A 430,977-nucleotide genomic window follows, 5' to 3' on the forward strand; every position below is an offset into this window, starting at 1 on the left:
GTCGTGCGGGATTTCGAGGCCGTACTTCTCGAGTGGGACGAGGTAGCTGCGGTAGTAGTCGTCGTAGATCCACCGCCGCCACATCTCCGCGTAGCTCTCGCGGTCCTTGCGCCGGTCCTTGGTGCCGTACTCGATGAACGTGCCGATCGCGGCGTCGACAACCCGGTGGTTGTTCCACCACGCGTACCGCAGGTCCCTGGCGAGTAGCTGGTGGTTGCTCTCGTCCGAGAGCGCCATCAGCAGGGTGGCGTAGCCGTTGCTGATGTGACGCGACTCGTCCGACTGCACCGAGTGGAACACCGTGGGCAGCAGGTAGTCACCGTTGGCCGCCGCCTCGGCGGGCATCGCCACGAACAGCGTGTTGGTGAACGCTGTCTCGGCGACGATCGTCAGGTAGATGCTCGCGGCGGTGATGGCGTCACCGGTGATGAAGCCTTCCGCGAACTGCCTGCCGATGGTGCCGCAGTAGTCGTTCTGGAAGTTGCGCAGGCTCGAGTTGAACCCGGCGGGGTCGATGTAGTTCTGCATGTACAGGCGCTTGAGGTTCTGCTGGATCGTCGAGTGCCTGACCTCGTCGATCATCTGGATCGCCTGGCCGTTGTGCAACTCGGGGTTGGGCACCGTGCGGAACAGCAACGGCATCGCGCGGGCGGCCGAGATCTCCGGCAGCGGGATGATCGACAGGAACAGCTTCTGCCATTCCAGCCACCGCTCCTGCACCTGCCGGAACATGTTGCCGCGAATCGCGCCGTCCTCCGCGCCGTAGACGCGGTGGTCCTTCTCCTCCTGCATCGGGAAGTAGGACCGCAGGACCTGCTTGAGTGGGTCCTTCTTCTTAGCCTTGCGGAACGTGTAGTCGGTTCCGTAGTGCGATACCGGCTCGTGATACGCCGGTTCCCAGGAGAGTTCCTGGATCTTCTGGTGGGCCTTCGCCACGCTCTGGCGGCTCATGATCACTCCTTACCCGTCGCTCTTGCCGACGGCGACTGCATCGCCTCCACCGCGTTCTTGGCTGCCCTCCGGCCGGCTTTCGCGTGCCTTCGGAGCCTCGGGTGCGGTGGGGACGAGCGCCGGTTAGGTGGCATGCGTCCTGTAGTTGTCGATTAGAGGGCCGGGTGCCTGTGATGTGGGTCTCAATATGAGACGACCTGCGACGGTTCCGTCACCGTTCGTCCATCAGCACCGCTCTGAGCTGGGCAAGTTCTTCATGGACGTCGTGCTGAATCCGGGCGTCGCCTTCCGCCGTCGGCGTGACACCGAGGGCGTGCAACAACTTGGCGGCGTGCTCGCCGGGGTCGCCGTTATCGCCGAACGTGGGATGCAGTCCTTGCTCGACGAGGTGGCCGAAGACGACGTTGACGATCGTCCACTGGCTGTAGGTCTCGTCGCTGTGCGCCGGGGCAGTGCGTGCTGCTTGATCTCGGGTCGCCGTTGAGTCACGGGGTGTGTCGTCGCGCATCGGATACCTTCCGCCGAAGCGGCCCCGCTGGCCGGAATGCCCATGCGCACGCCCAACGGCGGCCGCGCAGTGTGCTGGAGCATCCATAACACCTCGGTCGCGGCGGCGTGGACGTCTCAATCTGAGACATCCGCGGCTGGCCCGTGGGCTTAGCGTGTGTCGTCTGGCTCCGGTGGCGCCGATCGATGCTGGCCCGCGTTTCGTTCGGCGTCATCGGGGTCGGCAGGCGTGCGCCGGTGGAGACCGGGGCCCACGCGCTACCGGGCGGCCGCCGCCGACCCGGGCACCGCCGAACTGAGCAGAAGGGCTGACCGCGACATGACGAGCGCGACGGACACCCCCATCGCCGTCCGGCGACTGAACACTCAGACCGCCCAAACACTTACCGACCTCGCTTCGATCTTCAACGAATTACAGACGGTGCTGCGCTGCTGCGAACGCCTTGTCACGGAGCTGGCCGCGCCGCGTGGCACGGTCGATGATCTCGTCGTCGAGGGGCTGTGGACAACGGCGCTGCTGTCGTACTCGCGGTGTTTCACCAGTGGTGACCGAGGACAGTGCCTCACCGAGTCCGATGTCGCGGAGACGGAGTTGCAGGGTGAGGTGCTGGAGTGGCACAAGTCGCTGCGGAAGATACGCAAGCATTGCGCCGATCCGGTGCACAACCCGCGTGAGCGGTTCGACATCGGCGTTGCCCAGGACGACGACGGCAGGCCGATGGGCATCGCGATCACGTCAACGCCGCAGCCCGCGCTGGACGATCGCACGGTGCGCCAGACCGGCGCGATCGCCTACGCGCTCAGTCAGCTTGTCGATAAGCGGATCACCGAGCATCAGGAGAAGGTGTACGCCGCGGCGCAGCAGATGCCCACGTCGGAGCTGAACAAGCTCGCGCGCATCGAGGTCGCGGTGCCGGAACAGGAGCCGGAGCAAGGGGATTCGGAGTAGGGGCGTCGGAGTAGGAGGCGCGGAGCGACCGAAGTCGATCAACTTGCCCTGGGCTGTGACAACGTTACGATCGCTTTGCCCGATTCTGTTGGTACTAGCGCAGGGGAAGCTGATCAACAGTGAGCGCGGCGTGACGACATAGCCCGCGTCGCCGCGACCCTAGTCGTCCTCGCCCTTCTCCTTGCCGTCGCCCTTGCCCTTGTGCGCTTCCCAGCCTTCTGGCTTCTCCTTCTCTTTGCTCTTGTCGTCCTTGTCGTCCTCAGGCGGTTCCGGGGCGGGGATGCGTTCGCGGTGCAGCAGCGCGACGGACGTGATCAGCGGCCTCGGCGTGTCAGTCGTGAACTCGAGCTGGCGGAATTCGCGGACTCGCGAGCCGTTGGATTGGTGCAGCTCGACTCCGATGTGGACGTTGTTGCTGCCGGTGTTCCGTGGCTGCGAGAACACCACGACCTGGCGGATCGACTGCCACCGCGCGAGGTATTCGCCCCTGTCGCTTGAGCGCATCGCGGGCGCGAGCCGCTGCCACGCCTGTTCCGCCTGGCCGGGCAGCAGGCGGTAGTACTCCAGTGCGGCGCGCTTGAAGTCGGCGGGTTGCAGGGTCTGCGTTGGCGTCGACGTCTCGCTCTCGGGCGCGGGTTGCGCGACCGGCGGCGACTCCGCGCTGAGCAGCGACACCAGCAGCACGATCACCGCGAGTGCGGCGACGGCGACGCCTGCCGCCAGGTAGCGCGCCCGATAGTTGGTGCCGACCTGCTGCTGGACTGGCGGGCCGGGGTGCTGCATCGGGTGCGCGTCGAGCAGAGTGCCTGCCGGGCCGTTGGCTCCGGGGGCCGGCATCGTGGCGGACTCGGGTGTGGCCCACGGGGCAGCCGCGGCCTCGACGAACGGCGGCAGCGGCGCGCCCGTCGTCGAGGCCCGCAACGCGTCGGTGACCTGTCCCGCGTCGAGGCGCTGTGCGGGATCGGCGTTGAGCATCGCGGCCAGCACCGGGGTGAGCCCAGCAGCGTGGTGCGGCTGGCGCACCTGGCCCGCCGCGATGACGTGCAGCAACGCGAGCGGGTTCGCTGCGTCGTCGCCGAACGGCGGGCTGCCCTCGAGTGCCGCGTAGAGCGTCGAGCCGAAGGAGTAGATGTCGGACGCTGGCGTTGGCCGGTGGCCGAGCGCGATCTCGGGCGCGAGGTACGCGGGCGTGCCCGCGAACATCCCGGTCTGCGTCAGCGCGACGTCTCCCGCGGCGTGTGAGATGCCGAAGTCGGTGAGCTTCGCGGTGCCGTCGTCGGTGATGAGGATGTTGGCTGGCTTGACGTCGCGGTGCACGATCCCGGCCGCGTGCGCGGCGGACAGCGCCGACGCGACCTGTGCGCCCACGTGCGCGACGTCATCCGGCGACAGACGGCCGTACTCGGCGATGATGTCGGCGAGACTGCGCGACGGCAGATACTCCATGATCAGCACCGGCAGACCGTTGTCGATCTCGACGTCGTGGACGGCTACCGCGTTCGGGTGGTGCAGGCGCGCGGCGATCCTGCCCTCCCGCATGGCGCGCTGCCGTGCCTGCTCGGCGTGCTGCGGATCGACGTTCAGCTGCGACAACTGCTTGAGTGCGACTGTGCGGTGAAGTCGCTGGTCAACGGCCTGCCACACAACGCCCATCGCGCCACGACCGAGCATCGCCCGCAGCCGGTAGCGACCGGCGATCAGATCGTCGACCTCACTCACGGTGCGGCCCTCCGGGACTGCTGTTCACCCAGTCAGGTTAGCCGTCGCGCATCGACGGCTGTCGACCACCGTTCTGAGTCGAGTGATGCGTACACGCGAGGCCGCGAGGTCAGGGTGACCCCAACCTCGCGGCCTGCGGTGTCGGACCCGGCGTCCGGCGCCGTTGCCGAACGCTGTGCCAGGGTTACCGGAGCAGGTACTCCATCGCCCTGCCCATCACGGCCTCACGGCTCGCGGCGTCCGAGATCCCTTCGAGCCCGAATCCCATGTAGAGCGTGTCGTCAGTGGCGACGACCGCGCCCTCCGGGAACCCACCGGCGGTGGTGCGCTCGAAGTTGTTCGGGTTCGGCGAGCTGCCCTCGGGCGGCCCGGTCACCTCCCAGCCGTCCATACCGGACTCGAAGCTGGTGCTGCCCTCGCCAGTCGAGACCTCGATGTCGTCGAGGAACACGCCGAGGCCTTGCACTGCCCAGTCGCTGGCATAGGCGATGGAGACCTCGACCTGCTCGCCCGCGTAGTCGGACAGGTCAACCTTCCACTGCTGCCAGCCGCCGGAGCCGCCGGACGTCGCGTGCCACTCGCCGGTGGTGCCGGTCGCCTCGCACGAGCCATCCGCGTTGAGCGTCTGGTAGTGCTCCAGCTGCGGGTGTAGGTCGTTCCAGCCCGCCGAGCAGCTGTCACCGGTGTCGGTGGAGGTGTGCCCGTTCAAGTCGGGCAGCGTCGTCCAGTCGTCTTGGCCCGCCGTACGCGCTTCGACGAACATGTGGTCCCAGTGTGCCTCCGTGTTGTATGAGGTCCAGAACGACATTTCCGCGCCGTCCGCGGGCACCGTGATCGTGCGGGTCAGCCGCTTGTACGCGACATTGCCGATCTGCGAGTACACGTAGTGCTCGCCGGTATGCGGGTCGAACGGACCGCCAGGACGGTCGTACTTCGCCGCCGCCCAACTGTCGAACTGCGGGAACTCACCCTCCGGCAGCAACCCGCTCGTGGTGATGAACGACGACGCGGTGTCTTGGTTGTCCGCGCTGTCCCCGCCGTTGAGGGAGAGTGCCATCCCGTCGAGCGGGGTGTCGCTACCCGTGACGCCGTAGGGCTCGCCGGTTTCCGGGTTGATTCCGGCGCCGAGGTTGGCGATGCCTGCCCCGAACCAGTACTCGATGACGTCGTTCATGCCGTTGCCCGAGCCGGGTAGCGAGCGGCAGCGCGACTGCACGGCCGGATCCGCGCGGCATTCGGCGTTCTCGAACGGATCGTAGAGCTGCGAACCGACGTTGGTGGTGTATTGCTGACCAGCCCACTTACCGGTGTAGAGCACGCGGCCACCTTCGTTGATGTAGTCGCGCACCTCGAACAGTTCCGTCATAGCCAGGCTGGACGCGTTGCCTGGTGCCCAGCCCTTCTCCCTGGTGACGATGTCATCGCCGGTGTACCAGACAACGGCGTCGTAGTGGGCCAGCACGCCGAGTGAGTCCGGCGCGGTGCGGCCCTTCGCGTCCACGTCGTAGACGTCGTACGACAGGCCGTTGGCCTCCAGCGCGTCGGTGTAGTACCCGAGGTACTGCGGACCGCCGTCCGGCAGGTTCGGTGACGTGCCGGTGTAGTCCTCAGCCGCCATCACCAGGACGTCGGCCTCGTTCTCGGACACCGCGTCGTAGCTGAACGACTCGCTGGATTGGCCGCCGCCTTCGAACCACACCTCGACGGTGTCACCGGGATCAGTGCCGGTGACCTGGCCGCTGACCACGTGGTAGTACTCGTCGTTGCCGACGCCATAGGTTTCGCCGGACGTCCACTCGCTCGTCGGCGCCGTCTGGACGCCGCCGCCGTTGACGCGGTACTTCAGCGTCACTGGGCCGAGGCTGCGCTTGGCCAGCACCCGGACCTCCTGCGGATCGCCGTAGGACTCGCTGAACCGGAAGTCGAACATCGACGTCGCGCTGTTCTCCGGGTCGATGTCGGCCTGGCTGAGGTAGAACGGCTCCGCCTCGATGCCGACCGGCGACTCCGGATTCTCCGGGTTGGTCGCCGAGCGTGCGAGCCCGAGCGAGAACGGCAGTGTCTTCTCGAACTCCGCCTGGATCAGCTCCTCGTCGTCAGGGAAGACGAAGCCGCTGCCCGGCGTGCCTTCGCCGAGCTCAGGCGTGAACGCGATGGTGCCGTTCGCGGAGTCGGCGTAGTCGGTCGTCTCACCGTTGGTGACGTACAGCTCGTCGGAGCTGATACCAGGGTCGAAGCCCTCGATCGCGGGCTTCTCGTCGGTGCCAGCCAGCGCCACGTAGAGCGGGTTGTCCGCGTCAGGCGTGCCGATCTGCCAGCCCTGCGGGTAGAGGATCCACTCGCCGTAGGAGTGCCAGTTGGATTGGAGCTTCGGCTTGATCCGGTCGAGCAGCCCCTGCATCGCCTGGGTTTCCGGCTCGGACGCCGGGGAGGGACCACGGTAGGTCTGGCTCGCGATCTGCGAGGACGAGCCCTCTTCGTCGTAGGAGAAGTGCTCGTCGAAGTTGCGGTTCGGGTCGACGCCGTCGGCGTTGGTGATCTGGCCGTCGCCGTCGTTGTCTCGCAGGTTCTTCCGCCACAACCGCTCGTGGTCGAAGGTGTACTGGTAGCCGTCCGGGTTCGCGACCAGCACGAACCACAGCTCGGTACGCTTCAGCATCTTGCGGACGTCGCGATTGTTGGCACGCCACTGGTCGATGAACCAGTGCAGCGTGCGCCGGTTGACCTCGGTGCTGATCCACTCGCGCGCGTGCTGCGTCGACGAGTACAGCACAGCGGGCCGCGCGCCATCCGGGATACCGCGCGCGCCCTGTGTCACCTTGAGCCCGATGATCTCCCGCCCCTGGTGGCTGTGGCCGAGCACCTCGAGCTTGGTCAGGTGCGGGTTGCGCCGCGCGATGTCGTACAGCTCGTCGCGGATGCCGCCCCGCTCGTCCCACGAGCGCCAGACGTCGTAGCCATTCTCCGCCTGTGCCGTCGCGAGCTGCTTGGACGTCTTGCCGTTCTTGTTGCGTTTGACTTTGAGATCGACGCCGCGCTCGGCCAACTGCTCACGCTGGCTGTCGTCGAGGACGATGTCGAGTTCCAGTTTGGACCCGCGCTGGCGGGTCTCCACGATGTCATGCCCCTGTCGCGCCAGCTCGTCGGCGCGCTTGGCGGCCACCGTCGCGGTGTAGACCTCAAGGTCACCGTTCGGTGGTTCCGCTTGCGCCGGCGAACCGACGGCCCCTGCGGTGATGAGCAGGGATGCCGCGATTGTCACCAACAATTTTCTCACTGCAGTGCCCCTCAACCTTCTGGGTGATCGAGACCGCAGGGAAGCGTACGCCCGTTGTGTGACAGCTCACAGATTCGAGATTTTTTCGTTATTTGGTTAATTCGTAACCAGCGGAAATAGGTCGAGAGTGCTATGTCGACTGGGCTACGACGAAAGTATGGAGCGTGTCCAGCACGATCTCTAATGGTGGCACGAATCGCTGCGCCCTTCGTTGTGTTCTGTTCTCTTAATCCATAAAGGCGGTTCTATATGCGCTCTTTTCACGCTTATGCTCGCTCGCGCTTTTCGCACTGTCGTGTGAATAGGCGAGTTGAGCATCGTAGTCATTCTCGTCGTGCCGAAATCGGCGTGGCGAAACCGAAGGGAGCGTGTTCGTGCGAGTGGTCGCGAGAATTGCCGGACTGGCGTTAGCCGGTGCGGTGGCGCTGTCGGTGGGTGCGCCCGCCGCGCAAGCGCATGATCCGGAAACCGAGGAGGGGGCTGCCGCGATCGCGGCGTTCATGGCTGATCATGAACCCGCGGAGCGGATGGCAGCGATTACCGGTGCTGAGGTGCCGTGTGAGAACGGCATGGCGGGTGACTATCCGTGTAAGAATGTCGATCTGCAAAGCGTGTTGCCGCTGTCGGACATCGGCGGTGGGAATGGCAGCGATATTTGGGGCTGGACCGACGCTAGCACCGGCAAGGAATACGCGTTGATGACGCGGTCGAATGGCACCGCGTTCGTCGACGTCACCACGCCGACCTCGCCGGTCTATCTTGGCAACCTGCCGTCGCACGGCGGGGAGAGCAGTTCGTGGCGGGACGTGAAGGTCTACAAGAACCATGCGTTCGTGGTCGCCGACGCCATCAGCGGCCACGGAATGCAGGTCTTCGATCTGACCCGGCTGCGGAACGTCACGTCGCCACAGACCTTCACCGAAGACGCCCACTACAACGACTTCGGCCCCGCGCACAACATCGTCATCAACACCGACAGCGGCTACGCCTACGCGGTCGGTTCTGACACGTGTAATGCCGGTCCGCACATCGTCGACATCTCGACGCCCAAGTCTCCGGTCGCGGCCGGCTGTGTGGGCGGTGACGGTTACACCCACGACGCGCAGTGCGTGAACTACGCGGGCCCGGACGCCGACTACGCGGGCCGTGAGATCTGCATGAACTCCAACGAGGACACGCTCACGATCGAGGACGTGACCGACAAGGCCAATCCGGTCCAGGTGTCCCGCACCGGCTACAGCGGTGCCAACTACACCCACCAGGGCTGGTTCACCGAGGATCAGCAGTACTTCGTGCTCGACGACGAACTGGACGAGTCCAACAACCTGTTCGACAAGAAGACGAAGACGTACATCTTCGATGTGTCCGATCTGGACAACCCAGAGCATATCGGGACGCACAAGTCATCGGTGACCGCGATCGATCACAACCAGTACGTCAAGGGCGACCACGTCTACCAAGCCAACTACCAGGCCGGACTCCGCATCCTCGACGTGACCGGTGTGGGCAGCGGCACGTTGTCCGAGGTGGCCTACTTCGACATCTACCCAAGCGGCAACGCCGCGGAGTTCAACGGTGCCTGGAGCGTGTATCCGTACTTCGACAGTGGCACCGTGATCATCAGCGGCATCGAGCAGGGCCTCGTCGTCGTCAAGCCGGACCTGAGCGGGGGCACTGACCCGGATCCCGACCCGGAGCAGTGCTCGGGCAGCAACGACACCAACGTCAGCATCCCGGACGCGGGCAGCGCGGTGACGAGCGCGATCGAGATCAGTGGCTGCGGTCGTGCGGCGTCGTCCTCGGCCAGTATCTCGGTGGACATCGAGCACACCTACCGGGGTGACCTGGTGATCGACCTGATCGCACCGGACGGCAGCGACATCCGGCTGAAGTCGTCCAGTTGGTTCGACTCGCAGGACGACGTGCACGAGACGTACACCAAGGACCTGTCGGCGTATGACGCCGATGGCACCTGGAAGCTGCGGGTGCGTGACGTCTACGGCGGCGACACCGGCCATATCGACCACTGGTCGCTCGACCTCTAATCGGCACTGACTAGCACGCGGCTGCCCGGTGTGTCTGTGTGGGCGCACCGGGCAGCCGTGGTGTCGGGGCACCGGCACGCGGGACTCGCGGCCCGGATCTCGGGACTCGCGAGCAACAATGTGCAACTCGCGCCGAATAGGGTGTAACTCGCGCGGGATATGGTGGGACTCGCGTGGCGGCTACTGGCGCGTAACCTGCTGTCTAGTACAGCGGACGAGCAGGAGGAGCCAGGCGATGACCGAGACCAGGGTGCACGCATTCACCGACGACGCGCTCGGCGAGGACGACGCCGTCGCGATCTCGGCGCGCATCGCATCGGGCGAGGTCAGTCCACGCGAGGTCGTCGAGGCCGCGGTCGCGAGAACCCAGCGGGTGGACGAGGTGCTCAACGCCGTCACCTACCCGGCCTACGAGTGGGCGCGCAACGCCGCACCCGCATCGGGACCACTGTCCGGCGTGCCGACGTTCCTCAAAGACAACACCGACGTCGCGGGCATGCCCACCGGGTTCGGCACCGCCGCGTTCCGCGCGCGGCCCGCGACGAAGAACGGTCCGTTCACCGCGCAGTTCCTGGGTACCGGCCTGACGGTGCTCGGCAAGAGCAGGCTGCCGGAGTTCGGCTTCAACGCGTCGACCGAGTTCGCGGAGGGCGATCCCACTCGCAACCCGTGGCACACCGAATACTCCTCGGGTGCGTCGTCCGGCGGGGCGGCGGCGCTGGTGGCCTCCGGCGCGGTGCCGATCGCGCACGCCAATGACGGCGGCGGATCCATTCGTATCCCGGCCGCCTGTTGTGGACTGGTGGGGCTCAAGCCGTCGCGCGGGCGGTTCATCGACGGCGACCAGGCCCGCACGATGCCGATCAACCTGATCGGCGAAGGCGTTGTCACCCGCTCGGTGCGGGACACGGCGGCCTTCTTCGCGGCGGCCGAAAAGTATCGGCCAGCACCGAATCTGCCGCCGGTGGGCGACGTCGAAGGCCCGTCGGGGCGCACCCTTCGGGTCGGGCTGCTGCTGGAGTCGGTGTCCGGCGCGACGACGTGCCCGGAGACTCGTGCCGCCGTGGAGGACACCGCCGCGATGCTGGAGAAGCTCGGTCACCATGTCGAGCCGATTCCGCTGCCGGTCGATGCCGGGTTCGTCCGCGACTTCACCCGTTACTGGGGCATGCTGTCGTTCCTGGTCGGGCGGTTCGGCCGGTTCGTCATCGACCGTGACTTCGACGCGAGCAAGATGGACAACCTCAGCCGGGGGCTGCACGACCTCTACCAACGCGAGCTGCATCGCACGCCGACGACGCTGTACCGGCTCAGCCGGGTGCGACGCGCCTACGCCGCGGCGTTCGCGCGGCACGACCTGATCCTGTCGCCGGTGCTGGCTCACGTGACGCCGAAACTCGGCCACCTCAGCCCGACGTTGCCGTTCGATGAGCTGCTGGAGCGGCTGCAGCAGTACGTGGCGTTCACGCCGCTGAACAATGTCTCCGGTGGACCCGCGATCTCGCTGCCGATGGGCGCCGCGGGGGAGGGGCTGCCGATCGGGGTGCAGTTCTCCGCGGCCGTCGGTGATGAGCGCAGCCTGCTGGACGTCGCGTACGCGCTGGAGCAGGAGCGGCCGTTCCGGCGGATCCAGGACTGACTACGAACCCGGCCGGGATGGGCTCGCGTGCTCGGCGGGGACCGTGCCCATCCTGCCAGCCTGGAAGTCCTGGATGGCCTGCATGATCTCGTGCTCGTCGTTCATCACGAACGGGCCGTACTGCACCGTGCGCTCGTTGATCGGCTGCCCACCGAGCAGCAGGACCTCCCACACGCCGGTGCGGTTGTCCTGGCGGTCATCCGCGATCAGCGTGATCGCCTCGCCATTGCCGAGTACGGCGAGCTGGCCCTCGCGCAGCGGCCGGCCTTCGTGACCGACGCGGCCGGAACCGGACAGCACGTACACCATCGCCGTGAAGTCCGGCGGCCACGGCGTGCTCAGCCGTGCGCCAGGGTTGAGCGAGGCGTGCGCGTACGTGATCGGAGTATGCGTCCAGCCCGGCCCGGAGTGACCGTCAAGCTCACCCGCGATCAGTCGGACGAGCGAGCCGCCGTCGTCTGAGGCCAGCAGGGTCAGCTCGCTGCCACGCAGGTCTTGGTAGCGCGGGTCGACCCATTTCTTGCTGCGCGGCAGGTTCACCCACAGCTGTACGCCGTGGAACCAGCCGCCGTTGATCACCAGCTCCTCGCTGGGCAACTCGTCGTGGAGCACACCGCTGCCTGCCGTCATCCACTGCGTGTCGCCCTCGGCGATGGTGCCGCCACCGCCGTGTGAGTCGTGGTGCACGAACACGCCGTCGAGCAGGTACGTGACCGTCTCGAAGCCCCGGTGCGGGTGCCACGGCGCGCCCTTGGCCTCGTGCGGTTCGTACGCCACCTCGCCGAGGTGGTCCAGCAGGATGAACGGGTCAGCACCGCGCAGGTCCGCGCTCGGGAACGGCCTGCGCACCTCGAACCCCGCACCCTCCATCTGCTTGTGTGCGGTCACGACGGTGCGCGGAGCACGATCGGTCGCGTCCAGCCCGGGACGCGTGATGCGCGGAAGGACAACGGGATTGGCCACGGTCACCGCTGGCATGGCTGCCTCCTGACGACGAAACGAAACGATGTCCATGCAAACGCATGGAGAGGCACGGTATTCCCGCGCCCCTCCATGCGTTTTCCGGGCCGAGGGCGACCCTGGTCACAGTGCCGGTCGTCAGATTTGACCGTCAGGTCATGCGATCCAACCGTCGGTCAGAACGTCAGGCGTACCGCGTCGATGTAGCCGGTGTCGTACGAGTAGGTGTCCCGCACCCGGAGTCGCCAGGTGCCATCCGCGGTTTCGCTGGCGGCATCCACCGTGTAGGTGGCATGCACGTCGTCGGCGCCATCCCAGTAGCTGGCGTCCTTGAGCCGGTAGTCGGTGCCGTCCGGTGCGACGAGGTCGATCACCAGATCACCCCGGTAGCTGTGCACGATGTCGACCTTGACCTGCAGGTCGGTCGGGGCGTTGCCGTCGACGCCGCTCACCGCGACGTCGCTGTAGGCCGCGGGACCGTTATCCGGGATGTCGACGTTGTCGAGGTTCTCGAACACCGTGTCGTCCGGCGGCGGCTCGGAGCCGCCATCGCAGTTCTGACCGATGACGCGCGGCGGGCAGTCGGCGTAGGAGAGCAGATGCAGCATCGCCTCCTTGTTGCGGCTGGTCTCCCTGTCGATGACCTCGTCGTCGGGGTAAAAGCCGTCGAGGCCACCCGAACGCGGGTACATCTCGAACGTGTAGCCGTAGATGCGCTGATCGCCCCACAGCCAGTCGTCGATCGTGCCGTCGGTGATGTAGAGGTCGGACGACTGCTCGGGGGTGTAACCGTTCGTCGCCGCCATCTCCTCGCCGAGCGTCGAGAACACCTTGTGATCGTCGGCGTCAAGGCCGGGCGCGGTGTCGTCGTAGGTGTAGCCGTAGGGCCAGAGGATCAGCTCGCTGAAGGTGTGGAAGTCGATCGCGACGGTGATCTGCTGCTCGCCGCCGACGACGCGGCTGCGTACGAAGTCGGCGACCAGCTTGACCTCCGGCGACGACTCTGGCGCCGAGCCTCGGTAGGTGTCACTGCTGGGATTGCCAGACGAGCCGCCGCAACAGCCCCACTTGTAGGCCCAGTTGCGGTTCAGGTCGGTGCCGACGTAGCTCGATCCCGAGTTGGGCTGGCGGTTCTTGCGCCAGCCGCGATAGGAGCCGGTCTCGATGTCGTACTCACTGCCGTCCGGGTTCATGGTCGGCACGATCCAGATCTCGCGGCTGTTGACCATGTCGGTGATCGTGGCGTCCGACCCGTACGAATCGGTGAACAGGTTCATCGAGTACAGCGCCATCTCGACGGTGAGGTGCTCGCGGGCGTGTTGCTGGTGGGTGAACAGCACCTCGGGCTCGTCCTCGTCGACATCGGGGTTGTCGGAGATCTTGAGCGCCAGGATGTCCCTGCCCTCATAGGACGTGCCGATGACCTGCTTGCTGATCAGGCTCGGATGATCCGCGACCGCCTTGTCGATCTCGGCCATCATCTCGTCGTAATTGTGGAATCCCGAGTCTTCCGGCGGAAAGTCCATCGCGGACGGCTCGCTGGCGCGCTCGCGGGCCGCCTGCCGTTCTACCTGGTAGCCGAGCTCGCGGAGTTCGCGCACCTCACCGGGCGTGGCGGTGATGTTCAGCGTGCCGTGCTCCGTCGAGTTGATCACGGCGCCGGTGCCCGCGACCTCGCTGCGCGCGTCGACACCGCGCGCGCCGGACACCAGGTACTCGGCCGTGGCGCGGTCGGCGCGGTCCTCGCCGCCGGGTTGGCCGGTCGCGGTGCCGCCGCCGAGCACGACGGCGATGGCTGTGACCGCGGCGACCGCAAAGGACAGTCGTTGGCGTTTCACCCTTACCTCCTCCAGGCGCCACCGGGGTCACCGGCGGCCAGGGACCAGTGAGGGTGATGATCCTCACACGCTGCGTGAGGTCGCTAGGTCGGAAAGTTGGGTTTTCACCACGATCGTGCCCCCATGGCCGGATTCTTCCTGGTCAGTTCCACAGTGGACGGCGTCAGTGGCCCTGCTGCCGCGCGCCAGCGGGTTGCGGGCTCCTACCGTCCTGTGAGGACTGCTGGCCGGAGTTGGTACCGGAGTCGGCCTGGCTGCTGGAGTCGGCTTGGCCGTCGGCACCGTGGCCGTCGTCGGTCTTGCCGCCGTCGCCATCGCCGTCGGCGTTCTCGGCGCGCGGCACCGGCTGCTGTTCTTCCTCGGTCGGCTCAAGCGTGATCTCCGCGCCGGACAGCACCTCGTCGGCCTTGCGGAGCTTGCCGTGGGCGTCCTGGGAGAGCGCGGTGAGCCGCGCGACGACGGCGTTGGCCTCCTTGAGCCTGCGGTCGGCCTCGTTGGTGGCTTCCGCGAGGCGCTTCTTGGCCTCGGCCGACGCCTCAGCGAGCCGCTTCTCGGCCTGGTTCTTGCTCGCGGTGCGCTGGTCGGCGATGTACTTCTCCAACTCGGCGCGCTGCTGCGCCATGTTCGCCTCGAACTCCTGCTCAATGGCGCGGCGCTTGCGCTCGGCCTCCTCGTCAAGCTTCTCGCGCCGCTTGACGGCGTCGACCGTCAGCTCCTGGACCTCGGCGCGGGTCTGCTCCAGCGCGGTGCGGTGCTCGGCGTGCAGCGCCTCCGCCTGGGTGTCCAGTTCCTTGAGCAGCGACCGGTACCGCTCGCGCAGCGCGATGGACGCCTTCGCGGTCTCCTTCCAGTTCTCCTCGGCCGCTGTCTGCGCCCTGGTGGTGACCTCCTCTGCCTGCAGATAGGCGAGGTGGCCGACCCGCTGCATGCGCTGGTCGAGATCCTCGAGGTTCTCCGGCGGCACCATCAGCTCGTCGACGCGCTTGCGCAGCTTGCCGGTTTCCTCGCGCTCGGTTTCGAGCTCCTGCGTGACGGCGTTGACCTGCTCCAGCGCCTGATCGCGCTCGGCACGCAGCTGGCGCATGGCTTCGTCTATCTGCTCCAGATACTCCCGCACCTGCTGGCGGTCATAGCCGTTCCAGTGGTGGGCGAACTCGCGCTGGGACGGGGCCTGCGGCAGCGCCTGTGAGCGGGCCTGTGCCCCGGATTGAGACGGTCCTTGCGACCCGGCCTGCGAACGGGCTTGCGAACGGGCGCTGTCTCGCTTCGGGCTGGGCGAAGTCATGCCCTGACGCTACCTGCGCACGGACCGTTGTCATGGCAGACCCACGGTACCCCCGAACTCGTGCAGGTCTTGCGCACACATCGTTACCGTCTGTCACTTGTGCCCCTGCCGACACAGGCGTCGTGAGTGCGGATCCGAGTTCTAACCGTGATCAGCACTCACGACCCTGCGTCGAGCGGGTTACCAGTGGAAGCCGCGGGTGAGCTTGACCAGCGCGTTGGCCGCCTTGCCGAGGTGCTTCTCGCCGCGGCCGATCTTGAGCCGGTTGTCGCCACCGGCGGCGACCGAGTCGGGGAAGACCCGGTACGCCTGGTATGCCACCGCATCCGACAGCCCAGGCGAGAACTTGTACGCGGTGTTGATCAGTTGACCCGCAGGGGTGCCGATGTGCTTCGGGCGGTTCTTCAGCGCGTGCACCACCATCCCCGCCGCGTCGTCCGGCGACTTCGTCGGGAAGGCGTCGTAGATCTTGGTCGGCCGGATCATCGGCGTACGCACCAGCGGCATGTGGATCGTCGTGAACGAGACGCCGTCGCCGTGCATCTCCACCGCCGCGATCTTGGTGAAGTAGTCCAGCGCGGCCTTCGACGCGACATACGCCGAGAAGCGGGGTGCGATGCCCTGCACGCCGATCGACGAGATGTTGACGATGTGGCCGAACTTGCGCTCGCTCATGTGTGGAAGCAGCGCGAGGATCATCCGCACCGCGCCGAAGTAGTTGATCGCCATCGCGCGCTCGTAATCGTGGAAGCGGTCGTAAGACAACCTGATCGAGCGCCGGATGGAGCGGCCAGCGTTGTTGACCAGCATGTCGACGCGGCCGTGATCGGCGAGCATCCGCTCGACGTTCTTGCGCACCGACTCGTCGTCGGTCAGGTCGCACGGATACACCGACGCCTTGCCGCCAGCCGCGACAATCTCGTCGCGCACCTCTTCCAGCTCGTGCTCCCGGCGCGCGACGAGCAGCGGGATGCCGCCCTCGCTCGCCACCTTGAGCGCGGTGGCGCGGCCGATGCCGGACGACGCGCCGGTAATGACGATGGTCCTGCCGTCGAGGTTCCCGCGTGGGCCATGCTTGCGAGCGCGGAACGGGTCGAGGTTTTCCGCCCAGTACGCCCACAGTGTCGTCGCGTAGTCCTGCAGCCGGGGCACCTCGACCTGCCCCGCCAGCTCCTTGCGGGTGGCCGCCGACGAGAACACCGACGGGAAGTTCAGGTGATCCAGCAGGACCGGTGGCATGCCGACGCGCTCCATGACAGCATCGCGGGCGATCGTCACTCCTGGGATGTGCTCGGTCAGCTTGACCAGCTGCAACAGGCTCTTGCCGACGTCGCCGCCGATCTCCGCGCTGATAGTGGGCGCACCAGCCGCGCGGGCGAAGGCGTTGAACACTCCGATCGTCGGCTGCGGCTCGGGGTTGACCAGGTGGAAGACGCGGTTGTCCAGGTTTCGCTTGGTGATGAGCAGGTGCATCGCCGCCGCGACGTAGTCCACCGGCACGATGTTGGTGTCACCGAGGTCGGGCGCCATGGTGGGCAGGTTCGGCAACGACGACAGCCGGGAGATGGTGGGGAACAGGTAGTACGGACCGTCGATCTTGTCCATCTCGCCGGTCTGCGAGTTGCCGACCACGATCGCGGGCCGGTAGACGCGCCACGGGACGTCGGTCTGCTCGCGCACCAGGCGTTCCGATTCGAACTTGGTGCGGTGGTACGCGGTCGGCAGCCGCTGGCCCTCGTCGAACATGTCCTCGGTGAAGGTGCCCTCGAAGTCGCCCGCGACGGCGACCGAGGACACATGATGCAGGCAGCCGGCCTCGATGGAGCGGCTGAGCGCGATGACGTTCGCCGTGCCGTCGACGTTGGCCCTGATGCTGGTCTCGTCGTCCGCGGTGATGTCGTAGAGCGCGGCGAGGTGCACGACGTTGTCGACCGTGCCACGCAGTTGCTCGATGTCTTCAAGCGACACCCCGGCGAGGTCCTGCGCTATGTCGCCGACGACCGGGGTGACCTTCTCGGCGTTCGGCCAGCTCTTGGCGATGTCGGTGAGCTTGTGCTGCGAACTCGCCCGGACCGTCACCCACACCCGTTCGGTGTCCTCATCCGCGAGGATCAGCTCGACGAGATGCCTGCCGATCAGGCCGGTTGCTCCTGTCACGAGGTAGGTGGTCATCGTTGGTGCTCCTTCGCCGAGGGTGATACGTGGTGTAGTGACTACGCCGTGTGAGGGTCATTCTGGTCCACTGGTGTTCCTGCTGGCTACGGCATCTTGTGTGAGTATCAACGCGAGTGATGTCCGTAGGTGATGCGGAACCTCCCGCCGTCGCGGTCGTTGGGCGGACCTGGCCTGTCCGTGCTCAACGGAGTAGAACGCCCGAGTAGGGTGTCGTGGCGCGACGGGAACTGGCCGGAACGCGCGGTCGTTGTACTCGTTGCAGGCGCTAGCGACATGCATGCTTGAGAGGTCCAGGAGGGCTCAGTGCGAACCAGTAGCAACCCCGCGTTCCGCAATCTGCCTGTCGGCAGTGCCGCAGGCGCGCCGTATGCGGGCTACGACCAGCCGGGTTACGGCGCCCCGCAGACCGCGACGGGTGCCGACGACCGGCCGATGACCGTCGACGACGTCGTGATGAAGACTGGTGCCTCGATCGGCACCGCGCTGCTCACCGGCGTCATTACCGCGATCTGGGCACGGTCGGAGATCGTGGCGGGCGGATCGTCCGGCGCGGTCTTCGGCGTGATGATCGTCGCGCTGCTGGCGGGTCTCGGCCTCGCGCTGTACATCTCGTTCAAACAGAAGGCGAGCGCTGGGCTGACGCTGGCGTACTCCGCCGTCGAGGGCGTATTCCTCGGTGCCATCACGGGGATCTTCGAGCTGATGGTGCCCGGGGTGGCGTTGCAGGCGATCCTCGGCACGGCGCTGGTGTTCATCACGATGCTCACGGTGTACAAGACCGGCGCGGTGAAGGTGACCCCGAAGCTGCGCAAGTGGGTTATCGGCGCCGCGGCGGCCGCTTTCGGGCTCATCGTCGTGAACCTGTTGCTGAGCTTCGTCGGAATCGACCTTGGTGTCCGTGGCGGCGGCCCGCTCGGCATCATCATCGGACTCGTGTTCATCGGTATCGCAGCGTTTATGCTGCTGCTCGACTTCGACATGGCCGACGGCATGATCCGCGCGGGCATGCCGCAGAAGTGGGCGTGGTTCGCCGCGTTCGGCCTGATGACCACGCTGGTCTGGCTGTACTTCGAGATGATCCGCCTGCTCTGGCTGCTGCAGAGCGAGTAACCGCACGCGAACGCGACAGGGGGGCGCCGAGTCCGTATGGACCGGCGCCCCTGTTCGCGTTGGCGCTCGCGAGTCGCACTCAGCTCATACGCTCAAGCACCATCGCCATGCCCTGACCACCGCCGACGCACATCGTCTCGAGACCGAACTGCTTGTCGTGGTGACGCAACGAGTTGATCAGTGTCGAGGTGATCCGCGCGCCGGTCATGCCGAACGGGTGGCCGACGGCGATCGCGCCGCCGTTGACGTTCAGACGCTCGATGTCGATACCGAGTTCTTGGTACGACGGAATGACCTGCGCGGCGAACGCCTCGTTGATCTCAACGAGGTCGATGTCGCTGATGCTCATGCCGGCACGCTTGAGCGCCTGCTTGGACGCCTCAACGGGACCGAGGCCCATGATCTCCGGCGACAGGCCGGTCACGCCGGTCGAGACGACCCGCGCCAGCGGCGTGATGCCCAGCTCGGCGGCCTTGGTGTCGGACATGACGACCACCGCGGCGGCGCCGTCGTTGAGCGGGCAGGCGTTGGCCGCCGTGATGCGGCCGTCCGGGCGGAACACCGGCTTCAGCCCGGACACGCCCTCCAGCGTCACGCCCGCGCGCGGGCCGTCGTCGGCGTCGACCACGGTGCCGTCCGGCAACGTGACCGGGGTGATGTCCTTGGCCCAGAAACCGTCCGCGATGGCCTTCTCGGCGAGGTTCTGCGAGCGGACGCCGAACTCGTCCATCTGCTCGCGGGTGATGCCCTTCAACCGCGCCAGGTTCTCGGCGGTCTGGCCCATCGGGATGTAGACGTCAGGCACCAGGCCCTGCTCACGCGGGTCGGTCCAGCTGTCGGCGCCCTCAGCGGCGACCTGCGCTGTGCGCGCCTCGGCGTCGGCGAAGAGCGGGTTGTGGGTGTCCGGCAGCGAGTCGGAGCTGCCCTTGGCGAACCGCGACACCGCCTCGACACCGGCCGAGATGAAGACGTCCCCCTCACCGGCCTTGATCGCGTGCATCGCCATCCGGGTGGTCTGCAGGCTGGACGAGCAGTACCGGGTGATGGTCGTGCCCGGCAGGTGGTCGTAGCCGAGCTGCACGGCGACCGAACGTCCCATGTTGAAGCCCTGCTCGCCGCCGGGCAGGCCGCAGCCGAGCATCAGGTCGTCGATCTGGGACGGGTCGAGCTGCGGCACCTTGCCCAGCGCGGCCCGCACCATCTGCACGGTGAGATCGTCGGGGCGCATGTCCACCAGTGATCCCTTGCCCGCACGCCCGATGGGAGAACGGGCGGTCGACACGATCACAGCTTCAGGCATAACGGGGTCTCCTTCTAGCGAGAATGCGTTGCGTACATCGTGCACGCCTTACTGACGGGTCGCTATGGGCGCTCCGCCTAACGTGCGGTGGGTGTCGTGAAGGCCACGTTCCTGGCGGCTAGGGCCAGTACGAGCATCTCCATGGCACCCCAGGCATCACTCGCACGGGTGGACGCCCGGAGCGACGCGCCGTGAATCGGCCGGTTTGGGGAGCAGCAAAACGGGGCCGTTCGCGGCTAGGCTGCCTGCAGAAGAGCCGAGGCGCCACGAGCGCCGTGTGAAAGCAGAGGAACCCTGGTGGACTACGCCGAGCATGTGATCGATCTGGTGGGCGACACCCCGCTGGTGAAGCTGAACGCGCTAACCGCGCACATCGCCAAAGACGCCGACGGCAACGCGCCGACGGTGCTGGCTAAGGTCGAGTACTTCAACCCGGGGGGCAGCGTCAAGGACCGCATCGCCGTGCGCATGATCGAGGCGGCGGAGCGGTCCGGCGAACTCAAGCCAGGCGGCACCATCGTGGAGCCGACGTCCGGCAACACCGGCGTCGGGCTGGCGATGGTCGCCCAGCGCAAGGGGTATCGCTGCGTGTTCGTATGCCCTGACAAGGTCAGCGAGGACAAGCGCAACGTCCTCAAGGCATACAGTGCCGAGGTCGTGGTGTGCCCGACCGCGGTGCCGCCGGACCACCCCGACTCCTACTACAGCGTCTCCGATCGGCTGGTGACCGAGATCGAGGGCGCGTGGAAACCCGACCAGTACTCCAACCCGAACAACCCTCGGAGTCATTACGAGACCACCGGACCCGAGCTGTGGCAGCAGACCGGCGGCGCGATCACGCACTTCGTCGCCGGGGTCGGCACGGGTGGCACGATCAGCGGCACCGGCAAGTACCTCAAGGAGGTGTCCGACGGCTCGGTGCAGATCATCGGCGCGGACCCGGAGGGCTCGGTCTACTCCGGTGGGACGGGACGTCCGTACCTGGTGGAAGGCGTCGGTGAGGACTTCTGGCCGGAAACCTACGACCGGAACATCGCCGACGAGATCATCGCGATCAGTGACACCGACTCCTTCACCACCACCAGGGAACTGGCGGAGCAGGAGGGACTGCTCGTCGGCGGATCGTGCGGCATGGCGGTCGCGGCGTCGGTCCGGCTGGCGGAACGACTCGCCGCGGAGGGGCGTTCGGACGCGGTGATCGTGGTGCTGCTGCCTGACGGCGGCAGGGGCTACCTGACCAAGGTGTTCAACGACTCTTGGATGGCCTCCTACGGCTTTCTGCCCCCCGGTTCGACCGACGCCACCGTCGGCGATGTGTTGCGGCGCAAGGACGGCACGCTGCCAGAGCTGGTGCACACCCATCCGACGGAGACCGTCGCCGAGGCGGTATCCATCTTGCGCGAGTTCGGCGTCAGCCAGATGCCGGTGGTCAGCGCGGAGCCGCCGGTGATGGCCGCCGAGGTCGTCGGTGCCGTGAACGAGCGCGAACTGCTCGACGCGCTGTTCTCCGGCAAAGCGGAGCTCGCGGACCGGCTGGACCGCCACATGTCGGCCCCGCTCCCCACGATCGGGGCGGGTGAGCCGATCACGGCGGTGAGTGCCGCGCTGGTCGATGCTGATGGGGCATTGGTGCTGATAGACGGCAAACCGGTCGGCGTCATCACCCGGCAGGACCTGCTCGCGTTCCTAGCGGGCGGCTGACGCCACTGATCCGTGGGGTAATCCCGGCGAGGACGGCGGCTATCCGCTAGCGTGTGCCGCGAGTGAGAGTTTCACGTAATCGCTAAGGGGATTGAGCCCACATGAGTGCTCCCGAACCACCGAATCCACAGCAGCAAGACCAGGTTCCGCCGGGCGGTGAACAGCAACAGCAGGACGTCCCCTTCGGCGATGCGCCGGAGCCTACGCAGGTCGTTCAGCCAGGGCAGCCGTCAGGGCAGGACCAGGGGCAGGAGGCGAACGCGACGCAGTTCGTCTCGCCTGGGCAGCAGCCTGGCGGTGGACAGGGACAGAACGCCGAGTCCACGCAGCTGGTCTCGCCCACGCAACAGCCGTCGGCGATTCCGTACACGCCGCCGCCGAGCGCGGCGGACAACCCGGGCGCGATGTCGCAGCCCGCGTCGCCACCCGCCGGTTTCGGTCAGCAGCCGCCACCCGGCTTTGACCCGTACCAGGGTCAGCCGGGTGGTCCTGGCATGCCGCCGCAGGGGCCACCGCCGGGGCAGTTCGGGGGTCCGCCGCCCGGTCAGCCACCAGGGTTCGGCGCGCCGCCCGGATTCCCGCCGCCGATGGGCGGGGCGCCGGTGGGCCAGCTCGCCGAGTGGGCTCCGCGTGCGGCAGGGTTGCTGATCGACCATGGCATTCCGCTGCTGGTCGTGATCTTGTGTGGTCTCGTGGCGATCGCCGACGCGACGGTCGGCGGGATCCTGGTCGTGCTCGCCTACCTCGGCTGGCTGGGGTTCACCATCTACAACCGCTGGATCCTGCAGGGCAAGACCGGGCAGTCCTGGGGCAAGAAGATCATGAAGCTCAAGCTGGTCAGCGAGAACACCGGCCAGCCGATCGGTGCAGGCAGCGCCTTCGTGCGCGATTTGGCGCACAACCTCGAGTTCGGCATCGGCTACCTGTGGCCGCTGTTCGACGACAAGAAGCAGACGTTCGCGGACAAGCTGGTGCACACGGTCGTCGTCACGGCGGCACCCGACGGGCCAGGTGGTCCCGCCGGGTTCGGGCAGCCGGGCATGCCGCAGGGCTACGGCCAGCCGGGGATGCCGCCTCAGGGGCCGCCCCCTGGTTACGGCCAGATGCCGCCGCCCAGCTTCTCGCAGCAGGGCCCGCCGCCTGGTTACGGTCAGCCGGGGATGCCCCCGCAGGGCCCGCCCCCTGGCTATGGCCAGATGCCGCCACAAGGTGCGCCGCAGGGTTACGGCCAGATGCCGCCGCAGGGATCACCTCCGGCGGGCTTCCCGCAGCAGGGCCCACCGTCGGGTGGCTTCGCCCAGCCCGGCGCGCAGCAAGGCCCGCCCGCTGGCGGATTCGGGCAGCAGGGGCCGCCGTCCGGTGGCTTCCCGCAGCAGCCCGCGCCGTACGGTGACTACAGCCAGCAGGGCCAGCAACCAGGTTACGGCCAGCAGCCGCCGTACCAGGGCTGATCGACCTTCCGGCCGAGCCGCACGCTCACCGACGAATCCGGTGGCGTGCGGCTTCCGGCTGTCCTGACGGGAGCGGTTGATGAACTGGTGCGGCCTGATCGCAGGCGTGCTCGCCGTGTTGTACGGCGTGATCGGCGGACTTTTCGCCGTCGTCGGCGGCCTCGAACTGGCCGAGGCGAACACGCTGGACCCGGTCGGTGCCGTGGTGTTCGTCGTGCTGGTGGTGATCTCCGTGCTACTGCTTGGCGGCGGCATCCTGCTGCTCGCCAGCAAGGCTTCTGGGCGCTGGACGGTCGCGACCGGTGCGGTGTTGAGCATCGGCGGCATCGCCTACGTCTTGTCGAGGACGTCGACCGCGCCACGTGGCGTGACGCCCGAACTGGCGATGTCAGGTCTCACCGAGGTTCGGCATATCGCGGTGGTCGCGCTGGTCCTCGCGGTGGTGATGCTCGCGCTCGCGTTGGTGCCGATGCGCGGTCAGGCGACGGTGTGAGTGGGTAAGGTCTCGGCCGCCGAGGTCGAACAGGGCTGAATGACGACGGCGATGCGTCGTGGTGGGGAGGACACATGAACCAGCCGTGGTATCCGCAGCAACCGAGCTTCCCTGGGGTGCCCGGTCCGCAACCACCTTCACACACCTCGTTGGTGATGGCAGGTATCAGCAGCGTGGTCTTCGCCGGCGGCCTTGTCATCAGCATGTTCGACGCGTTCGATTACGTCGAGGTTTTGTCGCAGGACACCGTTGTCATGCTGCTGTTACGGCTGCCGTGCGCAGTGGCGGCCGTGATCGGTGCCATCCTGTTGTTCGCCAAGCAGATCAGTGGTGGCTACGTAGTCGTAGGGTCCGTCGTGGCGCTCTACGTGACGTTCATCGTCACTGTGTTGCTCAGCTCAAATCCTGGTTCATACCTGGGGATTGTGTTCAAGTCGCAATCGGGCCGCGTCGGCTACTTGTTGCTGATCGGCATTCTCGCCGCCGTGCTGAGCGTGGTGCCGCCGACGAGGCGGTACATCCGCTACGCCAAGGCGAGCGTGTCACCCGTGCCGTATCCGCAGCAGCCGTGGTACCCGCCGCAGGGCTACCCACAGCAGGGCTATCCGATGCAGCCACCACAGGGCTACCCACAGCAGGGGCCGCAGCCACCAAGAGCGTGAGCCGGGAATACCCTCGATGCCATGGTCGACGACAGCTCACACCTCGGATTCGAAACCCGCGCCATCCACGCAGGACAGGAGCCTGATCCCCGGACAGGCGCGGTGATCACGCCGATTTTCCAGACGTCGACCTACGCGCAGGACGGCGTCGGTGGTACGCGCGAGGGCTACGAGTACTCCCGCACCGCCAACCCCACCCGCACCGTCATGGAGGACGCGCTCGCCGCGCTGGAGGACGCCGCGCACTGTGTCGCGTTCGCGTCCGGGATGGCAGCCAGCGACGCGGTGCTGCGGATCGCGTTGCGGCCCGGCGATCACCTCGTGCTCGGCAACGACGCCTACGGCGGCACGTTCCGGCTGATCGACAAGGTGCTCACTGGCTGGGGCGTCGACTACACGGTCGCCGACATGTCCTCGCTTGACGAGGTGCGCGCGGCACTGCGGCCGGAGACCAAGCTCGTGTGGTGCGAGACGCCCAGCAACCCGCTGCTCGGTATCGCCGACATCGCCGGGCTTGCCGACGTCGCCCACTCCGGTGGCGCGCAGCTCGTCGTCGACAACACCTTCGCGACGCCGTACCTCCAGCAGCCGATCGGGCTAGGCGCGGACATCGTGGTGCACTCCACGACGAAGTACCTCGGCGGGCACTCCGACGTCGTCGGCGGTGCGGTGGTGACGAACTCCGACGAGATGCGCGAGGAGTTGTTCTTCCTGCGTAACTCCGCCGGTGCGGTGCCTGGTCCGTTCGACAGCTGGCTGACGCTGCGCGGCATGAAGACCCTGGCCGTGCGGATGGAGCGGCACTGCGACAACGCCGAGCGGATCGCGCGGGCGCTCGCCGAGCACGAGGGCATCACCGAGGTGTACTATCCGGGCCTTGCCGAGCACCCTGGACACGTTCTGGCGGCGAAGCAGATGCGACGGTTCGGCGGGATGGTGTCGTTCACCGTGGCGGGTGGTGAACAGCGTGCCCTCGACGTCGCGGCCAAGACGAAGCTGTTCCTGCTCGCGGAGTCGCTGGGCGGCATCGAGTCGCTGATCGAGCATCCCGGTCGGATGACGCACGCCAGCGTGGACGGATCACAGCTTCAGGTGCCGTCTGGGCTGCTGCGTATCTCCGTCGGCATAGAGAACGCCGATGACCTCATGGCGGACCTGACGGCGGCGCTGGGGTAGCGCTTACGAGATCACCGTGTAGCCGGAGTTCTGCAGTTCGGCCGCGACCTCGGCTCGGTGCTCCGGGCCGCGCGTCTCCAGGTTCAGTGACACCTCGACCTCGTCCAGTTCCAGTGCGCCCGCCGTCCGGGAGTGCTCGACGTCGAGGACGTTCGCGCCCAGCTTGCCCACCGTTGTCAAGATCTCGCCAAGCGAACCAGGCCGATCGCGGACGCGCAGCCGCAGCGAGAGATACCGGCCGCCAGCGGTCATACCGTGCCGGATGATCCGCAGCAGGAGCAGCGGGTCGACGTTGCCGCCGGACAGGATCGACACGATCGGCGGCTCGAACGCGCGCGGATGCTCCAGCAGCGCCGCGACGCCCGCCGCACCCGCCGGTTCCACCACCAGCTTGCGGCGTTCCAGGCAGAGCAGCACCGCCCGGGACAGCGACTCCTCGCTGACGGTGACGACATCGTGGGCCAGTGAGGACACGTGCCCGAAGCTCACCTCGCCGAGCTGGCCGACCGCGATCCCATCGGCCATGGTGTTGGTCGACCCCAGCGGCACCGGGTGCCCCGCGGACAGCGACGGCGGGTACGCCGCCGCGCCCGACGCCTGCACGCCGACCACCTTGACGTCCGGCCTGCGGGCGGCCATCGCCGCGCCAACGCCCGCGAGCAGGCCGCCGCCACCGGTCGGCACGATCACCGTCGCGGCGTCCGGCACCTGGTCCAGGATCTCCAGGCCGACGGTGCCCTGGCCCGCGATGATGTCCGGGTGGTCGAACGGGTGGATGAACACCGACCCCTCACGCTCGGCGAAGGCCGTCGCGGCGGCGAACGTCTCGGTCAACTCTGTGCCGACCAGATGCACTTCGGCGCCGTAGCCCCTGGTCGCCGCGACCTTCGGCAGTGGGGCGCGCTCTGGCATGAACACCGTCGCCCGCGTGCCGATCAGCGATGCCGCCAGCGCGACACCCTGCGCGTGGTTGCCGGCGCTGACCGCGACGACGCCCCGCTCGCGTTCGGTCGCCGAGAGGCCGTGGATACGCGTGTAGGCGCCCCTGATCTTGAACGACCCGGTGCGCTGCAGCGTCTCGCACTTGAGGTAGACGTCGCCGTTGTGCAGCCGGGCGAGGTCCCTGGCGTGCTCCATCGGCGTCTTGCGCACCACGTCGGAAAGCAGGTCCCGAGCGGCCTCGATCTGGTCAATGCTGACGAGGTCCATACCCGCGGATCATGCCACGTGTGAGACGCGCCTCATGTCGCCCAGGGGGCACCCGGTACGCTGGACAACCACAACGAGCTGTCGACGTGGGAGAACGGATGATTCGGGGGAACAGGGCATCGCGGGCAACCCGCGCTACAGGTGGGGTATCGCTGCTCGTCGGCGTGGCCTCAGCCGTTGCCCTGGCCGGAGCGGCGTTGTTCACCGTGCAGCAGGCCACCTGTGCCGACCCGGGTACCTACATCCGGCACGCCGATCACGTGGAGCTGGTCGGCGGGTGCGTGGATGGCAGTGAGCTGCCGACTCACGGTGGCAACGACAGCGACAACACCCATGACGGTGACAAGGGCTTCTACCGGCCGTAAGCAGCAGCCTCGCCCTACACGTAGAGCGCGTCGAACGGGGCGAACGGCAGGTTTCTGATCACGAACCACACGCTGAACACCACGGCGAACGCCAGCGGCGCCCACCGATAGTGCAGCCAGCTGCGCACCCGCCTGCCGCGCAGTCTGCTCACCGTCCACGCCACCGCGCTCCACACCAGCAGGAACCCGATCACGAACGACACCGCGTTGTAGTGCAACGCTGCGCCGATGTCGCCGTGCAGCGCGCTGTAGAGCATGCGCATCCCGCCGCAGCCCGGGCAGACAATGCCGAACAGGGTCTTCGACGGGCACACCGGCAGCGGGCCGCCCGGCGTGGTGGGGTCGCCAGCGAGCACGACGGCGCACACGGCGACACCACCGGCGGCGACGGCCAGCGGCGGCGCGAGGGCGCGCAGAGTGTCACGCGCGCCTCGCACCGGATGCCCGGAGTAGTCGGCGCTCAGGGCGCGGACGCCAGAGCCGATGAGAGTCATCGCCAGCTAGTACGACGTCGAGTACGTGCTCACCGAGAACGCGCCGGCGGCGATGACGAAGACGAACACGATGACGACGATCACGACCGATGCGATCGCGCTCCACATCGCCCATTTGCCCGCGTCAGACGCCGACTTCTGCGCTGCCTCGTATTGCCCCTGATACCACAGCTTGTTGACTTCGTTGGCCTTGACGATTGACACGATGCCGAGCGGCAGACAGCACATGACCGTGGTGAGGATGCCCCACACCAGGTTGTTGTCCGGCGGCGGACCAGGCGGCATGCCCGCGCCGTACGGCCCTGGCATGCCGGGGCCCATACCAGGGCCATAGCCGCCCTGCTGGCCTTGGCCGTACGGGTCGTGCGGCTGCTGCGGGTATGGGTTGGTCACGACGTCCCCCTAATCTCCCGGGAATCTCCCCTGCGGTTTCCGGGAGACCTTACTGGGTCCGCCGCCGGATTGTGGGCATACCCTCAGAGATTGCCCCTGCGTTCCTGCTCGCGCTCGATCGCCTCGAACAACGCCTTGAAATTGCCGATGCCGAAGCCGAGCGAGCCGTGCCGCTCGATCAGTTCGAAGAACACCGTCGGGCGGTCACCGATCGGCTTGGTGAACATCTGCAGCAGATAGCCGTCCTCATCGCGGTCGACGAGGATGCCGTGCTCCTTCAGCGTCTCGATCGGCACCCGTACCTCGCCGATGCGCTCCCGCAGCGCGGGATCGTCGTAGTACGAGTCGGGCACGGCGAGGAACTCGACGCCAGCGGCGCGCATCTGGGTGATCGTGGTGATGATGTCGTTGGTGGCCAGCGCGATGTGCTGGCAGCCAGGCCCGCCGTAGAACTCCAGGTATTCGTCGATCTGCGAGCGCTTCTTCGCGATCGCGGGCTCGTTGAGCGGGAACTTCACGCGGTGGTTGCCGTTCGAGACGACCTTGCTCATCAACGCCGAGTATTCCGTGGCGATATCGTCGCCGACGAACTCCGCCATGTTCACGAAGCCCATGACGCGGTTGTAGAAGTCGACCCAGTAGTCCATCTTGCCGAGCTCGACGTTGCCGACGCAGTGGTCGATGGCCTGGAACAGCCGCTTCGGTGCCCCTGCCGGCCGTTGCAGGCCGCTTTCGCGGGCGACGTAACCGGGCAGGTACGGGCCGGTGTAGCGGGACCGGTCGATGAGCGTGTGGCGGGTTTCGCCGTACGTCGCGATCGCGGCCATGCGGACGGTGCCGTGCTCATCGGAGACGTCGTGCGGCTCGTCCAGCACCGTGGCGCCGCACGAGCGGGCGTGTGCGATGCACTTGTCGACGTCGGCGACCTCCAGTGCGAGGTCCACGACGCCGTCGCCGTGCTTGCGGTGGTGGTCGAGCAGCGGTGAGTCCGGCTTCACCCCGCCCTTGATCACGAACCTGGCTGAGCCCGAGGTGAGCACATACGCCTTGTGATCGGCGGTGCCGTGCTCCGGCCCGGTGTAGGCGACGAGCTTCATGCCGAACGCGAACTGATAGAACAGCGCGGTCTGCGTGGCGTTCCCGGAGACGAACACGACCGCGTCCATGGCTTTGACGGGGAACGGGTCCTTGCTCGGGTCGTGGTCGACGAGGCCAACGAGCTGGCGCAGTTGGTCGTAGCTAACGTCGTCGAGCTGGTCTGGCGAACGGCTCACGGTGTGTGTCATCGCTGGCTCCTCGTGGGTGCGGTTTCTCCTGCGGTGTAGCCAGCATGCGCCGGGAGTAGCATCATGTGCAATCGACGTCGTCTTGGCTGTGCAATCTGTATGATGATCGCGGGTTAATAGCCGTCAGACTGAACAGTCTGCGTACCTGGGAGGAGGTGGCTTGACGTGGCCGGAGAGCGGGTGGACGCGCTCGACGCCGAGCTGTTGCTGTTGCTCGCCGACGAGCCTCGGTTGAGCGTGCTGGAATGCGCCCGCAGGCTCGGCGTGGCGCGCGGGACGGTGCAGGCGCGGCTCGACCGGCTCGCTTCGGGTGGGATGTTGCGCGGTTTCCCGCCGGACGTCGACCTCGCGTCGATCGGCTACGCGCTGACCGCCTTCGCGGTGCTGGAGATCGCCCAGGGCAGGCGGCAGGAAGTGGCGGGAGCGCTCGCCGCGATCGACGAGGTGTGCGAGGTGCACGCCACCACCGGGCAAGGGGACCTGTTCGTGCGGATGGTGGCGCGGTCCAACGACGATCTGCAGCGGGTGATCGACACCGTGGTCGACGTTCCTGGCGTGCGCAGGACGTCGACGTCGATCGCGCTGTCGACGCCGGTGCGGCCCAGAATCAGGCCGTTACTCGAACGGATCGCGCGCCCCTGACCTGAAGGGCTATTCACGAGTCTGTGGACGGGGCGCCCGGAGGGTGCCTGCGGCCACAGACTTCAAGTGAGGCCCTGTATCAACGCGACGTGTAGCCGTGAATAGCCCGACTTATGCATCAGGCAGAGACGCGCGATCCGTTCAAGACGTGGGGTTCTCAGCCGCCGTAGGGCACGACTTTGATCAGTGTGACCTTCTGCTTGTTGCCGTTGGGCAGCTCGTACTCCCGTGACTCGCCCTCCGCTGCGCCGAGCAGCGCGTCGCCGAGAGGGGATTCGGGGGAGTACACCTCGATGTCGCCGCCGCCGCCTTCCTCACGGGTCGCGAGCAAGAAGGTCTCCTCATCGTCATCCCCGTCGTAGCGGATGGTGAGAACCATGCCCGGTTCCGCGCGACCGTCATTCTTGGGTGCCTCGCCGACCTTGGCGGTGCGCAGCAGCTCCTGCAGGTGCCGGATGCGGGCCTCCTGCTGCCCCTGTTCCTCACGAGCGGCGTGGTAACCACCGTTCTCCTTGAGGTCACCCTCTTCGCGACTGTCGTTGATCTTCGCGGCGATGACCGGGCGATTTTCGATCAGCTCATCGAGCTCCTGCTTGAGCCTGTCGTAGGCATCCTGGGTCAGCCAGGTCACCTTGGTGTCGCTCACGGTCACCATCTCCTCGTCGTACGTACCGGCACGGGCTTCGTGCCGGCCGTGTCGCCTCCGCAACACATATAAGGAAAGACACGGCCCGATCGGGCCGTGCCAGAACATGAGGATAGCACGCTGAGCGGGTCAAATGCCGCTCTCACTAATCAGCATGCGGCATTCGCCGCTGGATTCACTCCGTTGGCCGCTATGGTCTTGACAGATAATCCGGAACGGAATATGTGCAACCGAACACATCGGCCGTGACCGGGGGTGACCCGCTAGTGATCACCGTACGTAGCCGTACGCTGCCCTCCGATGGGGGAACGTAGACCTCTCGCCTGCCGGTTTCCGCCCCACTGATGTCCCTCACACGCACCACGCACACCGCGGGCCGCTCCGGCTCGTTCCGCTCGACGTCGAGCGTGACTTCCATCGTATTGTCTGGTCGCACAGTGAAAGCGACGCGTTCAGCCGAGAGCGGATCCGAGCCAATCAGGCGGAACGCGACGTAGGCGATGGCGGCGCTGACGATCACGGCGAGGGCACCGAAGAGGATGGCACCGCGCTTGGTCTTGCCTGACGATCGGGCTGTTCCGTAGCGGTCGGCCAGCGGCTGGGGTGTGCTCACGGAATGGACCTACCCTCCCGGCCGTTGCTGTCGTTGGGACGAGGACAATGCACAGTATCCCCGGTCGGCTGTTCACGAGTGAGCCGGTGGGGCCCGCCCGCAGGGTGGGCCGCGACGGCTCGCTGCCGGTGAGGAGCATGAGCGACCGGACACGCGGTGGTGAACAGCCCGACCTGTGAATGGGACACAGCTGGGTCGAGCACAGCGAGAGAAGGGTGTCGAGGGTGACCGACGACAAGCACGTCACCACGCAGGGGGCGGATGGGCAGGACGGGCTGCGCCTGATGGCGGTGCACGCACATCCTGACGACGAGTCGAGTAAGGGCGCGGCCACCATGGCCCGCTACGTCGCGGAAGGCCACGACGTCAGGGTGGTGACCTGCACCGGTGGCGAGGCGGGCAGCGTGCTCAATTCGGCCATGGACCGGCCGGAGGTGCATGCCAACCTCACCGAGGTCCGCCGCGAGGAGATGGCGCGCGCCGCGAAGATTCTCGGCGTGAGCCACCGCTGGCTCGGCTTCATCGACTCCGGCCTGCCAGAAGGCGAGCCGATGCCGCCGTTGCCGGAGGGCAGCTTCGCCGTCGTGCCGATCGAGGAGCCCACCGAGGCGCTGGTGGCCGAGATCAGGGAGTTCCGCCCGCACGTCGTCGTCACCTACGACGAGAACGGTGGCTACCCGCACCCCGATCACATCCGTTGCCACGAGATCTCGGTCGCCGCGTTCGAGGCGGCGGCCGATCCCGAGCGGTTCCCCGACGCTGGGGAGCCGTGGCAGCCCCTGAAGCTGTACTACTCACACGGCTTCTCCCGCGCCAAGATCACGACGTTCCACGAGGGCCTGCTCGCGCGCGGGCTGGACTCGCCGTACGGCGAGTGGCTCGGCAGGTGGGATCCGGACAAGGCCGATGTGATGGAGCGGGTGACCACCAGGGTCGAGTGCGCCGACTACTTCGAGTACCGCGACGACGCCCTCAAGGCCCACGCCACCCAGATCGACCCGAACAGCCGCTGGTTCGCCGTGCCGCTCGAGATGCAGCGCGAGGTGTGGCCGACCGAGGAGTACGAGCTGGTCCAGTCGTTCGTGGACAGCACCCTGCCCGAGGACGACCTGTTCGCGGGCATCGACCGGAAGGCACACTCATGACGATGCTGCTGCCCGGCCTCGCCGGGCCGGTCCCGCACGCGCAGACGACGGCCATCGTCGTCGCGCAGCAGGAGGAGCCAGTGCGCGACGAGGACGAGGGCAAGGCGTCGCCGGTCGGCCTCGTCGTGCTGATCTTGTTCCTGGTCGCGGTCGTATTCCTTGTGCGGTCGATGACCAAGCACCTCAAGCGGGTGCCTGCCAGCTTCGAGGAGTCCGAGCAGCGGGACGAACCCGAGCGGCACCGCGACGACGACACCGACGCTGAGGACAAGCGGGAGTCCTGACCCGCGCTCCGGCTACAGGCGCGGGTCGACCGGGTCGGACTCCAACGCGAGCACCGCGAACACGCACTCGTGCACGCGCCAGAGCGGCTCGCCCCGCGCCAGCCGCTCCAGCGCCTCAAGGCCGAGCGCATACTCTCGCAACGCCAGCGCCCGCTTGCGACCGAGCCCACGGGATCGCAGCCGCTCCAAGTTCTCCGGCATCGTGTAGTCGGGCCCGTAGATGATCCGCAGATACTCCCTGCCGCGCACCTTCACGCCCGGCTGCACCAGCCCACGCTTCGCCCTGGTCAGGTTGGCGGCTGGCTTGACGACCATGCCCTCGCCACCTGACTCGGTCAGCCGCTCCCACCACCCGACGGCCTCGGCCACCTGGTCCGGGTCGGTGGTGTCGACGTCTCTGGTGGCGGTGGCCGCGAACAGGTCAGGATCGGCCTCGCGCAGCCTGCCAAGCAGGTCGAGGTGCCACGAGTGGGGGCGCTCGTGGAACGCGGCACCCTCGGCCGCCAGCACCTGGAACGGCGCCAGCCGCACACCGGACAGCGCCTCGGTCTGCCAGCAGTAGCGGCGGTAGGCGTCCCGGTAGCGCTCCAGGGCGTCCGCCCTGCTCCGCGTGCGGGCGAGCAGGTCACCGACGTCGATGCCCCTGGCCACGACGTCGTCCAGTGCGGAGACGGCTGCTGGAAGCATGGCGCCGCCCGCCGCGCCGACGGCCGCGTACTGGTTGGCGATCAACGCACCCGCCTTGAGGTTCCACGGCATCAGCTCGGCGTCCAGCAGCAGCCAGCCAGTGTCCAGCTCATCCCACAGCCCGGACTTCTCGGTGGCGGCACGGACCCGGTCGAGCAGGCTCGCCGTGCGGTCGTCGTCAAAGAAGCCGCGGCCCGTCCTGGTATAGACCGCGCCGGGGCCCTCGATGCCGAACCGAGCGGGCGCCACCGACGCATCCCGGCAGACCAGCAGCACCGCTCGGGAGCCCATGTGCTTCTCCTGGCACACGACCCGCGCCACGCCCGCCGTGCGGAACTCGGCGAACGCCTCGTCCGGGTGCTCCAGGTAGCCTTCGCGACCGCTGGTCGCGCTCGGCGCCATCGTTGGCGGCAAGTACGCCAGCCACCGTGGGTCGAGGGCAAACCGGCTCATCACCTCCAACGCGGTGGCCGACTGCTCAGCGGACACCCCGATGCGGCCGTGGCTCGCCGTCTGGAGTACCCGCTTTCCGGTGACGTCGGTCAGCGCGAGCGTCGCCGGGTCGCGGCGCGTGTCCCTGTCGGGCTGCGGCTGGAGCGGCTTGACCGGCTCGTAGTAGACCCGGTGCGCCGCGACGTCCACCAGCGCGCGCTCCGGGTAGCGCAGCGCGGTGAGCTTGCCGCCGAATGTGCAACCGGTGTCCAGGCACAGCGTGTTGTTCACCCACTGGGCCTCCGGTACCGGCGTGTGCCCGTAGAGCACCATGGCCCTGCCCCGGTAGTCGTTCGCCCAGGGGTAGCGCACCGGCAGGCCGTACTCGTCGGTCTCGCCGGTGGTGTCGCCGTAGAGCGCGAAGGAGCGCACCCTGCCCGACGCGCGGCCGTGGTAGCGCTCGGGCAGCCCCGCGTGGCTGACGACTAGCTTGCCGCCATCGAGCACGTAGTGCGCGATCAGCTCGTCGCAGAACGTGGCGGCCCGCTTGGTGAACTCGTCGTCCTCCTCGGCCAGTTGCACCAGTGACTCCGCGAGTCCGTGCGAGACCCGCACCTTGTGCCCCGACAGCGCCCGCGCCAGCTTCTGCTCGTGGTTGCCGCACACACACAACGCGGTACCCGCCGCGACCATGCCCATCACCAGCCGCAGCACGCCGGGGGTATCCGGTCCTCTGTCCACCAGGTCGCCGACGAACACCGCCGTCCTGCCCTCCGGGTGGCTGGCGCCGATCGCTCTGCCAGCGTCGTCTCGTGCCAGCTCGTAACCGAGCTTGACCAGCAACTCCTCCAGTTCGGTACGGCAACCGTGCACGTCGCCGATGACGTCGAACGGGCCTGTCAACTCGCGTCGGTCGTTGTGCAGCGGCTCCACCACGATCTCGGCATCGTCCACCTCCTGCTCGCCGCGTAGCACGTGGATCCGGCGGAAGCCCTCGCGCTGCAACGTCTTCAGCGAGCGTCGCAGCTCGCCGCGATGCCTGCGGACGACGTGCGCCCCGAAATCGCGATTGGGCCGCGTCTCGTTGCGCCGCACGCACACCGACTCCGGCACGTCCAGCACGATCGCCGTGGGCAACACGTCGTGCTCCTTGGCGAGCTTCACCAGCGAGGCGCGGTCACCGCGCCGTACGTTGGTCGCGTCGATGACGGTGACCTTGCCCGCCGCGAGCCGCTTACCCGCGACGTAGCGCAGCGCGTCGAATGCCGCAGCCGACGCGGATTGGTCGTTCTCGTCGTCCGAGACGAGCCCGCGGAAGAAGTCACTGCTCAACACCTGTGTCGGCGCGAAGTGCCGCCGCGCGAAGGTCGACTTGCCCGAGCCGGACGCACCGATCAGCACCACCAGCGCCATGTCGGGAATGCCAAGCACGCTACGAGATGGTGCGGACCCGCGAGCAGTCCTCTCGGTCATGCCGCCCCCTCCTTCCTGGTGAACACTGCCAACTGCGTTGGCGGACCGACCTCAGGGTCCACATCGCCAACCGGCAGCAGCCGGACGTCGTAGCCGTGCGCCTCGGCGATGCGGCGCGTCCACTCGCCGAAGCGGGCGCGGTCCCACTCGAAGCGGTGATCGGGATGCCGGAAGCGCCCGGCAGGCAGCGACTCGAACCGGACGTTGTACTCGGCGTTCGGCGTTGTCACGATGATCGTTCCCGGCTTCGCCGCGCCGAACACGGCGTGCTCCAGCGCGTCGAGTCTGCTCTCGTCGATGTGCTCGATCACCTCCATCAGCACCGCCGCGTCGTAGCCAGCGAGCGCTGGGTCGACGTAGGTCAGCGCCGATTGCCGCAGCGACACTCTCGACCGGAGCCGGTCGTCCTTGTCGAGCCGCAGGTTGCGTGCGGCGACTTCGAGCGCCCGCGCCGAGACGTCCACCCCGACGATCTCGGTGAACGACGGTTCGGTGAGCAGCACGCGCAGCAGTGCGCCAGAACCACAACCCAGGTCGAGTACACGGCGGGCGCCGGACGCCCTGAGCGCGGCGAGCACGCTGCCCTTGCGCTGCGCCGCCAACGGTTCTGGCTGGTCCGGCGCTTCGGTCACCACTGGTTCGGCGAGTGCGTCGTCCAGCGCATCGGGCTCGACGTTGTCCGACTCCGCCAGGCGCGACAGCGCCGCGCCGACCAGTGGTCGGGAGCGCGCCAGGTAGCGCCGCGTGATCAGCTTCCGCTCTGGATGCCCTGCCAGCCAGGCATCGCCAGCACGCAGCAGCTTGTCCACCTCGTCCTCACTGACCCAGTAGTGCTTGCCGCCATCCAGCACCGGTAGCAGCACATAGAGCTGGGTGAGCGCGTCGGCCAGCCGCAGCGTCCCGCGCAGTTCGACGTCGAGGTACCGCGACTCGCCCCAGTCATGGAAGTGTGGGTCGAGGGCGATCGGCTCGGCGTCCACCTGCCACCCGAGCGGCCGGAACAACCGCTCGACCAGGTCCGCGCCACCGGACGACGGCAGCGACGGCACTCGCACGCTGAGTGGGATCGGCATCGCAGCCAGCTCAGGGCGCTCGGCACAGCGCCCCGTCATCGCCGTGGTGAACGCCGCGCGCAGAGCTACCGCCAGTTGCGAACCAGCGGTGTACGGGCGGTCGTTGACGTACTGTGCCAGCCCGCCTTCCTGACGGCCGCGTACCAGCTTGACCGGGTCGACCTCGACCAGCAGCGCCGCGGTGCACTCGGTCTCGGTGGCCGTTGGGTAGAAGACATGCGCCGTGCCCGCCGAGACCGGCACCGACTGCGCGCGATCCGGATGCTTGTGCAGCAGGAAACCGAGATCGGTCGCGGGCCGGTGGGTGGTGGAGATGGTCAGGAACACGGCAGCCCAGTCTGCCTGAGCCGGGCGCGGTCCACACCTTGTTTCTGCCACCCTGGTGATATGAACCGCCTAGGCAGCGCATCGAGTCCGTACCTGCTCCAGCACGCCGACAACCCGGTCGACTGGTGGCCCTGGTCGGCTGAGGCGCTGGCGGAGGCCAAGCGCAGAGACGTGCCGATCCTGCTGTCCATCGGCTATGCGGCCTGCCACTGGTGTCACGTCATGGCGCACGAGTCGTTCGAGGACCCCGAGATCGCCGCCGTGATGAACGAGAACTTCGTCAACATCAAGGTCGATCGCGAGGAGCGCCCCGATCTCGACGCCGTCTACATGACCGCGTTGCAGGCGATGACCGGCCAGGGCGGCTGGCCGATGACCTGCTTCCTCACCCCGGACGGCGAGCCGTTCCACTGCGGCACCTACTTCCCGCCAACGCCGCGCATGGGCATGCCATCGTTTCCGCAGGTGCTCGACGCCGTCGCGCAGACCTGGCGTCAGAAACCCGACGAGGTCCGCGAGGCAGGAAGTAAGCTCGTCGCGCACCTGGCTGAGCAGATCCGTCCCCTGTCAGGGTCCGAGGTCACCGAAGAGACGCTCGACGGCGCGGTGGCGACGTTGCGCTCGCAGTTCGACGACGCCACCGGCGGGTTCGGCAGCGCGCCCAAGTTCCCGCCGTCCATGGTGCTGGAGTTCCTGCTTCGGCACCATGAGCGCACCGGGTCGGCCGACGCGCTCGCCATGGTGGAGTCCTGCGCGGACGCGATGGCCCGCGGCGGCATCTACGACCAGCTCGGTGGCGGGTTCTCGCGGTACTCGGTCGACGCCAACTGGGTGGTGCCGCACTTCGAGAAGATGCTCTACGACAATGCGCTGCTGTTGCGCGCGTACGCGCATCTCGCCCGTCGCACCGGCTCCGCGCTGGCAAGGCGGGTCGCGGAGGAGACGGCGGAGTTCCTGCTGCGCGACATGACGACCTCGGAGAGCGCTTTCACCGCGTCGCTGGACGCCGACACCGACGGCGTCGAGGGGCTGACCTACGTGTGGACGCCGCAGCAGCTCACCGAGGTGCTCGGTGAGGACGACGGCGCCTGGGCGGCCGAGGTCTTCGGCGTCACCGATGAGGGCACGTTCGAGCACGGGACGTCGACGTTGCAGCTGCGCACCGAACCGGGCGACCCGCAGCGGCTGGCGAGCGTGAAGCAGCGGCTGTTCGCGGCACGTGCCGAGCGCCCGCAGCCCGCCCGCGACGACAAGGTGCTCGCGGAGTGGAACGGCCTGATGATCACCGCGCTCGCCGAGGCGGGGACGGCGCTGGGCCACCCGGAGTGGATCGAGGCCGCTGAGCGGGCCGCGCGGTACCTGCTCGACGTCCATCTCATCGACGGCAGGCTGCGCAGGGCTTCCCGTGATGCCACGGTGGGCGATGCGGCCGGGGTGCTCGGTGACTATTCCTGCGTGGCCGAGGGGCTGCTGGCGCTGCACCAGGCGACCGGTGAGCCCTCCTGGCTCACCGAGGCGACCGCGTTGCTGGACTTCGCGCTGGCGCACTTCGCCGACCCGGAGACACCAGGGTCCTACTTCGATACCGCGGACGACGCCGAGACATTGGTGCACCGTCCCTCCGACCCCGGCGACAACGCCAGCCCGTCCGGCGCGTCCGCGTTGGCGTCGGCGCTGCTCACGGCCTCCGCGCTCGCCGGGCCGGACGTCGCGGGCCGCTACCGCGACGAGGTTGAGCGCATGCTCAACCGCAACGGGACGCTGATCGGCCGCGCGCCTCGGTTCGCGGGCACCTGGCTGGCGGTGGCGGAGGCAGCGTGGTCCGGCCCGGTGCAGGTCGCCGTGGTCGGCTCGGACGACGCCCAGCGCGCCCTGCTGCGCGACGTCGCGGCGGGTGCCGCGCACGGTGGCGCGGTGGTGCTGGCTGGTCCACCGGATGCTGACGGTGTGCCGCTGCTGGCCGACCGCCCGCTGGTCGACGGCGACGCGGCAGCCTACGTCTGCCGTGGCTACGTCTGCGACCGCCCAGCCACGTCGTCAGAGGAACTGGCCACGGCGCTGCGTTAAGGCCGGGTACGGCGGGGCACGCATCGTGTCCTGCACTCCCGACGCCGTGTCCTGCACTCCCGACGCCGTGTCCTGCGTTCCCGACGCCGTGTCCCGCACTCCCGACGCTGTATCCGTGGTTACGTCGCCGTGTCCGCTGTCGGAGAACTCCATCGCCGTTCCCGCGCCCGAGGCGTAGCGTGAATATCGATGTAATGGTGTAATCCAAGGCTGGAGCTGGCCATGTACGCACACTTCACGGCGGAGGGACGCATGGGACGCGGCTGGAAGGGCAGGGGCGGCTGGGCGCAGGCCGATGTGCCGCCAGCCGACGACGCGGGGGCGTGGTTCGCGGGCAGGTTGCCCGACGACTGGTTCACCGGGACGCCGCGTGTCACCGTCGACCGGGAGGAAATCCTCGTGGTCGGCGAACTACCGCCTCTGCCAGAGACCTTCGCGGACGACGCCGAGCGTGCCGCGGCGGAGTCCGGCCGGATCGCGCGGTTCCGCGAGGACACCCGCGACACCAGAGTGGAGATCGCTCGCCAGGCCGAACACCGCTACCGGCGCAAGGTCGCCTGGGGTGCCCGGATCGGGGACACCGAGGAGCTGTTCACCACCCACTCCGCTCCGGTCATGACCCGGCTACGGCAGCCGGAACGCCAAGTGTTGGACACGCTGGTTGACGCGGGCGTCGCCCGATCCCGCTCGGAAGCGCTCGCGTGGTGCGTGCGGCTGGTCGGGGAGCACACCGAGTCGTGGCTGGCCGAGCTCCGTGAGGCCATGAGCACGGTCAACGACCTCCGTGCCAAGGGACCCGATCTTGACGACTAACTAACGTCAGGAAATTTCTCGCGGCATCATGTCGAATCCGTAGGGGACGGTTCGTGTAGAGGGTGACAAGGCCTCACCGGCCTCACCGGGAGGCATCACCCGAGGTGGGCGCATGGGTGTTCGCTGGCGGGCTGTTCCCGCCGAACCGTACCGGCAACGCGGCGGAGCGTGCGTTCTTGGCGGCCAGACGTTCGGCATTGCGTGGCTGACTTCCCGGGCGTCAGGTCAGCGCGCCTTCCAGGTTGCGGAGGTCCTTGCGCAAGTTGGCCCGCACCATCGGGCCGAGCAGCGGGCCAGCGATTCGGTAGAAGCCGCTCGCATTGCCGCGCACCCGGATCTGAGCCAGCGTGCCGTCGGGATGGTCGTCGAACCGGTAGGTTACGTGCATGGGGAATGGCCCACGCACCGATTTCATGTCGAGTAGATGCGGCGGCTCGTGCTCGTCGACGCGCAGCACATAGTCGATGCGTTTGCGCAGAAAGTACGCGGTCCGGGTGATCTCGGCACCGACACCGAACCCGCCGTACGCTGCCTCGGTGGTCAGCTCGGCGTTGGTGATGCTCTGCGTCCACTCATGGTCGTGCCGCCAGTCCATCGCGTAGGCGGCGACGTCGCTCGGCTTGGCCGGGAGGACACGCTGCGCACTGACGTCCATGGTGCGGAGTCTAAGTCGGTGCGCTGGGGTGCGCAGGGCTGCCGGAGTTCCGCAGTCGGGCTGGCGCGCGCTTCGCAACTACGCGTACAGCGTGAACCAGATCGCGATGTAGTGTGCCAGCGCCGCGACGGCGGTGAACGCGTGGAAGACCTCGTGATAGCCGAACACTTCGGGCCGCAGCCTGGGCCAGCTCGCGGCGTAGCAGATGCCGCCGAGGGTGTAGAGCAGCCCGCCGACCAGCAACAGCACCAGCGCCGTCACCCCGGCGTTAGCCAGTATCTCCGGGAGCACGAACACCGCGACCCAGCCGAGGGCGATGTAGATCGGCACACCGAGCCAGCGTGGCGCGGTGGGCCAGAACAGCTTCAGCATCACCCCGGCGACCGCGCCGCCCCAGACGACGCCGAATACGATCCAGCCCGTCGTCCGCGACATCGCCAGCAGCGTGAACGGCGTGTAGGTGCCCGCGATGAACACGAAGATCATCGAGTGGTCCAGCCGCTTCATCCAGGTGTAGACGCGGCGGTTGGTCCAGGTGCGGCGGTGGTAGAGCGCGCTCACCCCGAACATGCCCAGCACCGTCGCGACGTAGATGGACGTCGCCACCGCGGCGAGCCCGGATACCGTCGATGCGGCGAGCGAGATCAGTGTCGCGCCCGCGGCGAGCGTGATGAAGAACGACCAGAAGTGGATGTGGCCGCGCAGTCTGGGTCGAGCTTCCGCGGCGTGTAGGTGATCCAGCACCGATGAGTTGGATTCCGTCGCAGCGCTCACGAGGCCAGATTACGTGACAATGTGGCCATATTCAGCGGCTGGTAGTGGGCGTCACGTAGCATCACGCGATTGCGTAGGCTGCCGCTGTGAGTCTTCGTTCGTACCTGTCGAACATCGTCTACGGTGCCTACGGGCGTCGGCTGATCCAGCAACGCCAGGGCAGGACGCCGCGTCACATCGCAGTGCTGCTCGACGGCAATCGCAGATGGGCGCGCGAGGCCGGGTTCACCGATGTCAGCCATGGCCATCTCGTCGGCGCGCGCAAGATCGAGCAGCTGCTGAGCTGGAGCGAGGAAGCCGGCGTCGAGGTCGTGACGTTGTTCCTGCTCTCGACCGACAACCTCAACCGCGACCCGGACGAGGTCGGCCCGCTGCTTGAGATCATCGCCGACGTCGTCGACGAACTCGCCGAGCCCAACGAGCACTGGCGGCTGCGCATCGTCGGCGCCTTGGAGACCTTGCCGGAGAAGGTCGGCACCCGGCTGTCGGAGGCCGCTGGGCGCACAGCTGGCCGCGACGGCATGGAGGTCAACGTCGCCGTCGGTTACGGCGGCAGGCAGGAAATCGCCAACGCGGTGCGCAGGCTGCTGCAACACCACGCCAGCGAGGGCACCACGATCACCGAGCTCGCCAAGATCCTCGACGTCGATCACATCTCCGAGCACCTCTACACCTCGGGCCAGCCCGATCCCGACCTGATCATTCGCACGTCGGGGGAGCAGCGGCTGTCCGGTTTCCTGCTGTGGCAGTCGGCGCACTCGGAGTTTTACTTCACTGATACGTATTGGCCCGCATTCCGACGTGTGGACTTTTTGCGTGCTTTGCGTGATTTCGCATGGCGGCAACGCCGGTTCGGATCCTGAGTACAGCGCTGCCGACTACCTTCGGTAGGTCACTCGCAACCGACGGTTAGGTTGCAATTCACCGAATCACCTGTGTGGCAGCCTGGGCGATCACGCGTGTTTTCGGTAACTTCCGAAGTGACGGCTCGATCTGTGTACCGGACCGTCCCGGGAGGCCCTGGTCATGGCTGACGTTGGTGGAGCGGAGATCCCGCTCACGAGACTGAAGCGGGGGCCGGCACCCGGCCCTTGTGGGGATAGCGCCTGACCTGGGCGTCAGGCGACGAACCACCAAAGGGCGGTGCCCGGCCAACGCGAGATAGGGGCGTGGTGTCGCGTCCCAAGGGAGAAGCCGTGACTGAGCAGCGTGCGTCCCGCAAGGCCATCACCCGCTCGGGTGGTCGCACCGCAGGATTCGAGGCCCCGTCCGACTCACCCCCCACAGCGGCTTCGGACAAAATTTTCGTGCTTGACACGTCCGTCTTGTTGTCCGACCCGTGGGCTATCACCCGATTCGCCGAGCACGCTGTCGTGCTGCCGCTCGTGGTGATCAGTGAGTTGGAAGGCAAGCGTCACCACCCGGAACTGGGGTGGTTCGCGCGGGAAGCGCTGCGGTTACTCGATGACCTGCGGCTCACCCACGGCCGCCTCGACCAGCCGGTGTCGATCGGCGAGTCGGGCGGCACGCTCCAGGTGGAGCTGAACCATTCCGATCCGACCGTGCTGCCTGCCGGTTTCCGCACCGACAGCAACGATCACCGCATCCTGGCCTGCGCGCTGAACCTGGGCGCGGAGCGCGGCGACGTCACGCTGGTGACCAAGGACATCCCGCTGCGGGTCAAGGCGGGTGCGGTCGGGCTCACCGCGGACGAATACCGGGCGCAGGAGGTCGTCCCGTCCGGATGGACGGGTATGGGTGACGTCGACGTGCCGCAAGAGGCCATCGACGCGCTGTTCGCCACCGGCAGTTTCGATCCGGCTGACTTCGGCAGGTCCGACGTCGCGGAATGGCCGTGCCACACCGGGCTGCGGCTGCTCGCCGGGACGTCGAGCGCGCTCGGCAGGGTCAACGCCGACAAGCGCGTGCAGTTGGTGCGCGGCGACCGGGAGGCGTTCGGCCTGCACGGCAGGTCGGCGGAGCAGCGGATCGCGCTTGACCTGCTGCTCGACCCGGACGTCGGCATCATCTCCCTCGGCGGGCGTGCCGGGACCGGCAAGTCGGCACTGGCGCTGTGCGCGGGGCTCGAGTCGGTGCTGGAACGTCGCCAGCACCGCAAGGTCGTGGTGTTCCGGCCGGTCTACGCCGTCGGCGGGCAGGAACTCGGCTACCTGCCCGGGTCCGAGAACGAGAAGATGCAGCCCTGGGCGCAGGCGGTGTTCGACGTCCTCGGTGCGCTGGTCAGCCAGGAGGTCCTGGACGAGGTCTTCGACCGGGGCATGCTCGAGGTGTTGCCGCTGACCCACATCAGGGGGCGGTCGCTGCACGACTCGTTCGTGATCGTCGACGAGGCGCAATCGCTGGAGCGCAACGTGCTGCTCACCGTGTTGTCCCGGCTGGGGACGGCCTCGCGCGTTGTGCTCACCCACGACGTCGCGCAGCGCGACAACCTGCGGGTGGGCCGCCACGACGGCGTCTCGGCGGTGATCGAGAAGCTCAAGGGCAACCCGTTGTTCGCGCACCTGACGCTGTCCCGCTCGGAGCGGTCACCGATCGCGGCGCTGGTGACGGAACTGCTGGAGGATCACGGGTAGTCGTCGTGGTGGGGGCGTGCGTCTCGGCGCACGCCCCCGGGCGTCACCAGCCGGACGGCAGCGGGCGGCCTTCTGCGTAGCCCGCCATGGACTGCACGCCCACGACCGCGCGGTCGTGGAACTCCGGCAGTGACCGTGCGCCCGCGTACGTGCACGCGGACCGCACGCCGGAGCAGATCGAGTCCAGCAGGTCTTCCACGCTGGGTCGCACCGGGTCAAGCGCCATCCGTGACGTCGAGATGCCCTCCTCGAAGAGCGCCTTGCGTGCCCGGTCGAACGCCGACTCGGTGCGTGTCCGCGCGCTGACCGCCCGCTTGGACGCCATGCCGAACGACTCCTTGTACGGCTTGCCGTGCTCGTCGTAGTGCAGGTCGCCGGGTGACTCGTAGGTGCCAGCGAACCAGGACCCGACCATCACCGCCGACGCCCCTGCCGCCAGGGCCAGCGCGACGTCGCGCGGGTGACGCACGCCGCCGTCAGCCCAGACGTGCCCGCCAAGCTCGCGGGCAGCCTCGACGCACTCGGCCACGGCGGAGAACTGCGGCCTGCCGACGCCGGTCATCATGCGGGTGGTGCACATCGCACCTGGCCCGACGCCGACCTTGACGACGTCCGCGCCCGCGTTGATCAGGTCCCTGGTGCCCTGTGCGGTGACGACATTGCCCGCCACCACCGGCACGTGCGGCTCCACCGACCGGACGGCCTTGAGAGCGGCGAGCATCTTCTCCTGATGCCCGTGCGCGGTGTCGACGACGAGGGCGTCGATGCCAGCGTCAAGCAGTGCTCGCGCCTTGGCCGCGACGTCGCCGTTCACACCAATGGCCGCGCCGATCCGCAGCGCGCCGTTCCCGTCGACCGCAGGGGTGTACAGCTCCGTGCGCAGCGCTGATACCGGGGTCAGTACGCCGGCCATCCGGCCGTCGGCGTCCACGCCGATGGCGAGTGGGCTGCCGTGGGCGTGCAGGTGGTCGAAGACCTCGCGCGGCGGGGTGTCCAGTGGAACCACTACCGGCGGCGGCTCGGCAACGTCAGCCAGCCGGGTGAACCGGTCCACGCCGTAGCACGCCTCGTCGCGGACGATGCCGGTCGGACGGCCATCGGCATCGGCGATGACGACCGCGCCGTGCGCGCGCTTGCCCGCCAGGTTGACGGCGTCGACGACGGCGTCGTTCTCGGTGAGCACCAGCGGGGTGTCCCAGCGGGTGTCGCGATGCTTGACCCAGCTCACGATGTCCGCGACCGCGCTCGGGTCGACGTCCTGCGGCAGCATGACGAGACCGCCCCTGCGGGCGACCGTCTCGGCCATGCGCTTGCCCGCGACCGCGGTCATGTTCGCCACGACGATGGGGATCGTCCCGCCGGTGCCGTCCACGGTGGCGAGGTCGACGTCGAAGCGCGACTCCATCGCCGACTCGGACGGGACGAGGAACACCTCGTCGTAGGTCAGGTCATGCCTGGGGGTTTGTCCGTTCAAGAACTGCACGGCACCACGCTACGTCGTCCGGGTAGCGGACCGCACGGGAGGCTGCTATCGCAGCAGGGCGCGGACCGCGTCGATGGAGTCGGCTTCGGCGGGATCCTTGTCCGGGCGGTACCGCAGCACCCGCGCGAACCGCAGCGCCACCCCACCGGGGTAGCGGGTCGATGTCTGCACGCCGTCCAGCTCGATCTCCACGACCAGTTCGGGCCGGACGTAGACCGTGGAGCGGGTGCGCCTGGTCTCGATGCGCTGGAACTCCGCGGTTTGCCAGGCCAGCAGCTCGTCAGTGAGCCCCTTGAACGTCTTGCCGACCATGATCGGCTCGCCGCCATCGGGGGCACGCGCGCCGAGATGCAGATTCGACAGCGTTCCAGTGCGCCTGCCGTGGCCCCATTCCGCGCCGAGGATGACCAGGTCGATGGTGTGCACCGGCTTGACCTTGAGCCACGCGCTGCCGCGCCTGCCCGCGGCGTACGGCGTGTCCAGGTCCTTGGCCATCACGCCTTCGTGGCCCGCGTCGAGCGCGTCGGCCAGCAGCCGTTCCGGGTCGGCCGGATCAAGCACGCCCGGTATGACGTGCTCGCCGGCCACCCGGTGCAGGGCCTCGCGGCGGTGCCGCAGCGGTTCGTCCAGCAAATCGCGGCCGTCGAGGTGCAGGCAGTCGAAGAAGTACGGCCGCAGCAGCAGCGCGCGCACCTGCTCCTCCCGCGTCGCGCCGAATCGCGCCTGCGTTTGCTGGAATGGGCGTGGTTTGCCGTCGTCGGTGAGCGCCAGCGTTTCGCCGTCGAGCACCACCGTCCGGCACGGCATCGCTCGCACGACGTCGACTAGTTCGCCGACGTACTCGGTGATGTCGCGCAGCGTGCGGGTCCACACCCTGACGTCGTCGCCGTCGCGATGCACCTGGATTCGCGCGCCGTCCATCTTGTACTCGACAACGGCGGGGCCGAGCTGTGCGAGCGCATCGGTGAGTGACTCGGCAGGAGAGGCGAGCATGGGCCGGATCGGCCTGCCCAGTTCGAGTCTGAACTCCGTCAGTGCTGCTGAGCCGCCGGTCATCGCGGCTTCTGCCGTCGCGGGCAGCCTGCCGGAGAGCATGAACGCGCGCCGCACCGCGTCGCCGCTGACCTCGGCCGCGGCCGCGATCCCGTCGACCATGAGGCCTTCCAGCGCGCCCTGGCGGAGCTCTCCGGTGATGAGCTGGAACAGGAACGTTTGTTCCTGCTCGGTGGCCTTGCTGAGCAGGGCCGTGAGGACGTCGGTGCGCCGTGCCGCCGAGCCGGCGCCGGTGGTCGCGGCGAGTTCGCTCAGCGCCGCGTCGACGTGGGACAGCGTGAGGCCCGGTTCCGGGGCCGGCTCGACGTCCAGCCCGACCAGCGTGCGCCACCCGGTGCCGAGCCTGCCCTGCAGCGGCTGTCCGGTCAGAAACGCGACGGCGACCGCCCGCTCCCCAGGTACCGCCGCGCGCAGCACGTCGGCCAGCACCGCGATCTTCGCTTTGCGGGAGCGGGTGGCCGCCAGCCGTCCTGACGCCGCGACGACGTCCGCAAGCAACATGCGCCCATGATGCCGTGTCCCACCGGCACGCTGCCGTGTTCAGGTGTGCTACCCCCGGTTCCCACGGGCCATGCGGAGCAGGTCGAGCGCGTTGTCGAGCTCGGCTTCGGTGAGCTTGCCATCCGCGACGTGACCTCGGGCGACGACGACCTCCCTTATGCTGCGGCCCTCCGCCAGCGCCTGCTTCGCCACGGCGGCCGCCTCCTCGTAGCCGATGTAGCGGTTCAGCGGCGTCACGATCGACGGCGAGCCTTCCGCCAGCGTGCGGGCGCGTTCGGTGTTCACGGCAAGCCCGGCGAACACCTTGTCCGCCAGCAGCCGCGACACCGCCGCCAGCAGCCGCGCGGACTCCAGCACATTGCGGGCGATGACCGGCAGGTTCACGTTGAGCTGGAAGTTGCCCTGCGACCCGGCGAACGCCACCGCCGCGTCGTTGCCGATCACCTGCGCCACGACCTGCAGCGTCGCCTCGCAGATGACCGGGTTCACCTTGCCCGGCATGATCGACGAGCCTGGCTGCAAGTCAGGCAGCGTCAGCTCGCCGAGCCCGGTGCGCGGGCCGGAGCCGAGCCACCGGACGTCGTTGGCGATCTTGTTCAGCGCGACCGCGACCGTGCGCAGCTGCCCGGACGCCTCGACGACGCCGTCCTGGCTGGCTTGGGCCTCGAAGTGGTCGCGCGCCTCGGTCAGCGGCAGTCCGGTCACCGACGCCAGCTCGGACGCCACCGCGTCCCCGAACCCAGGCGGGGCGTTCAAACCGGAACCGACGGCGGTCCCGCCGATGGCCAGTTCTCCCAGCCGGGGCAGGCACGTCCGCAGCCGCTCGATGCCGAACCGGATTTGCGCCGCCCATGCGCCCGCTTCCTGCCCGAACGTCACCGGCACCGCGTCCATCAGGTGCGTGCGGCCGGATTTCACTAGGTCGTCCCACTCAGCAGCCCGCGACTCGATGGTCGCGGCGAGGTGTTCCAGAGCAGGGATCACATCAGTGAGCACTGCTTCCGTCGCGGCGATCCGGATCGTCGTCGGGAAGGTGTCGTTGGACGACTGCGAGGCGTTGACGTGGTCGTTCGGATGCACGTCGGTGCCGAGCGCGCGGGACGCGAGCGTGGCGATGACCTCGTTGGCGTTCATGTTCGATGAGGTGCCCGACCCCGTCTGGAAGACGTCGATGGGGAAGTGCGCATCATGCTCTCCGGCGGCCACCTCGTCGGCGGCGGACGCGATGGCGGCAGCGACGTCGGCGTCCAGCACACCGAGCCGGGCGTTGACCCGCGCGCACGCCGCTTTGAGCAGGCCAAGCGCGCGGATCTGTGCCCGCTCTAAGCCGCGTCCGGAGATCGGGAAGTTCTCCACCGCGCGTTGCGTTTGCGCGCGGTACAGCGCGTCAGCGGGGACGCGGATCTCGCCCATGGTGTCGTGTTCGATGCGGAATTCCTGGCCAGTCATAGTTCGAGTCTGGCCCCGTGATGGCGGACATACCACCGGGCGAGGGGATAGCCTGGCAATCATGAGGACTGCTCGCAGGTCCGAATCATCGGACATGAGGACTGCTCGCAGGTCCGAATCATCGGACATGAGGACTGCTCGCAGGTCCGAATCATCGGACACCGACTCGCCGAGCGAGAACATCAGCGTCGATGTCGTCATCGTCGGGGCCGGGCCGACGGGCCTCTACGCCGCGTACTACGCGGGATTTCGGGGGTTGTCGGTCGCGATCGTCGATTCGCTGCCCGAGTCGGGCGGGCAGATCACCGCGATGTATCCGGAGAAGCAGATCTTCGACGTCGCCGGGTTCCCTGCCGTGCTTGGCCGGGACCTGGTGTCCGCGCTGGTGGAACAGGCCAAGCAGGCCGATCCGATCTACCTGCTCGGCTGTAAGGCCACCACGCTCGACGAGCGCGAGGACAAGCTCATCGTGGGCATCGAGGACGGCCCCGACGTGCACGCGGGCGCGATGCTGATCACGGCGGGCATCGGCGAGTTCACCCCGCGCCCGCTGCCCGCGGGTAACGAATGGCTCGGCAACGGCCTCGTCCATTTCGTTCCCGCGCTGGACAAGCACCGTGGTGAGGACGTCGTGGTCGTCGGCGGCGGCGACTCGGCGTTCGACTGGGTGATTGCGCTTCACCCGATCGCGGCAAGCGTGACGCTGGTGCACCGCAGGGCGCGGTTCCGAGCCGCGCAAGCGATCGTGCGGCAGGTCAGTGATCTCGGTGTGCGTATGGTGACCGACGCCGAGGTCACGGCGTTGCGCGGTGACGGCAGGCTCGCCGAGGTCGAGGTGACCACCAAGGGCGGCGAGCGGGAAGTCATGCCAGCGCAGACCGTGGTCGCCGCGCTCGGTTTCACCGCCGACCTCGGGCCGATCGAGTCCTGGGGATTCCATGTCGACCACCGGCAGATCACCGTCGACACCACCATGGCGACCACGCGCCAGCGGATCTACGCGGCGGGCGACGTCGCTGGCTACCCCGGCAAGGTCAAGCTGATCTCCACCGGCTTCGGCGAGGCAGCCACCGCGATCAACAACATCGCGGTGCTGCTCAATCCCGATGCGCACCTGTTCCCAGGGCACTCCAGCAATATGGAGTGACAGCGCTTGTGATCAGGGCAGCGGCGGCACCGCGCGCTCGCCGGTCTCCGGCGAGCCGTCGAAGTCCACCGACGCGTAGGAGCGCAGCTTGGTCAACCGGTGGTAGCCGTCGATCATCCGCACGGTGCCCGACTTCGAACGCATCACGATGGACTGCGTCGTCGCGCCGCCAGCGCGGTAGTGCACGCCGCGCAGCAGGTCGCCGTCGGTGACGCCGGTGGCGCAGAAGAACACGTTGTCGCCGCGCACCAGGTCGTCCGTGGTCAGCACCCGATCCGGATCGTGACCAGCGTCGCGTGCTTGCTCGCGCTCGGCGTCGTCCTTCGGCCACAGCTTGCCCTGCAGGGTGCCGCCGAGGCACTTCATGGCCGCCGCCGCGATGATGCCTTCCGGCGTGCCGCCGATGCCGAGCAGCATGTCGACACCTGTGGTGGGACGGGCGGCCGCGATCGCGCCCGCGACGTCGCCGTCCGAGATGAACCGGATCCGCGCGCCAGCCTCGCGGACCTCGGAGACCAGCTTGTCGTGTCGGGGCCGGTCCAGGATGCACACGGTCACGTCGGAGACGTCACTGTGCCTTGCCTTGGCGACCCTGCGGATGTTTTCCGCGACCGGGGCCGAGATGTCGACGACGTCGGCCGCCTCCGGCCCGACGGCGATCTTCTCCATGTAGAACACGGCGGACGGGTCGAACATCGCGCCGCGCTCAGCGACCGCGAGCACCGCGAGCGCGTTCGGCATGCCCTTGCTCATCAGCGTGGTGCCGTCGATCGGGTCGACCGCGACGTCGCAGTGCGGGCCGTCGCCGTTGCCGACTTCCTCGCCGTTGTAGAGCATGGGCGCTTCGTCTTTCTCGCCCTCACCGATGACGACGACACCATGCATTGACACGGTGCTGATCAGCTGCCGCATCGCGTCGACGGCCGCGCCGTCGCCCGAGTTCTTGTCGCCCTTACCGACCCAGCGGCCCGCCGCCATCGCGGCCGCCTCGGTTACCCGCACCAGCTCCATAGCGAGGTTGCGGTCAGGGGCCTCCTTGGTGTGGCTGTTGCTCTGGCCGACGCGGGTCATGCTGCCTCCGGGGTGGACGATGTGCTGCGTCCTGATGCTACCCGGCGGTCCCGTTGCCGCCGCCGGTGTCCAGCGCGGCGCCATCCGCCTCGGTGGCGTCGCCTGCTCCGGTGCCGTTCGCGGTGTCTTCCACGCTGGCGAGCTTGTCGTCGATGCGCTTCCGCGCGCCTTCCAGGTGCCGCTCGCACACCCTGGCCAGCGTCTCGCCTTGCTCCCACAGCGCCAGCGAGTCCTCCAGCGAGAGTCCGCCTGCCTCCAGCCTGCGAACCACCTCGATCAGCTGATCACGCGCCTGCTCGTAGCCGAGGCCGTCGAGTTCGCTCGCCTCGGTCTTGTCGGTGTTCTCAGCGCTCACGGATCAGTCCTGCCTCGCCCTTCTCGCCGTGCCGGCCACCGCGCGGTGCCGGTGTTCGCGGCCGCGCTCAGTGAAGCCCGGCCGTCTCGGGGTGCAACGCTACCGCGTCAGTCGTCGTCCACCGTGGCATGGATCGCGCCGTCACCCACCCTGATGCGCAGCCCGGTGCCGGCGGGGGCGTCGGATACCGACCGCAGCACGCCCAGCGAGCCGTCATCGCGCCGGAACTGGACTACCGCGTAGCCCCGCTCCATCGTCGCGGCGGGGCCGAGCGCCGTCAGTTTCGCCCGCGCCTCCGACACCACCGCCTGCTCGGCGTTCAGCACCGTCAACGTGGCCCGTCGCGCCCGTTCCACGTGCAGCCACACTTGCTCGGAGTCTCGCTCCAGTGGGCGTTTCGGGTCCGCCAGCACCGGACGGCTGCACAGCTGGTCCAGCAACGCCCGTTCCCGGTCGACCCAGCCGCGCAGCGCGCGCCGCGCCCGGTCGCGCAACTCGCCGATCCGCGCCGACTCGACGGCGACGTCGGGCACGATCCGTTTGCTCGCGTCGGTCGGCGTGGAGCACCGCAAGTCAGCGACGTGATCAAGCAACGGCGAGTCCGGTTCGTGCCCGATCGCGCTGACCACAGGCTTGCCCGCCGCCGCGACCGCGCGGCACAACGTCTCGTCGGAGAACGGCAGCAGGTCCTCCACGCTGCCGCCGCCGCGTGCGAGCACGATGACGTCGACGTCCGGGTCGGCGTCCAGCTTGCGCAGCGCCTTCACGATCTGCGGCACGGCCGACGCCCCCTGCACTGCCGTGTTGATGACCGTGAACTGGACGGCGGGCCAGCGGGCGTGCGCGTTGGCGAGGACGTCGTGCTCTGCTGCCGAGGCGCGTCCTGTGATCAGCCCGACGCCCCTGGGCAGGAACGGCAGCGGACGCTTGCGCTCCGGCGCGAACAGCCCCTCGGCCGCGAGTAGCTTGCGGAGCCGTTCGATGCGCGCGAGCAGCTCGCCGACGCCGACCGGACGGATCTCGCTGGCCCGCAGGCTGATGGTGCCCCTGCCGACGTAGAAGTTCGGCCGCGCGTGCACGACGATGTGCGCGCCGTCGGACAGCGGCTGCTCCAGGTCGCTGAGCAGCTTCGTCGGACAGGTGACGGTCATGGAGATGTCGGCGGACGGGTCGCGCAGCGTCACGAACGCCGTGCGCGTGCCCGGTCGCGCCGAGATCTGCGTGACCTGGCCTTCCACCCAGACCGCACCGAGCCGGTGAATCCAGTCGGCGATCTTGCGGGCGACCGTGCGGACCGGCCACGGCGACTCGGCGGTGGGCTTCTGCTGGCCGGTGCTGGTCGTGGCGCCGGTGGAGGTGCCCGTGGACTCGGTGGTCACGAGGTCTTTCCGGCCCCGCCCTCGTCGGCCTGCTGGCTGACGGTGTCGATCCGGCGTTCCAGCATCCCGGTGAACGACGGCCGGTTCGCCGTCGCCCGCTCATAGGCGAGCAGCTCGACGAGCTGTTCCCTGCTGAACCGACGCAACCGTGCCCTGACCTGTGGCAAGCTCAGCGAGTCGTAGTCAGGCAACCAGCTTGGCGGGCTGACCCGAGCGGCAGCCTCCTCGCGCTCGGTCTCCGCTTCTCGCTCGGCGAGTGCGTCCGCCTCCCGCGACCACGGGTCGGCTTCCTGCTCGGACTCGTCGGCGGTATCGAACCGGCTGGACCGCAGCGACGCGCCGGGAAGACGTCCGTTGAGCTGACCGCGTGGCGAGGGCACCGGCACGTCGGGATCGTCGAACCCGGTGGGATACAGCTCGTCGCGCTCGTCGACGTCTTCGTCGAAGGTGGCCCAGCTCGGGGTCTCCTCCACCGGCTGCAGCCCGGACAGTGCGGACTCCCCCTTGATCGCCAGCTCGGTGACGTGCTGCTGCACGCGCATCGACAGCTGCAACACCTGGCTCGCTACCGTGACCGGCAGGCCGGTGAGCTGCTTCGGCAGGTCGCGCGCGTGTTCTTTGGCACTCACGGCGATGCCTGCCGCGAGGCGAATGGGCAGCGGAAGTGGCTTCATGGCTTTAGTCTCCCTCACTTGGTGGCCACCACCCAACCGCGCCTGGCGAGGTGTGGCCAGCCTCCGATGCTTCGGACCTGCAAGCAGTCTTCAGGCGTGACCCCGAACACCCTCGCATACCCCGTACCCTTGATGGCGTCGAGCGAGCATCCGACACGCGATGGGACTGTGATGACTGCGAGCGAGGCCACAACAAAGCGAGTGCTGCTCGCCAAACCGCGCGGCTACTGTGCGGGCGTCGACCGGGCGGTGATCACCGTCGAAAAGGCACTGGAGAAGTATGGCCCGCCGGTGTATGTGCGCAAGGAGATCGTGCACAACCGCCACGTCGTCGACACACTGCGCGAGCGGGGCGTGATCTTCGTCGAGGAGACCTCCGAGGTGCCGGAGGGTGCGCTCGTGGTGTTCTCCGCCCACGGTGTCTCTCCCGCCGTGCACACCGAGGCAGAGGAGCGCAATCTGCGCACCATCGACGCCACCTGCCCGCTGGTGACGAAGGTGCACAAGGAGGTCAACCGCTTCGACCGCGAGGACTACGACATCCTGCTCATCGGCCACGAAGGCCACGAGGAGGTCGAGGGCACCTCGGGGGAGGCGCCGGACCGCGTGCAGCTCGTCGACACCGCCGAGGACGTCGATCAGGTGCAGGTGCGCGATCCCGAGAAGGTGGTGTGGCTGTCGCAGACCACGCTCAGCGTCGACGAGACCATGGAGCGCGTTGACCAGCTCAAGGAGCGGTTCCCGAACCTGGCCGACCCGCCGAGCGACGACATCTGTTACGCGACCTCGAACCGACAGGTCGCGGTCAAGGAGATGGCGCCAGAATGCGACCTGGTCATCGTCGTCGGGTCGAAGAACTCCTCCAACTCCAAGCGGCTGGTCGAGGTCGCGCTGCAGGCTGGGGCGACTAAGGCGTACCTGGTGGACTACGCCAACGAGGTGGACGAGTCCTGGCTCGACGGCGTGAGCACCGTCGGCGTCACCAGTGGCGCGTCGGTGCCAGATGTGCTGGTCATGGAGCTGCTGGAGTGGCTGTCGGAGCGCGGCTGGGCCGACGTTGAGGAAGTCACCACGGCGAACGAGAAGATCGCCTTCGCGCTGCCGCGCGAGATCCGGGACGCCCGCGAGCGCTCCAGCGTGCGCTGAGGAGCTGGCGGCGGACACCGGACGTCTGTCTGGCCCGCCGTCGACGGCCTGGTGACCGCGCTGCCGTGCGATCAACACTGAGCTACGCCTCGGATCAGGCCGACGGCGCTCAGGCGCGGCTCCGGGGGCTCAGCCCTGGTCGTCGTCCCACGGCCGACGCCGGGGCGGTGGTGGTTGCCTGCGCGGCGGGCGTGGCTGTTCGTCAGGTGGTGGCGGTTGCCTGCGCGGCGGGCGTGGTTGCTCGTCAGGTGGCGGCGCTGGCCTGCGTCGGGGCGCCTGCCCCCCGGGCGGCGGACCTCCCGCTGGCGGCTTGTCACCGGGCGGCGGGTTTCCGGCTGGTGGACCGCCTGGTGGTGGTTTCGGCGCGCCTCGACGTGGCAGTGGCTCCGCGCCGTCACCCCGCGGTGGCGGTGGGGGAGCCTCACCGCGTGGTGGCCTGCGGCCGGGCTCGCTCGGTGCGCGGCGCCTGCCGGGCGGTGGCGGACCGGCACCCGGGCCTTCGGGACGTCGTTCCGGTGGTGTGCGCGGCGGGCGCTGCGTCGGCCCGGAAGGAGCGGCACCGGGACGGGCACCGTGCGCGTCGGGAACAGGACGACCGCCCGGCCCCGCGGGCGGCGCGCCTCGGCGTGGCGGTGGCTCGGCCGGACGCTCGCCACGTCGCGCGGGTGGCGGCTCCACCGGCTCCCTGCCGCGCCTGGCTCGCTCCCCGTCCGGGTCGCTGCCGCGCGCGGGCCGCTCATCGTCCGACTCGCGGGCGGGCATGAACTTACGGACCTTGTCCAGCAGCGGGCGCTCGGCTGGCTCGTCCGGATCGTCTTCGTCGGGAATGGCACGCCGTCCCCGCGCCGGGGCGGCTCCTGCCCCAGCGGGCTTCTCATCGCGCGGACGGGGCCGACCAGCTGGCGGCACGTCTTCCGCGTCGTCCTCGTCGTCTTTCGCGCGGTCGGGATCGCGCTCCAGGAACATCCTGGCGAACCCGGTAGCCAGCGTGACACCCGTGGTGATCGCCATGGTCGGGAAGCCGTTGATCACGGGAAGGCCGTAGCCGAGCAGGATGTCCTTCAGCCCGGAACCATCGACGCCTTCGGAACTGAACATCACGATGCCCGGCACGATGGTCGCCAGGATCAGCGGCGGCTGCACCATCGGTGCGAACAAGCTGCCGCGCTGAACCCATGCCACCGCGGCGATGCAGGCGACGAAGTACCCACCCTGGAACAGAACGGTCGGCTTGTCGTTGAACTGGATGTCGACCACGGCGGCGAACAGAGTGAGGCCGAAGGCGAGCACGATCGCCTGCCACCAGGGCAACCCCTGGGACGTGCCGATGATCGGACGCTCGTCCCACGGCACCGACTCGATCTCGTCCGCGAGGTCGTCCTCGCGCTTGCTGATGCTGGCCACGGGTTACCACGTTAGCTGCTAGGAGGTGGCGATCTCATCGCCTCTCCTGATTTCCGCCACTGTCGAGGCGCTCGCCGAGGCCTCGGAGATGGGATCGACTGCCGTGCGGAAGGTCTCAAGCGCGTCCAGTTCCCTGCGTCTGGCCGACAGGAAACGTTGCAGGTGAGTGCTGGATAGGTTGACCGCGTCGACGGCGTTCGAGGCCGCCCGGTGTGCCCCGCGCGCTTGTGCGCGCACCCGCTCCATGTCGTCGGCGAAGGTTCGCTCACTGGCCGCGAACAACGCCGCCGACGCCACGATGGCGAAGCCGGTCGGTCCGCAGAGGAACACCCTGCGGTCGAGCAGCCAGCGCAACAGTTCGGGTTCGGTGTCGATCGCGGCGACGACGGCGGCGTCCGATGGCACGAACATCACCGTGCCGTAGATCGCGTCGGCCCAGCGCTGGTAGCCCTTGCTCGCAAGCTCGCTCGCTCGCGCGCGCAGGTTGCGGACGTGCACCCGCAGCGCGTCGGTCCGCTCGGCTGGATCGTCCGTTTCGACCGCCTCTGCCCAGACCGCCATGCTCGCCTTGGCGTCCACCGGTACCGATTTGCCGCCGCTGACGTGCAACACGAGGTCCGGTTTGGCCGAGCCACCGCCAGCGAGGTCGGTTTGCAACGTGAAATGCAGCCCTTCCCGTAACCCGAGGGCGCGCGCGGTCGCGACGAGCACCTGTTCGCCCAGCTCACCTCGGCCCCTGATGGAGGAGAACGCGACTTCATAGCGGCGCAGCGCACTCTGCTGCTCGTCGAGCCGCGCGCGTTCCTCGGCGAGCAACCGAGCGGAGGCGTCGGCCCGCTTCATGCTGTCGGTGTAGAGCCGCCACACCACCGCGAGCCCAGCGGCGAGCAACAGCGCCATGGCGACGGCGGCGGTCGCGATCACGGTTGCGGTCATGTCGCGCAGCGTGCCAGACACCCCCGACACAACGTCGCGCACGGCACTGGCGGCGGCGCGTCGTCCCGGGACTGTCGGTGCGCCGCCATAGGGTTGGGGCCATGCGGGTGCTGCACACCTCCGACTGGCATATCGGCCGCACGTTCCATGGGGTCGATCTGCTCGCCGATCAAGACGCCGTTCTCGGCGCGATCGCCGACATCGTCGCCGAGGACGGTGTCGACGTCGTGCTCGTCGCCGGCGACGTCTACGACCGTGCGGTGCCGTCGGCGGAGGCGGTTCGGGTGGCGGGTCGCGCGTTCCGGCGGATCAGGGACGCGGGGGCGTTGCTTGTCGTCACGCCTGGCAACCACGACTCCGCCGTCCGGCTCGGCGCGTTCGGTGAGTTCACGTCCAGCGAAGGGCTGTACCTGCGCACCACCATCGACGGGCTCGCCGAACCGGTGCTGCTTGACGACGAGCACGGCAGCGTCGCGTTCTATGGCATCCCGTACTTGGAGCCCGACCCCGCACGGCACAGCATGGGCATCGACGAGCGAGGCCACACCGGGGTGCTTGGCGAGGCGATGCGCCGGATCAACGCCGATCGGGCCACCCGCGACGCGCGGTCGGTCGTGCTGGCGCACGCCTTCGTCACCGGCGGTGCCGGATCTGACTCCGAACGACCGATCGGCGTCGGCGGCGTCGAACAGGTCGGTGCGTCGGTTTTCGACGGCCCGGACTACGTCGCGCTCGGCCACCTGCACGGGCCACAGACGTTGAGCGAACGGTTGCGCTATTGCGGCAGCCCGCTGGCCTACTCGTTCTCCGAGGCATCGCACCGGAAATCGGTGTGGCGCCTCGACCTGGACGCCGACGGACTGGCTGACGTCACCCGACGCGAGCTGCCGGTGCCGAGGCCGCTGGCGACGGTGACCGGGCGGCTCGACGAGCTGCTGTCGGACCCGGAGCATGAACGTCTGGTCGGCAGCTATCTCTCGGTCACGCTCACCGATCCGGTGCGGCCCATCGATGGGATGCGCGCGCTGCGGGAGCGCTTCCCGTACGCGGTGCACCTGGAGTGGGTGCCGCCCGAGGGGAAGGGCGACGCGCTGCGCTACCGCGACGCCGTGCGCGGGCGCAGCGACGCCGAGATCACCGACAGCTTCTTCAGCGCCTGTCGCGGCAGCGAGCTGAGCGCGAGCGAACGCACCGTCGTCGACCGGGCACTCGCGGCGGCGGCCAAGGAGGAGGTCGCGGCGGAATGAGACTGCACCACCTGGCAGTGAGCGCCTTCGGTCCGTACGCGGGCAGAGAGGACGTCGACTTCGACGAACTCGGCGCGGACGGGTTGTTCCTGCTGCACGGCGAGACCGGGGCGGGCAAGACGGCGCTGCTCGACGCGATCGCGTTTGGTCTGTTCGGCCAAGTGCCCGGCGCGCGCAACGAGGCGAAGCGCCTGCGCAGCGACCTCGCGGCCGAGGACACCCCGACTGAGGTGTCGCTGGAGCTGACGGTGCAGTCCTGCCGCATGCGCATCGTGCGCACCCCCGAGTACGAGCGCAGGAAGCGCAGGGGCAGCGGCACCACTAAACAGCAGGCGAAGGCATCGCTGACGTGGCTCGACGGTGCGCCCGACGGCGTGTCGGCCGAGCCGATCACCCGGATTGACGAGGTCGCCCGGACGGTGCAACGCCTCATCGGGATGACTGCGGAGCAGTTCTTCCAAGTCGTGCTGCTGCCGCAGGGCGAGTTCGCCCGGTTCCTGCGCGCCGACACCGCCGACCGCGAGCGACTGCTTGAGCGGTTGTTCGACACCCACCGGTTCGAGGCGGCGCAGCACTGGCTGATGAACCGACGCAAGCAGCGCCGGTCTGGGCTGGAGGTGCGCAGGGACCGGCTGCGCGAGGTGGCGGCGCGATTCGCGCAGGCGGCGGGTGTCGAGCTGCCGGACGAGCGAACTGGTCCGGGCGCGACCGACGACCTGCTGGACTGGGCCGCCCAGCGACGTTCCGAGGCCGACGCCGAGCTGCGGCGTGCCGAGACCGCCGCCGAGGAAGCCCGCCAGGCCAGCGCCCAGGCGGACGACGTCCTGGCCGACCGTAAGACTCGGCAGGAGCGGGTGCGGCGGGTCGCAGCGGCGCACGAGAAACTGCGACTGCTCGCGGAGAAGGCACCCGACCTGGACCGCACCCGCCAGGAACTGTCCAACGCCAAGCGCGTCAGCGCCGTGCTGACGGCGCAGCACCATGCTGACCAGCTCGCTGCCGCCGTCGACAAGGCCGTCGCCGCCGAGCAAACCGCCGTCGCCAACCTGGGGGACCACCCTGCGGACGGCACCGAGCCAGAGCTGCGGGACCGTGCCAGCGACCTGCGGGAGACGGCGGGCGCGCTCTCGGAAGCGCTCACCGAGGCCGAGCGGCAGCGCGAGGACGAGCAGCGGCTGCGGCAACTGGACGCGACGGCGGAGCAGCAGGCGAACCGCGCCCGGCAGCTCGCCGAGAACAGGCAGACGCTCCCCGCGCAACTCACCGACTGCCGAGAGCGGCTCGCCAACGCCAGCGATGCCGCCGCCAGGATCGACACCGCCCGCACCCGCCGCGACGACCTGGCGCACGCCCTCGACGCCGCCCAACGGCTGCCGCGGGCGCGCGAGGCCGCACAGGCGGCGGCACAGCGGCTCAGCGATGCCATCGACGTCCATCAGACCGCGCGGGAACGGCGACAACAGCTGCGGGAACAGCGGCTGTCCGGCATGGCGGCCGAGCTCGCTGGCGAGCTGACCGATGGTGCGCCGTGCCCGGTCTGTGGGGCCGCCGAACACCCGGCGCCCGCTGCCGCTGCCGTGGGCGTGAGCGAGGCCGACGAGCAGGAGGCCGAGCAGGCGGAACAGCGCGCCCACGCTGAACGAGAGCAGGCGATGACCGCCCGGCACGAGGCGGACGCGGCGGTGGCCCGGCTCGCTGAGGTGGTGGGCGATCGCGACACGGACGTGCTGGCCGAGCAGCTCGCGACCGCGCGCGAGGAACTGGCGGCGCACGAGGACAAGGCCGCGCGGCGTGAGGCGATCGAGCAGGAGCTGCGAGACCTTGAGCAGACCGCGCGACGGCTCGACGATGAACACGCCGAGGCCGACCGGGCCGCCGCTACCGCCAAGGCCGAGCGGGAAGGGCTCGCCGCGACCATCGAGCAGCGCGCCACCCGGCTGGACGCCGCGCGGGGCGAGTACGCCAGCGTGGCCGAACGCCGCACCGCGCTGCAGGACCTCGCCGCCGCCTACGACGCGCTCGCCTCGGCGCGCGCCGAGCTGGTGTCCGCCAGGCACCGACTCGCCGAGCAGCGGGACAGGGTGGCGGACGAGGTGGTGACGGCGGGCTTCGCGACTCGCGAGGACGCGCTCGCCGCCGCGCGCGAAACGGCCGAGATCGAGGCGCTGGAGCGCAGGATCAACGAGGCCGCGGTCGAGGAGCAGACGGCACGGGCCGTGCTGGCGGAACCGGAGTTGGTGGGGATCGAGCCAGATGCCGTCGTCGATGTCGACGCCGCGCAGGAAGCGGCGAGGGTGGCGCGGGAGCAGGCGGATGCCGCGCTCGTCGCCCAGCGCACCGCCGCCGAACGCGCCACCCAACTCGCGCGGCTTGGTGAGCGGTTGTCCGAACTGGCCGCCGAGCTGGCGCCCGCCGAGGCGGAGTTCGCTGAGCTGGACGCGCTCACCGACGTCGTCAACGGCAGGGGTCAGAACGCCAGGAAGATGTCGCTGCACTCGTTCGTGCTGGCCGCGCGGCTGGAGGAGGTCGCCGTGGCGGCGACAGCGCGACTGAAGGTGATGAGCCAGGGCAGGTACTCATTCGTGCACTCCGACGCGGCGGGCGCGCGCGGCACCCGAGGCGGGCTCGGGCTCGACGTGCTGGACGACTACTCCGGCGCGGTGCGGCCAGCCAAGACGCTCTCCGGGGGCGAGTCGTTCCTGGCGTCGCTGTCGCTCGCGTTGGGGCTGGCCGACGTCGTCGCGGCCGAGACCGGCGGTGCGCAGCTGGACACGCTGTTCATCGATGAAGGCTTTGGCACCCTCGACGCCGAGACGCTGGACGTCGTGATGAACACGCTCGACGGGCTCCGGGCAGGCGGCAGGGTGGTCGGGCTGGTCTCGCACGTCGAGGAGCTGCGGCAGCGGATCCCCACCCGGCTGCGCGTCCGCAAGGCCAGGAGCGGGTCGACGCTGGAGTTGTTGTGTCAGTAGATCACCGTCAGGAGGCTCCCGCTGCCGTGCTGACGGTTACCGTGCGACGCTCCGCGCTTCGTGCGCGAGCAGCCAGCGTTTGACGTCGACTCCCCAGCGGAACCCGCCCATGGCGCCGCCCACCCGCACGACTCGGTGGCACGGCACGAACAGCGCCGCCGCGTTGCGAGCGCAGGCGGAAGCCGCCGCCCGGATGGCTGCGGGCCGTCCTGCCAGCGCGGCGTAGTCGCGGTAGGTGACCGGATCGCCTGGCGGGACTTTGCGCAGCACATCCCAGGCGTGCGTCAGGAACTCGCCGGAGGCCTGCCGCACGGGGATCTCGTCGATCGCGGCTAGCTCACCGGTGTGATACTTCCGCACGGCGGCGCTGACCGGCCCGAGGTCACGGCGCTGCCGCAGCTCGGACGGCCGCAGCCCGGGTGCGATCTGCGGGGTGAGGTCGTCGACGTCCGACGTCCAGCCAGCGGCAAGCACCGCGCCGTCGCCAGTGACGACGGCGGTGAACGGCGCGACCGGGGTGTCCATCGTGGACCAGTAGGCGATGCTCATGTCGTCCTTTCAGGGGTCAGAGGTGTCGCGAAGGGCTTCTGTGGGACACCAGGCGTCGCGAGGAAGCCCTTCGCGACACCCGCCGCGCGCCACAGGTGCATCCCGGCGTACGAACGCCAGGGGCGCACGGCGATCATGCGTTCGGTCAGGGCAGTGGGGTCGGCGGGGAGGTTGAGTGCTTCCGCGCCGGTGCGGAGTGCGAGGTCGCCGGTCAGCAGGACGTCGGGGGAACCGAGTACCCGCAGGAGCAGGTAGTCCGCCGTCCACGGACCGATGCCAGGCTGTGCCAGCAGCTCCTCGCGCAGTTCAGCGGGGTCACGACCGAGGTGGACGTCGAGCGCGCCTGCGGCCAGCGCCGCCGACACCGCGGCGATTGACTCGACACGGCGGGCGGGACCGGTCAGAACCTCCGCGCCATGCTCCGCGATCGCCGCCGGGGTGGGAAACAGCGTGGTCAGCTCGCCGTCCGGGTGGGCAAGGGGCTCACCGAGGGTCGCGCACAGCCGTTCCGCCGCCGTGCGGGCCGCCGCGACAGTGACCTGCTGGCCGAGCATGGCCCGCACCAGCGTCTCCGCGCCGTCGACGCTGCCAGGCAACCGGATACCCGGCGTCGCATCGACCGAGGCCACCAGCAGCGGCTCTCCCCGGAGCGTCGCGTCGATCGCGGCGGGGTCGGCGTCCAGGTCGAACAGCCTGCGCAGCCGGTTCACCGCACTGGCGATGTCGCGGGTGTCGGTCAGCCGCAGCGTGCAGTCGACGTGTCCCTCTGCGGGCCGTAGCCGGGCGGTCGCGGAGCCGTGCGGCAGCCGCAACGCACGGGCGTACTCGCCGTCCGCGACGGACTCCACCCCTGCGACCGCGCGCGCCGCGAGGAAGTCCAGCACGCCAGCGCCGTCGAACGGGGTTCGTGCCGGAAGCCGCAGCCGCAGTGTCACCGCGCCGTTCGGAGCCGCGCCGTCCAGCGGAGCAGTGCGCCGGGTGCCGCGCAGCCGGGACGGCGTCGTCGCGAACACCTCGCGCATAGTGGCGTTGAACTGCCGCACGCTGGCGAACCCCGCCGCGAACGCGACGTCGGACAGCGACATCGACGTCCGCTCGATCAACAGTCGTGCGGTGTGGGCGCGGTGCGCGCGGGCGAGTGCGAGCGGACCAGCGCCAAGCTCGGTGGTCAGCGCCCTGCCCAGCTGCCGTTCCGAATACCCCAATCGAGTGGCCAGGCCGGGCACGCCCTCGCGCTCCACGACGCCGTCCGTGATCAGGCGCATCGCGCGGGCGGCGAGGTCGGCGCGCAGGTTCCACTCCGGCGAACCGGGCACCGCGTCCGGCAGGCAGCGGCGGCACGCGCGGAACCCGGCTGCCTGTGCGGCCGCCGACGTCGGGAAGAACTCGACGTTCCCAGGCAGCGGCGTCTGCGCTGGGCACGAGGGCCTGCAGTAGATGCCGGTGGTGCGCACCCCGGTGATGAACTGGCCATCGAAGCGCGTCTCACGGGACGCGACAGCGCGGTAGCAGCGCTCGAAGTCCTGCCAGAGCGCCTGGCGCGGAGCCGTCTGCTGGGTCATGTCGTTGATCCTGCCACCGCGCTCCGGCGATGACTGGCGGAAATCGGACATCGCGAGCCTGGTGGGCGACCAGGACCGCCGCCAGGGCGGCCCGTAGACTCTGACGTCGTGAGTTTGACCCTCGGAATCGTCGGCCTGCCGAATGTCGGCAAGTCCACCCTGTTCAACGCCCTGACCCGCAATGAGGCGCTCGCGGCGAACTACCCGTTCGCGACGATCGAGCCCAACGTCGGTGTGGTCCCGTTGCCGGACCCGCGCCTGGACAAGCTCGCGGAGATGTTCTCTTCGGAGAAGGTCGTGCCCGCCACGGTGTCGTTCGTCGACATCGCGGGCATCGTCAAGGGCGCGTCCGAAGGTGCGGGCCTCGGCAACAAGTTCCTCGCCAACATTCGCGAGGCCAACGCGATCTGCCAGGTCATCCGGGTGTTCGACGATCCGGACGTGGTGCACGTCGAGGGGCAGCTCAACCCGATCAGCGACATCGAGACGATCAACACCGAGCTGATCCTCGCCGACATGCAGACGCTGGAGAAGGCGCTGGTGCGGATGGAGAAGGAGGCTCGGACTCGCAAGGAAGCCCGCCCCGCGCTGGAGAACGCCAAGCAGGCAAAGGCGATCCTCGACTCCGGCCGCACGCTGTTCGCCGCGCAGGACGAGGTCGACCTCGATGAGCTGCGTGAGCTGCACCTGCTGACCACCAAGCCGTTCCTGTACGTGTTCAACGCCGACGAGGCGGTGCTCACCGACGAGGCCAAGCGCAAGGAACTCGCCGAGCTCGTCGCCCCGGCCGATGCGGTGTTCCTCGATGCCAAGGTCGAGGCGGAGCTGCTTGAGCTGGACGACCCGGACGACGTGCAGGAGCTGCTGTCCTCGGTTGGTCAGGACGAGCCTGGGCTGCACGCACTGGCGCGTGCCGGGTTCCACACACTCGGCCTTCAGACGTACCTGACGGCGGGGCCGAAGGAAGCGCGCGCCTGGACGGTCCCGAAGGGCGCGACGGCGCCGCAGGCCGCAGGCGTGATCCACACCGACTTCGAGCGTGGCTTCATCAAGGCCGAGGTGGTCTCTTACGGCGACTTGCTCGATGCGGGGTCCATGCAGGCCGCACGGTCCGCTGGCAAGGTGCGCATGGAGGGCAAGGAGTACGTCATGTCCGACGGGGACGTGGTGGAGTTCCGCTTCAACGTCTGAGCTGGGTCGGGCCTCGGGCGACTCAGTTGACCGCTCGCGCGTACCACCGCACTGTGAGCGCGTGACTGCCCCTATTGCCACCTCCGCTGCGTAAGCCGAGCTAGTCGTACGTGATCTCCGCGAGGATGAGTGCGGCGAGTTCGCGCGGCTTGCTGAACTGGGGCCAATGACTCGTCGGAAGCTCGACGATCGTCACATCACGGGCGCGGCCGAGCTCAGCGAAGTACGGCACCTCGTTCGTGATCGCCTCCTCGATCTCGCTGCGCGAGAACGTTGTCGAGATGAGCGTCATCGGGACGTCGTGCCGAGCCGGATTGCTGAGCTTGAGTGGGTCATTGGCCATCCCCCATGGTTCGGGAATGGCCCTGGCGCGGAAGTCGGTGAGCATCGTGTCGGTCAGGTCGCGTAGGTCGCGATCCTCACCACCGTCACGGAAGAAATCCCATGGCGGGAGCGGGATCTCGACGCCGTCGCCTGGAAGCGACGGGTTGACCGCCGCACCGTCCGGCATGGGGCCGCTGTCGACGAAGATGACCCGACTGACGCGCTCGGCGCGCTGATCGGTCGCGCCGTAGACGACGTTGCCGCCACCGCTGTGACCGACGAGGACGACGTCGCCATCGGTGTTGTCGATGACGTCGACGAGCGCGGCGATCGAGTCGGCCATGCCGATGCCGGATCTATCGGTGTCGATCGAGTCGAGTCCAGGACGAGTGATGGGATTGACGTTGTGGCCCGCGGACTCAAGTGAGGGGACGATGTTGTCCCACGACCGTGCCCCAAGCCAGAAGCCCGGTACGAGGATGATGTTCATGCGGTGAGGTTAGTGCCGGGCACCGACAGAATGCGGATGGTGCCAATGCCGAGGTCGCTCTGCGCTGGAGTGATGTGCGTCAAGCTCAACGGCTGACCTGTGCCTAGCTGCCGCCGTCGCCGGTGGCTCCCGAGCTTCGCGAGCGGCGGACATGATCGAGCACGAAGAACAGCGTGATCAGCAGCTCGTCGGTCAGATGAGTGGTGTCGTCGGTGAGTTCCACTCGCTTCGGGCGCGAGCCGAGCCGGTCGTGGTGAATCCGCATCGGGCCGATCGTGTCGATCCTGCTGCCCAGCATGCGATAGGTGAGGTCGTACGGCCCGACTTGGATCATCCGCGAGCCGAGGTGGTCGTACTCGACTGACCAGCTACCGAGCGCGCGGGGACGGGAGCCGAGCCTGTCGTACGTGATCTCGGCGTCCCCGATGCCTTTCAGCCGGGCGCCGAGCATGTCGTACTCGAGCGTGTAGTCGCCCAGCGTGCGGGGCCGGGAGCCGAGCCGGTCGTAGGTCAGTGGTGTGTCGCCGATCCGTGCCAGCCGGGAGCCCCACCGGTCGTAGTCGAGTGTGATCGTGCCCATGCTCGCTCCCGCTTGAGCTATCTGGTGAAGGACGTCCATAGTGTCCGTCGCTCGGCGGCGGGCGACGTTTCGGTTCCTGGCGGATGTCGACGTCTGTCGGTCACATGACAAGGCCCCGGGGGGTTTCCCTGGCCGAAGCCGGTACGCCGTCACTCCCGGGGCTCTCTGTTTGTGGTCCATCTTAAGCTCAGCGTGACCAAACTGCGCAAGCTACGAAACCGCATTGCGCACCACGAGCCGATCCATGCCAGGGATCTCGCCGCGGATTTCACCCGGTTGCTTGATTCAGCCGGGCGGGTCGCTGCTGACCTTGCCGCGCACATCGATCTGACCAGCCGGGTCCCGGCAGTACTCATGCAGCGGCCTGGCGATTGAGTATGTCGCACGGAGATGCGGGACTGGCAGCATCCGGTCCAGACGCTGTCCGCGGATGTCGACGTCTGCCGCGTCGGTGCAGGCGACGTGTAGGCGTTGTGGTCGCTATAACGACCACAACGCCTCAAGATCCACTGTGTCCGACGCGCGCCCGGCCGTAGCCCCGCTCGGGTCCGCTACAACTCCGCCAGCAGGGAGTCGATCCGATCGATAAGCGCCACGTCGTTGCTTGTGATTCCGCCCTTCGAGTGCGTGCTGACGGAGAACTTCAGCGTGCGCCACCGGATGTCGATGTCCGGGTGGTGGTTCATCTCCTCTGCGATCTCGGCGATCCGGTTGACGGCCTCGATGGCCTGCGGGAAGCTGGCCAGTTCGACCGTGCGGACGAATGCGGTCCCTGCCACGTCCCAATGGGGCCTGGCCGCTTTTGCTTCTGCGATCTGATCATCGGCTAGCAGCTCAACCATGACACTCATCGTGCCACCCACTCGGTACGCTTGCCCGTGCTGCGGGCGTGCGGAGGTACATGGGGGCTCGCGTCTGGCCCGACGGCGTCGTGGAGGATTCGTGAGCGGAAAGATGTGGCGAGTGGCTTCCCGCTTGGTCGCGGGTGCGCTGGCAAGTGTGCTGGTCGCTGCCTGCGGTGACCCCGCCGAGAGCACGTCGGACCCCGCCGCGCCCACGGTCATGGTGCTCGCCTATGAGGGCTGGTCGGTGCCGCGCGAACTGCGGGATGCCTTCCAGCGGCAGACCGGCTTCGAGTTGTCGGTCAAGCACGTCGGCGCCAGCGCCGCATCCCTGACCGAGCACCTCACCTCGAGCGTGGGTGAGCCCGAGGGAGACGTGGCCGTTGGCTTGCCGGCTCGGCACGCGAAGCGGGCGCTCGCCGCCGACGTCTTCGCGTCGTACACCAGCCCGGAGGCCAACCAGGGGCAACACCGGTTCACCATCGATGACCAGCAACGCCTCTCCGCGATCGACCTCGCCGATGTCTGCGTGAACGTCGACAAGAGCTGGTTCGCCTCGCGCGACCGAACCAAGCCGAAGACACTCGCGGATCTCGTGCGGCCGGAGTACGCCGGGCTCATCGCGCTGCCTGATCCGAGCCGTACCGAAGCCGGGTTCGGCTTCCTGCTCGCCACGATCGCGCGCTACGGCGAGACCGGCTGGCGGCAGTACTGGACCCAGTTGCGGAACAACGGCGCACACCTCGTCCCTTCGCTCGACGCCGCCTATGAGGAGCGTTTCTCCGGTGCGTCGACGTCCGGGTCACTGCCACTTGTCGTCGCCCCGGCGTCGTCGCCTGCCGAGGAACTGAAGGACGACGGCACGTCCCCGGTAGCGGTGCTGCCCGACACCTGTTTCCGCACGGTGCGCTACGCGGGGGTGCTGGACGACGCTGATCACTCAGAGCGGGCGCATCGGGTGATCGACTTCCTGCTGTCGCAGCAGTTCCAGGCCGCCATCGCCCCGACCTACGGCACGTATCCGACGCGCGAGCGAGTGGAGCTTCCGGAAGGCTGGCGCGGCACGGCCCCGCTGCGCACCGAACCGATGACGCTGCCAGCGGCCGACGTCACGACGAGCGAGCGACGCTGGCTGCGGGAGTGGCGCGCGGTGTGGCGCTGAGCGACGGGCGGGGTGCCATGAAGGGCGTCATGCTGGCAGCGGACGCGAGGAAGACGCTCTCCATGGCAGAACCCCTCACCCGTCGCTGGTCACGAGCCGTGCGTACGCCAGGGACAGCCCGATCGCGAGGTAGCAGGCGGCACGCAGGACACCCTCGCCGAGGCCGTCCCACCAGATCGGGTCGCGCACCAGGTTGATCAACGCGTCCCACGACGCGGGCAGCAGGAACGGGTGCAGCCAGTCCAGCGACTCGAACACCAGCAGCACCTGCGACACGATCACGCCGCCCAGCACGGTCGCGAGCACCAGCATCGGGTGTTCGGTGCACGCCGAGATCGCGAGCGCGACCGCGCCGAGTGCCCACAGTTGCACCGTCACCCACCCGACGGCGATGGCCACCCTGCCGAGCGCGTCGAGCAGCGGCAACGTTGTGCCCGACAGTGTGAATAGTCCGTCCGTGCCATTGCTGATGAGTCCCGTGAGGAATCCGGTCGTCCCGACCAGGCCCGCGGCGACCAGTCCGACGACAGCGACGCCGAACGCCTTCACCAGCAATAGACGTCCCTTGCCGACCGGGGCCAGCAGCCACCCGCGCAACGTTCCGTTCGCCTGCTCACCCGCGAGGGCGTCGCCCGCCGCCTTGGTCACCGTCAACGGCAGCAGCAGCCCCAGCAGCACCGTCAGCGCCCCGATCGGCAACGCCAGCGCGCTGGACGCCGCCGTCACGAACACCGGCGGATCGGCGTCGCCGGTCGGGCCGCCGTCCGCGAAGGACAGCGCGATCCCGATGATCACTGGGATGACGGCGAGCAGCCCCAGCACCACCAGGGTGCGTGGCCTGCGGAAGATCCAGCGCAGTTCGGCCCACAGCAATCGGGGCAGGGCGACCCGCGCCTTGGTGAGTCGCCACTCGCCGGTGACGGGTGCGGTTGTCATCGTCATGACATCAGCTCCGGGACACGGTCGAGTGGGACGTCCTCGGGATCGCCCGCCTGGGTAAGCCGCGCGAACAGGTCTTCCAGTCCGGTGCGCTCCCTGCGGGCCTCCTCGACGGCGACCTCGGCGCGCACCAGCGTCTCGATCACCGAAGACGGGGTCGTCGCTGACAGGTCGACGCGGACGCCTTCTGGTGCGAGCCGAGCGGGAATCCGGTTGTCCCGCAACGCGTCCACAGCGGGCTGACCGTCCGGAGTGGACACCAGCAGCGTGGGGCTCGTCGACTCGAGCAGCTCGTCAAGCTCGCCCTGTGCGACGACGGTGCCCTGGTTGAGCACGACGACGTGAGTGCAGGTCGCCTCCACCTCGGCGAGCAGGTGCGAGGACACCAGCACGGTGACGCCTTCGGCGTGCAGGTCGGCGATGATGCGCCGGATCTCCCGCGTGCCCGCGGGGTCGAGGCCGTTCGTCGGCTCGTCGAGCACCACGAACCGGCGCGGTGCGAGCAGCGCACCCGCGAGCCCGAGCCGCTGTTTCATGCCGAGGGAATAGCCCTTGTACGCGCGCTGTGCCGCGTCCGAGAGCCCGACTCGCTCCAACGCGTCCGACACCGCCGCATCGAGCTGGCGCCGGCCAAGTAGTGGTTCGGCCGCCGCGAGCCGCAGCAGGTTGTCCCTGCCTGACAGGAACGGGTGGAATCCAGGACCCTCGACCAGGGCGCCGACGTGCGGCAGGCTTATCTCGCTCGCGGCGGGCATCGGCTGGCCAAGCAGCTCGACCTCGCCCTCGGTGGGTCGCACCAGGCCGAGCAGCATCCGGATCGTGGTGGTCTTGCCTGATCCGTTCGGGCCGAGCATCCCGACGACAGCGCCAGCTGGCACGTCCATGTCGACGCCGTCCACGGCGACCGCGCTGCGGTAGACCTTGCGCAGCCCGCGCGTGCGCGTCGCGAGCCGGGGTGCCGCCGCCTCGCGGGCGGCGGCACTGGCCGTCAGTGTTTCTGTCACTGCTGCTCCAACGCCTCGATGAGCACTTGGCGGGGGACGGCGCCGACGGCGAACCGCCCGTCGTCGGTCACGACACCGGTACCAGCCCGCGTGGTGAACTCGAATCCACTGACCTCGCCGTCGGTGAATCGCTCGCCGAACCGGCTGAGCAGATTCATCGTGGCGTTCTCCGGTGCGCTGTTCCGGCCGGATAGCTCGTTCAGGTGCTCCGCCGCCCCGGCGAACGCGTCCTCCGGCACGGTTCCGGTGAGTACCGTGTCCCACCCTGAGCCGGTGACCGCCAACGGCTCACCCAGCGCCTCGCCGACGTCGTCGAGCGCCTGCGCCGGATCGGCGTGCTTCGGTAGTGCCTCGCGCGCCTTGTCCGGGTCGGCGGTGGAGACGTCGGCGTCCTTCGGCGGAGTGAACTCGAACAGCTCGTCCGGCTGCGCTCCGACAGCGAACTCGGTGAACCCGGCGCTGACCACTGGCTCGGGCGACCCGTTCGGCATCACCTCGACCCGCAGCGGCAGCTTGGTCGCCGCGTCGATGGCGACCGTGACTTCGCGCAGCAGCGTGCGCTCCGATGGTTTCGGTGTCAGCACCAGCTCGTAGGCGTCGCGGTCGGCCACGCGCGCGGTGCCGTCGATGGTGATCGTGCTGCTCTCCGAGAGCACGTCGATGATCTCGGCCGCGGCGCTGGCCGGGTCGCTGAACTCGCCGCGTTGACGGGTCAGATCACGCACCTGGTCGGCGTGCGGGTACCGGGTCGCGGTGTTGGCCGACGAGTCGTACGTCCACGCTCCGTCCGGCCCGTGAACAGCGGTGAACTCTGTCGAGCCCCGCTGCAGTGAGATGCGGGCGCCCTTGTCGCTGTCGTGGTAGACCCGGGCGGACTCGGCGTCCGCCAGCCCGAGCCCTGGCAGCGCTGGCAGGCCAAGCTCGTTGTTCACCGCGACCGTGCCCTCGAATGAGGGCGCCTCGGCCGACAGTGCGGCTTCCACCAGTTCCGTCGCGCTGAGTTCCGGCAGCTCGGGCTCAAGACCAGCGTCCGCGGGCATGGCCATGATCAGCAGGCCGGCAAGCCCGACCGTGGTACCGGTGGCAGCCGCGGCGATCCCCTTCGTTCTCGGTTGCATGCGCCCTCCCTGTTGTCCGTGACCAGTGTGCTGGTCGTCGTGGGATCCACGGTGCGCCCCGTTCGCTGAGACCATCCTGAGACGACGTGCCACGCTGAGAACGCGCTGAGGAGCCGTCACGCGAACCGGCAGGAATCAGGCATGCTGAGACGCGTGAAGACACGAGTGCTCGTCGTCGACGACGAGGCGGGTGTGCGCAAAGCCCTGGACAGGGGTTTGCGCGCCGAGGGGATGGACGTGGTCACCACAGGTGACGGTCCGAGCGCGCTGCGGCTGGCGCGGACCGGGACGTTCGACGCGCTGTTGCTCGACATCATGCTGCCTGGCCTGTCCGGGTATCGGGTGTTGCAGCGACTGCGCCAGGAAGGGGTGCGGACGCCGGTGATCCTGGTGTCGGCCAAGGACGGTGAGATCGACCAGGCGGACGGGCTCGACCTCGGTGCGGACGGCTATCTGGTCAAGCCGTTCTCGTTCGTCGTGCTGCGCGCCCAGTTGCGGGCGGTGCTGCGCAGGACGGGCGGGGACCGTGCGCGGGGTGTGGTGCGGCTCGGCGGACTGGAGATCGACCGCTCGGCGCGCGAGGTGCGCTTCGACGGCGCGACGGTCGCGTTGAGCCCGCGCGAATACGCGCTGCTTGAGGCGTTGACGCGCGCCGCGGGCACGGTGCTCACCAAGGACGACCTGCTCGCCGAGGTGTGGGGCGACGAACACGCGGCGACCCGCAACGTCGTCGAGGTCTACATCGGCTATCTGCGGCGCAAGCTGGACGCCGTCGGCGCCGGTGATGTGGTGCGGACGGTGCGCGGACACGGGTATCAGGTCGCGTCGGGCTGATGGCCTCGCTCGGCGCGGTGTGGCGGCGCAGGTCGCTGACGTTTCGCATCACGACGCTGGCGTCCGTGGTGACGCTGGCCTGCCTGCTCGGGCTCGCGCTGCTCGCGGGCAGGCTGCTGGAGCCACTGCTCACTGAATCGGTGGACGCCGAGCTGTCCGAGGTGCTTGCCGACGCCGTGGCCGACGTCCGCGCTGGTGAACCGGTGGACGCTCCGGCCGGCGTGCTGGTGCGAGTGCTCGACACGGCGGGTGCGCCAGTCGACGGTGGGGCGGACCCCGCGCTGGGCAGGGAGACCGTGCGCACGCTCAAGGCGGGGCTTCCGGTGCGTGCCGACGGCGAGCCGCCGATGCGCTGGCACGGCACCGTCGCTACCGCGCCGGACGGTTCGCAGCGGCTCGTCGTCGCGGGAGCGGGGCTGGTCGGCTTCGCCGCCGCGGTGCACGACGGGGCGCGTTGGCTGCTCGTGGTCGCACTGGTCGCCGCGATCGTCGCCGCCATCGCGATCTCGTTCGCGGTGCGCTCCGCGCTGCGTCCGGTCAGCAGTATGGGCAGGCAGGTACGCCGCCTCGGCGACGACGAACGGTTGCCGCTGCCATCGGCCGACGACGAACTGCGCGCGCTAGCCGCCGAGTTCAACGTGCTGCTGGCGCGGCAGCGCGAGGCCCGCGAGCGGCTGTTGCGCTTCACTGGCGACGCCGCGCATGAGCTGCGCTCGCCGGTCGCGTCGATTCGCGTGCAGTCGGAGGTCGCGGTCGCCAACCCCGACCCTGGGCTGAGCCAGGAGGTGCTCGGCGACGTGCTCGCCGAGTCGGAACGGCTGTCCGCGCTGCTGGACGGGCTGCTCGCGCTGGCGCGCTCCGACGCGGGTGAGCTGCCGCAGGCTACCGACGTCGACCTGGTCAGCGAAGCGCACGCCGCCGTCGCGCGGCTGCCAGCCGAGGTGCCGGAAGGTTGGCGTGGCGGGCGCGAGCTGGTGCGCGTCGAGGCGGCGGCTCCCGAGGTGTGGGCGTCGGCCGCGCACGCCGAGGTGGAACTGGTGCTGGACAACCTGCTGCGCAACGCCTGCCGCTACGCCCGCGCGCGGGTGGTCATGTCGGTGCTCGCCGCGCGGTCGGTCGCGCGGGTCGTGGTCGACGACGACGGGCCGGGCATCGCGCCGGAGCACCGGCGGCGAGTGTTCGACCGGTTCTATCGGGTGGCCGACGACCGCGCCCGTGACTCCGGCGGATCGGGTCTCGGGCTGGCGCTCGTCGCGGAGTTGGTGCGGCGCAGGGGCGGCACGGTCACCGTGGCGGACTCCCCGGACGGCGGCGCGCGGTTCCTGGTCAGCTGGCGCACGGGGTAGCGCGCGGCCAGGCGCCTGGACGTGGCGATCATGAGGCGGTTTGGCGATACGGATCGCCGGAAAGCCTCATGATCCACTCTCGGTGGACTCCGCCGCCCGTTAGGCTGCGCGCTGTGGCGAAAGTGGTGGTCGGCGCGGCGATCGTGCGAGATGGCGCGCTGCTTGCCGCGCAGCGTTCCTATCCGCATCAGCTCGCGGGGTTCTGGGAGTTGCCAGGCGGGCAGGTGGAACCGGGGGAGTCGGAGCCGGACGCGCTGCGCAGGGAGTGCCGCGAGGAACTCGACGTCGACGTCCACATCGGAGGACACGTCGGCGCGGCCGACTTACCGGGTGGCAGCGTGCTCCGCATCTACGCCGCGAGCCTGACCGATCCGGCGGCCGAGCCCGTCGCGCTGGAGCACGTGGCACTGCGCTGGGTTGCCCGCGACGCGCTGGACGACGTCGACTGGCTGCCAGGCGACCGGGTGCTGCTACCTCAGCTGCGTGCCCTGCTCGGCACGACCGCACGGCGGTGAACATCCCCCGGACGAACCAGCATCGACCGGGCGGTTAACAGCTTTCACTGTGCGAAATCAGGCTTACCGTTGGGGTATGTACGTTGTCTTGAGCACCTACACCGCGCCGTTAGAGGAGATCGACTTCGTACTGCCGGACCACTCCGAGTGGCTCGCCAAGCACTACGAAGCCGGCGACTTCCTGATGTCAGGCCGTCGAGAACCCCGCGTGGGCGGCGTGATCATCGCGCGCCCGATGCTGCGCGGCAAGCTCGATGCGATCCTGGCGACGGACCCGTTCGCCTACAAGCGCATGGTGCACTACGAGGTGATCGAGTTCTCCGCGACGCGGACGGCCAAGGAACTGAACTGGATCAACGAAGCGCTGGTCAATCAGGACTGATCAGGCAATACGGTTGCCACGCCACCCTGGTCACGCCGCCGCGTCGAGTGTGTCCGCCTTGGCCTTCTTCAGCGCCCGAACCGGGCAGCGCGCGCAGCGTGGCTTCGACTTGCAGCACTTCTTCTTGACCTTGCCTGCCTTGATCAGCCCGCGTACCTCGGCCTTGGCGGCGTCATGCGACCCGGCCTTGCCGCGCTTGCTCTTTTTCTTGCCACCCACGGCGCCGAGTCACCTCCCGGAACGCGTTCGCACGTCCCACTCAGGTTAGGCTCACCTACTACTATGCGATAGGTGTGACCGGTCACATCAGGTCGCCGGGTATCCTGGACTCCGACCACTAGCAGCTGGAACGAGCCAGCACCTAGCCGCCCGCGCGCAGTGGTCTCTATCGACACCCTTCCGATGAGGAGCTCAGCCGTGCCCGCTGCGAGCACAACCGTGACACCCACGAGAACCGACCTGCGCAACGTCGCCATCGTGGCGCACGTCGACCACGGCAAGACCACGCTGGTCGATGCCATGCTGCGGCAGTCTGGCGCCTTCGGCACGCACGGCGAGCTGGTCGACAGGGTGATGGACTCCGGCGAGCTGGAGCGGGAAAAGGGCATCACGATCCTGGCGAAAAACACCGCCATCCGCAGGAACACCCCTGACGGCCCCGTCACCATCAACGTCATCGACACCCCAGGCCACGCCGACTTCGGCGGCGAGGTGGAACGCGGCCTCGCGATGGTCGACGGGGTGCTGCTGCTCGTCGACGCCAGCGAGGGCCCGCTGCCGCAGACCCGGTTCGTGCTGCGTAAGACCCTGGAAGCCGGGCTGCCCGTCATGCTCGTCGTCAACAAGGTCGACCGGCCGGACGCGCGGATCTCCGAGGTCGTCGACGAGACGCACGATCTGCTGCTGGACCTGGCCTCTGACGTCGAGGACGCCGACGAGGACGCGATTCTCGACCTGCCGGTCATCTACGCCTGCGCCCGCGACGGCAAGGCCAGCCTGACCCAGCCCGCCGACGGCGACGCGCCGGACAACGACAACCTCGACCCGCTGTTCGACGTCCTGCTCAACCACGTGCCAGCGCCGAGAGCCGACGTCGACGCGCCGCTGCGCGCGCTGGTCACCAACCTCGACGCCTCGAACTTCCTCGGCCGCATCGCGCTGCTGCGTATCCACGCCGGCAGGCTGCGCAAGGGTCAGACGGTTGCCTGGCTGCGTGAGGACGGCAGCGTGGCGAACGTCCGGATCTCGGAGCTGCTTGTGACGCAGGCGCTCACCCGGGTACCGGCGACCGAGGCCGCTGCCGGTGACCTTGTCGCGATCGCGGGCATCAGCGAGATCACCATCGGCGACACCCTCGCTGATCTCGAAGCCCCGGAGGCGCTGCCTCGCATCACCGTCGACGAGCCAGCCATCTCGATGACCGTCGGGGTCAACACCGCCCCGCTCGCCGGTCTCGGCGGTGGCGACAAGCTCACCGCCCGGCTGGTCAAGGCGCGGCTCGACCAGGAACTGATCGGCAACGTCAGCGTCCGCGTGCTGCCGACGGAACGGCCGGACTGCTGGGAGGTCCAGGGCCGTGGCGAGCTGGCGCTCGCGGTGCTGATCGAGCAGATGCGACGGGAGGGCTTCGAGCTCACTGTCGGCAAGCCGCAGGTCGTCACTCGCACCATCGACGGCACGCTGCACGAGCCGTTCGAGCGGCTCACCCTCGACGTGCCAGAGGAGCACCTCGGTGCCGTCACTCAGCTGCTCGCCGCGCGCAAGGGCAAGATGGAGCACATGGGCGGTCACGGCACCGGCAGGATCATCCTTGAGTTCGTGCTGCCGTCGCGGGGGCTGATCGGCTTCCGCGCCGACTTCCTCACTGAGACGCGCGGCGCCGGCATCGCCAACCACATCTTCGAGGGCTACTTCCCGTGGGCTGGTGAGATCCGCACCCGGCACAGTGGCTCGCTGGTCGCCGACCGCAAGGGGCCGGTCACCACCTACGCGTTGCTGCAGCTCGCCGACCGGGGCACGTTCTTCGTCGAGCCGGGTAGCGACGTCTACGAGGGCATGGTCGTCGGGGAGAACCCGAGGGCCGAAGACCTCGACGTCAACATCACCAAGGAGAAGAAGCTCACCAACATCCGTTCCTCGACGGGTGATGAGCTGGAGCGGCTGGCACGGCCGCGTAAGCTCGGGCTGGAAGAAGCGCTGGAGTTCTGCTCATCGGACGAGTGCGTCGAGGTCACGCCCAAGTCCGTGCGCGTGCGCAAGGTGACGCTTGACAGCAACACCCGTGCCAAGGAGCGTTCCCGTGCCAAGGCGCGGGACAACGCGAGCTGACGGCGCGCGAAACGGCGGGCGAGACGTCCCGCGCTCTGGCACCATGCCGATGACGCCGGGGTGACGCGACACCGTGGTATCGCCATACCGCGGTATCGCTATGCCGTGACCCGGCGACGTGGGGAGTGCCGAGGGGACGTGAGAACGACCGGGGAGGTGGGCGTCGCCATGGTGGGTGGCCGCACGAGCATGGTGCTCGTGCTCGGCTGCGCCACGGCACTGCTCGCTACCGCGTGCACTGACCCGCCGCCAGTGCCAGGGCCGCAGCCGACCAGCGTCGTCGAGGCACCAGAACCCGGGCCAGACCAGATCGTGATCGGCGTGGATTCGATCGTGGGCGGCTACAACCCGCACACCGTGGCGGACCTGTCTCCTGTGACGCGCGCGCTCGGGCGGCTGCTGCTGCCGTCGGTATTCGTGCCGGGCAGCGACGGTCGCCTCGAACTGGACGAGACCGTGATGCGCTCGGCAGCGGTGACCTCGACCGACCCGTTCACGGTCAGCTACACGATCCGGCCGGACGCGTCGTGGTCGGACGGTGCGCCGGTCGCCGCCGAGGACTTCATTTATCTCGCCGAGGCGATGCGCAGCCAGCCAGGGACCATCGACCCCGCCGGGTACCGGCTCATTACCGACATCGCCTCCCGCGAAGGCGGCAAGCGCGTCGAGGTGACCTTCGCGGACCGCTATCCCGGCTGGCGCAGCCTTTTCAGCGACCTGCTGCCAGCCCATCTGCTCAAGGACGTGCCCGGCGGCTGGCAGAACGCCTTCGCGAGCAGCTTCCCCGCGTACGGCGGGCCGTTCGCCATCAAATCGATCGACACCGCGCGCGGCGAGATCCTGCTGGAACGCAACGAGCGGTATTGGGAGAAACCCGCAGCGGTCGACCAGTTGGTGCTGCGACGCTCGGACAAGCAGGGCATCATCGCCGCGTTGCGGGACGGCAACAACCAGTTCGCGCTGACCAGAGCCACCGGGCAGGAACGCGCGGCGCTTCGTCGCCTCGGCGACGCCGTCACGCTCTACACCGTGCCCCGGCCCGCGGTAGCCGAGGTGTTGCTGCGTCCCACGAGCGACGTCCTCTCCGACGACACCACCCGAGCCGCGATTGCCGCGCTCATCGACCGGAAGCGGCTCATCGCGGCGGGGGCGGAAGGCGGGCCGTCCGGCCGGTTGCGGGCGACGGCGCAGCTCGGCGTCCCGTCGGCCAGTGGTTATCAGCCCACCATCCCGGCAGCCGAGCGCACACCGCGTCCGCAGCGGATGCGGGAACTGCTGCGGCGGGCCGGGTACCAGCGCTCGATGGGCGTGTGGCGCGACGCCAGCGGCGACACACTGCAGCTGGTCGTCGCCGCACCACGGGAGCAGGAGCCGTACCTGGCGATGGCGCGTGAGCTGGTGCGTCAGCTCACCTCGGCGGGCATTGAGGCCAAGCTGGCCACTCCGAAGCCACGGGAGTTGTTCGGAACGGACCCCGCCGATCCGGACGCCGACCCGCTCGCGGGCGGCGTCGGCGTCGACATCGTGCTCGCGCCGCGCGCCGTCGGCGCTGATGCCGCGTCGACGTTCGCCTCCCGGCTCGCCTGCCGGGAGCGTCCCGGTGACAGCGACGGCAGTGCCAACGGCACTGACGGCAGCGAGAACGGTGACAGCGACGGCGCTGACGGCGATAGCAGCGAGAGCGCCGACGACGGCGTCGTCGAGCCGGGCAATCTCGCCGGGTTCTGTCACGAGCGGCTGGAGCGGCTGGCACAGGCCGTGCTGACCGGCGAGCGCCCCCTTGCCGACGTGCGGCCCGAGGTGGAGTCAACGCTGTGGCGCGCTGACGTCACCATCCCGCTGTTTCAGTTCGCCGACACCCTCGCCGTCGGCGACTCGGTGGCTGGGGTGACGCCGGGCAACGGCTTCACGGGTCCATTTGGCGACGCTGTCAACTGGATCCGCACCGGGGAGTGAGCACGGTCTCGCTTCCAGCTGCGAGTACCAGTGCCGCGATCGTTTTGATCAGCGTTTCGAAATGACGCGTTTGTTCGGTTCCCGAACGATCCTTCATCGGTTCCTCAGCTCGGGGGACCCCGATGTGTGTGAACCATTCGGCGCAGTCGCAACCTTTTCCTGACCCGGTCGTGACCTGCTACGAGAGCGTGCGGGTAAACAAGCTCGCCACTGGCGAAAATGGGCACGTCACCCTTTGGTCACGATCGGACGCCAACCGGTGACGTCCTATGATTTCCTTTCTACGGTGCTGCGTCAGCGAGCCATGTTCTTATTGGCATGGCACATGCTCCGATGACCAATACCGGAGTCACTTGGGCGCAAGTCCCAGTGCTTTAGGAGGACACACTCGAATGAGGAGATCTCGAACAATCTCCGCTGCGGCATTGTTGATGGGCTCAGCGTTGATCCTGAGCGCCTGCGGTGGTGACGGCGGTGACGGTGACGGCGCGGCGGAGCCGGGCAACATCTACGCCGACTGCGACGCCAACCCGAACGAGTGCAACGCGGTTCCCGATGACCAGTTGCAGGACGGTGGCGAAATCTCGTTCGCCATCGAGAAGAACATCCCGAACTGGAACATCATCTCCAGCGAAGGCAATGTTCAGGAGTCAGCTTTCGTCCTCAAGGGCGTCCTGCCCTACACCTTTTATGCCGAGCCGGACTTCACGGTCACGATGAACGAAGACGTGCTGGTGTCGGCCGAGCAGGTCAGTGACGATCCGCAGACGATTGAGTACGAGATCCAGCCGGACGCGCAGTGGTCCGACGGCACGCCGATCAACGCGGACGACTTCATCTACAACTGGAAGGTGCAGAACGGCGAGGACTGCCCGGACTGCGCGCCAGCCTCGACGTCGGGTTACGACCAGGTCGAGTCGGTCGAAGGTAGCGACGACGGCAAGACCGTGACGGTGACCTTCAAGGAGCCGTTCACCGACTGGAAGGTGCTGTGGGGCTCGGGCGGTCCGATGTATCCGGCCCACATCGCCGAGGAGAACGGCGGCACGGACAGCCCCAAGGGGCTGGCGGAGTCGTTCGAGTGGTTCGGCAAGAACGTGCCGGAGTACTCCGGCGGCCCGTTCAAGATCGAGAACTTCCAGGACAACGAGTCCGTGACCGCGGTCCCGAACGAGAACTTCTGGGGCGAAGCGCCCAACCTCGACCGGCTGATCTACCGGGTCATCACCGAGGCATCCGAGCAGCCGACGGCGCTGCAGAACAACGAGGTGCAGGTCATCTACCCGCAGCCGCAGGTGGACTTCGTGGACCAGATCGACGCCATGCAGGGCGTGTCTTCCCACATCGGGATGGGCCTGGTCTGGGAGCACTTCGACTTCAACCTGAAGAACAAGTTCCTCTCGGATGAGCCGCTGCGTGACGCGCTGTTCACCGCGGTGGACCGCCAGGGCATCATCGACAAGACGGTAGGCCAGTTCACCGACAAGGCCGAGCCGCTCAACAGCCACAACTTCGTGCCAGGCCAGGACGGCTACGAGGACGTCGTGAGCGAGTTCGGGCACGGCAGCGGTGACGTCGAGGCGGCGAAGAAGATCCTCACCGACGCTGGTTACGAGCTCTCGGGCGGCAAACTGCAGACGCCGGACGGCAAGACCGTGCCGGAGATGCGCATCCGCTACACCACCGGCAACGAGATCCGGCAGAACGAGTGCGAGCTGTTCGCACAGGCCGCCAAGGAGCTTGGCGTCACGGTCAACGTCGAGCCGACCGACGACCTGGGTGGCACCCTGGTCGAGGGTGACTACGACATCATCGTGTTCGCCTGGGTGAGCTCGCCGTTCCCGTACAGCGGTGCGGTGCAGCTGTGGACCAGCGACTCGGGCAGCAACTTCGGCAAGTACGAGAACGAAGAGGTCGACAAGCTGCTGCGGGAGGCCGCGTCGGAGACTGACACGGCCGTGGCGACCGAGAAGCTGAACGAGGCGGACAAGATCATGTCGGAAGATGCCTACGTTCTGCCGCTGTACCAGAAGCCCACGTTCATCGCGGCGCACGACAACGTCGCGAACGTGCGCAACAACTCGACGCTCGACGGCCCGGTGTACAACGTGGCCGAGTGGGGCCTCCGCAAGGAGTAACCACGGCCGAGCGAACGTGACCTTGGGTGGGGCCACCACACAACCTGGTGGCCCCACCCGAGTGAGCGGGCCGGTTTTCCGGTATCCCCGTCAGACCGACGTACGATAAGCGTCAGCGGCTCGCCACGAGCGGTCGCTGCGGTCCTCCGTCCGAAGCAGGATGATCTCCATGCTTGCCTATGCCTTGCGCCGGGTGTTGCTCTCGGTGCCGATCCTGATCGCGTCCACGTTCGTCGTGTTCGTGATCACAGCGCTGTCGAAGAGTCCGATCAGTGACCTTCGCGCCAAAAACCCGCCACCACCCGAGCGCACGATCGAGCTGGAGCGGCAGCGGCTCAACCTCGACCAGCCGTTGCTCGAGCGCTACTGGAACTGGCTGCTCGGCCTGTTCCGCGGTGACTTCGGGCCGTCTGTGCAGTCACGAATGGACATCGGTGCCGAGGTCGTCGACCGGTTCATCGTGACGTTCCGGCTCATCGGGCTCGCCATGCTCGTCGCGCTCGTCCTCGCGATCATCGTGGGTGTCATCAGCGCGGTGAAGCAGTACTCCGGTGTCGATTACACCTCGACGTTCCTTGGCTTTCTTTTCCTCTCGTTGCCGTCGTTCTGGTTCGCCATTCTGCTCAAGCAGGCGGGAATCAGCTTCAACAACGCGGTCGGCGAGCAGGTGTTGTTCACCATCGGCGACAGTTCCGTCTACGTGACAGGGGGAACGTGGGCCGAGTTCACCGACGCTCTCGGACATATGGTCTTACCGACCATCTCGCTGGCGTTGCTGTCGTTCGCGGCCTGGAGCCGCTTCCAGCGGGCGTCCATGCTTGAGGTGCTCAACAGCGACTACGTCCGGCTCGCTCGCGCCAAGGGCCTGCGGCGCGGCACGGTGATGCGTAAGCACGCACTGCGCACCGCGCTGATCCCGCTCACCACGGTGACCGCTCTCGACCTCGGAGCGATCATCTCGGGCGCGGTTGTCACCGAAAAGGTGTTCCAGTGGCAGGGGGCAGGGACCTTCCTGCTCGACGCGATCGAGCGAAGCGACGTCTACGCGGTACAGGCGTGGCTGCTGGTGTCGGCCACGTTCATCATCCTGTTCAACCTGGCCGCTGACCTGCTGTACGGCGTACTCGACCCGAGGATCCGCTATGCCTGATGCGACTGAGACCCAGCAGAGCAGCCCGTTGACCGGGCAGCCGAGCGAGACAAGCCCGGCAGGGCAGCCGGAGCGGGAGTTCACGGTTCCCGAGCGGAGTCAGACGCAGATGATCCTGCGTCGCTTCTTGCAGCACAAGTTGGCCGTAGCCAGCTTGTTCGTGCTCCTTGGTGTCGTCCTGGTCGCCTTCGTCGGTGGCGCGCTGTGGAAGTACAGCTACGTGGACATCACCGCGGACGAGTCGGTGCCACCGTCGTGGGAGCACCCGTTCGGCACTGACGCGGTCGGTCACGACTCGTTCGCGCAGGTGTTGCGCGGTACCCAGCTGTCGCTGGGCGTCGCGGTGCTCGTGGCCCTGTTCTCCACCATCGTCGGAACGGTCTGGGGCTCCATCGCGGGCTACTACCGTGGGTGGCTGGACACCGTGATGATGCGCATCGCTGACCTCGTGCTGACGTTGCCGTTGCTGGCCGTCGCGGCCGTGCTTGGCCACAACGTCGGTGGTTCGTGGTGGTTGATCGCGGTGGTCATCGCCGGGCTGTACTGGGCTTATGTCGCCCGTGTCGCCCGGGGTGTCGTGCTGTCGCTGCGGGAGAAGGAGTTCATCGAGGCGTCTAAGGCGCTTGGTGCCAGCGATATGCGGATCATCCTGCGGCACCTCGTGCCGAACTCGCTTGGTGCGGTGATCGTCAACGCCACGATCCTGGTCGCGATCGCCATCCTCATCGAGACGGCGCTGTCGTTCCTCGGCTTCGGTGTCCAGCCGCCGGACACGTCGCTCGGGCTACTCGTCAGCAATGCGCAGACGGCGGTGTCGACCCGCCCGTGGCTGTTCTACTTCCCCGGCCTTTTCATCATCATCATCGCGTTGACGATCAACTTCATCGGGGACGGCTTGCGCGACGCGTTCGACCCCAAGCAGACGAAGGTGCGTGAATGACCGCTACAACTCCACGCAGCGATCCTGGTGGAACCGTGCTCGAGGTGGACGACCTCCACGTCGAGTTCCCGACAGACGACGGTCTCGTGCGAGCCGTCCGGGGTGTCAGCTTCGGGCTGCGCCGTGGCGAGGTGCTCGGCATCGTGGGCGAGTCTGGGTCCGGCAAGTCCGTGACCTCGATGGCCGTGATGGGCCTGCTGCCGGACACGGCTCGAGTGTCCGGTGCGATCCGCTATGACGGTAAGAACCTGGTCGGCGCCAGCGACAAGGAGATGTCGACCGTCAGGGGCAAGCGGATCTCGATGGTCTTCCAGGACCCGATGACGTCGCTGAACCCGGTCTATCCCATCGGTTACCAGATCGCCGAGGCGATCCTGGCGCACGAGAACATCCGCAAGGATGCCGCGATGAAGCGGGCGGTCGAGCTGCTCGAGGTCGTGCACATCCCGAATCCGGAGGAGCGTGCGAAGGCCTACCCACACGAGCTGTCGGGCGGTATGCGGCAGCGGATCGTCATCGCGATCGCGATGGCCAACCGCCCGGACATCATCATCGCCGACGAGCCGACCACCGCCCTCGACGTGACGGTGCAGGCTCAGATCCTGGAAGCGCTCGCCAATGCGCAGGCGGAGACCGGAGCGGCGATGATGCTGATCACCCATGACCTCGGTGTGATCGCGGGCCAGGCCGACCGGGTCCAAGTGATGTACGCCGGAAAGGTGGTGGAAGCGGGCACCGCTGAGGAAGTCTTCTACCGCCCCCGGATGCCGTACACGCTGGGTCTGCTCGGCAGTCTGCCCCGGCTGGACGTGCGCTCGGAACGGTTGACGCCGATCAGTGGCTCACCGCCCTCCGCGGTGAACATGCCGCCTGGATGCCCGTTCAGCCCTCGGTGCCCGATGGCAGCCCCGGAATGCGACGTCGAGGAACCACCTCTTGAGCAAGGTATGACCGCGACGCACTTCGCGGCCTGTTACTTCAGTGCCGACGTCGAGGGACACACACCGGACGAGATCTTCCGTTCGACGGAAGCCGCTGATGCCGCGTCCGGATCGAGTGCCAGGGAGGGGAGCCGATGAGGACCAGCGAAACCACCGCGGTACCCGCGGCGACGACCACGGGGGAGCCGGTGCTGTCCGCCCGCAACCTCGTGAAGCACTTCCCCGTTCGCGGCGGCGGATTGCTGCGTCGCAAGGTGGGCGATATTCACGCCGTGTGCGATGTCTCGTTCGATATCTACGAGAACGAGACACTGGGGCTCGTCGGCGAGTCTGGCTGCGGCAAGTCCACGACCGCACGGCTGCTGATGGACCTGCATCCCGCCACGTCAGGGGACGTCTACTTCGACGGCACCAGTATCAGCTCCCTGTCGCGCAAGCAGATGCAACGGACACGCCGGAACATGCAGATCGTGTTCCAGGACCCATATGCGTCGCTCGACCCGCGGATGCCGGTCAACGAGATCGTCGCGGAGCCGCTGCGTATCCACGGTGTCTATGACGCCGATCGGGTACGGCAGCTGCTGCACACGGTGGGGCTGCGGCCGGAGCACGGCAACCGGTTCCCGCACGAGTTCTCGGGCGGGCAACGCCAGCGCATCGGTATCGCACGGGCTCTCGCCCTCGAGCCGAGGCTGCTGGTGCTCGACGAGCCAGTGTCGGCGCTGGACGTGTCGATCCAGGCCGGTGTGCTGAACCTGCTCGAGGATTTGCAAGCAGAACTCGGGTTGTCGTACCTGTTCGTCTCGCACGACCTGTCCGTCGTGCGGCACGTCGCCGACCGCATCGCGGTGATGTATCTCGGCAAGATCGTGGAGTTCGCTCCCGCCGAGCGGCTGTTCGAGGCGCCCGCGCACCCGTACACGCAGGCACTGATCTCGGCCATTCCGATCCCCGATCCACAGAAGGAGCGGTCGAGGCAACGCATCGTGATCACGGGTGACGTGCCAAGCCCAGGCAACCCACCGAGCGGGTGCCGCTTCAGGACGCGGTGTCCGAAGTTCGCCAATGAACTCAGCGAGTCGGACAGGACGTTGTGCGTCGAGCAGGAGCCTGAGCTCATCGACCGTGGTCAGGGGCATCCCGCTGCCTGCCACTTCGCGGAGAGCGCGGCACTGCTGTAGTTCGCGGCGGCCGAGTGGGGCGCTGCTGGTGGTGGTTCGCTCACGTGACGCGGCACACGTCGGCGATGTGTCGGATGTTGGTTCGCTACGGTGGCGAGGTGATCAGCGACAACACTGATGGACGGGTGCATGGCTGAGGAACGCTCGCGACACTCGTTGCTGCTGGTGCACGCGCACCCGGACGACGAGACCCTCACCACCGGCGGCACCATCGCTCGCTACGCGGCCGCTGGCTATGACGTCACGGTCGTCACCTGCACGCTCGGCGAGGAAGGCGAGATCATCCCGCCCGCGCTCGCGCAGCTCGGTGCCGCCGACGCCGACCAGCTCGGCGGTTACCGGCACGGCGAGCTGATGGCGGCGTGCGCGGCGCTCGGCGTGCGGCAGCACCGTTACCTCGGCGGCATCGGCCGCTGGCGTGATTCCGGCATGGCGGGCACTCCGTCCACGAAGCATCCCCGCGCGTTCGTCGGCGGTAGCGTCGATGAACAGGCGTCCCAGCTTCGTGCGGTCCTCGACGAGCTACGGCCGCGGGTGGTCGTCGGCTACGACTCCTACGGCGGGTACGGCCACCCCGACCACATCAGGGCGCATGAGATCACTATGGCCGCCGCTCCCGGCGCGGATTCCGTCGACCGGGTGTTTCACACCATCGCGCCGAGCGGTCCGGTGCGCCGGGAGCTAGCGCGGCTGCGGGAGGCCGACGACGTGCCGTTCCGTGTGCCTTATGACGACGAACTGCCTGTCGTGCCTGACGAGTGGGTGACCACCGAGGTCGACATCGCAGGGCACGGCGATGCCAAGCTCCGCGCGCTGGATGCCCACGCCACGCAGGTCACGGTCGCCAGAGGCGGGCGGCCGTGCTTCGCGCTGTCGAACGGCGCCGCGCTGCCACACCTGGACACCGAGTACTTCGAACTGGTGCACGGCCCGAGCACCGGCTGCGAGCGCGACCTGTTCGGCGGGCTGTCGTGACGAGCGCTCGTGCCGGGTCGGCCCTCGACGGCCTCGCGCTGTCCCTGCTGTTGATCAACTCCGTCGCGCTCGCCATGCTGGAGCTGTTCTTCCTACCACTGCGGTTCGACGGCGTCATCCTGCCGGACTACGGCGGTGCACCCGTTCCGGTGAGCGTGCTTGTCGCGTTGATCACGACGCCGTGGCTGGTCTCGCAGACCGCCCAGCTCGCGGTGCGAATGGGCGGTCCGGCAGGGTTCGCCGGTCTGCCGTTGACGCTCTGGTTCGTTACCGTGATCGGTATCGGGTTGTTCGGGCCAGGTGGCGATCTCGTGCTGCCGCAGGACTGGCGGGCGATCGCGCTGCTCGCCGCTGGCGCGCTGCCGTCGGCGGTGGTGCTGGGTCGCGTGCTCGCGCAGGCCCGCGTCGCGCGCTCGGGCAGGCCGGGCGGCTGAGCATCGTGCGGTCGGGCAGCGCGGCCGCCTGAGTCGCAAGGAGGACCGATGGGCGAGGTCATCACCGATCGGCAGGTCGTCGCGGTGCTGCGGCCGTTCGTGCGGGCGACAGCGCCCGTGCTTGACGCGTTGCGGGAGGCCGATCCGCTCGGGCTGCGTGCCCGAGCGGCTGAGGCGGCGCGCAGGGGTGAACACCTCGCCGAGCTGGCCAACACTCCGCCTGGCCTGCGCAGGCGGCTGCTCAACGGGCTGAGCACCGTGAAAATCCCCGGCACGGGTGCATGGGAAACGATGAGCCCTGATCTGCGCACTCGCTGGTGGATCAACCGAGTCGGCAGGGTCACGGCGTTGCTGACCTCGGTGCCCGGCCTTGGTGGTGCGCTCGCGGACCGGCTGCCGGTGCAGGACGCTCTCGGTACCGCGTCGCAGGGCTTGTTGCTGTGCGCCATCGCGGGTGAGCGTGGCGTCTCCGGCCACGCCGATAGGGTGCGGCTGCTGGCGTGGGTGCTGTTTGAACGCGACATCGATCCCCGGATCGCCGCTGGCGATTACCCCGAGCACGACGCATCGGCCGAGGATGCCCGCACCGCGGAACTCACCGCCGAACTGGGGGAGAACGGCGAGAAACGGGGTGGCCGCCGGATCTCGTTGAAGGGCTTCGCCGTCACGCTGTGGCGGCTCGGCCGCTCGCTCTATGCCGTCACCGAGGAGATGGAGAAGCGCCCGCACGGCAGGTTCTGGCACCGGTGGCTCGGCATGCTGCCGGTGGTTGGCATGCTCGGCGACTACCTTGGCGAGCGGTCAGGGCTGCGCCGCGTCGCGAAGCGGGCGGACCAGTGGTTCATCCGATCGGGTCTTACCGCCAGAACTGGAGGATGAACAGCCCGGTGTAGGCGGCGTCGGGGTCGCCGCCACTGACCTCGAACAGCAGGCCCGAGATGCCGAAGAACACCGCTCGCACCGGCTCGAAGGCGATCAGCAGCGCGAACAGCGCCAGCGGCGCCCACGGCCGCGCCTTCATGCCGATCTCGCGGGCTTGTGGCGACAGATACGGCTCGAGCGCGCCGTAGCCATCGAGGCCTGGCACCGGCATGATGTTCAGCACGAACGCCACGATCTGCAGCAACGCGAGCAGTGAGAGCCCGAGCAGCAGCCCGGTTGGCATGGTCGGAATCAGCGCGATCGTCACGGTGAGCAGAATGCCGAGCACCAGGTTCGACAGCGGGCCCGCCAGCGACACCGCCGCCGCGACGCGACGCGAGCGCAGCGCCCAGTGGTTGATCCACACCGCGCCACCTGGCAGCGGGATGCCACCGATGGCGAGCAGCAGCAACGGCAGCACAAGGGAGAGCACCGGATCGGTATAGCGGCGCACGTCCATGGTCAGGTAGCCCTTGGCCGCGACCTCGATGTCACCGCCCCGATATGCCACGATCGCGTGACCGAACTCGTGCAGGGTCAGTGACAACGCCCAGCCGCCCAGCACGAGCAGCACGATGCCGAGTGTGGTCACCGGATGACGTTCGATTCCCGCTGCGCTGACCTCGGCCGGCGGGTAGAGTGTGGCGAGCACACCGCCTACCGCGGTGACCGCGAGGATTCCCAGGAAAATCGGGCTTGGCCGCACTGCTGATCGTTGCACGATCACAGTCTCGCGTACGTGGGTTCGGATGCCGCAGCCGAGGGGTCGGCAAAGGTCATCAATTCGAAATGTTGAGCCGTCGTCCGCTCGGCGTGTCAGCTTGCGCGTTCGCCGCTCAAGTATCCCCCAACCATGGGACATTGCTTGACCGGAGCGGATCACAAGGGTGTAATCACAGTGATGTCATTCGCTGCGGCTACGCTGGTGACGGCAGGGGGCAGCGGGTGGTGTTCGCCAACTTCAACTGCGTGGAAGCAAGGAGGCGGACGTGCGGAACGCGGACGTAGGCCATCACACGGGGGCGGTCATGAGCTGGGCCGAGAACATCGGATTCGATGACGGTGTTCTCGCGGAGATGTTCGACATCACCGAGGAGCAGGAGTGGCAGGAGCGCGCACTGTGCGCCCAGACCGATCCTGAAGCCTTCTTCCCTGAGAAGGGGGGATCAACTCGGGAAGCCAAGCGCATCTGCCAGGGCTGCGAGGTACGGTCAGAGTGCCTTGAGTATGCCCTGGCGCATGATGAACGCTTCGGAATCTGGGGCGGTTTGTCGGAGCGGGAACGCAGGAAGCTGAAGAAGCGCGCCGTGTAGCGGCGGGAAAGGGCGACACTGCCTATGCAGACCGCACCGGTGGTCGCGGTCGTGGTCTGCCACGACGGTGAAGCCTGGTTGCCAACGGTGCTCTCGGCGTTGCGCCGGAGCACGGTGCGGCCGCAATGCGTGGTCGCCGTCGATACCGGTTCCACCGATCGCACACCTGAACTGCTCGACTACGCCCTGAGCGGGCAGGATGCGATCGTCGACTCGATCCTGACGATGCGCGCCGATACCGGCTTCGCCGAGGCCGTCGCCGCAGGGGTGCAGCACGCGACCGTCAGCTTCGACGAGCGGCACACCTGGGTGTGGGTGCTGCACGACGACAGCGCGCCGGAACCGGACTGCCTCACCGACCTGCTGCACGCCGCCGACGCGGCGCCATCGGCTGGTGTCCTTGGTCCGCTTGCCGTTGACTGGCTGGACACCCGGCTGATCGCGGAGGCGGGGCTGTCCACCGACGCGTCGGGCCACCGGCACGACGGCATGGGAATCGACGCCGCTGAGTTGGCGGAGCAGAGCTCCGAGGTGTTGGCGATGCCCAGCGCTGGCGTGCTGATCAAGCGCACGCTGTGGGACCAGCTGGGCGGCTTCGACGAGGATTTCCCGCTGCTGCGGGAGGACATCGACTTCGGCTGGCGCGCCAACGTCGCCGGCGTGACGGTGCTGTGCGTGCCGCGCGCGAGGATCAGGCATGCGCGGGCGCTGCGCAGAGGGGAGCGCGGTGTCGGTGCGATCCCTGGTGCCGCGTCCGACCGGGCGAAGGCGCACGCCGCCGACCGGATCGGCGGCGTGCACACCCTGTTGGTGAACTGCTCGACGCCGTCGTTCCTTCTCGGTGTGCCCCGGCTGGTCGTGCTGTGCGTGCTGCGGGCGATCGGGTTCGTGCTGGCTCGAGACCTCGTGCGCGCACGGGCCGAGCTTGCCGCCGTTGGGTTCATGCTGCGCGGCGGGCAGTTGCTGCCAGGGCGGCGGCTTCGGGTTGAGGTGCGGCATCGCGCCGGCACGGGCGATGGGCGCACCGGCCGATACCGCCATCGCGCTGGCGTGCGCGGGCTGTTCGTGAGCAGGACGATGCGGCTGCGGTTCGCTGTCCGGAGCGCGGTGCGCTCCCTCATCCGGCGGCGGATCGCCAGTGAGGCCGCGCTGGGCAGGTTGCCCGAGTCAGCCACCACCCGCGCGACGTGGATACCGCCGGAGGAACTGCGGGCGGCCGCGTTCGCTGGCGGTGAGCCCAAGGACGTCGTCGCGGTGCCGCTGGCAGGGCCGCGACGGTCAACCGCATCGGCCCTCGTGCGTGGCGAGGCCGCTACCGCGGCCGGGAGCCGCGACGTCGCCGCTGCGGCCGGGAACGCTGAGGTCGCTCCCGCCGCCGATGGCGCCGAAGTCGCGGATACCACCGATGTCGAGCAGCCACAGCGGCCGAGGCCCGGCGATGACGCGCACGGCGGACTGGTGTTCGTCGAGGTCAACCGCGCAAGGGTGCTCGCGGCGACGTTATTCGCCCCGCCGCTGCTGCTCGTGCTTGGTCTCACCGGACTCGCGCTGCTGGTCAACGGGCACCGGCTCGGGCTCGATCTCGCCGGGGGACGCCTGCTACCGATCGGGGAGCTGAGCCAGGTCTGGTCGAGCTACCTCGCCGGCTGGCACCCGGAAGGCGGCGGGACATCGGCGCAGGCGCCACCCGCGCTCGCGATCGTCGGTGCGCTCGGCGCGCTGCTGTACCCGATCGGGGGAGCATCGGCGGCGGTCGCGCTTCTGCTGCTGCTCGACATTCCGCTCGCGGCGCTCAGCGGGTACGCGGCCAGCGGCAGGCTCGGCGTGCACCGGTGGGTGCGCGCCCTGCTCGCCACCGGCTACGCGTTGCTGCCGCCAGCCACCGCGGCTGTGGCGCAGGGCCGGATCGACGTCGTCGTCGTGCATATCCTGCTGCCGCTCGTGCTCGCTGGTATCGCGGCGGTGCTGCGGCCCCGTTCCGGCGGCCAGCGGTGGCTGTCGGTCGCCGTCGCCGTTTCGCTTGGACTCGCGGTGATCGGCTCGTTCTCACCGCTGACGCACGTGCTGGCGCTCGTCGTGCTGCTCGGCGGGTTCGTGTTCGTGTCGTCGTCAGTGCCGATCGGGCGGCGGCTGGCGGGCATCGCGCTCGTCGCGCTGCTGCCGATCGCGCTCACCCTGCCGTGGCCCGCGGCGCTGGTCACCAATCCCGCACTGGTGCTGCACGGCCTTGGCGCGCGAGTTCCCGGCATCGACGCCGACGTCGCGGAACTGCTGTCGCTCTATCCCGGTGGTGCTGGTGGGCTGCCGATCGGCGGCGTGCTCGTTGCCGCCGCGTTCGCCGCCGTCGTAGTGCGGCCGACGACGCGGGTGTTGCCCGGCGTCGGGCTGGTGCTGATCGGCGCGGCTGGCGTCGCGCTGGTCCGGCTGGTGCCGGTGGCCCCCGTCGCGGGTGGTGACGTCCGGCCGGGCTGGGCGGGCGCGCCGCTGCTGCTGGTCGCGGCTGGCTTGCTCGCCGTAGTGCTCGGCGTTGTCCGCAGGGATGCCCGCGACGGCGGCACCACCAGTGAGAACGACAGCGCCAGCAACGGCAACCGCCCGCTGCTGGCGCGGCGGTTCGCCGTCGGCGCTGGTGTCGCCGCTCTCGTCGTGTTCGCCGTCGCGGCCGTGACCACCGCCGAGGAAGGGCCACTCCGCGACGCCGAACCCGGCCGGTTGGCCGCACCGCTGGCAGCGGAACTGGCCGACAGCGGCCGGACGGTGCTTGTGCTGTACGGCGACGGGCAGCCCAGGATCTCGGGCGACGACATGCCCGCGTTCGGTGACGATTCCCTTGACCTGCCCGACGGCACTCCGGAACGGCTCGCGGGCTGGCAGCGGACGCTGCTCGGCGGCCAGAACGGCGGCGTCGACGAGGTGCGCGACGTGCTGGCGTCGGCCAGTGCGGCCGGGGTGCAGTTCGTGGTGCTGCCCGACGGCGTCACCCCGGACCAGTTGCTGGATGCTGGGGACGGTCTTGTGGCCGAGACGGTGCCGCTGGCCGATGGCAGGCAGGTGCTGCGACTGCTGCCAGCCAACGGTCCGGTCATGCTGATCGCGCCGTCACTGAGCAAGCTCGCCATCGGGGGCAAGGCCCCACCCGGCGACGTCGACGGCGAAGGCACCGCGGTGGTTGAGGCCGAGTTGCCTGACGTCCGGGTGCGGGTCTCCGACGGCCCGGCTGGCAGGCTCCTCGTGCTCGCCGCGAACCTGGAACCGGGCTGGGAGGCCAGCGTCAACGGAGAGCAGGTGCCGATCGTGCCCGCGTGGGGCCATCAGGTCGGCGTCGAAGTCCCCACCCGCGCCGCGGACGTCGTCGTCCGCAACCAGGCCACGATGCGCACCCTGCTGCTGTTGGTGCAGGTCGGTGCGCTGCTGTTCACCCTGCTGACCGCGATACCGTCACGCAGGCCGCGCACCCCTCACGGTCCGTCGATCACCTCGGGATCCACGCCGAGATAGGTCGCGACCTGCTCGATCAGCACTTCGTTGATGAGGTCAGCGAGGTCGGCAGGGTCCTTGGCCCGCGCCTCGAGCGGGCGCCGGTACAGCACGATGCGAGCCCGCGTCGGCACCCCGTTGCGGTCGACGCCGACCGGCACCAGCCGGGACAGCGGGACGGCGCCGTCGAGCAGCACGCCCTCGCCGAGGCCGCGCACGTCGGGGCGGCGGACGTCGGGCACCTCGTCGACGGCGACGTCGAGCATCGCGAGGTCGTCCGCCCAGCGTGACTCGATCGGTTCGAGCGCCTCGACCACGAGTGCGTCGAACTGCTCCGACCTGCTCGACGCCGCGGGCAGTGAGGACGGGAGCAACGGACCGCGCAAGCCGCGACCACGCCGGTCACGGCGACGCCGGTGCCGGGAACGGAAGCTGCGTGTCGTGCCCACACTCAGCAGGGTACGCGCGCGACGTCGCGATGCTGCCCCTCACCGGTCAGCCAGCGCCAGCATCGCCCAGTCGTCGCAATGTCCGATGATTCGGACCTGCAAGCAGTCCTCATTGGCGAGATCGACTCGTCCGCGACACGGTGTGCCTCCCCGTGACGCCGCCGCCGAAGCGCTATGGTCGGGGTCGTGTCGAGCGTACGGGTGTGTTCGCGAACCGGGTGCCTGTTGCCCGCCGTCGCCACGCTGACCTATGCCTACAGCGATTCGACGGCGGTCGTCGGCCCGCTCGCGACGGCATCGGAACCGCACTCCTACGACCTGTGCGAGGAGCATGCGGTGCGACTGACCGCGCCCAAGGGCTGGGAAGTGGTCCGGCACGAGGGAGAGTTCTCCTCACAGGAGCCATCGACCGATGAGCTCACGGCGCTGGCGGAGGCGGTCCGGGAAGCGGGACGCTCCGAGCGGGTGCCAGCGCACCAGCCGCCGCAGCCGGAGCAGCACACCGGCGGCGGCCGCAGGGGCCACCTGCGCGTTCTGCCCGATCCGGTCAACCGGTAACTTTCGTACTCAGCTGGTCCGGCGCCCCATCGACGTTTCGGTGGCACTGTGTAGGCTCTGCGCCACTGAGCTTTGCGCAAGCGTGAGAGCATGAGCCGGATCGCTCGGCCCGGCTGGTCCGGGCAGCCGCGTGATCCGCGAGCATCGATTCGGGAGATGGCGTGAGTGACCTGTCGGGGATCGTGAAGGCGTACGACATTCGAGGTGTCGTCGGGGAACAGCTAGACGAGGACCTTGTCGAGCGGTTCGGGGCCGCGTTCGCGCGGCTTGTCGTCGGTGAGGCGGCATCCGCCGTTGTCATCGGCCACGACATGCGCGACTCGTCGCCGGGCTTGGCCTCGGCGTTCGCGCGGGGGGTGACGTCGCAGGGCGTCGACGTCGTCTCCATCGGGCTCGCCAGCACCGACCAGCTGTACTTCGCCTCCGGCTCGCTGAACCTGCCCGGCGCGATGTTCACCGCGAGCCACAACCCCGCCAAGTACAACGGCATCAAGCTCTGCCGGGCGGGAGCGGCTCCTGTGGGGCAAGACTCCGGACTCGCCGAGATCAAGGAGTCCGTCGAGCAGGGCGTGCCGCCGTTCGAAGGCGCCCGCGGCGTGGTGACCGAGCGCGACGTCCTCGCCGACTACGCCGCCTACCTGAGGAAACTGGTCGACCTCTCGGCGAGCAGGCCGCTGAAGGTCGTCGTCGATGCCGGCAACGGCATGGGCGGGCACACCGTGCCACAGGTCTTCAGCGCCCCTGGCGGACTGCCGATCGACATCGTGCCGATGTACTTCGAACTTGACGGCAGCTTCCCGAACCACGAGGCCAACCCGCTCGACCCGGCCAACCTGGTCGACCTGCAGGCGAAGGTGCGTGAGCTCGGCGCCGACGCTGGCGTCGCGTTCGACGGCGACGCCGACCGCTGCTTCATCGTCGACGAGAACGGCGACCCGGTCGCGCCGAGCGCGATCACTGCGCTGGTCGCGGTGCGGGAGCTGGCGAAGGACCCTGGCGCGACGGTGATCCACAACCTGATCACCTCCAAGGCGGTGCCCGAGATCGTCGCCGAGCACGGGGGCAAACCGGTGCGCACCCGCGTCGGGCACTCGTTCATCAAGGCCAGCATGGCCGAGACGGACGCGATTTTCGGCGGTGAACACTCCGCGCACTACTACTTCCGCGACTTCTGGCGCGCCGACACCGGCATGCTTGCCGCGATGCACGTGCTCGCCGCGCTCGGCGAGCAGGACGGCCCGCTGTCCGAGCTCACCGCGAGTTATCGGCGTTACGCCGCTTCCGGGGAGATCAACTCCACGGTGGACGACCAGGTCGCACGGCAGCTCGCCGTCAAAGACGCCTTCGGGAACCGGCCCGGTGCTGTCGTCGACGAGCTGGACGGGCTGACTGTCGAACTGCCGGAGGGCTGGTTCAACCTGCGGCCGTCCAACACCGAACCGCTGTTGCGGCTCAACGTCGAGGCCCAAGACGAGGACGCGATGCGCGCCCTGACCGATGAAGTGCTGGCGATCGTTCGCGGGTGAAGCGCATCCTGGGACAATCAGAGGGATACCGGGCAGACACCGGATGGACACCACGGCAGCGACGCCGGGTGGTAGGGAGGAACTATGGCCGTCACTCTCGACGAGCAGTTGCTTGAGATTCTCGCGTGCCCGTCATCCGATCATGCGCCGCTGACAAAGGGCACCAAGGACGATCCCGACGCGGACGTGCTGACCTGCACCGAGTGCGGCCGCCAGTACCCCGTCAAGGACGGTATTCCCGTCCTGCTGCTCGACGAAGCGACCGAACCTACCCGTGAGCCCGGTTCCACGACCGATGGTGTTTGACGACTCGTTGCTCGACGACCCCGCGAGGTTGGCCGACGCCGACACCTCGGGTGTGCTGCGCGCTGCCGCGATGTCGGGCGCGCAGGTGCGCTCTGTTGTGGAGCGGGCGGCCGAGCTGGAGCTCGACGCCCGGCTCGACGTGGGCAGGGCCCGCTCCCTTGTGCTTGTCGGCCGGTCCGGCGTCGGCAGGGCGGTGATGCGGCTGCTCGCGGCGCTGCTCGGCCCGAGCTGTCCCAGTCCTGTCGTGCTTGCCGATGTGGTGCCAAGCTGGGTGGGCGCTCTCGACGTCGTGTACGCCCACACCGATGACCCCGGTGACGACGAGCTGGCCAGCTCGCTTGCGAGGGCTAGCCGCTACGGCGCTGCCGTGGTGTTGACGGCCCCGGAGGAGGGTCCCGTCGCGACAGCGGTCGCTGGCAGGGGCACGCTGCTCGCGCCCCGGGTCGTCGTCGGGCCGGACCGGATCTTCCCGACCGTGTTCACCGTTGGTCTGCGCACGCTGTCCGCGCTTGACCTGCTCGACGTCGACTTTGACGCGCTGGCGGATGAGCTGGATGCCGAGGCGGAGCGCGACCACCTGCAGCATGAGTCGTTCGTCAACCCGGCGAAGTCGCTCGCCCTCTCGCTCGCCGACCGCACTCCATTGCTGTGGGGGCTGGACCCGGTCGCGGGCGCGGTGGCCGAGCACGCGGCATACTTGCTCGCGGCGGAGGCGGCCGTCGTCGCCGATGCCACCGATTATCGGCACGCGTTCGCCAGGAGTGCGCTCTATCGCGAAGTCTCTTCGGGAAGTGGCGGACGCGACATTTTCGCTGACCCCGACGATCCCGATACGTTGGTCAACAGGCGTAGGCTGCTGCTGCTCTCGGTCCGGCAGGACGCCGCGGCCACCGCGACGCGCCGTGCCGCGACCGAGGTGTTCTCCTCCGCGGATGTCGTCGACATCGTGGATGAGATTGGTGCCGCCGAGCCGGTTGCTGCCGCCGTGCTCGCGTTGCGCTTCGAACTGGCCGCGGTGTACCTCGGCCTCGGGGCGGGCACGATCGGCGGTGCGAACCGGTTCACTCCGGTGCAGTCCTGAGCCCGGTCGAGGAGCGAAGACGTGGAGTTACTGCACAACGCGGTGCGGCCGTACGCGTGGGGGTCGCGGACGGCGATCGCGGAACTGCTGGGAAAGCCCGTGCCAGCACCGCATCCAGAGGCCGAGTTGTGGATGGGCGCCCACCCCGGCGATCCATCCCGCGTCTGCTGTTCTGGCGGCGATCTGCGCAGCCTGTGCGACGTCGTGTCCGAGGACCCGGAGGGTGCCCTTGGCGCATCGTGTGCGCGTCGCTGGGGCGGCAGGCTGCCGTTCCTGCTCAAGGTGCTTGCCGCCGAGGAACCGCTGTCCATGCAGGCCCACCCGACAGCGGCGCAGGCCGCTGAGGGGTATGCCCGCGAGGAGGCCGCTGGCATTCCGCGAGACGCGCCGGAGCGCAACTACCCCGACCCCACGGCCAAGCCGGAGCTGGTGTGCGCGCTGACCGAGTTCGAGGTGCTCGCGGGGTTCGCTGACGCCGCCCGCACGGTACGGCTACTGCGCGCCATCGAAACGCCTGAGCTGGCTGCTTTCACCGACCTGCTCGCTGGGCAGCCAGACACCGACGGGCTGCGCGCGCTGTTCACCACCTGGATCACGTTGCCGCAGCAGCGCATCGACGATTTGCTGCCCGACGTGCTCAAGTCGTGCGCCAGGCATGCCGAGGCGCGTGGTGAGTTCGCCGCCGAGTGCGCCACCGTCGTCCAGCTCGGCGATGAGCACCCGCACGACGCGGGGGTGCTGACCTCGTTGCTGCTCAACCGGATCGAGCTGGGCGCAGGGGAAGCGTTGTACCTGCCAGCAGGCAACCTCCACCTGTACTTGCGTGGCACGGCGGTGGAGATCCTGGCCAACTCCGACAACATACTGCGCGGCGGGCTGACGCCGAAGCACGTTGATGTCCCCGAGCTGCTGCGAGTAGTGGACTTCTCGCGCGGCAGCATGCCGGTGCTGCGCGGCGAGCCGGACGGCGACCCGAGGCTGCGGGTATATCGCACCGACGCGCAGGAATTCGAACTGTCTCGGGTGGAATGGCCCGAGGACGACAACGGCGAAGTCGAGCTGCCCGCCGGGCCACAGATCGTGCTGTGCACCAGGGGCGGCGCGGTGCTGCGCGAGTCGTCGACCGGCCGCGAGCTGTGGCTGTGCCGGGGTGAGTCGGCCTGGCTCGCCGCCCGTGACGGTGCGGTGTCCGTCCGGCCGACGATGTCGACTCAGCCTGCGCAGCTGTTCCGCGCCACTGCCGGACCCGGTGGGTGACGCTTTCGCCGCGCTGGGTGTGGTGACGCCGGGGCCGGCCCGCGGCGCCGTGGCTGCCGGAAACCGTGGTCCCGGCCCGCGTCGCGGTCACTGGTACTAAGCTGCCGCTGCGGAACAGCGAGCGGACTTGGGGAGTAGAGCGTGGCGGCTGACGGCAGTACCAAGGCGATCCTGGCGGCGTTGTTCGCCAACGCGGGCATCGCGGTTGCCAAATTCATCGGCGCCGGTATCACCGGGTCGTCGTCGATGATGGCCGAGGGGGTGCACTCGGTCGCCGACACGTCCAACCAAGGTCTGTTGCTGCTCGGGCAGAAGACGTCGCAGCGTCGCGCGACCAAGCAGCATCCGTTCGGCTACGGCAGGGACCGCTACTTCTATTCATTCATCGTGGCGCTGCTGCTGTTCACGCTCGGCTCGTTGTTCGCACTGTACGAGGGTGTGCACAAGGTCCTTGAACCGGAGGAGTTGTCGTCTCCGCTGGTCGCCATCGTGATCCTGCTGGTCGCGATCGGGCTGGAGATCTACAGCTTCCACACCGCCATCGTCGAGTCGCGCAAGGTCAAGGGCGACGCGACGTGGTGGCAGTTCATCCGCCAGGCCAAGGTGCCGGAGTTGCCGGTGGTGCTGCTCGAGGACGCCGGGGCGCTCATCGGGCTGGTGTTCGCACTGTTCGGCGTCAGCCTCACGGCGGTGACCGGCGACCCGATCTGGGACGGCATCGGCACCGTCATGATCGGTGTGCTGCTTGGCGTCATCGCGATCGTGCTGATCATCGAGATGAAGGGACTCCTGATCGGCGAGGGCTCATCGGACGATGAACTCGACCTGATCGTCGGGGAGCTGGAGCGGGGGCCCGTCCAGCGTGTGATCCACATCCGCACCCAGTACATCGGGCCGGAGGAACTGCTTGTCGCCGCGAAGGTCGCGCTGACGCGGGGTATGCCGCTGACCGAGGTCGCGAGCGCGATCGACGCAGCGGAGGAGCGCGTCCGCACCAAGATCCCCGCCGCGCGGCTGATCTACCTCGAACCGGACCTCGACCGCACCCCGGATACCGCACCCTCCCGCTAGCGGCGGGGGCGTAACGGGCGGTCGCTAGTGCCGTGAATGACGCTTTCCCGCATCGAGTGCGGGAAAGCGTCATTCACCGCGTCCACCGCAGCGACAGCGTTAGTCAGCGCGCTCCGCTCCGCATGGTGCTCAGCCGGTCACGGGGTGAGGGACCAGCTGTTGAGCGTGCCGCTGTCGCCGGAGAACACGTCCTTCACGCGCAGCTGCCACGTGCCGTCCGCGTCGTAGGCCGACAGGTCCTTGGTGTAGGTGGTCTTCACATCGCTCGACCAGTCCCAGTAGGACGACTGCTTGAGGTTGATCGCCTCACCACTCGGCGTGATCAGGTCGATCACCAGGTCACCACGCCACGTGTGGGAGATGTCGACGGCGATCTCGGCCGACGACGACGTGGCGCGGTCACAGCCGTCGATGGTGATCGCGCTGGTCACCGCAGTGCCGTTGTCCGGGATGGCGACACTGGTGTCGTTGGTCGTGGTCTCGCACGTACCGGGCTCCGGGTCCGGCGGCGGGGTGGTGTCGCCGTCACCGGTGTAGAGCAGCAGGTTCGGCGAACCGGTACCGGGGTTGGTGACCTTGTCCGGCGTCGCGGTGTTCACGATGGCGTCGTGCACGTCCCGCGGGTTCGCCGTCGGGTTGGCAGCCAGGTACAGCGCCGCGGCCCCCGCGACGTGCGGTGATGCCATCGACGTGCCGGACTTGGTGCTGGTGTCGCTGTCCGAGCCGATCCCCGCCGACGTGATCTCGTCGCCGGGAGCGAAGAGGTCGAGGCAGGACCCGTAGTTGCTGCCCTGGCCGCGGGGCCAGTCGGTCGGCCGCTCGTCGGACGACTTGGTCGCGCCGACCGTGATCGCCTCGGGCACCCGTGCCGGTGAGTAGCCGCACGCGTCTTCGTTGGAGTTGCCCGCGGCCACGGCGTAGGTGATGCCGGACTCGATGGAGTTGCGCACCGCGTTGTCGATAGCGGTCGTCGCGCTGCCGCCGAGGCTCATGTTCGCCACCGAGGGGCCGCTGGCGTTCTCGGTCACCCAATCGATGCCCGCGATGATGCCCGAGTTCGTGCCGTAGCCGTCACAGCCGAGCACCTTCACGGCGATGAGATCGACCTCCTTGGCGACACCGTGCGCCGCTCCGCCGACGGTGCCAGCCACATGCGTGCCGTGCCCCTGGCAGTCGGTGTCGGTGCCGTCGCCGGTGGTGTTGACGCCCCATGTCGCACGGCCCTCGAAATCGTCGTGCGTGGTGCGGATTCCGGTGTCGAGGACGTAGACGTCCACATCGGATGCGCTGGTCGAGTAGCTGTAGACGTCGTCAAGCGGCAGGTCGCGCTGGTCGATCCGGTCTAGACCCCACGACGGCGGGTTGGTCTGGTCGGTAGCCTCACTGGTCACGCGGACCGTGCCGTCCTGTTCGACGTAGGCGACGGCCGGATCCGCCGCGACCCGCTCGGCCTCCTTGTCGGACATCGTCGCGGCATAGCCGCGTATCGCGGTGTCGTATTCGTGCGTGACGTCCGCGCCGTAGGTGGTCTCGTGGGACCGCGCCGTGGTCTCGACGGCACTCGCCGAGACTCTGTCTTTGAAGACGACGATGTAGCTGCCCTCGATCGCCTGCTCGCTGTTGGCACCGAGAATGGTCGCCTCGTGATCGTCGTTCTCGGCACCAGCCGTGGCCTGGCCAGCCAGTGCGACCACAGCGGCGATCGCTGTGGTCGCTCCTGCTCTGGCCCAGGCTCTGCGCCGTATGAATGGCGTTGTGTTCACCTGCGTTGCCTCCTAGGCAGGGTTAGCGCACACCGGGATTCGCCGGGTGCGCGCTTCTAGGGGTTGGATTCGGCGTCCTCGCGAACGCCGGCCATGACGCTAAGACGGCGATAGCCAGCGAAAACAGGTCCAAATAAGACAGACGATCGATGTCTGGACGAACAGTGCACCGCCCGCTAGTCGGCGGTGGCCGCCTCGCACATGCCGTAGCGATAGCAGGGCTGAGCTGCGACAACGCGCGAATGGTCTGGCCAGACGTCACGCAGCCTCGTTGTGGATGTCGTGGCGTTCGCAACGAGCGCTTGCTTGGGCACACTGCGAGCGGGAGTTACCCTGATCAGTCCCATGTCGTTGGTGCTTATAGGGCTTGTGATCGGCGGAAGGGCCAATGCGGATGGGCCATTTTCGTGACGACACGTTCTGGGGTCAGGCGCTGCCGCGGTGATGACGCTTCTCCCGCGCCGGGCGCGGCGACAGCGTCGCTTAACGCGCGCTGCCGCCGTTCGGCCGGGACATGTCCGGGAACAGCGAGGGCTGCTCTTGGGCTGGGCGCACCGCGGCGCCGGGGACCTCGAGACCGGCGGCCATGGCTACCGCGCGGTCCCACTCCGGATCGACGAGGTAGTCGTTGTGCCGTAGTACGCCCGCGGCCCAGCGGCGGCACTCCTCGGCGCGCGGCACCGGGTCGGCCAGCCAGTGATCCCCGCCGAGCACCAGGCTGTTCGACTTACCCCGCACCGCGGCTGGCAGCGGGCCGATGGTGCCGTCGCTGAGGTAGCCGATGCCGAGCAGCTTGCCGCCGACGACCTGGTGCCGCCAGGTGGTGACACCGCCGCCGAACGAGTCGGTGCCCCGGCACAGCCCGCGCCAGCGGCCGTCGAGCGAGCCATAGAGCGTGCTCAGCGTCGTCGGGGACAGCAGCGAGGGAAACGCCCGCTGGTAGCCCCACTGCGCCGGGGTGCCCGCCGTGATCAGCCCGACGCGCTCGCGCTCCTGGTCGTTGAGGTCGGTCGCCAGCCGCGCCGCGGCGATCATCGCGAGCAGCCCGCCGTGGCTGTATCCGGACAGCACCACCCTGGTGTCCGGCTCCCGCAGGTGGTACCTGACCCGCTCCACCAGGTCGGGCACCACCTTCACCGCGTACGACGGCGGCACGATGGGATGCGCCCGCCTCGGCCAGAAGAACACCAGGTCAGCAAGCGCACCGAGGTGCCTGCGGCGTTGCGGATAACGCGCCGCCGCGTAGACCGTGCGCATGAGCCCGGCCGCGAGCAGACCGAGGGCGAGTACACCCAGCCCGGCGAACGGCTCCAGCCACACCGGCAACGGCCGGTCGGTCAGCCGCAGCGCCACGAGCGGTACTGCTCCCGCGCCGAGCGCCAGCGCCATCGCGGCGACCAGCCGGTGGAGGTGCTTACGCTCGATGATCGCGGTGGCCCAAGCATCGGCGGCCGTGCGCTGCTCCTGTGGGTCGCTCTGTAGGAGGTGCAGGATCCGAGGGATGCCCTGTAGCCGCCTGCGCAGCGGGATCGCTACCAGATAGGTGGCGGCCCACAGCAGCGCCGCGATCACCGTGCCCGCGCCCCACAGCACGGTCAGCGAGGTGTAGCTCGGCGGTAGTACCAGTTCCCGCCCGCCAAGCACCTGTCGCACCGTGATCGCGAAGCCCGCACCGAAACCCGCGCCGAGTAGGCAGGCGAGTAGCACCGTCGGCGCGGCGACCCAGCCGCCGAGCCACGGCCGCAGCCGGTGCGGCAGCGTGCGCCACTGGCGTCGCGCCAGCAATGCCAGCAGCGCGAGCACCAGCGCGAATGCCGCCGTCGTGGTGAGCACCAGCACCAGCAGTCCCTCGGCCATCTCGTCGACGCCAGGCAGCGCGGCGCCCGGCGTGCCGCCGCCAGCGCCCGGCGTCAACGGCGAGCCGGCCAGCGCGGCCACCACGACCAGCGCGACGGCGATGGTGAGCAACCCGGCCACGAGCACCGGCGGCAGCAGTCGGCGCAGCCAGTCGGCGATGTCGTCGAGTAGCACGATGGCCACCACCGTCAGCCCGAGGAACGCGAGTGCGACGAGCCAGACGACGCGGGCAGCGGTGCCGTCCGGGGGCGTGACTACCCCGCCGAGCGGCAGCAGCGCGACGCAGGCCAGCGCGGCCATGGTGTGCAGTCCACGCAGCACGCCTGCGTTGCGGTGTGGGTAGAGCGAGTGGCCTGGAACGGCGTCCGGCGAGGGCCGGGACATCGTCGTCATCACCGGGATTCCGGTGCGCTGCCAACTGCCAGCCGACACCCGGTACAGCACCGCGATCACCAGCAGCGGCGGCACCATCCCGATCAGCGTGCGGACCACATCGTTCTCACGGATCACGCCGGGCACGGTGGCGAGGCAGCCGGTGTCAGGGGCGAGGCACTGCGCGGCGAGCAGGTCGAGGCTGATCACACCGGCCTGGGTGACGAACAGCGCGGTCAGCAGCAGTCCGAGCACCCGCAGCATCGCTTGGCTCAGCGTCACGAGCGCGCGCGTGACGCGGCTGCCCTCCGGGGCAGGCGGAAGCATGCCGTGGGCGACGTTGGCCAGCGAGAACGGAAACAGCAGCGCCCATGCCGCCTTGGTCGCTCCGCCCGATGTCATCTTGTGCCACAGGTAGCCCTCAACGGTGCGGGGGATCGCGCGTCCGAGCGCGTGCAGCACCGGCCCCGCGACCGGCCTGCGCAGCCGATCGGCTGACCGGACGATCTCGCCGGTCTCGTCACCAGCGACGGTCACCGCGGCGACCGAGTCCAGGAGTTGTTCACCGTCTACGCCGACGAGTCCTGGCACTCGCAGTTCGATCACGCGGGCGTCAGGGCCGGGCAGTGACATTCACGACCTCGCATACGACGACGGCACCGTCACAAGACAGGACACAGCTCCCTCCGCTGCTGGCTTGGTGACCGAATCATCTCACTGAGCCCCACGATTCGGCCGGATTACAGAGGCTTGGCACGGTAATCTCCGCAGCTCGGCGACACGCGCAGGAAACGCCAGCCGAACGCGGAAAACACGCGGACGGGGAACTCCCGGCCAACGAACGCAGGGCCTCGATTGTCCGGTTCGGGACGTCTGGCAGAGTTCATCACTCCATAGAGTGATGCGTTCCCGCCGGCGGCGCCAGGGCCGCGCGCGGTGCGGACGTCGACGTCGTCGCACCGCCTGAGGACGAGGTCGGTACTGTCCAGATGCCAGGCTGATCACGGACGGAGGAGGAACGCAGCGGTGATGCGACGGGCGGGGGTGCTGCTCGCCAGCGTGCTGCTGGCGCTGCTGACCGGCTGCGAACCAGGGGACGGTGACACCGCGGCGGCTCCCACCAGTACGGTGCCGGACCTTGCGGCGCACACGAGTGTCCTTGAGCTGGTCAGGGCCGCGGACGAGGCGGTGAAGCAGCGCGGCACGGCGTTGTTCCAGCTCACCGGCGGCACGCCGAACCAGCAGGGCGGCCAGCCGACGCAGCAGGGCGCTACGCCGAACCAGCAGGGCGGGCAGCCCCAGCAGGGCGGCCAGCTCCAGGGCGGTCAGCCGACGCGGCAGGGCAGCGCGTCAGCGCAGCCCCGGCAAGGAGCCGCGCCAGCCGGGCGCGACGCGGGGCCCGCACGGAAACCCCTTGGCGCTGGGCGGTTGGCCTACCGCGAGCAGGGCGTTGACGTGTTGGTCCGCACCGTGCGGCGGAAGCAGAACATCGAGTACCGCGTCGTCGGCGACGCGCTGTTCGCGCAGCCGACCGGCAGGCTGATGTCCATCGCACGGGGTATGCCCTGGATCAAGGTGCCTGCGACATCGGCCAACCCACTGTCGCGGATCCTCGATCCCGCGATGGTGCAAGCGCCGAGCACGGTCGACCCGACGCGGACGTTCGACCTCCTCGTCGCGGCGGGCACCATCGCGGACAGCGAGCGGACGAGGCTGGGCGATGCCGAGGTCACCCGATACGACATCGACCTCGACATCGCTCGGCTCGCCGAGCACGTCGGGCTCAGCACGCCAGGGCAGTCACGGCAGCCGCTGGTGACGGCGCTGCAGGCGCTCGCTGACCAGGGCACGACGACCGCGACGGTCACCGTGATGCTGGATCGTCACGACCTGCCGCGCCGCATCCAGTTGGTCAACCTATCGGCGCTGCCTAGGCGCGGTCCTGACGCAGGGCCAACGCTGCCGATGATCACCGTGAACTACCGTAACTGGGGCAAACCGCCCGTCGTGGCGCCGCCACCAGCTGGCACGGTGGCCACCGTGCCAGGCTGATCCCGCCGCGTCCCGGCACCGCGCCGGTGCCGCTAGGGTGCTCGGCGTGGGCAAGCTGATCGTCATCGAAGGCCTGGACGGCGCGGGCAAGAACACCCTCGCCCGCGCGGTCACCAAGGAACTGACCGCGCGCGGCGCACACGTGATCGGCAGGGCGTTCCCTCGCTACGGCGAGGACATCCACGCCGACCTCGCCCGCGACGGGCTGCACGGCAGGCTTGGCGACCTCACCGAGTCGGTCAACGGCATGGCGCTGCTGTTCGCGCTGGACCGGCGCGCCGCAGCCGACCAGCTGCGCGCGGACCTCGACCGCGCGGACGTCGTCCTTGTCGACCGCTACATCGCCTCCAACGCCGCCTACGGGGCCGCGCGGCTGCACCAGGACGCCGACGGCGAGATCGTCGAGTGGGTGCGTGCCCTGGAAGTGGACCGGTTCGGTATCCCGGTGCCGGACGAGCAGATCCTGCTGCGGGTGCCGGTCGCGGTCGCGGCTGACCGGGCGCGTTCTCGCGAGTCTGATGACGCCACTCGCGCCCGCGACAGCTACGAGTCGGACGACTCGCTGCAGACCCGCTGCGGTCGGGTGTACGAGCAGCTCGCGGATCGGAGCTGGCTTTCGCGGTGGCGGGTTGTCGACGGCGGGGGCGAAGTAGACGCGGCGTCGCTGGTCGCCGCGCTGTGAGCCCGCCGAACCGAGCCCATACCTCCGATCGGGCTAATGCCGTTCTGGCCTTCGACGTAAAGCGTTCGTATCGCCGGGTCGCGCGGCACATCTCTGACCGATAGTGCGAACATGAACGCATGAAGGCACGTGTTCTCGTAGTCGACGACGACCCCGCACTCGCTGAAATGCTCACCATCGTGCTTCGCGGTGAGGGGTTCGACACCGCGGTGGTCGCGGATGGATCACGCGCGATGACCGCGTTTCGCGAGTTCAAGCCCGATCTGGTGCTGCTCGACTTGATGTTGCCCGGCATGAACGGCATCGACGTCTGCAAGGCGATCAGGACCGAGTCCGGCATTCCCGTCGTGATGCTGACCGCCAAGAGCGACACCGTCGACGTCGTGCTAGGGCTCGAGTCCGGCGCCGATGACTACGTCGTCAAGCCGTTCAAACCGAAGGAACTGGTCGCGCGAGTACGGGCGCGACTACGCCGAACGGAGTCCGAGCCTGCCGAAACGCTGGCCATCGGCGATCTGAGCATTGACGTGCCCGGACATGAGGTCACCCGCAACGGCGAGCCGATCGCGCTGACCCCGCTCGAGTTCGATCTGCTGGTCGCGCTCGCCCGCAAGCCGAGGCAGGTATTTACCCGCGAGGTGCTGCTTGAGCAGGTCTGGGGCTACCGCCACGCCGCGGACACTAGGCTGGTGAATGTGCATGTGCAGCGGCTGCGCTCGAAGGTGGAGCGCGACCCGGAACACCCCGAGGTCGTGCTCACCGTGCGCGGCGTCGGATACAAGGCGGGCCCGCCGTAAGTGAGAAAGCGGTTGGCCTCGCTCGGTGAAGCGATCGTAGCGTTGGTGGGCCGTGTCGTCAGCTTCTGGCGAGACACGGCAGCCGCCATCGGCGAGCGTTGGCGCAGCTCGTTGCAATTCAAGGTCACCGTCTCGACCCTCGCGCTGTCGACGGCGGTGGTCTTCGTGCTGGTCATGCTGCTGCAGTACCAGATAGCAGAACGACTGCTCGACACGAAGCGGCGCGCGGCGATCGCGCAGACCCGTGCCGTGCTCGCGACCGCGGAATCCGAGCTGGAAGGCATCGACGCCAACCCGGAATCCCTGCGCGAGCGCCTTGAGCAGGCGAGCAGGAAGATCACCAGCTCGTCACCAGCGGCGCATGAGCTGGAGGGATCGGCGGCGGGTGCCTTCGAGCCGGTGCTGGCAAGCGGTGATCGCTCCTACGCCGGTGTTGGTAACGGACCCGCGACACCGGACGAGTCGATTTTCGTCGGCAGCTACGGGAACGTGCCCACCGATCTGCGGGAGTTCGTCGAGCAAGGCAGGGAAGCCGAGCAGATCCACACCGTCGGCGGCACCACCTACCTGATCATCGGTGCGCCGATCACGACCAACGCGCGCCCGCTGCAGCTGTACTTGCTGTTCCCGCTCAGCTCGGAGCAGAACACCGTGAGCACGGTGCAGAACACCCTTCTCGCTGGCGCTGCCGTGCTGCTGCTCCTGCTGGCGGGCATCGCCAACCTGGTGACAAGACAGGTGGTGCTCCCTGTCCGCAGGGCGGCCAATGCCGCGGCCCGGTTCGCGGAAGGCGACTTGGACAAACGTCTGGCCGTCGCGGGCTCTGACGACTTGTCCAAATTGGCGACGTCGTACAACGAGATGGCGGAGAGCATCCAGACGCAGATCCGTCAGCTCGAGGAGTTCGGCCAGCTGCAGCGCCGGTTCACCTCCGACGTCTCGCACGAGCTTCGCACCCCGTTGACCACCGTGCGGATGGCCGCCGACGTGCTGCACGCATCGCGGGAGCAGTTCCCACCTGGGCTGGCTCGCTCCGCCGAGCTGCTCGCCGACGAACTGGACCGGTTCGAGGCGTTGCTGGGCGATCTGCTGGAGATCAGCAGGCTGGATGCTGGTGTCGAGGAGCTGACCGCCGAGGTCGTCGACGTCCGTTCCATCGTGGAACGGGTACGTGAACAGGTGAAGGTGCTCGCCGGGTCCGCTGGCAGCACGATCGAGCTGGATCTGCCCGATGACGAGGCGATCGCCGAGATCGACGCACGACGAGTTGAGCGGATTTTGCGTAATCTGGTCGCCAACGCCGTCGACCACGGCGAGGGGCAGCCGGTCAGAGTGGCGCTCGGCGTGAACGATGAGGCAGTGGCTATCACGGTGCGTGACTACGGCGTCGGGTTGCGGCAAGGCGAGGAGGAGCTGGTGTTCAACCGCTTCTGGCGCGCTGACCCGTCCCGGAACCGGCGTACTGGCGGCACCGGACTGGGCCTGGCGATCAGCCAGGAGGACGCGCGTCTGCACGGCGGCGAGCTCGAAGCGTGGGGCGCATACGGCTACGGCGCGTGCTTCCGGCTCACGCTGCCGAAGGCACAGGGCGCCGAACTCACCGATCTCACGGTGATCCCGCTCGACCTGCCGCCTGACCCGCCGGCGCTGCCTGCCGGCGACGGCCAGCAGCCTGATGGGGACTCGGCGAGCGTCCCCGGCGATGCGGAGAACGCCAGGGGTGGCACTGACGGCATGGGCGGCGCTGACGGCCCGAACGGTGCGAGCGGAGCGGACGCCAGCGGCGACGGCTCCGCGACAGCGGACACCGGGGAGCCGCACGCGGATCGCGAGGAGGTGAACTGGTGAGCAGGCGGTGGGTACTCGCGATCCTCGGCTGTGTGCTGCTCGTGGCGAGTGGGTGCGCGAATGTGCCCAAGGAGACCAAACCGCAGGTCATCGGCACCGCGGACACCGCGGACACCACCGGCGATTCGCTGGACGACATCCAGCCCGCTGAGGACCTCTCGCCGTACGACACGGTGCGCAAGTTCGTGCTCAGCTCCCAGGCCGCGACCGACTACAAGGAAGCCCGGCTGTACCTGGCCGACAACGTCGCCAAGGACTGGCAGCCCAGCTCGAGTGTCGTCATCTTGCGAGACCAGTTCAGCACCTTGCCGGTCGATGCGGATCGCCAGCCCGAGAACCCTGACGAGACCATCATCCGGCTGCGGGGCCGCAGGATCGGCGCGCTCGGCTCGGACAACGCCTTCATCCCCGGTGGCGGGACGTACGAGATCGAGATCTCGCTGCGACGCAGGTCGGGGGACCGGCAGTGGCGCATCGTCGACCCGCCCGCCGAGATGATCACCACCGAGTCGCAGTTCGCGGAGAACTACTATCAGCTGCCGCTGTACTTTTTCGCGCCAGACAGCGCGGTGCGGGTGCCCGATCCCAGGTACGTGCTCGCTCAGCCGCGTGAGGGACTGCCTGGCAGGATCGTCGACACGCTCCTGCAAGGGCCGTCCGACGGGCTCGCCACCGCGGTGCGCAACCCGCTGGAGAAGGCCAAGCTCGACACCAACGTGACTGTCAACGAGGACGGCGCGCTCGAGGTGCCGCTGACCGGCGTCGCGGGGGAGAGTGCCGGCGCACGGCGGTTGATGGCTTTCCAGCTCGTCATGTCGCTGGACGCGGTCGCGACCAACCGGATCCGGCTGCTCTCCGATGGCCATGACCTCGTGCCCGGCCGCAGAGACTGGCGCATCACCGACGTCCCGCCGGTGCACGCGTCGGTGTCGGCGAACCTTCCTGGCCTCGCGCTGCAGGGCAGCCAGGTCGTGCGGCTCGACGACTGGGAACCGATCGCTGGCCCTGCCGGGAACGGTGCCTACGACGTGCTGTCCGCGGCGCAGTCCGTCGACGGTGGCAGACTCGCCGTGGTCGAGGACGCACGGAAGCGGGTCCGGCTGCGGGTGGGCGCCACTGATGATGTGCTCTCGGTCGTCGACCTCGACGCGAAACAGATGACGCGCCCGACGTGGCGACCGTCCTATTCCGAGGACAACACCAGCAACGAGGTCTGGACCGTCACCGACAGGAAGAAGGTCGTCAGGGTCACGCTGTCGCTGGACAACACCTGGCAGGCGCAGCAGGTCGACGACAGCGCCCTGCAGGGCTTCGGCCCGATCACCGCGTTGCGGCTCTCCCGCGACGGCACGCGCGCCGCCATCGTCGCCGACAGCCGGCTCGTCGTCGCGTCGGTGGTTCGCACGTCGGACGCCGTCCGGCTGCGCGCGCCGCGCATCCTGCAGCCCGAGACGCTGACCGACGTCGTCGACGTCGACTGGCAGGCGCAGGACGCCCTGGTCGTGGCCACCAGCTCCTCGATCCGTCCCGTCGTGCGGGTGCCGGTGGACGGCTTCGGCATGGAGAGCTACACGACGTCCAACCTCGAGCCGCCGGTGACCGCGGTGACCGGTGCGCCAGGCAGGCCGGTCGTCGCGGCCAACGCTGGTGGCCTGTGGTATACCTCGGACCTCGCCGAGGTGTGGCGGCAGAGCTCCCGCGAGCAGAGCCTGCTGAGTTCGCCGTTCTATCCCGGCTGAGTGTCGGTGCCGCGTGACAGGCTGCCGGCGTGAGGCTGCCCGCCATGCTCGATCACGCGGTGGATCGCGCGCTTGACCTGCTGCTGCCACCGGTCTGCGCCGGATGCGGCGCGTCCGGCGCGCCATGCTGTCCCGGCTGCGAGAGCCTGCTGACGTCGCCGTCGCGGTTGCCGTGCCCGAGCAGGGCTCCCGCGTACGCGCTGGCAAGCTACCGGGGCGTGCCGCGCAGGCTCGTGCTGGCCTACAAGGAGCGGGGCCGCAGGGACCTCGCACCCGCGCTCGGCGGACTGCTCGCCGCCGCGCTTCCCCTGGCCAGTGGGGACACGTCGAACTGCTGGCTGGTGCCAGCGCCTTCGCGGCGCGTCGCGGCGAGGCTGCGGGGTGGGCCGCACATGGTGCGGCTGGCCAGGCACTGTGCATCGCGAGCGGCGGAACTGGGTATCCGGGTAAATATCGCACCGGCACTGCGGCTGGCATCCGATGCCGAGGACGCGGTCGGCCTGGATCAGGCGAGGCGTGCGGCGAATCTGGCGGGCCGGGTGCTGCCGGTGCCCGCCGCGCTGCCCCCGGCGGGCACCGGTGTGGTGCTGCTCGACGACGTCATTACCACCGGCGCGACCGCGGTGGCCTGCGAACGGGCGCTCGCGAGTGGTGGTGTCCCTGTCACGGGCGTGCTGGCGGTGACCTCACCCCGGCTGCGGTAACGCATCCCCCGCCCGAGTGAAGTCGGGTGATCGTTTGCTCGACAGGTCGTTCCCGGATTGAGCGGGCGCCAATGGGAACTCTGACCACGCTGCGTGCGTTGTATAGGCATGACGCACCTGCTGTGTCCCGGGTCACCACGGTCCTATCCGCTCGGCGTGTCGAGCGCTCAACCAGCAGGAATATCCCTGGGGTTCCGGAATGGAACCAGGCGATTCCGCCGTATGGGTGCGGTACCACCCGGCTGGCCCAATAGCGGCGCCGCAGCGTCGATGATCGTCGCCCTCCGCAGTGGCGCGGCATTATGCCTCACGCGGCGATGTCCCCCGCACCGGGGGCTGTTGCCAACGGCGTTCTACGGCTAACGTGCTGCGCTAACAGGGCAATACCGGCCGCGAAGGAGGTGACAAGCCCATGTCATTCCGGTGCCGGTGCGTGTGACACGCCTGGTGCCTTCGTCACACGCCGGGACCCCGATCCTCACCCCGGTACCGACCAGTTCGGAAACACAGCTCACATCGTTGAGCGAGGGAGGTCGTGTATGGACATCGTCGTGAAGGGCCGCAACGTGGAGATCCCCGAGCACTATCGGGTGCACGTTAGCGACAAACTTGCCCGTCTCGAGCGCTACGACAGGAAAATCATCCGCTACGACGTCGAGCTCTTCCATGAGCCAAACCGTCGGCAACACAAGAACTGCCAGCGCGTCGAGATCACCGGGAAGGGTAAGGGTTCCCCGATCCGCGCGGAAGCAAGGGCGGGCGACTTCTACGCCGCACTCGACGCGGCGGTCGCCAAACTGGAGAACCGGATGCGGCGGATGCACGACCGCAGGCGGGTGCATTACGGGCGTCGTTGCCCCGAGTCAGTAGCGGAAGCGACCTCGGTCAACGCGAACGGATCCGCGACCAATGGCATGGGCGAACTGCCGGTGGCCAACGGCCGTCGTCCCGCGGCGCCGACCGCGGTGCTTGACGCCCCCGCGCCACTCGAGACGCAGACGTCCGCCGAGGTCGAGGTGCCGGAGCAGCGCTGGGACGACGGCGTCGTCGAGTACCAGCCGGGCCGGATCGTGCGCGAGAAGCAGCATTCCGCCGAACCCATGACGATCGACCAAGCCCTCTACGAGATGGAGCTCGTAGGACACGACTTCTACCTCTACAACGACGCCGATGCGGGTAAGCCCAGCGTCGTCTACCGCAGGAAGGGTTTTGACTACGGCGTAATCAGGCTGGGCTGAGCGCAGCGCCGCTCTCAGGCGCACAGCCACGAGTCTCATTCACAGAGTCGTTACGGCTGCCCCGGAACTATCTGGTTCCGGGGCAGCGTTGTGTTGACGGGTGTGCGTGCCGTGTCGCCGGTTGCCTACGATGGGGGTCGCGGCACGTTCACTCACCGAGACCGGCGTCCGGACAGCGCGTGACGCGAGGACGGCCAGCCACAACCACATGACAGCAGTAGACGTCACCACACAGCGAGGTCGAACCGGATGGTTTTGAGCCGCCTGCTCCGCGCGGGCGAGGGAAAGCGGGTCAAGCGACTGAAGTACATCGCGGACTCGGTTAACGCCCTCGAAGACACTGTCAAGGACTTGTCCGACGCCGGGCTGCGCGCCAAGACAGACGAGTTCCGCGACCGTCACCAGGGCGGCGAGTCGCTGGACGACCTGCTGCCCGAGGTCTTCGCCGTCGGCCGCGAGGCCGCCTACCGAGTGCTCGGCCAGCGGCACTACGACGTGCAGATCATGGGCGGTGTCGCGCTGCACCTCGGCCAGGTCGCTGAGATGAAGACCGGTGAGGGCAAGACGCTGACCTCGGTGCTGCCGTGTTATCTCAACGCCATCTCCGGCAAGGGCGTTCATGTGGTCACGGTCAACGACTACCTGGCCAAACGTGACGCCGAGTGGATGGGCAGGGTGCACCGCTTCCTCGGCATCGATGTCGGCGTGATCCTGCCCCAGCAGCCGTCGGCGGACCGCAGGGCGGCCTACCAGGCCGACATCACCTACGGCACCAACAACGAATTCGGCTTCGACTACCTGCGCGACAACATGGCCTGGAGCCTGGATGAGTGCGTGCAGCGCGAGCACAACTACGCCATCGTCGACGAGGTCGACTCGATTCTGATCGACGAGGCGCGGACCCCGCTGATCATCTCCGGTCCCGCCGACCAGTCCTCGCGCTGGTACGGCGAGTTCGCTCGCCTCGCGCCGCTGATGAAGAAGGACGTCCACTACGAGGTGGACGAGCGCAAACGCGCCATCGGTGTCACCGAGGAGGGCGTCGAGTTCATCGAGGACCAGCTCGGCATCGACAACCTCTACGAGGTCGCCAACACCCCGCTCGTCGGCTACCTGAACAACGCGCTCAAGGTGAAGGAGCTGTTCAAGCGGGACAAGGACTACATCGTCCGCAACGGCGAGGTCATGATCGTCGACGAGTTCACCGGTCGTGTGCTCGCTGGTCGCCGCTACAACGAGGGGCTGCACCAGGCGATCGAGGCCAAGGAAGGCGTCGAGATCAAGGCCGAGAACCAGACGCTGGCCACGATCACGCTGCAGAACTACTTCCGGCAGTACAACAAGCTCGCGGGCATGACCGGTACCGCCGAGACCGAGGCGGCGGAGTTCCACCAGACCTACAAGCTGGGCGTGGTGCCGGTGCCCACGAACCGGCCGATGGTGCGTATCGATCAACCGGACCTGATTTACAAGTCCGAGGAATCGAAGTTCGAGGCGGTCGCCGACGACATCGCGGAGCGGCACGCCAAGGGCCAGCCGGTGCTGGTCGGCACCACCAGCGTGGAGCGCTCTGAGTACCTGTCCAAGCTGCTGCTCAAGCGGAACGTGCCGCACGAGGTGCTCAACGCCAAGTACCACGACAAGGAAGCCCTGATCATCGCGCGCGCCGGACGTAAGGGTGCGGTCACGGTCGCGACGAACATGGCCGGTCGCGGTACCGACGTCGTGCTAGGCGGAAACCCGGAGATCATCGCCGACCAGGTGCTGCGGGAGCAGGGCCTCGACCCCGTGGAGACCCCCGAGGAGTACGAGGCCGCGTACCCGAGGGCGCACGAGCATGCCCTCGCGGAGAGCAAGGCCGAGGCCGACGAGGTCCGCGAGGCTGGCGGGCTGTACGTGCTCGGCACCGAGCGCCACGAGTCGCGCCGTATCGACAACCAGCTGCGTGGTCGTTCCGGTCGCCAGGGTGACCCCGGCGAGTCCCGGTTCTACCTCTCGCTGGGTGACGAGTTGATGCGCCGGTTCAACGCCGCCTTCGTCGAGCGGGTGATGACGTCGATGCGGCTGCCGGACGACGTGCCGATCGAGCACAAGTTCGTCACCAAGGCGATCCGCAGTGCGCAGACCCAGGTTGAGCAGCTGAACATGGAGTCGCGCAAGAACGTCCTCAAGTACGACGAGGTGATGAACCAGCAGCGGTCTGTCATCTACGCCGAGCGCCGCCGCATCCTCGAAGGTGAGGACCTGCGCGAGCAGAGCAAGCACATGCTGAACGACGTGATCACCGGCTACGTCAACGAGGCGGCCAGCGAAGGCTACGCCGAGGACTGGGACCACGATCAGCTCTGGACCAACCTCCGCAACGTCTACCCGGTGTCGTTCAACTGGGACGATCTCGAGGCGAAGCATCGCGACATCACCAAGAAGGTGCTGCTCGACGAACTGCTCGCCGACGCGGACGCGGCCTACGACCGGCGGGAGGCCGAGATCGACGGCCTCGCCGGCGAGGGTGCGATGCGCGAGCTGGAGCGCAAGGTCGTGCTCAGCGTGCTCGACCGCAAGTGGCGCGAGCACCTGTACGAGATGGACTACCTCAAGGAAGGCATCTCGCTGCGTGCCTATGCTCAGCGTGACCCGCTGATCGAGTATCAGCGCGAGGGCTTCGACATGTTCCAGGGGATGCTGGACTCGTTGAAGGAAGAGGTGGTCGGACACCTGTTCCACCTGCAGATCGAGCAGGCAGAGCCAGCCCAAGGCGGCGAGGAGCAGGCCACCGAGGTGCCAGCGGCTGGCGGTCAGCGCCGTGCGGGCGGCAGGCACGCCAGGCAGGCGCCGCCGCAGCCAGCGGCGGCGCAGGGCGAGTCGGTTCCGCCAGCGCTGCGCGGCAAGAGCGCCGGTGCGCAGGCGGGCCTGACGTTCTCCGGCCCCGACGAGACGGGCGGTGTCAAGCGCAGCGGCGACGGCGGCGCCAAGCCGGATGCGGCTGCCGCGGGCGCTGGCGGCGGCGGTTCCCGTAGGGAGCGCAGGGCGGCCGCGCGGGCGGAGGCCAAGCGCAACAAGAAGGGCGCCCGCCGCTGAGGCGGGTCACGCCACGTTCCGCGCTCGCGCCAGCAGGGCAGGAGTGAGCAGGCAGAACTCGATGACCTGCCAGCCACCCCAGCACAGCGGGGTCAGGCAGCTACTTGTCGCGAACGCCGCTCTACGGATCCGTTCGTGCACGGTGGCGTTGACATGCAGGACATGTGGGCCCTCGCGGTGGCAGTGCACCCGGCTGACCAGGAAGTGCCGTCCGAGCCACGGCTGCGGGTCGCCGAGCAGCCGTTGCCGCAGCGGTTCGCTGAGCCGGTCCCGTAGCGCGTGCGGTGAGCGCCTGCCCGCGGTCAGCTCGACCAGGGCCGTGACGAGCTGGATGAGTTCGGCGTCGCACGGGCGCTGGTGTGCGCCGTCCACCGTGTGCCAGGGCAGCGCCGGTGCCGGTTCACCGCCCAACGGCAGTGTGAGCTGGTTGCCGTGGTGCTGTGGTGATGCGTGCGGCGATGCCGCGGCGTGCGATGGCGCGGGTTCGTACGGCGCGAGCGGCCGGATGGTGGCGGTGGTGCGGTGCCGGGCCCTCCGCTGGGACACGCGAGACTCCCCTCGGCTCGGTGTGGGTTGACCTCTCCGCGAACAGTGAGGGCCCGTCAGTACCGATCAGGACGAGGATGACCCGTGTGGGTGGTGCTCAGCCGCGCCGGGCCAGCTCGAAGCAGAGCACCGCTGCCGCCGCCGAGACGTTCAGCGACTCCACACCGCCGTGCAGCGGGATCGACAACCACTCCGTCACCAGCTCGCGCACCTGCTCGCTGACGCCGAGCGTCTCAGCCCCGAGCACGAACGCGGCCCTGTCCGGCAGTTCGGCGTCGAACACGCTGGCCGGGGCCTGCGCACCGAGGGCGTAGAGCGGATAGCCCGCTTCGAGCAGGTCGATGACGGCGTCGGGCGCGGTCGCGCAGCGCAGCACCGGCGCGCGGAACGCGACACCAGCCGACGCCTTGACCACGATCGGGTCAAGCGACGCGACGCCCTTGCGCGGCACCACGATGCCCTCGATGCCTGCCGCCGTCGCGGTGCGCAGGATCATGCCCACGTTCGACTGCGTTGTGATGCCGTCGAGCAGGAGAAGCCGTCGTGGCAGTGGGTGTTCGGCGAGCGCCGCGCTCAACGGCCGCATGTGCGGGGCGACGACGTCGGCGAGCACGCCCTGGTCCTGCTTGCCGTTGCCTGCCAGCACCTTCACCCGATGTGCGCTCGCGCTGGTCACCGGGATCGACCGCTCCCGCGCCGCTTTTCTGATCTCGGTGAGCGAACTGCCGCGCGCCGAGTCCGCGATAACCACCTTGTCGATGTCGAGCGACGTGTCGCCGAGCGCCTCGAGCACCGGTTTTCGCCCGTAGACGGTCAGGAAACGGTCCTTGGGGGAGACCTCTGCGTGCACGCCGCGAGCCTAGTCGATGCCGCTGCCGCGCTGGGGGCGACCTGCTCGCACCCCACGGTGTCGGTCCGATGTGTCAGGATCGACACCATGCCGGACCGTCTCTCCGCACTCGACGCTTCCTTGCTTTACATGGAGGACAGGTCGACGCCCATGCACGTCGGTGGCGTCGCGGTATTCGAGCGGCCCGATGTCGGGTTCGACTTCGAGTTGATGTGCAAACTGATCAACCACCGGCTCGGGTACCTGCCGCGCTACCGGCAGCGGGTGATGCGGGTGCCTGGGCACCTCGCGAGGCCGGTGTGGGCCGACGATGTCGACTTCGACCTGAACTACCATGTGCGGCGCTCCGCGCTGCCAGCCCCTGGCACCGACGACCAGCTGTTCGAGCTGGTCGCGCGGCTGCTCGCCCGGCCGCTCGATCAGGGCAGACCGCTGTGGGAGGCGTACTTCGTCGAGGGGCTCGCCGGTGACCGCGTCGCGCTGGTGACCAAGACCCACCAGGCGCTCGTCGACGGCATCGGCACCATCGAGCTTGGTCAGCTGATTCTCGACCCCGCGCCCGGTGAGCTGGACCCCGTCGATGACGAGATGTGGCTGCCTGGCAAGACGCCGAGTAAGGCCGAGCTGATGTTCGACGCGGTCGCCGAGACGGTGCAGCAGCCGACGATGCTGGTGGAGAGCGCCAAGGCGGCCGCTGGCGACGCGGCGGCGACAGCGGTGAAGCTGGCGGACGCTGTCGGTGGGGTGGCATCGGCGATGCGGGCGGCGCTGAAACCGGCGCCATCGAGTCCGCTCAACGTCGAGGTGTCCGGCGGGCGGGTGTTCGCAGGCGTGCGCACGACGCTGGACGACTACCGGCAGATCAGGGCTACCCACGGCGGCACCGTCAACGACATCGTGCTTGCCGCGATCACCGGGGCACTGCGGGAGTGGCTGCTCTCACGGAAGGTGCCGCTTGATCAGACCAGCACGGTGCGTGCGCTGGTTCCGCTCGCCGTCGCTGACGCGAGCACCCGCTCGTATTCCTCGGCTGGCATCGTCGGCAATGAGGTGGCGGCGTACCTGGTCGATCTGCCGGTCGGGGAGACCGATCCGGTGATGCGGCTGCAGCACATCAGTCACGCCATGGCCAGCCACGTCGACTCCGGCAGGTCGGTCGCGGCGCAGACGCTGCTGCGGGTCGGCGGGTTCGCGCCCCCGACGCTGCATTCGCTCGGCGCGCGCACGGCGGGTACGTTCTCCAACCGGATCTTCAATGTGATCGTGACCAACTCGCCGGGCCCGCAGATACCGATGTTCGCCGCACACGCCAAGATGGTGGAGATGTTCCCGATCATGCCGCTGGTGCGTAATCACGCGCTCGCCATCGGCGTGACGTCGTACTATGGCGGAGTCTATTTCGGACTCAACGGGGACAGGAAGGCTGTGTCTGACATCGATGTCATCGCCGCGATGGTGCACGAATCCCTCGCCGAACTGAAGGGAACCACGCGATGAGGGTTTATCTGCCCGCGACCATCGGCATGCTGCGCGAACTGGTCGCGAAAGACGAATTCCTGCCGCTCAACGGCACCGGGTTCGCGCTGACGCCCGCGTTGCGCGAGTCCTACACCAGCGGCTCGACCGAGGAGCTGGAGTACGTCGCGCAGCTCGACGCCGCCCGCGCATCGCTGCGGCTGATCGCGGCCGATCTTGAGGGCGAGGAGACCGTCACGCCGCGTAGAGCCGTCATCGCCGCCGACGTCGATGACGTCGAGCAGCGGCCCGATCTGGACAACGCGGTGGTGCGGGTCAGTGGCCCCATTCCGATGTCTGCGGTCGCCTCGGTGCACGTCGATGGCGCGGACGCGGAGGACGCGGTGCTCGCCGCCGCGAAGGTGGTCGACGCCGCTGACCTGGGCGATCTCGACGCCGAGTTCGCCATCGGCGACGCCGAGGACCACGAGCTGGCCTGGTACGCCCCGCAGGAGCTGCCGTTCCTGCTTGAACTGCTCTGAGTCTATGGATCGCGGCTCGGTTCGTGCTGCTCAGGCGGCGTGTCTCGCTAGCTAGGTGCCGCTTCCGGCTGACGCGCGTCACAACGGCCCGGTTCGTGCCAGGATGGTGGGTGACAGGGCTCATAGCGACCGCCCAGAAACACCCGCCCACAAGGCGAACCACGGGAGAACACCATCATGGACGCGATCACATCAGTGCCCGCGCCGCGCAACGAACCGGTCTACACCTACGCGCCGGGCACCGCCGAGCGACAGTCACTGCAGCGCACCCTGACCGACCTCTCATCGACCACCCACGAGCTGACCCAGACCATCGCGGGCGAGCAGCGCATGGCCGGTGGTGAGCCGTTCCGCGTCGTCAAACCGCACGAGCACGGCCACACCCTTGGCAACTGTGCCCAGGCGACCCCCGGCGAGGTGACCGACGCGGTCACCGCGGCGAAGGAGGCGGCCCCCGCATGGCGGGAGATGCCGTTCGACGAGCGTGCCGCCGTGTTCTTGCGCGCGGCGGACCTGCTCGCCGGCCCGTACCGCGACACGATCAACGCCGCGACGATGCTCGGGCAGTCGAAGTCCATCCAGCAGGCCGAGATCGACGCGGCGTGCGAGTTGATCGACTTCTTGCGGTTCAACGTCCATTACGCCCGCCGCATCTACGCCGAGCAGCCGAACTCGGTACCCGGGGTGTGGAACCGGATGGAGTACCGCTCGCTGGAAGGCTTCGTCACCGCGATCACGCCGTTCAATTTCACCGCCATCGCGGGCAACCTGCCCACCGCGCCCGCGCTGATGGGCAACACGGTGGTGTGGAAGCCGACGCCGACCCAGCAACTCGCCGCGCACTTCACCATGCGGGTGCTTGAAGCAGCTGGCCTCCCGCCCGGCGTGATCAACATGGTGACCGGCGACGGTAAGGCCGTCAGTGAGGTCGCGCTGGCCGATCCCGACTTCGCCGGACTGCACTTCACCGGCTCGACGGCGACGTTCAAGCTGCTGTGGCGCACGATCGGCGAGAATCTCGACCGCTACAAGCACTACCCGAGGATCGTCGGTGAGACCGGCGGCAAGGACTTCGTCATCGCTCACCCGTCGGCGCGCACTGACACGCTGGTCACCGCGTTGGTGCGGGGCGCGTTCGAGTACCAGGGGCAGAAGTGCTCCGCCGTGTCGCGTGCCTACATCGCGCGCTCGCTGTGGGAAGGCGGGGTGCGCGATCAGCTGGCCGACGTCACCAAGACGATCTCGTACGGCGACGTCAGCGACCTGTCGCATTTCGGTGGCGCCGTGATCGACGCGCGGGCCTTCGCCAAGCACAAGGCGCTGCTGGACAGCGTGGACGGCGACCCGGCGCTGGACGTCCTCGTCGGCGGTGGCTGCGACGACTCGGTCGGCTACTTTGTCGACCCGACGATCCTGGTCGCCTCCGATCCGAACCACGAGGTCTTCTCGAAGGAGTACTTCGGCCCGATCTGCGCGGTGTACGTCTACGAGGACGATGACTACGCCGAGGCGCTACGGCTGGTCGACTCCTCGGCGCCGTACGCGCTGACCGGCGGGGTGTTCGCCGACGACAGGGATGCGATCCAGCAAGCCCACCGTGCGCTCGGCTACGCGGCGGGCAACTTCTACGTCAACGACAAGCCGACCGGCTCCATCGTCGGCCAGCAGCCGTTTGGCGGGGCCAGGGCGTCCGGCACCAACGACAAGGCAGGGTCGATGTTCAACCTGCAGCGCTGGGCCAGTCCCCGGTCGATCAAGGAGAACTTCGTCGCCCCGACCGACCACACCTACCCGCACATGGGCTGACGCGCGAGTCGCACCGTAATCGCCGCGAGTCGCACCTTAAGCGGGCTGAGTTGCACCTTAAGCGGCCTGAATCGCACCCTACGCAGCGAGCGGGGCCTGCCACCGTCTGGTGACAGGCCCCGCTCGCGTGCGCTAGCTGGCGGTTACCGCCGGGCTCAGTTGCCGCCGGGGAAATTGCCTTCGTTGACCTCGGACGCCGGGGGTGCCTCGATGGTGACCGGCTCGCCCCAGTCGCTGTAGGTCATGGCGACGTGGGCGTCATCGAAGTTCATGCCCTCCGGCATCGGCTGACCGCTCGACTCCATCGCGCTGTTCATCAGCTCGCCCATGTTCATCTGGAACTTCAGCGGCAGCTGCTCCTCGCTGATCCAGACCTCGACCGGCAGTGCGTCGAGCTTCATGTTCTGCGTGTCGAACATCTTGCCCATGCCACTGCCGTACTGGGACATCATCTTCTCGACGTCAACGTCGATCGTGTACTTGGTCGCGGGGACGCCGCCGACGTCGGACTCCTCGGTCGATGTGATGTCGCCCGAGTCCTTGAGCATCTCAAGGGCCTTGGTGGGGTCGTTCTGCTTCATGGTCTTGCTCATGTCCACGCCGCCGAGCGCGGACATCTGGGCGAGGTCCATCTTGATCCACGGCTTGGACGTGTCCATGCCTGGCATGTTGGGCATTTTCATGTACATGGTGTCGTCGAGCAGACGCATCTCCATGGCCATGTTGCCCTGACCCATGGCGCTCATGTCCATGTTCATGGTCATGGCCATCTTGGTGTTCTCACCGTCGAAGAGTCCCTGCCCCTCGCCGGTGGCCGACATCGTTCCCATGTTCATGTCCATGGTGAAGTGCGCAGACTTCTTTTCTTGCGTGCTCGCCGTTGCCGCGCTGACGAGGCTGGCAGGATCGGTGAACGTCTCACCCGGTGACGCCTGGCCTGCCGTGGTCTCCTCGCCGCACGCGCCAAGGGCCAACGCGAACGCGAGGGTGCCGGCTGCGATGAGTGATTTCCGCATGGAGCTCCCTCAGTAGATTTGTCCTGTTCCCCTCCAGACTGACGTTAGCAGGGCTGAGTAGGTTTCACGGTCACTGCGGCCGATGACGATTCGTTACCGCGCTAATCGACGTCAAGGCCCGCGCGGGAGGCGAGCAGCCGCCGCAGCGAGGTCAGCCTGCCCGCTGGCGCGACGTCCTCGGCGACGACGGTGTCCAGGGCACAGTCCGGGTCGCTCGGCGCGCCGAGATGACCGCAGCCAGGCGGGCAGTGCTCGGCAACCTCGGCGAACTCGGTAAACGACGAGACGATGTCGTCCGCCGTGACGTGGGCGAGACCGAACGACCGGATGCCTGGCGTGTCGATCGCCCAGCCGCCCTGCGGCAGCGGCATCGCGATCGCGGTGACCGAGGTGTGCTTGCCCTTGCCGATAGCGCTGACCTCGCCCGTGAGCAGTTCCGCGTCCGGGACCAGGCGGTTGACCAGGGTGGACTTGCCGACGCCTGAGTGCCCGACGAGCGCGGTCACGTGCCCGGTGAGCCGGTCGGCCAGCTCGTCGACCGGTGCGTCGCGACGGGTGACGATGGCGGGCAGGTCGAGATCGGCGTAGCGGTCGATGATCTCGTCAGGCGAGGCGAGGTCGGCTTTGGTCAGGCACAGGACCGGCTGCAGTCCGCCGGTGTAGCAGGCGACGAGGCAGCGGTCGATGAACCCGGTGCGGGGCGGCGGGTCGGCCAGCGCGGTCACGATGAGCAACTGTTCGGCGTTGGCGACGACGACCCGCTCGTACGGGTCGGTGTCGTCGGCGGTGCGGCGGAGCACGCTGCTGCGGTCGGCGACGCGCACGATCCTGGCGAGGGTGTCCGGGTTACCGCTGGTGTCGCCGACCAGCGAGACGCTGTCTCCGACGACGATCGGTGTGCGGCCGAGCTCGCGTGCGCGCATCGCGGTGACGGTGCGCTCCGGGTCGCCATCCACGGCGCAGGTCCAGCGGCCCCTGTCCACGGAGGTGACCATCGCGATCACGGCGTCGATGTGCTTGGGCCTGCGTTTGCTGCGGGGGCGCGAGCCCTTGCCCGGGCGTACCCGGACGTCGGACTCGTCCAGCGTGCGCCAGTCCTTCGCTACCACCGCATCCCCTGCCTTCGGCTTGCCTGGAACGTCACCGTCTGAGGCCAAATCGTGCCACGATGAGGGTGCGACTGCGACGAGGAGGGCTGCGAGATGTGCGGGCGTTACGCCACGACGAAGGATCCTGCGACGCTGGTCAAGGAGTTCGACGCGACCGACGACACCGGTGAGCATAAGCCGACGGCGGACCACAACGTGGCGCCGACCCGCAAGGTGCCGTCCGTCGTGGCCAGGCATCCGAAGGACGCCGACGGCACCCCGCGGCAGGACGCGCCCGCTGAGCGGCTGCTGCGGGTGATGCGCTGGGGGCTGATCCCGTTCTGGGCGAAGGATGCCTCGATCGGCAACCGGATGATCAACACTAGGTCGGAGACGGCGGCGAGTAAGCCTGCTTTCCGTCGTGCGCTCAAGCGACACCGCTGTCTGCTGCCCGCCGACGGCTGGTTCGAGTGGCGCCGTGGTCCGGCGAAGGGGGAGAAGTACCCATACTTCATGACCACGACAGACGGCTCGTCACTCGCGTTCGCCGGGATCTGGGAGACCTGGCGCGACCCCAAGGCTCCCGATGACGCCCCGCCTGTGGTGAGTTGCTCGGTGTTGACCACGGACGCCGTGGGCAACCTCACCGACATCCACGACCGGATGCCGCTGCTGATGCCGCGCGAGCAGTGGTCGCGGTGGCTCGACCCGGATGTCGAGGACGTCTCGGACCTGCTGGACCCGCCATCGCTGGAGTTCGTGGATCGCCTCGAGCTGCGCCCGGTCTCCGACAAGGTGAATAATGTCCGCAACAACGGACCTGAGCTGCTTGAGCGGGTCGACGGCTCCACCGACCTCGATTCGCCAGCGCTGTTCGACAAGGGCACACTCGAAGTTCCATGACACGCATCGACATCGACACCCCCGTCGGCACCGCGCGCGCTGAGCTGCACTCCGCCGAGGAAGGCTCGGCCGCCCTGCTACTCGGGCACGGTGCCGGGGGCGGATTCGATGCCAAAGACTTGGTCGCGGTGACGCGTGCCACGCAGGCGGCCGGAGTGCACGTCGCGCTGGTCGAGCAGCCGTATCGGGTTGCTGGCAGACGGGTGCCCGCACCGGCGAAGCAGCTCGACACGGCGTGGCTCGCCGTCGCCGACGACCTGGAACGGCGCTGGTTCGACGAGATGCCGATGGTCTTCGGCGGCCGGTCGTCCGGTGCGCGGGTGGCCTGCCGTACCGCAGAGGAAGGTTCTGCCGTCGCCGTGCTGTGCCTGGCGTTCCCGCTGAGACCGCCGCGTACCCCGCACAAGTCGCGGCAGGCCGAGCTGGACCAGGTGCGCGTGCCGACACTCGTCGTCCAGGGCGACGCCGATCCGTTCGGCTGCCCCGAGGCGGGCAAGCACCACGAGATCGCCGTCATCCGGGGCAACCACGCCCTCGACTCCGACCTCGATGCGCTCACCCGGACGGCCGTGGAATGGCTGGCCCGCGTGTTGCGCCCCCTGGCCTGACCCCCGGCATCGTGTCTTGCGCTCCGGACGCCGTGTCCTGCGCTCCCGACCTCGTGTTCGTACTTCGCCGGGCAAATGGTTGCGGGAAACAGACAAGCAAGAACGAATCCGGCGTAAATCGCGCAATATCACCGGTGAAGTCGGTGAGCCTCGCCGCTCAGTACTCCCCGCGGGCCTACCCCGCGATGGGGGCGATCGTGGCCGAGGTGAGGGCGATCAAGTCCTCAGGGGCTAGCTCGACCTCCAGACCTCGGCGCCCGGCGGAGCAGTAGATCGTCGCACCCGCGTCCGTGGCCGAGACATCGATCACCACGGGGAGCCTGCTGCGGTGACCCAGCGGCGAGATGCCGCCGAGTACGTACCCCGTCGCCCGCTGCGCGGCCGCCGGATCCGCCATCGTGGCCCGTTTCCCACCAACAGCGGCGGCCAGCGCCTTCAGGTTCAGCTGGCCGGTCACCGGGACCACACCCACGGTGAGCTTGCCGTCCACGTCGGCGACCAGCGTCTTGAACACTCGCGACGGGTCCAGCCCGAGCGCGTCGACCGCCTCGAGGCCGTAGGAATCGGCCTTCGGGTCGTGCTGATAGGTGTGCACGGTGTGGCTGATGCCTCGCTTGGTGAGCAGGGTCGTCGCCGGAGTCTGCTTGCCTGCCACGAGGAGTGAGACTAGCTCACACTGGGAATGCCGGTCGGGACGGACGCGTTGCACACGACGTGCCGACTTACACCGCAACCGCAACCGTCCGTGACCGGGCTCCGAGCATCCAGCTGACTGGGCAACCGGGCGCGGTCGCCGCATCCCGCGTATCCTCGGCACGGTCGTCGATGTATCCGATCGTGCGGCAACGGACCGAAACGCAACGGAAAGGGATCGGTGTGCCAGAGACCACCGACGCCGAGCAGGCCGAGTTGGTCGAGCGTTTCGAGCGCGAAGCCATGCCGCTGCTCGACCAGCTTTACTCGGCCGCGTTGCGGATGACCCGCAAGCCAGCCGACGCCGAGGACCTGGTCCAGGAGACCTACCTCAAGGCTTATGGCGCCTTTTCCTCGTTCAAGCAAGGCACCAACCTCAAGGCGTGGATGTATCGCATCCTGACCAACACCTACATCAACGGCTATCGCAAGCGGCAGCGGCAGCCGGTGCAGCAGCCGACCGAGGAGATCAGCGACTGGCAGATCGCGCAGGCGGCCAACCACACGTCGCGCGGCCTGCGGTCGGCCGAGGTCGAGGCGCTGGACAAGCTGCCAGACTCCGACGTGAAGGACGCGCTGCAACAGCTCCCAGAGGACTTCCGGCTCGCGGTGTATCTAGCCGACGTCGAGGGGTTCGCGTACAAAGAGATCGCCGAAATCATGGAGACGCCCATCGGGACCGTGATGTCGCGGCTGCACCGGGGCCGCTCACAGCTGCGTGAGCTGCTGTCGGACGTCGCGACTGACCGTGGCTTCATCAGGAAGGGCCAGGAGGTGACGACGCGATGACGGGCGAGTGCTCGGAATCCGAAGGCCCCGACTGCACGCAGGTTCTTGCTGAGGTCTACCTGCTGCTGGACAAGGAATGCACCGACCAGCACGAAGCTGAGCTGCGGCGGCATCTTGAGGACTGCCCGCCGTGCCTCGAGGAGTACGGCATCGGGGAGCAGATCAAACAGCTGCTGGCTCGCAAGTGCGGTGGCGACCACGCGCCGGACCAGCTGAAAGAGCGCCTACAGGCGACGATCCGCAAGACCGTCGAGGAGCGTTCGGGCTACTCGGTGTCCGAGTTCTCCGCCGAGGTGCGCGAGGAACAGCGCTGACGGGTTGGCCGACGCGCGGGACCTCTCACTTCCTGCCGCTGCCCCGTTGTCGCCCATGGCTCGCCGATAGGGGTGACGGCAGCGGTGGCGTTCGCCCGTACGAGGTCCCGCGCGGACGTCCGCTACGTGTTGGGCTTCTTGCCGTGGTTCGCGCCCTTCTTCTTGCGGTCGCGACGCTTGCGAGCTCGCTTCGACATAGCTGTCTCCTTGCCGGTCGGCTGCTGGTCAGCGGCTACTCGCCGCTGATCACCATGTGTGCTCTCCCGAGTCTGCCATGCGGGCCGCCGACGCCTGCCACGGAGGCGGGGATGGTTTGATGCCAGCATGAGCACGCTCGCCGATTTACTTGCCGAGCACACCAGCCTGTCCGGCGACGCGGCTGACCACCTGCAGACCGTGGTCGCGGAGTGGCAGTTGCTGGCGGACCTGTCGTTCGCGGATTTCCTGTTGTGGGTGCCGATCGACACTGGCGCCAATGACGCCGATGCGCGTGGCACCACGGGCGGGCATGGGACGGCCGCGAGTGGAGCCACTGGCGGGCACGCGATGGGCGCGCATGGCGTCATCGGCGCGCCGGGTAGTGCCGTCGACGACGTCGAGGCGGGCAGCGTCGAGTTCGTCTGCGTGGCTCAGGCGCGCCCGACGACCGGCGCGACCGCGCACCCGGAGGATGTCGTCGGCACCACACTGGCCATCGCGGACTACCCGCAGCTGGTGCGTGCGATCCGCGAGGTGCGCATCTTCCGGGAGGAAGATCCGTACTGGAACCGTGACGTGCCGATCCGTAGGGAGGCCATCCCCGTCTCGTTCGGTGACGAGGTCGTCGCGGTGCTGAGCAGGGAGACCAACCTCACCCTGCCGAGGGTGCCGAGCTCACTCGAAATCGCCTACCTGGCTGGCGCGTCCGATCTGTGCCAGATGATCGTCGACGGCACTTTCCCGAACTCTGAGTCGCTCACCGACGTGCACACCAGTCCCAGGGTCGGGGACGGTTTCGTCCGGCTGGATCCGTCCGGCACCGTCGTCTTCGCCAGCCCGAACGGGCTGTCGGCGTATCACCGGATGGGCTTCGAATCTGAGCTGATCGGCACGCGGCTCGCGCCGCTGACCCGATCGCTGATCGCGGATCCGTTCGACGCCACCGAGGTCTCCCACCGCATCCTGGACGCCCTTGAAGGCCGTCCTGGCAGTCGCACCGAGGCGGAGTCGCGGCCCGGCGCCGTGGTGCTGTTCAGGGCGCTTCCGCTGCGCCCTGCGGGCGTGCCAGCGGGTGCACTGGTGCTCGTCAGGGACGTCACCGAGGTCAAGCGCAGGGACCGCGCGCTGCTGAGCAAGGACGCCACGATCCGGGAGATCCACCACAGGGTGAAGAACAATCTGCAGACCGTGGCGGCGCTGCTGCGGCTGCAGTCACGCCGCACCCACAGCGAGGATGCCCGGCACGCGCTGGAGGATTCGGTGCGTCGTGTCGCCTCGATCGCGCTGGTGCACGAGCGACTGTCGATGTCGGTCGACGAGCGGGTGGACCTGGATCAGTTGCTGGACAAGGTGCTGCCGATGCTCAGCGAAGTGACCACAGCGGAGTCGTCGGTCAAGCTGACGCGAGAAGGCAGCTTCGGCAGTGTCGTCGCGGACATCGCGACACCGCTGGTGATGGTGCTCGCCGAACTGGTGCAGAACGCCGCCGAGCATGCCTTCGACCCGCGTCAGCCCGGCACCGTCACGATCGGCGCGTCTCGGTCGGCGCGCTGGCTCGACGTCACGATCTCGGACGACGGCAGGGGGCTGCCCGCTGACTTTTCCCTCGAACGGGCGGACGGGCTCGGGCTGCAGATCGTGCGGACGCTCGCCGAGTCGGAGCTGCGGGGGGCGCTGTCGGTGCGCGGCCGTGAGCCACAAGGCACCGTGGCCGCACTGCGAATTCCGCTGGCGCGGCGGCCATGACAGTGCCCTGCATGGTCCGACGCATGCCTGATGAATGGCCCCGCGAATGGGCGTGCGGAAATGCCACTAGACAGCAGAAAAACCGGTAGCCGCCTGTGCGGTACCGGTTCTCTGCTGATTCTTGCGGGAGGCTGTCCGAATGCTTTCGGTTCAGGCCGTACGCATGCCAATGTGGGCGCGACGACGCTTGAGCGCACGCCGCTCGTCCTCGCTCATGCCGCCCCAGACGCCGGCGTCCTGGCCACTGGCAAGTGCCCAGGCCAGGCAGTCGGACGCTACGGTGCAGCGGTGGCACACGGCCTTCGCCTCGGCTTCCTGCACCAACGCAGGACCACTTGTTCCCACGGGGAAGAACAGTTCAGGGTCCTCGTCTCGGCAGGCCGCGCGGTGGCGCCAGTCCATTTCTGTGCTCCTTCATGGCGGCGCGGAAAAGCCCGCGCCATGGTCGTCAATGGCGGTCGTTCTTGGGGTGCTTGTGAATGCTTTCACGAACCGCTGTCTTCGGCAAGGGGTTTCGCAAGATCGGTGAGTCAGCTCACCTCGTGGGTCTATGCCTCTGACCTGCGGATTCCAGTGGAAAATGAACTTGTCTCGGGCGACGCCTTGCGGTGAACGGCCATCACTGAGCGACGAGTGGTACTCCGCACTTTGCCCGTGCTGATCAAGCTGGGTGGTGCGGTTCCTACGCTCACACGACGACGGTTAGCGCGTCGGCGACGCTTCGGAACTCGACGCTGGTCCGTTCCCCGACCAGGTCACCATCAACCTGTAAGTTTACCGGCTTTTCCGAGGTCACGCTGACCGAGCGAACGTCGTCCCGCTGCACGAGCCGCTTGCCGGGTTTGCAGCCTGCCGCGCTCAACGCGCGCCGCAGGTAACCGAGCACGCTGATGATGTCGAGACTGCGAGGCGCGAAGACGCCGATTCCCGTTTCGAAGGAGCACCCTGGGTTGAGCCGGATCGGCCGGGACCCGAGGTAGGACCACGGGTCGGCGTTGGAGAGGAACGCGCTGCGCACGGTGGCCGGTTCCTCGTTGTCGACCGTGAGCGTGAGTTCGGGCCTGCTGTGCGCGGGCCAGAAGTAGGACCGCACGGCGACCCTGGTGTAGAGGCCGGGGCCGGCTTCCTTGCCCCTGATTCGGTCAACGCCTGCTATCACGTCGGCGTCCCAGCCCATGCCCGCGCTGAATGTGAACCACCGGTCGTCGGCCGCGCCAAGCCCGATGCGGCGGCTGCGCTCCAGCATGAGCGCCTCGAGCAGCACGTGGGTGGCCTCGACAGGATCGGGTGGATATCCGACGGCGCGGGCGAAGACGTTCGCCGACCCGCCGGGCACGACCGCCAGCATCGGCAGGTCCGCGAACGACACGCGATCGCTGTCGGCTGCGGGCAGCATGCCGTTGACGACCTCGTTCACGGTGCCGTCGCCACCGTGCGCCACGACGAGATCGAGCCCCTCGGCACGGGCAGCGGCCCCGATCTCGGCGGCATGCCCGCGATGGGTCGTCTCGACCACGTCGAGCTTGACCTCGCTGGCCAAGGCGTGGGCGAGGACGTCCCGCCCACCAGGCGTTGTCGCTGTCGCCTGCGGGTTCACGACAAGAACTGCGCGCATACCCGCAGAGTACGGCTCCCTACTCCGGTCGTGTTCACCTCCACCTGATCCCGCTGCTCGGGATCTGTCCGCGTCGGCGACAAGTGCACCCCGGCGACCGCCGGCTCATCGTTGACGACACCACGATCATCGTAGGTTGGCGCCGGTGGGGAAACGTCCGAGTGGGTGGCGCTACCATCGATGTCGCTTACGCTCAGTATCCACAGGGGTCGCAGTGGCAGTGCGGCCAGGTGGACCGTGACGACAGTGAGGACCCGGTGCGGCGCGACGATCTGTTCCTTCCCGCTCCCCGCGAAATCCGCGTCGCCGGAGTGCTGACGACGCTGCCCGGCCTGGCCGCGGTCGTATTCGCCGTGGTGCTCCTGGTGGACGCGCTACTCGGCACGACGGAGACCGCTGGCGGCAACAGCGTCTATGGCCAGGCGTTCTACTACGCGCTGCTCGGCGCGGGCATGGTCACGTGCGGCGTCGGCCTGCTGCTCGGGCATACCTGGGCGCGCACGCCCGCGTTCGTGCTCGCGCTCATCATCGGCGGCGTTGGCTGGTACACGACGGGGCCGTCCGGCCAGCCGCTGTGGGGCGTGCCGATCCTCGCGGTGGCTGTCGTGCTCGTGGTGCTGCTGTTCCGCACGCCGTCTCGGGCCTGGGCGCTGGGGGAGTACCCCGAGGGCGTTGACAGCGAGTAGTCAGCCCTCCGCCAGGGCCGTCAGTGGCTTGTCGGTGAGCCGGTACACCGTCCACTCGTCCATCGCCTCAGCGCCGAGCGACTCGTAGAACTCGATCGCCGGGGTGTTCCAGTTCAGCACCCACCACTCCAGCCGCTGGTAGCCGTGCTGGGCGCACTCCTCTGCCAGGGTCGTCAGCAGCGCCTTGCCGAGTCCGCTGCCGCGTTGTTCCGGCTGGACGTAAAGGTCCTCGAGGTAGATGCCGTGCACGCCGCGCCACGTCGAGAAGTTCAGGAACCACAGCGCGCACCCGACAACGGCGTCGTCGACAACGGCGACGTGTGCGTACAGCGCGGGCCGCTCGCAGAACAACGCGGCGGTGAGCTGCGCGGCGGTGAGGTGACACTCGTCCGGCGCCTTCTCGTAGGCGGCCAGCTCGTGCACCAAGCCCACCACCGCCTCGACGTCGTCCGGCTGCATGCGGCGAATGCGCGGGTCGGGCACCTGCGTCCTCCTTGCGGTCGATATAGGGCGTTGCGATCCATCTAACAGCCGATCCGTGCGGCGTGCGAGTGAAATCTCTGGCAATCTACTCGCGAGTAGTTAGGAGCTGGTCATGGTTGAGACAACGCGAGAGACCCCCACCCCGCCCACGCTGGCGCTGTGGCGGAAGCTGACGAGCAAGCCGGGCGGCAAGCGGCTGTTCTCCACGGCCATCTCGCTGAAAGTGCCCTACTTCGGCACCGTGCTGCCCACGGTGCAGGCGCTGGAACCGGGCCGGTGCGAGGTCACCGCGCCGAAGTGGTTCGGCGTCTACAACCACATCAAGACCTTCCACGCCATCGCGACGTGCAACCTCGCTGAGATCGCCATGGGCATGCTCGCCGAGGCCACCGTGCCGGTGACGCATCGCTGGCTGCCGAAGGGCATGACCGTCAGCTACGTCGCGAAGGCCGAGACCGGCCTGCGCGCGGTCGCCGAGTTGCCGGAGATCCCCGAGTTCGGTGCCGAGGGTGTCGAGCTGCCGGTGCCGGTGACGATCTACGACAAGCACGATAAGCCGGTCACCGAGGGCGTCATCACCGTCTGGGTCACGCCGAAGAAGTGACGTCGGACCACTCCGCGCGCAGCTCCTCGTAGCGGGCCACACAGTGCTTGTAGTCCGGCAGGATGCCGGCGTCGGCCGCTTCGGCCAGCGTGGGCGCCGCGGTGTCCTTGCCGGAGAGCACGGGGTCCAGCTCGGCGGGCCAGGGCAAGCCGAGCGCTTCGTCGAGCGGGTTGACGCCGTGCTCCGCACCGGGGTTGTAGCCCGTGGAGCACAGGTAGCTCATCACGGTGTCGTCGGTGAGGGCGACGAAGCCGTGGCCGATGCCCTCGGAGATGTAGACGGCGCGAAACGACTCGGCGTCCAGCCGAACGGCGTCCCACTGGCCGAACGTCGGTGAGCCGGCCCGGACGTCAACGACGACATCAAGCAGCGCGCCGCGCGGGCAGTAGACGTACTTGGCCTGGCCAGGCGGTGTGTCGGCGAAATGGATACCCCGAATCACGCCGCGTCGTGACACGCTGTGGTTGGTTTGCTCGACCCGCAGTCCATGACCGGTCGCCTCCCGCAGCGCCGTCCCTTGGAACGGCGCGACGAACAGACCGCGGTCGTCGGGGAACGTGCGCGGCGTGAAGACGTACGCGTCGGGCACCGCGAGCTCACTAACCTGCATAGTTGCACTCTCGCATGCCACCGGGCCAGCGTGGACGGGTGTGGGGTACGCCGAGGGGACTACGGCGTGGGCACGTGAAAGGTCGAGAGGGCGAGAGGGCGATCGAGTGGGAGACCACTGAGGGGTCGAGTGAGAGATCACTGACACAACCCGATGGCGGCGCGGCAACTGCTTGCCCGACCTGTCACACTAGGAGTAACCACGCTGTCCGCTGCCGCTGCGGTGCACCCTGAAGCGAGCGGCGAAGCCGGACATCGCGCCCTGTGACGCCGGTGCCACCGCACCCTTCCAGCGCGCTCAGGTACGGGCTAAACGTGCGGCGAAACGTGATGTCGCCCGAAGTGCGGCTAGCCCGGACCAGGCTCGGAAATGCCATGAGACGATGAACCGATCCCGTCGCGCGAAAGGTCCACGCCGGGTTCGGACGCGACAAGGCAGGACTGAGGAATGACTGCGGTCCATCGAATACCGAGAACACGATGACAGGAACCACGATGAACGACCTGGCCAGCTCAGCCACCGTCCCCGCGACAACTCCGGTGACCAACGAAGAGATCTTCGTAGGCCACGAGGGTGGCAAGCTGTCCGTAGGCGCGACGCGGCCGATTTCGGACCCGCGCGAGTTGTCGATCGCTTACACGCCGGGTGTCGCCAAGGTCAGCACCGCGATCGCCGAGGATGCCTCGCTCGCCGCGCGCTACACCTGGGCTAGTCGGCTCGTGGTTGTCGTCAGCGACGGCACGGCCGTGCTCGGTCTCGGTGACATCGGGGCGAGCGCGTCATTGCCCGTGATGGAAGGCAAGTCGGTTCTGTTCAAAACCTTTGGCGGGCTCGACTCGATCCCGCTGGTGCTCGACACCACCGACGTGGACGAGATCGTCGAGACGCTGGTGCGGCTGCGGCCGTCGTACGGCGCGGTCAACTTGGAGGACATCGCGGCGCCGCGGTGCTTTGAGCTGGAGGACAAGCTCAAGGACGCGCTCGACTGCCCCGTGATGCACGACGACCAGCACGGCACCGCGATCGTGGTGCTCGCCGCGCTGCGTGGGGCGAACACGGTGCTTGGGCGTGACATCAGCAAGCAGCGCGTGGTGGTCTCCGGTGCCGGTGCGTCCGGCATCGCGTGTACCAGGATCCTGCAGAACGCCGGGGTCGGCGATGTCACGCTGCTGGACTCGAAAGGCATCATTCACGTCGGCAGGCCGGGTCTGTCACCGATCAAGCAGGACATGGCGTGGTCGACCAACCGGGCGGGCCTCTCCGGCGGTATCGCGGAGGCGCTCGATGGCGCCGACGTCTTCCTTGGACTCTCCGGGGCCACCATCGATGGGTCGCTGATCGGCATGATGGCCGACGATCCGATCGTCTTCGCGCTGTCGAATCCCGAGCCCGAGGTGCACCCGGAGGTCGCGTCGAAGTACGCGAGCGTGGTCGCCACCGGGCGCAGCGACTTCCCGAACCAGATCAACAACGTGTTGGCCTTCCCCGGCGTGTTCCGTGGCGCACTGGACGCCGGTGCGCGGGCGATCACCGACAACATGAAGCTCGCCGCCGCCGACGCGATCGCCGCGGTGACCGCGGACGAGCTCGCGGTGGACAAGATCGTGCCGAGCGCGCTCGATCCGAGGGTCGGCCCCGAGGTGGCCGCAGCCGTGGCGAAGGCCGCGACCGCGGACGGCGTCGCGTAAAAGTCAGACCGTCGGTACTAGGCCTTGTGGCCGCACCTCCTGCGGCCACAAGGCCTAGTTGCGTTGTGCCAAATGGAGCAATTCGTATTGTTGTCAACCGAGCAGTGAAGTGCTCGTTGCGAATGTGTTTTGGCGCGGCGAGTCATTGTGCCGCTTCCCGCTGTGACTAGTGCTGATGTTTTAGCAGGTGAAATCGCTCTGGGGGTGGATTTCCGTGCGCGTTAAGCGCCGAGAACAAACTTTTCCTGCTGTGTCCAGAGGTGGATCGGTGGCGGTGATCACTCCCTGTTTCGCTGATCTGTGCGGTCTTAGCGTCTTGGTCAGCGTTCACCCGGACGTGTGTCACCCCTAGAGCGTGTGCCGCCACGGTGCGCGCTTAACCCTGCCTAGGAGGAGATCCATCGTGAGTAAGTCGCCACACTCATGGCGCAGAACCTGGGTCAAGATCGGTGTCGCGGCGACGGCTACCGCACTTGTCGCGATGTCCGGTCAGTCCATCGCCGCCGCGGAACAAGCGGCTGACAAACCACAGATCGTCGGCGCACAGAGCGACAACGCGATCAAGGACAGCTACATCGTCGTGTTCAAAGATGGTGTCTCGGCCAACTCCGCCAACAGCAAGTCGAGAGAGCATTCCCGGCGGTACAACGCGGATGTCACCCACAGGTACACCAGCGCGTTGCGCGGCTATGCGGCCACCATGAATGAGCGTAATGCCAAGCGGGTCGCCGAGGATCCGTCCGTGGCTTACGTCGAGCAGGACCAAACCGTTGGGTTGGCCGGTGATCAGACGAACCCGCCGTCCTGGGGCCTTGACCGGGTCGACCAGCGCGAACTGCCGCTCGATGATCTGTACAGCTATTCCACTAATGCGTCTAATGTGGACGTATACGTCATCGACACCGGTATTCGGATGAGTCATAACGATTTCGAGGGTCGTGCGACGAGTGGCTATGACGCGATCGACGGCGGTGCGGCCGACGACTGCAACGGTCACGGCACCCACGTCGCCGGTACGGTGGGCGGCGCGGCGTATGGCGTGGCCAAGAAGGTCAACCTGGTCGCGGTGCGGGTGCTCGACTGCGACGGCTACGGGTCGTACTCCGGAATCATAGACGGCATCGACTGGGTGACGAACAACGCGAGTGGCCCGTCCGTGACGAACATGAGCCTCGGCGGCAGCGCTTCGAGTGCCATCGACGACGCGGTCCAGAACTCCATCGCTTCCGGCATCACCTACGCGGTGGCGGCTGGTAACTCCGACGACGACGCGTGCGACTATTCGCCGGCACGGGTGCCCGAAGCGCTGACGGTGGGCGCCACCGATTCGTCCGATGAGCGGCCGACCGACTGGCCAAACGGTCAGGGCAGCAATTACGGCACCTGCCTTGACCTGTTCGCGCCTGGCGACGAGATCACGTCGGCGTGGATCGGGTCGGACTCGGATACCAACACCATCTCCGGGACGTCGATGGCGTCGCCGCACGTGGCGGGTGCGGCAGCGCTGTATCTCGCGGACAACACCGGGGCCTCGCCGAGCCAGGTGCATGATGCGATCGTGCACAACGCGACGACGGATGTGGTGATCAATCCAGGCAGTGGTTCACCCAACCGGCTGCTCTACACCGGTTCCGGTAGCACCGACCCGGAGCCGAGCGATTGCACCGGAACCAATGACACCGACGTGAGCATCCCTGACGGTGGGGTCGCCACCAGTGACATCACGATCAGCGATTGTGGCCGCAAGGCGTCCTCGTCGTCGACAATCACCGTGGACATCAAGCACACCTACCGCGGTGACCTGGTGATCGACCTGATCGCGCCGGACGGCACCGCGTACCGGTTGAAGAACTCGGACTACTGGGATTCGGCCGATAACGTGCAGGGCAGCGTCACCCGTGACCTGTCAAGCCACGACGCCGACGGCACCTGGACGTTGCGCGTGGAGGACGTGTACGTGGGCGACACCGGCTACATCGACAGCTGGACGCTCGAACTGTGAGGTGATGTGACGGTTCTTCCCCTGTGACCGCGGACAGAGTCGCGGAGCAAAGACAGAACGTCGGTACTAGGCCCTATGGCCGCACCCAGTGCGACCATAGGGCCTAGTCGTATTGGCTGGATGGCGTAACTCCCTGGCGGTCCTCGGCATCGAGACTGGTGTATCCGAGCTGTGAGTGCGCCGCGACGCCGTGTTCACATTGCGATGCTCTGCCGTGGCATCCCCGCACTCGTGGGGGCATTTCGCAGGTGAACGCGTTGCGCGCGGCGGGAGGCTCGTGGTCGTCGTGTGCTGAGAACGACTTTTTCTGCTGCGTCCATAGGTAGATCGGTGACGATTATCGCTCCCTATTCCGGTGTGTCGGTGCGGTCTTAGCCTCATGACCAGCGTTCACCCGAACGTGATTCACCCCTAGAAGCGGCGTCTAACCAGGACGCTCGCTGACCCTGCCTAGGAGGAGATCCATTGTGAGTAAGTCGCCCCATACGAGGCGCAGAACCTGGGCCAAGATTGGAGTCGTGGCAACGGCTACCGCCCTCGCCGCGCTCTCCGGTCAAGGCATGGCCGCTGCGGAACAAGAATCGAGTAAGCCGCAGATCGCCGGTGCCCAGAACGAAAACGCGATCAAGGGCAGCTACATCGTCGTGTTCAAGGACCGTGTGTCGGCCAGCTCCGTTGGGAACAAGGCGAGGGCGCATTCCCAGCGGTACGGCGCGGACATCACCCACAGGTACACGGGCGCGTTGCGTGGCTACGCCGCGAAAATGAACAAGCGTGCCGCTGAGCGGGTCGCCGACAATTCGGCGGTGGCCTACGTCGAGCAGGACCAGAAGGTTCAGCTGGCCGGTGACCAGACGAACCCGCCGTCCTGGGGTCTTGATCGGGTCGACCAGCGCGATCTGCCGCTCGATGATCTGTACAGCTACTCGACCACGGCGTCCAATGTGGACGCGTACGTGATCGACACCGGCATCCGGATGAGCCACAACGACTTCGGCGGCCGGGCAACCAGTGGATACGACGCGGTCGACGGCGGCAGCGCCGATGACTGCAACGGTCACGGCACGCACGTGGCCGGCACCGTCGGCGGCACGGAGTACGGCGTCGCCAAGGAGGTCAACCTCGTCGCCGTGCGCGTGCTTGACTGCAACGGTTCCGGCTCGAACTCCGGTGTGATCGCCGGTGTCGACTGGGTGACGAACAACGCGAGTGGCCCGTCCGTGGCGAACATGAGTCTCGGTGGCGGTGCCTCCTCTGCGCTGGACGACGCCGTGCGCAACTCCATCAACTCGGGTGTCACCTACGCCGTCGCGTCTGGCAACGGCGACTTCTTCGGGAACCCGCAGGACGCCTGCAACTACTCGCCTGCGCGAGTGGGCGAGGCGCTGACCGTGAACGCGTCCAACAGCTCGGACAGCGCGGCGTCGTTCTCGAACTACGGCAGCTGCACCGACCTGTACGCGCCCGGGGTCGACATCACCTCGGCGTGGATTGGGTCCGATTCGGACACCAACACGATCTCCGGGACGTCGATGGCGTCGCCGCACGTGGCGGGCGCCGCGGCGCTGTACCTCGCGGACAACACCGGGGCGTCACCGAGCACGGTGCACGCCGCGATCGTGGACAATGCCTCCACCGGCAAGATCAGCGGTGTGCCGTCGAGCGACACGCCGAACCGGCTGCTCTACACCGGTACCGGCGATGGTGGCGGCGATCCTGACCCGGACCCGACCGGGTGCACCGCCACCAATGACACCAACGTCAGCATCCCGGACGCGGGCACCGCGACCAGCGACATCACGATCAGCGACTGCGGTCGCAAGGCGTCATCGTCGTCGACGATCACGGTGGACATCAAGCACACCTACCGCGGTGACCTGGTGATCGACCTGATCGCGCCGGACGGCACGGAGTACCGGTTGAAGAACTCCAGCTACTGGGACTCGGCCGACAACGTGCAGGGCAGCGTCAACCGCGACCTGTCCAGCCACGACGCGGATGGCACCTGGACGCTGCGGGTGCGGGACGTCTACTCCTACGACACCGGATACATCGACAGCTGGACGCTCGAACTGTGAGGTTATGAGTAGGTTCCTTCCCACGTGACAACCGCGGGGCGTGCGTACGGCGCACGTCCCGCGGTCGCGTGTGGGCGGGACTCGCGGTGCCGTAACGGGGAACTCGCGGCACAACAACGAGGGACTCGCGGTGGGCGGATGGGCATGAAGAAGCCCCGGCGCCGAGGGGGAGGGAGCGCCGGGGCTGGTGCCGGCCCTGGGGGTCGACCGGCGACGAGCGAACGATACCGTGCACGCTCGTCACCTGGCTAGTTACCCAGGGAAACGAGAAACGTCTTACTCGAACGCCTTCGCGAGGATGGCCTTCTGCTCGACCTCGTGCACCCGGGGCGAACCGGCGGACGGCGCCGCCATCGGCCGCCGCGAGACCACCTGCAACGGTTTGTCGAAGGCGTCGGAAACCCGGCGAGGCAGGTTCAGGCCGAAGAATGGCCACGCACCCTGGTTCTCCGGCTCCTCCTGCACCCAGGCGACCTCCTGCGCCGACGAGTACCGTGCCATCGCTTCCCGCAGCTTCTTCTTCGGAAGCGGGTAATACTGCTCGATCCGCACGATCGCCACGTCGTTCGCGCCCCGCTGAGCCCGCTCGGCCGCCAGCTCCCAGTAGAGCTTGCCCGAGGTGAGCAGCACCTTGCGCACCGCACTAGGTTCGACCTCGGCGTCATCGATCACCGAGAGGAACTTCGATCCCTCGGTGAAGTCCTCGACGTTCGAGGTGGCCGCCTTGTTGCGCAGCATCGACTTCGGCGTGAAGACGATGATCGGGCGGTCGACGCCGTCCAGCGCGTGCCTGCGCAGCATGTGGAAGTAGTTCGCGGGGGTCGATGGCACCGCCACCGTCATCGAGCCCTCCGCGCACAGCGACAGGAACCGCTCGATGCGCCCGGACGTGTGGTCCGGGCCCTGGCCCTCGTGGCCGTGCGGCAGCAGCAGCACCAGCGGCGAGAGCTGGCCCCACTTGGCCTCACCGGATGAGATGTACTCGTCGATGATGGTCTGCGCGCCGTTGACGAAGTCGCCGAACTGCGCCTCCCACAGCACCAGTGCGCGCGGCTGCGCCACCGAGTAGCCGTACTCGAAGCCGACGGCGGCGAACTCGGACAGCGCCGAGTTGTAGACCATCACCCGGCCCTGTTCCTCGGCGAGGTGCTGCAGCGGGGCGTGCTCCCTGCCGGTCTCGCGGTCGATCAGCACCGAGTGCCGCTGGGTGAACGTGCCGCGCTGCGAATCCTGGCCGGACAGGCGCACCAGCTTGCCCTCCATCGCGAGCGAGCCGAACGCGAGCAGTTCCGCGAACGCCCAGTCGATGCCGCCCTCGCGGGACATCTTGTGCCTGCGCTGCAGCACCGGCTTGACCCTTGGGTGCGGCGTGAAGCCCTCCGGCAGGTTGACGAAGGCGTCGCCGATGTGGTGCAGCGTCTCGGTGCTGATCGCGGTCGGCACCTGCGCTGGCACCTGCTGGTGCTCCTCAACCGACGGGCTCGCCTTGATCGGGTGTTTCTCCAGCTCGCGCACCTCGTTGAAGACGTGCTCCAGCTGACTGGAGAAGTCACGCAGCGCGGTCTCGGCCTCCTCGACCGAGATGTCGCCGCGGCCGATCAGCGATTCGGTGTAGGTCTTCCGCACGCTGCGCTTGCCGTCGATGATGTCGTACATCGCTGGCTGGGTCATCGACGGGTCGTCGCCCTCGTTGTGACCCCGGCGGCGGTAGCAGATCATGTCGATCACGACGTCCTTGTTGAACGCCTGCCGGTAGTCCACGGCGAGCTTGGCGACCCAGTACGCGGCCTCGGGGTCGTCGCCGTTGACGTGGAAGATCGGCGCCTCGATGATCTTGGCGACATCGGTGGCGTACTGGCTCGACCGCGCGTGCTGCGGCGCGGTGGTGAAGCCGACCTGGTTGTTGATGATGACGTGCACGGTGCCGCCGGTGCGGTAGCCGCGCAGCAGCGCCAGGTTCAGCGTCTCAGCCACGACACCCTGGCCCGCGAACGCCGCGTCGCCGTGCAGCAGCACGGGCAGTACGGTGAAGCCCTCTGAGCCTTTGTTCAGGATGTCCTGCTTGGCGCGCACGATGCCTTCCAGGACAGGATCGACCGCCTCCAGGTGCGATGGGTTGGCGGTCAGCGACACCTTGGTCTCGCCGTCACCGAACATCCTGAAGTACTTGCCCTCGGCGCCGAGGTGGTACTTCACATCGCCAGAGCCGTGCGCCTGGCCGGGGTCGAGGTTGCCCTCGAACTCCTGGAAGATCTGCGAGATCGGCTTGCCGACGATGTTGGCCAGCACGTTGAGGCGGCCCCGGTGCGGCATGCCGATGACGACCTCGTCCAGCTCGTGCTCTGCCGCCTTGTCCAGCACGGTGTCCAGCAGCGGGATCACCGTCTCGCTGCCCTCGAGTGAGAACCGCTTCTGCCCGACGTACTTCGTCTGCAGGAACGTCTCGAATGCCTCGGCCGCGTTGAGCTTGGAGAGAATGTACTTCTGTTCCGACGTCGGCGGCTTGGAGTGCTTGATCTCGATCCGGTCCTGCAGCCAGCGCCGCTCCTCTGGATCGATGATGTGGGTGTACTCCACGCCGACGGTGCGGCAGTAGGAGTCTCGCAGCACGCCGAGCACGTCGCGCAGCTTCATCCGCTGCTTGCCCGCGAAGCCACCAACGGCGAACTCGCGGTCAAGGTCCCACAGCGTCAACCCGTGCGAGAGGATGTCCAGGTCCTCGTGGCGGCGCTGCCGGTAGTTCAGCGGGTCGGTGTCGGCCATCAGGTGGCCGCGCATCCGGTACGCCTCGATCAGCTCGATGACCCGTGTGGTCTTGTCGATGTCGCCTTCTGGGATGTCCTGGACCCAGCGCACCGGCTCGTACGGCAGGCGAAGCGAGGTGAAGATGTCGTCGTAGAAGCGGTCCTCGCCGAGCAGCAGCTGGTGGATGCGACGCAGGAACTCGCCCGACTCGGCACCCTGGATGATGCGGTGGTCGTAGGTCGAGGTCAGCGTCATGATCTTGCTGACGCCCATCGTGATCAGGGCCTGCTCGCTGGTGCCCTGATACTGCGCCGGGTACTCCATCGCGCCGACGCCGATGATCGCGCCCTGGTTCGTCTGCAGTCGGGGCACCGAGTGGTTCGTGCCGATGCCGCCAGGGTTGGTCAGCGAGATCGTGGTGCCGGCGAAGTCGTCCGCGGTGAGCTTATTGGTGCGGGCCTTCTTGATGATCTCCTCGTACGCCTGCCAGAACTGCAGGAACGACATGTCCTCGACCTCTTTGATGGAGGCGACGACGAGGTTGCGCTGGCCGTCCTTGCCCTTCATGTCGATGGCGAGGCCGAGGTTGACGTGCTCGGGTGTGACCGCGTGCGGCTTGCCGTCGACAAGCTCGTAGTGGCGGTTCATGTTCGGGTAGTCCCGCAGCGCCCGCACCATCGCGTAGCCGATGAGGTGGGTGAACGAGATCTTGCCGCCGCGCGTCCGCGTCAGGTGGTTGTTGATCACGATGCGGTTGTCCGCCATCAGCTTGGCGGGCACCGCGCGCACGCTGGTCGCGGTCGGCACCGCAAGCGATGCGTCCATGTTCTTGGCGATCGCGGCCGCGGCGCCGCGCAGCGCGGTGCGCTCGGGCTGCCGCTTGTCGGTTGCGGGTGCGCTCTGCGCTGGCTTGGCCTGCTGCGTGGGCTGGGCTGGCTGCTGCGTGGGCTGAGCGGGCGTGGCTTGCTGGGTCTGCTGGGCGGGCTGCTGGGGACGGGGTTGTTGCTGAGGTGCGGCCGGGGCCTGCTGCCGGGGCGCTGGCTGGGGCGTCGGCCTCGGCGCCGGGGTCCCGCCGGTGCCATCGCTGACCGCGGTCGACGCGCCGGTTGCCGTCCCTGCCGCCGCCGTCGATCCGTCTTGGGTGGAGCCGTCACCTGCGCCAGTCGGGGTGAAGTCGGCGAAGAAGTCATGCCACGCGGCATCGACTGACTTGGGATCGTCGAGGTAGCGCTCGTACATCTCCTCGACAAGCCATTCGTTGGGGCCGAATTGTGACGCAGGGCTGCTGCTAGACACGGCTGGGACTCGCCTCTATCCGTCTGTCGTATGGGTGTATCAACCTGTCGCGCTTCCAGGCTAACGCCATCACGCGCGACGAGGTGAGATAAGTTCCCGCCCACCCCGCACGTCATGGTGTGCGAAGCGCGAGGGCCATTCTTCCACTCGTGTGATTGAGTCGTGCGCCGGTCGGGTGTCAACGTGATGTGTCCCGCAACCCGACGTGATTGGCATCATGTTCGGTATGGACTTCGTGGCCAACTCCGACCGGGTGCGAACAGCACAATCGCTGGTCAGCGGCTCGCGACGAGCGGTAGCGCTGACCGGCGCCGGAGTGTCGACCGAATCGGGGATCCCGGACTTCCGCGGCCCCGAGGGTGTGTGGACCCGCGATCCCGATGCGCAGCGGCTGTCGAACATCCACGACTACATGGCCGACCCGGAGTTGCGGCAGCGAAGCTGGCAGGCGCGGTTGCACCACCCCGGCTGGCAGGCGCAGCCGAATGCCGCGCATCACGCGCTGGTGACACTGGCACGTTCCGGCCCGCTGCGAGCGATCGTGACGCAAAACGTCGATGGGTTGCACCAGCGCGCGGGCAGCGACCCTGACTCGGTGATCGAGCTGCATGGCACGCTGTACGAGACGGCGTGCCTGACCTGCGACGAGCGCAGGGGCATGCGGGAAGCGCTCGACCGGGTCGCCGCTGGTGAGACCGATCCGCCGTGCCTGGTCTGCGGCGGCATCCTCAAGTCGGCGACGATCTCGTTCGGTCAGGCGCTCGACCCCGGCGTGCTGTCCCGCGCTCGCACCGAGGTCGAGGCGTGCGACCTGCTACTCGCCGTTGGCAGTTCGCTGAGCGTGCACCCCGCGGCTGGGCTCGTCGGGCTGGCTGCCCGCAACGGCGCTCGGATCGTCGTCTGCAACGCCACCGAAACGCCGTACGACGACGTCGCCGACGTCGTGCTGCGCGGCTCACTCGGTGAGGTGCTGCCCGCGTTGGTGTGATGGCGCGGGGCTGGTCAGGCCGTCGGTGATGCTGCCCGCCGCGTCGTTCGCGCCGTCGCCCAGCCGCCAGAACCGCGCGTACGCGCCGTCCGCGGCGAGCAGTTCGGCGTGCGTTCCCTGCTCGACCAGCCGCCCGCCGTCCAGCACCAGGATGCGGTCAGCCCGCGCCGCCGTCGCCAGCCGGTGTGCCACGACGAACGTCGTCCTGCTGCGAGCCAACTCCTCGGCCGCGGTCAGTACTGCCGTCTCGGTCGCCGGATCCAGCGCGGCCGTCGCCTCGTCGAGCAGCAGGATGTCCGGGTCGACCAGATCGGCGCGGGCGAGCGCGATCAGCTGCCGCTGGCCAGCCGACAGTGACTGCCCGCGCTCGCCGACCTGCTGGTGGAACCCGGACGGCAGCGCGGCGATCGCGTCCAGCGCGCCCACCGCGCGTGCCGCCGCCTCCACCTCGGCGTCGGTCGCGTCGGTACGCGCGTAGCGGATGTTGTCCGCGACGGTTCCGGAGAACAGGTGTGCTTCCTGCGGCACGATGCCCATGCGTGCCCGCAGCGCTGGCAGGTCGTAGTCGCGGACGTCGACGCCGTCGATGCGTACCGTGCCGGACGTCGGGTCGTAGAACCGCGCCAGCAGCTTCATCACGGTCGATTTGCCCGCCCCGGTCGCGCCGACCAGCGCCACCGTCTCGCCCGGCGCGACGTCGAACGACAGCGCGTCCACCGCCGCGGTGTCGGTGCCGGGGTAGGCGAACCGGACGTCCTTGAACTCCACCTCGCCGGACAACCGCTCCGGTGGTGCGACCGGGTCGCTCGGCGGCGGCACCGACGTCGGCGTCGCGAGCAGGTCGCCGATGCGTAGTAATCCGACCTTCGCCTGCTGGTAGCCGTCGAAGACGCTGGACAGCTCCTGGATCGGGGAGAAGAACAGCGACAGGTACAGCAGGAACGCCATCAGCACGCCCGCGGTGAGCGTGCCCGCCGCGACCTGGCCTGCGCCGACGTAGAGCACCACCGCCTCGACCAGCTGTGACAGCAACGCCACGAACGGGAAGTAGGTTGCGATGTAGCGCTGCGCCCGGAGCCGGGTGCGGCGGTAGTCGTCGCTGCGGGAGGCGAACGCTCGCGCCGAGTGCCGCTCCCGGGTGAACGCCTGTGCGGTGCGCAGCCCGGTCACGTTTTCCTGCATGTCGGCATTGACGACGCTGACCCGCTCCCGCGCTTCGGTGTAGGCGCGCGACGAGAGCCGTCTGAACACCGCCGTCGCTGCCAGCAACACCGGCAGCATCGACAGCGCGATCAGCGCCAGCGAGAAGTCGGTCAGCAGCAGCGCGACCGCGATACCGACGATGGTGAGCACGCTGACCACGGCGGTGGCGAGTCCGGTCTGCAGGAACCGCGACAGCGCGTCGACGTCCGTCGTCATGCGCGTCATGATCTTGCCGGACAGTTCCCGTTCATAGTAGTCGAGCCCGAGCCGTTGCAGGTGCGCGTAGCAGCGCACCCGCAGCAGGTACAACACGCTCTCCCCTGCGCGTGCGGTGAGCTTCGTCCGTGCGGCGATGACCACCCAGTCCGCCGCGACGATCACCGCGCCGAGCGCCGCGATGCCGAGCACGACGTCCGCCGCGCCCGCGCTGATGCCGTTGTCGACGCCGTACCGGAACAGCGAGGGCAGCGCGACCGAGGCGAGCGCGTCGGCGGCGACCAGCCCGACGACGACGGCGAGAATCCAGCGCACCGGTCGCAACAGTTTGGTCAGCCGGAAATGCGGGTCGGGTGCGGCCGGGTCCTCCGCGCCCAGGTCTGGCCGGTCGGTGGCGGGCGGCAGCCTGCGCACGGCGTCGATGAGCTCCGGTGTCGGCGGGGTGTCGACCGCGGCGCCCGCGCCCCTGCCCGCGCCAGGCCGCCCCGTGGCTGCCGCGCTGGGCTTCGTTCGCTGCGCCGCGCTGATCGCCAGGGCCGCGGCGTCATTGGCGTCCTCGGTGCCCGTTGTGTCCGGCCAGAGGGTGCGATGAAAGGCTTCTTCCTCGCGTCTGGTGGGCGACAGAAGGCCTTCGTCATACCCCGCGACCAGGCTCTGGAACAACGCCGACCGTGCCAGCAGCTCGGCCTCGGTGCCGACGTCGACCACGCGGCCCTCATCGAGCACGGCGATCCGGTCGGCGAGTGCGAGCGACGACCTGCGGTGCGCGATCAGCAATGTCGTCCGCTGCCCGTGGGTGACCTCGCGCAGCGTCTCGTTGATGGCGGCCTCGGTCGCGGCGTCGACCGCCGACGTCGCGTCGTCCAGCAGCAGCACCCTCGGGTCGGTCAGCAGCGCCCTGGCCAGGCTGAGCCGTTGCCGCTGGCCGCCGGACAGCGTCAGCCCGCGTTCGCCGACCAGGGTGTCGTAGCCGTCAGGCAGCGCCGTGATGAACTCGTGCGCCTGTGAGGCCCGCGCTGCCGCCACGACCTCGGCGTCGGTGGCGTCCGGGCGGCCGTAGGCGATGTTGTCGCGGATCGACGCCGAGAACAGGAACGGCTCCTCGAACACCACCCCGATCGCCGACCGCAGGTCGGCCAGGCGCAGGTCCCGGACGTCGTGCTCCGCGCCGGGTGCGCCGAGCCGCACCGATCCGCCGTGGACGTCGTAGAACCGGGGGAGCAGCAGCGAGATCGTCGACTTGCCGGAGCCCGCTGTGCCGACCAGCGCCACCGTCTCGCCAGGACGCACCGTGAGGCTCAGCCCCTCGAGCACCGGGTCGTCGCGGGTGTAGCCAAACCGGACGTCGTCCAGTCGCACCGACAGCGGGCCGTCCGGCAGGCCGTGCGCGTCAGGCCGGTCCTTCACCTCCGGTTGAGCATCGATCAGTTCGTACACGCGCTCCGCGCCCGCGCGCGTCGTCTGCGCTTGCACCAGCAGGCTGGCCACCATCCGCGCTGGGCCGATCAGCGCAGAAATATAGGCGGCGAACGCGACGAAGGTGCCGAGACTGATCTGGCCATGCAGCGCGAGCATCCCGCCGAGTGCCAGCACCGCTACTTGGCCAGCCGAAGGCAGCGCCGAGGTCGTCGCCGTGGGCACCGCCGCCAGCCGCGCGGCGCGCATCCGCTCCGCGAACAGTCTCGTAGCCGTCTGATTCAGCCGGGACACCTCGCGGGACTCCTGCCCAAAGCCCTTCACCACGCGGACGCCGGTGACCGTCTCCTCGACGTGCTGCGCCACGTCGGCGGCGCGCTGCTGCGCCGTCCACGTCGCGGGGAACAGCCGCCGCCTGCTCACGCCGAGCACGATCGCGACGCCCGGCGCGACGATGAGCGCGATCAGCGTCAGTGTCGGGGACATCCAGAGCATCGCGCCGAGCGCGAGCACGCCGAACACCACCGAGCCCAGCGTCAGCGGTGCCTGCATCAGGATGCCGGTGACCAGCTGCAGGTCGGTGATCGCGCGGGAGACGATCTGTCCGGTGCGCAGCGAGTCCTGCTTGCCGCCGTCCAGCCGCGACACCGCGCCGAACACGCGTTGCCGCAGGTCGTGCTGGACGTCCAGCGCCAGCCTTCCGCCCAGGTACCTGCGGGCGAACGCGCTGCAGAACGTCAGCAGCGCCAGGCCGCCGAGGCCGAGAGCGAGCCAGCCGATACGGCCGGTGTTGCCCGCGACGGCGTCATCGACGGCGAGCTTGATCAGCAGCGGTCCTGCCGCCTGCAGGCCGCCGCCGAGTACGGCCGCGCCGAACGCGAGCAGCACCAGCGCGCGGTGCTGCCAGCACGCGGTGGCCAGCCGCCGGATCCAGCCCGGCCCTGCGTGCTGCTGCGACTCGTCGTCCCGGGAGGACGCCGTGCCGGACGGCTGCGTGATCGTTACGGACACACCATCCAGGTTAGGCATGACCCCCGACGGTGAGCGCCGCCACAGGGACCTCAGGTGATGTCGCGGGACTGTGTGCGCCAGAGCCCGAGCGCCAAGAACAGCATCGCCCATGCGAGGAAGATCGCGGCGCTGGCGAACAGCCCGAACGACCCGAGCCCGCCAGCGGCGAGCCGTGCGGTGTCCTGGAAGCCTTCGAGCAGGTCGCTGGACACGCTCGACATGCCGGTGGCGTTCGCTTGGATCTCGGCCGCGAGCGTGTCCGCCGCCGTGGAGCCGGTCAGGCCGTTGGCGGCGCCGTTCGGCAACGCTCCCGCGACGTTCGCGTCGCCCTCGGCGAACCCGGTGAACACCAGGTCGCTGATGGGGCCGAGCGCGAGGCCGTAGACCAGCAGCACGATCACGGTGCCGACGGGGGAGCCGATCAGCGCGCCGACACCGAGCCCGAGCAGCGTCCACAGCACGCAGGACAGTACGCCAGCCGCCGCCGTCGCCAGCCAGGTGGTGAATCCGACAAGGTGATCGCCGCCAGTGCCGATGACGATGCCGAGCGTGGCGGCGAGGATGATCGCGATGCCGTAGATCGCGCCCCAGATCGCGTAGGTGATGCCCTTGGCGCCGAGCAGCATCGTCCGGTTCGGTGCGGTCAGAAAGCTCGTGGTGATCGTCTTCCTGCCGAGTTCGCTGGCGATCGCGAGCCCGCCGAAGAGCATCGGGAAGATCGTCGCGATGTTGATCGCTCTGGTGAGAAACACGACGGAGAACGAGATCTCATCCAGCTCAAGCCCGGCGAGCCGCATTACTTCCGAGCCGCTGAGTTCCGCGGCGATGCCGTCGAACACCGAGGACAGCATTCCGGCCCAGCTGCCGGCGACGAGCAGCGCGACGATCAGCAGCCCCCACCACAGTTTGGTGGACAGGATCTTGCGGAACTCCGCTTTGACCAGCTTGCCCATCAGCGCTGACCTTCCCATCCGGTGTTGCCCTCGTCCTGCTGGTACGGCTGCTGGCCCTGTGGTTGCGGCACAGTGCCTTGTTGTGACCAACCGTCCTGCGGTGGGCCGTACCCGCCGTGGGGTGGTGCTCCGTAGGGGGTGCCAGGTGGCGGTCCGTACGGCGTGCCGGGCGGAGCTTCGTAGGGCGCTCCCGGCGGAGCGCCGTAGGGTGCGCTCGGCTGCGTCCCGTATGGCATCCCATGGGGTGCGCCGTACTGTTGCGGCGCCGCCGCCGCGTACTGGCCGCTGGTGAGCTGGAAGAACAGGTTCTCCAGATCGGCGTGGCGCTCTTCGAGGCCGTAGATCGCGACGCCCGCCCGCAGCGCGATGTCGCCGACTTGCCGTGCGGACGTGTTCATGACGGCGAGCCTGCCGTTATCGGCTGGCTCGATCTCGCTGATCTGCTCCTCCCGCAGCGCCGTCGACAGTGCGTCCTGATTGGACGGCAGCACCAGCACCCTGGGTCGCTGCGCGTTGCGGAGGTCGTCGAGCTGGCCGTAGTACATCGTCTGGCCGTGGCTGATGATCACGACCTGGTCGATGGTCTGCTCCACTTCCGCGAGCAGGTGGCTGGACACCAGCACGGTGCGGCCCTGTTTGGCGAAGTCGCGCAGGAACGTCCGCAGCCAGGCGATGCCCTCCGGGTCGAGTCCGTTGGCCGGTTCGTCCAGCACCAGCACCTGTGGATCACCCAGGAGCGCGGTGGCCAGCGCGAGCCGCTGGCGCATGCCGAGTGAGAACCCGCCCGCGTGGCGATCGCCCGCCTCGGTGAGCCCGACCGCTGCCAGTACGTCCTCGACGCGCCGGTCCGGGACGCCGATCGCCGCCGCATACACTTTCAGGTGGTTTCGTGCGGTGCGTTTGGGGTGGAATCCCTCGTTTTCCAGCACGGAGCCCACCACCCGCGCGGGGTGGCCGAGCTTGTCGTGTGGCAAGCCGTTGATGGTCGCTGTCCCTTCGGACGGCGTGACCAGCCCCAGGATCATGCGCAGCGTCGTCGTCTTGCCCGCGCCGTTCGGCCCGAGAAACCCTGTTACCGAGCCGGGCTCGACGGTGAAGCTGAGATTCGCCACCGCCTGTACCGACCCGAAGTTCTTGCTGAGCTGCCGCACCTCGATCCGGCCGCTGCCGTCGTGCACTGCCTCGCCTCCCGTCGCTCCCACCTCTTGCCGAGCACCACATGAGCCATGTGGAGCATCGCGCGCGGGTTTATCGAGAATCTACGCCTTGGATGCAGCGAAATGTGTGGAAGTTCCCTTAAGCTGGTAGTGGCGGCCCGCTCCCGGTGACCCCCAGGCTGGTTGAGCGGGCCGCCCCTTGCTGTCAGATTCCTAACACGCCTGGGTTCATGACTCCTGCCGGATCGAGCGCCGCTTTGGCGTGCCGCAGCGCCGCCGCGAACGGATCGGGCCGCTGCTGTTCATACGACGGGACGTGGTCCCTGCCGACGGCGTGGTGATGGGTGATTGTCGCGTGGTTGCGTACCAGCGACTCGCTGGCGGCAGCTTTGATCTCGTCCCACATCGCCACCTCCGAGCCGCGCTGACCAGCGGCGATGACCGTGAAGTATGGGGCGAGACCGTCAGGGTAGGCGTGTGTGACCCTGCAATTGATCATGCCGGGCGAGCCGGTGACCCGTTGCACGGCAGAGCCGACGTCGTCGGCCACCGACTTGTACAGCTCCTCGGCGCGGTCCCAGGTACAGGCCGTCTCGAACGTTTCGACGATGGCGCTCATCCGCGCCAGCCCGTCGCGCAGGTAGGGCATCCGCAGGAACGCCGAGCGCCACGACTCGACGGCGCTGTCATCCGCGCCGTTTCCGTTGCCGTCGGTGCGGCTGGGCTCGGCCGGGGTGCCGCCATGTTCTCGGGCGATGTCGACCGCGACGTCCAGTTGGTTGGTGACGGGGAAATACGCGGACTCGAAACCGAGCACGAGCACGCTGGTGCCGTCCGTACTCGCGCCGCTGAGCGCGGCTTCGCCCTGGTCAAGCAGGCGGCAGTTCGCCGGATACAGGCCGGATTGGACGATGGTGCGCATCGCGGCGAGTCCGTCGTGGAACGAGGGGAACGACACCGACAGGGACGCCTTGTGCACCGGTCGGTCCCGCACCCGCAGCCAGGCCTCGGTGATCACGCCGAGGATGCCTTCCGAGCCGAGGAAGAACCGGTCGGGGGAGGGGCCGGCACCGGATGCGGGCACCCGCAGCGACTCGCTGACGCCGCTTGGCGTCAGCACCCGCAACGACTCGACGAAGTCGTCGATGTGGGTGTGCAACGTGGCGTAGTGCCCACCAGCCCGGGTGGCGAGCCAGCCGCCGACTGAGGAGAACTCGAAGCTTTGCGGGAAATGCCGCAGCGTGAACCCGTGGGGACGGAGCTGGTCCTCCAGGGCTGGCCCGAGCGTGCCTGCCTGTACCCGGATCGCTTTGCTCGTGGTGTCAACGTCGAGCACCTGGTCCATTGTGGATAGATCGAGCGAGAGCCACGGGTGCTCGCCCCGATACTCCACACCGCCGACGACCGAACTGCCACCGCCGTACGGGACGACGGCGACTCCGGCGTCCGCTGCCCAGTCGATGAGCGACGCGATGTCGCGTTCGTCGCGCGGGTACGCGACGGCGTCCGGCGGGTTCGGCAGCTCCCGGTGCAGCGCGCGGACGACGTCCCGGTATGCCTTGCCGTAGGCGTGCGAGGCTCGGTCGGCAGTGCTTGTCGAGCACAACGGCGCGAGCGAGGCCGGCGGCCGCGTGCGCGGTGCGGGCAGGTCGAGGTCGCCAGGGTCCGGTATCGGCAGCGGGGTGTCCGGCAGGCCGGGGAGCTGCCCCGCGAGCTGCGCGCACTCGGCGTCGCTGACCGCCTGATCGACTGTGCCCCAGCCCCACCATGACCGCATGGGGCCACGCTATCTCGGCGCACCGACATCCGGGAGCGTGGGCAGCCAGTGTCGATCAGCTTCCCCTGCCGTAGAACCAGATTGTGTCTCGTATGCCTGTTTCTGGTGGTCGCAGTGCAGGGGAAGCTGATCAACTTCGGTGAACAGGCCTCGCGGGCGAACCCCGGCCAACCGCCCTGCGGATATCAGCCCAGCACGGACTCCAGTGTGGTGTGCTCGATGCCGTGTGCGATGGCGACCGGCTCGTTGACGAGCGCGCCCTGGTGCGTGGTCAGGCCGAGTGCCAGCGGCTCGTCGGCCCGCGCCGCGGCGCGCCAACCCTTGCCAGCCAGCTCAAGCGCGTACGGCAGCGTCACGTTGGTCAGGCCGTACGTCGAGGTGCGCGGCACCGCGCCGGGCATGTTGGCGACGCAGTAGAACACCGAGTCGTGCACCAGGTAGGTCGGCTCGTCGTGGGTGGTCGGCCGGGAGTCGGCGAAGCAGCCGCCCTGGTCGATGGAGATGTCGACAAGGACACTGCCCGGCTTCATCCGCGCCACCTGCGCGTTCGAGATCAGCTTCGGAGCTCGCGCGCCCGGCACCAGCACCGCGCCGATCACCATGTCCGCTTGCATGATCGACTCGTCCAGTGTCAGTGCGTTCGAGGTCAGCGTCCGGATCCGGCCGCCGAAGTCGTTGTCGATCTGACGGAGCTTGTCGACGTTGGTGTCGAGCACCTCGACGTCGGCGCCCATGCCCAGCGCGATTCGCGCGGCGTTGATGCCAGCGACGCCGCCGCCGATGACCGTCACCCGCGCCGGGTGCACACCGGGGATGCCGCCGGGCAGCACGCCGCGCCCGCCGCTCGGCTTCAGCATGGCGTACGAACCCACCTGCGGTGCGAGCCTGCCAGCGACCTCAGACATCGGCGCGAGCAGCGGCAACGCACCAGACGGCAGCTGCACCGTCTCGTAGGCGAACGACGTCGTGCCCGCGTTGATCAGCGCGTCCGTGAGCGGACGGTTCGGCGCCAGGTGCAGGTAGGTGAACAGCACCTGGTCGCGCTGCAGCAGCGAGTACTCCTGCTCGATCGGTTCCTTGACCTTGAGCACCAGCTCGCCCTCGGCCCAGACGTCCTCGGCTTTGGAGAGCACCTTGGCGCCAGCGGCGAGGTACTCCTCGTCGCTGATGGCCGAGCCTGCCCCCGCATCAGCCTCGACGAACACGTCATGACCACGCTCGGTCAACTCGTGTACGCCTGCCGGGGTCGCCGCGACCCGGTACTCATGCTTCTTGATCTCGCGGGGGACTGCGATACGCACTGTGCGCCTCCGATGGTTCTGCGGGCTGACACCTCAACGGTGTACCCGGAATCACCGAATGTCATCGTTCTGGCGCGACAATGTTGTCCCGCGATCATGGTTGTGCCGCAACAGTACGGTCAGGACCAACGCATGCTGACCAGCTGCGTCAGCAGCGCCAGCCGGACGTCGGGGTCGTCCAGGTCGATGTCGCACAGTTCCAGCAGCTTGCGCATCCGGTAGCGCAGCGTGTTCGGGTGAATCCGCAGCTCATGCGCTGCCGCGCGGGGATCGCCCGGATGACGCAGCCAGGCGTAGAGGGTGTCGACATAGGCGGTCTTGCCGGTGCGGTCCTGTTCTCGCAGGTGCTCGAGTGGGCCGAGTTCCAGCACACCGGAGCCCGCGGTCGCGGTGGCGACCCGGTGCAGCGTCAGCGCCGTCCATGCCTCATCGAAGCTGATCACCGGTCCCTCGACCAGTTCGGCGCGCAGCAGCCCCAGCGCCTCGTCCGCCTCCGCCCGGGACTGCGACAGCTCCGCTCCCGGACGTCTGCTGCCCGCCGCGGCGCGGAAGGTGCGTTTGGCCGCTGCCGACTCCTTGGCCAGCACCTGCCGCACCTCGGACCAGTCCGCCCGCTCGGCGGGCACCACCAGATACAGCACGCCACCGAGGGTGCAGCCGTGCGCGTGTGCGCCGATACGCTTACCGACCCGTTCCAGCAGCGCAAGCCGCAGCCCCTCCGCACGGGGATGATCGTCAGGGTGCTTGCCACCGGTGTCGACGGCGATCACGCGGTGCGCCGCCGCGGTCATGCCCAGCTCTGCCATCGCCCTGCGTGGGCTCGCCGTGCCGTCCAGCAGCCCCGCCACCAGCTCAGCCGTCGCCCGCCGGTGCGCATCCGCGCTGGCGCGTCTGCGCAGCAGGTGCACCGCCACTACCGGCGCCGCGTCGGCGAACGCGGCGGCGCGCTCCTCCGACACCGGGCCGTCGACCACCGCCCACATCGAGCCGAGCAACTCGCCGCCCATCCGGATCGGCACGATCAGCCGGGGCAACGTGCCATCCTGCTGCGCGGGTACGAAGATGGTCTGCTTGCCCGTGGACAGCTCCCGGAACACGCCCCGCGACCGGAACCGCGCCAGGACATCGTCGGGGATGCGCCTGCCCATGATCGTCGACACCCGCGCGGGATCGGTGAGGTCTTGGCGTGCGGAGTACGCCAGCACGCGGGAGTTCGTGTCCTCGATAGTCACCGGCGCGTCGACCACGGACGCGGCCGCGTCGGCGAGCCGGAACAGATCGGCCGAGCCCGCTTCGGGCGCGTCGGTGGCCTCGCGTTCATCGGCGATGGCGTCCAGCACCGTGCGCAGCAGCCACACCAGCTGTGCCCATGACGTCTTGGCGTGCACCTCGATCAGCCCGATCTCGGCCTCGGTCGCCGCTTTACGCACCGCCGCCCTGCGCGCCAGCGGTGGCTTGAGCAGCACGGCGGCCGCCGAACACGCCGCGCTTTCGCGCACGAGGTCGACGGCGTCGTCCACGGTCGTCGCGGCGACCGCGAGCACGAGATCGCCCGCGTTGAGGTGCATCAGGCCCGCGCGCAGGGCCGAGCCGTAGGTGCCGTGCGAGCCGGCCTCGGCGATCACCACGTCAGCGACGTTGCGCTGGCCATTGCCCTCCGGCAGCACGACGGCGTGCAGCAACGTCGGGCCGACCCGGTTGACGACGCTGGCCAGCGAGGTCATGGTTCGTCGTCCGCCAGCGCGTCGGTGATCCAGTCCGGCACATCGAGGTCGCGATCCACGCACTCGCCAGCCAGCCTGATGGTCCAGCGCAGCGCCTGCAGCACCAGGCTGTCCACCTCCTCGGGCTCGGCGTTGTCCAGCGCGATAGCGACGTGCTGACGCGCGTCGTCGGTGTTGCCGTGCATCTCGGCGAGCAATGTGCGCACGGCGGTGCGCACCGGAGGGTCGGCCTGGTCGATGGAGACCTCGCTGCCCTCATCGTCGAAGACTTGCACCTTGACCGGCGTCGTGCCGCCGTCGCCGAGCGCGGAGACGAGGACGCCGCACTCACCGAACAGCAGCATGACGAGGTCACGCACGTTTTCGCTGGCATGCGCCAGCGCCGCGGCGTCGTCACCACGCCGCGCCGCACGCAGGGCGAGCGTCGCTTGTGCCGCGAGTCGGGCCTTTCCGGGAAAGTCGGCGTCCACGGGCCCTATCAAACACGAGATCATCAGGCCGCGTGAAGTGCTCCCAGTGCCATATCGGTGAGCAGGTCCGCCAGTTCGGCCCTGCCGAGGTAGCGGGTGTGCGGCGTTGAGTTGATGAGCCCGAACACCGCGTGGGCGCAGGAACGCGCTCTCGGCAGCGGCACGTCGGGCATGGCGTCGGTGATGGTGCTGGCCCAGACCTCGACGTAGCGACGCTGCAGCGTACGGACCTGCCTGCGGTCCTCGTCGCGTAGGTTGCCGAGGTTGCGTTCCTGCACCGTGATCAGCGATGGGTGGTCGAGCGCGAAGTCGGTGTGGAAGCGCACCAGCGCGGTCAGCGCCTCGGTCGCGGTGTCGGCCTCGGTGGCCCGCGCGATGCCGCCCTGCAGCAAGTTCTCGCTGATGGATGTCAGCATTTCACCCAGAATGGCGTCTTTGCCCTTGAAATGGCGGTAGAGTGCGGGACCAGAGACACCGACAGCGGCGCCGATGTCGTCGATACCGACGCCGTGAAAGCCGTGAAGGGCGAACAGTTCCGCCGCCGCGGCCAGGATTTGGTCTCGTCGCGACGGTGTGCCGGTGACCGCGCGCGGCGCGGTGCTCGTATCGCTTGCCTCAGTCACCGCGAACTGCTCCCCTCGAAGGTGCCGGATCAGTGTCTTACCAGAGGTCGGGCCATTCACCCCGGTGGGTCCCGTGAATCACGGCTCTCACCTGTAGTGAGCCGTTGTGACCCACCCTTCTGGCGGGCCGCACCGGCACACTTGTGAATAGCCCTCCAGGGTGGACGGATGCGTTAACACATACTAACATCGGTAACCAGGTTAACGACGACTAACGGGGTGAGGGAACGCCGAATGGACGCCAAGCCGCTGCGGTCCGACGCCGATCCGGCCTCGGAGGACTTCCAGCGCTACGCCGCGGAACACGGCCAGCTGGTCGCGGACCTGAATGGTCGCGTCAAGCAGGCCATGCACGGCGGGCCGGAGAAGTCACGGGTCCGGCATGTGGAGCGCGGCAAGCTCTTACCACGTGACCGGGTCGACGCTCTGCTCGACCCGGGGTCGCCGTTCCTCGAGCTCTCGCCGCTGGCCGCGAATGGCATGTATGACGACGAGGCGCCCGCCGCGGGGATCATCACCGGCGTCGGCAGGGTGTCGGGCCGCGAGTGCGTGATCGTCGCCAACGATGCCACCGTGAAGGGTGGCACCTACTACCCCATCACGGTGAAGAAGCACCTGCGCGCGCAAGAGGTCGCACTGCACAACAACCTGCCGTGCGTGTACCTCGTCGATTCCGGGGGCGCGTTCCTGCCGGAACAAGACGGGGTCTTTCCCGATCGTGAGCACTTCGGGCGCATCTTCTACAACCAGGCCACGATGTCGGCGCGCGGCATCCCGCAGATCGCGGCCGTGCTCGGCTCCTGCACCGCTGGTGGCGCGTACGTGCCCGCGATGAGCGACGAGGCCGTCATCGTGCGCAACCAGGGCACCATCTTCCTCGGCGGTCCGCCGCTGGTGAAGGCCGCGACCGGCGAGGAGGTCACCGACGAGGAACTCGGCGGCGGCGACGTTCACGCCAGGCAGTCCGGCGTCACCGACCACCTGGCGAACGACGACACCGACGCGCTGCGGATCGTGCGCTCCATCGTGTCCACCCTCGGGCCGCGCGTACCCCGGCCATGGGACGTCGCCCCGGTGGAGGAACCCGCCGTCGACCCGACCGAGCTGTACGGCGTCGTGCCGACGGACTCCCGCACGCCCTACGACGTCCGCGAGGTCATCGCCCGGGTCGTTGACGGCAGCCGGTTCGCCGAGTTCAAGGCGGAGTACGGCACCACGCTGGTCACCGGGTTCGCCCGGATCCACGGTCACCCGGTTGGCATCATCGCCAACAACGGCGTGCTGTTCGCCGAGTCGGCGATGAAGGGCGCGCACTTCATCGAACTGTGCGACAAACGCTCGATTCCGCTGCTGTTCCTGCAGAACATCACCGGGTTCATGGTCGGCAAGGACTACGAGGCTGGCGGCATCGCCAAGCACGGCGCGAAGATGGTCACCGCCGTCGCCTGCGCGCGGGTGCCGAAGCTGACCGTGATCATCGGCGGCTCGTTCGGCGCCGGCAACTACTCCATGTGCGGGCGGGCGTACTCGCCCCGATTCCTGTGGATGTGGCCGAACGCGCGGATCTCCGTCATGGGTGGCGAGCAGGCGGCGTCGGTGTTGTCCACGGTGCGCCGCGATGCCATCGAACGGCGCGGTGAGACCTGGTCCGCCGAGGACGAGGAAGCGTTTAAGGACCCGATCCGGGAGCAATACGAACACCAGGGCCACCCGTATTACTCCACGGCACGGCTCTGGGACGACGGTGTGATCGATCCGGTCGACACCCGCACCGTCGTCGGGCTCGCGCTCTCGGCCGCGGCCAACGCGCCACTCGACGACATCAGCTACGGCGTCTTCAGGATGTGAGGGGCAGTGTTGAATCTACCCACCCACCCCCCGTTGAAGACAATCCTCGTCGCCAATCGCGGTGAGATCGCGGTCAGAGTGATCGGCACGCTGCGCCGCATGGGCATCACCTCGGTGGCCGTCTACAGCGACGCCGACGCCGACGCGCGGCACGTCCGCGAGGCTGATGTAGCGGTGCGGATCGGACCGGCAGCCGCTACCGAAAGCTACCTGTCGATCGATGCCATCCTGGACGCCGCGAAACGAACCGGTGCGCAGGCGGTGCACCCCGGCTACGGCTTCTTGTCGGAGAACGCCGCGTTCGCTCGGGCCTGCGCCGACTCAGGGCTGGTGTTCATCGGACCGCCCGCGGCGGCGATCGACGCCATGGGCGACAAGATCCGCGCCAAGCAGACCGTGTCCGCGGCCGGGGTGCCGGTGGTGCCCGGAGCTTTCGGCTCGGCGGCGGAGCTGACCGCCGCCGCGGACGATATTGGCTATCCGATCCTGCTCAAGCCGTCCGCTGGCGGCGGTGGCAAGGGCATGGTCGTCGTTCGTGAGCCGGGCGAGCTTTCGGATGCGATCTCCTCGGCGCAACGGGTCGCGCGGTCGGCGTTCGGCGATGACAGGCTCCTGGCCGAGCGGTTCGTCACCAGCCCTCGGCACATCGAGATCCAGGTGCTCGCTGACACCCACGGCACCGCGATCCACCTCGGCGAGCGCGAGTGCAGCCTGCAACGACGGCATCAGAAGATCATCGAGGAAGCGCCGTCACCGCTGCTGGACGCCGACATCCGCGCGCGCATGGGCGCCGCCGCCGTCGATGCCGCCAAGGCGGTTGACTACGCAGGGGCGGGCACCGTCGAGTTCATCGTGTCGGCCGACCGGCCGGACGAATTCTTCTTCATGGAGATGAACACCCGGCTGCAGGTCGAGCACCCCGTTACCGAGCTGGTCACCGGGCTGGATCTGGTGGAACAGCAAGTGCGGGTCGCCGCGGGGGAGCGGCTTGGCGTCAGCCAGGACAAGGTCCGCCTCGAGGGACACGCCATTGAGGCGCGGGTCTACGCCGAGGACCCGGCCAGCGGGTTCCTGCCCACTGGCGGCACCGTGCTTGGCGTCGCTGAACCGGACGACGAGTGGGTCCGGGTCGACTCTGGCTTGCAGCCCGGCACGGTCGTCGGCTCCGACTACGACCCGATGCTCGCCAAGGTCATCGCCCGAGGCGACGACCGGGGGCAGGCGCTCGCGCGGTTAGACGAAGCGCTGGCGGCCACAGCGGTGTTCGGCATCGTGACCAACGTGCCCTTCCTGCGCGCGCTGTTGGCCGACGACGACGTCCGCGCGGGCAACATGGACACCCAGATGGTCGACCGGCTGGCGGAGCGGCTCGCGAAGGCCGACCCGGTGCCGGACGAGGTGTTCGCCGCCGCCGCACTGGATGAGCTGCTCAGCATGCAGCCCGCTGGCCGGATAGTTGACCCGTGGGACGTGCCGACCGGCTGGCGGCTCGGCGGTGCCATCGGCACGGCGTTCCGGTTGACCTGCGGCGGTCGCGACGTGACCGTGCGGGTGGACGGCACCCCGGAGAACGCCATGGTGACCGTGGACGACGGCCAACCGGCTCCCGCGCGGGCGTTCTGGCGCGGCGGCAAGCGCGACACTGGCACTAGGCGCAAGGAAGATGCCGGTCACGGCACCCTGGAACTCACCTATGGCGGCCGGCGCCGCACCTACGGCCGGGTGCACGACGAACGCACCGACACGCTGTGGCTTGCCGAGGGTGGACGCACCTGGGCGGTCGGTGAGCACTCGCTGCTCGACGTTGACGACGCGGCCGCGGGCGAGGCAGGTCCGGTCACCAGCCCGATGCCGGGCACCGTGCTCGCGGTCAAGGTCGAGCTCGATGCCGAGGTCAGCGCCGGGCAACCACTCCTGGTCGTCGAAGCGATGAAGATGGAACACACGATTACCGCGCCGATCGACGGCGTCGTGAGTGAGATATCGGTCAAGGCGGGCCAAAAGGTCGCACTTGAGGAAACCCTCGCCGTGGTGACTCCGCGCGAGAGCAGCGAAAAGGAGCAAGGGTCATGATCGACCTCCGGTTGGACGACACCTACGAGACGCTGCGCAAAACCGTCGAGAACTTCGCGCAGCGCGAGGTCGCACCGGTGATCGGCGACTTCTATGAGCGCGAGGAGTTCCCCTACGGCATCGTCGCGCAGATGGGCGAGATGGGGCTGTTCGGCCTGCCGTTCCCCGAGAAATACGACGGGATGGGCGGCGACTACTTCGCACTGTGCCTCGCCCTCGAGGAGCTGGCGCGGGTCGACTCCTCGGTGGCGATCACGCTGGAGGCGGGCGTGTCGCTCGGTGCGATGCCGATCTACCGGTTCGGCACCGATGAGCAGAAGGAGCAGTGGCTGCCCGCGATGTGCCGGGGCGAGACCCTGGGCGCGTTCGGCCTCACCGAGCCGGGCGGCGGTTCCGACGCGGGGGCGACCAAGACCACCGCGAAGATCGACGGCGACAGCTGGGTGATCAACGGCAGTAAGTCGTTCATCACCAACTCCGGCACCGACATTACGTCGCTGGTCACGGTCACCGCGGTCACCGGCACCAAGGACAACGGTGGCAAGGAGATCTCGGCGATCATCGTGCCGTCCGGCACGCCAGGCTTCACCGTGGAGAAGAAGTACTCCAAGGTCGGCTGGAACGCCTCCGACACCCACGGGCTGTCGTTCGACGATGTCCGCGTGCCGCAGGAGAACTTGGTCGGCCAACAGGGTCGCGGCTATGCCCAGTTCCTGTCCATTCTGGACGAAGGAAGGATCGCGATCGCCGCGCTGTCAACGGGTCTCGCGCAGGGATGCGTGGACGAGTGCCTGCGTTATGCGCGGGAGCGGGAAGCGTTCGGCCGCCCCATCGGCGCGAACCAGGCGATCCAGTTCAAACTGGCCGACATGGAGTTGCGTACGCACAACGCGCGGCTGGCGTACTACGCGGCGGCGTCGAAGATGCTGCGCGGCGAGCCGTTCAAGAAGGAGGCCGCGATCGCGAAGCTGACGTCGTCCAACGCCGCGATGGACAACGCACGCGAGGCGACGCAGATCTTCGGCGGCTACGGCTTCATGAACGAGTTCCCGGTCGGCCGGTTCTACCGCGACGCGAAGATCCTGGAGGTCGGTGAGGGCACCAGCGAGGTCCAGCGGATGCTCATCGCCCGCGAACTCGGACTCTGACGCACGGCGGCGCCCGAGGCGGGCTCGCGAGTCACACCTTAATCGCCGCGAGTTGCACCGTATTCGCGGTGAGTTGCACCGTATTCGCGGTGAGTTGCACCGCCGAGCGCGCGAGTCCCGCGCTACGGGGTCTCGCGTCCCGGCTTCCGGTGCCGCGCGTTCCGTGTTCCGGGAATGCGAGTCATCCGTTACTGTGCGTCGCATTCCCGGAAATGCGGAGGCAATGATGACGAACGACGACAAGACGACGTCTGCCGACACCACGTCCGAAGAGACAACATCCGAAGAGACAACGTCCGAGAAAGCGACGTCAGCGGCGGACAAGCCTGCAGCAGCGCCAGCCAAGTCAGACACGGCGGCACCCAAGCCGGATACCGACGAGCGCCCGCGCGAGTCACGCGAGCCCGTCGATTCCATCAGGACCGAGTTGGAGGACCTGCGGGATCAGGCGTCCCGGCGGGCGAAGCGTTCGCAACGGCTGTCGCGCTTCTGGGCCACGGTGCAGATGCTGCTTGGCATCGCGTCCGCCGTGTTGGCGCTGATCGCGGCGGGTGTGGTGATGAGCTCGACGATCGACGACGGATTCGCGGTGGCATCCGCCCTCGTCGCCGCGGCCTTGGTGCTGATCATGACGTTCGTACACCCCGATGCCAGGGGTGCGAACGCGCGCCTGATCGCGCGCGGCTGGAACACGCTCGAGGTCGACCTGCACGTGTTCCTCGTCGCGGAGTACGAGAGCACTATGGTCAACGAGCGGAAAGACGTCCTGCGCAGCGCCATGGCACGGACGCTTGATCTGCTGGCGGGTAGGTACGAGAACACGGAATCGCGCCGGAGCTGACTCACCGCACGGTGACGTCGACCCGCTGCGCCATGTTGTTGGCCATGCCCTGCCGGTTCCAGGGCTGGTCGACCGGCTGTGTTTCTCCTCGGTCGTTCGTGGCGCGCACGCACAACTCGTAGTCGCCTCGCGCGTCGGCCTGCCAGGTCAGTCGCCAGGACCGCCAGGCGTACGGGCCAGGTCGCGGCCCGAGTTCGGCCTCCAGCCAGCTTGCGCCGCCGTCGGTGCTGACCTCGACCCGCGTCACGGTTCCCGTGCCGGACCAGGTGCGCCCGAATAGCGGCACGTCGCCCGCCTCCACGATGCGCCTGCGGGTCTGGAAGTCCGGGAAGCCCGGCGGCACCACCAGCGCCTTGGGTCGGATGCGGGTGACCGGCTCGCCCGGATCGTCGGCGTCCTGCTTGAGCCGGTACGCCGTCGCGTTCTGGAAACCGGTGAACTGCTTGCGCACCACCTCGATGTCGCGCAGCCACTTCACGTGCGCCATGCCGTACCAGCCTGGCGCTATCAGCCGCACCGGCGCGCCGTGTTGCGGCGGCAGCGGCGCGCCGTTCATCTCGTACGCCAGCAGGACGTCGTCCGCCGTAGCGTCCGCGACCGACAGCGCACGGGCGTAGTCCTGCTCGACGCCGCGTTCGGTGCCGTGGTCGTGACCGGTGAACACGACGTCGACGGCGTCCGGCGCGATGCCTGCCTCGGCGAGGATCGGTGCGAGGGGAGTGCCGGTCCACTCCGCGGTGCCGATCGCCTCGTCCAGCCACGGCTGGCTGATCGGGCGCGGCAGGAAGCGGGCTCGGCCGTTGCCCGCGCACTCCAGCGTGACCGTGTGGGTGACGCGGGGCCTGGCACGCACGGCATCGAGGTCCAGCTCGATGCGGCGCTCCACCGCGCCGCCAATCGACAGCCGCCAGGACGCCGGATCGACATAGGGGATGTCGTAGTGCACGAGCAGGTAATGCAGGCCCGGCGGCGTGAGGTCGTAGCGCAGTGCCTCCAGCGGCATGCCATGGTTGCGCGCCGCGAGCTTGAGCTCGTCGACCGAGATGCCCTCGTCGGGCGCGGCTACCCGTGCTAGCTCATCGGGCCGTTCAGACGTCGAGGTCATGTGCCGCCCCTTTCGCGGTGGTCTCGATACGTCAGTCTCGTCGCGGCCGTACGGGCGGAGCAAGGAACTTCGATGACGGTTTTTGTCGGTGCCCCGTCGTACGCTCCGAACGCGGAGTCGCCGCACGGGCGCACGTCTCGACCTGTGCCCGCCTGACGCTCCGCGGAAATCCGAGAAATGGCGCAGATCGTGAAAGGTTGAGTGTCATGCCCAAGCCCATTCCCGACAACTACCCCCGGATGATGCCGCACGTGACCGTGCAGGGTGCGGCCAAGGCGATCGAGTTCTACACCGAGGTCTTCGGCGCCACCCAGCGCGGTGATGTCTTCACCATGCCGGATGGCTCCGTCGCGCACGCCGAGCTACAGATCGGTGACTCGGTTCTCATGCTCGCCGACGAGAACCCTGAATTCGGCAACACCAGCCCGAAGACGGTCGGCGGCACACCGGTGACCATGATGATCTACGTCGAGGACGTCGACGCCACCGTGGAGAAGGCAGTCAGCGAGGGCGCGACGCTGGCTGGGCCGGTGAGCGACGAGTTCTACGGCGACCGGGTCGGCAGGGTCACCGATCCGTTCGGGCACATGTGGCACGTCGCCAGCCACATCGAGGACGTCTCCGACGAGGAGATGGCCAAGCGCGCCAGCGACATGCTCGGCGGCTGAGTGCTTCTGGCCATGTTTCGACATGTGGCCGTCGTGCCGGTCGCACTATGCTGAGGGGATGTCTGAGATGTCGTAGTTTCGAGTGCCTGATGGCGGTGGGGTGGTGGAGCGCCGATGCGCACTACCGACACAGTGGTGCGTGGGCAGCAGGCATACGCGCGTCGCGCCTGGCGGGATGCCTACGAGGAGCTCGCCGCCGCTGATGCTCACGCACTACTGGGCGCGGAAGATCTTAACCGGCTCGGGACGGCGGCATATCTGATCGGCGAAGACGAAGCCGCCGTTGACGGCATGGCGCGGGCACACCGCGAGTTCCTGGCTCATGGCGATTCCGGCCGCGCTGTGCGGTGCGCCTTCTGGCTTGGGGTGATCCTGCACCACCGTGGCAGGCACGCCGAGGGAAGTGGCTGGCTCTCTCGTGGCCAGCGCGTGCTTGACGAGTCCGGTGAGGACTGCGTCGAACGGGGGTATCTGCTGGCTCCGGCCGCGTTGCAGGCGCTGGACGGCGGTGATCCGGAGACGGCGTACGCGGGCTTCGGAGAGGTGCTCGCGATCGCCGACCGCTTCGCTGACCCAGACCTGATGGCGCTGAGCAGGCTCAGCCGGGGGCACGCCCTGGTGCTGCTTGGTGAGGCGCGGCGGGGGCTCGCGTTGCTCGACGAGGCCATGCTCGCGGTGACGATGGGCGACATCTCGCCCATCGCGGCTGGGATCATGTACTGCGAGATGATCATCGCCTGCCGGCAGATCTTCGACCTGCGGCGGGCACAGGAATGGACGGCGGCACTGAGCCGATGGTGCGCGGATCAGCAGGAGTTGAAGCCGTACCGCGGCCAGTGCCTCATTCATCGTTCGGAGATCATGCAGCTGCGCGGCGAATGGTCCGACGCGCTCGCCGAGGTCACCGACGCGTGCACGCACCTCGCGGAGCTGCCTGGCGAGCCGGTACTGGGCATGGCCCTCTACCAGCAGGGTGAGCTGCTGCGGTTGCGTGGCGCATTCGGGCGCGCTGAGCAGGCATACCGGAAGTCAAGCGAGTGGGGGCACCCAGTGCACCCTGGCTTGGCGCTGTTGCGTCTCGCGCAGGGACGTCTCGACGACGCGGTCGCCGCCATCCGGCGGGTCACGGACGAAGCCGAGGGCGATCGGGTGAAGCGCTCGCGCGTTCTCGCCGCGTTCGTCGAGATCATGCTGGCTGCGGGCGACACAGGAGCGGCCCGCACGGCCGCCGCCGATCTCGACACGCTCGCTCTCGACTTCGACGCGCCTTACCTGCGAGCGGTGGCGGCGTCGGCACGCGGTGCCGTGCTGCTCGCCGAGGGTGACGCGAGTGCGGCCTGCGACGCCCTGCGGCGTGCCTGGACGACGTGGCTGCAGCTGGACGCCCCGTATGAGGCCGCAAGGGTGCGGCTGCTGATGAGCCAGGCCTGCGAGCGGATGGCCGACCATGACACGGCGGCCATGGAACGAGACGCCGCCCGCCGCGTGTTCGAACAGCTCGGTGCCGTCCCGGCGTTGGCGGAGGTAGCGAAGCTGTCCCGCACGTCGCACGACGAGCCAGGTGGGCTCACCGCACGGGAACTGGACGTGCTCAGGCTGGTCGCGACCGGCGTCACCAACCGCGAGATCGCCGACGCGCTGGTCATCAGCGAGAAGACCGTGGCTCGGCACATGAACAACATCTTCACCAAGCTCGGCGTCTCCTCGCGCGCGGCGGCCACCGCCTACGCCTACGAGCACGGGTTGGCATAACGGGCGAGCCTACACAGAATTGCCCATAGCCCTGAGCCGCGGTGATATGGGCCGTACGCCCGAAGCGTTGGTTGGCAGCGTGGCCGGATCCTTCTCTCATGAGCCACAGAGGAAGGACGTCACGATGACCGCATCGATACCCGCTCCAGAACAGATACGCGCGGCATGGGACACCCTCGCCACCGACTTCGATGACCTCGTGTCACCCAGGACCATCACCTCAGGCGAGACGCTGGTCGCCGACCTCGGTGTTCGGCAGGGAACACGGTTCCTCGACGTCGCGGCGGGCACGGGAGCGCTGGCTATTCCCGCCGCCCGGCGCGGCGCGAGCGTCGTGGCCGTCGACATCGCGCCCACGATGATCGAACGGCTCCGTGCGAGGGCCACCGCGGACGCACTGTCCAATCTGGACGCTCAAGTCATGAGTGGCGAGGAACTCGACCTGCCGGATGACAGCGTCGACGTTGCCGCATCGCTGAACGGCGTCTCTCTCTTGCCTGACTTCGACCGCGGCCTTGCTGAGCTGGTGCGGGTGACCGCGCCGGGTGGCCGCGTCGTCATCGCGTCGTTCGGGCCGCTGCCGCAGACGGAGTTCGTCAGTTTCTTCATGTCGGCGATGCGGACCGCGATTCCCGATCTCACGCCGCTACCAACGAATCCGCCGCCACTGCCGTTCCAGGTCGCCGATCCGGAGACGATGCGGACGAAGCTCCTGCACGGCGGCCTCACGGACGTCTCGGTGCTGACTCCGACGTGGGAGTGGCACTTTCCGTCGGCTGATGCCTACTGGAGTGCCGTGGCCACCAGCAACCCCATCGTGGCGCGACTCGTCGTCGACCTGACCGCGAGCCAGCGCGACGACGTCGTGCGGGTTCTGGACGGGATGTTCCGGGAACGGTCCGGCGGCGACCCGGGAGCGGGCCTGCGCAACGTCATGACCATCGGCATCGGAACGAAGTGAGGGCACCATGACATCGACAACGAGGACCAGATACGGCGCCGCGATCGTCGCGCTCGCGCCCGTGGTTATGCTCATCGCCTTCGTCGGGCACCCCTTCATCGCGGTACTACCGGACGCGGCCGCCATCGGTGAGGCGGTTGAGGCGAACACCACGCTGTGGGGAGCAGTCCACCTGCTCACCGCCGTGGGCATCGCGTTGACCGCACTGGCATTCCTGGCGATCCGCGCGTACCTGCGCGATACGGGGGAGGACCGGTCTAGTGCCTGGGCGCTGCCCTGGGTCGTGCTCGGCAGCGCACTGTACGGCTTTCTGCCGGGGCTGGAGTTCGCGCCACTCGCGGCGGCGAGAACCGGCGGCGATGTCGTCGCGGTGCAGGAGACCCTGGCGTCGTGGTTCATCCCGATGCTCGCCGCGAGTGCGATCACGTTCGCCATCGGGGTGGTCGGTTTCGCCAAGGGCATCGCGGTCAGCCGGATCCTCAGTCCGGCACTGACCCGCGTCGTCGTCACCGCACTCGTCGTGCTGGCGGTGTCTCGGTTCGTGCCGCTCGCTGTGGTGCAGTTCTACCTGCAGGCGGCGGCGGGAATCGTGGCTCTGTGGCCGGTGGCCTACCAGATGTGGCGGCCGCAGGTGGCACCCGCCGTCCGGCGTCAGCCAGCGGCCGCCTGAGCCGTGCGATAGGCCTCCAACCTGGCAGCCAGTTCGGTGGGCCTGCTCAACGCGACGAGGTGCCCGCCGGGCATCTCGTCGACGTCGAGGGCGAGCCGCTCCTTGACGACGCGGCGCTGGAACTCCAGCGGGAAGAACCGGTCGTCGCGGCCTTGCAGGAATCGGGTCGGCACCTCGGGCCACCCGTCGAGTGGCCACGGCGTCTGCATCGGCGTCATCGACTGGTCGGGCTCGCCCTGCGCCATCGCCTTGTCGATCACATCTTGGGGTACGTCGTGGAAGAAGTCCGCCATCAGGTCGAAGCCGGCCGGACGTCCCTCACGGGCGGCGTTCTCGGCCTTCGCCTCAGCGTGGCCGGTAGCCTCCCACCAGGCAGCCGGCGGCTCGCCCGGAAGCGGAGTCATCGCGTTGAGCATGATGAGCAGGCTGACGTCGGCTCGTTCGCAGACCAGCGGTGCGGTGAATCCGCCCAGCGACTGCGCCACCAGCGTGATGTCCTTACGGTCGCCGATCGCGTCGATCACCGCGTCGGCGTACTGCACCAGCCCTGCCGAGTTGTCCCCTGCCGGCAGGTCGACGGCGATAGCCTCCTGGCCTCGGGCGCGCAGTTCGGGGACGAGGCGATGGAAATACCAGGCCTGTCCACCTGCTCCCGGTATGAGTACGAAAGTCATCGATCCCCCTCGTGTCTGACGACAAGAACGGCCACTATAGCCGACTGAAGTGCCGAGGTTGGATCCTGCCGAGAAGCGGGCAATGACCGGAGTAGGACAGCCATTGTGGCAGCGAACGACGTGTCCAGCCCGCGCGACGGCGACTGGCTCGTTCGATGCGAGGCGGTGGCCGCATCGACACATGCTCACCCTGATCCCGCCGCTCGATCCGGGAGACGCGACAAGGCGAGGTGCGCGATGGAGCATATCCACGCACACCTCGCCTCGTCATGACGTGTCGAGGTCCGCTTGGTTAGCAGTACACCCTTTTCGCCTTATGCGACATTGAGCGCCGAGGCGGATTCTTCTTACAACCAACCCCGCCTCGAGTCCCGAGGACATACGACATCGCGTTGCCCGATTTCACGACTGTGGAGCCGGTTCCTCGGCTGTTGCACTGCCGAAGATTCCACCGCGAGCGAACCTTGTACACACCCTTGAAGAACACGTAACGGTCACCTGGCCGCATGGTGTGGGTGACAGAAACCGAACGACTTGTGGTGCGAGAACCACGTGCCTTGACTGACACATGGAATTTGTTCCTCGTCTTGACGCGGAAAACCTTGAAGATTCGTCCCCTCGCCTCGGCCGATAGGGATGCCGCACCCCTCACCCGGGCAGCCACGGTCTGGCGGTGGTGTGCCTTGGTTGTTCGGGTGATCTTGCTCCCGGTGAAGTTTTCCCGCATCGAGGCATGCGTAATCACCTTGTGGCGGCGTGGTGATTTCACGACCGTCCAAGTGGAATTGGGATGGCAAGCCACCGGATCCGCATGTGCGGTGGCGGTGGGTACGAGCAACAACGTGGCGGCGACCACTGCGACGCTTACTATCGCGGCGATGGAACCGCGGATTGTCTTGAGCATTGACAGGATTCCCTCCAGAAAGTACCGCGCCCTCCTGTCGCGGTCTCGGAGAAAGTAGCAGATGTGTGTGGCTGCGTGGGCGAAATCAGAAACTTCACGCCAGTGGGTTACTCGCCAACGGATTTCGGTGAGGCCGTCAGCATTCCTGGCGCCGCGATGGGCTCGTGACCAGGTCAGACACATCTCGGCCCCGGCGTCCAGGCGGACTTTCCGGGGCCGAGAATGTGGTGGGGCTATCAGCTGGTCACTTCAACTCGCTGCTGCTCTTACCGAGCAATCGCCGGGCGATGATGAGCTGCTGGATCTGCTGGGTGCCTTCGAAGATGTCCAGGATCTTCGAGTCGCGGCTCCACTTCTCCAGCAGCGAGTCCTCGCTGTAGCCGAGCGCGCCGCACAGCTCGACGCACTTGAGTGTGATGTCCACGACGGACCGACCGGCCTTGGCCTTGGACATCGACGCCTCGATGGAGTTCGGCTTGCGGTTGTCCGCCATCCACGCCACCGCGAGCGTCAGCATGTGCGCTGCCTCGTAGTCAGCCTCCAACTGCAGGTATGTCGCGGCGGCCGCGTGCTGGGAGTTGGCGGGTGTGTCGTAGTCGACCGTGATACCTGCCTCGGACAGAATCCGCGCGGTCTCCTCCAACGCCGCGCGGGCGAGACCGACGCCCATGGCCGCCACCAGCGGCCGGGTGTTGTCGAAGGTCTCCATGACCCCCGCGAAACCCTTCTTGGTGTCGATCTCGGGGCTGCCGAGCAGGTTCTCCTTCGGCACGCGGCAGTTGTCCAGCCGGATCACGGCGGTGTCGGACGCCTTGATGCCGAGCTTGTGCTCCAGCCGCTCCACCGTGATGCCCGGTCGCGACTTCTCCACGACGAACGACTTGATCGCCGCGCGCCCGACGGACTTGTCCAGCGTCGCCCACACCACGACCGAGTCGGCCCGGTCGCCGGACGTCACGAAGATCTTCTCGCCGTTGAGCACGTACTCGTCGCCGTCGAGCTCGGCGGTGGTGGACACCGCTGCCGAGTCGGAACCGAACTCCGGCTCGGTAATCGCCATCGCTGACCAGGTGCCGGCGAACCGCTCGAGCTGCTCGTCGTTGGCGACCGACGCGATCGCGGCGTTGCCGAGACCCTGGCGCGGCATCGACAGCAGCAGCGCGACGTCACCCCAGCACATCTCGATGGTGCCGAGCACGGTGCGCAGGTTGGCGCCGTTCACGTTGCCGCCGCCGTTGCCGTTCTCGTCGCGGCGCACGCCGGATGCCCCAGCGCCGCCCTCGCCGGACTCGTTGAGCCCGTCGACCAGCGCGGCGAAGGTGTCGAGCTCCTTCGGGTAGGCGTGCTCGGCGCGGTCGTACTTGCGCGAGATCGGACGGAAGACCTCTGACGCTGCCTGGTACGCCTGGTTGATCAGCGGCTTGGCCTTGGCGGGAACCTCGAGGTTGATCATGCGAGGACAGCTCCTTCCATGACGCCGACCGCGCGCAGATCGCGGTACCAGCGCTCGACGGGGTGCTCCTTGGTGAATCCATGCCCACCGAGCAACTGCACACCCGCGCTGCCGATCCACATGCCCTTGTCGGTGGCCAGTTTGCGGGCGAGCGCGACTTCGCGGGCGTATGTCTTGCCCTGCTCGGCGCGCGCCGCGGCCTTCAGCGTCAGCAGCCGGATGCTCTCCAGCTCGATCGCGATGTCGGAGACCATGAACGCGACGCCCTGCCGGTGGCTGATCGGCTCACCGAACGCGACCCGCTCGTTCACGTAGGGGATGACGTAGTCGAGCACGGCCTTGCCGGTGCCAGCCGCGAGAGCGCACCAGCCGAGCCGGGACAACCGCACGACCTCGGCGAACACCTCGGGCTTACCGCCACCGAGCAGCGCACCCGCGCCGACGTTGACCTTGTTCAAGTGCAGCTTGCCGGTCGCCGCGCCGCGCAGGCCCATCGCCGGGTCGGCCTCGACCGACACGCCCTGGGTCGAGGACTCCACGATGAACAGCGCCGGACCACGGCCTTCGAGGTTGGCTGACACCAGGAACAGCTCACCGGCACTCGCGCGGGGGACCAGCGCCTTCACACCATCGAGTTGGTAACCCTTTGGGGTGCGCTTGGCCGTCGTCGCTGGCTTGAACGGGTCGAACAACGCCGTCTGCTCGGCCAGCGCGAGCGCGGCGGCGGGCACGTTCTCGCCCGCGAACTCGGGCAGGTAGGTCGACTGCTGGTCGGCGTCACCCCACTGCGCGAGCGCGGTGCTGACGGCGGACGGCGCGAGCACCGCGACGGCCAGACCCATGTCGCCATGTGCCAGCGCCTCGGCTACCAGCACGTTCGTGGTGACCGAGCGCTCTGTGCCGAAGCCTCCGAGCTCCTCGGGGATGCCGAACGCGCCGATGCCAAGCTCGGCGGCGCGGTTGAGCAGGCCGTCGGGAGTCTCCAGCTTCGCGTCGGCGTCGTAGGCGGCGGGCCGCAGCTGCTCGGCGGCGAAATCGCGCACCGTCTCCACGATCATCTGCTGTTCTTCGGTCGGCTCGAGGTCGAACAGACCGGTGTCCTGCGCGGGAGCCAGCCGGGCGGGCTTGTCGAGCTTCTTGCCCGGCGTGAAGCCGCGACTGGCCGCGCCAGCGGCACGGAACCCGTGTTTGACCGACGTGGTCACCGCCTTCTCGAACGGCTTGCGCAGCCCCATCTTGTCGATGACCTGCGAACTCGAGATCTTGGTCAGGGCAGCGAGGCCGAAGCCCATCGCATCACGCTGCTTTGGCGGTGGTCCGCCTCGTTTGCTTCCCGCTCCCGCGGGCTGAGCGCTAGACACAGTCACTCTCCCATTGGCCGCAGGCGGCCGTCGCTTACCTACTCGTGAGTAAAGTAAACCCTGCGGGCAGGTTCGCGCTAGTCGGGTGGCGCAGCTAACGCCCCGCAAGGGTGAACCAGGCGACTCACTGTGTGGGAGACATCACGTGCTGTCGGCGTCCGTGAGTCAGTATCCGTGCGCTGCGGCGATCACGCGAGGCTGCGTGCGGGATGCTCGAGATTCCTGGTCAGCGAGTGGCCGGTCATGGCGAACCCGATGAGCAGCAAGAGCGGCATGAGCCAGGCGATGGGGTACTTGTAGCCAACCGTGATGAAGTCCGGTGCGGCCGCCAGTGGGGCGGGAGCGTCCTCCGGCTTCGGCTCGGCCTCCTGCGTCGCGCTGGGGGCGTCCGCTATCTCGGGCGACGGGGCGTCGATGGGGTCTGGCGTCGGATCGGAGGGCAGTGGGGGCGGGGCGAACTCGGCCGGTTGGTCGAGCGCGGGCGGCGGAACGGTGAACTCGTCCTCCTCGTAGCTGAGTTCCGCGGTGATCGGCTTTGGTTCCTGCTGCCTGGGTGGCTCCGTGTCAGGTGGTGCGGGCGTGCTGGTTTCCTCGGCAAGGGGTGCCGCGTCCGCGGGCGGTGCTGGTGGCGCGGGTGGCTCGTCCGGCGGTTCCTGGTCCGAGTCGTAGTCCTTGCCGAAAAAGGTCACGTGCCAGGTCTCGGACTCCTTGACGGCCTTGGGCGCGGGCAGGATGGCCAGGGCGGCCGGCGTGCCGTCGGACCACGCGCGCAGGAAGGGTGCGAGGTCGACCCGGAAGGTCGGGGACGGCTTCGCTGAGAAGCGGGCGTTGGCCGAGGCAGCGTCGCAGTTGACGTCGGGTGGTGTGTCTGGCGATGCCTTGGTGTCGGAGACGGAATCGGTCTGGCAGACACGGAGTTTCGCCTGATCCGCCCGGACTGATCCGTCGCCCGGATTCATATCGACCGGCAACACGACGTGTCCCTCGGTGAAAGTGGCACCGAACGGCACGTTGGCGCCGAGCACATCGAGCTCAATGTAGGTGGCGGTTGTGGGGGTGCCGTTCGAAATGCCGACGTGGAGGGTGTTCCGGGGAAACTCTGAGGTGGGCGCCGTGGAACAGTCGGTGTCGCCCTCGCACGCGTCGTGTGCCGGCGACACATACCAGGCTTCGGATTTGGTGCCGACTGTCACGGAATCATCGCCTGCCGCCTGCGCCGCGAATCCATTCGCGACGGTGAGCAAACCGGCCGCGGCGAGAACCGCGATACGTCGAAGTCTCACGTGGTGCCCCACCAAACTCTTACCGTTAGGTCATCGACACATGAGAATCACCGTACTGTCCGGTTGCGACGTCGGTCAAAAATGGTCGGGAAAACCTCTGTACTTGTTTCTTTCTCGCGATTCTCAGTAGGTTTTCGTGATGTGGTTCGCGACAGTTCGAGTGCTGCCTGAACTGGTCACATCACTGCTTCGCCGTGGTCGGCCACGGTGGTTGCCAGGTACTGGAATCGGCACGCCCTTCGGCGAGAATGAGTCGCTTGCCGTGATCCCGGCACGGTTCGAGCAGTTCGACCGCGGTCATCTGTTCCATACTGTGAACGACGAGCACATCCCACGTCGCGGGTGGCTGGCCCGTTAGCCACGCCGCCAGTTGTGAGCGGTGCCAGGGAGTGCCGAAAGGGAAATCATCCTCAATCCACGTGACGATGCGCGCGTCATTGCTCTCGCACCACTGATCGATGGCATCCCGCTGCGGTGTGGCGAAAGCGCTCCGCAGCACGCAGACCGCCCTGAGCGTCTCGTGCTGCGTGCTGTTCTTTCGGCGGAGAAAATTGAAGATCACGGTTTCCGGCCTCCCCGTCGCTACGGGTTCGACGGCCACCGTATCGTCACACCGGCGATTTCCAGAGTCAATCAGCCCTATATTTCTCTCAGTGCCGGAAGTCAGAACTCACGAGCCTGGAAGTCGGAACTCAGGCCTCCGCAAGTCGGAACTCGCGGCCTCGGAGCGCGGGACTCGCGGCGTTGCTAGCGCGGCAGGCCGACCGCGACCGCCATGATCGTGGCCAGCTCGGCGTGCAGGTTCGGGCGTCCGGCGAGTCGCCCGGTGTGGATGACGTCGTTGGCGATGGTCAGCGCCATGTGCACCACGACCCTGCCTTCGGTCGCGCCAAGCTCCGGCCGGACGACGCGCAGCAGGTAGGTCCACTCCGCGACATAGTCCCGCTGCACCCGCTTCAGCTCGGCACGGTCGGCGTCGGACAACGCGCTGACCTGGCTGGATGCTGTCATCAGGTCCGCCGAGCTGGCCATGGTTTCGATGTAGGAGGCGATCAGCCCGCGCAGCGCGTCCGCTTCGCTGCTCGCCGTGCGCGCGACGGCGAGCCTGCCGAACTCCAACTGCTGCGCGATCCGCTGCGCCGCCGCCATGAACAGTGCCGCCTTGCTGGGGAAATGCCGGTACACGCTCGGTCCGCTGATGCCGGCAGCCGAGCCGATGTCTTCCATGCTGACGTCGTGGAAGCCACGGTCCTGGAACAGCTTGCTCGCCGCGGTGATCAGTTCGTCCTTGCGGGTCGTGCGGAGGAAGGTGGACTCCCGCGCGGTCTGCTGCGTCGCCGTGAGAGCTGGCTCGGTTGGCAGTGTGGTGTGCAACACGGCCCGTGCGCAGGCGATCAGCAGCTTCGTGTAGCGGCGCTTGGCGATTCGGGTGGAGTGCACGGCGGTGCTGCCGTACACGCTCAGCGCGGCCCAGCACAGCAAGTCGGCGTCGCGTTCGTCCAGCTCGGGCCGGAGTGTCCGCAGAGCGCCGCTCCAGCTGCCGATCAGCATGCCGGAACGCCTGCGCACCTCCCGCTGGTGCTCCGGGCTCAGGTTGCGCCGTTCCCAGCGCCACAGCGAGGCGACGTCGCGGTGGTCCACCGACATCGCGGCGAGGCGCTCGAGTAGTCCGTCCACCTGATTCGGGGCTGGCTTATCCGTGTCATCGAGCGCACGCTGGGTGGTGGCGATGAGTTCATCGATCCCGCTCAGCACGACGTGCGCGAGGATCGCCTGCTTGTCGGAGAAGTGCCGATACAGCGCGGGGCCCGTGACCCCGGCCGCCGCGGCGATGTCGGTGATGCCGACCTCGTGGTAACCGCGCGCGCAGAACAGCTCGGCCGCGACGGCGGCCAACTGTGCCTTGCGGTCGCGTGGCCGTCGGGCCGACCGGCGTCCGCGCGGGGTGTTAGCGGTATCCACGGTGTTCATAGGTGAACATACTGTAGCGTGAGATAAGCGTATGACAAGCCCACCGAACCCATTGACAACTGCGGAAATGCAGTCACTATGTTAGTGAGCATTAGCCCCATCCATGCAGCCAGTGTGGTACCGCCAGCGGCCAGGAAGGATAGATTGGCGTGAGTACAGAGGCGTTCATCTACGAGGCGGTTCGTACGCCTCGGGGCAAGGGCAAGAACGGGTCCTTGCATTCGGTCAAGCCGATCGACCTCGTCGTCGGCCTGATCGAGGAGATCAAGCAGCGGCACCCGAATCTCGACCCCGCCGCTATCGACGACGTGATCCTCGGCATCGTGTCCCCGGTTGGTGACCAGGGCGCCGTGCTGCCGCGCATCGCCGCGCTCGCCGCGGGCCTGCCGGACACCGTCGCGGGCGTGCAGCTCAACCGGTTCTGCGCCTCGGGTCTCGAGGCGATCAACCAGGGCGCGCAGAAGGTCCGCGCCGGATTCGACAATCTGCTGATCACCGGTGGTGTCGAGTCGATGTCGCGGGTGCCGATGGGCTCCGACGGTGGCGCCATGGCGATGGACCCGGCCACCGCGTACGACACCTACTTCGTGCCGCAGGGCATCGGTGCCGACCTGATCGCCACGATCGAGGGCTTCTCCCGGGAGGACGTCGACGCCTACGCCGCGCGCTCGCAGGAGCGGGCCGAGGCCGCGTGGTCCGGCGGCTACTTCGCCAAGTCCGTCGTCCCGGTCAAGGACATCAACGGCGTCACGATCCTCGACCACGACGAGCACCGTCGTCCCGGCACCACGACCGAGAGCCTCGGCAAGCTCAACCCGGCGTTCGAGGGCATCGGCGAGATGGGTGGCTTCGACGCCGTCGCGCTGCAGAAGTTCCACCAGGTCGAGAAGATCAACCACGTCCACACCGGTGGTAACTCGTCGGGCATCGTCGACGGCGCCGGGCTGGTGCTGGTCGGCAACGAGCAGGCCGGTAAGGACTTCGGCCTGACGCCGAGGGCGCGCGTCGTCGCGACCGCCGTTACCGGTTCCGACCCGACGATCATGCTGACCGGCCCGACCCCGGCGACCCGCAAGGTGCTGGACAAGGCGGGACTGAGCGTCGACGACATCGACCTGTTCGAGCTGAACGAGGCGTTCGCCTCGGTGGTGCTGAAGTTCCAGCAGGATCTGAAGATCCCGGACGAGAAGCTCAACGTCAACGGCGGCGCCATCGCCATGGGTCACCCACTCGGCGCGACCGGCGCGATGATCACCGGAACCATGGTCGACGAGCTGGAGCGCCGCGATGCCCGCTACGCCCTGGTCACGCTGTGCATCGGCGGCGGCATGGGCCTGGCCACTGTCATCGAGCGGGTCTAACAACTCCTAGGGCGAACGAGACTTCACACAACCGAGGAAACGGATAATGACTGAAGCGAAGACCATCCGTTGGGAGAAGGATTCCGACGGCATCGTCGTGCTCACGCTCGACGACCCCAAGCAGTCGGCCAACACGATGAACAACGACTACATCGAGTCGATGGGTGTCATCGTGGACCGGCTCGAGGCCGAGGCCGACGACATCACCGGCGTGGTGATCACCTCAGCGAAGAAGACGTTCTTCGCCGGTGGTGACCTCAACGACCTCGTCAAGGCGAGCAAGGACGACGCGCCGCGGCTGATGGAGCACGTCGGCCTGCTCAAGTCGCAGCTGCGCAGGCTGGAGACGCTGGGCAAGCCGGTCGTTGCCGCCATCAACGGCGCGGCGCTCGGTGGCGGGCTGGAGATCGCGCTCGCCTGCCACCACCGCATCGTGGCCGACGTCAAGGGCGTGCAGATCGGCTTCCCCGAGGTCACCCTCGGCCTGCTGCCCGGTGCCGGTGGCGTCACCCGCACCGTGCGGATGCTCGGCATCCAGGACGCCGTGATGAACTGGCTGGCGCAGGGCCAGCGCCGCAAGGCCGCCGACGCCAAGGAAAAGGGCCTCGTCGACGAGCTCGTGTCCAGTGTGGACGAGCTGCTGCCGAAGGCCAAGGAATGGATCAAGGCCAACCCCGAGGCCGCGCAGCCGTGGGACGTCAAGGGCCACAAGATTCCGGGCGGCACGCCGTCGAACCCGAAGTTCGCCGCGAATCTGCCCGCCTTCCCCGCCAACCTGCGCAAGCAGCTCAAGGGCGCGCCGATGCCCGCGCCGAGGGCGATCCTGTCGGCCGCTGTCGAGGGCTCGCAGGTTGACTTCGAGAACGCGCAGCTCATCGAGAGCCGCTACTTCGTGGACCTGGTCACCGGCCAGACCTCGAAGAACATGATCCAGGCGTTCTTCTTCGACCTGAACCACATCAACGGCGGTGGCTCCCGTCCGGACGGCTACGAGCAGCACACCGTGCGCAAGGTGGGTGTGCTCGGCGCGGGCATGATGGGCGCCGGGATCGCCTACGTGTCGGCCAAGGCAGGCATGGAGGTCGTGCTCAAGGACGTCTCGCAGGAGAACGCCGAGAAGGGCAAGGACTACTCGGTCAAGCTGGAGGAGAAGGCGCTCAAGCGAGGCAAGACCACGCAGGAGAAGTCCGACGCGCTGCTGAACCGCATCACGCCGACCGCTGACCCTGCCGCGCTCGAGGGCGTCGACTTCGTGATCGAGGCCGTTTTCGAGAGCCAGGACCTCAAGCACAAGGTGTTCCAAGAGATCGAGGACGTCGTCAACCCGGACGCGGTGCTTGGCTCCAACACCTCCACGCTGCCGATCACCGGCCTCGCGACCGGCGTGAAGCGGCAAGAGGACTTCATCGGCATCCACTTCTTCTCGCCGGTGGACAAGATGCCGCTTGTGGAGATCATCTGCGGTGAGAAGACCTCGGACGCCACGCTGGCGAAGGTCTTCGACTACACCCAGGCGATCAAGAAGACGCCGATCGTGGTCAACGACAGCCGTGGCTTCTTCACCAGCCGCGTCATCGGCACGTTCATCAACGAGGCGCTCGCGGCCGTTGGTGAGGGTGTCGAGCCGTCCACCATCGAGCAGGCGGGCTCGCAGGCCGGGTTCCCCGCGCCGCCGCTGCAGCTGTCGGACGAGCTGGCGCTGACGCTGATGCAGAAGATCCGGCAGGAGACACGGGCCGGTGTCGAGGCCGCTGGTGGCACGTGGACGCCACACGGCTCCGAGGCCGTCGTCGACCGGATGGTGGACGAGTTCGACCGCAAGGGTCGTGCCGCTGGCGCTGGGTTCTACGAGTACGACGAGAACGGCAAGCGCGTCGGCCTGTGGCCGGGCCTGCGCAAGGCGTTCAACTCGGGCTCTGGCGAGGTGCCGTTCGTCGACCTGCAGGAGCGGATGCTGTTCATCCAGGCGGTCGAGACGGTGCGCTGCTTCGACGAGGGCGTGCTCAACTCGATCCCGGACGCCAACATCGGCTCGATCTTCGGCATCGGCTTCCCGCCGTGGACCGGTGGCGTGATCCAGTACATCAACCAGTACGAGGGTGGCCTGCAGGGCTTCGTCGACCGCGCGCGCGAGCTCGCGGCGGCCTACGGTCCGCAGTTCGAGCCGCCGCAGTCGCTGGTCGACAAGGCGGCCAAGGGCGAGCGCTACGAGTGATCGCCTAGCTGTCTAGCCGCGTAAGGCCCGGGTGCCCTGGTGGGTGCCCGGGCCTTCGTGCGTCTCTGGGCACCTGTCTCTGGGCACCTACTGTGCCCGCAACCCGCCGAGCATGCGCCGCATGACATCGGCGCACTCGTCCATGACACGCGGTTTGTCCGCAGCGGGGGTATCCGCCAGCGTCATGCCCGCGGCGCCGAAGATCTGGAACGTGAAGCGGATTGTGGTGTCGACCGCCTTGGGTTCCAGGTAGCCCGCTTCGATCAGCGCGTTGACGGAGGTTTCGACCAGGCCATAGGCGTACTTCTCCTCGCACTCGTGCCAGCGTGCCAAGCCGAGCGCGGTTGGCCCTTCCTGCCAGACGATCCTGCTGTACACGGGGTCGCAGCAGAGGTCGAGGAAGGTGTCGATCGCGTCGATCGCGCCGTCCCACGGATCGCTGTGCTGGGCGACGGCCGTGCTGATCCGCTTGGTCATGTGCAGTTCTTGCTCGTCGAGCACCGCCTCGAACAACGCCTGCTTGCCCGCGAAGTGGTGGTAGACGGCACCGCGAGTCACCTGCGCCGCCGAGGCGACGTCCTCGAGCGATGTCGCCGCGAACCCGTGCCGGGTGAACAGTTCCGTCGCCGCCTCGATCAGGGCGGCGCGGGTCGCTTCTGCGTACATCTCTCGGCGTGACTTGACGGATCCCATACCCCGAGTATATTCACATACACAAGGTATGTGAGATTCAGAGGGTAGGTGGAGGTCATGTCAGGGTGGGAGCAAACGCACCGCCGCTACCAGCTCGTCTACGGCGTCGCTGACGACGTCGCGCGGCGCGGGCAGGTGGCGCTTGAGGAATGGCAGCCAGAGATCGAGGCGGAGTACGGCAGCACGGACGCCTTCTTGCTCGACGTCCGGCGCCGGTGGGATCTGGCGATGGCAGCGCGGATCGAGGACGACAGGCGGCTCGCCGACGTTGAGGCGGAGGTCGGCCGCGCCAATGCGGCACTGCGAGCGGTGCTGGTGCGGTTCGCCGACCACCCCGCGCTCGCCGGCCGCAGCAGGACGCCCGCGATCAGTATCGCGTAAGGAGACGAGATGTCCGAAGCAGTCGAGACCCCGCTGTTCGATCCGTTCGCGCCAGGGTTCACCGATGATCCGTATCCGCAGTACGCGCGGCTGCGTGAACAGGAGCCCGCGCATCAACACCCGTTGGGCTTCTGGATTCTCACCCGATACGACGACGTCGCCACGTTGCTGAAGTCCGGCAACTCGGTTGACGACGACAACCTCGCCGAAGGTCCGATGCGCGACCTGGTTCGCTCGACCTACCAGCACGACGGCCCGCAGTTGCGGGGCAGCTCCATACTCGATCGGGATCCGCCGGATCACACTCGGCTGCGGCGGCTGGTCGCCAAGGCATTCACCGTCCGCGCGGTCGAGGCGCTGCGGCCGCGCGTGGGCTCGCTGGTCGACGCCATGCTCGACGACGTCGCGGGCGCGGGGGAGTTCGACCTGATCGAGGCGCTCGCCTTCCCGCTTCCATTCGCGGTGATCACGGAGATGCTCGGCATGCCCGACGTCGACACCGTGCGGCTGCGCGAGTTGACCGGCACCGTCGTGCGCTCGCTGGAGCCCGTCGTGGACCCGGACTTGATGGCGCGCATTCAGGCCGCTGACGCCGAGCTTGCCGACGTCGCGGCCGAGGCGATCGCGTGGAAGCGCCGCAATCCGGGTGATGACCTGCTCACCGCGCTCATCGAGGCGGAGGAAGATGGCGACCAGCTCACCGACGAGGACCTGATCGCGCAGGTCGCGCTGCTCTACGTCGCTGGCCACGAGACCACGGTGAACCTCATCGGCAACGGTGTGTACGCGATGCTGCGGCATCCCGAGCAGCACGTGCGGCTGCGGGAGAAGCCGGGGCTCGCCGCCAACGCCGTTGAGGAGATGCTGCGCTACGACAGCCCGGTACAGTCCAGCCGCCGGATCACGCTCGCGCCGTATCGGGTGGGCGACGTCGAGATCCCCGAGGGTTCGTTCGTGAATGCTTCGCTCGCTTCAGCGAACCGGGATGCCGCGTTCTGGGGTGACGACGCCGATGAGTTGCGCATCGACCGGGAGGGTGCGCGTAGGCATGTGTCGTTCGGGGCTGGACCGCATCACTGTCTTGGGGCTGCGTTGGCTCGGCTGGAGGGGGAGGTCGCGCTGGAGCGGCTGGTGACGCGGTTCCCGTCGCTGGAGCTGGCGGGGGACGTCCGGTGGAACGGGCGGATCAACCTGCGCGGGTTGGCGACGCTGCCAGTGGCGGGCTGACACGTTTGCTGCTTTCCGCGCGGTCACGAGACCAAGCTTGTAGTCTCCGGCGTGATGATGAGCGGCATGTCCAACCCCGCGGACTGGGAGCCACGGTGACGCAGCCCCATTCCGCGGCGTCCACGCCGCATTCCGTGCCACTGCCCGATCGACTCGTGCGCACGATCAGGACTCGCTCCACCGCGCTGGGGGTGACTGTCCTGGTGCTCAGCCTTGCTGCCGTCCCGACACTGCTGATCGCCCCATACAGCTTGGTGCCGTATGCCGACCCGCTACGCCTTGGTGTGCCGTTGTTCGCCGGCATCACTGGATGTTGTCTGGTCGGCGCGGGCGTGTTCACGCTCGTTGCTCGGGGCAGCGTGGCGGATAGCCACCTTCGGCTGAACACCATGCGCGTCACGCGTGCGGGTCTGCTCTTCGCCGTGGTGTTGTCGACTATCTCCGGGCTCGTCGCGTGGGGCGTCCTGGCGCTCGTCGCGTCGACACCACCCGAGCGGTACCGGGACGAGGTTCAGTTCGACACCGGTGAGTGGCTCTATGTGCTGCTGCTGTTCGGTGCGATCGCGCTCATCTGGGCGTGCTTTTTCGCGCTGCGGCCCGTGTTGTGGCGCTCGCGGTATGTCGCGAGGGAGTGGATCCGCTGGGGAGCGTGATTCCTTACGCGTCGTACTCGAACATGTTCGGCTGACCTGCCGCGTAGCGCTGCTCGTCGATCCGCTTGAACGGTTCGAGCTCCTCGGGCTGGTAGAGCCGCCAGGTCGGGGCGGGCGGCGCACTTGATCCTGTCGTCTCGAGTAGCGCGTTCACCGCGTATCGGGCGGATTCGTTGGCGCCTTCCATCGTGGCGAGGTCGACGTCGGTACGCACGTAGTCGCCCGCAAGGAACAGGTTCGGCAGCGCGGTGCGTACGGTCGGCCGCAGGTCCCATGATCCGGTGGTGTTGATCAGCAGCGGCTCGTCGTTGTGGCTGCCGTCGTCGTCCCATGTGATCGCGGGGTCGAGGAACCACGCCTCGACGTCGGACTCGCGCAGCACCTCATCGCCGCTGTCGTTCAGGCTGGCCATGAGCTGTGCCAGGACCTCCCGCGCGATCTCCTCGGCAGTACAGTCCTTCGCCTTCTTGCCATTGAAGCCTGGAGTGTCCCAGTCGGAGATGTCCACCGACAGGCAGTCGACCACCGTGCCGTCGCCGAAGTCGTTCGGGAAGTCGTGCCGTGGCCAGAACTGTGCCTGGTTGATCGACGTCAGCGCCCAGGGTGCGTGCATGTAGGCGACGTGGCCGGGACAGATCGATACGGGGCGGTTCAGGTAGAACTGAATACCCGTCATCCAGTCGACGAACAGTCCGTCCATCCTGGACAGTGTGGAGTCCATCGACCGCAGCTCATCCGACCACAACAACCGGGCCTTCTCCGCGGGCAGTGCGCAGAAGAACCAGTCGGCGTGAATTCGGCTGCGACCACCCTTGGCGTGCCGCGCGGTCGCCGACGTGATGCGTCCGTCTCGCAGGCGCAGCTCGGTGACGTGGTGGTCCAGATGGAATCTGACGCCGAGCTGCCGCAGCAGGCCAACCCACGGATCGATCCAGGCCTCGTTCGTTGGCCCGTTGAGCAGCCGGTCGGGTTCACCGTCGTTTCCGCGTCCCATGATGTTGAGGAGGAATGCCTGTGCCATGGTGCCGATCGTTCGCGCACTGGCCCGGGTTTCCTTCGCTGCGACCAGCTGTCGGGTGAGACCCCTGGCGAGCAGTTGCTGGTAGTCGTCCGAACGATTCTCCGCGTCGACGTACTCCCACCACGACACGTACTCCCATTGCCCGTAGCGGCGCGCGTCGCAGCTGGTCAGATACACCCAGATGCGGTTGCTGAAGTAGGCCCACTCGTCCGGCGGGATGCGGGTCCCGAGGTCGAGCGCGGCTCGCAGGGTCTGCGTGATGGTGTCAGCGCTCAAGAGTTGCGGGTCCATTCGCGTCGGTACCGTCAGGTCTGGTCCGTCCTGATAGGACTGCCGGGTGGCCGCGGTGTCGGTGAGGTTCTCGTAGACAGTGTGGTCACCAAACGGGATCCGTCGCATGGTGTCGGGGAGGTGGTGGTAGAAGCCGGGAAAGAAGCGGAAGCCGTGTTCCCCCGGGAGCGGCTCTCTGTCGCCGCTTCCCGTGCCGGGTACCGGCATACTGCGCGCTTTTCCACCCAGTTCCTTGCCCTCGTAGACGTCGACCTCGAACCCACGCTCGATCAACTCGTGGGCGGCCGCCAGGCCGGACATCCCGCCGCCGAGTACGGCCACTCGGCGTCCCGCGCTGGCGGGCCCGGGAAGTGCCGCGTTGGCCTTCAGCGGATTCGCGGTCATCGTGGCTGTCGCGCCCGCCATCGCGGACATGCGGAGCATGTCGCGTCGGGACAGCCTGCGACGTAGCCAGGGAGTCGGGGGATTGGTCATCGGGCACTCCGTTCTGTCGTCAGGCCGTCGGGCGCGGCAGCAGCCGAGTCGTGGTGAGCAGGCCTACGCGGGCGCGTGCGGCTCGGGTCTCGGGCAGCGGGCCTGCCGCATAGTGGATGCCGTTGAGCGCCGACCACATCGCCGCGCGGCGCAGCCGGATCGACGTCGTCGAGGAGCGGGGTACTCGCAGTAGGCGCTGTGCCCAGCGCGGTTGCAGATCGAGGACGGCCCACTGCAGCAACCGCAACGCGGGACGCAGCGGGGCGGGCGACACCGCACCACCGAGCCCGGCAAGGAACTCGACCGTCGGCATCGTGACACCCATGAGCGGGATCGACGCGCGTAAGCAGTCCCGCACGTCGGACTTTGTCGCTGGCAGATCGGTGCCACCCAGTGCTTCGCCGACCCGGGTGAACTCCCGGTAGTAGACGTCGAGGTCAGCGCCTCGGAGCGGATGCGGGTGGTACCGCTCGTGGGCGGTGGCGATGCCCCAGACCACGGTCGCGTACGCCCAGCGCAGCGTCTCCGGGTCAGCCGCGTCGTAGCCGCGGCCATCGGGTCGCTCCCCTCGGACGGTGCCGTGCATGCCGCGGACCGTCCTGACGACGCGTTCGGCGGCGTGGCTCGGGCCGTAGGCCACGGCCATGAAGAAGGAGTATGAGTGCCCGGCACGGGTCAGCAGACCCTTGAGGTCCAGCCCGGACGGTTCACCGTTCACCCAGCGCACGCCGCGTGAATGCTGCTGACCCATCCACGCGAAGTCCGGATGCAGGGTCTCGATCGCCGCCGAGGCGAACAGCCCGAGAACAAGGGCGGGAGTGTGTTCGTGCACGTACCAAACGGCGCTGTCCGGGCCGAACCATCCGGGGTCGCCGTCAGGCGCGTCGAAGGTCACGCCTTTGAAGAAGTTCCTGCGGATCAGGACGTCGAACGCCTGGTCCACCACCACGCTCGCCGGGTTCGCCATCACCGCCGCCTCCCGTCATGATGTGACACGTATGCGTGTCAGATGAGGGTAGCGTACGATCTGACACGAGCTAGTGTCAATATGGATGTCTCGCCCGGAGGAGGTGACGACGTGCCGCAGACCCGCCGCACGTATCGCGGCATGAGCGCTGAGGAACGACAGGCGGAACGGCGCAAGCAACTGCTCGCGGCGGGTCTGGAGCTCTTCGGAACTCACGGGATCACCGCGACGCGGGTGGACGACGTTTGCGCCGAAGCCGAGCTGACGAAGCGGTATTTCTACGAGAACTTCTCGTCGCTGGAGGAGTTGCTGCTCGCGGTCGTCGAGGACGTGCTGGCCGATCTGACCGCGCGAGTCGTACCGGTGATCGCATCGAGCGGATGGCGCGACCCGCGGCCGATGCTGTCGACGTTCATCGGCGCGATGCTCGACGATCCACGTTTGGTGCGGTTGCTGGTGATCGAGACGCACACCGGGGCGCTGGTGCGGCAGCGGCACCAGTTCATCGAGCGTGCTATCGACGTCTGGCTCGAGGCGGCACCCGACCGCGACCGGGACCCGTCACTGTTGCAGACTCAGCGGTTGCTGGCGCACGCGTATGCGGGGGCCGTGGGGGAGGTCGCGGTGGCCTGGGCGAGTGGCCGCATCACGATGTCCGCGGAGGAGATCATCGATCACCTGGAGCGGATCTTTCTGCGAATCGCTCCGCAGGTGGGGTGAGTTGCGGCATCACGGCAGCGGAAGATGGTAGGCAGCCACTATGACCCTCGATGATCTCAGCCAGCGACTTCGCGAGTTCGCCGACGCGCGCGATTGGCAGCGTTACCACACACCGAAGAACCTTGCCATGGCGTTGTCCGGCGAAGTAGGCGAGCTGACAGCACTGTTCCAGTGGCTCACACCGGAAGAGTCAGCACGATGGCAAGACGCCCCGGATTTTGCCGCGAACGTTCGTGACGAGTTGGCCGACGTCACCATTTACCTCGTCAGGCTGGCCGATGTCCTCGGTGTCGATCTGCTCGACGTCGCCAAGACCAAGCTCGACCGCAACGAGATCCGGTTCCCGGCGCCACGGGACTGATCACATCCACTAACCTTGACAACCGACATCGCGGCCCGACGGGCACCGAAGTAGCCACTTCGTCGCTGCCCCCACCCGCGCGTGAATCACGCGTGCCTTGTGGGGTAAGAAGTGGCTCTCGTCCGGCGGAGTGCGGCCGACCTGCTCGTGGAAGCCAAAGCCGATCGGTTGCATGATCTGCTCGCGGAACAAGCGGCTTACAAGCTGGAATCGCGAGTGGGTACGAGCGAGATAGCTTCCTGGCGGAAGAGCCTGCCGACGTTTCTGACCGACCTCGTTGAAGCTGGTCTTGGGCACATCGAGGTGTTGCTGGAACACAAGCTGCCGCACAGCCCCAAGCGAGTCGATGCCGTGCTCTGCGGTACGCACCCACGCACGGGCGAGCCCAGTTTCGTACTCGTCGAGCTGAAGCAGTGGTCCAAGGCGGAGCTGCAGGTCGGCGAACTGGTTCGCATCGCGGCCTACGGTGACGAGCCTGTGCTTCACCCAGCTGAGCAAGTACGCCGGTACTGCCAGTACCTTGTTGACTCGACGCCGGCGCTCGCCGCGCAACCATACGTCGTCCGCGGGCTCGCTTATTTGCATAACGCATCCACCGAAGGCGTCGCCTCGCTGAAGCAGTACACTCCGGACGAGTACGGTCAGCTCTACACGCTGGATGAGCGGTCCGCCTTTCTTGATCGGCTACGAGCGCTGCTCGACCCGGAAGCGGACCAGGCTGTGGCGCGCAGTGCCGCCGACGACTTCCTCGGTTTCCATCATGCTCCGTCCAAGCCACTGTTGAATCTGGCGGCCAGTGAGGTGCGTGAGCGAGAGCAGTTCGTCCTGCTTGATGAGCAACAGGTCGCCTATGAACTCGTCACCCAAGCTGTTGAGCGGGCTCGCGCGGCAAATACCCGGACCGTCGTCACCGTCCTTGGTGGGCCCGGTTCGGGCAAGAGCGTCATCGCTCTGAGCCTGCTCGGCGAACTCGCACGTCGCGGTCGCACGGTCCACCACGCCACAGGATCGAGCGCGTTCACCAACACGATGCGCAAGATCGCTGGACGAAGGAACAAGCGCGTGCAGTCGCTGTTCAAGTATTTCAATAACTACACGGCGACCGAGCCTCGCGGCCTCGACGTGCTGATTTGCGATGAGGCACACCGCATCCGCGAGACAAGTGTCAACCGCTACACGAGCAGGGCCGTGCGTGAGCGAGCTGGGCGGCAGATCGATGAACTCATCGACGCGGCATGGGTGCCGGTGTTCTTGCTCGATGAGAACCAGATCGTACGTCCAGGAGAGATGGGGTCGCTCGACGAGATCACCGCGGCGACCCAGGCCAAGGGCTGCGCACTTGAGGTCGTACGACTTGACGGCCAGTTCCGTTGCGGTGGCTCGGCGGCGTTCGACACCTGGGTCGCCCGACTGCTCGGGCTCGATCCGCAACCACCCATCGAGTGGGGCACGCTGGCCAACGCGGTCGACGACGACTTCACGGTTACAAGCGCACCTTCACCCGACGCCCTGGAATCCTGGCTACTCACCAAGGCAGCCGAGGAAGGTGGCACAGCCAGGGTAGCGGCGGGATTCTGCTGGCGTTGGAGCGATCCGGTCGCTACGGATACCGGCAAACAACTCGTCTCCGATGTCGTCATCGGAGACTGGAAGCGGCCCTGGAATGCCAAGCCAGACAAACGGGTGCCCGATGCTCCCGAGTCGTACTACTGGGCATCGGACGAGCGCGGGTTCGGGCAAGTTGGTTGCATCTACACGGCGCAGGGTTTCGAGTACGACTGGGCGGGCGTCATCTTCGGTCCTGATCTCGTCCGCCGTGATGGCGAATGGGTGCCGCGACGTGACTACTCCCATGATGGTGCCGTCAAGAAGGCCGACGATCTGCATTTCGGCGCTCTGATCAGGAACACCTACAAGGTGCTGCTCACGCGCGGAATGCAAGGCGTGTGCGTCTACTCGACGGATACCGAGACGCAGGAGTTCCTCGAACGGATGACGCGCTAGGAACGAAGCCCCACATGAGCCACGGCTCGCCTGAGCGCAGCGCTAGCCACACTGCGCGAGGGGGAGTCCGGGTGATCTACCTGGACACTTCCATCATGTCTCCACGGTTTCGCGTTTGATGCTGAGGTCCGCCCGATCGGCGGCGCGATGGCCCGCATGCCAACCAGCCCCGTTGTTGATCGGGGACGACCTTAACGGCCGCCCCCGACAGTTTCCTCAGTCTGCCGTCAACGAGCGCAATGCTTCATCCACACAGTCGGCCCAGGCTTGCTCGCCGAGCTCGGTGACGCCCGAGTCGCCGGCGAACGCGCTGGAGATCACGACGTCCGGGGTGAGATCGGCGAGACCGGACAAGCTGGCCGCCAGTGCGCCGCGGTCGCTGAAATCGGGAATATAGCCGGCGAACCACTTACCTTCCGCGTCGCGCAGAATGGAGTCGCCGGTGAACAGATACGTCAAGCCGTGCACGGAATGAACCAGGAAGCAGGCGCTGCCTGGTGTGTGCCCTGGCGTTGGGATCACCTCGAAACCGTCCAGTGCCACATGACGCTCGTCAAACGTGTCGTCGGGTGGGCACGTCTTCGCGACCAGATCCGCCTCGACCGCACTGGAATGCAGCGTCGAGCCGAACCGCTGCTTGATGGTGGCCAACGACGGCGCGATCTCATCCTGGTGGCTCAGATACTGGTGAGCCACACCGCCGAGCTCGGCCATGTCGTCGATCTCGTGCTCCAGCGTCGTGTTGTAGAACAGCACGTTGCCACTGGGCGCGGTCCACAGGTAGGCGTGGGTGCTCAGTCCTGGCGCCGGGAACTCCGGCTCGGTCTCCCACAGGTCAGGCTGGATTTGCTTCATGGTGTTCCCCTCTCGGTAGCCTGGTTACCGAGAGGCTAGAACTTCGAGTTAAGTCGAAGTCAAGTTCGCTCGTCCAGCGGCAGTACCGACTCACAGCAACGGCGGCACGGCCGCGTCGATGAGGTGTGGACCCGGTTCGGCCACCGCCCGTGCGAACTGCTCCGCCAACTCCTCGCACGTCGTGGCCCGGGTCGCGGGCACGCCCATACCCTCGGACATCTTCACGAAGTCCATCTCCGGCGACGACAGATCGAGCAGCGACTTCGCCGTCGGCCCGGACAAGTCCGCGCCGACCCGCTGCATCTCCATCCGCAGGATCGCGTAGGCGTTGTTGTTCAGGATCACTGTGGTGACGTCGAGGTTCTCCCGCGCCTGCGTCCACAACGCCGACAGCGTGTACATCGCGCTGCCATCGGCCTCCAGGTTGATCACCGGACGACCCGGCGCTGCGATCGCGGCACCTGTCGCCACCGGCATGCCCTGGCCGATCGCGCCGCCGGTCAGGGTGAGGATGTCGTGGCGAGGCGAGTTCGCCGTCGCGGCGGGTAGCAACAGCCCCGAGGTGTTGGCCTCGTCGGCGATGATCGCGCCTTCGGGCAGCAGCGCGCCGATGACCTCGACCCAGTTCTGCGGCGTCAGCTCACCGGACGGCACCGCAGGCGGCCGCGCGGGCGACAACGTTGGCTTGGCATCGGCCGCCACGCGCTCGGCCACTGCCTCCAGCGCGGCGGCGACGTCGTGCTCCCGGTCGGCCAGCGTGTGGACCTGCGCGCCCTCGGGGACCAGGTCGCTTGGTTTGTCCGGGTAGGCGAAGAACGTCGCGGGCGACCGCGCTCCGGCGAGGATCAAATGCTTGACACCGTCGAGCTGGTAGGCGGCCTGCTCAGCGAGGTAACCGAGTCGATCGATGGCAGGCAGTCCCGTGCCGCGCTCCAGTCGCGCCGGGAACGTCTCTACCAGCGTTCGCGCGCCGGTGGCGTTGGCGATCCGGCTGGTCGCCAGCAGTCCGCGCTCCCGGCACGCGCCGCCGCCGATCAGTAGAGCCGCGGGCTCACCACTGCGCAACACCTCGGCCACCGCATCGAGCGTCGCGTCCGGCGTCGCCCGAGGCGTCCGCGGCGGGACCGGATCGACCGCGACACCACTCTCGCCCCAGGAGACGTCGGCGGGCAGGATCAACGTCGCGATCCGTCCGGGCGTGTCCATCGCCGCCGCGACGGCCGCTGCCGCGTCCGCGCCCACATCGGCGGGATGCTCGCTGCGGCGTACCCACCCGTTCAGCGACCCGGCCACCGCCTCGATGTCCGACTCCAGCGGCGCGTCGTAAGCCTTGTGGTACGTCGCGTGGTCGCCGACGACGTTGACGATCGGCGTGCACGCGCGGCGGGCGTTGTGGAGGTTCGCCAGCCCGTTGCCCAGGCCAGGTCCGAGGTGCAGCAGCGTTGCCGCGGGCGTGCCCGCGATGCGGGCGTAACCGTCCGCCGCACCGGTGACGACGCCCTCGGCGAGGCCGAGCACGCCGCGCAGCTCGGGCACGCCGTCGAGGGCGGCGACGAAGTGCATCTCCGATGTCCCCGGGTTGGTGAAGCAGACGTCGACACCAGCGTCGACCAGGGTGCGGAGCAGAGACTGCGCGCCGTTCATAGCGCCGCCACCAGTGCGCGGCCCGCCTGACGTCCGGAGAACAGGCAGCCACCGAGGAACGTGCCTTCCAACGCCCGGTAGCCGTGCAGCCCGCCGCCACCGAAGCCCGCGGTCTCACCGACCGCGTACAGGCCGGGCAGGGGCTCGCCGTCCGAGCGCAGTACGCGGGCGGAGAGGTCGGTCTCCAGTCCGCCGAGCGTTTTGCGGGTGATGACGTTCAGCCGGACGCCGATCAGCGGCCCTGCCTTCGGATCGAGCAGCCGGTGCGGTGTGGCGACGCGGACGATCTTGTCACCGAGGTAGTTGCGCGCGCCGTGCATCGCGGTGATCTGCATGTCCTTGGTGAACGGGTTGGCTAGTTCGCGGTCGCGCGCCAGCACCTCGCGCTCGACGTCGTCGGCGTCAAGCAGTGGCTCGTCGGTGAGCCCGTTCATCTTCGCGACCAGGTCGCGGACGTTGTCCGCCGTCACGAAGTCTTCACCTTTGTCGAGGAACGCCTGCACCGGTGACGGCGGGCCGGACAGCACCCGCTGCTTGACCGTCTCCCGGACACTCTTGGCAGTCCAATCTGGATTCTGCTCGGAGCCCGACAGCGCGAACTCCTTCTCGATGATCTTCTTGGTGAGGATGAACCACGAGTGGTCGTGACCGGTCGTGCGCAGGTGCGCCAGCGTGCCGAGGGTGTCGAAGCCGGGATAGAGCGGCACGGGCAGTCGACGTCCCCGCGCGTCCAGCCACAGCGACGACGGGCCCGGCAGCACCCGGATGCCGTGCTGCGGCCAGATCGGGTCGTGGTTGGTGACGCCCTCGACGTAATGCCACATCCGGTCGCGATTGATCAGGTTCGCGCCCGCCGACTCGCTGATGCCGAGCATCCTGCCGTCGACGTGCGCGGGCACGCCGGTGATCATGTGCTTCGGCGGGGTGCCGAGGCGATCCGGCCAGTTCGCGCGGATCAGGTCCTGGTTGCCGCCGATGCCGCCGGACGCGACGACGACCGCCTGCGCGCGCAGCGAGAACGTGCCCACCTCGACCCGCGAGCTTTCCTGGCCGCGTGCGACGGTGCTTGGTTCAAGCACTGCCCCCGCGACGCCGTCGACGGCGCCGTTCGTGACGGTCAGCTCGTCCACCCGGTGCCGGAATCGCAGCTCCACCGTGCCCCGCTCGACGCCCGCCCTGACCCGGCGCTCGAAGGGCTCGACCACGCCGGGGCCGGTGCCCCAGGTGATGTGGAAGCGCGGTACCGAGTTGCCGTGGCCGGTGGCGTTGTAGCCGCCGCGCTCGGCCCAGCCGACCACCGGGAACCAGCGCATGCCCTGCTCATGCAGCCACGCGCGCTTCTCGCCAGCGGCGAAGTCGACATAGGCCTCCGCCCAGCGCCGCGGCCAGCGGTCCTCGTCGCGGTCGAACTCTGCGGTGCCGAGCCAGTCCTGCCATGCCAGATCGCGCGAGTCGTGGATGCGCACTCTGCGCTGCTCGGGGCTGTCGACGAAGAACAGCCCGCCGAGCGACCAGTGCGCCTGTCCGCCGAGCGAGGCCTCCGGTTCCTGCTCGACGATGATGACCCGCTTGCCCGCGTCGGCCAGTTCGGCCGCGGCAACCAGTCCGGCTAGACCGGCACCCACCACGATCACGTCCGCGTCCACTGCGCACCTCACCTTCCACCGGAGTTGATCGCAGCGTAGTACTGACCGGTAGCCGGAGAAAGGTGAGCGGTGCTCGTTTCTACTGCCGGTGTTGCGCGACCATTCGAGAGGTGTCTGCCATGATCAGGTCGGCGTTGATCTGCGCTGCCGCGTGCGCGCCTGCCGCAGCGGCCGGACCGACCTGGGCGGCCGGTTCAGTGACGTTGCCCGCGACCCACACTCCGGGCACGTCGGTGCGTCCGGTCGCGTCGGCGGGGATGTGCTCGCCCGTCCCTGACGGGTGTTCCGCCGGCTTCAGTCCGAGTTCTGCCAGGAACCCCGCGCGGGCGACCATCCTGGGTGCGACGACCAGCGCGTCACGCCGGACCAAGGAGCCGTCGCTCAGCTGTACACCGGTGAGGCGGTCGTCTGCGCCCTCCAACGACGTCACCTCGCCGTCCACCACGGGTATGCCCCACGCGGCCAACTGCTCGGCCTGCTCAGTGGTCGGCGGCAGCGTGTGCGCGAAGTAGGTGACATCGTCGCTGAGCTGCCGGAACAGCAACGCCTGGTGCATCGACATCGGCCCGCTGGCGAGTACGCCGATTGTCTGATCGCGGACCTCCCAGCCGTGGCAGTACGGGCAGTGCAGCACGTCGCGGCCCCAGCGAGCCCGCAGCCCGGGGATGTCGGGTAGTTCGTCGGTGAGACCGCTGGTGACCAGCAGGCGTCGCGCCCGGGTTGTAGTGCCGTCGGCGAGCGACACGGTGAAGTCGTCACCGCGTGTCACGGCGGTGACCTCGCCGGATATCACCTGGCCGCCGTAGCCGCGGACCTCCGCCCGGCCAGTTTCCAGCAGTTCAGCTGGGTTGGTGCCGTCGCGTGCCAGCAGTCCATGTACGCCTGCCGCTGGGGCGTTGCGCGGGGCGCCCGCGTCGATTACCACCACCGAACGCCTGCTCCGCGCGAGCATCAGCGCCCCGTTCAGTCCCGCGGCCCCGCCGCCGATCACGACTACGTCGTAGCTGTCCCTCAGTTGATCAGTCATATGGCCAGCATGGGAGCCATCTCGTATACTTGGCAAAGTCTTTTGCCGCTATGGCAAACTCGCGGCATGGACGACGACCTCGACCGAGCGCTGGACGCTGTCGGCCCCCGGCTCCGTGCGCTGCGCAGGCAGCGGCGGACCACGCTGGCCGACCTGTCGGACGCGACCGGTGTCTCGGTGAGCACGCTGTCACGCCTGGAATCCGGTGACAGGAAGCCCACGTTGGAGCTGTTGCTGCCCTTGGCCAAGGCGCACGGCGTCACGTTGGATGAGCTCGTCGATGCCCCACTTACCGGCGATCCGCGCATCCACCTGCGTCCGGTCGCCCGCAATGGCATGACGATGCTGCCGTTGACCCGGCGCCCCGGTGGCATCCAGGCGTACAAGCTGATCATTCCCGGCAGCGATCCGCCGAAGGAGCCCGATTCGCAGATCCACGAGGGCTACGAGTGGATGTATGTCCTCAATGGACGGCTACGGCTGGTTCTCGGTGACCACGACTTCGTGCTCACCCCGGGTGAGGCTGCCGAGTTCGACACGCACGTGCCGCATTGGTTCGGTGCCGCCGATGCCGAGCCGGTCGAGATCCTCAGCCTGTTCGGCAAGCAGGGCGAGCGGGCGCATCTGCGTGCCCGACCCCGGCAGGCAGCCGAGTGATTTGGCGTGTGAGTCAATTGGTGCGTTGGTCTAATATGAGTAAATGGTCCGACGTGAGGTCGCGGCTGAGGTAGACGTCACGGCGGTGCTCGAGCGGGGACGCGCAGCCTATGCGCAGGACCGATGGATCGATGCCTTCGAGGGCCTGGCAGCGGCGGACGAGCGTTCGAAGCTGGGCGCTGCCGATCTCTGCGTGTTCGCGAGTGTCGCGTACTTGGTCGGCCGTGACGCCGTCGCCCTTGACGCCTTTCAGCGGGCACATCAGGCGTTCCTCCGCGACGGCGATGCGGGAAGGGCCATACGCTGCGCGTTCTGGCTCGGGTACGTGCTGATGGTCTCCGGCCGACCGGCAGAGGCGATGGGGTGGTGGACGCGTGGCCAGCGACTGCTCGACGAGGACGGTCTCGATCGCGTCGAGCAGGGATATCTGCTGATCCCGCCAGCGCTGCGCACGCTGAACGAGGGTGATCCGCGCGCCGCCTACGACGGCTTCGGCGAGGTCATGGCGATCGCCAAGCGCTTTGATGACCCCGACCTGCTCGCGTGGAGCAGGCTGGGGCGTGGGCGATCGCTGGTCAACATGGGTGAGACCGGGCGCGGGATGGCCATGCTTGACGAGGCGATGGTCGCGGTGACGTCGGGAGACATCTCGCCGATGGTGACCGGGCGTATCTACTGTGCGGTGATCATCGCGTGCCGGGAGGCCTTCGATCTGCGACGCGCGCAGGAATGGACCAGGGCGTTCGGCCGCTGGTGCGCCACCCAGCAGGGGCTGAAACCGTATCGGGGTCAGTGCATGGTCCATCGTTCCGAGATCATGCAACTGCACGGCGAGTGGTCCGAAGCCATCGACGAGGTGCGCCAGGCGTGCGCACACCTGTCCGATCCGCCCGGTGATCCGGTGCTTGGCATGGCCCAGTATCAAATGGGTGAGCTGTTGCGGCTCCGTGGCGAGTTCACCAGGGCCGAAGACGCCTATCGACGTGCGGGCGAGTGCGGACATTCCGTCCAACCTGGACTCGCGATGTTGCGCTTGGCGCAGGGCCGTGTCGATGACGCCGCTGCGGCCATCCGCCGGGTCGTCGCCGACTCGGCGGACGACCGCACCGAGCGGGCCAGGATTCTCGGCGCCTTCATCACGATCATGCTGGCCATCGACGATGTCGACGCCGCACGAACCGCGACAGGAGAGCTGGAGCAACTCGCATCGGACCTCGACGCGGTGTATTTGCACGCTGTCGCCGCGTCCGCGCGTGGCGCGGTCGCGCTCGCGGACGGTGATGCCCAGGGCGCGTGCGCCGCGTTCCGGCGTGCGTTGGCCGCGTGGCAGGAGCTCGATGCTCCATACGAAGTGGCCGAGGTGCGGATGTCAATGATGAAGGCGTGCCGCGAACTGGGCGACCACGACACCGCGGCGATGGAGGCGAACGCTGCGCGCAGGACGTTCGAGAACCTGGCCGCGGCGCCGGCGTTGGCGGCGCTCGGGGAGCCCGCTGCCGCGGGGCCCAGCAGGTTGACCCGCCGCGAGCTCGACGTAGTGCGGCTGGTGGCGAGCGGCGTGACGAATCGAGACGTCGCGCGGGCGCTATCGATCAGCGAGAAGACGGTTGCCAGGCACCTGAGCAACATGTACAGCAAGTTAGGTGTCACCTCACGCGCGGGTGTCACCGCGTATGCCTACGAGCACGACCTCATCCGCGGTCGCTGACCTGGGCCTACACAGATCTACCCATCTCGGGTCGGCGGCCGAAGTTGGGTAGTTGTTCCGAAGCATCGAGGGGCGCGCACAGCAGATCCTGGTGGGGTCACAGCTCACGGCGAGCGACCCGATGAATATCGGCGTCGGTATCCAGCGCTGAGCGATAGGAGACAAGGCCATGAAACCAACGACAAGGAGCCGCTACGGTGCGGTCACCGTGGCGGTGGCACCAGCCGTGATGTTCGTTGCGCTCGTCGCGCATCCCTTCATCGCCAGACTGCCCGACGCCGACGCTATCGCCTCGGCCGCTCAGGCGAACCAGGCCATGTGGGCGGCCGTGCATCTCCTGACGGTGGTCGGCGTCGCGTTGACAGCATTGGCGTTCCTCGCGATCCGGGCGCACCTGCGCGACGCGGGGGAGAACCGGTACGCGTGGGCGCTTCCCTGGCTGCTCTTCGGCAGTGTGCTGTACGCGGTCCTTCCTGGGATGGAGCTGACACCGTTCGCTGTCGCGCGAACGGGTGGTGATGTGGCCGCAGCGCAGCAAGAGCTCGTACCGGTGTTCGTCGCGGTGCTCGCGGTCAGCTCGATCACCTTCGCCATCGGTGCCGCGGGGTTCGCGAAGGCGGTCCTCGCCAGCGGCGTCCTGGTCAGGCCGTTGGGCCTCGTCGTCGCGACCGCGTTGATCGTGCTCGCGTTGTCCCGGTTCGTGCCGCTGGGCGCGGTGCAGTTCTACGTGCAGGCAGCGGCTGGGCTGGTAGCGCTGTGGCCGTTGGCTTTGCACATGTGGCGAGGCTCGGTGACGGCGCCGGTCGTGCGAACGCAGACCGAGACGGTTCCGTGACAACCGGCGCCGTGGCTCGCGTTCGTGGCGCAGGCACCCCAGGCTTCGGGGTACCTGCGCCATGCGGCGTTCGTTGCCGGATACCACCTCAGTGGATGACGTCGTAGACGAGTTTCTGGATGCCGTTGGGGTAGGTTTCGCTTTCGATGACTGTGAGCATGGTTTTGTCGGCGTCGGCGTTGCTGAATAGCCGCTTGCCCGCGCCGAGCAGGACGGGGAACACCAGCAGGTGGTAGCGGTCGATCAGGCCCGCGTCGGAGAGGTTGCGGTTCAACGTGGCGCTGCCGTGGACGATGATCGGCCCGCCCTCGGTTTCCTTCAACGCCGCCACCTCGTCCAGCGAGCGCAGGATGGTGGTCTCGCCCCAGTTGTCGACGAGGTCGTCGTCTTTGAGTGTTGACGACACGACGTACTTCGGCATCGCGTTGTACCCGGCGAACTCCTCGGTCATCGTCGGCCAGACCGGGCTGAACTGCTGGTAGCTGACCCGGCCCAGCAGCATCGCGGTGGCCTCGTCCTGCTCGCGACCCTTCAGTTCATAGACCTCGGGCTGGAAGTCGATGTCATTGAACGTCCAGCCCGCACTGCGGTGGTTCTCATCCGGGCCGGGGGCCTCGATGACGCCGTCCAGGGAGACGAAGGCGGTCGTGATCAGGGTGCGCATGGCTTCCTCCTCATAGTCAGGTGAACTCCCACTTCACCTGCTACGTCGGAGCCCACCACACCACTTCGACACAGCCGACGCGAAACTTTTCGGGATTTTCGTTGCCGATGCTGGAGGGCCTGGACATGGCACGTTGGCGGAACGCGCGACGCACCGTTCGCAGGACACGGCGTCCTGAGTGTCGGACACGACGTCGTGAGTGCCGGACACGGCGTCGTGAGTGCCGGACACGGCGCACCAGGTCTCGGCTAGTCCGCGTGGCGGAAGCTGAGGGTCTCGCCCTCGACGCCGCGGAGCCAAAGATCCTGGGCCGCAGCCGCCATGTCGTCCAGTCCCTCGACGATGGTGGCGAAGACGTTGCCCGGCACCCAGCCCGCGTCGCCGTTGATCAGCAGATTGTTGCGGTCGTAGAAGATCGCCAAGTCCGTTGCGCCCGCCGCACTGTGCGCCTCACTCTCCGCGTCGTAGCCGTAGGCTGGATTGCCGATCTCCCACGGCTCGAACGCGAAGTACATGACGTCGCCGGGAATCGGCGTCACCGTGGGGTTCTCCCGCCCCGGCTCCGGGTCCGCGAACGGTGCGACCAGCGTGTACACCTCGTTTCTGGCGTACTTCGCGTGGTACGCCTGATCGCCCTGCGGCAGCGCGCGCCAGACCGCCTCGCACGTGCGGGGGGCCTGCTCATCGAGCAGGACCGCCCGGCACGAGACGCCGCGTTTGTCCAGGCTGATCGTGATGTAGCGGCTCATGACGCCCCTTCCGGGTCGCGGTCGTGAGTGCTGATCGGAGTTCTAACCCGGATCAGCACTCACGACGTGACCTCGGCGACGACGTCCGCCCAGATGTCGAGGGCAGCGTCGATCTGCTCAGCGTTGACCACCAGCGGCGGGATCATCCGCACAACGTTCATGTGCGCGCCGCAGGTCAGCAGCAGCAATCCCTTCTTCGCCGCCGTCTGCTGCGCTGCCTTGGCGGTCTCCGGGTCCGCCTTGCCATCCGCTGTGACGAACTCCGAGCCAACCATCAGCCCGAGCCCGCGCACATCGCCGATCTCCGGGTGCTTGGCCGCCACCGAACGGGCACCGTCGATGAGGCGCCTGCCTTGCTCAGCGGCGTTGCCGACCAGCCCCTCATCCTGGATGACGTCCAATGTGGCCAGTGCGGCGGCGCAGGCGACGGCGTTGCCGCCGTAGGTGCCGCCCTGCGAGCCAGGCCACGCCTTCGCCATCAGCTCAGTCGGCGCGGCGATCGCCGACAGCGGAAACCCGCTGGCGAGGCCCTTCGCGGTGATCACGACGTCGGGCTGGACGTCGAAGTGCTCGTGACCCCAGAACTTGCCTGTCCGCCCGAAGCCGGTTTGCACCTCGTCCAGCACCAGCAGGATGCCGTGTTCGTCGGCGCGCTGGCGCAGCCCGGCGAGGAACTCGGCGTTCGCGGGCACGTAACCGCCTTCGCCCAGCACCGGCTCGATGAAGAACGCCGCGATGTCGCCGGGCGCGCTCTGCGTCGCGAACAGATAGTCCAGCTCTTGCAGCGCGAACTTCGTCGCGGTCTGCTCGTCCCAGCCGTAGCGGTAGGCGAACGGGAACGGTGCGACGTACACCCCCGGCATCAGCGGCGAGATGCCAGAGGAGAACCGGGTGCCGCTGGTCGTCATCGACGCCGCCGCGACGGTGCGGCCGTGGAACCCGCCCTCGAACACCACGACGTTCGGACGTTCGGTCGCCTGCCTGCTCAGCCGCAGCGCCGCCTCGACGGCCTCGCTGCCGGAGTTGACGTAGAACAGCGAGTCCAGCCCCGGCGGCAAGACGTCGCCGAGCCGCTCGGTCAGTCGCTGGAGTGGCTGGTGCATCACTGTCGTGTACTGCCCGTGGATCAGCTTGCCGACCTGCTCCTGCGCGGCGGCGACGACGCGCGGGTGGCAGTGACCGGTGCTGGTGACGCCGATGCCCGCGGTGAAGTCGAGGTGCCGGTTGCCGTCGACGTCATAGAGGTAGACGCCTTCGCCGTGGTCGACCACGACCGGAGTCGCTTGCTTGAGCAGGGGAGAAAGCTGGGACATGTGGGTACTCCTTTGCTCGGGGGTCGCCCGACGCGGGTGGGTGTGGCAGGCGGGAACAGGCGTGGCGACACGCTTGTAGATTGTCAACAATATCCATAGCATGACGTCAGAGGGCCGAGCAATCAACCCGGAATCGCACGTGCGACACGCTTGGTACCACGGCTTCCCCAGACACGGCTTCCGATAAGGAGTGCGGACATGAACGCGACCCCGAGCGAATCCAGCGTCGTCGACGCGGTGGGCAAGGACCTCTTCATCGACGGCAAGTGGCGGCCTGCCAGCGGCTCGAAGACGCTGCCTGTCCACGACCCGTCGACCGGCGAGGTGCTGTGCGAGGTCGCGGACGCCTCACCGGCCGACGGCAAGGACGCGCTCGACGCGGCTGTCGCCGCGCAGGCGAGCTGGGCGAAGCACCCGCCGCGCGAGCGGGGCGAGATCCTGCGGCGCTCCTACGAACTGCTCATGGAGCGCAACGAGGAACTGGCGCTGCTGATGACCCTTGAGATGGGCAAGCCGCTGGCCGAGTCGCGTGGCGAGGTGGCCTACGCGGCGGAGTTCTTCCGGTGGTTCGCCGAGGAGGCGGTGCGTATCGACGGCGGCTACGCGGTCGCGCCGAACGGCAAGGGCCGGTTCCTCGTGCACCGGCAGCCGGTCGGACCGTCGCTGCTGATCACGCCGTGGAACTTCCCGATGGCCATGGGTACCCGCAAGATCGGCCCCGCGGTCGCGGCGGGCTGCACGTCGGTGATCAAGCCCGCCGCGCAGACGCCGCTGTCGATGCTGGCGCTGGTCGGGATCATGGCAGAGGCCGGGCTGCCGGAAGGGGTCGTCAACGTGATCACCACCAGCAACTCCGGTGGGGTGATCGAGCCGCTGATCCGCGACGGCAGGGCGCGCAAGTTGTCGTTCACCGGTTCGACGTCGGTGGGGCGCAAGCTCCTCGAACAGTGCTCGGAGAAGGTGCTGCGGACCTCGATGGAACTCGGCGGCAACGCGCCGTTCCTCGTCTTCGACGACGCCGACATCGACGCGGCGATCGAGGGCGCGATGCTCGCCAAGCTGCGCAACATCGGCGAGGCGTGCACCGCGGCGAACCGGTTCTACGTGCAGCGCGGCATCGCGGACGAGTTCGCCCGCAGGCTCACCGAGCGGATGTCGGCGCAGCCGATCGGGCGAGGCACCGAGGAGGGCGTCGTGATCGGGCCGCTGATCGACGAGGCCGCCATCGAGAAGGTGTCCAGCTTGGTCAGTGACGCGGTCGACAGGGGAGCGAAGGTGCTCACCGGCGGTGCCGGGGTGGACGGTCCCGGCCACTTCTACCAGCCGACCGTGCTCACCGACGTGCCACAGGATTCCCGGCTGGCGCACGACGAGATCTTCGGGCCGGTCGCGCCGATCAACGTCTTCGACACCGAGGACGAAGCCATCGCCAAGGCCAACGACACCGAGTACGGCCTTGTCAGCTACCTCTACACCCAGGACATCAACCGTGCGCTGCGAGTCACGGAGGCGCTGGAGGCCGGCATGGTCGGACTGAACCAGGGCATCGTGTCCAACCCGGCCGCGCCGTTCGGCGGCATCAAGCACTCCGGCCTCGGTCGCGAAGGCGGCACCGTCGGTATCGACGAGTTCCTGGAGACGAAGTACGTCGCCGTCGGGCTGAGCTGATCCTGATCACGCCGTGGGGTAGCGGGCCGCTACCCCACGGCATGTGCGCGTGTCGTGGCTGGTCCTCGGCGCATCCCGAGCGCGGTTATTTCTTCGGCCCGTTGCCGTTGTTGTTTTCCTTGCCGCGTGGCGGCTCGTCTTGCTCCGACGTCGTGGTGTTGCCGCCCAGCGTTGTGGTGAGGAAGTCCAGGATGCTGGGGGCGTTCACTTCGGCGTAGACGCCGGGAAAACCGGGGTACGCGCAGCCGATGCCCCAGCTGACGATGCCGATCTGCACCAGCCTGCCGTCGAGTTCGTGGAACAGCGGACCGCCGCTGTCGCCCTGGCAGGAGTCCGCGAGCAGTTCCTCCGCGCAGATCTCGGTCTCCGGGTCGAAGCCGGCGAGGCCGTTGCCGGTCATGCCTTCGCACCGGTCATCGGCGACCGCTTCGACGTCGGCGCGCTTGAGATGGCTCGGGGTCGTGGGCGACCCGAAGAACTCCGTGCCCCAGCCCGCCACGGTGAGTGGTGTGCCTTCGGCTTCGAGGTCGTCGTCGCCCGTGTCGGCCAGTGGGATGGTCGGCACGGACACCGGTTCGGCGAGCTTGAGCAGCGCGGCGTCGTTGGTGCCGTCGTAGTCCGGGTGCACGTGGATCTCGGCGACCGCGACGCGCTGACCACCTTCGGCGTCCAGGTCAGTCTTACCGACGACGACGTCCTGGTCGGACGGCTTGGCGTCATCGACGCAGTGCGCCGCGGTGAGCACCCACTCCGGGTCGACGACGCTGCCGCCGCAGAAGTGGAAGTCGCCGTCCTGCAGCGACGCCATGAACGGGTACTGGCCCTCTGCCGCCTGCTCGCCGCCGACGATGGCCTGAGCGGGGTGCGTCAGGACCACGGTGGCGGCAACCGCGACGGCGGTGGCGATGGCAGCGCCGACCGCGGTGTGCTTGCTCGTGACTCGCACGGAATTCTCCTCTGTCTGCCCGACGGTTCGTTCCGTGTAACGAGCGCGACAGGGATGAGTCACTCGAAAGAGTGAATGCTGTTCGGATGAGTGCTGTGGATCTTGAGGCGTTCTGGCGACCCGGATCGCCAGAACGCCTCAAGATCCACAGCGGCCGGATGCGGTGCGGGTCGTTCACTTAGCCCGCGATGTCGACACCGTCGGCAGGAACCGAAGGTGGCGGGCCGGAGTGGAGGCTGCTGCCAGGGGCGAGCCGGGTGATCGCGTCCTCCATGTGCGCGTCCAGCAGCTCAAGCACGCGCTGCTCGTCCCCCGCCGTCATCGCCTCGATGATCGCCGTGTGCTCGGTGACCCTGTCTTCGCCCGGTTGGTCGGTGCGCTGCAGCGCGGCCAGACACATCCGGGTCTCGATCAGCAGGGTGCGCGCCATCCGTACCAGCCTGCGGCTGCCGGAGGCGCGCACGAGTGCCTCGTGGAACCGCAGGTCCGCTTCTGGCAGCGCGTTCGGATCAGGGTCCGCTGCCGCCTCGATCATCTCGTCGAGTGCTTCGCTGAGTTCGGCCACCGCGCTCTCGGTGTCGCCGCGCATGATGCGAATGGCCGCCGCGCGCTCGATCGCCGCCCGCGAGGCGTAGATGTCGTAGACGTCGCCGGGCTCGAGGTCGATGACGAAGAGGCCCCGGTGCCGCTCGCTGCGCAGCAGGCCTTCGGACACCAGCCGTTGCATCGCCTCCCGCAGTGGGCCGCGCGACACCTCGAACCGTGCCGCCAGTTCGGCTTCGCCGAGTTGGGTGCCCGGTGGCAGTGCGCCGGTCATGATCGCGTCGCGCAGTTGCCGCGCGATGATCGACGCCGTCGATTCTCGGTTGACCGGTTCGATGTCAGACAGCATCGGCGTCCCCCTCGCGGAACAATCTGCCGATCCCATCCGCCCGGGTGGACGCACCCGCCAGCCGCAGTCCCTCCCAGATGGTGACCTGGTTGGCGGTCAGCACGGGCTTGCCGAGGCGCTGCTCGATCGGATCGATGAGCGCGATGGTCCGCATCGCGGTGTCCGGGATCAGCAGGGCGTCCGCGTCGGGGTGATCGCCTCGGGTGACCAGTTCGGCCACTTCGTCCGGTCGCAGCTGGCCGACCTCGGCGGCGGTGTCGATGCCCGCACTGGACAGCTGGGTAACGTCGACGCCCTCCGCGGCGAGGAACTCCCGGAACAGCGTGGCGACCTCGTCGGGGTAGCTGGCCGTGATGGCGACCCGCTTCAGCCCGAGCGCGCGCAACGCCCTGGTGAAGGCGAACGAGGTACTCGACGCCGGTGTCCCGCTGGCGGCGGCGAGCTTGGTGATCTGCTCGGCGGCACCGTTCCGGCCGAACACGAAGCTGCCGCTGGTGCAGGCCCACACCACAGCGTCGGGAAACAGCGGTGCGAGCTGCTCGGCGCCTTCCGCGAGCCGGTGCTCGCTGCCGAGGTCGAGCAACTCCGCGACGGCGTGCAGGTCGGTGCCGTAGATGTGGGTCACCGACAGCGTGACGGCGTCGCCGAGAAGTCGTTGGGCTAGCGGGTAGTCATCCTCGGCCGCGTGGTCGGGGTAGATGAATCCGATCGTCTTCACCGGTGCCTCCTGCCGCCGCTGGTCGTCACCTGCGTGCTACTGAGCGGTCGCTACGTGAGGATTGTTGACAATCCTAGTAGAAGCTACACCGTTCGGGTTATGCAACCTCGGCGTGCCAGCTGCCCGGCCCCACCACCGGCAGCCCCATCCGCACCATGCAGGCCCACATCGTGAGCTGGTTGGCGGTCAGTACCGGCTTGCCGAGCCATTGTTCGAGCGGGTCGATGATGTCGAACGTGGGCAGATTGGTGCAGCTGACGAAGATGGCCTCCGCGTCGGGGTGGTCGGCGGCGACGATGCGTTCGGCGATGGTGCGGTAGCTGACTCGCCAGATGCCGCCACCGAGACCGAGGTGATCGCTGGAGACCGTCTCGACGTCCAGTTCGGCGAGGAAGTCGTGCAGCTTATGAGTGAGTTCCTCGACGTACGGGGTGAGTACGGCGATGTGCCGCAGGTTGAGCTGTCGCAGCACCTCGGCGAGCGCGCCCGAGGTCGTCACCGCGTCCGGCGCGCCGGCGTCGCAGATGACCTTGCGCAGCTCGTGTTCGCCGTCGACGCCGTTGATGAAGCTGCCTGAGCTGCACAGGTACGCCACGACCTCCGGCTCGACGTGCAGCACGTCGCGGGTTGCCGCGGCGACGTGCCTCGCGTTGCTGACCAAGTGCGCCATGTCGAGACTGACCGGCACCGGTTCATAGGGGGTGCGCGCGAGATGCAGCGAGACCTCGATCGGAACCCAGCGCCAGAGCTCGCGTTCGAGTGCGAGGTCGAACGGTGCGATGACTCCAATGCCACGCTGGGCGAGCGGCCCTTCGGTGAAGGACAAGTCCAGTCCGGACAGGTCCAAGGCTCACCCCTTCGTCGTCGTACTGTGCCGGTGGGTACCAGTCCGACCGAAAGGAGGTTGACCTGGCAGTTTCCAGTCGGCTTGCTTTCGGTCTTCGTGGTAAGACGCTGTGTTGCTTGACTGCCCCGGGGGATCCCTCGGATTGTTGACAATCATACGATCAACTCATACCGTGTCAACGTGATGGGAGCCGGTGACCACGTTGAGAGTGCCCCTGTCGTCGCCGTCCTATGCGGACAGGATCGGCCGCGCGGCATGGCACCGGTTGAGGAGGCAGCGACCGTACGGTATGCGGACGCCGCTGGACTGCCGGACGCACTACGCGGCGCCGATGTCCTCTTCGTGTGGGACTTCCTTTCCACGGCCGTGCCGGATGCCTGGCCTGCTGCCGATCGGCTCCAGTGGCTGCACATCGCCAGCGCGGGCGTCGACCCGGTGATGTTCCCCGGCCTGCGAGACAGCGACGTCACGCTCACCAACTCGCGCGGTGTGTTCGACAATCCGATCGCCGAGTACGTGCTCGGGCTGATCATCGCCTTCGCGAAGGACTTCGCGGGTTCGCTCGACCTGCAACGCGCGGGAACGTGGCGACACCGCGAGACCGAACGCGTCGGCGGCAAGCGTGCGTTGATCGTCGGCACCGGCCCGATCGGCAGGACCATCGCGCGGATGCTCACCGCCGCGGGTCTGTCGGTGGCGGGCGTGGGCAGGCGAGCCCGAGATGGCGATCCGGACTTCGGCACCGTGCACGCTTCCGACGACCTGGCCGAGCACATCGACTGGGCGGACTACGTCGTCGCCATCGCGCCGCTGACCGAGAAGACCAAGGGCATGTTCGACCGGCGGATGTTCGGCGCCATGAAGCGGGCCGCGCGGTTCATCAATGTCGGCAGGGGCGAGCTGGTCGTCACCGAGGACCTGGTCGACGCACTGCGCGCGGGCGAGTTGGCCGGGGCGGCGCTCGACGTCTTCGAGACCGAGCCGCTGCCAGGGGAGAGCCCACTGTGGACAATGGACAACGTGCTGCTCTCGCCGCACATGTCGGGCGACGTTGTCGGCTGGAAGGACACGCTGGTCGAGGTGTTCGTCGGCAACTTCCAGAAATGGCTGGCGGGTGAGCGGCTCGACAACGTCGTCGACAAGGAACTGGGCTACGTGCCGATGGGTGCCGGGCCGCCATATCAAGAAGACCGAAAGTAAGGCGACTGGCATACTCGTGTGACCTGCCAGGCAGGCTTACGTCCGGCCGGATGGGTATCTACCGGCACAGAAGGAGGAGCGCATGACCGCGAGTGCTGGGACGTTGTTGACGGCGAGTGAACTCACGGTCGCGTACTCGCAGGGCGCGGTGTCACCCGTCGAGGCGACGAAGGCGGCACTCGATGCGATTGAGCGCCGTGACGGTGACATCAATGCCTACTGCCTCGTCGACCCGGACCACGCGCTCGCGCTGGCGAAGGCGTCCGAGGAACGGTGGCGAGAAGGAAACCCGATCGGCTGGCTTGACGGCGTGCCCGCCTCGATCAAGGACATGTTCCTCACCGCGGGCTGGCCGACGCTGCGCGGTTCGCTGTGCGTCGACCCGGACCAGCGGTGGGAGGTCGACAGCCCAGTGATGGCGCGGATGCGCGAGGCGGGGCTGGTGATGCTCGGTAAGAACACAACGCCTGAGCTTGGCTGGAAGGCCACGACGGACAGCAGGGTCACCGGCATCACCCGGAACCCGTACGACACAAGCAAAACCGCGGGTGGTTCCAGCGGCGGCAGCGCGGCGGCCGTCGCGGCGGGCATGGGGGAGCTCTCGGTTGGCACCGACGCGGGCGGTTCGGTGCGCATCCCCGGCTCGTTCTGCGGGGTGGTCGGATTCAAGCCGACGTACGGCCGGATTCCGCTGTACCCGGCGAGCCCGTTCGGCGCGCTCGCGCACGCCGGGCCGATGGCGCGGTCGGTCGACGACATCGCACTGTTCATGGACATCCTCGCGATGCGGGACCACCGCGACCCGACGGCGTTGGCACCGCTGACCGCCAGCTACCGCGAAGCAGTGCACCGCGACGTCCGCGGCCTGAACGTGGCCTACTCGGCTGACTTCGGCTACATCGACGTCGACCCGGAGATCGCGGACTTGACCTCGCGCACCGTGCACACGCTGCAGGAAGCCGGGCTGGTCATCGAGAACGCCGACCCTGGGTTCGACGACCCGGCCGACACCTTCGAGCTCCTCTGGTACACGGGTGCGGCCAAGTGGCTGAACACGTTCCCCGAGGGCGCCGAGGAGAAGATCGACCGGGGGCTGGTCACCGCGTGGCGGGAGGGCCTGACCTACTCGGCGATGGACTGGCTCGCGGCCGATCAGTCGCGCCGGGAGCTGGGCATCCTCATGGGCGAGTTCCACAACCGCTACGACGTGCTGATCACGCCGATGATGCCGATACGGCCGTTCGAGGCGGGCCACGATGTGCCGCCCGGCGGGCCGTACACCAAGTGGTGGGAGTGGACGCGGTTCAGCTACCCGTTCAACCTCACCCAGCAGCCAGCGATCAGCGTGCCGATCGGATTCACCTCCGACGGACTGCCAGCAGGGCTGCAGATCGTCGGTCCCCGGCATTCGGACGACCTGGTGCTGGCCGTCGCACGGCTGGTGCAGGAGGTCCAGCCGTGGCGCATGGACATACCAGCGGGCGAGGCGCGCTGAGTCTGGCCGTCGGCCGGTGTGTGCGTGGCGGGGTCAGCCTTCGCCGGCCGTCCCAGCCGCTCCGGCCGTACCGCCGATGGTCTCCCGCGTGAACGCCGCGATCTGTCGCAGCGCCGCGCGCGTCTCAGGGGAGAAGTAGCCGAGCACGGGGAAGGCGTGCACCTGGCCGTGCCAGACCTGCAGCTTGCATGGCGCACCGGCACTCCAGAGCCGTTCGGCCATCAGCTCGGCGTCGCAGAGCAGTACCTCGGACTCGGCCGCCATGATCAGCGACGGTGGCATCCCGGTGAGGTCCTCGTTGACCGGCGATACCGGCGGCTCGTGGTGTTCGGGGTCGCCGCGCCAGAAGTCGGTCAGATCGGCGAGCCGGTTCACCGGGATGTAGGTGTCGCGCCGCGAGTTGGCGTGCGCCATGCGGGCGGCGGAATCGATGTCGAACAGCGGGGACGTTGCCACGATGCCGCCAGGCAGCGGCAGCCCAGCCTCGCGGGCCCGCAGCGTCGTCGCGAAAGTCAGGTAGCCGCCAGCCGAGTCGCCGGCGAACACGATCTTCTCCGCGGGTACGCCGTCGTCAAGCAAATGCTGGTAAGCGGTGAGGCAGTCGGTGACCGATCCGGGGATCGGCGTCTCGGGCAGCTGGCGGTAGGCCACCGACAGTGCGGGCAGCCGGGTGGCCGACGACAGCGCCGCGATGCCGCGCCGGTGGGTGTTGAGCCCGCAGAAGAAGAAGCCGCCGCCATGGAAGTACAGAATCGCCCCGTCGGTGTGTGGCTGCTCGGCGCGGCGCGCCCGCACCCACTCCGCCTCGAAGCCGTCGAAGGCTACCGGGGTGAGCGTGGTGTTGCGCGGCGCCGGCGCTCGCGCGGCGAGGCGGTCCAGGCGTTGCAGTGTGGCGATGCTGTTCGGGGACAGCGTGCCGAACCGGAACACCGTGCGTCCTGCCGCCCACGACGCCGCGTACAGCGCTCGCGACCGGTAGCTCAGCCGTCCACGTCGCGATGGCCGCGGCCGTCGCGTGAGGCCGGTGTCGCCCGCTCGTCGGCCGAGGATGGACTCGGATCGATGTGGTCCGCTCAGCGCCGCCTTCAGCCACCAGAACCTCATGCCCATCGCCGTCCCTTCAGTCTGCCGCCATTCTCATCCTCAGCGTATCGAAATACTGTCGGTATTCGAAGCGGGTAGGTCGCATCCCGTAGCGCCGGACCGGGCCGGGTCAGAGTTCCGCGCGGAGGGTGGCGAGGAGATCGAGGCTCTTTTCCGGGGTCGCGGCTTGGACGGACAGGAGGTCGATGACCTTGAGGTATTGCTCGATGTCGTGTCGTTTGTCGAGATAGAGGGCGCTGGTGAGTTGTTCGAGATAGACGACGTCGGGCAGGTCGGTGTCTGGGAAGCGCAGGAGGCTGAACGGGCCGCCAGCCGCCGCGTGTCCGCCGACGGAGTTGGGGAGCACTTGCACCGTGACGTTGGGCAGTTCGGTTGACGCGACGAGGTGATCGATCTGGGCGCGCATGACGTCCGTGCCGCCGATGGCTCGGCGCAGCGCCGCCTCGTCGATGATCGCCCACAGCATCGGCGGGTTGTCACCGGTAAGGATCCGCTGGCGGCCCATTCGCAGATTGATCCGCCGGTCGATTCCGGACGGGGGCTCGTTCGCGTGGCCGAGGAGGGTTACCGCGCGGGCATAGTCGGCGGTCTGCAGGAGGCCGGGGATGAACTGGTTCTCGTAGTTTCGGATGACGCGAGCCGCTTGTTCGAGCCCGAGATAGGTCTCGAACCACGACGGCAGCAGGTCGTTGTACTGATGCCACCAGCCTGGTTCGTTGGCTTGGCGGGCCAGCGCCAGCAGTGCCTCGCACTGGTCGGGGTCGGTGACCTTGTAAAGGGTGAGCAGGTCACGCAGGTCGCGTTCCTTGAACCCGACTTGGCCACGTTCAAGCCGACTGATCTTGGCGTGGGAGGCGCGGATCGCGTCGCCCGCGGCTTCCCTGCTGATCTTCTGCCGCTGTCGAAGCTGCCGGAGCTGGCCGCCGAGTGTGATCCGCAACACTGTGGGTCCACCGCCAGATGGAGTAAGTGACAGCGGCTCATCGGCGGATCTACGGCCTTCTGGTGGGCTAATCATGTGCGCTCCTCGGCGGAAAAGCCCTAGTGTGCCATAAAGGACACGTGATGGCGCAATTGTCAGCGGGGGCTCACGATGTGCCGACGAGGTCGTCCCAGTCGCCCTGCTTCGCGCTCGCGATGAACGCGCCGATCTCGGCGCGGCTATAGACCAGCACAGCACCCTGGGGGTCGCGCGAGTTACGGAGTGCGATCTCCCCGGTAGGTAACTGCGCCAGTTCCACGCAGTTCCCACTCGGATTGCTGCGCGCGCTCTTGCGCCAGACCAACCCAGGCCAGCGGGCGTGATCAGCGTTGGCTCGGTCCGTCGCCATGGATGCTGCCTTTCGTGGCGTGCCCGCAGCGCTGGTCGCATCGGGCCGTTCTTACATCTGTTCTTGCGAACGTTCTTGCATCTGCAAGGTACTTTCGGCACAGTAGCAGCGGATGGACAACCTGCAGGCGCGGGGCGATCCGGGGGAGGCAAGCGATGAGCGACGTGCTGGGCCACCGGGTTGCCCTTGCTGCCGCGTCGGGGCGCCACTGGGCACGTATCGGTGGGGGGTGCGGGCTCCGATGAGTTTTCTGACCATGGCCGTGGCGCTCGGAGTGACCGGCGTTCTCGCGTTCTGGCTGATGCTCGCGATACGGCGTGTCCGCGCGTTGGAACGACGAGTGCGGGTCGCCGAGCGCGCCGCGCGAACCGATTGCCTGACCGGGCTCGCCAACCGGGAGGGCCTCCGGTGCGCGATCGAAGAGCTGCGCGCTACCTCGGGCCGCGGTGAGCACGTCGCGGCGATCGCGCTCGACGTCGATGGGTTGAAACAGATCAACGACCACTTCGGTCATCCGGTCGGCGACGAGGTGTTGGTGCAGATCGCCCACCGCATTACCGGAGTGCGGGCTCGCACCACGTGCATCGCCCGCGTCGGTGGTGACGAGTTCGTCGTCCTACTCGACAGCTATCCCCACGCCGCGAAGGCAGGCCGCTACGCACGATGGCTCGCGGACGAGTTGAATGCGAGCATCGGCGCGATCCGCATCGCCGACGACCGGCATATCACCATCACCGCGAGCGTCGGGGTCGCCATCCAACCCGCTCACGGCCTCGATGAGCTGCTCGCCGAGGCCGATCGAGCGATGTATCGCACGAAGACCGCGGCCACGCACTCCCACCACGCCTCAGTCCGTTCCCGACTCACTGGGGCACCACGTCATCGACTGTCCGATTCAACCGAGCCAGCGCATCGCGAAATCGCGCTGGCCACGACCGAGGAGAGAGCCGACCATGCGCAGCCCCGCGCCCACCGCGGAATCACCAGCACGCTGTCGCCGCCAACAGTGCCAACGCGACCCGATCGGCCGAGGTTTGTGTCTTGAACACTACGGCCGCTGGCAGCTCGGACATGATCCGCTCGAGCTGCCCGGCGACTCGGCTCCCGCGCCGCGAAGCTCGGTCTGGACGCCCGCGAATATCTCCCGTCAGCCATGACGGGTGGGTTCCTCGCATCGCTCCGATGCCGCTATGGTCACACGAAAACCGCACCGGCGGACCTGGTGGCGAACGAAGGGCGCGATGACAACTAACGAGCACTCTGCCGAGATCGATGTCCAGCTGGACAAGCCCACCTCAGCACGAGCCTATGGCTGGATGCTGGGCGGCAAGGACAACTACGAGGTTGACCGGAACAGCATCCTGACCGTGGTGCAGGAATTCCCTGGCTGCGTCGATATCGCTCGACAGAACCGCCAGTTCCTGTACCGCGCCGTGCGGTACCTGGTCCGCGACGTCGGCATTACCCAGTTCATCGACATGGGCTGTGGGTTGCCCACCGACAACAACGTCCACGAGGTCGCACAGCGGTGCGATCCCGACGCCCGCGTCGTCTACGTCGACATCGATCCCATCGTGCTGGCTCATGGCAGGGCGCTGCTGGCCAACAACGCCGCCACCGCGGTCATCACGGCCGACATGCGCGAGCCGGAGGCGATTCTCGAACATCAAGACACTCGTCGGCTCATCGACTTCAGCGAGCCGGTCGCCGTGTTGTTCCTGTCGGTCGGCCACCACCTCCAGGACACCGATCCGGGAGCCCCCCGCCACGCGTTGCGTCACATCATCGATGAGGTGGCCGTGCCTGGCAGTCACCTCGCCGCATCCCAAGTTGTCATCGATGACCCCGTCCGGGGCGCTCGCATGTCGGACAAGCTCAATGGGCTAGGCGTGCCCTGGCAAACCCGCACTCCGGCCGAGTTCGGCGCCCTGTTCGATGGTCTACAGCCCGTCGAACCAGGACTCGTCAACCTCAAAGACTGGCGCCCTGACCCCACCCAGCCGCCACTCGAGCCGGTTCCTACCGAGCTCCATCGCTACGTCGGAATCACCAATACCAACACCGAGGTCTACGAATACGGTGGTGTCCTCCGGAAAGAGGCGTAACTCCCCACGCGTACGGCACTGAGATACACCGCTAGCGCGCCCCTGCCGCGGTGGCCAGTTCGGACATCGCGGTGTCCAGGTGCAGCAGCATCCGCTGCAGGTGCGGCACGCTGTTGCGGCAGCCGGTGATGCCGAAGTCCAGCATGTCGTTGTTACTGGTCAGCGTGATGTTCACCGCTTGGCCGTCGAGACAGATCGAGGCAGGGTAGACGCCGTCGAGCCTGGCGCCGTTGAAGTACGTCGGCCCCTTCGGCCCCGGCACGTTGGAAATCACCAGGTTGAACGCGGGCCGGGTGTGGTCGGCGACGCCGGGGATGGGCGACAGGCCGAGGGGCGAGACGTTCAGTGCCGACAGCAGCATGACCTGGATCGGGGTTAGTCCGGCGAACAACTTCTTACCGCTGCTCATCGACGCCGCGATCCGCGCGAGCCTGCGCGCGGGGTCTTGCTCGTTCGTGGCGAGATCGCAGAGGATCGCGCCGATCGCGTTGCCGCCCTCCTCGGCTGATTCGCTGCTGCGCAACGACACCGGCACCATGGCGGTGAGCGGCGCGTCAGGCAGTGAGCGATGTTCGATCAGATAGTCCCGCAGCGCGCCGGAACATGTCGCGAGCACGACGTCGTTGACCGTGGTGCCGGTGGCTTTGCTGATGCGACGGAACGACTCGATCGGCCACGACTGCGCCGCGAACCGCCGCGCGCCACCGATGGAGACATTGAACATCGTGCGCGGCGCCTGCATCGGCAGCGGTACCGAGTGCTCCCTGGCGGCTTCGGTCAACGCCCTGACCGCCGTCGGCCCGAACCCGGCGAAGTCGCTGGCGAGGCCGGTGATTCGCTGCAGCAGCGAGCCGCCGCTGGCGGACTTCGTGCGTTTCTTGCCCGGCTGCAGCTCCCATGGCGCGCGCACGTCTCGCGCGGACGGGTCGTCGGTGAGCGCGTTCTGCATCAGCCGCAGTGCGGACACCCCGTCGAGCAAGGCGTGGTGCACCTTGGTGTAGATCGCGAATCTATTGTCCGAGAGCCCCTCGACGAAGTGCGTTTCCCAGAGCGGCCGGTGCCGATCGAGCAACGTGCCGTGCCAGCGAGACGTGAGTTCCAGTAGTTCCCTGATCCTGCCAGGGGTGGGCAGCGCGGAACGCCGCACGTGGTACGAGAGGTCAAGGGCGGTGTCCTCGGACCAGAATGTCTGCCCGAGCGTGTTGACCGGGCTCATGGGCCGCTTCTGGAACAGCGGGGCGACCTCCGCGCGTTCGATCAGATCGCGGTAGATCGACTCGATGTAGTCGTCGCCTGCGCCGTCTGGCTTTGTGAACAGTTGCAGCCCGCCGACGTGCATTGGGTGCTCTCGCGATTCCATAAGCAGGAACATCGAGTCGGTAACCGGCATCAGTTGCATGGGCGAACCGCCTTGTGTCGGGGACTGGGTGCGGGGCGTGCGGCCACAATCCTACTGTTCGCGCGCGACTGCGTTGCGTTACCGCGTCGGCGTTCTGCCATCCGGTTGCATGGGGCCAGGACCAGGCGACCACCAGCCGGGATGCACCTCGGTGTCCCGGATGACGTGCGGCGGCACGCCTTGCTCAAGCGGCTCGATCTGTTTGAGCTGTCCCCAGGACTGTTTCGGCTCACCCGCGAGGAAACTCGGCACCTCGGACTCCTCGGCCACCAGCTCCATCCAGCCGAGCGGCCCGCCCGCGCTGCTGTCCGACCAGCCTGCCTCGGCGGCCAGCTCGCCCGCCGTGATGCGGTAGGCGGGCATCTCACTGATGCCGTCATGGGTGGTGGGCAGCCGCAGACACGGGTAGACGAATGATGTCGGCCAGTCCATATAGACCGGGTTCGCGCCGATTCGCGCGGTCAGCGTCGTCAGCGACGGCACCCTCGGCGCGGTGACGGCGATCCAGCCCTCGTCGGTGAGGTCGTTGTCGGTGGCCACGATGCGTACCGCGGTGGCATCGTCGTCGACGTCGTCCTGGATGATCCGCGCGTCCTCCCAGCTCATCGCGGCGTCGAACGGCACAGGCATCCGCTTGCGGTCGATGATCTCGAAGCCGCGCGGTGTGCGCTTGCCGTACTCGGCCGCCAGGGAGAGCCCGGTGCCCTGGCCGCCCGCGACCGAGACGACGAGCTGCTTGTTCAGCTGCTCCTTGTCGAGCTGGAACCAGTGCGAGCGCAACGTTCCGGTGGCGCCCTGCGGGTGGTCGTAACTGCTCCACATCGGCACCAGTTCGGGACTGAACCCCTGGGGCGGCGTGCCGAGCGGGTCGTCGCCGCCAACGGAGCGGTTGTGGAAACCGATGGTGGAGATGCGGTACTCGTCGGGCTGCTCGACAAGCGCGGTCTTGCTGCCGCGTTTCCCGTTGTCGCTGGCCTTCGGGCCACGTGCCTTGTCAGGTCCCGTTGTGTCGCTGCCGTTCGCGGTGCCCTCGCTGTCACCGCTCTTCTCGCCGTTCGATCTGGTGCTGGTGTTGGTCGCCTCGCTGTCGGTGTCCTCGTCATCCTTGGGCGGCAGGGTGCGCTGCAGCGCGGGTGGGTATCCGGGCAGCACGTTCGCGACCGGGTCCTCCTCGACGAGCACGTGGTCGGACATGTTGCAGCTCGAACTCATCAGATGGTCGATGTTGGCGGCGGCGAGGCTGTAGCTGTCGCGCTGGTGATAGCCCGCCGTCGCGACCGTCGCGAACTCCGACAGCGCGAACAGCCCGCACACGATCGTCAGCGATGCCGAACTGAGCGCCAGGGCGTGGGAACGGCGTTCCGGCTGCCGGGGCGGTGCGCCCGGTCGTTGCGTGCGGACGTTTTGGACCAGCGCCCCCACCGCCGTGACCACCGCGGCGAGTAGCAACATCGTGGACACCTTGAGCGGGCCGATCGTTGGCGCTGACGTCGCCCACGGAACGCCGAGTTGCGAGACGAACCAGTACGAGTTCGGTCCTGTCGTCGCGAGCGCGGCGACCACAAGCAACCCGGCGAGGAAGGCGTTGCGGTTGCGGGCGGAACGCAGCACGGACTGACTCGTGGCCAGCGCCGTCAACGCGGCCATTGCCGCGCCGACCCCGGCGAACGCGCCGAAGTGGTGTGTCCATTTCGTTGGGGTCAGCGCGAGCAGCAGGAAGAACAGCGCGACCGTGCCGATCAGCCTGCGGCTCGGACCGAGCGCCGCGCCGGGAATCCTGCCTCTGCGCAGGATCACGACCAGGCAGGTCATGGTGCACAGGATGATCAGGAGGACAGGGAAACGACGGGTCAGCGAGTCGTCCCCAGCGCCGCCGCCACCGCCGAACAGCAGATCGTAGCGGGAGAACTCCTGGAACCACGCCAGGCTCGGCCCGACCTGAGTGCGTAGCCGTGTCGCCTCGGCGACGGTCGCCAGCGTCTGGTCGGCGAAGACCACCATCAGCACCGCGACACCCGACGCCACGATCGGCGTCAGCACTCCGACCCAGCCGGTACGCGCGCGCTGGCGCAGCAACTGGAACAGCGGCTTCGCGGCCACGATGAACGGTGCGACCGCGATCAGCCCGGTCGGCGTCGCCGCCAGGGTGAACGCCGCCGCGAGCACCCCGAGACATACTGGCAGCAGTCGTCTGGTGACCAGCGCGCGCTCGACCGCCGCGATGGCCAGCAGTGCGCCCACCGCGGCTACCGGTTCGGGACGCACGCCGTTGTTGAACGGCATCCACCACACCAGGAAGACGGCGGCAGCGGCCCAGCCTGCCGCCGTCGAATTGCGCACCTGGGTGCCCAATCGGGGCAGGATCTCGCGGCTGATCAGCAGCCACGCGATCACCGCGAGCAGGAACGACGGCAGCCTGATCCACGGCGGCGCCGTCGACACCCAGGTCATGACCTCGGTGAGGTGGTAGAACCAGCCGAATGGCGCCTCCGCGACGCCGAACCAGCGGTGGTAGTTGGTCAGATAGCCCGCATCGTCGGCCACTCGCGCCATCGACAGGATGTAGCCGTCGTCCGAGGTGACCGGGCCGATGATCACCCACAGGCCGAGCGCGCCGATGACGGTGGCGTCACGACCGGTGAGTTTCCACCATCCGATCGGCGCCCAGCGAGGCGCGCGCCGCGCGAAGCGAGTGTCGAGTCGGTTCACCGCGATCAGGCAACCGAGCAGCGACAACGCCCCGACGATGGTGGCCGCCGTTTTCCACATCGTCGGCGAGGATTGATACCGGGTGTCCGGGGTGATCGACACGCTGAGCCCGTCGATCGGGTGCCGTTCGGCGGTGATGTCGGTGTAGATGCCGACGACCCTGGGCCGGATGTCGCGCTCTTCGTCGAACACCACCGTGTCGGCGACGGTGATCTCGGTGCGCGTGGCCGTCGATGTGTAGCCAATGTCGCAGCCCGTTGGCGGTAGCCGCTGCGACACGATCTGCTGGCCACGGTTGACCGTGGTGAACGTGCCGTTCTTGACCCGCAGATACATACCGGCACCGGTGTCCATCCGCTGGTGCGGCACGGTCGAGAGCAGCACGCCGCGGGTTGCGGGGGTGTCGTCGAGCGCCGTGACGGTGTCGCAAGGAATGGTGACGTCGATGTGGTGCGCCCAGTAGCCGGTCAGCGGTGCGTTCACCGGACTGGTGTCGCCCGCATGCGGCCATTCGATCTGTGCCGTGTCGAACGTCACGGGCAGTAGTGGAATCGCCAATGCGCAGGCGGCGGCAAGCATGCCGAAGACGGTCGCGAGCAGCCGCCAGCGCCGATGTGGACATGAGCCACGTCCCGGCTGGTCTGATGTGCGCGTTGGTGCCGTTGCGTCCGTTGTGCTCGGGTTCTCCACCTCGTCGACGGTCTCCACGCCGCCCCTCGCATCCCTTCGTGAACCCGACATCGCACGTCACGCTAACGCACCCATGGCGCGGGCCCGCTATCGGCGGCGGTTAACGCGCGGTAGTGAATCCCGCCCCACCAGAGATCGCGCGGCGGCCACGGCCTAACCTCAAGAGAGCACGTATCGCAGGAATGGAGCTCGATCGCAGGTGACCCACGATATCGCAGGAGAGGCACGTCGTCGGCGCACCTTCGCGGTCATCAGTCACCCTGACGCGGGTAAGTCGACGCTGACCGAGGCGCTCGCGCTGCACGCGAAGGCCATCACCAACGCGGGCGCGGTCCACGGCAAGGGCGACCGGCGCGGTGTCACTTCGGACTGGCTCGAGATGGAGCGCGAACGCGGTATCTCGATCACGTCCGCCGCGCTGCAGTTCACCATCGACGACACCGTGATCAACCTGCTCGATACGCCGGGCCACGCCGACTTCTCCGAGGACACCTTCCGGGTTCTCTCCGCCGTCGACTCCGCCGTCATGCTGCTCGACGCCGCCAAGGGCCTCGAACCGCAGACACTGAAGTTGTTCGACGTCTGCCGTTACCGGGGCATCCCGGTGCTGACGTTCATCAACAAGTGGGATCGGCCTGGCCGCGATCCGATGGATCTGTGCGAGGAGCTTTCCGAGCGGATCAACCTGCCCGCGATGCCGCTGACCTGGCCGGTCGGCATCGCCGGCGACTTCAAGGGCGTCGCCGACTTGCGCGCGGGAACGATGATCAAGTACGAGCGCACGGCGGGTGGTGCGACGGCGGCGGGCGAGCGGCATCTCGACCCGGCCGAAGCCGAGGCCGAGGTCGGCCAGGCGTGGCAGGACGCCCTCGAGGAGTCCGAACTGGTCGTCGGCGACGGTGGTGAGTTCGACATGGACCGCTACCTTGACGGCTCGGCGACCCCGGTGCTGTTCGGTGCCGCCGTGCTCAACTTCGGCGTCAAGCAGCTGCTGGAGCAGCTGGTCGCGCTGACGCCGCGCCCCGAGCCGAGGCTCGATGTGAATGAGCAACCCCGGCCGCTGGATTCGCCGTTCTCCGCGTTCGTGTTCAAGGTGCAGACCGGTATGGACCCCGCTCACCGCGACCAGGTTGCGTTCGCGCGCGTGTGCTCTGGCCGGTTCGAACGCGGCATGACCGTGACGAACGCGACCACGGGGCGACCGTTCGCGACCAAGTACGTGCAGCAGGTGTTCGGCCAGCAGCGCTCGACCATGGACGAGGCCTTCCCTGGTGATGTGATCGGACTGGTCAACGCCACCGCGCTGCGGGTGGGTGACACGCTCTACGAGGGCAAACCGAAGGTGAAGTTCCCCGGTCTGCCCAGCTTCGCGCCCGCGCATTTCGCCGTCGCGCGCCCCCGCGACCTCGGGCGGGCCAAGCAGTTCCGCAAGGGCGTCGACCAACTGGAGTCCGAAGGCGTGGTGCAAGTCCTGCGGTCTGACCGCAGGGGCGAAGGGGTGCCGATCTTCGCCGCCGTTGGACCGATGCAGTTCGAAGTCGCCTCGCACCGGCTCAAGGTCGAGTTCGGCGTCGGGGTCGAACTGGAGCGGCTGCCGTACCGCACCGTCCGGCTGCTCACCAACAGCGAGCACCGCAAGACCATCGAAACCAGCCGCAGGGGAGAGGTGCTGACTCGCTCGGACGGTGCCGAATTGGCGTTGTTCGCCGACGAGGTCGCGCTCGGCACGCTCCAGCGGCAGCACCCTGATCTGGCGGTCGAACACCTGGTCGCGGGCACCGACTGAGACGTGCACCGACTCCGGAGCGCGGCTGGACACGGTCGAAAGCCCCTCGGAATCAGGGACCGTTGGCAAGTGCATTTTCCTGAGCCGACACTTACTGTAGGTAGGTACACCGATTTGACCGATCGTGCGAGGACACCCAGAATGCACGCCTCCGAGATCATGGCACGACCAGTACCCACCGTCGGCCCGCACACTCCGGTCGCCGACGCCGTTGACATGCTCACCGAGCGAGCGCTACCCGCATTGCCTGTTGTGTCCGACGACGGGCAGCTTATTGGCCTGTTCAGCGAAGCCAACGCGCTGTTCTCCGAAGTAACCCTGGCTGGGGATGACACGATCACCGTGGAATCGGTGATGACTACCAGGTTCGAGTCCGCCAGTCCGGACGCCGACGTCGCCGATGTCGCCCGGCTGATGCTGGACAACGAGCTCAGCTGTGTGCCTATCGTGGAGGGCGGGATGGTGTTCGGCCTGGTCAGCAGGACCGAAGTCCTGCGTTGGCCGGACCGGATCGCGGCGTGGTCCGCGGATACCGTTCCCGTCCGCTGAGCGCCTACCGCAGCGGCACCGACCACACCAGCTTCGTGGTCTCGCCCGGAAGTCATGGTGCCAGGGTTCTGGTGTGGCGCGGCGACGTGAGGGGGTCGTTGGTCCCGGACGTCGTCGACTACTCCCCGAGCACCCGCCGGGCGTTCCGATCGATCTCGTCCGCCTGCGCGCGCAGTTCCCGCAGGTTTGTGCGATGCTCCGCCACCGCCTCGCGCTGGTAGGCGGCGTCGAGCGCGTAGAACATGCCGACGTAGTTGCTCCGTACTCGACAGTCCAGATCCGCCTGCGCGGCGGCGATCTCCGGCTTGGACGCGCCGGGTTCGGCGTACCACGTGCGGTCCCTGCCCGCGTCCAGCGGCGAGTCGTAGTCATAGCCCGCGGCCGTCATGCATTCGCGCCATTCCGTGACGGCCGGGTCGAGCCGAGGATCGGCGAGTGCCTGTTCGTACGCACGACCGGCGAGCCTGCGAGACAGCGGCGCCTTCGGAGGTCCGTCCTCGGGTGGTTTCGTGCCGAGTTCCCGCATCGCCGCGCCGTTGCAGCCACCCTCGGGCACCGGCTTGCCGTCGTAGCGCTCCACTCCGCCGGTCATGACGTTGTCGGCATCCGTCGACCAGGACTGCTCAGCGTCCGTGTCGTCCGGGACACCCGGCTGCGGCGGCTGGTGGTAGCCGTACTCCTTGACGACGTCGGCGTCGATGATGCCGTAGCGGTCCATGTGCTCGGGGCCCTCCGGCGGAACGTGCTCCGACGACGTAGGCCAGCGCAGCCCATAGTGGCGGATGCAGCGCTGGACGAGGACATCCCACGCCCGGTTCATCCGGTCGAGCAGGGCTTCGGTGTCGACGTGGTACGGGTCTAGCGGCAGATCGAGAGCGGCGAGGTCATCGGCGTCGCGGACGACGGGGACCTCGCCGAGCGTGGGCGATTCGCTCGGCGAGGCCGGTGTCGTGCATCCGCCCGCCGTCAGTGCGGCGAGAACTGCCGCGAGCACTGCCAGTGCGGCGCGCGTCAGCATGCGTCAGGAACGCCGGAAGTGGGATTCCAGGTTGTTGTCCGCCCATCCGAGGCCGCGGTAGGCGTAACACGTGACGTTGTTGCACTGCGGGTACTTGAGGTGTTTGAGCCGGTCGCCCTTGCCCTCGGGGTAGTTGGTCGCGATGACGCGGTAATGCTCGTTGCCGTTGGCCGTGCTGCTCGCGGTGTTGTACAGCGTGATCGGTGAGTTGACGTAGTACCGGCCGTAGTAGGTCTTGTGGTACCGCGTACTGGTGTCGTAGATATCGCCGAGATAGTCCGGTCGCGACCACAGCGCGAACTCGCCCTGGTGCCAGTAGCCGTCGCGGAGGGCTGCTGTCGAGAACTCGCCGCGCGGGGCCGGTTTCACCGTGGCCGGGTCGGCAGGTGTCGGCAGCGGCTGTTGCGTGTGCGCGCGGCCGGGGTTGTCGTCACTGGGTTGGGCGTGTCCGATTGCGGGTGCCGTGACAGCCGCCATGGTGAGTGCGGCGATCGCGGCCAATGTGCGTCCGAGTTTCCCCACAAGAGCCTCCCTCGCGTCGCGGGCGCGGCCAGCCGGTCATGGGTTGGCCGACCGCTGCCTCGGTGATCTTGTAGATCACTCAGGACGCTACGTGGCTGGGTGATTACCGAGAATGGGTCTTTGGTACGAATATCTCTCATGTTCGCCGCTTGGGTCTCGCAATGCGTCCTGTGTCGCCGCGACCGCTTCGACCCTGCTGCGCAGCCCGAGCTTGCGTAGCACGCTGGATACGTGGTGCTTCACCGTGCTGACGCTGAGCACCAGCTTGTCCGCGATGTCCGCATTGGACTTGCCCCTGCCGAGCAGGTCGAGCACCTGCCGTTCGCGGGGCGTCAGCACCGCTGCCGCGTAGGCAGGCAATGCTCCGCCGCCACCATCGCTGAGCGCGTCCAGCACCCGACCGGTCAGCGGTGGCGCGATGTACGCCCCGCCTGCGGACACCGCGTCAATGGCGCTGGCGATGTGCTCGACCGGGGCATCGGGTGCCACGATTCCGCGCGCCCCACGCCGGATGGCCGCCGCGAGCAACTCGTTTCCGTCTCCTGTCGGCAAGTCGTCGTCGGCGAGCAGGACAACGCCACGCACGCCGCTGGCTGGGTGCCTGCTGGACAACCCGCTCAGGGACAGCACATCCGCCGCGGCCATCGTGGTGTCGACGACCACGACATCCGGCCGTTCCCTGGGAAGCAGCGACATGACGGTGGTCGCGTCCGACGCGAGCGCGCCGACGGTCAGTGCCCGCTGGGTGTTCAGTATCGCGGCGAGCTCCGCCGCGTTCGGGCCGTCCCGCCAGCAGAGCACAACGCGCACATGCCGCTTGGTATCAGGTTCCACACTTGCTCCCCTCGCCACCTGATGTCACCACGACGTCACGGACAGCGTTCGAACGGTGGCGAGATTATGTCAGCGCTGACGGTTGGTGAGACACCGACAAACAGAGCAAACGTTACGAAATTACGTATACCGGTCGCGGCCCGCGTCGTGCTGCCCCTCGCGGCATCGATGGCTCGGACCCTGCGAGCAGTCTTCGCGGTCGTGAGCAGGGGACAGCACGGGGAGAAGGTCATCACCGCTTGGTGACGAACTCCCGTAGCAGCCGCATCGGCATCGCGAACAGGCTGGCACGCAAGCGATCCGGGTGCCCCTGGAGCGATCCGTTGACGAGGGAGAGAAAGACATGAATGACGTCGTTCCGGAGAACTATCCGGTCGTAGTGGGAGTGGACGGGTCGGAATCAGCGCTCACGGCCGTCCGGTGGGGCGCGCGCGACGCGGCCCACCGGCACACCTCCCTCCGGCTGGTCCACGCACTCGGTCTGCCGAGCCTGTACGTCGGCGCGTGGCCGCCCTCCACTGAGCTGCGGGAGGAGCTCGCCGAGCGTGGTAACGAGATCCTCGTCGCCGCCAAGGACGCCGCGAAGCAGGTTGCCGACATCGAGGTCGAGGTCGTCTGCGATAACGGCGACCCGGCGCCGGTGCTGATCGAGAAGTCCCGTGAGGCGTGGCTGATCGTGCTCGGCGCGTCCGGCCACGGCGGGTTCCTTGCCGGCCTCGCGCTCGGCTCGACGCCGGTCAAGGTCGCCAGCCACGCGCACAGTGCGGTCGTCGTGGTCAGGGGCGAGGACGCCGACAGCCCGGAGCGAGACGCGGTCGTCGTCGGCATCGACGGCAGCCCGCTGTCGGAGTCCGCGCTCTCGTTCGCCTTCGAGGAAGCTTCGCTGCGGGGCGCGCCGCTGACGGCGGTGCACACCTGGTTCGACGGCGATGCCGCCGAGATGCTCGCGCCGGAGCGGTTTTCCGAGGAGCGCGGCACGGCGCAGGACGTCGCGGAGCGGATGCTGTCCGAACGGCTCGCCGGCTGGGGTGAGAAGTACCCCGACGTGACCGTCGAGCGGGTCGTGGTGCGCGGCAGGCCGCACCAGAAGCTGCTCAAGCTCAGTGAGCAGGCGCAGCTTGTCGTCGTCGGCAGCAGGGGACGGGGCGGCTTCGCCGGTCTGTTGCTCGGCTCGCACAGCCAGGCGTTGATCCACGCCGCGAAGTGCCCGGTGATGGTGGTGCGCCCCGCCGAGGACCGTGCGTGACGCGCCGCGCTTGACACCTCGGGCTTGACGCCGCAACCTCTGACGTATCGAGCCCGCACAGTGCGCCCCGCGGCGCCCGCGTCGCGGGGCGTTGTGCGCTGTGTCCCCGGGACGCTCGTATGGTGCGTGGGTGTCCGACAGTCGCGCGAAGGGGCCCACGGTGACCGGTGAGCATTTCATCCCGTTCCGCAAGCGCAGCGTCATCGCGCTCTGCGCCGATGAGCTGCCCGAGGCCGATCGGAAACCGTTCCTCGCCTTCACCGAGATCTTGGCCAGCCTGCTGCACCACCGGTTCCGCGCGCGTATTGAGGAGCTGAAGGACGCCTACCATGCCTTCGACCCTGACGTTGACGAGCGCACCAGCGAACCGGTGACGACGGCCGAGCGTGCCGAAGCGAAGCGGAAGCTGGTCGAAGGGCTGGCCACGCTCGCAGAGGACGCCAACTTCACGCTCGTCAGCGAGGAGGAGTTCAGCAAGGCGGTCAGCGACCACTCACTGCTCAAGGTGCGGATGGAAGTCGACCACGACGCCATCGACGACGTGCTCATCTACCGCAGGGGCGCCACCAACCGAACCGCGCGAGTGCCGCACTGGTTCGGGTTGCGTCGCAAGACCGTCGAGTTCGTCAGCTACGACAAGGTGATGATCTACGTCGCGTTCCCCGAGGACATCGGCGAGGACGAACGCGAGGAGTTGCCGTTCGAGCCGGGTTCAGTGATGATCAAGCTGTTCCAGGACGTCCCGCGCCGCGACCTGGAGATGCTGCTGCCCAACGTCCGGGTGCGGATGCGGTTGATCGACAAGCTGCTGATCGGCGTGCCCGCGGTGGTTTCTGGGATCGTCGTCGTGGTCACCAAACTCATCGCCTCGCTCGGTGTGCTGTTCTTGTTGCTCGCGTTCTGGCTTGGGCTGCGCGACCAGCCGGTCGACCTGGACCAAGCCGCGTTGATCTCGCTGGGCGCCGGTCTCGCCGCATTCGGCGGATATCTCTGGCGTCAGTTCAGCAAGTTCAAGAACCGCAAGATAAAATTCATGAAAATATTATCGGAAAACCTGTACTTCCGTAATCTGGATAATGATACTGGGGTTTTCCATCGCATTCTCGACGCGGCGGAGGAGTCCAAGGTCAAAGAGGCTGTGCTCGCCTACCATCTGCTGCGCCTCTCGAACTCGCCCCTGACGGCCGATGAGCTGCGCGAGCGTGCGGACCGCTGGTTGGAACGTCGATCTGGGGTGCGGGTGCGGTTCGACGTCGAGGACGGCCTCGGCACGCTACGCCGCCTGAAACTGCTCACCGAACACGACGGAAACACGGTTTCCGTGGTGCCATTGGCGGACGCCAAACGCCGCATCGATCACATCTGGGACAACGTGTTCAGCTATAACGACGAACTGGCCGAGCTCGCGCACGTGTCGCGCCGATAGCGAGTGAGCTTTTTCCGTCTTGATCATGTTGGTGTGGTGGAGGGTGAGGATCGCGGCGAGCACCTCCACCGCTTCGGTGACATAGCGGTACACCGACATAGCGGTACACCGTGGCCACGCCCTCGCCGAATCCGGCGGCCGGGCTCGCGTAGGTGTCGCCGCTGCGCAGGTGGGTCGGCACCAGCAGCGCTTGCCGTTCCGGCGGTACTTTGCGCCACCGCGACCCGATCACCCGCCAACCACCGTCCACTCAGGTTGAAAGGCTCAAGGCTCAGTGACAAGGGCGGTATTTAGTCCTTCCAGGAAGTGACGATTTCCCGCTGCCGCCTGTTTTGTAGCGGCGCACTCTTGGCGGAGACAGTCCCCTGCGGGAGGTAGCGATGATCGCCTCATTGACGTCCGTGACCACGCTGGCACTGGAGGCAGCCGTCCGGGCTCCTTCGCCCTTCAACACCCAGCCGTGGCGTTTCGACGTCGATGGCGACCGGATCGAGCTGCGCCTCGACCGGAGGCGAGTGCTCGACGTCGCCGACCCCGACGCCCGCGAAGCGCGGCTCGCGTGCGGCGCCGCGCTGTGCAACGTGCGGATCCAGCTGCGTGCGCTCGACCGAGTCAGCCTCGTCGACCTGATGCCAGACCGCGACGCCCCCGACCTGCTCGCGGTCGTGCGTGTCGCAGGCGAACGGCCGGCGACTGACAGCGAACGCAAGCTCGCCGCCGCGATCTTCAAGCGCCACACCAATCGGCACCCGTTCCTGGACCGGCCGATCAGCGTGAGCGCCCGAGCAACGATGGCGTCCGCGGCTCGCGCCGAGGGGGCGCGGCTGGTGTTCGTGGATGCTTCGGAGCGTTACGACCGGCTTGTCGACCTCATCCGCAAGGCCGAGCAGCGGTTGGACAATGACGAGGCGTATCGGCAGGAAGTCCGGTTCTGGCTCGGCGGTCCGGTCGACCGTGACGACGGCGTCCCGATCGACGCGATCGGCCCTGGCCCGGTCGACGACCAACTGGTGCGACTGCGCGGTTACTACCGGACCAACCCGTTGCCCCCTCGGCGGTTCGAGCAGCAGCCGTTGCTCGTCGCGGTCCTCACTACGGGCACGAGCCCGCGCTACGACGTCATCGCGGGAGCGGGGATGCAGCGAGCGCTGCTCGCCGCGTGCAGTCTCGGGCTGTCCGCGTCGTTCTTGTCGCAGCCGTTCGAGGTGCCGGACATCCGCGATGACGTCACCAAGGTCTTCGGCTCGGACGGCCAGGCGCACACGCTGCTGCGGGTCGGCTACGGCTACCCGACCGGCGTCACCCCTCGCCGCCCCATCGGCGAGGTGGCGAGCGCGGCAGTGAGCGGACACGCCAACAGCACCCCCTGACGCCGTGTCCGGCGCTCATGACGCCGTGTCCTGCACTCACGACGCCGTGTCCTGCGCTCACGACGCCGTGTTCGACATTCACGATCCTCACGACTCGGCGAAGCGGCGGGCGGAGAGGTTCTGGTGCGCGAGTCTGCGGATGGCCGCCAGCGCCGCATCGCCAAGCACGGTGCCGACGACGACGCCTTCCACCACGTTCTCCACCGTGCCGAGCCCGCTGACGTAGCCGACGTCGACGTCGGCGATGGACTCCGCGGCCTCGCAATAGGTGTCGAATGAATCAGCGATGTGCGCATGCCCGAGCTGCCGCGCGCGGACGATGATGCCTGCCAGTACATCGAGTTCCGGGGTGTCCTCGGCGATCTGCCAGCCATGCCGCTCAATAAGCGCGTCGACGTCCTCGCGGGCGGCCACGAGATCGTCATCCGGCGTGGACGCGGTCGGTTCGGACAGGCTCGCGGAGACGGTGCCGAGCACCTTGTGGAGTGATATGTCCGGTTCGTCGAGGGTGGCGAGCACCTCGCGCACGGTTGCGACCGGCAGTTTGCCGACGTCGATCAGCGCCCGGATCAGCCGGAGACGTTCCAGGTGGGGCTCGTCGTACTGGGCCTGGTTGCGGTTGGTGCGCTCACCTGGAGGGAGAAGACCTTCCCGCAGGTAGTACTTGATCGTCGGAATGCTGACGCCAGCCTGGCGGCTCAACTCGGCGATGCGCATCGCGCCTCGTTCCTTCTCGAATCTTGCGTTCTTTCGACGATAGTGTAACTATCCATAAGTAGATACCGATACTATCTAATATTGGAGTGTGTCATGGTGACGGTCCGTTCGACCCTCAGCCGGACTGTGTCCTGGCATCGGCCGCTGATGCTGTTCGCGGGGCTGATGGTCCTCTCAACCGTCGTATCGCTGGTGGGACTGCTGGTCGACGACCGGGTGCTCGTCGGTGATCCGATCTGGCTGAAGCCGTTCAAGTTCTCGATTTCGCTCATGATCTACGCCGTGACCTGGGCGTGGCTGCTGTCGTTGCAGCGCAAGCGACGTCGGTGGGTGTGGTGGGCGAGCACCGCGATCGCTGTCCTGGCCGCGGTCGAGATGGTCGTGATCATCGGCCAGGTGATTCGGGGCGAGATGAGCCACTTCAACGTCTCCAGCGCGTTCAACGCCGCGCTGTTCTCGATCATGGGGTTCTCGATCGTGGCGTTGTGGGTGCTCACGCTGGTGCAGGGCATTGTGTTGCTGCGCGACCGCATCGCGGATCCACCGATCGCGCTCGCGATCCGTGCGGGTGTGTTGCTCGGTCTGGTCGGGATGGCACTGGCGTTCTTCATGACGGGGCCGACGCCCGAGCAGTTGGACGCGCTGCGCGCGGGAGAAGACGTCGACGTGATCGGCGCGCACAGCGTCGGGGTTGCCGACGGCGGACACGGTATGCCGATCACGGGATGGAGTACCACGGGCGGTGACCTGCGGATTCCCCACTTCGTCGGAATTCATGCGATGCAGGCCTTGCCGCTGTTCGGGCTCGGCCTGACGGCGATGGTGCGGCGATTCGGATCGCGCGGTTGGCTAGTGCGGTTGACTGACGAAGGGGCGCGGCTCCGGCTGGTGTGGGTAGCGGCCAGTGCCTACGCCGGGCTACTGGCGCTGGTGACGTGGCAGGCCCTCCGTGGGCAGCCGCTGCTTGCTCCGGACGCCTGGACGCTTCTCGCCGTCGCCACGCTCATTACCGGAACGGCTATCGGGGTGGGTATCGCCGTGTCCGGCACTCAGAGCGCTGTGTCCGGCACTGCGGACGCTGTGTCCCGCGCTCAGGACGCCGTGTCCCACACTCCCGACGCTGTGTCCCGCGCCCAGGACATCGTGTCGCGTGCTCCGGACAACGTGTCCCACTCGCACGACACGGAGGCAGCGCGATGAGCACGCTATTCGACCTCGCCTTCCTGTCGGCAGCGCCGTTCTGGGCGTTGATGATCGTGACCCCGACCTGGCGGATCACGCACCGCGTAGTCAGCTCGCCCTGGCTTGTGCTCCCGACGCTCGTCGTGTGGGCGGTGGCTGCCATCCCGCTGCTCGGTCCGTTGTGGACGTTGGTGGTCAACCCAAGCCTCACCGGCTTCGAGCGCCTGCTTGCTGATCCCGCCGCGGTGACGGCGGTGTGGGCGCAGATCATCGCGTGGGACCTGTTCGTCGGCCGCTGGATCTACCTCGACAGCAGGCGGCGTGACGTCCATCCGCTGGTCATGGCACCGGTGCTGGTGCTGGCGATCTTGCTGTCGCCGATCGGCCTGCCGGTGTATCTAGGGCTGCGGTCCATCCCCGCGCTTGCGCGACGAAACGACGTCCCGGCTATGGCGACGTAGCCACATACGGTGAGTGTCGCCCATCCTGCGTTCACCGCATCGAGGCGCGGCGGTAGCTGTCCGGGGCGAACTCGTCTCGCGCGATGAACTTGCGCCGCAGGTTCAGGTACGTCGGGCCTGACATCCGGGCGCGGCGCGGCAGGATCGGCGTGATCGCACGCGAGATGGCGGCAAGGATGTCTGCCTGGCGCTGCTTGTTCGGGCTCCACCGAATGCCGAACCGCTTTCGTAGTTCGGGCGTCAGCGCGCTGGCACCGGTCAGCGTCAGCAGGTAACCCGCAGGCAGACGCACCAACCGCCATAGCCAGCCGAGCCGCGATGGCCACCCGGGTGGCGCGCCGGGCGTGCGGATCGTGCGTACCACCAGCCGCACGGTCTCGTTGTCGACAAGTTCCTCGCGCATCATGGTGTCGCAGTAGGACTGGAAGCCCGCCCAGTCGGGCGGAAGGTCGCCCTCGCGGATGCCGAGCAGTCGGCCGAGCCCGAGCCACTCCTGGTACGACGCCTCGACATCGGCCTGGCTCAATCTGCGGATGAACCGGTTGTGCAGCTCGACGATCGCGAGCATCAGTGTCGCGTGCACCCACGCGTATGCCTGCGGTTCGAGCGCGTGGTACTTGGTGCCGTCGACGCGCGCGCCCTTGATGCGCTTGTGCATCTCGCGGACGCGACTGGCGGTTTCGATCGCGTCGTCACCGCCGTAGACAAGCAGATTGAGGTAATCAAGCGTGCGCATCAGGCGCTGCCACGGCTCGGCGACGAAGTTCGAGTGCTCGGCGACACCCGCGCCGACCGTGGGGTGTGCGACCTGCAGGATCAGCGCGTACGGCGCGAGTAGCAGGCTGCGAATGTCGCTGGCCTGTGCCCAGGACCGCGAGTCCGGTCCGACGACGTATTGACGTGCCTCGTCCGGTGACGGGCGTACCGAGCTCATAGCGCAACCTCCTTGGCGGCGGTGGGTGCCGCCAACCCCATGGAAGCTCACTGTTGGCACTATGTCAACAGTATCGAGACGTGTCAGCGCATGGCTACGTCGTTCCGGTCGCGTCCGTCGGAGTGCCCTGGTGGAAACGCAGCTGCCACCCAGCGTCGGACCTGACCCACAACGAGCTTCGGTAGGAAACCTGGGTCTCGGAGTAGCGCACTTCGCTGACATAGGTGACCAGGGCGACCGCCGGAGCGATCTCGTGGACGTCGATATCCCGCAGCGTGGCGTTGAGTTCCTGGTCGGGAAACGCGAGGCACTCTGCGCGGGAGTATCGCCGACCGGAGCGTCCGAACTCGAAGAAATTCTCGCTCATGAGGCGTCGCATGTAGGTTTCGTCGAACCGCGTATGCCGTGCCCAGAGCGCTGCTTCCAGCTCTTCTAGTTCCGCTATTTCGGTATCGCTGAGACTCATTCCGTGCCTATGCTGTCGTTTTCCGGGGGCTGGTGGACGGTAGCGAGGTAGCGCTGCGGACGGCGAGTGATTTCTGGTCGCTTAACGCACCAATGGGTGGTGGGCATGGACTGGTCCAGGCAGGTCGATTACGGCGTGCGGTTCGAGTGGGGACCCACCGGTGCGGCCACGCTCGCACAACGTTGCGCGTGCCTGGTGATCGTTGACGTCTTGTCATTCACGACGTCGGTCAACGTTGCGGTGCAGGCGGGGACACGGGTGTTCCCGCATCCGTGGCGTGACGACACCGCTGCCGAGGTCGCGACGAAGCACGACGCCACGCTGGCTGTCGATAGGACCGCTACGAGCGCGACGTCGCCGTGGTCGTTGTCCCCGGCATCGCGGCGCTGCGGGCGTCGCAGGCTGGACCGATGTCACCGGAAGCGTGCGCCGCCTATGCCTGCTACGCCGCAATCGACGACGTCCGCGCGTCGATTGCGGGCTCCGCATCGGGCGTCGAATTGATCAGTTGCGGGTTCGGCGAGGACGTCACGATCGCCACCGAGGTCGACGCCTGCGCCACGGTTCCGGTGCTGACTGATGGTGTGTTCATCGGCGATGCAACGCTAGGTGGGTCGTGAGTGCTGATCAGGGTTAGAACACTGATAGCCACTCACGACACGTCGAGCACGCCGAGGTTCTGCGGCCGGACGGCGATCCGATTGCTCGTTGATCTGCTGTCACGCACAGTCCCGCATGTTCACGGCGTCATCCAGATCATGAGGCGACGCGATTCCGCGGGCGCTTGCGGATCACGGTCCTCGATCCTGTCCAATCGATACCCCAGTCGTTGTGGTATCGCGGCGCTGCGGACGTTCAACTCGTCGCAGTGGATCTCGACTCGGTCGACGTCGGGCAGTCGTAGCAGGTGCGGCGTCAGGACCCGCACCGCTGCGGTGGCGTAGCCGCTGCCAGCGTGCGTGGCATGTGTCCAGTAGCCGATCTCGATGCCGCCGGGGCCGATGCGTCGGTGGGCTCCGACGCATCCGGCGAGCGGTCCATCGGGCAGCCAGGTGTGGTAGATGTAGTCCGTTCCCTTGGCCCACAGTTCCTCTACCCGCCGGCACCGTTCGCGCTGCACGGCGAGTGTGGCGGCCGAGGCCGTCGCCCACGGCATCCATGGCCGGAGGTAATCCAGGCTGGCTTCGACTGCCTCGGTCACCGCCGCTGCGTCGTTCTCTTGGGCGCGCCGCAGCACGACTGGTCCTGCGCTCAGTTCAGTGGGCATGACGAAGTACTCCATCGGCCCATTTCAGTCAGTGTGCAACCGGTGCGCGATCGGTTTTGCTACGCGGACAAACCGCCAACCGCGTAGCATCCTGGGCGTGTCGAACGTGCTGCCCTTTACACCTCGCGCGCGCCGGTCGCGGCGCATGCCGCGTCGCGATGACGTGGTGACCTACCAGGTCCGCGTCGAGGTCACGGAGACGTCGACTTCGCTGTGGCGGGAGCTGGAGCTGGCTTCCGACCTCTTCCTCGACGATGTGCACGCGGTCCTGCAAGTGGCGTTCGGCTGGGCGGATTCGCACCCGCATCGGTTCGCGTCCGGCCCGAGCTACTACAGTCGGCGCGCTGAGTACTTCCTCACGCCGTTCGAGGTGGACGAGGGTAAGGATGGGGTACCTGAGTCGCAGGTGCGGCTGGACGAAGTTCTGGCCGAGCGCGACGACACCGTGTTCTACTGCTACGACTTCGGCGACGACTGGCAGCACGTGATCACGCTGAACGAGGTGCGCCCTCGTGACGCGGCACAAACGCGAGCGCGCTGCATCGACGGCGAAGGGCCCGATCCGGCAGAAGACTGTGGTGGCGTCCCCAGTTACGAGCTGCTCGTGGCCGTGAACGATCCGCGGCATGCTGATCACCGCGAGGCGCTGCGGGAGTACGCCAGAGTCTTCGGTGAGGACGCCGACCCGACCGTATTCGCGCCGTCGGAGTTCGACCTGGACGCGGTCAACGCCGAGCTGACCCGGCTCGCCCTCGACAAACCGGTCTCTGACCTGCCTACCCGGCTACAAGAGTTGCTTGAATCGGTGCGACTGGCGCCAGCGCGACGCGAGCTGCGGCTGTTGATCAACGATGCCGAGCTCGACAAGCCAGTCTCGGTAGACATCGATGACGCGACCAGGTTCGTGCGTCGCTACACCTGGCTGTTGGATCGAGTCGGCAGCGAGGGCATCACGCTGACGTCCGCCGGATACCTACCGCCCGCACACGTCGAGGCGGCTGTGGCGGATCTCGGGATCGACGAGGAATGGATCGGCAAGGGCAATCGCGAGATCCAGACCACTCCGGTCCTTGAACTACGAGAATCGGCTCGGCGTGCTGGGCTGCTGCGCACCCAGAAGGGGCGCCTTCTTCGAACGGCCCGTGGCCGTGACCTGGCGACAGATCCGATGGCACTGTGGTTCTATCTCGCTGAGCGGGTGCCGCCGGAAACCCGCGCCGAATCCCGGGTGCAGGCAGGACTGTTGCTGCTCATCGCTATCGCCGCCAGGTTCACCGACGACGTGAACGCGCTCGTCGCTGGGTACCTCGGAGCGTTGGGCTGGGTCAATGCCGATCGGCGTCCGCTATCTCCGTTGGACGCCGCGCGGGCCGCGGAGGAGACGGAAGCGGTCCTGCGGACGCTCGGCGCGTTCGAACAGGCTCCGGGCGCGCCATGGCGGCGACAGCCCAGCGCGGACGCCGTCGCGTTCGCCCGCGCGGCGCTGCGGTCGTCGTAGCGCCCGCTACCGCCGCGACTGGAGAACCTGCTCCGGTAGTCAAGGCGCGCCAGAGCGGCGCCAGCGGAGCAATGTCTCGCATACCAGACACAATGGCGTCATCGCCTGCTGACGCGGCGCGTCCGGCCGAGTGCAATGACCCACATGCCGCAGCGGCGGGCTGCGGCGTAGGGCATGGCATTCGTCAGGAGGTTCGTTGATGAGTACGAGCGACGTCGCTAGCGTGTCCCGGAAGGCGGTGACCAGCAGATTGCTGCTGGCGACCGTCGCCGGCGCGTTCTTCTTCCTGCTCCCGGTGCGCTGGGACGGCAGTTGGACGGTGCCGTTCGACATCGTGGTCAGTTCGATCACCGACGGACTGCCGGGGCTGGTCACCTACTACACACTCGCGATCATCCTCGGCGCCCTGGCGTTGACCGTCGCGGCCTACACGCCACTGAGCTCTCGCTATGTCTTCGTCGGCTCGTTCCGTGCGTCGTGGCTGATGATCGCGTTGCGGCTGGCTGGCGCGGCGCTGGCATTGCTGATCGTCACCGAGACCGGGCCGCCGGCACTGCTCGATCCGGGTGTCGGTGGGCTGATGTTCGGCACGCTGGCCGCGTCGGTGTCGGTGATCGTGCCGATCGGAGCGCTGTTCATCACGTTGTTCGTCGCGTTCGGTGGCCTTGAGCTGGTGGGCACGCTCGCTCGGCCGATCATGCGGCCGCTGTTCCGCGTGCCGGGTCGCGCGGCGCTGGACGGAATCGCGTCCTATGTGGGCAGTTACTCTGTCGGTCTGTACGTGACGAACAAGATGTATCTTGAGTCGCGCTACTCCGCTCGTGAAGCCGTCGTCATCGCGACCTGCTTCTCCACGGTCAGCCTCGGGTTTTTCGCGGTCGTGGCGTCCACACTGGACCTACTGCCGTACTTCGGGCTGCTGGTGCTTGTCGTGTCGCTGACGTCGATCCTGCTCGCGGCGGTCCTGTGCCGGATCCCGCCGTTGTCGCGGATCGCGGATGACTATGTGGGTGAGCCCATCATCGAACCCGAGGTGACGCAGCAGCTGCTGAGCACGGCGGTGCGTGCGGGTCAGCAGCGTGCGGCGAGTTCGGACTCCGTGCCGCGCGAGTCCGGACGCGGAATGCTCGACGGCCTGCGACTGGCGATGCTTGTCGTGCCCGCGATCTTGTCGGTCGGTGTCGCCGCGATTGTGATCGCCAATCACACGCCGGTGTTCGCGTGGTTGGGTGCGCCGCTCGAGCCGGTGATCTCGATGCTGGGCATCCCGGACAGCGGTGTGGTCGCACAGTCGGCCGTGATCGGCATCAGCGAGATGTTCCTGCCCGCGTTGCTGGCCGTGGACACCGCGCTGGCAGCGAAGTTCTTCGTCGCGGCGTTGTCGCTGACACAGATTTTCTTCTTCAGCGCCACCATCCCGTTGCTGCTGTCCCTCGAACTGCCGGTGAAGCTGTGGCACTGCCTGGTGCTGTTCGTACTACGGACGCTGATCGCGCTTCCGATACTGGCGCTGGCGACCCACCTGCTGTTCTGACCGCGACCCAGCAAAGAAGACCAACAAGCCGGATCTGCCGCTGAGCGCGTTAGCGGGAAGCCGACGCTGAATCGCATGCAATCGTGCGAGATTGCATGCAATAATGCCCGTCATGTCGACGTGGGATGTGCCAGCGAAGCCGACCCTACGAGGCCACTACGGGATGGTGGCCTCGACGCACTGGCTCGCGACCGCGAGCGCGCAGAGCGTGCTGGAGCGGGGAGGAAACGCCTTCGACGCGGCGGTGGCGGGGGCCTTCGTCCTGCACGTGGCCGAGCCGCATCTCAATGGTCCCGGCGGGGACCTGGTGGCGCTCATTTCCCTGGATGGCGGCGACGGTCCGGTCGTGGTCGGTGGGCAAGGCCCGGCTCCTGCGGGGGCGACCGTGGCACACATGCGCGCGGAGGGTCTGGACTCGGTACCGGGGTCGGGTGCGTTGGCCGCGGCGTTGCCGGGCTCGGTCGTCGCCCTGTTCGGGCTCTTGCGTGATCACGGTACCTGGGAGTTGCCGGACGTCCTTCAGTACGCGATCGACTACGCCGTCGCGGGTGTGCCCGCCGCGCCGAGCCTATGTTCCGTCCTGGAAACCGTGACGGAGCTGTTTACCCGGAGTTGGCCGACCTCGCGAGCGATGTGGCTGCCTTCCGGACGTCCACCGGCGCCCGGTGATCGCATCGTCAATCCGGTGTACGCGCGCACTCTGGAGCGCCTCGCGAGAGTGGGATCGGCGGGCAGTTCCCGCGAGGAACGGATCACGTGTGCCATCGAAGAGTGGCAGAGTGGTTTCGTCGCACGGGCGATCGATGAGTTCGTGAAGACCCCACACGAGCACTCGGACGGCGCTGATCACGCCGGCGTCATCCGTGAATCCGATCTGCGCGCCGTCCAGCCGTCGTACGAAGATGCCGTGGATCTGCGGTTCCGCGACGTTACTGTGCACAAGGCTGGCATCTGGTCCTCGGGTCCCGTCCTCCTGCAGACCCTGGCGATACTGGACCATTTCCCCGATGACGATCTCGACCCCTCCACCGCGCGGGGAATCCACACGATCACGGAGGCGATGAAGCTCGCGTTCGCCGATCGCGAGGCCTACTACGGATGGCGCGACAGTGTTCCGATCGAGCGACTGCTCGATCCGGACTACATCGCGTCGCGTGCGCGGATGATTGGGCCGGAGGCGTCGATGCGGTGGCGGCCCGGCGTGCCAGACGGCGGCGAGCCCTTCGTCCCGCCGTTGCGAACCGATGTCGACCTGCGCGCCGTTGGTGTCGGCGAGCCGACCGTACGAGCGTCAGGCGAAACACGAGGAGACACCTGCCACCTCGCTGTCGTCGACCGGCACGGCAACTTCGTCAGCGCGACCCCGTCCGGTGGCTGGCTGCAGTCGTCGCCCACCATTCCTGAGCTGGGGTTCTGCCTCGGGACGCGCCTGCAGATGATGTGGCTCGATCCGGCGGCTCCGTCGGCGCTGCAGCCAGGGGAGCGGCCTCGTACCACGTTGTCGCCGACGCTGATCAGCCGTGACGGCATCACGATCGAGGCGGTTGGTACGCCAGGTGGCGACCAGCAGGACCAATGGCAGTTGCCGTATCTACTCCGCAGATACATCCAAGGAAGTGCGATGCAGGACGCCATCGACGCACCGACGTTCCATACGACCCACCTGCCGAGCTCCTTCTGGCCACGTCAGTGGACGCCAGGTGGTCTCGTGCTGGAGGATCGATTGCCGCCGGAGGTGGTTAGTGACCTTCGGGACCGTGGGCACCACGTCACGCTTTCCGGCGCGTGGTCGCTAGGCCGACTGTCCGCCGTCGCCCGTGATCCGGCGACGAGTGAGCTGTTCGGGGCGGCTAACCCGCGCGGCCGCCAAGGGTATGCGGTCGGTCGATAACGGATACCCGGGCGTTGACCGGATCCTCGACTCCGGTCACGCCCCGCCAACCGGTAGGAAGGCCGTTCATGGTTGATGCCGAGGCGAACGCGACGTCCGCGAGCAGCGTCCCCCAGCGCTCGCACGTCGTCGAGTATCTGACGACATCGCTGGGTGACCGGATCGCCAACAACGAGTTCGAGATTGGCACCTGGATTAGGCAGGAGAAGCTGGCGAAGGAGTATGGCGTCAGCCGTACCCCGGTGAGTCTCGCGCTCAGCAAGCTCGAAGCGATGGGCACCGTGGAGCGCATCGCCAACCGTGGGTTCCGGGTGCGCTATCCCTCGCTGCTCGACATCATCGAGGTCACGGAGGTACGCGGTGTCCTTGAGGGGCATGCGGCCTTTCGCGCCGCGACACGTATCACCGAACCACAGATGACGGAGCTGCGGTCAGCGATCGAGAGCTTCCGGCAGGTGACCGAGATGGCCAAGCACGGCGAGAGCGGAGCCAGGGAACTGTGGCAGCGGGCCAACAGCGGCTTCCACAAGACGATCTTTGACGCCGCTGGCAATGCCCAGCTCGAGAAATCCGCCGAGATGCTCCATCACCGGCTGCCGCGCAACGTCACCTGGCTGGCGCTGGGGTCTGATCCCCGTTTGCTGACGCAGAACGCCGATGAGCACGAGAACATCGCCGAGGCTATCGGCAGGCGTGACGCTGATAAGGCACGCGATCTCACCGTCGCGCATATGGATACCGCGCGCGAGCTCATCTCGGCACATCTCGACGCTCGCCGCTGACGCCGAACCGGCACCGGTCGGCGCGGTCTGCCATCCTCGATGCCATGACGACGGTAGCGATCATCGGAGACGGTCCAGCGGGTCTGAGCGCGGCCCTGTTCCTGGCGAAGAACGGGCATCAGGCGATCGTCTATGGCCAGGACAAGACGGCGATGCACTTCGCCCAGCTGCACAACTATCTGGGCATCGACAACATGGGCGGCACCGACTTCCAGACCGCGGCGCGTGCCCAGGTCGCCGGTTTCGGTGCCAACCTCCTCGATGCACAGGTGGAGACGGTCACGCACCAGGACGGCCGCTTTACCGTTCACGCAGGTGACGACGCCCGCGAGGCGGACTACGTCATCCTCGCGGGCGCCAAGGCGGCACGGCGGCTCGCCGAGCAACTGGGTGTGGATCTCACCGACGACCGCGCGCGGGTCGATACCGAGAACCGGACGAATATCGACCGCGTGTACGCGGTGGGCAGGCTCGCGCGGGGCAACCGCAGTCAGGCGATCATCTCCGCGGGTGCGGGCGCGGTCGCCGCGCTCGACATCCTGTCCCGGGAAGAGGGCAAGGACGTCCACGATTGGGACACGCCACCCAAAGAGGGCGAGTAGCGGATTGGGGTGACCCGTGGCGATGGGTCACCCCAACAGCTCGGCATCACGCCACTCGGGCGGCGCTACACCAGCTCGGAGGAGACGACCGACGGCAGGTCGCGGAGGTGGTCGAGCAGCAGCTCGATGTCGTCGTTGGTGACCATGACGGTGCAGACCATGCTGCTCTCCGGCACGCCGTCGCGGACGTCGACGGACAGGTCATGGACCTTGAAGCCCCGCTGCTGCAGCGTCGAGACGAGCGTGAGTATCCCGTCGGTGCCGCCGGTGAAGTAGGTGGCGATGCGGCGACGGGCCAGGAACGACGGCGTGCGATACGGCGAATAGGCGGCTGAGAGGGACATAGCGGATCTCCACGGTTAAGGAACCAACGGGGGATCGGGCCAGGTCCCGAGAGGATGTCCACGTGTCCGCGGTCGACAGCGCTGCGCGCCAGCGACCTGGGTTCAGCTGGCGCGCCTCAGTACTACTCGCCTCGGAGTCGTGTAGCGCGGCATGGGGTCAGGCTAACACGACACCGACCACGGCAGCTCGGTCCTCGGCGACAAGATCGCGTTGGCTGAGAAGAGGACCGGAATCCCGGCCGTCGTTCCGGCGATTCGACGTCTCGACTCCGCCGTTTGGCGGAATGAGCGACGGTGCTTAGACTGCCTGTCGTGCAGAAGCTGGGCGAATTGCTGAAGCCGCATCGACGTCGGAGTGAGGTAGCGACTGGCTCGTCGCTGTCGCTGCGAAGCGCGGCGCTGTCCGACGTCGGCATCGTACGCAGCAATAACGAGGACTCCGCGTATGCGGGCTCGGCGCTGATCGCCGTCGCGGACGGCGTCGGAGGCCATGCGTATGGCGAGGTGGCGAGCTCAGTCGCTATCACGACCCTGGCTGCCCTCGATGGTGATATCGCTGGCGAGGAATTGGTCTATACGCTGGCGAACTCGGCGCAGGCCGCCAACGAGCGCATGGCCGACATGATCGTGGAACGGCCCGAACTACACGGGATGGGCACCACGCTCACCGCGCTGCTGTGCTCGACCGGCAACCGGCTCGGCGTGGTGCACATCGGCGACTCGCGGGCATACCGGTTGCGTGACGGCGCGCTGCGGCAACTCACCACCGATCACACCCTCGTGCAGTCGCTGGTCAGTGCTGGAAAGATCAGTGCGGAGGAGGCGGCGGCCGACCCTCGGCGCTCCCTGATCCTGCGTGCGCTCGATGGGTGCGGCGCCGCTCACTTCGACCTGTCGGTGTTCAGGGTTGTTCCCGGCGATCGCTATCTGGTGTGCAGCGACGGCGTGTCCGACGTCCTCACCGAGGAGGAGATCACCGAGAAGCTGAGCGTGGGATCGTCGGCGGATGCCGTCGCGTCGCTCGTCGCGTCCGCGCTGGAGGCAGGGTCATCGGACAACGTCACGTGCGTCGTCGCTGACGCCGTCGAAGGACATCCGGAACCGTCGACGGCACCCGTTTCGGTCGGCGCGGTCGAGGACTGGCACGGGTAGGACCGCGGAGCGATCCATCACCAGGCCCGCGACTGTACGTGCTGAATTGGTGGCCGTTAGCTGTCGATACCGAGCGAGAACGCCGCTTCGAGGTCGTGCTTGGAGTAGGTGCGGAACGCGATGTGGGTCTCGGTCGACTGAACGCCGTCCACCTTGTTCACTCGTCCAGGGATGACTTGGGCCAGTTCCTCATGCTCGTGCACGCGGACGATCGCGACGATGTCGAACTCGCCGGTCACGGAGAAGACCTCGCTGACGCCGTCGAGGTCGGCCAGTGACTCCGCGACCTCGGGGATCCGGTCCGTGTCAGCGTGGATGAGCACGATTGCGGTGATCACGGGGCACTCCTTGGTCCGGGTCGCGGTCAGCGGCCACCTTACCTACGTAGCCGGTCACCGCATGTCACCCATCGGTGAACGAGTGCTGTCGGCTCACCACGTGATCTGAACGTGGTCCCTCGGCTCCAGTTCGGCGAAGAACTTCTTGGCCGCCGCGTGCCGCAGTCGCACGCAGCCGTGCGACCCACGCTCGATGTTGCCTTCATGAATGGCGTGACCGTTGTTGGTGAAGAACACCGAATAGGGCATTGGTGCGTCGTAGGTCTGGCTCCAGTGGTCCCTGTTCTTCCACGTCACGTGGAACATGCCGGTCGGGGTCTCGTACCCAGGCTTTCCGGAGGACATCGGCACCGGGCCGTAGGTCACCTCGCCGTTCGACATCAACCAGGCCTGGCTGGAGCTGAGGTCGAGACAGGCGTCGGCGCGGGCGCCGCACGGCGTGCCGTCGTGGGCCTGCGCCGCGGGACTCGCGAACGAGGTTGCTCCTGCCGTGAGGGCGACAGCGGCTACGGTGGTTCCGATCTTGCTGAGCATTCCCATGATGGCCTTCTCTCTGGTTTGCGGAGAAAGGTTCACTCATGGTGTAGACCAGCTGCGAGAGCAGTAAACGCTGCCCTGTCCGGTATGTCGGAAGTATCCCGATACGGGAGGGGTGGTTTCGCTGTCAGTCCGGGGGCCTGGTGGATGGTTCGGGCGAGGCCTGCAGCTCCCCGGCCGGCAGGCGGTCCGCGCCCCAGCTGCGCCGGATGTAGCCGATGATCCGGTCGATCTCGTCGTCAGGGACTCGCTCCAGGTCACCGCGTTCGAGCGGGTCGAAGTGGTAGATGTAGAGCCGCGACGCGAACTGCTCGAACGGCAGTGAGCCCTCTCCGAACCGCTCACCGTTTCCCGCGGTGCTGACCACGACGCCGTCGCCCCAGTCCTGGCCGCTGTCGTTGTTGGGGTTGTAGAAGTAGACGCGCGTGACATCCTGCGGATCGCGTGCCACCCGCAGGATCGTGATCGCATGCCAGCCGACGTAGCGGGCCGCGCTGTCGGTGACGGCGACGCCCCCTGGCTGCGGGTGAATCAGCGGCTGGTCCCCGTTGTAGCGGGGATGGTAGGCGGCGTAGAAGTGCCGCAAGAACTCCTCAAGATCGACCAGCTTGCCGGTCTCGACGTCGACGTTGATCCGGAAGCCGCGTGCCGACCACCAACCGTGGAATTCCGGGTTCACCCAGCGGTGCGGGTCGCCAGCGCGGCCGACGCAACGCCGCCCCATCTCGGCGTAGATCCGGTCCAGGTGCGGCACCACGATCAGCGACACCGGATCCAGGTCGGTGGGCAGCGTGGTCGCCACCCCACTGATGCTGTCTCTGGATGAGATCGATTGCCCCTCGAAGTGCATGATGATCTCGTCGTCGCGAGCCACCCACACCAGCACCTGCAACAGGTAGTCCGGGTCGTTGTAGGCCCACATGGACAGAGCCCGCGCCGATTGGCAGGTGGGGTTGTCGCCCTGCCCGACGCCGAGCGGCAGCCCCAAGATCGACAGCACGCCTGACAGCAAGCGGGCACGCGGTGACGGCGTCGTGCCGTACGCCAAGGTCAGGCGTTCCTGCGCGTACGGCGACAACGGCAGCGCGATCTGCCGCCACAGGGCGGGCGCGACCGGCGGCTGGTAGAGGATCCCTCGGTCCAGCAGCAGCGCGAGGCCGTAGACGGCCTGCGCGGTCTGTGGGTGCACGGCCTCCTCGATCAGGCGATGCACCAGGTCGTGAAAGCGCAGCATGCAGTCGCGACCCGTGCTGGACAGCCCCATCGCTTCGGCGAGCAGATAGTCGCTCTGATCAAGCAGGAACCGCAACAGTTCGGCGTGGTAGGGCGACACCAGACCGGTGTCGTGCATCGCCCTGGCGAACCCAGCCGCCTCGTACTGCAGGGCGTTGGCATCCATGGCCTCAAGCCGAGACCGGTAGACGTCGACACCGGGGTCCTCCCGGCACGCCTCCGTGGTGCCGTACAGGCTGCTGATCAGCCGGTCAACGCCCTGCCCCGCCGATCCTAGCTCGACGTCGGGGTCACTCCGGAAGATCGCGATCTGAGTGATCAGGTGTTGTACCTGCTCCACCTGGATCGGCCGTTGGCGCAGGATTCGCCAGATTTCCTCCACCAGCCGGTCGAGGACGCTCTCGAACCCCACGTTCTCGCCGAGATGCCGAAAAAGGTCCCTGGTCAGCTGCGCCATCCGGCCCTGCTTGACCCGTTCCGCCTCGCTCGGCGGCGTGAACAGCAATGCCATGTTCGTCGCCAGCACCTGCGACAGGAACTGGTGCGCGTCCTCGGCGGAGACGTTCGGGTGTGCGTACTCGCCGGTGGCGATCGCCAGCATGCGGAGCTCGCTCACCGCCTCCATGAGGACGGTGTCCGCATTCTCGCTCTGCAGTCCGGCACCGCACAGCGCGGGGACCAGGACCTCGGGGGTGGCCCAGTCCGTGCCGTGGAACAGGCCGGCCTCCTCGAGGTCGGCGGCGCGAGCCTGGACGGCCGCGAAGCCACCGGGTTGCACCAGTACCCGGCGCAACGAGTCCAGCAGTCGCCGCAGCCTGAGGTGTTTCCCGAAGTCTCGGGCTTCCGCCATGGCGTGCGTGGCGTCATCGAGTGCCGCCAGCCGCTTCGTCAGCGTGGCGTCATCACTCGGATCGTTCTCTCTTGGATTCACCGGGTTTCCCATGGCAAGACGTCTCGTCCGCGGAGGCTAGACGTAGAAGTCAAGGTCTTCCTGTCTCTTCAGCAGGCCCCGCATGGCGTGCGGGTCGTCGCCGAAGAAGTACACCAGCCCCCAGTGCGTGCCGAACGCGGTCCGTTTGGTGACGGTCTCCTCCAGCGGCGCGGAGAGCTCGTGGGACTCGAAGTAGTCGTGGTCCTCTGTCTCTTCCGGTATCGACAGTTCGCTCACCACCCGGCGACGCGGGTACACACCGAAGCAACCAGCGTGGCCCCTGGCGTCAACGACCTCGCGCGGGAAGAAGGCGTCGATCTCCTCCTCGGTGGTCTTCGGGTCGAACGCCAGCACCAAGGCCTGGTAGGCGTTGAAGCCGTAGGCACGTTCGAGCAGCTCGAACACCTTGAAGCCGGGCGGCCGGTAGGCGACCTCACCGAAGTACATCTCCCCGTCGCTGGTGACGAAGTACTCGGGGTGGATGAACCCGAAGTCGATCTCGAAGGCCTTGATCAGCTTCTCGATCTGCCGGGTGATCTGCGGCCGGAACTTCTCCAGCTCCGGCGTGGCTGGCACGAACACCGAGTAGCCGAGGGTGACGTACTCCGAGATGTTCAGGAAGCGGATCTTGCCGTTGAAGACCCACGCCTCCACCGCGAACTCCCAGCCGTCGAGATGGGACTCCATCAGGACCGGGAACTCCTCGTCCGGGATCGTGTCGACCTCGTCCGGCGTCCGGATGACCCGGTGTCCAAGACATCCGGCCTTGTCGAACGCCTTGAGGTGGATCGGGTCGCTCGGGTCGCCGTCGAGCTTCAGCAACGTCTGGTTGACGCGCTTGAGGAAGCGGATGACGTCGTCCCTGTCGTGGGCTTCCTCGAAGATCCCGACGCGGATGCCACCGAGCTGAGCGCGCCGCTTCATCAGGGCCTTGTCCCGCAGCAACATCGCCTGACCGAGGAGGCGAGGGTTACCCATCAGCACCGAGTTGATGGCGCCAGCCCACTCGACGGTCTCCTCATAGAGCGGGATGGCGACGTCGACGCCCATCTTCTGCAGGGTCTCCGCGATCTCAAGCGAGCGGTCGTTGAGCCGTTCGAAGTTCCAGGAGACATAGGGGATGTCGTGCTCCTCGCAGTACTCCTCGGCCCAGTCTGGAGCAACGACCACGTAGCGTCTGTCGAACCGGTCGAGCGCCTCAACCGCGTTCAGGCTCCATCCCAGCACGGCGACGTAGCCCTTTTCCGGGTTTCGACGGACCGGCTCTGGCTTCGACATCGGTACACTCCTCCCGTTTTGAATTCATCCCTTTCACGGGAAGACCACGTCGCCACCGTACCCGCTGGCGGTGGCGCGCGCGTGCCGCGGCGACGGTGGGGCCAGCCACGGCTGCTACCGACGTCGTCAGCGACTCTCAGCTACCCGTCAATGCGCTGTATGTCGTCTGGGTCGCCATGGCTGTCGCGCTGCGAGGCCGCACCGCGGGTTTCGGCGCCGGTGGGGATGGCGTGCGTCAGCTCAGCGGAGTCGTCTGCTGTGTCGGGGCCAATCGGGTGTTCCAGTTCGTTGACGGTGGGTTTGCCGAACATGGGAAGTCCTTCGCGCTTGCGGAGCAGACCCCACAGCAGCGGAGTGGCCAGGAGCGCGAGGAGCCCGATCCCGACGATGAGGAGGGGATAGGTCTGGTTTTCGCCAGCTCCCAGCGGCGCCCAGCCTGCTTCGTCGAGGAGAGCGAAGCCCGACATGGTCAGTACGACTACGAGGCCGCGCCGGATCAGGGAGCTGGGCACCTTCGGTGCGATTTTCGCGCCGAGCAGCGTTCCCGGCACTGAGCCGATGATCAACGGAATGGTCAGGCCCAGGTCCAGCCCGTGGGTGAAGATGTTGGCGATGGCCGCGGCCATGACGAGCGGAACCGCTTGCACCAGGTCGCTGCCGACGAGCTTCACCGCGGACAGGGTGGGATACAGCGTGATCAGGGCGATCATGATCACTGATCCCGACCCGACCGATGTGATGCCGACGAGAAGCCCACCGAGGGCGCCGACCAGCAGGGTGGGAAGAGGTTTGATCACTGGCTCTCCCACGCTGTGCGTCCCGCGCCGTACCCGGCGCAGCTGGATGTACAGGCGGAGCGCGAACGTCGTCGTCGCGAACAGCAGGGCGAAACCGATCGCCATCGTCAGGATGGTTTCGAAGTCATCAGGCGGTGCCAGCCACCTGAGCAGCGGAGGCCCCAGCAGTGCGGTCGGTACTGAACCGATGATCAGCCACATGGCGAGCTTGAGATTCGGTGACCCGTGCCGCCAATGCACGAGGGCCCCACCGGACTTGTATACGGCCGCGGCGGTCAGATCAGCCGTGACGATAGCCGAGGGATTGCCTGCTCCGAGGAACAGCAGCGCGGGGGTCATCAGCGCGCCACCGCCCATACCCGTGATCCCAACCACGATGCCGACCAGGAAGGCGGCGATGACGATCTTGATCTCGTCCATGGAGGACGCCAGCCACCCGTCCGCAGCCAGCTGGTTCATGGTTTGCCACACTTGCGGGCCCTCCGGGGGTGGTGGTTGGCGGACAGGTAGCGCCGTCGACGTCTAATCCGCCATTGTGCACTAAGTCGACTCGATCTGTCATGTTTGGGGTCCTGGAGGCACGTTAAGGCCTCACAACCGCCTGGTTGGGCCCACGAGGCTCCTCCCGGGGCCAGACGGTGGGCGTGCTGTCGCGGTGAGCGCGAGTGCGTCACCTGTGCACATGCGGTTGCGGAATGCGGCCAGCCGGTAGTTGTTGTTTACATAGCTAGTAGCTACATAGATCGGAACTAGGACGTTGCCGCGGCACGCGGGTGACGCCGTCGGCGTTGGGTGAACGGGCGGAACTCTACGGCGCCATCGCGCTGGCGACCTCAGCTGAACTTGGTTACCGGTCGCTCCTGTAGCTCATCGTCCAAGTAGACGTCCACCTTCTCGTCGAAGAACGCTACAAGGCCTGCCACATCCTCTGCCTCGGGAATCGGCGACTCGTACGACCACACCACATCCTTGTGCACGGTGTCGCCAACCTTGGCCGAGAAGTAGGAGGCGTCGCCCTTGATCGGGCAGTGGGTTGTGGCCTCCGTCCGCTCGAGCAGGTCGAAACGTACGTCCTCGCGTGGCAGGTAGTAGCGCGGCGGGAACCCCTTCTCCCGCAGCACCATCGGTCGCCTCGAGTCGGCGATCGCCACACCGTCAATCTCGACTCGCACGTGCGTGTCGAGCGGTCCAATCCGCATGTGTTCGGAGATGTCCATGTCCCGACTCTACTCAAGGTTTGAATCTGCGACTGAATTGTTCACGCGTTGTCCACAGTGGCCACTCCCACCTGTTTCAGCCTCGCAGTGACAGGGGTCACATAGAGAGTGAGGGAGAGAGCAGCCCGATAGGTGTCACTCACCTGTCACTCTCCGGTCACACGCTTTTCGCAGGTCACACAGTTGAGAGTGACAGGGTGGCAGGTGTGACCGGCCGACACCAACCTGATCGGTGCGGGGCGGAACTATGCGAGCAAGGGGATGGGGACGTGAGCAACGAAGTCATGGAATGCCCGAACTGTGCCGGATTCGTCACCACCGAGGAAGTCTGGCGGCAGACGTGGGCGACGTGCACGCGAGACTGCGGATGGTGGAGCAAGCTGGATATTGGATCAAGCTCGAATCAGGTGACCGAGTCCGCGTTCTCCTGATCCAGCGCTGCGACGCGACCGCACAACAGCAGGTCGACACGGTGCCCGCCGAGACATTCTGGCTCGTCGCGGGTGTCGATCCCGCACGGGGGAGTTGCCGTAGCTTATGGCTGGGCGTCGTGAGTGCGGATCAGAGTTCTAACGCTGATCAGCACTCACGACTCTGATGCTGGCCGGAAACAACAAAACAGGCCTCGACGTGCGTCTCCGCAGGTCGGGGCCTGTCTTCTATGGTCCGGGCTGGGCGCCCTCGGCAGGATTCGAACCTGCGACACCTGCCTCCGGAGGGCAGTGCTCTATCCACTGAGCTACGAGGGCTCACCGGTTTCCGGTGCGTCCTGCGAAAGCCTATCGCATGCCGTCGTCGCCCGTCGCACTGAGGGGCATCGACGTTACCGTGCGAGGTGGGACACACCACCGCGCTCCTCGGTTGCACTTATGCATACTTCGCAATATGTTGACCGGCAGGGGACGACACGGGAGGTCTTGTGGCACACCAGCACGGCCCAGCGGTGGAGCCGGCGAGCGCGTCCGGCCGCTACGTCAAACACCTGGCCGCCGCATTCGTCATCACCTTCTGCTTCATGGTGCTGGAGTTCGTCGTCGGCTTCGTGACCGGCTCGCTGGCGGTGCTGTCTGACGCGGCGCACATGCTCACCGACGTCTTCGGCATCGGTGTCGCCCTGTTGGCGATCGTGCTCGCCAAGCGCACCACCCCGACGTCGACCAGGACGTTCGGCATGTACCGGGGCGAGGTGTTCTCCGCGCTGATCAACGCGGTGTTGCTGTTCGGTGTGGCCGGGTTCGTGCTGTTCGAAGCCGTCGGCCGATTCCAGGACCCGCCCGAGGTGCCCGGCTTGCCCGTCCTGCTGGTCGCGCTGGCGGGAATGGCGGCCAACGCCGTCGCGTTCGTGTTGCTGCGCACGGGCGCCAAGGAAAGTCTTAACCTGCGCGGCGCCTACCTGGAAGTGCTCGCCGACCTCGTCGCGTCATTCGGCGTGCTGATCAGCGGCGTTGTCACGCTGCTGACCGGTTGGCGCTACGCGGACCCGATCGTTGGTGTCGGAATCGCGCTGTTCGTGCTCCCGAGGGTGGTCGCGCTCGCGCGGCGCTCGCTGCGCATTCTGCTGCAGCACGCCCCCGAGCGCATCGACGTCGACGAGGTCGCCACCAAGCTCGAGGCGATCGGCGGCGTCACCGACGTCCACGACCTGCACGTCTGGACTCTGACGTCCGGCATGGAGGTCGCATCGGCGCACATCGCCGTCGAGCAGAACGCCCACGGCACCGGCGTATTGCGCGCCGCGCAGCGCGTGCTCGCCGACGACTACCGCATCGAGCACGCCACGCTGCAGGTCGAGAGCTGCGACGCCGCGCGTCGCTGCGACCACCTCACTTGGTGACTCTCGCTGGCTCGAGTCTGTTTCACCCGGCGTGCCATCCGCGCCCGATTTATGGTCCCTGCGACACGATCAGCTAGGCCGCAAGTCTTGTTTTCGTGCACTCCTGCACGTAACTTGCACCACAAAACGTTCGTTATGTCGGTGCGGACCGATCGAGGGGCCACTAGGTGAGGACCGGAGGGACGGATGACGGCTGTCGTTGAGCCGGGCTCGGATGCGCCCCGGCGGCAGCGCACTCCCCGCAAGGAACGCAAGGTCTCTCCCAGCGTCCGCGAGCTCGGCGAACTCGTCGGCTTCGCTGCCGACACCGTCGTCGCGATCTGGACGTCGATCACCCGCCGGAAGTTCTCCTGGAAAGAGTTCCTGGTCCAGCTCCAGTTCCTCGCCTCGGTGTGCTCCATCCCGGCGATCCTGGTGATGATCCCGTTCGGCGTCGTCGTCGGCGTCATCGTCGGGTCGCTGGCCTCCAACGTCGGCGCGGAGAACTACAGCGGCGCCGTCGTCGCGTTCCTCATCGTCGGGCAGGCCGCGCCGCTGGTCTCGGCGCTGATGATCGCGGGCGTCGGTGGCTCGGCCATGACAGCCGACCTCGGTGCCCGCAAGATCCGCGACGAGGTCGACGCGCTGGAGGTCATGGGCATCTCGGTGCTGGAACGCCTTGTTGTGCCGCGCGTGTTCGCGGCCGTCGTCGTCACCATGCTGCTGACCAGCCTGGTCATGGCGCTCGGTATCGGCGCGAGCTTCGTGTTCCAGGTGACCGCCATGGACGTCACGGCGGGTAGCTTCCTGGACACCATGACCGACTTCGCCTCACTCAACGACTTCATCGTCGCTCAGATCAAGGCAGTTCTGTTCGGGCTCACGGCCTCGGTCGCCTGCTGCGCCAAGGGACTTACCGCCAAGGGCGGGCCCGGTGGTGTCGGCAACGCCGTCAACGAGGCCGTCGTCATGGCGTTCATCTTCGTGTTCTTCGTCAACGTCGGGGTCGGCGAGGTCTACGCGCTGCTGCTGCCACCGGGAGGTGGCTAGCATGGCCATTCCCGCCGTGCGTCGCATCGGCACCAGCCTGGCGCGCCCCGCGGACGCGGTCGGCTCGCGGTTGGCCGAGGTCGGCAACCACCTGGTGTTCTACGCCCGGGTCATCGGCTACATCCCGATGACCATCACCAAGTACTGGAGCCACATCGTCCGGCTCATCGCCGAGATCAGCTTCGGCACCGCCACCATCCTCGCCGCGGGCGGCACGGTCGGCGTCGTCTTCGCGATGTCGTTCGTCTCCGGCGCGCAGGTCGGCTTGGAAGGGTTCCGCGGCCTCGACCTGGTCGGCCTCGCCCCGCTGTCCGGCGCGGTGTCCGGCCTGGTCAACACCCGCGAGCTGGCGCCGGTCGTCGCGGGCATCGCGCTCGCGGCGAAGGTCGGTACCGGCTTCACCGCCCAGCTCGGTGCGATGCGCATCTCCGAGGAGATCGACGCGCTCGAAACGATGTCGGTGAGATCGCTACCGTTCCTGGTCACCACCCGGATGATCGCGGCATTCCTGACCGTCATCCCGCTCTATCTGGTCGGGCTGTTCGCCGCCTACGCCTCCACCCGGTTCATCGTCGTCAACGTCAACGGTCAGTCGGAAGGCAACTACGACCGCTGGTTCGAGCTGATGCTGCCCACCCAGGACGTCTTCTTATCGCTGCTCAAGGCATTGATACTCGCCATGATCGTCACGATGATCCACTGCTACTACGGCTACAACGCCAGTGGCGGGCCGGAAGGCGTCGGCAGGGCGGCTGGCCGAGCGTTACGCACCAGCATCGTGATGATCATGATCGTCGACATCCTGCTGACCTTCGCGTTCTGGGGCGTGTTCATGGAGCTGCCTGGCCTCGGAGGTGAGGCATGAGGCGGTCAGGACCGAGGAAACCGCTGAGCAAACTCGCGCTCGCGACCCGGGGCGCGATCGCCTGCCTGCTGGTGATCGCCCTGATGGTCTACATCACCATCGCCAGCACGGGCGCGCTCTCCGACAATCCCGAAATCACGGCGTCGGTTCCGGCCAGCAATGTCGGCATCAGCGAACAGGCGCCGGTTGAGTACAAGGGCGTCGTCGTCGGCAAGGTCATCCGCGTCGAGACCGAGCAGACCACCGCCAACGTCACCATGCGCATCTACCAGCGGCAGTCCGACGCCATCTCGGAACGCTCGCAGGTGCGGGTGTTGCCGCGCACGCTGTTCGGCGACCAGTTCATCCAGCTCATCCCGCCGCCGGACGGCGAGGCGGGTGAGTCGATCACCGACGGCGACACACTCATGCCCGACACCTCGACCGAGACCGTGCAGCTCTACGAGGCGTACGTGCGGCTCACCGACTTGCTCGATCGGATCGACCCGGAACAGATCGCCACCGCGCTGCACGCCATGGCACAACTGCTCGACGGCAGGGGTGAGAAGTTCGGCCGCATGATCGACCAGCTCCACGAGCTGACCGACGACGTTCCCGGTCTGCTTGACCTCGTCGACGACGGCACGACCACCACCTCAACGCTGGCCGACCAGCTCGCCGAGGCCGCTCCGCACGGCATCAGCGCCATGCGCGACGCCATCGCGCTCTCCGAACTCGTCGTCGCCGAGCAGGACACCCTCGCTGGCGCGCTCACTGGCGGGATCGCGGTGAGCGACGAGAGCACGCGGTTTCTCGCTGACAACACCGACCGGTTCATCGAGCTGCTGCGCGCCTCCGGTCCCGTCGTGGACACGCTCGCGCGCCACCCGCGCGCCGTGCCGGACGCCGTGCGCAACGCCCGCACGCTGCTGGAAGCTGGCATCCCCACGTTCCAGACCGGGCCATGGTTCCGGATCAGGGCCAACCTGACCACCAAGGAACCCCGCCCGTACACGCGGGATGATTGCCCCCGCTACGGCAGCAAGCCAGGCCCGAACTGCCCCACAGGCACGCGATCCGAAGCCCAGCAGGCCCGGTACGGCGGAACCGCTGGCCCGGTCGGCAGCGAGCAGGAGGCCCGCACGCTCACCGAACTGTTACGGGCCGCGCCTGGTGGGCAGGACGAGCAGTCCGATGGCATGGTCGGCGTCCTGCTCGGCCCACTGGTGCGCGGCAGCGAGGTGGTGGTCCCGTGAACCGCGAATCCATGACGTCCACAGTGGTCAAGCTCGGCATCTTCGTGGTGATCACCGGGCTGTGCACGCTGCTCGTCGGCAACACCCTCTACCGTCCGCTCGGCCAGTCGGCCACCACCTACCGCGCGGCGTTCACCGACGTCGTCGGGCTCAAGCAAGGCAGTGACGTCCGCATCGCCGGGGTGCGGGTCGGCAGGGTGAACGGGCTGGAGCTCACCGGCGAACACGCCACCGTCACCTTCGAGGTCACCGACGACCAGACGTTGCCAGCCGACGTCGAAGCCCACGTACGCTACGCCGATCTGCTCGGCGCCCGCTACATCGCACTTCAGCCGGGCAGCGGCACCGCGTCCGGCAGCGGCGAGCCGCTGCCGGATGGCGCGGTGATCCCGCTGAACCGGACCAGACCCGCCGTCGACCTCACTGAGTTGTTCAACGGCTTCCAACCGGTGTTCAACACCCTCCAGCCGGAGGAGATCAACACGCTGGCGCGGCATCTCATCGCCGTGTTCGAGGGCCAGGGCGGCACGATCGACAGCCTGCTCAGCCATGTCGTCGCGCTGACGACCAGCGTCGCGGATCAGGACAAGCTGATCGGCGAGGTGCTGACCAACCTCAACAAGGTCACCGACTTCGCGCTGCGCAACGAACCGGACTTCACCCGGCTCGTCGACAGCCTCGCCAGCCTCACCAAGCGGATGGCGGCCAGCAGGAAGCAGATCGGCACCGTCATCGACGCGTCCAGCGAGCTGGCGCGCGGGCTGTCCGGTCTGGTCACCGACCTCCGGCCCGCGCTGGACAACGACCTGCGCTCGCTGGACCGGTTCGCGGGCACGCTCGCGGACAACTCCGACGAGTTCGCCAGCACCATCCAGGCCGCGCCGGAGCTGTTCACCTCGGTCAACCGGGTCGCGGAGTACGGGGCATGGGTGAACGTCTACCTCTGCACGCTGATCATCGAGTCCGGCGCGCCACTGCTCGGCGACATCGACACCGGCGTGGGACCGCATTCGGAGGTGTGCCAGGCATGAGGGTGCCATTCCGGGAACGCGATCCGAGAAAGCTCGCGATCATCGGCACGCTGGTCGTCGCGCTGGTCGTCGCGTCGTCGCTGCTGCTGCCGCAGGGCGTGTTCTACGCCCGCACCACGCACTACTCCGCCGAGTTCGCCAACGCCGCCGGGTTGCGCACCGGCGACCCGGTCTACATCGCGGGCGTGCCGTCCGGCCGGGTCAGCACCATCGAGCTGGCCGGCACACACGCGCTGGTCGGCTTCCGCATGGAGTCCGATCGCACGCTGGGCGAGCAGACCACGGCGGGCATCAAGATCCAGACCGTGCTCGGCAAGCGCTACCTCGACCTGGCGCCGCGCGGCGGCGGCGAACTCGACCCGGACACGCCGATTCCGCTGGCACGTACGTCGGTGCCGTTCTCGCTGGACGACCTGTCCCGCTCGGCCGCGAAAGCGACCGAGGAGATCGATCTCGACGCGCTGCGCGGGCTGCTCGACACGCTGGAGCAGGATTCACCCGACCCACAGCTCGCCGGGGAGGCGCTGGACGGCATCGCTCGTGCCAGCAAGGTGTTCGTCAAACACAGTGCGGCATTCCAGGACCTCATCGACGGCGCCGAGCGGGTCACCTCCGGCTTGCTCGAGCAGAAGGACACGCTGGTCTCGTTGCTCGGTGACGCCGACCTGATCGCGGCGACGTTGTCCCGGCGTTCCGAGGCGATCGGCAGGCTGATCAGTGACATCGCCAACCTGAGCAGGCAGTTGGAGTCCTTTCTGGATACCAACCGGCCACGCATCGAGTCCCTGCTCACCCGGCTGACCACGATCACGAAGACGCTCAAGCGGACCCAGCAGGACTTCAACGCCACGCTCACCCAGTTCGCGCCGGCGTCCCGCTACATCGCCAACACCTTCGGCCACGGGCCGTGGGGCGACGTCGTCGGTCCCGCCGCGATCGTGCCGGACAACGTGCTGTGCCTGACCGGCGTCGTGCGGGGGTGTTCATGACCAGCGTGCCCCGCAGAGTCCTCGCCGCGTTCATCGTCGTGACGCTGGCAGCCGCCGGGCTGTACCTCTGGGTGCGCCCGCAACCCAGCCTCACCGTGCACGCGCACTTCGCGCAGGCGGACGGGATGTTCGTCGGCAGCAACGTCGCGGTGCTCGGCGTCAACGTCGGCACCGTGGAGGAGTTGGAACCGCGCGGCGACCACGTGCGCATCACCATGTCGCTACCCGCCGACACCGAGATTCCCGCGAGTGCTGAGGCATGGGTGATGTCGCCGAACGTCGTCTCGGACCAGTACATCGAGCTGACCCCGCCGTATCAGGGTGGGCCGACGCTTGACGATGGCGCGGTGATCGGACTCGGCCGCACCCACTCACCGATCAAATGGGACACGCTGGTCAAGTCGGTCAACGAGTTGCTGGAGACGTTCGGGCCGCAGGGCGCGAACTCCGACGGCTCACTCGGCAGGGTGCTGGACAACGCGGCGACGCTGCTCGACGGCAGGGGCGAACAACTGCGAACGGCGATCCGCAACCTCTCGCAGGCCACCGACGTCGTCGGCGGGTCGATGCCCGACGTCAAGCGGCTGCTGCGCAGCTTGGACAAGCTAGTCGCCGTCCTCGCGAACAACAAGTCCACAGTGGACTCTCTGACCCGGTCGGTCGACGACGTCGCAGGCGAGTTCGCCCGGCAGGAGAACGAGATCGCCAACGCCATCGGCTCGCTGTCGAGCGTGCTGACCGAAGTGAGCCAGCTGGTCAAACGGCATGGCACGGAGATGTCGGACAATGTCGACCGGCTCGCCGAGGTCTCGGTCGAGCTGGCCAAACACCAGCGGCAGCTCGTCGAGATCATGGACACGTTCCCGCTCGCCGCGGAGAACATCACCCGCGCGGTCACCGACGACGGCAAGCTGCGGATCCGGCTCGATTTCTCCACCAACCTGTCGCAGTTCGAGTGGGGCCAGCGATTGTGCGCCGAGGTCGCGATCTGGCTCTGCGAGGGCAGGGGCATCTACAACCCGATCGAGCTGCCCCCGACGTTGCCACCCGCCCTGCTGGGAGGGGGTGGCTGATGCGCCTGCTTACCGTGTTGCTCGTGCCGCTGCTGCTTGCCGGATGCGGGTTCAGCCTGCAGAACGCGCCGGTCGGCAGGAGCGTCGACGGGCCGTCGTACCGGATCACCGCCGAGTTCGCCGACGCCACTGGGCTGCCGATCGGCGGGAAGGTGCGCATCGGGCCCGCCACCGTCGGCAGGGTCGAGTCCAAGACCGCCAAGGGCTTCGTCGCCCACGTCGTCATCGTGATGCGCGAGGACGTCGAACTCCCGCGCGGCACCACGGCAGGCCTGGAGCTGAGCACCGCGCTTGGTGACCAGTTCGTCGCGCTGAACCCGCCGCGTGACCATGACGGTGTGTTGCTCAGTGACGGTGGGCGCATTCCGCTCGCGGACACCGAGCAGAGCCCGAGTATCGAGGACACCATGGCGCTGCTCGGCAACGTGCTCAACAACAGTGGCATCGAGCAGGCCCGCACCATCGTCACCGAGCTGAACACGATGCTCGACGGGCGCGACGACACCGCGCGTGCCCTGCTCGGTCGCCTCGACACGGTGCTCGGCGCGATCGAACGGCGCACCGGCGATTTCACCCGCACGCTGCGCTCGCTCAACCGGCTCGGTGGCACCGTGTCGGACAACCGCGCGGTGCTGCGCAAGGCGTTGCGTACGATCCGGCCCGCCGTGGACGCGGTGCGCCGCCAGTACGGCGACGTCGAACGGCTGATGGGCAGCGTTACCGAGCTGTCCGGTGAGGTGAACACGGCGCTGCGCGAAACCCGCACGACGATGACACGGCAGGTGCGCCAGCTCCAGCCGGTACTGCGGGAACTGGCCGCCGTTGACGGCGAACTCGGCGCGACGTTGCGGCAGTTCGAGACGTTCGAGCGGGTGTTCAGCCGCGCCGCACCGGGCGACTACCTCAACCTGTACGGCCTCGCGAACGTGCCCGATAGCGTGACCGGGGTGCTCACCGGGTTGGATGACTACCTGCCCGGCGGTGGTTCCTCAGCTACCGGCTCCGGAGCGGACGCCGTCGAACGGCTGCTGCGGAAGGGAGCGCGCTGATGGCAGGGCTCAAGCAACGGCTGCCACTCGGGCAGATCGCGCTGTTCTTGGTGATCGCGCTGGTCAGCACCGCCTACGTCGCGGTCAACGCGGTGGGCACCGACGTCGTAGCCCCGCGCAACCACTACACCGTACTGATGGACGATGCGGGCGGCCTCACGCCGAAATCCCCGGTGACGTACCGGGGTGTCACGGTCGGCGACGTCACCGACGTTGTTGCGCTGCCGGGCGACGAGGGCGTACGGGTCGAGCTGTCGGTGCTCGCCGACGTCAAGGTGCCGACCGACACCGAGATCGTCGTCGCACAGGACACCCCGGTGGCGCTCAAGCACGTCGACCTGCGCCCGCCTGACGACGCCGGGCCGTACCTCGCGGACGGCGCCACGGTCGGCCCGACACGCACCAGCAGGCCGCTCGCGCTGGAAGAAGTCCTGGTCAACCTGATGAAGCTCACCGACTCCATCGACATCGACGACGTGTCGGTCATCGCGGAGGAGCTGTCGACTGGGCTCGCGGGCACCGCGCCGGAACTGGAACGGCTCGCGGACAACAGCTTCGCGCTGGTCGACGACCTGGTCGAGCTGGAACCCACCGCGCGCAGCCTGATCGGCAACGGTCAGGAGTTCCTTGACGCGACCGGGTCGGATACCGGGCGGCTGCCGCGCATCGCGCGAGCGCTGGCGCGGATCAGCGAGCGGCTGCGGTCGGTGGCGCCGGAGGGCGTGGAACTAGCGCGGCAGGTGCCGCCACTGACCGAGCGGTTGGTGCCGTTGCTGCGGGAGACCCAACCGTCGGTGAGTGTGCTGCTGGCGAACCTGGTCACCCCGGCGCAGATCGTGTCGGCGCGGATTCCCGCGCTGGAACACGGGTTGATCTTCATTCCACGCTCGTTCGGTGAGTTGGCCACGATCGGCGATGGCGACACGGCGAACTTCGAGTTCGTGATGACGCAAGGGCCGGTGTGCTACTACGACTCGCCGCGCCGGACCCCGCAGCAGACCGGGCCGAAGGAGCCCGCGCTGACGTACCACTGCCCGAGCGAGGTGCCCGTGCGCGGTGCCACCAACGCGCCCCGGCCGGAGAGCGCGCGGCAGCGGCCGGTCGTGACTATGGCCGACCCGGCGACCGGCCGGGCAGCCGTGCCCGGTGGCGAGACGGTGCGGCTCGGCCACGGCGGGGGCCAGGCCGACGTGCTCGGCGACGACTCGTGGCAGGCGATCTATCTGCAAGGAGTGCAGCCATGACGATCGAGCGACCGTCCCCGGTTCCCCGGGAAGAGAAAGCGTCGGGAACGCAGGACACGGCGACCGGAGTGCAGGACACGGCGTCCGGAGTGCAGGACACGGCGTCCGGAGTGCAGGACACGGCGTCGGGAACGCAGGACACGGCGACCGGAGTGCAGGACACGGCGCGGCGGGGGCGGGGGCTCGTCCTCGTGCTCGCGCTGCTGGCCGTGGTGTCACTGGGGGCGGCAGGGACGTTCGGGGTGCTGTGGTGGTCCGAACGCGGGCAGGACACCCAGCGCGGCGAGGTCCTGGCGCTCGCGGAGCGGATCGCCGTTGACGTCACGACCTACGACTACCGGAAGATCGAGCAGAACTTTGACCGTGTGGTGTCCCAGTCGACCGAGAAATGGGCTGAGGTGTACCGCGACGAGCGGTCGGAGCAGCTGGCCGAGGTGATCGTCGACGGCAAGGCGACGTCAGAGGGAACCGTGCGGGACGCCGGGATCGCCGAGTTGACCGAGGACAAGGCGGTCGTCATCGCGTTCGTCGACCAGACCATCACGAACGTGCACACGCCGCAGCCACGCATCGACCGGAACCGGATGCGGCTGGTGCTGCGTAAGGTCGATGACGAATGGCTGCTCGACCGCTACGACCTCGCCTGAGCGGCTCGCGAGGCCGCCCACACCACATCAGCTGGGCCAGCGGTGCCGGGGCGCGCTCAGCACCCCGGCGTGCGAAGTCAGCGGCACCGGGCCGAACTACCGCGAGAGTGTGCCCACCCGGGACGATTGGAACTCGTGCGACCTAGTGGCCGTGAGAGCGATGGCGGCGTCGGCGAGCTTCAAATTGTTGGCACGGCAGTACGAACGCAGGAGCTTAAACGCTTCGTCGACATCGAGATCGTACCGCTCGGACAACACCCCTTTGGCTTGCTCGATCACGATCCTGCTGTCTAGCGCGCGCTGTAGCTGTTCGCTCAGCGTCTTGTAATGATCGAGATTCTCGCGCAGTTCGGTTTCGATGTCCGCCTGCATTTCGGTGCCTCCATGAACGCGCGTGCGGAATTTCGGGGCGAATGGCCCCATGCCAGAACGCTTCGTCTGTGTCGCTCCCCACTGCGGTGTACTCGGGCAATCTTTGCACCGTCGGGAGGTTTGGAAAAGGGCAAAAGGTCCCTAATTCAACGAAGCGGCACTGACCAGACCAGCCGGGTTCCGCCACTGGCCGGGTTCTCGACGCGCAACGAGCCATCAGCCGTACGCGCGCGTTCGTTGAGGTTGTGCAGTCCGCTGCGCGCGACGACGTCCGGGATGCCGACGCCGTCGTCGGACACGGAGATCGTGAGGTCGTCGCCCACCGACACTGTTAGCGACACGGTGTCCGCGTTGGCGTGGCGGACCACATTGCTGACGGCCTCGCGGACCACGGCCTCGGCGTCCTCGGCGAGTTCGGCGTCGACCACGCCGAGTGGGCCGGACATCCGCACCATGGTGTGCAGCTCGGTGTCGGCCGTCAGCTCGGTGAGCGCGAGGCTGAGCCGTTCCCGCAGGCTGGACGACCCGCCTGGCCCGCCGTGCAGGTCGAAGATCGCGGTCCTGATGTCGCGGACGATGTCGTGCAGGTCGTCGACGGTGCCGAGCAGTCTGGTTCGTACGTCGGGGACACGCACCCTCGGCATGACGCTCTGCAACGACAGGCCCACCGCGAACAGCCGCTGGATGACGTGATCGTGCAGCTCGCGGGCGATGCGGTCGCGGTCGGCGAGGAGGTCCAGCTCGCGCATCTGCCGCTGGCTCTGCGCCAGTTGTACCGCGAACGCCGCCTGGTCCGCGAACGACGCCGCGACGGACAGCTGCTGATCGGTGAACGGCGCTGAGCCGGGAGAGCGGGTCGTGACCAGCACACCGGACACCGATCCCGCCGCGCGCAGCGGCAGCACCATGGCGGGGCCGAAGTCCAGGTCGCCGGGATGGAACGTCAGCTTGTCGACCCGGGACGGCGTGCTGGTGCGAAACGCCTCGCCCGATGTCGAGTCGACCACTGGAATGATCTTGCCGTTCACCTTTTGGGCCGTCTCGCCCTCGGTGACCGTGATGACCAGCTCGCTGACCTCGTTGACCGGCTCTTCGGGGTCCTCGGGCACGGCCAGGAACGTGTCGTCCGAGTTGGTCAGCTGCCGCGCCCGCCGCGCGATCAGCCACAGCACCTGGGACGGCTCGGTGCCAGCCAGCAGCTCGGTGCTGATCTCGGCGTTGGCCTCCAGCCAGTCCTGCTGGATTTTGGCGTCCTCGTAGAGCCGGGCGTTCTCGATCGCGATACCGGCCGCCGCGGCGAGCGCTTTGACCACGACCTCGTCGTCCTCGGTGAACGACTTACCGTCCGCCTTCTCGGTCAGGTAGAGATTGCCGAACACCGAGCCGCGCACCAGGATCGGCACGCCAAGGAAGCTGTGCATCGGCGGATGGTTCTCGGGGAAGCCCACCGAGTCGGGATGGGTGGAGAGATCGTCGAGTCGCAACGGTTCCGGCTTCTCGAACAGCACGCCGAGCAGCCCCTTACCCGCGGGCAGGCTACCGATCAAGTCGCGCTGGGAGTCGTCGATGCCTTCATAGACGAACTCAGTCAAGGCGCCGTCGTGGCCCCGCACACCGATCGCGCCGTAGCGTGCCTCGACCAGCGTGGTCGCCGCCTGCACGATGCGGCGCAGCGTCGCGTCGAGCTCCAGACCCGATGACACAGCCAGGACGGCTTGCAACAAGCCGTCCATCTGATCGCGGGTGCCTATCATGCGTTCGATGCGTTCCTGGACACCTGCGAGCAATTCCCGCAGCCTCAGTTGCGACAGCGTGTCACGGATCTGGGGTTCGCGATAATCATGACTGGGCACGTCTGTGTTCATCAGCTTCACTTTCGCACCACGGGAACAGATCCGCTAGGGGGCAAAATGGCCGGTCAGCCGCGTGCTAACCCGACGTCACTCAACCAGCCTACAGTCCGATGCTCACCTGCTCCGTTGTTGATCTCGCAGCTTCGTCGCGAGCACTGCCACCTGGGTGCGCCGTGCCATGCCGAGTTTCGTCAGCAACCGGGAAACGTAGTTTTTCACGGTCTTCTCCGCGAGGAACATGCGTTCGGCGATCTGCCGGTTTGTCAGCCCTTCTCCGATGAGTTCAAGTAGCGTCCGCTCGCGCTCGGTCAGCGACGCGAGTGGGCCCTGGTCGGTGGCATCCGCGCGCAACTTCGTCATGAGGGCCGCCGCCGCGCGATTGTCCAGCAGTGAGCGTCCGCTGGCGACCTCGCGGACCGCCTCGATGAGGTCCATGCCCTTGATGTCCTTGATGACGTAACCGCCAGCGCCGGCCAGGATCGCATCCAGCATCGCCTGCTCGTCGGTGAACGACGTCAGCACGAGGCAGTTCAGCTCGGGCATGGCCGAACGCAGGTCACGGCACAGTTCGACGCCGTTACCGTCGGGCAGCCTGACGTCGAGCACCGCGACGTCCGGCTTCAGCGCGGGAATCCTCGCCATGGCTTGCGACACCGTGGACGCTTCCCCGATCACCGTCAGCTCGGGATCGGCCTCAAGGAGGTCAGCGACTCCTCTGCGCACCACTTCGTGGTCGTCGACGAGAAATACCTCGATCATGCACGATCCTCCCGCGCGTTGTTGCCCAACATACGCCGAGCCGTCATGGCCGCACTAGACCGGCGTACTGCCCATGGTGTCTGCCTCCGTGCCTTCGATCATGGGCCATCAGGCCCCGTTCCTGTCGCCTTTCGGCCCTTGGTGCCCCGCTCGGTACGCGGCATGCTCGCGGTGGAACCACACCTGCGAATGGAGACTCGGATGGCCGACACGACGGCCGCTCACCCGATCGTGGTAGGGATCGACGGCTCGACATCCGCCCTCGCGGCCGTTGAGTGGGCCGCGCGCGAGGCAACGCTGCGGGGTGCGCCGCTGGTCGCGGTCCGTGCTTGGACCTACGCGACCATCGAGACCGGCTGGCCTACCGTGCCGATGCGGGTCTCCGACGATGACATCGCCGGCAATGAGCGGCGGCTGCTCGATGAGTCCCTCGCGCCGTGGCAGGAGAAATACCCTGAGGTCGCCGTCGAGGGGCGTGTCGTCAGGGGACGCCCCGTCCGGGCGTTGCTGTCCGAGGGGGCGCACGCGCAACTGCTCGTCGTCGGCTCGCGCGGCAGGGGTGCGATGGCCGGTCTGGGATTGGGGTCGGTCAGCCAGGGTGTGCTCCACCACGCCGACCGTCCGGTCGCCATCGTCCGCACTCGCCCGTAGGACGCGACGCGCGACCGGGTAACGCCGTGTCCCGCGTTCCGGACGCCGTGTTCCTCGCTCCCGACGTCGCGAGTGTGGAACACGACGTCAGGAGCGGGGGACACGACGTTCCGGAGGCGTCAGTTGCCTAGGTCCACCACCGCGGGGCTGGGCGAGCCAGCGTAGAGCTCATCGATCTCGCTGCCGTACTTCTCCGCGATCGGCTTGCGCTTGAGCTTCATGGTCGGCGTCATCTCTTCGCCGCCCGGCTCCCAGATCTGCGGCAGGATGCGGAACCGCTTGATCTGCTCCACACGGGACAGCTTGGTGTTGCCTTCCTTGACCGCTTGCGTGATGGACTCGCGCACCGTCGCGTTGTCGGCCACCGATCCTGGCGAGGTGTCACTCAGCCCGAGCGATTCGCGCCGCGCCTCGATCACCTCGGGGTCGAGCACGATCAGCGCGGACACGTACGGCTTGTTGTCACCGATCGCGACGACCTGGCTGATCAGCGGGCTGACCGCCTTCATCGCGTTCTCGATGTTGGTCGGCGACATGTTCTTGCCCGCCTCGTTGATGATCAGTTCCTTCTTGCGGTCGATGATCTTCACGAAGCCTTCGCCGTCGATCTCGGCGATGTCGCCGGTGTGCAGCCAACCATCGGAGTCGATGGTCTCCGAGGTCTTCTCCGGCTGCTTGCGGTAACCGCGCATCACGACGGGACCGCGCACCAGCAGCTCACCATCCTCGGCGAGCTTCAGCTCAACCCCGGTGACTGCCTTGCCGACCGAGCCGACCTTCATGTCGGACGCGGACGTCGCGGTGGTGGCGCCGGTGGTCTCGGACATGCCCCACACCTCATACACCGGGATGCCGAGGCCGTGGAAGAACTCCAGCACCGATGGCGGAATCGCCGCCGCACCGGAGGCCGCCCAGCGCAGGCGGTCGAGGCCGAGCGTGTGCCGCAACTTCGACAGCACCAGCGTGTCCGCGAGCTTGTGCTTGGCGGCGAGTACGCCGGTGGCCTGCTTACCGGCCAGCCGGAGCCGCGCCTCCTGCATGCCGACGTCGATGGCCCAATACGCGAGCTTCTGCTTCACCCCAGTGGCCTCGGTCGCTAGCTTGCTCTCGATCCCGGCCTTGATCTTCTGCCACACCCTTGGCACGGCGAACCAGATCGTCGGACGTGAATCAGGCAGCGCCTGGGCGACCGTGCGCGGGTCCGCGACGAGCGTGAGCTGCATGCCGCGCATGATGCAGGCGTAGTGGCTGGCCACCCGGTCCGCGATGTGCGCGTGCGGCAGGTACGAGGTGGACGCGTCGTCCGGGCCGACCTCGAGCAGCGGGATCAGCGCGTTGACCTCGGCCACGATGTTGCTGTGGGTGACCTCGACGCCCTTCGGCGGTCCGGTGGTGCCCGAGGTGTAGATGAGCGTCGCGACATCGTCCGGCTCGACCGCGCGCCACGCCGCGTCGAAGTCGAAGTCGTCCTTGCCGGACGTCTCCAGGTCGGCGAGCGAGGTGGTGCCCTCATGCGCACCGTCTACCGTGATGATGTGCTCGACCAGGCTCTCCGCGGCCTTGACCTGCGGCAGGAAGCTCTCCTGCGTGATCACGACCTTGTTTTCGGCGTTGGAGAACAGGTACGAGATCTGGTCCGCCGAGCTGGTGTTGTAGATCGAGAACGGGATCGCGCCCAGGTGCAGCGCCGCGGTGTCGACCAGATTGAACTCGGGCCGGTTGGTCAGCATGATGCCGATGGTGTCGCCCCGTGAGACTCCGAGTGCCGCCAAACCTGCCGCGATCGCACGTACCCGGTCGCCGTACTGCTGCCAGGTGATTTCCTGCTCACCGTGCGGGGTGCGCAGGGCCACGGCGTTCGGGCGCATCGTGGTGGTCTTCTGAAACCCTTCACACAGCGTCGTAACGGAACCACCCGCAGGATGCGGGCACGTCATCACGTCGGCTTTTGTCATATCCGACCTCCAGGCGGTGCGCTGTTAGTGCTTTGAGCACGAACAGCGATTGACTCGTTGTCATGGCAGCGTAAACGTAGCGATGGCAGCGCTCACCATCGTGCGCACCAAATCGTGACCTCTTCTGCCGTCCGAATCGATCAACGAGCAGGCCGCTACCCGAGATACTAGTTACTTCGGCGTATGGTGTCGTCCATCCAGCGCAAGGAGGTGTGATGGCCAGGCTCAGCGAGTCGGCTCATGTGCCGGCGTCACCGGAGACGGCGTGGCGCACCGCCGCCGACCTGTCCCGGCTCGGCGAGTGGATGACCATGCACGAGGCGTGGCGCGGTGAGGTGCCCAGCGAGCTCGCCACCGGCACCGAGCTGACGTCTGTCGTCTCGGTCAAGGGCATGCGCAACCGCATCAGCTGGCGCATCACTAGCTACGACCCACCCCACGGGCTCACTCTTACGGGTGACGGCGTTGGCGGAACGTCCGTGTCGCTGGCGTTATCGATCACCGAGGACGGCAGCGGTTCAGGTGGCTCGCGGGTTGGCTTCGACGTCGAGTTCGGTGGCAAGCTGGTGTTCGGACCGGTCGGCATGACCGTGAAGCGCGCGCTGAAGAGCGATGTCAACGCCTCGATAGACAACCTCGCCGCGTTGCTGCGCTGACCTGCACGTCAGTCGCGACGACGGTAGTCACGTGCGGGCAGGACAGCGACGTGATGACGGCGGAGCGTGCGACTCGCCGGTGGTGCTGTGCGGCCATCACTGCCGAACGCTTACGGTGGGGGAAGCACCACAGAGGCCAATGCCGATTGGAGGCGCGGGCGATGCTCGCACTGACCGAACCAGCCGCTGAGGCGATCAGCGCGCTGACACAAAGCCAGCAGGACGAGCAACAACAAGGCGGCGGGCTCCGGCTCGCTCTGACCGGCGAGTCCGACGACCTGCAGCTCACCCTCGCGGTTTCCACCGAGCCGGAGTCGGGTGACCAGGTAATGGGAACCGAGGACGGCGCTCGAGTTTTCATGGAGTCGCGGGCAGCTGAGTTTCTTGACGACAAGGTCCTTGATGTCCAGCAGGACGAGCAGGGACAGCTCAATTTCGCCGTTTACGCCCAGGAACAGCAGAGCCAGGGCTGACTCCTGGTCGTGACCGCCGCACCTGGAGGTGTGGCGGTCACGACCGGGTGGCGAGGGAGCGCAGGAAGAACCCGACGTTCGCCGGGCGCTCCGCGAGCCGCCGCATGAAATAGCCGTACCAGTCGTGCCCGTATGGCACGTATACCCGCATCGTCGCGCCTCGCGCGGCCAGCCGACGCTGCTCATCTGGCCGCACCCCGTGCAGCATCTGGAACTCGTGGTCGTCCGCTGCCCTGCCGTACTTCGCGGCCAGGCTGTCCGCGATGGCGATCAATCTCGGGTCATGGCTGGCGATCATCGGGTAGCCCGCGCCCGCCATCAGCACCCGCAGGCATCGCACGTACGAGCGGTCCACCTCATCCTTGGACTGAAACGCCACCGAAGCCGGTTCGGCGTAGGCGCCCTTGCACAGCCGCACCCGCGAGCCAGCCGTCGCCAGCGCGGCGCAGTCGGCCTCGGTGCGGTGCAGGTACGCCTGCAGCGCCACCCCGACCCAGGGGAAATCAGCCCGCAGCGCGGTCAGGATCCCCAGTGTGGAGTCGGTGGTGGTGTGATCCTCCATGTCCAGGGTGACGGTCGTGCCCGCGGCGCGGGCCGCCTCACAGATGCGCCGCGCACCGTCCAGCGCGATCCGCTCTCCGTCGTCGCCGAGAAACTGACCGACGGCGGACAACTTCACCGAGACCTCGGCCCCGTCGGCGAGTCCCGCCTCGGCCAGCGCCGCGAGCAGGTCCTCGTAAGCCGACACGGTCGCCTCAACCGCGTTGTGGTCATGGGTGTCCTCACCTAGATGGTCGAGAGTGACGGCGAGCCCGTCGGCGCGGAGGTCCGCGACCGTGGGCAGCACCTCGTTGACTCCCGTACCCGCGACGAAGCGAGTGACCAGTGGCTGGGCGAGTGGGGTGTGCTCGACAAGGTTGCGGAGCTGGGGTGAGCGGCTCGCGGCGAGCAGTCCGGTGCGGAGCACGGCGCCTCCTCAGTGTCGGTAGATACCAATCCGGCCGAAAGGCCCGGCGGGCAGAGCGAGTGAGATTGGCCCGCTGGGCCCCCGTTCGGCCTTCTTGGCATCAATCCTGGTGCGGGTGCCGCGACGTACGCGGCGGGACGAAGTTCTCCTTGATCGAGCGCGGGCTGGTCCAGCGCAGCAGGTTGTAGATCGAGCCTGCCTTGTCGTTGGTGCCCGACGCCCGAGCGCCGCCGAACGGCTGCTGTCCCACGACCGACCCAGTGGGCTTGTCGTTGATGTAGAAGTTGCCCGCCGAGAACCGCAGCGCTTCGCTCGCATGCGCGATGACGTCGCGGTCCTGGGCGATGATCGCGCCGGTCAGCCCGTAGTGCGACTTGTCGACCTCGGCCAGCATCCGGTCGTAGTCGGCGTCGTCGTAGACGTGGATCGCCAGGATCGGGCCGAAGAACTCCTTGCGGAACACGGTGTGCTCCGGGTCGGAGCCGACCAGCACGGTCGGCCGCACGAAGTAGCCGGTGCTGTCGTCGGTGGTGCCACCGGCGACGATCTCGATGCTGTCGTCGTCACGCACCTTGGCGAGCACGTTGTCCAGCTTGTCGAAGGAACGCCGGTCGATCACCGCGCCCATGAAGTTGGAGAAGTCGTTGGGGTCGCCCATTTCGAGGCATTCGACCTCGGCGACGAGGTCGTCGCGCAGCCGGGACCACACGGACTTCGGCACGTAGGCGCGCGACGCTGCGGAGCATTTCTGGCCCTGGAACTCGAACGCGCCCCGCACCAGCGCGGTGCGCAGCACGTCGACGTCGGCGGTCGGGTGGGCGAGCACGAAGTCCTTGCCGCCGGTCTCACCGACGATGCGCGGGTAGGCGTCGTAACGGCCGATGTTGGTGCCCACTTGCGACCACAGCTGCCGGAACGTGCGGGTCGAGCCGGTGAAGTGGATGCCAGCCAGCGCACGGTCGGCCAGTGCGACCTCGGAGACCGCGTAGCCGTCGCCGGTGACCAGGTTGATCACGCCGGGTGGCAGGCCAGCCTCCTCGAGCAGCCGCATCGTCAGGTGCGCGGCGAAGGTCTGCGTCGGTGCGGGCTTCCACACCACGACGTTGCCCATCAGCGCTGGCGCGGTCGGCAGGTTGCCCGCGATCGCGGTGAAGTTGAACGGCGTGATGGCGTAGACGAAGCCTTCCAGCGGCCGGTGCTCCAGCCGGTTCCACTGACCGGGCGGGTTGATCGGCTGGTTGGTCATGATCTGGCGCGCGTAGCTGACGTTGAATCGCCAGAAGTCGGCCAGTTCGCAGGCGGCGTCGATCTCGGCTTGGATCGCGGTCTTGGACTGGCCAAGCATGGTCGCGGCGTTCAGTGTGGACCGCCACGGACCCGCGAGCAGGTCGGCTGCGCGCAGGAAGACGGCGGCGCGCTCGTCGAAGGACAGTGACCGCCAGGCAGGCGCCGCCGCGAGCGCGCTGTCGATGGCCTCGCGGGCATCGGCGGTGGTGGCGTTGCCGAGGGTGCCGAGCACGGCGGCGTGGTTATGCGGCTGGACGACGTCGATGCGCTCGCCGCCACCCATGCGCTGCTCGCCGTTGATGGTCATGGTCAGCTCGAGCGGCTCCTTGGCCAGCTCGGTGAGTTTGTCGGCGAGCTCGGCGCGGGCGGGCGTGCCCGGCGCGTAGTCGAAGACCGGCTCGTTCACCGGCGTCGGGGGTGCGGTTACCGCGTCCACGGCACGGCTCCTTCCTTGTGGCGGCTGCATAGGCGATGTTCCTGGTGACAGTAGGAGTTCGCGGGCCGCCAAGGATTAGACGATGAGCTAAGGTTCTAGGTCAGTATTTGTCTGGTCCCACAACGTTGAAGGCGTGCCATGGTCGCGACGCTTGGTCAGCTGCTGATGCAGCTCGGCGACTCGATGCTCGAGCTGCACGTCGCGCCACACGGCCTGGACGTCGAAGTGCGCGAAGTCGTCATCTGCGACCCCGACGACGCGACCGACGTACGCGAACACGACCTCGCGCTGGTGGTCGGGGCGCGCGGCAGGCAGGCGGCGCCCGCCGTGCTCGCCGCTGGTCAGCGGGGCGCGGCTGCTGTCGCGGTGAAGGCGTCGGCCACCGGTGTCGACGACCCGTTGCACGCCGCTGCCCGCGATGCCTCGGTCGCGCTGCTCGGGGTGCCAGCTGAGGTGCGCTGGAGCCAGCTGGACGTGCTCGCCAAAGACGTCCTCGCCGATGCAGGTGAGGACGCGGGGCTGGACGCGGGGGCGTCGCGCACCGACTTGTTCGGTCTGGCGCAGACGATCGCGACCGTTACCGGCGGCCACATCAGCATCGAGGACAGCGGCAACCGGGTGCTGGCGTATTCGTCGACCGGTGACGAGGTGGACGAGCTGCGGCGGCTGTCCATTCTGGGCAGACAGGGCCCTGAGCAGTACTTGGCGCTGCTGCGGCAATGGGGCGTCTACGAGCGGGTGCGTTCCGGCGAGCGGGTCGTGCGGGTGGAGGCGCGCCCCGAACTGGGGATCGTGGAGCGGCTCGTGGTCGGCGTGCACGCGGGACGTCGCTGGCTGGGCACCATCTGGGTCGCGCGTGGCGACAAGCCGATGGCGAACCGGGCCGAGCGAGCGCTGCTCGGCGCGGCGCGGGTGGTCGCGGCACAGCTCGCGCGACGGCGTCCCACCCCGGACGTCGGCGTGCAGTTCCGCGACAGTCTGCTCGCGGGCTTGCTGTCCGGCCGGATGGACCCGGCGTCGGTCGCTGGCCAGCTCGGCGCGTCCGGTGACGCGCCCGCGGTCGTGCTCGGGTTCTCCGTCGCCGAGACGCAGCAGGTGGACCGCTCGCAGCTGGAGCTGCTGCGGGCCGAGCTGATCAACCTGGTGTCGGTGCACGCCGCGGCGTTCCGTCGCAGCGCGTTGGTGACCGCGCTTGATGGCCGCACCTATGTGTTGCTGCCGGAGCTGACCGGGCGCGGCGGGGCGAACGCCGTGCTGCGGTTCGCCAAGGAAGTCGCCACGGCGGCTGGCAAGGACCTGCGGATGCCAGTGCAGGCGGGCGTTGGCTCCATCGGGCCGGGGATCGCGGCCGCCCCGGAGTCGCGGCGGGAGGCCGATCGGGTGCTCGACACCATCGCCGCCGACCGCGCCACCCTCGCGGCGTCGCTCGACGAGGTTCGCGCCGAGGTACTGCTCGCGGAGACGGCGGCGTTGTTGCGGGAGCAACCGAGCGTGCGGGACCCGAGAGTGACCGCGCTGGCCGAGCACGATCAGCGCTACGGCGGACAGCTGGTGACGACGGTGCTGCGGTACTGGGACGCGCTCGGCGACGCCAGGGCAGCCGCCGAGGCGCTGGGCGTGCACCCCAACACGGTGCGGTACCGGGTGCGCAGGGCCGCGGAGGTGAGCGGGCTCGATCTAGCCGATCCGAAGCAACGGCTGTTCGCCGAATTGCAGCTACGGCTCACCTGAACGTCTCCCTACTTTTGTGAGATTTTTTCAGTTGTTCACCACGGGGACCGCCTGGCTGATCAATAATGCTCAGCCGTGTCTGATTCCCCTGCATCCGCGTCCCCCGACCTCGGCATGCGACGTCGCGACGTCCTCCGCGCCGGTGGCCTCGCGGGCGCCGCCACCCTGCTTGCCCCCGCCCTCCCGTCGCATGCCGCGCAACCGACCGGTCCCGCGTTTCAGCACGGCGTCGCCTCCGGCGACCCGCTGCCCGACCGGGTGATCCTGTGGACCCGCGTCACGCCCGCCGCCGATGCCACCCCCGGCTCTGGCGTCGGCCCCGACGTCACCGTGCGCTGGCAGGTCGCCACCGACGCCGAGTTCCGTAGCGTCGTCGCGTCTGGTGCCGTGCGTACCGGTGTCGCCCGCGATCACACCGTGAAAATCGACGCCGACGGGCTCGCGCCCGGCCGGTGGTACTTCTTTCGGTTCGCCTTCGCTGACCAGCACTCCGCGATCGGCCGCACCCGCACCGCCCCCGCCGCCGACGTCCAACCGGACCGGCTGCGGTTCGGCGTCGTCTCCTGCTCGAACTGGCAGTCCGGCCACTTCGCGTCATACCGGCATCTCGCGGAGCGCGACGACGTCGACGCCGTGCTGCACCTGGGCGACTATCTGTACGAGTACGGTCCCGGCGAGTACGGCTCGTTCCGCCGCCACGATCCGCCGCACGAGATGATCACGCTCGCGGACTACCGCGGGCGGCACGCGCAGTACAAGACCGACCCCCAGCTCCAGTCGCTGCACGCCGCCTGCCCGTGGATCATCACCTGGGATGACCACGAGACCGCCAATGACGCCTGGTCCGGCGGCGCGGAGAACCACACCGAGGGCGAGGAGGGCTCCTGGACCTCGCGCAGGCGGCAGGCCAAACAGGCGTACGCCGAGTGGATGCCGATCCGGTTCGGCGACGGCGCGCAGCTGTATCGGCGGCTGCGGTTCGGCACCCTGGCCGAGCTGACGATGCTCGACCTGCGCACCTACCGCAGTCAGCAGGCATCGGAAATCGGCGAGGCCGACGACGCCGACCGCACCATCGTCGGTGCGGAGCAGCTCGCGTTCCTGCGCGACTCCCTTCTTGCCGAGGACGTCCAGTGGAAGCTCATCGGCAACCCGGTGATGTTCTCGCCGCTGCTACTGCCGCCACTGCCGCGCGTCGTCGGCGAGCCCCTCGCGGAGCTCACCGGATTGGTGCCTGAGGACGGCGTGCCGGTCAACGTCGACCAGTGGGACGGCTACCAGCACGACCGCCGCGAGCTGATTCGGTTGCTCGCCAATCAGGGCGTGCAGAACACCGTCTTTCTCACCGGCGACATCCACACGTCGTGGGCGTTCGAGGTGCCGCTCGACGCCGGGCTGTACCCCTTCTCGCGAACGGTGGCGACGGAGTTCGTCGTCCCCTCGGTCACCTCGGACAACATCGATGAGCTGACCGGCGCGCCGCCGCGCACGGTGTCGGTCAGCGTCGAGCAGGCGGCGAGGACGCTGAACCGGCACCTGAAGTGGGTGGAGCTGGACTCGCACGGCTACACGATCTGCGACGTGACCGCTGACCGAGTGCAGATGGACTGGTACTTCCTGGCCGACCGGGAGGACGCGGGCAGCGCCGCACACCACGCGAAGTCGTTCGCGGTGACGGCGGGCACCCAGCGGCTGCGTGCGGTCAGCGACCCGGTGTAGCCGCGGTTACGCTGGCCGCATGAGGATTGCGCGCAGGTCCGAATCATCGGAGACCATGCTGGCCGACGCCACGTCACTGGCGCGGCGTGCCGTGCGCGATCAGGAGGCCGCATGCCCGACCTGATCAGCCGTGGCGAGCGGTTCGCGGAGTTCTGGACCGAGCGGCACCTGTGCACACTGACCACAGTGCGGCCGGACGGAACCGCGCACGTCGTGCCGGTCGGCGTCACGCTGGACCTAGAGTCGGGGCTCGCGCGGGTGATCTGCTCGCGGCAGTCGGTCAAGGCGCGACTGGCCGCGGCGGCGGGGGAGCGCGGCAGCGCGGTGTCGGTGTGCCAGCTCGACGGGCGTCGGTGGTCAACGCTGGAAGGTCGCGCGGTGCTGCGTGACGACCCGGAGTCCGTCGCCGACGCGGAGAATCGCTACGCCAAGCGCTACAAGCAACCCCGCGTGAACCCGCGCCGCGTCGTCCTGGAGATCGCGGTGACGAGGGTGCTCGGCTCGGTCTGACCGCCCTTGGCCCGCGAGTCGCACCCTATTCGCCGCGAGTTGCACCGACCGCTGCCGTGAGTTCCGCGTTCCGGGCCGTGAGTCCCGAGAACCCGTCGCCCGCAGTGCCGCTCTCGTCCACCCGAAGGTGCAACTCGCCGCGGATAAGGTGCGACTCGCGGCGAACAGGGTGCGACTCGCGCGAAATAAGGTGCGACTCGCGGCGGCGCTCACTCGGTCTCCCGCGTGTGAGGCGTGCGATGCGCGTCGCCAGGCGGGAGACTCGGCGCTATGACGCTGCGTACCGACCTCGAGGCCGCCGTCCGTGGGGCGGTGGACTTCACCGACCGCAGGCGCGCCGAGTACAGCTCCGACGCATCGAACTACCGCCAGGTGCCGCTCGGCGTCGTCTTCCCCGTCGACGCCGATGACGTCGCCGCCGCCGTCGCGGTCTGCGCCAAACACGAGGTGCCGATCACCACCCGGGGTGGCGGGACGTCGATCGCGGGCAACGCCATCGGCACCGGTGTCGTGCTGGAGTTCTCCCGCCACATGAACCGGATCATCGACATCGACCCTGACGCGCGCACCGCGACGGTCGAACCCGGCGTCATCCCCGCCGTGCTCAACGCCGAACTCGCCCACTACGGGCTGCGATTCGGACCGGACCCTTCGACCCACGCGCGGTGCACCATCGGCGGCATGATCGGCAACGACGCCTGCGGCTCGCACTCCGTCGCATGGGGACGCACGTCGGACAATGTCGTCTCACTCGATGTGCTGACCTACGACGGCACTCGGCTCACTGTCGGCGCGGGCGGCGTCGCCACACCCCGCACCGATCGGGCGGCCGAGATCCACACCGCCCTCACCGCGCTGGCCGACACCCATCGCGCTCAGTTCCGCACCGAGTTGGGGCAGTTCTCCCGGCAGGTGTCCGGCTACGGCCTGCATCACCTGCTGCCGGAGAACGACACCAACGCCGCGAAGGCGCTGGTGGGCACCGAGGGCACCTGCGTGATCGTGCTGGCAGCGACCGTCACACTCGTACCACTGCCCGCCGAGCAGCGCCTCGTCATCGCCGGGTTCCTGGATTCGGAGGTCGCCGCCGACGCGGTGCCCGCCATCCTGGCGCACCAGCCGCTGACCTGCGAAGGCATGGACGACCGCATTCTCGACGTCTTGCGTGTCCGCCGCGCTGGATCAGTCCCGGAACTTCCTGCTGGCGACGCATGGCTGCTGATCGACGTCGACAGCGCTGAGAAAGCGCGGACACTCACCGACGCGCTGCGCGGCATCGACGGTGTGCGCGGAGTGGCCACAGTGGACGATCCGGCGCATCGTACGGCGGTGTGGAAGATCCGCGAGGACGGTGCCGGTCTGGCGACCCGCTCGCCGGAGGGCACGCTGTCTTGGCCTGGCTGGGAAGACGCCGCCGTGCCGCCGAGCAACCTCGGTGCGTACCTGCGTGGCTTCCACCGGCTGCTGGAACGGTACGGGCTGCACGGCGTCGTCTACGGCCACTTTGGCGAGGGCTGCCTGCACGTCCGGCTTGATTTTGACTTCGGCAGCCACGATGGCGTTGGCAGGTTCGACGAGTTCATGCGTGCGGCGGGCGAACTCGTGAAGGAACACAGCGGGGTGCCGTCCGGCGAACACGGCGATGGCCGCGCTCGCTCCGAGCTGCTCTCGGCGCTCTACAGCCAGGAGCTGATGCGCGCGTTCGCCGAGTTCAAGGCGATCTGGGACCCGCACGGCAAGCTCAACCCCGGCGTGATCGTCGACGCCGCCGCCATGACCGAGGACTTGCGCATCGACCCGGACCGCACCTGGCGACGTCCGCCGACGACATTGGCGCTGCACGAGGACAGGGGACAGATCGGCACCGCGGTGCACCGCTGCGTCGGCGTCGGCAAGTGCCGCACGCTATCCGGTGGCGTGATGTGCCCGAGCTACCGCGCCACCCGCGATGAGAAGGACAGCACGCGCGGCCGTGCGCGAGTGCTGCAGGAGATGCTGCTCGACGAGACCGTCACGGACGGCTGGCGCTCCGATGAGGTCGGCGAGGCGCTGGATTTGTGCTTGTCCTGCAAGGGCTGCAAGAGCGACTGCCCGGTCGGTGTCGACATGGCGACCTACAAGGCCGAGTACCTGCACCACCGTTACCGGGGCAGGCTCAGGCCAGCCGCGCACTACTCGATGGGGTGGTTGCCGTTGATGGCGCGGTTGGCGTCCCGGATGCCGAAGGCGGTCAACGCGCTCACGGCATCGCCACTGTCCCGAGTGCTCAAACGGGCAGGTGGCATCGCGGCCGAGCGGGAACTGCCCCGGTTCGCCGAGCACACGTTCCTTGAGTGGTACGCGGCACACCGGTCACCGGGCGGGGGCCAGGACGCGCCGCGCGGCTCGGTGCTGCTGTGGCCGGACACGTTCACCAACTTCTTCGCCCCGCACATCGGTGTCGCGGCGACCGAAGTACTCGAAGCCGCCGGGTTCGAGGTGTTGACCGTCGACCGGCCGCGCTGCTGTGGGCTGACCTGGGTGAGCACCGGCCAGCTCGGCGTCGCGCGGCGGATGCTGCGGCAGTCGCTCGCCGACGTCGCGCCGGTGATCGACGCTGGAGTGCCGATGGTGGCGCTTGAGCCGAGCTGCGCCGCGCTGTTCCGCTCCGATGCCACCGAACTGCTGCCGGACGACGAGGGCGCGGCCGTGGTCGCGGCGCACACGTACACGTTCGCGGAGCTGCTGGCAAGGCACGCGCCGGACTGGGCACCGCCAGCCGTCGACGGGCACGCGACGGTGCAGGTCCACTGCCACCAGCACGCGATCATGGGTTCTGGCCAGGACGCCGCGCTGCTGCGGTCGACCGGCGCGGACACCCGGGTGCTCGACGCGGGGTGTTGCGGGCTCGCTGGCAACTTCGGGTTTGAGCGTGGCCACTACGAGACGTCGGTGAAGGTCGCCGAGCACGGCGTCCTGCCCGCGCTGGCGTCCTCGCCGCCTGATGCCGCTGTTGTCGCGGACGGCTTCAGCTGCCGCACCCAGTTCGAGCAGCTGGTCGGCGTCCGGTCGCGGCATCTGGCCGAGGTGCTGCGGGACGCCTTGCCGGAGCGCGAGACGCGGTAACGCCGCGGACGTGGTGGGTGGCCTGAGCGCGGGAAACGCCCAGGCCACCCTGAAGCGGGTCAGAACAAGCCGCAGTTACTGAACTGGGGGAAGCCGCTGATCCGCTCCTCCATCCACATGAACGCCTCGCTCGACGCCTCGGGGATCGCGCCGACGTGGGTCGCGGTCTCCAACGTCTTGAACTTGACGTTGGCGCCGAGTCCGCACCAATCGCGAGCCATCTGGCGTCCCTGGTCGTACGGCACGATGTCGTCGCCCCTGCTGTGCAGCACCAGGGTGGGAACTTCCGGACGACGGTTGCCCAGCTTCTGCTCCTCGACGACCGAGTCGAACGGTTCCTCGTCCATGTACTCGGTCACCGCCCTGCCGTCCTTGGTGAAGTCCTTCGATTCCTTGAAGGCGTGGTTCACCAGCGTCTCTTCGACACACTCCGACTCGAGTTGCTCGCGCTGCTTCGTGCCCTCCTCGTTGAGCAGATCGTCGATGCCCAGCTCGGGGTAGGCGGCGTCGAGGCCCACGATGGCGTAGCCGAGCAGGCCGGCGGCGTGACTGCCGTCAAGGTGCCTGCCAACGACCTTCTTGTCGGCGGGTGGCGCGCCCGAGTAGGAGCCGAGCAGATCCAGCTCCGGCGCGTAGCTGTCTGCGACCTCGGCGGCCGCACCGGACGCCCCGCCACCCTGGGAGTAGCCCGCGGTCAGCACCGGACCGGAATCGGGCAGCTTCACGTCGGGCAGCCGCTGCGCGGCCCGGATCGAGTCCAGCACCGCGTTGGCCTCAGCGGCGCGGTTGACATAGGTGTGGTTGCCTGGCGTGCCGAGACCCTGGTAGTCGGTGATGGCGATGCCGTACCCGCGCTCCAACAGGCCTTCCAGGAACGTGCCCTCGTACTCCAGCCCAGCGGCCATGCGCTTCGACGGCGCGCACTTGTCGGCCAGACCTTGTGTGCCGACGGCGAACCCGATGATTGGCCGTGGCCCGACACCCATCCAGGGATAGTTCGACCGCAGCAGCGTGCCGGTGACGGCCATCGGGTCACCGTGAGTGTCTGTCGACAGGTACATCACCCGGTAGGCGTCGGCATTGGCCTCCAACGTCGTGGTGGGGTCGAGATAGAACGTGGTCGGCTCGCTGCGGATGATGTCGCCTGGCTCGCCGTCTGGCAGCGGTGACGGTGGATCGTAGAAGGTATCAGCGCTCGCGGCCGGAGGGGCTGACATCGGGGTGGCGACGACCGCGGCACCCGCGAGCAGCCCGACGAGGGCCGCGGCGAACGTACTTCGTGGAAAACGACGCATGAGTTGCTCCTCTCTGAGCGAACGTCCGGTCCGTTTGTGGAGCACAACGCGCCGTTCACCACCTGCGATGTGGCCGATGGAGCCTGGTATGCGGATTTCGTCCGCCATGACAGGAACCGCGTTCATCGGTGTTGCGGATGTGCGCAAAGACCGCCAGGCTCTCGCTGCGGTTCGGCGCACCCGGACGCGCGACCGATGAAATTGACTTTTCCCAGACGATCACTAATTGTGACGTACGTGACAATGACAGGGGAGTCGTCCGGCACCCAGCCTGCGCGTGGCGCGAGGGAACGGGTGCTCGATGCGGCCGAGCGCACGGCGACGGAAGTGGGGATGGCCAAGCTGCGAGTCGGTCAGGTCGCGGCGTTGGCGGGAGTAAGTAGGCAAACGGTCTACAACGAGTTCGGCGATAAGTTCGGCCTCGCGGAAGCGGTGGCGGTGCGGGTGGCCGACCGGTTGATCGACGCGATCGAGGTTGAGCTGGCGCGGCATCCGTCGTTGCCGGAATCGGTGGCCTCGGGCATGGCGCTCGCGTTGCGGGTGGCGGCCGAGCAGCCGTTGGTGCAGCTCACGCTGGCCCGCAAGGACGACGACGACATGATCGCCTTGCTCACGACGGATGCCGCCGCCGTTATCGAGGCCGCGACGAGGCGGCTGGTCCAGATCGGCGGCAAGCTCTGGCCGGAGGTGGCGCCGGACGATCACCTGCTGATCGCGGACCTGGCGACCCGCCTGACGATCAGCCACCTGGTGTGCTCGACCGACGCGCCGGAGCAGGCCGCGGGCAAGTTCGCGACGTGGGTCAGGGCGTTGCTCGCCTCGCGTGGCTATCCGTTCTGACGCCGCTGCTGGGCGCGGCGCACAACCCAGACACAACACCGCGCACCGACCAGTGAACGTCGACGGCCCTGTCACCCAACCGGGGCCATACTCGCCGGTAGGGTGCCGGACATGGTTCAGGCTTTGGTTGCGCGCGGAGTCGACTCCGAGCTCGAGATCTGTGACGTCCAGCTGCCCGAGACCGGGCCGCACGAAGTGCGCGTGGTGGTGCGTGGCGCCGGCGTGTGCCACTCCGACCTCTCCATGATCAATGGGGTGCTGTCGCCGTCGTTCCCGTTGATCCTCGGCCACGAAGCGTCCGGCGTGGTCACCGAGGTCGGGGACAGGGTGAGCAGGGTCGGCGTCGGTGACCATGTCGTGCTCAACTGGACGCCACCGTGTCGCGACTGCTGGTTCTGCCAGCAGGGTGAGCCATGGCTGTGCACCGCGACCGAGGGTGTCGCGTCGACGCCGCGCGGTAGCCTCGCGGACGGCACGCCGACGCACGTCACCCTCGGCGTCGGCGCGCTCGCCGAGGAGGTGGTGATCGGGGAGAACGCGGTCATTCCGCTGCCGAAGGAGCTGCCGCTGGCAGAGTCCGCGCTGCTGGGCTGCGCGATCATCACCGGCGTCGGCGCGGTTCGCAACAACGCGAAGGTGCGCCCAGGCGAGTCGGTCGTCGTGGTCGGCCTCGGCGGTGTGGGGCTGTCCGCGATCGCGGGCGCGCGCCTGGCGGGGGCGTCGCGGATCGTCGCGCTCGACCTCAACGAGTCCAAACGGGATCTCGCGCTCGAGGCTGGCGCGACCGACTTCGCGCTCGCGGACAAGGCCGCATCGAAGCTGATCCGCTCGCTGACCGAGGGCCGAGGCGCGGACGTCGCGCTGGAGTGTGTCGGCCGGTCGGCGGCTATTCGCACCGCGTGGGGCAGCACCCGCAGGGGCGGGCGCGTTGTCACGCTGGGCGTTGGCGCCAAGGACGACCCGGTCAGCTTCAGCGGCCTGGAGATCTACCACTTCGCGCGTTCGCTCAGCGCGTCGGTGTACGGCTCGGCCGACCCGGATGTCGACGTTCCGGCGATCGCCCAGTCCGTGCTCGACGGCCGCCTCGACCTGGACACCTTCGTCTCGCACCGCATCGGCCTCGACGGCGTGCCAGCCGCGTTCGAGCGGATGCACGCGGGGGAGGGCGCGCGCTCACTCGTCGTCTTCGACTGACCTGAAACCAGGACAGACCAGCACAGATTCAGTACACGGCGGCATCCCGGCAGGCGGGGTGCCGCCGTTTCGCGTGCGCGTGGCCGGGTATAGCGAGACCAGGAGCGACAGCGTGTATCGATGGTTGTCGCCGTGGGTGACAACGTCCGCAGGATTTACACGAAACACTGTGGTGTCGTTCTGTTGACACAAGTCCTCTGCGTGTCTACCTTCGTGGCATAGCCCGTTGATATGTAAGTAACCCACATCACGATCGGCAGTGGGCCAGAGACGCAAGGAGGCGTCGTCATGACATCGATGGCCGCTGGGCAGGAGGCCCACACGGAAGTCAGCTGGCGCGACGGCAAGCGCTACGCGTGGCTGCTGGGACTGGTTGTCCCCGCTATTCCGTTCATCATCTGGGGTGTCTACTCCGCCACGGACGGCGGCTGGGCCACTCACCTGGCCTGGTGGCTCGCGCCGATCATCGTCTTCGTCCTGATTCCGACGCTGGACATGCTGATCGGCAACGACGCGGAGAACCCGCCCGAGGAGCTGGTCAAGTGGCTGGAGCAGGACCGCTACTACCAGTGGATCCTGTATCTGTTCCTGCCGGTGCAGTACGCGGGGCTGGTGCTCGCCTGCTGGATGTGGACCACCTTCGAGATGACGATGGTGGACAAGATCGGGCTGGCGATCTCCGTCGGTGTCGTCGCGGGCATCGGCATCAACACCGCGCACGAACTGGGCCACAAGAAGGAGAAGCACGAGCGCTGGCTGTCCAAGGTCGCGCTGGCGCAGACGTTCTATGGCCACTTCTTCATCGAGCACAACCGCGGCCACCACGTCCGCGTCGCCACCCCGGAGGACCCGGCCAGCTCGCGCTTCGGTGAGTCGTTCTGGCGGTTCCTGCCGCGTTCCATCTGGGGCAGTCTGACCTCGGCGTGGGGACTGGAGCGCAAGCGGCTTGCCAGGATGAACAAGGGCCCCTGGACGCTGCGCAACGACGTCCTCAACGCGTGGGCGATGTCGCTGGCGCTGTTCGGTGCTCTGGTCATCGCGTTCGGTCCGAGCATCCTGCCGCTGCTGGTCATCCAGGCGATCTTCGGTTTCTCGCTGCTCGAGGTCGTCAACTACCTCGAGCACTACGGCCTGATGCGGCAGCGCGCCGAGAGTGGCCGGTACGAGCGGCCCGCCGCGCGGCACAGCTGGAACAGCAACAACGTCGTCACCAACGTCTTCCTGTACCACCTGCAGCGGCACAGTGACCACCACGCCAACCCGACCCGGCGCTACCAGGCGTTGCGGGACTTCGATGAGGCGCCGCAGCTGCCTGCCGGGTACGCGTCGATGATCGTGCTCGCGTGGGTTCCGCCGCTCTGGCGGAAGGTGATGGACAAGCGGGTGGTCGCCCACTACGACGGCGACATCAGCAAGGCCAATATCCAGCCGAGTAAGCGGGAGAAGATCCTGGCCCGCTACGGCGCGACCGCATAAGGGGTAGCCATGAGCAAGTTTCGCTGTCCCGTGTGTGAGTACGTCTTCGACGAGGTGGTGGGAGACCCGCACGAGGGCTTTCCCGCTGGCACCAGCTGGGACGACGTCCCTGACGACTGGTGCTGCCCCGACTGCGGGGTGCGCGAGAAGGTTGACTTCGAGCCGGTAGGTGCCGCATGACCCGCGTGGGAAACGCCGGAAATGCCATCGTGGTCGGCACTGGCGTCGCGGGCGCTACCGCCGCGCTGACGCTGCGCAGCACCGGATACGAAGGCCGGATCGTGCTGATCGGTGAGGAACCCGACGAGCCGTACCGCAAGCCGCCGCTGTCCAAGGACGTCTTGCGCGGCACGATGCCGTTCGAGCGCACCCGGCTGCGGGCACCGCAGACCTGGGAACAGCAGGATGTCGAGCTGCGCACCGGGGAGCGGGTGGTCGACGTCGACGTCCTCGCGCGGAAGCTGGAGCTCGACGGCGGCGAGCGGCTGGACTACGAACTGCTGCTGTTCGCCACTGGCGGCAGCCCCCGGCCGCTGCCGGTCGCGGACGGGATGGCCGGCGTGCACATGCTGCGCAGTGCCTCCGACGTGCCCGCGCTGCGGGACCGGTTGGCCGAGGGCAGCAGGGTGCTGGTGATCGGCGCCGGGCTGATCGGTGCCGAGGTCGCGGCCACCGCGCGTAGCAGGGGTTGTGCGGTGACGATGCTGGAGGCCGAGCCGACGCCGTTGTCCCGGCTGCTGCCGCCCCGGGTTGCCGGGGTGTACGCCGATTTGCACCGATCGCATGGCGTCGAGCTGCACACCGGCGTCGACGTCACGGGCGTCGAGCGCACCGAGAGCGGCCTCGTCACCACGGACGCCGACGGTCGCGGCTGGACGGCGGATACCGTCGTCGTCGCGATCGGCATGGTGCCCAACACCGAACTGGCTGAGCGGGCGGGTATCGCCGTCGACAACGGCATCCTGGTCGACGAGTACTTCGAGACATCGGTGCCCGGGGTGTTCGCGGCGGGCGACGTCGCCAATCAGCCGAACCTGATGCTCGGCGGGCGGCAGCGCATCGAGCACTGGCAGAGCGCGCAGGAACAGGGCGCCGCCGCGGCGCGCAACATGCTCGGCGACCGCACTCCGTTCTCGCAGGTGCCGTGGTGCTGGTCCGATCAGTACGGGGTGAACCTGCAGGTCGCGGGCTGGCCGATGGCTACGGATGACCTCAGTATCCGCGGCGAGGTTGACTCGTTGAACTTCACGGCGGTGTTCCACCGCGACGGCAGGCTGGTCGGCGCGGTCGGCGTCAACCGGGCCAAGGAGATCAGGGCGTTGCGCAAGCTGATCGCGACCGCGCCGGGCGCTGGGCCGGAACTGCTCGCCGACGACGCGACCGACTTGGGCACGCTCGCGTCGTCCACTGTGTCCACGGCGCTGACATGAGCGGGCGCGACGCCAGCCTCACGGGTTTGGTGTCCATGATGTTGACACGGCATCCGTCCGCTGCAAATGTCGACGATATGCCGAAACCGCGCGCCCGCCGCTTCGCTGACGCCGCCCGTGAGCTGTTGCGGGACACCCTGTTCGACTCCGCGAGCGAGTTATTGGAGCAGCGCAGCTGGTCCGAGACCCGCATGGCCGACATCGCCAAGGCGGCCGGGGTCAGCAGGCAGACGCTGTACAAGGAGTTCGGCTCCCGGCAAGGGTTCGCACAGGCCTACATCCTGCGAGAAGCCGAGCGGTTCCTCGCAGGCGTGCAGGAAGCGGTAGCCAAGCACGAGGACGACCCGAAGGCGGCGCTGGCCGCCGCCGTCGAGGTGTTCCTGACGACGGCTGCCGAGGAACCACTGATCATGGCGATCGTGCGCGGCGACGCGGGCGACGGGCTGCTGTCGTACGTGACGAACCAGGCGGGCCCTGTCCTGGGCTATGCCACTGACCGCCTCGGCAAGATCCTGAGCGAGATCTGGCCGAAGGTGCCGGAGCACTCGGTGGCGCTGATCGCGGAGAACATGGTCCGGCTGGCGATCAGCCACGCCGCGTCGTCGACGGCTACCGCGAAGGAGGTCGCGGACGGCATGGCGGAGCTGTTCGGGCCGTATCTGGAGCAGGTGGTCGGCGAGCCTGGGGCGTGAGGGGACGTCCGGCGGTGCCTGGCGGCGGTGCCTGGGGCGTGCGGCTCGAGGTCGGCGTCGCTGTCGGAGTAGTTGATCGGAGTAGTTGATCTACTTCCTGCGCGCTATGACCATATAGTGTCCGTTTCGTCCTTTTTTCATGGTCACAGCGCGCGGGAAGCTGATCAACAAGGCGGGTGCCTAGCGATGCTGGCACGACGTCGATCTGTGTGGTTATTTGATCGGTGGCTTCCTGATGACGGCTTGTAGGTGAAGATGTTCGACGGCGCGGCGGTTGACGTCGGCGCCGTGGTGGACGATGGAGTGCAGGATGCCGTTGTAGAGCAGGTCCCACAGCTTGCGGTTTTTCTGCAAGTACCAGACCTGGGTATCGGCCTTGTTGCCCGCGGCATCAGTGAGTTCCAGGTGATAGGTGCCGAACCCGGTGGTAACCCGAATCGTGTTGAGGCGATAGGTGTCGACCCACTGGTCACCGGTAAGGCGGAGCCAGTCCGCTCCAGCCGTCATACGGGTGCCCCTGCGGATAAGAAGAATGGGTGAGGTGAAGACGATCAAGATCGCCCAGAGCCACCAGACCCTCATCCAGTCAAAACCGCTGTCCTTTACAGAAAGGAATACCACCCCGAGAAGAAAAAGGAATCCCGCCGCACTCCAACTGGTGCTCTTGGCGTCGGCGAACCATTCTAGTGCTGGCCCCTTGCCTTGCGGTGGTTCGTCGGGACCCATGTCGGTCGCCTTGTCGTAGGGCTTCCAGCTTGCCTCGACCGGTGCCTGCGGCGGGCGCGGTTCACCGGTGACGGCGTCGGGCTTGGGTGAGGGATGCGTTGGGGCAGTCATAACGGACCTCAGAACAAACTTCCTGCGAACCTGCCGACTGATTTCGCTCCGTCGACGAGCGCGTCACCCGCTGCTTCGGCGCCATCGACCACAGCTTCTCCTGCCGCTTGTGCGCCATCAGCGACCGCTTCGGCGCCATTGGCTATTGCGCCACCAACCACTTCCGCACTGTCGGCGGCGAATCCGGCGATTTCGTCACCCCATTCGTCGACCACATAGCCGACCACAGCGCCTGCCCCGGCACCAACAACGACGCCGACTGGGCCACCAATGGCTGCGCCAACGGCAGCGCCAGCAGCAAGGCTCGACGCTCCTGAAACGATTGCCTTCGTCGGGTCCTTGCCATTCTTGATATCCAATCCGACCCCTGCCGCGGTGATCAACCCGCCTGCGATCGGAACTCGGCCCAGCACTGTTCTGCCCACACGAGCCGCTGTGGACCCGCCTTTGAATGCGACGTCCTTCACCTCCGCAGTCAAACTGGACCTGGCCCACTGGGGTAGTTTGTCGAGCATCGCAGCGGGTGCGGTCTTGACCGCGTCGTCGAGTAGTGCGCTCTGCTTGCTCGCGAACTGCGCATTGAGGCGAGCCGCCTTTGCGAAGGCGGGATCGGTGACCGACTTGTTCATCGCCAGATTGAGCGCCCGATCAGCGTGGCGGCCGTACGACGCCGCCAGCGTGCGGAACTTGCTGGTGCGCTTGACCGCTTGGGCGGCAAGGCCGCTCGACACGTCCGCGATGGTGAACGGCGTCTTCTTCAGTTGGTCGGTGCTGAACTTGGTCAGGTGATGGAGCGCGGCGTTCTGCTTGCCGCGTGCATCGCTGACGATCTGCGATGCCTCGTTGTATGCCTTGACCTTCGCGTTGTGAGCGTCGACTGCGGCTTGCGCCGAGGTGTGCGCGGCCCGTTGCTCCGCCGTTGCCGAGCCATCCGTAGGTAGTGGCTGGGGCGAGGGTGGAGCTTCGCCCGGTTCCGCGATCTCGGTGTCGGTGACGTCGAGCCCGCCCGCGACGGCGACCTGCCGTGCCTGCTCCATTCGGGACTTCACGGTGGCCATGTCGTCGGCGAACACGGACACGACCGTCTTGGCGTCACCGAGTTGGCTTGCGAAGTCGTCAATGCCGGTACCCGTCGTCGACATCGCTTCGCGGAACGCTACGCCGGAGTTGCCGTCCCAGGCCGTCTCTGACTCGCCTCGAACGTTGATCACGGTGCTACCGCATCGCCAGCGGCGCCGAGGCCGGTCACCGCTCCGGCCATGGACTGGGTCAGGTGACTCAACATCGACCCCAGGATGCCGGTTGCATCGCCCGCTTCGGGCACTTCTGGCGGGTTCGTGGTGTTCTCCAGGTCCGTACTCGCATTGCGGAGTTTGGCCGCGAATCCGTTGAGCGCGGTCCGATCGACGTCGATGTCATCCATTACTGCGGTCCTTCCGGGTCTCCTCGACGTAAGCCCGGCGGGATAACGGTGTCGAGCAGTACCCCGTCGGCGCCGCTTCGACGTACCAACTCCGGCACTCGTTCCCTGGGGATCGCGATCCAGGGCTGCTGCTCGCCAGCACCGGCTACCAGAGTTTGGGGTGAGCTGTAGACCATGACGGCACGCTCGCCGCCATCAGTCTCGCGCATTTCGAGCGTGACTTCGGTCTCGTTCCGGTACGGCTGGGAGGCGACATAGACAACGTCCTCGCTGTCGCCGACCGGCGGCTGCGCTTCGGTCATCTCAGTAATGCTAAGCCGAGTCGTTCGCTTGTGGTGTGGGATTCGCACGTTCGGGCCCGACGCAGGCGCCGGGCCCGAACGGCTCACTCCGCTTCGAGGTCGCCTTCGACCTGCAGGTAGACGTCCCGCATCTGATCGAGCATCTCCTGGTCCGGCTTCGCCCACAGGCCACGGTCGGCCGCCTCGGTAAGCCGTTCCACGATGCCGCGCAGCGCCCACGGATTGGACTGCTTGAGGAACTCCTGGTTCTGCTCGTCCAGCACGTACGTCTCGCCGAGCTTCTCGTACATCCAGTCGTCAACAACCCCAGCTGTGGCGTCGAAGCCGAATAGGTAGTCCACTGTGGCCGCGAGCTCGAACGCGCCCTTGTAGCCGTGCTTGCGCATCGCCGCCAGCCAGCGCGGGTTGACCACGCGCGACCGGAACACACGTGCGGTCTCCTCGGACAGCGTGCGGGTGCGCACCGCGTCCGGAATGGTCGAGTCGCCGATGTAGGACGCGGGCGCCTGCCCGGTCAGTGCGCGCACCGTGGCGACCATGCCGCCGTGGTACTGGAAGTAGTCGTCCGAGTCGGCGATGTCGTGCTCGCGGGTGTCGGTGTTCTTCGCCGCGACCTGGATCCGCCGGTAGGAGTTCTCCATGTCCTCGCGCGCGGGTGCGCCGTCGAGTCCACGCCCGTAGGCGTAGCCACCCCACACCGCGTACACCTCGGCGAGGTCGGCGTCGTCGCGCCAGTTGCCGGAGTCCATCAGCGGCAGCAGCCCGGCACCGTAGGAGCCGGGCTTGGACCCGAACACCCTAGTCGTGGCGCGGCGCTTGTCACCGTGCTCGGCGATGTCCGCCTGCGCGTGGGCGCGCACGAAGTTTTGATCCTCCGGCTCGTCCAAGTCGGCCACCATCGTGACGGCGTCGTCGAGCATCGCCACCACGTGGGGGAAGGCGTCCCGGAAGAACCCGGAGATCCGCACTGTGACGTCGATACGTGGCCTGCCCAGGTCCTCCAGCGGGATCGGTTCCATGCCGCTGATGCGCCGGGATGCCTCGTCCCAGATCGGCTGCACGCCGAGCAGCGCCAGCACCTCCGCGGCGTCGTCACCGGAGGTGCGCATCGCCGACGTCCCCCACACCGACAGCCCGACCGAGCGTGGCCAGTCGCCGGTGTCTTGCCGGTACCGGTTGAGCAAGCCATCGGCCAGTGCCTGTCCGGTCTCCCAGGCGAGCTTGCTCGGGATGGCCTTCGGATCGACGGTGTAGAAGTTGCGTCCGGTCGGCAGCACGTTGATCAGGCCACGCAACGGCGACCCGCTCGGCCCCGCCGGGATGTACCCGCCGTCGAGCGCGTGCAGCACCGCGTCGGTTTCATTCGTGGTACCCGCTAGCCGGGGCACCACTTCGGTCGCCGCGAACTCAAGCACCCGCTCGACGTCGGCGGGATGGCCCGCCGCGACCTCGGCAGCGGCGACCGGGTCCCAGTCGCGCTCCTCCATCGCCGCGACCAGCGCGTGCGCCTGCTGCTCGATCTCGTCCACCTTCGCGGCAGGCGCGTCCCCGCCTTCGGTGAGCCCGAGCGCGGTGCGCAGGCCCGGCAGCGCGTCGGCCTTGCCGCCCCACATCTGCTGCGCCCGCAGCATCGCCAGCACCAGGTTCACCCGTGCCTCGCCGGTCGGCGCGTCGCCGAGGATGTGCAGGCCATCGCGGATCTGGGCGTCCTTGACCTCGCACAGCCAGCCGTCGACGTGCAGCAGGAAGTCGTCGAACTCGGCATCGTGCGGACGCTCCTCGACGCCGAGGTCGTGGTCCAGCTTGGCCGCCTGGATCAGCGTCCAGATCTGCTGCCGGATCGCGGGCAGCTTCGCCGGGTCCATCGCCGAGATGTTGGCGTACTCGTCGAGCAGTTGCTCCAACCGGGCCATGTCGCCGTAGCTTTCGGCGCGCGCCATCGGCGGGATCAGGTGGTCGACGATCGTGGCGTGCATCCGGCGCTTGGCCTGCGCGCCCTCACCCGGGTCGTTGATCAGGAACGGGTAGATCACCGGCAGGTTGCCCAGCACCGCATCCGGTGCGCAGGACGCCGACAGCGCCGCCGTCTTGCCGGGCAGCCACTCCAGCGACCCGTGCTTACCCAGATGGACCACGGCGTGTGCGCCGAACGAGTGCTCCAGCCAGCGGTACGCGGCCAGGTAGTGATGCGAGGGCGGCAAGTCGGGGTTGTGGTAGATCGCCACCGGGTTCTCCCCGAACCCACGTGGCGGCTGGATCATGATCAGCACGTTGCCCGCCTGCAGCGAGGCCAGCACGATGTCGCCGTCCGGATTGGCGGAGTGGTCCACGAACAGCTCGCCCGGCGGCGGGCCCCAGTGCTCCTCCACCTCGGTGCGCAGGTCCTCGGGAAGCGTGTTGTACCACTCGCGGTACTGCGCGGCGGGCACCCGAATCGGATTCCCGGCCAGCTTCTCCTCGGACAGCCACTCCGGGTCCTGCCCACCGGCCTCGATGAGCGCGTGAATAAATCGGTCGCCCGCAGGTTCAGCACTGTCGTCATCGACACCGGGGATCGGGTCGGGGCCCAGGTCGTAGCCGCGCTCGCGCAGCTGTGCGAGCAGTTTGACCGCGCTGGCCGGGGTGTCAAGGCCGACGGCGTTGCCGACGCGGGAGTGCTTGGTCGGGTACGCCGACAGCACCAGCGCGACCTTGCGCTCGGCGGGCGGGGTGTAGCGCAGCCGCGCGTAGCCGAGCGCGATCCCGGCCACCCTGCTGGCGCGCTCAGCATCCGGCACGTAGCGGGGCAGGCCGTCGGCGTCGGTCTCCTTGAACGAGAACGGCACCGTGATGATCCGGCCGTCGAACTCCGGCACCGCCACCTGCGTGCCCGCGTCCAGTGGGGACAGGCCCTCCTCGTTCTCCAGCCAGGCCTCGCGGTCGCTGGTCAGGCACAGCGCTTGCAGCGTGGGGATGTCCAGGTCGGCCAGTTCGGCGATGTCCCAGGACTCGTCGTCACCACCGGCCTGTGCCGCTGACGGCTTGGTGCCGCCCGCCGCGAGCACGGTGACCAGCAGCGCGTCGGCCTTGTGCAGTTCGTCGACCATCTCAGGGGCGCGGTTGCGCAGCGTGGCGCAGTAGATCGGCATCGGGCGTCCGCCCGCGTCCTCGATGGCGCGGCACAGCGTTTCGACGAACGCGGTGTTGCCCGCGAAGTGGTGTGCCCGGTAGTAGAGGATCGCGATCGTCGGGCCGTCGGTGTCGGCGGCCTCGCGGTCCAGGTGGCCCCAGTTGGGCTGCTCGGCGGGCGGCTCGAAGCCGTGCCCGGTGAGCAGCAGCGTGTCGGACAGAAACCGGTGCAGCTGCGTCAGGTTGTCCGGCCCGCCCTGCGCGAGATACAGGTGCGTCTGCGTCGCGATCCCAGCAGGCACGTGCGAAAGCTTCATCAGCTCCGCGTCCGGCGCCTGCTCGCCACCGAGCACGATCACCGGCACCTCGGCGGCCCGCACGATGTCCAGGCCTTCCTTCCAGGCCCGCTCGCTGCCGAGGATGCGGACGACGATCACCTCGGCGCCGTCCATCAGCGCGGGCAGCTCATCCAGCTCGATGCGTGCGGGGTTGGCGAGGCGGTAGTCCGCGCCGCTCGCGCGGGCCGACAGCAGGTCGGTGTCCGACGTCGACAGCAGCAGGATCACGATGCGTTCGCTCCTCTCCGGGGTCCTCGCCCCGGTTCGTGGGGATCGCGTCGGGCGGAGTGTCTGGCTTCCGGTGTGACCGGTCACAGTTGCGGGACAGCCCCGGAGTTCCACCGGGTTCCTCAGATGCCAACGCGGTTGCTGGTTCGTCCAGCAATCTACAGTGGGACATTGTGCCTAACCATCGGACCCGTGCCACGGACGCCTGCCCTGGGGCGCTGACGACGCATGCCGCCGACGATGGTGCGCTGGCGCGGGTGCGGTTGCCCGGTGGCCGCGTGAGTGGCGCGCAGCTGGGCGAGCTCGCTTCCTGTGCCGAGATGCTTGGCGACGGCACGCTGCACCTGACTTCCCGCGCCAACGTGCAGCTGCGCGGGGTCTGCGACACCGCTGCGTTGGCCGAACGACTGGCCGATGCGGGGCTGTTGCCCTCCGCGACGCATGAGCGGGTCCGCAACGTGGTCGCTTCGCCGGCGTCCGGCCTGCTCGGCGGGCTGGCCGATGTCCGGCCGCTGGTAGCGAAGTTGGACTCCGCGATCTGCGCGCGGCCCGCACTGGCGGAGTTGCCGGGGCGGTTCTGGTTCGGCCTCGACGACGGGCGCGGCGATGTCGGCGGGTCGTTCGACGACCGGGTCGACGTCTGCTGGCGTGCGGTGTCCGGCGACTCCGGCGCGCTGCTGCTGGCGGGGGAGGACACCGGTGTGCGGGTGCCGGTCACCGAGGCCGTCGACGTCCTTGTCGACGTCGCGGCGGCGTTCGTGCGGTGCCGGGGCGAGGCGTGGCAGGTGCGGGAGCTGGACGACACCCAGCGCTCGGCCGTGCTCGCGGCGGCCTGCGGCGAACGACACGGTCAAGGCACTGGGAGCGGCGACATCGTTCAGCACCGCGATAGCGTCCCCCCGCTCGGCACGCTGCGCCAGGACGACGGCCGGTCCGCCGTCCAAGCGGGACTCCGGTTCGGGACGGCGATGGCGGAGCACGTGCGGCTGCTCGCCGAGATCGCCGGTGAGGTGATCGTCACACCGTGGCGGTCGGTGCTGCTACCAGACCTCGACCCCGAGGACGCCTACGCCGCGACCCGACGTCTACACCACGCGGGACTGCTGGTCGAGCCGCACAACCCCGCCGCGTCGATCACCGCCTGCATCGGCAGTCAGGGGTGCGGCAAGGCGCTCGCGGATGTCCGTGTGGATGCGACGAATGCCATGTCCGAGCTGGCCACCGTGAATGACGAACCGGGCGTTGCGGCACACTTCGCAGGCTGTACCCGCCGATGTGGCAGACCGTCCACCCCGGCCGTCGACGTCCTCGCCGCCGACGATGGCTACCTGGTCGACGGCGACAAGGTTCCCGTGGAGGAGTTGGCGGACGTGCTGGCACGGAAACGCGCGACCGGCGCGGGAGACACCGCGCCGCACGCGACCAGCGGCGTTGAGCGCGGAGCACGCCCGCCGGCGTGGGAGGCACAGAAAGGACGCACGTGATCGACTACCTCACCGACGGGGCGGAGATCTACCGCCGCTCGTTCGCCACGATCAGGGCGGAAGCCGACGTCGACCGGCTGCCAAGCGACGTCGAACGCGTCGTCGTCCGCATGATCCACTCCTGCGGGATGACCGACCTCGCCCGCGACGTCGCGTTTACGCCGGACGTCGTCAAGGCGGGCCACGACGCGCTCCGTTCGGGCGCTCCGATCCTCACCGACGCGAAGATGATCGCCTCCGGCGTCACCCGCCGCAGGTTGCCCGCCGACAACGACGTGGTGTGCACGCTGGCCGACCCTCGGGTGCCCGACCTCGCCACGAAGCTGGACACCACCCGCAGCGCGGCGGCGCTGGAGCTGTGGCGTGACCGGCTGCCCGGCTCCGTCGTCGCTATCGGCAACGCGCCCACCGCGCTGTTCCGGCTGCTGGAGCTACTGGACGAGGGCGTCGGCGCGCCCGCCGCGATCATCGGCGTTCCTGTCGGGTTCATCGGCGCCGTCGAGTCCAAGGAGGAGCTGGCCGCGCGGGCACCCGCGCCGTATCTGGTGGTGCATGGCAGGCGTGGCGGCAGCGCCATGGCCGTGGCCGCGCTCAACGCGATCGCACAGGAGGCGGAACTGTGACCGCGCAAGCCACCGGCACGCTGTGGGGCGTTGGCCTCGGACCAGGTGACCCCGAACTGATGACCGTCAAGGCGGCCAGGCTGATCGGTGAGGCCGACGTCATCGCCTACCACTGCGCCCGCCACGGCCGTAGCATCGCTCGCTCGGTCGCCGAGCCGTATCTGCGTGGTGACCAGCACGAAGAGCGCCTGATGTACCCGGTCACCACCGAGGGCACCAACCACCCCGGCGGCTACGAGGGCGTGATCCAGGAGTTCTACGAGCACGCCGCCAAGCGGCTCGCCGAACATCTCGACGCGGGACGCGACGTGGTGCTGCTCTGCGAGGGTGACCCGTTCTTCTACGGCTCCTACATGTACATGCACGAGCGACTCTGCGACCGCTACCGTGCGGTGGCCGTGCCCGGCGTGACGTCGGTGAGCGCCGCGTCCGCCGCGCTCGGCAGGCCGCTGGCGCAGCGCGATGAGGTACTGACCGTGCTGCCCGGCACGTTGCCGACCCCGGAGCTGGCGATGCGGCTGGCGGACGCCGACGCCGCCGCCGTGATGAAGCTCGGTCGGACGTTCGGCTCGGTGCGCTCGGCGTTCGAGGAGGCGGGCAAGCTCGACGACGCCTACTACGTCGAGCGCGCCACCTGGCACGACGAGGCCGGGCCAGGGTCTACCGGCAGGGGTGTGCAACGGGTGGCGCCGCTGGCCGACATCGACCCGGAGACAGTCCCCTACTTCTCGGTGGCGCTGCTGGCCAGCCCTGCGTACGCCGCCCGCAAGGGTGGCTCAGGAGTCGTGAGTGCTGATCACGGTTCTAACTCTGATCAGCACTCACGACCGGGCACCGGTGGCGAGGTCGTCGTCGTGGGCCTCGGACCCGCTGGGCCGGAGTGGCTGACGCCGGAGGCCGCGCAGGCGCTCGCGGAGGCCGAGCATCTGGTCGGCTACGGCCCCTACGTCGCGCGGGTGCCGCAACGGCAGGGCCAGCAGCGGCACAGTTCCGGCAACCGGGTGGAAGCCGACCGCGCCACGGAAGCGCTCGAACTGGCCCGCGACGGCGCGTCCGTCGCGGTGGTGTCGTCCGGCGATCCCGGCGTGTTCGCCATGGCGGCCGCCGTGCTGGAACAGGCAGAGGAGCCCCGCTGGGCCGACGTCAGGGTGCGGGTGCTGCCCGGCGTGACCGCCGCGCAGGCCGCAGCGTCCCGGGTCGGTGCGCCGCTGGGGCACGACTACTGCGTACTCTCGCTGTCCGATCGGCTCAAGCCGTGGGAGATCATCGAGCGCAGGCTGGACGCCGTTGGCGCGGCCGATCTCGCCGTCGCGCTCTATAACCCGGCCTCGCGCAGCCGCACCGAGCAGCTCGGTAAGGCGCGTGACGTGCTATTGCGGCACCGCGCGGAGACCACGCCGGTCGTCATCGCCCGCGATATTGGCGGCGACGAGGAGTCGGTGACGGTCACCACGCTCGGTGAGCTGGATCCCGCCACTGTGGACATGCGGTGCCTGCTGATCGTCGGCTCGTCGAAGACTCGCGTGGTGGAACGGGACGGCACTCAGACGGTGTGGACGCCGCGCAGCTACGACTGATCCGTGCTGGTTGGGACCCGACGCCTCGCACCGGCGCGGTCAGGGAAGCACCCGTCGCGCCGGTAGCGAGGCGTCGCCGCGCCATGGTCCATGTGGCCTAACGCCCGTCCGGCGATGAGGATGCGGGTTTTGTTGTGGGGTTCACCGAATCGAGTGGTGCCGCGTGCTCCCGACGGCGCTTCATCACCGCGGTGACGCCTGCCGACGTCGCCACACGCGCGGGTCAGCGCGCGCCGTAGCGCTCCCAGTGCAGCGCCTCGGTGAGCGGCTTGCGGCTCCGCCAGCCGTGCCGTTCCAGATCCGGTACCTGCTGCAACTTTCGCACCGGGCCAATGCACAGCCAGGCCACCGGGCGCACGCCTTCGGGTAGCCCGACCAGGTTGGCCAGGAACTCCTCGCGGTAGAAACTCACCCAGCCCACACCCAAGTTCTCCGCCGTCGCGGCCAGCCACAGGTTCTGGATCGCCAGGCACACCGAGTACAGGCCCGCGTCCGCGATCGCGTGCCTGCCCAGCACGGCGGGCGAGCCGCGCTCGGGGTCGTAGGTGACGACCACGCCGAGGCTGGACTCCAGGATGCCCTCGATCTTGATCTTGCGGAAGGTGTGGCCGCGCTCGCCGTCGAGCTGCGACTCGAACACCTCGCGCTCACTGAGCACGTGCTCCCGGAACTGGGTACGGGTGTCGGTATCAGACACGAGCACGAAGTCCCACGGCTGCGACATCCCCACGCTGGGTGCCGTGTGGGCCGCGCCGAGCACCCGCATGAGCACGTCGTCGTCGATCGGCTCCCCGGTGAACTCGGCGCGCACGTCACGCCTGCGTGCCAGCACGCGGTAGAACGCGTCCAGCTCGGGGGCGAGATCGGACTCCATGCCAGCCTCGGTACCGGACCCGGTGCCGGACTCGGTGCTGAACGCCGTGCCGTGCTCGGTCATGCCACCTCCAGTGCCCAGTGCAGGGCGTCGTCGACATCGGACACCGTGGGTGTGTCTGGCCGGGGTGGCCTGCGCACGATGACCGAGGGAATGCCGTGCCGCGCGGCCGCCGTCAGCTTCGCGGCGGTCATGCTGCCACCGCTGTCCTTGCTGACCAGAACGTCGATGCGATGCGTGCGCAGCAGCTCAAGCTCGCGGTCCACTGTGTACGGACCACGGTCAAGCAGTAGCTCGTGATACTGGGGCAGCGGCGCCTCCGGCGGGTCGACGCAGCGGATCAGGAACCACACCGCGTCGACGTCGGCGAAGGCGGCGAGGCCTTGCCTGCCGCTGGTGAGAAACGCTCGCTCGCCGAGGCTGGGCAGCAGCTCGGCCGCCTCCTCCAGGCTGTCCACCCAACGCCAGTCCGCGCCGTCCGGCTGGGTCCAGCCGGGACGTTCCAGCCGCAGCAGCGGCACTCCGGCACGTGCGGTCGCGGCGACAGCCGAGTCGGTGATCCGCGCGGCGAACGGGTGCGTGGCGTCCACCACCGCCCGGACGTCGTGCTTGGCCAGCCAGGCCGTGAGGCCGTCCGGCCCGCCGAAGCCACCGAGCCTGACCTCGCCTTCTGGCAGCCGGGGCCGTTCGACCCTGCCCGCCAGCGAGGACATCACGGCGACGCCTCGTGCGTGCAGGGCAGCCGCAAGCGCGCGGGCCTCGGACGTGCCACCGAGGATCAGGACGGGATAGCTCACACTGGACACACTATGGGAGAGCATCTGCGCTACGGCTGGACCACGGGTGCGTGTGCGACGGCCGCCACCACGGCGGCCTTCACCGCGCTGCTCACCGGCGAGTTCCCCGATCCGGTCGAGGTGGTGCTTCCCAAGAGCAAGCGGCCGACGTTCGCGCTGGCCACCGAACGATTGGACGGCGACGCCGCCAGCGCCGGGGTGATCAAGGACGCCGGTGACGACCCGGACGTCACGCACGGCGCGCTGATCGTGGCCACGGTGCGGCGGGGTGAGCCGGGCAGCGGTGTGACGTTCGCCGCCGGGAAAGGCGTGGGCACCGTCACCCGGCCCGGGCTGCCGCTCGACGTCGGGGAGCCAGCGATCAACCCGGTGCCGCGCAGGCTGATGCGCGAGGCCGTCGAGCGGGTCGCCGCAGCGCATGATGTCCCCGCGGACGTCGCCGTTGAGATCTCGATCGCGGACGGCGAGGAGCTGGCCCGCCACACCTGGAACCCGAGGCTCGGCATCCTCGGCGGGTTATCGGTACTCGGCACGACCGGGGTGGTGGTGCCGTATTCCTGCTCGGCGTGGATCGACAGCATCCGGCGTGGCGTGGACGTCGCCCGCGCGATGGGGGAGCGGCACGTGGCGGGCGCGGTGGGCAGCACGTCGGAGCAGGTCGTCGCCGAGCTGTACGGGCTTGACGAGAGCGCGCTGCTCGACATGGGCGACTTCGCGGGCGCGGTGCTCAAGTACATCCGCCGCCACCCGGTGCCGAGGCTGTCGATCGCGGGCGGGTTCGCCAAGATGTCCAAGCTCGCGGCGGGCTACCTTGACCTGCACTCCAAGCGCTCCCAAGTGGATCTCGCACTGTTGGCAGAGCTGGCCAGAGACGCGGGGCACGAGCCGCTCGCCGGGGAGATCGCCGCCGCGAACTCCGCGCTGCACGCGCTGGACCTGGCCGAAGCGGATGGGCTCGCGCTCGGTGGGCTGGTCGCGGAACGGGCGCGGCAGGCGGCGGCCGACGTGCTGGGCGACGCGCCGGTCGAGGTCGACATCGTGGTCATCGACCGAGCGGGCCGCATCGTCGGCCGCGCACCCCAGCCGTAAGCGCCGTCAGTCCAGCACGTCCTCGATCCGGGTGGCGGTGACCGCACGGCGAATCCAGGCATCGAGCTGGTCCAGGTCGGTGCACTCGGTGATGCGGGACTTGGCCTCCTCAGGCACGGCGATCTCGCGGGCATCCAGCACGGCGAGCAGTGCGTTGGCTTCGCCTTCGGCACGCCCGGCCTTCTCGCCCTCGGCCTTGCCCTGGCCGAAGTACTTCCTGGCGAAGTCGCTTTGGTATTCGTACTTTCGGGTGAGCAAGAGAGCCTCCAGGTGGTGTCGTGCCGCTTCCGGGAGCACCGAGAGCACGACGTCATGGTAGAGCGTGGCATGGTCTTCATCGACATGTTCCAGCGCCGCGATGAGGGCGCGGAACACCTTGTCCCGGTCCGGGTGAGTGCCGTGCGCCATCGCCGAGAGCACCACCAGCTCCGGCGCGTGCGGCGCGTCGTCGACGTCGGTGACGACCGGAACCTTGTCCGGGCCGAGGGCCAGCGGACGCAGCTCCCAGCCCGGATGGCCGACGTGAATGGGCGCAGCGCACCAACCCGCCGTGTCCGGATCGGCGCACAACACCAGCAGGATCGCCGGACAACGCAACCGAGCGTGCAGTGTCGTCAGGTACACCGGCCAGGTTCTGCGTTTGCGCTTGTCGCGTGCCAGCTGCACTTCGATGATCACCGCGAGTACCGCGGTTCCGTTGCGAGTGAGCACGACGACGGCGTCCGCCCGGTACTCGGTCGGCGCCAGGTCTGTCAGGTCACCGGAGTCGAGCCGCGCCTGCTCGAAGCGGGGCACCATGATGCCCAACGGCTCGGTGAGCAGCTCGGCTGCCAGCTCTGGCCGGTTGCGGAACAGTTCGATGAGGGCTTCGTGGGTGGTCGAGGGCACGACCCGACGCTAGAGCGAGCCGCCGACGAATCCGAGTCAGCGACCGGCTTCGGCGTCGAGGCACAATTGCCACAATTTGGCCCGTTGCTCGGCGTTTTCCCTGGTCCACGGCACGTAGTGGGTCGGCCGAGTCGCGCGGTCGTGCCAGAATTGCCCCGACGAATGGTCCACTCGCGCGGTGGCGGTCAGCCAGACAATGGTGTCCGCGCCCTGCTCATCGTCGCGTAGCAGCGGTCCGACGATCCGGTTGAACAGCGGCATCGATTCGGCGACCCCTGGCGTGTTCGCCCAGCCCGGATGCATCGCGTGCACCACGACGTCCGCGGCCGGAATGTGCTCGGCGAACAACTCGGTCAGCACCACCTGCATGCGCTTGGTCCTGGCGTAGGCGGTCGTCCCGTTGTACTCGCCCTCGCGGAACTCAGGATCGTCGACGCGCAGTCGCTGCGGATACATGCCACCCGATGCCACGAAGATGACGCGCCCCGGCGCCGCGGCCGACAGTGGCTCCCGCAGCGCCCGCGTCAGCACGAACGGCCCCAGCACGTGCGTGGCCAGCGCTGTCTCGTGCCGTTGTGCGGTGGTGGCGCGCTCGGCGGGCATCACGCCCGCGTTGTGGATCAGTGCGTGCAGCTCGGGAACCCGCTGCCGGAATTCCGCGGCGAACTCGGTGACCTGGTCGAGGTCGCTGACGTCGCACACCTCGACCTGCGCCTCCGCCGACGGCACCGCCTCGGCGATCCGGGCGAGGGTGCGCTCGGCCTTGTCCATGGACCGCACCACGAGGTGCACCCGCGCGCCCAGCTCGGCCAGCCGGACGGCGGTGGTGGCGCCAAGCCCCCTGCCAGCGCCGGTCACCAGCACCGCCTTGCCGCGCAAAGCGCCGGGACGCGGTTCGTCGTCCCAGTGCCTGCTGCGCAGCAGGTAGCCGATGCGGGAGTAGCCGGGCACGATGGCCCGGTCCAGCACCGTGTCGAACATGGTGCCGAGCGCTGTCGTCACGGTCACACCTACATCCTCCGCCTAGAGCCTCGTCACCGGAGTTCGGTGCCGGGTCTCAGCTGGATTGCCGTCGCGTGGCCAGAGCCGGCGACCGCCTCCCTGCTCGTAGTACCAAAAATTGTCGGTTTGGTCGGCCTCAGTTGGGCCTGCGAGCAGGGACCCTGATCAACAAGCCGACGCGCGGCGAGCAACCATTGCCGGCGGGTTCCCCTCACAGCGACCGGGGCTGCGTGCCGCGCTCCCGACCCGCCGAATACAGGAAGCTGTCCGGGAACGACTCCGCCGCGAGCACCTTGCCGACGAAGATCGTCGCCGCGCGGGTGATGTCGGCCTCGCGCACCAGCCTCGCGATCTCACCCAGCGTGCCGCGTACCACCCGCTCGGTCGGCTGGCTGGCGTTGGCGACCACGGCGACCGGGCAGTCGGCACCGTAGTGTGGCAGCAGCTCGTCGACGACCTGCTCGATCCGCCCGATCGCCAGGTGCAGCGCGAGCGTGGCGCCGCTGGCGGCGAACGTCGTCAAGTTCTCGCCATCAGGCATGCTCGTGGAGCGGGCCTGCGCCCGTGTGATCACCAGGCTCTGGCCGACCGTCGGCACGGTCAGTTCGCGCCCCAGCGTCGCGGCGGCGGCGGAGAACGCGGGCACCCCCGGCGTCACCGCGTACGGCACGCCAGCCGCGTCGAGCCTGCGCATCTGCTCGGCCACCGCGCTGTAGACGGCGGGGTCGCCGGAGCACAGCCGCGCGACGTCGTGTCCCTGCTCGGACGCGGCCACCAGCTCCGCGATGATCTCGTCAAGGGTCAGCTGTGCGGTGTCGATGGTGCGCGCGCCGTCCGGGCAGTGGGCGAGCAGGTCGGTGGGGGTGAGGCTGCCGGGGTAGAGGCACACCGGGCAGTGGGCAAGCAGGTCCCTGCCGCGCACGGTGATCAGGTCGGCCGCGCCCGGACCCGCGCCGATGAAGTGCACCGTCCCCTTGCCGGTGTCCTGCTGCCGCCCGTCGTCGCCCTGCGTTGTCACGGACACCATCGTGCCCCAACGAGGTGCCGCGCTCCGGCGGGGTGCGGGACGACGTGAGCCACAACGCCTCACACCGGACGTCGTGGCTGCGCCCAGCCGAACGTCAGCTCCACCGCCCGCTGCCAGTTTGCGTACTCCGCATCCCTGCGGCTGGCCTCCAGCTGCGGCAGCCATCGTGCCGCCAGGTGCCAGTTGCGCCGCAGCCCCTCCAGGTCGGGCCAGAACCCCACGCCGAGCCCCGCCGCGTAGGCCGCGCCCAGTGACACGGTCTCCGCCACGATGGGCCGCATGACCGGGACGTCGAGCACGTCGGCGATGAACTGCATCAGCAGGTGGTTGGCCGTCATACCGCCGTCGACCCGCAGCGTGGACGCCGTCAGCCCGGAGTCGGCGTTCATCGCGTCGACCACCTCGCGGGTCTGCCAGCCAGTCGCCTCGAGCACCGCTCGCGCCAGGTGTCCCTTGGTGATGTACGACGTCAGCCCGACGATGATGCCGCGTGCCTCGCTGTGCCAGTGCGGCGCGAACAGTCCGGAGAACGCGGGCACGATGTAGCAGCCACCATTGTCGTCGACCGTCCGCGCCAGGGTCTCGATCTCCGGCGCGCTGCCGATCAGCCCGAGGCTGTCGCGGATCCACTGCACCAGCGACCCAGTGACCGCGATCGGCCCTTCCAGCGCGTACACGGCTGGCTCGCCGCCGAGCTGATAACCGATGGTGGTGAGCAGGCCGTGGGTGGAGCGCACCAGCTCGCGTCCGGTGTTCATCAGCAGGAAACTGCCAGTGCCGTAGGTGCACTTGGTCTCGCCGCGCGCGAAGCAGGTTTGCCCGAACAGCGCCGCGTGCTGGTCACCGAGCGCCGCCGCGATCCGCAGCCCAGGCACCACCCGCTTGGTCCGCCCGAAGTCCGCTGTGGACGGCTTGATCTCCGGCAGCATCCGCTTCGGAATGTCGAAAAAGGACAGCAGCTCGTCGTCCCACGCCAGGGTGGCGAGGTTCATCAGCAGGGTGCGGCTGGCATTGGTGACGTCGGTGACGTGCTCCCCGCCGTCGACACCGCCGGTGAGGTTCCAGATCAGCCAGGTCTCCATGGTGCCGAACAGCACGTCGCCGCGTTCGGCGCGGTCCCGCAGTCCGGGGAGGTTGTCCAGCAGCCACCGCAGCCGGGGCGCGGCGAAGTAGGTGGCCAGTGGCAGCCCGCAGCGGTCGCGTACCGTCTCCGCGTCCGGTTTGCCCTCGAACTCCCGCACCAGCTCCTCGGTGCGGACGTCCTGCCACACGATCGCTCGCCCGACCGGCGTCCCTGTCCTGCGGTCCCACACCACGGTGGTCTCCCGCTGGTTCGCGATCCCCAGCGCCATGACCTGATCGGGGGAGATCCCGGCGTCGGCCAGCGCGCGGGGGACGATCCGATCGACGTTGCGCCAGATTTCAACGGCGTCCTGCTCCACCCAGCCGGGCTGCGGGAAGTACTGCTGCTGCTCGCGCTGCGCCACCGACACCAGCCGGGCGCGCTGGTCGAACAGGATGCACCGGGTCGAGGTGGTGCCCTGGTCGATCGACATCACATAGCGTTGCGTCATCGCGTGTCCCTCCCCATTACGCGACATCGTGGCGCGGCGCGCCAGTGCTGTCAGCGGCTCGCGCCGAGATCGCGCGACACCGCACGGGCGGCGTTACTGACGTGGGTAACCAGATCGGCCCTCGGCCGTAGTCCTCCGTCGCAGAGCCGGTCGGCGGGGCCGGTGATCCCGATCGCGCCGACGACGAGGCCGCCGTAGGAGCGGATGGGCGCGGCGATCCCTGCCTCGCCAGGCATGAACTCCTCCGCTTCCCCTGCCCAGCCTTGCTCCCTGACCTGGGCCAGCGCGCGAGTGAGCGCTGCCGCGTTGACGACGGTGCGCCGGGTGAGCGACGGCAGGTCGGAGCGCTGTGTCTCGGCCGCCAGATCGGCGTCGTAGGCGAGTAGCACCTTGCCGAGCGCGGTCGCGTGCAGCGGCAGCAACGTGCCGACGTCGAGGGTCTGCAGCGTGTCGTCCGGCCGGAAGACGTGGTGCACGACCATGACGTTGCCCTCGAGCGGCGTGCCGATCCGGACGGCCTCGCCGCTGCGCGCGGCCAGCGCGTCGGCCCAGTTGATCGCGCGGGACCGCAGCTCGTTGACGTCGAGGTAGCTGGTGCCGAGATGCAGTAGCGCCGCGCCGAGCTGGTACTTGCCGGTCGCGGCGTCCTGCTCGACGAAGCCGACGCCCTGCAACGTGCGGAGGATGCCGTGCGCCGTTCCCTTGGCGAGATCGAGCGACGCGGCGATCTCACCGACGCCGAGCCGTCCCGAGCCACGCGCGAGTAGCCGCAGGATGGCGGCTGCTCGTTCGATGGCTTGGACCGGACCCGGCATGCGTCGCAACGTATCCGGAAATTCGTGATTCGACAATGTCGAACGCTGGATGCCGGCGGTGTGACCAGCCTGTGCACGCCGGTGAGCTGTGTCATAGCAACCTCCACGATCGGTGGAGGCTAGCCACGTCTGATCGCGGCAGCCAGCGTTCCCGTTCAGCATTGTCGAACGACGACCGTAGAGCGCGACCGATCGCGTCCTTACCGTCTGAGCGCATCGCATTCCTGCAATGGAGGAGGGAACATGGATCTCGGCACGGTCTTCATGAGCGAAGTGCTCGGTACCGGCATGCTGATCCTGCTTGGCTCGGGCGTGGTCGCCAACGTGCTGCTGACCAAGTCCAAGGGCGTCGACGGCGGCTGGTTGCTGATCAACTTCGGCTGGGGCCTCGCGGTGATGGCCGGGGTGTTCGTGGCCTACCAATCGGGCGGCCACATCAACCCGGCGGTCACGTTCGGGATCCTGCTGAGCGGGGCGGAGGAGTACGCGGACGGCGTCGCCGTCAGCCTCGCGTCGACCGCGGTGTACATCAGCGGACAGCTGATCGGTGCGTTCCTGGGTGCGTGCGCCGCGTACCTGGCGTACAAGAACCATTTCGACGCCGATGAGGACGAGGAGAAGAAGCTCGCGGTGTTCGCGACCGGACCCGCGATCCGCGCCTACCGGTGGAACTTCCTCACCGAGGTGATCGGAACGTTCGTGCTGGTCATCGTGGTGCTGTCGTTCGCGGGCACGCCGCATGGGCTCGGCCCGGCCGCCGTCGCGCTGCTCGTCGTCGGCATCGGCGCCTCACTCGGCGGACCCACCGGCTACGCCATCAACCCGGCGCGCGACCTCGGCCCGCGCATCGCGCACGCGGTGCTGCCGACCGGCGCCAAGCACACGGAAGCGGCCGCCGCTCCCGCCACCGTCGCCGCGTCGGCGGGGCCGGGCACCGTGCGCACGCCACAGCGCAAGAACTCCGACTGGGCATACGCCTGGATCCCGGTACTGGGCCCGCTGGTCGGCGGTGGCCTTGCCGGACTGGCGTCCGCACTGTTGTTCTGAACAGCGCCCACGACTCACCGGCCACGACGACCAGCCAGCATCCCGTATCACTGAGAGGACGACGATGAGCGACTACATCGGCGCGATCGACCAGGGCACGACGAGCACCCGCTTCATGGTGTTCGACCACGGCGGCAACGAGATCGCCCGCCACCAGCTCGAACACGAGCAGATCCTGCCGCAGGCGGGGTGGGTGGAGCACAACCCGACCGAGATCTGGGAGCGCACCCGCGCGGTCATCCAGAGCACCCTCACCAAGGCCAAGCTCGACGCGAGCGACCTCGCGGCCATCGGCGTCACCAATCAGCGTGAAACCACGGTCGTGTGGAATCGCCGGACCGGGCGGCCGTACTGCAACGCGATCGTGTGGCAGGACACCCGCACCGACCGCATCGCCGCCGACCTGGAGCGCAACGGCCACGGTGACACCATCCGCCGCAAGGCGGGGTTGCCGCCCGCGACGTACTTCTCCGGCGGCAAGCTGCGCTGGATCTTCGACAACGTGCCCGGCGTGGCCGATGACGCCGAGCGTGGCGAGGCGCTGTTCGGCACGACCGACAGCTGGCTGCTGTGGAACCTCACCGGCGGCGTCGACGGCGGGGCGCACGTCACCGACGTCACCAACGCCAGCCGCACCATGCTGATGAACCTGGAGACCTGCGACTGGGACGTCGAGCTGCTGTCGATCTTCGGGGTGCCGCGCGCGATGCTGCCGCGCATCCTGCCGTCGTCCAACCCGGACTTCTACGGCACGACCCGCGCGGATGGGCCGTTCGGTGGCGAGATCCCGCTGGCAGGTGACCTCGGCGACCAGCAGGCCGCCACCGTCGGGCAGGTGTGCTTCCGGCCAGGAGAGGCGAAGAACACCTACGGCACGGGCAACTTCCTGCTGCTCAACACCGGTACCGAGATCGTGCGCTCGGAACACGGCCTGCTGACCACGGTCTGCTACCAGTTCGGCGATGCGAAGCCGACCTACGCGTTGGAAGGATCCATCGCGGTCACCGGATCAGCGGTGCAGTGGCTGCGCGACCAGCTCGGCATCATCTCCGGCGCCGAGCAGAGCGAGTCGCTCGCCAGCCAGGTCGAGGACAACGGCGGCGTGTACTTCGTGCCCGCGTTCTCCGGGCTGTTCGCGCCGTACTGGCGTTCGGACGCGCGCGGCGCGATTGTCGGACTGTCCCGATACAGCACCAACGCGCACGTCGCGCGGGCCACGCTGGAGTCCATTTGCTACCAGACCCGCGACGTCGTCGACGCGATGGCGGCTGACTCCGGCGTCACCCTCGACGTGCTGCGGGTCGACGGCGGCGTCACCGCGAACAGCCTGTGCATGCAGATCCAGGCCGACATCCTCGGGGTACCGGTGTCCCGGCCGGTGGTCGCGGAGACCACCGCTCTCGGCGCGGCGTACGCGGCGGGGCTGGCGGTCGGCTTCTGGCAGAACACCGACGAGCTGGAGCGGAACTGGAACGAGGACGTCCGCTGGCAGCCGACCTGGAGCGAACAGCAGCGCGAACGCGGCTACGGCCGGTGGAAGAAGGCTGTAGAGCGCACCCTCGACTGGATCGACGTCGACGAATAACGGGACCAGACGTGGCCCCGCCCGGTCACAGAGCTTGAATAGACGAGGAGAACCACAGTGTCCGTACGACTGGACCCGGCATACCGCGCCTCGGCGCTAGGCACACTCGGCGAGGACGAGCTCGATGTTCTGGTGATCGGCGGCGGCGTCGTCGGCGCGGGTGCCGCTCTCGACGCCGCGTCGCGTGGCCTGTCGGTCACGCTGGTCGAGGCGCGGGACTGGGCGGCGGGGACGTCGAGCCGGTCCAGCAAGCTGATCCACGGCGGGCTGCGCTACCTGGAGCAGCGCGACTTCGCGCTGGTGCGGGAGGCGTTGAAGGAACGCGGGTTGCTGCTGCATCGGCTCGCGCCACACCTGGTGCGGCCGGTGCCGTTCCTGTTCCCGCTGCGGCACAGGGTGTGGGAACGCGCGTACGTCGGCGCCGGGGTCGCGCTGTACGACACCCTCGGCGGTGCGCGTGCTCTGCCCGCGCACCGGCACCTGTCCCGGCGCGCGGCGCTTGACCTCGCGCCTTCACTGGACCCTGAGGCGCTGACCGGGGCGATCCGCTACTACGACGCCCAGGTCGACGACGCCAGGCACACCATGATGCTGGCCCGCACCGCCGCACAGCACGGCGCGACGGTGCTGACCCGGACCAAGGTCGTCGGCCTGCTGCGCGACGGCGCTCGCGTGGTCGGCGCGCGGGTTCGCGACGTCGAGTCCGGCGCGGAGTACGCGGTGCGCGCCCGCCGCGTCGTCAGCGCGACCGGGGTGTGGACCGACGAGATGCATCAGCTCACCGGGCTGCCGAGCCCGTTCAACGTGCGGATGTCCAAGGGCGTGCATCTCCTGGTGCGGCGCGATCGGATGCGGCTGGAGACGGGACTGATCACCACCACCGAGAAGAGTGTGCTGTTCGTCATCCCGTGGGGTGAGCACTGGATCATCGGCACCACGGACACCGAATGGACGCTGGACCGCGACCACCCAGCGGCAAGCAAGTCCGATGTGGACTACCTGCTCGATCGGGTCAACGCCGTCCTCCGTGAGCCGTTGACCACGGACGACATCGACGGCGTCTACGCGGGACTTCGCCCGCTGCTGTCCGGGGAGTCGGACGACACCGCTCAGCTCTCGCGGGAGCACGCGGTGGCGGAGCCCGCGCCGGGACTGTTCGTCATCGCGGGCGGCAAGTACACCACGTACCGGGTGATGGCCGCCGACGTCGTGGATGCCGCCGGGCGCGGGCTCGGCAAGGCGCTCGCGCCGTCGGTGACCGAGCAGCTGCCGATCCTGGGCGCGGTCGGCTACCACGAGCTGCGCGACGACAGGGAGAGCGTGGCGCAGCGCCATGGGCTCTCGGTGTCCACAGTGGAGCGACTGCTCGGTCGCTACGGCTCGGCGGTCACCGACCTGTTCGGGCTGATCGAGCGCGAACCGCGTCTCGCAGAGCCGATCCCCGGTGCCGAGGGCTACCTCAAGGCCGAGGCCGTTTACGCCGTCACTCATGAGGGGGCGTTGCACCTGGACGACATCCTCACGCGGCGGACGCGGATCTCCATCGAGGCACCGGACCGGGGACTCGCCGCCGCGGCCGAGGTCGCCCACCTGGTCGCACCGCACCTGAGCTGGGGGTCCGGTGCGTTGCGCCGGGAGGTGGCCTGCTACCGCGATCGGGTGCACGCCGAGCGCTCCGCACAGCAGGCCGTCGACGACGACGCCGCCAACGCAGCCCGGCTGACGGCACCGGACGTCGTGGCCGCGGCGACATAGGCGTGGGCAGGGGTAGCGGGCGACTGACCGCTGGGCGACGGATCGGGTGGCGACGGCCTACAGTCGGGGGCGTGAGTGAGCCCCGGTGGAGCTATCTGACCGATATGGACGGCGTGCTGGTGCGCGAGGATCACCTCGTGCCCGGTGCCGACGAGTTCCTGGCCGAGTTGCGTGGCAACGGGATTCCGTTCCTCGTGCTGACCAACAACTCGATCTACACGCCGCGCGACCTGCGTGCCCGGCTGTTGCGCACCGGCCTGGACGTGCCCGAGGAGTCGATCTGGACGTCCGCGCTGGCCACCGCGCAGTTCCTCGATTCGCAGCGGCCGAACGGCTCGGCGTTCGTGATCGGGGAGGCTGGACTGACGACGGCGCTGCACGCGGCCGGGTACGTCATGACCGATTCCGACCCGGACTACGTGGTGCTCGGCGAGACCCGCACGTACAGCTTCACCGCCATCACCAAGGCGGTGCGGCTGATCGAGGGTGGCGCGCGGTTCATCGCCACCAACCCGGACGCTACCGGCCCCAGCGTGGAGGGGTCGTTGCCCGCCACGGGGTCGGTGGCAGCGCTGATCGAGCGGGCCACCGGCGTGAAGCCGTACTTCGTCGGGAAGCCGAACCCGCTGATGATGCGCTCCGCGCTGAACAACCTCGGCGCGCACTCCGAGAGCACCGTGATGATCGGGGACAGGATGGACACCGATGTCCATGCCGGAGTGGAAGCCGGGCTGCAAACGGTGCTGGTGCTGTCCGGGATCTCAACCACGGAGTCAGCTGGCCGGTATCCCTACCGCCCGACGCTGATCCTCGACTCCGTGGCCGACCTTCTCGGCCGGACGAAGGACCCGTTCGACGGGCCGTAGCCGCGAGTCCCGCGTTCCGGGGCCGCGTGTTCCGACTTGCGGGAGCGCGTGTTCTGAGTTCTGGCGCTACGTGTTCCGACGTCGACGTCCGCGCGGCGCGGCTCGGTGCAACTCGCGCGGAATACGGTGCGGTTCGCGCCGGATACGGTGAAACTCGCGCGGAATACGGTGCGACTCGCGGAGAGGCGGGCGGCGCTAGCGCGTCACGCTCCACTGCGTCACCGTGCGGGCGGGCTGCCAGCCCGTGAAGCCGCCGAGGCCCGAGGCGTGCTCGACGGCGATGCGCGTCAGCTCGCCGCCGTGTTCCTGGTACGCTGCGGCGAGGGCGGCCTCGGACTCCAGCGTCACCCCATGCGCGACCAGCCGCCCACCAGGCGCGAGCCGCTGGATACACGTCGTCAGCACGCCGGGCGCACTCACCCCGCCGCCGACGAAGATCGCGTCGGGGGCCTCGTCGCGTGCCAGCACGTCAGGTGCCGCGCCCTCGACGACCTCCAGCTCCGGGACGCCGAGCCGTTCGGCGTTGCGCGTGACGCGCGCCGCACGATCGGGGTTGCGTTCGAACGCGACGGCCCGGGTCGACGGGTGCGCGCGTAGCCACTCGATGGCGACGCTGCCCGCGCCCGCGCCGACGTCCCACAGCAACTGCCCCGGCATGGGCGCCAACCGGGCGAGCGCGCTCGCCCGCAGGTCGCGCTTGGTGAGCTGGCCGTCGTGCTCGAATGCGTCGTCCGGCAACCCGCCGACCAGCGATAACGGCGTCGTGCTCCGGTCGGCGCGGCATTCGATCGCGAGGACGTTCAGCGGCGGGCTGTCGCCACCCGGCCAGGCGCTGGCAACACCGGTGACGCGCGATTCGTCGTCCGCGCCGAGGTCGGCCAGCACCGTGAGCGTGCTCGCGCCGTAGCCGCGCGCGGTGAGGACGTCGGCGACCCGTCCGGGAGTGGTGCCGTCGGAGGACAGCACCAGCAGTCGCGCGCCGGGCGCGAGCACGCGGGCGACGCGGTGCACGTTGCGGCCGACGGCGCTGATCACCTCGGTCTCCTCGAAGGACCAGCCGAGCCGCGCCCGCGCCAGCGTGACTGACGACACCGCTGGCAGCACCCGCACCCGCTCCGCACCGAGCATGCGGATCAGCGTGGTGCCGATCCCAGAAAGCAGCGGGTCGCCGCTGGCCAGCACGCACACGCGGCGTTCGGCATGCTCCGCGAGCAGCGCGTCGAGCTGGGGGAGCAGTGGGCTAGGCCACGGCACGCGCTTCGCGCCGGAGTCCGGGAGCAGCGCGAGCTGCCGGTCGCTGCCAAACAGCACCTCAGCCTCGGTCACGGCGGCGCGCGCCGGGGCGGACAGGCCGTCCCAGCCGTCCGCACCGATACCCACGACGTCGATCACGCCGCGTTGCTCCGCCAAAGCCACGTTCGCACGGTAACCGAGCAGGCAGCGCCCATCACGAACGGCGTGGTCGCGACGTCAGATGTCCCACAGACGGCGTTCGCGACACCATGCGCACCCCGCCGTGAGAGGTCGTGTGGGATGATGCCGTGTCGACGGCTGCCGAGGAACCCGGTGCGAGTCCGGGGCGGTCCCGCCACTGTCACCTGCCGTGCGCAGGGAGCCAGAACGTCGGTGGTCGTTGCCTGTGCCGGGGCTTTCCCGGACGGGCGAGGCTGAAGCGGACGTGGACATCCGCTGATAGCGAAGGAGCCTGTGTGCGACCGTTCCCCTTCACCGCCGTCGTCGGCATGGCAGACTTGCGCCTCGCGCTGGTGCTCTCCGCGGTCTCTCCCGCGGTGGGTGGCGTGCTGGTGCGTGGCGAGAAAGGCACCGCGAAGTCGACCATGGTCCGCGCGCTCGCGGGGCTGCTGCCCGGCGTGGACGCCGTCGACGCCTGCCGGTTCTCCTGCGATCCGGCCGCGCCCGACCCGGCCTGCCCTGACGGCCCGCACCCGGCGGGCGCGGCATCGCACCACCGTCCTGCGCGGCTGGTCGAGCTGCCGGTCGGCGCCGCCGAGGACCGCGTCGTCGGCTCGCTGAACCTGGAACGCGCACTGGGCGAAGGCGTCACCGACTACCAGCCAGGGTTGCTCGCCTCGGCGCATCGCGGCCTGCTCTACGTCGACGAGGTCAACCTGCTGCACGATCACCTGGTCGACGTCCTGCTCGACGCGGCGGCTATGGGCCGCGCGACGGTGGAGCGCGAGGGCGTGTCCATCTCACACGCCGCCCGGTTCGTGCTGATCGGCACGATGAACCCCGAAGAGGGCGAGCTCCGCCCGCAGCTGCTCGACCGGTTCGGCCTGACCGTCGAGGTGGCCAGCAGCCGGGACGCCGCCGAGCGCGTCGAGGTCGTCAAGCGCCGCATGGCCTACGAGTCCGACCCGGACGGCTTCGCCGCGCACTACGCCGACGACGAGGCCGCGCTCGCCGACCGCATCGCCGAGGCCAAGCGGCTGCTGCCCGAGGTGGTGCTGTCCGACGACGCGCTGCTGCAGATCGCCGAGGTCTGCGCCACGTTCGAAGTGGACGGCATGCGCGCCGACATCGTCACCGCCCGCACCGCGGTCGCGCACGCAGCCTGGGCGGGCCGCACCGACGTGACCACCGAGGACGTCAGGGTCGCCGCACGGCTGGCGCTGCCGCACCGCCGTAGGCGCAACCCGTTCGACGCGCCCGGCATCGAGGAGGACCAGCTCGACCAGGCACTGAGCACCCACGACAACCACGCCGACGGCCCCGAGGACGACGGCCCGGATGGCCCGGACGCCGACGGCCCCGAGGACGACGGCCCGGATGGCCCGGACGATGACGGCCCCGGCTCAGGTTCGGCACCTCCGGATGAACAGCCCAGCCCCAACGGCGACGCGAGCGGCAACGGCCAGAGCAGCAGCCCGCAGAGCGGCACCAACGACGACTCCGACGATTCCGAGGGGCAGCGGGAACGCACCGTCGGTGCGGGTAGTCCGTACCGGGCGCGGTTGCTGTCCATCTCTGGCAATGGCGCAGGCGAGCTTGGCAAACGCTCCCGCGCGATCACCGAGTCCGGCCGCACCATCGGCGCGCTGCCGTCCGGGGTGCGCTCCGGCTCCGCCCACCTGGTCGCCACGCTGCATGCCGCCGCCCCGCACCAAGCGGCGCGCGGTGGCATCGGGGGCAGGCCGCGCATCGAGGCCCGCGACCTGCGCTACGCGCTGCGGGAGGGCCGCGAGGGCAACCTCGTGCTGTTCTGTGTCGACGCGTCCGGCTCCATGGGCGCGCGCGAGCGGATGCGCGAGGTCAAGTCCGCCGTGCTGTCGCTGCTACTGGACGCCTACCAGCGCCGCGACAAGGTCGGCATGGTCTCCTTCCGCAGGGGCGAGGCCGACCTGGTGCTACCCCCGACGACCAGCGTGGAGGCCGCGGCCAAGCGGCTGGAGGAGTTGCCGACCGGTGGCAGGACTCCGCTGGCCGAGGGGCTGCTCAAGGCGGGTGACGCTCTGCGCGTTGAGGCACTGCGTGACCCGAAGCGCAGGCCGCTGCTCGTCGTCGTCACCGATGGCAGGGCGACCCACGGCCCCGACCCGGTCGCCCGCTCGCATGCGGCTGCCGGGTTGCTCGCCAACAATGGCATCGCCAGTGTCGTCATGGACTGCGAGACCGGCAGGATGCGCCTCGGGCTCGCGGGCGAGCTGGCACAACGGCTCGGCGGGGAGCACGTGCCGCTCGGCGAGGTCGCCGCAGACACGCTTGCCGGAGAAGTCCGCGTTCGCACGATGGGAAGGGCAGCCTGATGCCGAAAGGACAGCCAGACGTCGTCCCCAACGACGGCTTGACCACGCGGCAGCGCCGCAACCGGCCGATCTTCGCGGTGCACACCGGCCCGATGAAGGGCAAGTCGACTGCCGCGTTCGGCATGGCGATGCGGGCATGGAACCAGGGCTGGTCGATCGGTGTATTCCAGTTCGTCAAGTCCGCCAAGTGGCGCGTCGGCGAGGAGTCCGCGTTGCGTGCGCTCGGCGAGGTGCACGAGAACACCGGCCAGGGCGGTCCGGTCGAGTGGCACAAGATGGGCGCGGGCTGGAGCTGGTCGCGTAAGAAGGGCACCGAACAGGACCACGCCGCCGACGCGCGCGAGGGCTGGGAGGAGATCAAGCGCAGGATCGCCGCCCAGCAGCACGACTTCTACGTGCTGGACGAGTTCAGCTACATCCTGCACTGGGGCTGGGTGGACGTCGATGACGTTGTCAAGACGATCAGCGAGCGCGAGGGTCGCCAGCACGTGATCATCACCGGCCGCAACGCCCCGGACACGCTGATCGACGCCGCCGACCTCGTGGTGGAGATGACCAAGGTCAAGCACCCCATGGACGCCGGTCAGAAGGGGCAGCGGGGGATCGAGTGGTGACCGTCCCAGGGGTCGTGAGTGCTGATCAGACTTCTAACTCGGATCAGCACTCACGACGGGTGCCCCGGCTGGTGATCGCCGCGCCCGCGTCCGGCAACGGCAAGACGACCGTGGCCACCGGGCTGATGGCGGCGCTGCGGGCGTCCGGGCTGGACGTCTCCGGCCATAAGGTCGGCCCGGACTACATCGACCCGAGCTACCACGCGCTCGCGACCGGACGTCCCGGCCGCAACCTCGACCCGTACCTGCAGGCCGAGGAGCGGGTGGTGCCACTGTTCCTGCACGGCGCGGCCGGGGCTGACATCGCCGTGGTCGAGGGCGTGATGGGACTGTTCGACGGCGCGCTCGGCAGCGAGGGCTTCGCGTCGACCGCGCATGTCGCACGGCTGATCGACGCGCCGGTGGTGCTGGTCGTCGACGCGAGTGCCGCGGGCCGCAGCGCCGCCGCGATGGTGCACGGCTTCGCCAGCTACGACCCCGACGTGACGCTGGCCGGGGTGATCCTGAACAAGGTCGGTTCCGAGCGGCACGAGACCGAACTGCGGTCCGCGATCGAAGGGCTCGGCATCCCGGTGCTCGGCGCGCTGCACCGCACCGAGGGAATTCACGCACCGAGCAGGCACCTCGGGCTGGTGCCGGTCGGGGAGCGGGAACGCGAGGCCACCACGATGCTGGATCGGCTGCGCGCCTGGGTGACCGAGGGCGTCGACCTGGACGCGGTGCGCCGAGTGGCCGCCGCCGCACCACCGCTGCTTGGCGTGCCATGGGAGCCGGGCGCCGCACTCGGCGTCGCCGGCACTGCCGGTGGCCCGGTGGTCGCCGCCGCTGGCGGGCGGGCGTTCACGTTCCGCTATGCCGAGAACATCGAGTTGCTCACCGCGGCTGGCGTGGCGGTCGTCGACGTCGATCCCGCCGTCGACGAGCGGCTGCCCGATGGCTGCGCCGGGTTGTACTTCGGTGGCGGGTTCCCCGAGATGCACGCCGACGACCTGTCCGCGAACGAGTCGCTGCGGGCCGAGGTCGCGGGTGCCGCGGCGCGCGGGCTGCCGGTGGTGGCAGAGTGCGCCGGGCTGACCTACCTGTGCCGGGAGCTGGACGGGCTGCCGATGGCTGGCGTGCTGGATGCCACCGCCGCGATGACACCGAAGCGTACGCTGGGCTACCGGACGGCACGGGCCGTCGGCGACAGCGTGCTCGCCAGCGCGGGCGACACCGTGACTGGGCACGAGTTCCACCGCACGGTCGTCACCCCCGCGCAGGGCAGGCAGGCGGCCTGGCGGTTCCACGGCAGGCACGAGGGCACCGTGGAAGGCTTCGTCACCGGCCCGACCGGGGTGCACGCCTCGTACCTGCACATCCACTGGGCGGGCCACCCCGCGCTGGCGAGCAGGTTCGCGGCCAGTGCGACGGCGGCCGTCCGTGCCCAGCGAGCGAGCACAGCGTGATGGACGGTGTATGACTGACGACCAGCCCGGCCCTGGACCCGATGGTCCGTTCGACCCCGGCTCTAGTGGCCCGAGCGACGGCCACGACCTGCGCCACCACGGCGACGCCGACATCGCGCCCGGCTTGGTCGACCTCGCCGTCAACGTGCGGCTGCCGTCGCCGCCACCGTGGCTCCGCGAACGGATCGCCGCGTGCCTCGGTGACCTCGCGGCGTATCCGGACGACAAGGAAGCCGCCACAGCGGTCGCCGCCCGGCACGGGCGCGCGCTGGATGAGGTGCTGGTCACTTCCGGCGCCGCAGAGGCGTTCTCGCTGCTGGCGCACGCGCTACGGCCGAAACACGCGGTGATCGTGCACCCGCAGTTCACCGAGCCCGAGGTAGCGCTGCGCGGTGCCGGACACACGGTGAGCCGGGTGTTGACGTCCGCCGACGACGGCTTCCGGCTCAACCCGCACGCCGTGCCGGAGTCAGCCGATCTGGTGATGGTGGGGAATCCGACGAACCCGACTTCGGTGCTGCATCCGGCGAAGACGCTGCGGGCGCTGTGCCGCCCCGGCAGGGTGCTCGTGGTGGACGAGGCGTTCGCCGATGCCATCCCCGGCGAGCCGGAGAGCCTCGCGGGCGAGCGGCTGAACGGGGTGGTCGTGGTGCGCAGCCTGACCAAGACGTGGGGCATCGCCGGGCTCCGCGCCGGCTACGTGCTGGGCGACTCCACGCTGGTGGCGCGGCTCCGGGCCGTGCAGCCACCGTGGTCGGTGTCGACACCCGCCGCTGTCGCGGTGACCGCCTGCTGCGGCGCGGAGGCGGCATTGGAGTCCGATGGGCTGGCCGCCCGTGCCGAGCGGGACCGCACGGTGCTTGTCGACGGTCTGCGCGAGCTGGGCGTCACGGTGGCCGGACGTCCCAGAGCGCCGTTCGTGCTGGTCATCGTGCCGGACGGCGAGAAGGTGCGGCTGCGGCTCCGCGAACTGGGCTACGCGGTGCGCCGGGGCGACACCTTCCCCGGGCTGTCGACCGACTGGCTGCGCATCGCCGTCCGCGACCCGCACACGAGCAGGGGATTCCTGGACGCGCTCCGCCAGGCGCTCTCCGACGTCGGTTGACGCGCCGCGGCGGCTGACGCAGCGCGGCATGTGGCACGAACTAGCCGTTACGCGGAGCGGCGGAACAGCCCGCGGATCTTGCGCCACATGCGGCGGCGGAACTCGCGCGAACGCTCGGCGCGCTCGTCCTCACGGGCCGCCCGCATCTCCTGCTCAGCCACGAAGGCCTTCGCACTGTGCTCATCCCTGGTGCGCACCCAGTGGCCGTTGCCGGGACCAACCATGTCGCTCTACCCCCTCTTCGTGCGAGCGCTACTCATCGGCACGGTAGCAACCCGGGCGGCTGAAATGCGAATGACGAGTTGACGACTACGTACGAGCAAGGGCGAAGGCGTGGTCGGCACCCGCGGATGCCGTCGTCACCATGCCGGATACGAGTACTCCGGCGATAATGGAGATGACCAACCTGCCGAGCAGACTCCTTCTCGTGGGTAGAAATCGATACTTCCGCATGCCGCTCTCCCGTGAGCAACCGCCAGCTTCGGTCCGGCCCGGGGCCAGTCCTGCCCGGGCTACTGGCGCTGTCCAGTATTCGAAGAGAGTTGTCGCGGCATTACGTGTTTGTGATCTTTATCGGGTAACTTGAGGTACTTGTATGGACTTTGTCGTCATCTTGCTCATGCTGGCCCTCTGCTTGCTGGATGCCGCTGGCCAACGGGAAGCCTGACGCCTCACGCCGCCAGCGCCAGCAGCGCACCCAGCGTCGCGGCTTCGACGCACGCGCCGAGGACGTCACCGGTGATGCCGCCGAGCCGCCGCACGCACCGCCACAGCAGCGCGCCGGACGCCACCAGCGCGAGCAGTACCGCGAGCACGCCCCGCCATGGCGCCAGCCCAGCTGCGACGCCAGCCAGCGCGGCCAGCGCAGCGCCGATAGTCAGCGCGAGCCCGACCTGCCACATCGGCGTCGACCCGGCCACCGCCGCGCCGAGTCCGCCCGGTCGTGCGGCTGGCACCATCCGCAGACAGCACATCCCGAGCACCAGCCGTCCCGCCAGCACCCCCACGGCGGCGGCGAACACCCCGTGATCGGCCGCGATCGCCCCGGTGAGCGCCGCGATTTGGCCGAGCAGCACCAGCACCACGGTCGCCATACCCATCGGCCCGACATCACCCTTACGCATGACGTCCAGGGCCCGCTCTCGGTCGTAGGACGCGCCGAGCCCGTCGGCGGTGTCAGCGAGCCCGTCCAGGTGCATGCCGCGCGTGCCGAGAGCCAGCGACCCCACCACGAGCACCGCCGTCACCAGCGGCGGCAGGCCCACGACGTCGGCGCCAAACACCACCGCACAGGCCAGTACCGCTAGCGGCAGCGCCGCGAGCGGTGCCAGCAGCATCGCCTTGCGCGCGACGTCGGTGTCGACCTGGCGCGGCGGTGGCACCGGGATGGCGGTCAGCGTGCCGACGGCCAGCCGCAGCGCATCGCCCATCAGGCCGGATCGGGCGGCGCGATGTCGGCAAGCAAGCCCATCTCGGCGATGATCGCCCGCGCCGCCCGCAGCGTTGGCACCGCCTGTACCGCGCCGCTGCCTTCGCCGAGTCGCAGCCCGAAGTCCAGGATCGGCTCCAGCCCGAGCGACTTGAGCGCGTAGGCCTGCGACGGCTCGGTCGAGCGGTGCCCTGCCAGCCACCACTGCGCCGCGTCCGGGGCGATGTCGGCGGCGACGACGGCCGCCGCGCAGGAGAACACGCCGTCCAGCAGTACCGGCACGCCGCGTACCGCGCCCTGCACCAAGAAGCCCGCCGTCGCCGCCGCGCACGCGCTGCCCAGCGCGGTCAGCAGCTCGAATGGCTCGGCTGTCCGATCGCCCGCGCGAGCGAGCGCCGCCTCGACCACCTCGACCTTGCGAGCGCGGCCTTCGTCGTCCACCCCGGTGCCGGTGCCGGTGACGTCCTCGGCTGGCAGGCCGAGCGCACCCGCCACCAGCGTGGCGGCCACGGTGCTGTTGCCGATGCCCATGTCGCCGGGGATCAGCAGGTCAGCGCCACTGTCACACTCGGCGTCCGCGATCGCGCGCCCGGCGTCGAACGCGCGGCGCGCCTCGCCCGGGTTCAGCGCGTCGGTGGTGTCGATCGAGCCGGAGCCGCGCCGGATCTTGTGCTCCCGCACCTCGGCGGGGACGTCGTCCAGATCGGCGTCCACTCCGATGTCGACCACACGCACGTCCGCGCCGACCTGCCGAGCCAGGACGTTCACCCCACTCACGCCGGACAGGAACACCCGCACCATCGCCGCCGTGATCTCGGCCGGATACGCCGACACCTGCGACGCCGTGACGCCGTGGTCGCCTGCGAACACCACCACTCGCACGTTCTCGATCGGGCGCGGCGGAACCTCGCCGTGCGCCGCGCTCAGCCACGCGGCCAGTTCCTCCAGCTTGCCCAGCGAGCCGAGTGGCTTGACCAGGCCATCAAGGCGCTGCTGTGCCGCGTCGCGGGCGGCCGCGTCGGGGGTGGGGATCGCGAATTCGCTCACCAGTGGTTCCTTTCGCATCTCAGCTCGGCGCGATCGGTGCCGACAGTTCCAGCGCTCGACCAGCGACAACGAGCACGACGGCGTCGGTGGCATCGGCCACCCGCCGGTTCAGCAGGCCGAGCTCGTCCCGGAACAGCCTGCCCGCGGGGGTTGACGGCACGATACCGCTGCCGACCTCGTTGCTGACCAGCACGACCGGCGCCGGTGCGGTGCGCAGCGCGTCCACCAGGTCCGAGATGGTGGCCTCGGTGCGGTCGCGCCAGCCGTCGGTGTTGTGCCAGGCACCGGTCTCATCGCAGATCCGCGCGAACCAGGTGGCGAGGCAGTCGACAAGCACAGGAGCGTTGGCGGTGCGCACTACGCTCGCGATGTCGAGGGTCTCGACGGTGTGCCAGTGCCGTGACCTGCGCTCCCGGTGTTTGCGGACCCGTTCGGCCCAGTCTGGGTCGGAATCCGAGGGCGGTTGGCCGGTTGCGACGTAGACGACCTCGGTCTCGTCGGCGAGCAGATGCTCGGCGTACTGCGACTTGCCGGATCGCGCGCCGCCGAGCACAAGCGTGGTGTTCGGGCGCCGTGACGCGCTGCCTGCGGTGAGCTCATCGAGCACACGCATGCCCGTGCGGTACACGGTGCGCAGCGCGGTCATCGGGGTCGGCAGGAACATGCCGGTCATTCTCGCAGCGCTGGCTGGGGACGCGCCGCCGGTGTGGGAGTTACCACGTCTCTCCGTCGTCGTGCGTGGCCAGCGCGGCGTCGCCCGGTAGCGTCGTCCCATGCTCTCCACGTCGCGCGCGACCGCTGCCGGGCTGCTCGCCGGGTACCTCGCGGACCTGGCCTTCGGCGATCCGCGCCGCGGACATCCCGTGGCGCTGTTCGGCCGCGCGGCCGACGCGCTGTCTCGCCGGATGTGGGCGGACTCCCGAGCACGCGGCGCGGCCTATGCCGGGATATGCGTCGGCTCGGCGGTGGGGGTCGGGACGTTGGTACACGCGGCCACCGCCCGGTCGCCGGTGGCGCGAGCGATGGTGACGGCTGGGACGACGTGGGCGGTGCTGGGCGGTACCGGCCTGGCGGGCGAGGGCACGGCGATGGCCCGGCTGCTGGAGTCCGGTGACGTCGAGGGCGCTCGCGCCCGGTTGCCGCACCTCTGCGGCAGGGATCCCGCGGGGCTGGACGAGAAGGATCTGGCGCGCGCGGCCACGGAGTCGATCGCGGAGAACACCTCGGATGCCGTCGTCGCGCCGCTGCTGTGGGGTGCGGCCGCCGGGGTGCCTGGACTGCTTGGCTACCGCGCGCTGAACACGCTCGACGCCATGGTCGGCCACCGCACGCCCCGCTATGTCCACTTCGGTTGGGCATCCGCGCGGGGTGACGACGTCGCGAACCTGGTGCCGTCGCGAGTCAGTGCGCTAGCCGCGGCCGGGTGTGCTCCGGCCGTCGGCGGACGTGGCTCCGACGCCGTGCGGGTGTGGCGGCGGGGCGCGGCCAAGCACCCGAGTCCGAACGCTGGCCCCGTGGAGGCCGCGTTCGCAGGGGCGCTCGATGTCCGGCTGGGCGGCGTGAACAGCTACGCGGGCGCGGTCGAGAACCGCGGCACCCTGGGGAATGGCCGCACGCCCGGCGTCGCGGACCTCCGCCGCGCCGTGCGGCTGTCCCGCGCGGTCGGTGCGGTGGCGGCCGGGGTCTCGGTGGTCGGTGTGATCGTGGCGGGGAGGCGCGCATGACGGCGGGAGGCGTGCTCGTCGCGGGGACGACGTCGGACGCGGGTAAGAGCCTGGTCGCGGCGGGGCTGTGCCGGTTCTTCGCCCGCCAGGGGCTGTCCGTCGCGCCGTTCAAGGCGCAGAACATGTCCAACAACTCCATGGTGTGCCCGGACGGCACCGAGATCGGCCGCGCGCAGTGGCTGCAAGCCCGCGCCGCCGGGGTGACGCCCGAAGCTGCTATGAATCCCATCCTGCTCAAACCGGGCAGCGACCGTCGTAGCCACGTCATCGCGCTCGGCAAGCCGTTCGGCACGCTCGACGCCGGCGAGTACGCCACCGGCCGGCAGGGCCTCGCCCGCATCGCCTTCGACACCCTCGCTGAGCTGCGGGAACGCTTCGACGTCGTGGTCTGCGAGGGTGCGGGCAGCCCCGCCGAGATCAATCTGCGGGGCGGGGACTACGTCAACATGGGCCTCGCGCGGCACGCACGGCTGCCGGTGGTCGTGGTGGGCGACATCGACAGGGGCGGCGTGCTCGCGTCGATGTTCGGCACCCTCGCGCTGCTGGACGCCGACGACCAAGCGCTGCTCGCGGGCTGGCTGGTGAACAAATTCCGGGGTGACGTCGATCTGCTCCGCCCCGGTCTCGAGACCCTGGCGCGGCTCACCGGTCGCCCGGTCTACGGCGTGCTGCCCTGGATCGAGGGCGCCTGGATCGACTCCGAGGACGCGCTCGCGCAGGCGGGCTGGCGGCGCGATCCGGCGCACCTGTCGGACCACGCTCGCCCGCTGCGGGTCGCGGTGGCCCGGCTGCCCAGGACGTCCAACGCCACCGACGTCGACGCGCTGGCCGCCGAACCCGGCGTGACCGTCACGCTCACGACGGACCCGGACACACTGCTGTCCGCTGACGTCGCCGTGCTGCCCGGCTCCCGCGCCACCGTCGCCGATCTGGACTGGCTGCGCGAGTGCGGTATCGCGGACGCGGTGCGGGTGCGCGCCGAGAAGGGACGCCCGGTGCTCGGCATCTGCGGCGGTTACCAGATGCTCGCCACCGCGATCGAGGACGACTGGGAGTCCGGCGAGGGTCACGTCGACGGACTCGGGCTGCTGCCCACTCGGGTCGACTTCCACCCTGACAAAGTGCTCGCTACTCCGCGCGGCGGGTGGCGTGGTGAGGACGTCGTCGCGTACGAGATCCACCATGGAGTCGCGCGGCTACTGCCCGGTGAGCAGGATGCCGAGCCGTTTCTTGACGGCTGGCGCAGCGGTGCTGTCTGGGGCACGACCTGGCACGGCGCGTTCGAGAACGACGGCTTCCGCCGGGCGTGGCTGACCGAGGCCGCGAGCCAGGCCGGAGTGGCGTGGGAACCGGCCGAGGGCGCGCCCGGTTTCGGTGAGCTGCGGGAGTCCATGCTGGACCGTCTCGCCGACGCCATCGCCGAGCACATCGACACCGGTGCGCTGCTGCGGTTGATCTCCGACGGCGTCCCGAACGACCTCCCGTTCGTGCCACCGGGCGGCTGAAGCGTTGCCGAACGACGAACACAACGTCGGGAGTGCCGGACACAACGCCGTGCCCGCGGCTTGGGGGACCACGGGCACGGCGTCGATGTCGTAGCGTTCAGGCCGCTCAGGCAGTGGCGGCCGTAGCCTTCGCGGGCGTGGGTGTCAGCGCGCGGTGCACGAGCGTGCCGAACGCGGCTCCGAGTACGAGCCAGAGCACGACAAGTCCGCCGAGCGAGGCGAGTCGGAAGTCCCATAGCAGTGTGGCGGGGAAGTCGTCCGGCACCTCGTTCACGGTCGGCATCAGCACAGCGCACACCGTCATCACCACGGCGTAACCGAGGATCCCGATGCCGCTGGCCACCCAGCTGCCGAAACGGTCGGCGAATGAGCGCGCCGCGGTCACCGCCAGCCCGGCGGTGATCACCGACAGCGCGAGGAACACGAAGTACAGCTCGGTGCGGGAGCCGACCGTACCGGTCTGGCCCACCGCTGGCGGGTTCGCCGGGTACTTCAGGAACGGCACCAGCGTGACGGCGACGAACGCGCCCCCGGCGAGCAGCGAGGCGTACGTCCGCACGCTGAACCCGCCGAGCCGCCCGTAGATCACCGCGAACACCACGGCGAACAGTCCGCCGAGCGCGAGACCGATGCCGAGATGCGCGGCGAGCAGCCCGACCGTGCTCTGGATGCCCCTGCTGACCAGCGGCTCCTCGGCGTGATGGCCCGCTTCCTCAGCGGCGTGGGCCTCTTCCAGCGCGATCGCGGCGTCCACGTGGGGCTCACCGACGACGAACGCGAAAACAGCCGCGGCGAGACCGGCTAACAAACCGGCGATCAGGCCGCGGACCAGCAATGTCCGCATCATTCGGCAGCCCCTCAGTGGCAGGGGAAGGCCATCAGGTGGCGGCCGTCGTGCAGGAACTCGTGCACGTAGCCACCGGCGGCGAGCAGCGTGGTCGCGCCGTCCTCTGTGCTGATGAAGAACATGGTGATCATGGCGAGCGCGCCGATGAGAACCGCCCACGGCACGATCTCGCGCAGCGGAATGCGTACGGGCGAGGGGATGGACGTCGACGCGGGGACTGCCGCTTCGGACATGAACCTGACCTCCTTGGGCTTGCGCGGCCCGATTGGGTAGTGGCGATGGCGGCGGGTCTGACTTCCGGGCAGGCTCTGCCCGGATACAGTGGCGCGTCCGTGCCGGATTCTCACCGGCTTCCGGCCTCCATCGCACGTGGCCGAGCCACCGTAAGCCGCTGATCACGACAGCGTCAATGTGACGCATGTCTGTCGACACGCTTGCGAACGGACGCCACACCGATGGCGCAGCGGCCCTGTGCGGTGCGTGTTCGCGTCGATGTGATGATGTTGTGGCGTGAACGACGATTTCGAACACTGGTGGGAGCGGCTGTTCGGCGCGCAGGCGGACCCGACGGCCATGGTGCCGGTGATCGCCGTCGCGATCGCGCTGGGCGCCGTCGTGCTGCGGCGTCCCTGGCTGGTGACCCGCACCGTGGTGACGATCGTGCATGAGGCGGGACACGCCTTGGTCGCGCTCCTGTCCGGCAGACGGCTGCACGGCATTCTGCTGCACTCCGATACCTCGGGCGTCACCGTCTCGCGGGGTAAACGCACCGGACCGGGCATGGTTCTCACCGCGTTGGCCGGGTATCCGGCGCCTGCCTTGCTCGGGGTGGTGTTCAGCGGGTTGATCAGCACCGGCAGGCAAGGGCTGGTGTTGTTCGGGTGCGCGCTGCTGGTGCTCGGCGTGCTCGTGCTCGTCCGCAACGCCTATGGGGTGTTCGCGGTGCTGGTCACGGCGGTCGCGCTCGGGCTGATCGCCGCGTTCGGGACGCCCGACGTCACCGGAGTGTTCGTGTACGCGATCACGTGGTTCCTGCTGCTTGGCGCGATTCGCGCGGTCGCGGAACTCCAGCGCAAACGTCGCACCGGCATGGCGGCGGACTCCGATGTCGACCAACTCGGACGGCTGACCGGACTTCCCACGACACTGTGGTCGCTGGCGCTGGGTGTGCTCGTGGTGGGTTGCCTCGTCGTCGGCGGGATGCCGCTGCTCGAGCCTGTGCTCGGCGGTCCGGAGCGCTGAGGCACACTGGAGCGGGCAGACAGCGATTTTCGAAGGGACGAGGTGACCGCGGTGTCGGACGAGGTGGCGAAGGCAGTCGAGGAATGCGCGCGTTCGGCCGTGCGCGCCGCGCCGTCGCTCGCGGCGGCCACCAACAAGTCCATCGACACCGCGCTGACCACCATGGCTGAGCGGCTGCTCGCCGAGCGGGACACCGTGCTCGCCGCCAACCAGACCGACATCGACAAGGCGCGCGCCGACGGTATGAGCGCTGGCCTGCTTGACCGCCTCACCATCACCGAGCAGCGACTCACCGGCATGGCAGAGCAGCTGCGGCTGCTGGCCAGCACCCCGCACCCGCAGCGCAGCATTCCGATCAAGGAGCTGGATGGTGGGCTGCAGCTGGTTGAGCGCAGGCGCCCGGTCGGCGTGATTGGCGCGAATTACGAGGCTCGCCCGAATGTGACCGTCGACGTCGCGTCGCAGCTGGTCAAGTCCCGCAACGGCGGTGTGCTCCGCACCGGCAGCGCCGCGCTGGGCTCCGCGCAGCGGTTGCTCGACGTCGTCATCGCGCCCGCGCTCACCTCGGCCGGGATCGACTCCGATGTCATCCAGCTAGTGCCACGCGCCGAGCGGGAAGCCGCGTCCGCGCTGGTCAGCTTCCCCGGGCTGGTGCCGCTGGTCATCCTGCGCGGCAGTGGCGAGACCACCCGCACGCTGGCGCGCACCGCGGCCGCCAACGACGTCCGCACGCTGGCCCACGCCGACGGTGGCGGTGTGCTGTACGTCGACAAGGCGGCGGACCTGGAGAAGGCGCGAGAACTGGTCTCCGACAGCCTGGACCGGCTCGGCGTGTGCAACCGGCTGAACCTGCTGCTCATTGACACCTCGATCTATGACACCGCGTGGCCGGTGCTGTCCGAAGCGCTGGCCGAGCGCGAGGTGACCGCGTCGCTGCCGCCGCACGATCACCCGATCGGATACGAGTGGGCACTGGACTCCGAGCGCGAGGCCACCGTCACCGTGGCGCGCGTCGAGGGGCTGGCCGAGGCGGTCAGCATCGCCAACGAGCAGACGTCCGGCCTCGCGGCGGGTATTACGACCGAGGACTCCGCCGCGGCGGAGGCGTTCTTCGATGCTTACACCGGCACCGGCGTGTTCTGGAACGCGCCCACCCGGCTGCTGGACGGTTTCAAGCTGCTGGCCGTCCCGGAGACCGGCATCAACCTGGACAAGGTGCCTGGCCCGCGTGGACCGGTGACGTTCACCGACCTGTACGTGCGCCAGTACGCCGTGCTGCCTGCCTGAGTCGGCCTCATGGTCGTGGTGACTGAGTCCTGGGCGACGATCATGGCTGGTGGTCTGCTCACACTCGTGGTGCTCAACGTAGGGATCCTCGTGTGTCTGCTTGTGCTTGTGGCACGGAAGTAGAGCAAGCATGACCCCGTGCGAAAGATCACATGCGCCGATGTCGGCGGCCCGTTCGCGAGTAGTCAGCGCTTGTCGTCCAGCGCGGGGTGCTCGATGCCCCAGTTCTCAAGCGCGTTGGCGATGAAGTCCGCGCCGATGTGGTTCGCCGCAGCGCGGTTACCGGTCGCGGGCAGGTCGTCCGGTGTTTGCTCGACGACGCGCCCGGACTGGGCGGCGGGGTGCTTCCAGTGGCCGCCGCAGCCGTTCGGGCACGGCCACTCCATGGTGCGCAGCGTGCCGTCGGGGCAGGGCTGCTGCCAGGACATCGTGCCGGTGCCCAGGCAAAGCCTGCACTCGCTACTTGCTGGGGACTTGTCCGAGTCCGCCGCAGGTTGGGCAGGCGGCTCGTTTTCCGTCTGGTCCGGCATCTTGTAGTCCCGATCCGTGGCAGGTTGGGCACTCTTCCATCTTCATGCTGGTGGCTCCTCTTCAGATCCGCCAGCAGAAGCGCATTTTTGGTGGGCTGAGCGGCTCTCGGCGGCTATCTCGCAGCGATCTGTGTCGGCGGCGTGCAGGTAGACCGTTCCGCAGTACCAGCACGTGCGGCCGCGCCGCTTGATGTCGGACCACTCCTGCGCCAGCGTCGGCGGGGCGACTCGCTCAGCCAGATCCGGTGGGGTCGGATGAAGCTGGGTGTGACGCGCCCGCTGCGTCAGGACGGCCGTCACTGCTCGGGCTCCCGGTCGACGAATTCGCGCTCGCGCTCCTCAGCCTCGCGTTCGGCTTCGTCCGCTCGTATCTCCTCGTCGGTGATGACGATCGGCTCTGGATAGAACCGCGTGCTGATGAGCTGTCTACCGCCTGGCACGCCGCTGCCTGCTCCTGATCGATGTGGCATGCGCGGAGCGTCACACGGCGGCTACAGGGGGATGGGTACAGTTTGTGCCCCCACTCTGTTGGACTACGCGGCGATGCCGACCCGGTGGCAGAGGTCATGCACATCGTCGCGCATCCCGGACGGTGGCCGCTGCCGCAAATCACGCAGCAGCTCACGCGCCCACCCGTTGTAGCGAATCGTCTCGCTCGCGGTCCGCTCGGAGCGGTCGAGCAGCGCGAGCGTGGCCACGCGCTCGTCGCGCTGATGCGCAGCGCGGGCGACCTCGATCAAATGCCGGGCGCGGCGTGGCACGCTCGCGATTGTGTCGGCGTCGATGCTCTCAGCCGCGCGCATGGCCTCCCCGGGCCGCCGCAGGTCCACGCCGAGAGTAGTGGCGTGTGCTGCCATCGTCGGCGCTGAGAAGCTGCTCTGCACGTGCCGGTAGGACGGCCCGAGAGTCCGGGCGATCGCGTCGGCGCGCTCCCAGGCTCCCCAGGCGTCGCCGTGTCGGCCGCGCCGGGCGTGGGTGAGCGCGATCTCGGCTTCGAGTGCACCGACCATGCCGCGCCAGTTGTCGGGTGCGCCATCGAGATGCGGGGTGAGTTGGCCGATCGCGTCGTGTGCGAGCCCGAGTGCCTCATCCCATCGGCCCGAGTCGCGAAGTGCCTGAATCATGGCCCAGGCTCCGCTCGCGATGCAGTAGGGGTCGTCGGCCTCCTGCCCTTCGGTCAGTGCTCGGTCGGCGACCATCCAGACAAGCTCCGGCGCGGGCTGGTAAGCGACGTAGAAGTCGGCGAGTTGGTAGACCCCGGACAGTACGCGGCGGGCGTCGCGGCGCCCGTCGCCGCGCGTGGTTCGGGAGGCTTGCTGCGCGTCGCGAATCAGATCCGGCAGCAGCACGCCGAGCTGTGTTCGATGGTCTGGCGAACCGTGCCGCACCTGCCATGCGCGTGCGAGCCGCTGCCGCAAATGCGGCACGCTGATCTCCCGGCGAGGTGGACTGATGCGGTATTCGGTAAGCGCAGCCTGCACGTCAGCGAGCGCGGGATGCCGCTCTCCGGCATACACGCTCACGGATACCGCGTGCCCGTTGCCGGTCAGATCCGCAAGATCGTCAAGCCCAAGCGCTTCGGCCAACCGCAACAGCATGGGCAGCCGCGGTGTGTGGAGACGGCCCGACTCCACACCCTTGAGCCAGGAGTCGCTGCGATCCACGAGCTGCGCGAGCACCGGACGGGACATGCCCGTTCGCTCGCGGTACCACTGGATACGCCGTCCGATAGGCAGGCTGTCGTCAGGTCCCGACACGTAACGTCACCTCTTCGCGGAAGGCCTCTTCGCGTAGTCCCCGGCCGCCGCCGGGACTTTCCGCCGCGAAGAGGTACGCGTCACAGGATACTCAAGGTGGCAACGATCTTGCGTGATCGATTACCCCGTTGTCGCGTTTGGCGCGAGACACTGCGTCCGGAACGAGGAACACGACGTCCTGAGCGCGGAACACAGCGTCCTGAGCGGGGGACACGGCGCAACCGCGTGCGGTCAGGCGCGGCGGAGCACCATCGGCTTCAGGCGCTTGTAGCCCCGTACCGAGATCGGGCGTTTGCTGCGGAGCGCGAACTCCTCGCGGCCGGAGAGGGCGTCGGCCAGCTCCTTGTCGACGAGTACCGTGCCGGGCCGGGCTGCGGAAGTGAGTCGTGCGGCCAAGTTGACCACTGAGCCGTAGACGTCACCGAACCGGCTGAGGATGCGCCCGTACGCGAGCCCGGCGCGGACCTCGGGGATGTCCTCGTCGGCCTCGGTCTGTTCGGTCAGCGTGAGCGCGATCTCGGCGGCCTCGACCGGGCTGTCGCAGACGAACAGCACTTCGTCGCCGATCATCTTCACGATGTGCCCGTGGTGCTCGGCGATCACGCTGGTGGCCAGTCCTTCGAAGCGCTCAAGCAGCGTGCTCAGCTGGTCGCGGTCGACCCGGCGCGTCATCCTCGTGTAGCCGACCATGTCCACGAACCCGACTGCCTGGCTGCGGGTCTCCAGCTGCGCGTCCGTCGCCAGCGCCCGTCCGGAGAACGCGGCGAGATGCCTGCGCCAGACGTAGTTCTGCAGCCGTTCGATGGCGGGCACAGATGCCTCGACGAGCTGCGCGAACTGCTCCTCCGACTCGGCGACGTCCGGCCGCTGCTCCAGCCAGGATGTCACCAGCTGCACCTGCCATTCGGCGAGCCGCGACAGGTGATGCCCCAGCGCGCGGGTCATCGCGGTGTCGGTCTTCTCGTCGATCAGTCCCGACTCGAGGAACCCGTTGGCGATCTGCGCGGCCTCGACATCGGCGTCGGTGAAGACCACATCGTCGTCGGCGGCGCCAGCGAAGCCGAGCGCGCGCCACAGCATCGCGGTGCGGTCTGGCGAGACCCCCGCCCGCTCGGCGACCTCAAGCCGGGTGTACTTGCGCTCGCCGCCGAGCAGGACGGCTGCCACCCGTTCCTGCAGACCGTTGCGCTCGTCCTTGCCGGAGGCGCCGGTCCCGTCGGGGGTGCTCGCTACCATCGACGCTCAGGTGGTGTGAACGATCAGGACGTCTGAGTTCGACTTGCGCGCCACCTCGGACGGCACCGAACCGAGGATGCGGCCCGCGAGCGTGTTCAGGCCACGGTTACCGACCACGAGCAGGTCGGCGGAGTGCTCCTTGAGCACCTTCAACAGGGTCGCCACCGGCTCACCTTGCACCGGCACCGTCTGCACCTGCTTCGCGCCCTGCGCGATGGCGCGGTCGTGCGCGGTGTGCAGCGTGTCCTCCGCCGGCGCTGAGCCGACGACCTGGTACGCCTCGTCGCCAAGCACGTCCTGTGCCTTGTCGACGTCTTCCTGCCGGGTGGGGAAGTACGCGCATGCGATGACGAGCGTGGCATCGCACGACGCCGCGACGGCGGCTGCGCGGTCGACAGCCGCGTAGGAAGACCGTGAACCATCCGTTCCGACGACGATGGTCTTGTAGGCGACCATGAAGCTCCTCCTGTGACGTTAGGCGTGCCGCGTGACGCGGAACCGAGTACCTGCGCTGGTGCCTTCGGCGGTTTGTGCTCGCCAGCAGAGACTAGCGGTAGGGGCCGCCTTGTGCTGTTCGGACAACGACGATGCGCGTGTCAGGTTGCGAGTAGCAGGCAAGCATTGTCATACCCGGACAAAAACGTGCTGGCGCGGCGTGTGGTCAGCGCGCGACACCGGACTGTTCCGCCCTGCCGTTGGCGGACGTCGACGGCTCCTGCCGTGACTCCTGTCCATCAGCGACGGTGGACGTGACGCCGTTGGCCTGCTGTCCATCGGCGTCGTCAGCATCGGTGCCTGCGTCCTCAGCCGTGGCTTCGGCACTGCCGGTGCGTTCCGCGTCCTCGGCGGCCCGCGCCTCGGCGTCGGACCCCGGCTCGTCGGAGCCGCCCGCGGCGTCGGCCGCGTCCGCCGTTGTGCCGGTTGCCTGCGTTGTGCCGTTGTCGTGGCCGCCCCGCGCGCCATCACCCTGTGCATCGCCCGCGGTGACCTCGTCCTGCTTGCCCACCGACGTGACCGCCCGGTCAAGCAGCACGTCGGCGTCCGAGATGACCGAGCGGATCGCCTTGATCTGCCCCGCGATCTCTTCGCGCAGCGCCCGCATCTCCTCCACCCGGTCGGCGGCGTGGTTGATCCTGCGGTTGGCGGTCTCCGTCGCCTCGGCCACCCTGCGGTTGGACTCGTCGGTCGCTTCCGCGAGCCGGGCGTTGGCCTCGGTGATGGACTCCTGCTTGCGCTTGTTCGCGTCCTCGACCGACTCCCGGTACCGCTTCTCGACGTCGGCCTTGTGTTCCTGCTGTTCCTTGGTGATCTGCTCGCGGACCCGCTTGGCCTCCTCGGAAGCCTCGCGCAGCCGGCGTTCCGCCTCGGCCTTGCTCGCCGCTTCCTGCTCGGCGAGCTGACGCATGGCCTCGGACCGCCGCGTCGCCATCGCGATCTCGAAGTCCTCTTCGACCTTGGTGCGGCGTTCCTCCGCCTCGAGGTCGAGTTGCAGCCGCTCCTCCTGCGCATGGTTGAGGATCTCTTGCGCTTCGGCACGCGCCTTGTCCATGACCTCGCGGTGCTCGTTCTCCATGTCCTGCCGCCGCGCGTCGAGATCGGCGAGCAGCTGGTCGTAACGAGTCCGCATGGCGGTGGCGTCGGCCTCGGCCTTGGCCCTGATGTGACTGGCCTCGGCCTCGGCCCTCGCCCTGGTGTCGGACGCCTCGTCCTGCGCCCGCCGCACCATTCTGCGCAGCCGCGCCGAGAGCCCTTCGATCTCGGTCGGCGGCAATGACAGCGTCTCGACCTCGCTCTTGAGGTCGTTGATCTCGGTGCGCGCCATCTCGAGTTGCCTGGCGAGGTCGCCTGCCTGCGAGATGGCCGCGTCCCGGTCGGACGTGATCATCTTGAGGTTGGCGTCGAGCTCCTCAAGGTGCTCGTTTACCTGACTGGGGCTATAGCCCCGTCGGACCACATCGAAGCCCGCACCGAGTGGTACCAGGTCCTGTTCCTCGCCGAGACTCATGGCGACACGCTACCTCGTTACGCTCCGCTATATCACCCGGCGGTGGTCAGATTCTCGCTCGTCAGGGCTGATACTCCGGACCGGTGAGCAGTCCTCAGATGCCACGGAACTGGTTGATCTTGTCCAGGTGACGCTCGCGCTTCTCCTGGTCCATCACGCCGAGCCCCTCCTCCGGTGCGAGGCACAGCACGCCGACCTTGCCCTGGTGCGCGTTGCGATGCACGTCCAGCGCGGCCTGCCCGGTGTCTTCCATCGAGTAGGTCTTCGACAGCGTCGGGTGGATCAGGCCCTTGTCGATCAGCCGGTTCGCCTCCCACGACTCGCGGTAGTTCGCGAAGTGCGACCCGATGATCCGCTTGAGGTTCATCCACAGGTAGCGGTTGTCGTAGGTGTGCATATAGCCGGACGTCGATGCGCACGTGACGATCGTGCCGCCCTTGCGTGCGGCGTAGACAGACGCGCCGAACGTCTCCTTGCCAGGGTGCTCGAACACGATGTCCGGGTCCTCACCGCCGGTCAGCTCGCGGATCTTCTTGCCGAACCGGTTCCACTCCTTCGGGTCTTGTTCGGTCTCGGACTTCCAGAATCGGTAACCCTCGGCGTTACGGTCGATGATGTGCTCTGCCCCCATCGAGCGGCAGATCTCCGCCTTCTCCTCGCTGGAGACCACGCACACCGGGATCGCGCCGCCGTTGAGTGCGTACTGCGTGGCGTACGAGCCGAGCCCGCCGGACGCGCCCCAGATCAGCACGACGTCGCCCTGCTTCATGTCGGCGCCGTTGCGGGAAACCAGCTGCCGATAGGCGGTGGAATTCACCAGGCCAGGTGAGGCAGCCTCCTCCCAGGTCAGGTGTGCGGGCTTGGGCATCAGCTGGTTCGACTTGACCAGCGCGACCTCCGCGAGCCCGCCGAAGTTGGTCTCGAACCCCCAGATTCGCTGCTCGGTGTCCATCATCGTGTCGTTGTGCCCGTCGGGCCCTTCCAGCTCGACCGACAGGCAGTGCGCGACGACGGTGTCGCCGGGCTTCCAGTTGTGCACGCCGGGGCCGGTGCGCAGCACGACGCCGGACAGGTCGGAGCCCACGACGTGGTACGGCAGGTCGTGGCGCTTGGCCAGCGGTGACGTCTTGCCGTAGCGCTGGAGGAACTTGAACGTCGGGATCGGCTCGAAGATCGACGTCCAGACGGTGTTGTAGTTGATCGCGCTGGCCATGACGGCCACCAGCGCCTCGCCTGGCCCGAGTTCCGGCGTCTCGACGTCGTCGACGTGCAGCGACTTGCGAGGATCCTTGTCGCTGCTCGGCATCCCCTCGAACATGTCCACCTCGTCGGCGTGGACGGTCACACCCCGGTAGTGCTCGGGGACGTCGAGCGAACCGATCGCGTCGAGCTCGTTCGCGAGGATGGCGTCAAGGACGTGCTGCACCATAGATGGCCTCCGTGGCTGGCGTGGGCGGCGGCTGAGTTCCCTTCCGGGATTGAACCATGGACGAGCGCGGGAAGCTACTGATCAGTAATGCGGCGTTGGCCGGCAATGTCACCGGGTTGTGTTACGGCGACAACGTCGGCCGTTGTCCGTGTTGTGATCCAACAGCTGCCATTCCAACCTGGATAATCGCGCAAAACAGGCGGACCATCGCAGTAGCGACACACGACACTTCGGAGGTGATTGGCGATGTCGCAGTCGGTTAAGGCATGGACACGGCCTCACGACTGGGCCGAGGTGGTACTCGGGGTGGTGCTCGCGCTGTCCACGATCGTGGCTGAGACGTCGGCCGCCGCAGCGTGGACGATGGTCATCCTCGGCGCGCTCATCGCGATTGATGGGCTCGTCTCGCTGGCCATTCCGGACATGGTCTACGGCGAGTGGGCGCAGCTTGTGCTCGGTGTCCTGGTGTTCATCTCACCGTGGGTCATGGGCTATGCCGACCTGACCGGCGCCGCGTGGACGTCGTGGGTGATCGGTGTGCTGACCGTCGCGGCAGGCGCGACGGCGCTGCCCGTCGCCACCAGCGCCCACCGCACCGCGGGCCAGCACTGAGCACCTAAGCCCCGAGGTCAGTGGGCGGCAGGCTCGACGAGTTCGACGAGCACGCCGCCCGCGTCCTTGGGGTGCACGAAGTTCACCCTGCTGCCCGCTGTGCCCTGCTTGGCCTCCGGGTACAGCAGGCGCAGGCCATTCTCTCGCAGCGCGTTCGCCGCCGCGTCGATGTCGGCCACCCGGTAGGCGAGCTGCTGCAGGCCGGGGCCGCTGCGGTCGATGAACTTGCCGATGGTGGAGTCCGGCGTCAGCGGGGCGAGCAGCTGCACGGCGGTGCCGTTGTCGTCGCCGGGGGCGTGCAGCATGGCCTCGCGCACGCCCTGTTCCTCGTTGGTCTCGATGTGGGTGGCCGCCAGCCCGAAGTTGTCGCGGTAGAACGCGATGGCCTCGTCCAGGTCAGGCACCGCGATGCCGACGTGGTCGATGGCGGTGACTAGGGGCGTGATGTCTCGCAGCGCGTCGTTCATGCCTGTCAGGTTATCCCTACCGGTTGCCCATGCCTGTCGGGTTATCCCTACCGGTTACCGGAAGCGGTCGTGCTCACTGATGCTTCGTGACGCCGTTCGCTACCGGTATGGTCGCGGGGAGGAGACGCAGAGACTTGGAGGCTAGTTGTGGCCGGATCCGTGATTGTTGGTGCCGCTCGTACCCCGATCGGACGTCTACTGGGGTCGTTGAAGGACTTCTCGGGCGCGCAGCTCGGCGGGGTCGCCATCAAGGCGGCGCTTGAGCGGGCTGGGGTGTCACCCGATGCGGTGCAGTACACGATCATGGGTCAGGTGCTGACCGCGGGCGCGGGGCAGATCCCCGCCCGCCAGGCCGCCGTCAACGCGGGCATCCCGATGGATATCCCCGCGCTGACGATCAACAAGGTCTGCCTGTCCGGTCTTGACTCCATCGCGCTGGCCGACCAGCTCATCCGTGCTGGCGAGTTCGACATCATCGTCGCCGGTGGTCAGGAGTCGATGACGCAAGCGCCGCACCTGCTGCCAAAGTCGCGCTCCGGGTTCAAGTACGGCGACACTACGTTGGTCGACCACATGGCCTACGACGGCCTGTTCTGCGCGTTCGACCAGGTCGCGATGGGGTCGTCGACCGAGAAGTTCAACTCCCGATACGGCTTGAACCGCGAGGAGCAGGACGCCTTCGCCGCGGCGTCGCATCAGAAGGCGGCCGCCGCGATCGCCGAGGGCCGGTTCGAGGCCGAGTTGGCGCCGGTCTCGATCCCGCAGCGCAAGGGCGAGCCCACCGAGTTCACCACCGACGAGGGTGTGCGCGCCGACACCACCGCCGACGGGCTGGGCAAGCTGCGGCCCGCGTTCTCCTCAGACGGCACCATCACCGCTGGTTCGGCCTCGCAGATCTCTGACGGCGCCGCCGCCGTCGTCGTCATGAGTGCCGCGAAGGCCGCTGAGCTTGGCGTCGAGCCACTGGCCGAGATCGGCGCGCATGGTGTGGTCGCCGGACCGGACGCCAGTCTGCACGAGCAGCCCGCCAACGCCACCAAGGCCGCGCTGGCGAAGCAGGGCATCGACATCGGCGCGGTGGACCTGGTGGAGATCAACGAGGCGTTCGCCGCCGTGGGACTGGTGTCGACTCGTGAGCTGGGCATCGCCGAGGACAAGGTCAACGTCAACGGTGGTGCGATCGCCCTCGGCCACCCGATCGGTGCATCCGGGGCGCGGTTGATCGTGCACCTGGTGCACGAACTGCGCCGTCGCGGCGGTGGCACCGGTGTCGGCGCGCTGTGCGGCGGCGGTGGCCAAGGAGACGCGCTGGTCGTTCGCGTGCCATAGCGCCTGGGCGCCGGTCACCGGCCCGCAGGGACTCTGGCTTGGCCGTCTGGCCCGCTCACGGCCTCCGCCTGACTGTGGCCGGGCCAGCCACAACCCAGTCGCCACGTACGGAAAGGATCCCGTGACCTCGCTGAACATCGAGGATCTGATCAACCGTGCCCGTGAGGGGCAGCCGCGCGCGGTGGCGCGGCTGCTTTCGTTGGTCGAGGACGCCCATCCGGCGCTGCGTGACGTGTTGCGGGAGCTGACTCCGCACACTGGCAACGCCTGGGTGGTCGGGTTGACCGGGCCGCCAGGCGTCGGCAAGTCCACGACGACGTCGATGCTGCTCGGCGCGCTACGGGCGCAGGGCAAGCGGGTGGCGGTGCTGGCGATCGACCCGTCGTCGCCGTTTTCCGGCGGGGCGCTGCTCGGTGATCGGATCAGGATGACCGAGCACGCCACCGACGAGGGCGTGTTCATCCGCTCGATGGCCACTCGCGGCCATCTTGGCGGTCTCACGCTCGCCACGCCGCAGTCGGTTCGGGTGCTCGACGCGGCGGGCTTCGACGTCGTTCTGATTGAGACCGTCGGCGTCGGACAGTCCGAAGTGGACGTCGTTACACTTGCCGACTCGATCATGGTGCTGCTCGCGCCGGGGATGGGCGACGGTATCCAGGCAGCGAAAGCGGGCGTGCTGGAGATCGCTGATCTGTTCGTGGTGAACAAGGCCGATCGCGACGGTGCCGACGCCACCATCAAGGATGTCAAGAACATGATCGCGCTCAGCCGCCGTGGCGTGCGAGGCGCCTCGTGGCGGCAGCCGATCGTACCTACCGTCGCCACCACCGGTGACGGGGCTGACGACGTCATACGAGCGCTGGGCGAGCATCGGGAGTGGCTCGAGTCCACCGGCGAGCTCACTCGACGGCGTCTCGCCCGCGCGCACACCGAAGTCGAGGCGATAGCGATGCGGCAACTGCGCGCCGAGCTCGCCGATCTGCGTGGCGGCGAGGCACTGGAGCTGCTGAGCAAGCGAGTCGTCGACGCCGAGATCGACCCGTACTCGGCCGCCGACGAGCTGTTGGCCGCATTACGGCATTGACAGCACCAGCTGACTGAGAGCATTACCTGCCAACAGAGCATCACATGCTGACGAGAGGGGAGATCATGAGCGCACAGCGGTTGCGCGCCCTGCACATACCCGGCGACCCGCTGGTGCTGCCGAACGCCTGGGATGCCGATAGCGCCCGGCTTGTCGTTGAGGCCGGGTTTCCGGTGGTCGCGACCAGTTCGGCCGCCGTAGCGGCATCGCTCGGTTACTCCGATGGCGAGCAGGTGTCGCCGGACGAGATGTTCGACGTCGCGGCCAGGATCACCGCCGCCGTCGACGTCCCGCTGACCGTCGACGTGGAATCTGGTTACGGATTGTCCGCGCTGGAGTTGGCCGACCGGCTGGCCGAAGCGGATGCGGCCGGATGCAACATCGAGGACACCGACCAGCAGGAAGGACGGCGCCGCTCGGCCGACGAGAACGCCGCGCTGCTCGCCTCGGTGAAGGAGCACTCCGGTGAGCTACTTGTCGTGAATGCCCGGATCGACTCCTTCCTCGGTGCTCAGGGCGCCGAGGAGGAGCGCGCCGCGCTGCCCGATGCCATCGAGCGCGCCCGGGCCTACCTCGACGCGGGCGCCGACTGTGTGTATCCGATCCATGTTCGCTCCCCCGAGGTGCTGGGCGAGTTCGTGTCGGCAGTGAGTCCGGCCCTGGTGAACGCGACTTACCTGCCCGACGGTCCTGACCTGGCGATGCTCACCAAGCTCGGTGTCGCACGGGTGTCGCTGGGCACCGGGTTGTGGCGGCTGGCACAGGCCCGCATCTCGAGTGCGCTGTCCGCGCTAGCCGGGGGCGCGTCGCCGTTTTAGGGCGCCCGTACTGGGTCGTCGCGCGCTGCTGGTCGAAGCGTTGGAGTCTCGCCACGCGGCCGAGCCGCGGTAGTTGATCTTCTTTGCTCCCTGGGTGACGAGATTATGTCCGCTTTGCCCGAAATTTCGTCACTCGCGGAGCAAAGAAGATCAACTACCGCTGCGGGCTACCGCGAGCCACGCGGTGTGGCGAACGGCGCCGAATGTGCCACACGGCGTCGGGAACGTCGCACACAGCGCCGGGAGTGCGGGACACGGCGTCGTGAGTGCGGGACACGGCGCGCATCGGGCGCCGTGCCGCTAATCCGCCCTAGGTCAGCCGCGCAGTACCCGGTTCACCGCGTCGACCTTCGGTGGCACCGTGGCCTTGGGGCCGATGTGGTCCTCGACGGCGTCCAGGGTTTTCAGGCCGTCACCGGTGATGAGCAGGACCGTCTCGGCGTCCGGATCGATCTTGCCCGCCTCGATCAGCTTCTTCGCCGTAGCGACGGTCACGCCGCCCGCGGTTTCGGCGAAGATACCCTCGGTGCGCGCCAGCAGTCGGATGCCCTCGACGACCTCCTCGTCGGTGACGTCCTCGACGGAACCGCCGGTGCGGCTGACGGTGTCCAGCACGTACGGGCCGTCGGCGGGGTTGCCGATCGCGAGTGAGCGCGCGATGGTGTCCGGTTTGACCGGCTGCACGACGTCGTGGCCGCTCTTGAAGGCGTGCGAGACGGGGGAACAGCCGGTTGCCTGCGCGCCGAACACCTTGTATGGCGTCTGCTCGACCAGGCCGACCTCGCCCAGCTCCTTGAAGCCCTTGTCTACCTTGGTCAGCTGCGAGCCGGACGCGATCGGCACCACGATCTGCTCCGGAATCCGCCAGCCGAGCTGCTCGGCCACCTCAAAGGCGAGCGTCTTGGAGCCCTCCGAGTAGTACGGCCGGACGTTGACGTTGACGAACGCCCAGGTCTCGTTCTCGGCGGCCAGCTCGGTGGCCAGGCGGTTGACGTCGTCGTAGTTGCCGTCGACGGCGATCAGCGAGCCGTCGTAGACGGCGGTGGTCAGCACCTTGGCGCGTTCGAGCGAGGACGGGATCAGCACGACCGAGTCCCAGCCAGCGCGGGCGGCGGCCGCGGCGACGGCGTTGGCGAGGTTGCCGGTGGACGGACACGCCAGCACCTCGAAACCGAACTCACGGGCGGCGGCCAGCGCGACGGCGACGACGCGGTCCTTGAACGAGTGGGTCGGGTTGCCGGTGTCGTCCTTGACCCAGATCCGCTTGACGCCGAGTGCCTTGGCCAGCCGGTCGGCGCGGATCAGCTTGGTACAGCCGGGCTCGGTGTTCGGGATTTCCTCGACGTTCGAGGGGACGGGCAGTAGCCGCTTGTAGCGCCAGATGTTGCGCGGACCGGCCTCGATCTCCTCGCGGGTGATCCGGCCGAAGTCGTATGCGACCTCGAGCGGGGAGAAGTCCTCGGCGGAGACGAACTCTGGGGCGAGGGGCTGGCGGTGGCCTTCCTCCTTGGACACGAGCTCGACGGCGGGACCGAGATCCACATCAGAGCCGGAGCGAAGCGTGCTGGGGGCGCCGAAGGTTGCTGTCATGCGAGGTTCCTCTCCTCATCTGTCCCACAGGTGGGCCGGAATTGGCACCGTGATCGTCAGCTACCTCGCGGATCGAGATGACTGGCTGACGCCGGTTGCCGGGGCTTCGCAGGGCCGTTCCCTCTGCCCCTCTGGATGAGCGGTATTCAGTTGTGCGCCGCTGTGGGCGTCTGGCACTACACGTTACGGTACGCCCTGTCGATCGCGCCATGCGGTAGGCGGCGGTGTCGACGTGGGTCCCGCCACAGTTGATGTTGAGGCGGCTGGGACGACGTCGGCGGCTGGGTCGTAGATTGGGCGCGTGAGCTCCGCCGCGAAGCCCTCGAAGACGTCGAAGAACGCCGCGCCGCTGCATCTCGTGCTGGGTGACGAGGCGTTGCTGGTGGAACGCGCGGTGCGGGCAGCCGTCGATGCCGCACGCGCCGTTGACCCGACGTCGGAGCTGACGACGTTGCGGGCCTCCGAGCTGACCGCGCCGGTGCTGCTAGAACTGGCTAGTCCCTCGCTGTTCAGCGAGGGCAGGGTGATCGTCATCGAGGCAGCGCAGGATATCGGGCAGGACACGGCGGACGCGCTGCAGTCCTACCTCGCGGACCCGGTCGACGGCGTTGTGATGGTCGTGGTGCACAGCGGCGGCGGGCGCAGCAAGGCCGCCAAGGCGCTGCCGAACGCGCTGCGCAAGGCGGGCGCGGCGGTCGCGGAGTGCAACAAGCTCACCAAACAGTCGGAGCGGGAAGCGTTCGTGCGCGCCGAGGTGAAGCGTGCCGGTGGCAGCATCGACGCGGGCGGGGTGAGTGCGCTGCTCGACGCCGTTGGCTCCGACCTGCGGGAACTGTCCGCTGCCGCGTCGCAGCTCACTGCCGACTCCGGCGGCAAGGTCGATGAGCAGGCGGTGCGGCGCTACCACCGGGGGCGTGCCGAGGTGAGCGGTTTCGTCGTCGCGGAGAAGGTCGTCGCTGGCGACGAGGCCGCCGCGATGGAGTCGCTGCGCTGGGCGTTGCAGATCGGGGTGCCGCACGTGCTGATCGCGGATGCCTTCGCCGACGCGGTGCGCACCATCGCGCGGGTGTCTGCGGCGGGCAGGGGCAACCCGAACCACATGGCCGGTGAGCTGGGCATGCCGCCGTGGAAGATCCGCAAGGCGCAGGGCCAGGTGCGGGGCTGGAGCACGCCCGCGCTGCGGGAATCGATGCGGATCGTCGCCACCCTCAACGCCGAGGTGAAAGGCGCCGCGGCCGATCCGGACTACGCGCTGGAACGTGCCGCGCTCAAACTGCTCGCGGCGCGCAACCGCCGTTGAGGTAGTCGTCCGACCGGCCAGCTGAGTTGCGGCGACCGGCTGTTCGGCGCACGAAAAACGGGGCACGCCAACGACGTGCCCCGTTTCGCGAAAGTCGTTACATCGAGTTGACCCGCTTGGCCATGGACGACTTCTTGTTCGCGGCCTGGTTCGCGTGGATAACGCCCTTGTTGGCCGCCTTGTCCAGCTTGATGCCGGCCTCGCGCTGCAGCTCGATGGCCTTCTCCTTGTCACCGGCCGCCGCTGCCTCGCGGAACCTGCGGATGGCCGTCTTCACCGAGGACTTGACGGCCTGGTTGCGCTGCCGCGCCTTCTCGTTGGTCTTGATGCGCTTCATCTGGGACTTGATGTTGGCCACGGGCCGTCTCCTTCGTCTCGTCGGTGGATGTCGTGCCGCGCTTGTCTGGCCCTGCGTGCGCAGGCTTCCTCCCTGGCGGAATGCCACACGGCAACAACGGTCCACGGTAGCAGCGGTCGCGCTCGGCCCCGCAGTGAGGTACCCAGGAGCGATGGGGCCACGCGCGGCAGGAGACGTGCGATGGAGACGGGCGTGATGGAGGTGCCATGGAGGTACTGAGCAGCCGGATCCTGCTGAAGCCACGCGATCCGGAGCGCAGCAGGAAGTTCTACGCGGACCAGCTCGGGTTGGCGATCTACCGCGAGTTCCCTGGTGGCACGGTGTTCTTCCTCGGCGGCGGCTTCCTTGAAGTCGTCGGGCAGGGCAGCGAGGAGCCCAGTGCCGACGTCGCGCTGTGGTTGCAGGTGCGGGACCTGGCGGGCACGGTCGCGGAGCTGGTCGAACGGGGTGTGCCGATCACGCGCGAGCCGAGGCAGGAGCCGTGGGGGCTGTGCGAAGCGTGGCTCGCCGATCCGGATGGCACCAGGATCGTGCTCGTCGAGGTGCCGGACGACCACCCGCTTCGCGTCGACACCCGCTGAGCCGCGTCACGCGGGCTTGGTGGCGCGGAGCTGGAACGCGAGGGAGGCGAGCTGACCTGGTGGCTGCCACGTCCAGCTCTGCACGTCGCTCAGTCCAGCGGCCTCGACCGCCGTGATGAGCCGCTGCCGAGCTACGGGCAGCCACTTGTCGTGCGACGACAGTACGAGCCGCCCGCTAGGTCGCAGCACCCGGCTCACTTCGGCCAGTCCTGCGCCGAGGTTGTCCCAGAGCTGGATGTTGTTGACGCTGAGCACGACGTCGAACGCGTCGTCGTGCGCGCCGGTCGACTCCGCCGAGCCGTTTCGCACACCAACCTTGCCCGCGTGCACCAGGTCCCGACACCGGTCCACGCACGCGCGGAGCATGTCCTCCGAGGGGTCGATGCCGGTGGTGTGCCGCGCGCGTTCGGCGGCGGCGCGAAGACCCACACCGGGACCGGGCCCGATGACCAGCACGATGTCGGTCTCGGTCAGCGAGGCGACGTCGATCACGTGGCGTTCGGTCGCGGCGTTGCCTCGCGCCATCAGCGCGCCGCCGATCCGGCCGAGTCTGCCGCTCGGATGCCCGAATGCTCGATCGAGGATGGGTAATACTGGTTGGCTCATATCCCGAGCACATCACGGCCGCTGACCTGGCGCATCGGGGTTTCGCCCTGATTCGGCCATGCGGGAGATCAGGGTCTGCGACACTGTGCGCCGTGGTGAACACAGGGGAGAGTGACCAGGTCTGGGAGCGGTCGAACGCGCAGCGCACGCGGTTGAGCTACGTACTTCGGTGTGTGGGCGCCCTGCTCCTTGGTGGATTCAGCCTGCTCGGCGCGTTGACCGTGATGACGGTGGCCGACGCCTCGTCGGGTGGTCCCGAGGCATTCGCGACTGGCACCGCGCGTGTGGGGCAGTGCATGGAACGAGGCCCGGTGAGTGTGTCCGGCCTCGGCTACTTCCACCGTTGCCAGGCTGACGTTACCTGGAACGATGGTAGTTCGAGCCGTGAGTGGTTTCCTGCTGGTCAGCTGAGCCCGGACGATCGTGGGCGGGCGGTGCCCGTGTTCGATCCGAAACTCCCGGAGTCAGGCGTTGGTCGTGGTAGCCCCATCTCCAGTAAGCCCGGCGTGAACGATAGCGCGAAGTGGGTAACGATCGGAATTATCGGTGCCACGGCGCTCGGGGCCTTTGGTGTCTTCGCGTTGCTCGCCGCCCTCGTGAACGCATATTGGGTGGTTCTGCCGGGGCGTCGGGCGTTCGGTGTCGTGAGTCCTGCTCGGGGCGTGTGGCAGACGATGAACGAGAACGCTGGTCGCGAACTCGGTCAGTATGACCGGGCCAAAAAGGGTTGGCCGGTCACCGATGCTGATGTGGCCGCGGTTCCCGTGTTCCGTCGCCAGAAGCGGATGCGTCTACTCAGCGCGTTGAGCGGCGGCGTCATCGTGCTGCATCTCCTTACCTCTATTCCGCGAACCGACGCACCTCGGGCGATCGATTTCGTGTCGCCGTGGCCGGAGATCGCGCGTGCTTGGCTGGTGGGACCGGACGGCACCAATCTCACGCCCCATTTCGGTGTCGCGGTGGTTGGTGCAGGCATAGCGGTGCTGTTGTGGTGGATGCCGTCCCAGATGCGCGTCTCGTCAGCGCGTGTCGTTACGTACGGAATGCCGTTTCTCGTGAAGCAGGGAAACCGGACGCGAAAGCAGGGCAAAGAGGAACTGCGCCGGATGGCAGAGGGAAGGCAGTCAGCGTACCGGCGCGGAGTCGCGTTCGCGGTCGTCATTCTGGCGTTTGCCGTATATGCCGCGATTCATGCGTTCGGTCAGCTCCCCAGCGGGGCGCCGATTGCCGTCGTACTGGCGGGGTTGCGCGACGCCATCGCGTTGACGTCGGTCGGACTGATCCTGCTGGCCACGGTCGAACCGAAGTACGACCGGCTTAGCAGGCTGCTGGCGATCCACGAAGAACACGCCGCTATCTCAGGCACGCACGGAACCAATACCGGCGGGGCGAAGTCGTAGGCCCCGACGGAGCAGGAAGGAGAACAGGGGAATGCAGCCCGGCTTCGATGACGCGCAGCGATGGGTGGAGGATTACACCCGCCGCGTCGAGGACATTCAACGGCGAGCCGAACAGGCACAGGAACAGATCAACTCCGCGCGAGCTCATGCGTCCAGCGCGGACGGGAGCGTCTCGGTCGTACTCGCGCCGGGAGGACGCCTCGAGAAGCTGGAACTGACGCCGGAGGCGATGCGGCTTGGTCATGAGCGCCTCGCCGAAACGATCACGCAGACCGTCATGTCCGCTCACGCCAATGCGACGGCGCAGACCCAGGAAGCGCTGCGGCCACTGGTGGGCGAGTCGGATGCCATGGACTTCCTGCGGGGGCAGATCAACGCCTCGTTCGCGCCAGCGGACGACGACCCGGGTAATGCGCGATCCCAGCGCGATGATGACGACTTCGACGATGACGACGAGGGCTTCAACCGCCCGTTCACGAGGTGAGACATGGGGGACGGATACAAGGTCCAACCGGAGGACCTGGCTACGCACGCCGGCACGGTGGAGAAGATCGGTGAACGTCTGCGGAAAGCCGCTGACACCGGCACCGGCGTCGATCTCGGCATCGACACCTACGGCATCATCGGCCAGTTCTTCAGCACCACCGTTCGCGCGGAGATCACGTCAGCGGGGGAGTCGATGCGGGAGTACGCGGACGGATTGATGTCGCTGTCCAAGGCGGTGGAGACCTGCGCGGAAGCGTATGAGCGGCTTGAGGACGTCTCAGCGAAGGATTACGAGGCACAGGCGAAGGGGCTCGGGTAATGCCTGAATCGACAGCAGGGGCAGGAATCTTTGACACGCTCAATGAGACACGCGTAGACGTCGTTGCCGCAGCCGACGGCCTGAGCAATCCAGGAGACCTGGCTGTGGATGGCCTCAGCCTGGGACTTGATGCTCTCGGTTTCGTCGCGAACCCGTTGAGCGGGCTGCTGTCAGCCGGGATTGGCTGGCTCATCGAACATCTGGACTTCCTCAAGGAGCCACTTGACGCGCTCGCTGGCGACCCCAGCGCGGTCACGCAGGTGGCGATCACCTGGGGAGAAGACGTCAAGAGCGAGGTCGTCGCCGTCGCCGAGAGCTTCCGAGAGTCAGTGCGGCGGGAGACCGTCAGTTGGCAAGGTGATGGCGCGGAGGCGTATCGGAAGCTGGCCGACGGCGTCGCCGCGCAACTCGAGTCGCTGGAGTCCGCCGCGCAGTCGGTGTCGACTGCGATCCAGAACTCGGGTGTGCTGGTGGCCACCGTGCGAGGCATCATTCGCGACCTGATCGCTGACGTGGTCGCCGAGCTCGTTATCGCGGCAGCATCGGCGCTCGCCACGAGCTGGGCCACGTTCGGCGGCTCCATAGCCGCGTTCACCGGCTTCGCGGTGGCGCGGGGAGCGGCGACCGCCGGCAAGATCGCGAGCAAGATCTCGAAACTGGTGTCCAAGCTCGCTGAGATCTTGAATAGGTTCTCGCATCTTCGTGGTGCGGTACAGGCGTTGGGCAGGACCGCCAGGAAGTTCGATGACATCGCTCAGAACCTGGGTAGGACCGCGGGCCGTCATGGACAGGCCGCGCGGACCGTGATGAATCGAGCTGACCGCATCGAGACCGCTTTCGCGGACAACACCGTCGGCAGGGTTGTGCCGGACAACGTCCGTGATGCGGCTGGACGATTCAACGAGACGTATCTGGGAATACGCGGCAACGACGGATTCGCCGATTCGCTGAATACGGACGCACTGGGCGTAGGAACCATCAAGGGCACGCTCAATGAATACGCGAACAGGGACGATAATTACCAGACTGAACTCGGCAAGATGGAAGAAGAGGAAGAGTCCCAGCAGGGCTCCTGACGGCCCTGGCGGGTGCGCTGCCACACTCTGCTCGCCGCCACCTGCCGCAGCGCCCACCGTGGCATGGGACGATAGGTAGCGCACCCCCAGACCAGTCAGAGGACCACGCTGAGTGAGCAAGTTCGCCGATACGACGTTTACGCCGCCGGAGCAGATCCGCAACTTCTGCATCATCGCGCACATCGACCACGGCAAGTCCACGCTTGCCGACCGGATGTTGCAGCTCACCGGCGTTCTCGAAGCGCGGGACTACCGGGCGCAGTATCTGGACCGGATGGACATCGAGCGGGAACGCGGCATCACCATCAAGGCGCAGAACGTGCGGTTGCCGTGGGCCGTCGACGGTCAGGACCACGTGTTGCACATGATCGACACGCCCGGCCACGTCGACTTCACCTACGAGGTCTCCCGCGCGCTCGCGGCGTGTGAGGGCGCGATCCTGCTGGTCGACGCCGCCCAGGGCATCGAGGCGCAGACGCTGGCGAACCTCTACCTCGCGCTGGAGAAGGATCTCCACATCATCCCGGTGCTGAACAAGATCGATCTGCCCGCGGCTGAGCCGGACAAGTACGCCGCCGAGCTGTCGCACATCATCGGTTGCGAGCAGTCCGACGTGCTGCGGGTGTCGGCCAAAACCGGCGACGGCGTCACCGAGCTGCTGGACGAGATCGTGAAGCAGGTGCCGCCGCCCGAGGGCGACGCCGACGTGCCCGCCCGAGCGATGATCTTCGATTCGGTATACGACACCTACCGGGGCGTCGTCACCTACATCCGGGTGGTCGACGGGCAGATCACGCCGCGCCAGCGGATCAGGATGATGTCCACGAACGCCACCCACGAGCTGCTCGAGGTCGGCATCATCTCGCCGGAGCCGAAGCCGAGCAAGGGGCTCGGGGTCGGGGAGGTCGGTTACCTGATCACCGGCGTCAAGGACGTCCGCCAGTCCAAGGTCGGTGACACCGTGACCTGGGAAAAGCGTGGAGCGACCGAGCCGCTGCCCGGTTACCGCGAGCCGCAGCCGATGGTCTACTCCGGGCTCTACCCCGTGGACGGCTCGGACTACCCGGTGCTGCGGGAGGCGCTGGAGAAACTGCAGCTCAACGACGCCTCGCTGACGTTCGAGCCAGAGACGTCCACCGCGCTGGGCTTCGGCTTCCGCTGCGGTTTCCTCGGGCTGCTGCATCTGGAGATCACCCGCTCCCGGCTGGAGCGGGAATACAACCTCGACCTGATCGCCACCGCGCCCAACGTCGTCTACCAGGTGTATCTGGAGGACGGTTCCGACTTCGAGGTGACCAACCCGTCCGACTGGCCGACGGCCAGCAAGATCGCCGAGGTGCACGAGCCGGTCAGCAAGGTGACGGTGATCGCGCCATCGGAGTTCATTGGCGCGATCATGGAGCTGTGCCAGGGCAAGCGCGGTCAGCTGCTCGGCATGGACTACCTCTCCGAGGATCGCGTCGAGCTGCGCTACCAGCTGCCGCTCGGCGAGATCATCTTCGACTTCTTCGACTCGCTGAAGTCCCGCACCCGCGGCTACGCCTCGCTGGACTACGAGGAGGCGGGCGAGCAGGCGTCCGAGCTGGTCAAGGTGGACATCCTGCTGCAGGGCGAGCCGGTCGACGCGTTTTCCGCGATCGTGCACAAAGACCACGCCTACGCGTACGGCACGAAGATGGCCACGCAGCTGCGCGAGCTGATCCCCCGGCAGCAGTTCGAGGTGCCGATCCAGGCCGCCATCGGCTCGCGGATCATCGCGCGCGAGACCATCCGCGCCATCCGCAAGGACGTCCTCGCCAAGTGCTACGGCGGCGACATCTCGCGGAAGCGCAAGCTGCTTGAGAAGCAGAAGGAAGGCAAGAAGCGGATGAAGACCGTCGGCAGGGTCGAGGTCCCGCAGGAGGCCTTCGTCGCCGCGCTGTCCGCGGACGGGCCGGCCGACAAGACCAAGGGCAAGAAGTAGTACGCCACCAGCGGGTGACCAGGTCAGGTAACTAGCTGGCCGCCGCGTCTGGCTTGGTTGCGGGCACCTCAGCGTGCGGCGTCGTGCGTGCGCAGCTCTCACCGAAGTAGCTCACCAGCTGGTTGACCTCCTCGGCGTGGTCGAGTTGCGGGCAGTGCCCCCAGTCCTCACGTACCAGCAGTCTGCTGTGCGGGACGAGGGTATGCAGCATCGTTCCGCCAGCCGCGCGGACCAGCCGGTCGCGCCCGCAGGCCACGACCAGCAGCGGCGCGGTGATCCGGTCCAGCTCGTAACAGTCGTCCAGCTCCTCGACCAGCCTGCGAGCCTGACGCAGTCGCGATGCCGTCGACCGGTAGTCCGGGAACAGCGACAGGAACCGCCGTACGTGCTCGTCGTCGCTCGGCCTCGGCGTCGCGGAGAGCAAGCGGGGAATGACGTTGTCGGCGACCGTGCGGATTACCTTGCCCGGCACCGGGAGCGGCAGCGAGGCGTACACCCGCAGCGGCAACGGGTACTTGCGGATAGTTCGCACCAGCCAGGTGTCGGAGAAACCCGGCGCGGCGATCGAGGTGACACCGGCGATCGGCAACCAGCGGTTCTGCGCCGCGCGCAAACTCACCGTGCCGCCGAGCGAGTTGCCGACCAGCACGACCTCACCGTGGGCGGCCTGGTCCTTGACGACCGCGCTGACGAAGGCGTCCAACTGCGGCAGGATCGGCCCGTCGCGCAGTTCGTCGGCGTCGCCGAAGCCAGGCAGGTCGATGGCGACGGCCGAGTGGCCCTCTGCCGCAAGCTGGTGCAGCAGCGCCGTCCAGGTGTCCGCGCTGTCGCAGTAGCCGTGGAACAGCACGAAGCGGGGACGCGGTGGCAGGGCGCGCTTGCGCCGCACTTTGCCGGTGCGTGCGCGCTGGGACGCGGCCGGACCGACCGTCAGTACGCGTGTGCGCACCCCGGCGAAGGTCCGGTGGTCGACCCGGACAGGCGCCTCGCCGTCACGCGAGACGCCGTCCGTGGGCCGCTTCGATGCGGTCGTCATGTAATCAGGTTAAACAGAAACGACCTGTTTTATGCCAAGGAAACGCGGTCACAAAGCAGCATCGGAACACTCCGCCGATCGAGACCCATCCGAGGATGGTGCGCCCGAGGGAATCGATTGGGCTGTTTGGGCTTACAGAGTGAACACGGTCTTACCTGCTGTGTCCCCCTCGAGCATCGTGTGAAAGCCTTCCTTGGCCTCCGACAGTGGAAGTTCGGTACCGATCTGCGGGCGGATTCCGGCAAGCCGGACGAATTCCAGCAGACTGGCCAGTTCGTCGCGGGTACCCATGGTGGAGCCGACCACCCGCAGCTGCAGGAAGAACAGCCGCTGCAGATCAGCGCTCGGGTCCGGGCCGCTGGTCGAGCCGGACACCACGATGATGCCGCCCGGCTTGAGTGACTTCATCGAGTGCGACCAGGTCGCCTTGCCGACCGTCTCGAACACGGCATCGACTCGCTCAGGCAGCCGCGTGCCCGGCTCGAACGCCTCGTGCGCGCCGAGCTGCTTCGCGAGGTCCCGCTTGGCATCGGAACGTCCTGTCACCCACACCCGCATGCCCGCGGCCCTGCCGAGCTGGACCAGCGCCGTGGACACGCCGCCGGATGCGCCTTGCACCAGCATCGTCTGCCCCGGCCGCAGGCCCGACTTGACGAAGAGCATCCGGTACGCGGTCAGCCACGCCGTGCCCATGATCGCGCCCTCCGAGAACGACATCTCGGCGGGCTTCGGGATCGCGTTGCGCTTGGGAACGACGACCTTGTCCGCGAAGGTGCCTTGGTACTTCTCGGTGAGCAGGGTGCGTTTCGGGTCCAGAGTCTCCTCGCCGCGCCACTCCGGGTCGCCGATGACCGAGTGCAGCACCACCTCGGTGCCATCGTCGAGTACCCCGGCGCCGTCGCAGCCGAGGATCATCGGGAACTGCTCCTCCTTGATGCCGACACCGCGCAGCGTCCAGATGTCGTGCATGTTGAGGCTCGCGGCTTTCACGTTCACCGTGACCCAGCCGTCCGGGACATCCGGTTCGGGGCGGTCCCCGACGGCGAGTGAGGCGAGCGGGTCGTCAGCGTTGGGCTCGGAAGCGTAGACAGCGAACATACGGACACCGTAGACGACGCGGCCTAGCTTCCGGGGACTACGCTTGAGGTGTGGCTGCTGATCTCGGGACCTGGTGGGACGGCGTCGAGCTGTGGGTCGTGCAGCTGTGGTTCCCGTTACAGTTTGTCGTGGTCATGGCCGCCGTCGTGCCGGTGTGCCTGGTCGCGGCGTGGGCGGTCGACCGCGTTGTCGACCGCGTCGCGGCAGCGCTGCGAGGGTCACGCGGCTGAGCGACGACGAGGGGGCCGATAGTGGTCAGGTGGCGTCTCGGTGCTGTCGTGGCGGCGTCTAGGATTCGCACGTGTTCTCCCGTAGGCGGATCAGCGCGGCCCTTGTCGGGCTCATCGTCCTCGTCGTCGGCGGCTGGTTTGTCCAGGACGTCCTCGCTGGCGAGGATAGGAACGATGCCGGCTTCGACGTCGTCGTGTTGTCCGAGCTGCCCCCGCAAGCCGCCGAGACGTGGCAGCGGATCGAGGCAGGCGGGCCGTTTCCTTATCCCAGCGACGGGACGGTGTTCGGCAACCGGGAGGGGCTGCTGCCCGACCAGCCGCATGGCTACTACCAGGAGTACACGGTCCCGACGCCCGGCCTCGACCATCGCGGTGCGCGACGGCTCGTCACGGGGGAGGAAGCCGAGCTGTACTACACCGAGGACCATTACCAGTCATTCGTACTCGTCGACCCCGATCGGTAGGTATCTGTGAGCACCATGGCAGAGCCACCCAGCGCGACGACCGTCGCCGCTGAGGCGAGGGCGCGCGGCGCTTTCGTGCACACGCTGCAGGGCGATGCGCTGAGAGACAAACTCGCCGTGCTGGACGGGATCGCGACGACGTTGCGGTTCCCCGACACATTCGGCCGCAACCTGGACGCGCTCTACGACTGCCTGACGGACCTGTCCTGGCTCCCGGCAGGCGAGCATGTGCTGATCTGGGTGTCAGCCACCGGGCTCGCCGAGCGGGATCCGAAGGCGTACCTGGCGATCCGCAGCGTGCTCTCGGACGCCCAGCGCGCCCTCGGCCCCGCTGGCGAGCGCGCCGACGGACGCCAGTTCACCGCGGTCGTCGCCGCGCCGTGACGCCGTAGGCGCCGTGTCCTGCACCCGGGGCGTCGTGTCATGCATTCAGGACGTCGTGTCATGCATTCAGGATGTCGTGTCCTGCGTTCTGTGCTCGCACGGCACGACGAACGGTAAGCCCGGCGATCACGTCAGCCGTCGCTCCCGCAGTTCTTGATCCGCGGCTACGCTGGCGTCATGTCAGGCAAGGGGAGGAGCCGACCAGCTCGGGTCGAGGACGTCCATGACCTGGCTGTGGCGATGCCGCACGTTTCGGTCACCTACGGGTCTGGCGACAACCCGATCTACCAGGTGGGTGGGAAGTCGTTCATCTTCTTCCGCACGCCGCGACCGGATGCGGTTGACCCGGAAACAGGGGAGCGCTATCAGGACGTGATCGTCTTCTGGGTCGCCTCCGAGGCGGAGAAGCAAGCGCTGGTGCAGGACCAGGGCTCGCCGTTTTTCACCACGCCGCATTTCGACGGACACCTGTCGGTGCTAGTGCGGGGTAGCCGGATCAACGAGCTCACTCGGCAAGAACTGGCGGAACAGGTGCAGGACGCGTGGTTGTCACGCGCGTCGGCGCGGCGAGCGAAGGCGTGGCTCAGCGAGCATCTCTAGAGGCGTTGTGGTCGCTCCAGCGACCACAACGCCTCTAGATTCACGCAGGTCGACGGTCTCAGCCGTTGCGTTTCACGGCCTTTTCGATCCGGTCGCCGATGTTCTTGTCGACGTTGCGCCAGTACTCGAACGCCCGCTGCAGGATCGGCTCGGAGACGCCGTTGCTCAGGTGACCTGCCACATTGGACACCAGGCGCTCGCGGGCCGTGTCGTCTAGCACCTCACGGACCATCGTGCCCGCCTGACCGAAGTCGTCGTCGTCCTTGCGCAGCGTGTACGCCTCACGCACCATCTCGCCGTCGGCGTACCAGAGGCCCGCCTCAGCGGTCAGCGACGGATCGGCCTGCGGGCCGCCGTAGGAGTTCGGCGCGTACACCGGGTCGGAGGCGTTGATGGTGCGGCCGACGCCGTCCTTCGAGTAGCTGTGCACCGGGACCTTGGGCTGGTTCACCGGGATCTGCTTGTAGTTGACGCCGAGCCGGGCGCGGTGCGCGTCGGCGTAGGAGAACCCGCGTGCCAGCAGCATCTTGTCCGGGCTGAGTCCGGTGCCGGCCACCAGGTTGTTCGGTTCGAACGCCGCTTGCTCCATCTCGGTGTGGTAGTCGGTGACGTTGCGGTTCAGCGTGAACCGGCCGACCTCGATCAGCGGGTAGTCGCCGTGTGGCCACACCTTGGTGAGGTCGAACGGGTTGAACCGGTACGTCTTGGCGTCCTCGAACGGCATGATCTGCATGTACAACGTCCAGCTCGGGTAGTTCCCGGACTCGATCGCGTTGTACAGGTCCCGCTGGTGGTAGTCGGCGTCCTCGCCCGCGAGGCGGTCGGCCTCGTCCTGGGTCAAGAAGTCGATGCCCTGGTCGGTTTTGAAGTGGTACTTCACCCAGAACCGCTCGCCATCGGCGTTGATCCAGCTGTAGGTGTGGCTGGAGTAGCCGTTCATGTGCCGCCATGTCTTCGGGATTCCTCGGTCGCCCATGAGCCAGGTCACCATGTGGGCCGACTCAGGGGAGAGCGTCCAGAAGTCCCACTGCATGTCATTGTCGCGCAGGTTGTTGTTGACCCTGCGCTTCTGCGAGCGGATGAAATGCTGGAACTTCATCGGGTCCCGGACGAAGAAGATCGGCGTGTTGTTGCCGACGATGTCCAGATTGCCCTCGGAGGTGTAGAACTTCACCGCGAAACCGCGTGGGTCGCGCCAGGTGTCCGGGCTGCCCCGTTCGCCCGCGACGCTGGAGAACCGGATCAGCATGTCGGTCGTGGCGCCTGGCTGGAATACGGCGGCCTTGGTGTAGGCGCTGACGTCGTTGGTCACCTCGAACTGGCCGAACGCGCCACCGCCCTTCGCGTGCGGCTGGCGCTCCGGGATGCGCTCCCGGTTGAAGTTCGCCATCTGCTCGATCAGGTAGTGATCGTTGAGCAGAACCGGACCGTCCGGGCCGACGGTGAGCGAGTGTTCGTCACTCGCGACCGGTATGCCCGCATCGGTCGTCGTCGGTTTGCGCTCGGCGTGAGTCATTGCCATGCCTCCTCGTGGTGGGGCGGTGCGAGTGAGGCGGCGTCGGGTGGCGCCGCATTCGAGCAATCAGGCGCCCCAGAACACGATCTCGGCCACGACGACGTCGACGTGCCGCTTGTCGCCGAGGAAAGACAGCGGTGATGTGGTCCCACCCCACGGTCGCGTTCGTCAACGGTCAACTGGGGATAGTCGGCCAGCCGGCGCAGCATGGCCTGACGGGGTCCGGTGACCCGGTGCCCCGCCTCGCGTAACCGCTGGCCGACCGACACGTTCTGGGGCATACAACCCCAGTCCACAACCGTTTCTGTAATCAGTCAAGAACACGCCGTGTCTCACCAGGAGACCGGGTGAGATGACTACCCGTTCGAGGTAGCGCGATCAGACGCTACGCACGCTTCTCCTTGATGCGCGCTGCTTCCTTCCTGACCTCGGCTTGGGTAGCGCGTTCCCGCTGCAGCCAGTCGGGGTTGTCCGCCTTCAACGCGTTGATCTGCTCCGTGGTGAGCGGATCGGTGATCCCGCCGCGTGCGAGACCGCCGATGGAGACGCCGAGCTTCGCCGCGACGACCGGCCGGGGATGCGGTCCGTTGCGGCGCAGGTCCCGCAGCCACTCGGGCGGATCGGCCTGCAGCGCGTTCAACTCGTCGCGGGAGACGACACCCTCCTGGAACTCCGCGGGGGTGGCTTCCAGGTACACCCCCAGCTTCTTGGCCGCTGTCGCGGGTTTCATCGTCTGGGAGGTGCGCTGCGACGTCATGGCGTCAAGGGTATCTGGCGTTCGCGGCACTCATCACGCCCGGTAATCTGCCGTGGTGACAGGCTCGCCTTCGTTCCGGCTCGCGTATGTCCCTGGTGTGATGCCGAACAAATGGGTGCGCCTCTGGCACGAGCGGGTCCCCGATGTCCCGCTCGTCCTCACCCAGGTGCCCGCGGCGAATGCCGACGACCTGGTGCGGGATCGCGACGTCGATGCGGTGCTCCTGCGGTTGCCCATCGACCGTACGGGCCTGCACGCGATACCGCTCTACACCGAGACGACCGTGGTCGTCGTCCCGAAGGATCATCTCGTGACCGCGGCCGACGAGATCTCCGTCGATGACCTCGCCGACGACGTCGTGCTGCACCCCCATGACGACACCCTCGACTGGCAACAGCCGCCCGGCCAGCCCGCGGTTGACCGTCCCGCGACGACAGCCGATGCCGTCGAACTGGTGGCGGCGGGAGTGGGGCTACTCGTCGTCCCGAAGTCGCTCGCCCGGCTGCATCACCGGAAGGACCTCACCTTCCGGCCGGTCGTGGACGCTCCGGAGTCGCGTGTCGCGCTGTCGTGGCGCGAGAACGAGACCACCGATCTGATGGAGCAGTTCATCGGGATCGTTCGAGGGCGGACCGTCAACAGCACGCGAGGGCGGCCACCGGAGCCGAAGCGCGACCGAGCCGATGCCGGTGGGCGGAAACCCGCGGCCGGAAGCCGCCAGCGGCGCGGCTCCGGCGGCCCGCACCGTGGCAGGCGAGGGAAGCCTCGCCGCCGCTCGTAGCCGTCGGGAGCGTGCGCCCGGTCCGTAGCATGGGAATCATGTCCACTCCGACGGCCCTGTTCCGGTTCGACGACTCCTACGCCCGCACGGTGTCCGATCTGTCCGTGCCGTGGACGGCGGCGCCGGTGCCCGATCCCGAACTGCTGGTGCTCAACGACGACCTGGCGACCGAGCTCGGCGTCGATCCGGCGGCGCTGCGCGAGCCGTCCGGTGTCGGACTGCTCGTCGGTCAGGTGCCCGAGGAGACCACCACGGTCGCCCATGCCTACGCGGGCCACCAGTTCGGCGGGTACGTGCCCCGGCTGGGTGACGGCAGGGCGCTGCTGCTTGGCGAAGTGATCGACACCTACGGCCGTCGGCGGGACCTGCACCTCAAGGGTTCCGGACGCACCCCGTTCGCCCGTGGTGGTGACGGTAAGGCGGTGGTCGGGCCGATGCTGCGGGAGTACCTGTTCGGCGAGGCGATGCACGGCCTCGGCATTCCCACGACGCGGGCGTTGTCGGTCGTCGGCACCGGCGAGCAGGTACTTCGGGAGCGGGAGTTGCCTGGCGCGGTGCTCTGCCGGGTCGCGGCGAGTCATCTGCGCGTCGGCACGTTCCAGTACGCCGCCGCGTCCGGCGACCAGAAGCTGCTGCGTGCGCTCGCTGACTATGCCATCGAACGCCACCATCCGGACGCCGCGGACGCGGACAACCCGTACCTCGCGCTGTTGGGCCGCGTGGTCGACGTGCAGGCTGAGCTCGTCGCGCGGTGGATGCTGGTCGGCTTTGTCCACGGCGTGATGAACACCGACAACATGACGATTTCCGGCGAGAGCATCGACTACGGGCCGTGCGCTTTCATGGACGCCTTCGACCCGCGCACGGTGTTCAGCTCGATCGACCACGCGGGCCGCTACGCCTACGGCAACCAGCCCCGGGCCGCGCAGTGGAACCTCGCGCGGCTCGGGGAGGCCCTGGTGCCGCTGATCGACGAGTCCGTGGACGCCGCCGTCGAGGCCGCTACTGACGTGCTCGGTGGGTTCGCCGAGCGCTACGACCGCCGCTGGTCCGAGGGAATGGCCACCAAGCTCGGACTAGGTGAGCCGAATCCGGAGCTCGTCACGGACCTGCTTGAGCTGATGCGCGACCAGCACGTCGACTACACCCGGTTCTTCCGTGCGCTCGCGGCAGGCACGGCGCGGAGCCTCTTCACCGATCCGGAACCGTTCGACGCGTGGGCGAAGCGACGTGAGGCTCTGCTACCCGCTGACCGCGAGGCCGTGGCAGCGGCGATGAACCGCGTCAACCCCGTCTACATCCCACGCAACCACCGAGTCGAGGACGCACTCGCGCAGGCGACCCTCGGGGAGATGGGCGAGTTCCACCGCCTCGTGGACGCCGTCTCCCGGCCGTTCGACGAGCGGCCAGGGCTGGCGGACTTCACCCAGCCCGCTCCACCGGATTGCCCGCCGCACGTCACCTACTGCGGCACCTGAAGCGCGGCGACCGCGAGACCGTCAGGACTCCGGGATCCAGTTCGGCTTGCGCTTCTGCGCGAACGCCGTGATGCCTTCCTGGCCTTCCTCGCTGGCGAAGAACCGCGCCGACAGGGACAGCATGTCGTTGAACGACTTCGCCAGGTCGTCCGCTGTGACGTCGCCGCGCAGCAGTTCCTTGGTGGCCGCGACGGCCTGCGGCCCGCCCGCGACCAGCGCCTTCACGAACCTGCCAACCTCGTCGTCCAGCGCGTCGGCGGGGACGGCCGAGTTGATCAGGCCGATGTCGGCGGCCCGCTTCGCCGTGAACTGCTCGCCGGTGAGGAAAAGCTCATGTGCCGCGCGGGGCAGCAGGCGCGGCAGCACTGGGATCGAGATCACCGCGGGCACGACGCCGATACGGACCTCGCTGAACGCGAAGGTGGCGTCTTCAACGGCAACGGCGATGTCAGCGGCGGCCACGATGCCGACACCACCCGCGCGGGCCGGTCCGGCCAGCTTGGCGACGACCGGCTTCGGGCTGGTCATGATCTGGGTCAGCAGCTGCGGGAACTCGTTGACGCCCTGATCGCCCGCGCCGGAGCCGCGCGCCTCTTTGAGATCCATGCCGGCGCAGAAGACCGGACCGGTGTGGTCGAGCACGATGACGCGCACAGCGTTGTCGTCGATCGCGCTGGTTAGGTGCTGCTTGAGCTCGGCGCGGAGCTGTGAGGACAGTGCGTTCCGGTTGCTGGGGGAGTCGAGAGTGATGGTCGCGACGCCGCGATCCACCACGTAGTGCACCAGTTCGTCAGCCATGGGGACAGCCTCGCACACGTCCGTGCGCCGGTCGCGGCGGCGAGTCGTGATGGCGATCACGCGAGCTCGGGGCGCGGGCATCTCGGAACACGTGGCACCGGAAGTCGGAACACGTGGAACCGGAAGTCGGGACTCGCGACCCCGGAACGTGGGACTCGCGCGGCCGAGGGTGCGACTCGCGGCGAATAAGGTGCGACTCGCGGGGCGCTACGCGGCGTGGGCAGTCGTGCGGGCTGCCTGGGCCGCTGTGGCGTAGCGAGTGAGGACGACGGAGGCGACGGCGTCCGCCGCGCCGAGTGGCGCGGCGAGCACGGTGTTGGGAGCGACGTCGTGTGCCCGCTGTTCGATACGGTCGAGGAGCAGGCCGGGGGCAAGGAACCACGGCGCGATGGCGATCCGCTCGGCGCCCCGGGCGCGCAGCTGGGTGATGGCGGACCGCACGTCCGGGCCGCAGGTCGTGAAGGCGTGCGTGACGGCCGCGTAGTCGCCGCGCCCGTGCAACCGCGCCGCGACCTTGGCGACGACATCGTTGGCGGCGGCATCGGCGGAGCCCACCCCAGCCAGCACCACACCGAAGCCGGGGTCTGGTGCCGCACCCGCTTCGGCCAGCCGCGCGCGGACCGCGTCGAGCAGCAGCGGGTCGGGGCCGAGCACGTCGGACACCGCGACGCGCAGGCCCGGCGAGCGCTGCTCGGCCTCGGCGATCAGCGCGGGCAGGTCCACGCGCGAGTGGAAAGCATTACCCAGCAGGAGCGGCACGACAACGGCCTCGGCGTGGCCTTCCGCGGCGACGTCGTCCAGCACGGACGTGAGCGGCGGCTCGGACAGGCCGAGGAACCCCACCCGGACGTCCACGCCAGGGGCGACGGCGCGCACGCGCTCGGCGAGCCGCTGGATCGTGGCGGCCGAGCGCGGGTCCCGGCTGCCGTGCGCCACGAGGACCAATGGCGCGGCGGTGTGCGGAGCGTGCCGGGCAAGCCCCGAACCATGCGGGGCCGGGCGGTGCGGTGCCGACCGCATCGCTACCCGACACCCAAGGCGGACAGGGGCGCGCCAACCAGGCCAGCAGCGAGCGTGTCACCGCTGGACGGGTCGATCACCAGGAACGCGCCGTTGCGGTGGGCGTGGCCATAGTCGTCCACCGGCAGCGGCTCGGCGGTGCGCAGCTCGACGCGCCCGATGTCGTTGAGCGCCAGCGTCTCCGGGCCGTCCTCGACCGACAGGTTCTGCTCGTCGAACCGCGCCGACAGCTCGGTGACCATCCCCTGCACCGTCTTGGTGCCGTGCTTGACCAGCACCCGGGCACCCGGCTTCAGCGGTTTGGACGCCAGCCAGCACAGCGCGGCGGTGAACTCGTCGGTGACGTCCGGCGCGGAGGCCGCGGCCGCGATGAGGTCGCCGCGCGCGATGTCGACGTCGTCGGCGAGCACCAGCGTCACGGACGCGCCCGAGCCCGCCTGCTCCAGCGAGCCGTCGGCGGTGTCGACGCTGGTGACCGTGGTGCGTTGCCCGTTGGGCAGCACGACGACCTCGTCGCCGGGCCGCACCGTGCCGGACGAGATCTGCCCCGCGTACCCCCGGTAGTCCGGGAACTGCTCGGTACGAGGGCGGATCACGTACTGCACTGGGAGCCGGAACGGTTCATCGTGCGGGTCCGGCGCGACTGGCACCTCCTCCAGGTGAGCCAGCAGCGTCGGCCCGGTGTACCACGGGGTGTTGTCCGATCGGGTTGCGACGTTGTCGCCGTGCAGCGCCGAGACCGGCACCGACAGGACGTCGCCGACGCCGTAGCCCAGTGCCGTGGCGTGGTCGGTGAACTCCTTCGCGATGACCTCGAAGGTGCCCTCGTCGTAGTCGACCAGGTCGATCTTGTTCACCGCCAGCACCAGTCTCGGCACGCCGAGCAGCGCCAACACGGCGGCGTGGCGGCGGGTCTGCTCGATCACACCGTTGCGGGCGTCGACGAGCAGCACGCCGAGCTGCGCGGTGGACGCGCCGGTCACCGTGTTGCGGGTGTACTGCACGTGCCCAGGCGTATCGGCCAGCACGAACGACCGCTTCGGCGTCGCGAAGTAGCGGTAGGCGACGTCGATGGTGATGCCCTGCTCACGTTCCGACCGCAGCCCGTCGACCAGCAGCGACAGGTCCGGCGTTGACGCGCCACGGTCCACACTGGCCCGCGTGACGGCATCGAGCTGATCGGCGAGCACCGACTTCGTGTCGTAGAGCAGGCGACCGACCAATGTGGATTTGCCGTCGTCAACGCTGCCAGCGGTGGCGAGGCGAAGCAGTGAACTCATGGCTTAGAAGTACCCCTCACGCTTGCGGTCTTCCATGGCTGCCTCAGAGAGCCGGTCGTCGGCCCTGGTGGCACCACGCTCGGTCAGCCTGCTCGCCTGCACCTCGGCGATGACGTCGGCGACCGTGGTCGCGGTCGATTCGACTGCCCCGGTGCAGGAGCCGTCGCCGACGGTCCGGTACCGCACCAGCTTGCGGACGACTTCCTCGTCGTCACGCGGACCGCCCCATGGGCCCTCGGTCAGCCACATGCCGTCGCGCCAGTACACGTCGCGTTCGTGCGCGTAGTAGATCGAGGGCAGCTCGATCTTCTCCTTGGCGATGTAGTTCCAGACGTCGGCCTCGGTCCAGTTGGACAGCGGGAACACCCGCACGTGCTCGCCGGGCTTGTGACGGCCGTTGTAGAGGTTCCACAGTTCGGGCCGCTGGCGACGCGGGTCCCACTGGCCGAAAGCGTTGCGCAGGCTGAAGATGCGTTCCTTCGCCCGTGCCCGCTCCTCGTCACGGCGGCCACCACCGAAGACGGCGTCGAACCCGTGCTCGGTGATGCTGTCCAGCAGCGGCACCGTCTGAAGCGGATTCCGGGTGCCGTCGGGGCGCTCCTCAAGGCGTCCGTCGTCGATCCAGTCCTGCACCTTGGCCACGACGAGCCGCAGGCCGTGCTCCGCGACGACGCGGTCGCGGAACTCGATGACCTCATCGAAGTTGTGTCCGGTGTCGACGTGCAGCAGCGGGAACGGCACCGGAGCGGGCCAGAACGCCTTGATCGCCAAGTGCAGCAGCAGGGTGGAGTCCTTGCCGCCGGAGAACAGGATTACCGGTCGGTCGAACTCGCCAGCCACCTCGCGGAAGATGTGGATGGCCTCCGACTCCAGCGCGGCCAAGTTGTCGGTGGCCGCGTCCAGCCCGGCGTCGAGGGCGACCGGTGGGTGCGTCTCAGTCATCGGTTCCTTCCGGTTGGTGCCGTCGGTTCGGACCTGCGAGCAGTCCTCGGGTCCGTCGGTTCGGACCTGCGAGCAGTCCTCACGGCCGTCGGTTCGGACCTGCAAGCAGTCCTCACGCGTGCAGGCCGCACTCGGTCTTCGACTGACCTGCCCAGCGGCCGCTGCGGGGGTCGGCGCCCGGTGCGACCTTCGCGGTGCACGGGGCGCAGCCGATCGACGGGTAGCCCTCGCTGACCAGCGGGTTCTCCAGGATGCCGTGCCGGTCGATGTAGGCACGGAACTCCTCGTCGGTCCATGCCGCGATGGGGTTGATCTTGACGAGCCCGTTCTTGTCGTCCCACTGCACCAGCGGTGTGTTCGCACGGGTCGGAGCTTCGACACGGCGCACGCCGGTGATCCAGGCGTCGTAGCGGGACAGGGCGTTCTGCAGCGGGACGACCTTGCGCAGGAAGCAGCACTTGTCCGGGTTGGTGCGGTTGAGCAGGCCGAACTCCGCCTCCTGTTCGGCCACCGACTGCTCAGCCTCGGCGTTGACGATGGTGATCTGCGGGTACTGCGCCGCGACGGCGTCGCGAGTGCCGAGCGTCTCCGCGAAGTGGTAGCCGGTCTCCAGGAACAGCACGTCCACGTCCGGCTTGACCTTGGCGGCGACGTCGACCAGCACCGCGTCCTGCATGTTGGACGCCACGATCAGGCGGTCGCCAAAGGTGTCGAACGCCCAGCGCAGCACCTCGTCCGTGCTCGCATCCGCCAGCTTGGCGGCCGCTCGCTCGGCGAGCGCCTTGTGCTCTTCCTTCTGACTCGTGGTTTCTGTGATGGTCATCCTGCACCCTCCGGAAAGTTCAACCCGAGCAACGTCACCGTGAACACCCGCCGGCACGAGGTACACAACCAGGTGTGGTCCTCGTGCGGTCGCAGGTCTTCGTCACCGCAGTACGGGCAGTAGAACGGTTGCGCGCGTTCACTCATCTCATGTCTCGCTATGTGAGATCATCGTCGGCCGCGCGGGCGGCCCACTGAGCGAAGCGCTCGTCGTCTGTGCGTTGGTCGATGAAGTTGCGCACCACTCGCTCGACGTAGTCACCCAATTCGGCGCTAGTCACCTTGTGGCCGCGCAGCTTGCGGCCGAAACCGGCGTCAAGGCCAAGTCCGCCACCGAGGTGCACCTGGAAACCCTCAACCTGGTTGCCGTCGGCGTCGGTGACGATTTGGCCCTTGAGGCCGATGTCGGCGGTCTGAATTCGCGCGCACGAGTTGGGGCACCCGTTGAGGTGAATGCTCAGCGGCGGCAGGTCGGCGGCCGCGGTCAGGTCCGCCAGCCGCTTCTCCAGGTCGTCGACCAGGTCCTTCGCGCGCTGCTTCGTCTCGACGATGGCGAGCTTGCAGAACTCGATGCCGGTGCAGGCCATCACCCCGCGCCGCCACGGCGACGGCTCGGTGGACAACCCCAGTGCGTCCAGCTCGCCGCGCAGGCCGTCTACCTCGGACTCGGCGACATCGAGGACGACCAGCTTCTGCTGCGGCGTCAGCCGCACCTTGGTCGAGCCGGCACGCTCGGCGGCCTTGGCGACACCCATCAGCGTGGTGCCGGACACTCGGCCCGCGACCGGCGCGGCACCGACGTAGTACTGGCCGTCCCGCTGCTGGTGCACGCCGACGTGATCGATCGGACGCTCCGGCACCTCAGGTGCGGGGCCATCGATCAGCTCGCGGCCGAGGTACTTCGTTTCGAGCACCTCGCGGAACTTCTCCGGTCCCCAGTCCTTGACCAGGAACTTGATCCGCGCGCGGTGCCGCAGCCTGCGGTAGCCGTAGTCGCGGAAGACGCTGACCACCCCTGCCCAGACGTCGGGCACCTCGTCCAGCGGTACCCATGCGCCGAGGCGCTTGCCGATCATCGGGTTGGTCGACAGCCCGCCGCCGACCCAGACGTCGAAGCCTGGCCCGTGCTCCGGGTGGTTGACGCCGACGAACGCGACATCGTGCACCTCGTGCGCCACGTCGGGCTGGCCGGTGATGGCGGTCTTGAACTTGCGCGGCAGGTTGGAGAACTCGGGCGCACCGATGTAGCGGCGCTTGATCTCCTCGATCGCCGGGGTGCCGTCGATCACCTCATCGGCCGAGATGCCCGCGACCGGAGAGCTGAGGATCACCCGGGGGCTGTCGCCGCAAGCCTCCATGGTGGTCAGGCCAGCGTCCTCGAGGCGCTGCCAGATGGTGGGCATGTCCTCGATCTGGATCCAGTGGTACTGGATGTTCTGCCGGTCGGTGATGTCGGCCGTGTCCCGCGCGTAGGTGTGCGACAGCTCGCCAAGCAGGTGCAGCTGCTCCGTGGTCAGCGCACCGCCGTCGCTGCGCACCCGCAGCATGAAGTACGAGTCGTCCAGCTCCTCCGGTTCGAGCGTGGCGGTCTTGCCGCCCTCGATGCCGGGCTTGCGCTGGGTGTAGAGGCCGTACCAGCGAAACCGTCCGCGCAGGTCACCGGGGTCGATGCCATCGAAGCCGGTGTGGGCGTAGATGTTCTCGATCCGAGCGCGGACGTTGAGCGGGTTGTCGTCCTTCTTGCTCTGCTCGTTCTTGTTCAGCGGCTCGCGGTAGCCGAGGGCCCACTGGCCTTCGCCCCTGCGCCGACGTGGGGTGGCGTTCCGCTTGCCAGCGGTGGGTGTGGTCACGTCGTCCTCCGGTATCGCGACGGTGCCTGCGTGGATGCTTGGTGGGGCATGAGCGGGCAACACGACGCGACGTGCCGTGTCGGCCACTCACGAGGTGGAAGCTGTGAAATACCCCGGGAAGATCAGGCCGATGCCTGGCACAGGGCGCTGGAGACACGCCGGTAGTCGACGTGGCGACGAACCACGAGCAGGACACCGGCGGAAGAACTCATGAGCCTTAGCGTGCCATCCGCCCAGGATGTGGTCCAGTCATGCCCACATGTTGGGAGGTAGAACACGTGCGGCGGCTGTGCGTCCGTCTGCGGCATGGCGGCCTGGGACACTGGGAGTGTGCCAGCACTGCCAGAGGGCCGCGATGACGTCGCCGCGCCCCGCGACGCATCCCTGCCCGAGACCGCCCTGCGCGGCCTCGGGCAGCGCCCGTTCGGCGTGTACGTGCACGTGCCGTTCTGCGCCACGCGCTGCGGGTATTGCGACTTCAACACCTACACGGCCGCGGAACTTCCTGACTCGGCGTCCTCTCCTGAGTCCTGGCTGGCGGGACTGCGTACTGAGCTGGACCTCGCTGTCCGGGTGCTTGGCGAGCCGCCACGCGCGGAAACGGTGTTCGTCGGCGGCGGGACGCCGTCGCTGCTCGGCGCGGACGGCCTCGCCGCCGTGCTGGACGCCGTGCGCTCCACCGTGGGTCTCACCGACGACGCCGAGGTCACCACGGAGAGCAACCCCGAGTCGACGTCGCCGGAGTTCTTCGCGGGGATTCGCGCGGCCGGCTACACCCGGGTGTCGCTCGGCATGCAGTCGGCAGCGCCACACGTGCTGGCCACGCTCGATCGGGTGCACACCCCGGGACGTCCGGTCGCGGCGGCGAAGGAGGCCCGCGCGGAGGGCTTCGAGCACGTCAACGTGGACCTGATCTACGGCACGCCCGGTGAGACCACCGACGACCTGCGTGCCTCGCTGGACGCCGTGCTCGACGCGGGTGCGGACCACGTCTCGGCGTACGCGCTGATCGTGGAGGACGGCACCGCGATGGCACGCAAGGTCCGATCGGGTGAGTTGCCGATGCCGGACGACGATGTCCTCGCCGCCGACTACGAACTCGTCGACGCTGCGCTGACCGAGGCGGGGTTGCGCTGGTATGAGGTGTCGAACTGGGCGGCATCGGCCGAAGCGCGGTGTCGGCACAACCTCATCTACTGGCGCGGCGGCGACTGGTGGGGTGCTGGTCCCGGGGCGCACAGTCACGTCGGCGGCGTGCGCTGGTGGAACGTCAAGCACCCCGCCCGCTATGCCGGATTGCTGGCGGCGGGGGAGTCGCCAGCGGCGGGGAGGGAGCTGCTGTCGGTGTCCGATCAGCAGCTGGAGCGGGTGATGCTGGAACTGCGGCTCGCCGACGGACTCGCGTTGGACGTCCTCGACGACGCCGGTCAGCGTGAGGCGCGGCGGGCCGCGACCGAGGGCCTGCTGGACGCCGACGCGCTCGCGGCTGGCAGGGCGGTGCTGACCGATGCGGGGCGGTTGCTCGCGGACGGCGTCGTCCGGCGGCTGGTCGGCTAGCGCGAGGCGAAATTACGTCGTCATCGACGCCGCGAATCCGTACTCTTGCGGTCCGCAAGATCGAGACCGGGAGGGGTGCGGGATGACCAGACGAAATGTGGAGTACGGCGACGCGTCTGTCGCGCTGCCGAACGAGATCCTGCGATCCGTCGTTGGTTCCGGTGTGCACGGGATCGCGGTGGCTGGCACCGACGATCACGACGAAATGGGCGTGTACGTCGAGCCGCCGGAGCACGTCGTTGGCTTGGTCTCCGCGCGACCGGACTACATCTGGCGGACCCAGCCCGAAGGCGTCCGTTCCGGGCACGGTGACATCGATCTGGTGCTGTACTCGCTGCGGAAGTTCCTCCGCCTCGCGGTCAAGGGAAACCCGACGGTCCTGCTTCCGCTGTATGCGCCGGGAGACGAGCTGGTCACCGTCACCTCGCTGGGCAGGGAACTGCGTGAGATGCGCGCGTCGTTCCTGTCGCGGCAGGCGGTCGAGCGTTTCCTCGGCTTCATGCATTCCCAGCACGAGCGCATGATGGGGCGCGGCAGACGAAGTCGGGTGCCGAACCGTCCGGAGCTGATCGAGCGGTACGGCTGGGATGTCAAGTACGGCAGCCACGCGCTGCGGCTCGCCTTCCAAGGGCAGGAGATCGCTCGCGACGGCCAGCTCACGCTGCCGCTCATCCCGGAGCAACGGGAGCGGGTGCTCGCGGTCAAACACGGCGAGGTTCCGCAGGCCGACGTGTCGGAGCAGATCGCGGACATCGAGTGCGACATCCGGCGTCGTCTCGACGAGGACCGGACCCCGCTGCCTGCGACGGCGGACCTGCCGCTGATCTCGGCCTGGGCCATCGACGCGCAGCGTCGTCACTGGGGCTGGCTCCAGGACGACGTCGCCTGACGCGAGGCAACTTGATCTTTCTTTGCTCCTTGGGTGACCAGCTGAACCGGTCTAAACGGACAAATTTTGTAACTCAAGGAGCAAAGAAGATCAACTGCGGGTAGCCAACGCAGTGAAAGCGCCTTTCGCCGCACCGAGCGCAGCGAAGGCGTCTTTCACCGCGCGGCGCCCTGGACCACGCGTCCGGTCGCTACCAGTTCGATCGTCAGTAGCACCGCGATGGCCTGTGCGGCCAGCACTCCGACCAGCACGAGCAGCTGCGCGGCACCGGCCTCCAGCGGGCTCGCCCCGCCAAGCAACACGCCGACGTACGCACCGGGCAGGGTGACCAATCCCACCGTGCGGGTCTGGTCTAACGCTGGCACCAGCGCTTGCGACGCCGCTGGCCGGAACACTTCCAGCGCGGCGAGGCGCGGCAGGAACCCCAGCGCCAGCGCGGCCTCGTACTCGCCGTAGCGGTTCCGCAGCTCGTCCAGCGCCCGCTTGCCCGCCAACGAGGTCGCCACCATCGCGTTGCCGATCAGGATGCCCGCGATGGGGATGATCGACACGCCGCTCATCGGCACCAGACCCGAGCCGAGGATCAGCCCGAGCACCGGCGCGAGCCCCACTGTGATCGCTACCGCCGCCCAGGCCCCGCTCCGGTGGGGCGTGATCCGCCGCCAGGACGTGACCCCGGCCGCCGACAGCATCACGACCAGGAACAACGCCGTCAGCCAGCCGGAACGCAGCACGAACACGATCACCGCGGACACCGCCGAGAGCTGCACCACGGCGCGCACCGCGGCCAGCACCGTTGTCCGCGTCGTGCCGAGCTGACCAGCGGCGGAGACGATGGCCGCGATCGCGACCAGGCTCACAAGCACCAGGGCGAGAACGGCGTTGATCGGGATGACGGCATCGCGCACGGTAACGATCTTGCCCTGTTCCGCGTCCGCGCACACCCCACGGTTCGAAGACTGGGAAGACACGGTCCGGCGACCGCGCCGTAAACTGGGCGGTAGTCATCGGCGAGCGGAGGTGAGATGGCCAACGCGGAAGACCGCAGGTTTGAGGTGCTACGCGCTATCGTCGCCGACTACGTGTCGAACCAGGAGCCGATCGGGTCGAAGGCGCTGGTTGACAAGCACAACCTAGGTGTGTCCAGTGCCACTGTGCGCAACGACATGGCCGCGCTCGAGGAGGAGGGCTACATCGCCCAGCCTCATACGAGCGCGGGCCGGATTCCCACCGACAAGGGGTACCGCGTCTTCGTCGACCGGCTCTCCGAGATCAAGCCGCTGAGTGTGGCCGAGCGGCGGGCGATCAAGAACTTCCTCGAAGGCGCGATCGACCTGGAAGACGTCATGCGCCGGTCTGTGCGGCTGCTCGCGCAGCTCACCAGGCAGGTCGCCGTCGTGCAGTACCCGACGCTGTCGAACTCGACGGTGCGGCACATCGAGCTGGTCTCGCTCACGTCGGCGCGGCTGATGATCGTGCTGATCACCGGCAGCGGCAGGGTGGACCAGCGCACCGTCGACCTCGGCGACGTCATCACCGAGGACAACATCGCGCGGATGCGCACCGTACTCAACAGTGCGCTGGAAGGGGAACGGCTGACCGACGCCGCCGCCGCGGTGGCCGAACTGCCGGAACAAGCCCCGCCTGAGCTGCGCGACGCCATGTTGCGGGTCAGCACCGTTCTGGTGGAGTCTCTTGTCGAGCACCCTGAGGAACGACTCGTGCTCGGCGGCACCGCCAACCTGACCCGCAACGTCGCCGATTTCCCCGGGTCACTGCGGCAAGTGCTCGAAGCGCTCGAGGAACAGGTCGTCGTGCTCAAGCTGCTCGCGGCCGCACGCGGACCCGGTTCGGTCACCGTGCGCATCGGTGAGGAGAATGAGGACGAACAGATGCGTAGTACCTCCGTTGTGTCGATCGGGTACGGCTCGGACGACATGCTTTTCGGTGGTATGGGCATCGTTGGCCCGACGCGCATGGACTACCCGACCACGATCGCCGCCGTGCGTGCTGTGGCCAACTACGTCGGCCAGATCTTGTCCGGAAGGTAGCGCCGCGCTGGTGCGAGGCTTCCGGCTTGCTGCACTGCGCCCATGATCTTGAGGAGGACGACGAGGAGTGGCGAGGGACTACTACGGCATCCTGGGTGTCGCCAAGAACGCGACAGACCAGGAGATCAAGCGCGCGTACCGCAAGCTGGCCCGTGAGCTGCACCCTGACGTCAATCCGTCTGAGGACGCGCAGCAGCAGTTCGCCGAGGTCACGACCGCCTACGAGGTGCTGTCCGACCCGCAGAAGCGCAAGATCGTCGACCTCGGTGGCGACCCGATGGACAACGGCGCGAGCGCGCGCGGCGGGCGCGACCCGTTCGCCGGGTTCGGCGGGCTCGGCGACATCATGGACGCCTTCTTCGGTGGCGGTGCTGGCGCCGCGACCGGCAGGGGGCCGCGCAGCAGGGTGCAGCCCGGCTCCGACGCGCTTATCCGCGTCGGCCTCAGCCTCGAGGAGTGCGCCACCGGCCTCTCCAAGGAGATCGCGGTCGACACCGCCATCCTGTGCGATCTGTGCCGGGGTGACGGCACCAACGAGAGTGCCACGATGGCCACCTGCGACACCTGCGACGGGCGCGGCGAGATCCAGTCGGTGCAGCGCTCCTTCCTCGGCCAGGTCGTCACCGCGCGGCCATGCCCGGTGTGCCACGGTTTCGGCGAGGTCATCACCGACCCGTGCCGCAAGTGCGGCGGCGACGGCAGGGTTCGTTCCCGCCGCACCGTCACCGCCAAGATCCCGGCTGGCGTCGGTGACGGTATGCGCATCCGGCTGTCCGGGCAGGGCGAGGTCGGGCCCGGCGGCGGTCCCGCTGGCGACCTCTACGTCGAGATCGACGAGGAACCGCACGACGTCTTCATGCGCGAGGGCAACGACATCCACTGCCACGTGCGGGTACCGATGACCACCGCCGCGCTCGGCGCGACCGTGCCGCTGGAGACGCTGATCGACGGCGAGCACGAGTTGACCTTGGAGCCGGGCACCCAGCCGGACACGGAGCTGGTGCTCACCGGCAAGGGCATGCCGAAGCTGCGGTCGTCCGGCCGTGTCGAAGGTCGCGGCGACCTGCACGTCCACGTCGACGTCCAGGTTCCGACCAAATTGGACGATCAGCAGCGCAAGCTGCTCACCGAGTTGGCGGAGCTGCGCGGCGACGACTCGTCGGCCGTCATGGCGGGCAGTAAGCAGTCCGGCGGGCTGTTCTCTCGCTTCCGTGCCAAGGCAGGCCGCTGAGTCCTGCTGCCGTGACCGCTGACGGATCCGCCGACGAGCCCACCTCGGAGCGGGCGGACGTCGTGGTGTCGTCAGGGACCGCGACGTCCTCGGCGGCTTTCTCGCCCCGACTGCCGTTGTTCCTCGTCGACGTGCTGCCGTCGTCCGGGGAGTTCGTGCTCGGCGGCGACGAGGCGCGCCACGCCGCGACCGTGCGCCGCACGCGCGTTGGCGAGCAGGTCATGCTCGGTGACGGTGCGGGCGGGGTCGCGCGGTGTGCCGTGACGGCGGTGCGCTCCGGCAAGGACCCCGCGCTGACGCTGTCCGTGGAACAGCTGATGTCGGTGTCAGCGCCTGAGCCGCGTGTGACGATCGCGCAGGCGTTGGTGAAGGGCGATCGTGGTGAGCTGGCGGTGGAGCTCGCCACCGAGGCGGGTGCGGATGCGATCGTGCCGTGGCGTGCCACGCGCTGTGTGGCCCGCTGGGATGACGGCCCGCGCGGCGCGAAGGCGTTGGCGCGGTGGCGGGCGAGCGCGCGGTCGGCTACCAAGCAGGCCCGCAGGCCGTGGCTGCCCGATGTGCGTGAGCCGGTCGACACCGCGGGTCTTGCGGAGCTGGTGCGTGGTGCCGAGACGGCGTTGGTGCTCGACGGTGAGGCGTCTCATGGCATCGGCGATGTCGCGCTGCCGTCGTCCGCTGAGCTGATGGTGATCGTCGGGCCCGAGGGCGGCATCACCGGCGACGAACGCGATGCGATGGTGGCCGCCGGCGCGGTTCCGGTGCGGTTGGGACCGGCGGTGTTGCGGACGTCGACGGCGGCCGCGGTGGCGCTCGGCGCCATCGGAGCACTAACCGCACGCTGGGCTTAAGTCAACGGCTTCGCGTCGTCTTGGTCGATACGTTTGCATCCGTTGGTAATCATGCGAACGCATACAGTACCGGTCCTCAGATACTGCCTCGGATTTGACAGGACCCTATGGCGAACGCGGCGGATCTGTGGTTAGTATTCAAGGCAGCAGGGGCCAGATTGGACCTCTCGCACAGACTCCGCCGGACACCTCCCCCCTCGGTCCGGCGGCGCCGCGGAGGCGGTGGAGCGACCCCCAGGTTCCACCGCCCCGCGGCTTCTTACTGTGCGTCGTGTTTCTCACTCCCAGGTGCGCTGGTCCGTGATCAGTTCGCTCTCGTCGAGTTCGGTGACCAGCGTGATGTCCGCCGTGAAGCGGAGGGCGGACCTGATCCGCTCCTGGACGGCGGAGGCGACGGCGTTCGCGTCAGTGCCGGGTTCCGGCACGACCTCGCAGCGCAACTGGTCGCGGTGATCGATGCGGTCGACGAGGAACCGGTACGACACCACGCCGCTCACCCCGCGCATCGCTGCCTCCACCTGCCGAGGGTGCAGGAACATGCCGCGCACCTTCACCGCGGCCCCAACTCGGCCGAGCACACCGGCCAGTCGCCGCTCGCCGCCGACGTCGCGCCACGCCGACAGATCCCCGGTCCCGAAGCGCACCAACGGATACTCCGCCCGCAGCGCGGTCACCACGATCTGCCCCTCGCCCTCATCGATCGGCTGCCCGGTGTCCAGATCGCAGATCTGCACCACGATGTCGTCCGGCACGACCAGGCCATCACCGGGAGACGTCTCGTAGCCGAGCAGCCCGGTTTCCGCCGTGCCGTAGGCCATCAGCACCGTCGGCACCCACGCGGCCAGCGCCTGTCGCAGATCGTCCGGCAGTGGCTCGCCGGTGACCAGTGCGGTGCGCAGCCGCCAGCGAGCCGGGTCCAGCTCTGCCTGCTCAAAGCGTTCGATCAGCGAGCGCAGGTAGCTGGGTAGCCCGACATACGCGGTGACGCCGAGGTCGCTGATCGCCTGTGCTTGCAGGTCGAGGTTGCCGACACCGCCTGGCAACACGGTGCAGCCGAGCGCCTGCGCCGCTTCGTCGAACATCGCGCCCGCGGGGGAAAGGTGGTAGGCGAAGCAGTTCAGCAGCACGTCAGACGCCGTGACACCGCAGGCGCGCAGCGCCGGCCCCCAGCGCCACGGATCAGGCCCGGACAACTGTGGCTCGTAGATCGGCCCCGGCGACTGGAACACCCGCGCGACGTCGGCGTCGGCAGCGAGCAAGCCGCCGAACGGCGGGTCGGCGCGTTGCCGCGTGAGGACGTCGTCCTTGGTCTGCACTGGGATCGCGGCCAGGTCGTCGACGTCGCGGATCGCGGCCGGATCGACGTCCGCCTCCGTCAGTCGCGCCGCGAACGCGGGCACTCGCCGCGCGGCCTCGCTGACGGTCTCGGCCACCTTGCTCACCTGCTTCACCGTGCTGCCTCCCGAGCTGCCTGCTGTCATTTCCCCTCGCTACAGCCAGCGCTTCCTGCGCTTGTAGTGCTTGACATCGCGATAGCTCTTGCGGGAGCCCTCCTCGCCGAGCCCGAGGTAGAACTCCTTGACATCCGGGTTGTCCCGCAGCTCGGCCGCCGGTCCCTCCAGCACGATCCGGCCCTGCTCCATGATGTAGCCGTGGTGCGCGATCGCCAGCGCTCGCGCCGCGTTCTGCTCCACGACCAGCACGGTGGTGCCCAGTTCGGTGTTGAGGCGTTCGATATAGCCGAAGATCTCCTGCACCAGCAGCGGTGCGAGACCGAGTGACGGCTCGTCGAGCATCAGCAACGTCGGCTTGGCCATCAGCGCGCGGCCAATCGCCAGCATCTGCTGTTCACCGCCGGACAGGAACCCGGCCGTGCGGGAGCGCAGATCGCGCAGCCGGGGGAAGTACTCGTACGCGAGATCGAGGTCCGACCGCGACGGCCGTCCCCTCGTGTACGCGCCCGCGATCAGGTTCTCCTGCACCGTCAGGTGCTCGAAGACGTGCCTGCCCTCCATGCACAGCGAGATGCCGCGCGTGACCCGCTCGGCGGCGTCGATGTGAGTGATGTCGTCGCCGTCGAAACTGATCGAGCCGTCGGTGATCTCGCCGTGCTCGGTGGGCAGCAGTCCAGACGCCGCCTTGAGCGTTGTCGACTTGCCCGCTCCGTTTGAGCCGAGCAGCGCCACGATCGACCCCGTCGGGACCTCGAGTGAGAGGCCCCGCAGCACCAGGATCACCTCGTCGTAGATGACCTCGATGTTGTTGATGGTCAGCAGCGAGCGGCCGGGCACGGCGCTGTGATCACCGGCCGCTCGCTGCGTGTCCACAGTGGAGCTGGTCATGGCGTCGCTTCCGCTGCCAGCTCGCTCAGCTCACCGGATTCGACCTCGTAGATCCCGGTGCCATCGACGCCCTTGTGGCTGTCGGCGCTGAAGTCGACCGGCTGCGTCACGCCGCCGGTGTCGACCGGGTCCATGGTCTCCAGTGCTTCCTTCAGGTTCGGCCCTGTCACCTCGGTGCCCGCGTCGACCAGCGCACGGATGCCCTCGGCCATCACGTGCATCGTGTACCAGCCCTGGGTGTAGTGCAGGCCCTTCTGCTCAAGGCTGCCGCCGTTGTTCTCCAGGTGCTGTGCGGCGTCCTCCAGTCCTGGTGCGCCGCTGTTCGGCGGGGCGAACGGCTGCACCATCACGTGCCCGTCCGCCGCGTCCCCGGCGAGCTTGACGAACAGTTCGTCCGAGCACCAGTTCAGGCACACGATCTTCATGTCCAGGTTCTGCTGCGCGATGTTCTTCGCCACCACCGCGGCCGGGCTGGAGACGTTCTGGATCACGATGTACTTCGCGCCCTGCGACTTCGCCCTGCCGAGCTGGGCGACGTAGTCCGTGGCGCCCGACGGCATCGCGTACGACTTGTAACCCAGGTCGAGGCCGTTGTCGTCGATGTAGTCCTTGCCATCGGCGACGGGGGATTCACCGAACGGGCTGTCGTGGTGGAACACCGCCACTTCGGCCTCGTCACCGGAGTCCTCGGCGATCCAGTCCAGCGCCACCCGCATCTGGTCCGAGTAGGTGGTGGCGACGACGAAGTTGTACGGCGTCTCTTCCGGGTCGACCAGCGTCTCCGCGTAGGACGCCGACATGAATGGCAGCTCGTCCTGGGTGACCTTCTGCCGCAGTGCTTCGGTGTCGGCGGTGCCCCAGCCCTGGATGGCGACGACGCCCTCGTTGACGTACTGCGAGTAGAGCTGCTCGGCGCGGGCGACGTCGTAGGCGTAGTCGTTGAGCTTCAGCTCCAGGTTCCTGCCGTCGATGCCGCCGTTGGCGTTGAGCCACTCGACGTAGCCCCGGATGCCTTCGCTGTAGGGCGTGCCGACATCCGCGGTGGCGCCGGAGAGGTCGGAGAGCACGCCGATGGCGATCGGGCCTTCCTCGCCACCGGTGCCGGCATCGGGGCCGCCACAGGCCGTCAGGGTCAGGCCCGCTGCCGCCGCGAGGGCGAGCGTGGTGCGCATCCTGTGTTTCACTGCGAATCCTCCTTGCAGGGACGTGCCGCCGGTCAGTACCGGAACGGCCAGAACCGGATGTAGTCCTTCATGCGTTGCCAGATGCGGTTGAGTCCGCGTGGTTCGAAGATCAGGAACAGCACGATCACCAGGCCGAACACGACCACCTGCACGGCAGGCACCTTCGCCGCGGCGTCCGACCACACGCTCTGGATGTCCTGTCCGAATCGGGTGATCAGCGCGGGCAGGGTGATCATGAAGATGGCGCCGTAGACGCTGCCCGCGATGGAGCCGAGCCCGCCGACGATGATGATCGCCAGATAGAGCACCGAGACGTCCAGCGTGAACCTCTCCCACGTGACGATGCCGGTGTAGTGCGCGGTCAGCGCGCCAGCCAGCCCCGCGTAGGCCGAGGAGATCGCGAACGCGAGCACCTTGGTCTTGGTGACGTCGATGCCGATCGCCGATGCGGCGATGTCCTGGTCGCGCACCGCCATGAACGAGCGGCCGAGGCCGGTGCGGAACAGGTTGCGCCCGGTGATCACCGCGAGCACCGCGAACGCCGCGATGATCCAGTACCAGTGGAAGTCCTTGCGGAACACGAACCCAGCCATCTCCAGCCGGGGCAGCGAGATCGCGTCGGTGCCGCCGGTGACGGCGTCCCAGGTGCGGACGGTGAACAGGATGACCTCCTGCGATGCCAGCGTCGCGATCGCCAGGTACAGCCCTTTCAGCCGCAGCGCGGGGATGCCGAAGAACGCGCCGAGCACCGCGGTGGTCAGCACCGCGAGCGCGATGGAGACCGGCACCGGCAGGTCGGCGCGCAGGTGCAGGATCGCCGAGCTGTAGGCGCCGACGGCGAGGAAGCCACCCTGGCCGAGGCTGATCTGGCCGGTGTAGCCGACGAGGATGTTCAGCCCCACCGCGCCGACGATGGCGATGCCGATCTGGTTCACGATGGTCAGCCAGTACGGCGTGACGAGGAACGGCAGCGCCAGCACGAGAAGTGCCACCAACACCAGCCGTGCCTTCTCGGCGCGGGTGTGGCGCAGCCGCAGTTCGCTGGCGTAGCTGCGGTGATGAACCCCGGTTGCGGTCGCTGGCATGGCTTAGACCCTCTCGATGCGTGTCTGACCGAACAGTCCGTACGGGCGGACCATCAGGATCGCGATGAGGACGATGAACGGGACGATCTGCTCGAAGCCGTTGCCGATGTAGCCAGCCGAGTACTGCACGAGCAGACCGATGATTGCCCCGCCGACGATGGTTCCCGGTACCGAGTCCAGCCCGCCGAGGATCACCACGGGGAACACCACCAGCCCAAACCCGGCGAGGTTGGCCGAGACCCCGGTGAGGTCGGCGAGCAGGATGCCGCCGATCACCGCCGTGACCGCGGCCAGCGCCCAGGCCATCGCGAACACCTTCCGCACGCTGATGCCGATGGTCAGCGATGCCTGCTGGTCGTCGGCGACGGCGCGCATCGCGATGCCGTGCCGGGAGCGGGTGAAGAACAGCGTGAACGCCGTCAGCACCACGGCGGCGATGACGATCGCCGCGAGGCGGCTGTACGGGATGGTCGCGCCCGCCAGTTCCAGTGAACCGGACGGCAGGAACTTCGGTGTCTGCTTCGGTGACGTCCCGAAGAAGAACTGCACCCCGCCGCCGAGCATGGACGACAACCCGATCGTCACCATGATCACCGCGATGGCGTCCTCGCCGATCATCGGCCGCAGCACGAACCGCTCCACCAGCACGCCGAGCGCGATCGCGACCACGACGCCGACCAGGATCGCCAGGCTCCAGTGAAAGCCGAACACCAGCATCGCCGCGTAGAAGACGTACGCACCGATCAGCAGGAAGTGCCCTTGCGCGAAGTTGATCACGCCGGTCGCCTTGTAGATCAGCACGAAACCGAGCGCGGCGAGCGCCAGGATCGCGCCGTTGGACAGCCCGAACAGGGTTAACTGGAAGAACTCGGTCATGATTGGCGGCCACTCCAGACGGGCCTGCGCTTGTGCCCCTCGGGCAGCGCGAAGGTGGACAGGTCGAAGATCCGCAGCGGCGTCTTGCGCTCGACGCTCGTGCCGTCCTGGTAGGTCACGGTGGACGACAGCGTGACTTCCTCGTCGCCGCGGGAGAGTGCGGCGATGATGTCGGCATAGCGCTCGGCGATCACGCCCCGGCGCACCTTGCGAGTGCGGGTGATCTCGTCGTCGTCCGGGTCGAGCTGCTTGTGCAGCAGCACGAACCGCCGCACCGCGACGCGCTCGGGCAGGTCGGCGTTGGCGCGCACCACGTCCTCGGCGATCAGCCGGTACACCCCGGGTTTCGCCGCGAGGTCGGTGTAGGTGGTGTAGGAAATGTGCTCGTGCTCGGCCCACGAGCCGGTCGTCGCCGGATCGATGATGATCATCGCGGTCACGTCGTCGTCGGCTTCGCCACCGAACACGACCGCTTCCTCGACGTACGGGCTGAACTTGAGCTTGTTCTCGACGAACGCCGAGGAGAACAACTGCCCGTCCGCGGTGCGGCGGACGTCCTTGGCGCGGTCGATCACCACCAGGTGGTCGTCCTCGAGGTAGCCCGCGTCGCCGGTGTGCAGCCAGCCATCCGTATCGACCGTGCCCGCTGTGCCCTCCGCGTTTCGGTGGTAGCCCCGGAACACCGACGACGACCGCAGCAGGATCTCGCCATCGTCTGCGATGCGCAGCTCGGTCTCCGGGATCGGCTGGCCGACGGTGTGGAACCGGACGTCGTCGTCACGGTGCACGACGGCGATGCCGCAGATCTCAGTCTGGCCGTAGATCTGCTTGAGGTTGACACCGATGGCGTGGAAGAACCGGAACACGTCGGGTCCGAGCGGCGCGCCGCCGGTGTAGACGCGCTTGAGTCGCGCGAGCCCGAGCTGGTCGCGCACCGGGCGCAACGCCACGGCATCCGCGATGCGGTGCATCAGCCGCTGCCAGGTGCCGGGTCGCTCGCCGCGCACCCGGCGTTCCGCCACGGCGTCGCCGACGGTGTAGCCCCAGCCGAAGATCTTCCGCTTGAGCGCGCCCGCTTCGTCGATACGTACCTGGACATCCGAGAGCATCGACTCCCAGATGCGCGGCGGGCTGAACATCACGTCCGGGCCGATCTCGCGAAGGTCGGCGCGCTGCGTCGAGGAGTCCTCCGGGAAGCTCAGCGTGAGGCCATGCGAGAGCCCGCACGCCACCGCCAACATCTGCTCACCGATCCAGGCGAACGGCAGGAAGCTGACGTAGCGGTCGGTATTGCTCAGTGGGTCCACATCGCTGAGGTGGCGCGCCATGGTCAGCAGGTTCGCGTGCGACAGTTCTGCCAGCTTCGGCAGCGACGTCGTGCCCGATGTGGTGCAGATGATCGCGATGTCATCGGCGGTGGTGGCCTCGACGCAGGCGTCCAGGTGGCCGGGATGCGCCTCGCCCCACACATGCCCGTCCTTCTCGACCTTGGTGAACTCCCGCAGATACGGCTCGCGGTACTGCTCAAGGCCATGCGGGTCGTAGTAGATCACCGTCTCGACGTCGGGTAGCCGGTCCTTGAGCCGGATGATCTTGTCGACCTGCTCCTGGTCCTCGGCGACGACCACGCGGACCTGGGCGAGGTCGAGCACGTGCACGACCTCTTCACCGATACTGCTCGGGTAGATGCCGACCACGGCCGCGCCGATGGACTGCGCCGCCAGCTCCGCGATCAGCCACTCGGGGCGGTTGTCACCGATCACCGCGACGATCTGGCCCCGTTCCACGCCGAGTTCGGCGAGGCCGTGCGCGAAGTCGGCCACCCTGGCGGCGTAGTCGCGCCAGCTGATCGGCTGCCAGATGCCGTAGAGCTTCTCCTGCAGCGCGACGTCGTGGGGGCGTGTCGCGGCGAGCTGGCGCAGCAGGAGCGGGAAGGTGTCAGGGTTGCGGTCCGTCGCCGGGGGACTGGACGCGGCCGATGCCGAGCCCGCCGGTGCGGCGTTGTCGGTCGACATCGGCGCTGATGATTCGGATCTGCGAGCAATCCTCATGCGCTCAGCTCCTCACCCAGATACGCCTTGATCACATCGGGGTCGCTGCTGACCTCGGCCGGGGAGCCGTCAGCGATCAGCGCGCCGAAGTCGAGCACGCTGACCCGGTTGGAGATGTCCATGACGACGTTCATGTCGTGCTCGATGAGCATCACGGTCACGCCGGCCAACTCGTGAACGTCGAGGATGTAGCGGGCCATGTCCTCCTTCTCCTCGGCGTTCATGCCCGCCATCGGCTCGTCGAGCAGCAGCAGCGCCGGTTGCAGGCACAGCGCGCGGCCCAATTCGACGCGTTTCTGAAAGCCGTAGGCCAGCGCGCCGACCGGGGTGTGGCGCACCGCTTGGATCTGCAGCAGGTCGATGACTTCCTCGACGAGTTCGCGGTGCTCGATCTCCTGCCGCCTCGCCGGGCCATACCAGGCGAGTGACGGCAACAGCCGGTGTCGCATGTGGACGTGGCGGCCGAGCATCAGGTTGTCCAGCACGGTCAGGTGGCGGAACAACTCGATGTTCTGGAACGACCGCGCGACACCGAGCGCGGCGATCCGGTGCGGCTTCATGCGCACCAGGTCATGGGTGGTGACTGAGCTGTCCTCGGTGCGGGTGCGGAGCGTCGCGCTGCCGTGCTGCGGGCGGTACAGCCCGCTCAGGCAGTTCAGCAGGCTGGACTTGCCCGCGCCGTTGGGACCGATGACCGCGTGCACGTGTCCCTGTGTGACGCGGAAGGAGACATCGTCGAGCGCTGTGATGCCGCCGAAGCGCAGTGTGATGCCGGAGACGTCGAGCAGGGTCTCGCCTGGCGGCACCTTGCTGCCGTTGAGCGGATGGCTATAGGCCCGGGAGATCACGTGTGGCGCACCTCCGTCGTTGGATGTGACGCAGACCTTACGTTTTCACTATTTGAAAGGCAATACCTAATTTTGGAGGTGTGCTCCGGTGTGGCGGCGCTGTGGGTGTCACGAGGGTGTCTTCATGGCGCCTGATGCTGGTAGGAGGCCCGCTGCGCCTCGTCTGTTCGGTGGATGATTTCACTATGTGCAAGCACATCCCTCATGCCGAGAGCCGTATCCGGTAGAGTGCGGGCCATGCGGCACACGGAAGCACCTGCGGGAAGGGATGGACGGCGTGAGTGAGCCAGACGCGCGGGGCACGCTCGGCACGGTCCGTAACGCGGTGCTGCTGCTCGGGTTGCTGTCCGAGGGGCCCGCCTACCAGCAGCTGACCGATCTCGCTGACCGTTCGGGTCTGTCGGTGCCCACGGTGCACCGGCTGCTGCGCTCGCTGGTGCTCGCCGACCTCGTCGAGCAGGACCCCAGTTCGTCCCGCTACGGGCTTGGCCCCGAGGTCGCCCGGCTGGCGCAGCGCTATCTCGCCCGGCTGCCGATCCTGGGTGCGCTCGCGCCGTACCTGGTGCCGCTGCGTGACGCCGTCGGCCACACCGTGCACGTCGCGGTGCTGGTCCGGGGCCACATCGTCTACGTCGACCGCGTCGACGGCGCGGACGGCGGGCTATACCGCGACACCCACCGCGTGCACCCGGCGTTCGAGACGGCGGCTGGCAGGCTGCTCGCCGCTCGCGCCACCGACGACGCCTGGCAGCAGTGCCTCGACGCCGCCACCCCCGACGACCGCAAACATGCCGAGAACGAACGCGTCGCGTGGCGGGAAGCGGCCCACCTGCTCACCGAGGGCGGCGATGCGGACGAGCCCGCTGAGGTCGCCGTCCCCGTGCTCGACGGCAGCGGCCGCGCCATCGCCGCGCTCGCCGCTACCCCGCCTCCGATCGCGTCCGAGGCGCAGATCGCCGAGATCGCGGCACACCTGGCGAGGGCGGGCCGCGCGGCGGGAAGGACGTTGAGTCATGCCTGAGCGCGGCGTCGCGAAAGGCCTTGAGCCATGGGCGGCCGTCGCGGACCAGCTGGACTGGCACCAGCCGTGGACCACGCTCTATTCCGACGATGGCCGCTACGGTCGCTGGTTCGCGGGTGGCACGCTCAACCTCGCGGTGAACTGCGTCGACCGGCATCTGCCTGAGCGTGGCGAGCAAGCCGCGATCAGTTGGGAGGGTGAGCCCGGCGATCGCCGCACCCTCACCTACCGGCAGTTGCACGACGACGTCGTCGCACTGGCCGGGGCGCTGCGCACGCTTGGCGTCGGCGTTGGTGACCGGGTCGCGCTGCACATGGGCTGGCTGCCGGAGACCGTCGTCGCGATGCTCGCCTGCGCCCGCATCGGCGCGGTGCACACCGTGCTGCCCACGCCGTTGCCCGCGGAAGCGCTGGCGGAGCGGCTGGACGACTTCGGCCCGCGCGTGCTGTTCACCCAGGACGGTGCGTGGCGGCACGGCACGATCCTGCCGCTCAAGGCCCGCGCCGACGAGGCGCTCGGCGCGGTCGGCGGCATCGAGCACACCGTCGTCGTGCGGCGCACCGGCGTCAACGTCGCCTGGTATGAGGGCGACCGCTGGCTGCATGACCTCGTCGCGGGCACGCGGCCGGGTGGCGTCGCTCCCGACACCGACCCGGTGCCGGTCGACGCCGAACACCCCGCGCTCGCGTGCCATCTCGCCAACCGCCGCAGCAGGCCGGTTTCGGTGCTGCACGGCTCCGCGACGCTGGCCGCGTCCGCGCTGGCGATCCACCGCAACGCCCTCGCCGAGGGTGACGTGTTCTGGTGCGCGGGCGACGTCTCGTGGGTCGGCGCGCAGGCGCACGGCGTGTACGGGCCGTTGCTCGCGGGCACCAGCGCGGTGATGTTCGAGGGCACCCTCGACGTCCCGACGCGCCACCGCACCTGGGACATCGTGCGCCGCTACGGCGTCACGACGCTGCTGACCACGCCGACCGTGATCCGGCTGCTCCGTGGCTGGTCGCGTCGCCCGCCTGAGCCCGACGTCGTGGCGAGCCTGCGCCGGGTGGTGATGATCGCCGAGCCGGTCGACCCGCCGCTGACCGCGTGGCTCACCGAGGACGTCGGGCGTGGGGAGATCACCGTCGCGGACGGCTGGGGACAGGTGCAGCTCGGCGGTGTGGTCAGCGTGGACCGGCCGATCGACGCCGCGGCGCTGCCCGACCCTGGCTTCGCGATCGTGGACGCCGACGGGGCTGAGCTGCCCGATGGCGCCAGCGGTGAGTTGCTGATGCGGCTGCCGTGGGCAGGCATGCTGCGCGACATGGAGGGCGCGGGTGCCGAGGACGTCGCGAAGCGGCACTGGCACCGGGCCGGGTCGTACTCCACGTATGACCTCGCGCGGCGGAAGCCGGACGGCACGCTGGAGTTCCTCGGCAGGCTAGACGAGGTCGCCAGCGTGTCCGGGCAGTTGGTGTCGCTCGGCGAGGTGCGGCAGGTGCTGCTTGACCACCCGTTCGTTGTCGCCGCTGAGGTGGTGGAACGCGCGGACTCGCAGCTCGGCCGGTCGCTCGCGGCGGCAGTGGTGCTCGCCTCGGACGTCACGGCGGACGAGTCCGTGGCCCGCGATCTGCTCGACGCCGTGCGCGACGTCCTCGGCGGGCTCGCCAGGCCTCGCGCGCTGGTGTTCGTCGACCGGTTCGGTGATGAGCTGTCCGCCGACGTGCTCCGCAGGACGCTCGGCTTGCTCACCGCTGGCGTCGGGGAGGAACCGCTGCACCTGACCTGGGACCAGATCCTCGCGGCGGCCCCCGCGGTAGACAACGCGGGCGATCGGTCGTGAGCCGGGATGAACGGTGGTCAGCCCCGAGTCCGTTTCTTCCTCCATATGGAGGTAGTCGGGGATGACCTCGATGTCATCGTTGTGCCGAACGGAGGAGCGGCGCCGCCCGCGCGGACGACGGGGTCGGCACGGACGCGCCGCGTCGAGGAGCGATAGGCCGTGCCAGTTCCGACGCCGCGTCCACACCCGGATGATCCGCCGCGCCCGGAGATCGCGGAATCCTGGCGCAGAGCCGCGGGTGCGGGACTCACGCCGGAAGCCACGCCCGACAGAGTGTCGGTCTCCGACTTCGACCGCACCAGCAAGCTCATGGTCGCCGCGAACCCCGTGCTCGACGAGCTATTGCCGCAACTGGAGTACGCCTCGCTGTGCCTCATTCTCGCCGACCGGCACTGCCGGATCGTCGGCACCCGGTTCGCCGAGTCGGGCCTGGAGGGCGCGCTCGAGCGGATCGGGGCGGTGCCCGGCAGCACCTACTCCGAGGAGATCTCGGGCACCAACTCGGTGGCCACCCCGTACGAGACCCGCCGCGGCTTGCTCGTCAACGGCGAGGAGCACTACCTCGAGTCGCTGAAGAAGTTCAGCTGTTACGGGCACCCGATCCACCACCCCATCACACGCAGGCTCGAAGGCGTCCTGGACATCACCGGAGCCATGCCACAGGCCAACCCGCTGTTCGTGCCCTTCGTGCGGCGCGCGGTGCGCGACATCGAACAGCGGCTCCTCGAAGGGGCGCCACGCGGTGAGCAGTTCCTCCTCGCGGCGTTCCAGAACGCCGCCAAGCAGCACTCGCACGCCGTCGTGGCGTTCGGCGATGGCATCGTGCTCACCAACCCGGCCGCTCTCGACCTGCTCGACCCGGCCGACCACGCCGTCTTGCGCGCCCTCGCGGCCGACGTATCCGCCGACCGCACGATGATCCGGAGCCTGCGACTGGCGTCGGGCCGGGTGGTCACTATCGAAGCCTCGCGGGCGAGTGGCACCTCGGGGACGCTGTTCCGCCTGGTGCCGCGGCAGGAGCGCACCGCTGTTCCCGCTGCCCACCCCGCAGGGTGGCTAGCCGCGCCCGCCGCGGGTGTCGAGCAGCAGCTCACCCGGCTCAGCGAGACCCGGTCCGTAGTGCTGATCTCTGGCGAACCTGGCACCGGCCGCAGCCACGCCGTCCGGACGGTCGCGGCGGACGACCCGGTCGTCACCCTCGACGCGGCCGACGTCCCATCGCTGGGTGAGGGGCCGTGGGGCGACCGGCTCGCCACCCTCGCCGCCACGCACCAGGGCGTGGTGGCGGTGGAAGAGATCCAGCTGCTGCCCGCCGCGCTCTGCGTGCGGCTGACCGGTGTGCTGGCCGACGCCTCGGCCCGGTTCGTGCTGACGAGCACCCGCCGCGACCGCTTTCCCGCGCACGTGGCCGCCCTCGCCGCGAGTTGCGTCGCGCACGTCGAGCTGCCACCGCTGCGGCGGCGCCGCGAGGAGCTGCCCGCGCTGGTCGATCGGATGGCCAGGGCGCTGCGGGCCGACGCGGCTGTGCGCTTCACCCCCAGCGCGCTGACGGCGCTCGCGGCGCAGCAGTGGCCGGGGAACCTGCGGGAGCTGTCGATGGTGGTGCGCCACGCGGTCACGGCGCGTTCCGCGGGCGACATCACCGCCGCCGATTTGCCCGAGGCCTACCGGGGTGGGGTGGAGGCACGTTCGCTAACACCCTGGGAGCAGGCCGAGCTCGACGCGATCGTGGCGGCACTGCGCGAGACTCGGGGCAATAAACGGCGGGCCGCCGAGCGGCTGGGTATCAGCCGCTCGACGCTCTACAACCGCATTCGTTCGTTACGGATTGGGTCGTGACCCACGCGGCATGTTCTCCGCACCATCCTTGATCGCCGCGCGGATCCGCTGGTAGGTCCCGCAACGGCAGATGTTGCGGATGTTGTCCATGTCATCGTCGTCGATCTCGCGCCCCGGTCCCTTGCGGGCCTTGTTGACGTGGGCGACGGCGGCCATGATCTGGCCCGGCTGGCAGTAGCCGCACTGCGCGACGTCGTGCTTGAGCCAGGCTTCCTGCATCGGGTGCAGGTCCTTACCCACCGTGGCTGGCAAGCCCTCGATCGTGACGACCTCGTCGTTCGGCTTGAGCTGTTCGACGGGCACCGAGCAGATGTTGACGGCCTTGCCGTTGATGTGGGACGTGCAGGCCTGGCAGACGCCGAGGCCGCAGCCGTATTTCGGGCCGGTGACACCGAGGATGTCGCGCAGCACCCACAGCAGGCGGACGTTGCCTGGGACGTTCACGGTGACCTGTTCGCCGTTCAGCTTGAATGAGTATTCGGGCATCTGAGCTCCTTGGTAGGCGGGTCAGTGGGCCTTGGTCAGTAGGCGTGGTCGAGGCCGTCGGTGTGCGACTGCGGCATGGGCGGCTGGGTCGGGAACGGGTGGAACGGCAGCTCGTTGTTGTGGTTGATCGGGAACTCGGTCGGCATCGTCCCGGTAGCGTGGGCGTAAGCGCAGGCCACCGCCGCCATCGCGGGGGCGACCGCGAGCTCGCCCGCGCCGCCTGGTGTCCGCCGCTCGTCGTAGGTGTTGGGCAGGAAGTGGATGGTCATCTCCCGCGGCGTGTTCCACTGCCGGGTGTAGTAGCCCTGGTCCCAGCTGCCCTCGAGCGGCAGGCCGTCCTTGATGTGGTTGCTGAAAGTCAGCGCGATGGCGATGCCGTCGTTGGTGCCGCCCTGCAGCTGGGCCTCGAACCCGTTCGGGTCGTAGACGTGCGCCGGCTCCACGACCACCGTGACCTTGGTGACCCGGGGACCGGTGACGTAGCCCTCCTCGGGGGCCGGAGTGACCTCCCGGTTGACCGTCTCGGGCCGGCAGTCGATCTCGACCAGGGTGCAGATGCGGTGCTTGTACTCGTCGGCGATCGCGATGCCCTGCGCCACGCCGTCCGGTAGCTTTCTGCCCCATTCGCCGAGCTCGGCCGCCTTCCGCAGCACGGGGTGGTACTCGGACTTGCCGTAGGCCAGCCGGAACTCGAGCGGGTCCTTGCCCATCGCGTTCGCCAGCTGGTCCACCATCAACTCCTGCGCGCACCGCACGTTGGGCGAGTACACGTTGCGCATGCTCGAGGTCCAGAACGGCAGCGGGATCTCGTTGAGCAGTGACTCGGTGAGGCCGAAGTTGTAGAACGTCTTCGTCGTCAGCTGGTAGATGCCCTCGGCGACCGAGAGGTTGCCGAGCTCTTGCTTCGACAGCGTGCCGGTGATGATCTCGCCAAGGCCGTGCCCGAAGTCGGTTTTCACGCTGGTGTGGTGCTGCATGTAGCTGAGCACCTGGTCGCCAAGGTAGGTCGCGCGCACCCGGGACACCGCCATCGGGTGGGCGCGACCGTGCCGGAAGTCGTCGCTGCGGTGCCACATCAGCCGCACCGGCTTGCCAAACAGCTGCGAGGCCTCCGCGGCGTCCATCGCGGGGTCGTGGAACAACCGCCTGCCGAACGAGCCGCCACCGGGCACGACGTGGAACGTGACCGCGTTCTGCGGCAGGCCGAGTCGTTGCGCGATCTCCTGCAAGGCGATGATCGGGATCTTCGACGCGTACCAGATCTCCGCGCTGTCGGAACGCACGTCCGCGACCGCGAATCCCGTCTCGAGTGGGGTGTTGCTGTTGAAGTAGTTGACGAAGTCGAACTCGAGCACCTTCGCCCCCGGCGGCGCGGGCGGCATCGGGATCGTGGCGTCCTTGAGCTTTTTCAGCACCGTGTCGTCGGACTCGTTGGCCAGCGGTCCGGGGTGCCACTTCACTTTTAGCGCGCGCACCGCGTCGATGCACTGCCCGAAGGTCTGCGCCCGCACGGCGACACCGTTGGTGATGACGCCGACGTCGGTCACGCCGGGCATCATGGCGACCTCGTCGCGGTTCTCCACCGACTTGATGGTCGCTCCGATGTCGGGGCCGCGATGCACCATGGTTGGCAATGCGCCGGGGATCTTGAGGTCACCGGCGTAGGTTTTGCGTCCGGTGACCATCTCCAGCGCATCGATGCGGTCCTGTTTGGTGCCGATGATCGTGTACTCGGATCGGGGTTTCAGCGGCGGTGTGGCCACTGCCGTGGTCGTCAGGGCCGCGGCGGCCGTCGCCAGCGAGCCGTAGTCGGCGCTGCGGCCATCCGGGTGCCGGATCACGCCGTCCCGCACCGTCAGGTCGTTCCGGGAGACGCCCCACTGCTTGGCGGCGGTCGTCATCATCTGCTCGCGGGCGATGGCCGCGGCGATGCGGAGTGGTTCCGATTTGGCGTGCAGGTTGTTGGAACCGCCGGTGAGCTGGTTGAACAGCAGTTCGGGGCGGGCGTCGGCCAGGGTGACCTTCACCCGTTGCAGCGGTACGGACATTTCCTCGGCGATCACCATGGCCAGCGCTGTGGTGATGCCCTGGCCGTTCTCGGACACCGGCGACGCGTGGTGGATAGTGCCGTCCTCGCGGACCTCGACCGTGATCAGGTTCGCCGTCGGGCGCGTGGCGTCGGTCAGCGCGTCCGACAAGTCATAGACGTCCGCGAGCGCGGGGGTGGGCGGAAGCCCGGCCGCCGCCGCCTTCGGCGGATCCACGACGTCGCCAATCAGGCGCGTCGCGACGACCAGGGTCGGCGCGGCCAGCAAGTAGCCCAGGAACTGGCGCCGTCCGGTTCCCTCAGGCGCGGAATTGTCCGGCTCCGGCGAAGCGCGGTGAGAAGTCATCGTTGTCCCTCTCGACAGGTTCGTGTGGCCGTCGTCACTCTAGGGACTGATTCACTGTGTGAACTGTTCAAATCTTGGACACTTTCGCGCCGGGCTTGCCGTTTTTGCCCCATTCTTCAGTCGCGATGGGTGGGGCACGACGCTGGGAGGCCGTCGCTTGCCGTGCGCGGGCAACGCAATACGCTGGGGACCCATGAGCGAGACCTTGTTCGAGCAGATCATCGCGCGGGAAATCCCGGCGGACATCGTGTACGAAACGGACACCACGCTGGCGTTTCGCGACATCAACCCGCGCGCGTCGACGCACGTGCTCGTCGTGCCCAAGACGCGCTACCGCAATGTCGCCGAGCTGGCGGCGGCGGACGCCGGTCTGCTCGCCGACGTGCTCAACACCGCCGCCAAGGTCGCGGAGTTGGAGGGCGTCGCGGACAAGGGTTACCGAGTGGTGTTCAACACCGGCGAGGACGCCGGTCAGACCGTGTTCCATGTCCACGCCCACGTGCTCGGCGGCGGGCCCCTCGGGCCGGAAGCCAGGGGCTGACGACTCCCGGCGGCGAGCCAACCCCCAGTAATCGTGGCTGCGGACTGTCGGTGCGACCGGCTAGCATCGAGAGCACGGAAGTAAATGCCCAACCGCGACCACATCGGAGAAAGCAGGCCCTCGACACGTGGCAGGAAGCCCTCAGGCGAGCAGCAAGCTCCCCACCGACCCTACGACGACAACAGCGGCACCAGCGCAGTCACAGTTCACTATTCCAGCAGCGGCAGCGCTGACACTGCTCGGCTCAGCCGATGAGAATCTCATCGCACTGGAGAAGCAGCTCGACGCCGATATCCATGTCAGGGGCAACGAGGTCACACTGACGGGCGCGCAGGCCGACGTCGCGTTCGCGGAACAGGTGTTTACCGAACTTCTCGCGCTCGCGGGCAAGGGCCAGCAGATCGGCGCGGACATCGTCCACCGCACGGTCGGGATGCTCACGGGCGACAGCGCCGAGTCCCCCGCCGACGTGTTGAGCATGAACATCCTGTCCCGGCGGGGCAGGACGATCCGGCCGAAGACGCTCAACCAGAAGCGCTACGTCGACGCCATCGACGAGCACACCGTGGTGTTCGGGATCGGCCCGGCAGGCACCGGTAAGACCTACCTCGCCATGGCCAAGGCGGTGCAGGCGCTGCAGGCCAAGGACGTCAACCGCATCATCTTGACCAGGCCTGCCGTCGAGGCAGGGGAGCGGCTCGGCTTCCTGCCTGGCACATTGTACGAGAAGATCGACCCGTACCTGCGGCCGCTGTACGACGCGTTGCACGACATGGTCGACCCGGAGTCGATCCCGAGCCTCATCCAGTCGGGCACCATCGAGATCGCCCCGCTGGCGTATATGCGGGGCCGGGCGCAACCAGTGTCAAGCAAAGTGCTGACGCCAGCAGGCTTCCGGCCGATCGGTGAGCTCGAAGTCGGTGACCTCGTCATCGGCTCCGACGGGCACCCGACACCAGTGCTCGGCGTCTTCCCGCAGGGCGAGAAGGACATCTACCGGGTGACCACGCAAGAAGGGGCATCGACGCTGTGCTCGGGTGATCACTTGTGGGCGGTGGCCACCCGTGACGATCGGCGCAGGGGCAAGCCACTACGTGTGCTTGAGACGCGCGAGATGATCGGTCAGCTCCGCGCGAACCATTACCACCGCTTCGAGCTCCCGCTACTCAGCAAGCCCGTTGAGTTTCCGCCTCAGGCCGTTCCGATGGACCCCTATGCCCTCGGCCTCCTGCTCGGTGACGGCTGTTTGACAGGTTCAACCACCCCTTCGTTTGCCACCAATGACCCAGAACTGGCCGAGGCGCTGGAGCAGGCAATCAATGGCATTGAGGTGCGTGCGCGGGGCGGCGTGAACTACGTCCTGAACCGGGTTCGCGCACCAGGTGAAGTCATCACCCTGGAGAATCCGGTCACCGGAGCGTTGCGCAAGCTGGATCTGTGGGGTGTGCGGTCTGAGACGAAGTTCGTGCCAGAGGGGTACCTCTACAACACCTCGGAGGTCCGACTCTCCGTGCTGCAGGGCCTACTTGACGCTGATGGCGGTCCGGTCACACAGGATGGGCGCACGTGCCGGATTCAGTACACCACCACGTCCCCACGACTGCGCGATGACGTGCTCTTTCTGGTGCAGTCCTTGGGAGGCATCGCGTACCACCGGACCCGTGCGGCGAAGGGCCGCGAGCCGGGGTACGCCAACGGCAGGGACGTCGCCTATCGGCACGATGCCTACGTCATCGATATCGGTCTGCCCTCCGACTTCGTACCGTTCCGGCTGCGTCGCAAACTCGACACGTGGGGGACCGCGGGCGGCGGTAGACCCGCGCGTTTCATCGACAGTATCGAGCCAGTGGGCTCTGACGAGGCGGTGTGTATCCAGGTCGCCGCCGAGGATTCGCTGTATGTGACCGAGGACTTCCTGCTGACGCACAACACGCTGAATGATGCGTTCATCCTGCTCGACGAGGCGCAGAACACCACGCCGGAGCAGATGAAGATGTTCCTCACCCGGCTCGGGTTCGGTTCCAAGATCGTGGTGACCGGTGACGTGACGCAGATCGACCTGCCAGGGGGTCAGCGCAGTGGCCTGCGGGTGGTGCGTGAGATCCTCGAAGAGGTCGACGACGTGCACTTCACGACGCTGGGGTCGAGCGACGTGGTGCGGCACCGGCTGGTTGGTGACATCGTCGACGCTTACGAGAAGTGGCAGGCCGAACGCGACGCCGAGGAGGGTGACGCGCAGCCGCCGTCCGGCAGGACCGGCAAGTCCGGTAACCGGGGCAAGGGCGGCGCGGCCGGTGACGGTGTGAAAGGTGACGGGTGAGCATCGAGATCGCGAATGAGTCGGGGATCGACGTCGAAGACGAGACGATCGTCGACGTCGCCCGGTTCGCGCTGGACCGCATGGAGGTCAGCCCGCTCGCGGAGCTGTCCATCGTGCTCGTCACGCTCGATGTGATGGAAGACCTGCACGAACGGTGGATGGACCTGCCAGGCGCCACCGATGTGATGGCGTTCCCGATGGACGAGTACAACGTCCGCAGGCCGGACGCACCGGAGTCGTCGCCCGCGCTGCTGGGTGACATCGTGCTGTGCCCCGCCTTCGCCAAGGACCAGGCGAAACAGGCGGGCCACGCGCTGCTGGACGAGCTTCACCTGCTGACCGTGCATGGCGTGCTGCATCTGCTCGGCTACGACCACGCTGAGCCGGAGGAGGAGCGCGAGATGTTCGGCTTGCAGCAGCGCATCCTGGTCGATTACGGCGACGCGATCGCCGACGCTCGGCGCAGGAACGCGCAGCGCAGCGCGGACGAACGGTTGCTCGGCATCGTTGGCCTCGACGAGCCGCGCGGCTCGACCGAGAGTTGACCCGGAGCGAGTCGGCGGCGTCATGACAACTTCCGCGGTACTCGTGGTACTGGCGGTGACCCTCGTGCTGGCGGGCGGCCTGTTCGCGGCGGCTGACTCCGCGATCAGCGCCGTCTCCCGTGCCCGCATCGCCGGACTGGTTCGCGCGGGCACGCCCGGCTCGCGCCAGCTCGCGGCGGTCGTCGATGAGCGCAGCAGGCACATCAACCTGCTGTTGCTGCTGCGGCTGGGCTGTGAGCTGACCGCGACCGTCATGCTCACCGTCGTCATGCTCCGTTGGATCCAGCCGGAGTGGCTTGCCGTCGTCGCGGCGGCGGGTGTGATGCTCGTCGTCAGCTACGTGCTGGTCGGCGTGGGACCGCGCACCATCGGCCGCCAGCATCCGTACTGGGTGGGCCTCGCGGTGGCGGGGCCGGTGCGGGTGCTTGGGTTCCTGCTCGGCCCGCTGAGCAGGGTGCTGATCGTGCTGGGCAACGCCATCACCCCGGGCAAGGGCTTCCGGCAGGGGCCGTTCACCACTGAGGTCGAGGTTCGCGAACTGGTGGATCTCGCACAGGAACGCGGCGTCGTCGAGGACACCGAGCGCGAGATGATCCACTCGGTGTTCGAACTGGGCGACACCGTGGCGCGTGAGGTGATGGTGCCGCGCACCGAGATCGTCTGGATCGAGCGCACCAAGACCGTCCGGCAGGCGCTGGCGTTGTCGCTGCGCAGTGGATTCAGCCGCCTGCCGGTGATCGGGGAGAACGTCGACGACATCGTTGGTGTAGCCAACATCAAGGACCTGGTCAGCGCGAGCATGGTGGCCGGCGGCGACGCGCGGCCGGTGGCCGAGGTGATGAACTCGGCCACCTTCGTGCCCGATTCCAAGCGGCTCGACACGCTGCTGCGGGCGATGCAGGTCTCGCGCAACCACGTGGCGATCGCCGTCGACGAGTACGGCGGCACGGCGGGCCTGCTCACCATTGAGGACATCATCGAGGAGATCGTGGGCGAGATCACCGACGAGTCCGATATCGAGGAGCGACCGCCGGTGGAGTACCTCGAGGACAACGCTGTGCGAGTCTCGGCGCGGCTGGGTGTGGACGATCTCGGTGAGCTGTATGGCGTCGACTTCAGCGAGCACGACGTGGAGACCGTGGTGGGGCTGCTCGCGCAGCGGCTGGGTAGAGTCCCGTTGCCGGGGGCGGAAGCCGAGGTCGCGGGCCTGCGGCTGCACGCGGAAGGCGGCAAGGATCGCAGGGGCCGCATGCGGATCAGCACCGTCGTGGTGCGTCCGGAAGCGCCCGAGGTGAGCCTCGCGGCCAATGGGGTCAACGGCAATGGATCCCAGCCAGCCGACCACATCGACCGTGGCCAGTGAGACGACAGGAGCAGTGCGGATGCCGGAGCAGATCCAGCTCGACGACGAGGATGCCAAGATCGTGACCCTGGCGCGGTCCTCCCGCGCCCGCACGCAGGCCGCCGAAGGCGCCGCGGTCCGCGATACCGACGGCAGGACCTACGCCGCGGCCACGGTGGCGTTGCCCTCGTTGTCGTTGACGGCATTGCAGGCCGCCATCGCCGCCGCCGTGTCCAGCGGCGCGGAGGGCATCGAGGCTGCGGCGGTCGTCACGGCGTCCGAGGTCACGCCGGAGTCGGTGCGCGCGGTACGCGACCTGGCTGAGAAGGCCCCCATCTACGTCGCCGACGCGCGCGGCACGGTCACCGAGGTCATCGGGTGAGCGAGCCGCATCGTTCCGGATTCGCGTGTTTCGTGGGCAGGCCCAATGCGGGCAAGTCGACGCTGACCAACGCGCTGGTCGGTAGCAAGGTCGCGATCACGTCCAGCAAGCCGCAAACCACCCGGCACGCCATCAGGGGCATCGTGCACCGGCCCGATGCGCAGCTGATCATCGTGGACACGCCTGGCCTGCATCGGCCGAGGACGTTGCTCGGGCAGCGGCTCAACGACCTGGTGTACGCCACGTGGTCCGAGGTCGACGTCATCGGGCTGTGTGTGCCCGCCGACGAGAAGATCGGGCCAGGCGACCGCTATATCGCCGGTGAGCTGCGCAAGGTCGCCAAGCGCACCCCAGTGATCGGCGTGGTTACCAAGACCGACCTGACATCGCGCGACCAGGTGGCCGCGCAGCTGGTGGCGATGCAGGAGCTGTTCGATTTCGCTGAGATCGTGCCGGTATGCGCGAAGGACGGCTTCCAGCTCGACACCCTCGCTGATCTTCTGGTCACGCGGCTGCCGGAGGGTCCGGAGCTGTATCCCGGCGGAGAGCTGACCGACGAGCCGGAGCAGCGGCTGGTCGCGGAGCTGATCAGGGAGGCAGCGCTGGAGGGTGTGCGCGACGAGCTGCCGCACTCACTGGCGGTCACCATCGAGGAGATGTTGCCGCGCGAGGGTCGTGACGACCTGCTCGACGTGCACGCGTTCCTGTACGTGGAGCGGCCAAGCCAGAAAGGCATCGTCCTCGGTCACAAGGGGCAGCGGCTCAAGCAGGTCGGCACGCAGGCGCGCACGCAGATCGAGAACCTGCTCGGCACGAAGATCTACCTCGATCTGCACGTCAAGATCGCCAAGGACTGGCAGCGCGACCCGAAGCAGCTCCGCCGCCTGGGGTTCTGACGCCTCGGCCATCGCTCCGTGCGGCCCGCTGTGTCGTGGCCGCTGGTAGCGGGCCGCGTGGCATCGTGCCGCGTGGCCATCGGACCGGCATCGTGGCAGGTTGACAGCGACATCGGCGGTTGTCATGATGCGCTTGTTGGCAACTAGTCAACAAATACGAAGGTGTGGTGAGCGTGGTGCGCCGTTCCCAGCGGTCCGGGCAGTCCAGCGCGGGCGATATTAGTGCGCTCGGTGATGAGATTCACGGTGCGTCGCTACTCGCTGGCGCTGCCAACGTCATCATGCAGCTGGCCCGCAGGCCGGTGGGCCACGGCGTGATGTACAGCCCCGTAGCCACGGGCAACATCTGGGAACATCCGATCAAGCGCACCCGCACCACGCTGGCCTACCTCATGACCGCGATGCGCGGCACCGACGAGGAACGTCGTGCGCTGCGCAAGCAGATCGATCGAGTACACGCGCACGTGCGCTCAGCGCCAGACGCCGAGGTTCCCTACAACGCCCTCGATCCCGAGCTCCAGCTGTGGGTGGCCGCCTGCCTGTACCGGGGCGTCGAGGACACCTACCGCGCGTTCGTCGGCGAGCTGGATGACGCCACCGCCGAGCAGCTCTACCAGGACGGCAAGCGGCTCGGCACCACGCTGCAAGTGCGTGAGCAGTCGTGGCCAGCCGACCTGGCGGCGTTCGAGGAGTACTGGGGCAAGGGCGTCCAGCTGATCGAGATCGACGAGCCCACCCGCGAGTACCTGCTCGGCATCGCCCGGCTGCGCTTCTACGGCCGTCCGGTGTCGTGGCTGCTCGGCTGGTTTGGCGAGTTCATCACCACCGGGTTTCTGCACCCCCCGTTCCGTGAGGCCATGGGGCTGCGCTGGGACGAGCGCAGACAGCGCCGCTTCGACGCGCTGCTGCGCGCGATCCGGCTGGCGAACCGGGTGCTGCCCAGGGCGCTGCGGGAGTTCCCGTTGAACCTGGTGTGGTGGGACACGCGCAGGCGGCTGCGCACGGGCAAGCCCGTCATCTGACGACGCCGTGTCTGGCCAACGCCGAATACCGCAAGGGGTGGTGTGGATCTTGATGCGAATAGGCGATCCATATCGCCACAACGCCTCATGATCCATTCTCGGTCGCCACAGCGGCGCGGCCAAGCTTGGTGCCCGCATCGCCGTCAGAGCTGAGTAAGTCTGTAGACAAGATCGACTCGACGGCGTACGGACCTTGCGTCTCACGCCGACGTCGCCACAGCCCTGACGGGCCCACCGCGTGGCCATCCCCCTGAACACCCGACGGAGTGGGATGATCGGGGAGTGGCCCATCTGTATCGCGACACCGGTGTGGTGCTGCGCGTGCACAAGCTCGGCGAAGCCGACCGCATCATCACGCTGCTGACGCGCAAGCACGGCAAGCTGCGCGCCGTCGCCAAGGGCGTGCGCCGCACGTCCTCCCGGTTCGGCGCGCGGCTGGAGCCGTTCGGCCACGTCGACGCCCAGTTCTACCCCGGCAGAACACTGGACGTCATCACCCAGGTGACCACGGTGGATGCCTTCGCGGTCGGCATCGTGTCCGACTACCAGCGTTACACCGCCGCCAGCGCCATCTCCGAGACCGCCGACCGGCTCGCCGCCGAGGAGGGCGAACCGGCGCTTCGGCTGTACCTGCTCGTCGTCGGGGCGCTGCGGGCGCTCGCGGACGGCCAGCGCGACTCGTCGCTGGTGCTGGACGCCTTCCTGCTGCGGGCGATGGCATTCGCGGGCTGGGCGCCCGCGGTGTCGGAGTGCGCTCGCTGCGGCCTGCCAGGGCCGCACACGGCGTTCAGCGTGCAGGCGGGCGGCCTGGTATGCGCCCGGTGCAGGCCAGCCGGCGCGGTGAACCCGGCGCCCGACGTGATCGGCTTGCTCGTGGCCTTGCTGCACGGTGACTGGGACACGGCCGGCGCGACCGCGCAGGGTACTCGCCGCGACGCGAGTGGCCTGGTCGCCGCGCACCTGCAGTGGCATCTTGAGCGTCAGTTACGCTCACTGCCGCTGGTGGAGCGGCGCGTGTGGCAGGGCACCCTGGGCACCGAAGCAGCGAGTGAGGCAGCGAGCGGAGGCTGAAACAGTGCGGCGTAGCCGTCACGAACCGGGCACGCCCGGCACGATCAACTCCCCGGACCCGCACCCGTCCGGGGCGCGACCGCCGGATATCCCCGCCGAGTTCCTGCCGCGGCATGTCGCGCTGGTCATGGACGGCAACGGTCGCTGGGCCAATCAGCGCGGGCTGCCCCGCATCGAGGGGCACAAGCGGGGCGAGGCCGTCATGATCGACGTCGCGAGCGGCGCGGTCGAGCTGGGCGTGAAGTGGCTGTCGGTGTACGCGTTCTCCACCGAGAACTGGAAACGCAGCCCGGAGGAGGTGCGCTTCCTGATGGGGTTCAACCGTGACACCATCCGCCGCCAGGTCGACTACCTCGGCTCCATCGGTGTGCGGATTCGCTGGGCGGGCCGCCGCCCCAAGCTGTGGCGCAGCGTCATCAAGGAGCTGCAGGCCGCCGAGGAGAAGACCAAGCACAACACGAAGCTGAACATGACCATGTGCGTGAATTACGGTGGTCGTGCCGAGGTCGGTGACGCCGCACGCCGGATCGCCGAGCTCGCGGCGGCAGGCGAGATCAACCCGGCGAAGGTGAACGAGCGCACTATCGCGAAGTACCTGTACCAGCCGGAGATGCCCGACGTCGACCTGTTCCTGCGGCCGTCGGGCGAGCAGCGGACGTCCAACTTCCTGCTGTGGCAGTCGGCCTACGCCGAGTTCGTGTTCCAGGACACGCTGTTCCCCGACTTCGACCGCACGCACCTCTGGCAAGCCTGTCTGGAGTACGCCAAGCGCGACCGGCGCTTCGGGGCCGCCCGCGACGCCGTGGAAGAGAGACAACGATGAGTACCGAGGCCACTAAGACCGCCGAACTGCTGGCGAACGCCAAGGCAGCGATGGAGCGTTACATCGAGGTGCACGTCGACGATGACGGTGCGCTGACCTTCCGGCACGCGGACGTGCCCTGTGCGGTGCAGGCCGTGCGGCTGGCGGAGGGCCTGACGGTGCTGAGCTTGACCTGCGTGGTCGCCTGGGACCTGCCCGACGACCCGTCGCTTGCCGCCTCCGCGGCCGAACGCGCTGGTCAGGGGCTGTTCGGCACCCTCGGCGTCGTGCACACCGAGACCGGTCTCGACGTCACGCTTCGCTACGCCTTCCCCGCCGACGGGCTGGACGAGACGCCGCTGGGCACGCTGCTGATGCTGGTGGTCTCCACCGCGTCGCAGCTGCGCTCCGATCTGCTCGGGATGGCGGAGGTCGAGCAGCAGTAATTCTGATCAACTTACCCTGTGCTGTGACGAGAGAATAGGACAAATCCGGCAGGAAAGTGGTCGTAGCGCAGGGTAAGCCGAGTCGGCTGAGCCTACGCAGCGGCGCAGCTTGAGCACGTCCCGACGATCTCAACGGTGTGGCTGATGTCGGAGAAGCCGTTGCTCGTCGCGATCCTGTCGGCCCAGCGCTCCACGGCGGGTCCCTCGATCTCCACGGTGTAGCCGCACTTCCGGCAGACGAGGTGATGGTGGTGGTGATCGGAACAGCGCCGGTAGACCGCCTCACCGGATTCGGTGCGCAACACGTCGATCACCCCGGCGTCCGACAGCGACTGCAACGTCCGGTACACCGTGGTCAGGCCGATCCCGTCGCCGCGTTTGCGCAGCTCGTCGTGCAGTTCCTGGGCGGAGCGGAAGTCGTCGATCTCGTTGAGCAGCTCCACAACCGCGGCGCGCTGCTTGGTCGCCCTGCGACCGGGAACCGGCGCGCTGCCCGCGCGTGACTCCGCTCGTGTCATGGACGTTGGTCCTCCTCCATCTCGGCTACGTGCGCGACGGCGTCGGCGACGATGTGGGCGAGGTGGTCGTCGGCGAGTTGGTAGACGACTTCCCTGCCGCGCCGCTGTCCCCGCACCACGCGGGCCGCCTTGAGCACCCGGAGGTGCTGGCTGATCAGTGGTTGCGCGACGCCGAGGCCGTCCACCAGCTCGTGCACGCACCGCTCGCCGGAACGCAGCTGCAGCACGATCGCGATCCGGACCGGCGCTGCCAGCGCCCGTAGCAGCTCACCTGCCTCCGCGAGGGTACCCGTTGGCGGCACCGGGATGGTCGGCACGGACCGATCCGACGAGTGCGGCGGTTCCTGAGTGCCGCTCGCGGTGCCGGCGGTGTCTTCGGTGTCCGGAGTGTCCTCGGTACCTGCAGTGCCCTTGACGGTCGGCGCCATGGTGTCATGGTAGTCGCCGAGGTCGAGCGCGCCGCGAGGCGTTACTGTCAGTGAGCGCCCCAGCCGCCCACTCGGGTTGTCCCCGCGAGGGCTACGCTTGAGCATTCAGAAACCCCAGTACTCACACATTCGGAGAGTCCTTCCCGTGGCGACCGACAGAATCGAGACCGTTGTCAGCCTGTGCAAGCGCCGTGGCTTCGTCTACCCATGCGGAGAGATCTACGGTGGCACCCGCTCGGCTTGGGACTACGGACCGCTCGGCGTCGAGCTGAAGGACAACATCAAGCGGCAGTGGTGGAAGTCGATGATCCAGGGCCGCGACGACGTCGTCGGCCTCGACTCCTCGGTGATCCTGCCGCGCGACGTGTGGGTCGCGTCTGGTCACGTCGAGGCGTTCGTCGACCCGCTGATCGAGTGCCTGTCATGTCACCGCCGCTGGCGCGCCGACCAGCTCGCCGAAGAGTACGTCGAGCGCACCGGCAAGGAAGCGGATGAAGGTCACCTGTCCGACGTGCCGTGCCCGAACTGCGGCACGAGGGGCGAGTACACCGAGCCGCGGGAGTTCAACGGCCTGCTCAAGACCTATCTCGGCCCGGTTGAGTCCGAGGAGGGGTTGCACTACCTGCGGCCGGAGACCGCGCAAGGCATCTTCGTGAACTTCTCCAACGTGCTGACATCGTCGCGGAAGAAGCCGCCGTTCGGCATCGGCCAGATCGGCAAGTCGTTCCGCAACGAGATCACGCCGGGCAACTTCATCTTCCGCACCCGCGAGTTCGAGCAGATGGAGATGGAGTACTTCGTCGAGCCTGGCGAGGACGAGGAGTGGCACCAGTACTGGATCGACGAGCGCACCAAGTGGTACACCGACCTCGGCATCGCCAAGGACAACCTGCGCCACTACGAGCACCCGAAGGAAAAGCTGTCGCACTACTCGAAGCGCACCGTCGACGTCGAGTACCGGTTCCAGTTCTCCTCCGGGCAGGAGTGGGGCGAGCTGGAAGGCATCGCCAACCGCACCGACTTCGACCTGACCACGCACTCCAACCACTCCGGTGTTGATCTGTCCTATTTCGACCAGTCGACAGGGGAGCGGTACCGGCCGTTCGTGATCGAGCCGGCAGCCGGTGTCGGACGTCCGATGATGGCCTTCCTGCTCGATGCCTACACCGAGGACGAGGCGCCCAACGCCAAGGGCGGCGTCGACAAGCGCGTCGTGCTCAAGCTGGACCGCAGGCTCGCGCCGGTGAAGGCGGCCGTGCTGCCGTTGTCGCGCAACGCCGACCTGTCGCCGAAGGCCCGCGACATCGCGACCACGCTGCGCAAGAACTGGAACGTCGACTTCGACGACTCGGGTGCCATCGGCCGCCGTTACCGCCGCCAGGACGAGATCGGCACGCCGTTCTGCGTCACCATCGACTTCGATTCGCTGGACGACCACGCGGTCACGGTGCGCGAACGGGACACGATGAACCAGGAGCGCGTCGCGATCGACCAGCTGGAGAGCTACCTCGCCGCGCGGCTCGTCGGCTGCTGATCCGAACGGACGCCCCCGGTACGTCACTGGCACGGGGTGCGGGAAGATGGCCTGGTGATCGCTGAGTCGAGGGAACCCCGCTTCCGACGCTGGTTACTGCGCGCTGTCGTTGGCGGCATCCTTGTCGGCTTGGTGCTCGTCACGGGGACGGCGTTCCGGATCTGGCAGGTGGCGCGCGTCGACGACCGCTCACCAGCGGACCTGATCGTGGTGCTCGGCGCCGCGCAGTACAACGGCACGCCGTCGGACATTTTTCGATGGCGGCTCGAGCACGCGCGGGACCTGTATCAGGACGGCGTCGCGCGGTATGTGGTGACCACCGGCGGCAGCCGTGACGGCGACGCCTACACCGAGGCGGAAGCCGGGGCACGGTGGCTGGAGCGCCACGGCGTGCCAGCATCGGCGACCATCGCGATCGGCGAGGGTGTGGATACCCTCGGCAGCATCGAGGCGGCAGGCGTCGAGGCCCGTGAGCGCGGGCTGGAATCGGCGGTCGTGGTCAGCGATCCGTGGCACTCGCTGCGGGCGCGGACCATGGCCAAGGACTCCGGGCTGGACGCGTGGACGTCGCCGACGCGCAGCGGTCCCACCGTGCAGACCCGCGAGATCCAGTTCCGCTACATCTGGCGGGAGACCAAGGCGCTGCTGTTCTACCGCGTCGCCCGCGCGTCGGCGGATGAGGCGGGCTCGACCGGGCTGGGCTGAGCGCACGGACCCGGCTGGTCCCCGTCGAGGATTCGGCACTGTCGCCGGTTCTGCGTAGCCTGGGGCGGTGAGCTACACCGACCATGACCGCGAGCGGGTGATCGCCGAGCCCGCCAAGGACACGCGCGGTATCGGCGACGATCGGTCGCCGTTCGCGCGCGACCGTGCGCGGGTGCTGCACTCGGCAGCGCTGCGCAGGCTCGCGGGCAAGACGCAGGTCGTCGGGCCAGGAGAGGGCGCAGAGGTGTCGGGTGTGCCACGCACCCGGCTCACCCACTCGCTCGAGGTCGCGCAAATCGGCCGAAACATCGCGGAGTCGCTCGGGGCCGACGGCGACCTGGTCGACACCGCGGGCTTGGCGCACGACATCGGGCATCCGCCGTTCGGCCACAACGGCGAGAAGGCGCTCGACGAGCTGGCACAGGACTGCGGTGGCTACGAGGGCAACGCACAGACGTTGCGCATTCTGACGCGCCTTGAGCCGAAGGTGCGCTCAGACGGCGAGTTGACCAGCGGGCTGAACCTCACCAGGGCGTGCCTCGACGCCACCACCAAGTACCCGTGGCGGCGCAGTGCTGGCACGCGGAAGTTCGGCGCGTACGACGACGACCTGCCGGTGTTCGAGTGGATGCGCGCTGGCGCGCCGGAGGGCCAGATGTGCCTGGAAGCCAGCATCATGGACTGGTCGGACGACGTCGCCTACTCGGTGCACGACGTGGAGGACGGGGTGCTGTCCGGCCGCATCTCGCTGCACGTGCTCACCGACGCCACCGAACGCGCCGCGCTGGCGGAGCTCGCCGCGAAGCACTTCTCGTCGCTCGCGGTGTCCACGCTTGAGTCCGCCGCGCAGGAACTTCTGGCGTTGCCCGCCGTGGCTGAGCTGGCGGTGCCGGACTACGACTTCTCGCTCGGTGCGCTGGTCGCGCTGAAGCGGCTCACCAGTGAGCTGGTCGGCCGGTTCGCCACGGCAACCGTCACCGAGACCCGCGCGACCTACGGCGACGGTCCGCTGACCCGGTACGCGGCGCGGCTCGTCGTGCCCGATCGGGTGGCTGCCGAGGTCGCGCTGCTCAAGGCGCTCGCACTGCGGTACGTGATGAGCGACCGACGCAGGCTCGCCGTGCAGGAGGGGCAGCGGCAGTTGCTGACGGAGTTGGTCGAGGTGCTGCTGCGGCGTTCGCCCGAGGTGCTGGACCGGCTGCTGCAACCCGCGTGGCACGCGGCGGCCGACGACGCCGGGCGCACCCGCGTCGTCGTTGATCAGGTCGCGTCGCTGACCGACGCGCAAGCCGTCGCCTGGCACGCCTGGCACACTGGTCGGCATGGCTGAGATCACCGCGCAGCGAGAGCACCTGCGGCTCTGTCTCGCGCTCCACCGGGTGCTCGCTGCGGAGGGTGGTACCACGTGTTTCTCGCCGTACTCGGTGGCTAGCGCGCTCGGGCTGGTGTATCAGGCGGCGCGCGGCAGTACGGCCGACGAGCTGCGCGCGCTGCTCAGCGAGGACGAGCCGGACATCGCCAAGCAGCTGGAACTGCTCGCGGACGCCGCGGTACTGGACACCGGTCGCGATGGCGAGGAGCCGGTGATCGCGGTGTCCAACACGCTGTGGGCATGGGACCAGTTGCGGCTCAACGACGACTTCGGCGCCGACCTGGCGGCCTGGCCGGGCGCCAAACTGGCGCACGCGCCGTTCGTGACCGACCCCGAGGGCGCAAGGGAAGCCATCAACGCCGATGTCGCACGGACCACCCGCGACCTGATCACCGAACTGGTCCCCTCAGGTGCGGTCACCGTCGACACCGTGGCGAGCCTGGTCAACGCGCTGTACCTGAAGGCAGCGTGGCGGAACCCGTTCGCCGTAGCGCAGACCACCGACGGGGTGTTCCACACGCCAGGCGGCGACCGCACGGTGCCGATGATGCGGCAGGTTGAACAGCTCGGCTACGCCGAGGCGGATGGCTGGCGCGCGGCCGTGCTGCCCGCGGCAGGTGGGGTGCAGGCAGTGGTGCTGCTGCCGGACGCCGCCGCTTCGAGCGCTGCTGCTTCCGGTGCCGCTCCGGCCTCCGCGCTGGCCACTGCGGAGTCCTCCCTGGACGCCGACACGCTGTCCGGACTGCTCGATGGCGTGCGCACCCGACGGGTCTCACTGCGGCTGCCGCGCGTCGACGTCGGCATGAACGTGTCGCTGAACAGTGCGCTCGGCGAGCTGGGCGTGGCGGAGCTGTTCACCCCGGACGCCGACCTCACCGGGCTTTCGGACGACCCCCGGCTGCTGGTTTCCGACGCGCTGCACGAATCCGTGCTCAAACTGGACGAGGACGGACTCGAAGGCGCCGCCGCGACCGCGATGATGATCCGACTGACCTCGGTCAGCGTGGAGGAACCGGTGTCGTTCGTCGTCGACCGTCCGTTCCTGCTGCTCGTCCGCCACACCACCACCGGCGCGGTCTACTTCCTCGCCAGGGTGACCGACCCGACCTGACCCGTGCGTCGTGTCCGGCGTTCCCGACGCTGTGTCCTGCATCCAGGACGCCGTGTCCTGCACTCAGAACGCTGTGTTCGTCACTCAGAACGCTGTGTCCTGCACTCAGGACGCCGTGGTTGTCATTCAGGGCGCTGTGTGCCGCACTGTCACACCGAAGCGCGCTGTCTCGTCGTAGGGATGACACGACACCGACGACTTTCGGAGAGGAGTGCGCCATGCCGCGCATCCCCGCAGTGGCCACCAAAGACGCAGGCTGGCTGACCAAGTTCAGCTACCGGTTCGCGCGCAAACGGTATGGAGCGGTGCCGGAGCCCATGGCCGTCGCCGCCCACCACCGCAAGTTGATGTCCGCTGGCAACATCCACGAACTGTTGGTGCAGCGCGCCAGCACGGTCCTGCCCGCGAACGTCCGCGACCTCGCGGTCTACCGAGCCGCGGTGCGGCTGGGCTGCTCATGGTGCATCGACTTCGGCACCATGCTGCAACGGCACCAGGGCCTCGACGTCGACCGGCTCAAGCAGATCGACGACTACGCCGATTCTCCCCTGTACAGCCCCGCCGAGCGGTTGGCCATTGCCTACGCCGACGCGATGACGGAGACGCCGATCAGCGTGACGGACGCGCAGGTCGCCAAGCTGGAAGCGGAGTTCGGGCGCGATGGCGTGGTCGAGCTGACCTACCACATTGGACTGGAGAACATGCGCGGTCGGATCAACAGTGCCCTCGGCGTTCCGGAACAGGGCTTCACCTCGGGAGAGGCGTGCCAAGTCCCGCAACCCTGAGGACCCCTCGGCCGTTGTGACGGGCTTCTTCGCAACACAGCACGATGCGAAGGAGCCCCTTCACAACACCTCACTCCGCCAGTCGCACGATCATCTTCCCGGTGTTGTCGCCGCGCAGGACGCCGAGGAACGCGTCGACGGCGTTGTCCAGGCCATCGACCACGGTCTCGTCAGCCACCAGGTCACCGTTGCGCAGCCACGGCCCGACTTCGCTGACCATGTCCCTGAACCGGGAGCTGTGGTCGCCGACGATGAACCCACGCAGCGTCAGCCGCTTGCCGATCGCCAGCCACATGTTGCGCGGACCCGGTGCGGCTTCGGTCGCGTTGTACTGGTTGATCGCCCCGCACAGCGCGACCCGGCCGTGCGTGTTGAGGTGCGTGATCGCCGCCTCGAGGTGGTCGCCACCGACGTTGTCGAAGTAGACGTCGATGCCGTTCGGCGCGGCCTCGGCGAGCTGCTCGCTGATGTCGCCGTCGCGGTAGTTGAACGCCGCGTCGAAGCCGGCCTTGTCACGCACGTACGCCACTTTCTCCGGCGACCCTGCGCTGCCGATCACCCGCTTGGCGCCCTTGAGCCGCGCGAGCTGGCCCGCCATGCTGCCGACCGCGCCCGCAGCGCCGGAGACGAACACCGTGTCGCCATCACGGAACTCGGCGACGTCGAGCAGCCCGGCGTACGCGGTCAGCCCGGTCATGCCGAGCGCGCCCAGATACAGCGACAGCGGCAGGCCGGGGATCGGCTCAACGGCGCGGGCCGTCTTGGCGGGTACCAGCGCGTGCTCACGCCAGCCCAGGCCGTGCAGCACGGTGTCGCCCGGCTTGAAGCCATCCACAGTGGACTCGACGACCTCGCCCACCGCGCCGCCGTCCAGCGGCTCATCGATCTGGAACGGCGGCACGTACGACTTGACGTCGTTCATCCTCGGCCGCATGTAGGGATCGACCGACATGAACAGGTTGCGCACCAGCAGCTGTCCTTCGGACGGCGCGGGCAGCTCGGTATCGGTCAGCGTGAAGTTCGTCGGTTCGGGCCAGCCGGACGGGCGGGAAGCGAGGCGGATCTCACGGGTAGCGGTCATGGTGTTCCCCTTTCGTGCGCGCGCCGCGCGTTGACGGCGTCGGTCAGCGTGGTGAGGCTGTCACGCAGGGCGAGGAGCTCGCTGGGGTCCAGGGACGTCGAACCTGCCGCCCGCTCGGGAACGGCAGCGGCCTGTTCACGCAGTTCGTCCCCTTGCTCGGTGAGATGCACGACCACGGATCGCTCGTCAGAGTCGCTGCGCTTGCGCTCGATGACTCCTCGGGTCGCGAGGCGTTTGAGCATGGGCGAGAGCGTTCCGGAGTCGAGGTCGAGCGCCTGGCCGAGTTCGCGGACCGTGGTCGGTCCGCGCTCCCACAGCACCAGCAGCACCAGGTACTGCGGATAGGTGAGATCCAGCTCGTCGAGCAGCGGGCGATACAGCTGCGTCAGTGCGCGGGACGCCCGGTATAGCGCGAAGCAGACCTGCTTGTTCAGGTCCAGCTCGCCACCCTGCGATGTCATACGGACACCTCCACGTTCTAGGATGATGCACAACTAAGTTGCGCACAATCAAAAGCGGGCCGCCTCACACCAGCCCCGCCATGCGGAGCTTGTCCGGATTGGCCTGGTCGTAGATCGCCCAGATCGTGCCGTCGCGGATCGCCAGCGTCTGCAGGTGCGCGTCGAGGGACTGCTGCGGAGCCGGTGGCAGGAAATGCGCGAGGTCGCCATTGGCCAGCATCAAAGCGCCGCCTTCCAGCGCCGCGGCGTCGTACTTGCGCACTAGGCCGAGCAGGAAGCGCACGATCTTGTCGCGTTCGGTCAGCATCCGCACGGCGGTGCGTGCCTTGCCGTTGGCGTCGCCGATGAACACGACGTCCGGGTGCAGGAGTTCGGTCACGGTGGCGACGTCGCCCGCCAGCAACGCCGTGGTGAATCGCTCCAGTATCTGCCGCTGTTCCGCCAGCGGCGCTCGCGGCGGCGGATCGGCGTCGGCGAGCTGCTTGCGCCCGCGCGAAGCGTGCTGCCGTGCGGTCGCGGGCGTGCAGCCAAGGATGTCGGCGATCTCGGCGAATGGGATGTCGAAAGCGTCGTGCAGCACGAATGCGACGCGCTGCTCGGGAGAGAGGCGGTCGAGCACGATCATCGCCGCCATGCGGACGTCGTCATCGCGGACGACGACGTCGAGCGGATCGTCGCGGGGCGGTGCGCCGAGCGGGGTGACGATTGGCTCCGGCAGCCACTGGCCGATGTAGGACTCCCGCCGCACCGCCGCCGAGCGGAGCCGATCGAGGCAGAGCCGCCCGACGACGGTGGTCAGCCATGCGGCGAGGTCGTTGATCTCAGCGCGCTTGGCGTCGTCCAGTGCGGACAGCCGCAGCCACGCCTCCTGCACGGCGTCCTCGGCGTCGGCGCGCGTGCCGGTGAGTCGATAGGCGACGGCGGTCAGCTGGCCGCGCAGTGCGGCGAAGTCCTGCGCGAGATCATCGAGCATGACTACGAGTGTGCCGCAGCGCCCAGCATTGATCCGACTGACTTCGCCAGGGAAATTGCGGATTGGGCGCCTGATGAGTGGCCGAGTGTCCTATTTCCTGGGCAAGGAACCCGGCGAAGGTGTCGTTCAGCTCACTCCGGTTCGACGAACAACGCCGCCATCGGGCAGGCGTCGACACCCTGCTGGGCGAGATCCTCCTTGCCCGCGGGTACCTCACGCCCCTGGCCGACCGCGCTGTAGCCCTCGTCGTCGAGCGGGAACAGTTCGGGGTCGACCTCGAAGCAAGAACCGTTCGCGGCGCACTGGTCGTCATCCACGCTGATCTTCATCGGCCACACTCCTCGCGGTGGTAGGCAACAGTTCGGCTTGTGTCGAAACTGTAGACACGAAATGGTTCTGTGTCCAGAGTAAGGCAGCAGTCGCCATGAGCACCGCCGACCCGCCCGAGCGGTCTGCGCGTCACCCTGATGTGGCGTGACACTAGACTCGGGGACCGTGGCAGGGCTGATCCGGGAAAGCGACATCGCGCAGGTCCGTGAGCTCAATCGGATCGACGACATCGTCGGCGAGTACGTCGCGTTGCGACGCGCTGGCGGCGGTGCTCTCAAGGGACTCTGCCCGTTCCACGACGAGAAGACGCCGTCGCTGAACGTGCGGCCCACCCACGGCACCTTCCACTGCTTCGGCTGTGGCGAGGGTGGCGACGTCATCAAGTTCATCATGCAGATCGAGCACCTCGATTTCGTCGAGTCGGTGCAGCGGCTCGCCGATCGAGTCGGCTACACCCTCACCTTCACCGGTGGCGGCACCAGCGTGCAGCGCGACCGGGGCACCCGTATGCGGCTGGTCGAGGCGAACCGCGCAGCGCAGGAGTTCTACGCCCAGCAGCTGCTCACCGAGCCCGCCAGGCCCGCGCGCGACTTCCTCAAGGAACGCGGCTTCGACCAGACGGCGGCGCAGCGATTCGGTTGCGGTTACGCGCCGGACGGCTGGGACACCCTCACCAAGCATCTGCTCAGCCAGGGTTTCGACATCAACGAGCTCTACAAGGCGCAGCTCGCCAAGGAAGGCAGCAGGGGTAAGCCGATCGATCGGTTCCACCGCAGGCTGCTCTGGCCGATCAAAGACCTCGCAGGCGATGTCGTCGGGTTCGGTGCGCGCAGGCTCTATGACGACGACCCGATCCAGGCGAAATACCTCAACACCAGCGAGAGCCCGGTCTACAAGAAGTCCCAGGTGCTGTTCGGGCTCGACCTGGCCAAGCGGGAGATCGCCAAGCGGCATCAGGTGGTCGTCGTCGAGGGCTATACCGACGTCATGGCGATGCACGCCGCTGGAGTGCCCACCGCGGTTGCGTCATCCGGCACCGCGTTCGGCACCGACCACATGGCTGTGCTGCGGCGGTTGATGATGGACGACGACACCTTTCGAGGTGAAGTCATCTTCACCTTCGACGGTGACGAGGCGGGGCAGAAGGCGGCGCTCAAGGCGTTCGAGGGTGACCAGACGTTCGCCGGGCAGACCTACATCGCCATCGCGCCGGAGGGCATGGACCCATGCGAGCTGCGGCTGACCAAGGGCGACACGGCGGTGCGCGATCTGGTCGCGCGGCGCACCCCGCTGTTCGAGTTCGCCATCAAGACCATGCTGCGCTCCTATGACCTCGACTCGGTAGACGGTCAAGTGGCCGCTCTGAAGGACACCGTGCCGCTGGTGGCGCGGATCAAGGACGAGGCCAAGCGCGATGGCTACGCGGTCAAGCTGGCGTTCTGGACCGGCTGGCAGGACGAGTCGATGGTGGTGCGCCGCGTCCGTGAGACGTCCGGCAGCGGCGGCAAGGCCGTTCGCCGCGCCCCTTCGCACCGTCCGGAGACGGCGGACGGTGACGTTCCTCGCCCCGCGCCGCGCGATCCCGGCCTGCGCGCGCAGCGGGAGGTGCTCAAGGCGGCGCTGCAGGAACCGGCGCTGGCCGGTCCCGCTTACGACGCGCTCCCCGAGGAAGCCTTCACCCACCCGGCTTACATCGCGGTGCATCGGGCGGTGCTGGCCGCTGGCGGTGCGGCGTCCGGGTTGGCTGGTCCCGCGCTGCTGGACGCGGCGACCCAGCAGGCCAAGCAGGGCACCGTGCGCATGGTGCTGTCGGAGCTGGCTGTTGAGCCGCTGCACGCGCGCGGCGAGGTCGACGCTGACTACGTGGCCACCGAGATGGCCGTGCTGCAGGAAAGCTTGGTGGGGCGCCAGATCAACGAGGTGAAGTCGAAGCTGCAGCGGGTATCGCCGGTGGAAGACGGCGATGAGTACCGCAGACTGTTCGGCGACCTGGTGGCGCTGGAGCAGTACCGCAAGGCCCTGCGGGAACAAGCGGTCGGGGGCTTCAGCTGATGCTGGGATGGTTGCGGCGGCTGCTCGGCGACGAGGTGCCGGAGGGCTTCACCGGCACGCTGGTCGATAATGAGTACGTCCTCGCCACCGCGACCGCCGAACAAGGGCCCCTCGTCGCGACGCGACTCGGGCTGTGGCTGCCGGAGGAAGCCGGTGCGCGACGCGTCGGCTGGCACCTGATCAGCAAGGCCACCTGGGACAACGACGTGCTGACCGTCATCCAGGCCGAGGAGACAGGGCAGGCGGGCGACGCCACGGTGATCGCGGATCTGGCGCCGAAACGGTTCCCGCTGCGACATCCCGGCAAACTGCCCAAGGTGGTGCACGCGCGAGTCACCGCGTCGATCTGCGCCAAGTATCGCAAGGAACTGCCTGGTGGCGCGGCGTGGTTCGTGCAGCGCAGCATCCCAGGCACGAAAACGGAGGTGTTGCAGGTGCGGCCCGAGCCAGGCGTCGACGAGTTCGTCGCGGCTGAGATCGCGCGGGAGGCCGCCGAGCAGCTCCGTGAGGAGGAACGATGAGGTGGGATCCCGAGGCGTATCTCGGCTACGCCGGTGTGCGGTCTCGCCCGTACTTCGATCTGATCGTGCGGATCGACGAGCGCTCGCCACGCAGGGTGGCCGACCTCGGCTGCGGGCCTGGTCACCTGACGCAGGCGCTGGCGCAGCGGTGGCCGTCCGCCGCGCTGGAGGCGTGGGATTCCTCGGCGGACATGGTGCGCGAGGCGCAGGCGCGCGGCATCGACGCGCGACTCGGTGACGTCCGTGATTGGGCGCCCAAGCCCGACACCGACGTCGTCATCTGTAATGCCGTGCTGCACTGGGTGCCTGACCACATCGATCTGCTGCGCAAGTGGGTGAGTGCCCTGCAGCCAGGAGCGTGGCTGGCGGTGGCGATGCCGCGCAACATCGATGAGCCGTCGCACACCCTGGTCCGGGAGTTGGCGAACGAGCCGCGGTGGCGGGACCTCGTAGCCGAGGTCGTCGCGCCAGCCACCGACGTGCTCGACGCGGTGTCCTACGCGGGTCTGTACGCGGACCTCGGGTGTGAGATCGACGCCTGGGAGACGAACTACATCCAACGGTTGATGGGCGACGATCCGGTGCTTGAGTGGCTTAGTGGGACCACGCTGCGGCCGGTGAAGACCGCGCTCGACGACGAGACCTGGCAGCGATTCCGTGACGAGCTCGCGCCGCGGTTGCGGGCGGCGTACCCGCGGCGGGACGACGGGACGACGCTGTTCCCGTTCCGGCGGGTGTTCGCCGTCGCGCGAGTGCGCTAGACGGTCGGCTCCTCAGGGCTGTCGCTCCGGCTGCCGGCTCTCGTACTTCTGCGCGAACGGAACCTTCTCGCCGATCTTGGCCCTGGCGACGCCTGCCGCACCTTGTACGGCTGGGTGGTCGGCCACCTTGCGGTAGGTGCGCACGATCTGCTCGTAACGGCTGCGCCCCGCACGTGACCCGAGCACATACCCGACCGCCGCGCCTAGCAGGAACTTCACCATGCCACCCTCCTCGTCGTTGACCTGGGGCTGCCTATTGTCCCCCACAACAGCCGCCGTGTCCCGGCGGCCGGGCGTGGGGCATGTTGCGCGGTGCGCCCGACCGGTCGCCGGGAGTAGGGAGGGCCCCGTGCGGGCGGAGATGATGATGTATGTATAGTCAGTATCCGCAGCGCGCGGCGCGGCAACGCAGTCCCTCGTAGCTCAATTGGCAGAGCATTCGGCTGTTAACCGAAGGGTTGCTGGTTCGAGTCCAGCCGGGGGAGCACCAGCCCAGGTCAAGCACCTGGGCTTTTCGTGTATCCGGGGTCCGACACGGCGAATCCGTTAGAAACCCTCCGTTCTCAGCCGTTCGCAGCATCACCACGATCATCCCGGCTTGTTGCCCGGTGCGATGAGTTCCACGACGGAATCATCGTTCGCCGACATACCGGACGTGACTGCGTATCCTCGCGAAGCAGGTACGTGAGCCGTTCGTTAGTCGGCAGGGCGCTGGCACCGGAGGTTGCCGGATGGGGGAACACGACAGATGAGTACTGCAGATCCGTCCACGTCGCGGGAACGGCGCCGCCGACCGTTTCTTGGATTGAGTGTCGGCATCGTGGTCGCTGGTGTGGTGGCGTATCCGGTGTTCGCAACCGGACTGTTCGCCCTCATCAGCTTCTCTGGGTGCTTTATCGGTCCGTGTATTGAGCCGGACCCAGATCCTTGGACCGGTACGCTATGGGGGATCGTGACCGTAGTTCTGGTTGCGCTACCGTTCACCGTTGGTGTCGCCACGGCAGGGGCCAGCCTGCGAGCGACCGCAATTGTGACGCTGTTGACGGCCGGGACTGCGACGGCGTTGATCGCCCTGAGCGTCCTGCAACCGTGATGCCGCGGCACCAGAACCGCTGTTTCCTCGGATTTGAGGTATGCGCGACAAGCACGCACGCCGTCGACCCCTTAGAGTTGCGGCAACATCGCGATTCTGAGGGGTGACGACGTGAAGTACATGCTGCTGGTCCACAGCGCGCTGTCGGACTTCGAGACCCGCGACATCAAGCCGGAGGACATGCAGGAGACGTTCGACTTCATGATGCAGTTGAACACCGAGCTGCAGGAGTCCGGCGAGCTCCTTGATGCCGCGGGCCTCGCCGATCCGAGGCAAACTGTCACGGTGCGCAAGCGCGGCGGTGCGGCCGTGTCGACGGATGGGCCGTTCGCCGAGGCGAAGGAAGTGCTCGGCGGGTACTGGGTGCTCGACTGTGCGGACAAGGACCGTGCACTGGAGATCGCGCAGCGGATCGTCGAGTTCGACGGTCCGATGAGCCCCGACACCATCGAAGTCCGGGAAGCAATGAGCTGAGGCATGTCGAAGCGCGGTCGTTGGCTCCGACGTCTCTGGTGATCGCATCCGCACGGGATGCCACTGAGACGAGATGGAGCGAATGGACATGCGATACATGCTGCTGGTCAAGACCCCACCTTCGGCATGGGAAGGTTGGGAGACACTGGTCGACGGCTTCGAGCGGACGATCGAGTTCATGGACAAGCTCAACGCCGAACTGGCCGAGACGGGCGAACTCATCGATGTTGCGGGTCTGGCAGACCCCACATTGGCGAGGACACTGCGCAAGCAGGATGACATGGTCGTCATCACGGATGGGCCGAGTGTCGATGGCTCCGATGTGATCGGGGGCTACTGGGTGGTTGACTGTGACAACTTCGACAGGGCATCCGAGATCGCGGCGCGAGTCGTCGGATTCGACGGCGTGAACAGCCCAGACGCCATCGAAGTTCGGCCCATCATGGATGCCAACAGCGGCCAGGAGATGTGAGAGACGTGCGGATCGACCAAGGCGTCGAGGACCTGTTGCGTGACCTCGCGCCGCAGGTTCTCGGCGCATTGGTGCGCCGGTTCGGCCACTTCGACGCGGCCGAGGACGCTGTGCAGGAGGCGTTGCTCGCCGCGGCCACGCAGTGGGCCGAGGACGGTGTCCCGGATAACCCGAAGGGCTGGCTCATCCGGGTGGGCTACCGGCGGATGACTGACCAGCTCCGGAGCGACCAGTCGCGTCGGGAGCGGGAGGATGCGCAGGCCGCACGGGCGCCGCGCGATGCGTTCGTGGCTCCGCCGCCCGATGCGAGCGCCGATTCCGACGACACGCTGATCCTGCTGTTCTTGTGCTGCCATCCGTCGCTGACGGCGTCGTCGCAGATCGCGCTGACCCTGCGCGCCGTCGGTGGTTTGACCACTGAGGAGATCGCGAAGGCCTTCTTGGTGCCCGACTCGACGATGGGCCAGCGCATCAGCAGGGCCAAGCAGCGCATCGCTTCGTCCGGGGTGCCGTTCCGGATGCCACCCTCTGACGAGCGGGACGACCGGCTCGACGCGGTGCTGCATGTGCTGTACCTGATCTTCAACGAGGGCTACACCGCCACTTCCGGTGCGGCGCTGGATCGCGTTGAGCTGTCCAGTGAGGCGATCCGGCTGACGCGCGTGGTGCACCGGCTGTTGCCTGACGACGCCGAGGTCGCCGGGTTGCTGGCGTTGATGCTGCTCATCAACGCCCGCCGTGAGGCCCGCACCGGGCCGGACGGCGAACTCATCCCGCTCGCCGAGCAGAACCGCAGCCGGTGGGATCTGCACGCCATCGCCGAAGGCTCGAAGCTTGTTGAGGACGCGATGTCACGCGGCGACCTCGGGCCATACCAGCTGCAAGCGGCGATCGCCGCGCTGCACGACGAAGCCGCAAGCCACGACGAGACGGACTGGCCGCAGATCCTCGCGCTCTACGGCGTGCTCGCGCAGATGTCGGACAACCCGATGGTCACGTTGAACCGGGCGGTGGCCGCCGCGATGGTGCACGGCCCTGAGGCGGGATTGCGGCTGCTCGAGTCGTTGGACGACGACAGCAGGCTGGCCCAGCATCACCGGCTGGACGCGGTGCGCGCGCACCTGTACGAGATGGCCGGTGACACGGACACGGCGATCAAGCACTACCGACAGGCCGCCCGTCGGACGACGAGTATCCCCGAGCAGCGGTATTTGGAGTCCAAATCCGCCCGGTTGGCGTGACTCTGACCTCTCAGCCACTTGGTGAACATGCTGTTCGCAGGGAACCTTGAATCCTTGTCGTCCCTCGCTCCGTTGTCGGCACGCGAACTTACGACCAGCTCGCGGCGCGGTAACGAGTCGACATCAGCCGGTGCGGAAGCGTGACGACTGACGCGCGCCGCGCGATTTAACGAATACGGCACAGGAGTGCTGTATCGGATTCTTAGGGGGATCGTGCTGTATGGCAGCTCTGTTCGGATTCTTTCTGCTCGGGACGATCCTCGTCGTGATCTTGGCGTTCGTCAGGGACAGCCCGGTGCGTCAGTGGTACGCCGGTCGTCAGCACCCTGGCCGAACGGTTGGTCTGGCCATTGTTGGGTGGGTACTCGTCGCCGCTGTTCTGGCCTCGGAAGCGTCGGAGGAAACATCTGGTAGCCCGACCGCGAGCACGTCCACACACTCCGAGACGACGACACCACAAGCCACGAAGTCCGAGAAAGAGCAGAAGGAGAACGCGCGGCCGGCCGGTGCACCAGCCAAGGCTCCGGCGGACGTGCAGAAGGCAAAGGTACGTCGCATTGTCGATGGGGACACGCTAGAACTTGTCGCAACAAGCCGACAGGGCCCGCTACCCAGCAATTCCCAGGTCGATGTCCAGTTGCTTGAGATCGATACACCGGAAACGAAGCACCGAAGCAAGCCGGTGCAATGCTACGGCCCCAAGGCGACCGCTCACGTGAAGAATCTAGTGCGGCCGGGCAGCACTGTTTGGGTGCAGCGTGACGAGGAATTGCGCGACCAGTACGGGCATTACCTCCTGTATCTCTGGAACGACAACGGTGTCTTCGTCAACCTCAATATGGTGGCTAGTGTCGCGTGTTTGAAGTCGTTTGACGATTTGCTTTCTTCAGGATCTGGTCTGGAGTTTTGGTCCAGATGAAGGGGTGGCAGCGGTCGTTCCAGCCGGTGATGAAGGCGCGGATTTTGGTGTTGAGGTCGCGCACGGAGCGGAAGCTGCCGCGGTGGATGGCTTGGCGTTCGATGATGCCGAACCACACCTCGACCAGGTTGAGCCACGACCCGGAGGTCGGGGTGAAGTGCACGTGGATCCGTGGGTTGGCCGCCAGCCAGTCGCGGACCTCGACGCGCTTGTGGGTGGCGTAGTTGTCCATCACCAGATGCAGTTCACGATCGGGATAGGCCTTGGCGACCTGCTTGAGGAAGGCGAGGAACTCCTGATGCCGGTGCCTTGGTTTGCAGGCCGCGGTCACCGTGCCGGTGGCGATCTCCAACGCGGCGAACAGCGTGGTGGTGCCGTGGCGGACGTAGTCGTGGGTCCGCCGCTCGGGACGTCCGGGCTGCATCGGCAGCATCGGCTGAGTCCGATCCAGCGCCTGGACCTGCGACTTCTCATCGACGCAGAGCACGATCGCGTTCTCCGGAGGCGCCAGATACAGCCCCACCACATCGGTGACCTTGGCGACCAGCTCCGGGTCGGTGGAGAACTTGAACGTCCCGGCCCGCCAGGGCTGCACGCCGTACGCGCGCCACGCCCGGGCCACCGTGCCGTTGCTGATTCCCAGCCGGGCAGCCAACAGCCGACTCGACCAGTGCGTCACCCCGAGCTTCTTCGGTGGCGGCTTCAACGTCGCCGCCACGACTTGGCGATGATCTATCGCCCGCGGCCGACCCGAGCGCGGCTCATCGTGCAAACCGTCGATACCCAAACTCTCGTAGCGTTCCCGCCAACTGATCACCGTCGGCCGCGACACCCCCACCCGCTCGGCGATCGCCGTATTCGACACCCCCTCGGCGGCCAGCAACACGATCCGAGCCCGCTGCACCAGCCCAGCACGCACCGATGAACTCCGCGTCAACGACACCAGCCGCTCACGATCACCATCACGCAACACCAGAGCAGCCGCAGCACGATTCGCCATGCCGCATTCTGACACTCACCGAACCGTCAAACCACTATCGACACGCGACACTAGCGGTCACGCGAAGGCAGTGCTGAACCAGCCAAACGATCTCCACTGGAAACAAATCAAGGCTGCTGGCCGAAAGGCGAAATCACGCGAAGCCGGTCTGTGGGGCGCATGCTCGCACTTCGGAGCGCGGAAGTACACGCCAAAGCCGGAACCTGAGCCGCAGCCCGAACCGCAACCGCAGCCTGCACCTAAACCCCAACCAGGTCCGGGAGTGGTGAGTTACCCCTACCCGCCGGACAAGGACTGCGGCGAGATCTCGGAGCGCAACTTCCGCGTCCAGGAAGGCGATCCGCACCGGTTCGATGCCGACGGCGATGGCATAGGTTGTGAAAGTTAGGGGCGATCCTTGCGACGCGGTTCAAGTGATCCGATGGTCGGGGAGTAGACCTTCTGCGGTGCGGGTTGCCTCGCCATCCACAGTGATCGGCGTGAGGACGTGATCGGCGTCGTACGCGGCGAGGACTGCCGTTTCCAGCAGGTCGAGCGACACATCGGGTGCCTCATCGCGGATCGAGCCGACTGAGGCGATGTCGAACGGCAGATCGAGTGCTCGGTACACGCCGGAGAGCACCGCGCGGAGCACTTCAGCGTCGTCGTGGATCGCCACCGCGCTGAACAACCACGCACCTTTGATGACGCGCTGCGCGGTTCCGACCAGCTTCACCGAGCCCCGGGCGTTCACGCTGTACGCGCCAGGGCAGTACTCGCCCGGCACCTCCCCAACCCGGGCGTCGATCCCGAACTCGGACAGCACTTGCGCCCACAGCTTGCCGTAGGTGGCGAACCGCTCGTCCATGCCGCCGAGTGTCTCGGCGTGCGGGTGAATGTGGTCGAGCACCAGCGAGTGCTCCGTGTAGGCGACGGCGCGCCCGCCTTGCGGTCGCACCACTGGGGTAAACCCGGCCGCGCGGGCGGCGTCCACGGCGGCGGGAAAGCCCGGTCGCCGGGTGTCCCGCCTGCCGAACGCCACCACTCGGGACTGCGGCCGGTACGCCCGCAGCACCGCACCAGGGATCTCGGCGTCGAGAGTGGGGGACACAGCGTCGAGCGTGGGGGACACGGCGCTGGGTTCGGGGGACACGGTGCCCGAGGAAGTGGCGCCGACTCGCCGCAAGAGCGCGTGCGTCACGGCGACATCCCATGCCGGGTCCTTCACACCAAACGCGCCACGCAGCAGATCCACGCGAGCAAGACTACGACGCCGGCACCCGCCGGTCCCGCGTTACCCAGACCGTCGCGCCCCACGCCAACACCGCCACACCGGCCAGCGCCGCGATCAGCACCTGCTGGCCAGCCTGCGTCACCAGGGCCGCTGCCGCGACCGGACCGGCCAGACCCGCGACACCCCAGCCGCTGAAGACCATGCCGTAGCTGGTGCCGAACCGCGCGGCGGGCACGGTGTCGGCGGTGGCTACCGGGGTGAGCACAGACAATGCGCCGTACTGCGCGCCGAGCGCGAACAGTGCGGACAGCGCCAGTGCGGGCACGTCCTGCGGGACCAGTGCTATCAGGGCCGCCAGCAGCAGGAACGCCGTGCCGTGCAGCGTGGCCGGGTAGCCCGCGATGTCGGCCAGCGGCCCTGCCGCCAGCCGTCCCAGCACGTTGCCCGCGTTGAGCAGCGCGACGGCGGCGACCACGAGCGCGGGGTCGCCCGCGAACGCTCCCGCGTGGGCGAACGCCACCAGCGCGGGGAGGCTGCCCAGTGAGAACAACACCCACAGCGCCAGTACCGCGCGGCGTGGGACGGCGGCGGCAACTCCGGGGTCACTCGGCACGCCACGAGTGGCGCGAGCAGTCGAATCCGACGTGCCACCACCCGTGGCGGTCGGGTCCGTGGCGGTAGCCGCCGCGCCCGCACCCGGCAGCAGCGCGGCCGATCCCAGCAGCGCTAGACCCAGCAGCCCGGCGAGCACGAGGAACGTCCCGGCACGCCCGGCCGCAGCTAGCAGCCACGCGGCGATCGGAGCCAGAATCACAGCGCCCGCCGCGTAGGCGCTCACCACGAGCGCCACCGCCCGCCCGCGTCGTCCATGGCCGCCAGCGCCTGCAGGTCCACCCGGGTCATCCACCGTGCCCGCTACGCGCACCGCCGTGCCGTAGCCGACTCCGGTCGTCAACCCGAGCACCACCCCGAACCCGATCAGCAGCACCGGAACTGACGATGCCACCGCGCACAGCATCAGTCCGGCCACCACCCCGGCGGCAGTGACCACCGCGAGCACTCGGGGCGCTACGGCGTCGGCCAGCCTGCCGCCGAGCAGCACGCCGGTGGTGAACAGCGCGAGCCCGACCGCGAACACGACGCTCAGCGACGGCTCAGCCACCGCGAGTTCGGCGGCCAGTGTCTCGGTGAACGTCGACCAGATGAACAGCGGACTGACCGCGACGTCGAGCAGGGCCGCGCCCATCAGGACGCGGCCCCGCTGACTGAGTCGACCTACGATGTGCCTCCTTCGGGGCTGCCGGACTCGCCCGCTGGCGCCGTCCGGGAGCCGGACTGAGCGGTCACGGCCGGGTACCGCATGTTTTCGACCATCTCCTCGATGTGCTTCGGCGGGGGCGAGGTCAGCTTCGAGACGATGACCGCCACGATGAAGTTGACCGCCGCACCCACGGCACCGATGCCCTGCGGGCTGATGCCGAGGATGTAGTCGTTCGCCGTCGTTCCGAACACGTCCAGCGTCCAGATCATGTACGTGATCGTGAACCCGAGACCGACGACGATGCCTGCCGCGGCGCCCTTCGCGTTGCACCGCTTCCAGAAGATCCCGAGCACGATGGCTGGGAAGAAACTGGCCGCGGCCATGCCGAACGCGAACGCCACCACTTCCGCCACGAACGCGGGCGGGTTGATGCCCGCGACGATCGCGACGACCACCGCCAGTGCCATCGCGATCCGGCCGACCAGCAGCCGCTCGTTGTCGTCGGCGTGCTTGCGGATCCGCCGGAAGTAGAAGTCGTGCGACACCGACGAGGAGATCACCAGCAGCAGACCGGCCGCCGTGGAGAGCGCCGCCGCCATACCGCCTGCCGCGACCAACCCGATGATCGGCGCCGGCAGGCCCGCGATCTCGGGGGAGGCCAGCACCAGGATGTCGTTGTTGATCGTCAGGTCAGCGCCGTCCGCCGCGCTGTTGCTGACCGAGTTGATCGTTTCGGCATCGGGAGCGATGGTAACCAGCCCGGTTGTCGCCCAGTTGTTGATCCACTGCGGTAGCGCGTCCACGGCGGTGCCCTTGACGCCTTCCAGCAGGTTGAGCTTGGTGAACGCGCCAACGGCCGGGGCCGTGGTGTAGAGGATGGCGATGAACAGCAGTGCCCAGAACGCCGAGTGCCGCGAGCCCCGCACCGTGCGGGTGGTGTAGAACCGGATGATCACGTGCGGCAGACCGGCGGTACCGATCATCAGCGCCAGCGTCACCAGGAACATGTTGATCATCGGCTGCTGGGCGAATGCCTCGGTGTACTGCTCGAGGCCCATTTCCGCGCCGATAGCGTTCAGCTCATCCAGGATCGTGCCGAACGACACCTGCGGGATGGGGAATCCGGTGACCTGCTGGGACACCGCGACCGCGGGGATCAGGTAAGCGACGATCAGCACGGTGTACTGCGCCACCTGGGTCCAGGTGATGCCCTTCATGCCGCCGAGCACCGCGTAGATGAAGATGATGCCCGCAGCGATCAGCACACCGCCGGTGAGGCCGATGCCGAGGAAGCGGCTGAACACGATGCCGCCACCGTTCATCTGGCCCACGACGTAGGTGAACGAGATGATGATGGCGGCGGCAGCCGCCACGGTGCGCACCGTCTCGTTGTACCGCTCACCGACGAACTCGGGGACCGTGTACTTGCCCCATTTCCGCAGGTAAGGGGCGATCAGCATAGCGAGCAGCACGTAGCCACCCGTCCAGCCCATCAGATACACCGAGCCGTCGGAGCCGAGGAACGCCAGCAGGCCGGCCATCGAGATGAACGACGCGGCCGACATCCAGTCCGCCGCGATCGCGGCGCCGTTGGCCACCGTCGGTACGCCGTGCTTGGCGACGTAGAAACTCTCCGTCTCGCTGACCCGGCTGCGCCAGGCGATGTAGATGTAGACGCCGAACGACAGAACGATGAAGATCGTCGTCCAGAGCTGGATCTCGCTCACAGTCGCTCACCATCCCCGTCGCGCTCGCTGACGCCGTACTCGTCGTCAAGCCGGTCCATCCGGATGGCGTAGATGAGGATGAGCACCAGGAATGTGTAGATCGAACCTTGCTGGGCGAACCAGAAACCGAGTGGGAAGCCCGCGATCTCGATCTTGTTGAGCTGCTCGACGAACAGGATGCCGCAGCCGAAGGACACGATGAACCAGATGCTCAGCAGGATCACCATGAGCCGCAGGTTCTTGCGCCAGTACTCACGGCGCCAATCCCCCTCGGGTGGGCTGTGTTCGTCATACTTCGAATGCGTCACCGTCGAGTCTCCTTTCGAGCCTTTCGCGCGCTTAGCGCAACGCCAGGTCGCGGGCAAGATCAAGGAAGACCGCCCCGGTGGCTGGGTTGGGTTCCCGAACGGTCACGGGCCGCCGCGAACGTGACGCGGCGCACACGGGCAGCCGTTCGCGTCGCCGTACCGGCCGCCCGGAAGCGGTAGCTGACCGTTGGGGAACGAACGCTGTCGGCGTGGCCTACGTCACTCCTAAGCTGCCGGACATGTCATCGGTTACCACAGCGGACAGGACTCGCCCGGCTCGTCGGCGGATCATGCACGTTGGCAGTGGTGGAATGATCCTTGGTGGGCTGCTCATCGTGGTTGGTTCGCCGATGCCCTGGGTGTCGACTCCGGTCGGCAGCCTGTCCGGTGCCGCTGGCGCGGGGCTGTGGACGTTGTGCGCGGGCTTCCTCGCGATCGCGGGTGCGCTTATCCCGCGTCGTCGAGTGGCGTTCGTCCACGCCGTTATGCCGGGGGTCGCAGCAGCACTGATCGTGTGCTGGCAGCTCGTCAGGATGGTGCAGATCAGCGTCGGCACCGACGCCTGGGGCAAGCTGCTGCCGGGCATCGGTTTGGTGCTCGTAGGGGGAGGCGCGGTCGTGCTGCTGCGTTCGGCGAAGCGGATCCGTGACGCGGGACAACCCGCCAACTAGCACCGGCTAGCCGGGACTAGCCCTGACTAGCACCGACTAGCTCCCGACGACGCCGGTCGACCGTCCTGCGGCTGACCTCCGGCTTTGTTCCGATACGTGTTCCGGGCGAACCGTTTGCTGGCTAGGGTGCGTGATGTGCGCGATACCGGTGCTCCTTCACCGTTGAACGATGACGATGGCCAGTGGGCCGCCGTCATCGGCGACGACTACGACATGCCAGCCGACGTCGATGCGTCGTTCCGCACGGTGCGCAAAGTCGCCGTCGGGCACTTTGCGGTGTTCCTCTGCGTCGTGGTCGGGGTACCGGTGCTGACGCTGACCGTCGACTGGTGGTCGGGCGGCAGGCTGATCGGCGGGATGAGCCCAAGCTTCGTCATGGCGGCCTTCGGGCTGTACGTGTTTTTCTTCGCGCTGGCGGCGGCCGCCGCGACGCTGTCGAACGGGGTGGAGGAACGCATGCTCGGCGCCCAGGAGCGGGAGCCGGTGGACGAGAGCGACGACTCATGACGGTCGCCAGCATTATCGCGCTCACGGTGCTGCTGCTCGCGGTCACCGTGCTCGCCCTGGTACTGCGGCCCGGCAGGGCGTCCACCCTGGAGTTCTACCTCGCTGGCAGGCGGGTTGGCGTCGCGACCAACGCCTGCGCGATCTGCGGCGACTACTTCTCCGCCGCGTCGTTCCTCGGGGTCGCGGCGGCGGTGTATGTGTCCGGTTTGGACGGTATCTGGTATGCGACGGGGTTCGCGGCGGGCTTTGTGCCGGTGCTGCTGTTCGTCGCTGCCCCATTGCGGCGGTTCGGGGAGTTCTCCATCCCGGACTTCCTTGGCCGCAGGCTCGGCTCCGGCCGCATCCGGCTGATCGCGGTCTGCGTCGTACAGCTGATCATCCTGTCGTACTTGGTCCCGCAGGCCGTCGGCAGCGGCATCACCTGGGAGTTGCTGGTCGGGGAGGGTGTGCTGGGCCTGACGCCGTACGCCACCGGCGTCGTGCTGTCCACCGTGGCCATTACCGCGCTGGTCGTGCTCGGCGGGATGCGCGGCACGACGTGGACGCAGGCGGTGCAGTTCCTGCTGCTACTCGCGGCGTTCATCTGGCTCACCGTGGTGGTGCTTGGCTCCGGGTTCAGCTACCCGGATGCCGTGGCCGAACTGGATTCCGAACCGCTCGCCAACCCCGCGTTCGCCGGTGGCGAGTGGGGGCTGGCGACCGAGTCGAACCGGCTCGACACCGCCGAGCCAGCGACGTTCGGCGAGCCGGGCGGGCGGTACGGCCCGTTCGGGCAGCTCACGCTGATGGTGACGCTGGTGATGGGCACCGCTGGCCTGCCCCACATCATGAACCGCTACTTCACCAGCCCCACCGGCACCGCCGCGCGGATGACGACGGTGTGGGTGCTCGGCTTCGCCGGGTTGTTCTACACCCTCGCGGTGCTGCTCGGCACGGCGTCCCGGTCGCTCATCGCGAAGTCCGTCGAGAGCCATCCGTGGCTAGCGGAGCTCACCGTGGACGGTGTGCTGCGCGTGCCCGAGCATGCGCCGCTGGTGCTCGGCCGGATCTTCGGCGGCGAGGCCGGGTTGGGGTTCATCGCGATCGGCGCGTTGATCGCCGTGATGTCAACCATCGCCGGGTTGCTGCTCGCCTCGGCGGCGTCCTGGGGCCACGACGTCTACGAGCGCCACATCAACCCGAGCGCGAGCCAGCGGCAGGCGGTGTGGGCCGGACGCGGCGCGGTGATCGTGGTGGCGGTGTTCTCGGCCGCGCTTGCGCTCGGGCTGCGGCCCGACTCGCTGACCGCGCTGTTCCCTTCGATCGTGGCGACCATGGTGACCTGGGCATTCGCGCTGGCAGGCTCCGCACTGGCGCCGGTATTCATGCTGGCGATCTGGTGGCGCGGCACGACCTCGCGTGGCGCGGGGGCTGGCATGATCACCGGAGCGGTTACCGCGATCGGCATGTTCACCAGCGCCACCCTGACCGGGGACAATGGCGTCGGTGAGGTGCTGCTCGCGCCGACGATCGTGGCCGCGCCACTGGCCACTCTGGTGACGGTGGTGGTGTCGCTGTGCACGCCAACGCCGAAGGATGTGGACCGGATGTGGCTGCGGCTGCACGGCACCGCGGCCGACCGGCGAGCCGCGCGGCTCGCGCGGCTGACCATCGCGGGCGTCGGTGGCGTTAAGGGCGTCAAGGAAGACAGGAGCGAGCGATGAGCAGGGGAAGTCTGCCGCTGGCAGGCGCGATGATCCTCGCGTGGGGACTGGTGTACCTGGTTACCCAGCGCGTGCCTGATCCGCCGCTCGAAGTCGGCGTCACGATGCTGATCGGCGTCGCGCTCACCGTGGCGTTGACCATCGGCTATCCCTCCGCGTTGCGGGGTCCGCGCAAGCCTCGCCCGCCGCGCCAGCCCGGCAGGCACGGCCGCACCATCGCCGCCGTCGGAAGGTCTATGCCGCTGCGGTCCGGGTTGACCACCGAGGCGGCCGAGCGTGCTGTGGCACTGCTGCATCCGCTGCTCGGCGGGGACGCGGTCGCGATCACCGACCAGGAGCGAGTGCTGGCGTTCGTCGGGCCTGGCTCCGATCACCACACCGTCGGCGACGCGCCGCAGACCGAGTCGGCCTCCCGGGTGCTGGCCAGAGGCAAGACCAGCGTCGTCCGCAGCAAGGCGAAGCTGGGCTGTCCTGAGCAGGACTGCCCGCTACGCAGCGCCGTGCTCGCGCCGCTGTCCATCGGCAAACGGGTGGTCGGCACGCTCAAGGTGTACCGGCTCGACGAAGTCCCACCGCCGCGTGAGCTGGTCGAAGGGCTCGCCGGCATCCTGTCGCTGCACCTGGAGCTTGCTGAGCTGGATCGGGAACGCAAGCTCGCCGTCGACGCGCGCCTCGACGCGCTGCGGGCGCAGATCAACCCGCACTTCCTGTTCAACACGCTCAACACCATCGCCTCCAAGGCGCGCACCGACCCGGAGGAGGCACGGCGGCTGCTGCTGCGGCTATCGGACTTCTTCCGCTACGCGGTACGCCAGGACGGGCAGCTTGTTGAGTTCGGGCAGGAGTACTACTTCGTGCGCACCTACGTGTCGCTGGAACAGGCCCGCTACGGTGACCGGCTCAATGTGCGCTACGACATCGACCCGCAGGTGCTCACCGCGAATGTTCCGGTACTGACCGTGCAGCCGCTGGTGGAGAACGCCGTGAAGCACGGAATCGCGGACAAAGTCGACGGTGGCACGGTGTTGCTCAAGGCTCGGGTCGACCCGCTGACCAGGACGACGTCGATCCGCGTCGCCGACGACGGTGTTGGAATCTCGCAGGAGGTGCTTGACCGGCTGACCACGAGGGACGGTGCGGCGAATGGGGGAGTAGGTCTCAGCAACATCTCGCAGCGCTTGGAAGTGCTGTACGGCGAACGCTATCGTCTCGACATCCAGTCGAATGACGGCGGCGGCACCGTTGTCGAGCTCCAGATTCCGTTGAGGTGATCGAGTGCGCGCCCGTTGCCTGATCGTCGATGACGAGGCACCAGCCAGGGCGGAGCTGCGCTACCTCCTCGGTGGCTTCGACCAGGTACAGGTCGTGGGGGAGGCTACGAACGCGGAGGAAGCGCTCGTGCTGCTGCGCTCGCTCGACTACGACATCGTGCTGCTCGACATCCGGATGCCAGGTGGTACCGGCATCGAGGTCGCCGAGGCGCTGCGGTCGGGACCGCACCCGCCGAAGGTCATCTTCACCACGGCGTACCCGGACTACGCGCCGGACGCGTTCGACCTCGACGCCGCCGACTACCTGGTCAAACCGTTCGACGCCGAACGTCTCGGCAGGGCGCTGACACGGGCACTCGCCCCGGCGCAGGGCGACACCGATGGGGAGTCGACGCCCGCACAGGGCATCCCGGCGGCCCCCGCTCCCGCGACGCCCCCTGCCCCGGCGTCGCACCCGGATCCGCTGGGCCGGATCCCGGTGCAGCAGGGCGACCGCACGGTACTGGTGGACTCCTCGTCGATCATCTTCGCCACGGCAGCGCGGGGATACTCCTATCTGCAGCTGTCCTCGGAGCGGGTGCTGGTGAGCTTCTCACTCAACGAATTGGAGCGCAGGCTCGGCGGACACTTCTACCGCACGCACCGGTCGTACCTGGTGAATCTGGACCACGTGCGGGAACTGCGCCCCGACTTCAAGGGCGCCCTGGTGCTGGTCATGGACGACCAGCGCCGCAGCCGCGTTGAAGTCTCCCGGCGCCACGTCCGCGATCTCAGGAAGCTGCTGGGGCTGTAGTCCGGGATGCTTGATCACGTCCTTGCGGGATGCCGCCACCGGAACAACTCGGTCAACGCGCGGAGGACCGTGGCCTGGTCGGCCTCGGTCAGCTGCGTGGAGCTCGGCAGCGACAGTCCTCTGCGGTACAGCTTCTCGCTCACCTCGCCGCCGAGTCGTTCCGCCGACCGGTACGGGGCCTGCGCATGCAGTGGCGGCCACACGCGCCGTGCCTGGACATCTCGCTCGGCGAGCGCGGAGACGACGTGCTCCGGTCCCAGCATATTCTCGTAGATCAGCAGCGAGTACAGCCAGTACGACGGGTTCGCCCATGACGCGCGGGGCGCCACGCTGAGTGGCAGGCGACCGAGACCGTCTGAGTAGCGGCGGGCGATCCCGCGCTTCGTACGTACGGCGTCGTGTAATCGCTCCAGCTGCGCGAGCCCCACCGCTGCCGACAGATTGTTGAGCCGATAGTTGTAGCCCACGGTGTCATGGTGGTAGGTCGTGCGGCCCAGCTTGGCCTGATTCGTCAGGTGCTGCGCCCGCGCGGCCAGCTCGGCATCGGCGGTGACCAGCATGCCGCCACCGCCGGAGGTGATGATCTTGTTGCCGTTGAACGAGAAGCAGCCGATATCGCCGACCGTGCCCACTCCCATCCCGGCAGCCGCGCCGGAGCACCACTCCGCGCCGAGAGCCTCGGCCGCGTCCTCGACGATCAGGATGCCGAACCGGTCCCGCAGCTCCAGCAGTGGCTCCATGCGCGCCGGGTGCCCGAACACGTGCACGACCTCGACGACGTCGGGGATTCGCTCACCTCGGCGGGCGCGGCGGCAGACCTCGTCGTGCAGCAGTTCGGTGTTCATGTTCCAGGTCGCGCACTCGCTGTCGACCAATAGCACGTCGGCGCCGGTGTAGGTGACGGCGTTGGCCGATGCGATGAACGTGAAGTCGGATACCGCGACGAGACGTCCTGGCTGCGCACCCGCGAGCCGGAGGGCGACGTGCAGCGCCGCCGTCCCGCTCGCGCACGCGACAGCGTGGCTGGCACCGACCGTGGCGGCGAACATCTTCTCGAACCGTTCCACGAACGGTCCGACCGAGGACACGTAGCCGCTGTCGACGCACTCCCGCAGGTACTGGGCCTCGTTGCCGGTGAATGTCGGCTCGCTGAGCGGAATCATCGCTGGTACCGCGTGGCTCGGTGGGGATCGGTCCGTGGTGTGAGCCAGCGGACGGTTTCGGCGAGGCCTTCGCGCAGCGTGGTGCCCGCCTGCCACTCAAGCAGTTCCTTCGCTCCGCTCGGATCGGACAGCAGGACCTGGACTTCGCTCGCCTCCGGCCGGATGCGTTCGGTATCGGAGACGACCTCGGCGTCGGTGCCGGTCGCCTCGCAGCACAGCGCGAAGAGGTCACCGATGCTGACCGCCTCTCCCGTGCCGAGGTGTACCGTCTCGCCGCGCGGCAGGTCGGCGGTCGCCATCCGCACGTAGCCGTCGACCGTGTCGGTCACGAAGGTCAGGTCTCGCTGCGGGGCCAGGTTGCCGAGCCGCACACTCGTCGCGCCGGCGAGCAGCTGACCGAGGATGGTGGGGATGATCGCGCGCGCCGACTGCCTCGGGCCGTACGTGTTGAACGGACGCAGCGTGACGACGTCGGTGTCGAATGTCCGGGCGTATGCCTCGCACAGCTGGTCGGCGGCGATCTTCGTCGCGGCGTAGGGGGACTGCCCCCGCAGCCGGTGACTCTCGGCGATCGGCACCGACTCCGGTGTGCCGTACACCTCGCTCGTCGACGTGTTGATCACGCGGACGTGTGGGCTGTCCCGCACGGCCTCGAGAACGTTGAGTGTTCCGTTGATATTCGTTTCCACGAACGACGCGGGTGCCTGATAACTGTAAGGAATGGCGATCAGCGCGGCGAGGTGAAAAACGATATCGATCTCGCTCATCGCGTCGTGCACGAACCGTCTGTCACGGATGTCGCCGAGCTTCACGTCGAGGTTCGACAACTGTTCTGACGTCAGTTCGTCGAGCCATCCTAACGAGCAGTGTGAATTGTATTCACAGAACGCTGTCACCCGCGCTCCCTCGGCCATCAAACGTTCCGTGAGGTGGCTTCCGATAAAGCCGTTCGCGCCGGTGACAAGGACGCGTGCTCCGGAAAGATCTGTCATTAAGATTCCTTTTCGTCTCTGGTGGAGACACAGTCGTCGCGGCCGCCGTATCGCATCGAGGATGCGGTCGGGATCAGCGCGGTTGATAGGTGCCGAGTTCTGTCGTGTTCCGCCGCGGTGGCGATGTCCGGTCAGAATCGACCGTGACAGACAACATCTGTGAATTGTGCGAATCGTTGCGTGGAACAAGACTCTTGACGAAATGATTCCCGCGTCGTAGCGTGTTTCATATACTGAGTCGTATGTTCTATTTTTGATGTTGACCGGTTCCGCCGGGTGCGCGCGGGGCATATACGCCCGTCACTCCCGTAGTAGAGATGAGGACCCTTAGCGGTCATTCGCATGCCCGGAGGTATCTGTGCATAACACTGGTGAGGCCGTCAGTACGATTACACAAGATCTAGATCAATCCGGCGAACTCCGGCGCCGGGCACGGGAGCGAACCCCCGGTGGCGTGCATTCCAATGTTCGGCTCGACGGCCCGGATGTCGTTCTCGCCCGCGCCAAGGGATCGCGCCTCCACAGCGTCGACGGCGTCGATTATGTCGACTACCTGCTCGGTCAGGGTCCCGCGCTCTACGGGCATGCCCCGGAATTCCTGACTTCGGCAGTCCACGAAGCGTCCTGCGACGGCCTGATCTTCGGCGGGCAGAGTGAGCTGGAGGTTCGCGCGGCGGAATTGGTGTGCGAGACGCTCGGCTGGGCGGAGATGGTGCGCTTCGGGCTCACCGGAACCGAGGCGGTGCAAGCCGCGTTCCGGCTCGCCAGGGCGGTCACGGGCCGCACCCATGTCATCCGGTTTGAGGGGCACTATCACGGTTGGCTGGACAATGTCCTCCTCGCTGACCATGACGGTGCGTGGGAAGCGGCGAGCGCGGGACAGGTGGCGTCGCATCTCGATGACTTCACGGTGCTGCCCTGGAATGATGCCGACGCGCTCGGCACCGTGCTGGAGCGAGACGGTGAGCGGATCGCGGCCGTCATCATGGAGCCGGTCATGATCAATTCCGGTGTGATCGAACCCGAAACCGGTTATCTGGAACGGGTGCGCAGGATGTGTTCGCGCCACGGGGTCGTGCTGATTTTCGACGAGGTGATCTCCGGTTTCCGGGTCGGTCCCGGTGGTGCCGCTCGTCGTTATGGCGTGACACCGGATCTGGCGCTCTACGGCAAGGCGTTGGGCGGTGGATATCCGGTCTCCGCGCTCGCGGGCCGCGCGGATCTGTTGAATCGCATCGGAACCGGCGAGGTCAACCATTCCGGCACATTCAACGCATGGGCGCCCGGAATGGCGGCGGTGATCGCCACGCTCGAACATGTGCGGGATGAACCGCCGTACACCAGTATTATGGCGCACGGCGGGAAACTGATGGACGGCATCCGGGAAATCGGAGAATCGTTCGGGGAATCGTTGCGAGTCGAGGGTCTCCCGGTTGCGTTCCATGTGTCGTTCGGCGATGTCGAAGTCACCGATTATCGTAGTTTGCATCAGCTCGATCTGAAACGCTACGCGAGTCTCGCGTCGGTACTCGTCGAGCATGGGGTCTGGGTGGCGCGCCGAGGTGTCTGGTTCGTGTCAGAAGCGCATGGGTCCGCTGAACTCGATGATGCGCTGACACGATTCGAAATGGCGTTCAAAGACTGGCTCGGCCGCTGAACCAAAAGTCTTGTTCCGAAATCGGATGCGCGGTGCTAGCGGACCGTCCGGGAGAGCGTGAGCGCGGCTGTGCGAACAGCGGGGGCGAGTCGTTCGGTGCGCATGCGGTTGACCCACCCGGCCACGGAGATCGCCGCTACCGCTCGGCCGTCCGCGGCCACGACCGGGCTGGCGACGCACACGGTGCCGATGCTTGACTCCTCGTGCTCGTACGCCGCGCCGTCCGCGGCGATCGTGGTGAGCTGCCGACGCAGCAGTGCGGGCGAGGTGATGGTCCGCCTGCTGATGCGGGGCAAGCCCGCGTCGATCACCGCATCGATGACGTCGTCCGGCGAGAACGCCAGGATCGCCTTACCGACGCCGGTGGCGTGTGCTGGGAATCGCCCGCCGATGCGGGACGGCAGCCTCGGCGCGTCCGGGCCTCGCACCACGTCGAGGTAGACGACCTCGGTGCCTTCCAGTATCGCGAGGTGCACGGTGTTGTGCGTGGCTTCGCGGAGGTCGGCGAGCAGCGGGCGGGCGGTGTCGACGAGCCCGCGCTGCCGGACGGCGAGCTGGCCGATCTCGAACAGCTTCAGGCCGAGCCGCAGCGCGGGACCCTCTCGTTCCAGTAAGCCGTGCTCGACCAGATGCCCAGACAGCCGGTGCACGCTGGTCTTCGGCAGCCCCGTCCGGCGAGCGAGCTCGGACACCCCGATGGCATCGTCGCCTGGCCGGAATGCCGCGAGCAGCGCGGTGAGCCGGGCGGCAGTGGACGGGTCGGCGGCCGCGACACGTGGCGGCTCAGGCGACGCGGTGCCTGCCGGGCCACTGTTGTTCCGCTGAGCGGTACGCATGCGTTGAGTGTGCCGCACCCGGGCGCGCACCGTAAGACCCATGAGTACGGACACAGCCGTGGCCGCGATCGTCGGCCCGGGCAACATCGGCACCGACCTGCTGGCGAAGCTCCGCCGCAGCGAGTTGGTCGACGTGCGGTACATGGTGGGTGTGGTGCCCGAGTCTGACGGGCTTACCCGCGCGGCGGAACTCGGGCTGGAGACATCGGCCGATGGCGTGGACTGGCTGCTGACCCGAGACCGGCTGCCGGACTTGGTGTTCGAGGCCACCTCGGCGAAGGCGCACGCCGCCAATGCGCAGCGCTACGCCGAAGCGGGCATCACAGCCGTCGATCTCACTCCTGCGGCGCTCGGCCCGTTCACGTGCCCGGTGGTCAACATCGGCGATCAGCTGGACGCACCGAATGTCAACATGATCACCTGCGGCGGGCAGGCGACGATCCCGATCGTGCACGCCGTCTCCCGCGTCACCCCGGTGCCGTATGCGGAGATCGTGGCGTCGGTGTCGTCGCGCTCGGCGGGTCCTGGCACTCGCGCGAACATCGACGAGTTCACCGAGACCACAGCAGCCGGGATCGAGAAGGTCGGCGGCGCGGCCAAGGGCAAGGCGATCATCATCATCAACCCGGTCGAGCCGCCGATGATCATGCGGGACACGGTGTTCTGCGCGATCGACCCAGATGCCGACCGGGACGCGATCAGCGAGTCGATCCACCGCATGGTGTCTGACGTGCAGGTGTACGTGCCGGGTTATCGGCTCAAGGCGGACCCGCAGTTCGACGACCCGCAGCCGAACTGGAACGGCCGCGCACGGGTGGCGGTGTTCCTCGAGGTCGCTGGCAACGGTGACTATCTGCCCACCTACGCGGGCAACCTCGACATCATGACCGCCGCGGCATCACGAGCGGGCGAGTTGCTGGCCGAGAAGATCATCTCCGACCGGAAGGCGGTGCGGGCCTGATGGGCACGTGGGACGACACCGAGCGCGAGGTCAGGCTCGTTGACACCTCGCTGCGCGATGGCAGCCACGCGATGGCGCACCAGTTCACCGAGGCCAACGTCCGCGACACGGTGCGGGCGCTGGACGACGCCGGGGTGTCGCTGATCGAGGTCAGCCACGGCGACGGCCTGGGCGGGTCGACGTTCAACTACGGGTTCTCGCTGGTCGACGAGCGCACGCTGATCTCAGCCGCCGTCGACGAGGCCCAGCGCGCGAAGATCGCCGTGCTGCTGTTGCCTGGCCTTGGCACGGTCACCGACCTGCGCGCCGCCGCGGATCTGGGGGCGGGCGCTGTCCGCATCGCCACTCACTGCACCGAGGCCGATGTGTCGATCCAGCACTTCCAGGCCGCCCGCGACCTGGGCTTGGAGACGGTCGGGTTCCTGATGCTCTCGCACATGTCGACCCCGGAAGATCTGGCGAAGCAGGGCCGGATCATGGTCGATGCCGGGTGCCAGTGTGTCTACGTGGTCGACTCGGCGGGTGCGTTGATCTTGGAGGACGCCGCCGACCGGGTGGCCGCGCTGGTCGCGGAGTTCGACGGCCAGGCGCAGGTCGGCTATCACGGGCACCAGAACCTGTCGTTCGGTGTGGCCAACTCGGTGCTCGCCTACCGTGCGGGCGCCCGGCAGATCGACGGCTCGCTGGTCGCGCTCGGTGCTGGCGCGGGCAACTCGCCCACCGAGGTGCTCGCGGCGACGTTTCACCGGCTCGGCATCACCACCGGGGTCGACAAGGACGTGCTGATGGATGCCGCCGAGAACGTGGTCAAGCCGTTCATCACCCGGCTGCCGGTGATGGACCGGTCGTCGATCGTGCAGGGTGTGGCCGGGGTGTACTCGTCGTTCCTGCTGCACGCCGAGCGCGCGGCGGAACGCTATGGTGTGCCCGCGCACGAGATCCTGTACCGCTGCGGCGAACGCCGCTACGTCGGCGGCCAGGAGGACATGATCATCAATATCGCGCTGGAAATCGCCGAGGAACGACAGGCGACGGTGTAGTGCGGCGTCGGGGCGGCGCTCAGCCAGAGCGTCGGCGCGGCCACGCCTGCGGCACCACCTTGCCTGCCACGAGGGTATCCGCGTCGAACTCGACCAGCTGACCGTCGCGCCTGCGGACGGCGATCCGTCCTTCAGCCCAGGTCTCCAGCACGCCCACGACGTCGGTGAACCTGTCGCCCGCGGTGCGACGCCGCAGCGACACCCGCTTGCCGACGTCGTCGGGCGTGACCGCAACCGTCAGACGGAACCCCGCGGCGGGTCGGTGGTCATCCTGCATGTGTGTCGTCCTGGTCTGGAAGCGAGCTGGTGGGGCCGACCTTACCCGCGCCTGCTCCTCCCGGCGTGTGCCAGGAGGAGCAGGTCAGTGTGGGCTAGTAGGCGCAGATCGCCTGAGCCACGATGAAGTCCCAGTCCGCGCTGGTCGGTGAGGTCTCCACCGCGTGCGCCATCACGCGACGCAGGTCGTTGTACGGGTAGACGACCTGCAGCCCGACACCGGCCGGAGCGTTGCCACTCGTTGCCGCGCCCGCGCCGTGCACGCGCTTGCCGCTCGGGCAGCTCGCGGTGGCGGTCTTGGTCGATTCCGAATCCCGCTCCGACGACTCCCCGTAGACGACCTCGTAGCCGTACGGCCGGTTCACGCACACCGCGTATGCGGTGACGTTCCACTTGCCGCTGTAGCCGTTGGCCTCTTCGCGTGCCTGCGCCCGGGTGATGTCGCCGGGGCCGGATGCCCGTGCGATCTGCAACGCGACTTCGCCGGTCGAGGCGTAGTTGATCCGCGCGCCGGAGCCGATCGCTCGCTTGCCCGACGGGCACACCGCCTTGGCGTGCTGCTTTTCCTGCGAGGAGTACGACGTCGTGCCGGTGACGATCTGGTGCCCGGACATCGGATCGGCGCAGATCGCGTAGGCCTGCACCCACCAGTTACCTGACGTGTAGATGATCTCCTCCGCGGTGACTCTGTAGCCGTCGCGATAGCTGTCGAACGGCCGCAGCTGGGTCAGTGCGAGGTTGTCCTCGGCGTACCGATCGACCGCGTGCACCCAGCCGCCGCCACCCACGATCTGCTTGCCGGACGGGCAGCGCGCCGTCACGGTCTTCGACGCCTGCGAGTCGGTTGCCGAGGCCGGCGAGTGCACCTTCTCCAGCCCGGTGACGGCGGACGCGGAGGTGGCCGTGGTCAGCTGCACCGCTCCCAGCGCACCCGCCACCAGGACCATGCCCATGGCTCTGCTCACCCAGCGAGCCAGGTTCCGATTCCTGCTGTGCATGTCTGAACTCCTTCGTGCTCTGCGGTGCCGCCCTCGCGGCACGTCGCACACTCTCGCCGCGGCACCCCAGTGACGTCGTTGCGCGCGGACACGGAGACTCCGTGTTCGTGGACACGGAGCCGGGCGGCCGGACTGCGTGTGGGGTGAGCCGGCAGCACCAGCGGGCGGCCGGTCAGCAGGAGGTCAGCGCAGGGCGCGGGTGTCGTGCACCGTGATGCGTCCCCGGCTCAGCGTGAGCACACCGCGCGCCTCAAGCGCGCGCAGCACGCGGTTCGCCGTCGCCCGCGTTGTGCCGGCGATGCCGGCGACGTCGTCCTGCGTGAGCTGGATTTCCGCCGTTGCCGACGTGTCGGCGTAGAGGTCGGCGAGATCCGCGAGACGCCGGGCGATGCGCTTGTCGACGGGCAGGTACAGCGCGTCGAGCACCATCGAGGACAGCCGCCGCACGTAGCTGGCCAGCGTGCGGGTGAGGAACCGGTCGATCGCCGGATGCCGTTCCCGCAGTTCGAACAGGTCGGTGCGGAACAGTGCGATGGTGTCGGTCTGCTCCAGTGCCTCGACCGTGGCGCTGCGCCGGGCGTCCGGGTCGAGCAGCGCGAGCTCCCCGAACGCGTCACCCGGCCCGAGCAGCGACAACGTCGCGACGTCGCCCATCGGCGTCGTCACCCGGACGGCGACCCGACCGGACAGGATCAGGTGCAGGCAGTCGCCGGGGTCGCCCTCGTGGAAGATGACCTCGCGGCGGCGGAACCGGCGCGGCTTGGCCGCGTCGAGCAGTCTGCGGCGCTCCGGCTCGTCGAGGTCCTGGAGCACGGGCAACTCGCTCGGAATCATGCGTGCGCTCCCTGCGTCGCCGTCTTGTCGCCGGTGTCCTTGTCGGCCGGTCGAGAGTGTGATCACGTGTTCCGGCTCAGCCTAATGGCTCATGGGGTGACGGCACGCGCGACGCATGCCCTCGGTCCCGTCATCCCGTCGTCAGCGTATCCAGCACGAACACCGGCACCGGGTCGCGTTTGCCCTTGACCGTGACCGACCCCCGCTCGGACACCGCGGCGTCGTCACCCAGGCAGGCGCGGGTGCCCGGACCGATCACCACTTGGCCGGGCTCTGCCAGCCCCTCCAGGCGCGCGGCAAGGTTGGTGGTGTCGCCGATCGCCGTGAAGTTGCGCATCTGGTCGGCGCCGATGTTGCCGACCAGCGCGGGTCCGGTGTTGATGCCGACCCGGAACCGGGGCCAGTCGTCGTGCCCTTCGGCCACCGCCGCGATGACCTCGTGGAGCCGCAGCCCTGCCCGCGCCGCGCGGAGCGCGTGATCGGGCTGGCGCACCGGCGCGTTGAAGATCGCCATCATGGCGTCGCCGACGAACTGCACCACGGTGCCTCCCGCGTCGAGCACGACCGGGACAGCGGCGCCGTAGTAGGTGTTGAGCATGGCGACGACCGCGTCCGGCGACGTGCGTTCCGCGAACGACGTGAAGCCGCGCAGGTCCGCCATCAGGACGGTCACCTCGGCGATCTCGCCGCCGAGGCCGGCTTGCGTGGGGTCCGCGAGCAGCGCGGTCGCCACCGCGGGGGACATGTACGACCGGAACAGCCCGTCGAGCTGGTGGTACAGCCGGGCGTTCTCCAGGGCGATCGACGCCTGGCTGGCGAACGACGCCAGCAGCGCGCGGTCGGCGTCCGCGAACTGTGAGCCGGGCCGGTGCGCCTCAAGCACCCCGGCGGGACGTCCTTTCACCGTCAGCGGCAGTGCCAGCGTGGCCCCGTCGGGGGAGGTGGTGAGTTCCAGCGTGTCGAGTGCCTGATCGGCGGCAGCGGACGGCGCGGTGTCGGCCAGGCTGGTGCCAGGACGGCTGGTGTCCGTCACCGTGCCGTCCGGCGCGGCGACTGGAAAGGACAGTTCTCCCGAGCGCAGTAGCCCCAGTCGTAGCCGGTCCTGCCGGAAGGCATCCGTCGCCAGCGACAGTATCCGCGCCAGCAGGTCGTCCTCCGCGCGGATGACGCTGGCTTCCCTGCCGACCGCGACCAGGTTGCCGAGTCGTCGTGCCTGCTCCCGTTCGTGCCCGAGCGCTTCCGCGGCCCGTTCCAGCACAGCCACTTGCCGCTCGGTCAGCCCGAACCGTTCCGCCAGTCGCGCGGCCTCGGGCGAAACCGGCCGCTCGTCGCCCGCCTCCCGGCGTCGCACGGCGTCGACCATCGCTTCGAGTGCCTCGGCGTAGTCCCGGCGCAGGTCGGCCACCGTCTGCTGCAGGCCGATGCTGTCGAACAGCCCGACCGACGAGCCTTCGCGGCGGAACTGCACATGGGCGCTATAGGCGATGAAGCAGAACGCCAGCGCCATCAGCACGTGCCACAGCCACCACGACGCCTGCCAGCCACGCGCGAACACCATCGTCGCCAGTGCCTCAGCGAGCAGCACGAACGCGGTCAACGTCGACAGCAGCACCACGGCGGGACGCCGCCGGTACAGCGCGAGATAGCGCAGCGCCGCCCCGGCGTAGAGCAGGCCACCGACGATCCCGAGCGTGCGCTGGCCCGCCGTCACGCTCGCCGGATCGGGCGGCGAGTCAAGGGGCGCGAACCCCGCCAGCGAGATCGCCGCCCACGCGAGCAGCAGTGCCCACGCCACGGCAAGCCACCACCGTCGGTCGCGCATGATCGCCGCCGTGCCGCGTTCGCTCCATTCCACCGCGGACAGTGCCGCGGTGACGCCGCTGAGCGTCAGGCCGACCGGCGTCGCGACGGCGAATCCGGTGTTGGCCGACTCCAGCAGCACACCCGGCGTCGCCAGCGCGTGCAGGCCGAGGAAACCCGCGCTGATCAGGAACGTCAGCGACACCAGGAACTGCCTGGCGTCGTCCCGGCGCAGCGCGGCGCGGCTGATCAGCATGCCAAGGATCGCGCCGACGACGGCGGTCACCAGCACCAGCACGAAGTGTGCCTCGCGGTCCTCCCACCGCAGGTCGAGTTCGGGCTGGGCGATCAGCAGCCACAGCGCGAGCATCGGCGCCGCGACGTGCAGCAGCCACACCACGACCCGCATCGCCGAGCCCCTGCCCACGGCGGCCGCCGGGTGCGTGGTGGCCATCGGACTACCTCCCTGTGGTGGGCCGGACATGCGACCGTGAGTGGTCCAGCAGAACACATACCTGCTCGCGGCACGGTTCGCATACTAGGTCGAACCGGTCAGACTTCCGCGACCGCACGAAGCGATGCGGCGGAGTGCTGAACGACGCTGTCGCGATGTCGACCCGGCGACAGCGTCGTCCAGCATTCGGCGTCAGGCAGACACCTTCTCCTCCGCGGCGACAGGCTGCGGCCGGGAGGGACCGGTGCGGGCGTGGGTCGCGTACACGGTCAATCCGACGAAGGTCAGGCCGCCGACGATGTTGCCGATGATCGTCGGGATCTCGTTCCAGAGCAGGTAGTCGCCGAGAGAGAAGTCGCCGCCGAGCATGAGTCCGGACGGGAACAGGAACATGTTGACGACCGAGTGCTCGAAGCCCATGTAGAAGAACACCAGGATCGGCATCCACATGGCGATGACCTTGCCGGACACCGACGTCGACATCATCGCGGCGACGACCCCGGTGGAGACCATCCAGTTGCACAGCACGCCGCGGATGAACAGCGTCAGCATTCCCGCCGCGCCGTGCTCGGCGTAGCCGACCGTGCGGCTCTCACCGATCGTGCCGAGTGCCTGGCCGACCTCGTTCGGATCCACGGTGAACGCGAACGTGACGATGATCGCCATCATGAGCGCGACGACGAGCGCGCCCGCGAAGTTCCCCACGAAGACCAGGCCCCAGTTGCGCAGCAGCGCCTTCATGCTCACCCCGGGCCGCTTGTCGATCCAGGCCAGCGGAACCAGTGTGAACACGCCGGTCACCAGATCGAACCCGAGCAGGTACAGCATGCAGAACCCGACGGGGAACAGCAGCGCGCCGACGATCGGCTGACCCGTCTGCACGGTGACCGTCACCGCGAACGCCGCCGCCAGCGCCAGGATGGCGCCGGCCATGAAGGCACGGATCACGGTGTCCCGGGTCGACATGAGCGCTTTGGACTCGCCAGCGTCGATCATCTTCGTGGCGAACTCTGCTGGGGCCAGGTACGACATGCGGTCCCTCTTTTCACTCGGGTGCAGGGGTAGTGAAGACCAGCGAACACCGGCCGGGCGAATCATGGCCCGGCGGGTCACCGGTTGAGTGTGGGCGCGACGTATGTCGTCCGTGTGACATCGGTGGGAGCAAGACGTCACAGTGGCGCTGGTCGAGCCGTCTCAGCGTGAAGAATATGTGTCGGCGGCGTGCGGCGTATGGAGTGTCCAGCCCTTGTCGGCGAGGCTGGATGCGTCCGTACCGACCGTGAGGAGCCTCGCCAATGACGCCGATCATGAGCAAGTCCGATGCCGCCGATCTGGTGATCGCCGCCCGGGTGCGGCGCGGCCTGACCTGGGCCGAGATCGCCGACACGATCGACGCGCCTGTCGTGTGGACGACGGCAGCGCTGCTCGGTCAGCACCCGATGACGTCTGAGCAGGCGCAGCGGGTCTGCGCGCTGCTCGAACTGGACGACGTGGTCGCCGAAAGTCTGCGGTCGCAGCCGTCCCGCGGCGCCGATTCGGCGTCGATGTCCGATCCCACGATCTACCGGTTCATGGAGGCGCTCGCCGTGTATGGCCCGGCACTCAAGGAGCTCATCCACGAGGAGTTCGGCGACGGCATCATGAGCGCGATCAACTTCAAGGTCGACGTCGCCCGCCGCCTGGACCCTGACGGCGACCGGGTCGTCGTCACCTTCGATGGGAAGTTCCTCGACTACCGGTGGTGACGGCGGCATTGGCCGCAGGTCGTGCTGGTTTGCGGAACACGGCGTCGAGACTGCATGACACGGCGTCACGAGTGCAGGACACGGCGTCCGGACCGCATGACACGGCGTCGGGAGCGCATGACACGACGCCACAGCAGATGGACAGCGTTCTGGACAGTTGTTTACACGACACTAGAACGTGTTATACCTTGGCGTGGTTGACGGCTCCAACCACCGGCGAGGTACGCGATGAGCACGGCCAGTGTCACCCTCCACGATCCGGACGTTTACGAGCGCGGCGTGCCGCACGAATTCTTCGCGGAACTGCGTCGTGCATCCCAGCTGTACTGGCAGCCCGAGAGCCCGCCCGGCCGTGGTTTCTGGGCCGTCACCCGGTACGACGACGTGGTCGCAGTCTCCCGCGACGCCCAGACATTCTCGTCCTATGCCGGCACCGCGATGCTGTCCGATTTCGACGACGAGGTGGTCGAAATGCAGCGCGCGATGATGGTGAACATGGATCCGCCGGATCACACCAGACTGCGGAACCTGGTCAATCGCGGATTCACGCCGAGAATGATCGGCAAGCTGGAGCAGAGTATTCGTGACATTTGCCACCAACTCATTGACGAGGTCGCCGAGCGCGGCGAGGCCGATTTCGTCCACGACATCGCGGCGCAGTTGCCGCTGGCGGTCATCGCGGAACTGATGGGCGTTCCCGACGCCGACAGGGAGAAACTGTACGACTGGTCGAACCGGATGATCGGATTCGACGATCCCGAGTTCCAAGTCGAGGGTTCAGACGGCGCGGTGGCCGCCAGCGAGATCTTCGCCTATGCCAACGAACTCGCGGAACGACGCCGGGCCGAGCCGCGCGACGACATCGTCACCAAACTGGTCCAGCCGGACGCCAACGGGGACGTGCTCGACGCGCTTGAGTTCAACATGTTCTTCGTGCTGCTCATCGTCGCCGGCAACGAGACCACCCGCAACGCCGCGTCCGGCGGCATGCTCGCGTTGCTGGAGCATCCCGAGCAGTGGCACCGGCTGCGGGAGGATCGCTCGCTGGTGCCGTCGGCGGTGGAGGAGATCCTGCGCTGGGTCAGCCCGGTCATGGACTTCCGTCGCACCGCGACCCGCGACGCCGTCGTCGGAGGACAGGAGATCAGCGCGGGCGACAAGCTGGTGTTGTTCTATCCCTCGGCGAACCGGGACGAGGCCGTGTTCGACAACCCGCAGGTGTTCGACATCACCCGGGATCCGAATCCGCACATCTCCTTCGGCGGCGGTGGCCCGCATTTCTGCCTCGGTGCCCATTTGGCACGACTGGAACTCCGCATTCTGTTCGATACGCTCGCCGATCGGGTGCCCGATGTGGCACTCGCTGGGCCGGCGCGCAGGCTGCGGTCCAATTTCATCAATGGAATCAAGGAAATGCCCGTGCGACTGCGGTAAGGCGGCCGCGGGGAGGACTCAATGAACGTCATCGTGGATTACGACGCCTGCGAAGCCAACGGCGTGTGCGAGGGATTCGCGCCCGACATCTTTCACCTCGACGAGGAGGACCAGCTGCACGTGCTCGCGCAGCCGGACGAGGACTCGGCGGACCGGGTTCGCCAGGCGGTCCGCGCCTGCCCGAAGGTGGCCCTATCGTTGACCGAGACGGCCGCCGAGTCCCCGGACGATCGGTAGACGACGCGGCGTGCTGAAACGGCCATGCTAGGCTGACCGACCGTCGAGAACGTGTTCTCATTTTGTCCTGTGAGGTGATCCGTGCGGATAGCGCTGCTGTCCTATCGCAGTGAGCCGCATTGCGGTGGGCAGGGTGTCTACGTGCGCCACCTCAGCCGCGGGCTTGCCGAGCTGGGCCACGAGGTGGAGGTGTTTTCCGGTCAGCCGTATCCGGTGCTCGATTCTCGGGTCCGGCTGACCCCGGTGCCGAGCCTTGACCTGTATCGGGAGCCGGACCCGTTCCGTACACCACGCCCGAGCGAGTTCCGCGACGCCACCGACCTGCTGGAACTCGCCACGATGTGGACCGCGGGCTTTCCCGAGCCGCGCACGTTCAGCCGCCGCGTGGCCACGTTGCTGCACGCGCGGGCTGGCGAGTTCGACGTCGTCCACGACAACCAGTCGCTGGGCCCTGGTCTGCTGTCGCTGCGGCGTGCGGGCATTCCGCTGGTCGCGACCGTGCATCACCCGATCACCCGGGACCGCACCACCGACCTCGCGGCGGCGACCGGGTGGCGGCGGCTCACGCTGCGCCGCTGGTACGGCTTCGTGCGGATGCAGGCGCGCGTCGCCCGGCAACTGCCCGAGCTGCTCACCGTGTCCGGCTGCTCCGCCGACGACATCAGCGACGACTTCGCGGTGCCGCGCGAACGGATCCGGGTGGTGCCGCTTGGGGTCGACACCGCGGTGTTCCGGCCGCCCGAGCGGCCCCGCGTACCGGGCCGCATCGCCGCGATCGCCAGCGCCGATGTCCCACTGAAAGGTGTGCGTCACCTGCTGGAAGCCGTGGCCAAACTCCGCACCGAGCGGGATGTCGAACTGACCCTGGTCAGCCGGTTGACGCCGGGCGGGCCCACCGAACGGCTGATCTCCGAGCTGGCGATCGGCGACATCGTGCACACCGTCAGCGGTGTCTCCGACAACGACCTCGCCGGACTGCTCGCCTCGGCCGAGGTGGCCTGCGTGCCGTCGCTGTACGAGGGGTTCTCGCTGCCCACCGTCGAGGCGATGGCCTGCGGCACCCCGCTGGTGGTGAGCAGGGCGGGCGCGCTGCCCGAGGTGGTTGGCGCCGACGGCGAGTGCGCCGACCTGGTACCGGCGGGCGACACCGAGGCGCTCGCGCGCGGTATCGCCGGGCAGCTCGACGACCCAGATCGCCGGGCGAGGATGGGTACGGCGGGAAGGCAGCGGGTGCTGCGCCGCTACAGCTGGACGTCGGTCGCCGCGGCAACGGCCGAGTGCTACGCGGAGGCGATCGAGCGCATGAGGACTGCTTGCAGGTCCGAATCATCGAACACATAGGACTGCTCGCAGGTCCGAATCATGGGAGACGAAGGGAACGACGACATGCTGACCGTGGACTTCGACCGGCTCGGTATCGGGCCGGGACGATCGGTGCTTGACATCGGTTGCGGTGCCGGGCGGCACGCGTTCGAGGTCTACCGCAGGGGCGCCGACGTGGTGGCGTTCGACCAGGACGCCGCCGAGCTGGACGGCGTCGCGGCGATGTTCGCCGGGATGGCCGACGCGGGGGAGGCGCCCGCCGAGGCATCCGCACGGACCATGGTCGGCGACGCGCTGGAGCTGCCGTTCCCGGACGATTCGTTCGACTGCGTCATCGCCTCCGAGGTGCTGGAGCACATCGTCGAGGACGAGAAGGCGATGTGGGAGCTGGCGCGGGTGGTCAAACCGGGCGGAACGGTCGCGGTGACGGTGCCCCGGTGGCTGCCGGAGCGGGTCTGCTGGGCGCTGTCGGAGGCCTACCACCAGGTCGAGGGCGGGCACGTGCGGATCTACCGGGCGAACCAGCTCACCGACCGGCTGCGCACCGCAGGGCTGCGCCCGCTGGGCAAGGACTACGCGCACGCGCTGCACGCGCCGTACTGGTGGCTCAAGTGCGCTGTCGGTGTCGATCGGGAGGACCATCCGCTGACCAAGGTGTATCACCGGATGCTGGTCTGGGACATGCTGCGCGCGCCGTGGCTGACCCGTACCGCTGAGCGACTGCTCAACCCGCTGATCGGCAAGAGCATCGTGGTGTATCTGGACAAGCCGGAGGCCACGGTTGCGTAGGCACGGCATCCCGGCCGTGGCTGGGGTGTTGTCGGCCGAGGACGTCGAGCGCAGCGCCCGTGCCATCGTGGCGGTTCAGGAGCCTTCTGGGGCGATCCCGTGGTTCACGGGTGGGCACGTCGATCCGTGGGATCACGTCGAGTCCGCGATGGCGCTGTCCGTGGCGGGGTTGTGGGGTGAGGCCGAGGCGGCGTATGCCTGGTCGCGGCGGACGCAGCGCGCGGACGGATCCTGGCCGCTGCAGATCCGTGGCAGCCGGATCGAGGACGCCGGTGCTGACACCAACTTCTGCGCTTACATCGCCGTGGGCGTGTGGCACCACTATCGCGTCACCGGCGACGAGGCGTTCGCCGCGCGGATGTGGCCGACGGTGCGCCGAGCGCTGGACTTCGTGCTCGAATCGCAGACCGCGCGCGGCGAGATCGGCTGGGCGAAAGGCGCGGGTGGCGAGGTGTGCTGGGAGGCGCTGCTGTCCGGCTGCGCGAGCATCCACCACAGCCTGCGCTGCGGTCTCGCGTTGGCTCAGGTGATGGGGGAGTCGCAGCCGGAGTGGGAGATCGGACTCGGTCAGCTGGCCCATGTGCTCGCCGAGCATCCCGAGGCGTTCGCCGAGAAGACTCGGTACTCGATGGACTGGTACTACCCGATCCTCGGTGGCGCGGTACGGGGGTCGGCAGGTCGCGAGCGGATCGAGTATCGGTGGCCGGACTTCGTCGTCGACGGGCTCGGTGCGCGTTGTGTGGACGACCATCCGTGGGTGACCGGCGCCGAGACGTGCGAGCTGGTGATGGCGCTCGACGCGCTGGGCGAGCGGGAGCGGGCGCTGGAGCTCTTCGCCGCGATGCAGCACCTGCGGGAAGAGGACGGCTCCTACTGGACCGGGCTGGTGTACGCGGATGGCAAGCGCTGGCCGGAGGAGCGTACGACGTGGACCGCCGCCGCGGTGATCCTCGCCGCGGACGCGCTGTCGCACAGCACACCGGGGAACGGCATTTTCCGGGGCGAGGAGTTGCCGGTCGGTCTCGCGGTGGATCGGCATGCGTGCGGTTGTGACCCGGCTGTCAGGCGGCTAGCGAGCCCGGCTGACCGCTGACGCGGCGCAGCAGCCGTAGCGATCCGACCGCGCTGATCTGGGTGAACGCGCCGGAGTCGAGTGCCCTGCGGTAGATCTGGTGCGGCGCCTGGCCGCCGTCGCGGGGATCGGGGAACACGTCGTGGATGGCCAGCACGCCGCCGTTGGCGACCCAGGGCGCCCAACCTTCGTAGTCGGTGTGTGCCGCCGCCTCGGTGTGCCCGCCGTCGATGAACAGGAAGGTCAACGGCGTGCGCCAGAACGCGGCGACGTCCACCGATCGCCCCACGACCGCGACCACGGTGTCCTCGAGGCCTGCGTTGGCGATGGTGCGACGGAATGTGGCGAGGGTGTCGATCCGTCCGACATGCTGGTCGACGAGATCCGGGTCGTGGTACTCCCAGCCGGGTTGGTGCTCCTCGGAACCCCGGTGGTGGTCCACGGTGACGATCGTGCCGCCGGTCGCCGCGGCAGCGGCCGCGAGGAAGATCGTGGACTTGCCGCAGTAGCTGCCGATCTCCACCGCGATACCGGAGCCGAGTTCGTCGCGCACCGCGTCGTGCAGCGCCAGCCCCTCGTCGGTGGGCATGAACCCTGGTGCGCGCAGGGCGTGGTCGAGCAGGTCCGGGTGCATCGTGGCGTCGTCGCTGGTGGCGGTCACGGGCGTCCTCTCCTCCGTCGTGCCGGGAGTCTCGGGTGAGCGTACTCAGTCCAAGCTGATGCGTACCTGGCGCGTGACCGGGACGGCCTGGCAGGCGAGCACGTAGCCCTCGGCGATGTCGTCGGCGTCGAGGATCTGGTTGTCCACCATGCTGACCTCGCCTTCGACCACCCGACACTCGCACGACGCGCAGACGCCTTCACCGCAGGAGGACGGGACGTCGACGCCGTGGGCCACCAGCAGGTCAAGCAGGCGGGTGCCCGTTGGCCAGTCGATGCGGCGTGGCTCGTCGCCGATGTCGACGTGCAGCGCGACCGCGTCCTCCGTGGCCGTGGACGCCAGGGGACTCGTGGCCGTGACACCGGCGGGCTCCGGGGCATCGGCGGGCACCGCGTCGGCGAAGGGATCGCCGCCGAGCGAACTGAAGCGTTCGAGGTGGATCCGGGACCGCTCGACGCCGAGTTCCCGCAGCACCACTCGCGCCACGGTCATGAACGGCTTGGGCCCGCACAGGAAGACGTCGGTGAACCGCCGACCGGTGAGCAGCCCGCGTAGCCCATGCTCGGTGGGTATGCCCTGCAACGACTCCAGCCAGTGCAGCACGGTCAGCCGCTCCGGGTAGTCGGCTTCGAGCCGGCGCAGTTCGTCGCGGAAGATCACCGCGTCCTCGTCGCGGTTGGCGTAGCACAGCACGACGTTGCCGGTGCCCGCAGCGAGGGTCGACTTGGCGATCGACAGGATCGGCGTGATCCCGCTACCCGCTGCCAGCAGCAGGACGTCGTCGTCGAGCGAGGCCGGGGTGAACACGCCCGCCGGTTCGAGGGCGTCGAGTTCCGTTCCGGGACCGACGTGGTCGCAGATCCAGGTGGAGGCACGCCCATCCGCGATCCGCTTCACCGTCACCGTGAGCCGGTCGTCGGTGTGCGGGGAGCTTGCCAGCGAGTAGCACCGCGCGAGGGCGCCGTGCTCAGTGGGCACCCGCAGCGTCAGGAACTGGCCGGGGCGGTAGCGGAACCGCTCGCGCTGCCGCTCGGTGAGGCCGAACACCAGTGACACCGCGTCGGCCGTCTCCGGGATGACCTCCGCGACTCGCAGCCGATGACTCACCGGTGCTTGCCCGGCACCACTCGCGTTCATGGACAGTAGTCTAGACAGATGTCCAGTCACTGTGCAACAGTCTCGATCGAGGTTGGCGCAAGCCAATTGTCCATAGTACTGTCTGGACATATGTCTAGTACCCGAGCGGGAGGGTCGACCATGACCGAGGTCGCGGCAGGGACGTCGAAGGCATCGGGGACGCCCACGGCATCTGAAGCAGTGGCGTTCAACCCCTACGACTACGCCTTCCACGAGGATCCTTACCCGCTCTACGCGCGACTGCGCGACGAGGCGCCGATCTACCGCAACGCCGAGCTGGACTTCTGGGCGATCTCGCGCTACGACGACGTCGTCGCCGCGTTCCGAGACACCCAGCGGCTCTCCAGTGCGAACGGTGTCTCGCTCGACCCAGCCGCGTACGGGCCGCACGCCCACAAGACGATGTCCTTTCTGGCCATGGACGATCCGCGGCATCAGCGGATGCGCGCGCTCGTCTCGCAAGGCTTCACGCCGCGCCGGGTGCGCAGACTGGAGGACCGGATTCGCGAACTGACCCGGCAGTATCTCGAACCGGCGCTGGCGAAGGGCGAATTCGACTTCATCGCGGAGTTCGCGGGCAAACTGCCGATGGACGTCATCTCCGAACTGGTCGGCGTGCCCGTCGCCGACCGCGATGAACTGCGCCGGCTCGCCGACGCCGTGATGCACCGCGAGGAGGACGTCCTCGACGTGCCGCCGGCCGCGATGGAAGCGGCACTGGAGCTGGTGCAGTACTACGCGGACATGGTGGCGCAGCGGCGCGCGAAGCGCACCGAGGACCTGACGTCGGCGCTGCTGGACGCCGAGATCGACGGCGACCGGCTCACCGACGACGAGATCATCAGCTTCCTGTTCCTGATGGTGGTCGCGGGCAACGAGACCACCACCAAGCTGCTCGGCAACGCGCTGTACTGGGGCTGGCGGAACCCGGGCCAGCTTGCCAAGCCACTGGCGGATCCGGAACGTGTCCCGGACTGGATCGAGGAGACGCTGCGCTACGACACGTCGAGCCAGATCATCGTCCGGACCGTCGTCGAGGACTGCGAGTACCACGGCCAGACCGTGCCCGCGGGCGCCAGGATGCTGTTGCTCGTCGGGTCGGCCAACCGGGACGAGCGGGTGTTCGCCGACGCGGACGACTTCGACCTCGACCGCGACCGATCGGCACAGATCGCCAGCTTCGGCGGCGGCACGCACTTCTGCCTTGGCGCGCACTTGGCCCGGCTGGAAGCCCGCATCGCGCTGACCGAATTGGTCGGCAGGGTGTCGTCGTACGAGATCGACGCGGACGCCGCGCAGCGGGTGCATTCCACCAACGTGCGCGGCTTCGCCACGCTGCCGGTTCGAGTGGAGGTGGCCTGACATGCCCCGGTTCGAGCCCCATCCCGAACGACGTCCCACGGTCGTCACCGGCGCGTCGTCCGGCATCGGCGAAGCCACCGCGCGGGCTATCGCCGCTGCCGGGCACCCGGTGGCCCTCGGCGCGCGCCGGGTGGAGCGGTGTGAGGAGATCGCGGCGAGCATCCGCGCTGACGGCGGCGATGCGCTCGCGCTCGGCCTCGACGTCGCGGACGCCGACTCGGTGAAGGCGTTCGTCGCGGCGGCGACCGAAGCCCTCGGGTCGGTGGAGATCGCGGTGTCCGGTGCGGGCGATCTGGACGCCTCGCTGATCCACGAGCAGGACTCCGACGCGTTCCAGCGCGCGGTCGACGTCCACCTGGTCGGTACGCACCGGTTGGTCGCCGAGGTGGTGCCCGGCATGGTGGAGCGCAAGCGCGGCGACGTCGTGTTCATTGGCTCCGACGTGGTGCGCGCCCCGCGCCCCAGGGTGGGTGGCTACGTGCCTGCCAAATCCGGGGTCGAGGCGATGGCGCGGACCATGCAGATGGAACTGGAAGGCACCGGTGTGCGGGCGTCGATCGTCCGGCCCGGACCGACCCAGACCAGCATGGGCATGGACTTCGACGAGTCCGTCGCTGGTCCGCTGATCGAGGACTGGGCCCGATGGGGCTTCGCGCGGCACCCGTACTTCCTGCGGCCGTCCGACATCGCGAACGCGGTGTCCACTGTGGTCTCACTGCCCCGAGGGGTGAACATGACGCTCGTCGAGGTGGAGCCCGAGGCGCCGCTGGCCGAGCGAGGGTGAGTCGGGAGCGGCCGTAGGCGTCCAGTTAGGTTCGCTGCGCCACCTTCAGCGTGCTCGGTGACGGCGTGTTGAGAGCATGTGTCGCTGGCTGCCGCGACGTCGGTGTCGGGCGGAAATGTCGACGGAAGTGCAGCGGAAGTTCTACGGAGGTTCCACACCTGGTGCTAGAACAGGCGTTCGATGCGCGGGTAGTCTTAAGGGTATGAGCAGCGCAGATGCCCTCCTTCCGGTGCCCGGCCCGTATGGCTGGTGGCAAGCGGCCGACGTGGAGTTGGCTGAGGCGCTGCGGGTGGCTGAGGAGTTGCGGAATCGTGCCGAGGCTGCTCAGGCGGCGGTGCTGGCCGAGATCCAGTCGCGGGGTGTGTTCGCTACGTATGGGTATCCGTCGCTGGCGACACTGCAGCGCGACCTGTTGCGGATCAGCACCACCGAGGCGACCAAGCGCGCTAAGCGGGCGACATTGCTGCACCCCACTCGCGAGGGGACGAGTGAGAAGCCCGCTGCCGCGCCGATGGCCGCGCGGGCCGCGGCTGAGGGTGTGCTCAACCCCGGTCATGTGGACGCGATCAGCGAGACCATGGCCGCGATGCCCGCCGAGGTCGACGACACCGAACGCGCCGGGTATGAGAAGACGCTGATCGATCTAGCGCGGCAGGCACAACCCGCGGTGGTGCGCCGCGCCGGACGCCACCTACTCGCGCTAGTCGATCCCGATGGCCGTGAACCGACCGACGATGCTGAGTTGGCGGAGCCGGAGCGGGAACTGGTGTGGTCCTGGACCCGCCACAACCGCCTCAAACTACGGGGCACCCTGGATGCCGAATCCGGGCAGTTGTTGGAGACGCTGCTGTCGGCGCTGGCCAAGCCCCGGCCCACGGTGGAGGGCATGCCGGATCAGCGCACCACCGGCCAACGCCAGGGGGATGCGTTCGCCGAACTGCTCGACTACACCCAACGCGCCACCGCACGCCCCACCGAAGCCGGCGAAACCCCGGTAGTGACCGTGTCGATGACGCTGGATCAACTACTCCGCCGTGAGCCCCTGATGGATGGTGATCGGGCGGTGCAGCACATGCTGGGCGACACCCCCACCCTGAACTGGGAATCACCCGTCACCGCGGAACAAGCCCGCCGCCTGGCCTGCGACGCCCGCCTCATCCCCGCCGTCCTCGGCTCCACCGGGGAAATCCTCGATCTGGGGCGTGA

Annotated in this window: 390 protein-coding genes, 2 tRNA genes, 4 pseudogenes and 3 riboswitches (1 of these 399 running past the window's edge); of the genes and pseudogenes, 214 read left to right on the forward strand and 182 right to left on the reverse strand. The window is 68.1% G+C overall.

What is annotated here, in order from left to right; genetic code table 11:
* Window positions 1–951 carry the 5' portion of a ferritin family protein gene (locus AMYHA_RS08940; protein ID WP_157361970.1) on the reverse strand. It extends 702 nt beyond the left edge of the window, so only the first 951 of its 1,653 coding nucleotides appear in the window; it begins with the start codon at window positions 949–951; its stop codon lies off the left edge, out of view.
* A gap of 211 nt (window positions 952–1,162) precedes the next feature.
* On the reverse strand, window positions 1,163–1,459 hold the full coding sequence (locus AMYHA_RS08945; RefSeq protein ID WP_330759637.1) for a hypothetical protein: 297 nt from the start codon (window positions 1,457–1,459) through the stop codon (window positions 1,163–1,165).
* A gap of 318 nt (window positions 1,460–1,777) precedes the next feature.
* Between AMYHA_RS08945 and AMYHA_RS08950 the strand changes: the two genes are divergently transcribed.
* Window positions 1,778–2,407: a hypothetical protein gene (locus tag AMYHA_RS08950; RefSeq protein ID WP_034269919.1), complete on the forward strand. Its 630-nt coding sequence runs from the start codon at window positions 1,778–1,780 to the stop codon at window positions 2,405–2,407.
* 159 nt (window positions 2,408–2,566) lie between these two features.
* Here the strand turns inward: AMYHA_RS08950 and AMYHA_RS08955 are convergent, their stop codons facing one another.
* Window positions 2,567–4,126 carry a serine/threonine-protein kinase gene (locus tag AMYHA_RS08955; RefSeq protein WP_034269921.1) on the reverse strand — a complete coding sequence of 520 codons (1,560 nt, stop codon included), beginning with the start codon at window positions 4,124–4,126 and terminating at the stop codon, window positions 2,567–2,569.
* Window positions 4,127–4,310: 184 nt separating this feature from the next.
* Entirely contained in the window at window positions 4,311–7,388 is a 3,078-nt protein-coding gene (locus tag AMYHA_RS08960; protein WP_051399699.1) for a M14 family metallopeptidase, read from the reverse strand.
* 389 nt (window positions 7,389–7,777) lie between these two features.
* Between AMYHA_RS08960 and AMYHA_RS08965 the strand changes: the two genes are divergently transcribed.
* The gene (locus AMYHA_RS08965; RefSeq protein ID WP_034276470.1) at window positions 7,778–9,448 is read left to right on the forward strand and encodes a choice-of-anchor B family protein; all 1,671 of its coding nucleotides are present in this window, start codon (window positions 7,778–7,780) and stop codon (window positions 9,446–9,448) included.
* 235 nt (window positions 9,449–9,683) lie between these two features.
* Window positions 9,684–11,087 (forward strand): amidase, encoded by a 1,404-nt coding sequence (locus tag AMYHA_RS08970; protein ID WP_034269926.1) that lies wholly within the window; start codon window positions 9,684–9,686, stop codon window positions 11,085–11,087.
* On the opposite strand, the gene AMYHA_RS08975 is transcribed toward AMYHA_RS08970, so the two are convergent.
* The 4 genes from AMYHA_RS08975 to AMYHA_RS08990 form a co-directional block, all read right to left on the reverse strand.
* On the reverse strand, window positions 11,088–12,065 hold the full coding sequence (locus tag AMYHA_RS08975; RefSeq protein WP_034269929.1) for a pirin family protein: 978 nt from the start codon (window positions 12,063–12,065) through the stop codon (window positions 11,088–11,090).
* Window positions 12,066–12,223: 158 nt separating this feature from the next.
* The gene (locus tag AMYHA_RS08980) at window positions 12,224–13,885 is read right to left on the reverse strand and encodes a M14 family zinc carboxypeptidase (RefSeq protein ID WP_034269931.1); all 1,662 of its coding nucleotides are present in this window, start codon (window positions 13,883–13,885) and stop codon (window positions 12,224–12,226) included.
* Between the two features lie 163 nt (window positions 13,886–14,048).
* Window positions 14,049–15,170, reverse strand: coding sequence for a DivIVA domain-containing protein (locus AMYHA_RS08985; RefSeq protein WP_084036994.1), 1,122 nt, complete (start codon window positions 15,168–15,170; stop codon window positions 14,049–14,051).
* 180 nt (window positions 15,171–15,350) lie between these two features.
* Window positions 15,351–17,342 (reverse strand): SDR family oxidoreductase, encoded by a 1,992-nt coding sequence (locus tag AMYHA_RS08990; protein WP_034269933.1) that lies wholly within the window; start codon window positions 17,340–17,342, stop codon window positions 15,351–15,353.
* Window positions 17,343–17,648: 306 nt separating this feature from the next.
* Here AMYHA_RS08990 and AMYHA_RS08995 point away from each other — a divergent pair, with 306 nt between their 5' ends.
* Entirely contained in the window at window positions 17,649–18,455 is an 807-nt protein-coding gene (locus AMYHA_RS08995; RefSeq protein WP_034269936.1) for a Bax inhibitor-1/YccA family protein, read from the forward strand.
* A 79-nt stretch (window positions 18,456–18,534) separates the two neighbouring features.
* Here AMYHA_RS08995 and AMYHA_RS09000 read toward each other — a convergent pair whose 3' ends face one another.
* Window positions 18,535–19,755, reverse strand: a complete 1,221-nt coding sequence (locus AMYHA_RS09000; RefSeq protein ID WP_034269938.1) for an acetyl-CoA C-acetyltransferase — start codon at window positions 19,753–19,755, stop codon at window positions 18,535–18,537.
* A gap of 297 nt (window positions 19,756–20,052) precedes the next feature.
* On the opposite strand from AMYHA_RS09000, the gene AMYHA_RS09005 reads away from it, so the two are divergent.
* The 5 genes from AMYHA_RS09005 (at window position 20,053) to AMYHA_RS09025 (ending at window position 25,238) form a co-directional block, all read left to right on the forward strand.
* Window positions 20,053–21,456 carry a cystathionine beta-synthase gene (locus tag AMYHA_RS09005; RefSeq protein ID WP_034269941.1) on the forward strand — a complete coding sequence of 468 codons (1,404 nt, stop codon included), beginning with the start codon at window positions 20,053–20,055 and terminating at the stop codon, window positions 21,454–21,456.
* 101 nt (window positions 21,457–21,557) lie between these two features.
* On the forward strand, window positions 21,558–22,907 hold the full coding sequence (locus tag AMYHA_RS27535; RefSeq protein ID WP_051399701.1) for an RDD family protein: 1,350 nt from the start codon (window positions 21,558–21,560) through the stop codon (window positions 22,905–22,907).
* 79 nt (window positions 22,908–22,986) lie between these two features.
* Complete coding sequence (locus AMYHA_RS09015) at window positions 22,987–23,400, forward strand: hypothetical protein (protein WP_034269944.1); 414 nt, start codon at window positions 22,987–22,989, stop codon at window positions 23,398–23,400.
* Between the two features lie 74 nt (window positions 23,401–23,474).
* Entirely contained in the window at window positions 23,475–24,062 is a 588-nt protein-coding gene (locus AMYHA_RS09020) for a hypothetical protein (RefSeq protein ID WP_034269946.1), read from the forward strand.
* A gap of 21 nt (window positions 24,063–24,083) precedes the next feature.
* Window positions 24,084–25,238, forward strand: coding sequence for a cystathionine gamma-synthase (locus tag AMYHA_RS09025; protein WP_034269948.1), 1,155 nt, complete (start codon window positions 24,084–24,086; stop codon window positions 25,236–25,238).
* Window positions 25,239–25,241: 3 nt separating this feature from the next.
* Here the strand turns inward: AMYHA_RS09025 and ilvA are convergent, their stop codons facing one another.
* A complete protein-coding gene (gene ilvA / locus AMYHA_RS09030) occupies window positions 25,242–26,447 on the reverse strand; it encodes a threonine ammonia-lyase (RefSeq protein WP_034269951.1) in 1,206 nt (401 codons plus the stop codon).
* A 98-nt stretch (window positions 26,448–26,545) separates the two neighbouring features.
* Between ilvA and AMYHA_RS09035 the strand changes: the two genes are divergently transcribed.
* Window positions 26,546–26,812: a hypothetical protein gene (locus AMYHA_RS09035; RefSeq protein WP_034269954.1), complete on the forward strand. Its 267-nt coding sequence runs from the start codon at window positions 26,546–26,548 to the stop codon at window positions 26,810–26,812.
* Between the two features lie 14 nt (window positions 26,813–26,826).
* On the opposite strand, the gene AMYHA_RS09040 is transcribed toward AMYHA_RS09035, so the two are convergent.
* The 3 genes from AMYHA_RS09040 to hppD all read right to left on the reverse strand — a co-directional run bounded on the left by AMYHA_RS09040 (window position 26,827) and on the right by hppD (window position 28,985).
* A complete protein-coding gene (locus tag AMYHA_RS09040) occupies window positions 26,827–27,306 on the reverse strand; it encodes a DUF2752 domain-containing protein (RefSeq protein ID WP_034269957.1) in 480 nt (159 codons plus the stop codon).
* 6 nt (window positions 27,307–27,312) lie between these two features.
* Window positions 27,313–27,627 (reverse strand): CD225/dispanin family protein, encoded by a 315-nt coding sequence (locus tag AMYHA_RS09045; protein ID WP_084037565.1) that lies wholly within the window; start codon window positions 27,625–27,627, stop codon window positions 27,313–27,315.
* Window positions 27,628–27,782: 155 nt separating this feature from the next.
* Window positions 27,783–28,985, reverse strand: coding sequence for a 4-hydroxyphenylpyruvate dioxygenase (gene hppD, locus AMYHA_RS09050; protein WP_034269963.1), 1,203 nt, complete (start codon window positions 28,983–28,985; stop codon window positions 27,783–27,785).
* 165 nt (window positions 28,986–29,150) lie between these two features.
* On the opposite strand from hppD, the gene AMYHA_RS09055 reads away from it, so the two are divergent.
* The gene (locus AMYHA_RS09055; RefSeq protein WP_034269966.1) at window positions 29,151–29,627 is read left to right on the forward strand and encodes an Lrp/AsnC family transcriptional regulator; all 477 of its coding nucleotides are present in this window, start codon (window positions 29,151–29,153) and stop codon (window positions 29,625–29,627) included.
* Between the two features lie 157 nt (window positions 29,628–29,784).
* On the opposite strand, the gene greA is transcribed toward AMYHA_RS09055, so the two are convergent.
* On the reverse strand, window positions 29,785–30,279 hold the full coding sequence (greA, locus tag AMYHA_RS09060; RefSeq protein WP_034276476.1) for a transcription elongation factor GreA: 495 nt from the start codon (window positions 30,277–30,279) through the stop codon (window positions 29,785–29,787).
* 184 nt (window positions 30,280–30,463) lie between these two features.
* The gene (locus AMYHA_RS09065; RefSeq protein WP_034269969.1) at window positions 30,464–30,886 is read right to left on the reverse strand and encodes a DUF4307 domain-containing protein; all 423 of its coding nucleotides are present in this window, start codon (window positions 30,884–30,886) and stop codon (window positions 30,464–30,466) included.
* Between the two features lie 284 nt (window positions 30,887–31,170).
* Between AMYHA_RS09065 and mca the strand changes: the two genes are divergently transcribed.
* Window positions 31,171–32,031, forward strand: a complete 861-nt coding sequence (gene mca, locus AMYHA_RS09070) for a mycothiol conjugate amidase Mca (RefSeq protein ID WP_084037566.1) — start codon at window positions 31,171–31,173, stop codon at window positions 32,029–32,031.
* 2 nt (window positions 32,032–32,033) lie between these two features.
* Window positions 32,034–32,315, forward strand: a complete 282-nt coding sequence (locus tag AMYHA_RS09075) for a hypothetical protein (RefSeq protein ID WP_231104675.1) — start codon at window positions 32,034–32,036, stop codon at window positions 32,313–32,315.
* A gap of 12 nt (window positions 32,316–32,327) precedes the next feature.
* On the opposite strand, the gene AMYHA_RS09080 is transcribed toward AMYHA_RS09075, so the two are convergent.
* On the reverse strand, window positions 32,328–34,907 hold the full coding sequence (locus AMYHA_RS09080) for a polynucleotide kinase-phosphatase (RefSeq protein WP_051399703.1): 2,580 nt from the start codon (window positions 34,905–34,907) through the stop codon (window positions 32,328–32,330).
* On the reverse strand, window positions 34,904–36,307 hold the full coding sequence (locus tag AMYHA_RS09085; RefSeq protein ID WP_034269975.1) for a 3' terminal RNA ribose 2'-O-methyltransferase Hen1: 1,404 nt from the start codon (window positions 36,305–36,307) through the stop codon (window positions 34,904–34,906). The genes AMYHA_RS09080 and AMYHA_RS09085 overlap by 4 nt, the downstream gene beginning before the upstream one ends.
* A 60-nt stretch (window positions 36,308–36,367) precedes the next feature.
* Here AMYHA_RS09085 and AMYHA_RS09090 point away from each other — a divergent pair, with 60 nt between their 5' ends.
* Window positions 36,368–38,374: a thioredoxin domain-containing protein gene (locus tag AMYHA_RS09090; protein ID WP_034269978.1), complete on the forward strand. Its 2,007-nt coding sequence runs from the start codon at window positions 36,368–36,370 to the stop codon at window positions 38,372–38,374.
* 252 nt (window positions 38,375–38,626) lie between these two features.
* Complete coding sequence (locus tag AMYHA_RS09095) at window positions 38,627–39,187, forward strand: hypothetical protein (protein WP_034276482.1); 561 nt, start codon at window positions 38,627–38,629, stop codon at window positions 39,185–39,187.
* Between the two features lie 220 nt (window positions 39,188–39,407).
* Here AMYHA_RS09095 and AMYHA_RS09100 read toward each other — a convergent pair whose 3' ends face one another.
* Entirely contained in the window at window positions 39,408–39,842 is a 435-nt protein-coding gene (locus AMYHA_RS09100) for an SRPBCC family protein (RefSeq protein ID WP_034269981.1), read from the reverse strand.
* 78 nt (window positions 39,843–39,920) lie between these two features.
* A complete protein-coding gene (gene trhA / locus AMYHA_RS09105) occupies window positions 39,921–40,616 on the reverse strand; it encodes a PAQR family membrane homeostasis protein TrhA (RefSeq protein WP_084036996.1) in 696 nt (231 codons plus the stop codon).
* Window positions 40,617–40,702: 86 nt separating this feature from the next.
* Between trhA and AMYHA_RS09110 the strand changes: the two genes are divergently transcribed.
* Together AMYHA_RS09110 and AMYHA_RS09115 are read left to right on the forward strand one after the other, a co-directional pair.
* A complete protein-coding gene (locus tag AMYHA_RS09110) occupies window positions 40,703–41,479 on the forward strand; it encodes an isoprenyl transferase (RefSeq protein ID WP_034269984.1) in 777 nt (258 codons plus the stop codon).
* 438 nt (window positions 41,480–41,917) lie between these two features.
* Window positions 41,918–43,210 (forward strand): PhoH family protein, encoded by a 1,293-nt coding sequence (locus tag AMYHA_RS09115; protein ID WP_034276488.1) that lies wholly within the window; start codon window positions 41,918–41,920, stop codon window positions 43,208–43,210.
* Between the two features lie 43 nt (window positions 43,211–43,253).
* Here AMYHA_RS09115 and guaB1 read toward each other — a convergent pair whose 3' ends face one another.
* From guaB1 to AMYHA_RS09130, 3 genes are read right to left on the reverse strand one after another with little or no spacing between them, the layout of a single operon-like run.
* Window positions 43,254–44,693, reverse strand: coding sequence for a GMP reductase (gene guaB1, locus AMYHA_RS09120; RefSeq protein ID WP_034269987.1), 1,440 nt, complete (start codon window positions 44,691–44,693; stop codon window positions 43,254–43,256).
* Window positions 44,694–44,738: 45 nt separating this feature from the next.
* Window positions 44,739–46,247: an ATP-dependent DNA ligase gene (locus AMYHA_RS09125; RefSeq protein WP_034269989.1), complete on the reverse strand. Its 1,509-nt coding sequence runs from the start codon at window positions 46,245–46,247 to the stop codon at window positions 44,739–44,741.
* 48 nt (window positions 46,248–46,295) lie between these two features.
* Entirely contained in the window at window positions 46,296–47,696 is a 1,401-nt protein-coding gene (locus tag AMYHA_RS09130; protein WP_034269992.1) for a class II fumarate hydratase, read from the reverse strand.
* A gap of 127 nt (window positions 47,697–47,823) precedes the next feature.
* On the opposite strand from AMYHA_RS09130, the gene AMYHA_RS09135 reads away from it, so the two are divergent.
* Window positions 47,824–48,843, forward strand: coding sequence for an NAD(P)/FAD-dependent oxidoreductase (locus AMYHA_RS09135; RefSeq protein WP_051399704.1), 1,020 nt, complete (start codon window positions 47,824–47,826; stop codon window positions 48,841–48,843).
* A gap of 12 nt (window positions 48,844–48,855) precedes the next feature.
* On the opposite strand, the gene glpX is transcribed toward AMYHA_RS09135, so the two are convergent.
* From glpX to AMYHA_RS09155, 4 genes are all read right to left on the reverse strand, one after another.
* Window positions 48,856–49,914 carry a class II fructose-bisphosphatase gene (glpX, locus tag AMYHA_RS09140; RefSeq protein WP_034276491.1) on the reverse strand — a complete coding sequence of 353 codons (1,059 nt, stop codon included), beginning with the start codon at window positions 49,912–49,914 and terminating at the stop codon, window positions 48,856–48,858.
* A 37-nt stretch (window positions 49,915–49,951) separates the two neighbouring features.
* On the reverse strand, window positions 49,952–50,269 hold the full coding sequence (locus AMYHA_RS09145) for an exodeoxyribonuclease VII small subunit (RefSeq protein ID WP_051399705.1): 318 nt from the start codon (window positions 50,267–50,269) through the stop codon (window positions 49,952–49,954).
* A gap of 107 nt (window positions 50,270–50,376) precedes the next feature.
* Entirely contained in the window at window positions 50,377–51,648 is a 1,272-nt protein-coding gene (gene xseA / locus AMYHA_RS09150) for an exodeoxyribonuclease VII large subunit (protein ID WP_034269995.1), read from the reverse strand.
* Entirely contained in the window at window positions 51,645–52,322 is a 678-nt protein-coding gene (locus AMYHA_RS09155) for a lipid droplet-associated protein (protein ID WP_034269997.1), read from the reverse strand. Before AMYHA_RS09155 ends, xseA begins: the two co-directional genes overlap by 4 nt.
* Before the next feature lie 171 nt (window positions 52,323–52,493).
* Between AMYHA_RS09155 and AMYHA_RS09160 the strand changes: the two genes are divergently transcribed.
* On the forward strand, window positions 52,494–53,468 hold the full coding sequence (locus tag AMYHA_RS09160; protein ID WP_157361972.1) for a 4-hydroxy-3-methylbut-2-enyl diphosphate reductase: 975 nt from the start codon (window positions 52,494–52,496) through the stop codon (window positions 53,466–53,468).
* Window positions 53,469–53,597: 129 nt separating this feature from the next.
* Here the strand turns inward: AMYHA_RS09160 and AMYHA_RS09165 are convergent, their stop codons facing one another.
* Window positions 53,598–54,872, reverse strand: a complete 1,275-nt coding sequence (locus AMYHA_RS09165; protein WP_034270003.1) for a DUF6542 domain-containing protein — start codon at window positions 54,870–54,872, stop codon at window positions 53,598–53,600.
* Between the two features lie 18 nt (window positions 54,873–54,890).
* Window positions 54,891–55,808 (reverse strand): DNA recombination protein RmuC, encoded by a 918-nt coding sequence (locus tag AMYHA_RS09170; RefSeq protein ID WP_034276496.1) that lies wholly within the window; start codon window positions 55,806–55,808, stop codon window positions 54,891–54,893.
* A 101-nt stretch (window positions 55,809–55,909) separates the two neighbouring features.
* Here AMYHA_RS09170 and AMYHA_RS09175 point away from each other — a divergent pair, with 101 nt between their 5' ends.
* Together AMYHA_RS09175 and AMYHA_RS09180 are read left to right on the forward strand one after the other, a co-directional pair.
* A complete protein-coding gene (locus AMYHA_RS09175; protein WP_034270006.1) occupies window positions 55,910–57,055 on the forward strand; it encodes an exonuclease SbcCD subunit D in 1,146 nt (381 codons plus the stop codon).
* Window positions 57,052–60,027, forward strand: coding sequence for an AAA family ATPase (locus AMYHA_RS09180; RefSeq protein WP_034270008.1), 2,976 nt, complete (start codon window positions 57,052–57,054; stop codon window positions 60,025–60,027). The genes AMYHA_RS09175 and AMYHA_RS09180 overlap by 4 nt, the downstream gene beginning before the upstream one ends.
* A 36-nt stretch (window positions 60,028–60,063) precedes the next feature.
* Here AMYHA_RS09180 and AMYHA_RS09185 read toward each other — a convergent pair whose 3' ends face one another.
* Together AMYHA_RS09185 and AMYHA_RS09190 are read right to left on the reverse strand one after the other, a co-directional pair.
* On the reverse strand, window positions 60,064–60,576 hold the full coding sequence (locus tag AMYHA_RS09185) for a methylated-DNA--[protein]-cysteine S-methyltransferase (RefSeq protein WP_034270011.1): 513 nt from the start codon (window positions 60,574–60,576) through the stop codon (window positions 60,064–60,066).
* On the reverse strand, window positions 60,573–62,138 hold the full coding sequence (locus tag AMYHA_RS09190) for an AlkA N-terminal domain-containing protein (RefSeq protein WP_084037000.1): 1,566 nt from the start codon (window positions 62,136–62,138) through the stop codon (window positions 60,573–60,575). Before AMYHA_RS09190 ends, AMYHA_RS09185 begins: the two co-directional genes overlap by 4 nt.
* Window positions 62,139–62,246: 108 nt before the next feature.
* Between AMYHA_RS09190 and ychF the strand changes: the two genes are divergently transcribed.
* Window positions 62,247–63,329 carry a redox-regulated ATPase YchF gene (gene ychF, locus AMYHA_RS09195; protein WP_034270013.1) on the forward strand — a complete coding sequence of 361 codons (1,083 nt, stop codon included), beginning with the start codon at window positions 62,247–62,249 and terminating at the stop codon, window positions 63,327–63,329.
* A gap of 100 nt (window positions 63,330–63,429) precedes the next feature.
* Here the strand turns inward: ychF and AMYHA_RS09200 are convergent, their stop codons facing one another.
* Both AMYHA_RS09200 and AMYHA_RS09205 read right to left on the reverse strand, forming a co-directional pair.
* Window positions 63,430–64,143, reverse strand: a complete 714-nt coding sequence (locus AMYHA_RS09200) for an alpha/beta fold hydrolase (RefSeq protein WP_034270016.1) — start codon at window positions 64,141–64,143, stop codon at window positions 63,430–63,432.
* A gap of 103 nt (window positions 64,144–64,246) precedes the next feature.
* On the reverse strand, window positions 64,247–64,723 hold the full coding sequence (locus AMYHA_RS09205; RefSeq protein WP_034270019.1) for a hypothetical protein: 477 nt from the start codon (window positions 64,721–64,723) through the stop codon (window positions 64,247–64,249).
* 192 nt (window positions 64,724–64,915) lie between these two features.
* Between AMYHA_RS09205 and AMYHA_RS09210 the strand changes: the two genes are divergently transcribed.
* On the forward strand, window positions 64,916–65,098 hold the full coding sequence (locus tag AMYHA_RS09210) for a hypothetical protein (RefSeq protein ID WP_157361974.1): 183 nt from the start codon (window positions 64,916–64,918) through the stop codon (window positions 65,096–65,098).
* A 176-nt stretch (window positions 65,099–65,274) separates the two neighbouring features.
* On the opposite strand, the gene AMYHA_RS09215 is transcribed toward AMYHA_RS09210, so the two are convergent.
* Window positions 65,275–65,565 carry a 4a-hydroxytetrahydrobiopterin dehydratase gene (locus tag AMYHA_RS09215; RefSeq protein WP_034270021.1) on the reverse strand — a complete coding sequence of 97 codons (291 nt, stop codon included), beginning with the start codon at window positions 65,563–65,565 and terminating at the stop codon, window positions 65,275–65,277.
* Between the two features lie 100 nt (window positions 65,566–65,665).
* On the opposite strand from AMYHA_RS09215, the gene AMYHA_RS09220 reads away from it, so the two are divergent.
* A complete protein-coding gene (locus tag AMYHA_RS09220; RefSeq protein ID WP_169732911.1) occupies window positions 65,666–66,727 on the forward strand; it encodes a thiamine ABC transporter substrate-binding protein in 1,062 nt (353 codons plus the stop codon).
* Between the two features lie 75 nt (window positions 66,728–66,802).
* Here the strand turns inward: AMYHA_RS09220 and AMYHA_RS09225 are convergent, their stop codons facing one another.
* From AMYHA_RS09225 to AMYHA_RS09235, 3 genes are read right to left on the reverse strand one after another with little or no spacing between them, the layout of a single operon-like run.
* Window positions 66,803–67,663: an ABC transporter permease gene (locus tag AMYHA_RS09225; protein WP_034276500.1), complete on the reverse strand. Its 861-nt coding sequence runs from the start codon at window positions 67,661–67,663 to the stop codon at window positions 66,803–66,805.
* A gap of 2 nt (window positions 67,664–67,665) precedes the next feature.
* Window positions 67,666–68,670: an ABC transporter ATP-binding protein gene (locus tag AMYHA_RS09230; protein ID WP_051399707.1), complete on the reverse strand. Its 1,005-nt coding sequence runs from the start codon at window positions 68,668–68,670 to the stop codon at window positions 67,666–67,668.
* Window positions 68,667–69,788 carry a LolA family protein gene (locus AMYHA_RS09235; RefSeq protein WP_034270023.1) on the reverse strand — a complete coding sequence of 374 codons (1,122 nt, stop codon included), beginning with the start codon at window positions 69,786–69,788 and terminating at the stop codon, window positions 68,667–68,669. Before AMYHA_RS09235 ends, AMYHA_RS09230 begins: the two co-directional genes overlap by 4 nt.
* A gap of 141 nt (window positions 69,789–69,929) precedes the next feature.
* Between AMYHA_RS09235 and AMYHA_RS09240 the strand changes: the two genes are divergently transcribed.
* The 4 genes from AMYHA_RS09240 to AMYHA_RS09255 all read left to right on the forward strand — a co-directional run bounded on the left by AMYHA_RS09240 (window position 69,930) and on the right by AMYHA_RS09255 (window position 72,865).
* A complete protein-coding gene (locus AMYHA_RS09240) occupies window positions 69,930–70,622 on the forward strand; it encodes a response regulator transcription factor (protein WP_034270024.1) in 693 nt (230 codons plus the stop codon).
* Entirely contained in the window at window positions 70,622–71,968 is a 1,347-nt protein-coding gene (locus AMYHA_RS09245) for a sensor histidine kinase (protein ID WP_034270026.1), read from the forward strand. Before AMYHA_RS09240 ends, AMYHA_RS09245 begins: the two co-directional genes overlap by 1 nt.
* 113 nt (window positions 71,969–72,081) lie before the next feature.
* Entirely contained in the window at window positions 72,082–72,483 is a 402-nt protein-coding gene (locus AMYHA_RS09250; RefSeq protein ID WP_034270029.1) for a (deoxy)nucleoside triphosphate pyrophosphohydrolase, read from the forward strand.
* Between the two features lie 76 nt (window positions 72,484–72,559).
* A complete protein-coding gene (locus AMYHA_RS09255; protein WP_034270032.1) occupies window positions 72,560–72,865 on the forward strand; it encodes a YciI family protein in 306 nt (101 codons plus the stop codon).
* Window positions 72,866–72,895: 30 nt separating this feature from the next.
* Here AMYHA_RS09255 and AMYHA_RS09260 read toward each other — a convergent pair whose 3' ends face one another.
* Window positions 72,896–73,084 (reverse strand): hypothetical protein, encoded by a 189-nt coding sequence (locus tag AMYHA_RS09260; protein WP_034270035.1) that lies wholly within the window; start codon window positions 73,082–73,084, stop codon window positions 72,896–72,898.
* Window positions 73,085–73,267: 183 nt separating this feature from the next.
* Here AMYHA_RS09260 and typA point away from each other — a divergent pair, with 183 nt between their 5' ends.
* The 10 genes from typA (at window position 73,268) to AMYHA_RS09310 (ending at window position 85,787) form a co-directional block, all read left to right on the forward strand.
* Window positions 73,268–75,193 (forward strand): translational GTPase TypA, encoded by a 1,926-nt coding sequence (gene typA / locus AMYHA_RS09265; protein WP_051400367.1) that lies wholly within the window; start codon window positions 73,268–73,270, stop codon window positions 75,191–75,193.
* 138 nt (window positions 75,194–75,331) lie between these two features.
* The gene (locus AMYHA_RS09270) at window positions 75,332–77,149 is read left to right on the forward strand and encodes an ABC transporter family substrate-binding protein (RefSeq protein ID WP_407919880.1); all 1,818 of its coding nucleotides are present in this window, start codon (window positions 75,332–75,334) and stop codon (window positions 77,147–77,149) included.
* Between the two features lie 431 nt (window positions 77,150–77,580).
* Window positions 77,581–79,287 (forward strand): ABC transporter family substrate-binding protein, encoded by a 1,707-nt coding sequence (locus tag AMYHA_RS09275; protein WP_231104676.1) that lies wholly within the window; start codon window positions 77,581–77,583, stop codon window positions 79,285–79,287.
* Window positions 79,288–79,456: 169 nt separating this feature from the next.
* Window positions 79,457–80,437, forward strand: a complete 981-nt coding sequence (locus AMYHA_RS09280; RefSeq protein ID WP_034276508.1) for an ABC transporter permease — start codon at window positions 79,457–79,459, stop codon at window positions 80,435–80,437.
* Entirely contained in the window at window positions 80,430–81,377 is a 948-nt protein-coding gene (locus AMYHA_RS09285; RefSeq protein WP_034270044.1) for an ABC transporter permease, read from the forward strand. The genes AMYHA_RS09280 and AMYHA_RS09285 overlap by 8 nt, the downstream gene beginning before the upstream one ends.
* On the forward strand, window positions 81,374–82,456 hold the full coding sequence (locus AMYHA_RS09290) for an ABC transporter ATP-binding protein (protein ID WP_034270047.1): 1,083 nt from the start codon (window positions 81,374–81,376) through the stop codon (window positions 82,454–82,456). Before AMYHA_RS09285 ends, AMYHA_RS09290 begins: the two co-directional genes overlap by 4 nt.
* On the forward strand, window positions 82,453–83,499 hold the full coding sequence (locus AMYHA_RS09295; protein ID WP_034270050.1) for an ABC transporter ATP-binding protein: 1,047 nt from the start codon (window positions 82,453–82,455) through the stop codon (window positions 83,497–83,499). Before AMYHA_RS09290 ends, AMYHA_RS09295 begins: the two co-directional genes overlap by 4 nt.
* 129 nt (window positions 83,500–83,628) lie before the next feature.
* A complete protein-coding gene (gene mshB / locus AMYHA_RS09300; protein WP_034270053.1) occupies window positions 83,629–84,474 on the forward strand; it encodes an N-acetyl-1-D-myo-inositol-2-amino-2-deoxy-alpha-D-glucopyranoside deacetylase in 846 nt (281 codons plus the stop codon).
* Window positions 84,471–84,908 carry a hypothetical protein gene (locus tag AMYHA_RS09305; RefSeq protein WP_034270056.1) on the forward strand — a complete coding sequence of 146 codons (438 nt, stop codon included), beginning with the start codon at window positions 84,471–84,473 and terminating at the stop codon, window positions 84,906–84,908. The genes mshB and AMYHA_RS09305 overlap by 4 nt, the downstream gene beginning before the upstream one ends.
* Before the next feature lie 48 nt (window positions 84,909–84,956).
* Window positions 84,957–85,787 carry a hypothetical protein gene (locus AMYHA_RS09310; RefSeq protein WP_034270059.1) on the forward strand — a complete coding sequence of 277 codons (831 nt, stop codon included), beginning with the start codon at window positions 84,957–84,959 and terminating at the stop codon, window positions 85,785–85,787.
* Here AMYHA_RS09310 and AMYHA_RS09315 read toward each other — a convergent pair.
* Window positions 85,765–86,550, reverse strand: a complete 786-nt coding sequence (locus AMYHA_RS09315; protein WP_034276510.1) for a site-2 protease family protein — start codon at window positions 86,548–86,550, stop codon at window positions 85,765–85,767. The two genes, AMYHA_RS09310 and AMYHA_RS09315, sit on opposite strands and share 23 nt — an antisense overlap.
* A gap of 355 nt (window positions 86,551–86,905) precedes the next feature.
* On the opposite strand from AMYHA_RS09315, the gene AMYHA_RS09320 reads away from it, so the two are divergent.
* Together AMYHA_RS09320 and AMYHA_RS09325 are read left to right on the forward strand one after the other, a co-directional pair.
* Window positions 86,906–87,142, forward strand: a complete 237-nt coding sequence (locus AMYHA_RS09320) for a WhiB family transcriptional regulator (RefSeq protein ID WP_169732988.1) — start codon at window positions 86,906–86,908, stop codon at window positions 87,140–87,142.
* A gap of 24 nt (window positions 87,143–87,166) precedes the next feature.
* On the forward strand, window positions 87,167–90,640 hold the full coding sequence (locus tag AMYHA_RS09325; protein WP_034270065.1) for a glycosyltransferase family 2 protein: 3,474 nt from the start codon (window positions 87,167–87,169) through the stop codon (window positions 90,638–90,640).
* Here AMYHA_RS09325 and AMYHA_RS09330 read toward each other — a convergent pair.
* The gene (locus tag AMYHA_RS09330; protein WP_034270067.1) at window positions 90,601–91,068 is read right to left on the reverse strand and encodes a metallopeptidase family protein; all 468 of its coding nucleotides are present in this window, start codon (window positions 91,066–91,068) and stop codon (window positions 90,601–90,603) included. The genes AMYHA_RS09325 and AMYHA_RS09330 overlap by 40 nt on opposite strands.
* A 186-nt stretch (window positions 91,069–91,254) precedes the next feature.
* On the opposite strand from AMYHA_RS09330, the gene AMYHA_RS09335 reads away from it, so the two are divergent.
* The 6 genes from AMYHA_RS09335 to AMYHA_RS09360 all read left to right on the forward strand — a co-directional run bounded on the left by AMYHA_RS09335 (window position 91,255) and on the right by AMYHA_RS09360 (window position 96,867).
* The gene (locus AMYHA_RS09335; protein WP_034276512.1) at window positions 91,255–91,626 is read left to right on the forward strand and encodes a DUF3499 domain-containing protein; all 372 of its coding nucleotides are present in this window, start codon (window positions 91,255–91,257) and stop codon (window positions 91,624–91,626) included.
* 161 nt (window positions 91,627–91,787) lie between these two features.
* Window positions 91,788–93,152: a phosphomannomutase/phosphoglucomutase gene (locus AMYHA_RS09340; protein WP_034270070.1), complete on the forward strand. Its 1,365-nt coding sequence runs from the start codon at window positions 91,788–91,790 to the stop codon at window positions 93,150–93,152.
* 84 nt (window positions 93,153–93,236) lie between these two features.
* Entirely contained in the window at window positions 93,237–93,458 is a 222-nt protein-coding gene (locus AMYHA_RS09345) for a Trm112 family protein (protein WP_034270073.1), read from the forward strand.
* Window positions 93,448–94,539, forward strand: a complete 1,092-nt coding sequence (locus AMYHA_RS09350; protein WP_034270075.1) for an SIS domain-containing protein — start codon at window positions 93,448–93,450, stop codon at window positions 94,537–94,539. Before AMYHA_RS09345 ends, AMYHA_RS09350 begins: the two co-directional genes overlap by 11 nt.
* Before the next feature lie 21 nt (window positions 94,540–94,560).
* Entirely contained in the window at window positions 94,561–95,796 is a 1,236-nt protein-coding gene (gene manA / locus AMYHA_RS09355; protein WP_034270077.1) for a mannose-6-phosphate isomerase, class I, read from the forward strand.
* A gap of 141 nt (window positions 95,797–95,937) precedes the next feature.
* Window positions 95,938–96,867: a cation diffusion facilitator family transporter gene (locus AMYHA_RS09360; RefSeq protein WP_034270079.1), complete on the forward strand. Its 930-nt coding sequence runs from the start codon at window positions 95,938–95,940 to the stop codon at window positions 96,865–96,867.
* A 137-nt stretch (window positions 96,868–97,004) separates the two neighbouring features.
* Here the strand turns inward: AMYHA_RS09360 and AMYHA_RS09365 are convergent, their stop codons facing one another.
* Both AMYHA_RS09365 and AMYHA_RS09370 read right to left on the reverse strand, forming a co-directional pair.
* Window positions 97,005–98,630: a S8 family peptidase gene (locus AMYHA_RS09365; protein WP_034270081.1), complete on the reverse strand. Its 1,626-nt coding sequence runs from the start codon at window positions 98,628–98,630 to the stop codon at window positions 97,005–97,007.
* Window positions 98,631–99,113: 483 nt separating this feature from the next.
* Window positions 99,114–101,492, reverse strand: a complete 2,379-nt coding sequence (locus AMYHA_RS09370) for a lipase family protein (RefSeq protein WP_051399709.1) — start codon at window positions 101,490–101,492, stop codon at window positions 99,114–99,116.
* A gap of 393 nt (window positions 101,493–101,885) precedes the next feature.
* On the opposite strand from AMYHA_RS09370, the gene AMYHA_RS09375 reads away from it, so the two are divergent.
* The 8 genes from AMYHA_RS09375 (at window position 101,886) to secA (ending at window position 112,997) form a co-directional block, all read left to right on the forward strand.
* The gene (locus tag AMYHA_RS09375; protein ID WP_157361975.1) at window positions 101,886–102,911 is read left to right on the forward strand and encodes a hypothetical protein; all 1,026 of its coding nucleotides are present in this window, start codon (window positions 101,886–101,888) and stop codon (window positions 102,909–102,911) included.
* A gap of 46 nt (window positions 102,912–102,957) precedes the next feature.
* The gene (locus tag AMYHA_RS09380; RefSeq protein ID WP_034270086.1) at window positions 102,958–103,593 is read left to right on the forward strand and encodes a dTMP kinase; all 636 of its coding nucleotides are present in this window, start codon (window positions 102,958–102,960) and stop codon (window positions 103,591–103,593) included.
* A 119-nt stretch (window positions 103,594–103,712) separates the two neighbouring features.
* A complete protein-coding gene (gene mtrA / locus AMYHA_RS09385; RefSeq protein WP_034270089.1) occupies window positions 103,713–104,390 on the forward strand; it encodes an MtrAB system response regulator MtrA in 678 nt (225 codons plus the stop codon).
* On the forward strand, window positions 104,391–106,238 hold the full coding sequence (gene mtrB, locus AMYHA_RS09390) for an MtrAB system histidine kinase MtrB (protein WP_084037004.1): 1,848 nt from the start codon (window positions 104,391–104,393) through the stop codon (window positions 106,236–106,238).
* The gene (locus AMYHA_RS09395; protein ID WP_051399710.1) at window positions 106,235–107,977 is read left to right on the forward strand and encodes an LpqB family beta-propeller domain-containing protein; all 1,743 of its coding nucleotides are present in this window, start codon (window positions 106,235–106,237) and stop codon (window positions 107,975–107,977) included. Before mtrB ends, AMYHA_RS09395 begins: the two co-directional genes overlap by 4 nt.
* 29 nt (window positions 107,978–108,006) lie before the next feature.
* Window positions 108,007–108,681 carry a ComF family protein gene (locus AMYHA_RS09400; protein ID WP_231104677.1) on the forward strand — a complete coding sequence of 225 codons (675 nt, stop codon included), beginning with the start codon at window positions 108,007–108,009 and terminating at the stop codon, window positions 108,679–108,681.
* A 539-nt stretch (window positions 108,682–109,220) separates the two neighbouring features.
* A complete protein-coding gene (hpf, locus tag AMYHA_RS09405) occupies window positions 109,221–109,919 on the forward strand; it encodes a ribosome hibernation-promoting factor, HPF/YfiA family (RefSeq protein WP_034270097.1) in 699 nt (232 codons plus the stop codon).
* 249 nt (window positions 109,920–110,168) lie between these two features.
* Window positions 110,169–112,997 carry a preprotein translocase subunit SecA gene (secA, locus tag AMYHA_RS09410; RefSeq protein WP_034270100.1) on the forward strand — a complete coding sequence of 943 codons (2,829 nt, stop codon included), beginning with the start codon at window positions 110,169–110,171 and terminating at the stop codon, window positions 112,995–112,997.
* Between the two features lie 6 nt (window positions 112,998–113,003).
* On the opposite strand, the gene AMYHA_RS09415 is transcribed toward secA, so the two are convergent.
* Together AMYHA_RS09415 and AMYHA_RS09420 are read right to left on the reverse strand one after the other, a co-directional pair.
* Window positions 113,004–113,543 (reverse strand): Rv3235 family protein, encoded by a 540-nt coding sequence (locus AMYHA_RS09415; protein ID WP_034270103.1) that lies wholly within the window; start codon window positions 113,541–113,543, stop codon window positions 113,004–113,006.
* A 97-nt stretch (window positions 113,544–113,640) separates the two neighbouring features.
* Complete coding sequence (locus AMYHA_RS09420; RefSeq protein ID WP_034270106.1) at window positions 113,641–114,393, reverse strand: TrmH family RNA methyltransferase; 753 nt, start codon at window positions 114,391–114,393, stop codon at window positions 113,641–113,643.
* A gap of 87 nt (window positions 114,394–114,480) precedes the next feature.
* Between AMYHA_RS09420 and AMYHA_RS09425 the strand changes: the two genes are divergently transcribed.
* From AMYHA_RS09425 to pruA (AMYHA_RS09435), 3 genes are all read left to right on the forward strand, one after another.
* Complete coding sequence (locus tag AMYHA_RS09425) at window positions 114,481–115,890, forward strand: WS/DGAT/MGAT family O-acyltransferase (RefSeq protein ID WP_034276521.1); 1,410 nt, start codon at window positions 114,481–114,483, stop codon at window positions 115,888–115,890.
* Window positions 115,887–116,390: a DUF6912 family protein gene (locus tag AMYHA_RS09430; protein WP_034270109.1), complete on the forward strand. Its 504-nt coding sequence runs from the start codon at window positions 115,887–115,889 to the stop codon at window positions 116,388–116,390. The genes AMYHA_RS09425 and AMYHA_RS09430 overlap by 4 nt, the downstream gene beginning before the upstream one ends.
* A 177-nt stretch (window positions 116,391–116,567) precedes the next feature.
* Window positions 116,568–118,196, forward strand: coding sequence for an L-glutamate gamma-semialdehyde dehydrogenase (pruA, locus tag AMYHA_RS09435; protein ID WP_034270111.1), 1,629 nt, complete (start codon window positions 116,568–116,570; stop codon window positions 118,194–118,196).
* 155 nt (window positions 118,197–118,351) lie between these two features.
* Here pruA (AMYHA_RS09435) and AMYHA_RS09440 read toward each other — a convergent pair whose 3' ends face one another.
* Both AMYHA_RS09440 and rsgA read right to left on the reverse strand, forming a co-directional pair.
* Window positions 118,352–119,212: a DUF6612 family protein gene (locus AMYHA_RS09440; RefSeq protein ID WP_034270114.1), complete on the reverse strand. Its 861-nt coding sequence runs from the start codon at window positions 119,210–119,212 to the stop codon at window positions 118,352–118,354.
* 101 nt (window positions 119,213–119,313) lie between these two features.
* On the reverse strand, window positions 119,314–120,321 hold the full coding sequence (rsgA, locus tag AMYHA_RS09445; RefSeq protein WP_034270117.1) for a ribosome small subunit-dependent GTPase A: 1,008 nt from the start codon (window positions 120,319–120,321) through the stop codon (window positions 119,314–119,316).
* 93 nt (window positions 120,322–120,414) lie between these two features.
* On the opposite strand from rsgA, the gene AMYHA_RS09450 reads away from it, so the two are divergent.
* The gene (locus AMYHA_RS09450) at window positions 120,415–121,203 is read left to right on the forward strand and encodes an SOS response-associated peptidase (protein ID WP_034270120.1); all 789 of its coding nucleotides are present in this window, start codon (window positions 120,415–120,417) and stop codon (window positions 121,201–121,203) included.
* Entirely contained in the window at window positions 121,200–121,811 is a 612-nt protein-coding gene (locus AMYHA_RS09455) for an alpha/beta hydrolase family protein (RefSeq protein ID WP_034270122.1), read from the forward strand. Before AMYHA_RS09450 ends, AMYHA_RS09455 begins: the two co-directional genes overlap by 4 nt.
* A 175-nt stretch (window positions 121,812–121,986) precedes the next feature.
* On the opposite strand, the gene ybaK is transcribed toward AMYHA_RS09455, so the two are convergent.
* Complete coding sequence (gene ybaK, locus AMYHA_RS09460) at window positions 121,987–122,466, reverse strand: Cys-tRNA(Pro) deacylase (protein ID WP_034270125.1); 480 nt, start codon at window positions 122,464–122,466, stop codon at window positions 121,987–121,989.
* Window positions 122,467–122,636: 170 nt separating this feature from the next.
* Between ybaK and AMYHA_RS09465 the strand changes: the two genes are divergently transcribed.
* A complete protein-coding gene (locus tag AMYHA_RS09465) occupies window positions 122,637–123,293 on the forward strand; it encodes a sigma-70 family RNA polymerase sigma factor (RefSeq protein WP_084037008.1) in 657 nt (218 codons plus the stop codon).
* Window positions 123,290–123,607, forward strand: a complete 318-nt coding sequence (gene rsrA / locus AMYHA_RS09470) for a mycothiol system anti-sigma-R factor (protein ID WP_034270128.1) — start codon at window positions 123,290–123,292, stop codon at window positions 123,605–123,607. Before AMYHA_RS09465 ends, rsrA begins: the two co-directional genes overlap by 4 nt.
* A 122-nt stretch (window positions 123,608–123,729) precedes the next feature.
* Here rsrA and AMYHA_RS28375 read toward each other — a convergent pair whose 3' ends face one another.
* Window positions 123,730–123,804 (reverse strand): 50S ribosomal protein bL37, encoded by a 75-nt coding sequence (locus tag AMYHA_RS28375; protein ID WP_390183696.1) that lies wholly within the window; start codon window positions 123,802–123,804, stop codon window positions 123,730–123,732.
* Between the two features lie 127 nt (window positions 123,805–123,931).
* Between AMYHA_RS28375 and AMYHA_RS09475 the strand changes: the two genes are divergently transcribed.
* A complete protein-coding gene (locus AMYHA_RS09475) occupies window positions 123,932–125,551 on the forward strand; it encodes a sensor histidine kinase (protein ID WP_034270130.1) in 1,620 nt (539 codons plus the stop codon).
* Between the two features lie 150 nt (window positions 125,552–125,701).
* On the opposite strand, the gene AMYHA_RS09480 is transcribed toward AMYHA_RS09475, so the two are convergent.
* Both AMYHA_RS09480 and AMYHA_RS09485 read right to left on the reverse strand, forming a co-directional pair.
* Complete coding sequence (locus AMYHA_RS09480) at window positions 125,702–125,953, reverse strand: WhiB family transcriptional regulator (RefSeq protein ID WP_034270132.1); 252 nt, start codon at window positions 125,951–125,953, stop codon at window positions 125,702–125,704.
* A 286-nt stretch (window positions 125,954–126,239) separates the two neighbouring features.
* Entirely contained in the window at window positions 126,240–127,166 is a 927-nt protein-coding gene (locus AMYHA_RS09485; RefSeq protein ID WP_034270135.1) for a diacylglycerol/lipid kinase family protein, read from the reverse strand.
* Window positions 127,167–127,396: 230 nt separating this feature from the next.
* Between AMYHA_RS09485 and AMYHA_RS09490 the strand changes: the two genes are divergently transcribed.
* Window positions 127,397–127,852 (forward strand): hypothetical protein, encoded by a 456-nt coding sequence (locus AMYHA_RS09490; protein WP_231104678.1) that lies wholly within the window; start codon window positions 127,397–127,399, stop codon window positions 127,850–127,852.
* On the opposite strand, the gene AMYHA_RS09495 is transcribed toward AMYHA_RS09490, so the two are convergent.
* The gene (locus tag AMYHA_RS09495) at window positions 127,853–128,311 is read right to left on the reverse strand and encodes a GNAT family N-acetyltransferase (protein ID WP_034270137.1); all 459 of its coding nucleotides are present in this window, start codon (window positions 128,309–128,311) and stop codon (window positions 127,853–127,855) included.
* Between the two features lie 136 nt (window positions 128,312–128,447).
* Here AMYHA_RS09495 and AMYHA_RS09500 point away from each other — a divergent pair, with 136 nt between their 5' ends.
* Window positions 128,448–128,939, forward strand: coding sequence for a hotdog fold domain-containing protein (locus tag AMYHA_RS09500; RefSeq protein WP_034270140.1), 492 nt, complete (start codon window positions 128,448–128,450; stop codon window positions 128,937–128,939).
* Here AMYHA_RS09500 and rfbC read toward each other — a convergent pair.
* Window positions 128,923–129,549 (reverse strand): dTDP-4-dehydrorhamnose 3,5-epimerase, encoded by a 627-nt coding sequence (gene rfbC / locus AMYHA_RS09505; RefSeq protein ID WP_034270143.1) that lies wholly within the window; start codon window positions 129,547–129,549, stop codon window positions 128,923–128,925. The two genes, AMYHA_RS09500 and rfbC, sit on opposite strands and share 17 nt — an antisense overlap.
* A gap of 479 nt (window positions 129,550–130,028) precedes the next feature.
* On the opposite strand from rfbC, the gene AMYHA_RS09510 reads away from it, so the two are divergent.
* From AMYHA_RS09510 to AMYHA_RS09520, 3 genes are all read left to right on the forward strand, one after another.
* Window positions 130,029–131,237 (forward strand): NAD(P)-dependent malic enzyme, encoded by a 1,209-nt coding sequence (locus AMYHA_RS09510; protein ID WP_407919881.1) that lies wholly within the window; start codon window positions 130,029–130,031, stop codon window positions 131,235–131,237.
* A gap of 481 nt (window positions 131,238–131,718) precedes the next feature.
* Window positions 131,719–133,239 (forward strand): S8 family peptidase, encoded by a 1,521-nt coding sequence (locus tag AMYHA_RS09515; protein WP_034276533.1) that lies wholly within the window; start codon window positions 131,719–131,721, stop codon window positions 133,237–133,239.
* A 560-nt stretch (window positions 133,240–133,799) separates the two neighbouring features.
* A complete protein-coding gene (locus AMYHA_RS09520; RefSeq protein ID WP_084037010.1) occupies window positions 133,800–135,317 on the forward strand; it encodes a S8 family peptidase in 1,518 nt (505 codons plus the stop codon).
* Between the two features lie 276 nt (window positions 135,318–135,593).
* Here the strand turns inward: AMYHA_RS09520 and AMYHA_RS09525 are convergent, their stop codons facing one another.
* Window positions 135,594–139,358: a multifunctional oxoglutarate decarboxylase/oxoglutarate dehydrogenase thiamine pyrophosphate-binding subunit/dihydrolipoyllysine-residue succinyltransferase subunit gene (locus tag AMYHA_RS09525; RefSeq protein WP_034270147.1), complete on the reverse strand. Its 3,765-nt coding sequence runs from the start codon at window positions 139,356–139,358 to the stop codon at window positions 135,594–135,596.
* 226 nt (window positions 139,359–139,584) lie between these two features.
* Here AMYHA_RS09525 and AMYHA_RS09530 point away from each other — a divergent pair, with 226 nt between their 5' ends.
* Window positions 139,585–140,346 (forward strand): SIR2 family NAD-dependent protein deacylase, encoded by a 762-nt coding sequence (locus AMYHA_RS09530; protein ID WP_051400369.1) that lies wholly within the window; start codon window positions 139,585–139,587, stop codon window positions 140,344–140,346.
* Here the strand turns inward: AMYHA_RS09530 and AMYHA_RS09535 are convergent.
* The 8 genes from AMYHA_RS09535 to AMYHA_RS09570 form a co-directional block, all read right to left on the reverse strand.
* Window positions 140,314–144,111 (reverse strand): ABC transporter ATP-binding protein, encoded by a 3,798-nt coding sequence (locus AMYHA_RS09535; RefSeq protein WP_231104941.1) that lies wholly within the window; start codon window positions 144,109–144,111, stop codon window positions 140,314–140,316. The genes AMYHA_RS09530 and AMYHA_RS09535 overlap by 33 nt on opposite strands.
* Before the next feature lie 131 nt (window positions 144,112–144,242).
* Window positions 144,243–145,145 carry an ABC transporter permease subunit gene (locus tag AMYHA_RS09540; protein WP_034270150.1) on the reverse strand — a complete coding sequence of 301 codons (903 nt, stop codon included), beginning with the start codon at window positions 145,143–145,145 and terminating at the stop codon, window positions 144,243–144,245.
* Window positions 145,145–146,323: an ATP-binding cassette domain-containing protein gene (locus tag AMYHA_RS09545; RefSeq protein WP_034270153.1), complete on the reverse strand. Its 1,179-nt coding sequence runs from the start codon at window positions 146,321–146,323 to the stop codon at window positions 145,145–145,147. Before AMYHA_RS09545 ends, AMYHA_RS09540 begins: the two co-directional genes overlap by 1 nt.
* A 184-nt stretch (window positions 146,324–146,507) precedes the next feature.
* Entirely contained in the window at window positions 146,508–148,079 is a 1,572-nt protein-coding gene (locus tag AMYHA_RS09550) for an FAD-binding oxidoreductase (protein ID WP_034270156.1), read from the reverse strand.
* A gap of 185 nt (window positions 148,080–148,264) precedes the next feature.
* A complete protein-coding gene (gene ald, locus AMYHA_RS09555) occupies window positions 148,265–149,380 on the reverse strand; it encodes an alanine dehydrogenase (protein WP_034270159.1) in 1,116 nt (371 codons plus the stop codon).
* A 119-nt stretch (window positions 149,381–149,499) separates the two neighbouring features.
* Window positions 149,500–151,104, reverse strand: a complete 1,605-nt coding sequence (locus AMYHA_RS09560) for a PucR family transcriptional regulator (protein WP_034270162.1) — start codon at window positions 151,102–151,104, stop codon at window positions 149,500–149,502.
* Entirely contained in the window at window positions 151,101–151,598 is a 498-nt protein-coding gene (locus AMYHA_RS09565; protein WP_407919882.1) for a hypothetical protein, read from the reverse strand. The genes AMYHA_RS09560 and AMYHA_RS09565 overlap by 4 nt, the downstream gene beginning before the upstream one ends.
* The gene (locus AMYHA_RS09570; RefSeq protein WP_051400370.1) at window positions 151,598–152,197 is read right to left on the reverse strand and encodes an SACE_7040 family transcriptional regulator; all 600 of its coding nucleotides are present in this window, start codon (window positions 152,195–152,197) and stop codon (window positions 151,598–151,600) included. Before AMYHA_RS09570 ends, AMYHA_RS09565 begins: the two co-directional genes overlap by 1 nt.
* A gap of 234 nt (window positions 152,198–152,431) precedes the next feature.
* Here AMYHA_RS09570 and AMYHA_RS09575 point away from each other — a divergent pair, with 234 nt between their 5' ends.
* The 4 genes from AMYHA_RS09575 to AMYHA_RS09590 all read left to right on the forward strand — a co-directional run bounded on the left by AMYHA_RS09575 (window position 152,432) and on the right by AMYHA_RS09590 (window position 158,107).
* Entirely contained in the window at window positions 152,432–154,045 is a 1,614-nt protein-coding gene (locus tag AMYHA_RS09575; protein ID WP_034270164.1) for a carboxyl transferase domain-containing protein, read from the forward strand.
* A 33-nt stretch (window positions 154,046–154,078) separates the two neighbouring features.
* Window positions 154,079–156,118: an acetyl/propionyl/methylcrotonyl-CoA carboxylase subunit alpha gene (locus AMYHA_RS09580; RefSeq protein ID WP_034270167.1), complete on the forward strand. Its 2,040-nt coding sequence runs from the start codon at window positions 154,079–154,081 to the stop codon at window positions 156,116–156,118.
* Window positions 156,115–157,266, forward strand: coding sequence for an acyl-CoA dehydrogenase family protein (locus AMYHA_RS09585; RefSeq protein ID WP_034270170.1), 1,152 nt, complete (start codon window positions 156,115–156,117; stop codon window positions 157,264–157,266). The genes AMYHA_RS09580 and AMYHA_RS09585 overlap by 4 nt, the downstream gene beginning before the upstream one ends.
* A gap of 226 nt (window positions 157,267–157,492) precedes the next feature.
* A complete protein-coding gene (locus tag AMYHA_RS09590) occupies window positions 157,493–158,107 on the forward strand; it encodes a hypothetical protein (RefSeq protein ID WP_157361978.1) in 615 nt (204 codons plus the stop codon).
* A gap of 1 nt (window position 158,108) precedes the next feature.
* On the opposite strand, the gene AMYHA_RS09595 is transcribed toward AMYHA_RS09590, so the two are convergent.
* Window positions 158,109–159,212: a sulfite oxidase gene (locus AMYHA_RS09595; RefSeq protein ID WP_034270173.1), complete on the reverse strand. Its 1,104-nt coding sequence runs from the start codon at window positions 159,210–159,212 to the stop codon at window positions 158,109–158,111.
* Between the two features lie 206 nt (window positions 159,213–159,418).
* Between AMYHA_RS09595 and AMYHA_RS09600 the strand changes: the two genes are divergently transcribed.
* From AMYHA_RS09600 to AMYHA_RS09615, 4 genes are all read left to right on the forward strand, one after another.
* Window positions 159,419–159,880, forward strand: a complete 462-nt coding sequence (locus AMYHA_RS09600) for a VOC family protein (protein ID WP_034270176.1) — start codon at window positions 159,419–159,421, stop codon at window positions 159,878–159,880.
* A 114-nt stretch (window positions 159,881–159,994) separates the two neighbouring features.
* On the forward strand, window positions 159,995–161,632 hold the full coding sequence (locus tag AMYHA_RS28280; protein ID WP_034270179.1) for a LuxR C-terminal-related transcriptional regulator: 1,638 nt from the start codon (window positions 159,995–159,997) through the stop codon (window positions 161,630–161,632).
* A gap of 124 nt (window positions 161,633–161,756) precedes the next feature.
* Window positions 161,757–162,593 carry a class I SAM-dependent methyltransferase gene (locus AMYHA_RS09610; protein ID WP_034270181.1) on the forward strand — a complete coding sequence of 279 codons (837 nt, stop codon included), beginning with the start codon at window positions 161,757–161,759 and terminating at the stop codon, window positions 162,591–162,593.
* 7 nt (window positions 162,594–162,600) lie between these two features.
* Window positions 162,601–163,263 carry a hypothetical protein gene (locus AMYHA_RS09615; protein ID WP_051399712.1) on the forward strand — a complete coding sequence of 221 codons (663 nt, stop codon included), beginning with the start codon at window positions 162,601–162,603 and terminating at the stop codon, window positions 163,261–163,263.
* Here AMYHA_RS09615 and AMYHA_RS09620 read toward each other — a convergent pair.
* The 6 genes from AMYHA_RS09620 to AMYHA_RS09645 all read right to left on the reverse strand — a co-directional run bounded on the left by AMYHA_RS09620 (window position 163,245) and on the right by AMYHA_RS09645 (window position 170,909).
* A complete protein-coding gene (locus AMYHA_RS09620) occupies window positions 163,245–163,937 on the reverse strand; it encodes an alpha/beta hydrolase (RefSeq protein WP_034270183.1) in 693 nt (230 codons plus the stop codon). The two genes, AMYHA_RS09615 and AMYHA_RS09620, sit on opposite strands and share 19 nt — an antisense overlap.
* A gap of 1,148 nt (window positions 163,938–165,085) precedes the next feature.
* Window positions 165,086–166,294 (reverse strand): acyl-CoA dehydrogenase family protein, encoded by a 1,209-nt coding sequence (locus AMYHA_RS09625; protein ID WP_034270186.1) that lies wholly within the window; start codon window positions 166,292–166,294, stop codon window positions 165,086–165,088.
* On the reverse strand, window positions 166,291–167,586 hold the full coding sequence (locus tag AMYHA_RS09630; protein WP_034270189.1) for an acyl-CoA dehydrogenase family protein: 1,296 nt from the start codon (window positions 167,584–167,586) through the stop codon (window positions 166,291–166,293). The genes AMYHA_RS09625 and AMYHA_RS09630 overlap by 4 nt, the downstream gene beginning before the upstream one ends.
* Window positions 167,587–167,843: 257 nt before the next feature.
* On the reverse strand, window positions 167,844–168,938 hold the full coding sequence (locus AMYHA_RS09635) for a hypothetical protein (protein WP_034270192.1): 1,095 nt from the start codon (window positions 168,936–168,938) through the stop codon (window positions 167,844–167,846).
* A 181-nt stretch (window positions 168,939–169,119) separates the two neighbouring features.
* The gene (locus AMYHA_RS09640) at window positions 169,120–169,539 is read right to left on the reverse strand and encodes a recombinase family protein (RefSeq protein ID WP_034270195.1); all 420 of its coding nucleotides are present in this window, start codon (window positions 169,537–169,539) and stop codon (window positions 169,120–169,122) included.
* 146 nt (window positions 169,540–169,685) lie between these two features.
* Window positions 169,686–170,909 carry a TetR/AcrR family transcriptional regulator gene (locus tag AMYHA_RS09645; RefSeq protein ID WP_051399713.1) on the reverse strand — a complete coding sequence of 408 codons (1,224 nt, stop codon included), beginning with the start codon at window positions 170,907–170,909 and terminating at the stop codon, window positions 169,686–169,688.
* 149 nt (window positions 170,910–171,058) lie between these two features.
* Between AMYHA_RS09645 and AMYHA_RS09650 the strand changes: the two genes are divergently transcribed.
* The gene (locus tag AMYHA_RS09650) at window positions 171,059–172,270 is read left to right on the forward strand and encodes an acetyl-CoA C-acetyltransferase (RefSeq protein ID WP_034270198.1); all 1,212 of its coding nucleotides are present in this window, start codon (window positions 171,059–171,061) and stop codon (window positions 172,268–172,270) included.
* A gap of 46 nt (window positions 172,271–172,316) precedes the next feature.
* On the forward strand, window positions 172,317–174,485 hold the full coding sequence (locus AMYHA_RS09655) for a 3-hydroxyacyl-CoA dehydrogenase NAD-binding domain-containing protein (RefSeq protein WP_034270200.1): 2,169 nt from the start codon (window positions 172,317–172,319) through the stop codon (window positions 174,483–174,485).
* A gap of 87 nt (window positions 174,486–174,572) precedes the next feature.
* Here AMYHA_RS09655 and AMYHA_RS09660 read toward each other — a convergent pair whose 3' ends face one another.
* Complete coding sequence (locus AMYHA_RS09660) at window positions 174,573–175,178, reverse strand: TetR/AcrR family transcriptional regulator (protein ID WP_034270203.1); 606 nt, start codon at window positions 175,176–175,178, stop codon at window positions 174,573–174,575.
* A 57-nt stretch (window positions 175,179–175,235) separates the two neighbouring features.
* Between AMYHA_RS09660 and AMYHA_RS09665 the strand changes: the two genes are divergently transcribed.
* The 3 genes from AMYHA_RS09665 to AMYHA_RS09675 all read left to right on the forward strand — a co-directional run bounded on the left by AMYHA_RS09665 (window position 175,236) and on the right by AMYHA_RS09675 (window position 177,439).
* A complete protein-coding gene (locus AMYHA_RS09665; protein ID WP_157361980.1) occupies window positions 175,236–175,559 on the forward strand; it encodes a hypothetical protein in 324 nt (107 codons plus the stop codon).
* A gap of 9 nt (window positions 175,560–175,568) precedes the next feature.
* A complete protein-coding gene (locus AMYHA_RS09670; protein WP_034270209.1) occupies window positions 175,569–176,786 on the forward strand; it encodes a cytochrome P450 in 1,218 nt (405 codons plus the stop codon).
* Window positions 176,787–176,881: 95 nt separating this feature from the next.
* Entirely contained in the window at window positions 176,882–177,439 is a 558-nt protein-coding gene (locus AMYHA_RS09675; RefSeq protein WP_034270212.1) for a hypothetical protein, read from the forward strand.
* Between the two features lie 4 nt (window positions 177,440–177,443).
* Here the strand turns inward: AMYHA_RS09675 and AMYHA_RS09680 are convergent, their stop codons facing one another.
* Window positions 177,444–179,225 carry a hydroxysqualene dehydroxylase gene (locus tag AMYHA_RS09680; RefSeq protein ID WP_051399714.1) on the reverse strand — a complete coding sequence of 594 codons (1,782 nt, stop codon included), beginning with the start codon at window positions 179,223–179,225 and terminating at the stop codon, window positions 177,444–177,446.
* 19 nt (window positions 179,226–179,244) lie between these two features.
* The gene (locus AMYHA_RS09685) at window positions 179,245–180,192 is read right to left on the reverse strand and encodes an oxygenase MpaB family protein (protein WP_051399715.1); all 948 of its coding nucleotides are present in this window, start codon (window positions 180,190–180,192) and stop codon (window positions 179,245–179,247) included.
* Between the two features lie 111 nt (window positions 180,193–180,303).
* On the opposite strand from AMYHA_RS09685, the gene AMYHA_RS25630 reads away from it, so the two are divergent.
* From AMYHA_RS25630 to AMYHA_RS09700, 3 genes are all read left to right on the forward strand, one after another.
* A complete protein-coding gene (locus tag AMYHA_RS25630; RefSeq protein ID WP_169732912.1) occupies window positions 180,304–180,912 on the forward strand; it encodes a TetR/AcrR family transcriptional regulator in 609 nt (202 codons plus the stop codon).
* Window positions 180,913–180,952: 40 nt separating this feature from the next.
* The gene (locus AMYHA_RS09695; RefSeq protein ID WP_034270215.1) at window positions 180,953–181,273 is read left to right on the forward strand and encodes a nucleotide pyrophosphohydrolase; all 321 of its coding nucleotides are present in this window, start codon (window positions 180,953–180,955) and stop codon (window positions 181,271–181,273) included.
* Between the two features lie 111 nt (window positions 181,274–181,384).
* On the forward strand, window positions 181,385–183,277 hold the full coding sequence (locus AMYHA_RS09700; RefSeq protein WP_034270218.1) for a DUF2075 domain-containing protein: 1,893 nt from the start codon (window positions 181,385–181,387) through the stop codon (window positions 183,275–183,277).
* Between the two features lie 216 nt (window positions 183,278–183,493).
* Here AMYHA_RS09700 and AMYHA_RS09705 read toward each other — a convergent pair whose 3' ends face one another.
* The 4 genes from AMYHA_RS09705 to AMYHA_RS09720 form a co-directional block, all read right to left on the reverse strand.
* Window positions 183,494–184,132: an MBL fold metallo-hydrolase gene (locus tag AMYHA_RS09705; RefSeq protein WP_034270220.1), complete on the reverse strand. Its 639-nt coding sequence runs from the start codon at window positions 184,130–184,132 to the stop codon at window positions 183,494–183,496.
* 90 nt (window positions 184,133–184,222) lie between these two features.
* Window positions 184,223–185,776: an acetolactate synthase large subunit gene (locus tag AMYHA_RS09710; RefSeq protein WP_034270221.1), complete on the reverse strand. Its 1,554-nt coding sequence runs from the start codon at window positions 185,774–185,776 to the stop codon at window positions 184,223–184,225.
* Window positions 185,773–187,422, reverse strand: coding sequence for an FAD-binding dehydrogenase (locus AMYHA_RS09715; protein WP_084037016.1), 1,650 nt, complete (start codon window positions 187,420–187,422; stop codon window positions 185,773–185,775). Before AMYHA_RS09715 ends, AMYHA_RS09710 begins: the two co-directional genes overlap by 4 nt.
* A gap of 79 nt (window positions 187,423–187,501) precedes the next feature.
* Window positions 187,502–188,449 carry an NAD(P)/FAD-dependent oxidoreductase gene (locus AMYHA_RS09720; protein WP_034270225.1) on the reverse strand — a complete coding sequence of 316 codons (948 nt, stop codon included), beginning with the start codon at window positions 188,447–188,449 and terminating at the stop codon, window positions 187,502–187,504.
* A 66-nt stretch (window positions 188,450–188,515) separates the two neighbouring features.
* Between AMYHA_RS09720 and AMYHA_RS09725 the strand changes: the two genes are divergently transcribed.
* The 3 genes from AMYHA_RS09725 (at window position 188,516) to AMYHA_RS09735 (ending at window position 191,649) form a co-directional block, all read left to right on the forward strand.
* Window positions 188,516–189,106, forward strand: coding sequence for a helix-turn-helix domain-containing protein (locus tag AMYHA_RS09725; RefSeq protein WP_034270228.1), 591 nt, complete (start codon window positions 188,516–188,518; stop codon window positions 189,104–189,106).
* A gap of 43 nt (window positions 189,107–189,149) precedes the next feature.
* A complete protein-coding gene (locus tag AMYHA_RS09730) occupies window positions 189,150–190,814 on the forward strand; it encodes a helix-turn-helix domain-containing protein (protein WP_084037018.1) in 1,665 nt (554 codons plus the stop codon).
* Between the two features lie 169 nt (window positions 190,815–190,983).
* Complete coding sequence (locus AMYHA_RS09735; protein ID WP_157361981.1) at window positions 190,984–191,649, forward strand: hypothetical protein; 666 nt, start codon at window positions 190,984–190,986, stop codon at window positions 191,647–191,649.
* An 88-nt stretch (window positions 191,650–191,737) separates the two neighbouring features.
* Here AMYHA_RS09735 and AMYHA_RS09740 read toward each other — a convergent pair whose 3' ends face one another.
* The 3 genes from AMYHA_RS09740 to AMYHA_RS09750 form a co-directional block, all read right to left on the reverse strand.
* Entirely contained in the window at window positions 191,738–192,313 is a 576-nt protein-coding gene (locus tag AMYHA_RS09740) for a dihydrofolate reductase family protein (RefSeq protein WP_034270230.1), read from the reverse strand.
* A 248-nt stretch (window positions 192,314–192,561) separates the two neighbouring features.
* Window positions 192,562–193,062, reverse strand: a complete 501-nt coding sequence (locus AMYHA_RS09745) for a DUF3830 family protein (RefSeq protein ID WP_034270232.1) — start codon at window positions 193,060–193,062, stop codon at window positions 192,562–192,564.
* Window positions 193,063–193,121: 59 nt separating this feature from the next.
* The gene (locus tag AMYHA_RS09750; protein ID WP_034270235.1) at window positions 193,122–194,375 is read right to left on the reverse strand and encodes an aspartate aminotransferase family protein; all 1,254 of its coding nucleotides are present in this window, start codon (window positions 194,373–194,375) and stop codon (window positions 193,122–193,124) included.
* Window positions 194,376–194,573: 198 nt separating this feature from the next.
* Here AMYHA_RS09750 and AMYHA_RS09755 point away from each other — a divergent pair, with 198 nt between their 5' ends.
* Window positions 194,574–196,043, forward strand: coding sequence for an NAD-dependent succinate-semialdehyde dehydrogenase (locus AMYHA_RS09755; RefSeq protein WP_034270239.1), 1,470 nt, complete (start codon window positions 194,574–194,576; stop codon window positions 196,041–196,043).
* Between the two features lie 85 nt (window positions 196,044–196,128).
* On the opposite strand, the gene AMYHA_RS09760 is transcribed toward AMYHA_RS09755, so the two are convergent.
* The 4 genes from AMYHA_RS09760 to AMYHA_RS09775 all read right to left on the reverse strand — a co-directional run bounded on the left by AMYHA_RS09760 (window position 196,129) and on the right by AMYHA_RS09775 (window position 199,446).
* Entirely contained in the window at window positions 196,129–196,989 is an 861-nt protein-coding gene (locus AMYHA_RS09760) for a S1 family peptidase (protein WP_051399718.1), read from the reverse strand.
* Between the two features lie 178 nt (window positions 196,990–197,167).
* Complete coding sequence (locus AMYHA_RS09765; protein ID WP_034270242.1) at window positions 197,168–197,881, reverse strand: GntR family transcriptional regulator; 714 nt, start codon at window positions 197,879–197,881, stop codon at window positions 197,168–197,170.
* The gene (locus AMYHA_RS09770) at window positions 197,871–198,599 is read right to left on the reverse strand and encodes a maleate cis-trans isomerase family protein (RefSeq protein WP_034270245.1); all 729 of its coding nucleotides are present in this window, start codon (window positions 198,597–198,599) and stop codon (window positions 197,871–197,873) included. Before AMYHA_RS09770 ends, AMYHA_RS09765 begins: the two co-directional genes overlap by 11 nt.
* Window positions 198,600–198,696: 97 nt before the next feature.
* The gene (locus tag AMYHA_RS09775) at window positions 198,697–199,446 is read right to left on the reverse strand and encodes a maleate cis-trans isomerase family protein (protein WP_034270248.1); all 750 of its coding nucleotides are present in this window, start codon (window positions 199,444–199,446) and stop codon (window positions 198,697–198,699) included.
* 255 nt (window positions 199,447–199,701) lie between these two features.
* Between AMYHA_RS09775 and AMYHA_RS09780 the strand changes: the two genes are divergently transcribed.
* Complete coding sequence (locus AMYHA_RS09780; RefSeq protein WP_051399719.1) at window positions 199,702–200,646, forward strand: D-2-hydroxyacid dehydrogenase; 945 nt, start codon at window positions 199,702–199,704, stop codon at window positions 200,644–200,646.
* Between the two features lie 82 nt (window positions 200,647–200,728).
* Window positions 200,729–202,141, forward strand: a complete 1,413-nt coding sequence (locus AMYHA_RS09785) for an amidase (protein ID WP_034270251.1) — start codon at window positions 200,729–200,731, stop codon at window positions 202,139–202,141.
* 33 nt (window positions 202,142–202,174) lie between these two features.
* On the opposite strand, the gene AMYHA_RS09790 is transcribed toward AMYHA_RS09785, so the two are convergent.
* The 3 genes from AMYHA_RS09790 to AMYHA_RS09800 all read right to left on the reverse strand — a co-directional run bounded on the left by AMYHA_RS09790 (window position 202,175) and on the right by AMYHA_RS09800 (window position 204,576).
* Window positions 202,175–203,251, reverse strand: a complete 1,077-nt coding sequence (locus tag AMYHA_RS09790; protein ID WP_051399720.1) for an alpha/beta hydrolase fold domain-containing protein — start codon at window positions 203,249–203,251, stop codon at window positions 202,175–202,177.
* A gap of 103 nt (window positions 203,252–203,354) precedes the next feature.
* Window positions 203,355–204,188 carry a helix-turn-helix domain-containing protein gene (locus tag AMYHA_RS09795; RefSeq protein ID WP_231104679.1) on the reverse strand — a complete coding sequence of 278 codons (834 nt, stop codon included), beginning with the start codon at window positions 204,186–204,188 and terminating at the stop codon, window positions 203,355–203,357.
* 145 nt (window positions 204,189–204,333) lie between these two features.
* Entirely contained in the window at window positions 204,334–204,576 is a 243-nt protein-coding gene (locus tag AMYHA_RS09800) for a DUF397 domain-containing protein (RefSeq protein WP_034270254.1), read from the reverse strand.
* A 241-nt stretch (window positions 204,577–204,817) separates the two neighbouring features.
* Here AMYHA_RS09800 and AMYHA_RS25635 point away from each other — a divergent pair, with 241 nt between their 5' ends.
* The gene (locus tag AMYHA_RS25635) at window positions 204,818–205,621 is read left to right on the forward strand and encodes a GGDEF domain-containing protein (RefSeq protein ID WP_169732913.1); all 804 of its coding nucleotides are present in this window, start codon (window positions 204,818–204,820) and stop codon (window positions 205,619–205,621) included.
* Window positions 205,622–205,817: 196 nt separating this feature from the next.
* Window positions 205,818–206,681 (forward strand): SAM-dependent methyltransferase, encoded by an 864-nt coding sequence (locus AMYHA_RS09810; RefSeq protein ID WP_034270257.1) that lies wholly within the window; start codon window positions 205,818–205,820, stop codon window positions 206,679–206,681.
* Between the two features lie 31 nt (window positions 206,682–206,712).
* On the opposite strand, the gene AMYHA_RS09815 is transcribed toward AMYHA_RS09810, so the two are convergent.
* Both AMYHA_RS09815 and AMYHA_RS09820 read right to left on the reverse strand, forming a co-directional pair.
* Entirely contained in the window at window positions 206,713–208,080 is a 1,368-nt protein-coding gene (locus AMYHA_RS09815) for a WS/DGAT/MGAT family O-acyltransferase (protein ID WP_034270260.1), read from the reverse strand.
* 78 nt (window positions 208,081–208,158) lie between these two features.
* Window positions 208,159–211,530 carry an arabinosyltransferase domain-containing protein gene (locus tag AMYHA_RS09820; RefSeq protein ID WP_084037026.1) on the reverse strand — a complete coding sequence of 1,124 codons (3,372 nt, stop codon included), beginning with the start codon at window positions 211,528–211,530 and terminating at the stop codon, window positions 208,159–208,161.
* Between the two features lie 148 nt (window positions 211,531–211,678).
* Here AMYHA_RS09820 and AMYHA_RS09825 point away from each other — a divergent pair, with 148 nt between their 5' ends.
* Window positions 211,679–213,265, forward strand: coding sequence for a peptide chain release factor 3 (locus AMYHA_RS09825; protein WP_034270263.1), 1,587 nt, complete (start codon window positions 211,679–211,681; stop codon window positions 213,263–213,265).
* Between the two features lie 141 nt (window positions 213,266–213,406).
* A complete protein-coding gene (locus AMYHA_RS09830) occupies window positions 213,407–213,814 on the forward strand; it encodes a CBS domain-containing protein (protein WP_051399722.1) in 408 nt (135 codons plus the stop codon).
* A 118-nt stretch (window positions 213,815–213,932) separates the two neighbouring features.
* Here the strand turns inward: AMYHA_RS09830 and AMYHA_RS09835 are convergent, their stop codons facing one another.
* From AMYHA_RS09835 to AMYHA_RS09845, 3 genes are all read right to left on the reverse strand, one after another.
* Entirely contained in the window at window positions 213,933–214,832 is a 900-nt protein-coding gene (locus AMYHA_RS09835; protein WP_034270266.1) for a hypothetical protein, read from the reverse strand.
* A 3-nt stretch (window positions 214,833–214,835) separates the two neighbouring features.
* On the reverse strand, window positions 214,836–215,354 hold the full coding sequence (locus tag AMYHA_RS09840) for a hypothetical protein (RefSeq protein WP_034270268.1): 519 nt from the start codon (window positions 215,352–215,354) through the stop codon (window positions 214,836–214,838).
* An 87-nt stretch (window positions 215,355–215,441) separates the two neighbouring features.
* On the reverse strand, window positions 215,442–216,188 hold the full coding sequence (locus tag AMYHA_RS09845; RefSeq protein ID WP_051399723.1) for a response regulator transcription factor: 747 nt from the start codon (window positions 216,186–216,188) through the stop codon (window positions 215,442–215,444).
* Window positions 216,189–216,531: 343 nt separating this feature from the next.
* Here AMYHA_RS09845 and AMYHA_RS09850 point away from each other — a divergent pair, with 343 nt between their 5' ends.
* The 3 genes from AMYHA_RS09850 (at window position 216,532) to AMYHA_RS09860 (ending at window position 220,230) form a co-directional block, all read left to right on the forward strand.
* Window positions 216,532–217,434 (forward strand): universal stress protein, encoded by a 903-nt coding sequence (locus AMYHA_RS09850; RefSeq protein ID WP_034270270.1) that lies wholly within the window; start codon window positions 216,532–216,534, stop codon window positions 217,432–217,434.
* Between the two features lie 130 nt (window positions 217,435–217,564).
* Complete coding sequence (locus AMYHA_RS09855; protein ID WP_051399724.1) at window positions 217,565–218,860, forward strand: TMEM143 family protein; 1,296 nt, start codon at window positions 217,565–217,567, stop codon at window positions 218,858–218,860.
* A gap of 380 nt (window positions 218,861–219,240) precedes the next feature.
* On the forward strand, window positions 219,241–220,230 hold the full coding sequence (locus tag AMYHA_RS09860) for an Acg family FMN-binding oxidoreductase (RefSeq protein WP_051399725.1): 990 nt from the start codon (window positions 219,241–219,243) through the stop codon (window positions 220,228–220,230).
* A gap of 87 nt (window positions 220,231–220,317) precedes the next feature.
* Here AMYHA_RS09860 and AMYHA_RS09865 read toward each other — a convergent pair whose 3' ends face one another.
* Window positions 220,318–220,947 (reverse strand): MerR family transcriptional regulator, encoded by a 630-nt coding sequence (locus AMYHA_RS09865; protein WP_034270273.1) that lies wholly within the window; start codon window positions 220,945–220,947, stop codon window positions 220,318–220,320.
* 93 nt (window positions 220,948–221,040) lie between these two features.
* Between AMYHA_RS09865 and AMYHA_RS09870 the strand changes: the two genes are divergently transcribed.
* Complete coding sequence (locus AMYHA_RS09870; protein WP_157361983.1) at window positions 221,041–222,147, forward strand: hypothetical protein; 1,107 nt, start codon at window positions 221,041–221,043, stop codon at window positions 222,145–222,147.
* Complete coding sequence (locus tag AMYHA_RS09875; protein ID WP_034270276.1) at window positions 222,144–222,590, forward strand: ABA4-like family protein; 447 nt, start codon at window positions 222,144–222,146, stop codon at window positions 222,588–222,590. The genes AMYHA_RS09870 and AMYHA_RS09875 overlap by 4 nt, the downstream gene beginning before the upstream one ends.
* Window positions 222,591–222,621: 31 nt before the next feature.
* On the opposite strand, the gene AMYHA_RS09880 is transcribed toward AMYHA_RS09875, so the two are convergent.
* Together AMYHA_RS09880 and AMYHA_RS09885 are read right to left on the reverse strand one after the other, a co-directional pair.
* Window positions 222,622–223,524, reverse strand: a complete 903-nt coding sequence (locus AMYHA_RS09880) for an oxygenase MpaB family protein (protein WP_051399726.1) — start codon at window positions 223,522–223,524, stop codon at window positions 222,622–222,624.
* A gap of 94 nt (window positions 223,525–223,618) precedes the next feature.
* The gene (locus AMYHA_RS09885) at window positions 223,619–223,990 is read right to left on the reverse strand and encodes a nuclear transport factor 2 family protein (protein WP_051399727.1); all 372 of its coding nucleotides are present in this window, start codon (window positions 223,988–223,990) and stop codon (window positions 223,619–223,621) included.
* A 410-nt stretch (window positions 223,991–224,400) separates the two neighbouring features.
* Here AMYHA_RS09885 and AMYHA_RS27545 point away from each other — a divergent pair, with 410 nt between their 5' ends.
* On the forward strand, window positions 224,401–224,610 hold the full coding sequence (locus tag AMYHA_RS27545; RefSeq protein ID WP_196776870.1) for a hypothetical protein: 210 nt from the start codon (window positions 224,401–224,403) through the stop codon (window positions 224,608–224,610).
* Window positions 224,611–224,729: 119 nt separating this feature from the next.
* Here AMYHA_RS27545 and AMYHA_RS09895 read toward each other — a convergent pair whose 3' ends face one another.
* On the reverse strand, window positions 224,730–225,257 hold the full coding sequence (locus AMYHA_RS09895) for a GNAT family N-acetyltransferase (protein ID WP_034276587.1): 528 nt from the start codon (window positions 225,255–225,257) through the stop codon (window positions 224,730–224,732).
* Between the two features lie 145 nt (window positions 225,258–225,402).
* Here AMYHA_RS09895 and AMYHA_RS09900 point away from each other — a divergent pair, with 145 nt between their 5' ends.
* The 5 genes from AMYHA_RS09900 (at window position 225,403) to AMYHA_RS09920 (ending at window position 231,564) form a co-directional block, all read left to right on the forward strand.
* The gene (locus AMYHA_RS09900) at window positions 225,403–226,755 is read left to right on the forward strand and encodes a plasmid pRiA4b ORF-3 family protein (RefSeq protein WP_051399729.1); all 1,353 of its coding nucleotides are present in this window, start codon (window positions 225,403–225,405) and stop codon (window positions 226,753–226,755) included.
* A 199-nt stretch (window positions 226,756–226,954) separates the two neighbouring features.
* The gene (locus tag AMYHA_RS09905) at window positions 226,955–228,289 is read left to right on the forward strand and encodes a YjiH family protein (RefSeq protein ID WP_034270281.1); all 1,335 of its coding nucleotides are present in this window, start codon (window positions 226,955–226,957) and stop codon (window positions 228,287–228,289) included.
* A gap of 112 nt (window positions 228,290–228,401) precedes the next feature.
* Window positions 228,402–230,180 (forward strand): gamma-glutamyltransferase family protein, encoded by a 1,779-nt coding sequence (locus tag AMYHA_RS09910; RefSeq protein WP_034270283.1) that lies wholly within the window; start codon window positions 228,402–228,404, stop codon window positions 230,178–230,180.
* Window positions 230,181–230,248: 68 nt separating this feature from the next.
* The gene (locus tag AMYHA_RS09915; protein ID WP_051399730.1) at window positions 230,249–230,962 is read left to right on the forward strand and encodes a GntR family transcriptional regulator; all 714 of its coding nucleotides are present in this window, start codon (window positions 230,249–230,251) and stop codon (window positions 230,960–230,962) included.
* A gap of 44 nt (window positions 230,963–231,006) precedes the next feature.
* On the forward strand, window positions 231,007–231,564 hold the full coding sequence (locus AMYHA_RS09920) for an FAD-dependent oxidoreductase (protein WP_034270286.1): 558 nt from the start codon (window positions 231,007–231,009) through the stop codon (window positions 231,562–231,564).
* A gap of 65 nt (window positions 231,565–231,629) precedes the next feature.
* Here AMYHA_RS09920 and AMYHA_RS09925 read toward each other — a convergent pair whose 3' ends face one another.
* Complete coding sequence (locus tag AMYHA_RS09925) at window positions 231,630–231,908, reverse strand: hypothetical protein (RefSeq protein ID WP_034270288.1); 279 nt, start codon at window positions 231,906–231,908, stop codon at window positions 231,630–231,632.
* Window positions 231,909–232,202: 294 nt separating this feature from the next.
* Here AMYHA_RS09925 and AMYHA_RS09930 point away from each other — a divergent pair, with 294 nt between their 5' ends.
* A complete protein-coding gene (locus AMYHA_RS09930) occupies window positions 232,203–233,060 on the forward strand; it encodes a PP2C family protein-serine/threonine phosphatase (RefSeq protein WP_084037030.1) in 858 nt (285 codons plus the stop codon).
* Between the two features lie 56 nt (window positions 233,061–233,116).
* Here the strand turns inward: AMYHA_RS09930 and AMYHA_RS09935 are convergent, their stop codons facing one another.
* The 6 genes from AMYHA_RS09935 to AMYHA_RS09960 form a co-directional block, all read right to left on the reverse strand.
* Window positions 233,117–233,398 carry an Lrp/AsnC family transcriptional regulator gene (locus AMYHA_RS09935; protein ID WP_034270291.1) on the reverse strand — a complete coding sequence of 94 codons (282 nt, stop codon included), beginning with the start codon at window positions 233,396–233,398 and terminating at the stop codon, window positions 233,117–233,119.
* A gap of 93 nt (window positions 233,399–233,491) precedes the next feature.
* Window positions 233,492–233,938, reverse strand: a complete 447-nt coding sequence (locus AMYHA_RS09940; protein WP_231104680.1) for a L,D-transpeptidase — start codon at window positions 233,936–233,938, stop codon at window positions 233,492–233,494.
* A 124-nt stretch (window positions 233,939–234,062) separates the two neighbouring features.
* Window positions 234,063–236,099, reverse strand: coding sequence for a hypothetical protein (locus AMYHA_RS09945; RefSeq protein ID WP_034276601.1), 2,037 nt, complete (start codon window positions 236,097–236,099; stop codon window positions 234,063–234,065).
* Between the two features lie 36 nt (window positions 236,100–236,135).
* Window positions 236,136–237,377 carry an ATP-grasp domain-containing protein gene (locus AMYHA_RS09950; protein ID WP_034270294.1) on the reverse strand — a complete coding sequence of 414 codons (1,242 nt, stop codon included), beginning with the start codon at window positions 237,375–237,377 and terminating at the stop codon, window positions 236,136–236,138.
* A 140-nt stretch (window positions 237,378–237,517) separates the two neighbouring features.
* A complete protein-coding gene (locus tag AMYHA_RS09955; RefSeq protein WP_169732915.1) occupies window positions 237,518–238,633 on the reverse strand; it encodes a sulfite exporter TauE/SafE family protein in 1,116 nt (371 codons plus the stop codon).
* A gap of 374 nt (window positions 238,634–239,007) precedes the next feature.
* A complete protein-coding gene (locus AMYHA_RS09960; RefSeq protein WP_157361987.1) occupies window positions 239,008–239,391 on the reverse strand; it encodes a DUF427 domain-containing protein in 384 nt (127 codons plus the stop codon).
* Between the two features lie 269 nt (window positions 239,392–239,660).
* Here AMYHA_RS09960 and AMYHA_RS26950 point away from each other — a divergent pair, with 269 nt between their 5' ends.
* Window positions 239,661–239,822 carry a hypothetical protein gene (locus AMYHA_RS26950; protein ID WP_157361989.1) on the forward strand — a complete coding sequence of 54 codons (162 nt, stop codon included), beginning with the start codon at window positions 239,661–239,663 and terminating at the stop codon, window positions 239,820–239,822.
* Between the two features lie 245 nt (window positions 239,823–240,067).
* Here the strand turns inward: AMYHA_RS26950 and AMYHA_RS09965 are convergent.
* Window positions 240,068–240,140: transfer RNA gene (locus tag AMYHA_RS09965), tRNA-Arg, on the reverse strand.
* A 170-nt stretch (window positions 240,141–240,310) separates the two neighbouring features.
* On the opposite strand from AMYHA_RS09965, the gene AMYHA_RS09970 reads away from it, so the two are divergent.
* The 10 genes from AMYHA_RS09970 (at window position 240,311) to AMYHA_RS10015 (ending at window position 250,387) form a co-directional block, all read left to right on the forward strand.
* A complete protein-coding gene (locus tag AMYHA_RS09970; RefSeq protein WP_034270297.1) occupies window positions 240,311–241,225 on the forward strand; it encodes a cation diffusion facilitator family transporter in 915 nt (304 codons plus the stop codon).
* A gap of 186 nt (window positions 241,226–241,411) precedes the next feature.
* Window positions 241,412–242,254, forward strand: a complete 843-nt coding sequence (locus AMYHA_RS09975; RefSeq protein ID WP_051399733.1) for an MlaE family ABC transporter permease — start codon at window positions 241,412–241,414, stop codon at window positions 242,252–242,254.
* Between the two features lies 1 nt (window position 242,255).
* On the forward strand, window positions 242,256–243,119 hold the full coding sequence (locus AMYHA_RS09980; RefSeq protein ID WP_034270299.1) for an MlaE family ABC transporter permease: 864 nt from the start codon (window positions 242,256–242,258) through the stop codon (window positions 243,117–243,119).
* Window positions 243,116–244,354 (forward strand): MCE family protein, encoded by a 1,239-nt coding sequence (locus tag AMYHA_RS09985; RefSeq protein WP_034270301.1) that lies wholly within the window; start codon window positions 243,116–243,118, stop codon window positions 244,352–244,354. The genes AMYHA_RS09980 and AMYHA_RS09985 overlap by 4 nt, the downstream gene beginning before the upstream one ends.
* Window positions 244,351–245,385 carry an MCE family protein gene (locus tag AMYHA_RS09990; RefSeq protein ID WP_051399734.1) on the forward strand — a complete coding sequence of 345 codons (1,035 nt, stop codon included), beginning with the start codon at window positions 244,351–244,353 and terminating at the stop codon, window positions 245,383–245,385. Before AMYHA_RS09985 ends, AMYHA_RS09990 begins: the two co-directional genes overlap by 4 nt.
* Window positions 245,382–246,374 carry an MCE family protein gene (locus tag AMYHA_RS09995; RefSeq protein WP_034270304.1) on the forward strand — a complete coding sequence of 331 codons (993 nt, stop codon included), beginning with the start codon at window positions 245,382–245,384 and terminating at the stop codon, window positions 246,372–246,374. The genes AMYHA_RS09990 and AMYHA_RS09995 overlap by 4 nt, the downstream gene beginning before the upstream one ends.
* Entirely contained in the window at window positions 246,371–247,447 is a 1,077-nt protein-coding gene (locus tag AMYHA_RS10000; protein ID WP_034270307.1) for an MCE family protein, read from the forward strand. The genes AMYHA_RS09995 and AMYHA_RS10000 overlap by 4 nt, the downstream gene beginning before the upstream one ends.
* Entirely contained in the window at window positions 247,447–248,496 is a 1,050-nt protein-coding gene (locus AMYHA_RS10005) for an MCE family protein (protein WP_051399736.1), read from the forward strand. Before AMYHA_RS10000 ends, AMYHA_RS10005 begins: the two co-directional genes overlap by 1 nt.
* Window positions 248,496–249,740 carry an MCE family protein gene (locus tag AMYHA_RS10010; RefSeq protein ID WP_034270310.1) on the forward strand — a complete coding sequence of 415 codons (1,245 nt, stop codon included), beginning with the start codon at window positions 248,496–248,498 and terminating at the stop codon, window positions 249,738–249,740. Before AMYHA_RS10005 ends, AMYHA_RS10010 begins: the two co-directional genes overlap by 1 nt.
* Window positions 249,737–250,387, forward strand: coding sequence for a hypothetical protein (locus AMYHA_RS10015; RefSeq protein ID WP_034270313.1), 651 nt, complete (start codon window positions 249,737–249,739; stop codon window positions 250,385–250,387). Before AMYHA_RS10010 ends, AMYHA_RS10015 begins: the two co-directional genes overlap by 4 nt.
* 96 nt (window positions 250,388–250,483) lie before the next feature.
* Here AMYHA_RS10015 and AMYHA_RS10020 read toward each other — a convergent pair whose 3' ends face one another.
* The 3 genes from AMYHA_RS10020 to AMYHA_RS10030 all read right to left on the reverse strand — a co-directional run bounded on the left by AMYHA_RS10020 (window position 250,484) and on the right by AMYHA_RS10030 (window position 253,371).
* Window positions 250,484–250,759: an ANTAR domain-containing protein gene (locus tag AMYHA_RS10020; RefSeq protein WP_051399737.1), complete on the reverse strand. Its 276-nt coding sequence runs from the start codon at window positions 250,757–250,759 to the stop codon at window positions 250,484–250,486.
* 146 nt (window positions 250,760–250,905) lie between these two features.
* Window positions 250,906–252,624, reverse strand: coding sequence for a sensor histidine kinase (locus AMYHA_RS10025; RefSeq protein WP_034276629.1), 1,719 nt, complete (start codon window positions 252,622–252,624; stop codon window positions 250,906–250,908).
* Window positions 252,625–252,726: 102 nt separating this feature from the next.
* The gene (locus tag AMYHA_RS10030; RefSeq protein WP_034270316.1) at window positions 252,727–253,371 is read right to left on the reverse strand and encodes a response regulator; all 645 of its coding nucleotides are present in this window, start codon (window positions 253,369–253,371) and stop codon (window positions 252,727–252,729) included.
* Between the two features lie 201 nt (window positions 253,372–253,572).
* On the opposite strand from AMYHA_RS10030, the gene AMYHA_RS10035 reads away from it, so the two are divergent.
* Window positions 253,573–254,022: a universal stress protein gene (locus AMYHA_RS10035; RefSeq protein WP_051399738.1), complete on the forward strand. Its 450-nt coding sequence runs from the start codon at window positions 253,573–253,575 to the stop codon at window positions 254,020–254,022.
* 119 nt (window positions 254,023–254,141) lie between these two features.
* Here AMYHA_RS10035 and AMYHA_RS10040 read toward each other — a convergent pair whose 3' ends face one another.
* Window positions 254,142–255,977 carry an AMP-binding protein gene (locus tag AMYHA_RS10040; protein WP_034270318.1) on the reverse strand — a complete coding sequence of 612 codons (1,836 nt, stop codon included), beginning with the start codon at window positions 255,975–255,977 and terminating at the stop codon, window positions 254,142–254,144.
* A gap of 215 nt (window positions 255,978–256,192) precedes the next feature.
* Here AMYHA_RS10040 and AMYHA_RS10045 point away from each other — a divergent pair, with 215 nt between their 5' ends.
* Together AMYHA_RS10045 and AMYHA_RS10050 are read left to right on the forward strand one after the other, a co-directional pair.
* Entirely contained in the window at window positions 256,193–256,633 is a 441-nt protein-coding gene (locus AMYHA_RS10045; protein WP_034270320.1) for a type II toxin-antitoxin system Rv0910 family toxin, read from the forward strand.
* Window positions 256,634–256,794: 161 nt separating this feature from the next.
* Entirely contained in the window at window positions 256,795–257,106 is a 312-nt protein-coding gene (locus tag AMYHA_RS10050; protein WP_034270322.1) for an iron-sulfur cluster biosynthesis family protein, read from the forward strand.
* A 37-nt stretch (window positions 257,107–257,143) separates the two neighbouring features.
* Here AMYHA_RS10050 and AMYHA_RS10055 read toward each other — a convergent pair whose 3' ends face one another.
* Both AMYHA_RS10055 and pruA (AMYHA_RS10060) read right to left on the reverse strand, forming a co-directional pair.
* Window positions 257,144–258,073: a proline dehydrogenase family protein gene (locus tag AMYHA_RS10055; protein ID WP_034270324.1), complete on the reverse strand. Its 930-nt coding sequence runs from the start codon at window positions 258,071–258,073 to the stop codon at window positions 257,144–257,146.
* Between the two features lie 100 nt (window positions 258,074–258,173).
* Entirely contained in the window at window positions 258,174–259,796 is a 1,623-nt protein-coding gene (pruA, locus tag AMYHA_RS10060) for an L-glutamate gamma-semialdehyde dehydrogenase (protein ID WP_034270328.1), read from the reverse strand.
* 138 nt (window positions 259,797–259,934) lie between these two features.
* Here pruA (AMYHA_RS10060) and AMYHA_RS10065 point away from each other — a divergent pair, with 138 nt between their 5' ends.
* The 4 genes from AMYHA_RS10065 (at window position 259,935) to AMYHA_RS10080 (ending at window position 266,861) form a co-directional block, all read left to right on the forward strand.
* Complete coding sequence (locus tag AMYHA_RS10065; protein WP_034270331.1) at window positions 259,935–261,527, forward strand: PucR family transcriptional regulator; 1,593 nt, start codon at window positions 259,935–259,937, stop codon at window positions 261,525–261,527.
* A gap of 75 nt (window positions 261,528–261,602) precedes the next feature.
* Complete coding sequence (locus AMYHA_RS10070; RefSeq protein ID WP_330759799.1) at window positions 261,603–263,246, forward strand: alkaline phosphatase D family protein; 1,644 nt, start codon at window positions 261,603–261,605, stop codon at window positions 263,244–263,246.
* Between the two features lie 111 nt (window positions 263,247–263,357).
* A complete protein-coding gene (locus AMYHA_RS10075; protein ID WP_034270336.1) occupies window positions 263,358–263,756 on the forward strand; it encodes a pyridoxamine 5'-phosphate oxidase family protein in 399 nt (132 codons plus the stop codon).
* 270 nt (window positions 263,757–264,026) lie between these two features.
* Entirely contained in the window at window positions 264,027–266,861 is a 2,835-nt protein-coding gene (locus tag AMYHA_RS10080; RefSeq protein WP_051399739.1) for an FAD-binding and (Fe-S)-binding domain-containing protein, read from the forward strand.
* A gap of 59 nt (window positions 266,862–266,920) precedes the next feature.
* Here AMYHA_RS10080 and AMYHA_RS10085 read toward each other — a convergent pair whose 3' ends face one another.
* Entirely contained in the window at window positions 266,921–268,156 is a 1,236-nt protein-coding gene (locus AMYHA_RS10085; protein ID WP_034276635.1) for a lipase family protein, read from the reverse strand.
* Between the two features lie 228 nt (window positions 268,157–268,384).
* On the opposite strand from AMYHA_RS10085, the gene AMYHA_RS10090 reads away from it, so the two are divergent.
* From AMYHA_RS10090 to AMYHA_RS10115, 5 genes and pseudogenes are all read left to right on the forward strand, one after another.
* Window positions 268,385–268,996 carry a TetR family transcriptional regulator gene (locus tag AMYHA_RS10090; protein ID WP_169732916.1) on the forward strand — a complete coding sequence of 204 codons (612 nt, stop codon included), beginning with the start codon at window positions 268,385–268,387 and terminating at the stop codon, window positions 268,994–268,996.
* A gap of 111 nt (window positions 268,997–269,107) precedes the next feature.
* Window positions 269,108–270,190 (forward strand): alcohol dehydrogenase catalytic domain-containing protein, encoded by a 1,083-nt coding sequence (locus AMYHA_RS10095; RefSeq protein ID WP_034270339.1) that lies wholly within the window; start codon window positions 269,108–269,110, stop codon window positions 270,188–270,190.
* Between the two features lie 288 nt (window positions 270,191–270,478).
* A pseudogene (locus AMYHA_RS10100) lies at window positions 270,479–271,846 on the forward strand (fatty acid desaturase).
* A complete protein-coding gene (locus AMYHA_RS10110; protein ID WP_034270347.1) occupies window positions 271,843–273,096 on the forward strand; it encodes an NAD(P)/FAD-dependent oxidoreductase in 1,254 nt (417 codons plus the stop codon). The pseudogene AMYHA_RS10100 and the gene AMYHA_RS10110 overlap by 4 nt, the downstream one beginning before the upstream one ends.
* Before the next feature lie 77 nt (window positions 273,097–273,173).
* Window positions 273,174–273,788, forward strand: coding sequence for a TetR/AcrR family transcriptional regulator (locus AMYHA_RS10115; RefSeq protein WP_034270350.1), 615 nt, complete (start codon window positions 273,174–273,176; stop codon window positions 273,786–273,788).
* 213 nt (window positions 273,789–274,001) lie between these two features.
* Here AMYHA_RS10115 and AMYHA_RS26955 read toward each other — a convergent pair whose 3' ends face one another.
* From AMYHA_RS26955 to cobN, 5 genes are all read right to left on the reverse strand, one after another.
* Window positions 274,002–274,625 (reverse strand): hypothetical protein, encoded by a 624-nt coding sequence (locus tag AMYHA_RS26955; protein WP_034270352.1) that lies wholly within the window; start codon window positions 274,623–274,625, stop codon window positions 274,002–274,004.
* 8 nt (window positions 274,626–274,633) lie between these two features.
* Window positions 274,634–275,836 carry a hypothetical protein gene (locus AMYHA_RS10125; protein WP_034270355.1) on the reverse strand — a complete coding sequence of 401 codons (1,203 nt, stop codon included), beginning with the start codon at window positions 275,834–275,836 and terminating at the stop codon, window positions 274,634–274,636.
* Complete coding sequence (locus AMYHA_RS10130; RefSeq protein ID WP_051399742.1) at window positions 275,833–276,048, reverse strand: hypothetical protein; 216 nt, start codon at window positions 276,046–276,048, stop codon at window positions 275,833–275,835. Before AMYHA_RS10130 ends, AMYHA_RS10125 begins: the two co-directional genes overlap by 4 nt.
* Window positions 276,048–276,350, reverse strand: coding sequence for an SAV_915 family protein (locus AMYHA_RS10135; protein WP_051399743.1), 303 nt, complete (start codon window positions 276,348–276,350; stop codon window positions 276,048–276,050). Before AMYHA_RS10135 ends, AMYHA_RS10130 begins: the two co-directional genes overlap by 1 nt.
* 83 nt (window positions 276,351–276,433) lie before the next feature.
* The gene (gene cobN / locus AMYHA_RS10140; RefSeq protein ID WP_034270358.1) at window positions 276,434–280,024 is read right to left on the reverse strand and encodes a cobaltochelatase subunit CobN; all 3,591 of its coding nucleotides are present in this window, start codon (window positions 280,022–280,024) and stop codon (window positions 276,434–276,436) included.
* Between the two features lie 39 nt (window positions 280,025–280,063).
* A riboswitch (cobalamin riboswitch) is annotated at window positions 280,064–280,190 on the reverse strand.
* Window positions 280,191–280,197: 7 nt separating this feature from the next.
* On the opposite strand from cobN, the gene cobG reads away from it, so the two are divergent.
* The 3 genes from cobG to cobJ are packed head-to-tail and all read left to right on the forward strand — an operon-like array spanning window position 280,198 to window position 283,708.
* On the forward strand, window positions 280,198–281,508 hold the full coding sequence (gene cobG / locus AMYHA_RS10145) for a precorrin-3B synthase (RefSeq protein ID WP_084037570.1): 1,311 nt from the start codon (window positions 280,198–280,200) through the stop codon (window positions 281,506–281,508).
* The gene (locus AMYHA_RS10150; RefSeq protein ID WP_034270361.1) at window positions 281,505–282,131 is read left to right on the forward strand and encodes a precorrin-8X methylmutase; all 627 of its coding nucleotides are present in this window, start codon (window positions 281,505–281,507) and stop codon (window positions 282,129–282,131) included. Before cobG ends, AMYHA_RS10150 begins: the two co-directional genes overlap by 4 nt.
* 59 nt (window positions 282,132–282,190) lie before the next feature.
* Window positions 282,191–283,708, forward strand: coding sequence for a precorrin-3B C(17)-methyltransferase (gene cobJ / locus AMYHA_RS10155; RefSeq protein ID WP_051400371.1), 1,518 nt, complete (start codon window positions 282,191–282,193; stop codon window positions 283,706–283,708).
* A gap of 223 nt (window positions 283,709–283,931) precedes the next feature.
* Here cobJ and bluB read toward each other — a convergent pair whose 3' ends face one another.
* Window positions 283,932–284,582, reverse strand: a complete 651-nt coding sequence (gene bluB, locus AMYHA_RS10160) for a 5,6-dimethylbenzimidazole synthase (protein ID WP_034276646.1) — start codon at window positions 284,580–284,582, stop codon at window positions 283,932–283,934.
* 59 nt (window positions 284,583–284,641) lie between these two features.
* On the reverse strand, window positions 284,642–285,379 hold the full coding sequence (locus tag AMYHA_RS10165; protein ID WP_407919883.1) for a cobalt-precorrin-6A reductase: 738 nt from the start codon (window positions 285,377–285,379) through the stop codon (window positions 284,642–284,644).
* Window positions 285,380–285,391: 12 nt separating this feature from the next.
* Between AMYHA_RS10165 and AMYHA_RS10170 the strand changes: the two genes are divergently transcribed.
* Window positions 285,392–286,468, forward strand: a complete 1,077-nt coding sequence (locus tag AMYHA_RS10170) for a cobalt-precorrin-5B (C(1))-methyltransferase (protein WP_034270366.1) — start codon at window positions 285,392–285,394, stop codon at window positions 286,466–286,468.
* A 6-nt stretch (window positions 286,469–286,474) separates the two neighbouring features.
* On the opposite strand, the gene AMYHA_RS10175 is transcribed toward AMYHA_RS10170, so the two are convergent.
* The 5 genes from AMYHA_RS10175 to AMYHA_RS10195 all read right to left on the reverse strand — a co-directional run bounded on the left by AMYHA_RS10175 (window position 286,475) and on the right by AMYHA_RS10195 (window position 291,774).
* Complete coding sequence (locus AMYHA_RS10175) at window positions 286,475–287,356, reverse strand: hypothetical protein (RefSeq protein WP_034270369.1); 882 nt, start codon at window positions 287,354–287,356, stop codon at window positions 286,475–286,477.
* Window positions 287,357–287,392: 36 nt separating this feature from the next.
* The gene (locus tag AMYHA_RS10180; protein ID WP_157361991.1) at window positions 287,393–288,364 is read right to left on the reverse strand and encodes an SDR family NAD(P)-dependent oxidoreductase; all 972 of its coding nucleotides are present in this window, start codon (window positions 288,362–288,364) and stop codon (window positions 287,393–287,395) included.
* 205 nt (window positions 288,365–288,569) lie between these two features.
* Window positions 288,570–289,376, reverse strand: coding sequence for a precorrin-4 C(11)-methyltransferase (cobM, locus tag AMYHA_RS10185; RefSeq protein ID WP_231104683.1), 807 nt, complete (start codon window positions 289,374–289,376; stop codon window positions 288,570–288,572).
* 68 nt (window positions 289,377–289,444) lie between these two features.
* Window positions 289,445–290,959, reverse strand: coding sequence for a glycerol kinase GlpK (gene glpK, locus AMYHA_RS10190; protein WP_034270372.1), 1,515 nt, complete (start codon window positions 290,957–290,959; stop codon window positions 289,445–289,447).
* A 50-nt stretch (window positions 290,960–291,009) separates the two neighbouring features.
* A complete protein-coding gene (locus tag AMYHA_RS10195; RefSeq protein ID WP_034270374.1) occupies window positions 291,010–291,774 on the reverse strand; it encodes an IclR family transcriptional regulator in 765 nt (254 codons plus the stop codon).
* Window positions 291,775–292,017: 243 nt separating this feature from the next.
* On the opposite strand from AMYHA_RS10195, the gene AMYHA_RS10200 reads away from it, so the two are divergent.
* From AMYHA_RS10200 to AMYHA_RS10215, 4 genes are all read left to right on the forward strand, one after another.
* Window positions 292,018–292,821, forward strand: coding sequence for an MIP/aquaporin family protein (locus AMYHA_RS10200; protein ID WP_034270377.1), 804 nt, complete (start codon window positions 292,018–292,020; stop codon window positions 292,819–292,821).
* Window positions 292,822–292,885: 64 nt separating this feature from the next.
* Window positions 292,886–294,406, forward strand: a complete 1,521-nt coding sequence (gene glpK, locus AMYHA_RS10205) for a glycerol kinase GlpK (RefSeq protein ID WP_034270380.1) — start codon at window positions 292,886–292,888, stop codon at window positions 294,404–294,406.
* A gap of 57 nt (window positions 294,407–294,463) precedes the next feature.
* Window positions 294,464–296,161 (forward strand): glycerol-3-phosphate dehydrogenase/oxidase, encoded by a 1,698-nt coding sequence (locus tag AMYHA_RS10210; protein WP_034270382.1) that lies wholly within the window; start codon window positions 294,464–294,466, stop codon window positions 296,159–296,161.
* A gap of 71 nt (window positions 296,162–296,232) precedes the next feature.
* Window positions 296,233–297,027 carry an HAD-IIA family hydrolase gene (locus AMYHA_RS10215; protein ID WP_034270384.1) on the forward strand — a complete coding sequence of 265 codons (795 nt, stop codon included), beginning with the start codon at window positions 296,233–296,235 and terminating at the stop codon, window positions 297,025–297,027.
* Between the two features lie 195 nt (window positions 297,028–297,222).
* On the opposite strand, the gene cbiE is transcribed toward AMYHA_RS10215, so the two are convergent.
* Window positions 297,223–298,443 carry a precorrin-6y C5,15-methyltransferase (decarboxylating) subunit CbiE gene (gene cbiE / locus AMYHA_RS10220; RefSeq protein ID WP_231104684.1) on the reverse strand — a complete coding sequence of 407 codons (1,221 nt, stop codon included), beginning with the start codon at window positions 298,441–298,443 and terminating at the stop codon, window positions 297,223–297,225.
* A gap of 293 nt (window positions 298,444–298,736) precedes the next feature.
* Between cbiE and AMYHA_RS10225 the strand changes: the two genes are divergently transcribed.
* The 4 genes from AMYHA_RS10225 (at window position 298,737) to cobC (ending at window position 303,958) form a co-directional block, all read left to right on the forward strand.
* Window positions 298,737–300,794, forward strand: coding sequence for a putative cobaltochelatase (locus AMYHA_RS10225; protein WP_034270391.1), 2,058 nt, complete (start codon window positions 298,737–298,739; stop codon window positions 300,792–300,794).
* Window positions 300,794–301,408 carry a cob(I)yrinic acid a,c-diamide adenosyltransferase gene (cobO, locus tag AMYHA_RS10230; RefSeq protein WP_034270393.1) on the forward strand — a complete coding sequence of 205 codons (615 nt, stop codon included), beginning with the start codon at window positions 300,794–300,796 and terminating at the stop codon, window positions 301,406–301,408. The genes AMYHA_RS10225 and cobO overlap by 1 nt, the downstream gene beginning before the upstream one ends.
* Window positions 301,409–301,476: 68 nt before the next feature.
* Window positions 301,477–302,853 (forward strand): cobyrinate a,c-diamide synthase, encoded by a 1,377-nt coding sequence (locus AMYHA_RS10235; protein WP_084037572.1) that lies wholly within the window; start codon window positions 301,477–301,479, stop codon window positions 302,851–302,853.
* Between the two features lie 10 nt (window positions 302,854–302,863).
* Window positions 302,864–303,958, forward strand: a complete 1,095-nt coding sequence (gene cobC, locus AMYHA_RS10240; RefSeq protein WP_084037043.1) for an Rv2231c family pyridoxal phosphate-dependent protein CobC — start codon at window positions 302,864–302,866, stop codon at window positions 303,956–303,958.
* Between the two features lie 47 nt (window positions 303,959–304,005).
* Here the strand turns inward: cobC and AMYHA_RS26960 are convergent, their stop codons facing one another.
* The 5 genes from AMYHA_RS26960 to cobU form a co-directional block, all read right to left on the reverse strand.
* On the reverse strand, window positions 304,006–304,182 hold the full coding sequence (locus tag AMYHA_RS26960) for a hypothetical protein (RefSeq protein WP_157361993.1): 177 nt from the start codon (window positions 304,180–304,182) through the stop codon (window positions 304,006–304,008).
* 85 nt (window positions 304,183–304,267) lie between these two features.
* The gene (locus AMYHA_RS26965; protein ID WP_157361995.1) at window positions 304,268–304,411 is read right to left on the reverse strand and encodes a hypothetical protein; all 144 of its coding nucleotides are present in this window, start codon (window positions 304,409–304,411) and stop codon (window positions 304,268–304,270) included.
* A gap of 218 nt (window positions 304,412–304,629) precedes the next feature.
* Complete coding sequence (locus tag AMYHA_RS10245; protein WP_157361997.1) at window positions 304,630–305,388, reverse strand: adenosylcobinamide-GDP ribazoletransferase; 759 nt, start codon at window positions 305,386–305,388, stop codon at window positions 304,630–304,632.
* The gene (gene cobT, locus AMYHA_RS10250) at window positions 305,388–306,434 is read right to left on the reverse strand and encodes a nicotinate-nucleotide--dimethylbenzimidazole phosphoribosyltransferase (RefSeq protein ID WP_231104685.1); all 1,047 of its coding nucleotides are present in this window, start codon (window positions 306,432–306,434) and stop codon (window positions 305,388–305,390) included. Before cobT ends, AMYHA_RS10245 begins: the two co-directional genes overlap by 1 nt.
* 19 nt (window positions 306,435–306,453) lie before the next feature.
* Entirely contained in the window at window positions 306,454–307,098 is a 645-nt protein-coding gene (gene cobU, locus AMYHA_RS10255) for a bifunctional adenosylcobinamide kinase/adenosylcobinamide-phosphate guanylyltransferase (RefSeq protein WP_169732917.1), read from the reverse strand.
* A 109-nt stretch (window positions 307,099–307,207) separates the two neighbouring features.
* On the opposite strand from cobU, the gene AMYHA_RS10260 reads away from it, so the two are divergent.
* Window positions 307,208–308,158 carry a cobalamin biosynthesis protein gene (locus AMYHA_RS10260; RefSeq protein ID WP_034270400.1) on the forward strand — a complete coding sequence of 317 codons (951 nt, stop codon included), beginning with the start codon at window positions 307,208–307,210 and terminating at the stop codon, window positions 308,156–308,158.
* Complete coding sequence (locus tag AMYHA_RS10265) at window positions 308,155–309,663, forward strand: cobyric acid synthase (RefSeq protein ID WP_034270403.1); 1,509 nt, start codon at window positions 308,155–308,157, stop codon at window positions 309,661–309,663. The genes AMYHA_RS10260 and AMYHA_RS10265 overlap by 4 nt, the downstream gene beginning before the upstream one ends.
* Before the next feature lie 106 nt (window positions 309,664–309,769).
* Here AMYHA_RS10265 and AMYHA_RS10270 read toward each other — a convergent pair whose 3' ends face one another.
* Window positions 309,770–310,510: a CbtA family protein gene (locus tag AMYHA_RS10270; RefSeq protein WP_051399745.1), complete on the reverse strand. Its 741-nt coding sequence runs from the start codon at window positions 310,508–310,510 to the stop codon at window positions 309,770–309,772.
* An 11-nt stretch (window positions 310,511–310,521) separates the two neighbouring features.
* The gene (locus AMYHA_RS10275; RefSeq protein ID WP_034270405.1) at window positions 310,522–310,743 is read right to left on the reverse strand and encodes a CbtB-domain containing protein; all 222 of its coding nucleotides are present in this window, start codon (window positions 310,741–310,743) and stop codon (window positions 310,522–310,524) included.
* Window positions 310,744–310,776: 33 nt separating this feature from the next.
* Window positions 310,777–310,908, reverse strand: a riboswitch (cobalamin riboswitch).
* A 175-nt stretch (window positions 310,909–311,083) separates the two neighbouring features.
* Here AMYHA_RS10275 and AMYHA_RS10280 point away from each other — a divergent pair.
* Together AMYHA_RS10280 and AMYHA_RS10285 are read left to right on the forward strand one after the other, a co-directional pair.
* On the forward strand, window positions 311,084–311,752 hold the full coding sequence (locus AMYHA_RS10280) for a M50 family metallopeptidase (RefSeq protein ID WP_084037573.1): 669 nt from the start codon (window positions 311,084–311,086) through the stop codon (window positions 311,750–311,752).
* Between the two features lie 42 nt (window positions 311,753–311,794).
* The gene (locus tag AMYHA_RS10285; protein WP_269189751.1) at window positions 311,795–313,039 is read left to right on the forward strand and encodes an aldehyde dehydrogenase family protein; all 1,245 of its coding nucleotides are present in this window, start codon (window positions 311,795–311,797) and stop codon (window positions 313,037–313,039) included.
* A gap of 185 nt (window positions 313,040–313,224) precedes the next feature.
* Here AMYHA_RS10285 and AMYHA_RS10290 read toward each other — a convergent pair whose 3' ends face one another.
* From AMYHA_RS10290 to ccrA, 7 genes are all read right to left on the reverse strand, one after another.
* Entirely contained in the window at window positions 313,225–313,569 is a 345-nt protein-coding gene (locus AMYHA_RS10290; protein WP_330759829.1) for a hypothetical protein, read from the reverse strand.
* 296 nt (window positions 313,570–313,865) lie between these two features.
* On the reverse strand, window positions 313,866–314,039 hold the full coding sequence (locus AMYHA_RS26970; protein ID WP_157362001.1) for a hypothetical protein: 174 nt from the start codon (window positions 314,037–314,039) through the stop codon (window positions 313,866–313,868).
* Window positions 314,040–314,102: 63 nt separating this feature from the next.
* Window positions 314,103–315,326 (reverse strand): helix-turn-helix domain-containing protein, encoded by a 1,224-nt coding sequence (locus AMYHA_RS10295; RefSeq protein ID WP_034270413.1) that lies wholly within the window; start codon window positions 315,324–315,326, stop codon window positions 314,103–314,105.
* A gap of 231 nt (window positions 315,327–315,557) precedes the next feature.
* Window positions 315,558–316,562, reverse strand: a complete 1,005-nt coding sequence (locus AMYHA_RS10300; RefSeq protein ID WP_051399746.1) for an adenylate/guanylate cyclase domain-containing protein — start codon at window positions 316,560–316,562, stop codon at window positions 315,558–315,560.
* Window positions 316,563–316,568: 6 nt separating this feature from the next.
* Complete coding sequence (locus AMYHA_RS10305; RefSeq protein ID WP_034270416.1) at window positions 316,569–317,018, reverse strand: universal stress protein; 450 nt, start codon at window positions 317,016–317,018, stop codon at window positions 316,569–316,571.
* 205 nt (window positions 317,019–317,223) lie between these two features.
* On the reverse strand, window positions 317,224–318,567 hold the full coding sequence (locus AMYHA_RS10310) for a coiled-coil domain-containing protein (RefSeq protein ID WP_084037049.1): 1,344 nt from the start codon (window positions 318,565–318,567) through the stop codon (window positions 317,224–317,226).
* Between the two features lie 94 nt (window positions 318,568–318,661).
* Window positions 318,662–319,996: a crotonyl-CoA carboxylase/reductase gene (gene ccrA / locus AMYHA_RS10315; RefSeq protein ID WP_034270419.1), complete on the reverse strand. Its 1,335-nt coding sequence runs from the start codon at window positions 319,994–319,996 to the stop codon at window positions 318,662–318,664.
* 246 nt (window positions 319,997–320,242) lie between these two features.
* Here ccrA and AMYHA_RS10320 point away from each other — a divergent pair, with 246 nt between their 5' ends.
* A complete protein-coding gene (locus AMYHA_RS10320) occupies window positions 320,243–320,608 on the forward strand; it encodes an SPW repeat protein (RefSeq protein WP_034270422.1) in 366 nt (121 codons plus the stop codon).
* A 17-nt stretch (window positions 320,609–320,625) separates the two neighbouring features.
* Here the strand turns inward: AMYHA_RS10320 and mce are convergent, their stop codons facing one another.
* The gene (gene mce / locus AMYHA_RS10325) at window positions 320,626–321,075 is read right to left on the reverse strand and encodes a methylmalonyl-CoA epimerase (RefSeq protein WP_034270425.1); all 450 of its coding nucleotides are present in this window, start codon (window positions 321,073–321,075) and stop codon (window positions 320,626–320,628) included.
* Between the two features lie 147 nt (window positions 321,076–321,222).
* Here mce and AMYHA_RS10330 point away from each other — a divergent pair, with 147 nt between their 5' ends.
* From AMYHA_RS10330 to AMYHA_RS10340, 3 genes are all read left to right on the forward strand, one after another.
* Window positions 321,223–322,404 (forward strand): acetyl-CoA C-acetyltransferase, encoded by a 1,182-nt coding sequence (locus AMYHA_RS10330; protein ID WP_034270427.1) that lies wholly within the window; start codon window positions 321,223–321,225, stop codon window positions 322,402–322,404.
* Window positions 322,405–322,525: 121 nt separating this feature from the next.
* Window positions 322,526–323,488, forward strand: coding sequence for a methylmalonyl Co-A mutase-associated GTPase MeaB (meaB, locus tag AMYHA_RS10335; protein WP_034270429.1), 963 nt, complete (start codon window positions 322,526–322,528; stop codon window positions 323,486–323,488).
* A 65-nt stretch (window positions 323,489–323,553) separates the two neighbouring features.
* Window positions 323,554–324,306, forward strand: coding sequence for an isocitrate lyase/PEP mutase family protein (locus tag AMYHA_RS10340; protein WP_034270431.1), 753 nt, complete (start codon window positions 323,554–323,556; stop codon window positions 324,304–324,306).
* 315 nt (window positions 324,307–324,621) lie between these two features.
* On the opposite strand, the gene thrC is transcribed toward AMYHA_RS10340, so the two are convergent.
* Window positions 324,622–325,896 carry a threonine synthase gene (gene thrC, locus AMYHA_RS10345; RefSeq protein ID WP_034270435.1) on the reverse strand — a complete coding sequence of 425 codons (1,275 nt, stop codon included), beginning with the start codon at window positions 325,894–325,896 and terminating at the stop codon, window positions 324,622–324,624.
* A 12-nt stretch (window positions 325,897–325,908) separates the two neighbouring features.
* Window positions 325,909–326,038, reverse strand: a riboswitch (SAM riboswitch).
* A 159-nt stretch (window positions 326,039–326,197) separates the two neighbouring features.
* Between thrC and holA the strand changes: the two genes are divergently transcribed.
* Window positions 326,198–327,196, forward strand: coding sequence for a DNA polymerase III subunit delta (gene holA / locus AMYHA_RS10350; RefSeq protein WP_051399747.1), 999 nt, complete (start codon window positions 326,198–326,200; stop codon window positions 327,194–327,196).
* Window positions 327,197–327,293: 97 nt separating this feature from the next.
* On the opposite strand, the gene rpsT is transcribed toward holA, so the two are convergent.
* Window positions 327,294–327,554, reverse strand: coding sequence for a 30S ribosomal protein S20 (gene rpsT, locus AMYHA_RS10355; protein ID WP_034270438.1), 261 nt, complete (start codon window positions 327,552–327,554; stop codon window positions 327,294–327,296).
* Between the two features lie 206 nt (window positions 327,555–327,760).
* Here rpsT and AMYHA_RS10360 point away from each other — a divergent pair, with 206 nt between their 5' ends.
* Window positions 327,761–328,135, forward strand: a complete 375-nt coding sequence (locus AMYHA_RS10360; RefSeq protein WP_034270440.1) for a VOC family protein — start codon at window positions 327,761–327,763, stop codon at window positions 328,133–328,135.
* Between the two features lie 6 nt (window positions 328,136–328,141).
* Here the strand turns inward: AMYHA_RS10360 and AMYHA_RS10365 are convergent, their stop codons facing one another.
* On the reverse strand, window positions 328,142–328,741 hold the full coding sequence (locus AMYHA_RS10365; protein ID WP_034270443.1) for a class I SAM-dependent methyltransferase: 600 nt from the start codon (window positions 328,739–328,741) through the stop codon (window positions 328,142–328,144).
* A 173-nt stretch (window positions 328,742–328,914) separates the two neighbouring features.
* Here AMYHA_RS10365 and AMYHA_RS10370 point away from each other — a divergent pair, with 173 nt between their 5' ends.
* The 5 genes from AMYHA_RS10370 to lepA all read left to right on the forward strand — a co-directional run bounded on the left by AMYHA_RS10370 (window position 328,915) and on the right by lepA (window position 333,985).
* Window positions 328,915–330,141, forward strand: coding sequence for a DUF6346 domain-containing protein (locus tag AMYHA_RS10370; protein ID WP_169732918.1), 1,227 nt, complete (start codon window positions 328,915–328,917; stop codon window positions 330,139–330,141).
* A gap of 31 nt (window positions 330,142–330,172) precedes the next feature.
* Window positions 330,173–330,625 carry a YbaB/EbfC family nucleoid-associated protein gene (locus tag AMYHA_RS10375; RefSeq protein WP_051399748.1) on the forward strand — a complete coding sequence of 151 codons (453 nt, stop codon included), beginning with the start codon at window positions 330,173–330,175 and terminating at the stop codon, window positions 330,623–330,625.
* Between the two features lie 3 nt (window positions 330,626–330,628).
* Entirely contained in the window at window positions 330,629–330,946 is a 318-nt protein-coding gene (locus AMYHA_RS10380) for a type VII secretion target (RefSeq protein WP_034270449.1), read from the forward strand.
* Window positions 330,946–332,022 carry a hypothetical protein gene (locus tag AMYHA_RS10385; protein ID WP_157362003.1) on the forward strand — a complete coding sequence of 359 codons (1,077 nt, stop codon included), beginning with the start codon at window positions 330,946–330,948 and terminating at the stop codon, window positions 332,020–332,022. Before AMYHA_RS10380 ends, AMYHA_RS10385 begins: the two co-directional genes overlap by 1 nt.
* 112 nt (window positions 332,023–332,134) lie before the next feature.
* Window positions 332,135–333,985: a translation elongation factor 4 gene (gene lepA / locus AMYHA_RS10390; RefSeq protein WP_034270452.1), complete on the forward strand. Its 1,851-nt coding sequence runs from the start codon at window positions 332,135–332,137 to the stop codon at window positions 333,983–333,985.
* Between the two features lie 31 nt (window positions 333,986–334,016).
* Here lepA and AMYHA_RS10395 read toward each other — a convergent pair whose 3' ends face one another.
* Together AMYHA_RS10395 and AMYHA_RS10400 are read right to left on the reverse strand one after the other, a co-directional pair.
* Window positions 334,017–335,021 (reverse strand): alpha/beta fold hydrolase, encoded by a 1,005-nt coding sequence (locus tag AMYHA_RS10395; protein WP_084037051.1) that lies wholly within the window; start codon window positions 335,019–335,021, stop codon window positions 334,017–334,019.
* Window positions 335,022–335,153: 132 nt separating this feature from the next.
* Window positions 335,154–336,119, reverse strand: coding sequence for a zinc-binding dehydrogenase (locus tag AMYHA_RS10400; protein ID WP_034270454.1), 966 nt, complete (start codon window positions 336,117–336,119; stop codon window positions 335,154–335,156).
* A 50-nt stretch (window positions 336,120–336,169) separates the two neighbouring features.
* On the opposite strand from AMYHA_RS10400, the gene AMYHA_RS10405 reads away from it, so the two are divergent.
* The 4 genes from AMYHA_RS10405 (at window position 336,170) to AMYHA_RS10420 (ending at window position 337,797) form a co-directional block, all read left to right on the forward strand.
* Window positions 336,170–336,349 (forward strand): hypothetical protein, encoded by a 180-nt coding sequence (locus AMYHA_RS10405; RefSeq protein WP_034270457.1) that lies wholly within the window; start codon window positions 336,170–336,172, stop codon window positions 336,347–336,349.
* A 71-nt stretch (window positions 336,350–336,420) separates the two neighbouring features.
* Entirely contained in the window at window positions 336,421–336,813 is a 393-nt protein-coding gene (locus tag AMYHA_RS10410) for a ribonuclease domain-containing protein (protein ID WP_034270459.1), read from the forward strand.
* Between the two features lie 15 nt (window positions 336,814–336,828).
* Window positions 336,829–337,197 (forward strand): barstar family protein, encoded by a 369-nt coding sequence (locus tag AMYHA_RS10415; protein ID WP_034276676.1) that lies wholly within the window; start codon window positions 336,829–336,831, stop codon window positions 337,195–337,197.
* Between the two features lie 177 nt (window positions 337,198–337,374).
* A complete protein-coding gene (locus tag AMYHA_RS10420) occupies window positions 337,375–337,797 on the forward strand; it encodes an MmcQ/YjbR family DNA-binding protein (protein WP_034270462.1) in 423 nt (140 codons plus the stop codon).
* A gap of 58 nt (window positions 337,798–337,855) precedes the next feature.
* On the opposite strand, the gene AMYHA_RS10425 is transcribed toward AMYHA_RS10420, so the two are convergent.
* Both AMYHA_RS10425 and AMYHA_RS10430 read right to left on the reverse strand, forming a co-directional pair.
* On the reverse strand, window positions 337,856–339,313 hold the full coding sequence (locus AMYHA_RS10425; protein ID WP_034270465.1) for a catalase: 1,458 nt from the start codon (window positions 339,311–339,313) through the stop codon (window positions 337,856–337,858).
* A 385-nt stretch (window positions 339,314–339,698) separates the two neighbouring features.
* Window positions 339,699–340,070 carry a DUF5997 family protein gene (locus AMYHA_RS10430; protein ID WP_034270468.1) on the reverse strand — a complete coding sequence of 124 codons (372 nt, stop codon included), beginning with the start codon at window positions 340,068–340,070 and terminating at the stop codon, window positions 339,699–339,701.
* Between the two features lie 100 nt (window positions 340,071–340,170).
* Between AMYHA_RS10430 and AMYHA_RS10435 the strand changes: the two genes are divergently transcribed.
* Both AMYHA_RS10435 and AMYHA_RS10440 read left to right on the forward strand, forming a co-directional pair.
* Entirely contained in the window at window positions 340,171–340,851 is a 681-nt protein-coding gene (locus AMYHA_RS10435) for a LysR substrate-binding domain-containing protein (protein ID WP_051399750.1), read from the forward strand.
* A 38-nt stretch (window positions 340,852–340,889) separates the two neighbouring features.
* Window positions 340,890–342,329, forward strand: coding sequence for a protein adenylyltransferase SelO (locus AMYHA_RS10440; RefSeq protein WP_034276679.1), 1,440 nt, complete (start codon window positions 340,890–340,892; stop codon window positions 342,327–342,329).
* Window positions 342,330–342,350: 21 nt separating this feature from the next.
* On the opposite strand, the gene AMYHA_RS10445 is transcribed toward AMYHA_RS10440, so the two are convergent.
* From AMYHA_RS10445 to AMYHA_RS10475, 7 genes are all read right to left on the reverse strand, one after another.
* A complete protein-coding gene (locus AMYHA_RS10445) occupies window positions 342,351–343,127 on the reverse strand; it encodes an enoyl-CoA hydratase family protein (RefSeq protein ID WP_034276681.1) in 777 nt (258 codons plus the stop codon).
* Window positions 343,128–343,334: 207 nt separating this feature from the next.
* Window positions 343,335–344,063, reverse strand: a complete 729-nt coding sequence (locus tag AMYHA_RS10450) for a sirohydrochlorin chelatase (protein WP_231104686.1) — start codon at window positions 344,061–344,063, stop codon at window positions 343,335–343,337.
* A gap of 86 nt (window positions 344,064–344,149) precedes the next feature.
* On the reverse strand, window positions 344,150–345,427 hold the full coding sequence (locus AMYHA_RS10455; protein ID WP_034270474.1) for a sulfate adenylyltransferase subunit 1: 1,278 nt from the start codon (window positions 345,425–345,427) through the stop codon (window positions 344,150–344,152).
* A gap of 3 nt (window positions 345,428–345,430) precedes the next feature.
* Complete coding sequence (gene cysD / locus AMYHA_RS10460) at window positions 345,431–346,369, reverse strand: sulfate adenylyltransferase subunit CysD (RefSeq protein ID WP_034276686.1); 939 nt, start codon at window positions 346,367–346,369, stop codon at window positions 345,431–345,433.
* Between the two features lie 112 nt (window positions 346,370–346,481).
* Window positions 346,482–347,192 carry a phosphoadenylyl-sulfate reductase gene (locus AMYHA_RS10465; protein ID WP_034270477.1) on the reverse strand — a complete coding sequence of 237 codons (711 nt, stop codon included), beginning with the start codon at window positions 347,190–347,192 and terminating at the stop codon, window positions 346,482–346,484.
* Window positions 347,189–347,338 carry a hypothetical protein gene (locus tag AMYHA_RS27855; protein WP_034270480.1) on the reverse strand — a complete coding sequence of 50 codons (150 nt, stop codon included), beginning with the start codon at window positions 347,336–347,338 and terminating at the stop codon, window positions 347,189–347,191. Before AMYHA_RS27855 ends, AMYHA_RS10465 begins: the two co-directional genes overlap by 4 nt.
* Window positions 347,339–347,349: 11 nt before the next feature.
* A complete protein-coding gene (locus tag AMYHA_RS10475; protein ID WP_034276688.1) occupies window positions 347,350–349,041 on the reverse strand; it encodes a nitrite/sulfite reductase in 1,692 nt (563 codons plus the stop codon).
* A 306-nt stretch (window positions 349,042–349,347) separates the two neighbouring features.
* Between AMYHA_RS10475 and hemW the strand changes: the two genes are divergently transcribed.
* Both hemW and AMYHA_RS10485 read left to right on the forward strand, forming a co-directional pair.
* A complete protein-coding gene (gene hemW, locus AMYHA_RS10480) occupies window positions 349,348–350,598 on the forward strand; it encodes a radical SAM family heme chaperone HemW (protein ID WP_084037055.1) in 1,251 nt (416 codons plus the stop codon).
* Between the two features lie 82 nt (window positions 350,599–350,680).
* Complete coding sequence (locus tag AMYHA_RS10485) at window positions 350,681–351,487, forward strand: nucleotidyltransferase domain-containing protein (RefSeq protein WP_034270482.1); 807 nt, start codon at window positions 350,681–350,683, stop codon at window positions 351,485–351,487.
* 155 nt (window positions 351,488–351,642) lie between these two features.
* Here the strand turns inward: AMYHA_RS10485 and AMYHA_RS10490 are convergent, their stop codons facing one another.
* Window positions 351,643–352,395, reverse strand: coding sequence for an ABC transporter permease (locus tag AMYHA_RS10490; RefSeq protein ID WP_051400377.1), 753 nt, complete (start codon window positions 352,393–352,395; stop codon window positions 351,643–351,645).
* 117 nt (window positions 352,396–352,512) lie between these two features.
* Between AMYHA_RS10490 and hrcA the strand changes: the two genes are divergently transcribed.
* From hrcA to AMYHA_RS10505, 3 genes are all read left to right on the forward strand, one after another.
* Window positions 352,513–353,538: a heat-inducible transcriptional repressor HrcA gene (hrcA, locus tag AMYHA_RS10495; protein ID WP_034270484.1), complete on the forward strand. Its 1,026-nt coding sequence runs from the start codon at window positions 352,513–352,515 to the stop codon at window positions 353,536–353,538.
* Between the two features lie 67 nt (window positions 353,539–353,605).
* Complete coding sequence (gene dnaJ / locus AMYHA_RS10500) at window positions 353,606–354,769, forward strand: molecular chaperone DnaJ (protein ID WP_034270487.1); 1,164 nt, start codon at window positions 353,606–353,608, stop codon at window positions 354,767–354,769.
* A gap of 110 nt (window positions 354,770–354,879) precedes the next feature.
* A complete protein-coding gene (locus AMYHA_RS10505; RefSeq protein ID WP_034276694.1) occupies window positions 354,880–355,617 on the forward strand; it encodes a 16S rRNA (uracil(1498)-N(3))-methyltransferase in 738 nt (245 codons plus the stop codon).
* A gap of 278 nt (window positions 355,618–355,895) precedes the next feature.
* Here AMYHA_RS10505 and AMYHA_RS10510 read toward each other — a convergent pair whose 3' ends face one another.
* The 7 genes from AMYHA_RS10510 to AMYHA_RS10540 all read right to left on the reverse strand — a co-directional run bounded on the left by AMYHA_RS10510 (window position 355,896) and on the right by AMYHA_RS10540 (window position 364,003).
* Window positions 355,896–357,098, reverse strand: coding sequence for a phenylacetate--CoA ligase family protein (locus AMYHA_RS10510; RefSeq protein ID WP_051399751.1), 1,203 nt, complete (start codon window positions 357,096–357,098; stop codon window positions 355,896–355,898).
* Window positions 357,099–357,107: 9 nt separating this feature from the next.
* Window positions 357,108–357,893 carry an ABC transporter ATP-binding protein gene (locus AMYHA_RS10515; protein ID WP_034276698.1) on the reverse strand — a complete coding sequence of 262 codons (786 nt, stop codon included), beginning with the start codon at window positions 357,891–357,893 and terminating at the stop codon, window positions 357,108–357,110.
* Between the two features lie 62 nt (window positions 357,894–357,955).
* Window positions 357,956–359,143 (reverse strand): ABC transporter substrate-binding protein, encoded by a 1,188-nt coding sequence (locus AMYHA_RS10520; protein ID WP_196776872.1) that lies wholly within the window; start codon window positions 359,141–359,143, stop codon window positions 357,956–357,958.
* Between the two features lie 32 nt (window positions 359,144–359,175).
* On the reverse strand, window positions 359,176–360,228 hold the full coding sequence (locus AMYHA_RS10525; protein ID WP_034270493.1) for a branched-chain amino acid ABC transporter permease: 1,053 nt from the start codon (window positions 360,226–360,228) through the stop codon (window positions 359,176–359,178).
* Window positions 360,229–360,231: 3 nt separating this feature from the next.
* The gene (locus AMYHA_RS10530) at window positions 360,232–361,104 is read right to left on the reverse strand and encodes a branched-chain amino acid ABC transporter permease (protein WP_034270495.1); all 873 of its coding nucleotides are present in this window, start codon (window positions 361,102–361,104) and stop codon (window positions 360,232–360,234) included.
* The gene (locus AMYHA_RS10535) at window positions 361,101–363,119 is read right to left on the reverse strand and encodes an AMP-binding protein (protein WP_084037057.1); all 2,019 of its coding nucleotides are present in this window, start codon (window positions 363,117–363,119) and stop codon (window positions 361,101–361,103) included. The genes AMYHA_RS10530 and AMYHA_RS10535 overlap by 4 nt, the downstream gene beginning before the upstream one ends.
* A 32-nt stretch (window positions 363,120–363,151) precedes the next feature.
* Window positions 363,152–364,003 (reverse strand): ABC transporter ATP-binding protein, encoded by an 852-nt coding sequence (locus AMYHA_RS10540; protein WP_231104687.1) that lies wholly within the window; start codon window positions 364,001–364,003, stop codon window positions 363,152–363,154.
* Between the two features lie 277 nt (window positions 364,004–364,280).
* On the opposite strand from AMYHA_RS10540, the gene AMYHA_RS10545 reads away from it, so the two are divergent.
* From AMYHA_RS10545 to AMYHA_RS10555, 3 genes are all read left to right on the forward strand, one after another.
* Window positions 364,281–365,024, forward strand: a complete 744-nt coding sequence (locus tag AMYHA_RS10545) for an IclR family transcriptional regulator (RefSeq protein ID WP_169732919.1) — start codon at window positions 364,281–364,283, stop codon at window positions 365,022–365,024.
* The gene (locus tag AMYHA_RS10550; protein ID WP_051399752.1) at window positions 365,017–366,846 is read left to right on the forward strand and encodes an AMP-binding protein; all 1,830 of its coding nucleotides are present in this window, start codon (window positions 365,017–365,019) and stop codon (window positions 366,844–366,846) included. Before AMYHA_RS10545 ends, AMYHA_RS10550 begins: the two co-directional genes overlap by 8 nt.
* Window positions 366,847–367,005: 159 nt before the next feature.
* Window positions 367,006–368,685 (forward strand): sigma-54-dependent Fis family transcriptional regulator, encoded by a 1,680-nt coding sequence (locus AMYHA_RS10555; protein WP_051399753.1) that lies wholly within the window; start codon window positions 367,006–367,008, stop codon window positions 368,683–368,685.
* Here AMYHA_RS10555 and AMYHA_RS10560 read toward each other — a convergent pair.
* Both AMYHA_RS10560 and AMYHA_RS10565 read right to left on the reverse strand, forming a co-directional pair.
* Window positions 368,668–369,171, reverse strand: coding sequence for a (2Fe-2S)-binding protein (locus AMYHA_RS10560; RefSeq protein WP_034270499.1), 504 nt, complete (start codon window positions 369,169–369,171; stop codon window positions 368,668–368,670). The two genes, AMYHA_RS10555 and AMYHA_RS10560, sit on opposite strands and share 18 nt — an antisense overlap.
* 35 nt (window positions 369,172–369,206) lie before the next feature.
* Window positions 369,207–371,564 carry a molybdopterin cofactor-binding domain-containing protein gene (locus AMYHA_RS10565; protein ID WP_034270502.1) on the reverse strand — a complete coding sequence of 786 codons (2,358 nt, stop codon included), beginning with the start codon at window positions 371,562–371,564 and terminating at the stop codon, window positions 369,207–369,209.
* A gap of 193 nt (window positions 371,565–371,757) precedes the next feature.
* Here AMYHA_RS10565 and AMYHA_RS10570 point away from each other — a divergent pair, with 193 nt between their 5' ends.
* The 12 genes and pseudogenes from AMYHA_RS10570 (at window position 371,758) to AMYHA_RS10615 (ending at window position 380,931) form a co-directional block, all read left to right on the forward strand.
* Window positions 371,758–372,105: a histidine triad nucleotide-binding protein gene (locus tag AMYHA_RS10570; RefSeq protein WP_034270505.1), complete on the forward strand. Its 348-nt coding sequence runs from the start codon at window positions 371,758–371,760 to the stop codon at window positions 372,103–372,105.
* Window positions 372,106–372,232: 127 nt separating this feature from the next.
* Window positions 372,233–372,958: pseudogene (locus AMYHA_RS27860) on the forward strand (PhoH family protein); the annotation flags it as partial.
* A gap of 351 nt (window positions 372,959–373,309) precedes the next feature.
* Window positions 373,310–373,735, forward strand: a pseudogene (locus AMYHA_RS27865) (LAGLIDADG family homing endonuclease); the annotation flags it as partial.
* Between the two features lie 300 nt (window positions 373,736–374,035).
* Window positions 374,036–374,425 (forward strand): annotated as a pseudogene (locus tag AMYHA_RS27870) (PhoH family protein); the annotation flags it as partial.
* Complete coding sequence (gene ybeY, locus AMYHA_RS10580; RefSeq protein ID WP_034270508.1) at window positions 374,422–374,970, forward strand: rRNA maturation RNase YbeY; 549 nt, start codon at window positions 374,422–374,424, stop codon at window positions 374,968–374,970. The pseudogene AMYHA_RS27870 and the gene ybeY, both read left to right, overlap by 4 nt.
* Window positions 374,971–374,992: 22 nt before the next feature.
* On the forward strand, window positions 374,993–376,333 hold the full coding sequence (locus tag AMYHA_RS10585; protein WP_034270510.1) for a hemolysin family protein: 1,341 nt from the start codon (window positions 374,993–374,995) through the stop codon (window positions 376,331–376,333).
* Window positions 376,334–376,352: 19 nt separating this feature from the next.
* Window positions 376,353–376,694 (forward strand): hypothetical protein, encoded by a 342-nt coding sequence (locus AMYHA_RS10590; protein ID WP_034270513.1) that lies wholly within the window; start codon window positions 376,353–376,355, stop codon window positions 376,692–376,694.
* Entirely contained in the window at window positions 376,691–377,590 is a 900-nt protein-coding gene (gene era, locus AMYHA_RS10595; protein ID WP_034270516.1) for a GTPase Era, read from the forward strand. The genes AMYHA_RS10590 and era overlap by 4 nt, the downstream gene beginning before the upstream one ends.
* 173 nt (window positions 377,591–377,763) lie before the next feature.
* Entirely contained in the window at window positions 377,764–378,612 is an 849-nt protein-coding gene (locus tag AMYHA_RS10600) for an oxygenase MpaB family protein (protein WP_231104688.1), read from the forward strand.
* Window positions 378,613–378,894: 282 nt separating this feature from the next.
* Window positions 378,895–379,683, forward strand: coding sequence for a DNA repair protein RecO (gene recO / locus AMYHA_RS10605; RefSeq protein WP_034270519.1), 789 nt, complete (start codon window positions 378,895–378,897; stop codon window positions 379,681–379,683).
* Window positions 379,684–379,687: 4 nt separating this feature from the next.
* Entirely contained in the window at window positions 379,688–380,506 is an 819-nt protein-coding gene (locus AMYHA_RS10610) for an isoprenyl transferase (protein ID WP_051400382.1), read from the forward strand.
* Entirely contained in the window at window positions 380,503–380,931 is a 429-nt protein-coding gene (locus AMYHA_RS10615) for a hypothetical protein (RefSeq protein WP_034270522.1), read from the forward strand. Before AMYHA_RS10610 ends, AMYHA_RS10615 begins: the two co-directional genes overlap by 4 nt.
* Window positions 380,932–381,023: 92 nt before the next feature.
* Here the strand turns inward: AMYHA_RS10615 and AMYHA_RS10620 are convergent, their stop codons facing one another.
* Window positions 381,024–381,449, reverse strand: coding sequence for a Fur family transcriptional regulator (locus AMYHA_RS10620; protein ID WP_034270524.1), 426 nt, complete (start codon window positions 381,447–381,449; stop codon window positions 381,024–381,026).
* Window positions 381,446–381,877, reverse strand: a complete 432-nt coding sequence (locus AMYHA_RS10625) for an ArsR/SmtB family transcription factor (RefSeq protein WP_034270527.1) — start codon at window positions 381,875–381,877, stop codon at window positions 381,446–381,448. Before AMYHA_RS10625 ends, AMYHA_RS10620 begins: the two co-directional genes overlap by 4 nt.
* 145 nt (window positions 381,878–382,022) lie before the next feature.
* Here AMYHA_RS10625 and AMYHA_RS10630 point away from each other — a divergent pair, with 145 nt between their 5' ends.
* From AMYHA_RS10630 to AMYHA_RS10650, 5 genes are all read left to right on the forward strand, one after another.
* Window positions 382,023–383,411 carry a glycine--tRNA ligase gene (locus AMYHA_RS10630; RefSeq protein ID WP_034270530.1) on the forward strand — a complete coding sequence of 463 codons (1,389 nt, stop codon included), beginning with the start codon at window positions 382,023–382,025 and terminating at the stop codon, window positions 383,409–383,411.
* A gap of 54 nt (window positions 383,412–383,465) precedes the next feature.
* Window positions 383,466–384,116 carry a YdcF family protein gene (locus AMYHA_RS10635; protein ID WP_231104689.1) on the forward strand — a complete coding sequence of 217 codons (651 nt, stop codon included), beginning with the start codon at window positions 383,466–383,468 and terminating at the stop codon, window positions 384,114–384,116.
* Window positions 384,117–384,183: 67 nt separating this feature from the next.
* Window positions 384,184–385,446 carry a deoxyguanosinetriphosphate triphosphohydrolase gene (locus tag AMYHA_RS10640; protein ID WP_034270533.1) on the forward strand — a complete coding sequence of 421 codons (1,263 nt, stop codon included), beginning with the start codon at window positions 384,184–384,186 and terminating at the stop codon, window positions 385,444–385,446.
* Window positions 385,439–386,599, forward strand: a complete 1,161-nt coding sequence (locus AMYHA_RS10645) for a serpin family protein (RefSeq protein ID WP_034270536.1) — start codon at window positions 385,439–385,441, stop codon at window positions 386,597–386,599. Before AMYHA_RS10640 ends, AMYHA_RS10645 begins: the two co-directional genes overlap by 8 nt.
* A gap of 218 nt (window positions 386,600–386,817) precedes the next feature.
* Complete coding sequence (locus AMYHA_RS10650) at window positions 386,818–387,384, forward strand: carboxymuconolactone decarboxylase family protein (protein WP_034270539.1); 567 nt, start codon at window positions 386,818–386,820, stop codon at window positions 387,382–387,384.
* Window positions 387,385–387,454: 70 nt separating this feature from the next.
* Here AMYHA_RS10650 and AMYHA_RS10655 read toward each other — a convergent pair whose 3' ends face one another.
* The 4 genes from AMYHA_RS10655 to AMYHA_RS10670 form a co-directional block, all read right to left on the reverse strand.
* Complete coding sequence (locus AMYHA_RS10655) at window positions 387,455–388,465, reverse strand: NADP-dependent oxidoreductase (protein WP_034270542.1); 1,011 nt, start codon at window positions 388,463–388,465, stop codon at window positions 387,455–387,457.
* Window positions 388,462–388,926, reverse strand: a complete 465-nt coding sequence (locus tag AMYHA_RS10660) for a MarR family winged helix-turn-helix transcriptional regulator (RefSeq protein ID WP_034270544.1) — start codon at window positions 388,924–388,926, stop codon at window positions 388,462–388,464. The genes AMYHA_RS10655 and AMYHA_RS10660 overlap by 4 nt, the downstream gene beginning before the upstream one ends.
* Window positions 388,927–388,990: 64 nt before the next feature.
* Window positions 388,991–389,899 carry an RNA polymerase sigma factor SigJ gene (gene sigJ / locus AMYHA_RS10665; RefSeq protein ID WP_034270546.1) on the reverse strand — a complete coding sequence of 303 codons (909 nt, stop codon included), beginning with the start codon at window positions 389,897–389,899 and terminating at the stop codon, window positions 388,991–388,993.
* A 131-nt stretch (window positions 389,900–390,030) separates the two neighbouring features.
* Window positions 390,031–390,228, reverse strand: coding sequence for a ferredoxin (locus AMYHA_RS10670; RefSeq protein ID WP_034270549.1), 198 nt, complete (start codon window positions 390,226–390,228; stop codon window positions 390,031–390,033).
* A 166-nt stretch (window positions 390,229–390,394) separates the two neighbouring features.
* On the opposite strand from AMYHA_RS10670, the gene dnaG reads away from it, so the two are divergent.
* Genes dnaG through AMYHA_RS10685 form a run of 3 tightly spaced genes read left to right on the forward strand, consistent with a single transcriptional unit; the run spans window position 390,395 to window position 393,563 of the window.
* The gene (gene dnaG / locus AMYHA_RS10675) at window positions 390,395–392,281 is read left to right on the forward strand and encodes a DNA primase (RefSeq protein WP_034270551.1); all 1,887 of its coding nucleotides are present in this window, start codon (window positions 390,395–390,397) and stop codon (window positions 392,279–392,281) included.
* Window positions 392,281–392,802: a hypothetical protein gene (locus tag AMYHA_RS10680; protein WP_330759880.1), complete on the forward strand. Its 522-nt coding sequence runs from the start codon at window positions 392,281–392,283 to the stop codon at window positions 392,800–392,802. The genes dnaG and AMYHA_RS10680 overlap by 1 nt, the downstream gene beginning before the upstream one ends.
* Entirely contained in the window at window positions 392,799–393,563 is a 765-nt protein-coding gene (locus AMYHA_RS10685) for a trans-aconitate 2-methyltransferase (RefSeq protein ID WP_034270554.1), read from the forward strand. Before AMYHA_RS10680 ends, AMYHA_RS10685 begins: the two co-directional genes overlap by 4 nt.
* 12 nt (window positions 393,564–393,575) lie before the next feature.
* On the opposite strand, the gene AMYHA_RS10690 is transcribed toward AMYHA_RS10685, so the two are convergent.
* Window positions 393,576–393,785, reverse strand: coding sequence for a hypothetical protein (locus tag AMYHA_RS10690; protein WP_034270557.1), 210 nt, complete (start codon window positions 393,783–393,785; stop codon window positions 393,576–393,578).
* Window positions 393,786–393,975: 190 nt separating this feature from the next.
* Here AMYHA_RS10690 and AMYHA_RS10695 point away from each other — a divergent pair.
* From AMYHA_RS10695 to AMYHA_RS26360, 6 genes are all read left to right on the forward strand, one after another.
* Window positions 393,976–394,048, forward strand: a tRNA-Asn gene (locus tag AMYHA_RS10695).
* A 263-nt stretch (window positions 394,049–394,311) separates the two neighbouring features.
* On the forward strand, window positions 394,312–394,656 hold the full coding sequence (locus AMYHA_RS10700; RefSeq protein ID WP_157362009.1) for a hypothetical protein: 345 nt from the start codon (window positions 394,312–394,314) through the stop codon (window positions 394,654–394,656).
* Window positions 394,657–394,776: 120 nt separating this feature from the next.
* Window positions 394,777–395,130, forward strand: a complete 354-nt coding sequence (locus AMYHA_RS10705; protein WP_157362505.1) for a YciI family protein — start codon at window positions 394,777–394,779, stop codon at window positions 395,128–395,130.
* 82 nt (window positions 395,131–395,212) lie between these two features.
* Window positions 395,213–395,602, forward strand: coding sequence for a YciI family protein (locus tag AMYHA_RS10710; protein ID WP_051399754.1), 390 nt, complete (start codon window positions 395,213–395,215; stop codon window positions 395,600–395,602).
* A gap of 11 nt (window positions 395,603–395,613) precedes the next feature.
* Window positions 395,614–396,843 carry an RNA polymerase sigma factor gene (locus AMYHA_RS10715; RefSeq protein ID WP_196776997.1) on the forward strand — a complete coding sequence of 410 codons (1,230 nt, stop codon included), beginning with the start codon at window positions 395,614–395,616 and terminating at the stop codon, window positions 396,841–396,843.
* Between the two features lie 220 nt (window positions 396,844–397,063).
* A complete protein-coding gene (locus AMYHA_RS26360; RefSeq protein WP_084037063.1) occupies window positions 397,064–397,762 on the forward strand; it encodes a thermonuclease family protein in 699 nt (232 codons plus the stop codon).
* On the opposite strand, the gene AMYHA_RS10720 is transcribed toward AMYHA_RS26360, so the two are convergent.
* Window positions 397,689–398,762 (reverse strand): IS630 family transposase, encoded by a 1,074-nt coding sequence (locus AMYHA_RS10720; RefSeq protein ID WP_084037065.1) that lies wholly within the window; start codon window positions 398,760–398,762, stop codon window positions 397,689–397,691. The genes AMYHA_RS26360 and AMYHA_RS10720 overlap by 74 nt on opposite strands.
* Before the next feature lie 265 nt (window positions 398,763–399,027).
* On the opposite strand from AMYHA_RS10720, the gene AMYHA_RS27875 reads away from it, so the two are divergent.
* The gene (locus tag AMYHA_RS27875) at window positions 399,028–399,150 is read left to right on the forward strand and encodes an excalibur calcium-binding domain-containing protein (protein ID WP_231104690.1); all 123 of its coding nucleotides are present in this window, start codon (window positions 399,028–399,030) and stop codon (window positions 399,148–399,150) included.
* A gap of 21 nt (window positions 399,151–399,171) precedes the next feature.
* Here the strand turns inward: AMYHA_RS27875 and AMYHA_RS10725 are convergent, their stop codons facing one another.
* Genes AMYHA_RS10725 through AMYHA_RS27550 form a run of 4 tightly spaced genes read right to left on the reverse strand, consistent with a single transcriptional unit; the run spans window position 399,172 to window position 403,271 of the window.
* On the reverse strand, window positions 399,172–399,996 hold the full coding sequence (locus AMYHA_RS10725; RefSeq protein ID WP_034270567.1) for a lipoate--protein ligase family protein: 825 nt from the start codon (window positions 399,994–399,996) through the stop codon (window positions 399,172–399,174).
* Between the two features lie 10 nt (window positions 399,997–400,006).
* Window positions 400,007–401,221, reverse strand: coding sequence for an MFS transporter (locus tag AMYHA_RS10730; RefSeq protein WP_034270569.1), 1,215 nt, complete (start codon window positions 401,219–401,221; stop codon window positions 400,007–400,009).
* A 29-nt stretch (window positions 401,222–401,250) separates the two neighbouring features.
* Window positions 401,251–402,963, reverse strand: coding sequence for a sodium:solute symporter family protein (locus AMYHA_RS10735; RefSeq protein ID WP_051399755.1), 1,713 nt, complete (start codon window positions 402,961–402,963; stop codon window positions 401,251–401,253).
* Entirely contained in the window at window positions 402,960–403,271 is a 312-nt protein-coding gene (locus tag AMYHA_RS27550; protein WP_231104691.1) for a DUF4212 domain-containing protein, read from the reverse strand. The genes AMYHA_RS10735 and AMYHA_RS27550 overlap by 4 nt, the downstream gene beginning before the upstream one ends.
* Window positions 403,272–403,510: 239 nt before the next feature.
* Between AMYHA_RS27550 and AMYHA_RS10745 the strand changes: the two genes are divergently transcribed.
* The 5 genes from AMYHA_RS10745 to AMYHA_RS10765 all read left to right on the forward strand — a co-directional run bounded on the left by AMYHA_RS10745 (window position 403,511) and on the right by AMYHA_RS10765 (window position 408,216).
* Window positions 403,511–403,942, forward strand: a complete 432-nt coding sequence (locus tag AMYHA_RS10745; protein WP_231104693.1) for a hypothetical protein — start codon at window positions 403,511–403,513, stop codon at window positions 403,940–403,942.
* A 162-nt stretch (window positions 403,943–404,104) separates the two neighbouring features.
* Complete coding sequence (locus AMYHA_RS10750; protein WP_034276730.1) at window positions 404,105–404,449, forward strand: hypothetical protein; 345 nt, start codon at window positions 404,105–404,107, stop codon at window positions 404,447–404,449.
* Window positions 404,446–406,152: a sodium/solute symporter gene (locus tag AMYHA_RS10755; RefSeq protein ID WP_034270574.1), complete on the forward strand. Its 1,707-nt coding sequence runs from the start codon at window positions 404,446–404,448 to the stop codon at window positions 406,150–406,152. The genes AMYHA_RS10750 and AMYHA_RS10755 overlap by 4 nt, the downstream gene beginning before the upstream one ends.
* The gene (locus AMYHA_RS10760; RefSeq protein WP_034270577.1) at window positions 406,149–407,423 is read left to right on the forward strand and encodes a histidine kinase; all 1,275 of its coding nucleotides are present in this window, start codon (window positions 406,149–406,151) and stop codon (window positions 407,421–407,423) included. The genes AMYHA_RS10755 and AMYHA_RS10760 overlap by 4 nt, the downstream gene beginning before the upstream one ends.
* A gap of 4 nt (window positions 407,424–407,427) precedes the next feature.
* The gene (locus tag AMYHA_RS10765; RefSeq protein WP_034270580.1) at window positions 407,428–408,216 is read left to right on the forward strand and encodes a LytR/AlgR family response regulator transcription factor; all 789 of its coding nucleotides are present in this window, start codon (window positions 407,428–407,430) and stop codon (window positions 408,214–408,216) included.
* Window positions 408,217–408,230: 14 nt separating this feature from the next.
* Here AMYHA_RS10765 and AMYHA_RS10770 read toward each other — a convergent pair whose 3' ends face one another.
* The gene (locus tag AMYHA_RS10770; RefSeq protein WP_034270582.1) at window positions 408,231–409,379 is read right to left on the reverse strand and encodes a DegT/DnrJ/EryC1/StrS family aminotransferase; all 1,149 of its coding nucleotides are present in this window, start codon (window positions 409,377–409,379) and stop codon (window positions 408,231–408,233) included.
* Window positions 409,376–410,371, reverse strand: coding sequence for an SDR family NAD(P)-dependent oxidoreductase (locus AMYHA_RS10775; protein WP_034270585.1), 996 nt, complete (start codon window positions 410,369–410,371; stop codon window positions 409,376–409,378). The genes AMYHA_RS10770 and AMYHA_RS10775 overlap by 4 nt, the downstream gene beginning before the upstream one ends.
* Window positions 410,372–410,729: 358 nt before the next feature.
* On the opposite strand from AMYHA_RS10775, the gene AMYHA_RS10780 reads away from it, so the two are divergent.
* Window positions 410,730–412,028 (forward strand): aspartate aminotransferase family protein, encoded by a 1,299-nt coding sequence (locus tag AMYHA_RS10780; RefSeq protein WP_231104694.1) that lies wholly within the window; start codon window positions 410,730–410,732, stop codon window positions 412,026–412,028.
* 35 nt (window positions 412,029–412,063) lie between these two features.
* On the opposite strand, the gene AMYHA_RS10785 is transcribed toward AMYHA_RS10780, so the two are convergent.
* Window positions 412,064–412,864, reverse strand: coding sequence for an IclR family transcriptional regulator (locus AMYHA_RS10785; RefSeq protein WP_084037067.1), 801 nt, complete (start codon window positions 412,862–412,864; stop codon window positions 412,064–412,066).
* A gap of 40 nt (window positions 412,865–412,904) precedes the next feature.
* On the opposite strand from AMYHA_RS10785, the gene AMYHA_RS10790 reads away from it, so the two are divergent.
* Window positions 412,905–413,825 (forward strand): acetaldehyde dehydrogenase (acetylating), encoded by a 921-nt coding sequence (locus AMYHA_RS10790; RefSeq protein ID WP_034270588.1) that lies wholly within the window; start codon window positions 412,905–412,907, stop codon window positions 413,823–413,825.
* Window positions 413,825–414,865, forward strand: coding sequence for a 4-hydroxy-2-oxovalerate aldolase (gene dmpG, locus AMYHA_RS10795; protein WP_034270591.1), 1,041 nt, complete (start codon window positions 413,825–413,827; stop codon window positions 414,863–414,865). Before AMYHA_RS10790 ends, dmpG begins: the two co-directional genes overlap by 1 nt.
* Before the next feature lie 19 nt (window positions 414,866–414,884).
* Here dmpG and AMYHA_RS10800 read toward each other — a convergent pair whose 3' ends face one another.
* The 5 genes from AMYHA_RS10800 to AMYHA_RS10820 form a co-directional block, all read right to left on the reverse strand.
* The gene (locus tag AMYHA_RS10800; RefSeq protein ID WP_034270594.1) at window positions 414,885–415,142 is read right to left on the reverse strand and encodes a putative acetyltransferase; all 258 of its coding nucleotides are present in this window, start codon (window positions 415,140–415,142) and stop codon (window positions 414,885–414,887) included.
* Window positions 415,143–415,236: 94 nt separating this feature from the next.
* Window positions 415,237–416,139: a hypothetical protein gene (locus tag AMYHA_RS10805; RefSeq protein WP_157362011.1), complete on the reverse strand. Its 903-nt coding sequence runs from the start codon at window positions 416,137–416,139 to the stop codon at window positions 415,237–415,239.
* A 183-nt stretch (window positions 416,140–416,322) separates the two neighbouring features.
* Window positions 416,323–416,973: a Crp/Fnr family transcriptional regulator gene (locus tag AMYHA_RS10810; protein WP_034270600.1), complete on the reverse strand. Its 651-nt coding sequence runs from the start codon at window positions 416,971–416,973 to the stop codon at window positions 416,323–416,325.
* Window positions 416,974–417,103: 130 nt separating this feature from the next.
* Window positions 417,104–419,227, reverse strand: coding sequence for an adenylate/guanylate cyclase domain-containing protein (locus tag AMYHA_RS25645; protein ID WP_051399756.1), 2,124 nt, complete (start codon window positions 419,225–419,227; stop codon window positions 417,104–417,106).
* Between the two features lie 192 nt (window positions 419,228–419,419).
* Window positions 419,420–420,259, reverse strand: coding sequence for a formate/nitrite transporter family protein (locus AMYHA_RS10820; protein ID WP_034270602.1), 840 nt, complete (start codon window positions 420,257–420,259; stop codon window positions 419,420–419,422).
* A gap of 263 nt (window positions 420,260–420,522) precedes the next feature.
* Here AMYHA_RS10820 and cynS point away from each other — a divergent pair, with 263 nt between their 5' ends.
* The 6 genes from cynS (at window position 420,523) to AMYHA_RS10850 (ending at window position 425,848) form a co-directional block, all read left to right on the forward strand.
* On the forward strand, window positions 420,523–420,972 hold the full coding sequence (cynS, locus tag AMYHA_RS10825; RefSeq protein WP_034270604.1) for a cyanase: 450 nt from the start codon (window positions 420,523–420,525) through the stop codon (window positions 420,970–420,972).
* A 228-nt stretch (window positions 420,973–421,200) separates the two neighbouring features.
* Window positions 421,201–422,406, forward strand: coding sequence for a cytochrome P450 (locus AMYHA_RS10830; protein ID WP_034270607.1), 1,206 nt, complete (start codon window positions 421,201–421,203; stop codon window positions 422,404–422,406).
* Between the two features lie 21 nt (window positions 422,407–422,427).
* Entirely contained in the window at window positions 422,428–422,643 is a 216-nt protein-coding gene (locus AMYHA_RS10835) for a ferredoxin (protein ID WP_034270610.1), read from the forward strand.
* Window positions 422,644–422,724: 81 nt separating this feature from the next.
* Window positions 422,725–423,984, forward strand: coding sequence for a glycosyltransferase family 4 protein (locus AMYHA_RS10840; protein ID WP_034270612.1), 1,260 nt, complete (start codon window positions 422,725–422,727; stop codon window positions 423,982–423,984).
* A gap of 21 nt (window positions 423,985–424,005) precedes the next feature.
* On the forward strand, window positions 424,006–424,755 hold the full coding sequence (locus AMYHA_RS10845; protein WP_231104695.1) for a class I SAM-dependent methyltransferase: 750 nt from the start codon (window positions 424,006–424,008) through the stop codon (window positions 424,753–424,755).
* The gene (locus AMYHA_RS10850; protein ID WP_051399757.1) at window positions 424,748–425,848 is read left to right on the forward strand and encodes a glucosidase family protein; all 1,101 of its coding nucleotides are present in this window, start codon (window positions 424,748–424,750) and stop codon (window positions 425,846–425,848) included. The genes AMYHA_RS10845 and AMYHA_RS10850 overlap by 8 nt, the downstream gene beginning before the upstream one ends.
* Here AMYHA_RS10850 and AMYHA_RS10855 read toward each other — a convergent pair.
* Entirely contained in the window at window positions 425,817–426,488 is a 672-nt protein-coding gene (locus AMYHA_RS10855) for a class I SAM-dependent methyltransferase (RefSeq protein WP_231104696.1), read from the reverse strand. The genes AMYHA_RS10850 and AMYHA_RS10855 overlap by 32 nt on opposite strands.
* 45 nt (window positions 426,489–426,533) lie before the next feature.
* Window positions 426,534–427,625: a ferredoxin--NADP reductase gene (locus AMYHA_RS10860; protein ID WP_051399758.1), complete on the reverse strand. Its 1,092-nt coding sequence runs from the start codon at window positions 427,623–427,625 to the stop codon at window positions 426,534–426,536.
* Between the two features lie 120 nt (window positions 427,626–427,745).
* On the opposite strand from AMYHA_RS10860, the gene AMYHA_RS10865 reads away from it, so the two are divergent.
* From AMYHA_RS10865 to AMYHA_RS27395, 3 genes are all read left to right on the forward strand, one after another.
* Window positions 427,746–428,987 carry a cytochrome P450 gene (locus tag AMYHA_RS10865; protein WP_051399759.1) on the forward strand — a complete coding sequence of 414 codons (1,242 nt, stop codon included), beginning with the start codon at window positions 427,746–427,748 and terminating at the stop codon, window positions 428,985–428,987.
* 1 nt (window position 428,988) lies between these two features.
* Window positions 428,989–429,771, forward strand: coding sequence for an SDR family oxidoreductase (locus AMYHA_RS10870; RefSeq protein ID WP_034270617.1), 783 nt, complete (start codon window positions 428,989–428,991; stop codon window positions 429,769–429,771).
* Window positions 429,772–429,973: 202 nt separating this feature from the next.
* The coding region (locus tag AMYHA_RS27395) for a DUF222 domain-containing protein (RefSeq protein ID WP_169732922.1) at window positions 429,974–430,977 on the forward strand (1,004 nt) is incomplete at its 3' end.

Source organism: Haloechinothrix halophila YIM 93223, assembly GCF_000504245.1.
In the GTDB taxonomy this organism is placed as follows: domain Bacteria; phylum Actinomycetota; class Actinomycetes; order Mycobacteriales; family Pseudonocardiaceae; genus Haloechinothrix_A; species Haloechinothrix_A halophila.

Excerpts from the sequence above, each read along its gene's own strand:
- AMYHA_RS10045 (WP_034270320.1), top strand. The coding sequence starts at position 256,193 with ATGGCCAGGCTCAGCGAGTCGGCTCATGTGCCGGCGTCACCGGAGACG.
- AMYHA_RS10785 (WP_084037067.1), bottom strand. The coding sequence starts at position 412,864 with ATGCGTACCGCTCAGCGGAACAACAGTGGCCCGGCAGGCACCGCGTCG.
- AMYHA_RS27545 (WP_196776870.1), top strand. The coding sequence starts at position 224,401 with ATGTCACCGGAAGCGTGCGCCGCCTATGCCTGCTACGCCGCAATCGAC.
- AMYHA_RS10080 (WP_051399739.1), top strand. The coding sequence starts at position 264,027 with ATGACGCTGCGTACCGACCTCGAGGCCGCCGTCCGTGGGGCGGTGGAC.
- rsrA (WP_034270128.1), top strand. The coding sequence starts at position 123,290 with ATGACGGGCGAGTGCTCGGAATCCGAAGGCCCCGACTGCACGCAGGTT.
- cysD (WP_034276686.1), bottom strand. The coding sequence starts at position 346,369 with ATGACTGAGACGCACCCACCGGTCGCCCTCGACGCCGGGCTGGACGCG.
- AMYHA_RS09925 (WP_034270288.1), bottom strand. The coding sequence starts at position 231,908 with ATGTCCCTCTCAGCCGCCTATTCGCCGTATCGCACGCCGTCGTTCCTG.
- AMYHA_RS09530 (WP_051400369.1), top strand. The coding sequence starts at position 139,585 with ATGGACTTCGTGGCCAACTCCGACCGGGTGCGAACAGCACAATCGCTG.
- AMYHA_RS09660 (WP_034270203.1), bottom strand. The coding sequence starts at position 175,178 with ATGGGATCCGTCAAGTCACGCCGAGAGATGTACGCAGAAGCGACCCGC.
- AMYHA_RS10040 (WP_034270318.1), bottom strand. The coding sequence starts at position 255,977 with ATGACAAAAGCCGACGTGATGACGTGCCCGCATCCTGCGGGTGGTTCC.
- cynS (WP_034270604.1), top strand. The coding sequence starts at position 420,523 with ATGACGCCGATCATGAGCAAGTCCGATGCCGCCGATCTGGTGATCGCC.
- AMYHA_RS08945 (WP_330759637.1), bottom strand. The coding sequence starts at position 1,459 with ATGCGCGACGACACACCCCGTGACTCAACGGCGACCCGAGATCAAGCA.
- AMYHA_RS26955 (WP_034270352.1), bottom strand. The coding sequence starts at position 274,625 with ATGACTGCCCCAACGCATCCCTCACCCAAGCCCGACGCCGTCACCGGT.
- AMYHA_RS10550 (WP_051399752.1), top strand. The coding sequence starts at position 365,017 with ATGCCTGAGCGCGGCGTCGCGAAAGGCCTTGAGCCATGGGCGGCCGTC.
- AMYHA_RS10000 (WP_034270307.1), top strand. The coding sequence starts at position 246,371 with ATGACCAGCGTGCCCCGCAGAGTCCTCGCCGCGTTCATCGTCGTGACG.
- AMYHA_RS10360 (WP_034270440.1), top strand. The coding sequence starts at position 327,761 with ATGGAGGTACTGAGCAGCCGGATCCTGCTGAAGCCACGCGATCCGGAG.
- AMYHA_RS10380 (WP_034270449.1), top strand. The coding sequence starts at position 330,629 with ATGGGGGACGGATACAAGGTCCAACCGGAGGACCTGGCTACGCACGCC.
- typA (WP_051400367.1), top strand. The coding sequence starts at position 73,268 with ATGAGGAGCTCAGCCGTGCCCGCTGCGAGCACAACCGTGACACCCACG.
- hemW (WP_084037055.1), top strand. The coding sequence starts at position 349,348 with ATGGCGGCCTGGGACACTGGGAGTGTGCCAGCACTGCCAGAGGGCCGC.
- AMYHA_RS10375 (WP_051399748.1), top strand. The coding sequence starts at position 330,173 with ATGCAGCCCGGCTTCGATGACGCGCAGCGATGGGTGGAGGATTACACC.
- AMYHA_RS09820 (WP_084037026.1), bottom strand. The coding sequence starts at position 211,530 with ATGTCGGGTTCACGAAGGGATGCGAGGGGCGGCGTGGAGACCGTCGAC.
- mshB (WP_034270053.1), top strand. The coding sequence starts at position 83,629 with ATGGCTGAGGAACGCTCGCGACACTCGTTGCTGCTGGTGCACGCGCAC.
- AMYHA_RS09040 (WP_034269957.1), bottom strand. The coding sequence starts at position 27,306 with ATGACTCTCATCGGCTCTGGCGTCCGCGCCCTGAGCGCCGACTACTCC.
- glpK (WP_034270372.1), bottom strand. The coding sequence starts at position 290,959 with ATGACGCAACGCTATGTGATGTCGATCGACCAGGGCACCACCTCGACC.
- AMYHA_RS10365 (WP_034270443.1), bottom strand. The coding sequence starts at position 328,741 with ATGAGCCAACCAGTATTACCCATCCTCGATCGAGCATTCGGGCATCCG.
- AMYHA_RS10260 (WP_034270400.1), top strand. The coding sequence starts at position 307,208 with ATGCTCTCCACGTCGCGCGCGACCGCTGCCGGGCTGCTCGCCGGGTAC.
- AMYHA_RS08950 (WP_034269919.1), top strand. The coding sequence starts at position 1,778 with ATGACGAGCGCGACGGACACCCCCATCGCCGTCCGGCGACTGAACACT.
- cobO (WP_034270393.1), top strand. The coding sequence starts at position 300,794 with ATGCCGAAAGGACAGCCAGACGTCGTCCCCAACGACGGCTTGACCACG.
- pruA (WP_034270111.1), top strand. The coding sequence starts at position 116,568 with ATGGACGCGATCACATCAGTGCCCGCGCCGCGCAACGAACCGGTCTAC.
- AMYHA_RS09720 (WP_034270225.1), bottom strand. The coding sequence starts at position 188,449 with ATGACTGATCAACTGAGGGACAGCTACGACGTAGTCGTGATCGGCGGC.
- hppD (WP_034269963.1), bottom strand. The coding sequence starts at position 28,985 with ATGACACACACCGTGAGCCGTTCGCCAGACCAGCTCGACGACGTTAGC.
- AMYHA_RS25645 (WP_051399756.1), bottom strand. The coding sequence starts at position 419,227 with ATGGCCACCACGCACCCGGCGGCCGCCGTGGGCAGGGGCTCGGCGATG.
- AMYHA_RS09725 (WP_034270228.1), top strand. The coding sequence starts at position 188,516 with ATGGACGACGACCTCGACCGAGCGCTGGACGCTGTCGGCCCCCGGCTC.
- AMYHA_RS10680 (WP_330759880.1), top strand. The coding sequence starts at position 392,281 with ATGCTGGGATGGTTGCGGCGGCTGCTCGGCGACGAGGTGCCGGAGGGC.
- AMYHA_RS09740 (WP_034270230.1), bottom strand. The coding sequence starts at position 192,313 with ATGCGCACCCTGATCACGACCGCCTTCGTCTCCCTGGACGGCGTCATC.
- AMYHA_RS10720 (WP_084037065.1), bottom strand. The coding sequence starts at position 398,762 with ATGGCGAATCGTGCTGCGGCTGCTCTGGTGTTGCGTGATGGTGATCGT.
- AMYHA_RS10800 (WP_034270594.1), bottom strand. The coding sequence starts at position 415,142 with ATGCAGGATGACCACCGACCCGCCGCGGGGTTCCGTCTGACGGTTGCG.
- AMYHA_RS10645 (WP_034270536.1), top strand. The coding sequence starts at position 385,439 with ATGGCTGAGATCACCGCGCAGCGAGAGCACCTGCGGCTCTGTCTCGCG.
- AMYHA_RS09995 (WP_034270304.1), top strand. The coding sequence starts at position 245,382 with ATGAGGGTGCCATTCCGGGAACGCGATCCGAGAAAGCTCGCGATCATC.
- AMYHA_RS10455 (WP_034270474.1), bottom strand. The coding sequence starts at position 345,427 with ATGAGTTCACTGCTTCGCCTCGCCACCGCTGGCAGCGTTGACGACGGC.
- AMYHA_RS09665 (WP_157361980.1), top strand. The coding sequence starts at position 175,236 with ATGTCAGGGTGGGAGCAAACGCACCGCCGCTACCAGCTCGTCTACGGC.
- AMYHA_RS09125 (WP_034269989.1), bottom strand. The coding sequence starts at position 46,247 with ATGTTGCTTGCGGACGTCGTCGCGGCGTCAGGACGGCTGGCGGCCACC.
- AMYHA_RS09655 (WP_034270200.1), top strand. The coding sequence starts at position 172,317 with ATGACTGAAGCGAAGACCATCCGTTGGGAGAAGGATTCCGACGGCATC.
- AMYHA_RS09015 (WP_034269944.1), top strand. The coding sequence starts at position 22,987 with ATGAACTGGTGCGGCCTGATCGCAGGCGTGCTCGCCGTGTTGTACGGC.
- AMYHA_RS10690 (WP_034270557.1), bottom strand. The coding sequence starts at position 393,785 with ATGGTGAAGTTCCTGCTAGGCGCGGCGGTCGGGTATGTGCTCGGGTCA.
- AMYHA_RS09955 (WP_169732915.1), bottom strand. The coding sequence starts at position 238,633 with ATGAACCAGCTGGCTGCGGACGGGTGGCTGGCGTCCTCCATGGACGAG.
- AMYHA_RS25635 (WP_169732913.1), top strand. The coding sequence starts at position 204,818 with ATGAGTTTTCTGACCATGGCCGTGGCGCTCGGAGTGACCGGCGTTCTC.
- AMYHA_RS09450 (WP_034270120.1), top strand. The coding sequence starts at position 120,415 with ATGTGCGGGCGTTACGCCACGACGAAGGATCCTGCGACGCTGGTCAAG.
- AMYHA_RS08990 (WP_034269933.1), bottom strand. The coding sequence starts at position 17,342 with ATGACCACCTACCTCGTGACAGGAGCAACCGGCCTGATCGGCAGGCAT.
- AMYHA_RS10320 (WP_034270422.1), top strand. The coding sequence starts at position 320,243 with ATGTCGCAGTCGGTTAAGGCATGGACACGGCCTCACGACTGGGCCGAG.
- AMYHA_RS09695 (WP_034270215.1), top strand. The coding sequence starts at position 180,953 with ATGACCCTCGATGATCTCAGCCAGCGACTTCGCGAGTTCGCCGACGCG.
- AMYHA_RS10170 (WP_034270366.1), top strand. The coding sequence starts at position 285,392 with ATGGGAGAGCATCTGCGCTACGGCTGGACCACGGGTGCGTGTGCGACG.
- AMYHA_RS09785 (WP_034270251.1), top strand. The coding sequence starts at position 200,729 with ATGACCGCGAGTGCTGGGACGTTGTTGACGGCGAGTGAACTCACGGTC.
- glpX (WP_034276491.1), bottom strand. The coding sequence starts at position 49,914 with ATGACCCGCGTCGGCCAGAGCAACAGCCACACCAAGGAGGCCCCTGAC.
- AMYHA_RS09425 (WP_034276521.1), top strand. The coding sequence starts at position 114,481 with ATGCCGGACCGTCTCTCCGCACTCGACGCTTCCTTGCTTTACATGGAG.
- AMYHA_RS10075 (WP_034270336.1), top strand. The coding sequence starts at position 263,358 with ATGCCCGACCTGATCAGCCGTGGCGAGCGGTTCGCGGAGTTCTGGACC.
- hrcA (WP_034270484.1), top strand. The coding sequence starts at position 352,513 with ATGGCCAACGCGGAAGACCGCAGGTTTGAGGTGCTACGCGCTATCGTC.
- glpK (WP_034270380.1), top strand. The coding sequence starts at position 292,886 with ATGAGCGACTACATCGGCGCGATCGACCAGGGCACGACGAGCACCCGC.
- AMYHA_RS09900 (WP_051399729.1), top strand. The coding sequence starts at position 225,403 with ATGCCGCGTCGCGATGACGTGGTGACCTACCAGGTCCGCGTCGAGGTC.
- AMYHA_RS10130 (WP_051399742.1), bottom strand. The coding sequence starts at position 276,048 with ATGGATGACATCGACGTCGATCGGACCGCGCTCAACGGATTCGCGGCC.
- AMYHA_RS09750 (WP_034270235.1), bottom strand. The coding sequence starts at position 194,375 with ATGTCCCAGCTTTCTCCCCTGCTCAAGCAAGCGACTCCGGTCGTGGTC.
- AMYHA_RS10050 (WP_034270322.1), top strand. The coding sequence starts at position 256,795 with ATGCTCGCACTGACCGAACCAGCCGCTGAGGCGATCAGCGCGCTGACA.
- AMYHA_RS10275 (WP_034270405.1), bottom strand. The coding sequence starts at position 310,743 with ATGTCCGAAGCGGCAGTCCCCGCGTCGACGTCCATCCCCTCGCCCGTA.
- AMYHA_RS10095 (WP_034270339.1), top strand. The coding sequence starts at position 269,108 with ATGGTTCAGGCTTTGGTTGCGCGCGGAGTCGACTCCGAGCTCGAGATC.
- AMYHA_RS09950 (WP_034270294.1), bottom strand. The coding sequence starts at position 237,377 with ATGTCGAAGCCAGAGCCGGTCCGTCGAAACCCGGAAAAGGGCTACGTC.
- AMYHA_RS10200 (WP_034270377.1), top strand. The coding sequence starts at position 292,018 with ATGGATCTCGGCACGGTCTTCATGAGCGAAGTGCTCGGTACCGGCATG.
- AMYHA_RS10565 (WP_034270502.1), bottom strand. The coding sequence starts at position 371,564 with ATGACTTCTCACCGCGCTTCGCCGGAGCCGGACAATTCCGCGCCTGAG.
- AMYHA_RS09560 (WP_034270162.1), bottom strand. The coding sequence starts at position 151,104 with ATGACCTCGCTGGCCAGCGTCGTCAACCGGGTCGGCCCGACGTTGCTG.
- AMYHA_RS09730 (WP_084037018.1), top strand. The coding sequence starts at position 189,150 with ATGGTCCGACGTGAGGTCGCGGCTGAGGTAGACGTCACGGCGGTGCTC.
- AMYHA_RS09670 (WP_034270209.1), top strand. The coding sequence starts at position 175,569 with ATGTCCGAAGCAGTCGAGACCCCGCTGTTCGATCCGTTCGCGCCAGGG.
- AMYHA_RS10835 (WP_034270610.1), top strand. The coding sequence starts at position 422,428 with ATGAACGTCATCGTGGATTACGACGCCTGCGAAGCCAACGGCGTGTGC.
- AMYHA_RS26965 (WP_157361995.1), bottom strand. The coding sequence starts at position 304,411 with ATGCGGAAGTATCGATTTCTACCCACGAGAAGGAGTCTGCTCGGCAGG.
- AMYHA_RS09500 (WP_034270140.1), top strand. The coding sequence starts at position 128,448 with ATGGTTGAGACAACGCGAGAGACCCCCACCCCGCCCACGCTGGCGCTG.
- AMYHA_RS10465 (WP_034270477.1), bottom strand. The coding sequence starts at position 347,192 with ATGACCATCACAGAAACCACGAGTCAGAAGGAAGAGCACAAGGCGCTC.
- AMYHA_RS09245 (WP_034270026.1), top strand. The coding sequence starts at position 70,622 with ATGGCCTCGCTCGGCGCGGTGTGGCGGCGCAGGTCGCTGACGTTTCGC.
- AMYHA_RS10245 (WP_157361997.1), bottom strand. The coding sequence starts at position 305,388 with ATGGGCGATGCGCTGCGGCTGGCCGTCGGCACGCTGACCGCCATCCCG.
- secA (WP_034270100.1), top strand. The coding sequence starts at position 110,169 with ATGGTTTTGAGCCGCCTGCTCCGCGCGGGCGAGGGAAAGCGGGTCAAG.
- AMYHA_RS09485 (WP_034270135.1), bottom strand. The coding sequence starts at position 127,166 with ATGCGCGCAGTTCTTGTCGTGAACCCGCAGGCGACAGCGACAACGCCT.
- hpf (WP_034270097.1), top strand. The coding sequence starts at position 109,221 with ATGGACATCGTCGTGAAGGGCCGCAACGTGGAGATCCCCGAGCACTAT.
- AMYHA_RS09985 (WP_034270301.1), top strand. The coding sequence starts at position 243,116 with ATGAGGCGGTCAGGACCGAGGAAACCGCTGAGCAAACTCGCGCTCGCG.
- AMYHA_RS09440 (WP_034270114.1), bottom strand. The coding sequence starts at position 119,212 with ATGCGGAAATCACTCATCGCAGCCGGCACCCTCGCGTTCGCGTTGGCC.
- ccrA (WP_034270419.1), bottom strand. The coding sequence starts at position 319,996 with ATGGTGCAGCACGTCCTTGACGCCATCCTCGCGAACGAGCTCGACGCG.
- AMYHA_RS10510 (WP_051399751.1), bottom strand. The coding sequence starts at position 357,098 with ATGACAGCAGGCAGCTCGGGAGGCAGCACGGTGAAGCAGGTGAGCAAG.
- AMYHA_RS10810 (WP_034270600.1), bottom strand. The coding sequence starts at position 416,973 with ATGATTCCGAGCGAGTTGCCCGTGCTCCAGGACCTCGACGAGCCGGAG.
- ilvA (WP_034269951.1), bottom strand. The coding sequence starts at position 26,447 with ATGGACCTCGTCAGCATTGACCAGATCGAGGCCGCTCGGGACCTGCTT.
- AMYHA_RS26970 (WP_157362001.1), bottom strand. The coding sequence starts at position 314,039 with ATGCCACATCGATCAGGAGCAGGCAGCGGCGTGCCAGGCGGTAGACAG.
- AMYHA_RS08975 (WP_034269929.1), bottom strand. The coding sequence starts at position 12,065 with ATGCCAGCGGTGACCGTGGCCAATCCCGTTGTCCTTCCGCGCATCACG.
- AMYHA_RS09000 (WP_034269938.1), bottom strand. The coding sequence starts at position 19,755 with ATGCCTGAAGCTGTGATCGTGTCGACCGCCCGTTCTCCCATCGGGCGT.
- AMYHA_RS10775 (WP_034270585.1), bottom strand. The coding sequence starts at position 410,371 with ATGACAGATCTTTCCGGAGCACGCGTCCTTGTCACCGGCGCGAACGGC.
- AMYHA_RS09190 (WP_084037000.1), bottom strand. The coding sequence starts at position 62,138 with ATGACCCAGCAGACGGCTCCGCGCCAGGCGCTCTGGCAGGACTTCGAG.
- AMYHA_RS09345 (WP_034270073.1), top strand. The coding sequence starts at position 93,237 with ATGGCCGTCACTCTCGACGAGCAGTTGCTTGAGATTCTCGCGTGCCCG.
- AMYHA_RS10860 (WP_051399758.1), bottom strand. The coding sequence starts at position 427,625 with ATGAACGCGAGTGGTGCCGGGCAAGCACCGGTGAGTCATCGGCTGCGA.
- AMYHA_RS09175 (WP_034270006.1), top strand. The coding sequence starts at position 55,910 with ATGCGGGTGCTGCACACCTCCGACTGGCATATCGGCCGCACGTTCCAT.
- AMYHA_RS09600 (WP_034270176.1), top strand. The coding sequence starts at position 159,419 with ATGCCCAAGCCCATTCCCGACAACTACCCCCGGATGATGCCGCACGTG.
- AMYHA_RS09280 (WP_034276508.1), top strand. The coding sequence starts at position 79,457 with ATGCTTGCCTATGCCTTGCGCCGGGTGTTGCTCTCGGTGCCGATCCTG.
- AMYHA_RS26960 (WP_157361993.1), bottom strand. The coding sequence starts at position 304,182 with ATGGTTGGTCCCGGCAACGGCCACTGGGTGCGCACCAGGGATGAGCAC.
- mce (WP_034270425.1), bottom strand. The coding sequence starts at position 321,075 with ATGAACGACGCGCTGCGAGACATCACGCCCCTAGTCACCGCCATCGAC.
- AMYHA_RS09960 (WP_157361987.1), bottom strand. The coding sequence starts at position 239,391 with ATGGACATCTCCGAACACATGCGGATTGGACCGCTCGACACGCACGTG.
- AMYHA_RS09185 (WP_034270011.1), bottom strand. The coding sequence starts at position 60,576 with ATGAGCATCGCCTACTGGTCCACGATGGACACCCCGGTCGCGCCGTTC.
- AMYHA_RS10395 (WP_084037051.1), bottom strand. The coding sequence starts at position 335,021 with ATGACGACCGCATCGAAGCGGCCCACGGACGGCGTCTCGCGTGACGGC.
- AMYHA_RS09510 (WP_407919881.1), top strand. The coding sequence starts at position 130,029 with ATGACAGGAACCACGATGAACGACCTGGCCAGCTCAGCCACCGTCCCC.
- AMYHA_RS09255 (WP_034270032.1), top strand. The coding sequence starts at position 72,560 with ATGTACGTTGTCTTGAGCACCTACACCGCGCCGTTAGAGGAGATCGAC.
- AMYHA_RS09680 (WP_051399714.1), bottom strand. The coding sequence starts at position 179,225 with ATGACCAATCCCCCGACTCCCTGGCTACGTCGCAGGCTGTCCCGACGC.
- AMYHA_RS10300 (WP_051399746.1), bottom strand. The coding sequence starts at position 316,562 with ATGGTAGCGAGCACCCCCGACGGGACCGGCGCCTCCGGCAAGGACGAG.
- AMYHA_RS09745 (WP_034270232.1), bottom strand. The coding sequence starts at position 193,062 with ATGAGCCGCTACATCACGATCAGCCTGGACAAACGCGGCGTCTCGTGC.
- AMYHA_RS09850 (WP_034270270.1), top strand. The coding sequence starts at position 216,532 with ATGAATGACGTCGTTCCGGAGAACTATCCGGTCGTAGTGGGAGTGGAC.
- AMYHA_RS09540 (WP_034270150.1), bottom strand. The coding sequence starts at position 145,145 with ATGGGCAAGCTGGTCAAAGCGGAGTTCCGCAAGATCCTGTCCACCAAA.
- AMYHA_RS09325 (WP_034270065.1), top strand. The coding sequence starts at position 87,167 with ATGCAGACCGCACCGGTGGTCGCGGTCGTGGTCTGCCACGACGGTGAA.
- AMYHA_RS09875 (WP_034270276.1), top strand. The coding sequence starts at position 222,144 with ATGAGCACGCTATTCGACCTCGCCTTCCTGTCGGCAGCGCCGTTCTGG.
- AMYHA_RS10485 (WP_034270482.1), top strand. The coding sequence starts at position 350,681 with ATGACCAGACGAAATGTGGAGTACGGCGACGCGTCTGTCGCGCTGCCG.
- AMYHA_RS08970 (WP_034269926.1), top strand. The coding sequence starts at position 9,684 with ATGACCGAGACCAGGGTGCACGCATTCACCGACGACGCGCTCGGCGAG.
- AMYHA_RS09090 (WP_034269978.1), top strand. The coding sequence starts at position 36,368 with ATGAACCGCCTAGGCAGCGCATCGAGTCCGTACCTGCTCCAGCACGCC.
- sigJ (WP_034270546.1), bottom strand. The coding sequence starts at position 389,899 with ATGCTCGATGATCTCGCGCAGGACTTCGCCGCACTGCGCGGCCAGCTG.
- AMYHA_RS09885 (WP_051399727.1), bottom strand. The coding sequence starts at position 223,990 with ATGAGTCTCAGCGATACCGAAATAGCGGAACTAGAAGAGCTGGAAGCA.
- AMYHA_RS09290 (WP_034270047.1), top strand. The coding sequence starts at position 81,374 with ATGACCGCTACAACTCCACGCAGCGATCCTGGTGGAACCGTGCTCGAG.
- AMYHA_RS09200 (WP_034270016.1), bottom strand. The coding sequence starts at position 64,143 with ATGAACATCATCCTCGTACCGGGCTTCTGGCTTGGGGCACGGTCGTGG.
- AMYHA_RS10440 (WP_034276679.1), top strand. The coding sequence starts at position 340,890 with ATGTCCACTCCGACGGCCCTGTTCCGGTTCGACGACTCCTACGCCCGC.
- AMYHA_RS10620 (WP_034270524.1), bottom strand. The coding sequence starts at position 381,449 with ATGACACGAGCGGAGTCACGCGCGGGCAGCGCGCCGGTTCCCGGTCGC.
- AMYHA_RS09225 (WP_034276500.1), bottom strand. The coding sequence starts at position 67,663 with ATGACAACCGCACCCGTCACCGGCGAGTGGCGACTCACCAAGGCGCGG.
- AMYHA_RS28280 (WP_034270179.1), top strand. The coding sequence starts at position 159,995 with ATGCGCACTACCGACACAGTGGTGCGTGGGCAGCAGGCATACGCGCGT.
- AMYHA_RS10870 (WP_034270617.1), top strand. The coding sequence starts at position 428,989 with ATGCCCCGGTTCGAGCCCCATCCCGAACGACGTCCCACGGTCGTCACC.
- AMYHA_RS09565 (WP_407919882.1), bottom strand. The coding sequence starts at position 151,598 with ATGATCTCGTGTTTGATAGGGCCCGTGGACGCCGACTTTCCCGGAAAG.
- AMYHA_RS10730 (WP_034270569.1), bottom strand. The coding sequence starts at position 401,221 with ATGGGCGCGGCCCTGCTCGACGTCGCGGTCAGTCCGCTGTTCATCTGG.
- AMYHA_RS10655 (WP_034270542.1), bottom strand. The coding sequence starts at position 388,465 with ATGACCGCTACCCGTGAGATCCGCCTCGCTTCCCGCCCGTCCGGCTGG.
- AMYHA_RS09860 (WP_051399725.1), top strand. The coding sequence starts at position 219,241 with ATGATCGCCTCATTGACGTCCGTGACCACGCTGGCACTGGAGGCAGCC.
- AMYHA_RS10685 (WP_034270554.1), top strand. The coding sequence starts at position 392,799 with ATGAGGTGGGATCCCGAGGCGTATCTCGGCTACGCCGGTGTGCGGTCT.
- AMYHA_RS10660 (WP_034270544.1), bottom strand. The coding sequence starts at position 388,926 with ATGACATCGCAGGGTGGCGAGCTGGACCTGAACAAGCAGGTCTGCTTC.
- AMYHA_RS10590 (WP_034270513.1), top strand. The coding sequence starts at position 376,353 with ATGCCGGAGCAGATCCAGCTCGACGACGAGGATGCCAAGATCGTGACC.
- AMYHA_RS09835 (WP_034270266.1), bottom strand. The coding sequence starts at position 214,832 with ATGCTGACGCGCGCCGCACTGGCAGTGCTCGCGGCAGTTCTCGCCGCA.
- mtrA (WP_034270089.1), top strand. The coding sequence starts at position 103,713 with ATGAAGGCACGTGTTCTCGTAGTCGACGACGACCCCGCACTCGCTGAA.
- AMYHA_RS10005 (WP_051399736.1), top strand. The coding sequence starts at position 247,447 with ATGCGCCTGCTTACCGTGTTGCTCGTGCCGCTGCTGCTTGCCGGATGC.
- AMYHA_RS09630 (WP_034270189.1), bottom strand. The coding sequence starts at position 167,586 with ATGGGCTTCGGCCTCGCTGCCCTGACCAAGATCTCGAGTTCGCAGGTC.
- AMYHA_RS10670 (WP_034270549.1), bottom strand. The coding sequence starts at position 390,228 with ATGAAGATCAGCGTGGATGACGACCAGTGCGCCGCGAACGGTTCTTGC.
- AMYHA_RS09080 (WP_051399703.1), bottom strand. The coding sequence starts at position 34,907 with ATGACCGAGAGGACTGCTCGCGGGTCCGCACCATCTCGTAGCGTGCTT.
- AMYHA_RS09135 (WP_051399704.1), top strand. The coding sequence starts at position 47,824 with ATGAGGACTGCTCGCAGGTCCGAATCATCGGACACCGACTCGCCGAGC.
- AMYHA_RS09035 (WP_034269954.1), top strand. The coding sequence starts at position 26,546 with ATGATTCGGGGGAACAGGGCATCGCGGGCAACCCGCGCTACAGGTGGG.
- AMYHA_RS09880 (WP_051399726.1), bottom strand. The coding sequence starts at position 223,524 with ATGAGCTCGGTACGCCCGTCACCGGACGAGGCACGTCAATACGTCGTC.
- AMYHA_RS10035 (WP_051399738.1), top strand. The coding sequence starts at position 253,573 with ATGGCCGACACGACGGCCGCTCACCCGATCGTGGTAGGGATCGACGGC.
- AMYHA_RS09205 (WP_034270019.1), bottom strand. The coding sequence starts at position 64,723 with ATGGGCACGATCACACTCGACTACGACCGGTGGGGCTCCCGGCTGGCA.
- AMYHA_RS09705 (WP_034270220.1), bottom strand. The coding sequence starts at position 184,132 with ATGAAGCAAATCCAGCCTGACCTGTGGGAGACCGAGCCGGAGTTCCCG.
- AMYHA_RS09905 (WP_034270281.1), top strand. The coding sequence starts at position 226,955 with ATGAGTACGAGCGACGTCGCTAGCGTGTCCCGGAAGGCGGTGACCAGC.
- AMYHA_RS10065 (WP_034270331.1), top strand. The coding sequence starts at position 259,935 with ATGGTCGCGACGCTTGGTCAGCTGCTGATGCAGCTCGGCGACTCGATG.
- AMYHA_RS09685 (WP_051399715.1), bottom strand. The coding sequence starts at position 180,192 with ATGGCGAACCCGGCGAGCGTGGTGGTGGACCAGGCGTTCGACGTCCTG.
- AMYHA_RS09475 (WP_034270130.1), top strand. The coding sequence starts at position 123,932 with ATGAGCACGCTCGCCGATTTACTTGCCGAGCACACCAGCCTGTCCGGC.
- AMYHA_RS10535 (WP_084037057.1), bottom strand. The coding sequence starts at position 363,119 with ATGTCGACCGACAACGCCGCACCGGCGGGCTCGGCATCGGCCGCGTCC.
- mca (WP_084037566.1), top strand. The coding sequence starts at position 31,171 with ATGGCGGTGCACGCACATCCTGACGACGAGTCGAGTAAGGGCGCGGCC.
- cobJ (WP_051400371.1), top strand. The coding sequence starts at position 282,191 with ATGACCGTCAAGGCGGCCAGGCTGATCGGTGAGGCCGACGTCATCGCC.
- AMYHA_RS09095 (WP_034276482.1), top strand. The coding sequence starts at position 38,627 with ATGGGACGCGGCTGGAAGGGCAGGGGCGGCTGGGCGCAGGCCGATGTG.
- AMYHA_RS09025 (WP_034269948.1), top strand. The coding sequence starts at position 24,084 with ATGGTCGACGACAGCTCACACCTCGGATTCGAAACCCGCGCCATCCAC.
- AMYHA_RS09625 (WP_034270186.1), bottom strand. The coding sequence starts at position 166,294 with ATGATCAACCTCGAGGTTCCCGCCAAGGCCAAGCCGCTGATCAACCAG.
- AMYHA_RS09810 (WP_034270257.1), top strand. The coding sequence starts at position 205,818 with ATGACAACTAACGAGCACTCTGCCGAGATCGATGTCCAGCTGGACAAG.
- AMYHA_RS10650 (WP_034270539.1), top strand. The coding sequence starts at position 386,818 with ATGCCGCGCATCCCCGCAGTGGCCACCAAAGACGCAGGCTGGCTGACC.
- AMYHA_RS10310 (WP_084037049.1), bottom strand. The coding sequence starts at position 318,567 with ATGAGTCTCGGCGAGGAACAGGACCTGGTACCACTCGGTGCGGGCTTC.
- AMYHA_RS10115 (WP_034270350.1), top strand. The coding sequence starts at position 273,174 with ATGCCGAAACCGCGCGCCCGCCGCTTCGCTGACGCCGCCCGTGAGCTG.
- AMYHA_RS09915 (WP_051399730.1), top strand. The coding sequence starts at position 230,249 with ATGGTTGATGCCGAGGCGAACGCGACGTCCGCGAGCAGCGTCCCCCAG.
- AMYHA_RS09595 (WP_034270173.1), bottom strand. The coding sequence starts at position 159,212 with ATGACCTCGACGTCTGAACGGCCCGATGAGCTAGCACGGGTAGCCGCG.
- AMYHA_RS10135 (WP_051399743.1), bottom strand. The coding sequence starts at position 276,350 with ATGACCGAAGCGCAGCCGCCGGTCGGCGACAGCGAGGACGTTGTCTAT.
- AMYHA_RS09430 (WP_034270109.1), top strand. The coding sequence starts at position 115,887 with ATGAGGGTTTATCTGCCCGCGACCATCGGCATGCTGCGCGAACTGGTC.
- AMYHA_RS10805 (WP_157362011.1), bottom strand. The coding sequence starts at position 416,139 with ATGCACAGCAGGAATCGGAACCTGGCTCGCTGGGTGAGCAGAGCCATG.
- AMYHA_RS09100 (WP_034269981.1), bottom strand. The coding sequence starts at position 39,842 with ATGGACGTCAGTGCGCAGCGTGTCCTCCCGGCCAAGCCGAGCGACGTC.
- AMYHA_RS10845 (WP_231104695.1), top strand. The coding sequence starts at position 424,006 with ATGGGAGACGAAGGGAACGACGACATGCTGACCGTGGACTTCGACCGG.
- AMYHA_RS10830 (WP_034270607.1), top strand. The coding sequence starts at position 421,201 with ATGAGCACGGCCAGTGTCACCCTCCACGATCCGGACGTTTACGAGCGC.
- AMYHA_RS09765 (WP_034270242.1), bottom strand. The coding sequence starts at position 197,881 with ATGCTGTCTGACATCGAACCGGTCAACCGAGAATCGACGGCGTCGATC.
- AMYHA_RS10435 (WP_051399750.1), top strand. The coding sequence starts at position 340,171 with ATGCCGAACAAATGGGTGCGCCTCTGGCACGAGCGGGTCCCCGATGTC.
- AMYHA_RS10755 (WP_034270574.1), top strand. The coding sequence starts at position 404,446 with ATGACGGTCGCCAGCATTATCGCGCTCACGGTGCTGCTGCTCGCGGTC.
- AMYHA_RS10110 (WP_034270347.1), top strand. The coding sequence starts at position 271,843 with ATGACCCGCGTGGGAAACGCCGGAAATGCCATCGTGGTCGGCACTGGC.
- rfbC (WP_034270143.1), bottom strand. The coding sequence starts at position 129,549 with ATGCAGGTTAGTGAGCTCGCGGTGCCCGACGCGTACGTCTTCACGCCG.
- AMYHA_RS09295 (WP_034270050.1), top strand. The coding sequence starts at position 82,453 with ATGAGGACCAGCGAAACCACCGCGGTACCCGCGGCGACGACCACGGGG.
- AMYHA_RS10760 (WP_034270577.1), top strand. The coding sequence starts at position 406,149 with ATGAGCAGGGGAAGTCTGCCGCTGGCAGGCGCGATGATCCTCGCGTGG.
- AMYHA_RS09865 (WP_034270273.1), bottom strand. The coding sequence starts at position 220,947 with ATGCGCATCGCCGAGTTGAGCCGCCAGGCTGGCGTCAGCATTCCGACG.
- AMYHA_RS09620 (WP_034270183.1), bottom strand. The coding sequence starts at position 163,937 with ATGACTTTCGTACTCATACCGGGAGCAGGTGGACAGGCCTGGTATTTC.
- AMYHA_RS09815 (WP_034270260.1), bottom strand. The coding sequence starts at position 208,080 with ATGCAACTGATGCCGGTTACCGACTCGATGTTCCTGCTTATGGAATCG.
- AMYHA_RS10745 (WP_231104693.1), top strand. The coding sequence starts at position 403,511 with ATGTCATCGGTTACCACAGCGGACAGGACTCGCCCGGCTCGTCGGCGG.
- AMYHA_RS09180 (WP_034270008.1), top strand. The coding sequence starts at position 57,052 with ATGAGACTGCACCACCTGGCAGTGAGCGCCTTCGGTCCGTACGCGGGC.
- AMYHA_RS09320 (WP_169732988.1), top strand. The coding sequence starts at position 86,906 with ATGTTCGACATCACCGAGGAGCAGGAGTGGCAGGAGCGCGCACTGTGC.
- AMYHA_RS09155 (WP_034269997.1), bottom strand. The coding sequence starts at position 52,322 with ATGAAGCCACTTCCGCTGCCCATTCGCCTCGCGGCAGGCATCGCCGTG.
- AMYHA_RS10290 (WP_330759829.1), bottom strand. The coding sequence starts at position 313,569 with ATGCCGGACCAGACGGAAAACGAGCCGCCTGCCCAACCTGCGGCGGAC.
- AMYHA_RS09275 (WP_231104676.1), top strand. The coding sequence starts at position 77,581 with ATGGGCTCAGCGTTGATCCTGAGCGCCTGCGGTGGTGACGGCGGTGAC.
- AMYHA_RS09465 (WP_084037008.1), top strand. The coding sequence starts at position 122,637 with ATGTATCCGATCGTGCGGCAACGGACCGAAACGCAACGGAAAGGGATC.
- AMYHA_RS09800 (WP_034270254.1), bottom strand. The coding sequence starts at position 204,576 with ATGGCGACGGACCGAGCCAACGCTGATCACGCCCGCTGGCCTGGGTTG.
- AMYHA_RS09285 (WP_034270044.1), top strand. The coding sequence starts at position 80,430 with ATGCCTGATGCGACTGAGACCCAGCAGAGCAGCCCGTTGACCGGGCAG.
- AMYHA_RS10270 (WP_051399745.1), bottom strand. The coding sequence starts at position 310,510 with ATGATGCGGACATTGCTGGTCCGCGGCCTGATCGCCGGTTTGTTAGCC.
- AMYHA_RS09310 (WP_034270059.1), top strand. The coding sequence starts at position 84,957 with ATGGGCGAGGTCATCACCGATCGGCAGGTCGTCGCGGTGCTGCGGCCG.
- AMYHA_RS09130 (WP_034269992.1), bottom strand. The coding sequence starts at position 47,696 with ATGACTGGCCAGGAATTCCGCATCGAACACGACACCATGGGCGAGATC.
- AMYHA_RS10425 (WP_034270465.1), bottom strand. The coding sequence starts at position 339,313 with ATGACTCACGCCGAGCGCAAACCGACGACGACCGATGCGGGCATACCG.
- AMYHA_RS10400 (WP_034270454.1), bottom strand. The coding sequence starts at position 336,119 with ATGTTCGCTGTCTACGCTTCCGAGCCCAACGCTGACGACCCGCTCGCC.
- AMYHA_RS27855 (WP_034270480.1), bottom strand. The coding sequence starts at position 347,338 with ATGAGTGAACGCGCGCAACCGTTCTACTGCCCGTACTGCGGTGACGAA.
- AMYHA_RS10280 (WP_084037573.1), top strand. The coding sequence starts at position 311,084 with ATGGTGCCGGTGATCGCCGTCGCGATCGCGCTGGGCGCCGTCGTGCTG.
- AMYHA_RS09590 (WP_157361978.1), top strand. The coding sequence starts at position 157,493 with ATGACGAACGACGACAAGACGACGTCTGCCGACACCACGTCCGAAGAG.
- bluB (WP_034276646.1), bottom strand. The coding sequence starts at position 284,582 with ATGGAGTCCGATCTCGCCCCCGAGCTGGACGCGTTCTACCGCGTGCTG.
- AMYHA_RS10415 (WP_034276676.1), top strand. The coding sequence starts at position 336,829 with ATGGCAGAGCCACCCAGCGCGACGACCGTCGCCGCTGAGGCGAGGGCG.
- AMYHA_RS10030 (WP_034270316.1), bottom strand. The coding sequence starts at position 253,371 with ATGATCGAGGTATTTCTCGTCGACGACCACGAAGTGGTGCGCAGAGGA.
- AMYHA_RS09975 (WP_051399733.1), top strand. The coding sequence starts at position 241,412 with ATGACGGCTGTCGTTGAGCCGGGCTCGGATGCGCCCCGGCGGCAGCGC.
- dmpG (WP_034270591.1), top strand. The coding sequence starts at position 413,825 with ATGGGCACGTGGGACGACACCGAGCGCGAGGTCAGGCTCGTTGACACC.
- thrC (WP_034270435.1), bottom strand. The coding sequence starts at position 325,896 with ATGACAGCAACCTTCGGCGCCCCCAGCACGCTTCGCTCCGGCTCTGAT.
- AMYHA_RS10615 (WP_034270522.1), top strand. The coding sequence starts at position 380,503 with ATGAGTACCGAGGCCACTAAGACCGCCGAACTGCTGGCGAACGCCAAG.
- AMYHA_RS09215 (WP_034270021.1), bottom strand. The coding sequence starts at position 65,565 with ATGGTTGAGCTGCTAGCCGATGATCAGATCGCAGAAGCAAAAGCGGCC.
- AMYHA_RS08985 (WP_084036994.1), bottom strand. The coding sequence starts at position 15,170 with ATGACTTCGCCCAGCCCGAAGCGAGACAGCGCCCGTTCGCAAGCCCGT.
- AMYHA_RS10530 (WP_034270495.1), bottom strand. The coding sequence starts at position 361,104 with ATGACCGAGTTCTTCCAGTTAACCCTGTTCGGGCTGTCCAACGGCGCG.
- AMYHA_RS27535 (WP_051399701.1), top strand. The coding sequence starts at position 21,558 with ATGAGTGCTCCCGAACCACCGAATCCACAGCAGCAAGACCAGGTTCCG.
- AMYHA_RS09645 (WP_051399713.1), bottom strand. The coding sequence starts at position 170,909 with ATGAACACCGTGGATACCGCTAACACCCCGCGCGGACGCCGGTCGGCC.
- AMYHA_RS10015 (WP_034270313.1), top strand. The coding sequence starts at position 249,737 with ATGACGATCGAGCGACCGTCCCCGGTTCCCCGGGAAGAGAAAGCGTCG.
- AMYHA_RS10265 (WP_034270403.1), top strand. The coding sequence starts at position 308,155 with ATGACGGCGGGAGGCGTGCTCGTCGCGGGGACGACGTCGGACGCGGGT.
- AMYHA_RS09895 (WP_034276587.1), bottom strand. The coding sequence starts at position 225,257 with ATGCCCACTGAACTGAGCGCAGGACCAGTCGTGCTGCGGCGCGCCCAA.
- AMYHA_RS10525 (WP_034270493.1), bottom strand. The coding sequence starts at position 360,228 with ATGCCAGCGACCGCAACCGGGGTTCATCACCGCAGCTACGCCAGCGAA.
- AMYHA_RS09350 (WP_034270075.1), top strand. The coding sequence starts at position 93,448 with ATGGTGTTTGACGACTCGTTGCTCGACGACCCCGCGAGGTTGGCCGAC.
- AMYHA_RS10710 (WP_051399754.1), top strand. The coding sequence starts at position 395,213 with ATGGACATGCGATACATGCTGCTGGTCAAGACCCCACCTTCGGCATGG.
- AMYHA_RS10445 (WP_034276681.1), bottom strand. The coding sequence starts at position 343,127 with ATGGCTGACGAACTGGTGCACTACGTGGTGGATCGCGGCGTCGCGACC.
- AMYHA_RS10025 (WP_034276629.1), bottom strand. The coding sequence starts at position 252,624 with ATGAACACAGACGTGCCCAGTCATGATTATCGCGAACCCCAGATCCGT.
- AMYHA_RS09585 (WP_034270170.1), top strand. The coding sequence starts at position 156,115 with ATGATCGACCTCCGGTTGGACGACACCTACGAGACGCTGCGCAAAACC.
- AMYHA_RS09830 (WP_051399722.1), top strand. The coding sequence starts at position 213,407 with ATGCACGCCTCCGAGATCATGGCACGACCAGTACCCACCGTCGGCCCG.
- AMYHA_RS10010 (WP_034270310.1), top strand. The coding sequence starts at position 248,496 with ATGGCAGGGCTCAAGCAACGGCTGCCACTCGGGCAGATCGCGCTGTTC.
- cobU (WP_169732917.1), bottom strand. The coding sequence starts at position 307,098 with ATGTTCCTGCCGACCCCGATGACCGCGCTGCGCACCGTGTACCGCACG.
- AMYHA_RS26360 (WP_084037063.1), top strand. The coding sequence starts at position 397,064 with ATGGCAGCTCTGTTCGGATTCTTTCTGCTCGGGACGATCCTCGTCGTG.
- AMYHA_RS10820 (WP_034270602.1), bottom strand. The coding sequence starts at position 420,259 with ATGTCGTACCTGGCCCCAGCAGAGTTCGCCACGAAGATGATCGACGCT.
- AMYHA_RS09610 (WP_034270181.1), top strand. The coding sequence starts at position 161,757 with ATGACCGCATCGATACCCGCTCCAGAACAGATACGCGCGGCATGGGAC.
- AMYHA_RS09735 (WP_157361981.1), top strand. The coding sequence starts at position 190,984 with ATGAAACCAACGACAAGGAGCCGCTACGGTGCGGTCACCGTGGCGGTG.
- AMYHA_RS09235 (WP_034270023.1), bottom strand. The coding sequence starts at position 69,788 with ATGCAACCGAGAACGAAGGGGATCGCCGCGGCTGCCACCGGTACCACG.
- AMYHA_RS09370 (WP_051399709.1), bottom strand. The coding sequence starts at position 101,492 with ATGTCACTGCCCGGCCCTGACGCCCGCGTGATCGAACTGCGAGTGCCA.
- AMYHA_RS09520 (WP_084037010.1), top strand. The coding sequence starts at position 133,800 with ATGGCCGCTGCGGAACAAGAATCGAGTAAGCCGCAGATCGCCGGTGCC.
- AMYHA_RS10705 (WP_157362505.1), top strand. The coding sequence starts at position 394,777 with ATGCTGCTGGTCCACAGCGCGCTGTCGGACTTCGAGACCCGCGACATC.
- AMYHA_RS09870 (WP_157361983.1), top strand. The coding sequence starts at position 221,041 with ATGGTGACGGTCCGTTCGACCCTCAGCCGGACTGTGTCCTGGCATCGG.
- AMYHA_RS09045 (WP_084037565.1), bottom strand. The coding sequence starts at position 27,627 with ATGGGCCCCGGCATGCCAGGGCCGTACGGCGCGGGCATGCCGCCTGGT.
- AMYHA_RS09980 (WP_034270299.1), top strand. The coding sequence starts at position 242,256 with ATGGCCATTCCCGCCGTGCGTCGCATCGGCACCAGCCTGGCGCGCCCC.
- AMYHA_RS09615 (WP_051399712.1), top strand. The coding sequence starts at position 162,601 with ATGACATCGACAACGAGGACCAGATACGGCGCCGCGATCGTCGCGCTC.
- AMYHA_RS10865 (WP_051399759.1), top strand. The coding sequence starts at position 427,746 with ATGACCGAGGTCGCGGCAGGGACGTCGAAGGCATCGGGGACGCCCACG.
- AMYHA_RS09020 (WP_034269946.1), top strand. The coding sequence starts at position 23,475 with ATGAACCAGCCGTGGTATCCGCAGCAACCGAGCTTCCCTGGGGTGCCC.
- cobC (WP_084037043.1), top strand. The coding sequence starts at position 302,864 with ATGACTGACGACCAGCCCGGCCCTGGACCCGATGGTCCGTTCGACCCC.
- AMYHA_RS09575 (WP_034270164.1), top strand. The coding sequence starts at position 152,432 with ATGGACGCCAAGCCGCTGCGGTCCGACGCCGATCCGGCCTCGGAGGAC.
- AMYHA_RS09910 (WP_034270283.1), top strand. The coding sequence starts at position 228,402 with ATGTCGACGTGGGATGTGCCAGCGAAGCCGACCCTACGAGGCCACTAC.
- AMYHA_RS09515 (WP_034276533.1), top strand. The coding sequence starts at position 131,719 with ATGTCCGGTCAGTCCATCGCCGCCGCGGAACAAGCGGCTGACAAACCA.
- AMYHA_RS10700 (WP_157362009.1), top strand. The coding sequence starts at position 394,312 with ATGAGTACTGCAGATCCGTCCACGTCGCGGGAACGGCGCCGCCGACCG.
- AMYHA_RS09790 (WP_051399720.1), bottom strand. The coding sequence starts at position 203,251 with ATGGGCATGAGGTTCTGGTGGCTGAAGGCGGCGCTGAGCGGACCACAT.
- AMYHA_RS10340 (WP_034270431.1), top strand. The coding sequence starts at position 323,554 with ATGAGCGCACAGCGGTTGCGCGCCCTGCACATACCCGGCGACCCGCTG.
- AMYHA_RS09455 (WP_034270122.1), top strand. The coding sequence starts at position 121,200 with ATGACACGCATCGACATCGACACCCCCGTCGGCACCGCGCGCGCTGAG.
- AMYHA_RS10020 (WP_051399737.1), bottom strand. The coding sequence starts at position 250,759 with ATGCAGGCGGACATCGAAACCGAACTGCGCGAGAATCTCGATCATTAC.
- AMYHA_RS09480 (WP_034270132.1), bottom strand. The coding sequence starts at position 125,953 with ATGGACTGGCGCCACCGCGCGGCCTGCCGAGACGAGGACCCTGAACTG.
- AMYHA_RS09940 (WP_231104680.1), bottom strand. The coding sequence starts at position 233,938 with ATGGGAATGCTCAGCAAGATCGGAACCACCGTAGCCGCTGTCGCCCTC.
- AMYHA_RS10560 (WP_034270499.1), bottom strand. The coding sequence starts at position 369,171 with ATGCCCGAATACTCATTCAAGCTGAACGGCGAACAGGTCACCGTGAAC.
- AMYHA_RS10770 (WP_034270582.1), bottom strand. The coding sequence starts at position 409,379 with ATGATTCCGCTCAGCGAGCCGACATTCACCGGCAACGAGGCCCAGTAC.
- AMYHA_RS10625 (WP_034270527.1), bottom strand. The coding sequence starts at position 381,877 with ATGGCGCCGACCGTCAAGGGCACTGCAGGTACCGAGGACACTCCGGAC.
- AMYHA_RS10790 (WP_034270588.1), top strand. The coding sequence starts at position 412,905 with ATGAGTACGGACACAGCCGTGGCCGCGATCGTCGGCCCGGGCAACATC.
- AMYHA_RS09710 (WP_034270221.1), bottom strand. The coding sequence starts at position 185,776 with ATGAACGGCGCGCAGTCTCTGCTCCGCACCCTGGTCGACGCTGGTGTC.
- AMYHA_RS09550 (WP_034270156.1), bottom strand. The coding sequence starts at position 148,079 with ATGCGGTCATGGTGGGGCTGGGGCACAGTCGATCAGGCGGTCAGCGAC.
- AMYHA_RS10585 (WP_034270510.1), top strand. The coding sequence starts at position 374,993 with ATGACAACTTCCGCGGTACTCGTGGTACTGGCGGTGACCCTCGTGCTG.
- AMYHA_RS09240 (WP_034270024.1), top strand. The coding sequence starts at position 69,930 with ATGCTGAGACGCGTGAAGACACGAGTGCTCGTCGTCGACGACGAGGCG.
- AMYHA_RS09495 (WP_034270137.1), bottom strand. The coding sequence starts at position 128,311 with ATGCAGCCGGACGACGTCGAGGCGGTGGTGGGCTTGGTGCACGAGCTG.
- AMYHA_RS10305 (WP_034270416.1), bottom strand. The coding sequence starts at position 317,018 with ATGGTCGCCTACAAGACCATCGTCGTCGGAACGGATGGTTCACGGTCT.
- AMYHA_RS10195 (WP_034270374.1), bottom strand. The coding sequence starts at position 291,774 with ATGCCGGGTCCGGTCCAAGCCATCGAACGAGCAGCCGCCATCCTGCGG.
- AMYHA_RS09780 (WP_051399719.1), top strand. The coding sequence starts at position 199,702 with ATGGCACCGGTTGAGGAGGCAGCGACCGTACGGTATGCGGACGCCGCT.
- AMYHA_RS09755 (WP_034270239.1), top strand. The coding sequence starts at position 194,574 with ATGAACGCGACCCCGAGCGAATCCAGCGTCGTCGACGCGGTGGGCAAG.
- AMYHA_RS09075 (WP_231104675.1), top strand. The coding sequence starts at position 32,034 with ATGCTGCTGCCCGGCCTCGCCGGGCCGGTCCCGCACGCGCAGACGACG.
- AMYHA_RS10570 (WP_034270505.1), top strand. The coding sequence starts at position 371,758 with ATGAGCGAGACCTTGTTCGAGCAGATCATCGCGCGGGAAATCCCGGCG.
- AMYHA_RS09170 (WP_034276496.1), bottom strand. The coding sequence starts at position 55,808 with ATGACCGCAACCGTGATCGCGACCGCCGCCGTCGCCATGGCGCTGTTG.
- AMYHA_RS09920 (WP_034270286.1), top strand. The coding sequence starts at position 231,007 with ATGACGACGGTAGCGATCATCGGAGACGGTCCAGCGGGTCTGAGCGCG.
- AMYHA_RS10085 (WP_034276635.1), bottom strand. The coding sequence starts at position 268,156 with ATGCGTCGTTTTCCACGAAGTACGTTCGCCGCGGCCCTCGTCGGGCTG.
- AMYHA_RS10420 (WP_034270462.1), top strand. The coding sequence starts at position 337,375 with ATGTCAGGCAAGGGGAGGAGCCGACCAGCTCGGGTCGAGGACGTCCAT.
- AMYHA_RS09160 (WP_157361972.1), top strand. The coding sequence starts at position 52,494 with ATGACTGCGAGCGAGGCCACAACAAAGCGAGTGCTGCTCGCCAAACCG.
- AMYHA_RS10430 (WP_034270468.1), bottom strand. The coding sequence starts at position 340,070 with ATGACGTCGCAGCGCACCTCCCAGACGATGAAACCCGCGACAGCGGCC.
- AMYHA_RS10385 (WP_157362003.1), top strand. The coding sequence starts at position 330,946 with ATGCCTGAATCGACAGCAGGGGCAGGAATCTTTGACACGCTCAATGAG.